Here is a 448630-nt window from a genome sequence, read left to right as displayed (position 1 = left end):
GAGCCGTAACGAACCCTATCGAATAACACCGGTCCTAGCCGGAGCCTGAAAACACGACGCTATGTCGTGAACGTCGTTGGTAAAAGAGCAGGAGACTTATAACGCACCTATGTCAGTCGGCCCAAGGAAAGGGACAACCCACTATGCGCCAGGCGCTTCGAGCGCGAGCTATTGACCGGGACCCAATCTGCGGAGAGCATTATGGCCAGCGGCCTCGTTCTGCGCGCCGCATTCAAAGGCCGGACACATGGCAGCTCCGACCAGAAACGTGCAAAAAGTCGAAAACCTCTTGCCAACCCGGGGCCGTCCACACATGGCGCATCTGCGACCCGTGTTGTCACTGCATAGTGTCTGCTTTGCAGCGACAGCGACCGGTGGCTCGATGACCATTATGGCGGCGCAAAGCTGCCGTTAACAATTCCGACGTGGGCGCATAGTCTTCGGATCGGCAGCGAAAATAGTTCCCTGGCACGCGCAGTGCTCCCCAGGTTCGGGGCTCGGGCGTGATCACATGGAGACTCGCAAATTATCAAACCTCAAACTGTCTATGGAGCATCATTTCCGCTTTAGGTACGCAAACCGACAAGCAGCAAGGCAAGATCGCGCATCTGAATGGCTACGAAGTCTGCCGCATCAGCGCCTCGGTCGTGCTGCCTGAGGCGGTGGCACCGTCGGTCTTCGTGCCGGCTTCGTGGTGGCGGTCGAACTGCCGCGCCGCGTCGAAACGCCACCCAAAACGGCAGATCACGGCTCACGGATGGCGCTGTCGAGCCCCCGCAGCAATGGATAGAGAAAATACGAAATCACCGTTCGACGTCCGACTTTGATTTCGGCGGAAACGGCCATTCCGGGGAGCAACCGGACAGGATCGTTTGTTGTGCCGAGGCGCATATCGGAGAGAAGAATGCGGGCTTTGAAGAACGGAGAGTTGGACTGGCTTGCCGCGGCATCCTGCGGCGTGGGGGTGAAGGCGTCGCGGCTGACCGTTCTGACCGTGCCCGACGCCGTGCCGTATTTCTGGAACGGGTAGGCATCAAATTTGATCCGAGTCTCCTTGCCGACTTCGATGCGCCCGATGTCACGCGAATTGACTGAGACCTCGGCCTCCAATGGAACATTGAGAGGAACGAGCGTTACGATCGGCTCTGCCTCGCGGACAACCGAACCGACCGAGCGTTGCGCAAGATCGAGGACGACGGCATCGGCCGAGGCGGTAAGCACCACCATGTTGCGCCGCAGTGCCATTTTCTTCAGCTCGTCCCCTGCGGTGTCGCGCTGGCTGCGCAGCTCGACCAGTTGTTCCATCGCCGCCCGTCGGAAGTCTTCCATGAAGGCCCGCCGATCGGCCTGCAGTTTTGCATAGGAGTGCTCCGCTTCGTCCGCCCGCCCCCGCACTGCAGACAAGTTGGCTTCCACATCGAGACGTGCATCGCGCGCTCCGAGCAACATGATCAGCGAGCCGCTTTGGCGATTGTAGAGCCGCTGGCGGGCGCTCTCGACCAAGGACAAAGTTTCGCGACGATTGTTCAAGATCACCTCTTGATCCTTGCTCGCCGCAATCGTTGCCGCCTGACCTGCAATCTGTTGCTGGAAATTCTGAAGTTGAGCCATATAAAAGGCGTGCCGCAGCCCGAAGAGCTGCACTTGCAACACTTCGTCAGGGGAGTTACCGGCGATCGCCGAGTAGTCGGCGCCGGCAAGTTCGGCTTCAAGCCGCTTCACCTGCGCATCGAGCGCGGCGAATTTCGCGCGCAACTGATTGACATCCGACTGGCTGAATGTCGCGTCGAGCGTCGCAAGCGTCTGGCCGGCGTGTACGACCTCGCCGGCTGTCACATCGATCGTACGAATGATCGACGTTTCGAGAGGCTGAACGATGATCGTCGGCTGCGTAGTGATCAGCTTTCCGGGGGCGATGACCACTTCGTCGATCGACGAGACCGAAGCCCAGACTATAACGGCGCCAAGGAGAGCCGTAACGCAGTAGAGCGTGATGCGGGCTATTTGCGGTGGGGCGCGCTCTTCAAGCTCCACGGCATCGGACTGGAATTCCGCGATGACGGGCAAAAGGAGGCGCCTTGCCATCAGTTCGTTTCCGCGTCTTGCTACCGGGACAGGCGCGTTTGCACTGGATTTCTGGGAGGCAGCGTTCATGCCACTTGCCTCATCTGCTGTGACCAGAGATGGCGATATGTCATGCAGCGCGATACAAGCTGGTCGTGACGGCCGATATCGGCGACCTTGCCACGCTCGACCACGAGGATGGCGTCGGAGTCGACAAGGGTCGATAGGCGATGCGAAACGATGATCACCGTACGCCCCGCCGCGATCTGGCTGAGATTCTGCCGTATGATCATTTCGCTATCGGGATCGAGCGCGCTGGTCGCCTCGTCAAGGATAAGCAGCTTGGGATCGGTGATGAGCGCTCGTGCGATCGCAAGACGCTGCTTTTGCCCCCCCGAAAGATTGGACGCATTCTCCTCCAGCATTGTCTCGAAGCCACGCGGAAGGCGCGCGATGAACTCTTCCGCACCTGCGATGCGTGCTACCTCGACAATCTCTTCGATACTCGCACCCGGCTTCGCAGCAGCGATATTATCGCGCACTGTGCCACGGAACAGGAAGCTGTCCTGGAGCACCACACCGATACTCGTCCTCAGGTGAACGAGATCGATCTCGCGGCTGTCGTAGCCATCCATTCGAACAAGCCCCTGCTGGCTCTGGTAGAGGCCCTGGATAAGCCTTGTGATCGTTGTTTTGCCCGAACCGCTCTTGCCGACGACGCCGAAGACCGATCCGGCCGGAATGGTGAAGGAAACGTTATCAAGCGCCGGCGAATCCTCCGGGCCGTAGTGGAAGGTTACGTTGTCGAATTCAATGCACCCTTTGAGCTGTGGACGGATGCCGCGACCGCGACCAAACTGCTCGGCGCGTTGATTCATGATCTCCCCGAGCATGCGAACAGAAAGCGCGACGTCCTGGTATTCGTGGACCATTGTGACAATCTGGACGAGCGGCGCGGACACCCTGCCGGCGAGCATGTTGAACGCCACGAGCGCACCGACTGTCATTGTGCTGTTAAACACGTCGAGCGCGCCAAGGCCAATAATTGCGACGCTCATCAACTTCTCCAAAAGCGCCGTCATTGACTGTGCGATCGTCGAGATCTTTTCGACATGAAAACGCACAGAAATGGATTGTGCGGAACAGTCATCCCACACCTTGCGTTGACGAGGCTCAAGAGCCAGGGACTTGACGGTCTGCATGCCGTGAACGGTTTCGACGAGCAGAGCCTGCCTGTTCCCCTCGGCCAGATAGAGCGCCTGCAGCCGCCGCTGGAAAGGTCCGACAAGTATCATGACGACAAGCCCGACAAGCATGGCAAAGCCGAGAACCACAAGCGTAAGCTTGACACTGTAGAGCAGCAAGATCGGCACGAAGACAAGCAGCGACAGTCCGTCGAGAAGCGTCAGGAACAGTCGGCCCGTCAAAAATTCGCGGATTCGACCCGTCTGCTGCATGTGCTTGACGATGACGCCGGCGGACGCCTGCTCGAAGAGTGTGATGGGCAGATTGAGGAGATGCCCGAACGTGCGTGTCGCTATTCTGATGTCGATCCTGTTTGTCGCGTACAAAAGAAGATAGCGCCGCAGAAAACTGAAAACGGCATCAAAGACGAGCGCGACGGCTATGCCGACCGTCAGAACCGTAAGCGTCGCGTAGCCCTGATGGACAAGGACCTTGTCGATGACAATTTGAAAGAATATCGGCGTTGTGAGGCCGAGTCCGTAGAGAACAAACGCGGCGAGCGCGACGTCGCGGAAGAAGCTGCGTTGCCGGAGGACTTCCGGAATAAACCAGCGAAAGCCAAATGGCTGAGCCTCATCGCTCATCCGAAAATTGCGCTTCAGAAGGATAAGAGATCCGTGCCATTGTTTTGTGAACTGCTCTTCATTCAGGAGTATGAATTCCATGCGCTCTGCCAGGGGGTCGAGCACATGGATCCGTTCCCCTTCCTCATCGGCAGCGGCGCCGGCAATTACGACCCAGTTGCCGTTCTCAAGCCCGGCCAGCACCGGATAGGCATTGCCCAGTTCAAATAGTGATCGCCATGCGAGATGGGCCTGTTTGGCGCGCAGGCCGGCGTCCTTCGCTATGCGCAGCAGTTGTCGCACGGTAACCGGCTGATCGCCTACCGCATAGTCATGCTGCAAACGCTCAGGCGAGAGATCCACGCCGTGATGGCGGGCGACGAGCGCGAGACAGTGAAGGTTGGTGTGCATAAATATACCCATGGCCCGCCTTAGCGATTATCGTGTGCAGTCAATTGAAATTCGGGGAAGTGTTCAAAGGCTTCTGTGCCGGTTGAACAACATCCGATACCGAATCTGACGGAGCGCCTCCCATCCGACGAACAGCACCGGCTTCGACAAGTCCGCCGAGGGCCTTTTGCATCAGGTCCACCGCATTGGCGAAGGCATCAACCGGCATGATGATCCGCTGGCGAAAGACCGGCTTGGGATTGTTGCTCGCGTCGCGCTCAGTGGCCGACAGCGACATCAGATCGATCCTGACAATCGTCCCGGTAACGGTGATTTCGCCGATGCCGTCTGCGTAAAGTTCAATGCTCATGATCGTCTCCTCTGCTTTCCTGGGCTCAAAATCCGTCACGCGGTATGGGCGTGCGCCAGCGCCTTTCATACACCGTTGTGATGAGCGGCCTCCGCCCTCATGTCGCAAACATTGCAACGCCCGCCTGCGAGCTACCAAGCCGGAAACGGATCTTCGAGAGCGGACCAGTCCCGCGGATCGGAGCTGGCCAGACAGTCGTCCAACGCGGCACGGACGCCGGTCTCGTCCATGCCCACACCGATGAACACGAGCTCCTGCCGACGGTCGCCCCAAGCGCTGTCCCACAGGCTATGCAGATGCTGACGAAACTGCTGATGACTCGGCCAATCATGCCGGGGAACGGCTGCCCACCAAAGCCCCATAGGTTCGCAGCGCCGTTGCACCCCGGCAGCCGATATTAGACCCACGTGACGCGGCCGCGTGGCAAGCCAAAAATAGCCCTTGGCGCGGATTACCCCTGGCCAGGGCTCGTCCAGGAATTCTCGAAACCGCACGGGATCGAAGGGACGCCTTGTGCGATAGACAAAGCTCGAGACTCCGTATTCCTCCGCTTCTGGAACATGGGCGCCTGGGCTGTACAGCTCCTTGTGCCACAATGGGTGCGCGGCCGCTTTTGCTTCATCAAAGAGGCCGGTGTTGAGGACAGTTGCAAGAGGAACCTTGCCGAAATCCGTCTCCACCTGGCGCGCATCCGGGTTGAGTGCGGCAACCACCTTGCGGACTTCCGCGCGGATCGCGTCCGTCGAGTCCGAAAACTTGTTTATCACGACAACATCGGCAAATTCGATCTGGTCAACTAATAGGTCAATGAGTGTCCGGCGGTCCTGACTGTCACGCTGTTGACCACGGTCGCGAAGCAGATCGGCGCTACTGTAGTCGCCAAGAAGGCTTGCCGCGTCAACGACGGTGACCATCGTGTCAAGTTTCGCGAAATCGGAAAGGGAAACCCCATTCTCGTCGCGGAAGGAAAAGGTTGCCGCGATAGGGCGTGGCTCCGCAATGCCAGTTCCTTCGATCAACAGATAGTCGTATCGCCCTTCTTCGGCCAGTCGCCGCACTTCCGTCAGGAGGTCGTTGCGCAGGGTGCAGCATATGCAGCCATTGCTGAGCTCGACCAACGTTTCCGTCGTATGCGACAGGTTGCAGCCGCCACCTCGAATGAAACTAGCGTCTATGTTCACTTCGCTCATATCGTTGACAATGACGGCGACCCGCAGGCCCTCACGATTGGTCAGCACGTGGCTGAGAAGCGTCGTCTTGCCGGCGCCAAGAAAGCCGGCCAGCACTGTCACCGGTAGCCGGTTGATCCTGTTCATCGGCCTCCCTTCAATGTAGGCATTCGGAGCGACCGTTGCCGCGGCAAGCATTTTCTTCGTGTTAACCTCATCCGAAACCGTCCCACACCTTGTTCGATGCTTCACGCGGCGAGCTGCGGCCGGAAGACCACATCGGCCCAGTAGTTCGCTGAATCGAAGGTGCTGGTCGGGAAGAGACCTGTGGTGGCGGAGCCGCCATACGCATAGACGCCGTTGCCACCGGCGGCGGCGTTCGACAGCGCCGTCAGCGGGCCATTGGTGACGGGACTGGTGAAGAAGCCATCGGTCGCCACGTAAGTGCCGGTCGTGTGATACGACGCGATATATGTGGTGTTGGCGGCGATGGTGACAGGGGTCGCAAAGTTCACCGTCTGCCAGCCACTCGCCGAGGTGTTGGTGAAGCTGGCGCTGGCGAGCTTCGTGCCTGTCGTGGTCCACAAGTCGACGACGTTCTGTCCGTTGTCGTTGGCGCTGCGGTAGAACTTGATGCCGGTAATATCGCCGGCAACGTTCGACTGAAACTTGACGCCGACCTCGAGTTGCTGACCATCGTTGAGGTTCGTCTGGGCCGGTGTGTTGGAGGCGCTGAACAGGCTGTAGGTCGTCGCGGCTGTCGATGCGGCAATGTTGAAGGTTTCGCTGGCGGCGAGGCTGCCGAGATCGGTTGCCGTCACCTTGATGCCATACGTGCCGGCTGTCGTCGGCGTGCCGCTGAAGGTCCGCGTCGTGCCGTTGAAGGTCAGCCAGGCGGGAAGCGGCGAGCCGTTGGCGGCGGTTGCCGCGTAGGTGAGGCTGTCGCCGCTGTCGACATCGGTGAAGGTATTGGCCGGCAGCACAAACGAAAAGGCGGTGCCGACGGTGGCGTTCTGGGTGGCGGTCTGGGCGGCGAGCACCGGCGCGTCGTTGGCGCCGTGGATGGTGATGGTGAGACTTGCCGTGGCGGTGGCGCCAGCAGTGTCGCGCATGGTGTAGCTGAAGGCATCGCTCAGCGTGTTGGTGGACTGCCGCAGCCCCTGCACGGCGGCGTTGTTCTCGTTGATGGTATAGCTATAGGCGCCCGATGCATTGAGCACGAGACTGCCGTAAGTGCCGTTGAGTGCCGTGCCGAGTGTGCCCGCCGTCGCGCCGAAGCTGACCGCCGTGACGGTCTTGCTGTCGCCGGCATCCGGATCGGTGTCGTTGGTGAGCACGTTGCCGCTGGCGACCACGCCGCCCGAACCGTTGGCTGTACCGCCCTTCTCGGTCGCGTCCCCCGTGTCGGCAACCGCCGTCGGCGTCGTGTTGCCCGGTGTCGTTGACACGGCGATGTTGAAGGTTTCGCTGGCGGCGAGGCTGCCGAGATCGGTTGCCGTCACCTTGATGCCATACGTGCCGGCTGTCGTCGGCGTGCCGCTGAAGGTCCGCGTCGTGCCGTTGAAGGTCAGCCAGGCGGGAAGCGGCGAGCCGTTGGCGGCGGTTGCCGCGTAGGTGAGGCTGTCGCCGCTGTCGACATCGGTGAAGGTATTGGCCGGCAGCACAAACGAAAAGGCGGTGCCGACGGTGGCGTTCTGGGTGGCGGTCTGGGCGGCGAGCACCGGCGCGTCGTTGGCGCCGTGGATGGTGATGGTGAGACTTGCCGTGGCGGTGGCGCCAGCAGTGTCGCGCATGGTGTAGCTGAAGGCATCGCTCAGCGTGTTGGTGGACTGCCGCAGCCCCTGCACGGCGGCGTTGTTCTCGTTGATGGTATAGCTATAGGCGCCCGATGCATTGAGCACGAGACTGCCGTAAGTGCCGTTGAGTGCCGTGCCGAGTGTGCCGGCCGTCGCGCCGAAGCTGACCGCCGTGACGGTCTTGCTGTCGCCGGCATCCGGATCGGTGTCGTTGGTGAGCACGTTGCCGCTGGCGACCACGCCGCCCGAACCGTTGGCTGTACCGCCCTTCTCGGTCGCGTCCCCCGTGTCGGCAACCGCCGTCGGCGTCGTGTTGCCCGAGGTCGACGGGTTGAACATGACGTCGACCCAATAGTTTGTCGCCTGGAATGTGCTGGTCGGGAACAGGCTGGCACTGCCGTATCGGTAGACGCCGTTGTTGCTGGCGGGTGCCGTCAGAGGACCGCTGCTCACGTTCGAGGTGAAGTAGTTGGCGGTTGTGGAGTAGCGGCCAGTGTTAGTGTGGTAAGAAGCCGTATAGGTTTGCCCCGGCGTCAACGTCACCGGACTGGAGAAAGTCGCCGTCTGCCAGCCACTCGCCGTCTCGTTGGTAAAGGTGAGGGTCGCAAGCCGCGTGCCGGTGCTCGACCACAGCGAGCCGGTATGGGTTCCGGTGTCCTGGCTGCCCTTGTAGAAGCGGACACCGCTGACGGTGCCGTTCACCGACGTCTGGAATCTGACCCCTAGTTCGACGGCTGACGTATCGTTGGTGTTTACGACAGCAGGTGTCGCCGACCCGAACAGCGAGACAAAGCTCGGCCCGGTGACGGTGACCGTGCGTCCGGCTGATGGCGCTTCCAGATTGATGCTGTCATCGACGGCGCGGGAGCGGATCGTATAAGTGCCGGCGGTCTGCGGCGACCAGGTATAGGTCCAGTTCTCGTCACCGATCGCCGGATGCCAGCTCGCTCCGTTGTCGGTCGACACCTCGACGCCGGCGATCACGCCGCCGCCCGCGTCGGTGGCGGTACCGCTGATCGTCACGGTGGACCCTGAGGCAACATTGGCGGGTACCGTAATGACGGAGGTTGGGGCGCTCTGGTCGGTCGAACCAGTCGCGGCGACGAGCCCGGATTGCAGCGTCCCCGGCTGGATGCCCATGTCGGCGAGCAGGTTGACCATCGCCTGCTGCACGCGCGGATCGGTCGGCGTCGCCTCCTTGTCGTGATTATCGCTCAGGCCCCAGGACCAGTAGACGGTGCCGGCACCGAACACCAGCGCTCCGCTTGGCGCGCGATAGAGCGTCAGGTTATGGGTAGAGACGCCGCTGCCGGTAGTATTGCCGTAGTCGAGCAGATAACTGTTGACCGGAACCGTCGTCGACGACAGCTTGACGAGGCCGGCAGGATCGAAACCGTTATCGACTGCTTCGTCCCACTCGTAGCCGAGATAGTTCCGCGTCAGCGATGCGGTCTGGCCGGGCTGAAGGTTGGAGACGCTCGTGTTCCGCCAGAAGCGGAGATTGGCGTCGTCATAGGGGACGGCAATCGACTGAAGATTTGTGCCGACGTCGTCGACCTTGAACAACTGCCCGGTCAGCGAGTTCTCCGGATTGCCGCCGCCGATGGCGGGCGGGCTGAGGCGTGGGTCGCGGAACGTCCCGGTCCACTCGTTGGAAGGATCGATGCTGGCGCTCGGCGACCAAGTTTCCTTATAAGAAATCAGCGTACGGTAGGGCGTGGCATCGCTGCTGAAGCTGTTGCCCCAGCGGGTACGCCAGTAGACCTCGTTACCGCTCCAGAACTGCAGGTGAACGCCCGCGTCGCGCGCAGCTTCCACATTCGCCCGCTGCTGGCCTGACCAGTATTCATCGTGCCCCACATCCAGATACATCGTGTGGTTGAGGAGCAGGTTTCCAAAGCGGTCGGCATCGACACCCGCCATGTAAGAAACATCATAGCCGTTCTGTTCCAGCCAGTAGATCCCTGCATACTCGGCCCCGAACAAGTAGTCCTGCGGTCCGGCAAAGGTGCCGACCCCGCCGCGGGTCGCAATGGGTCGGTTGTAGCTGACGGCATAGGCACGGCCCGCCCCCTGCCCCGTCGCGGGGCCGTTGCCGCCATAGAAGTTTGCGCCACCCCAGCCGTTATAGGCCTGCCAGGTGGTGTCGGAGGTCTGGAAGACGATGTCGCTCTGGCTGCTGTCGTCGCGCACGATGAACGGAATGTGGTTTTCGCCGGCGGTGCCGTCCTGGCGCACGAGCTTGGCGATATAGACGCCGGAGACGGCGTCCGCGGGTACGGTCCACGACGCCGAGACTGCCCAGTTGCCGGCGTCGACGGTGCCGGTTGTTGCATTGCGCAACGGATTGGGCTGTGTCTGCAATCCGGTGTGCTGCAGGGTTGCGACCTTGCGCGCGCCCATGCCGCCGTAATAGCCGAGCCGGTAAATATCGATTCGATAGTTGGTGGAATTCGTATTGATCTTGAAGCTGACCGTCTGGCCGTTATCGACGCTGATATCCGTGGCGAAGCCCTCGATGTTCGAGCTCCCGGCGCCGTCGATCCCCCACTCGCTTTCAGGATTGCCCTGCTTCTGGTTTTCCAGCACGATCAAATTGTCGGCCGCCGCCGCGGCCGCCAGCTCTTGCGCCGTGGCTCTCCGTGCCGCCGTCACCGGCCTGGTGACCGAACCGGAAAAGATGCCTATGCCCTTAGCGTTAGGGTTTCCCGTCCCGACCTCTCCGCCTGGCAATGGTCCGTTGCGGGCCGGTGATTCTGTCCACCTTGCGGTTCCGTTCCAGCCCGAGAGAGGGGACAAGTCACGATCCAGAAGCGGGTCGCTGATCGAGGCGCCGATTGTCCCCTTGACTGTCGGCACATAGTCCGGTCCCTCGGTCAGCCTGGTCCCCGGCAATTGACCGTCCCGTTGAAGCATACCACTGCCTTCGGCCCAATCCAGAATCCGGGTCGGGGAGGTAAAGTAGCCGCACCCGCAGACACCAAAAGGCATGCCAAACGCTAATGAATGAGATCCGGCAACGTGCGCAGTCGCCTGCGCTGACGGAGTCGACTCTAGTATTACAACGTTGCCCGAAGCAGAGGGCTCGCCCGCCACAGTGGTCGAACCTCGCCCTGTGGGGGCACTTTGCGGCAGAAACGAAGCCAAAGGATCGTCGCTTATACTAGTCTCAAAGCGGGTGTCAGGGAGTGACGATACAGTTCCGGATGTGACCCGATTCACGTCCCGCGTCAAAGGTGCAACATCCGGTACACCATCGAACAGCAGAGGCGCGGCAGAACTACCGCTTGGATTTCCCATTCCTGGAATCGTGGCGAAAGTGTCGGTCAACGGCGGCAGTGCGTGGTCGATATTGGCCTGACCGTCCGCGTCGGAGGCCCCTTCGCCTCTTTGCCCACTGTCGTGCTCATTGACCGCAGAGTTGTTGACGAGACTGTCAACCGAGGACCCATGCTTGTTCCCATCCACAGTTTGCACCGACGACGCAAGTTGAGAAAAATCCTCGCGCCCACAGGTAGTCTTGCGCGGCCTAACCCGTCGGCCGGCCAGCCACCGGGGGATCAACGAATCGAATAGTATTGAGCGGGAAGCTCCCCAGCGAGCTCTGCGATACATGGCATGTCCCTCTCGCGAAATTGCCACGATCAACACTTAGATTTGGAATTATAGTCGAAAGCAAGAAGAATATATTCTACCAATTTCGAGCTAAATCAGGTGATATTCTTTTTAGCGATAAGTTTCTCCGCAAAGCAAACGGAACATCAAGTAAAACAATAAATAAGCTTTTCACAAAGAAACTCAACTGGTTTTTAACTCCGCCAAGAAGATAACCACACTGTCTTTATCGGGTACATTTAGTTTACTTATCGATTTCGGCTGCATTCCGTCGCGCATTTTTAAGTAACGATATTCACAAAACACTTTTGATGCAGCATTAATTGCATGTTACTCCTCACAAGTCTTGCACAATTCTTAATTCATCCCAACGACGTCTTCGGTTCGATGAGCCTAGGCCTTCAGCAGCACCATCTCCGGCCCGACGCCGATCTCAGGAGCAGATTGAAGGCGATGAACCGGATGTGATGATCGGGGATGCCCGCCATTTTGTTCTCCGGATGGTACCGGATCTGGCTTTCTTTGCGGGATTGCCGGCCCGGCTCATTTCTGCTCGACAGTCGGCAACGGGCGCGGAGGTGGAACTGCCAACGGTGACCAGCACCTTGGGCTCCGTAGTTCGCGAGGGTTGCGATCGGCCCGAGGCACTTGCGGTGAGGATGGCCTTCGCTCGTCGAACAACTTCACGTGTCGGAGCGAGAGCAGAGTTCGATCAACGCAAAGATTACTTTCCGGCAGGGGCTTGGAACGAGACATTGGAGCAAACGATCGAGCGCGCTCGCGAAGCAAGGGTAATCCGCGCATTCGTGGAATCCTAGAGGCTGGGTTAGCCTTTGGCCGGGTTCAGTCCTGTTGTTGTTCGTCTCAGTAGCGCGACGGCGTCCTGATATCTATCGGCGGAAATCCAGTTCGGGCTCTGGCGTTCGACTACGGTGAAAATCTCATCATCCGATGCCGTTCTGATGCCGTGCAGGACATTGTTTAGAAAGTAGTTCTCGTGGCCGCCGGTCTGGCCCAGCATGGCTTTGGCAACAGCCTCTGGCGTGGGTGCGATTTCTTCGGGAAGCGTTGCTGTCGCGAGGATCAGGTCGAAATCCGCCGCAGCGCCACCCTCTCAAGTTGGCCAGGGTATATCCAGGGATCCGTCCTCGCGTACGACCGAGAGCGACGTTCTTCCCGCCTTGCGGAAGTGGTCCTGCCACGATTGAGCGAGACTTCCGTCCGCAACGCCTTCGCGAAAGAGGATCCCGACGCTGCCCCAGTCAGAACCTAGCGCGTCCGTTTCGGCTTTGGGTGCTTCGGCTTTCCAGAGTGCCGACGCCTCTGCGACAAGGTCCTCGATCGTAAGCACCTCGTGCCGGCATGGCACGAGCAGACCCGTGCCTGCTTGACCATGCGCTCGTAAAACCATCGTGAATGTGTTCAATCGGCTCAAGGATTTCCGGCCTTAGTCGATCGGGACGCGAACTGGGACTGCCCTGGAAACGTCGAGCCGGTTGTCCCGCCAATGCTGCCGCCCGCCGTCAGTTCCGTCGTCCCAAAACAGCGAGCCAATGATCAAGATACCGCAATTCATTCCCAACACCGTCGATCAGCGTCGCCACAGAGTTCGTTTATTGTTTCTGAGACCCACAGGGCAACAATGCCGAGTTTGCCGTGGATCGAGATCAGGCCCAAGGTCTGCTATACGTTCGCTGCGCAGATTTTGCTGACATGCGTCACATTAGCAGTGGGTTTCCGTTGCAACCGATCGTGCCATTTCTTCCGTTCTTCTCCTCAAGAGCTGGATGATCGTTCGACCAATTCGGCAGGGCACGTTTGAATATCTTGTAGATTAATGACTGCTATTGGCATGCCTGATAGGCAGCCTGAATGACGGATTCGGGGGCGCGAAGGGGACGTCGCCTCGCGACAGCGGCCCATTGCGGTCACCGTCGCTTGCCTCAAATCTGCGTGCGGCGGGAAACCGGTCGCGGCTCGAGCGTTTGCCGGCCAAGATTAGCTGGCCATAGACCGGTTCAGCCAGTCTACGATCCGCATGGGACCAATGTGGGCGAGGTTTCTCGGCAGCAATGTGTCGTCGTTCAGTTCGACGCCATAATATCGCGCGCGGTCGTCCGTGATGACCTGGCGCGGGTCGTCGTTTGCTGCGATGAGCATGCGAGCGATTTCGTCGAATGCGAACCGGTCCGGACCGGCAAGTTCCACTCGGTGGCCACCTCCGCGACGTCGTCGGCTACGGGCCGCACGGACGCGGAAGGAAGCCAGATGCCGTCGGCATCTGCCGCCATGTCGATCAGGCCGCTCATGAACTTGAAGAATTGCGTTGAATGGAGGATCGTATAAGGCCGTCGGGCCGCCCTGATTAAGTTCTCCTGCACCATTTTTGCGCGAGGACGAGCGCAGCTTAGCCAGGCTACATATTCTATAATCGGTGCTCCGGGCTGCCTCAAGCCTGAGGCCTGCAATTGGCCCCTTTTAGCTTCGTGCTTACGCCTCTTGAGTTGCGTTGGAGTTTGCGCTCTACTCAGCCAGGGGGCGATCGACATGGGCGTTCTGTCGTGGCTGAAATCACGCGTGACGAGCGACCCGCAGCCGACGGTCGTCCATGACATAGCCACGCCCGCGGGCGAACCCAGTGCTACGGTCGTCTTCGTGCACGGTCTCAACGGGGACGCGCGCACGACATGGCAATTTGATCGCTTGAATGGCGAGACCTGGAAGGAGTGGCTCGTCGAACTCGAACCCGGTCTGAAAATTCTGACTGTCGGCTATCGGCTTGCATCGTCGAACTGGGGCGGCGGCGCGATGTCGATCTACAACCGCGCGATCAACGTGTCCGCTTCGCTTGCGGATCACCTTCCGACGGACGACCGATCATTTTCATCTGCCACAGCTATGGCGGCCTGCTTGTAAAGCAGATGATCCGGACAAGCCTGGATTCGCCGGAATACAGATTCGTCTCCGCTGACACCAAGGGCATTGTCTTCATGGGGACGCCGCATTCCGGCGCATCCATGGCCAACTATGTCAGCGCCCTCGGAAAAATCTATCGGCGCAGCGGCGCGATCGCCGAGCTGACGCGCAACAATGACACTCTGCTGGATCTGAACCGATGGTTCCGGAACAAGGTTGTTGATCTCGACCTGCGCATCATGGTTTTGGCGGAAGACCGGCCGACAAGTGGGCTGCGTGTCGTCGACGAGTCGTCGTCCGATCCGGGGATCAATGGCGTGACACCGATCGCGATCGACGCCGATCACATCGACTTGCCCAAGCCTCAGGCGGGATCTGACGTCAGGGTCAAGCGGGTGCGGCAATTCATCAAGGGCCTTCACGAGCAGCGTCACGTTGAACCTGTCACGCGGGATTGCAAGCCGTCCCCGATGCAACGCCTCATCATGGCGAAGAGCCCGGACGAACTCCGCGCGTTGGAGCGGCAGTTCGACAAGGATCTCATACGCCAGCCTAGCGATGCGGATACGCACGAGGCCCTCGACGAACTGAGAAGGCAACGGCAGCGAATGTACGAAACCCTGACCTCGGCCCGTTCCCTCCCTGACTGCCGTGGCTCAGTTAGAGGTTCCGGAGCTGTCGTTTCCGGTTTCGAGGATGTGGCAATGATGGGTGAGCCGGTCGAGAAGCGCGGTGGTCATTTTGGCGTCGCCGAAGACGCCAGCCCATTCGCTAAAGCTGAGGTTGGTGGTGATGATGACGCTAGTGCGCTCGTAAAGCTTGCTGAGCATATGGAAGAGCAGCGCGCCGCCTGACGCGCTAAATGGCAGGTATCCGAGCTCGTCGAGGATCATGAGATCGGAGTGGACGAGACGATTGGCGATCACTATGTGACTGTTCTGGGTGGCCGGTCATTCAAAAGCCATAAAGCTGAAGACGCTCGTGGCAGTACAAACGGATCAAGCATGATCTTCATCACCGGTTGGTCAGCATGTCCGTGAGGCAGCGTTTTCGCCTTAAAGGCCGCGCTTGCCAGGACGGATTTTATCCACAGGACCTGAATGAGAAGGTTCGCCGCGACCAAAGCAGATTGCGAGGTTCAATGCGATGTATTCCCGCCCAGACCTTGTTCCAGTTTCCATTGTTATTGCGAACTACAATTATGGACGCTTTCTCGGACGCTGCATCGACAGCGCGTTGGAGCAAAGTTACGACAATGTAGAAGTCATTGTCATCGATGATGCCTCGACGGACGACACGGCCAATGTCGTCGCCTCGTATGGGCCGCGAATCAAGACATTTCCGCGGGAAGTAAATGGCGGGCATGCCGCAGCGTTCAACACCGGCTTCGCGTTGAGCCACGGTAAGATCGTGATGTTTCTCGACGCCGATGATTACCTCTATCCAAATGCGATATCTGAGGTAATCGATGCCTGGGAAAACAATACGGCCCAGGTGCAGTTCAGATTGCACATCGTCGATGAGCATATGCATGAAAAGGATGTGTTTCCGCGTCCGGAGGTACCGTTCGATTCTGGCGATGTCACGCCGAAGCTGCTGCAAAAAGGCCGCTATCAGACCACCGTCACGAGCGGCCTGGCATTCAAACGGTCCGTTCTTGACGCCATCATGCCAATTCCGGAAAAGGATTTCAGGCAAGGGGCCGATGGATATTTGGTCACCGTTGCGCCCCTACATGGAGACGTGACGTCGATCGATGATTGCCTCGGTGCTTATCGCATGCATGGCGCCAACCATTCTGCCTTTGCAGAACAACTCGGCCAACGCGCACGCTGGCGGGTACAGCATGACTTTCATCGGCTAGAGGCCCTGTCGGATCAGGCAGCCGAGATCGGCCTGGAGGTGCGGCCGGACGTCAACCTCCATGATCCCATCCATTTGGAGGAGCGCTTGGCATCACTTTGCATCGACAGGCAGCAACACCCTGTCGCCGGCGACTCCAGGTTTGCCCTGGCGACTGCCGGCGCGGTTGCCAGCCTGGAAATGAACGCATCCCGACGACGCCGTGCGATGCTGGCAGCCTGGTTCCTTTCCGTCGGCGTCCTCCCTCGTCACATGGCGAAAGCCATCCTGTCATGGAAGCTTGTGGCCTCATCGAGGCCCAACGCCCTGCGGCGCCTTTTGAAAACTATCCGCCATGCCATGGGATAGCTCGCTTTGGAGAATTTACGCACGCGAGTTTCGGCTGCTTTTATCGGCAGGTCGCACTTCATTCAGCGCCCACATTCCCCAGCCGGGCTCGTGTGGCTCTCCCTGATCTTCCGGCCTCAAGCGCTGATCTCTTCTCTCTACGCCGTCGGCATCAAGGCCTTGCGGTTCACGGGGCTCTGTTGTCTGAGAAGCAAGGCTATTCATTGGCTGTCCTTTGCGTGGTCGGCTCGATATTGCGTCGAAGAAACGCCCATAATCCGCCGAAAGGTGGCGCTGAACGCGCTATCGGAAAGGTAGCCCAGCGAATCGGCTATGGAGGAAATCGGCTCACGACCGCGCCGGGGCCGCGCGGCAGCGAGGCGCATCCGCCAGGGATTCCCTGACACGTGGGAATTCATCGGCGGCATCGGATCTGTCACCGATCAGATCGGGAATGCCGTCGTCCCTGCCGTTGGGCAGGCGATGGGATCGGACTGGCGATGTTGTCGGCGTTGAAGGGATGGGAGATCGACTGGGAGCGGATGATGAGTATCCGCCCGGCCAAACGGATATTGGTCGCAGCGCCTCCGCTTACCGAGGTATCAGGTTTAGATCTTATAGACACTCCGCTCACGATTTAAGGAGCTGGAGAAGAAATCGGCGCATCGCTGCATGCGCCGATTTCCTTGTACTTCAGCAGGAGTGCGAATCCGTAAGGGCATCGCGGGCGCAATTTGATCTGCTTTACTACGTCACGTCGGGCAGCTCGCCGATCAGCTTGTCGAGCGTGATCGGATAGTGCCTGACACGGATGCCAGTTGCGTTATAGATCGCATTGGCGATCGCCGCAGACACCCCGCAGAGGCCAAGCTCGCCGACGCCCTTGGCCTTCATCGGCGACGACATCGGATCAGCCTCGTCCATGAAGATCACTTCCTGATGGGGGATGTCCGCATGCACAGGCACCTCGTACCCCGCCAAGTCATGGTTGACGAAGAAGCCGCGACGCGTGTCGACGGCAAGCTCCTCCGACAGTGCCCCGCCAGCTCCCATGGTCATCGCACCGATAACCTGGCTCCGGGCGGTGATCGGGTTGAGGATGCGCCCGGCTGCACAGACGGCCAGCATGCGGCGGATGCGCGTCTCGCCCGTGGCGCCGTCGACGCCGACTTCTACGAAGTGAGCTCCGAAGGTCGACTGCTGGTGCGTCTTCGTCAGGTCGCCCCACTTCATCGTGTCCTCGCCGACGAGTGCTTCGTCGCCAGCGGCGTCGGCGAGCGCAACGGACCGATTGCCGGAGCGGACCTGCCCGTTCTCGAACACGGCGTCCTGGGAGTTGAAGCCCAACTTGCTTGCGACTGCCTCACGGAGCTTCACACAGGCCGCATAGACGCCCGACGTCGAAGAGTTCGCACCGAACTGGCCGCCGGATCCTGCCGACACCGGGAAGCGCGAGTCGCCGAGCTGCACGGCCACTTTGTCGATGCCGACGCCCATCATCTCTGCAGCGGTTTGCGCAATGATCGTGTAGCTGCCAGTGCCGATATCCGTCATGTCGGTTTCGACCGTGACGACGCCCTCGCGGTCGAGCTTCACACGAGCGCCCGACGGAATCACGAGGTTGTTGCGGAAGGCAGCCGCAACGCCCATGCCGACCAGCCAGTTACCCTCCCTGCGCGATGCCGTTTTCGGCCTCTCACTCCAACCGAACCGCTCGGCGCCGAGGGTAAGGCAACCATTAAGGTTGCGTTGGGAAAATGGACGCTCCGGATGTTCCGGATCCACCTGCGTGTCGTTGACGATACGGAACTGGATGGGGTCCATCCCCACCTTTTCGGCCATCTCGTCGATAGCGATCTCCAGCGCCATCAGCCCTGGTGCTTCGCCCGGCGCGCGCATCGCATTTCCTTCCGGAAGATCAAGCGTCGCAAGCCGCATGGCTGTCATGCGGTTGGCGCCCGCGTAGAGAAGCCGCGTCTGGTTGACCGCCGTCTCCGGCCCGCCTCCTGGAAGATCGCCCGACCAACTCTCGTGAGCGATCGCCGTAATCTTGCCGTCGCGCTCGGCACCGACGCGGATGCGCTGGATCGTCGCCGGACGATGGGTCGTGTTGTTCGGCACAAAGGGACGCGGGAGCGCGACCTTGACCGGACGGCCAACCGCCTTCGAACCGAAGGCTGCAAGAACGGCGTCGGCACGTAGGAAGAGCTTGCCGCCGAAGCCTCCGCCGATAAAAGGCGACATCAGGTGGACCTTCTCCTTCTCGATCCCGAGCGTCGTCGCCAGATCGGTCCGCCACCAGTCGATCATCTGGCTCGACGTCCAGACTGTCACCTCGTCACCGTCCCAGACGGCGATGGACGCATGCGGCTCCATCATCGAGTGAGACTGGTCCGGTGTTGTGTAACTCTCGTTCAGGGTAACGGGTGCTGACTTAAAGGCTGCCTCGAAATCGCCGACGGCGGTGTCAGGCTCAGTGGATTCGTCCGGCTTTGCGGCGGACGCCATCGCTGCCCGAAGATCGAAAATGCCCGCTTCTTCTTCGTAGTCCACCTTGACCAGCGCCGCGGCTGCGCGGGCCTGTTCGAATGTCTGCGCGACAACGACGGCGATGGCCTGGTGGTAGTGTTGGATCTCGGCGCCGCCGAACAGTTTGGCGGTATTGAACTTGCCCTTCTCCAGGTTGCCGACGTCGAGGGTCGTGACAACCGCGAGCACCCCAGTCGACTTCTTCGCGTTGGACGCGTCGATCGACTTCACCCTACCTTTGGCGATGGCAGCCCCGACAGGGTAGCCATAGACATAGGGCGTGTTCTGGTCATGCCATTCGTAGGCATACATCGCCCGGCCAGTGGTCTTGAGTTGGCCGTCGATGCGATGGATCGGTTTACCCACCATCTTGAGCTGGTCGATCGGGTTGGTCGTTGCTGGCTTGTCGAACTGCATGATTACCCCCTTGCCTCCGCGATGACAGCCCCGAGTGTGCGCTCGACGAGGTCGACCTTGAAGCGGTTCTGCTCGGTCGGACGGGCGTCTGCCATCAGGACGGCGATTGCAGCCTTGGTGCCCTGCGGAAGTTTTCCGTCAGCCTCTTCGACGCGCCAGGGCTTATGGGCGACGCCGCCGACAGCGACACGGCCCGTACCATCGGGATGGATGACCGCCCCAACCGACACGAGGGCAAAGGCGTAGGACGCGCGGTCTCTTACCTTCCTGTAGATGTGTTTGCCGCCGATCGGCGGTGGAAGGACGACAGTGGTGATGAACTCGCCAGCTTCGAGAACGGTCTCGATATGTGGGGTCTCTCCGGGAAGACGATGAAAATCGGCAATCGGGATCGAGCGTGTCGTCCCGTCCGCCTTGATGGTCTCTACCACTGCGTCGAGCGTCCGCATGGCGATCGCCATGTCACTCGGATGTGTGGCGATGCAGGCGTCGCTCGTTCCAACCACCGCGTGCTGTCGGGTGAAGCCGCCGATTGCCGAGCAGCCGCTGCCTGGCTGACGCTTGTTGCACGGCTGGTTCGGATCGTAGAAGTACGGACAGCGTGTCCGCTGCAATAGGTTTCCGGCGGCCGTCGCCTTGTTGCGAAGCTGGCCGGACGCACCTGCGACCAGGGCACGTGATAGGAGGCCGTAGTCGCGGCGCACCGTCTCGTGCGCGGCAAGCGCCGTGTTTCTGACTAGGGCACCGATGCGGAGACCGCCCTCCTTGGTCGGTTCGATCCTGTCGAGGCCGAGCCCGTTGACGTCGATCAGGTGGGCCGGCCGTTCGATCTCGAGCTTCATCAGGTCGAGAAGATTGGTGCCCCCCGCGATGAATTTTGCGGCAGGATTGGACGCGGCCGCTTTTGCAGCCCCTTCAACGGAGGTGGCACGTTCGTAGGTAAAGGCTCTCATACTTCGAACCCTCCGACTTCCGAGATGGCGTCCAGGATGTTGGAGTAGGCCCCGCAGCGACAGATGTTGCCGCTCATGCGTTCGCGGACTTCGGCGGCGGTGAGCTTCGCCGGGCCTGTCAGGTCGGCGGTGACATGGCTCGGAATGTCCGCCTTGATCTCTTCGAGAACAGCAATTGAGGAACAGATCTGGCCGGGCGTGCAGTAGCCGCACTGGAAGCCGTCATGCTTGACGAAGGCCGCCTGCATCGGGTGAAGATTACCGGGCTGCCCGAGACCTTCGATCGTGGTGATCTCGTCACCCCCGTGCATGACAGCGAGCGTCAGGCAGGAGTTGATCCTGTGACCGTCGACTATGACGGTGCAGGCTCCACATTGGCCGTGGTCGCAGCCCTTTTTGGTCCCAGTGAGATGCAGGTGTTCCCTCAAGGCGTCGAGGAGCGTCGTCCTGTTGTCGACTTCCAGTTCCCGCCGTTCACCGTTAACGGTGAACGCCACAGGCGTCGTGAATTTCATATCGTCTCCCGCTGGCTGGGCAGCCGCGCTACTTGCAGCGGTCCCCGTGACCACGACCGTAGCGGCGGAGGATATAAGAAGCTCTCGGCGAGAAAGTTCCAGTTGGTTGTAAGTCGACATGTCGGCTCCCTTCGGTGGCGTGGGGTGAGCTAAGGCGAAATGCAAACAAGTTGTTTCCTGACATAGGGCCTTCAACAGCAATGATTAAGTGCCATCTGCCGCATGGCCTTATCGATGCCATTCATAAATAAGTGTTGGCTGCGTGAGCGCGCACTGCGAGAAGTCCGTAGTCACTGACGCAGGCGGAAAGTCCGATTATCGAGGCCCAGTTCAAGAAAAAGCCGATCACGGACTCGTTGAAGTCCCACATGTCGAGCGTGTAGGACAGCATCAGCTTTGACCCGAACGCCATTTCGGAACAGGACTGTAGGCCCATAGCGCGATAGCCGCCGCGAGCGTCCGACTCCCGATCGACCGGATCGCGCTGTCGCGGGAGATGCGAAAAAGCCGCCGGCTAACCGTTCGAGAACACTCAGGATCTCTGCAACGGCGCCGACATTTGGAGCTTGACCGAGTTCGCGAAGCCAGCATCCACCGCAGAGGGTTTCCCATTCGGTCGACCACGCCCTGGCAGCTTCTTTGACGACCTCTAGGGCATATCTCCTTTCGGTGACCTCCTTCCGAAGCCTCTCGATTTGCATGGCCGATGTCGCACCCAAACCTGATCATGCTTTATGATCGTCCGGAATTCCTTCGGACGGATGTCGATCGCGAGACGCTACGGGTTTTCGAGATTTATCGATAAAGGATAAGTTGGGGATTGGTATCAGAGATATTTCTTGAGCCAAGCCACCGTGGCAGGCCGAAGACGAGCATATATTCGACTAGGAAAACAGAAGTCCGGAATCCGTTGGCCTACGAACCTACCCAGCCCGACGCAGCGTGAAAGAAAGGATTGGGTCTGTGGACCCGTTTGCAGCTTGATTTCACATTCGGGCTGGATGCGCGCTGAGGCCCGAAATGGGCTCACTCCGGGATTCGTCGAACATCGAAAAAACTAATAAAATCAAAGCCACAAGAAGGAGTTGGTGCGGTCGAGATGCACAAAAGGTGCGCTCGGTCTGACTCGCGGGGCGTGGGCTTCCGAGTGCGGCTCGGCTGGCAGATCAAAAAAGTTGGCGTGTCGCGGGCGCGCGGTTCCCCGGCACATCGCAGCCAGTGCTGCTGACACTCCGAGCTGAGATCGTCAACTAAATCCTAAAAGTCGAGGCGGTGCCGGACAGGTTGGGCGCTCGTGCGCCGGTTCGTTGGCCATGGCGAGAAACCGGAAAACCGCCATGTTCGCCATCCCTGTCGCGTCCGGTTAACACGGCCCGCGCTCGCTAGAGAAATGATATGGCCCCTCAAGAGTTCCGGACATCTGCGCTCAGCGCGTCGCTTCACATGGGGTGCTTCCGGAATCGAACGGATACGGGCAGTCGACGTCTCCTTAGCTCACCGCGGAGCGGCACTCGAATCCTGTGACCTCGAACTTTGTTCGCAAAGCTTTCGCAATATCGGCTGCCGCTGTTGAACACCCCATACCCGTGAACTAAGCCCGCCATACCCGTGAACTGAAATGCCACTGAAAAAGGCTGCGGAAGTTAACTTAGCCTTTGTTTCTGCACGAGTCCGAAAAGAGCGCCTGTTTCTCGTGATTGGATCCAGAGAGAAAAGGAGGCACCTCGACAACACATCGCCGTGACCTGCCTTCCAATTGCACCAGCGCCATGCCAGTATCATTGCATGACTCTCCCCAGGACCGTCCATCGTCTGTTCCTGTTCGTCGCGATGCTCGCGGTCCTCGTCGCCCCCGCAAGCATCGGGCTCGCAGGCAGCGCCATGGCATTCTCACTGCCGGCGATGACCGCCGACATGGGTTCCATGCCCGGCATGAAGATGACGGAGGAGATGCCCTGCTGCCCGGAACAGCAGCCCGTCAAGACCACCGACTGCGCAAAGGACTGCCCGCTGTCCCTGGTCTGCACGACATCGATTTCCGCCCCTGCACCCGATATCCATGGCTGGTCGTTCGCCATCTCATGGCTGCCCCACAGCTACGGTCCGATTTCCGCGTCGCAACTGATGTCCGCGTTCCTCGAGCCTCCGGCCCGACCTCCGAAAGCCTGATCTCAATTCATCTTTGAAACACGCCCGCGTTTCACGCAGCACGCCCGCGCGCCCGTGATCCTATGGCACATCAATTTTGACCCGAGGACGTGATCAAGGATCCGTCCCGATGAGATCGGATATCATGAACAAGACTTCTTTTTCCGGAGCGATGCTCCTCGCCGGCAGCCTGGTCGCCGGCTCCGCCACCGTATCCTTCGCAGCCGCGCAGGACTACGAATTCCAGCCGGTGTCGACCGAGGTCAAGCAGGGCCAGGGATCATTGGTCGCCGTCCGCCTGATCGACAAGCGGACGGGCAAGCCCGTTCCCGACGCCGTCATCTTCACCACCCGCATGGACATGGCTCCCGAAGGCATGGAGGTGATGACAACGCCCGTCGAGGCCGCAAGCTCGACGGAACCTGGCGTCTACGCCTTCAAGACCGACTTCACCATGGCTGGCGGCTGGCGCTTCAAGCTCGCCGCCAAGGTTCAGGGCGAGCCGGATACCGTCCAAGGCGAACTCGTCCTGAAGGCGGCCCCTTGAACACGCCATCGCGTGTGGCAGCCACGCTCTCCCTCGCCGTATTGCTCGGCGGGGGAGGCTATTGGGCTGGCACCAACAACGTGGTCTCCATGGTCGGTCTTGACTTGGCTTCGACGGCGTTAGCCACGCCCGCCCCCATGGGCGTCCCGACCGGTGCGATTATCTACTACCGCCATCCGGACGGGCTGCCGCGATTCTCCGCGACGCCGAAAAACGCAGACGACCGACGTTCCTTCGTCGCCGTGCATGCCAGCGAGGACGTGAGCTTCGAGGACAAGGCGAAAGCTCCCGAATCGACGAAGACGGCTGATGTGACGCCGACTGGGGAGACCGACAAGGGACGCATCCTCTACTACCGGAATCCGATGGGCCTGCCGGACACGTCGAAGGTGTCGAAGAAGGATTCGATGGGCATGGACTACATTCCCGTCTACGAGGGCGAGCAGTCCGACGCCTCGACCGTCAAGGTCTCGCTCAGCAAGCTGCAGCGCACCGGCGTGAAGACAGCCTCGGCCGAGATGGCGAGCATCAGCCGCAAGGTGCGCGTTCCGGGTACTGTGACGCTCGACGAGCGCCTTGTCAGCATCATCTCGATGCGGACGGATTCCTTCGTCGACGACGTCGCCAACGTCACCACGGGCGACCATATCGGCAAGGGCGAGAAGCTCTTCCGTTTCTATTCCAAGGAGATCGCCACCGCCGCCTCGGAATACGCCGTCGGCCGCGACGGCTCGCGCGGCAACGACGACGCCGGATCGGCGCTACGCCTGAAGAACCTCGGCGTGCCACAGGACCTGATCGACGGCATCGCCCGGACTCGCCAGGTGCCGACGAGCATGACCTACACCGCGCCACGCGACGGCATCGTCCTCGGACGCGCGGCGATCGCAGGCATGATGGCCAAGCCCGGCGACGTTCTGTTTCGTATCGCCGACACCTCCGACATGTGGGTGACCGCCGACGTTCCCGAATACCATCTGGCCTCGGTCCGTATCGGCGCGAATGCCGAGATTACAGTCCGCAGTCTGCCCGGCCGGACCTTCCACGGCACTGTCGACCTCGTCTATCCGGAGGTGGACACGCAGACGCGGACGACGAAGGTCCGCATCGAGCTTCCCAATCCTGGCGGCGTCCTGCTTTCCAACATGTATGCCGACGTCGAGATAGAGGCCGGTGCTCCCAGCCCCGTCGTCTCGGTTCCCAACAGCGCCGTCGTCGACACCGGCGACCGTCAGGTCGTGTTCATCGACAAGGGGGACGGACGGTTCGAACCGAAGGACGTCAAGCTCGGTGTCCGCGGTGACGACAATACGGAGATCCGGCAGGGCGTCGCGGTCGGCGACAAGGTCGTCGTCTCGGCCAACTTCCTGATCGACGCCGAAAGCAACCTGAACTCCGCCCTCAGCGCGATGACCGAGGAGGCCAAGCCATGATCTCGCGCGTCATCTCCTGGTCCGCCCACAACCTCGTCCTGACCTTCGTCGGCGCGGCGCTCGCCGTGGCGGGCGGGGTCTACGCGCTGCGCTCCCTGTCGCTCGACGCCATCCCCGACCTCTCCGACGTCCAGGTCATCGTCTACACCGAATATCCCGGTCAGGCCCCGCAGGTGGTCGAGGACCAGGTCACCTATCCGTTGACCACCTCGATGCTGACCGTTCCCAAGTCGAAGGTCGTGCGCGGCTTCTCCTTCTTCGGCGTCTCCTTCGTCTATGTGATCTTCGACGACGGCACCGACCCCTACTGGGCGCGCAGCCGCGTTCTCGAATATCTCAACGCGGCGTCGAGCCGCCTGCCGCAGGGCATCACCCCGACGCTCGGCCCCGATGCCACGGGCGTCGGCTGGGTCTACGAGTATGCCCTCGTCGCCAAGGAACTGTCGCTTGCCGAGCTGCGGTCGCTGCAGGACTGGGTCGTGCGTTTCGGCGTGTCGAAGTCCGAAGGCGTCGCCGAGGTCGCGAGCGTCGGCGGCTTCGTGAAGCAGTATTCGATCGTCGTCGACCCCGTCCGCCTGAAGGCGCAGGGCGTCTCGCTCAACGATGTCGCCAACGCTGTGCGCGCCAGCAACACAGATGTTGGCGGTCGGACTCTCGAGCTGTCCGAGTTCGAGTTCATGGTGCGCGGTCGCGGCTACCTGAAGGGCATTCCCGACATCGAGAATATCGTCCTGAAGAGCCAGAACGGCGTGCCGTTGCGCCTCGGCGACGTCGCCAGGGTGGAACTCGTTCCGGACGAGCGGCGCGGCATCACCGAGCTCAATGGCGAGGGCGAGGTAGCGGGCGGCATCGTGTTGCAGCGCTTCGGAGCAAACGCGCTGACTGTCATCGACAATGCCAAGAAGAGCATGGACTCCATCAAGGGCAGCCTGCCGCCGGGTACGGAGGTCGTGCCTGTCTACGACAGATCGACTCTGATCGAGGCGGCGATCGAGACCCTGAAGGGAACGCTGATGGAGGAATCCATCGTCGTCGCGCTGGTGACGGTCGCCTTCCTCCTGCATGTCCGAAGCGCGCTCGTCGCCATCGTCATGCTGCCGATCGGCATCCTCATCGCCTTCATCGCGATGCGGCTGCTCGGTCTTGGCGCCAACATCATGAGCCTCGGCGGCATCGCCATCGCCATCGGCGCGATGATCGACGCGGCGATCGTCATGATCGAGAATGCCCACAAGCATCTGGAACGGGCGCCGCCCCGCAAGCCACGGGTGGAAATTCTGGTCGAGGCCGCAAGCGAGGTCGGTCCGGCGCTGTTCTTCAGCCTGTTGATCATCACCGTCTCGTTCCTGCCGATCTTCACGCTGGAATCGCAGGAAGGCCGCCTGTTCAGTCCGCTCGCCTTTACCAAGACCTTCTCGATGGCAGCTGCAGCACTGCTGTCGGTGACGCTGGTTCCCGCGCTGATGGTTCTCTTCGTCCGGGGACATATCGTTCCCGAGCGGAAGAACCCGGTGAACCGTATCCTCATCTGGCTCTACCGTCCTGTCATCTCAGGGGTGCTGAAGGTGAAGACGCTGACGATCCTCGCCGCCGTCGCCATCCTGGCGGCGACCGTCTGGCCGGCGCAGCACATCGGCAGCGAGTTCATGCCCAATCTCGACGAGGGCACGCTGATGTACATGCCGACGACGCTTCCCGGCATCTCGGTCACCAAGGCGGCCGAACTGATGCAGACGCAGGACCGTATCATCAAGTCCTTTCCGGAAGTGCAGAGCGTGTTCGGCAAGGCAGGGCGCGCCCTGACGGCCACCGATCCGGCACCGACGGAGATGTTCGAGACGATCATCCAGCTAAAGCCGAAGTCCGCATGGCGGCCGGGCGTGACCATCGACAGCCTCAAGCAGGAGATGGACGCGGCGCTACAGTTCCCCGGCGTCTCCAACGCCTGGACCATGCCGATCCGCGGCCGCATCGACATGCTGTCGACCGGGATCAGGACGCCTGTGGGCGTGAAGGTCTACGGCACCGATCTCGGCGAGATGGAGAAAATCGCCCGCCAGATCGAGAGCGTGCTGAAGACGGTTCCCAGGACGTCGAGCGCCTATGCGGAACGGGTGATCGGCGGCTACTACCTCGACATCGTGCCGGACCGCACCGCGCTCGGCCGCTACGGATTGACGATCAAGGATGTCCAGGATGTGGTCGGCATGGCGCTGGGTTCCGAGGTCGTGACCTCGACCGTCGAAGGGCGCGAACGCTACGGCGTGGCCGTCCGCTACCCGAGAGCCTTCCGAAGCGACCCGCAGTCGATCGCTCGAGACGTCCAGATCTCACTGCCGGGCGGCGGAACCGTTCCGCTCGGCGCGGTGGCCGACGTCAAGCTCACCCGTGGTGCGACGACGGTCCGCACCGAAAACGGCCAGCTTGCCGTCTATGTCTATGTCGACATCGCTGGCCGAGATCTCGGTGGCTATGTCGCCGAGGCACAGCAGGCCGTGGCAAAAGCCGTGAAGTTGCCGCCCGGCTACTCTGTCGCCTGGAGCGGCCAGTTCGAGTATTTGCAACGGGCTGAGGCGCGGCTCGCCATCGTCGTTCCTCTGACGCTGGCGCTGATCTTTCTGCTGCTCTACCTGAACTTCAAGGCGCTGACCGAGACGATGATCGTCATGCTGTCGCTGCCCTTCGCACTCGTCGGCGGCATCTGGCTGATGTGGTGGATGGGCTTCAACGCCTCGGTGGCGGTTGCCGTCGGCTTCATCGCGCTTGCGGGCGTGGCGGCCGAGACGGGAGTGATCATGCTGATCTATCTCGACCACGCCATGAAGGAGCAGCGCGCAGCCTGCGCGAAGGAAGGCCGCTCCTTCTCGAAGTTGGACCTCAATCGGGCCATCATGGTCGGCGCGGTCGAACGCGTCCGGCCGAAGATGATGACGGTTGTCGCCATCATGGCCGGCCTCGTCCCGATCCTCTGGCGAACGGGCACCGGCTCGGAGATCATGCAGCGCATCGCCGTGCCGATGATCGGCGGCATGGTATCCTCGACACTGCTGACGCTGATCGTCATCCCGGCCGTCTATGGCCGCGTCAAGGGATGGCGGCTACCGGCTGCATCTGCAGCGAGCGGGTTCGTCGAGGAAGACGAGCGCAGTCTCGAGGCGGCCGAATGAAAGGAGCATGCGATGATGAACGACATGATGGGCGGCGGCATGATGTGGGGGATGGGCCTTGCGGGTCTGCTCGGCATCATCCTCGTCGTTCTGGCGATTGCGGCGCTGGTCAAGTATCTGCTCTTCCGGTGAAGTCTTCGTCCGCATCATCGATCAATGGTCCTTGTCGTGGGCATCCGGATTTGGCCGAACGTCGTGACGGCTTGTGTTCGACGCGCTTTAGCGTCATCCTCTCCGTCGTTATGAGGCACTGGTCGAGCCGACAGCTTGTCCGTTTGCTGCTCGCGGTCTTCGTCGCCGCGGGGATGGGTCTTTCGGTGGCCAAAGCGAGCGCAATGGCTGCCCAAATGGCGGCGATGCCCCACCATGCGATGCATGGCCATGGCGACTGTCCCGATTGTCATGACCAGCCCGGCGACGGAGCCATGAAGGCAACGGCTTGCGGCACTATCTGCGCCGCGCCTGCCCAGAGGAAACCTCAGGATGTCCATGATGGCGAGCAGCCTACCGGGCGTCGAATTTACGCCTGCGTATCGCATGCTAGAGGTTGAACTCAACAAGATTGTGGGCGTTTATAACCTCACCAACTGGATCGGGCAGACGCCGCCGGAAGAAAGGAGCATCCCTGCGTTAGCGCCTCAAGCATGGATCAGCTCACGCCAAAACCGGCCTCGGAAAATCGCGCACGAGATCGATCGAGGATAATCACCGTTGTGCATGTTTTCGAAGAACACGGACCGGGAAACCACCAACCATCGGCCCGACCACCTTAACCATCACCTCGTGCTGGCCGAGTTAGGTTTAGGCGCAAGAAATCCAGAAATAATCTTTTATTTAGAATGGCTTGCGATACTTTTCAATGTATGCAATCTGCGAAGCGTGCAGTGCGCGGGAAACCATACGCCGACGGTCAGGCTAAGGCCTACAATGAACTCTGTCTCCAAATAGCGATCTGACGGGTGCAGGTTTGTCTGCGCTCCGGAAGCGAACGCTCTGTTCGCTCCCGATCAGATCGAACCCCGCTTTCAGCAATGCCTGCTGTGTATCAGCTGAGCCACTTTTAAATTCTCGCTCTTAGCGAAATACTGAGGTATGACATGCGGCTCAAAGTAGAAGTTTTCATCATATCTACGCATTGGGATGGTAGTCTATAATGTACTGGGGATTCTTAGGTCCCGAGGGTCTTCAAGGCGAGCGACGTGTCAGAACACTCGGCCTTGGGGCCGCGGTTCGGCATTTTAACCAAATCGCCGTGCCGGGAATGGGTGGCGTTTGGTTTTGCAAGCAGTTGATGCTTCCACTTCTAGGAATTCACGTCGCCGGAAATGCTCGGGCGACCGGGATAGCGGTCTCCAATATTGAGGTGGCAAACGCGATCGAAGCCGTCGCCTGCCTTTCTGCATACCAGGATCTCAACTGGAACCGGGACCCGCGTCTAAAAGGCGGGCAGAAGCTCCGGGGCGCATCGCAACCGTCATTCTCGCAAGCAAGAAAGCGAAGCTTCTACGTCTCCCAGCCGATGCGTATGTCGACGGTGGAACCGCTTCTTGCATTGGGTTTCGTGGACGGCGAAGGGGAGCGCTTCAACGCGATGCGACTCAACGACAAAGGTATCCGTTTCCTCAACTCCGCACTAGATAAATTTACACCCAGAAATCGAAGCGTGCCCGCCCATCTTCTTGCCTGGGTTCGCGGTTCGGAACACGCCGTCACGACATATCAGCTGACACAGGCGATCAGTCCGCTGACGCGTATGCCTGCCTATTCGGTTGCCATTCTCAGAGAGCAGATCGAAGCTTTCGCGCCAGACAGCAGTCGGCGTCGGGCAGCGCTTCAATGGGTTTCGAGCGGTAATGTTTCTCCAGACTGGGACGCTCGCCCCGCGGAAATCGACGAAGGCCACTGGCACGATCTCCGTATCGGAGCTCGGTTTTTTGTGGCACGCGACGCGGCGATCGACCTACTAGACGCGGTAGAGCAGGAGATTGCGTCGGCAGGCGGCAAAGGCTTCGCTTTGGATTCAACGCAGCGGTCGGCGAGAGTAGCGGAACTCACCGAGCGATTGCGCTCCAAAGCCCAGGAATTCCTTCGAGTAGGGGACGACAGGAGCCTCTTCGGCGACGCGCGAATTTTCTGTCGCGAGTGTGTGACCGAGGATGCGCTCGTACCTCTTGCGAAGCGCGATGGCCGCATTTTGAGATATCGCCAAGGCGCAATCGTACCCGGAGCCGCATTTAATCACTCCGCTAGATCTCCTGAAACGCCAGCCCAAGCCGAAGCGGCCCCGCCGGAGACAGGATGGCCGCCAGGAATATCGCGCCGCATAGACTCTCTCCCATGGATGTCCCTGGATTTGCGAGGCGAGTTGGACAAGCACATCGGGGGCAAGTCAGATGAGGAAGAATGACGTGCCGCTATCGCTCAGCATTTCGACGCACCGTCGGACTATGTCGGCGAATTCGGTTGGATCGTCGGCTATTCGGGCGACGCGCCTTTCCTGAACGATGCTGCCGAGCGCTTCACCCGCCGAACGATCGGCCAGCGTGCGTGGCAAGGCATTCCGCGGCTTGCGCTGATGCTCGACCCGGGCAGCCCTCAGTTGCCCCCGGTCGACATACCTGGGGTCGTCCATTTGCCCCGGCGCAAAGTCGAAAGGCCATTCAGACTGCTTCATGCAAAGGTCGCTATTCTGGGCTTCCGGCACGAAAAAGGGCCGACGACTGGCGGCTGCGACTAATCGTGTCGACGGGAAACTGGACGCGTCAGACGCTCGAGGAAAGTCTCGAGCTCTGCTGGACCGTCACGATAGACAAGAAGGACCTCGATCGCGACGACCGAGCTCTGGATTGTTCAGACGTCCGTGCGGCTTGGGATTTCGTGCAGTATATGCGCGGTTCGTATGACGACAGAGTCCTCTCTGATCAGCAGGTAACCTTACCACTCCGGGTTTCGATCGGCGATGTCGTCAAGCGGAGGAGATCTGGAGGCCGGAGTCGTGTTCGCTCCACAAGGACTGTATCGCAAGGCGGAAAGGGGATCGACGCGGCCAAGCGAGCACCTGCGAGATCGCGCTCAAGGATCGTCGTACGCTCCTCGACCTCGATTGCCAACAGTTCTGCGCTCTCACGCAGCTTCTGGCGCCCGACCTCCAGTTCTTCCTTTGTCGGCGAGACGTGTGCAGGCGCCCTGGCAGGTGCTGCCGCATTGCCGACAGGTCCGATACCAAGGATCACGAGCACTGCCGCCGCGAGAACGCCTAGAACCCATCCAAACCCAGAGAAGCCGTCGTCGGCGATCTGCAGATAGAGGACGACGAGGATGATCGCCGCAGCCGCGAGTGCTGCATATTGCTGGTACTCGGAGAGGACGATCTTCATCCTCGTCGTCCTATTGCCGGACCAGCGAAACGAATCCTGAGTGCGATGTTGGCGATTGCTGCCACGCATGCAGCTGCCACACCGAATGCAACCACTGTCGTAGCCGGGTAGGCAACAAAATAGGCTCCAGGGAACCGACCCATACCGGAATAGCTGAAATATCCGGAGACGGCGATCACGGCGCAGAAAGCGAGCCATCCGGCCAGCAGATATCTAGCCAACACGGATCTATCGAATGTGGCGGCAAGGCCACCAAGTATCAAGGTGACCGCAACGCCCCGGACTAGAATCGCCAGCCAGGGCTCAGGATATACCGTCACCGCAGCAGCATCAGTGCATCGTGAGGCATCAAAGAAGCGCAGGTTGCTGATCGGCGGGCACTCACTACCCGGCGGCGTATAGTTGGCCTTGCCGTAGGCGTATGCACCAAGCATGGCGACCGATGATAGTCCAGTCGACTGCAACAATATCTGCCTCTCGGCGCTCTGGCCGACATAAACTGTCGGCGAGGCCGCAGGGGCGGTCTACTCGGTGTCCGCGAAGCGGGGATACCGGGCCGCGATGCAGACCATCGAGAACGCCGGGGAGATCGGCGATCTGAAGAAGCTTGGCACGGCAGCGGAGAAGCTCGGCCCGAAATATCGCGGCATGCTCGCCCTGCGCAATGGGGCCAAGCTGACAGCGAAGCTCGCCGCGCGGCTTCTCGAGGTGATCTGGACACTGCTCGGGACGGCAGCGTGGATCGTGTGCGCCGTGTGGGCGTTCTTGAGGCTCTTCCTCAAGGCGTCGAGACTGCCGTTCAAGCTTGCGCGGCGAACATCGAAGCGGGATGCGCCACAACACCCAGGCCACCTTCCGGATCCGAGCGCAAAGCCAGTGCCTGAATTTCTTTCCTCCAACGGTTGAAGTCCTCGATCATGGCCAGAAACAGCTGCGACAGCCCGCTTCTCGATATCCTACAGCGCTCCGCCATCGCGGGGCGGGCCTCAGCGCCGGGCGCGACATCTACAAGGCGTCGAAGGATAGCATCCTGCTTCTGCTTGTCGCGGCCTTCACCCTGTGCGGCACCGCCTATGGAATGTGGAATATGACGCGCGGGCATGACCGCGGCCCGGTCGGCACCTTCTTCGTGACCTTTGTCCTCACCGCCATCCTCATCGGGGCAAGCCTCCCGGCCTTCATGCTGATCTTCCTGTTCGTCGCACCCTTCTTCCACGAGTGGAAGGGGGAAAATCCGGCGCATTACATCGCGGTCGCGGAACTGGCGGCGCAGGGCGTGCTCGCCGCGATCGGCCTCGCATTGGGACTTCTGGAAAGGCCGCGACGCACGGCCGCCCACAAGGTCGAGCGGGACAATGCCGCCTTCCTCGCCAGCAACGGGTTCCGTGATGTCGGGGGACAGCGGAAGGTCATCGTTGACAGGGACGGCAACGAGCTTGTTCCGGACGATTTCAGGACCGACGCGGTCGTGTTCAAGGTCAGGGGGCGACGCGGCGTGCGGGCGAAGATCCTTCTCGACGAACAGGGCCGGATGGTCAGCTACGTTCCCGCTTACCCGACCCCCGTAAGGGGGTTCGCCGCCAGCCAAAGCGGCATCATCAGGCGGCAACTGTGTCTACGTGCTGTTGCATCGCTTCCCGGAGGAAAGCCTCGATCTGTGTCCAGGCCTTCCTCTCATCGCTGTCCATTCCGCGATCGACCGGGAAATCATGTCGGCCCCGACTGTTGCGGATCCCGACCGCATTCATATGGCTGCCGGCAGTGTCATTAACTTCGCCGTCGTTAATGTACTCGGCGCATACTGCCGCGCCAACGAAGCCGATCGCCCGTTGATGGATCTATCCGCGCTTTCGGAATGGGAGCAAGATTGGCTGCTCAATATCAGCGCCGTCGACCTCGTCCTGCTCGGCGGGTCGCCGCTGTCGGCGGTCGAACGGAGTCTGGAACACAGGATGGTCATCCCGCATTTCGCCAAGCCGAAGCGGAGCACAGAAACGTCCGAGATCCTTCCGTCCGAAGAAGATGTGGAGCAGCGCAGGCGCGATTTCGTGTCAGCCCGGTTTCGAGAGCTATTCAATGCTCCGGGAGTTCCCAACCTGAATCCGAAGTACGCCCCCGAAGGGGCATAAGACAGAGACGCCAGCACCATACAATTTGAAGCCGACATTCTCCTGGGACTGGCGGCGTTCGATTTCGAAGCGCCTGAGAGCCTCAAAGAGCTCTGGAATCTCTAGCATGACATCCCCAAACTGCTCACGTAGACCGCGGTCGGAAAGATCAGGGATCACCTCAGCGCTCTCCCTTAAGACGGTCGATATGTGCCTGACGCTGCGACAGAGCCGTCTTGAGCCTCCGCACTTCGGCCTCGAGCGCGGCGATGCGCTGCGCCCCTGCGATAACGACACGGCCGAGATCATCTGCGCGCCAGCGCGCTTCTGCGAGGTCATCGGCATACTGGCGCGCTGCGCGTTCCTCGCGGCGCTCGTCAGCCTTCGCAAGCGCGTTCATGAAACCGTTGCTGACTGCGCCGCCGAGGACACATGTGATTGCCCCGAGTTCCAGTGCGACTCCCATAGCTGGATCACGCATGCTTACCTCCAATTCGATATCGGAGCTGACGCTATACGGACCCGGAGTCCTTGAGAGCCCCACGCTTCTGTAAATCTGCAGACACGGTGAAGGAAGTACGATCGCTCTACAGATTCCTCTGTTATCGCTTCAGCTTTCCTGCCGTCCAAGTATTGTTCCCTTTGTTGCCACAGGACGTGCAGCGCAGCTTCGGCATCAGGGCGGCGATTACCGCCCGCTTCCGAACCGCCGAGCAACCTCCCATCTGTCGATCCAGCCTTTATGAGTGCAGGTGAAAGCGTGCCCTTGCGTAGCGCCGCGCCGAAATAACAAGGCTTTCGTGCCTTGAGCTCCTCGAATGAGCTTCCCTCTGCGTGCTTGTAGACGTTCACCACCAGCCGACACTCATCAATGACAGGATAGAACGCTTCGTCATGGGCTACTATTCCTAACCCCGACAGGAACTTGAATAGTTCGTCCGTATTCCTTTGCCACAGCTTTGGCCTAAGCAACGTCATTTCAAAGCTGTGCGCGAATTCCTGAACCAGCCACTCGCGAAGCTGTTTCTCCCACGTGTGGTACATTCCGGCGACCACGGAGAGCATAGTCTCCCTTCGCATGTCGATCAGACGGATGTGGAAATCAGCGGCAGCTTCCCACGCGGCATACGCAAAGTCGGAGACATCGTGACTGTCGGGATCAAAGTAGCGGCCGATTTCATGAAAATGGGTCTCGGCATACGTCCGGGCTTCGTCTTCCATCGGGGAAGCGCCGAAGCGGACTAGTAGCCGTTTTCTCGCCTGAGCGAGGTAGAATTCCATCCCGGCAATAATCCGCCGCCGTATGTCCGGACTCTTCTGAAGCAGCACCTTCGACATTGGCTCTCCGAAATTGAAACTTGCAGAGCGCAGGGGTATCCCAGAATGGCGAGCGTGGATAGCCAAGCCCACGGCGGCACCTCGTTCCTCAGTTTTGAACTGAGAAGGGACTAGCTACATCAACGTCATGTCGGAGCCGTTTCCGGTTATCCACATTTCTATTGACGCGCAACAAAAATAGAACGGAAAAACAAATACTTACCTCGCGCGGTCTAACGGTGATCTAGCGGGGCGTCCGTGTTTCGTATGCTGACTAACGAAATCAGCGTAACGTTTTGATTTCGTTACGAAAAATGGTGGGTGATGTAGGGCTCGAACCTACGACCCGCTGATTAAGAGTCAGCTGCTCTACCAACTGAGCTAATCACCCGTTCGCGCTTGGCTGCGCGGTGTGACCGGGCGTATAAACAGGATCGCTCACCTTGTCCAGCGCCATGCGGAAAATTCTTCGATTAATTTCGAAGATTTTTCCGCATGGCTGAAATGCAATGAAATCAAAGGTCGAGCGTGCCCGTTGCAACGCGCACCGCCTGCCCGCCAATCCGGGCATTGGAGATCGTGCCGCCTTCGACATCCACATGCAGATGAATCAAGGATGGCCTGCCCATCTCGATACCCTGCTCGACCGCCATCGGATGATGACCATCCGGCAGCCGGTCGAAATGGTGGATCGCCCCCGAAAGTGCTGCGACAGCCGAGCCGGTCGCCGGGTCCTCGGCTATTCCCATGCCGCTCGCAAACATGCGGGCATGGAACCTCGCCGGATGGTTCACGCCGGCGCGGCAGTAGATGTAGGCAGAGGCGAGCGAGCCATCGACAAAGGGGACGGTGTTCTCCCATAGCTGCGGATCGAACTCGAGCCGCATTGCCGCACCGACATCGTGAACAGGAACCAGCAGGAAAGGCACGCCGGCGGTCCAGAGCGACGGCACATGATTTTCGAAGCCGATCTCGGTCACCTTCAGCGACAGCGCGTTGGCGATGCCCAGCTTTTCAAGCGGCATATTGATCTGCTGGGATTTCCTCGGCAGGTCGAATTCGGCAAAGCTCGCCTCTCCTCTCCGCAGCCGGACCGCGCAGCGCACAGGCCCGACATTTTCCTCAAGCACGGAAACGAGGTCCAGCGTCATGTCGCAGCCATGCGCCTGCTCAGCAAGCGCTATCGCCGTACCGACCGTCGGATGACCGGCAAAAGGCAGTTCGCGACCGGGCGTGAAAATCCTGAGCCTGGCGGTGTAGGCCGGATTGGCTGAGGCCTGTACAAACACCGTCTCGGAAAGGTTCATCTCGCGGGCGATCGATTGCATTGCTTCGTCGCTCAAATCCTCGCCGTCGAAGATGACGGCCAGCGGATTTCCGGCAAGTTTACGGTCGGTGAACACGTCATAGACGCTGTAGCTGCGCGCCACATCGGCCTCCCTGTCTCTCGGTCCTCGGACCTGCAACCTGCCCGACCGCAGAAACGAGTGCAAGGCATTAAGCTTCGTTTCAGCGAGTGAAATACCAATCGATGACCGGCAGCATCCCGATGTTGTAGGGATAGGCCGAATGATCGGCGGAGCGGATCGCGACGGCACCGGCGATCTCCTGATCCTCGGCCACCGTCATGTGCCTCTCGATTCGCCCTATAATCTCGTCTGCCGTCATGTCGAAGGTGAACATGCGGAAGATGGTGAGCGCCCGGCGGAAGTGGCTGGCATGGTAGCCTTCGCCCGGCCTGGCATCGGCAAGATCGAGCCCTGTTTCCTCCAACACCTCACGGCGCATGTTGTGCTCCAGATCGCAAACGCCGGAGATGATATCCTCCGGCTCCAGCGAACCGCAGGCGAAGTAGATCTGGCCCGGATTGGCCGTGTGTGCGCCCATGCGGATTGCCACCAGCGCGCCGTCGGAGCTCTCGATCACCGGATAGGCGAAGAGATGCATGGCGCCGCCGCGATCCTGCTGCCGGCGCCAATACATCAAGGTCGAGAAGGGAACGATGTATCCCTGCCCTGCAATGCCGTCTTCTCCCAACGCCAGCCGGTGCTGAAACACCATCCTGCCATCGAAGAGCGCCGGGTTTGCGCTTACTTCTGCCTCCCAGTTGCGGGCGATATCCTCGCGTTTTGCCTGGCGGTAGGGATGTTCGCCGTCGAGCACATGAAGGTTGACGGCAGCCACGGGAAACACCGTATTTTCCGGCGGCCAGCCGGCAAAATCCTCTGAAAAATGCATGTTCATCTCAAATCCAAAGTCATCACGAGGGGGCAATGGTCTGACGCTTTCGGCCGGTCCCAGCCGGTGCGCGGATAGCGCTCCACTTCCTGGCCGGGCGGAAAGACGGTGCGGAAGGGCTGGCCGTTGCGAATGATTTCCGGCTTTCTCTCGGCATTCATTCTGGCGAGCGCCGGCGACAGCCAAATATAGTCGAGCTGGCAGAGCCACTGCTCCTCAGGGCCGCGCGCGTGATAAAGCGTCCAGCGGTCGAGCGGATCGCGGCGGCGGGCGACATTCTCGACAAAGCCATCACGACTGAAAACATCGAGCGCGCTTTCGGTCTCGTCCTGATGCTCGAAACGGTATCCGCTTCGCCGCGTCCCGATCACGTCGATACGCTCCTGATAGTCGTTCATGTCGCCGCAGATGGCGAAGTTCTTGTTGGCGGTATTTCCGGCGCCAAATCTGTTCTCGATGATCCGGCGCACCGCTGATGCCTCCGCTCGGCGGATTGGCATCGTCGCGTGCCTGCTGTCGACACCATTGGTGCGCGGCCCGTCCATCGATTTGAAGTGCACGACATAGAGCGACAAGGGCACGCCGCCGATCAAAAGGTCGAGCTCCAGGCAGTCGCGTTTGAAGATCTTGTCGTCGATACGGTTCGTGAGCGCCAGCTTGTCGTCGAACAGATCAAAATCGCGATAGGTCAGCGCGGCATGGCTCTTGATGTCGCGCAGCTCGATTTTCTGCCCGTCACGCGTCTCCTCGCGCATCAGGACGGCAACATCGATGCCGCGGCTGTCATTGCCTTCGACAAGATATCTCTGCCGGTAGCCGTTTCCGACCATGCGGAACAGATAGCCGTATTCGAAAGCTTGCAGGGCGGCCATGTTGTCGATTTCCTGCAGGCAGAGAATGTCGGCATCAGCGTCGGCAATTGCCAGCGCCGTCATCTGGCGGGTGTCGTCGGTGGAGGCGATGACGCGGGCCTGCTCGAGCTGCTGATAGACGCCCTCGCTCTGGACCTCGAACAGCTTGATGACCCGGTCCTGGCGCAGCTGATTGCGAAAGCCGGTGAAATCGAAACGCGTCATCAGGTTTTCGACGTTGAATGTGGCTAGGCGAAGCGGCATCGGGCGTTTCCGGTTGGCATTACGCCATTACTAGAGACGAAAGAAGCGTTCGGGAAGGCAGAAATCAAAGCCGCCATGCCGCGCGGATCGTAACCTTCAACGCCTCGCCGGGCAGCACTGGCATGCGGCTGAAGGCACGCAGCGACTGGCCGTTCTCAAGGGTGAGTTTCAGCGCGTAACGCTCGCCTTCGTAAAGAACGGATTCGACCGTCGCCGGCATGCCTTCTGCCCCAAGCACGACGTCTTCGGGACGGACGAGCACATCGGCTTGCGGCCCCTCGCCCGGCTGGCTTCCAATGATGGTCTGCAGCGCATTCCAATCAAGATCACGCTTGTCACCGATGGGAGACTGCACGGTCAGGATCGCGCCTCGCCCGACCAGTCCGCCGACGATCCGGCCTTCGGGCCGCGCGTAGATCTCGGCAGGCGGCGCCGCCTGCAGCAGGCGACCCTCGGACATCACCGCAACGTCCGTTGCAAGCGCCATCGCCTCGCTCTGGTCGTGCGTCACATAGATCATTGTTGCGCCGGAACGCTGGTGAAATTCGCGAAAGGTCTCTTCCATCTCCTGCTTCAGGTGGCGGTCGAGATTGGCGAGCGGTTCGTCGAGCAGCACGACATCGGGCGATGTCACCAAGCAGCGCGCAAGCGCCACCCGCTGCCGCTGGCCACCGGAAAGATCGGCCGGACGCCGCTCGGCATAGTCGGCAAGCCGCACGGTCGAAAGGGCATCCCGCACCTTGCGGCGATAGGCTTCGCCCCCAATGCCGCGCACCTTCAGCGGATAGCCGACATTATCGGCGACGTTCATATGCGGCCAGAGCGCATAGGACTGGAAGACCATCGCCATGTTGCGCCGTTCGGGCGGCAGCGACTGCGACGCATCGGCAAGCAACCGCTCGCCGAGATGGATCGAGCCGTCGGTCGGCGTCTCGAAGCCAGCGATCATCCTGAGCACCGTCGTCTTGCCGCAGCCGGACGGTCCGAGCAGCGCCAGGAACCCGCCTTCGCGAACCTCGAGCGAAAGCGCGCTGACCGCCGGCTTTCCGGTGCCGAAATCCTTGCTGACGTGATTGAGGATCAGCTTCGCCAAGGCACCACCCCCTTGGGAAGCCGCTTGGCCAGCAATTCCAGCAGCAACATCATGAAAATGACCATCAGCACGACGAGCACGGAAAGTGCGGAGGCAAGATCCGAGCTGCCGCTGTCGTCGAGATTGTAGATCGCGACACCGAGCGTCTGCGTACCTGCGGACCAGAGCAGCGCCGAAATCGTCAGCTCGTTGCAGGCAATCAGGAAGACGAGGATGACCGAGGCACCCGCCGCCGGAGCGACCAGCGGCACGATGATGTCCCTGAGCCGCCGGAAGAAGCCTGCACCGGAAAGCCGTGCCGCCTCCTCCAACGCCGGATCGAGCTGGTGGAAGGCGCTGACGACAGGTTTCAGGCTGACCGCGAAGAAGCTCGAGAAATAGGCAATCAGGATGATCCAGATCGTGCCGTAGAGCGTCACGTTGAGGACCGGCAGCGGCGCGGCAAAAACCAGGATGAAGCACACAGCCATGACGATGCCCGGAAGCGAATAGGGAATCTCGATCAGGCTCGATATGGCACGCGCGATCGCATCCTTGCGCCGCGTCAAGACATAGGCCGCCAGCACCGTCACCAGAAGGAGACCTACTGCTGTTCCAGCCGCAAGAGAAAGCGAATTGACGAATGCCGTGCGCGTCACGGTCTGTCGGAAGAGAATCTCCTCGAAGGCATGCAGCGTCATGGTTTTGAAGGTGAGCGGCACGCCGTAGGCCGGCACCAGGGCGCCCGCAACCAGCGCGAAGAAGGGCGCGGCCAGCATGAAGAACAGGATGATCCAGAGCAGCGGCACGAACAGCAGCTTCCACGTCCCTAGTTCGAAGGCCGCCGTCGCGCCGGAAAGGCCGAGGACGCGATAATCCCGGCCGCGCAAGGCCCGATCCTGGATTGCAAGTCCCACGACGGAAATGGTCGCGATGATCGCCGACAGCAACGCCACGTCGCCGAAGGTGCGGCTGGTGAAAGCGGTGAACTTGGAGAAGATCAGCGTCGGCAGCGTGAAGATCGAGGCGGGGATGCCGAGGATCGCCGGAATGCCGAAATTGCCGGTGCAGGAGACGAAGGAGATCGCCGCACCGGCAATGACACCGGGCAGTGACAGCGGCAGGATGACGTCACGAAGGACCTGCAGGCTAGAGGCGCCGGAAAGCCGCGCGGATTCGACGCCGTCGCGCGGCAGCGCCATCAACCCTGCCCTCAGCGCCAGATAGACGAGCGGCGCATGCTGCACGCCGTAAAGCAGCGCGATCCCGCCCACCGAATAAAGCGGCTGCGGCGAGCCGAGCGGCGGGGCGATATGCAGCGCCTTCAGGAGCGGGCTCGACGGCCCGGACATCTGCACCCAGGCAAGCGCGGTGACCTGCGGCGGAATCATCATCGGGAGAACGAAGAAGAAGCTGAGCGGCCCTTTGGCGGGGATGTCGGTGAGGGTCAGCAGATAGGCGAAACCGCAGCCGATGATGAGGGAAATAATGGTTCCGAGGATTGCCGTGACGATGGTGTAATAAACCGCCGACCAGACCATCGGATCGGACAGAACCACCATCACGCCGCCATTGGCAAAGGCCGAGATGCCGACGATCGCGAGCCGCGCCAAGGGCAGCACGCTCAGGAAAAGAACCACACTGACAATAAAAGGAAACAGCCAGGCGGGCTGGCTGTTTCCTGGACGTACGTATCCTTGCATGGACCGATCAGTTCGAACCGAACATGCCCGAGAAGGTCTTCAGGTCCTGGTCCGTGTCTTTCAGCGCCTCGGCGGCGTTGACGGGCAGCACCTTGATGGTGTCGCGTGCCGGGAAGCCGTCGGGCAGCTTCATGCCGTTGCGGGCTGGGATGTAGCCGAGCTTCAGGAACCCTTCCTGGCCCTTTTCGGAGAGAACATAGTCAACAAACTTCTTGGCGGCGTCGACGTTCTTGGCACTGGCGAGGATGCCGACCGGCTCGGTGACGGCCGAAACGCCTTCGCTCGGGAAGACGAACTCGACCGGAGCGCCCTTGGCCTTTTCGCGGATCGGCAGGTAGTCAACGACCATGCCGTAGGCCTTCTCGCCCGAAGCGACGGACTTCAGGACGACGCCGTTGCCGCCGGAAGCGCTCGCGCCGTTCTCGGCAAGCGCCTTGTAGTAGTCCCAGCCGAGGCCCGGAACGGCAGCCAGCGTCTGTGCGTGAATCAGGGCCGCACCCGAAGCGAGCGGGCTCGGCATGGTGACGAGGCCCTTGGCTTCCGGCTTCGTGAGATCCTTCCAGCTCGTCGGCTTCATCGAAGCGGACGTGTTGTACATGATGCCGGTCGTGATCAGCTTGGTGGAGTAGTAATAGCCGTCGGCGTCGTAGAGCGCGCCGTCGTAGTTGGCGGCCTCCGGCGATTTGTAGGCCATCAGCTTGCCGTCTTCCTTGAGGCGCTCCAGCGTCACGACGTCGGCGATCAGCAGGACGTCGGCAACCGGGTTGCCGGCCTGGATTTCGGCTTGAAGCTTGGCCATGATCTTCGGCGTGCCGTCGCGAACCCAATCGACCTTGACGTCGGGATTGGCCGCCATGAAGCCATCGACCGTCGCCTGCGCATCTTCGTTCGGCTGGCTGGTATAAAGCACGAGATTTGCGGCCTGGGCCGAAACGGAGACGAGACCGGCTGCCAGCAGCGCGGCAAAGGCAGAGAGCTTCTTCATGGCTATTTCCCTCATGATGAACATGAGGCGTTCCATAGACAGGCCGAATAACATGATTGTGACACTCGGCTAAGCACCACCGCGAATACATGGGCGTGAGGTTGTACTTGACCGTGACGGTAGCCCGCTATTTTCTAACCCGCGTTTCGATTTTTCGATTTTTAAGGTGAGGAGAACGACAATGGAGTATCGCCAGCTGGGCCGCTCGGGCCTCAGGATTTCAACCGTGACGATGGGCACGATGACCTTCGGCGGCGTGGGCTGGGCGAAAAAAGTCGGCGATCTCGGCGTTTCCGAAGCCCGCCGCCTCGTCGATATGTGCCTCGATGCCGGCGTCAATCTGATCGACACGGCCGATGTCTATTCGGCCGGCGCCTCCGAGGAAATCCTTGGCGAAATTCTCGGCGGGCAGCGCAAGAACGGCGTGCTCGTTGCCACCAAAGCCCGCTTCCCGATGGGCGATGGGCCGAACGACGCCGGTTCGTCGCGCCAGCACCTCATCGCAGCCTGTGAGGCAAGCCTCAAGCGCATGAAGACCGATGTCATCGATCTCTACCAGCTCCATGAGTGGGACGGCCAGACGCCGCTGGAAGAAACGATGGAGGCGCTGGATACGCTCGTGCGGCAGGGCAAGGTCCGCTACATCGGTTGCTCGAACTTCTCCGGCTGGCACATCATGAAGGCGCTCGGCGTCTCCAGGGAATACAAATACCAGCGCTTCGTCAGCCAGCAGATCCACTACACGCTGGAAGCCCGCGATGCCGAATACGAGCTGCTGCCGATTACCGTCGATCAGGGTCTTGGCGTCCTCGTCTGGAGCCCGCTTGCCGGTGGCCTGCTTTCTGGCAAGCATCGCCGCAATCAGGCGACACCCGAAGGCACGCGCCAGTTCGCCGGCTGGACCGAGCCGCCGATCCGCGACGAAAACCGCCTCTGGAATATCGTTGACGCGCTGGTCTCGATCGCCGAAAGCCGCGGCGTGTCGGCGGCGCAGATCGCGCTCGCCTGGCTGATCGGCCGCAAGGCTGTGACCTCCGTCGTCATCGGCGGCCGCACCGAGGCGCAGTTCAAGGACAACCTCGCCGCTGCCGACCTGACGCTGAGCGAAGAGGAGCGCAAGCGGCTCGACGACGTCAGCGTGCCGCCGGTGATCTATCCTTATTGGCACCAGCTCAATACGGCGAAGGATCGCTTGGGCGAGGCGGACATGGAATTGTTCGCCCCGCACCTTAAGAAATAGGCATTGAAGGGTCGGCGGCGCTCAGCCGCCGATTTCCTTGGCGATCAGCCGGCCGAGACGGCCAATGCCTTCCTCGATCATCTGATCGTTGGCGCACGAAAAGCTGACGCGGATCGTGTTCTCGCCCGAGCCGTCGGCAAAGAACGCCTTGCCGGGAACGAAGGCAACCTTCGCGGTCTCGATCGACTTTGCAAGCAGCGCCGCGCCATCCATGCCCTTCGGCAGCGTGATCCAGATGAACATGCCGCCTTCCGGCTTCGTCCAGCGGATACCTTCAGGCATGTGCTTTTCGAGCGCGGCCAGCGTGCAATTGCGCCGATGGCTGTAGGCCGCTTTGATCTTGGCGACCTGCGCGTCGAAACCGCGTTCCGCGACCTGGGCGATCGCCATCTGGTTGATCGTCGAGGAATGCAGATCTGCCGCCTGCTTCATAAGTACGAGCTTACGGATGACCGGCGCGTTCGCAACAATGAAGCCGACGCGAAGGCCCGGCGCCAGTGTCTTGGAGAAGCTGCCGCAATAGATCGTGCGCGTATCGTTGATATCGCCCTTCTTGGCAATTTCCAGTGCCAGGATCGGCGGGACCGCCTCGCCATCATAGCGCAGCGACTGGTAGGCGGCGTCCTCGATGACGGCGATGTCGAGTTCTTCTGCAAGTTCCAGAACTTTTTCGCGGCCCGCGCGATCAACGGTCTCGCCGGTCGGGTTCGAGAAATCGGCGGAAAGATAGGCGAACTTCACCTTGCCGCCATTCTGGGCCGCAGTCGCACGGTAGGATTCGGGCGTCCGGTTGCCGTTTGGCGTCAACTGGTCGTAAGACGGTTCATAGGCGTTGAAGGCCTGCAGCGCTCCGAGATAGGTCGGCCACGTGACGAGGGCGGTATCTTTCGGCGACAGGAAAAGCTTGCCGAGATAGTCGAGGCCCTGCTGCGAGCCCGAAACGATGAAGACGTTGTCGAGGCCGCAGGGGACGCCGAGGGCGGCCATCTGCCTAACCAGCCATTCGCGGAGCGGCTTGTAGCCTTCGCTCACCGAGTATTGCAGCGCCGAATTGACGGCAGCGCTCTCGAAAATATCGGCATAGGCAGCCTTGAATTCCTTGTCGGGGAACAGCGCCGGATCCGGAATGCCGCCGGCGAACGAGATGATATCCGGCTGCTCGAGAAGCTTCAAAAGCTCACGGATTTCCGATGCACGCATGCGCGACGAACGGGTCGCAAAGATATTGTCCCAATTCAACATGGGAGTTTCCTCGTAATTTTTTGTCGTTTGCGGACCAAATCACGCAACAAAAATTAAGTCAAGAATGCTGACCTATTTTCTTGTAACAGTGACAAGTTTCAGGTCTTGTATTCGAAAGGATTGAAGACGGCGACAGGAAAAGCAGCGAAATCACCAATGTCACGCGTAACCACCGTGAGATTGTAAACCGAGGCTGTCGCCGCAATCATTGCATCTGCAAGCAGTGCTGGCGACCTACGGTGCATAAATTGCGCCCATTTGATCATACACTGCGCATCCAGGGCTATGACATTGATGCTTGAGATCAGTTTGTCGAGCCATGCAGCCAGTTCCTCGGCACGCTGCGAATCTCGTTCTCTCATGAGTTCGACACCGCGTTGAATTTCCCCCACCGAAACCGACGAAATGGCAAGATCCTCATTTCTGACGCTTGCCAGCCAGGCCGATACGCCGCCATGTGGCTTGGCTCTTCTCAGCTCGGAGACAATATTCGTATCAAGAAGAAACAAGACTATTCCTCGCCAAGATCAATCTCTCTCCAAATCCAGTCCTTCCGGGATGGAATTTCCAGATCAAACCTGGGCTCCGGCGCTAGAAGGACTTCCTTCGCACTGGGCCTTGCCCTCTTCGTCAAGCTTTCCCATTCCGCGATCGACACAAGGACGGCCTTCGGCTCTCCGCGCCGGGAAACAATCTGCGGTCCTTCCGCGGCAGAGGCTTCCAACAGCTCGCTGAAGCGGGCTTTCGCATCTTGAACTGGCCATTGACGCATAATTGTCTCCTGACTAGGCTGCGGACTAGTTTGGACTATAGCATTTTGACGAGTGCAAATTCCAGTGCGTTGCGAGGGAACGAACGTATGACCTCTTCATTCTACGACGAAAACGCCGAGACCTATGCCTCGCGAAACCGGAAGCTGCCGAGGGCGCGGCTCGATGCGTTTCTCACGGCCCTCACCGACGGCGCCAGGCTCTTGGAGCTCGGCTGCGGTGGCGGGCAGGACAGCGCCTACATGCTGTCCAAAGGATTCGACGTGACTCCAACAGACGGCTCGGCGGAACTGGCCAAGCAGGCGGCGAAGCTGCTCGCCAGACCGGTGAAAGTGATGCGCTTCGAAGCGCTCGATGCCGAAAGCGAATTCGACGGTGTGTGGGCCGAGGCCAGCCTGCTGCACGTGCCGCGCGCGGATTTGCCAGCCATACTCGCCCGCATCCGCCGTGCGCTGAGGGATGGCGGCGTCTTCCATGCAAGCTTCAAGGCGGGAACGGCAGAGGGCCATGACGGCTTCGGCCGCTATTACAACTATCCTTCTGCGGTCTGGCTTTCGGGATTGCTGTCTGCCGGCGGCTGGCAGAACATTAGCATCGACGAAGCCGATGGCAGCGGCTACGACAACAAGCCGACGCGCTGGCTTTTTGTGCAGGCTCGCAAATAGCACGGGCCGAGAGCGTTTTCCGCTCCGCAGAACCGCCTTACGCTGGAGTGATGGAACGTACCGTCCCGTTGTTGTCCACGACACAGGTGAACTTGCGGCCACCCGCGTCGAGATCGACTCCATATGTGACCGCGTCGAGCTGCCGCGAGCTGACAGGGAGAACCTTGCTGCCAGTCGTACCGGCGCTACCTGCGGCAGCATTGGCGCACATCAGTTGCAGATCCGCCGGCGCCGTCTGCAGGCTGGTTCGCGACATGTCCGTCGGTGGCGGTGACGACGATTGGCAGGCACCAAGAAGTGCGGCCGCAACCGAAATGAATGCCATCGCCCAGTTCAAACGCCCGCTCATAGGTGCCCCCAACACGTCCGCCTCCGTTCATTCCCCAAAAACGCGCCCTCACCGGCCTTGCCGTCCAGTCGTCAGATTCCCCTGTAGAGCGCCGCCCCTTGCATCAAGACGATGACCTTCGCGCCAACCGAGACCCGTGAGTAGAGGTCGACCACATCGTCGTTGTTCAGGCGGATGCAGCCGGACGAAACGTCGAGCCCGATCGTCCACGGCTCAATAGTTCCGTGAATGCGGTAGATCGTGTCGCTGTCGCCTTCGTAGAGATACATCGCACGGGGACCGAGCGGATTGTCGGGTCGGCCGCCCGGCATCCCCGCTGCCCATTTGGCCGCATTCGGGTCGCGCGCCACCATTTCCGGCGGCGGCGTCCAGGTCGGGTTTTCCGCCATTCGACCGACCCGCACGATGCCGGCCCAACCGAACCCTTCGCGCCCGACGCCGATGCCATAGCGTATCGCCTGTCCTCCCGGCTGCACCAGATAGAGAAAGTGTTGGTTGCCGTCGATGATGATCGTCCCCGGCTCCTCGGCCGTGCGGAATGTTACGAGCTGTCTTCGGAACGCCTCGGGCAACTGCTTGTTGCGGGCATAGAGCTGCCTGGCCTTCTTCTTATCGTAATCGACCCACTTGCCCGCTCTGGCGTCGTAAATCTGCGTCTGGGCAAGAGCAGCAACAGACCCCAGGCAAAGGCCCGCGGCAAGGAGCGCAAACCCGAATTTCCGTGCCCTGGAAGCGGTCGCAAGGCATAAGGTGCCAGAAATCGCCGTCATTGTTTTGCCCACCCCTCAACGCGCGCGGCATTTTTCTCGACCCATTTTTTCGCATAGTCGAGCGGCGCCTGACGCTCGACGCCGAGCGCATAACTCATCCCTGTCACCTCGTCGGAGGAGAAATCTACCTTATCGAGGAATTGCGCGATCTCGGGACGCTTCTTCGCAAAAGTCGACGCGTAGGCGATCTGGAAGTGCGCCGCGTCCCAGGCGGTGGTAGCGCTCGACTTGCTGATCCAGAGCGGGTCTTGCGCGGACACCAGTTTCCATTTCGCCGGATCATGCGCAGGCTCCTCGAGCCTGGTCAGTTCGTGTAGCTGGAAAACGTGGTGCGGCGCATAGCAATAGAACACCATCGGCCGATCGGTCGCCACGGCCGCATCGACGGCCGCCATCGCAACCTCTTCCTCCGCCTCGACGAGGGTCAGGTTCGACGCGTAGCCGTAGCTGTTCGCCCTCACCCGCTCGATTCCAGTCGAAAGCCAGGTGGGAGCGCCGATCCACATCTCGCCCCGGCCGTCGCCGTCGGTATCCAGTACCTTCGTCTTTTCGGGATCGGTGAGGTCGGCGACCGACTTGATGGTCTTCGCCGCCGCTGCGGTCGCGCACAAGCCTTGCCAGGCGGCGACGCTCTTGTTGCTCAGCGTCACCTCGCCCTTCTCATCGACGTACTTCTTGACGAGGTCGTCGAAATTCGGCCGCCACACCTCCGGCTGGACATCGACCTTGCCGGTCTCCATCCCGACGAACGAAGTCATCGTCCCCATGGCCTGCACATCGACCTGCAGCCCGAAGGTCTTTTCGATGCCGACCTTCAGGATGTTGGCTGTCGCCTGCCCCGAAGGCCAGTTCGGCGCGGAGATTGTCAGGTCGGCCGCCACCGACGGAAATGCCGCAAGTAGGGTCGCAACGGCGGCCAACGTCAGAAAATTCGATGCATTTCGCTTCACAGTCCCATCCCCCGGAAATCCAGAACGTACTGCATGCCCTGCGATCGATGACTGCCACATGGGGCGTGGGTACGCCCGGGTCCCTCTGCTGAGCCCCCCGCTCAAGCCAAAAGCCAGTCATTTGCCGGCGAGGATGCATCAGCTTGATCACCCGCGTCAACTTGTCGTTGCCCATTTTGTCCGCAGTTCAGGCCCAAAACGGGCTTAGATCCCGGAAAATCACACAAAAAAGAAGCCGGGACATGCCCGGCTTCCTCTTATTCGGTAGACTTTTAAGGCCTTAGTTGACCGACTTGCCGACCAGCTTGTTCTTGCCGATGCCCGCATCGCCAAAGGCGTGCAGAGCGACAAACGGGGATCGGCAAGCTCCTTAGTTGACCGACTTGTCGACCAGCTTGTTCTTGCCGATCCACGGCATCATGCCGCGGAGCTTGGCGCCGACTTCTTCGATCTGGTGGCTGTCGTTGTTGCGACGGATACCCTTGAAGCGGGCCATGCCCGAACGGTATTCCTGCATCCATTCGGAGGTGAACTTGCCGGTCTGGATGTCCTTGAGGACGCGCTTCATCTCGGCCTTGGTTTCTTCGGTGATGATGCGCGGACCGGTGACGTATTCGCCCCACTCGGCCGTGTTCGAGATCGAGTAATTCATGTTGGCGATGCCGCCTTCATAGATCAGGTCGACGATGAGCTTCACTTCGTGCAGGCACTCGAAATAGGCCATTTCCGGAGCATAACCGGCCTCGACCAGCGTTTCGAAGCCAGCGCGGATGAGCTCGACGAGACCGCCGCAGAGAACGACCTGCTCGCCGAAGAGGTCGGTTTCGCATTCTTCGCGGAAGTTGGTCTCGATGATACCGGAGCGGCCGCCGCCGACGCCGCAGGCGTAGGAAAGAGCGAGTTCAAGGGCATTGCCGGAAGGGTTCTGGTTAACGGCAACGAGGCAGGGAACGCCGCCGCCCTTCTGGTATTCGCCGCGAACCGTGTGGCCCGGACCCTTCGGGGCGATCATGACGACGTCGACGGAAGCCTTCGGCTCGATGAGGCCGAAGTGGACGTTGAGGCCGTGCGCGAAAGCGATCGCTGCGCCGTCGCGAATGTTGGGAGCGATTTCCGACTTGTAGATGTCGGCCTGCAGCTCGTCCGGCGTCGCCATCATCATCAGGTCGGCCCACTTGGCGGCTTCGGCAACGGTCATGACCTTGAAGCCGTCGGCTTCGGCCTTCTTCACGGTCGGCGAACCGGCCTTGAGCGCAATGACGACGTTCTGGGCGCCGCTGTCCTTCAGGTTCAGCGCATGCGCGCGGCCCTGCGAACCGTAGCCGATAACGGCGACCTTCTTGGACTTGATGAGATTGAGATCGGCATCACGATCATAATAGACGCGCATTGATTTTTCCTTCCCTTTGCTTGTCTTGTTGATTGGAAAACAGCGGAACTCAGCTCAGAGCCGGCATTTCCGCCAAAACCTTGTCCGTGCCGTAAAGCCGAAGGAAGGCGGTGACTGCCCTCTCCGCCTGCTGCGCGGTATCCTTGAGGCCCGGTTCGCCGAGCAGCATGCGCACATGCAGATCGGAGACGATCAGGCCGTAAAGCGTGTGATATGCCTCATCGGCATCATGAAAACGCAGCAGCCCTGACCGCTTGCCAGCGTCAATCAGCGCCATGGCGCGGCGGTCAATCTGCCGGCGGCCGCGCTCCAGGAGCAACCTTCCAAGCTTCGAGCCGTCGCGGTTCGACTGGCCGATCGCGAGCCGGTTCAATGCAAGTGAAACATCTCCGGCCAGCACGTCCAGCAAATCCCGCGCAAAGATTACAACATGATCATGCAGGCTCGCAGCCGTCAGGCGTTCGCCGCCGCGCTCGAACGTGCGCACCTTGCTGGCCTGATAGGCGATCATGGCCGAAAGAAGACCGTCGCGGTCACCGAACCACTTGTAGAGGCTTTCCTTGGAGCAGTTGGCAGCACGCGCGACCCCAGAAGTCGTCAGGGCTTTCTCCCCGCCATCGACGAGAAGCTGCAACGCCTGCTCCAGAACGGCGTTCTGACGCGGCGAAAATTCGCTGGACTCCAACGATTCAGCAAACACGATTAAGCACTCCCCCATACGTACCGTACGGTACGGTTCGTATGGGTTTATCGCGCAGAAGCGCTCCCCCGTCAATAGTCTGGCGGAGACCCGAAGGACAAATTTTTCGCAGGACACGCGCCGTTTATTCGGCAGCGCTCAGCACGGCATCGACATCGCGTGCCGGCGACAGGCCGTAGAGGCGGCTGTACTCCCGGCTGAACTGCGACGGGCTCTGGTAGCCGACGCGGTGACCGGCGGTACCGGCATCCAGTCTCTCGATCAGCATCAGCCGCCGCGCCTCGTGCAGGCGAAGCTGCTTCTGGTATTGCACAGGCGTCATCGCCGTTATTGCCTTGAAGTGATGATGGAAGGACGAGACGCTCATATTGACGTGCTCGGCGAGGTCCTCGATGCGCAGCGTCCTTGCAAAGTTCTCCCGGAGCCAGCTGATGGCACGCGCGATCCGGTTGCCGTGACTGTCGGCCATGGCCAGGTTGATCAGTTGGTCACCGGCCGGTCCGATCAAGATGCGGTAAAGGATTTCCTGTTCGATCAGCGGCGCCATCGCCGGAATGTCGTCCGGACTATCGAGCAAGCGAAGCAGCCGTACAGCAGCGTCGAGAAGCTGCGGCGTCGCGTCGTTCACGACGATCCCGCGCTGGCCAGGGGCCGTTGCTGCCGGCCGCTGGATGTTCGCACGGCTGAGCAGATCAAGCAGTTTCTCGCTGTTGATGGCAAAGGTCAGGCAGAAGTGCGGGACCTCCGGGCTGGCCTCGACCACCCTCCACACGACGGGCAGGTAGAGCGACGTCAGGAGGTAGGAGCCGGGGCCGTAGTTGATCGTGTCCGTGCCGAGCTGCACGCTCTTTGCACCTTGAACCACCATCGCAAAACACGGGCGATAGCTGCCGTGGCATGGCGCGCTCGGCGTCGTGCGACGGCTAATCCCGAGCCCTTCGATGCCCGTCTGGAACTCGCCCTCGCCGGATGCGAACCGGGCTGCGATCGATGCGATCTCCTGATATCGGTTGAACGGCAGTGTCATGCGGATAGCTCTCTGATGAAGGACGGCCGGGCGGCGCGGCTGCTCCCTATCTAGAATGCATTCAGCCTTTGGCAAATACCCCGCGCCTTCACTTTTGCAGGATCGGGCAAAAAGGCTGGAGGATCGCTCTAACGCCCGCGACGGCTTGTAGGGCATAACTGCGCCATCCTCTCCACCCCCGCGAAAAGAAGGATTTTTCCATGCCTATTGCTAGAGGCTATGCCGCTACTGACGCATCTAAGCCGCTGACGCCCTTTACCTTCGAGCGCCGCGACCCCAACCCGGACGACGTCGTCATCGACATCAAGTTCGCCGGCATCTGCCATTCGGACATTCATACCGTCCGCAACGAATGGAAGAATGCCGTCTATCCGATCGTCCCGGGCCATGAAATCGCCGGTGTCGTATCGGCCGTCGGTTCGGCCGTGACCAAGTTCAAGGTCGGCGACCGTGTCGGCGTCGGCTGCTTCGTCGATTCCTGCGTCGGCTGTGCTACCCGCGACGTCGACAACGAGCATTACATGCCGGGCCTCGTCCAGACCTACAACAGCGTCGAAGTCGACGGCAAGACCGCCACGCAGGGCGGCTACTCCGACTCGATCGTCGTCAAGGAAGGCTACGTCCTGTCGATTCCGGACAACCTGCCGCTCGACGCTTCCGCACCGCTGCTTTGCGCCGGTATCACCCTCTACTCGCCGCTGCGTCACTGGAATGCCGGCCCGGGCAAGAAGGTCGCGATCGTCGGCATGGGTGGTCTCGGCCATATGGGCGTGAAGCTCGGCGCCGCCATGGGTGCCCATATCACGGTTCTCTCCCAGACGCTGTCGAAGAAGGAAGACGGCCTGAAGCTCGGCGCCAAGGAATACTACGCCACGAACGACGCCTCGACCTTCGAGAAGCTCGCAGGCACCTTCGACCTGATCATCTGCACGGCCGGCGTCGCGATCGACTGGAATGCCTACCTCGGCCTGCTCAAGGTCAATGGCTCGATGGTCATCGTTGGCGCCCCGGAACATCCGATCCCGGTTCACGCCTTCGCCCTGATCCCCGGCCGCAAGAGCCTGTCCGGCTCGATGATCGGCTCGATCAAGGAAACCCAGGAAATGCTGGACTTCTGCGGCGAGCACAACATCGTCTCGGAGATCGAGAAGATCAACATTCAGCAGGTCAACGAAGCCTACGAGCGCGTACTCAAGAGCGACGTCCGCTACCGCTTCGTCATCGATATCGCCTCGCTGGCAGCGTGACACGCAAAGGGCGGCCTCCGGGCCGCCCTTTTCACATCCGGCTTATGGCTGCGAGACTTTCCATTTGATCGTGGCGCGAAGCGGAAAATTGTTCGGATCCGTCTTCGCGATCTCGTTGAAGTTCTCGTAAATCTTCGTGCCCTCCACGCTTGTGCCGTCACCGGTGATCGGCTGGTCGGTGAAGATCAGCTTCGAGCGGAAATCGCCGCTCTGGCCATAAATCCGTTCATTGTATTCGGGTATCGGGATGCCATTGTGACGGCTGATCACCCGCACATTGGTATCGGCCCCTTCCATCCGCAGATAGTAAAGCTTTTTCTTCGTATCGAAGACGGCGAGCACGCCGCAGAGGTCGTATTCGGGAACCGTCTTGTCCAGTGAAGGATAGTCGCCGCCGCCGGTTATGGTCTCGACGAAAGGCACGAGCTGCGCGCTATCGTTGAGCTCCTTGCCAGTCCGCTCATCGGAAATGCGCGTTTTCCCCGATCCGCAGAAGCGCGGCGGCGGCGCAAGCATCTTTGCCGGTCCCCAGATGATGAAGCGCTCGAAATCCGGAACTCCCGATGCCTCCGCCACTTCACGGGCATCGATCTCGGCTATGCCGGACGCGGGCGAATAGTTGCCGCGCAACGGCACCGTGTACTGAAACGCGTGGTGGTGGCTCACATTGGAAAAGGTGCCGTCCCGCTTGTTGCTGAACTGGCCGCTGCCTTCGAAGACCATGCTGACGGAGAGCGTGCCCAACAGCGCCGCAGGAGGCGCTTCGCTCACCTCCTCATCGCCACCCTTGCCAGCTCCATCCGTGATCGTCACTTCCGCCCGGCTGTCGTCACCGGCGCGATAGCCGCCCTCACCCAGGCCGATTTCCACTGTCTCCGCGCCGTCGGCGACGCCGTCGACAAGCGGCACGACCTCGAACTGTGCAAAGGCCGCATAGGGTTCGATGGTCACCGATGCCGGGAGCGCCTGATAGTCCGAGCCCGCTTCGGCGCTTCCGCCAAACGTCAGATTGACCACCAATGGCTCCTCGAGCGTCTCTGCCTCGCGGGTGACGATTATTACGCCGTTCACCGGCCCGGCCTCGGAAGCATCGGGATTCACGGCCGAAATGTTGACGACAGCCTCGTCTGCAACCGCCGTCCCAGCGGCAAAACGAGCGGAACCGCAGCCGGCATGAGACAGCCGGCCGCTTTCGACCAAAATCCGGACATGAACAACCCCCGTTACCCCGCTCCGATGTGGCCGAGGTTCATGCCAGAATTTCAGGCAGAAGGCAAAAGCGGTATTTTGCTACCCATCATCGCGCATGGTTTCCTTCTGGGTGATCAGCCGGGCGCTGTGCTTGCCGCTCAGAAAGATCCAGAGCCAGTTCCAGGCAACGGCAAAGCGCGACCGCGTCCCGATCAGGAAATAGATATGGGCGATGCCCCATACCCACCAGGCAACCCACCCCTTCAATTTGATGCTGCCAAAATCGATGATCGCCGCACTCTTGCCGATGGTCGCGAGACTGCCCTGATGGCTGTAGCGGAACGGCGCTGCCATGGTTTTCCCTGCAATCCGCGCGCGGATGACCCTTGCCACATAGGTGCCCTGCTGCTTTGCGGCAGGCGCGATGCCGGGTACCGGCGAACCGTCCTCCCGCTTCACCGAGGCCGTATCGCCGATGACGAAGACATCGGGAAAGCCCGGCGCCGTCAGGTTCTTCTCGACCACCACGCGCCCTGCCCGATCAGCCGGAACATCAAGCCACTTCGCGGCAGGTGACGCCTGGACGCCGGCGGCCCATACGATCGTCCGACTGGGGATGAACCGCTCGCCGATATTCACGCCTTCAGCCGTGCAGTTCGTCACCATCTCTCCGAGATGAACCTCGACGCCGAGTTTTTCCAGCGCATGCTGGGCGTAAGCGGAAAGCTCCTCGGCAAAACTCGGCAAGACCCGCGGCCCGGCTTCCGCCAGCACGACCCTGGTTTTGCGCGTATCGATGTTGCGGAATTCCTCCGGCAGGATGTGATGCGCAAGCTCCGCGATGATGCCCGCCAGTTCGACCCCGGTCGGGCCGGCGCCCACGATCGTGAAGGTCAGCAGTGCATCCCTGACGGCCGGATCGCTTTCCAGTTCGGCCCGCTCGAAGGCGAGCAACATGCGACGGCGGATCGTTGTTGCGTCCTCGAGCGTCTTCAGCCCCGGCGCGACGGGCTCCCATTCGTCATGTCCAAAATAGGCGTGCGTTGCGCCGGTCGCAAGCACCAGCGTGTCGTAAGGTAAGGTCACGCCATTCCGTAAGGTGATGACCTTGGCAGTCGGGTCGACCCCGGTCACCTCGCCGAGCAGCGTCGTCACGTCACGCCGATCGCTGTAAAGCTGCCGGATCGGCCAGGCGATTTCGGATGTCGAAAGGATCGTCGTTGCGACCTGATAGAGCAGCGGCTGAAAAAGATGGTGATTGCGGCGATCGACCAAGGTGATCTTCGCTCCCGCACCCCTGAGCTCGTTGACGAGTTGCAGCCCGCCGAAGCCGCCGCCGACAACGACGACACGATGTTCGCTCATGACATACCTACCCTTTCGCGATTTCGCTGTGGAAGATGTCGGCCTTCGTAAAAGGGGTTTCAACCGCTGGGCCGGAATAGCTGCCCGACTCAGCCGGCATAGCTGACCGGGATGGCTGTACCGCCCTTCAACAGCTCCATGGAGATCGACGCCGAGACCTCGAACAGTTCGATCTTGCGGACGATCTGCTTGTAGATGATGTCGTAATGCTCGACGCGCGGCAGGACGATCTTCAGGATGTAATCCTGATTTCCCGTCAGCCGGTGGGCTTCGACGATTTCGGGAATGCCGCTGATCGCCCTGCGGAAGCTCTCGATCCATTCGTCGGAATGATGCGCCGTCTTGATCAGCGCAAAAACCGTCGTCGGCACGCCCATCTTCTCGCGGTCGAGCACGACGATGCGCCGGGCGATATGGCCGCTCTCCTCCAGGCGCTGAATACGCCGCGAGCAGGCAGAAACCGAAAGCGCAACCCGTTCCGCGAGAACACTCACGGAAATACCGGCATCCGTCTGCAGAAGGTCGAGAATCTTTCGGTCACGATCATCAAGCATTGCTAAAGTTCACACTGGCGCTGATTTTTTGCACGATATGATAAAAACGCACAAAGTCATAGAGCCAGGTTATAAAGGCGATCAAAGAATGCAAACATTCGGCGCAAGGACTGATGCATGCTTTGGGCAATCGAATCCGGGAGATGGGAGCAAGGAATATGCAGACAATCGGCCTGATCGGCGGCATGAGCTTTGAAAGCTCGGCGGTCTATTATCGTCTGGTCAACGAGATGGTTCGCGAGCGCCTGGGCGGCCTGGCTTCGGCCGAACTCGTCATGCATTCGGTCAACTTCGAAGAGATCGTCGCGATGCAGAAGGCAGGGGATTGGGATGCCGCCGCTGCCCGCCTCGGCGATGCCGCGCTTCGCCTGCAGATTGCCGGCGCCCGCTGCATCCTCATCTGCACCAACACCATGCATCTGATCGCCGACCAGGTGGCTTCACGGATCTCCGTTCCGCTCATCCACATCATCGATGAGACCGCACGCTCGTTGAAGGCTGCGGGACGCAAGCGTCCCCTGCTGCTCGCAACGCGCTACACGATGGAGCACGGCTTCTATTCGGATCGCATGAAGCGCCTGGGTGTCGACGTCATGGTCCCGGAGGCCGCTGACCGCACCACCGTTCACGACATCATCTTCAACGAGCTTTGCGCCGGAAAGGTCCTCGACAGTTCGCGGGCGAAGCTGATGGAGATCATCGAACGCGAGCGCGCCAAGGGCGCAGACAGCATCATTCTCGGCTGCACCGAGATCTGCCTGATCCTCGATCCAAACAAGCTGCCCCTGCCCGGCTTCGACACGACTGCGATCCATGCCAAGGCTGCCGTCGATTTTTCGATCGGCGAAGAGCAGAGCGAGGAAAACGAAGCAGCCTGAGCAATTACTTGACTCAGTCAACTAAATAGAGGACAAAGTCTCTTATCGGGAGACTTTGCCATGCACGATTCCGCCCTTATCGAAGCCGCGCGCGACTTCAGCCGTTTCTATACGAATTTCCTCGGTGTCCTGAACAAGGCCTATCTCGACACGCCCTTCACCCTGACGGATGCACGGGTGCTGTTCGAGATCGGCTCGCATGACGGCATAAGCGCCGTGACGCTCGCCCGCGACCTTCATCTCGATCCAGCCTATCTCAGCCGTATCCTGAAACGCTTTCGTGCGGACGGCCTCATCGAGACCCAAGCCGATCCTGCCGATCTGCGCAGCCAGATCATCAAAGTCACCGCTAAGGGACATCAGCAGTTTCAGGAGCTTGGGCGCCGCTCGAATGCGCAGATTGCCGAACGCTTCGACGTGCTTGCCCTCGGCGAGCCGCAACGCGTCGTCAACGCCATGCAGACCATTCGCTCGCTGCTCGACCCGAACGGCAGGCCGAACCCTGCGATCATTCGCGCGCAGCGGCCCGGCGACATCGGCTGGATCGTGCAGAGCCAGGGCAAGGCCTATGCCGAGGAATATGGCTGGGACATGCGCTTCGAAGGCCTCGTCGCCGAGGTGGCCGGCCGCTTCCTCGCCAATTTCGACCCGGAGATGGAGTATTGCTGGATCGCCGAGCGCGACGGCATCAATGTCGGTTCGGTGCTCGTTACAAATGGCGGCGATGGAATCGCCAAGCTGCGATTGCTCTATGTCGACAAGGCCGCACGCGGTCTCGGCCTCGGCAAGATGCTCGTCGATGAATGCATCCGCTTCGCCAAGGCGAAGGGATATCGCCAGCTTTCGCTCTGGACCAACGGTGTGCTGGAGGCCGCTCGCGGCATTTACGTGAAGGCTGGCTTCCGGCTTGTCTCCGAAGAGAGACATAAGATGTTCGGCCCGGAGGAAAACGGTCAAACCTGGGTTCTGGATCTCTAGATTGCTGCATCGCAAAAAATTGACTTGATTTGGAAACGATCATTTCCTAATCGGGTCGACCATGACCACAGCAACCATCAGCGAGCAGAGTCGATCGCGCGGCAGACCGCGGGAATTCGACATGGAGGCAGCGCTCGACAAGGCGCTTGGCGTCTTTTCCGAGCGCGGCTATCACGCCGCCTCGATCAGCGAATTGACGGACGCAATGGGGCTCGCCTCGGGAAGCGTCTACAAGGCCTTCAAGGACAAGCACGGCATTTTCCTAGCCGCCTTCGACCGCTACCGCGCCGTGCGCCGCGCTTTGCTGGATGCCCGAATGGCAACGGCGGCGACCGGTCGCGAGAAGGTCCGCGAAGTTCTGACCTTCTACGCCATCTCGTCCCATGGAGAATCCGGCAAGCGGGGTTGCCTTGTCGTCAGCAGCGCCAAAGAGCTTGCGATCTTCGATGAAGAGGCTGCAGAGCGGGTCGCCGGTGCCTTTGCTGCAAACGAGAAATTGCTGCTGGACCTCATCCACCTCGGCCAGTCCGATGGCTCGATTCCCAAGACGCTCGACGCGGCGACGGCTGCGCGGGCGCTGCTCTGCCTGATCAAGGGCATGCGCGTCGTGGGCAAGACCGGCCGCACCGAGGAAGATATGAACACCGTGGCGCAGGCCGCCATGAAACTTCTCACCCCATAGAGACCGCCGCAAAAAGCGGGCGGCGCCCAAAGACCTTTAGACCGATCCTCCATATTCGCATGCCGGAGTTTTTTATGAGCGTTTCAACCGCCACGAACGAGACCGCGGTTCCCCGGACGATCTCGCCTTTGATGACATTCCTTTTCGCCGCCGCCTGCGGCCTTGTCGCCGCCAATCTCTATTACAGTCAGCCGCTGGCAGGTTTGATCAGCGCCGACCTCGGCTTCACGCCGGCGGCCACGGGCCTGATCGTGACGCTGACGCAGATCGGCTACGGCCTTGGCTTGCTCCTGATCGCACCGCTCGGCGACCTCCTTGAAAACCGCCGCCTCGTGCTGGTGCTGACCCTTGCGTCGGCTGCAGCGCTCATCGGCGCCGCATTCTCATCGACGCCGAGCCTGTTCCTCTTTGCCTCGCTGTGCATTGGCCTGTCTTCAGTTGCGGTCCAGGTCTTGGTGCCCTTCGCCGCCCACATGGCGCCGGATGCAATACGCGGCCGCGTCGTCGGCAACGTCATGAGCGGTCTTCTCTGCGGCATCATGCTTTCCCGCCCCTTGGCCAGCTTCATCGCCGAGGCCTCATCCTGGCACATGGTCTACTACGTCACCGCGGCTATCATGGTCGGACTCGTCGCCATCCTGCATACAAGCCTGCCGGTTCGTGTGCCGCATACGAGGCTCGGCTACGGCAAGCTGCTCGCGTCAATGCTCCACCTTGCCACGACGTCCCGCGTCCTTCAGCGCCGCGCGCTCTATCAAGCCGGGATGTTCGGCGCCTTCAGCCTATTCTGGACCACGACGCCGCTGCTGCTGGCCAGCCCGACATTCTGTTTCAGCCAGAACGGCATCGCGCTCTTTGCGCTCGCCGGTGCTGCCGGCGCGATCGCTTCGCCGATTGCCGGGCGTCTTGCCGATCGCGGCCTGACGAGAGCCGCCTCGACGCTCGCCATGCTGCTCGGGATGTCAGCTTTCCTGATCGGCCATTTCGCGACGGACGGCTCAACGCTAGCCATTGCCCTCTTGACGGCCGCCGCAATCCTTCTCGACTTCGGCGTAACGACCAACCTCGTCTGCGGCCAGCGGGCGATCTTCGCGATCAGCGCCGACCATCGCAGCCGGCTGAACGGCCTCTACATGGCAACCTTCTTTGCCGGTGGCGCTCTCGGCTCGGCGATCGGCGGCTGGGCCTACGCGACTGGCGGATGGACGATGGCAGCCTGGATCGGCTTCTGCTTCCCTACCTTCGCCTTCCTGCTCTTCCTCACCGAGGGACGCGGCAAGTAAGCCGCGTCTCAGCCCTCGGCGGCATCGAAACGAACTCGGGCGGCGCGAACGGCGTCATGGTTGGCTTCCGCCCAGTTCAAGAGCAGCGCCAGCGTGCCGTAAAGCGAGCGGCCGAGTTCGGTAATGCGATACTCGACGCTCGGCGGCTTGGTGGGAAACACCTCCCGCTCGATGTAGCCTTCGCGCTGCAGGTCGCGCAGCGTCTGCGTCAGCATTCTCTGGGAAATATCGGGGATCTTCCGCCGCAACTCGCCAAAGCGATAAGGGCGCGCGGCAAGCGCTTCCAGCATTAGCGTCGACCACTTGCCGCCAATCTGCTGCATCATGTCCCTGACAGGGCAATTGTTGAAATCGAGATCGCCGAGATCAATCTCACGGCGAATGCCGGGAGCCGGGTTGCTCTTCAGATTTCGCACAGCGCCGTTCATGCCGGGTGGTTCCTCTTTGGTAACCTAGAGCGGAAAAACTGCCTTCTTTACAGCCCCAGGTCAATTCCTATTTTAGCGCTGCTCTCTTTTTGAGACCACATAAAGGAGGACCTATGAGCGAAACAATTCTTGTTACCGGCGCAGCCGGCCAGCTCGGCCAGCGTGTCATTCATCACCTGTTGGAAACCTATAAGGTTCCCGCCGCCAACATCCTCGCCGCAACTCGCGATCCGACGAAACTTGCCTCGCTTGCCGCCAAGAGCGTGGGCATCCGCAAGGCCGATTTCGACGATGCGGCAAGCCTCGAAGCCGCCTTCAAGGGTGTCGATCGCCTGCTGATCATCAGCACCGACGCGCTCGCCGTCCCCGGCCAGCGGCTCAAGCAGCACAAGGCCGCCGTCGAGGCTGCGGCAAAAGCCGGCGTAAAGCACATCGCCTACACATCCATGCCCTCGCCCGACAGGTCGGTCGTCACCTTCGCGCCGGATCACCTTGGCAGCGAGAACGCCATCAAGGCGACCGGCATCCCCTACTCCATCTTCCGCAATGCCTGGTATCACGACAACTACCTGATGGGCATGCCGCATAACCTGCATGGCGGCAAATGGTATACGTCGGCTGGCGATGGCAAGATCTCGACAATTGCGCGCGACGACTGCGCACGGGCGATTGCAGCAGCACTCGCATCCGCTTGGACAGAGAGCGTCACCTACACCCTGACCGGCACCCAGTCCCTGGCCGCAAAGGAGATCGCAGGCATCGTTGGCGAGGCAGCCGGAAAGCCGCTCGAGGCCGTCCCGGTCAACGACGAGCAACTCGGCCAAGGCATGCGCAATGCGGGCCTACCGGACTTCGTTGCCGACATGCTGGTGTCAGCCGATGCGAACATCCGCGCGGGCAACTTCGATATCGTGACGGAAGACTTCAAGAAACTGACCGGCAAAGAACCGCAGCCGCTGCAGGATTTCTTCGTGGCCCATAAGGCGACACTCGCCGCCTGACCCCGACGCGGCCAGCAGTGAGATGCCGCACCCTCATCCCTGCACTTGTCACAGGGATGAGGAAAGTGAGGTGGATATCAGATCTTCTGGCCGCAAGCCCGGCAGAAGCGGCGGACGGTTTCCGCCATGCCATATTCCAGCGCATCGACCGTGAGGCCATGGCCGATCGATACTTCGGCGAGCCTCGGAATGCGCTTCACGAGCGGCGGCAGGTTGGCGACCGTCAGGTCGTGCCCGGCATTGACCCCGAGTCCGATCGCAAGCGCCGCATCCGCCGTTTTGCCAAGCGCTTCAAGAATCGGCGCGGCGCGCTCCGGTGCGTCATAGCAGCCGCCATACGGACCCGTATAAAGCTCGATCCGGTCGGCACCCGCCGCCTTGGCGAACTTCACCGCCTCGGCATCGCCGTCACCATCGGCGAACAGCGAAACGCGGGCGCCCATCTTTTTGAGCTTTGCGACAACATCCGTCAGGAAGGCCTGGTGCTTGCGGAAATCCCAACCGTGGTCGGAGGTCGCCTGCGACGGATCGTCGGGCACGAGCGTGACCTGTTCGGGTGCTGCCTCTTTGCAGAGCTCCAGGAACTCCTCCGTCGGATAGCCTTCGATATTGAACTCGGCCTCCGGAAATTCATCGTCGATCAGGTTGCGAATCACCGCCAGGTCGGTGAAGCGGATATGCCGCTGATCCGGCCGCGGGTGGACGGTCAGCCCGCTGGCGCCCGATTGCAAGGCGATACGCCCCAACCCCTCCACGCTCGGCCATGGCAGATCCCGCCGGTTGCGCAGCATGGCGATGGCATTGAGATTGACGGAAAGCGTTGTCGGCATGTCGGTGATCCATTCGATGCGGAATGCGTGGGCTGCTTTGTAAGCCAATGAACCTGCTCAGGCCAACGAGATTCGCTCATGGCTGCATGCGAATCTTTGATAAGCGGCGTTCCGGCGCGAAAGGGTGTACCACCGGAAGTATTACCAGTTTTGTTTGAAGAGTTTGCCGGCATTTCAGTCAATCCAGTCCAATGGCGTAGATTCCAGCAATCGTAACTGCGTTGCTATCGCGTTTAAAACCGATTATTTTTAGCACTTTCAAAAATGAGCGTTCGCGCATACCGTGAACGATAGGTATCGAGTCAGTACGCCGCGTACTGCTTCTCCTCGACGACTGTAATTGAGGACGACCACTCCACAGCGCTTTCGAAGCAACTGGCAAACCGCATTGAGGTGCAACTTTATGCCAGGGGGGTCCATGCCAGATGGTACCAAACGTGCCGCCAACGGTGAAACGTCGGGGTGCCGGGCGAAATACCGGTTCCTGCCGTCTACCGCTCTGCCGGCGGATTTGCCTGAGGGACCAGTGCCGATCGCCGAGATGGCGAATGCATTCGGGGTGACGCACAGGACACTGCATTTCTACGAAGAGAAGGGCCTGCTTTCCGCGAACCGAATCGGCTTGATGCGCGTTTACGGCGAGGACGATGTGATGCGGATGGCCGTCATCAACCTCTGCCGCGAATCCGGCATGCCGGTCGCCGTCATCCAGGAATTGATGGAGGAGCTGCGCCGCGCTTCCTCGCAAGACGAAGCCGAAGCGATGTTTCGCGAGGCGCTGAGTATCCGTAAGCGCGAGCTAACGGCGGAAATGTCGACGCTGCATCGCCAGTTGCAACAGGTCAGCGACCTGCTCGATGCCGATGCCAACGGCGAGATGCCGCCGCTGAACGACAACGAGGACCATAGCAGCCTTTCGGATGAGGAGATGCGTTGTCTCTCCCTGATGGCAGAAGGCTTCTCGACCCAGCGCATCGCCCGCACGCTCGATCTCAAGCACGACGAAGCACAGGCGCTCGAATCGTCGATCATCCTGAAGTTTCGCGCAAACAACCGCTTCCAGGCGATCGCCAAGGCGGTGCTTCTCGGGCTCGTCAACGTCTGACGTTTGGGCGGCGGCAGTTGCCGTTCCGCAAGGTTACCGCACGATCGTCAGCGTTTCCGCCGCACGCGTGATAGCGGTGTAAAGCCAGCGTTCTCGGGTATCGCGGAAGGCCCAGCTTTCGTCGAAGAGCACGACATTGTTCCACTGCGAGCCCTGCGCCTTGTGCACGGTCAATGCGTAGCCGTAGTCGAACTCGTCGTAGCGCTTTCGCGTGTTCCACGGGATTTCGCCTTCGACATCCTCGAACGCCTGCTTCAAGAGCTTGATCTTGGCCGCACCGCGATCCATGTCGTCGTCTTCCGGTCGCACGAGCAGGTTTATGCCCGGTTTCGTCGTCTCCTTCGACGATGTCATCACCTGCCAGAGCGAGCCGTTGAGCAGCCCCTTGGCAGGATCGTTGCGCAGGCAGACCAGCTTGTCGCCCGTCTGTGGATAGTCCGCGCCGAAGCCCTTGAGCTCGCGCAGGCGCTGGTTATAGCGTCGCCGGGTGCGATTGGTGCCGACGAGCACCTGGTCGGCATCGAGAACCAGCGCCTGGTTGACCTCGTTCTTTGAAATCACCTGCGCGGTGCCGTAGTCGCCGTGCATGATCTCGTTGCCTTCGCGCACCTGCATCGCCAGCTGGATGATCGGATTGTCGCGCGCCTGCCGGTGGATGTCCGTCAGCAGATAATCCGGTTCCTGATTGGTGAAGTAGCCGCCGCCCGAGACCGGCGGCAGCTGGCCGGGATCGCCGAGGACGAGGATCGGCGTGCCGAAGCTCATCAGGTCCTTGCCGAGCGCCTCGTCCACCATCGAGCATTCGTCGACGATGATCAGCGCTGCCTTGGCGACGGGGCTCTGCCGGTTGATGGCGAACATCGGGGCGATCGAGGTCTTGCCGGTCTCTTCGTCCTCGACGGCCTCTTCGCCGCGCGGGCGATAGATCAGCGAATGGATGGTCTTGGCATTGCTGGCGCCGCGCGAGCGCAGCACTTGCGCCGCCTTGCCGGTGAAAGCTGCAAACAGCACATCGCCATCGACATTCTCCGCAAAATGCTTGGCAAGCGTCGTCTTGCCCGTCCCGGCATAGCCGAACAAGCGGAAGAGCGGTGACCTGCCCTCCTTCAGCCATTTCGAAACGGCCTTCAGGGCTTCATCCTGTTGCGGAGCGAATTGCATGGCAGCGACTTGGCAGGATTCGCGGCCGCGAAGCAAGACGTAAAAGCGCGCGCGGCGAGTGTTGCCCTTTGACGGGCTGATCTCAGGCGGGTTGAACGCGGATTTTGCGCCCGTTAGTGTCGCCCGGCCATTCGAAGGGGATTCGTGTGAGAAAAGGCATTCAGGTTTGTCTGTTGATGGGGGCCCTCTCGCTGCCGGGGGCTGCAAGGGCCGAATGGCAAGCCGTCGAACAGATCAAGCCCTATGCAATCAGCGGAGCCACCGGCGCCGAGCTTTACGCGTCGATCGGCGAACACGGACCGGATGCAGGCATCGGACGGGCCATCGCGCATACGACCTTCAAGCTTACCTGGACCAGGAAATACGAGCCGCAGCCGGACAGGTCCTGCAAGCTGACGACGGCGCGGCCGAAGCTGATCATAAGCTACACGCTGCCGAAGCCCGCCGGGCAGCTATCGCCTGCAACAAAGGCGAGCTGGGACAGCTTCATCGCGGGTGTCGAAACCCACGAGCGGTGGCACGGCGAAACCATCAAGCAGATGGTCAAGGAGATCGAAGCCTACAGCGTCGGTCTCACCGCTGCTGATGATCCTGATTGCCGCAAGATCCGCGCCGTGCTCACGAAGCGCCTCGGCGAGCTGTCCGGCTACCAGCGCCAGCAGGGCCGGGATTTCGACCGCGTCGAGATGGGTCAAGGCGGCAATATCCAGCAACTCATTCTCAAGCTGGTGAATGGACCGTAGCAGGCGGCGCCGGTCATGAAGTCTCGCCTCCCTCGATGCCTTGTGACAGCAAAGGCAATTCCAGCCTGCGCGATATCCCGATCCCGTCCAGAAACACTTCATCGTGGCTGACAGCCAGCAATGCACCGTCATAGGCACGCAGCCCGCTCTCGACGGCAGCGATCGAGTCGATGTCGAGATGGTTTGTCGGCTCGTCGAGGATCAGCAGCGAAGGCGGGTTCGGTCCGCCGAGGACGCAGGCCAGTCCCGCACGCAACAACTGGCCGCCGCTCAGCGTCGATACCGTCTGGAGCGCCGCATCGGCCCGGAACATGAAGCGGGCGAGTGCGGCCCGGCAGGCGTTTTCAGCCGCTTGCGGGTTTATCCGCAGGAAGCTGTCGCGGATCGACATCGATGGATCAAGGAGGCTCACCCGCTGGTCGAGCATCGCGAACCTCGTCATCACTGAGACCCTGCCAGTCCAAGGCTCCAATTCTCCGATGACAAGCGCCAGCAACGTCGTCTTGCCCGAGCCGTTGGGGCCGGTGACGGCAATGCGCTCCGGCCCGGTGATATCGAAGGACAGATTGCTGAGGATCGGCTGGCCAGACCGGTAGCCCGCGGTCACCGAGTCCATCTTCAGGACGACCTTGTTGGCCGGCAGTCCGGTCGGCGGAAGCTTGACCGATAAGGGCTGCAGGACTTCGATCTTCGCGCGCGCTGAGGCTGCCTCTTCCAATGCCTGAGCACGCCGGCGTTCGGCAAGCCGCGCATTGTCGCCACTCGTGCCTTCACCGCGCTGCTTCAATCCGCCGGCGACGATACGCGGCATGTCGCCCCTGGCGGCCTTCTTCCTGCCGGCGCGATCTCTTCGTGCCTGCCGTTCGACTGTCGCCTGCGCGCTCCGGGCAACCTCGGCCAGGCGCTTCTCGGCGTCGGCAAGGTCGTGTTGCGTAGCCGCCAGTTCGAGCGCCTTGCGCTCCTGATATTGGCTCCAATTACCGCCGTAACGGGTAGCGCCCAACGTGGTCAACTCAACGATCGCATCCACGGTTTCGAGCAGTTCCCGGTCGTGGCTGATGACAATGGCGCCTTTCTGCCAGTCTGCGAGCAGATCGATCACCGCCCGCCGCCCGTCACGATCGAGATTGTTGGTCGGCTCGTCCAGTATCAGAAAATCGGGCTCGGCAAAGATGAGCGCGGCAAGCCCGGCCCGCGTGTGCTGCCCGCCAGACAGCGCGGCAAGGCTCGTCTCCGGTTGTGCATCGAGTCCGGCGCGATCGAGAGCAGCAGCGATGCGTGTCTCCAGCGTCCAGTCCGCCGATGCCAGCTCCTCGACTGTCGCCGTGCCAGCCTCGGCCCGGCGGAGAACGGCCAGGGCTCCGGCCGCGCCGAAGAGATCGGCGATCGTTTCGCCGGCTTCCACCTGGACGTGCTGGCGCAGCACGCCCAGCGTGCCGCCGAGCGCGATCGCCCCGGACTGAGGCTGGAGTTCGCTGGAAATCAGCTTGAGGAGCGTGGTCTTGCCAACGCCGTTGCGGCCGACCAGACCTGTGCGGTCCGTGCCGAAACTCAGATCGAGATTTGAGAAAAGTGGCCGGCCGTCAGGCGTGGACCACGATAGATTGGAAAGCGTGATGGATGCAGGCATGGATACGAAGTTCCCCGGTGGCAAGGCGAATTGGCATTGCGATCGGGTTGAACTCCATTGCTGCACACATCCTGTTGGAATGATCGGTCGCCGGCAATCTAGGCGACAAATACTTCCGATTCAAGGCAAAGGCGCAAATCTGAAATCCATCATTGCCTTTCAAGAATCTCTCGCTCGACATGGAATAAAACCGCTGCCTTCCGTGTCTCACGTCCGGCAAGCAAGAAAGCCTGTCGAACGTGAGGAGACACCCGCATGAAACTCGTAAAATCTGTAATCGCATTCGCCGTTGCATCTGCTGCGGCAACGGCTGCATTTGCGGCAGAGCCGGTGATGACCGTGGAATCCGCCAAGGGCAAGGTACTTGCCGGTGAAAACGGCATGACGCTCTATACCTTCAAGAAGGACGCCAAGGGCGTTTCCAATTGCTACGACCAATGCGCCAAGAATTGGCCTCCGCTGATGGCTGCTAGCGGAGCCAAGGCCGAAGGTGCATATTCGATCATCGATCGCAAGGATGGTACGAAGCAATGGGCCAAGGACGGGATGCCGCTGTATTTCTGGGTGAAGGATACCAAGAAGGGCGATATCACCGGCGATGGCGTCGGCGGCAACTGGGACCTTGCCAAACCCTGAGTAAACCGGCGTGAAGACACCTGCACCTGAAACATTCGAGGGCCAGATCCTGGCCCTCCTTCCTTCGCTCCGGCGCTATTCGCGAAGCCTCACACGCTCCGACGCCGATGGCGAGGACCTGCTGCAGGATTGTGTCGAGAAAGTGCTTGCCCGCCGTTCGCAATGGCGCGGCCTGAACCTGCGCGGTTGGGCGCTGACCATCATGACCAATCTGTATCGCAACACGCGCCGCCAGAATTCTCCCAGCATGATGGTCGAACTCGATAGTGCCGAACAGCTGCCCTCACCGGAGGCACCCGCCGATCCGCTGGAGCGCGTGCGGCTGGAGGAAGCGCTGAACAGCCTTTCGGAAGAAAACCGCGCCGTGCTGATGCTCGTCGTTATCGAAGGCTACACTTACAGCGAGGTCGCGACTGCCCTCGACATTCCGATCGGCACCGTGATGTCGCGCCTGTCGCGCGCCCGTCAACGGCTTGGACAGAGAATGACCGCCGACAATGTGATTACGCTTCGGAGACCGAAATGAACGAGCCCAACCAGACCGTGCCCGAAGCGGAGCTCCACGCCTATGCTGACGGGCAACTGCCCGACAGCGACCGCGCCCGTATCGAGGCCTGGCTGCAGGACCATCCGGAAGACGCCGCAAAGATTGCCGCATGGCAAGCGCAGAACGCCGAAATCCGGTCGATGTTCGCGCCCTACGAACGATCCAAGGAAAGCGATATCCTGCTGATCGATCGGGAGAATGCCCCATCCGACAGGCTGAAGCGTTTAAGACTTGCCGCGGCCGCCGTCGTCCTCTTTGCGCTTGGGGCTGTTGCCGGTCATTACGGCCCGCCGCTTCTCGAACGGCCGGAACTTCAACTCGCCTCGTCAGAGACGCTGCCGAAAGAGGCGCAGAACGCCTTTCTGGTCTATGCAGGCGAGGTCCGCCACCCGGTCGAAGTCTTCGCCAATGAGGAAGCGCATCTGGCGACCTGGCTCGGGAAACGGCTTTCGATCCCGAACCTGAAGGTGCCGGACCTGCAGTCGCTCGGCTTCAAGCTCGTCGGTGGCCGCCTGCTGCCGGTGGATGGAAAGGCGGGCGCGATGTTCATGTATGAGAATCAGACAGGAGAACGCCTGACCGTGCTTGTCGGCCGCAACAAGAAAAATAGGACGACGAGCTTCCGCTTCGCCTCCGCCGATAGCGTCGAGACCTTCTACTGGATTGACGGCGAGCTCGGCTACGCCGTCACCGGCGAGATTTCGCGCGACATGCTGCGGCAGGTTGCCGAGGAGTGCTACAAGCAGTTGCCGTCGTGATGCTCAGCGCAGCGGATCGTTCGAAAGCTCGATCGGCCTTCCATGCGGCGTCGCTTCGGCCGCACGCTGCCAGCTTTCCTGCAGCGTAAGGACGGCGCCGGCATCGGCAACGCCCTTGCTGACGAGGAGCGAGAAAAGCGCTGCAACCCAGCAGTCGAAATAGTCGCTGCCATCGACCGCCCGGCCAGGCTTGTGCAATTCGTTCGAAAGCGTCTCAGCCCATTCGCTCCAGGCGAAAAGCCCCCGCTCATGCAGATGCACCGTCATAGCAAAAGCCTCGGCCGCCCATGGCTCGGGAAAGACTGGCTCGCCATCGCTGGATTTCCGCAGCTGCGGTGATTGCGCCAGCGGCGATACCGTTTCACACAGGCTCAAGATAGCTCTCCCAGGCATCGATGGAGACCGTCAGCGACGGATCGGCGCCCTCGCCCCAGATCTCGCCGCCGTCGAAGACGACGGTGTAGACCCATTGCGGGTTTTCACCCTTGCCATGCGCGTTGTCGTCCGGGAACACGAACGACCCTTGCACCGCCTCGATTGTGCCGGTCTTTGCCCGGGCATAACGCGGCAGCCGCGTATGCGTCTCGGGATTGAAATTCCTGGTGCGGACCTTCTGACCGGCGGAGAACTTCGCCGGTGCCTCGGACGGCCGGTCGCAGGGGCCGCCTTTCGCCAGTACGCCCGCCACCATGTCCGCCTTCAGCACACGCTTCGGCACCGCACCGTCGTTCAGCTTATGGCCGTGAGCGATCTCTTCCTGCGTCGCAAAGCCGTGACGCTCCAGAAGCACTTCGAGCGCTCGTGTCCAGATCTCGTAATAGCTCGCAGACAGATACTCGGCAGGCGGAATGCTCTCGCGCGCATGCCGGCTCTCGTCGATCGTCCAGGCACCAAAGGCGCCGCAGGACAGCACGACGCCGAGCGCCCGCTTCTCCCACTCGGCGTGAAAATACGGCTCGTTCTTTTCGGGAGCCACCGGGCCGAATCCCATCTGCCCGCCGAGATCGTGAGGGCCGTTCATTCTGCCGATCCCGGGGCGCCGACGATCGCCGTCCCGATCATCGCATCGCGGCTGACGAGCGTTGCGAGCGCCTCCTCGCTCATCCCATCGGTGCCTACCGGACGTTCCGGAATGACGAGGTAGCGGAGTTCTGCCGTCGAATCCCACACCCGGATTCTCTTGCCTTCGGGCAGCTCTACACCGAATTCCGCAAGCACACCGCGCGGATCGATGACCGCTCGCGAACGGTAAGCTGGCGCCTTGTACCAGACCGGCGGCAGGCCGAGAACGGACCACGGATAGCAGGAGCAGAGCGTGCAGACGACGAGGTTATGGGTCTCCGGTGTATTGAACACCGCCCGCATATGCTCGCCCTGCCGCCCGGTATAGCCGAGACTGGCAATGGCTGCCGTCGCGTCTTTCTTCAGCCATTCGGAAAACACCGGATCGCTCCACGCCTTGGCCACCACATGTGCGCCGTTCCGCGGGCCGATCTTCGTCTCGTAGGTCTCGACAATCGCATCGATCGCCGCCGGATCGATCAGCCCCTTCTCCGTCAGCACCGTCTCCAGCGCCTTCACGCGCGCCTGCATATCCGAGTAGCGGTTGTCGTGATGATGATCGTGGTCGTGATCATGGTGATCGTTCAAGGTGAAGCCCTCCGCAGGACATTGATCTTAAGGGCTTCAACGCATTCCGCCAAGCCATCCATAGGCTAGTCCTAACCCGTCGCTCTGCACACTCGACGTGACGGTAGAGATATGCCGTAAGGTAAAGCAACTGGGCTAATCCCTTTGTTCCCAAGGTCCGACGGGGCCTGCGTGATATTCTCGGTTATCTCGCAACCACGGAGGGGCACTGCGATGAACAGGCTTGTTATCCTTGCATTCGCCTTGAGCACTGCATTCGCCGCTTGTGCTAGTGCAGGCGACTATCACATTCTGAAAGAGGGCGAGTATCAGATCCCGGGACATCCCTATAAATCCGCGAAGAACTGCCCGCGCACGGCACCAATCGGCAAGTTCGATGCCCGATGCGACATTCCTCTCCTGGGCTACCGCAACTTCACTGATCCGACGATCATCGTTCAGTCCGGCGGGTTCTAGGTTTTGGGCGGACGTCCGCTGGATGGTCCGCTTTCCTTCCGCTATTTCAACATCGGCCAAAGGCTCAGCACCAAGAGCACTGCCATGGTGATGTTGAACCACTTCAAACGCACCGGATCGGATAGCCACTCGCGAAGCGCGGAACCGAAGCCGGCCCAGGTTGAGACGCTCGGCAAGTTGACCACCGCAAAGGCAAGGCCGACGAGCAGGACGCTGAAGAGATAAAGGTCGGGATTCGTGTAGGTCGCCATCGCCGTCACCGCCATGACCCAGGCCTTTGGGTTCACCCATTGGAAGGCTGCGGCGGCAAGGAATGACATCGGCTTGACGCTTCCCTTGGCTTCGCTCAGCGACCGCGAGGTTGCGATTTTCCACGCGATCCAAACGAGATAAGCGCCGCCCGCAAATTTCAGCGCCGTATAGAGGGTAGGCGCAGTATGCAGCACGGCGCCGAGCCCGAAGCCGACGCCCAGAAGGAGCGTTAGGAATCCCGCGCCGATGCCGAACATATGCGGGATCGTTCGGCGAAAACCGAAATTCACCCCGGATGCAAAGAGCATCATGTTGTTCGGCCCTGGTGTGATCGAGGTCGTGAAGGCAAAGAGAACGAGTGCCAGAAACCTATCCAGCGGCATGGAACCTCCCCCCGGGACCGTCATCGACTTCGATGAGCCATCTTTGATGATCAGCTAGCCGACGGCTATTCTCTAAGCCAGATAATCATTGTCACGGTGACAGGATTGCTTGAAAGATCACGTGTCTGCTCAATCTTTGGCAGAAAACGGAAGAGATTCAGCGATGCAGAGCGACCCGATCCCCACCATCACCCTCCCGAACGGCGTCGAAGTCCCGGCTCTCGGTCAGGGCACCTGGAACATGGGCGAGCGGCCGTCGGAAGTCGAACGGGAAATCGCCAGCCTGAGAGCCGGCATCGATCTCGGCATGACATTGATCGATACGGCCGAAATGTACGGCGAAGGCGACTCCGAGCGCGTCGTCGGCCGCGCGATCAAGGGCCGGCGAGACGGCCTGTTCATCGTCACCAAGGTCTATCCTTGGAATGCCAGCCGCAGGGGCACGATCGAAGCCTGTGAACGGAGCCTCGCCCGGCTCGGGATCGACCGGATCGACCTCTATTTGCTGCATTGGCGTGGCGAGCATCCGCTCGCCGACACCGTCGAGGCCTTCGAGGACCTGAAGGACGCCGGAAAGATCGGCGCCTGGGGCGTTTCGAATTTCGACCTCGGCGACATGGAGGAATTGCTCGCCGTACCCGGTGGCCGACATGTCGCCGCCAATCAGGTTCTCTACAATCTTGCGCGCCGCGGCATCGAATATGATCTCCTGCCATGGTGCCAGCAGCACGATATCCCGGTCATGGCCTACTCGCCGATTGAACAGGGCCGCATCCTGCACAATCCTGAACTGATCCGCATCGCCAAGGCCAATCAGGCGACCCCGGCGCAGGTCGCCCTCGCCTTCCTCCTCGAACGCGACGGCGTGATCGCCATTCCGAAGACCTCGAATGCCGACCGAGCTGCCGAAAACCGCGATTGTGTTTCACTGGATATCAGTGATGAGGACTGGGCGTCCCTCGACCACGCCTTCCCGCCGCCTGCGCAGAAATCGGCCCTCGAGATGCTTTGATTTTCTCAGAGCACCGCACGCTGGCCGGCCAGGATCAAGTCGATCGCTCCGAACACAACGATCTGTCGCCATGCCGGGGCACCCCCCCGGTGCGCCGCGCAACCTACGCGGCGCTACGTTAAGGGTCAACGCAAGCCAGGCTTCCGTTCACATGCCCTGCGGACCACGATTCATTGCGGCAACGCCGGTCCGGCAAACCTCAATCAGGCCGAGCGGCTTCATGATTGCCACGAACTGGTCGATCTTCGAAGACTTACCAGTGATTTCCAGAATGAAGTGCTCGACCGTCGCGTCGACCACTTTGGCTTGGAAAGCATCGGCAAGGCGCAGCGTCTCGGCACGGGCTTCGCCGCTTCCCGCCACCTTGACCAGCGCCACTTCTCTCTCGATCGGAGGCTCCTGCCCGAGTTCGCGGGCGCGAACCGACAGGTCCACCACCCGGTACACCGGCACAATGCGCTCGAGCTGCGCCTTGATCTGTTCGAGGACATGCGGCGTACCGCGTGTCACGATCGTAATGCGAGACAGATGCGCCTGATGTTCGGTTTCGGAGACCGTCAGGCTTTCGATGTTGTAGCCACGGCCGGAGAAAAGGCCGATCACACGGGCAAGGACGCCCGGCTCGTTGGCGACGAGAATGGAAAGCGTATGGTTCTCGATGGCTGCCGTCTCAGGCGAGATGAAGTAGGCGGAGCCTGTCGGCTGTAGATGTGCATTCATTGTCTTGGCTTCCTCACCTTCGATTTCAAACGAGCTGGCGGCCCTTGGCGTCGATCGCGTTGGCGACCGCTTCGTCCGTGGCCTCATCCGGCAAAAGCATTTCGTTATGGGCCTTGCCCGACGGGATCATCGGGAAGCAGTTGGCGAGATTGGCGACGCGGCAATCGAAAATGACCGGCTTCTTGACGTCGATCATTTCCTGGATGGCACCGTCGAGATCCGCGGGTTTTTCGCAGCGCAGACCGACGGCGCCATAGGCTTCGGCAAGCTTCACGAAGTCCGGCATCGCTTCCGTATAGGAGTGCGACAGGCGGTTACCGTGCAGCAGCTGCTGCCACTGGCGGACCATGCCCATATATTGGTTGTTCATGATGAAGATCTTGATCGGCGCATCATGCTGGATTGCCGCCGACATTTCCTGGATGCACATCTGGATCGATGCGTCGCCGGCAATGTCGATGACCAGGCTCTCGGGATGAGCAATCTGGACGCCGAGGGCTGCCGGCAGACCGTAGCCCATCGTGCCGAGACCCCCCGAGGTCATCCAGCGGTTCGGCTGTTCGAAACCGAAGAACTGCGCGGCCCACATCTGGTGCTGGCCGACTTCCGTCGTGATGTAGGTGTCGCGGTCCTTCGTCAGTTCGTAAAGACGCTCGAGCGCATATTGCGGCATGATGACGTCGCTGCTTTTCGTGTAGGCGAAGGAATTGCGCGCACGCCAGCGCGCAACATTCGCCCACCAGTCGTCGAGACGGCCCTTCTCCGGCTTTTTCGGCAGCGCACGCCACAGGCGGACCATGTCTTCCAGCACGAAGGCGACGTCCCCGCGGATCGGGATGTCGACGCGAACGTTCTTGTTGATCGATGACGGGTCGATGTCGATGTGGATCTTCTTGGAATTCGGCGAGAAGGCATTGATGCGGCCGGTGATGCGGTCATCGAAGCGTGCGCCGATGCAGACCATGACGTCGCAATCGTGCATCGCCATGTTGGCTTCGTAGGAGCCATGCATGCCGAGCATCTTCAGCCAGTTCTTGCCCGACGCCGGATAGGCGCCGAGGCCCATCAGTGTGGAGGTGATCGGGAAGTCGGTCAGTTCCACCAACTCGCGCAGCAGCTTGCAGGCTTCCGGACCCGAATTGACGACGCCACCGCCGGAATAGATGACCGGACGGCGCGCATTCGCCATCAGCTCGATTGCCGCATGAATCTGGTTGAGGTCGCCCTGAACCTTCGGCTGATAGCTTTTCTGAATCGAATGATCGGCCGGCGGCGTATAGGTGCCGGTTGCAAACTGGATATCCTTCGGAATGTCGACGACGACGGGACCCGGACGGCCGGACTGGGCGATACGGAAGGCTTCATGAATGATGGAAGCGAGTTCGTTGACGTCCTTGACCAGCCAGTTGTGCTTGGTGCAGGGGCGCGTGATGCCGACGGTGTCGCACTCTTGGAACGCGTCCGAACCGATGAGCGAGGTCGGCACCTGGCCGGTCAGGCAGACGAGAGGAATCGAGTCCATCAGGGCGTCCTGCAGCGGCGTAACCGCATTGGTGGCACCGGGACCCGAGGTGACCAGCATGACGCCGACCTTGCCGGTCGAGCGAGCGTAACCTTCGGCCGCATGCCCGGCGCCTTGCTCGTGGCGGACAAGGATATGCTTGATCTCGTCCTGCTGGAAAATCTCGTCATAGATCGGCAGCACAGCACCGCCCGGATAGCCGAAGAGGTGCTCGACGCCGTTATCCTTCAGCGCCTGGAGAACGATCTCCGCACCTGTCATCTGATTGTCTGCCTTCTTGGTGTCCGTGCCCGTCATGTTGCTATTCCGCTTTGACTACTAGGATTGAGATTTATGGTCCGGAAGCCTGATTTTCAGGCATAAAAAAAGGCCCCGGAGGAGCCTATCGTCTAGCGCATGGGTGGCTATCGCCGGATGGTTACACCATCCTGCCCATGCGCTTTCCCACCACAATAAGACCTGCTGCGATTTTCATGGGGGCAAGTGATAGACAGAAAATTGCGCAGCGTCAACGCTTTCTGAAACAAAAAATCGATGTAGTCCGAGAGGCGTAGGAGCTGACTATCCCATTAAAAACAATGGTCGGAAGGATTTTGTTAAAGGATGGATCATATGATGACCTGCTAACGCAGGGAGTAGGCCGTTGCCCGACAACGACTTGCAGACGACAGGGAATGACCGCGAGCATGACCGCCGCGACAATCTAACGCCCGGGAATCGCTTCCTCGGTCGAGTCGTCGCATGCAGCGGTTCGCGCGCAACCATCGCCGCCACCGCAGAGGCCGGAGGCACCGATCTCACCGAACTCTGGTCCGTCGGCCGCCTGATTTCGATCAGCGTCGGCAGGAACCGCGTCGTTGCGCTCGCCTATGCCATGAATACCGGCGAGCACTCCTGGGGCGAAGGGCAGGACAACTATTTCAAGATCGAGACCGAACTGCTCGGCGAGGTCCGCGTCGAGGACGACGGCCGAGAGGAATTCTCGACCGGCATCTCCCAATACCCCTACCTCGGGGCGATCGCCCACCGCATCCGAGCCGCCGACCTGATGCGCATCTACGACGCAGGCAGCGGAACGACGGCGGTCATCGGCAAGCTGACCCAGGACGAAAGCATCGACGCGGCGATCCATATCCCCTCGATGCTCTCCAGGCACTTCGCCATCGTCGGCTCCACCGGCGTCGGCAAGTCCACGGCGGTCTCGCTGCTTCTGCACAAGGCGATCGAAGCCGATCCGAAACTTCGAGTCCTGATCCTCGATCCGCACAACGAATTCGCCGCCGCCTTCCCGAAGCATTCGGTCGTGATCGATACGGACACGCTCGACCTGCCCTTCTGGCTGATGCGCCTTGAAGAATTCGCGGAAGTCGTCTTCCGCGGCCGCACGCCGGTGCCGGAAGAGCTCGACATGCTCCGCGACATCATGCCGGAGGCCAAGCGCGCCTTTCGCGGGAGCGACAGTTCGCTTGTCCGCCGTCAAACGGAAAAGAGCTCGATCACCGCCGACACGCCGGTTCCGTACCGCATGGCCGATCTGCTGGCGCTGATCGATGAACGTATCGGCCGCCTCGAAGGCCGCGCCGAAAAACCGTTTCTGCGCTCGTTGAAGATGCGCATCATCGCTGCCATCAACGATCCGCGCTACCATTTCATGTTCTCCAACAATACGATCAGCGACACGATCATGGAAACCGTAGCGCAGATCTTCCGCATTCCCGGCGATAACCGGCCGATCTGTACGTTCCAGCTATCCGGCATCCCATCGGAAGTGGTGAACTCCGTCGCGTCCGTTCTTTGCCGGATGGCTTTCGAAATCGGCCTCTGGAGCGACGGCGCCATCCATATGCTGGTCGTCTGCGAGGAAGCCCATCGCTATGTTCCAGCCGACCCGAATCTTGGTTTCATCCCGACGCGCCAGGCTATCGCCCGTATCGCCAAGGAGGGCCGTAAATATGGCGTCTCTCTCGGCATAATCACGCAGCGCCCCGGCGAACTCGATCAGACGATTCTCTCCCAGTGTTCGACGCTGTTTGCCATGCGCCTCGCCAACGAAAGCGACCAGGAGATCATCCGCTCGGCAATTCCGAACTCGTCGATCTCGACGACGAGCTTCATTTCCTCGATCGGCAATGGCGAAGCGATCGCCTTCGGCGAGGCGATCAGCGTTCCAATGCGCATGCGCTTCTCGCGCGTCGAGCAGCATCTGCTGCCGAAGGCCAACGGGGCGAACGTCAAACAGTCCGACGAAGATCCCGATTCCGTCGATCTACGCAAGATCGTGACGCGCATGCGCGCCGTCAGCGGCGGGCCGGATATTTCGTCGTTCCAGCAAAGTTACAATGCCGCCCAGAGCGACATGCTGTTCGACGATGAAGAGCCACCGGAAGACAGCCTCTATCCTGCGCCAATCTCCGCACCGCCGCTCGCACCTTCTGAATCCTATAGACCGGACATGCTGCCACGCAGCTATACGCCACGGGAGCCAGCGCCCGCGGCTCCGCCGTCGACCTCGATTGACAGCCGTCTGGAAGCTTTGCGCCGCGAAATGCGCCGCGATGAGACGGCGTCTCAACGACCGGCGTTTTCGCCAGATAGCGCTGCAGGTCCGCGCCGCGAACCCGGCAGATCACTCCGCGAGAGCATTCTCAAGAAGCCGCTGAGCAGCCTCTACGATAAGGACTAGGGGTCAGGCTTACAGCCGCTTCCAGCTCTCGTCCATCTGATTGCGGAACCATGTCATCTGTCGCTTGGCATATTGCCGGGTCGCAGCCGCGCCCTTTTCGATCACTTCGCTCCGCCCCATCTCGCCCCTTAGCATGGCTGCGATCTGAGAAACGCCGATCGCCTTCATGACAGGCATTTCCGGCGGCAAGCCGAGCGCCAGCAGCTCTCTAACTTCATCTTCCGCTCCCTGCTCCAGCATCTTCTCGAAGCGTCCGTTGATGCGTTGGTGGAGTACCGCTCGCTCCGGCATAACAATGATCTTTTCGGTGCTCGCCGGATCGACAAGCATCGGCCCCGCCTGCCCTTGAAAGCGCAGGATCGATTGCCCGGTTGCCGCCACGACCTCCAAAGCACGGACGATGCGTTGTCCGTCCTGTGCGCTGAGACCACCGGCAGCCGCCGGATCGATTTGGGCGAGCTCGGAATGCAGCACTTCCGCGCCTTCATCCAGCAAGCGCGCCCGCAGGCGATTGCGAATATCATCCGGTATTGCCGGCATATCCGACAGACCGCCTGTCAAAGCCTTGAAGTAAAGCCCCGTGCCGCCGACGAAAACCGGCAACTGTCCCTTGGCGCGCAGTTCCGGCAGCAACGCCGCGACGTCTCGCAGCCAGGCGCCTGTGGAATAAGCTTCTCCTGCAGGCACATGCCCGTATAGATGATGCGGCACACCCTCCATCTCCTCCTCAGACGGCCGCGCCGTCAGGATGCGAAGCGTGTCGTAAACCTGCATGCTGTCGGCGTTGACAACCGCCCCGCCATGGCGTTTCGCCAGTTCAACCGCAAGCGCGGACTTGCCGCTGGCGGTGGGCCCGGTTATCAGGATTGCACTTGTTGCGCTCAAAAGGTTTTCCATATGGCTCTCGTTGCCACGCTTGTCGCCAATCCGTCAAATCCCGTTCTTACCCCGGCACTCGCCGACCAGGCTGCCGAAAGCGTGAAGGCACCGGGGCTCTATTGGCTGGCGGACGGCATCGCCTGCGATATTGCCCTTCGTGACGGTACGGACGCTGAGGCAGCGGAGGCGAATATTCTCGCCGTCATCGCCAGTGCCCCGATCGATCTCGTGGTTCAGCAGGCCGAAACGCGCCGCAAGAAATTGCTGATCGCCGATATGGATTCGACGATGATCGGGCAGGAATGCATCGACGAGCTTGCCGCCGAAGTTGGCCTGAAGGACAAGGTCGCCGCAATCACCGCACGCGCGATGAACGGCGAGATTGCCTTCGAACCCGCGCTTCGGGAACGTGTGGCGCTGCTGAAGGGCCTGCCGGTCTCGGTCATCGATGAGGTCATTGCCAAGCGCATCACGCTGACGCCTGGCGGTCCCGAGCTGATCGCAACGATGAAATCGAAGGGTTATTATAGCGCCCTCGTCTCCGGCGGCTTCACGGTCTTCACCAGCCGGATCGCCGCGACGCTCGGCTTCGATGAAAATCGCGCCAACATCCTCCTCGCGGAAGGCGACAGGCTCTCCGGCTTCGTCGCCGAGCCCATCCTCGGCAAACAGGCGAAGGTGGACGCGCTCATCGACATCTCCGCCAAGCTCGGCATCTCCACCGAAGAGGCGATCGCCGTCGGCGACGGTGCCAACGACCTCGGCATGCTTCACCTCGCTGGCTCCGGTGTCGCTCTCCACGCGAAACCCGCCGTCGCGGCCGAAGCGAAGATGCGCATCAACCATGGCGACCTCACCGCACTGCTTTATATCCAGGGTTATCGGAAGACGGATTTCGTCGTCGCCTGATAGCCTTGAAATTTACAAATTTGTACTTACAATATTGTAGGATATAGATGTTGGATTTCGAATGGGATGCAGACAAAGACAGGCTCAATCGGGCTAAGCATGGCGTCTCCTTCGATACGGCATCATTGATCTGGGATGATCCAAACTTCCTGATGATACCGGATGCCGTTTATGAGACCGAGCAACGTTGGCTAGCGATAGGGCGCGTTGGAGCTATGGTCGTTCTCGTCGCGGTCCACAGTATCAGGCCTAGAGACGGCAGCGAGCGTATACGGATCATCAGTGCCCGGCGAGCGACCTCGCATGAAAGAAAGCGATATGAGCAAGCAACCTTTGACTGACGAAAAGATCGCCGAACTTCGGGCCCTCGAACAACTTCGCGATGAGGATATTGACACAAGCGACATCCCGGAGATCACCGACGAACAATGGTTGTCGGCGCGCCGAGGCAACCTCTACCGTCCGATAAAGCAATCAGTGACGATCCGGTTGGACGCGGATATTCTTGCCTGGTTCAAGGATCATGCCGGCGGCCGCGGTTATCAGACAGACATCAACGCCGCGCTTCGCGAATATGTCGCTACTAGCACGAAAAAGCACGGTTAGCGGATCTTCTTCGCTCCCGCCTATTCCATCGGGACGGCGATAAACCGCAGATCGCCATTGGCCGAGGCGATCATCAGTTGGGCGTTGCGCCGGCCTTCCTTCTTCAGCGACTGCACTTTCGCGGCCACCGCATCCGGCGACTTCATGAATTCCTGGGCGACCTCGACGATCACGTCGCCAGCCTTGAGGCCCTTCTCGGCAGCCGCCGAGCCTGGAGCCACCTCGGTGACCACTACTCCGTCCACACTTTCGGCAATGCCGAACGTCTTGCGGATTTCGGGGCTGAGCAGGGAAAGAGAAAGCCCGAGCACATTCTTCGGCGTCTTGGCATCCGGCGTCACCTGCCCCTGCTGATCCGTCTGGCCGTTGCCATTGGGCGCCGGCGGCGCCTGACCCGAATCCGGCTCATCCATATCCTGGTTCTCATCCGGATCCGGGTTGATCACACCATCCGGAGAGCCGTCGGCATCAGCGTCGGCGGCGGCAGCCTCGTCGCTGTCTTCAAGACGGCCGAGCGTCACCTTGACGGTCTGCTCCTTGCCATCGCGCAATACGACGACGTCCACTTCCTTGCCAACCGGGCTTTCCGCCACGACGCGCGGCAGGTCACGCATCTCGTTGACGGGCTTGCCGTCGAATTTCAGGATGACGTCGCCGGCCTTGATCGAACCATTATCGACCGGGCCTCCCTTGATGACGCCGGCGACGAGTGCGCCTTTGGCGGTATCGAGGCCCAGGCTGTCGGCCACATCATCGGTGACCGGCTGGATGCGCACGCCGAGCCAACCGCGGCGAGTTTCTCCGAACTCACGAAGCTGACCGACCACGCCTGCGGCAAGTTCCGACGGCACCGAGAAACCAATGCCGATCGAGCCGCCGCTGGGCGAAATGATCGCCGTGTTGATGCCGATGACCTCGCCCTTCATGTTGAAGAGCGGACCGCCCGAATTGCCCTTGTTGATAGCCGCATCCGTTTGAATGAAGTTGTCGTAGGGACCGGCGTTGATGTTGCGGCCGCGGCCGGAAATGACGCCGACGGTCACCGAACCGCCGAAGCCGAACGGATTGCCGATCGCCATCACCCAGTCGCCGATGCGCATGACGCTGGAATCACCGAATTTGACGGCAGTCAGCGGCGCCTTCGGCTCAACCTTCAGTACCGAAAGATCGGTCTTCGTATCGGTTCCGATCAGCTTCGCCTTCAGCTTGGTACCATTGGCGAAATTGACCTCGATGTCGTCTGCACCCTCGATCACGTGGTTGTTGGTGACGATGTAACCCGAGGGATCGATTACGAAACCGGAACCGAGCGAGCTGACATTGTGATTGGCTCCCTTGCCGCCCTGCTGCTTGTTGAAGAAGTCGTTGAAGAATTCCTGGAACGGAGAGCCATCCGGGGCGCGTGGCGCGGGACCAACACCCTCGTCGTCCTTGACATTCTGCGATGTGGAAATGTTCACCACCGCGTCGAGAAGCCCTTGAGCCAGATCAGCGACAGAAGCCGGACCATTCGTCGGCGGCGTGTTCTGCGCTTCCGCGGCGCCACCAAGAACAATGCTAGTCAGAAGGGCAACCCCGGCCAGGAGAGCGAGTGATCGTCTGAAGGTCGGGCGTGTCGTGGGGGCCATCAAGCTTCCTCTTTTAGGTCAAAGCTGCAGTCTCACCACCAACATAGGGCGGAATGATGGAGGGTGAAATCACCTTTTCGCGAATTCCCGCGCATTCTGCGTCAGCCTCTGATGAGCCAGACGAGCACGACGCCCAGCGCGATGGCGGCAAGTCCGAAGACGCGAAGCTGGCGCTCCGGTATCGACGGAAGCAGCCGGGCCATGTCGACAAGAAAACGAGGGGCCAGTGCGTAGACCAGCCCCTCGATGATGAGAAGAAATGCGATTCCGGTCAGGAAATCCTGCATCCGGAGTGCGTCAGTTTGTCGGAGCCGCAAGTGTCGGCCCGGGCGGCGCAGCCGGAGGTGTCCTACCTTGGGCATTGTCGAAGTAACGGAAGAATTCCATATTGGGCGACAGCACCAGCGTCGTATCCTGAGAAGACAGGGCAGACGAATAGGCCGCCATCGAGCGGTAGAACTCGAAGAACGACGGGTCCTTGCTGAAGGCTGCTGCGAAGATGCGGTTCCGCTCCGCGTCGCCCTGACCGCGGAGGATTTCAGAATCGCGCTGGGCCTCCGCGGTAATTTCGACGACCTGACGGTCGGCGATGGCACGGCGGCGCTGGCCTTCTTCGGTGCCTTGTGCCCGAAGCAGCTCGGCCTCCGCCAGACGTTCCGCACGCATGCGTCCGTAAGTCTGCGGCGCCACCTGCTGGGTCAGGTCGGTCCTGCGGATCCGCACGTCCTGAATGTTGATCCCGAGGTTTTCGGCATCTGAATGCAGGTCGTCCCGCACTTCGAGCATCATCGCCACGCGCTCTTCCGAAAGAGCCGCATCGAAATCACGCAGACCGTAAACCCGACGCAGCGACGAGTCGAGCTGGGTCCGAAGACGCGCTTCGGCAGCCTCGCGGTCGCCTGACACAGTCTCGCGGAATTTGCGCAGGTCCTTGATATTGTAGATCACGAAGGCATCGACGTCGAAAGTCGACCCGCCGCGAACCTGGACGCGGATATTGTCGAGGTCGAAACGCATCGCCTGCTTTTCGACGAGCTGAACGCGATCGGCATCCATGAAGGCGAAGGGCAGCTTGAAGTAGATGCCAGGCTCGGTCTTTACCGACTGGATCTGTCCGAAGCGGACGACGATTGCCTGCTCGCGTGCATTGACCACGAAGACCGAGGAATAAGCGATCAGCAGCACAACGGCGAGCAAAATGATGATCAAGGGAAGTCTGTTCGATGGCATGGCTCAACCTCCCTGCTGTGCCGGTTTGCCGAGTTCGTTGAGCGGCAGGTAGGGAACAACCCCCTGCTTCTCGTCAATCACGACCTTCTTGGAATTCTTCAGCACCTGTTCCATGGTTTCGAGGAACAGCCGCTTGCGGGTCACGTCGGGAGCCTTTGTATACTCTTCATTGATGGCTAAGAACCGCTGGGCCTCACCGTCGGCTTCCTTGACGACACGGTCCTTGTAGGCAGCCGCCGCTTCGCGGATCTGGGCGGCGTCACCGCGCGCCTGACCGAGCTTCTGGTTGGCATACTGGTTCGCTTCTTCGACCAGACGCTGCTTGTCCTGTTCGGCACGCTGCACTTCTTCGAAGGCGTCGGCGACATCGCGCGGCGGTGCCACGTCCTGAATGGTGACTGCCGTCACGGCAATGCCCGCCTTGTAGCGGTCCATCGTATTCTGGACGATGGCAGCAACCTCGGTCTCGATCGGCTGACGGTTGTTGCGGAATGCATCCTGCGCCGGACGACGGCCGATGATTTCGCGCATGGCGCTTTCGGCGACCTGCTGCAGCGTTTCGGCCGGATTTTCAACGTTGAAAAGATAGGCCTTAGGGTCGACGACGGTAAAGAAAACCGAGAACTGAACGTTCAGGATGTTCTGGTCGCCGGACAACATGAGGCCGGACGAAGACGAAGCGGATGTCGCACCGATATTCTGCTGCTGCACCGTCACCTTGACGAACTCGACCGTTTCCATCGGCCAGAGGTGGAAATGCAGGCCCGGGGTAGAAATTTCTTCCTTCGGCTGACCGAAGCGAAGCTCGACCCCACGCTCATCCGGCTGGACGATATAGATGCATTGGAAAAGCCAGAAGATCACCAGGATCGCGGCGATGATCACCGCCACGCCGCCATTGAACCCGCCGGGGACAATATTGCGCAGCTGATCTTGGCCACGCCGGATGATGTCTTCAAGATCGGGTGGGCCACCCCTGCCACCGCCACGCGGACGGTTCGGCCCCTGCCCCCATGGTCCCTGATTACCGCCGCCGCCGCCCCATGGGCCGCCGCCGCCATTCTGATTACTCCAGGGCATCAAAACCTCTTATTCGTTGACTCTCGATCATTTTGCCTGCGGGGGCAGCGGGCTTGAGCGATTGTGACCGTTATAGGTGTCGGCGCCGCCGCTTTCAACGCGGCGTGAAGAACTTGGCGATGATTATTGATAAATATTTTGTTTTTAGGACCTGCGGCGCTCATAGACGACAAAGCGCGTCGGATAATTGTCCTTTTCCCCGGCGGGCACCTCGAGTGTTTCAACCACCGTCCAGACGGCGGGGTCTATCGAGGGGAAAGACGTATCACCTGCCACATGCGTTTGCACATGCGTCACGCACATGCGATCCGTGAGTTCCATTGCCTGCGAATAGATTTCGCCGCCGCCGCCGATGATGATTTCGGTCTGGCCGGACTCGCGCGCCAGCCTTTCGGCAATGTCGATTGCCTCGGAAAGGGAGTGGGCCATCGTCACGTCCGGGTGCTCGATCGTCGCACTCCGGGAGATCACGACATGATGACGCCCAGGCAATGGTTTGCCGCCGAGACTTTCATAGGTCTTGCGTCCGATAACCAGCGGCTTCCCAAACGTTATTGCCTTGAAACGCTTGAGGTCAGTCGAAAGCCGCCATGGCATGTCGCCGTCGCGCCCTATGATGCCGTTTTCAGACACGGCAACTACGATGGTCTTTCTGATGCCGGACATGGATCCCCGATACAGCGAGCGGTGACTTTTGACCACTTCGCGCCGGTTTACCGGCTGGCAGTTCAACAAGCAAGATGACTGCCGCGTTTCGAAATGGAATGGCGCGCCGTCGGAGAGGGAAATTCGTAAACCAAGCCGTTCACTTGGGTTTTACTCAAAAAAATTCGACGGTAAGTTGTAGATCATGCGAGAGCAAACAGATCCCAACCGCCGCCGGCCGAGGCGAATTGACCTCGTCATCATTGCCGTGGCAGCTGCCCTTTTCGCCTGGATCGTCACCGGCGACAAGGCGGCTCCAGTAACAACCGGACTAGGCACTGCGCTCGCCTGGTACTTTCTCGGTTATCCGATCATTCCTACAAAAACTAAGGGACGTACAGTCGCGTGGTTCGGAAAGCGCATGTTAACGGTTTTCGCCCTATTCCGAAGGGAGTGACCGAAGGCTGATGTGAATGACGAATGCAATGCCTCAATTCGACGTGATCTGCGATCCGATGGATCGGTGGATCGTCTGGGATCATGTGGCGGAATCGCCCGCATCGTTCGGCGGACAGATCCAGGAAGGACTCGACGAGCGGGAGGCTCACCGGCTCGCACAAATTATGAATGAGATTCACGGACGGCGAACGGCAGCGACCCACGTCCCGGCGCGTGCGGCCGGTTAGAAAGTCTCTCTAATAACCGGTCATTTCTAGGTAGCCCCGGCCGCCCGTCGTGCCCTCGAACGTAATCGGCCCCTCCCAGTAAGGCGTCCTGGTCGCCATCCACGCCGATGGATTAAGCGGCGTCGTCGTAATCGAGAAACCGTGTTCGGGAATCTCCACCCGCCATTTGATGGGGATGTCTCTGTTCGCGACCTTTGCGGTTGCCAATGGCGTGACTCTCAGGGCGTCAGGCTTCAGCGGCGTGGGCCGGCCGTCCTTCGATATCCAAGTAGCCGACGTATAGCCGGATCCCTGGTCGCGAAGCCGGAACCCCATTATCTTTTCGCCGGTATCGAGATGAAGCGAAAACCAGTCCCACCCGGTCTGTTCGGCTGAAAGAGGCTGCGAAGACCATTCGTGATCCAGCCAGGCCAGACCCGTTACCTCGACCCTCCCCTTGGGCAGCGCCAGCGTTCCGTTCACCTTGTAGAAGGGCTGCGAATAATAGAAGCTCGCCTGCCCTGCCGCGGATTTGACGGAATAGCCGTTTTCCCCCTGCAAGACAGGCGGCTCGCTGGCCTGGAGGTTCAAGCTGTACCCGAAATCCTTCCCGGTCGCGCTGATCTCGAGGTTGGAGAGTTCATCGTCGCCGGGGCGCGGGCCGCCGATGTTCTTCATGTGCCAATTGTCGATCCATGCCGCAAATGGAGTCGTCGTCACCCCCGCCTGTCCGACGCCGCCGCGGGCAAGCCGCTCCGCCACATGCTGCTCCGCTGATGTGGTTATCGCCGCGTGCGCCAGCCATACCTGCGGACTTGCCCAGCCGGATTTCTCGCCCGGCGCCATCGCTGAGCGGAAAAGTGTCCATTGCGCGCCGTAATCTTTCCCATCGGCCCCTTTGAGATTGGCGGTCACGTACCACCACTCGATCCGAAAATCCGGGTGAGGTCCATGATCCGCCGGAAATTGAACCTCGGTGCCCGGCTTCGGTATGGCGAAGCCCTCGGCGCTCGTCCCCAGTCCCGCAAAGCCTTGCGGTGATGCTTCTCCGGCTGCCGAGAAGAGGAACACCAGGCCCAAAGCGGCTGCGAGCATCGATTTAGCGTTCATTGGCGAATACCTTGAGCAGATCGGAAGGCGCGACCTTTGCCAAACGGCTGAGCGGAATCAGGACCGACAGAAGTGCTGCGGCCGAGGCAATCACGCCGAGCCGCAGCCAGTCGGTCGGGAACACCCGCATCGGCAACCGCCAACCGAAAGCTTCGACGTTGACGATCGCAAGCAGAACCCAGGCGAGTCCCAGGCCAACGGGCAATGCCGCGAGCAGCGTCATCACGCAGAGCGCCATGGTCCGGGCCAGTTCGAGCAGAACCAGCTTACGCCTCGTCACCCCCAGCGCCCAAACCGGAGCGAGCTGCGGAAGGCGAATGCCTGACAAGGTAAGCAGGCTTGCGAACATCGCAAGACCCGCAACCATGAGGGTCAGTATGTTCAATGCGGCGGTGACAGAGAACGTCCGCTCGAAAATCGCAACGGAAGCCCGCTTGAGGCTCGCCTGGTCCACGACATTCCCGGGCGGCAGACCGAACTCGCTGACCAGCCTGTCTCGAACCTGTTCGACACCGTCGGGCGCAATCCGCAATCCGTATCGAAGGCGCGGCACGTCCGGGTGGTGCGACACCAACTGATCGATGCCGACGATCACCTGTCCCATCGGATTTCCATAGTCCGAATACACCCCGGCAATTTCTGTCTTCCACCCGGCGCCGAGCGAAATTGTATCGCCGATCGACAGCCGCTCGCGCCGCCAAAGCTGCTCGTTGATCAAGACCCCGCTCCCTTGAGCGACGCGATCCCAAACATCCGGCGTGCCGTCGAGAAGCGGCCAGTGATCGCGATAGGTCCTGTCGTCGGCCACGCCATATATCTGCACGCGCTGACCGAGAACCTCGCCGTCCACATTCCAGATCGGAAGAATGGCATCGACGTGCTGCGGAAGCCACATTCGCAGCCTTGCCGCCTCGTCTTCGCTCCGCGCGGTCACGTAAAGCTCGGCAGCGAGCCGCTGATCGAGCCATCCGACAAACGTCGCCCGGAAGCTCGATACCATGGTTCCGACACCGATATTCGCTGACAGCGCAAGCAACAGCGCCATGAGCGCGAGCGACAGACCCGGGAGCTGTTGGCGCGTATCCGCCCAGAACCAGACCGTCAGCGCCTGTTTCGAGGCGCGCTGCAAGGCAAACAAGATAAGACCGAGCAAGACGGGCAGAAGCAGCGCTGCGCCAAGCAGGAGGCCACCCAGAACCCCGAAACCCGCAGGCAGACCACGTCCCCAATGGGCGAGCGCGGCCGACAGGATCAACAACGCCAGTGCAAGAACCGCCTGCCAGCGCAGCCCTGCCTCCGAGGCCCTCGCCCAAGCCCTCGGCTGCGCCGGTGCGAGAAGCGGCATGCGCCACACGCGCCAGAGGCTTTGCGCCGATGACAGCAACGCACCTGCTATGGCGATCCCCAAGCCGGCCGCCCACCATTCCGGACGAAAGGACAATGTTCCGGGAACGGCAGCGCCGTAGAGACCCTGCAGCGTCGCGGCGACACCCGGAAGAAGAACGGCGGCCACGACATAGCCGAGCGCGACGCCGGCCAGACCCGCGGCTGTCGAAAGCACAAGAAGTTCTCCCAACAACAAGAGGGTCAAGGCGGTGGCTGAAACGCCGAGGGATCTCAACGTCCGGAACGTGGATCGTCGCTGCTCGAAGGCCAGGCCTATCGCGGAATAGACGATGAACAGGCCGACCGCGAACGCAAGGAATCCGAACGCGGTCAGGTTGAGGTGGAAGCTGTCGGTCAGCCGGCCAATGTCGCCTTGGGCATCGGGCTGCTTCAGGACCAGTTCGGGTGCTATTTGGTCGATCGGAGGCAGGCCTTCAGGCTGATCACGCGCCACGATGAGCTTGCTCAGCTGGTCCGGCTTGCCGAGAAGTGTTTGGGCTATCCCGATGTCGGTTATCGCTGTATTCGGCAGCATCTGCCCGGCGACCCGCAGTGGAGGCAGCGGCAGGCTCCGGAGCCGATCTGCCGTTTCGGTCGAGACGATCAGCTGGCCAGGCGGCGTCGCAAAATCGCGCAGGTTCCCCGTTCCGCCCAAATCCACCTGATGGGCTTCATCCGGAATGCTGAGCGGATCGATGCCGATGACGTGAAGCCGAACGCCGCCGATGCGAAGGTCGCCTTCCAGCACGGGCGAGACCAGCCATCCTGCGCGCCTCAGCGCGACAAAGGTCTGCTGTGAAAACGGCGCGCCGTCAGCCGAGACGAGCTGTTCGAGCCGATCCTGACCGAGCATGGAGGCGGCGCGCGCATAGCTGGCGCGAGCCTCTGCGTTGATGGCCTGCACCCCCGACCACAGCGCAGTGGCAAGCGAGAGCCCCAGCATCAGCATTGCCAGCTGGAACGGCCGGCGACGCCAATGCGAAAGAAGGGCGCCGAGCGCCGTCAGAAACATCAGTCGACCCGCCCCGCGCTGAGATTGACATGGACATCCAGCTTCGCTGCGAGCCTCAGCGAGTGCGTCACCATCAGCAATGCCGCATCGGTGTCCGCGACCAGCGACAGCATGGCCGATACCACCGCGTCGCCAGTCGCCTCGTCAAGATTTCCGGTCGGCTCGTCGGCGAGCACAAGCCTGGGACGGGCCGCAAGCGTACGTCCGATGGCCACCCTTTGCTGCTGTCCGCCTGAAAGCTGCTCGGGATATCGCTTGAGAAGCCCCTTTAGTCCCAGACGATCGGCGAGCTCATCCACCCATTCCGGCTCATGGCGACCAGCGAGCCGGCTGTGGAAGGCCAGATTGGCAGCGACATCCAAGGAGGGAATGAGGTTGAATTGCTGAAAGACGAGGCCAACAGTCTTGCGGCGGTAGGCGGCGCGACCGCTTTCATCAAGGGTGGTGATATCAGTCCCGTCAACGACGATCTTGCCAGCATCGGGTTGATCTAATGCTGCGACGAGGTGCAACAGCGTACTCTTTCCGCTTCCGGACTCGCCGGTAAGGGCCATCGTCCGGCCGGCATCGAGATCGAGATCTACGCCGCGCAGCACATTCAGCACCCCCTCCGCCGTCGAATAGGATTTGCTGACATTTCGGAGGGCAACGATCATTGGATTCCCGAGCGAGGGCCGTGACAAGGCATATGTAAGCGGCGCCCAAACGGATTAAAAGTGCCATTCACCGCGGCTACGAGCCAGAACGCGCAGGTCCGTGGGCCTCAGCACGCGTTGCTCATTTTCCGTACAAAGCCCTGGATCGTTCAAGATGCTTGAGCATCGCCATCTCCGAGCCGTCGGCGTCATTGGCCGCCAATCGGTCGACGATCTCCTCGTGCTCGACCAGCGTGAATTTTTCCTTGCCGGTCCAGATCAGCATCTCGGTGTGATATTCCTTCAGCCATGCGAGCATCGCTTCGCTGACGGCGACGTAGATCGGATTGCCTGAAATCTGCGCGATGCGGGTGTGGAATTCCATGTCCGCGCTGATGAACTCTTCGGCCTGCCCGAGGGACTCCCGTTGGCGCTCGATGATCTCCCTGAGGTCGCCGATATCCTTCTCGGAGGCGCGCTGCGCGGCCTCGCGCGCCATGCCGCGCTCGAAGAAGATGCGCGCACTCTTGAGATGCTCCAGCGAGTCCGCCGATTGCGACAACATGATCTTCGCGGTCAGATCGACCTGACGAAATATCGACTTTGCCGTCAACCTGAGGACCTTCGCCCGCTCGCCATGTGAAATACTGACCAGGCCTTTGTTGGCAAGCGATTGCATGGCTTCGCGAATGGCAGGCCGGCCCACGCCGAAGCGCTCCATGAGGACACGCTCGGATGGCATCTCATCGCCAGGCCGAAGTTCACCGGAGGTGATCATCCGCTCTAGCCGATCAAACACTTCGTCGGACAATTTTCGACGCACAATCTGTTCGACGGGTTGGGTCATAACGTCTCGCTGGCTCAAAATGTCTCCTCCCCTACCACCTTCCGGGCTGACGACAAAGCGCGCTTGCAAAATTCACGCTGCCGAAAATTTTGCTTCCCATCGGTTGGGATACTCATTATACCAGATCACGAGTTGACGCCATGACAATCTTTCGTGGCCAGAGGAGCAACCGGCATTTCCATGATGATTACCGTGACCTACCGCATCGAAACGCCCGGCAGCGTCGAAGCGATGGCGGACAAGATCGCCAGCGACCAGTCGACGGGAACCTTCGTGCCGGTTCCCGGTGAGACGGAGGAACTGAAGTCACGTGTGGCGGCCCGTGTCGTTGGAATTCGGCACCTTGATGACGCGAGCAATCCGACCTGGCCCGAGGTCTCTTCCGGCACTCGGCTGCGGCGCGCCGACGTTGACATCGCCTTTCCACTGGATGCGATCGGCACGGACCTCTCGGCGCTGATGGCCATCGCGATCGGTGGCGTTTATTCCATCAAGGGCATGACCGGCATCCGCATCGTCGACATGAAACTGCCGGACGCCTTCAAGGGAGCGCATCCCGGGCCGCAGTTCGGGATTCCCGGCAGTCGCCGTCTGACCGGCGTTGAGGGCCGCCCCATCATCGGAACGATCGTCAAGCCGGCGCTCGGGCTGCGGCCGCACGAGACGGCGGAGCTCGTCGGCGAACTGATCGAATCTGGTGTGGATTTCATCAAAGACGACGAGAAGCTGATGAGCCCGGTCTATTCGCCGCTCAAGGAGCGCGTTGCAGCGATCATGCCGCGCATTCTCGATCACGAGCAGAAGACCGGCAAGAAGGTCATGTATGCCTTCGGGATCTCCCATGCCGACCCGGACGAAATGATGCGCAATCACGACATCGTTGCCAACGCGGGCGGCAACTGCGCCGTCGTCAACATCAACTCTATCGGCTTCGGCGGCATGAGCTTTCTCCGCAAGCGCTCCAATCTGGTGCTGCACGCGCACCGAAACGGTTGGGACGTGCTGACGCGCCATCCAGGCGCTGGGATGGACTTCACGGTCTACCAGCAATTCTGGCGGCTGCTCGGCGTCGACCAGTTCCAGATCAACGGCATCAGGGTCAAGTATTGGGAGCCGGACGAAAGCTTCGTCTCCTCCTTCAAGGCTGTCAGCACGCCGCTGTTCGATGCCTCGGACTGCCCGCTTCCTGTCGCCGGCTCCGGACAGTGGGGAGGACAAGCCCCGGAGACCTACCAGCGGACGGGCCGCACCACTGATCTTCTCTACCTCTGCGGCGGCGGCATCGTCAGCCACCCTGGCGGACCGGCGGCCGGCGTTCACGCCGTGCAGCAGGCATGGCAGGCCGCCGTCGCCGACATCCCGTTGGAAACCTACGCCAAGGGTCATCCGGAGCTTGCCGCCTCAATTGCCAAGTTCGCCGACGGCAAGGGCGCGTGACGGCGATGGACGAGCTTCTCATCAGTTACTACGGCGACGACTTCACCGGCTCCACTGATGTCATGGAGGCCCTGGCGTCGAATGGCGTTCCGACTGTGCTCTTTCTCGACATCCCCTCGCCTGAGCTCCTGGCGCGCTTCAAGGATTGCCGCGCGATCGGCATCGCCAGTACAAGCCGCAGCGAGACGCCTGACTGGATGCAACGGCACCTGACACCCGCGTTCGAATGGCTGAAACCGCTCGGTGCGAATACCTGCCACTACAAGGTCTGCTCAACCTTCGACTCCAGTCCTGCCATCGGCAGTATCGGTAAGGCGATCGAAATCGGCCGCGCGACGTTCGGTCAATCCGTCGTGCCGGTGATCGTCGGTGCACCGCAACTGAAGCGCTACACGGCCTTCGGCAATCTGTTTGCCGCCTACCAGGGGCGTACGTATCGCATCGACCGCCATCCGGTGATGAGTCGCCATCCGGTGACTCCGATGGATGAGGCCGACCTGACGCTTCATCTCGCAAAGCAGACCGACATTCCGGTTGCCCTCGCAGATCTCGTGACGATCACCGCATCGGACGCCGACAGCCGTGTTGATGACCTCGTGGCTGGCAAGGCCGGCATTCTGCTGATCGACGTCGATTCTCCGGCGAGCCAGGAAGCGGCGGGCCGCCAGTTGATGCGCATCACGCACCAGGCCGGCGCCTTCGTCGTTGGCTCGTCGGGTGTCGAGTATGCTCTTCTCAATGCGTGGCGACAGCAGGGGCTGCTGAAGGGAAGCGCCGAGTTCCCCGATGTCGGCCCTGTGGACCGGCTCGCGGTCGTCTCCGGCAGTGTGTCACCAACAACCGAACGGCAGATCCGCGCCGCTATCGATGACGGTTTCGAGGCGATCCCGATCGATCCTGTTGCGCTGGTGTCGGAAGATGGCGAGCGTGCAATCGTGGCCGCAGTGGCCACCGGCGTAGAGAAGCTGAAGAACGGCAGCAGCGTCATCCTGTACACCGCCCTCGGACCGTCGGCGGACATTGGCGCCGACATCGACAAAGTCCCGGGTGCACGCCACAAGCTGGGGCGCGCGCTCGGGACAATCCTTCGCAGCCTAGTGACGAGTGAGAGACTGAAGCGTGCCGTCATTGCAGGCGGCGACACCTCGAGCCATGCGCTCAAGGAACTGCGGGTCGATGCCCTGACCACTCTTCTGCCTCTGCCTCAGACGCCCGGCTCTCCCCTCTGTGTTGCGCATGGCACCTACGAGCCCACCAACGGCCTGCAGATCGCGCTGAAGGGCGGCCAGATCGGAACCGATGGCTACTTCTCGCAGATCCGCGACGGAAGGAGAGCCTGACCGCCGTCGGAAGCAAGAATTTTAGTGCTATGGTGATTGACTCATCATACCAGTTTATGATCCTATCCAAACATCGAAAAGGTGAGGAAACATGACTACAATTGCCCTCTTCGGCGCTGGCGGAAAAATGGGATACCGTCTTGCCAAGAATCTCAAAGGCTCGCGTTTTGACGTCCGCCATGTCGAAGTCAGCGACGCTGGAAAAGCGCGGCTGAAGAACGACCTCAATATCGATTGCGTGCCGTCCGACGCGGCACTGGATGCCGCCGAAGTCGTGATCCTGGCGGTTCCGGACACGGTGATCGGCAAGGTTGCCGCGGGCATCGTGGACAAGCTGAAGCCCGGCACCATGGTCATCGCGCTCGACGCTGCGGCTCCCTTCGCCGGGCACCTGCCGAAGCGTGATGATCTCACCTACTTCGTCACCCATCCCTGCCATCCGCCGATCTTCAACGACGAGACGGAGATGCAGGCGAAGAAGGATCATTTCGGCGGCCTGTTTGCCAAGCAGCACATCGTTTCGGCTCTCATGCAGGGTCCGGACAGTGCCTACGCACTCGGCGAGGAAATCGCCAAGGTGATCTGGGCTCCGGTCATGCGCTCACACCGCGTCACCGTCGAGCAGATGGCGATGCTGGAGCCCGGACTGTCGGAAACCGTCTGCGCATCGCTGCTCGTCGTCATGCGCCAGGCCATGGACGAATGCGTTGCCCGCGGCGTGCCCGCGGAAGCGGCTCGCGATTTTCTACTCGGCCATATGAATGTGCTCGGCGCGGTCATCTTCAAGGAAGTGGATGGCGTGTTCTCGGATGCCTGTAACAAGGCGATCGAGTTCGGCATCCCTGCGCTGATGCGCGACGACTGGAAGAAGGTATTCGAACCCCAGGAGATCGCCGAAAGCATCCGGCGCATCACCTGAAACGGCTTGGGGAGGCAATGCCTCCCCTCAACCGCCCCAGGGAGACGGGGCTTCATTTACTCGGGAGGAGAGAACATGAAACTAACGCGTAGACTGACACTTGCGGCCTTTGCCGGCGCATTGGCGCTGGGTCCGGCCATCCCGGCCTATTCGGCGGACCTGATCGCCATCATCACGCCAGCCCATGACAACCCCTTCTTCAAGGCCGAGGCGGTCGGTGCGGAAGCCAAGGCGAAAGAGCTTAGTTACGAAGCCCTCGTCATGACGCATGACGACGACGCCAACAAGCAGTCGGAGATGATCGACACGGCCATCGGCCGCGGCGCAAAGGCCATCATCCTCGACAACGCCGGCGCGGATGCGTCGGTTGCAGCCGTCAAGAAGGCAAAGGATGCAGGCATCCCCTCCTTCCTGATCGACCGCGAAATCAACGCGAGCGGCGTTGCCATGGCCCAGATCGTCTCCAACAATTACCAGGGTGCCCAGCTCGGCGCGCAGGAATTCGTCAGGCTGATGGGCGAGAAGGGCAACTATGTCGAGCTGGTGGGCAAGGAATCCGACACCAATGCCGGCATTCGCTCGCAGGGCTATCATGACGTCATCGACGACTATCCGGACCTGCAGCTGGTCGCCAAGCAATCTGCCAACTGGAGCCAGACGGAAGCCTACTCGAAGATGGAAACCATCCTCCAGGCCAATCCCGACATCAAGGGCGTGATCTCCGGCAACGACACGATGGCGATGGGAGCGATCGCAGCGCTGCAGGCCGCCGGCCGCAAGGACGTGATCGTTGTCGGCTTTGACGGCTCCAATGACGTTCGCGACTCCATCAAGGCTGGCGGCATCAAGGCGACTGTCCTGCAGCCGGCCTACGCCCAGGCACAGCTGGCCGTCGAACAGGCCGACGCCTACATCAAGAACAAGACGACGCCCAAGGAAGAGAAGCAGTTGATGGACTGCGTCCTCGTCAATTCGGACAACGCCGGCAAGCTCGAGACCTTCGCGCTCACGAACTAACCGCACCTGGATCAATACAGAGGGCGCCAGACCGCGCCCTCTGTTGTTCATTTGATGACGTCGAGGCCTGTCGCATGTGGAGAATGAAGGGCGTTTTGCTCGCTGCTGTCGTGGCCGCGGCCTTGCCCGGTTGCAAGATCATCAAGACTCCGACCGCGGAGGAAAAGGCTGCGGCTGCGGCGAAGAACGCTTTTGACCCGAATGCAAGGGTCGAGGCGATCTGGCAGCCACAGGTCGTGCCTTATTTCGAGAAGCGCGCAGGCGAACTCAAAGACGTCGCGCAACTGGCGGCAACCAGCCCGGACCAGGCGGGGGAGAAATACGGCAATCCGCGCAAGCAGAGCAGCTCGCCCTGGACTTATGCGGTGAAAGTCACCGGCAAGGTCGTCGCGGCGGATACGGCCTCGCGCGCGGCAACACTCGACGTCGACGCTGATGGCGACGGCAAGGCTGACGCGAAGGTACAGATCGGCCCGGCCCTGCGCGGTACGGCGCTGCGCGACACGCTGGACTTCGTCAATTTCAACGAATTCAAGAACCAGATCGAGTGGGCGCAATTCGGCAAGGCGTTCAACGAGAAGGCCAATACGGCTTTCTTGTCCGCCATCCCGCGCGATGGTCTCGTCGGCAAGACAGTGACCGTGACCGGCGCCTTTCCGCTGCCGAACAGCGGACAGCTCCCGCTTGTCACGCCTTCCGAACTGACGGTGGGATCATGACCGCAAGCGAGACACCGAAGGACGACATCATCCTGCACCTCGAAGACGTGTCGAAGGTCTATTCCGGCATCGTCGCGGTCAAGCGCGCCAATCTCGCATTGCGCCGCGGGGCGGTGAACGTTCTGGTCGGCGAAAATGGCGCAGGCAAATCGACGCTGATGAAGATCATCGCCGGCGTCGAGCGCCCGACGATGGGACGCATCATCCTGGATGGAGAGCCCGTATCCTTCCACAGCCCCGCCGATGCGCAGGCGCATGGCATCGGCATGATCTTCCAGGAACTCAATCTCTTCGCCAACATGTCGGTCGCGGAGAACATCTTCGCCACCCGCGAGATCACCCGCGGCCCGCTCGGCATCGATCACAAGGCGCAGGTCGAAAAGGCCAATGCGTTTCTGAAACGACTGGATGCCGGAATCGACGCGGAAACGATGGTCGAAGATCTGCCGATCGGCCAGCAGCAGCTCGTCGAAATCGCCAAGGCGATGTCGCTGAATGCGCGCATCCTGATCATGGATGAGCCGACGTCCGCTCTTTCAGCAGCCGAAGTCGAAATCCTCTTCAAGGTCATTGCGGACCTCAAGGCCCAGGGTGTGGCGATCGTCTATATCTCGCACCGGCTGGAAGAGCTGATGCGCATCGGCGACTACATCACCGTGCTGCGTGACGGCCAGATCACCGGCCTGGCCATGGTGCGCGACATCGATACCCGTTGGATCGTGCGCTCCATGATCGGCTCCGACGCCAAGGATTTCGCCAAGTCCGTCGATCACGCCGTCGGCAAGGAAATGTTCCGCGCCGAGGATATCAGCCTGCCGCGGCCAACCGGCGGGCTTGCGGTCGACCACGTCTCATTGTCGGTGAAAGCCGGCGAAATCCTCGGCATCTACGGCCTGATGGGCGCGGGCCGCAGCGAATTCTTCGAATGCGTGATCGGACGGCACATGCACTCGACGGGCAAGATCTTCATCGACGGCAAGGAGGTCCGCGCCCGCGACACCACGAGGCGTATCCGCCGCGGTCTTGCGCTCATTCCGGAAGACCGGCAGCGGGAGGGACTGGTCCAGGCGCTGTCGATCGCCTCCAACCTGACGCTGGCGAGCCTTGGTCGCTTCACCCGCCTCTTTCATATCAACAGCGGGGCCGAGAAGAACGCCATTCGCGATGCGATCCGCGATCTCTCGATCAAGGCGCCGAACCCGGATTTCGAAGTGACCTCGATGTCCGGCGGCAATCAGCAGAAGGTGGTGATCGGCAAGGCGTTGATGACCAACCCGAAGGTGCTTTTGATGGACGAGCCGAGCCGCGGCATCGATGTCGGCGCCAAGGCCGATGTCTTCCGCACCATGCGCCGGTTGGCGGCAAACGGGCTTGCCATTCTGTTTTCGACTTCAAACCTCGAAGAGGTCATGGCGCTTTCCGATCGCATCGCGGTGTTGAGCAACGGCCAGTTGGTCGCCGTTTTCGACCGGAGCGAGGCCACGGAAGACGCCATCATTGCGGCTTCGGCCAAGGGACACGGACATCAAGGGAAACTCGCATCATGACGGCGGCTACCTCAACCACTTCCTCGCCGGCGAGCGCGAACGGCTCTATCCTCCTGACGCTGATGAAGCTCAGGACCTTCATCGCACTCTTCGCGGTCATCATCTTCTTTGCAATCTTCGCACCGAATTTCACCTCGACGGCGAACATGATCCTGATGTCGAAGCATGTGGCGCTGAACGCCTTCCTGGCGATGGGCATGACGTTCGTTATCATCACCGGCGGCATCGACTTGTCAGTGGGATCGATCGTCGGTCTCTGCGGCATGGTGGCCGGCGGCCTCATCCTCTACGGCATCGAACTGCCGATCGGCTATACGATCTATTTCAACCTCTTCGAAATCGTGCTCATCACGCTTTCGATCGGGTTGCTGATTGGCCTCATCAACGGCCTGCTGATTACCAAGCTCAATGTCGCGCCATTCATCGCGACGCTCGGCACGCTCTATATCGCCCGCGGTTTGGCGCTGCTTTCCTCCGACGGCCAGACCTTCCCGAACCTCGTCGGCCGCCCCGAATATTCGACGACCGGCTTCGACTTCTTCGGCGCCGGCCGCGTGCTTGGCTTGCCGGTGTCGATCTGGATCCTGATCGTCCTCGCCCTGCTTGCTGCCTATGTCGCGCGATCCACGCCGATCGGGCGCCATATCTTTGCCGTTGGCGGCAACGAGCGTGCCGCGCGCATGTCGGGCATCCGCGTCGATCTCGTAAAAATCGTCGTCTACATGTTCTCAGGACTGTGCGCTGCGATCGTTGGCGTCATTATCTCTTCCGAACTGATGGCCTCGCACCCGGCAACCGGTGAGAGCTTCGAGCTCAACGCGATCGCTGCGGCCGTTCTCGGCGGCACCTCGATGTCGGGCGGGCGCGGGACGATCGGCGGAACGATCATCGGCGCCTTCGTGATCGGCATCCTGTCGGACGGGCTGGTGATGATGGGCATCTCATCCTTCTGGCAGATGGTCATCAAGGGACTGGTGATTATCATCGCCGTGGTTGTCGACCAGGCGCAACGCCGCCTGCAGCAACGCGTTACTCTCATGCAGATGGCAAAGGCAGGTTGATATGACTGAATTGAAGGGCGCACTGATCGGTTGCGGCTTTTTCGCGATCAACCAGATGCACGCATGGAACGACGTCGAAGGCGCCGGGATCGTCGCGATCTGCGATCGCGATCCGGAGCGGCTGAAGATCGTCGGAGATCAGTTCGGCATCGACCGTCGCTATAGCGATGCCGAGGCGCTGTTTGCCGACGGAGGTTTCGATTTCGTCGATATCGCCACGACGGTCCAGAGCCACCGTGTCCTCGTGGAAATGGCGGCTCGGCACAAGGTCCCGGCCATCTGCCAGAAGCCGTTCGCCAAGACGCTGTCGGACGCAAAGGCGATGGTCGAGACGTGCCGCAATGCCGGCGCGCCGCTGATGGTGCACGAGAACTTCCGCTGGCAGACACCGATCCAGGCCGTCCGCAAGGCGCTGGATAGCGGAGCCATCGGCACGCCCTTCTGGGGCCGCTTCTCCTTCCGATCCGGTTACGACGTCTTTTCCGGTCAGCCTTATCTCGCCGAGGGGGAACGCTTCATCATCGAGGATCTCGGCATCCATACGCTCGACATCGCTCGCTATATCCTTGGGGACGTCTCAGCGGTCACGGCGCGGACGAAACGGGTCAATCCGAAGATCAAGGGCGAAGACGTAGCGACCATTCTGCTCGACCACGAGAGCGGCGTAACATCGATCGTCGACGTCAGCTATGCCACAAAGCTCTCGAAGGAACCCTTTCCCGAGACATTGATCGAACTGGACGGTTCTGAAGGCACCATCCGCCTCACCCAGGGCTACGGGCTCGAAGTGACCAACGCGCAGGGCACCACCACGACGGATGTGTCCCCCAAGCTGTTGTCATGGGCCTCGCGCCCCTGGCACAACATTCAGGAGAGCGTCTACGCGATCCAGCAGCACTGGGTCGACCAATTGAAGCGCGGCGCGGAGCACTCGACATCCGGGACCGACAATCTGAAGACATTTGCCCTTGTCGAGGGAGCCTATGAAAGTGCGGCAACGGGACAGACGGTCGATGTCGGAGCGATGCTGCGATGACGGTCGATCCGTTCCAGCTCTACGGCACCCGTGTCGTCGAAATGCCACCGGTTCGGCTGAGCGCCGGAAAGCTGGAAGTCGATCTCGCCGATGGCAACCTGCGCACGATCCGCTACGATGGGATCGAGGTGCTGAGAGCGATTTCCTACCTCGTTCGCGACCGGGACTGGGGCACCTACAGCCCCGAGATCGCCGATCTAAAGATCGCGCAGAATGACGATCGTTTCGAGGTCGCCTATCGGGCCCGCTGCAATGGACCGGAGAACACGACGCTCGTTATCGACGTCTGCATCATTGGAGGCAGCGACCGGCTCGACTTCGAGGCCGAAGCCGTTTCAGAAACCGGCTTCGAGACGAACCGCTGTGGCTTCTGCATTCTTCATCCGATCGTTGGAGTGGCCGGGTCGCGAGCTTCGGTCGAGCACGCCGACGGTATGACGGAGGCAAGCCGGTTTCCTGATTTCATCGAGCCCTGGCAGCCTTTCAAGGACATGCGCGCCATCACCCACGAGGTGGTTCCTGATGTCACGGCGGAATGCCGCATGGAGGGCGACACCTTCGAAATGGAGGATCAGAGAAACTGGTCGGATGCGTCCTACAAGACCTATGTCAGACCACTCGCCCTTCCGTGGCCTTATCAGATCCCGGCCAATCAGTCCGTCCGGCAGAAGACATCGCTCATCATCAAGGACAGCCGCCCTGTGCAGCGACCTTCGGCTGGGGGCTCGGGTAAAGTCGTAGAACTTCGGCTCGGCGCACGCACCGGCGCCGTGCCGGCAATCGGTCTGATCGTTACACCCGAGGAAGCTGATGCCTCGCTGTCGGCGCATAGCTTCCTATCGGAGATCGCTCCCCAGGAACTGCTCTTCCATTTCGATCCAGGCGCTGGACACGGTGTCGAAGCACTCAAGCGGTTCGCCACAATCGCTGCAACGCACCCCGGACGCTCGACCCTGGAGATCGCGCTTCCTTGCAAGCAGTCCCCGGCGAGCGAAACGGCCGAGATTGCCCAACAAATGCGGTCGGCAGGCTTCAAACCGGATGCGGTCATGATCTCCCCCTCCGTCGACCGGCAGTCGACGCCGCCCGGCAGCAAATGGCCGGACTGCCCGCCCCTCGAAGAGGTCTATGCCGCGGCCCATTCCGCTTTTCCGGGCATGCGCATCGGCGGCGGCATGCTCAGCTACTTTACCGAACTCAACCGCAAGCGTGTGCCGGACGGGCAGCTTGGCTTCATCAGCCACTGCACCAACCCGATCGTCCATGCGGCGGACGATCTCAGCGTCATGCAGACGTTGGAGGCCCTGCCCTTCATTACCCGCTCGGTGCGCGCTCTCTACGGCGACAAGCCCTACCGGATCGGCCCATCGACCATACCGATGCGGCAGAACCCTTACGGCAGCCGCACGATGGACAACCCGTCGGGCGGGCGCATACCCATGGCCAACCGGGACCCCCGCCACAACGGACGTTTCGCAGAGGCCTTTGCGCTTGGCTACGCGATCCGGGTGCTGGATGCCGATCTCGAATGCCTGACGCTATCAGCATTGACCGGTCCGTTTGGTTTGATCGCCGGTCCGGGCGAGCCGACCCCGGAAGGCGGCCGGCGCCCGCTGTTCAATACGGTACGGACACTGTCCGCATTGGCCGGCGCATCCTGGCAGGAGTGCGTCTCCTCCTCGCCCTCCGAGGTTCTGGCGTTCGTCGCTCGCGGTGACACAGGAACCAGGCTTCACGTGGTCAACCTGACGCGCGAAGAACAGGAAGTCGACTGCAGCGCGTGCAGGTTGGCGTCCGCGAACCCGGGTGCGCACCTTCGGCTCGCTCCATTCGCTACCGCGGTCTTGCCACTCGCGGATTGACCTGAAGCGTACCAACTGCGCCATCTTGATGGTTACCTCATCATACCAGTTGACATGTAAATCACTATCTGTAAAAAGAGCTGCAGCTTATCAAGAGGAGGACGGTAATGCTGACCCTATCTGCAAAATTGAAATCCGCGAGCCTTGTCGCAATGGCCGTTGCGGCTCTATCGGCAAGTCCGGTCTTCGCTGAAGATATCACGCTCTGGACGCTGAACTTCGACAATAACGCTGCGAACCTAGCCCTGAAGAAGGTCGCAAGCGACTTCGAGGCAGCCAATCCCGGCACCCACATCGAGATTGTTCAGCGCGCCGTCGACGAGCACAAGACGGCATTGCGCGTCGCCGCAGGCTCAAACCGCGGCCCCGACATCTACTTTAGCTGGGCGGGTCTGGGCCTTGGCGGTGAGTACGTGAAGGCCGGTTTGTCGCTGCCGCTCGACAAGTACTACACCGAATACAAGTGGACCGACGAACTCCTGCCCTCCGCGGCAGCTTTTGCGGACCTTTATCCGGGCGGCAAGCATGGCACGCCGTTCACCTTCAAGGGTGAAGCGGTCTACTACAACAAGAAGCTGTTCGAGCAGGCCGGGATCAAGGAAGAACCCAAGACCTACGACGAGCTTCTCGCCGCGGCTGAGAAACTCAAGGCAGCAGGCATTCCGGCATTCACCTTCGGCGGGACCGTCAACTGGCACGTGATGCGCCTTATGGATGTCATCCTTGAAACGAAGTGCGGCGCTGAGAAGCATGATGCGTTGAAGTCCATGAAAGTGGACTGGACGAAGGAGCCCTGTGCGACAGAGGCCTTCACGGAATTCGCAAAGTGGACGAAGGATTACACGCTGCAGCCATTCATGGGCATCGACAACAAGCAGTCGTACAGCCTCTTCACGGCCGGCCGCGCGGCGATGATGCTGGAAGGCGACTGGCTGGTAGGTCAGTTGACGGGCAGCGGCGCCAATCTCGACGACTACGGGATCTTCCCCTTCCCGACCAACACCGACCGCCTCTACGGGTTTGCCGAGTACAACTACGTCAGTACGAAGAGCAAGAACCCTGACATGGCGGCGAAATTCCTCGACTATTTCCTCTCGAACAAGGTTCAGCAGGATCTGGTCGGGCAGGTCAGCTCGATCTCCGTCAACAAGAACGTGCAGTACACCAACCAGAAGCCGCTCGAGGCGGAATGGCTGGATATCTTCAAGAAGTACAGCAAGATCTACATGAACGGTGACCAGGCGTTTCCGCTCGATGTGACGACGGAATATTTCCGCGTCATCAACGACGTTGCATCGGGCAATATCGAGCCGGCTGAGGCCCCGAAGCAGCTGCAAAGCTTTATCGCAAGCCGGACGTAATTCCTCCCAAGTCGCCAGTCGACTGCTCCGCGTGTCGGTCGACCGGCGCACCATCATGAAGACAGGCAGCGGCCTCGCGCTGCCCGGAGGAGAGCATGTCACTACGACAAACGACACATGATCCGCGCGTGCAAGCGCTCATCCTGCTCGTGCCGGCCTTGGCGATCTACGCAGTATTCGCCCTTTATCCGATGCTCAATGTGGTCATTTTGAGCTTTCAGAAGTGGAACGGACTGGATCCGCAGCGGCAATTCGTCGGGCTTGCGAACTACTCGGCGATTTTCACGAGAGATCCGGTCTTTTGGGTTGCTTTCCGCAATACGGTCATCTGGACGCTGATGAGCCTGGTGTTCCCTCCGACGGTGGGTCTTCTGCTGGCGCTCAGCCTCAATCAGAGGATTTTCGGGCGTAACAGCCTCCGAGCCATTTTCTACCTTCCGGTTATCATCGCGCCGATCGCGGTCGCGACGATGTGGAAGTGGATGTACGACCCCTTCTTCGGACTGTTCAGCCAGCTGCTGACGTCGTGGGGTCTGCAGACCTGGATCCAGGACTGGCTGGGCAACCAGAAAATCGCCCTCTATTCGGTCTTCGTCGCCTACCTCTGGCAAACGGTCGGTTTCTCAATGGTCCTGTTCCTGGCGGGCTTGCAGAATGTCTCCCAGACTCTCGTGGAGGCCGCCCGGATCGACGGCGCTGGCCGGTGGGCCGTCTTCAAGCATGTGACCTTGCCCGCGCTCCGCCCGACCGTGACGATCGTGCTGGTTCTTTCGATCATCTCGTCGCTGAAGGCTTTCGACATCGTCTATGGTCTGACAGGCGGTGGGCCCGCGCAATCCACCCAGATGCTCGCGCTTTGGGCGTTCACACAGGCCATGCAGATTTTCGATTTCGGTCGAGGCGCGGCCATATCGGTCGTGCTGCTCCTGATCACCATCGCAATCGTCATTCCCTACCTGCGATGGACCCAGAAAAAGGAGGAGGCAGAATCGTGACAGCCGTCCAGACCGATTCAACCGTCGCACAGGCTCACGCCGAGACGTCCACGCTCAAGCGCGATCCGGTCCTGATTGCTCTCTGGATCGCCTTGGTCTTGGTTGCACTCATCTGGGTGGCACCGTTCGTCTTCATTGTGTTCACATCGCTGAAGACGCCGGCCGCGGTCACGAGTACAGGCGCATTCATGCCGCCGACGGAGCTTGCCTACGACAACTACAGCGGCGCATGGAGCCGCGGGAACTTTGCCAGCTCCTTCTTCAACAGCGTCATCATCACGGTGATCAAGGTGCCGCTCGGTCTCGCGCTTTCCGCCATGGCGGCTTACGCGCTTGCGAAGATCAAGCTCAAGGTCACTAAGGCGCTGCTATTGGTCGTCGTGTTCGGCACGATGATTCCGTTTCAGGTCATGCTTGCGCCGTTGTTCACGCTCGTGAACTCCTTCGGGCTTATCGACACCTATCCGGGCGTTATCCTGCCATACATCGCCTTCGGGGTGCCTTATCAGGTCTTCATCCTGCACGGCTTCTTCAAGGCAATTCCGAAGGAACTGTCGGAAGCGGCGTTGATTGACGGCGCAACTCACTTCACGATCTTCCGGCGCATATTCCTTCCGGTCTGCCTTCCTGTCCTTGCGGCACTGCTCATTCTCGACTTCGTTTCGACCTGGAATGAATTCGCCATGGCGCTGGTGCTGCTTCAGGATCAGCACATGTGGACTCTGCCGCTTGGTCTCATGTCCTTTCAGGGACAGTTCTCGAGCAACTACGGCCAGCTCAACGCGGCGATCGTCATGACCGTCCTACCGGCGACCATCGTCTACCTGATGTTCCAACGCTACTTCGTGTCCGGCCTCACGTCCGGTGCCGTCAAAGGCTGATGGCCAGAGAAATTTTCATGAGGAGAGAATTCTATGTCTAATGCAACAGTCGAAAAATGGGGCGTGTTCGAAGCTTCCTTTGATGGACCCTCCGACGGCAACCCCTATCTCGACGTGGCATTCGATGCCGTCTTCACCCACAAGAGCCGGGAAGTTCGGGTTCCGGGTTTCTATGACGGCAATGGCACCTATCGTGTCCGCTTCATGCCCGATGTCGAGGGCGAATGGTCTTTCCTGACCCGTTCCAAGACCGCGGCACTCGACGGCAAGACTGGTTCACTGGTCGCAACGGCCCCATCGGCCGGCAACCACGGCCCGGTGCGCGTGCGCAACAAGTTTCATTTCGCCTACGCCGATGGGACGCCGTTTCTGTCTTTTGGAACAACCTGCTATGCTTGGACGCACCAGCCGCTTGAGATGCAGCAGCAGACGCTGGAGACGCTGAAGAAGACGCGCTTCAACAAGATCCGCATGGGCGTCTTTCCGAAGGATTACCCGTATAACGTCAACGAGCCTCTGCATGCGTGCTTTGAGAAGGACGCCGATGGCAAGGAAGACTTCGACAGACCCAACCCCGCCCTCTTCCGGCACTTCGAAAAGCAGGTGGCGGCACTCTGCGCGCTCGGGATCGAAGCCGACATCATCATGTTCCACCCTTACGATCGCTGGGGTTACGCGGACATGTCGGCCGCACAGGATTTTCGCTATGTCGAATATCTGGCCGCGCGTTTGTCCGCCTTCCGGAATGTCTGGTGGTCGCTTGCCAACGAATATGACTTCCTCATCGATACGAAGCCGATGGAGCAATGGGATCGCTACTTCCACATCCTGGAAGAGAACGATCCCTACCAGCACCTGCGCTCCATCCATAATGGCGACGTGACGGCAAACTTTGACCATCGCAAGCCCTGGGTCACTCACACGTGCATTCAAAATCCCGACGTCAAGCGCACTCAGGAGTGGCGCAACGCCTACGGCAAGCCAGTCGTCAACGACGAGCCCGAATATGAAGGCGACATCATGCAATCCTGGGGCAATCTCAGCGCCCGGGAACTGGTGCACCGCTTCTGGATCACCATGGCGCGCGGCGGATATGCCGGCCATGGCGAGACTTATTCCCATCCGGAGGATCTGATCTGGTGGGCCAAGGGCGGAGAGCTGCATGGCGAGGCGTGGAAGCGTATCGGCTTCCTCAGGGACCTGCTCGAGGCGGACGTGAAGCACGGGCTGGAGCCTCTTGGCGTCATCGGCGAGTGGCCCTGGTCCCGCGTGTCGGGAGCGCGCGACGGCGACGGCGACTTCCGTCTGATCTACCTCGGCGAGCACCAGCCGGTCATCTGGTCCTCGGGCCTGCCGCTCGACAGCGACGACTATGACGTCGATCTCATCGACACCTGGGAAATGACGGTCACGCCGGCGAAGAAGGTGGAGGCTCCCGTTCCCCATCCCACCCGCCACGGCGCGATTGTCCGCGGAGGCAAGCCGGACGCGGCCTTTGGCGTCCAAATTCCGCGCAAGCCGTACCAGGCACTGCGCGTCCGCCGGAAGCGCTGAAGATATAAAAAGAGGTCCCGATGTCAGGGTTGAGCATCAAGAACGTCAAGAAGTCCTTCGGCGCGGTGGACATCATCCACGGTGTCGACGTCGAGATCGCCGACGGTGAATTTGTCATTCTCGTCGGCCCCTCCGGCTGCGGCAAGTCGACATTGCTGCGCATGATTGCCGGGCTTGAGGAGATTACGGCCGGCCAGATCAGCATTGACGGCCGGGTTGTGAACAATCTGCAGCCGAAGGATCGCGATATCGCGATGGTCTTCCAGAACTACGCGCTCTACCCGCAAATGACGGTGGAGCAGAACATGGGATTTGCGCTCGAGCTCGCGGGCGTCAAGCGGCCGGAAATCGAGAAGAAGGTGAGTGAAGCTGCGGCCATTCTGGGATTGCAGCCCCTCCTCGATCGAAAGCCCGCCCAGTTGTCGGGCGGACAGCGGCAGCGCGTTGCCATGGGTCGCGCCATCGTTCGAGATCCGAAAGTGTTTCTCTTCGACGAGCCCCTCTCAAACCTGGACGCGAAGCTGCGTGTGAAGATGAGAGCGGAAATCAAAGCGCTGCACCAGCGCCTCAAGACGACTATCGTCTACGTCACCCACGACCAGATCGAAGCCATGACCATGGCTGACAAGATCGTCGTGCTCCAAGGCGGTCGTGTCGAACAGATCGGCAGCCCGCTGGAGCTCTACGACCGGCCCCGCAACATCTTCGTTGCCGGTTTCCTGGGCTCCCCCGCCATGAACTTTCTCGAGGGAACCCTGCAGGATGCCGGGAGTCCCGCGTTGTCGCTATCGGGAGGTTCGCGCGTGAAGCTGTCGCGGGCGCCGGCCAACTCTGCAAGGCAACCGTTGACGTTGGGCATTCGTCCGGAAGACATCGCCTTGGGCGGCGAGAACGGTGTCGACGCGGTGGTCAAGGTGGTCGAGCCCACAGGTTCCGAGACCCATGTTGCGGTGGAGCTTGAAGGCAAGGAACTGACATGGGTCGTCCGCGAACGTGTCGAACTGGTTCCGGAACAGCGCGTGAAGCTTTCGTTCGCAACGGACAAGGTTCATTTCTTTGACCGAGAGACGCAGCAACGCTTGAACGTCTAGGCACTGCGTCGTTCGTCGCGTCGACATACCCAAGTCAGATACCGGGCGTCGCTTTTGGCAGCGGCGGCAGTCAAGCTGTCGTCAGCGGCGAAGCCTTCAGTACCCCCACCTGCCCTGCATCAGATAGCGCTCCTCTGTCTCGATCGGTCGGAGTGATGAAGCCTATTCACATTTGAATGTCGTCGGCTGCATAATAAATCAAAAACTTGGGAACCTTATCCCGTTTTGATCATCCAATTCAGGATTGGAGCCCGAATGAAAACGACCTATCCTGAAAACAGAAAGCTTGCATTGCCCTCGGGATCCGACGATGCGGATCTCGTTGCCGGCGCGCGCCGAAAGGAGCCTGAGGCCTTTCGCGCCATCATGCGCAGATATAACCAGCAGCTATTTCGCATTGCCCGCGGCGTGGTCCGCGACGACAGCGTGGCCGAAGACATCGTTCAGGAGACCTATGTTCGCGCTTTTCAGCATCTCGACCAGTTTCGAGGTGAGGCGCTGCTGTCGACCTGGCTGCACCGTATCGCCTTGAACGAGGCGCTGGGCAGGCTAAGGCAATCAGCGCGTCGATCCGAAGTTCCTTTGACAGCGGAAGAAAAGGGAGCGGAAATCTTGCGGTTTCCGGCCGTTATGGACGTAGATGATCCGGAAAAGGCGATGGCGCAAAGGCAGATAGTGCGATTGGTCGAGGAGGCGATGGACACATTGCCCGAGAGTTTTCGCCTGGTTTTTATCGCCAGAGTCGTCGAGGGCATGAGCATAGACGACACGGCGAGCCTTCTTGGCATTCGGGCCGAGACGGTCAAGACGAGGCTCCACAGGGCAAGAGCGCTCCTGCGGCGCAAGCTCGACGAACAGATCGGCCCGGCTTTTCTCGATGTTTTCCCGTTCGCCGGCTGGCGCTGTGAGCGTTTGACAGAAAAAGTCATCAATCGGCTTGGCCTTACCGAATAAGCGGGAACCTTCTTGGTCCGCGTGCATCCAAGAGGTTGTTTTGCAACACCATCGGGCCGCTTTGGCCCGCAAAGAGGAGCATCCCCATGTTTGCGCGACTAACCACAATGTACGCCGCCCTCAGCCTTCTAGGTACTCCTGCGTTTGCCGCCGGCACCGCACCGACGGACCCTCAGATCGCACACATCGCCTACACCGCGAGCGAAATCGATATCGATGCGGCCAAGCAGGCGGTCGAAGTATCGAAAAACCAAGAGGTCGTCTCCTTTGCCAAGGACATGATCCGCGACCATGAGGCCGTCAACAAACAGGCGCTCGACCTGGTCAAGAAACTCAACGTGAAGCCGGAGGATAACGCGACCAGCAAGGATTTGACAAAGGCTGCAGGCGAGGAGAGGAAGCGTCTTGCCAAGCTCAAGGGCGCCGCGTTCGACAAGGCGTATATCGAGAACGAGGTTGCCTACCACAAGCAGGTCAATGGCGCGCTCGAAACCTTGCTCATCCCCTCCGCGAAAAACGCGGACCTGAAGGATCTACTGCAGACGGGTCTGAAGGTGTTTCAGGGACACCAGCAGCATGCCGAACACGTCGCGGCGATGTTGAAGTAAAGTCATCGCGATGGCGGCAAAGCGCTTCCTTTCAGCGCTGGGCGGGGTGGCCATGACCTTGGCTGCCCTCCCAGCCCACGCTGCCACCGTCCAGGTGGTTCTCGACAAGCTGGGTTTTCAGCCTGTGGAAGTCACGGTGGTGGTAGGCGATACAATTGAATGGGTGAACAAGGATCCGTTCGCCCATACAGCAACTGTCAAGGGCGGCTTCGATGTCGTGATTGCACCTCACAAGTCAGGGTCGATGGTGATGAACAAGGCGGGAAGCCTCGACTATTTCTGCCGCTTTCATCCGAACATGCGGGGTCGCATTACCGTAACGGAACGGTGAGCGGCGCGGCGCCCTCTCCGCCAGGAGTGGGATGCCCCGGAGATCGCGCTGGACCCGTTCCGATCGCTCGGGTCCAGCAGCTTGCCCTTCTTCGCCTCGCTATAGCCACCGCCCAACACGGGCCTTGTAGGCGAGATAGACGTCACCGAACTTCCGCTCGAGATAGGCCTCCTCGCGGGCGACGACGCCGTAGCGGATGACGAGATAGAACGGCACCAGCATGACAATCAGCCACAGGCTGTCGAAGACGACAGAAAGCCCGATGAGGCCGAGGAACATGCCGGTGTAGATCGGGTTGCGCGTGAAACGGTAGGGGCCTGCGGCGACGATTGTCGTCGTCGGCTGGGTGGTCGGGATCTGCGTCCCGGCGCGGCGGAAGGTCGTCGCCGCCCAGATCAGCAGCGCCAGGCCGGCGACGAACACGATGCCGCCGAGCCAGCCGCGCGGCACTGCCGCCGGCAGGAAAGGCAGCGGATAGACCCAATCGAGCGCAAGCCCGGCGATCACCGCAAGCGCCCAGGCGATCGGCGGCCGTATCACCGCGCCTGAACTGTCGCGTAAATTCTCGCTCGCCCCGTTCATGCCGCCGTCCTATCTGCTCCTCCGTCTTCGAAATTCAAACACCCGGAAACCTGCGTCGCAGTTTACTTCGCTGAGGCGCGAACAGCTAGGGGACTGCCGGGCTTGGTCAGACCGCAACCGGCGCTTCGATCGCAGGGTGAGAATCGTAGCCCGTCACCTCGAAGTCCTCGATCCGATAGCCGTCGATCCCATCGGGCTTCCGCTTCAGCACCAACTTGGGAAAGGCCATTGGCTCGCGTGAGAGCTGCTCCTTGGCTTGCTCCAGATGGTTCAGATAAAGATGCGTATCGCCCCCAACCCAGATGAGCTCACCGCGATCCATCTCGGCCTGCTGCGCAATCATGGCAAGCAGCGCGGCCTGTTGGCAGATGTTGAATGGCGCTCCGAGGAAAATATCGCAGGAGCGCTGGGTCACGAGCATCGAAAGCCGCGGCCGGCCCTCACCTTGCAATCCGGAGACGTGAAACTGATAGACCATGTGGCAAGGCGGAAGCGCCATCTGATCCAGTTCGCCCACGTTCCACGCGTGGAACAGCATGCGCCGGCTCGTCGGATTGGTTTTCAAGCTATGCATGAGAGCGCCGATTTGATCGTGCTCCACCCCATTGCCGTCCAGCCATCGTCTCCACTGCTTGCCGTAGACCGGCCCGAGATCGCCCCACTTTGCCGCGAAAGCATCATCCTCAAGAATCCGCCTCTCGAACGCCTCCTGGGATATCTTTTCGCCCGTCGCCTTGCGGTATGCGGCGAGCGGCCAGTCCGTCCATATCTTGACGTTTTCCCTGAGCAGCGACTGGATGTTTGTCTGTCCGGTCAGGAACCAGAGCATCTCCTTTACCGCCGTCTTCCAGTAGACCTTTTTGGTTGTGAAGGCCGGAAAGCTGCCGTCCGAGAGATCGAAGCGCATCATCGCGCCGAACATCGACAGGGTGCCTTCGCCGGTGCGGTCCATGCGCCGGTCGCCCTTCTCAAGCAGGTGGGCCATGATATCGAGGTACTGATATTCAGGATGGCGCAGCATCCATGTCTCCCTGTTTGCGATCATGTGGATTGCAGAACAATCCGCACACCCAGCCGGCCACTCAGCGCCGCCGCACGCGCTCAAGAGAGCCGAGTGCCGACCGTCGCAACTCGTCGAGTCCTTACCGCCGCCGATTCCGTTGGCTCAATCTAAGCGCTGCCGCTGCCGAAACCAACGTCCGAATGGGGGTTGTCCCGGCAATTGTCTTGCCGCCCGCAACGCTTTTGTGACGTATCCCCTTTCCATACGCTTCTGAAAACACTATATCAGCACTGTCGGTTTTCGGACCGGCTATGGCGATAAATGAGCGGTGTAATAAACCTATTGGACCCGGGGGCGGTACCCGGCGCCTCCACCAAAAACAGGCGGTCGATCTTCGTGGTCTGGCCTGCTTTTGATGGGGGCGAAATAGGATCGACAAGGGTGTAAAGATCGACTTTTTGCTCGGCATGATACCGCCGTTATCGGGTCAAAAGTGTAGTTGCAAACGACAACAACGCTAAGGAATACGCTCTCGCTGCCTAATGGCGGTGCGGGAATTCCGCTCTAAGTCCTTGCGGTTAGCACCGAAAGGCGGGGTCCGAAGGCACCTGGCAACAGAAGCCTTCACCTTCTCCCTGCCACCCAAATCATGTATGTTTGTGACGCGTGACCCGGATACCAGACTTTCCCAAGGCTGCCCGACGTGGCATATAACCTTGAGAAAAGACTTCCGAACCAAAGAAAGACAGGAAAAGCATGGGGCAGGATCATATCCGCTACGACATTCTGGCACAGGACGCGCTGCGCGGCGTGATTCGCAAGGTCTTGTCCGAAGTCGCAACGACGGGCCGCCTGCCCGGCGACCATCATTTCTTTATCACTTTCCTGACCGGCGCGCCCGGCGTCCGCATCTCGCAGCATCTGAAGTCCAAGTATCCGGAGCAGATGACCATCGTGATCCAGCACCAGTTCTGGGATCTGAAGATCACCGAATCGCTGTTCGAGATCGGCCTTTCGTTCTCCGACGTTCCCGAGAAGCTGGTGATTCCGTTCAACGCGATTCGCGGCTTCTACGACCCTTCGGTCAATTTCGAACTGGAGTTCGACGTGCCGCTGGCAGACGGTGAAGAGCAGCCCGACGCTGAAATCACCGCCTATCCGGTCGCGGCCGAGAAGGGCGAAGAAACCCCGGCCGCCAAGCCTGCCGAAGGCGGCGACGACAAGAAGCCCGGTTCCGTCGTCTCGCTCGACGCTTTCCGCAAAAAGCAGTAAACCAAAAAGGGAAGCCACGGCTTCCCTTTTTCATGCTCCCTTTCGAAGCCGGATGGAGGCAAGCCATGAGCGCCGAAATCGTCAACCTCCGCCAGTTCAAGAAAAAACAGACCCGCTCCGAAAAGGAAAAGCAGGCCGAGCAGAATCGTATCAGCTTCGGCCGTACGAAGACTGAGAAGAACCTGACAAAGGCGCTGAACGAAAAGGCCGAAAAGGCTCACCGGCAGGGCCGCATAGAAAAAGACGAAGACCGCGAATGACGGCGCAGCGGAGCCGGAAGAACGCTCAGATCAAATTATTGGCAGAATTTCCTCACTTAGTTCTTGAGAAAACTGGCTTACGGGACGTCCGATGATCCGCAAGCACTCTGCCAGTCTGCATGGCCACCGCACCAGCTTCTCACTGGAAGACGAATTCTGGGCTGAACTGAAGGCGATCGCCGCGGCTCGCGCAATGCCCCTCGCCGCCCTTATCTCCGAAATCGATGACAAGCGCCCGCCGGACAGCAACCTCTCCTCCGCTCTCCGGCTTCATGTCTTGAGCTGGCTAAAGGATCGCCGCTAGAACCTCACTGCGGCATCGTCACGCCGGGTAAATCCTCGAAATTGAGCTGGTTACCCATGAGCGGCGACTGATTGAGCTGCTGGGCGCGGCGCGCGGCTTCGGCTTCCGCGGCGGCCTTCGCCTCGGCGGCTGCCTTTGCTTCGGCATCCGCCTTCGCCTTGGCTTCTTCGGCTGCCTTTGCCCTCGCCTCCGCCTCTGCCTTGGCTTTCGCCTCCGCCTCGGCCTTTTGCCTTGCAGCTTCCGCGGCAAGCATCCGCAGACGCTCCTCCTCGGCCCTGCGCTCGGCTTCGATCTTGGCCGCCCTCACGCGCTCGCCATCGTTGAACTTGTAGAGAGCCACCTCGCGCCGCAACCGCTGCTTTTCGAGCACGTTCGACTGGAGCCGCTCGACACGCCGGCGTTCGCGCTCGAAGGCACGCAGCGACAGATATCCGGTGATGTCGGTGACATCCATGGTGCGGCCGGGCGATGCCAGCAATCCGGAGTAATCCAGCCGGATTGCTGGCTCAGCGCCCGGAAGGGTCTCCTTGCCGGGATTGAGGGCAATGTTCAGCGATGCGGTGATGCGTTTCTGCGGCAGGCTGACCTGCGCATTTCCGGTGACGGTGGCGAGCTCGTTGGCAGCACTGACATTCTGCACGCGAAGAACACCGTCGGCGATGTTGAACGGAATCGCCGTCGGCGGGAGCTTCGCCTCTCCGTTGTTGAGCAACGTCTCGACGATCGGATGTATCTTCCCGGCGTTAAGCTGATCCTGCATCGGGTCGGTGGCGGCAAGCAGCGGCGCCAGGATTGCGAGATTGAGCCCGCGCACGCTGGTATCCGCGAGCTGCAGTTCACCGGATCCCGTTACGGAACCTGCGAGGTCGACCATCGTCTTGCCGGAGGCTTCCATGCCGAGCGAAAGTCCGAACTTGCCGTTCGCCAAGGGCGCCCCGTCGCGCTGCCAAACGACGCCGCTGAGATCCGAATTTGCGAGCGAAAGCTGCGTCTGAAATAAACCGGTGCCATTGGCATTGGTGAATAGCGCATTGCCGGAAAGCTGGCCGCCGTTCCATCCGCCCTTCATGTCGTTCAGTTGCAATTCATCGCCCTTATAGGCGACATTGCTCGTGAAACCGGTCACGGCTCCCGACCATCCCGGCCAGAACTCCTTGGCCGAAAGTTTCAGGTTGACGTCCATATCCTTGAAGATCGGTTGACCAAGTGCGGCCGTCGAGAGGCTGCCGGTTGCAGCATCGGTCATCGGGCCATAGATGGCCTCCCCCAGCCAGGTCGCATCGGCACTGTCAAGCGCAAGCTCGCCGCTCGCCGTCGATTTGTCTGCCTTGCGATCGACGGTCACCGCACCCGAAAACTGATTGTCCGCCGCATGCCCCTTGAGGTCGGCAAAAACGATCTTGTCCCCATCGACGGTCGCGGTCGTCTGCAGGCCGAAGGGCAACCCGGTGCCCATCTGCGGCAGCGCCATGCCGTTCATGATGAGATAGGGGTCGAGATCCGCGCTTTCCAATGAGACGCCGATCTGGCCGTTCATGAAATTTCCGGGACGAACATCGACTTTGCCGTTGGCGGTAAAGGATGTGCGGTCGGTCGCAAAGGTGAGCGACGCATCGGCCGGATCGGTGCCGCTTGCCTGCACCTTCAGAGTGAGACGTCCGTTGGCATCAGCCTCCACCGGCAGGGGATCGAGCCCCGCCTGCCCGAACAGGATCGAGGTCGTGCTGTTTTCAAGCGTGGCCTCCAGGCTTGTCGTACCCTTGCCGGTCAGCGCCAGAAGGTCCGACATACGGTAATCGAGGTTCACACGGCTGCCGTTCGACACGCCGGCAAGCGTCACCGCAAGCCCATCGCCCTGATCGCCGCCCAGCGTGAGTGCACCGCGCAGGGCCGTATTGGTATACCAGGCGGCATTGCGCACCAGTCTGTCCATGACCGGATGATGCGGCAGATGCTCCTTCAGCATCGTGAAGAACGGCCCCGGATCGGCCGACTTGAAGGTGATCTCGCCCGAGCCCTTGTAGTCGAGCAATGAGCCCTCAGCCCGGCCGGTGGCCGTCAATTCCGCGCCGGCCAAATTCTTGGCGTTCAGTTTGTCGACGGCAAGCGCCCCATCGGCGATCGTAAAGCTCGTCTCGACATTCTGCGCCTCGACGCCGAAAGCACTGAATTTGTCTGCCTTCAAATGCGCGGTGATCTTGTGGTCGAGCACATTGTCGCCCGCGTCCTGCCCCGTGAAAAGGCCGGTCAAGGCCCTCAGTGCATCAAGGTCGAGGGCATCGCCGGCGAGATCGACGTTCAGCAAGGGCGTCTGGTTCTCCGGGGCCTGCCGATCCAACTTGCCTTTCAGCGTGGCAGAACCGACGGCAATCTCCAGGTTGTTGAAGCTCTGATGCTGGTGGGTCAGACTGACATCGGCTGAAAAGCCTGCCTGCTTCAACTGGCGGATCGCGGGGTCGACGGAGCCTGCAAGCCAGGAGGCAAGCCCCGAGGGCTGATTGGAGGCAACGGTAAGCTGGCCGTTAAAGGAAGGTTCGCCTCTGAGCTTCAGCTGGCCCATACCCTCCACCTGGGTCCGCCCCGGCAGTGTCCCGACGGCATTGTCGATCGTCCAGCCGTCGCCGGCCGGCTCCAGATCGAGCTGCACATCCCGAATGGTCGTGTCCCCGGCAACGATCGCCGGCAGTTTGACGCTCGCCTTTCCCGGCACCTGCGGCACGGGAACCTGGGCGACGATGCTGATCAACGAATTGAGCCGCTGCCGTGCAGATTGGGTGGGGTCCCGGGTGGTCTTGCCGCCGGCACCCTGATTGCCGATCCTGTTGACGTCGATCTGCTGGCCATTGGCGACCAGCAGAAATTCCGGAGCGTTTCCGGTATCGAGCGTCGCCTCGCCGGTGATGATGTAGGGATCGTCTGCAGACCCGATCTCCATCCGGTATTCGGGTACCCGGATGCGTTCGTTGGTCAGTTCGAAGCGGCCCTTGACGCGCGGCGGCGGCGTGCTCTTGTCATCCGATTTGGCTCGGTTTTCGATCGCGGCCGACATGAGGCCCTGATAGTTTGGCTTACGGTCGACCAGCTTCAGTTCGCCGTCGAGATCGATTTTGACCGGATGCCGATCGGGTGCCAGCTGGGTGCGAACCTTCAACACGCCGTTCTCGTCCGGCTGACCGCTTGAAATCGAGAAGCTGCCATGATCGCCATCCAGCGATGCGTCGCCTTCGATCCGCCATGGGCCTGCCAGCGACTTCGCGGACATCTCGGCGTTCAGTCCCGTGATGCGGCGGGAGCGGCCCGATTGATCGTCGATGAACTGCAGGTCGCCGCCCGTCACATGGACACTTTCGAGGACGACCGTTTTTGCCGGAATCTCCGGCCGGCTGCCGCGCATCCAGTCCAGAGTTCCGTCGTTGAGCAGCCGCAGGCGCAATTTCGGATTGACGACGCGCATGTCGAAAATCAGCGCCTCGCCGGAAAGGAACGGCGCAAGCTCGGCATCCATGGCGAATTGCTCGACCTGGACGACCGGCTGGCCGTCTGATTCCTGGCCGACGCGCACGTCATGCAGAGTGACCGACGGGAACGGCAAGAGGCGCGCATCGACGGTGCCATGCACGGTCACCTTTTTGCCGATGATGCGGCTGGCCTGATCCTCGAAATTCTTGCGGAAGTCGGTCCAGTCAATGAAAAGCGGAGCGAGCAGCGCCACGAAGAGCACTACGACGATCACTCCCCCCAGAAAGACGAGGAACCGGCCTATCAAATCAAGCATTCTCCAATCGGGAATCTGTTGCCGACACTACTGTTATTCATGTCGGGAGCAAGGCCGAAGATCATGAGCTTGTTCCGTTTTCAGCCAAGATGAAAGATCTTGCCGGGATTGAAGATATCGTCAGGGTCGAGCGCCTGCTTGACCTGCCGCATAAGATCGACGGCACCGCCAAGCTCCTGCTCGAGAAACGCCATCTTTCCCTGTCCTATCCCATGCTCACCGGTGCATGTCCCATCCATGGCCAAAGCTCGCTGATTAAGCCGCGCCACGAAATTCTCCGCAACGGCGACGCCTTCAGCCGTCTTGTCATCGAACAGCAGGAGCACGTGAAAGTTCCCGTCCCCCGCATGACCGACGATCGGCGCCAGCAGACCATGTTCCTGGATGTCGGCCTGCGTCTCGGCAACACAATCCGCAAGCCGTGATATTGGAACACAGACATCGGTCGAAAGTGCGGCAAGGCTGGGCGCCAGCGCCCGGCAGGCCCAGTACGCGTCATGCCGCGCCTTCCAGAGCTTGTTGCGCTCCTCGGCATTCGCCGTCCAAAGGAATTCCCCGCCGCCGCATTCGGCCGCAATCTCCGCAAACTGCGCCGATTGAATCTCGACGCTTTCGTCCGTTCCATGAAATTCGAGGAAGAGCGTCGGGCTTTCGGCATAGCTCAGTCCCGAATAGGCGTTGCAAGCGCGCATCTGCACCTCGTCGAGCAACTCGATGCGCGAAACCGGAATACCCATCTGGATGGTCATGATGACCGCGTCGCAGGCGGCCTTGATCGTCGGAAAGGCGCAGGCGCCGCCTGCGATCTTCTGGGGAATCCCCTGCAGCCGCAACGTCACGGAGGTGAGAATTCCAAGCGTGCCTTCGGCCCCGACGAAAAGCCGGGTCAAATCATAACCCGCAGAGGATTTGCGCGCCCGGCGCGCGGTGCGGATCTCCTCGCCGTTGGCTGTCACGGCCGTCACCGACAGCACGTTGTCCTTCATTGTGCCGTAGCGAACGGCGTTGGTTCCGGAAGCCCGCGTGGAAGCCATCCCGCCGATCGAGGCATTTGCACCGGGGTCGATTGGAAAGAACAGGCCGGTATCGCGAAGATAAACATTCAGCTCTTCACGCGTAATGCCCGGCTCAACGGTGCAATCGAGATCCTCGGCGTTTACTTCAAGAACCCGATTCATTCGGCTGAAATCGATCGAAATTCCGCCATTCGGTGCATTGACCTGCCCCTCCAGCGAAGAGCCCGTACCGAAGCCGATAACCGGCACCTTGTGCTCCGCGCAGAGCTTGACCGCCGCCTTCACGTCGTCTGCGGTTTCGGCGAACAGCACGCCATCCGGCAGCTGCGCGGGAATGTAGGTGGTTGTATGCGCATGCTGTAGGCGGAAGGATTCTCCGGTCTGGAAGCGCTCGCCGAAACGCTGCTTCAAGATGCCGAGAACGGCAGAAATGCCCGTCTCATTGCGTTTTCCGGCTTTTGCATCCTTGAGCGCCATCCTGTTGATCTCCCATCTTTTCCGCCGCTACAGGCAGGTTGGTATGGGGCAACGGATGGCGCCTGTCCAGTATCGATCAAACGAGCGGCGGATTGAGCCGGGCGAAACCTTCCTGCCTTCTGTAAGGAAAATAAGGGTAAGGCGCCGACACGCTGCTGACCTTGTCGAGCCTCTCGACCTGCTCCTTGGTCAAAGACCAACCGACGGAAGCGAGGTTCTGGCGCAGTTGCTCCTCGTTGCGCGCCCCGATGATCACGCTGGAAACGGTTGGCCGGGTGGTCAGCCAGTTGATGGCGATCTGCGGCACCGTCTTGCCGGTCTCGGCGGCTATCTCGTCAAGCACGTCGACAATATTGAACAGCGTTTCGTCATCAACCGGCGGACCATATTCCGCCGTCTGGTGCAGCCGGCTTCCTTCCGGCAGCGGCTGCTCGCGGCGAATTTTGCCGGTAAGTCTGCCCCAGGCGAGCGGGCTCCAGACCAGCGCACCCACGCCCTGGTCAGCAGCGAGCGGCATCAGCTCCCACTCGTAATCGCGGCCTGCCAGCGAGTAGTAGACCTGATGCGCCACATGACGCGGATAGCCATGTCTCTCGGAAACGGCGAGCGACTTCATCAGCTCCCAGCCGGCGAAATTCGAAGCGCCGATGTAGCGGAGCTTTCCGGCAGCGACGAGGCGATCGAGCGTCGAAAGTACCTCCTCGACCGGCGTCGAGGCATCAAAGGCATGCAGTTGCAGCAAATCGATATAGTCGGTGCCGAGGCGCCGAAGCGCATCATCGACGGATTTGATCAGCCGCGAACGTGAGCTTCCCCAGTCCGCCGGCCCCTCGCCCATCGGCAGCGCTGTCTTCGTGGAGATGAGCACCGCGTCGCGCTTTCCGCGGATCGCCTGCCCGAGGACCTCCTCTGATGCGCCCGCGGAATAAACGTCAGCAGTATCGAAGAGGTTTACGCCCGCCTCGAGGCAGATATCGACGAGGCGCCGCGCCTCCGCCGCGTCGGTATTGCCCCATGCTCCGAAAAGCGGCCCACTGCCGCCGAACGTGCCAGCGCCGAAGCTCAAGACCGGTACTCTGAGACCGGATGCACCGAGATTCCTGTATTCCATGACTTGTCTCCTGTTGCTGCAAGAGAGATAGACACTCATGAAGGCACGATATAGATTGCCGGCAAGAAACTCATTTGTGATTTGAATTCATCATGAGCCGTCAGGACATCAATCGCTCCGGCGAAATGGAGGTCTTCGTCCGCGCTGTCGAGCTCGGCGGTTTCAGCGCCGCCGCAACGGCCTGCCGCATGACGCCGTCGGCCGTCAGCAAGCTTGTCGCCCGCCTCGAAACCCGGCTGGGCACGCGCCTGATCAACCGCTCGACGCGACGCCTGCAGCTGACGCCGGAGGGCTGCGCCTTCTACGAACGAAGCGTTTCCATCTTGGCGGACATCGCGGAGGCCGAGCGCCACGCCTCGACAGGCGAACAAGCGGCGGGTCCGATCCGCATCAATACCAGCGCGTCCTTCGGCAATCATGTGCTCGCGCCACTCCTGCCCGCCTTCATGGCGCTTCATCCGGCCGTGACACTCGACATTTCCTATACTGACAAGATCGTCGATCTCATGGAAGAGCGCGCCGATGTCGCGATCCGCGCCGGCCCGCTCAAGGACTCCAGCCTGATTGCCCGCAAGCTCGGGGCAGCCCGCAAGCTCATCGTCGCTTCGCCGGACTACCTGCACCACCACGATGAACCGAAATCGATCGCCGATCTCGAAAAGCACTGCCGTATCGGCTTTTCCTATTCCCGGGCCATCGCCGGCTGGCCGCTTCTCGATCAGGATGAAACCGTGCATGTGCCGGTCACGCCGGGAGTTCAGATCGGCGATGGCGACGGGATGCGCCATATGGCGATCGCCGGAGTGGGTATCGCCCGGCTTGCCGATTTCACCGTTCGTGCCGACATCGCCGCCGGGAGACTCGTCCCCGTCCTCGAAAACCTCAATCCCGGCGATATCGAGGAATTCTACGCGGTCTATATAGGCGCGGGAGGTCCGCTACCGGCCCGCGTGCGCGCTCTGCTCGACTTTCTGGCTGCGAACGTCCGGCTTTGATCGATACCTCCGCCAAAGCCAGATTTCGCAGTTGACCCCGGTGCACGCTGGCAAATATACCGGGTGGCGCCAGCGGCAGACCCCGCCGCTTCTTTTCATCCCGCCGATACTTCCCCCAATGCGCGTGGCGGCGCTCCTGTGCATTCGCCAAGAAGAAACCGCTCCATGCTCTTTAAATCCGCAAGCCGCGCCATGCAGAAAGCCAGCCTGCCGAGATGGGCATTGCTGCTTGCCCTCTCCGCCGGTCTTGTCGCCTTTTTCGAGCTTTTCGGTCTGCCAGCCTCGCTTCTCGTCGGACCGATGATCGCCGCGATGTTTCTCGCCTTGGTCTTCGGCAAGGGTGAGGTGCGTGTGCCCTATTGGCCGCTGCAGTTCGGGCAGGTTATCGTCGGTCTGCTGATGGCGCGCGCCATCACGCCGGATATTCTCGGCACGATGGTCAAGGACGCGCCGCTCTTCATGGTGGTCATCTTCTCGGTCATCGCGGTTGCAAGCCTGCTTGGCTATGTCCTCACGCGCTGGCAGGTGCTCCCCGGAACCACCGCGGTCTGGGGCTCCTCGCCTGGCGGCGCCTCGGCCATGGTCATCATGTCGGAGTCCTACGGTGCTGATGCCCGCCTCGTTGCCTTCATGCAGTATCTGCGCGTCGTCTTCGTCGTCATTGCCGCGTCCGCCATCTCGCATCTCTGGGTCGCCACCGACGGTGGAGAGCCGCCGCCGCTCATTCTGTTTCCACCGGTCGACTGGCCGGCTCTTGCGATGACCCTGCTGCTTGCCTGCTGCTCCGTCTATGCGGTCTTTCGTTTCCGCATCAAAGGCGGAACCATCATCACGCCTCTATTTGCCGGTGCACTTCTGCAGGGGTTCGGCTTGATGAAGATCGAATTGCCCATGTGGCTGCTTGCGTTCAGCTATGCGATGATCGGCTGGAGCATCGGGCTCCGCTTCACCCGCTCCATCATGAAACACGTCGCCCGTGCCTTGCCGCGCGTCTCCGCTTCCATTCTGCTTCTGATCGGGATCTGCGGCCTCATGGCCGTGGCGCTGCACAAGCTTGCTGGCATCGATCCACTGACCGCCTATCTTGCCACGAGCCCCGGCGGCGCCGATTCGGTCGCCATCATCGCTGCCTCCAGCGATGTCGACCAGCCGTTCATCATGGCGATGCAGGTCGGGCGGTTTCTCGTGATTCTGTTCACCGGCCCAATGCTTGCGCGTTTCATTGCCCGCAAGAGCGGCCTGGCCGAGAAGCCCGCCTGAGCGAGGCCCACTGGCCGGGCGTCATGCCATAGGCCTTCTTGAAATGCCGATTGAGGTGGCTCTGGTCTGCGAAGCCGGTCGCGAAGGCGACATCCGAGAGCTCGCCTCCCTCGCCGATCATCGCCCGCGCCTTCTGCAGCCGTCGCATCAGCAGGTAGCGATGGGGACTGGTCGCAAATGCAGCCCGGAAGTGGCGCGAAAGCGCAAAGCGATCGAGCCCCGTCACGGATTCCAGCTCGCGGGAACGCACTGTCTGCGTCGCATGCGCTTCGAGGTAGTCGCGGGCACGGCGTGCTTGCCCCCAGGCTATGTTGCCCAGCAGCCGCCGCTGCGCTTTCGCATGTTTCGCCAGCCCATCCCCCACCCGCATCAGGAAATCGTCGACGAACAGCTCGTCGAGCTCCCCATCGAGATCAGCGAGAGCGCCAAGCAACACACCAGCAAGACCCGCATCGTCGACTACAGGCTGATCGACAAAGGGCAGCCCGAGTTTCTCCGCTTCGAGACACTCGGCAAGCAACGCTGGCTCCAGATAGAGCATACGATATTGCAGCCCGTCATCGGAGCCTGCCCCGCCGTCATGCTCCTCGTCCGGATGGAGCACGATGACCTGCCCCGGCAGGCTGATGCGTCTTTCGCCGCGATAGTAAAATGCCTGCGCGCCCTTGAGCGTTACGCCAAGCGCGTAGGTATCGTGACGGTGCGGCTCGAAGGCGTTTCCCCTGAACTGCGCCTCGATGCGCTCGATCCCCGGGAAAGCGGGCGCGGTCAGAATGCCGTCGCCATCCCGCAGCGTGCACAAACGTTCAAGACCTTCGAATACCGGCGGAGTTAAATCCTGGCTCAACGCGACCTCAGACGGCATGAAAGAGACTGGAATGTTTGATACCAAAATTGCGATCGTCCTGCGAAACAATCTTGCGTCATGGCAGAAGCTGAATGTGACCGCCTTCGTGATGAGCGGCATCGCCGGTCAAAATCCGCAGATCATTGGCGAGCCCTACAAAGACCGCGCCGGCAACCTCTACAACGCCATGTCCATCCAACCCATTATCGTTTTGTCGGCCGACGAGACAACCATTGCGGCGATACATCGCCGCGTGCTGGAGCGTGAGATTGCCGCCTCGCTGTTCATCGAGGAGATGTTCGCGACCGGCCATGACGCCGCCAACCGCGCGGTCTTTGCCGAACGCGCCCCAGAAGATGCCAAGGTCGTCGGGATCGCCTTGCGCGCCGATAAGAAGATCGTCGACAAGATCACCAAGGGCGCAAAGATGCATGCCTGAAACGACATAGCGGCGTTGAGTTCCGGCAAGGCGATCTTCGCCAATCCTAAGCGACCGAATTTACGTCTCCATTTACCGTTGCGTACTTCCGCATCTGCCGATTTTCACACACGCTTTCCGGTGCGTACTTCATCACTGCCTATTTCACCACTAGGAGACTCCCGATGGAAGATTGTGAAACCGGAAGGACGCTTGACGCGCCCACGGCGGTCAGCCGCCGCGATCTGCTGCTCGGTGGCAGTTCGCTTGCCCTCGCTGGTCTTGCTGTCGCGTCCACCGCACAACGCGCTAGCGCACAGACGGCACAGACCGCCCAACCGCAGTCAGCTGGCTCTGGCAGGCCTCCGAACATCCTCGTCATCTTCGGCGATGACATCGGTATACCGCAAATCAGCGCCTACACGATGGGTCTGATGGGCTATCGCACACCCAACATCGACCGCATTGCCAGGGAAGGCGCGATCTTCACGGATTCCTATGGCCAGCAGAGCTGCACTGCGGGTCGAGCGTCCTTCATCCTGGGGCAGGAGCCGTTCCGTACGGGATTGCTGACCATCGGCATGCCGGGCGATCCGCACGGCATTCAGGACTGGATGCCGACGATTGCCGATGTCATGAAAACGCGGGGCTACGCGACAGGCCAATTCGGCAAGAACCATCTTGGCGACCAGGATCAGCACCTGCCGACCAAGCATGGCTTCGACGAATTCTTCGGCAATCTCTATCACCTCAACGCCGAGGAAGAGCCTGAAGGCTACTTCTACCCGAAGGATCCGGCATTCCGCAGACAGTTCGGCCCTCGGGGCGTGATCAAGTCGAGTGCTGATGGAAAAATCGAAGACACCGGCGCGCTCACCATAAAGCGCATGGAGACGGTCGACGAGGAATTCCTGGCAGCCGCCAAGAACTTTATCGATCGGCAGGCAAAAGCAGACAAGCCCTTCTTCTGCTGGTTCAACTCAACGCGCATGCACGTCTTTACCCACCTGAAGGCAGACTCTCTCGGAAAGACGGGCAAAGGTATCCATGCGGACGGCATGGTCGAGCATGACGGCCACGTCGGCCAGCTTCTCGATCAGTTGGATCAACTGGGCATCGCCGAGAACACCATCGTTCTCTACACGACCGACAACGGCGCAGAGCTTGCGCTGTGGCCGGACGGAGCCCAGACGATGTTCCACGGCGAGAAGGGCACGACATGGGAGGGTGGCTTCCGCATTCCCATGATGGTTCGCTGGCCGGGCGTCGTCAAACCGGGAACCGAAATCAACGAGATCGTCACGCTTATGGACTGGATGCCGACGTTCGCGAGCGCGGCTGGCGTATCGGACCTCAAGGAGCAAATGAAGGCAGGTTTCAAATCTGGAACCAAGGACTTCAAAGTGCATCTGGACGGCTACGATCTGCTGCCCTTCCTGAAGGGCGAGGTTCCGACCGGTCCCCGCGATTCCGTCTACTACTTCGATCAGGGCGGCAACCTCAATGCCATCAGATGGAACGACTGGAAGCTAAGCTTCGCAATCGCCAGCCACGGCAATATTGCAACGGCTACCCGAGAAGTGCCGAGCTGGGCGCTTATCGCAAACCTGCGCATGGACCCCTACGAACGCGGCATGGAAGATGGCGGCGGCGCTATCGAGTTCCTCGCCAGGAACATCTGGCTGCTTGTTCCGATACAGGGCAAGATCAAGGACTTCTTCGCAGACTTTGATCAGTTCCCCTATCAGGAGGGCAGTTCGCTGAATGCGAGCGGCATCAACTACGGCTTGCTTCGCCAGCAAGCGGCTCTGAAACGACTGAACGAACTTGAGCGGCTTGCACCGCAATAGCTCTTTCCGCCCTGAGACGGCTTGGTGGCATTCGCCATCTAATGAATGAAAACAGCCGGGCAAATTGCCCGGCTGTCCGATTTAGTATCGTCTAGATCAGCTCTCGGTAATCGGCGCGATCTGAATTTCGACGCGGCGGTTCTGGGCGCGTCCGGCTTCGCTCGCATTCGACGCGACCGGCTGCGACGGACCGAAGCCGACGGCGGAGACGCGGCGCTGGTCGATACCCTGCCCGCCGAGATAATCGGCAACCGAAAGGGCGCGCCGCTGCGACAGATCCTGATTGTGCTGCAGGTTGCCGGTGGAATCCGTATGGCCATTGATATCGATCAACGTGCGATTGAACTTCCGCAACACGATCGCTACCGAGTTTAGCGTCGGATAGAAGCCCGGCTTCACGGCGTCCTGATCGACGTCGAAGGTGATGTTCGATGGCATGTTCAGGATGATGTTGTCGCCGTTGCGCGTGACCGAAATGCCGGTGCCCTGCAGCTGGGCGCGCAGTTCCGCTTCCTGCTGGTCCATGTAGTTGCCGATCGCACCACCGGCGAGCGCGCCGAGACCGGCACCGATCAGCGCCGCGTTGCGTGGGCCGTGGCCGCGTCCGCCAAGGGCGGCACCGGCAAGCGCACCGCCGACAGCTCCGAGCATAGCGCCGCCCGCGGTATTCGACATTTTCTGCTCGCCCGTATAGGGGTCGGTCGTAGTGCATGCGGTCAAATAGCTGGCAGCAACTGCCAAGAGTACGAATTTCTTGATCATAGACAGAAAGCTCTCCCTTCGAAGCTGATGCGAGCAAATATTAGGAAATGCGGCGACAAGATGAACGCATTCCTCTGGATAGAGCAGAATCGGTGGATTGGACACGTGCCGCTTGCACAAATCCCGGCATATTTACCGATTTGCCACAGGCGTTACCGCGGAGCGTGGAGACCAGCGGATCGCCGAGCCGACGGAACGCGGCGGGATCGAACGGTTAAATGAGGCGCTCAGGAGCAGAAACGCCGCCGTGTTTGACGGCGGCGCGCTTTCGGGGAAAGGCCGATTTATTCCGCGGCCTGGAGATGCTTCGGATCGGGCACGACTTTCGGACGTGTCGCAACCGCCATTTCCTCGTGCAGCCGGGCCTCTTCGTGAGCATGAGGCGTGGCAAAGCGCGCGATGAGGAAATACGCGACCGGCGTGATGAAGAGCGTGACCAGCGTCGCGAAACCCAATCCGCCGACGATGACCCAGCCAAGCGCAATGCGCGCTTCCGCGCCCGCTCCATGCGCGAAGACCAGCGGAACGCCGCCGAGAATGGTCGCGATCATTGTCATCATGACCGGCCGAAGGCGAAGCGCGCAGGCTCGCTCGATCGCCTCGCGAACCTCTACCCCGTGATCCCTCAGCTGGTTGGCGAATTCGACGATCAGGATGCCGTTCTTCGCCATGACCCCGACAAGCAGCACGAGGCCGATCTGGCTATAGATGTTGAGGCTCGACCCAGTGATGATCAGCGCGAAGACCGCGCAGGCGAGCCCAAGCGGAACGGTCGACATGATGATCAGCGAGGAAAGCACGCTTTCGAACTGCGCCGCCAGCACCAGGAAGATGATAACGATCGCAAAGGCGAAAGTCAGCGCCATGCCGCTCGAATTCTCTTCAAGGGTGGCCGCTTCGGCAAGCGGAACCAGACGCGCGCCAGGCGGCAGGATCGGGGCCGCGAGCTCCGTCACCTGCTTGACGGCATCGCCGAGCGACATGCCATCCTTCAGGCCCGCGGTGATTGCGACCGAAGCCAGCTGCGATTCGCGATTCAGCTGCGGCGCGACCGCCCCTTCCTTCATCGAAGCGATGACCGATATCGGTACGATCTTGCCGTCGCCTGTTTTAAGGAAGACGTTTTCGAGATCCGTCGGATCGTCGAGCGGCCGGGTGGTCGAGGTCAGCAGCACCGGGTAGGCTTCGCCCTTGACGAAGACGTCGACGACGGAGCGTCCCTCAAGCAGCGATTGCATCGCCGTCGAAAGCCCCGTGATATCGATGCCAAGATCCGAAGCGCGTTCGCGGTCGATGGCGACCGAGACCTGCGCCTGCGTCGGCTCGTTGGTAAGGCGCGGCGTATCATACTGCCCGGTCGCGTCCAGCGCCTGCACCAGCTTGAGCGCGGAAGCCGTCAGGCTCTCGTAATCATTGCCGACGACCGCCATCTGCAGGCCGTTGCCGGCGCCGCGAATGCGCAGGCTGTTCGACTGGATCGCATTGCCGCGGAGTGCGGGAACACGCGCTGCCGCCCGGTTGATATCCTGAACGATCTCCGCCTGCGTCCGGTGACGCTCGCTCCAGGGCGCCAGCGTCAGCACCATGAAGCCGCTATTGGCCGAACCGCCCTGCCCGGAGATCGAGAAGATGTTTCGGATGTCGCCGCTTTTGAGCAGCGGCTGTAGGTATTCTTCGACGAGCTGCAGCTTGTCACGCGTGTATTCGAGGCTTGATCCCTGCGGTGCGGTGAGCCGCATCATCACCATCGCGCGGTCTTCGTTCGGCGTCAGTTCGTTTTTGACGGTCGAGAATGCGACAAGCGCCGCGCCGGCAAAGAAAATCGACGCCACCAGGACGACGAGCGGGGCGTTGAGGCAGCGCTGCAGGCCCCATTGGTAGACACGCGCGAAGATGCTGCCGAACCGGCCAAGCGCGCCGTGATCGTCCAGCATCGGCTTCGTCAGCATCCGCGACGCCAGCATCGGACATAAAGTGAGCGCGACGATCGACGAGAGACCGACCGAGAACGCCAACACGAACCCGAATTCCCGGAAGAGGCCGCCGACCTGTCCCGGCAGGAAGGATAGCGGAATGAAGACCGCGGCAAGCGTTGCCGTGGTCGCGATAACGGCGAAGAAGACCTCGCGTGTGCCGAGCACCGCCGCCGCTCGCGGCCCCATGCCCTCGGCCCGCCGGCGCACGATATTTTCCAGCACCACGATGGCGTCGTCGACGACGAGACCCGTGGCCAGAACGATCGCAAGCAGCGTCAGGATGTTGATCGAGAAGCCGACGAGATAGATCGCCGCCAGCGTACCGATCAACGCCACCGGCATGCTGACTGCAGGGATGAGTGTTGCCCGCCAGTCGCGCAGGAAGAGATAGATGACGCCGGTAACGATGACCGCGGCAAGGATCAGCGCCAGGACGACCTCATGGATGGCGCCCTGGATGAACACCGCATCGTCGCTGGTGATCGCGATCTTGGTGCCCTCCGGCAGCGTCTTCGACAGCTGCTCGACAACGGTCTTGATGCCGCTCGAAATATTGAGTGTGTTCGATTGCGCCTGGCGAATGACGCCGAGGCCAATGCCCTGAATGCCGTTGGAGCGCAGCGCCGTCTCGCCGTCGCGCGGCCCGAGGGTCACGGTCGCGACATCGCCAAGCCGCACGTGGTCCTGCAGGATGACCTTGGCGAAATCCTCCGGGTTCTGCAGGTTCGCGGTCGCGCGCACGACGATATCCTGCGTCGCACTCTTCAGTGATCCGGCCGGAACGTCGAGCGCGGAACTGGAGAGCGCCTGCGTCAGATCGCCGACCGTGAGACCGCGGCTGGCGAGCGCCCCCTGATCCACATCGACGCGGAAGATCTTTTCCTGGTCGCCATACTCCTCGACATCGGCGACGCCATCGACGGAAGCCAGGCGGTCGACGATCTCGTTTTCGACGAGAAGCGTCAGATCATCCATGTTGAGATTGGTGGACGTGACCGCAAGACGCATGATCGCCTGCGAATCCGAATCCGCCTTGACGATCTGCGGCGCGTCGGCTTCGTCCGGAAGCTGCTGCGTGATGCGGCCGATCGCGTCGCGCACGTCGTTTGCGGCAACTGCAAGGTCGACGCTGTCGGAAAACTCCAGGGTCACGCGGCTTTGGCCGAACTGCGACTGCGACGAGATCGACTTCAGGCCACTGACGCGCGCAGCCGCGCCTTCGATCACCTTGGTCAGCTCCTGATCGATCGTCTGCGGCGACGCGCCATCGAAGGTCGTGCGTACGGTCACGACCGGGCGGTCGACATCCGGCAGCTCGCGCACTTCGATCCCGGCATAGGCTGCGAGGCCCGCCACCACCATCAGTGTGTTGAAAACCAGCGCCAGTATCGGCCGGCGCACGAAGAGGGCCGTAAAGGTCTGCTTGCCGGACGCTCTCTCGGGGAGTTCAGTCACGCTCATTGTGCCGTGACCTCGCTGCTCGAGGCCACTTCATTGGCGACCCGCACCGCGCCGGCTTCGCGGACGCGCTGCAGGCCCTGCGTTACGATGGCGTCACCATCCTTGATGTCGGCCTTGACGAGCACGAAATCCGGATTGCGCTGCACGATGCTGACCCGCACCTTGTGCGACTTGCCGTCGACGACGCGCCAGACGAAGGAACCCTGCGAATCCCATTGAACGGACAGCGGGTCGACCGCCGGGTATTTGTCGCCGGCAAACTTCATGCTGACATTGAAGGACATGCCGGCGCGAAGCTCATCCGTGCTGTTATCGATCCGTCCGCGGATGCGCAGTGTTCGGCTTGCTGCGTCGACGCGGTTATCCACCGCCTCGACTTCGCCGGTGAACACCTGGCCCGGCCGCGCGACCGACATTGCCTCGACCGGCTGGCCAACGGAAACCGTATTGGCGAAACGCTCCGGCACCCAATAGTCGACCAGGATTTCGGAGCGGTCGTCGAGCGTCACGATCGGCGTGCTGGTGGTCACGTTGTCGCCGATGTTGACCGGGACGATGCCGACGATGCCATCGATCGGCGCGACAATATTACGCCGGGCAAGATTGAGCTCGGCGGCCTGCAGCTGCAACCGCGCACCCTGCTCGACGATCTCGGCATCGAACACATCCATGCGCGAAACGCTGGATTTGATGTTGTGGTAGAGATTGGATTTCTCCATCGCGCTCTTCAGCGCCACCTCGGCCTGCCCCTTGGCAATCACCTGCTCTTCGCTGTCGAGCGTGGCGAGCACCTGTCCCTGTTTGACCTTGTCGCCTGACTTGATGAGGATTTCGCGGATGGTCCCTGTTGCCTGCGGCGTCACGGCCACCGAGCGGATCGCGTCACCCGTGCCGATCGCGTTCAGCCGGTCATTCACGACGCCCTGCACGACGGCTTGCGTCACGACGAGAACGCCACCGTTGCGCCCGCCGCCGTTGCGGCCTCCACCCTGACCGCCCTGCCCCTGCTCTGATCCGCCGGCATCAGATGTCTTCATGGCAGGAGCGAGCTTTGCCACGAGGCTTTCCGGAACCCCCGCATTTCTTAAAGTATCAGCCGAACCCGGCACAAAGAAAATCCATCCGGCAAAACCGGCCGCAATAACGATGATAGAAAGAACAATCTGCTTCCAAAAAGCCATTCACGTCTCCAGGAGGGACTCGAGGTTTGACCAGGGTCGGTCGTAAGAGGCGTCTGTCAGACACAATCGCGTGTCTGCGGCAATATCGCCTCTTTACAAACCGGCTTCAAGCGTATCCATCCGTCATTACAGAATTGTAATCTCGGTGAGATCCGAAAAGTCGAGATGCAGGTCACTTTTGCTTGAGCATCCACGTATTTTTCGACAGATTTCACCCGCCGCTTCTTCAGTAGAACAGAAAAGCGCAGTAAAGCGGCAACGCCCGTCCCGACAGTCCAAGGGAGACCTATGCGCCCCGCCCTTCCCTTCCTCCTCAGCTTCACCGGCGGCTATGTGGACACAGCCGGGTTCCTGGCGCTCGGCGGTCTGTTCACCGCCCATGTCACCGGCAACTTCGTGACGCTCGGCGCCGCACTGGCCTTCGGGACCTCGGGCATCATCGCCAAGCTGCTGGCGCTGCCGGTCTTTTGCATCACCATCTTCCTGCTGCGTTACCTCACCCGACGCACGGCGGATGAGCGCAGCTTGCGGACGATGCTGGTCCTCAAGCTGCTTTTCCTCATCGCCGGAGCCGCCATGGCAATCCGCCTCGGTCCTTTTTCCGATCCCGACGGCCTGCCGCTCGTTGTCACCGGCATGCTGCTCGTCATCGCCATGGCGATCCAGAATGCCGCGCACCGCATCCACCTTTCCGCCGCGCCGCCCGGCACGCTGATGACCGGCACGACGACACAGATCATGATCGACCTCGCCGATCTCGCCCACGGAGGCCCGGCTGATGCGGAAAAGCCCGTGAAGCCGCGGCTTGCGAAGATGGCGCTCGCAGTCGCCACCTTCGCGCTCGGCTGCGGACTTGCAGCTCTCGCCTATGTGCTTGCAGGTCTCTGGTGCTTCGCGTTTCCGCCGCTTCTTGCGCTCGTCTCTGTAACCCTCGCCTTCCGCCCGCCGGAAAGCCCGGCGGAATGAAAGCAGAACATCTTTTCTGGTCTTTCCAGCCCGAATCACTACATTACGCGCCATGAGCAACAGTTTCGACGATATTCCCTTCTTCGACGAAGAGCCCGGCGAAGCGCCGCGCAAGCCGCAGGCGCCCGCTCCTGCAGGCGGCGGGCTCGCAGCCCGCGCCATGGCAGCGCGCGATGGCGGCAGGCGGCCGGATTACCTCGCCGGCCTCAATCCGGAGCAGACCGAAGCCGTCGAGACGGTGGACGGCCCGGTCCTGGTTTTGGCGGGCGCCGGCACCGGCAAGACCCGCGTGCTGACGACGCGTATCGCCCACATATTGAGTACCGGCCGCGCCTTCCCTTCTCAGATCCTCGCCGTCACCTTCACCAACAAGGCTGCCCGCGAGATGAAGGAGCGCATCGCGCTGCTCGTCGGCGGCACCGTCGAAGGCATGCCCTGGCTCGGCACCTTCCACTCGATCGGCGTCAAGCTGCTTCGCCGTCATGCCGAACTCGTCGGCCTGCGCTCCGACTTCACCATCCTCGATACCGACGACGTCGTGCGCCTGATCAAGCAGTTGATCCAGGCCGAAGGCCTCGACGACAAGCGCTGGCCGGCCAAGCAGTTCGCCGGCATGATCGACACCTGGAAGAACAAGGGCCTCGGCCCGGCCGACATTCCCGAAGGCGACGCCCGCGCCTTTGCCAATGGCCGCGGCCGCGAACTCTATTTCGCCTACCAGGCCCGGCTTTCGACGCTGAACGCCTGCGATTTCGGCGATCTGCTGATGCATCCGATCGCCATCTTCCGCAAGAACCCGGACCTGCTCAAGGAATATCACGGCCGCTTCCGCTATATCCTTGTCGACGAATATCAGGACACCAACACGGCACAATACATGTGGCTGCGGCTGCTGGCCCAACGGCCGAAGGGCGAGTTGCAGAACGTCTGCTGCGTCGGTGACGACGACCAGTCGATCTATGGCTGGCGCGGCGCGGAAGTGGACAACATCCTGCGCTTCGAGAAGGATTTTCCCGGCGCCAGGGTCATCAAGCTGGAGCGCAACTATCGCTCGACCGAGCACATCCTCGGTGCCGCCGCCCACCTGATCGCCCACAACGAAGGCCGCCTCGGCAAGACGCTCTTCACCGATCGCGCCGATCCTGAGGACGTCAAGGTGCAGGTGCACGCCTCCTGGGATAGCGAGGAGGAAGCCCGCGCCATCGGCGACGAGATCGAGGCGCTGCAGCGCGACAAGCATCTCCTCAACGACATGGCAATCCTCGTGCGCGCCTCCTTCCAGATGCGCGAATTCGAAGATCGCTTCGTCACGCTCGGCCTCAACTACCGGGTCATCGGCGGCCCGCGATTTTACGAGCGTCTCGAAATCCGCGACGCTATGGCCTATTTCCGCCTCGTCGCGCAGCCGGCAGACGACCTCGCCTTCGAGCGCATCGTCAACACGCCGAAGCGCGGCCTCGGCGACACGACGGTTCGCGCGCTGCACGACTATGCCCGCGCCCGCGACATCCCGATGCTGGCAGCAGCAGCCGATATCATCGAGACCGATGAGCTGAAGCCGAAGGCGCGCAAGGCGCTCTTCGACGTCGTGCAGTCCTTCCGCCGCTGGCAGGGGCTGCTCGAAAACACGCCGCATACCGAGCTCGCCGAACAGATTCTCGAAGAATCCGGCTATACCGACATGTGGAAGGCCGACAAGACGGCCGAGGCGCCGGGGCGGCTGGAGAACCTCAAGGAACTCATCCGCTCGATGGAAAGCTTCGAGTCGCTGCGCGGCTTCCTGGAGCACGTCGCGCTGGTCATGGACGCCGAGCAGAACGAAGACCTCGATGCGGTCTCGATCATGACCCTGCATTCGGCCAAGGGCCTGGAATTCGATACCGTCTTCCTGCCCGGCTGGGAGGAGGGCCTCTTCCCGCACCAGCGAGCGCTGGATGAAAGCGGCCGCGCGGGCCTCGAGGAGGAACGCCGCCTCGCCTATGTCGGCATCACCCGCGCCAAGCGCCGCTGCCACATCTGGTTCGTCTCTAACCGTCGCATCCACGGCCTCTGGCAATCGACGCTTCCCTCGCGCTTCCTCGACGAGCTTCCGGAAACCCATGTCACGGTCGCCGAGATGGAGCAGTCCTACGGCGGATACGGCCGTGGCGGCTACGGCCAGTCGCGCTTCGACAAGGCTGATCCCTTCGCCAATTCTTATTCCACTCCCGGCTGGAAACGCGCCCAGCAAAACAAGACGGACGCCACCCGCGACAACTGGGGCACCCGCTCCGGCCATGCCGTTGAACGCATCGGCTACGGCGAAAGCGGCCCCAAGGGCCGCACCATCGAAGGCGAACTCGTCGCCAAATCCACCTCCGCCGAACCCTCGCGCTTTCAGATGGGCGACCGCGTCTTCCACCTGAAATTCGGCAACGGCAACATTACCGGAATCGAGGGCAACAAGCTGACGATCGATTTTGATCGGGCCGGGCAGAAGCGGGTGCTGGATGGGTTTGTGGAGCGGGTTTAGCTCGCTCCATTTTTTAGATACGACTGAATGACGGAGACGATCTGATTTTTGGCTTTGAAAATATCGGTGACTTGAACGATATCGAAACGAGTTCCGGCTTTATCAGCGTCGAATATTGTCAGAAATTTTGTCTTGCTGTTTAGGTGAAGCCGGACGATTGGCTTACGATTATTATCGTCGAAATTTATGCCGCAGTATGACTTCTGGTCTCGCATAACTATGCGGCTGATATCGGCGACTTCCGCGCCGATGGCTCGCACTATATTGAAGCCGTCGATTTCCTCTCCAGTAGTTTCGATTCCGTCAGCGTCTTCAGATAGCTGCGTAACGGAGTCGATATCCTTGATCGTAGGGATATTGACGTTTTCATTGAATGCAGCCGTCAAGCGCTTTTGGATCTTCTGACGCACAAGATCCTCGAATGCCCGCTTGATTATTGGTTTGAACTCAAGAACCACAGACGCAGTCATCTTGCCGTCGTAGAAGCCTTTTGAGATCATTCTGACAAACTCGTCGTCGGGCTCATTAAATTGAGCCTCAATCGAGCTGATCGCGGCCTTCATTCGCTTGAGGGTACTCGCCGAACTCTTGATGTCCTCAATGGAGAATCGGTCGTGATGGAACTTTTCCAGTTCTTTCAGGTCGTTATCGTTGTAATCAAAGAGATCGAACTTGAAAAAGGGATTGCTATCAAGCTTGTTTGGCGCATCGAGATCGGTAAAAAACCAAATCTGAATGCCATTCGTTAAAATGGCGATCGAGCAATCGGTAGTCGAAAAATACCGATAAAGCTGACTGTATTGAGCCTCAGAAAGGTTAGCACTAACAGCCTTTGCTTCCAGTATATATTCAATCTTACCTTTTATCTTGACCGCATTAGTCAACCTTTTCTCCCTTCTTCAATCCGACATCGGCTACGAATTCCGGAACGATCTGCGTAGGGTCAAATACGTCAAAGCCAAGGGTCCGTAGAAAAGGCATAACCAAGGCGTTTTTCGTAGCTTCTTCAGTTAACGCAATGTTCTGAGCCGAAACAGCTCTCTTAGACAATTCTGCAACATGTTCTTTGAACGACATAAAACGACCCCTCCAACGTTATGCAGAGAAGTATTAAATCAGGTTTGAAAAAGAGCAATCCAAGCGAGCGCGATATTTCATTGCTACCCACGCATAGGCTGTAGTACGTCAACGCCCCCGCTCACCCCAGCATCGGCATCCTGCCCAGTCCCAGAATATCGTTGACCAGCGCGACCGCGATCCCGACGGCGACGACGATAAGCCCGATAAGAAAGAGCCGCCGCGAGCGGTCGTATTTGGCGGCAATCAGCGAATCCCGCGCCAGGAGATCGGCAAAGACCTTTACCTGGATGGCGATGCCGAGGGTCAGGAGCAGCATCGGCAGGATGTCGATCCGGCTCCAGTCGTTCGGGTTCGAAACCCACCGGCTAAGGAACGTCAGCGAAAAGCCGAGAATGATGCCCGCCGCCGTCAGCGAGCCGTTGCGGAACGTCGCGTCGATCTTCTCCTCAGGACCGGGCTCGGGCATGGCTTGGTTTCCGGCTGCTCTCCTTACGCAAGAAAGGCAGAAATGGTCTTAAACGGCAAGAGGCTGCCCACAGGGGCGTCCCGGTCTGTTCCCCGGCGCCTTCGGCTCTGAAGGCATGGATGCGCGCACCCTCACCCCTTCGTGACTTCGCATTCCGCCCTCCCTCCCGCATAATCCCCCCGGGCTGGAATAGGAGGTGCGGATGAAACGCTATTCATTGTCCCTGATCGGCCTATCTCTCGTGATCGCCGTTCTTGGCAATCCGGGACTTGCTCTGGCCTGCAACAAGATTATCGGGACCTGACCTCTGGCAGCACTCATGCGAAAGGCGCGGCCGGGGCCGCGCCTTTTTGCTGCCCGTCATTCAGGCAGGCGTGCAGGCGATCTTTGCGCCGCGCTCCGCAAGGAGGCCGCGCAGCAGGCTGCGGTGGCAGCGGCTTTCGTTCTCGCAGTAGCAGCCGACGGAGAAATTGGCCGTGTGCGAAAGTGCCGCCAGCGTGTCGAGAACATGGCTCGTGTCGTGTGCCGCCATCTCCTTGAGGTAGGCACGCGAAAAGGCCTTCCACTCGGCTTCCGTTTTCGCCGCCCGGGCCTGTGTCACCAATTCCTGGCTCGGCGCCAGCATCGGCAACCAGACATCGTAATAGTCGCGGCTGGAAAACTCTTCCTTCGGCACGCCGCGCGGCGGCCGCCGGACGGTGCCGATGCGCAGGCCCTCGTCTTTTTGCCGCGGCGTCCCCAGTCGTACGATGCTGATTGCCATCGCTTCCTCCGATGATCTCCCTGATGCCTATCTAGTCCTGGTGGAAGCGGCCTGACAATATGCCGCAGCATCCCAAGCGTCTTCCGGGCGCGCCGTTGCCTCCCAGGGGTGTCCCGGCTGCCATTGATGCCAGCGGACGGTGAGATTTTCCGGCTCGCCCGGGCAAATCAGGACCAAAATTCATCAGCAATTTCAGTGGAATACAAACGGTAACCAAAAGGTTAACGCGCAAGGCTCCCCGCCGTCAATCGTACTTCTCGCCTGTCAAAACGACGCTTTGACCGTATCCGCAAATCAGCTTAGCCCGGCGTTGTCCGTCCATGAAGGCCGGGCTTCACGACGAACTCGCAAAGGAGGTTCAAGTGACCAGTGTTTCATCCTTAGGCAGTGCGCTTACCCAGTATCAAGCCCCCCTCAACCCACTCGACAAGAACGGCGACGGCGTGGTTTCCGCCGACGAGCTCGCAGCCGCCAACCAGTCGACCGGCCCAAGCACCAGCTCCTCCGCCAGCGATGGCGGCGACAATGGCGCAAGCATCGTTCAGAAGATCACCGGCGACATTCTTTCCCTGATGCTGCAGATGCAGCAGCAGAGTGATGACGGCAGCGATGACTCGACTGACGATTCCAAGGACGTGTTCGCCTCGATGGATACGAATGGAGACGGCAAGCTTACGACGTCGGAATTGCTCTCCGCCGAGCCAGACGCCGCCGCATCGGGTGACGCCAGCGGCGAAAGCGATCCGTTCTTCGCCAATATTGCCAACGACATGCAGACTGCCCTTCAGGCCTACCGCAATACCTACGGCGCCGCCGAGACGGCCGATGCCGCAGCACAGACGACACAGGCGCTCTGACCTCTTCGCATCGGATCGCAAATGGATGGCCTGTACGCGCCGTTCTTCAAACATGGCTCCGCCGGGGGAGCCTCCAAGCCCCAATTTACAGCACCCAGTCCGGGCGAACCCCTTGGCCAAGGCAGGCTCGTCCAGAGCGTGTCCTTGCTGATATGACCGGCACTCAGCTGGCGTTCCTGATGCCTGTGCTCTGCTATGCGAATCCTATATTGCCTTCTATGGACTGATGAGTCCCTGGCCCCATCGCACAGCCTGACAATCGAAAGAACCGCCGAATGAAAGCACTACTGCTGACCGATATTCAGATTGGCTTCTGCCCGGGGGGCAATCTTCCCGTACCGGAAGGCGATCAGGTCGTGTCGGTTGCAAACGCCCTGATCGACGGCGGTCAATACGATCTGATCGTCGCCTCGCAGGATTGGCATCCGCCCGGCCACGGAAGCTTTGCCTCCTCTCATCCCGGCAAGCAGCCCTTTGAAATGGGTGAGCTTTCCGGCATGCCGCAAATGCTGTGGCCCGATCACTGTGTGCAGAACACCTCCGACGCTGAACTGCATCCGGAGCTGAAATCCGAAGAGGTCCACTTCATCCAGCGGAAGGGCGAGAATCGGCGCGTGGACAGCTACTCCGCCTTCCGCGACAACGACAAGGCTCACTCGACCGGCCTTGCCGATTTCCTTCAGGAGCGGGGCGTAACCGAGCTCGACATCTGCGGTCTGGCGACCGATTACTGCGTGAAGTTCTCAGCGCTCGATGCGCTGGACATGGTACCCGGGATCAAGGTTCGCTTCATCGAGGACGCGAGCCGCGGGATCACACCGGAAGGTGTTTCCGCCGCAATCGACGAGATGCGCGCCCGCGGCATCGAAATCATCGACAGCCGAAAGGTGCTCAAAGGCTGACGTTCAGTCCGTCGCCGCCCTCTCCAGTCCGTAGATATCGTCGGCAACATCTTCCGCACGTTTGGCAAACGCGGCGTACGCGTCCTGAAGGCCCTTCTTGTAGTAGGCGGCCCCAATCTCCCTGGCAAAAAACTCCATCACGAGCTCGGCCTTGATGATCCCGACGGGCTGATCGAGTTCTCTGTCGAAGAAATGCTGGATGCGCGCAACGAGCTGCGCCTTGTCGTCCTTTGATAATTCGACCGCTTTCATACTCCTCCCTCTCCTCGTTCCCAGAGTCACCATTCAGCAAAATCGATCGGTCGATCAACGAAATTCGGTTGCCGCACGGGCGCCGGGCAAATAGAGCAGGTGCGTTTTGAAGAAGGATAGGTGCCGATGAGTCGCGCGGATTTTGTCGAGGGTTTGCGGGGCGGCTTTACGGTGGCACTGGCGTCCGCGCCCTTCGGAGCTCTATTCGGCGCACTTGCCGCCGATCACGGCATGTCGCTTGCCGAACTCACCTTCATGAGCGCGACCGTCTATGCGGGCGCCAGCCAGATGGTCGGGATCGAGCTCTTCGGCGGCAATGTCCCGGCCTGGGTGATCGTCGCCTCGATCCTCGCCGTCAACTTCCGGCATGTCCTCTATTCGGCGGCGATCGCTCGCTATATCCGCCACTTCACGCCGCTGCAGAAGTTCTTCGCCTTCTTCCTGCTCGTCGATCCGCAATTCGCCGAAACCGTCAACCGTGGCGAGTCGGGCAAGCCCGTGACCTTCGTCTGGTACCTCGGCTTCGGGATCATCATCTACATTCCCTGGGTGCTCGTCAGCCTGCTCGGCGGCATGCTCGGCAGCTTCATCGGCGATCCGAGAACGCTCGGCCTCGATATCCTGCTGCCCGCCTATTTCCTGGGGATTGTCCTCGGCTTCCGCAGCCGTGACAATTTCCTGCCGGTGGCGCTCGTCAGCGCCGTTGCCTCCGTGATCGCCTATCATCTCGTCGGCTCGCCCTGGCATGTCAGCCTCGGCGCGGCCGCAGGCATCGTGCTTGCCGCCCTGCTGCCCCTGCCCGCCGTCCACCAGCCGGAACCGGCCAACGAACCGCACGAGGTCTGATCATGGAATTCGATCTTCACATGGTCCTTGTCATCATCGCGGCAGCGATCGCCACCTACGCGACGCGCATCGGCGGCTACGTCCTCATCACCACGATGAAGCGCATCCCGCCGCGCATGGAGGCAGCGCTGAATGCCGTACCCGCCGCCGTGTTGACGACCCTCGTCGCTCCGGCCTTCTTCGACGGCAACTGGGACTCCAAACTCGCGTTGGTCGTCGCTCTCATCGTCGGCCTGCGGGTGTCGCATACCTGGATGCTTGTTGCGGCCTGGTTGATCGTCATGGCCTGGCGCCGCACGATCGGCATTTAACGAAAAAGGGCGGCCGGGCCGCCCTTTTCTTTTATCGTTGGTACGGACCGCTCAATATTCGAGCGGCAGCGTCGCATTCTCCAGCCACGCCTTGACGTCCTTGTCGTGGATCAGCGGCATCAGCGCCTCGCGGGTGCGGGCGTGATACTCGTTGAACCAATGCCGCTCGTCATGCGTCAGCAGTTCGGCGATGACGAGACTGCGGTCGATCGGGCAGAAGGTGAGCGTCTCGAAACCCAGCATCGGCATGTCGCCGCCCTCGATCGCTTCGGCCTGCCTGACATAGATGAGGTTTTCGATGCGGATGCCGAAGCCGCCCGGCCGATAATAGCCCGGCTCGTTTGAAAGGATCATGCCGGGCAGAAGTTCCTGCGTCGAAATTCGCGAGATGCGCTGCGGCCCCTCGTGCACCGAAAGATAAGAGCCGACTCCGTGGCCGGTGCCATGCCCGAAGTCCACGCCTGCTCGCCAAAGCGCGATGCGCGCCAGCGGATCGAGATCGCAGCCGCGCGTGCCCTTCGGGAATCGTGCCGTGCTGATCTGGATCATGCCCTTCAGCACCAGCGTGAAAAACCGCTTCTGCTCCTCGGTCACCGCACCGATGCCGACGGTGCGGGTGATATCGGTGGTGCCGTTGATATATTGCGCGCCAGAATCGATCAGGAAAAGCTCGCCGTCATTGATCGTCCGGTCGGTATCGACCGTCACCCTGTAGTGCATGATCGCGGCATGCTCGCCAGCGCCGGAAATCGTGTCGAACGAAATGTCCTTCAGCGGGTTCTGCATGTTCTGGCCGACGCTCGCCCGCACCGACTCGAGCTTCTTCGCCGCCGCGATTTCCGTCACCGTGCCTGGCTTTTGCTCCGACAGCCAGTAAAGAAACTCGACCATGGCCGCGCCGTCCTGGAGATGCGCAGCCGCCGAGCCGTTGAGCTCAACAGTATTCTTGACCGCCCGCGGCAGTTTGGCCGGGTCAGAGGCCTCCACCACCTCGCCGCCTGCCTTGCGGATGATATCGGCAAGCGCATAGGAGGCGATTTCCGGATCGATCATCACCCGTCCGCCATCCTTGGAAACGGCCGCAAGGCGTTCATCGAGCGCCGAAGGTGGAAGCTGCACGCATATCTGCGCAAGATAGGCTTCCGGTTCGATGCCTGTCTTGCGCTTGTCGAGGAACAGCTCCGCCTTCCCGTCCGCATGGATGATGGCACGCGCCAAGGGATGCGGCGTATGGGGAACGTCAGCACCGCGAATATTGAATGTCCACGCGATCGAGGATGGATCTGCGATCAGCACCGCCGCGACATTCTTCTTCGTCAGGTCGGCGGCGGTCGTCGCGATCTTATCTTTTGCCAGCACACCGGCCTGCACGACGTTCTGGATCGTAACGGGCCCAAGCGGCTCTGCCGGACGATCCGTCCACAGCCTGTCGAGCGGATTGTGCGGCAGGATCACCAGCGTGCCGCCGATCTCCGCGAGCGCCTTTTCAAGCCGGCGGACCTCGGCGCCGGAATGCAGCCACGGATCGATGCCGAGCCGCATCCCCTGCTTGCCGTTTCTGGGAATCCAGACATGCGGGGGTTCGTTGACGAGGTCGCCGCCGGTAAAGACTGAGCCGTCGACTTGTTCCGCGAGCTGCGTCACGTAGCGGCCATCGACGAAGACGATCGCTTGGGTGCGGTTTATGAGCGCGATGCCGGCCGATCCTGTGAAGCCTGTCAGCCAGGCCAGACGCTCCGCACATTTCGGCACATATTCGCCATTGAACTCATCAGCACGCGGGACGAGAAAGGCGTCGATGCCGAGCGCGTCAAAACTTCCGCGCAGCAGCCGAACTCGATCGCGGCCGAATTGTGGCGTGGAGGTAACCTCAAAAGACTGGAACATACTGAAAACCCGATGGCTATTTCCGAATCCGCAAAACGGCGGCTGGACCTATGTTATCGAAAAATAAGGGCGCGAGGAGAAAAACCACGCACATCACCTTACGTCAGGCCGCGCATTATTTTGGCGGAAATGTGACACCAAAACGAGAATTGGCACGCTTTATGCATTCGCTGCATGGCACCCATGAGCGAAAGCCTCTGCCAAAGACTTTCGGAATAGCTATATAGGCGACATCGGATGGTTCGAAAACGAGCCCGCAACGAATAAGGAAATTGAAAATGACTGCCTCTCTGTCGCGCTTCGCTTACAGCAGCCCGGTGCAGGCTGGCGAGCGCCAGACTGTGCATCACGTCATCGGTGCCCGCCGCCCCCTCAATGAGGATTCCCTCAGGACGTTCGGCATGGGTCACAAGATCACGCGCCCCAAGGGCGCACCCAGCTACGCGTTCTGAACTATTTGCCGCTTCGTTTCTCCTCCTCCCTCAACGGACCGGCAATCAGAACTGTAGAACCCGCTCGAGCGCTCCTCCTCCTTTAAGCTCGCGGGTATGACCGTTAAACGGTCGAAGGCGGTGCCTCTGGCACCGCCTTCTTTTTTGTCGGATAGCTACGGGCGATCCAGGTGGATCGTCACCCAACCATTTCGCCAGATCGTCCGGATATGGCGAAGCTTCGCGCCGTTGTAAGCCGCCAGCACTTTCCAGCGCTGCTCCGCGAGAATGCCGGACAAGATCACCGAACCGCCAGGCGCCAGATGCTCCGTCAGCTTCGGCGCCATCTTGATCAGCGGCCGCGCCAGAATATTGGCGATGACGAGGTCGAACGGCCCATATTCGGCGAATGCCGTGGAATGAAAGCCCGGCGCAGTCCTCGTGACAATTCCTGATGCAATGCCGTTTCGCCGCACGTTCTCGGCCGCAACACGCGTCGCGATCGGATCGATATCCGTCGCGAGAACCGGGATGTTCTTGAGCTTGCGCACCGCAATCGCCAAAACGCCGCTTCCCGTCCCGAGATCCAGCGCATTGTCGACCGGCCGCGAACGAAGCACCTTGTCGATCACCTCGAGGCAGCCTGCCGTGGTGCCATGATGCCCGGTGCCGAACGCCTGGCCGGCATCGATCTCGATCCCGATATCGCCGGGGCGCACTTTGTCGCGATCATGCGAGCCATGCACGAGAAACCGCCCTGCCCGGACCGGCTTCAACCCCTCGAGGGATTTCGCCACCCAATCGATATCGGGGATGACTTCGCGCTCGACGGCCATCGTCGGAAACGGCGCCTTCAGGGCCTCCTCGACGCGAACGCGTACCTGATCCTCATCCTCCCGCATCATATAGACGGAGGCTTCCCAGATGTCCTTCTTCTCGTCGATCTCGGTTGTCGCTATCGCAAAGTCTTCTTCGCCGAAGACCTCGCTTAGAAGATCAAGGACTTGCTCGGCCTTCTTTTCGGTCGTCGTCACATACAGGCGTATTTCACTCACGAATTCGTCTTCCTTACTGGGCACCGTCGATCCAGGGCGGAGGCGGCGTATCATAACCGGCAATGCCGCGCAGCAGGCGGTTTGCAACAAATGGAATGCGAACGGCAATAGGAGAGAGAACATTGCGCAATCCTGTCACCACCGGATTACGCATCGTCACCAGCGACGTCAAAGCATAGGTTTGCTTCAGGACGGTTTTCACGGCGGGAATGCGCCGTCCGGAATATTCCCGCCCGCGACCTTCGGAGATCAGATAGGCAAGCCAGCAGGCATCCTCGATGCCGAGATTCATGCCGCGAGCGCCTGCGGGGGAATGAATGTGCGCAGCGTCGCCTGCAAGAAAGACATTGCCGACGGACATGCGATCGACATGACGGAAATGGATACGGAAATTCGAAACCCAGACCGCCTCTCCTCCCGCAACAGGGTGCCTGATCTTCCTCTCGAAATCCGGTAGCGTCGAAAGATAGCGTACAGTGTCCGACGATACCGGCAGGCGGCCGATCATGCCCGGATTGAAGAGATCGATCTCGACATAGTGTGGATCGATAGGTTCGGGATAGCGGTAGTCGGCAAGGTAGAAGCTGCTTTCCAGCGCCTCGCCCGGAAAGCCGAGCTGCGCGGCCTTGCGCACAGCGGAATGTGCACCGTCCGCACCGATCAGAATATCCGGTTCAAGCTCCTCCGCCGATCCATCCGGACGGCGCAGCACCACATGCGGCTTCTCCATGCTGCCTTCAACGCGTTCCAGTACCGTCTGCCATTCCGGCTCGACCTCGTAGTCCGACAGTTTGCCGAGCAGTAGGCGCTCGGTATGCCCCTGCGCCAAGATCTGGATCGCGTGGAATTTTCCGGCCACCCTGCCGGGATCGAGTTCGAACAGCACACGCTCGCCCGATCGCGCCCGGAAACGGTCGACTCGATAGCTTTCCTGCAGGATGGCGTCGCTGACCCGCGAAGGAGAGAGAAGTGTCAGCGTGCGTGCATTGATGCCGAGCGCCCGGCTTTCCACTACCGGCACCGGTCCGGGATCGCTGTCGATGATGCGGGGCCTGTAGCCACGCCGCGCAAGCTCCAGAGCCGCGGTCAGGCCGGTTGCGCCCGCCCCGACGATCAGAATGTCACGGTGTCCCCCCGGCATGGCTCATCCCTTGCTTATCAAATTCTCCAGCTTCTTTACTGCCGTGTCGGGGTTTTCGCCATAGGCGATCGTGCCTGCGAACCGGCCCTCGGAGTCGAGGAGGAAGACTGACGCGGTGTGATCCATCGTGTAATCGCCATTCGGATTGTTCTCATCGACCGGTACCTTCTTGGCGTAAACGCGGAAGCCCTTGATGACGTCGGCGATCTTATCCGGCGGACCGGAAATGCCGGTAATGCGCTTGGAGACATTCGAAACATACTGGTTGAGGACCCCCGGCGTATCGCGTTCGGGATCTACCGTGACAAAATAGGCCTGCAGCTTTTCGCCCGCGGGGTCGACTTTTTCCATCCAGCCGCCGAGTTCGAACAGCGTGGTCGGGCAAACCTCAGGGCAATGCGTGAAGCCGAAGAAGAGCGCCGTCGGCTTGCCGCGGAACGCCTGCTCCGTGATCGGCTGCCCGTTCTGCGCAACGAGCGTAAACGGAACGCCGAACGGTCCCTCGGCCAGCGGCATGTCCTTCGTCCTGGTGATATTCATCGTCAGCCAGCCGAGCATGGCCGCGACAATGACGACGGCGACCCAAACGGCAACACGGAAGTACTTCATGTCGGCAACCCCTGAAAGCATGCGGACGGCGCATCCGCGACTGCGTGCCTGATATCCCTTCAGGGCAATGCGCGCAATTCAACATCCCGTTTTCTTACCAGTGATTAATTGCCACATGCTGCGCGCACCGCCGCCACGGCAACGGTAATCAATTTCAAGCAGAAAAGACGCCTTTACAAATACTTGACAACTATCCGGCGCGCCAGCTCAACAAAAACATCGTTAGCAAAGACTTAAGCCGTAAATTCTATATTTGCTATGCGTTCGGCGTAACCTGCGCCGCCCCGACATGATGTCCGCGCCGTATCCGGGATACGGATGTTCGCATGCGACGAAACGATATCCGGCACATCTCACCAGCGCGGGGAAGCTTTCCATGACGAATGCAACGATACCTAAATCCCTGTCGGTGAGCCAAAGGCTCTGGACGCTTGCCGCCGCTGCTTTCCTGGGCTTCGGATCGATGCTGGGTGTGGGCTGGTTTGAGGGCGAGCGCGTCGACGGGGCGCTGGATCGGGCAAACAGCATCCAGCACAGCGTGGACAGCATCAACGAGATGCGCATGGCAAGCCTTACGCTCGTTCTCGCCGCTATGGACACGATAGTCGACCGGGCCGATCGCAAGGTCGATCCTGAGCGCCTGACGGCTATGTCGAACTCGCTCGATCGGCTTGCCGGCGGCGCAGCAGAAATGGGCACGCTTGCGCAGGAACTGCGGGAAAACAGCCTGCTGACAAGTTACGACACGGACGTCGCTGCGTTGAAACAGGCGGTCGTGGTGGATCTGAAGACCGCCGTCGAAGCCGGCGCCCCAGACGATACATTCGCAAAGCTGGATGACGCCATCGACGCGGGCGGTGAGAAGCTGACGGCGACGCTCGACAAGCTGGCCCGAGACGGTACCACGGCCGCACAAGCCAGCATCGATGAAGCGAGCGCAATTTCCCATAGCGCGCTGCTGATCCAGATCGGGCTCGGCATCTTCGCCATAATAACGATGGCGATCCTCCAATATGTTCACGGCGGCTCGATCAGCCGCGGCATCGCGGCGGTGCGCCAGAGCATGCAGCGCATCATGTCCGGCGATCTGCAAACCGCCGTGCCTGCGACCGAGCGCGGTGACGCGATCGGCGAGATGGCCCGAGCTGCAGAAAGCTTCCGTCTGGCGGCTATCGACAAGCAGAACCTTGAGGCGCAGACCGAGAGCGAACGGCGCCAGAGCGATGCGGAACGCCGCGAGCGGGAAGCGGCAAAGCGCGCCGATGCCGAAGCGCTGAATGCCGCTGTCGATGCTTTGGGCCAAGGCTTGAACCGCCTTGCCGCGGGCGACGTGACAGTCGCCATCGCCCAGCCGTTCAAGGCGGAACTGGAACGGCTGCGCAGCGATTTCAACCAGACGACAACCACCCTGCGCAAGACGATGAGCGACATCGCGCAGAACACCAGATCGATCCAGGCCAACAGCCAGCAAATGCGCGCAGCCGCAGATGACCTCGCCAAGCGCACCGAGCAGCAGGCGGCATCCCTGGAAGAGACATCGGCTGCACTCGAGCAGATCACGGCGACCGTGCGCAACGCCACGAGCCGCGCCGAGGAAGTCGGAAACATGGTTGCGCATACGCGCGAGAACACCGCGAAATCGGACCTGGTTGTCACCGATGCGATGGCCGCCATGGAGCGGATCGAAAGCGCTTCGCGGGAGATCGGCACGATCATTAACGTCATTGACGAGATCGCCTTCCAGACCAACCTCCTGGCGCTGAACGCCGGTGTCGAAGCCGCCCGCGCCGGCGAGGCCGGAAAGGGCTTTGCGGTTGTCGCTCAGGAAGTGCGCGAGCTTGCAGGGCGCGCGGCGGGCGCGGCCAAGGACATCAAGGCGCTGATCAGCAAATCCGGCACCGAGGTGAAGACCGGAGGTGAACTGGTGACGAAAGCCGGTGAAGCGCTGCGCCGGATTGGCGAAGATGTTTCGCGCATCGACGAGAATGTTAAATCAATCGTAACCGCTGCGCGCGAACAATCCACCGGACTGAACGAGATCAACACCGCCGTCAGCCAGATGGACCAAGCCACGCAGAAGAATGCGGCCATGGTCGAGGAGACGAATGCGGCAAGCCATACGCTTGCCACGGACGCCGACAATCTGATCAGGCTGGTCAGTCAGTTCCAGACCGGCGAAGGCATGAATGCCCGTCACACGCCGCGAGAAGCAACCGCCGCCTCGCATCCTAAACCTTCACCCGCACGGAGCCTGATCGGCAAGGTCGCGGGCGCATTCAGTGGCGGCGCCGCCGCCAGAGCTGGGGCCGCTCCGGCCGGAGACAATTGGGAAGAATTCTGAGCATGACTAGCGCCATCATCACACAAACCGGATCTCACCTCGAAATCGTATCGTTCCACCTCGGCGAGCAGGAATTCTGCATCGACATCATGGCCATCCGCGAAATCCGCGGCTGGGCGCCGGTCACCCCGATGCCGCATACGCCACCTTACGTGCTCGGCCTTATCAACCTGCGCGGCGCGGTGATCCCGGTCATCGACATGGCCTGCCGCCTCGGCATGAAGATGACGGAACCCTCCGAACGCTCGGCGATCATCGTCACCGATATCGCGGGCAAGCTCGTCGGCCTGCTGGTCGAACAGGTTTCGGACATGATGACCATCAAGAGCGAAGACCTGCAGCCGGCACCGGAAATCATCCCGGAAGCCCAGCGCGCCTTCTGCCGCGGCATCGTCGCGCTGGAAAAGACGATGGTCTGCTTCCTCAACCTCGACACCGTCATCGCCGACGAGCTGGCACGCGAAGCCGCCTGATCGAGCCTGGATGTTCGATGGAAAAGCCGCCTGCGCCACTGCGCCGGCGGCTTTGTGATTCGGACGGGCTCTAGCCCTCTCCGATTATTCGCGGCTCATTGCGCCCGAAAAACCACCCGACCCTGTCCCGAAGAGCAGCCCCCTGCTCCGCGCTTCCAGGGTAGTCGAAATGACCGGCATCCAGGATGAAGATTTCGTTAGACTTCGACTTCGGCAACGCATTCAGCACCGCGAACTGGCAGGGCGGCGCCACGGCGGGATCGAAAAGGGCGACTGCCATGAGCATCGGCACCCTGATGCGGCTGGCGGCGCTTGCAGCGTCGAAGAAGCGCAGGACCTCCAACACCTCGCCATGCGTCTGCTGATAGGCCTGGACCGATTGCGCGCTGCCTACGGTCGGCAGGGCCAGCCAGAGCGGACGGTGCCCGAAGGTCGGCACGACCAGATGGCCGCGGTCGATCCTGTCATCGAACGGGATGGCGAGAGCGCCGATGCCGCCGCCGAAGCTGATGCCGCTATAGCCGATGCGTCCAGCAAGCCCGGGATAGAGCGCAACGAGCACCGACACGGCGACCCACAGATCCTCCACGCAACCGCCGATGACATAGCTCTCCGGCTTGTCGATATCGTAGAGGACATGCCCGCTGGCATCCGGCGGGATCGGTGGCCGCGCGCTGCGCGACAGCCCGCGGGAACAGGGGAACAGCACGGCCGTCTCCTTCACCGGAAGGTCGAATTCCGGCTGGTCGCGTCCTCCATAGCCGTGTCCGACGACGAGGCCGCGCTGTACCGGACCGTTCCGGGGAAGAAGCAGCCAGCCGCCGATCGGGAAGGAACCGGTCGACTCATAGACGATATCGAAAACCTGCCAGTCGGGATGCCGCGCGTCGCTCTCGCGAAGCGACGGCTTGGGGTCGACGGCGACCGCCCGGCGATATCTTTCCCGCCAGAAATCGTCGAAACCCGGCGGGCCCGCGGGCGGCTCGACGGACAGGAGATCCTCAAGCCGCATGCCGTAGGTCGGATCGAAGGGGAAAGGGTGCTTCGTAGGAACGCTCATGCGACGCTTGTCCCGCGAAAAGGCAGGCAGCGCAACCCGGTCCTGAAATCCTCGTCCTTAAGAAAAAGCCGGGAAACCGTCAGCAGCGACGCTGCCGCCTTTCTTCATTGCGGCTTGCCATTCTTCCAGGTGACGTTCTGGCCGTAGAGCGGGACCGTCGAAATCGACATCTTCGCCGAGCCATCCGTCAGTTCACGGGAATGGGCGAGATAGATCAGCGTGTCGTTCGTCTTGTCGTAGATGCGGTTGACGACAAGCTTCTTCCAGATCAACGACATGCCGGCTTTGAAGACCTCGTCACCATCTTTCGACAGGTTGATGTCGCTTATTTCGATCGGTCCTGTCTGGCGGCAGGCGATCGAATTGTTCGACGGATCCTCGAACCAATTGCCGTTCTTCACGCGGTCGATGATGCTGCGATCGAAATAGGTGACGTGGCACGTCACGCCCTTCACTTCCGGATCGGGGATGGCATCGACAATGATGTCGTTACCGGTCCAGTCGACTCCGACTTTACCGACGACTTCGGCAGAGGCGGCGCCCGCGCCAAGCGCGGCAACGGACGCGGCCAAGAGAACAAGCTTGCGCAAAGTGGACATGGCGGCCTCCCTGAATAACCCGCTCCTCTAGATAAGTGCGGCGCCCGTCAAAACAAGAAAGCGAAGATCACGCCTTGCGGCAGGTGCAGGGTTCGTAGCCGCCGACGGTGAGCCTGCCGGGCTTCATACCGATTGCCGCAGGAATGGCGTGCACGGCAGCGGCTTTGACGGCCCTTGCCATTTCGATCGCCGCATGCGCACAGACGGCGGCATCCTCCGCCGCATTGTGGTGGGCAAAGCGCAGGCCCAGATGCTCCGCAATCACGTTGAGCCTATGCGACAGGAACTGCGGCCAGATGCGCTGAGCCATCTTCAGGCTGCAGAGATAAGTGAGTTCCGGATAGGACTGCCGGTAGAGATCGAGGCTCGCCCGCCAGACGCTGAAATCGAAGGCCGCATTGTGCGCGATCATCGTCGCGCCCCGAAACTCCTCGTGGAACTCGTCCATGACCTCCGGAAACTCCGGAGCATCCTCGACGTGCTCGGGACGAATGCCGTGGATCGCGATGTTCATTCCCGAAAAGCGCATCTCCTTCGGGCGGATCAGGCGCTCCTCGACCCGCGTAACCCTGCCCTCCTCGATCCAGGCAAGGCCCACCGAACAGGCGCTTGCGCGCTGCTCATTGGCCGTTTCGAAATCGATGGCGATGGTCTTCAAGAATCCGTCCGTGATTCGGTGTCTGCCAATAGGCTTAGCCTGCGGCTGCGGACAGGCAAACGCCGCACGTTGACTTTCGGAGCGGTATCAACGACTTTTCTCGAATGATCGGATCCTGGACCATTGTCATGACGATGCATCTTTCCAAGACCCTTGCAGGGTTCGGGGAGGCATTGGCGCGTTAGTCGTCCGATCGACCCCGAAAACCCTGCCGAGGCGAGCAGGGTTCGGAAACTCTGCCCTCCTCTTTTAAACCCAAGGAGGGCATGATGATTTCAGCCAATCAGGATACCCCACCCAAGAAGCCTTGCTCGGAAGGTCTGACTGTGCGCGCCGTTCGCACGAGCGACCTGGAAGCCGTTACCGCGTTGATGAATCTTCCAGGCTACCGCGCCGGCACGCTGCGTCCGCCCTATGAAAGCATCGAGGCGTTGCGCAAACGCATGGAGGCTCCCTCGCCCGGTGCCCTCAATCTCGTGGTCGAGCTGGACGGTAAGATCATCGCCAACGGCAGCAGCAATCGCTTCGCGGACCGGCGCCAGCACGCAGCAAGTCTCGGCATGGGCGTGCACGACGATTTCACCGGCCGGGGCGTTGGAACTTTTCTGCTGACTGCGTTGATCGATGCCGCCGACAACTGGCAGGACATCAAGCGATTGGAACTGACCGTCTATACCGATAATACAGCAGCCATCCGCCTCTACGAGAAATTCAGCTTCGAGAAGGAAGGTCTGCTCAAGTCCTTCGCTTATCGCGCCGGGGAATATGTCGACGCTTATACGATGGCGCGGATCAGGGCCTAGTCTCATGGTCTAACAGGCTTGAGAAGTAACCCAAGGTTTCCGAAAGGAAGCTGTGGTGAACGATCCGCTTTTGCTAATAAACGCAAATGACACGGATCGTACTTCTTTCTTCGGCGCACAGCACCGCAGGCTTCCGGCGCTAGTTCTTGCCTGCAACAGATAACAATTAATCTTAACCTTGATTTAAATGCTGAAATCTACGTTCGCCCTGCAGCCAGTCTTACCGATTGATGAAACGTCGGTTCCTCTCGCTAAAAACAACTTTTGCAACGTAGGATGACGGCGCCTTCGGCGTTTCGTTTTTCTTTGGGGGCTTGAATGAAACGTCCGAATATTAAGACCGCCATGACCGGTATCTTTGCCGTCTTTGCGGTCCTTTTTGCAATCACTGCGGTTGTATCGCTCAGCGGCTTGAGCACCTTGAATGAAAATACGCAGGACCAGGTAACTTCCATTCAGCCCAGCATCTCGCGCGCCAAGGATATCCAGATCGCCCGCTATTCGCTGCGCGGCTCCTACGGCGACTACGCAATGGGACGTTCGTCCGGCGACCCTGCCCTCTACCCCGACAAGATCGCCAAGAAGGAAGTCGAACTCAAGGATGCGATCAAGGACTACAAGGGCCTGGTCAACAACGACGCCGAACGGGCCGCCTTCGATGAGGTCGAGGCTTCGGCGAACCAATATACGCAGACCGGTCAGGCGATGGTGGCTCTCATTAAGGCGGGCAAGGCCAAGGAAGGCCTAGCCTCTTTCGACAACGACCTCGGCCCGATCGCCGATGCGCTGTCCGCCAGCGTCGACAAGCTGGTCAAGCTGAACCAGCAGCAGTCCGACGAGGGCATTGTCACCGCCCGCGATCAATACGTCCGGACGATGACCATGATCTACACCGTCCTCGCCATTGGCGCGCTGATGGTTTGCGGCGGGACCTATTTCGGTATCGCCGGCATCGCAACCCCGATCACCCGCATCACCATGGCCATGCGCAATCTCGCCGACGGCGATACCGCCGCCGAAATTGCCAGCAAGGACCGCACCGACGAGATCGGCGAGATGGCAAACGCGGTCGAGATCTTCCGCCAGGCCGCCATTGCGAACAAACAGCTCCAGGCAGAGGCAGAGGTCAACCGGAACAAGGCGGACGCGGAACGGAACCGCCTCATGTCGGAAGCCGAAGAGGCCGCCCAGGTCAAGCTGCAGACGGCGACTGCCGGTCTCGCGGCGGGCTTGCGCCGCCTGGCCTCCGGCGATCTCGCCTTCCAGCTGAGCGAGCCTTTCGCTCCGGATTTCGAATCTCTCCGTCACGACCTCAACACGGCGGCCTCGCAGCTTGGCGATGCCCTGAGCGCAGTCTCCAATTCGGCGAACGCGATCGATGCCGGGACGCAGGAGATCAGCCGCGGAGCCGACGATCTTTCCAAGCGCACGGAGCAGCAGGCTGCATCGCTCGAAGAAACTGCCGCCGCGCTGGACGAGATCACGGTCAACGTGTCGAATTCATCTAAGCGCACCGACGAGGCGCGTCAGGTCGCCGTTCAAGCCAACGACAGTGCCGCCCAGTCGGGCAAGGTCGTCGCCAACGCCGTGGAGGCGATGGAGAAGATCGAGGACTCCTCCAACCAGATTTCCAGCATCATCGGCGTGATCGACGAGATCGCCTTCCAGACCAATCTTCTGGCCCTCAATGCCGGTGTCGAGGCTGCCCGTGCGGGCGAAGCTGGCAAGGGTTTTGCAGTCGTGGCCCAGGAAGTCCGCGAACTGGCGCAGCGTTCGGCGCAGGCCGCAAAGCAGATCAAGGACCTCATCCGCAATTCGAGCGCCGAGGTCGAAGTCGGCGTGAGGCTGGTTCGCGAAACAGGCGAAGCCCTTCAGAATATCGAAGGCCTGATCGTCACCATCAACCACCACATGAATGCGATCGCCACATCCTCCAAGGAACAGTCGACGGGCCTTTCGGAAGTCAACGCCGCCGTCAACCAGATGGACCAGGTGACCCAGCAGAACGCCGCCATGGTCGAAGAGACCAACGCGGCAAGCGCGACGCTCGCCGCCGAAGCAGCCCGGATGCGCGAATTGATCGGCGGGTTTCAGCTGAGCGGCGGCATGGCCGCCGGCAGCCAGGTGAGCCGTCTGCGCCAGGCCTCAGCCGCAATGGCGAAACCTCAGGCCCGTTATGCCGCGCCCGTCACCCACGGGAATGCTGCGGTCAAGCAGGAATGGTCCGAGTTCTAACGGCTCCCGGCCGAACGCTCCAGGAAACGATGTTGGGGATGGCAGCAATGCCGTCCCCAATTTTTTTCGTCCTCCGCCGCGCCGAGCCGTCCCGCAGCACCCGGATGGAGATGCAGCGCTAGCGTGATCAGCCGCCGATCAGCGCCAGCCACTCGTCCTCGTCCATGGTCTGGACACCCAGCTCGCGCGCCTTGTCGAGCTTGGAACCGGCGCCCGGTCCTGCCACCACATAGTCGGTCTTCTTCGAGACCGAGCCGGCCACCTTGGCGCCCAGGCTTTCCGCTCTTGCCTTCGCCTCATCGCGGGTGAATTTCTCCAGCGATCCGGTGAAGACAACGGTCTTGCCGGCGACGGGGCTGCCGGAGGCTGCGACTTGCTCGGCGGGTAGCGGCGTCCCGTCATTGAGTTCCGCAAGCAGAGCTGTAATCACTTCGACGTTGCGCGGTTCCTTATAGAATTCGACGATGGCCCGAGCGACGATTTCACCAATGCCTTCGATGGCGTTCAGGCCGTCCCAGGCATCGCCGGAAAGCGATGCGGCCTCCTTCATTGCCGTCGCAAAGGCCTCGTATGTGCCATAGGAGCGCGCGAGCAGCTTGGCCGTCGTCTCGCCGACGTGGCGGATGCCGAGCGCGTAGATGAAGCGGTGAAGCGCGATCTCGCGCCGCTCGTTGATGGCCGCGAAAAGCTTGCCGACACTGACTTTGCCGAAGCCTTCGATATTCTCGAGCTTCGTCAGCGAATCCCGCTGGCGTCTTTCCAGGGTAAAGATCTCGGGCGCCGTGCGGATCTTCAGCGCCGAATCCTCGCTCTCGAAGAAGAAATCGATCTGCTTCGAACCGAGCCCTTCGATGTCGAAGGCGTTGCGCGAGACGAAATGCTTGAGATGCTCAGTCGCCTGCGCGCGGCATACGAAGCCGCCGGTGCAGCGGGTGACGGAATCGAGCTTTCCCGTTTTCTCGTTTCTTTCGCGCACCGCATGGCTGCCGCAGACCGGGCATTTCTTCGGGAACTCGTAGGGCACGGCATCCGCCGGTCGCTTCTCCATCACGACGTCGAGCACCTGCGGGATCACGTCGCCCGCCCGCTGCACGATCACCGTATCGCCGATGCGGATGTCATGCTCATCTTCGCGGATAGGCTCCCCGGAATTGCCCAGGCCCTTGATATAATCCTCGTTATGCAACGTCGCGTTGGTTACAACGACACCGCCGACGGTGATCGGCGTGAGCCGCGCGACGGGTGTCAATGCGCCCGTGCGTCCCACCTGGATCTCGATCTTCTCGACGGTGGTGAAAGCCTGCTCGGCCGGGAATTTATGCGCCGTCGCCCAGCGCGGGCTGCGCGAACGGAAGCCGAGGCGCTGCTGCAGTTCGAGGCTGTCGACCTTGTAGACGACACCGTCGATGTCGTAGTCGAGGTCGGGACGCAGCAAGCCGATCTCGTCGTAGTGCGCAAGAATATCGGCGACCGAGTTCAGCCGCTTCATCAGCGGATTGATTGGAAAACCCCATTCCTTGAACTTCTGCACCATGCCGAACTGCGTGTCGGATGGCATCTCCGACATCTCACCCCAGGCATAGGCGAAGAATTTCAGCTTGCGGCTCGCCGTCACCTTGGCGTCGAGTTGGCGAAGCGACCCGGCAGCCGTGTTGCGCGGGTTGACGTAGGTCTGCTTGCCTTCGGCCTCCATCTGCTTGTTGAGCGCCAGGAAATCGCTCTTGGCCATATAGACCTCGCCGCGCACTTCGACGACGGCAGGCGCGCCCTTCGGCAGTTCGTTCGGGATTTCCTTGATGGTGCGGATATTGGCCGTGACGTTTTCACCGGTCGTGCCGTCGCCGCGCGTGGCCGCCGTCACCAGCTTGCCGTTCTCATAGCGGATCGACATGGAAAGGCCATCGATCTTCGGCTCGGCGGTGAAGGCGATCGACTGGTCCGGCAGGCGCCCGAGGAAGCGGTAGACGCTGGCGACGAAATCCTGCACGTCCTCTTGCGAAAAGGTGTTGTCGAGCGACAGCATCGGACGCGCGTGGACAACCGGTGCGAAGGTGACCGATGGCGCAGCACCCACATGGCGAGAAGGACTGTCTTCACGGATCAGCTCCGGAAACCGAGCCTCGATCGCATCGTTGCGCCGCTTCAGCGCGTCATACTCGGCGTCCGAGATTTCCGGCTGGTCCTTGCCATGATAAAGCGCGTCGTGATGGGCGATCTCCCTTGCCAATCGCGCCAGCTCTGCGGCGGCCTCTTCGATCGTCAGATTTTTTATGGTTATCGGCTCGACTGACATTCAGATCACTCCGGAGAATCTTCAGAGGTTTTAGACGAATTGGCGAAAACGCAAAACCGGAAAGCGCAGACCAGAAAAGTCGTCAGGTGCAACTGTTGCATTCACATCATGATAAACGGAAAAGCCAGACGGCCGCTCTGCAAATTCAGTCGTAACGAAGGATCGCCAAATGGCTGACATAACCTCAACACTCCGAGTCTTCGAGCCATATCCGGGCCTGTTCGCCTATTACGACGGCCGCATCGAAGGCAGGCGCCTGCATTCCGACACGCCCAACTGGCTCGACGACGGGGCGTACTCGCTTGGCATTGCTTCCTATGCGATCGTCGACGGCAGCAGCGCGCTGGTCTATGACACCCACATGTCGCTACCGCATGCGCGGGCGATCCGATCGCATCTCGAAGGCCTCGGTGCGACCTCGATCAGGGTCGTTCTCAGTCATTGGCATACGGACCATATCGCCGGAAACGAGGTCTTTGCTGATTGCGAGATCATCGCCCTGAGGCTGACTGCAGATGCGCTTTCACGAAACCGGCAGAAGCTTGAAACGGGTAATCCGCAAATCCGCCCCGTCGTGATGCCGAACCGGCTTTTCGAAGGGAGCCTCGCCCTTGATGTCGGGAAGCGTCGCGTCGAACTCCACCACTTCGATATTCACAGCGCGGACGGCAACATCATCTGGCTGCCGGAAGAGAAAGTGCTTCTGGCCGGTGATACGTTGGAAGACACGGTGACTTACATTTCCGAGCCGCAACATATCGCCACGCACATCCGCGAACTCGCCCGCATGCGGGAGTGGCCGATCCATCGAATCCTGCCGAATCACGGTGATCCGGCGCGCATCGCCAGCGGCGGCTACGACCCTGCCCTCATCGACGCAAATCGGCGCTATCTGGAGCGGTTGAGCAATCCCTCCGAGCGAGAGAAGGCGGAGGCGATATCCCTGAAGGAGTTCCTTGCAGACGATCTGGCATCAGGGACCCTTCTCTATTTCGAACCCTACGAGGCGATTCATCGCAAGAATATCGCTGACGTCAAATCCGCCGGACAGTCCTGAGCTTAGTCGGCAGCTGCGAGCAGCCGCGCCGCCGCTGCCCGGGCCTCCTCGGTAACAGAAGCGCCCGCGAGCATGCGTGCAATTTCCTCGGTCCTGTCCTTTTGCGCCATGGTGGCAACGCGGGTCGCGATCTTTTCCGATTCGCCCGGAATAGGACCCTTAGAGATGAGCAGATGGGTGGCAGCCCGTGCGGCAACCTGCGGCGCATGGGTGACCGAAAGCACCTGTACACGCTTGGAGAGCCGCTTCAGGCGCTGGCCGATAGCATCGGCAACGGCGCCGCCCACGCCGGTGTCGATTTCGTCGAAGACGAGCGTCGGCGCGGAACCGCGATCGGCGAGCGCCACCTTCAGCGCCAGCAGGAAGCGCGAGAGCTCACCGCCCGATGCCACCTTCATGATCGAGCCCGGACGCGTGCCCGGATTCGTCTGAACGTGAAACTCGACGACATCGATGCCCTCGGCGGTCGGTTCCGCGGCATCGGTCGTAATCTCGACCATGAAGCGGGCGCGCTCCAGCTTCAGCGCCGGAAGCTCGGCCATGACAGCAGCAGCAAGCGCCTCGCCTGCATGGTGACGCTTGTCCGAGAGCGAGCGGGCGGCGGCATCGTAATTGGCCTTGGCGATGCCCACTTCGGCGTCAAGTTTGACCAGCTTCTCCTCGCCGGCATCAAGATCGGCCAACTCGGTAATCATACGCACGGCGAGCGCCGGAAGCTCGGTCACTGGCACCGAATACTTGCGTGACGCAGCGCGCAGCGCGAAGAGGCGCTCCTCGACGCGCTCAAGTTCCTTCGGGTCGTATTCCGTCTTGCGCAGAGCCGCCTCTACTTCCATCTGCGCGTTGGAAAGCTGATCCAGTGCCGCATCGAGCAGCGCCACGGTGTCCTCCAGCAGTCCGGGCGCCTCGTGGCTCTTCCGCTCGAGCCGGCGCACCAGCGAAGCGATATGCGGCACAGGAGAGGCGTTGCCATTCAGAAATTCGGAGGCTTCGGCAATATCGCCGGCAATCCGCTCCGCTTTCATCATCTTCTGGCGGCGGTCAGCAAGCTCATCCTCTTCGCCGTCCTGCGGCGAAAGCTTTTCCAGCTCATCGACGGAGGAACGGAGATAATCGGCTTCACGCGCCGCGTTCTCCACCTTCTCGCGATGCTTTTTGAGCGTTTTCTCGGCATCGCGCCAGATGCGGTAAAGCTCGGACACGGAAGCCGCATCCTCGTTGATGCCGGCGAAAGCGTCGAGCAGCAGGCGATGGGCATGGGTGTCGACGAGCGCGCGGTCATCGTGCTGCCCGTGGATTTCGACGAGCATCTGCCCCGCCTGGCGCATCAACTGCACGCTGACCGGCTGATCGTTGACATAGGCCTTGGTGCGGCCGTCGGCGGATTGCTGACGACGGAAAATCAGATCGCCTTCGTCGTCGATGCCGTTCTCGCGCAGAAGCTTGCGGGCGCCGTGATCCATGCCGACATCGAAGACAGCAGTCACCTGCCCCTTGTCCTCGCCATGGCGCACAAGGCCGCCGTCGCCGCGCCCGCCGAGTGCAAGCGAAAGACTGTCGAGCAGGATGGACTTGCCAGCGCCGGTCTCGCCCGTCAGAACCGAAAGACCGGTTTCGAAGGCGAGATCCAGCCGCTCGATCAGGACGATATCGCGGATCGCAAGCTGGATCAGCATCGCGTTTCAGGCCTCACGTGCCGAGCAGGAGTTTCTTGCCTGCAGCAGCGATCCAGGAACCCGGGTTTTCGCGCGGCTCGGTACCACCGTTCTTCAAAAGCTTGAAGGAGTCTGCGTACCACTGGCTATCCGGATAGTTGTGACCGAGAACGGCGGCTGCCGTCTGGGCTTCTTCCACGATACCCATCGCGTAGTAGGCCTCGACCAGACGCGCCAGCGCTTCTTCGATCTGATTCGTGTTCGGATACTTCTCGACCACGATACGGAAGCGGGAGATAGCCGCAAGATATTCCTTGCGCTCAAGGTAATACCGGCCGATCTGCATCTCCTTGCCGGCGAGCTGGTCTCGAGCGAAGCGGATCTTCGCCTGCGCATCGTCGACGTACTCGGAGTCCGGATAATTGTCGACGACGGCCTGCATGGCTTCGATGGTCTTGCTGGATGCCCGTTGATCCTGCGTCACGTCGGAAATCTGCTTCGAATAGCTAAGGCCGATCAGGTACTGAACATAGGCTGCATCTTCGGACTTCGGGTACTGCGCCATATAGCGGTTACCCGAAGCCAGCGCATCATCGATCTTGCCCTGCCGGTACTTGACGAAGGTGCTCATGACGAGAGCCTTGCGCGCCCATTCGGAGAACGGGTTCTCGCGGTCGATCGCGTCGAATTTCCGTGACGCCTCGACCATGTTGCCCGCCTTCATGTTGGCAAGCGCCTGGTTGTAGAGGACATCCGGCGGATCGTTGTTGACGCCGAGCTTGGTGATGTCGATATCGGGGTCCGATGTGCAACCGGAAATCAGGGCGCCTGCACTCAGAACCACGAGCGATGCGAGCAAAGCGCGCGCTGTCTTCATCATACCTTCAGACCTTGCATAACCCATAAAAGAATCCCAAGTGCCGCTATCCACCCCGCGGCAGGCATGCGCCTCGCGGCGTTTCTAGCCACAAATATGCGGCAAGAGCAACGCAATGATGAGGCATTAACGCATTTTTGTGGCAGTAGGCGGCAGAATACCCCGGTTTTTGTCTTTAATTGCGCGTTTTGCACTTAAACATATGCTGGAGAACATTTATTCGCTGTCGAATGCCCATAAAAAAGCCGCCCCTCGAAGGGGCGGCCTGGCCTAAATTTCGGTTTGGAGGTCATGCCGACCAGGGAGCGAATCCGGGTGCGTTGACCGCGATGAAATCGCGGGGCGCCGTGCGTGGGCGTGTAGCGGATGTCTCGACAACTTCATAGGCCGTCGGATCACTGAGCAGGGCTTTCAAAGCATTGGCATTCATCTTGTGGCCGCCGCGATAGGAGCGGTAGCAGCCGATGAACGGAGCGCCAGCAAGCGCCAGGTCGCCGACGGCATCGAGCGTCTTGTGACGCACGAACTCGTCCTTTGCGTAGCGCAGGCCTTCGACGTTGACGACGGTATTGTCGTCGGAAATGACGACGGAATTCTCCAGCGACGAACCGAGCGCATGACCTGAGGCCCAGAGACGTTCCACGTCACGCATGAAGCCGAAGGTGCGCGCGCGCGCAAGCTCGGACTTGAATCTTGCGGCAGTCAGGTCGCCTTCCCATTTCTGGCGGCCGATCAGCGGGCAGTCGAAATCGATCTCCACTTCGAAGCGGGTACCGTCATACGGGCGGAATTCGCTCCAGGAGCCGCCGTGCTCGATGCGGACCGGTTTGGTAATGCGGATATAGCGGCGCTTCACACCCTGCGAGACGAGGCCGACCTGCTCGATCGCTTCGATGAAGGGCATCGAGCTGCCGTCCATGATCGGCATTTCCGCGCCATCGACTTCGATCAGGACGTTGTCGAGGCCAAGCGCATAAACCGCTGCCATGACATGTTCAATCGTCGCAACCGAATGCGCCGGCGAAAAGCCGAGGACAGTGCAGAGATCAGTGTTACCGACCTGAGAGGAGACTGCACGCAGTTCGGTAGCGCTACCGTCTTTATGCACACGCTGGAAAACGACGCCGGTATCGACTTCAGCCGGGTTGAAAGTAATGGAGACTTCCGCGCCGGAATGGACGCCGATGCCCGAAAGCGTCACCGGGCGCGAAACCGTCGTCTGGAAGCCAAGCATGCCAATAACCATAAATATCTGCCTTTATTGCCCTTGCGGTCCCTAGCGCCAAAAGCACGGAAAGCAAACCGCCAAGTAATTTTGCCCACCGCCGAATTGTCGCCATGAAGCGGCGAGGCACGGTAGCCGGGCTCCATACATACGTGTGACAGGGCTGCAATCCAAATCACTGTTCGTTTCGCTTTGTTACGAAACATCCGCTTGAATTGCTTCGGAAAATATGCGGTTTCGTGCCGCTTTGAAACGCCTGTGCCCGGGACTGTTATCCCGGGCACATCCGTGGCGATTCGGTGGCGCGCTTAGTTCGACTGGCGGCGCAGGAATGCAGGAATTTCGAGCTGGTCGTCTTCCTGCACCATGCGGGCCTGCGGAACGGCGCGGCCCTGATCGTCGAGATTCCCGCGGCGCGGTGCATAAAGGCTCGCCTCGGGCGAAAGCGGGCGGCGCTGCTGCGAAGCGGCGGCAGGTGCTGCCGTCATTTCCGTGGCAACCTCTTCCTCGCGGCGGCCAAGCGAATTGGTGATTCGCTTCAGCAGGCCCATCGGGCCACGCTCCTCATGTGCCTGGGGAGCGGCCGGTTGGGTGCGGCGGTCAATCTCGGCCTGAACGACCGGCGGGAAGTCCTCGATCTTCGGCATACGGACCGGCTGCATGACAGCAGACTCCTGGCGAATCGGCTGCTGCATGACCGGCTGCGGAGCCGGCTGGCTCATGACCGGTGCCGGAGCGTGCTGCACGGGAGCCGGGCGAGCTTCCGGAGCGGCTGCGAAGATGCGGCTCTGCGGGCGGAAGGCTTCTTGAGCAGCAGGCTGCTGCACCGGCGCTGCCTGACGCGGAGCCGGCATCTCGAGCTCACGCTCCATATCGGCTTCCGCCATGCGGATGGCCTGCGCGATCGTGTCGACTGGCTTCGGTGCCTGCATCACTGGCGCAGGCTGAACTGCGGCCGGTGCCGGAGCAGCGGCCGCGGAGGGACGGATAGCCGGCTTGGCGGCAGGCTGGAAGGTCTTGGCCGCCTGCTGGTTGAGCGCACGGTCGATACCGGTTGCGACAACGGAAACGCGGATGATGCCTTCCAGCGATTCGTCGAAGGTCGCGCCGAGGATGATGTTGGCATCCGGATCGACTTCTTCGCGGATGCGCGTCGCAGCTTCGTCGACTTCGAAGAGCGTCAGGTCGCGGCCACCGGTGATGGAGATCAGGAGACCCTGAGCACCCTTCATCGAGGTTTCGTCCAGCAGCGGGTTGGCGATCGCGGCTTCCGCAGCCTGCATCGCACGGCCCTGGCCGGAAGCTTCACCGGTGCCCATCATTGCACGGCCCATTTCGCGCATGACCGAGCGGACGTCTGCGAAGTCGAGGTTGATGAGACCTTCCTTGACCATCAGATCCGTGATGCAGGCAACGCCCGAATAGAGAACCTGGTCGGCCATTGCGAACGCATCGGCGAAGGTCGTCTTGTCGTTTGCGATGCGGAAGAGGTTCTGGTTCGGAATGACGATCAGCGTATCGACCGACTTCTGCAGTTCCTCGATGCCCGCTTCGGCGAGACGCATGCGGCGGCCGCCTTCGAAGTGGAACGGCTTGGTGACGACGCCGACGGTCAGGATGCCCTTGTTGCGGGCTGCCTGAGCAACGACCGGAGCCGCGCCCGTGCCCGTGCCGCCGCCCATGCCGGCAGTGACGAAGCACATATGCGTGCCGTTGAGGTGGTCGATGATCTCATCGATGCACTCTTCCGCGGCTGCGCGGCCGACCTCCGGCTGCGATCCGGCACCCAGACCTTCGGTAACACTAGCACCGAGCTGGATGATGCGTTCGGCCTTCGTCATCATCAGCGCCTGGGCATCGGTATTGGCGACCACAAAGTCGACGCCCTGGAGCCCGGCGGAGATCATGTTGTTGACAGCGTTGCCGCCGCCGCCGCCGACACCGAATACGGTGATGCGCGGCTTCAGCTCTGTGATGTCAGGCTTTTGCAGCTTGATAGTCATGTTACCAGTTCCTTCTCTTTATGGCCGCATCGCCACGCCGGCCAATTCACTCAATTTCAGAAGCTTTCCTTCAGCCACTGGCCCATCCGGGCGATGCGGCTGTTATTACCCCCAAGCGACATGAGCAGACCGCTCTGTGACGCATGTGTTTCCATGTCCGCGACCTGCGGATAGATCATCAGGCCGACCGCTGTCGAAAAGGCCGGGCCCTTGGCTGCCGTCGGCAGGCCGGAGACGCCCATCGGGCGGCCGATGCGAACGTTGCGGGCGAGAATGCGCCGCGCCACTTCCGCAAGACCGGTGAGCTGGCTGGCACCGCCCGTCAGCACGACGCGCTTTCCGACGATGGGGCTGAAGCCCGAGCGCTGGATACGGTCGCGAATCAATTCCATCGTTTCCTCGATGCGCGCAGCCACGATGCGCGAGACGAGCGCGCGCGGCACCTGCGTCGGCTGATCGCGCTCATCCTCGCCGATCGGCGGGATGGAGATCAGCTCGCGCTCGTCGGAAGAATTCGAGAACGCCGAAGCATGAACGACCTTCAGACGCTCCGCATCTTCGATACGGGTCGAAAGACCGCGCGCCAGATCGGTGGTGACGTGGTGACCGCCAAGGCCGACCGCATCGGTATGAACAAGCTTGCCTTCCGCAAAGACCGAGAGCGTCGTCGTGCCGCCACCCATGTCGATCGCGCAGCAGCCGAGCTCGACTTCGTCGTCCACGAGAGCTGCAAGACCCGACGCGTAGGGCGTTGCCACGATACCTTCCACGGAGAGATGTGCACGATTGACGCTGAGCTCGAGGTTCTTCAAGGCTGCGCGTTCGGCAGTCACGACATGCATGTCGACGCCGAGAACATCGCCGAACATCGCAAGCGGATCGCGGATACCGCGTTCGCCATCGAGCGAAAAGCCGGTGGCAAGCGAGTGGAGCACAGCGCGATCCTGGCGCAGCGACTGCTGGCAAGCGGCGGCAAGCACTTTCTTGAGATCGTTCAGCTCGACTTCCTGCCCGCCGAGATCGATCGTCGCCGTGTAAACGTCGCTTCCGAGACGGCCCGCGGTCAGGTTGACGATCAGGCTTTCGACGGTAAGACCCGCCATGCGCTCGGCCGCGTCGACGGCGAGACGGATCACGCTCTCGAGCGCATCGAGATCGGCGATGACACCGGTCTTGATGCCGCGTGAGCGCTGATGACCAATGCCGATGATTTCGATGTTGTGCGTGCGGCCCGGAAGGATTTCGCTCTCCTCCCGCGGCGTCAGACGGCCGATCATGCAGACGACCTTGGTCGAGCCGATGTCGAGCACCGAAACGATGTGAGACCGCTTCGACGAAAGCGGCTTCAGGCGCGGCAATCCAAAATGGGATGAACCGAACAAGCTCATATATTCTGCCCCGCCTTTTTCAAATCCTTGGTCCGCTGATCGAGAACAACCTGCCGGCGCGCCATGGCCTCCGGGGTCAACTGGATTGCGGTTCTGTCCATCAGCCGGAGATCGACGGCTGCGATGTCACGCGCCAGAAGATCTTGTTCCTTGTCGAATTTCGAGAGTCTGGCGAGCGCCTGATCGACATCCTCCGAGGGCAGCTTCACGACGATGCCGTTGTCCATGTGCAAATCCCAACGGCGGCTTGAGACCCAAACATAAGCCTTCACGCGCGACTTGATGTCGGGCCACTTCGCAAACTCGCCTTCGAGCGAAACCGCAGCGGTTTCCGCATCGCGACCGACGACGAGAGGCAGCGACGAGAACCTGTTGTCGCGAAGCGGCGCGATGACGCTGCCGTTCTTCTCGATCAGCGAAAGCTCCTGCCCGTGCTGCCAGATCGCATAGGCCTGGCGCTCCTTCAGCTTCACCTCAATCGTCTTCGGATAGACCTTCCTGACCTCGACGCTTTCGACCCAGGGAAGCTTGGCAATCTTCTGGCGCGCAGCATCGACATCGAGCGCCACCAGCGACGTCGTGCCATCAAGCCCGAGAAGCTGGAGAATCTCGATTTCCGAGGTCGCCGAATTGCCGGAGACCTTCACATCTTCGATCGCGAATCCGGCCGCCGTCGTCGTCGCCTGCGCGACCGCTTCCGTATGGCCGCCGAGCGACATTCCGTAGAGACCGGTCGCTGCGAAGAACGCCAGAGCAGAGACCGTCCCCGCATGGGCCGGAATATGGATGCGCCCACTTCCCAGGCTGACGAGGAAGCGCACGATACGGCGCAGCGGGCGCGGCAGAACCATCCGACCATCGCCCTCGGGCAGAGCGATGACCGACTGACGACTCGGGCGACCTATCCTTTTGACCGTCAACGAGAACAAGAAGCGTCCTCCACCATCCAGCGCAGAAACTCACCAAAGGAATAACCGGCATGACCGGCCATTTCGGGCACAAGGGAGGTTGGCGTCATGCCGGGCTGGGTATTCACTTCCAGCCAGATAACTTCACCGTCTTCGGAGAACCGATCGTCATAGCGGAAGTCAGACCGACTAACGCCGCGACAACCAATTGCTTGATGCGCCCTTAACGCCAATGTTTGTATTTTTTGGTAAATATTCGGTGAAATTTTCGCAGGGATGACGTGTTTTGAGCCGCCGGCCGCATACTTGGCGTCATAGTCATAGAAGTTGTGACCCTGCGGCACCACTTCGGTCACGCCAAGAGCCTTGTCGCCCATGACGCCGCAGGTAAGCTCACGACCATAAACGTACCGCTCGACAATGACTTCTTCGCCGTAGCGCCACTCAGGCGAGCTGATGATCTGCGGCGGATGCGACTGATCCTCCTGAACGATCAGGACCCCGAAGCTCGACCCCTCGCGAACAGGCTTCACCACATAGGGAGGCGCCATCGGGTGCTCGGGCGGAAAGGCAAAGCGATTGATGACCTCTGATTGCGCAACCGGAATGCCTGCCGCAGCGGCAACCCCCTTCGCCTTGCCCTTGTCCATCGCAAGCGCAGAGGCCAGGACGCCCGAATGCGTGTAGGGAATTTCGAGGTATTCCAGGATGCCCTGAATCGTGCCGTCCTCACCGAAAGGACCATGCAGCGCGTTGAAGACGACATCGGGACGAAGCGCCGCGAGCTTCGCGGAAACGTCGCGATCGACGTCAATGCGGGTAACGTGAAAGCCTTCGGCTTCGAGAGCATCCGCGCAAGCCGTTCCCGAAGACAGACTTACCGGTCTCTCCGAAGAAAATCCGCCCATCAGGACAGCGACATGCTTGCGACTCATACTTACCCCCAAAATAACTTTCAGCCTGCGTTTCGTGGTTTGCGCCACACTTGCCGGCGAATCCGGCTCACTTCAGACAGCGTAGGGATAAGACAACATTATGGTTAATGAAGTGTTTACTTTTATTAACCGAACGTCCGCGGCCACGATTTCGGACGTCTCAGAGCTGGAGGGCGCCTCTATGTTTTCGACTCCAAATCAGCACCTTGCAGCCGCATGCTGAAGTTCGCTCAGGGCATGAAAAAACACGCACATAGTGGCTGGAAAGCCATCGGGAGCGGCCTCGGCATTTACCTTTGGCGACGCGATGTCCCAGGCAGGCCAAGCCGGAGCGCGCCAGTCAACGGGCGGCGCGCGGGAAATGATCCTCATGCCGGGGCGTCGAATTTCATCACTTTCTTGCTTACTTAACGTTTGCGTGCACTAAAAATTGCGTTAAGACGCCGGCGACCCCGTCGAGGGCCGCCCTCAATATGAAATCCTAAAATGGAATGAAAATGTCTGAAGCGATATCTACCGTATCGCCGACACCTGCTTCATCGAACAGTGCGCAAGTCAATTCGCCGGCGCGTGTTCTGATCGCGAGCCTTGTCGGCACCACGATCGAATTCTTCGATTTCTATGTCTATGCGACAGCAGCCGTCCTGGTCTTCCCGACGCTGTTCTTCCCGAACAATGATCCGACCACCGCTCTCCTCGCCTCCTTCGCCACCTTCTCGATCGCCTTCTTCGCGCGCCCTCTCGGCGCCGTGGTCTTCGGCCACTTCGGCGACAGGATTGGCCGCAAGACGACGCTGGTCGCCGCTCTCCTCACGATGGGAATTTCCACGGTTATTATCGGCCTCCTGCCCTCCTACGACTCCATCGGCGTCGTCGCACCGCTTCTGCTGGCATTGTGCCGCTTCGGCCAAGGCTTCGGTCTCGGCGGGGAATGGGGCGGTGCGGTCCTGCTGGCAACCGAGAACGCACCGGAAGGCAAGCGCGACTGGTACGGCATGTTCCCGCAGCTCGGCGCCCCGGTCGGCCTGTTCCTGTCGTCTGCTGTCTTCTGGCTGCTTCTTCAGGTCATCTCTCAGGATGCGCTGCTGAGCTGGGGCTGGCGCGTGCCGTTCATCGCCTCGATCATCCTGATCGCCATCGGCCTGTGGGTTCGCCTTTCGATCACCGAAACGCCGGATTTCCAAAGGGCGATCGACAAGCATGAGCGTGTTGCCGTGCCGGTCGGAGAACTCTTCCGCAGGCACAAACGCAGCCTCTTCCTCGGCACCTTTGTGGCGCTCGCCACCTTCGTGCTGTTCTATATCGGCTCGGCCTATCTTCTCTCCTACAACGTCAAGGTCCTGAAGATACCGTTCCTGGACGCGCTGGAAATCCAGATCATCGGCTCGGTCGTTTTCGGCATCTTCATCCCGATCGTCGGCAAGCTCGCCGAGAAATTCGGGCGCCGCGAGATGCTGATCCTGACGACGGTCCTGATCGGCATCTTCTCCTTCTTCCTGCCCGGCCTGATGACCAGCGGCGAAGCAAGCATCGTCGTCTTCGCCGTTGTCGCGATGGCTCTCATGGGCATGACCTACGGCCTGATCGGCACCGCGCTGGCGGCACCCTTCCCGACCGCAGTGCGCTACACCGGCTCGTCGATCACCTTCAACCTTGCCGGCATCTTCGGCGCCTCGCTGGCGCCCTATATCGCCACCTGGCTACAGGCAACCTACGGCATGACCTATGTCGGCTACTATCTCGGCCTCGCCGCCGTGATCACGCTGATCTGCATCCTGGCGTCCGGTCGCGACGAAGTCTGATTGAGACTGTCTGCTTAAATTCGAAGGCCGCGGCGGGAACCTGCCGCGGCCTTTTTGTTGCTGCCTGTTGGCGTTGAGCATACTGTTCCTCCACAACGGACGAGACCAGGGATGCTGACAAGGCGATCACTGCTGACACAGGGCCTGACTGCTGGCGTTGCCTTATCCATGCCATCGATCGCGCGGCCGGCAACCATCCCACCTGTCAACGTTACCTTCCTCGTCATCAGCGACGTCCATGCCTGCCGTTTCGGAGACGGGCTCAGCCCGAACTGCCAGCAGGAAGGCAAAACCGACGCAAATCTGCTGCGGCATATTCTGGCGCTCAATAACATTCACCATCAGACGTGGCCGGAAGCGATCGGCGGCAAGCCGAGTGGCTTGAGCGCCGCAGGGCAGCGCATCGCCCGCCCGCAAGGCATCATCGTCTGCGGCGACGTCACCGACGATGGCGGCGGGCAGACTGCGGAGTTCGCTGAAGGCTCTCAGCTCCTGCAGTTCTCGCATCGCTACCAGCAGGGCCGCGGCCCGGACCAGGTGCACTTCCCGGTCTATGTCGGGCTTGGCAACCACGATCTCGATCAGGATGGGCGACCGCCGCAGACCGACTGGTATCGCGACGAGCTTCGCGACTATGTGCAAATGAATCACAAGCCGAGCGTCTTCTTCAAGCCGGCCGTGCCGGTCGACAATTATGACGAAGCCTCGGACAATTATTCTTGGAACTGGGGCGGCCTGCATCTCATACAGGCGCAGCGATACGCCGGTGACACCAACAAAGGCACAGCCAGCGGTCTCGACTGGATGAAACGGGATCTCAAATCCTACGCCGGCGACGGCCGGCCAGTCGTCATCTTTCAGCATTATGGCTGGGACCATTTTTCAGTCGAGCGCTGGGATCCGAAAAAGAAGACCTTCGACGACGCTGGCACCGGCACGCCGCACTGGTGGGATGAATCAGAACGTCAGGATCTGCTCGCAACCCTCAGCGGCTACAATATAATCGGCATCTTCCACGGCCATGAGCACGACACGCCGATGACCTATAAGGTCAACGGCATCGACGTCTTCAAGGCCAAGGCAGCCTTCATGGGCGGCTTCTGTCTTGTCCGGGTGACAAGCAACACGATGGATGTGGCGATCGGCGAAGCCGCAGATGACAAAGGCGGCGTCAGATTCGACACCGCCTTCAGCAAAGCCCTGCGCTGAAGCGCTCTTATTCGCTGGTCACGCCCTGGAACGGCCGCACCTCGCGGCCCGGCATGAAGGCGCCGAGACGCTTGATCTCCCATTCGAGCTTGATGCCGGAGTTCTCGAACACTTCGCGGCGGACTTGCTCGCCGAGATACTCGAGATCGTAGCCGGTCGCCTGCCCCATGTTGATCATGAAGTTGCAGTGAAGCGACGACATCTGCGCACCGCCGATGACAAGACCGCGGCAACCAGCCTCATCGATCAGTTTCCAGGCCGAATGGCCTTCTGGGTTCTTGAAGGTCGAGCCGCCGGTCTTCTCGCGGATCGGCTGGACCGTCTCGCGGTGATTCCGCACAGCGTCCATCTCGGCACGGATTTTTGCGCGATCCTCCGGATAGCCTTCGAATAGCACGGACGTAAATATCAGGTCGGGCGAGGCAGCGGAATGGCGGTAGGAATACCCCATCTCCTTGTTCGACAGCACGATCTTCTTGCCTTTGCGGTCGATGGCATTGACCTCGACGACCCGTTCGCGGGTCTCGCTGCCGTTGGCGCCCGCATTCATGCGTGCCGCTCCGCCGATGCTGCCGGGGATGCCATAATAGAAATGCAAACCGCCGATGCCGTTGTCCATCGCCATTGCGGCTACGTGCTTGTCCGGGCAGATAGCGCCCGCGAGAATACGATTGTCACCCGCAAGCTCCAGCCCACCGAAGCCCTTGGCGGAGAGGCGCAGCACGACACCGGGAATGCCGCCATCGCGCACGAGAATGTTCGAACCAACGCCGACGACGGTCAGCGGCACCCCTTCCGGAAGGATCTTCAGGAAGGCGATCAGGTCCGCCTCGTCATGCGGCTGGAACATCAGCTCGGCAAGGCCGCCAGCGTGGAACCACGTGACGCGGTCCATCGGGGCATCCGGCGTGATGCGGCCGCGGATGTCTTTCACACCTGCGCCTAGAGACTTGAGAAGCTTTTCCCCATTCACCTGTTTCATGCGGATTTTCCCGAAAGGCCTTCCAGTTGTCCGGGCAGCGCGGCTGCCCAGTAAGTAATACTCCCTGCCCCTAACAGAACCACAAAATCGCCTGGCTTTGCAATCTCAGCGATCATTTCCGGTAGAAGCTCCGGCGTGGCAAGGAAACGCGCGTTTCGATGGCCGCCCGCCTTGATGCGTGAAACGAGCGCTTCGGAATTCGCACCTTCGATGGGGTCTTCGCCCGCGGCATAGACGGGAGCGAGGAGGATGTTGTCCGCGTCGTTGAAGCAACCGGCAAACTCCTCGAACAGACTCGATAGGCGGGTGTAGCGATGCGGCTGATGAACGGCAATGACGCGGCCCTTGCAGGCCTCCCGAGCCGCCTTCAGGACGGCCTTGATCTCGACAGGGTGATGTCCGTAGTCGTCGAAGATCTGAACGCCATTCCACTCGCCGGTAAGGGTGAAGCGCCGCTTGACACCACCGAAGGAGGCAAGTCCTTTGGCGATGTCTGCGTTCGAAATGCCGAGACGGTGGGCAACCGCGATAGCGGCTGTTGCATTTGAAATGTTGTGCCGGCCGGGCATCGGCATCACGAGATCGTCGAGCCGGATCACCTGCCCCGTGCGGCGGCGGCGGATTTCGACATCGAAGATCGACCGCGCGCCGTCGATACGCACATTCATGAAGCGGACGTCGGCCTGCGGATTTTCACCGTAGGTGACAACCTTGCGATCCTCGATGCGGCTGACAAGAGCCTGCACTTCAGGATGGTCAAGGCACATGACGCCGAAGCCGTAAAACGGAACGTTTTCGACAAACTGCCGGAAGGCGGCGCGGACGGCGTCGAAATTGCCATAGTGATCGAGATGTTCGGGATCGATGTTGGTGACGACCGCAACATCGGCTGGCAGCTTCAGGAACGTGCCGTCGGACTCATCGGCCTCCACGACCATCCACTCGCCCTCGCCCATGCGGGCGTTCGTACCATAGGCGTTGATGATGCCGCCATTGATGACGGTCGGATCAAGCCCGCCCGCTTCAAGCAGCGCCGCGACCAACGATGTCGTCGTCGTCTTGCCATGCGTACCGCCGATGGCGATCGCATTGCGGAAGCGCATCAGCTCGGCAAGCATCTCGGCGCGGCGCACGACAGGCAACAGCTTTTCGCGCGCGGCGATGAGCTCCGGGTTTTCGTTCTTGATGGCGGTCGAGACGACCACGACCTCGGCGTCGCCCAGGTTTTCGGCCTTGTGACCGACAGAGACTTTGATGCCCTTGTCACGCAGGCGCTGCACGTTGGCGCCGTCGGACTGGTCAGATCCCTGAACCCTGTGGCCGAGATTGTGCAGCACCTCGGCGATCCCGCTCATGCCGATGCCACCGATACCGATGAAATGGACGAGACCTATGGCCTTCGGCAGTTTCATGTGTGCGCCCCCTTGAAGTCTGCAATCGTACGTCCGGCGGCAATAGCCTCAACCATGCCGGCAAGCAAGTTCGCAGCGTCCGGTTTCCCAGCCTGCTTTGCCACCGCTGCCATGCGGGCAAGCTTCTCCGGGTCGTTCATCGCATGGGTCAGGATCGAAGCGATCTTCTCCGAGGACAGCTCGGATTGGGCGATGACCTTGGCGCCGCCTGTCGCGGCAAGAGCAGCGGCATTCGCTGCCTGATCGTGATCAAGCGCATGCGGATAAGGCACCAGCACGGCAGGCCGGCCGATCACGGAAATTTCCGAAACAGTAGAAGCACCCGAACGGCAAATCACCAGATGCGCATTCGCAAAACGCTCCGCCATGTCAGTGAAGAACGGCGCGATATCCGCACCCATGCGGAGCTGTGCGACACAGCCGCTGACCATCTCCATATCTTCGGGACGCACCTGCTGGGTAATGCGCAGCCGCGCACGCAGTTCGTCGTCGAGCAGGCTGATTGCCGTCGGCATCACCTTCGAGAAATATTGGGCACCCTGGCTGCCGCCGAAGACGACGAGGTTGAAGGGCTCGCCGGCATGGGAAGGCTTGTACGGCACCTTCGCAGCTTCGATAATCGCCGGACGGACAGGATTGCCGGTCGTTACCGTCTTCTCGGGGTAAGCGCCGCCGTTCTCCGGCAGAAAGCCGCCCGCAATGGCTTGCACACGCTGCGCCAGTGCCTTGTTGGCCCGGCCCATAACCGCATTCTGCTCGTGGATCATCGACGGTACGCCGAGACGTGTGGCCGCAAGCAGTGGCGGCACGGTCGGATAGCCGCCGAAGCCGACGACGACCGAGGGCTTGATGCGCTGGATCAACCTTTTGGCAGCCCGCATTCCAGTCCAGAGCGTCCAGAGAGAACGCGCGACGGCAAACGGGTTCTTCGAGCCGATCGTCGCCGACGGCACGACATGGATTTCGTCTGCGGGGAACTTACCGGCAAAGCGCTCGGCCCTGCTGTCGGTTACGAGGTGCACGGAATAACCGCGGGCCTTCAGCTCATAGGCCAAAGCCTCCGCGGGAAAGACGTGGCCGCCGGTTCCCCCAGCGGCAAGCAGGACAATGCCTTTACTCATAGGCTCTTACTCCGCCGGCATTCCGTGCGGCACGCGGAAGAGGCTCCGCTCCTGGGCACGTTTTTCCGGGCGATGGCGCGTCAGCGCGAGAATGAAACCGGCGGTGACGCAGATCGCGACCATGGACGAGCCGCCATAGGAAATCAGCGGCAGCGTCATGCCCTTCGCCGGAAGCAGTTCGAGATTGACGCCGATATTGATGATCGACTGGATGCCCATCTGCAGCACGAGGCCGGCAACAGCAAACCGGTTGAAATCGTTCTTCTCCTTATATGCGTGCGACAGCCCCCTCAAAACAAGGACCGTGAACAGCAAAACGAGTGCGATACAGAAAACGATGCCGAACTCCTCGGCAGCGACAGAGAAGATGAAGTCGGTATGGGCGTCCGGGATGATGCGCTTGACGATGCCTTCGCCCGGGCCCTGGCCAAACCAATCGCCGCGGATGATGGCCTCACGGGCGGTGTCGATCTGGAACGTATCGCCCTCGCCGGTCATGAACTTGTCTATTCGTCCCGCCACGTGCGGGAAGACATAATAGGCGGTGACCAGACCGCCCACGCCGCCGACGCCGAGCAGAATGATCCATATCCAGGGCATGCCGGCCATGAAGAACATGCCGCCCCAGACAGCGGTCGTCAGGATCGTCTGGCCAAGGTCGGGCTGAGCGACCAGAAGCGAAGCCACCATGCCGAAGAGGATGATCGCAAAGAGATTGCCGGGGATTTCGGGCTGGCGCGCATGCTCGGCGAAAAGCCAGGCACAGACGACGACGAAGGCCGGCTTCATGAATTCGGACGGCTGGATCGAGAGGCCGGCCAGCGTCACCCAGCGGCGGGAACCCTTGACCTCGACCCCGAAGAAAAGCGCCAGAAGCATCATCGCCAGCGAGACGACGAGCAGCACGATCGCTGTCCGCCGCACCTGGCGCGGCGTCAGGAAGGAAAGCCCGATCATGACGGCGATCGACGGGATCATGAAGGCCGCGTGACGCTTCACGAAGTGGAAGGGTTCAAGCCCGATACGCTCGGCAACCGCCGGTGAGGCCGCGAATGAGAGCATGAAACCGATGCCCATGAGGAAGATGAACATCGCCAGGAAAAAGCGGTCGATGGTCCAAAACCAATCGGCCAAAGGCCCACGTTCCGCGCGGCTTACCATGTCATTTATCTCCTGTTGCCGAACCGATCAGCATGGTCACTCCATCGAGCGCTGCCACATGGCTGACAAATGCATCGCCCCTGACTTCGAAGTTCTTGTACTGGTCGAAGCTTGCGCAAGCCGGGGATAACATCACCGCGACAGGGCCAGTCTCATCTTTTTCCGCATCGGCAGCCGCGTGCGCGACAGCCCGATCCAGCGTCCCGGAAATCTCGTATGGCACGGCTTCACCCAACGTCGCAGCAAACTCCGCTGCCGCCTCCCCGATCAGATAGGCCTTGGCGATGTGTGGGAAGAACGGCGCCAGCGTCGTGATGCCGCCTGTCTTGGGCAGACCACCGGCGATCCAGTAGATGCGATCGTAGCTTGAGAGTGCCGGTGCCGCAGCGTCGGCATTCGTCGCCTTCGAATCATTGACGAAGACGACATTGCCGCGCCTCCCCACCGGCTGCATGCGGTGCTTGAGGCCGGGGAAGGAGGCAAGACCGGCGCGGATCTCCTCGGGCGAAACCCCGACGGCGAGGCAGGCCGCAACCGCAGCAGCGGCATTCTGCGCATTGTGGCTGCCGCGAAGCGTCTGGATGCCGGTAAGGTCGGCGATCGGCAGAGCGGTACCGGAAGAGGCCTGCATGAGCTTGGCTCCTTCGGCGTAGATACCGTCAGCCAGCGTTTGCCGGCGCGAAATGCGGACCACCTTCGTCCCTGCCCGCTCGATACGGTCGGCGATCATTTCGCAATGGCTGTCGTCGACGCCAACGATGGCCGTCGTGCTGCCTGCAACCAGCCGTTCCTTGACGTCGGCATAATGCTGCATCGTGCCGTGGCGATCGAGATGGTCGGGTGTGAGGTTGAGCAGAATGCCGGCGGACGGGTTCAGCGTCGGCGCAAGGTCGATCTGATAGGATGAGCACTCGACGACATAATAGCGCTCGGGCTTCGGCGGATCGAGCGTCAGCACCGCGGTGCCGATATTGCCGCCAAGCTGCGTATCCCGGCCGCTGGACTTCAGGATATGCGCGATCAGTGCGGTGGTGGTCGACTTGCCGTTCGTGCCGGTGATCGCAATGAACGGGGAATCCGGCGCGTGCGCCCGTCGCTCGCGGACGAAGAGTTCGACGTCGCCGACAATATCGACACCGGCGGCCCGCGCGAGATCGACCGTCCAGTGCGGCTTCGGATGCGTCAACGGTACGCCCGGGGAGAGCACGAATAGCGACTGCGAGGACCAATCGATGTTGTGGAGATCGCCCGTCCGGATGCCCTCCGCGCTCGCGGCCGCAACGCTATCGGGATTGTCATCCCATGCGGTGACATCGGCGCCGCCTGCAACCAACGCCCGGGCCGTGGCGAGCCCCGAACCGCCGAGCCCGAAGAGCGCAACCTTTTTTCCAGCGAGCGTGGTGACCGGGATCATGGTCCGCTCACCGCAGCTTGAGGGTGGAAAGGCCAAGCAGCGCAAGGCCGACGGCGACGATCCAGAAACGGATGACCACCTGGCTTTCAGTCCAGCCCTTCTTTTCGAAGTGGTGATGGATCGGTGCCATCAGGAAGACCCGGCGTCCAGTCATCTTGAAAAAGCCGACCTGGATGATGACGGAGAGCGTTTCCGCGACGAAGAGGCCGCCGATGATCGCCATGACGATCTCGTGCTTGGTGGCGACGGCAACGGTTCCAATCGTGCCCCCGAGCGCCAGAGAACCAGTATCGCCCATGAAGATTGCCGCGGGCGGCGCGTTGAACCAGAGGAAGCCGAGGCCGGCACCGATGACGGCGCCCAGGACGACGGCAAGCTCGCCGGTGCCAGGCACGAAATTGATCTGCAGGTAGTTCGCAAAGACTGCGTTACCGGCAAGATAGGCGATGACGCCGAAGGAGGCGGCAGCAATCATCACCGGAACGATCGCCAGCCCATCCAGGCCATCCGTCAGGTTGACGGCGTTGCCCGCCGAGACGATGACGAAACCGCCGAAGACCACGAACATGATGCCGAGATCGAGCATGAAATCCTTGAAGAACGGGAAAGCGACCGAGGAGCCAAAAGTCGAGCCTGCCGTGCCGGAGGCAAGCGCCGTGCGCATCATGAAGTAGACCGCGATGCCTGCAATGATGAATTCGATACCGAGACGCGCCTTTCCCGAAAAGCCCTTGTCGCTCTGCTTGGTGACCTTGAGATAATCGTCATAGAAGCCGATCGCGCCGAAGCCGAGGGTGACGAGCAGCGTCGCCACCACGTAGACGTTCGAAAGGTCGGCCCATAGCAGCGAGGCGCCGACGATACCGGCAAGGATCATCAGGCCGCCCATCGTCGGCGTGCCGGCCTTCTTGAAATGCGTCTGAGGCCCGTCCGCGCGGATCGGCTGGCCCTTGCCCTGCCGGATGCGGAGCGACTTGATGATCGCCGGCCCGAAGAGAAAGACGATGAGAGCGGAAGTGAAGAGGGAGGCACCCGTGCGGAAGGTAATGTATCTGAACAAGTTCAGAAATTTCAAATGGTCCGACAGTTCGACTAGCCAAATCAGCATTCAGGGCCCCTTGTTTACCCGGTCAAAGTTCGCGTTGCGTGTCGGCAAATGGCGCAAACTTGTCAAGGAGCGCGGCGACAATCTTGCCAAACCCAATCCCCAGTGACGACTTCACCATCAACACGTCGCCTGGCGCGACCGAGTTCAATGCATATTTTGCGAGTTCTTCCGCCGTCTCCCGGTATTCGACGTGGACGCTGTCCGGAAGAGCATCCTTCAGCGCCGTCATCTCCTTGCCCGCGAGCCAGACATGTTCGATGCCGGCCGCAAGCAGCGGCTCGGAAAGCTCCGAATGGAGTTCTTGCGCATAGTCGCCCATCTCCAGCATGTCGCCGAGCACCGCGATGCGTCGCCCGTGGCCAGCCGGATCAGCCGCCGCAAGCAGCGCGATTGCAGCGCGCATGGAAGCAGGATTGGCATTGTAGCTTTCGTCGATCAGCGTAAAGCTGCCATTCCCGATCGAAAGCTTGTGGCGGCGGCCCCTGCCCTTTTCGGGCTGCAGAGTGGCCAGCGCCGCGATTGCCTTGTCCAGATCGGCGTTGACGAGGGTGACGACGCCGAGGGCGGCCAGTGCGTTTTCAGCAATATGCCGTCCGGGCGCGCCGATCGCCACTTCGAGCGTCTCGCCGTCGATCGTCAGCCAGAGCGCCGAGCTTTCATCCGAACCGTTGAATTCGGCAAGACGGAACTCCGCCTTGGCATGCTGGCCGAAGGAATGGATGTTCTGGACACCGAGCGATTGCGCTCTCTGCTCCAGGAAATCGTACTGCTCATTGTCGCGGTTGAGCACAACATGCCCGCCGGGCACCAGGCCTTCGAGTATCTCGGCCTTTGCCGCGGCGATTTCCGTGATGCTGTTGAAATTGCCGAGATGTGCCGGAGCGATCGTCGTGATGACGGCAACATGCGGGCGGATCATCTGCACCAGCGGACGGATCTCACCCGGATGGTTCATGCCGACTTCGAAGACGCCGTAATGCGTGTCGAGCGGCATGCGCGCGAGCGTCAGCGGCACGCCCCAATGATTGTTGAAGGAAGCGACCGAAGCATGCACCTTGCCCGACGGCGAAAGCACGTGGCGGAGCATCTCCTTGGTCGTCGTCTTGCCGACCGAGCCTGTGACCGCGATGATCTGCGCCCGCGAACGCCGCCGCGATGCGACGGCCAATCGCCCGAGGGCGGCAAGGACGTCATCGACGACGATCATCGGAACCGTCAGCCGGCCGAGCCCCGAAAGACGGGCTTCGCTGACGACGAGGAGTGTTGCGCCGTTCGCCATGGCCATCGAGGCGTAGTCGTGGCCGTCGACCCGGTCGCCTTTGATTGCAAAGAAGGCTTCGCCTGGGCCTATCGTGCGGCTGTCGATCGAAATGCCGGTAATGCCTTCAGGAAGCGTGCCGAACGGGCGGCCCGCCATGGCGTTGATCATGTCTTCCGTCGTCCAAAGCCAGCTCACGGTTTCAGCTCCTCCAAAGCCTCACGCACCTCGGCATGATCGGAGAAGGGCAGCGTCACACTCCCGATGGTCTGTCCCTCTTCATGCCCCTTGCCCGCGACGATCAAGGTATCGCCGGATTTCATCATTTCGACGGCCTGATAGATCGCTTTCGAACGATCCGGGGTTTCCGTGGCACATGGCGCCGCCGCCATGATCTCGGCGCGGATCGTCGCCGGGTCCTCGGAACGCGGGTTGTCGTCGGTGACGATCACCACATCCGCGAGGCGGCAGGCGATCTCGCCCATGATCGGGCGCTTGCCCCGGTCGCGGTCGCCGCCGCAGCCGAAGACGACGATCACACGGCCCGTGGTGAACGGGCGGACAGATTCCAGAACATTGGCGAGCGCATCCGGCTTGTGCGCGTAATCGACATAGGCGAGCGCGCCGTCCTTCGTATGGCCGACGAGTTCGAGACGGCCGGAGGCGCCCTGCAGCTTCTCCAGCGCCGCCATGGCCGTCTTGGCCGGAACGCCGGTGGACATGGCGAGTGCAGCCGCAACCAGTGCGTTGGCGACTTGGAAATCGCCGGCCAGCGGAACATCGACCTCGAATATCTCGTCCCCGGCATGCACCTCGGCGATCTGCTTGTGGCGGAAGTGCTCGACCCGCTTGAGCGTCAGATAGTCACCCTTGCGGCCAACGGTGCGGACATCATGACCCGCCTCCCTGGCCGCCTTGATCGCCTGCTCGGACCAGGCATCGTCAGCGAAGATGATGGCGGGCGAGCCCTTCGGCAGCAGCGTATCGAAAAGCCGCATCTTGGCAGCCATGTAGCTTTCCACCGTCGGATGATAGTCCATGTGATCGCGGCCGAGATTGGTGAAGGCGGCAGCCGAAAGCCTCACGCCGTCAAGGCGGCATTGATCCAGCCCATGGCTCGATGCCTCCATCGAAGCGTGCGTGACGCCTTCGTCAGCGAGATCGGCGAGCAGTTTGTGGAGCGAAACCGGATCGGGCGTGGTCAGCGAGCCATATTGATTGCGGGTCGGCGAAACGACGCCGGTCGTACCGATCATCGCCGCCGGATGTCCGGCATAGGTCCAGATCTGGCGCGTGAAGGACGCCACCGAGGTCTTGCCGGCAGTCCCGGTTACGGCAACCATCGTCTCCGGCTGCTTGCGATAGAAATTCGCCGCGGCGACGGAAAGAAAGCGGCGCGGTTCCTTGACCGGAAGGACCGGAACGGAGGCCTCGACGGGTTGCGAGGAAACGATCAGCGCCGCGCCCTGTCTGGCGGCATCGGCGATAAAGCTGGCGCCGTCGGCCTTCGAACCGGCGACGGCAACGAATGCCATTCCAGCCTCGATCTTGCGGCTATCGGCTGAAAGGCCGGAGATCTCCAACCCGCCCAGCGGCCCTTCGAGTTGTTCCTTGATTTCCGGAAACGCACTTCCGGCGATGTCCCGCAGTTTCATTGAATGTCTTTTCTCTTCTCACGCCGACCACCCCACGCGAATCGGCGCTAATATTCATTCACACTCAATAAGACACCAGCAAGGCCGACCCGTCTTCGCCGAATTGCGGTTCGACCCCAAGGATCGGCGCGGCTCGCCTGATGATGTTCTTAACCATCGGTGCGGCCGTATAAGCGGCGATGTTCTGGCCCTTTTCGCCGTTATGCGGCTCGTCGCAGAAGGTCAGCACAACATATTGTGGATTATCGATCGGAAACGCTGCGAGGAACGCGTTGAAGTTCAGGTTACTCGCATAGCGGCCGTTGACGACCTTGTCGGCCGTGCCCGTCTTACCGCCGACATTGAAGCCCGGAACGTCGGCATTGCGCCCGGAGCCCTTGAGGCCGTTCAATTTGAACAGATAGCGAATGTCGTCGCTGGTGCTCTTCTTGACGATGACCTCTGCCGCCTCATCCGCCTGTTCTCGCGTCCGCGGCAGGAAAGTCGGCTCGATGAGCTTGCCTCCGTTGACGAGTGCAGCGCCGGCAACCGCTGTCTGCAACGGTGTCGTGGAAACGCCGTGACCGAAGGAAATCGTGATCGAGTTGATCTTCTTCCAGACCTTTGGCTGGCTCGGCATCTTCACTTCCGGCAGCTCGGTCTTCATCTTCGTCAGCAGACCGAAGCGTGTCAGATATTCCTTCTGCAAATCCATGCCGACGAGATCGATCATCTTCGCCGTACCGATATTGGACGAATATTCGAAGATTTCCGGCACGGTCAGCCACCGGCCCTGGCCATGGAAATCATGGATGGTGAAGCCGCCGATGCGGATCGGCCGGGTGGCGTCGAAGCTGGAGTTGAGCGTAACCTTGCCGCTGTCGAGCGCCATGGCCGTGCTGAACGTCTTGAAGGTCGAGCCCATTTCGAACGTGCCGTTCGACATGCGGTTCAGCCAGCCCTCCTTGGCGCCCCCTTCCGGATTGTTCGGGTCGAAGTCGGGCGCCGAAGCCAACGCCAGGACCTCGCCCGTGTGAACGTCGAGAACGACGGCGCCGGCGCCCTTCGCTTCATAGTTGATCACTGCGCTGGATACGACATCGCGCACGATGTTCTGGACACGCAGGTCGATCGAGAGTTTGACCGGCTCAAGCGGCTGATCGCTGGTCATCCCCACCGATGCCAGATCGGCGAGCCCCTGGTCGTCGATGTACTTCTCCATGCCGCTGACGCCGCGGTTGTCGATGTTGACGTAACCGAGGATGTGCGAGGCAGTCGGGCCACCCGGATAGAAGCGGCGCTTTTCCGGGCGAAAACCGATGCCGGGAATGCCAAGCGCCAGAATCTGGCTCTGCTGCTTCGGCGTCAGTTGACGGCGAAGCCATGCGAAATGCGAACTCTTGACCGACAGTTTCTTGTAAGTGCCCTTCGCGTCGAGATCCGGCAAAACGGTTGAGAGCTTCTCGATCGCCTCATCCACATCAACGATCTTGTTCGGTTCGGCAAAGAGCGAAACTGTGCGGATGTCGGTTGCCAGCACCTCGCCGTTGCGGTCGAGAATGTCCGGACGCGATGCCATCAGACGGTCGGGCGGCAGGATGCTGGAAACAACTTCCGGATCCTTCAGCGCATATTCTACCAGGCGCCCGCCGATGATGCCGTAAATTGCGGTGAATCCCAGGATGAGCAGGCCGACGCGGCTTTTTGCCTGACTGGCTCGCTTCTTGCGCGATCCCTCGAGCGGCAAGCTCGCCGATGGGCCGCCGAAACGGTTATAGACGCCGGAGGAAAAGTGCGCCTGGCTCTTCAGCACCATAATGCGAGAGAGGAACGACATGGCTACTCCACCGATCCGGTTGACATGAGGTCCTCTTCTTCTGGACGCGCGGCAGGAGCCGGCGGTGCCTTGGCGGCAACGGCCGTTCCCGCGCCTGCGCCCGGCTTCGCGCCGTTCTTGGCCTCGGTAGTTGCCGGAACCGGAGCCTGCGACTTCAGCATCGGCAACTCCCGCAGATGAACCAGCGCTGTCGAGTCCGTCGGCTGCAGCTTGAGTTCGTCGTTGTATGCGTTCACCAGCCGCTCCAGCCGGTTAGGCTGCGACTGCAGCGCCCAGTCTGCCTTGAGCAGATCAATGGTGTCCTTTTCGAGCTTGATCTCGCTCTCGAGGCGATGAACCTCTTCCAGCTTCAGCTCTGCGCGGTGCTTGATCGTGTAGGTGACCGCAGCTGCCGCCGTCATGATGCCGATCAGTACGACGTCGAACGTTCTCAGCATTTCAACCCCCAAGCTTTCCGAGGCTGGCAAGATTGGGCAATCCGAAGATCGACATATCCGCGGCTTCAGCCGTCGCATGTGTACGCATGCCGGCCCGCAGCTTGGCTGAACGCGCCCGCGGATTTGCCTCGGCTTCCGCCCTGCCTGCAGCAATCATTGATTTTCCGAGCGGTTCGAAAGTCGCGGCGCGCTCATGCGCCACCGGCAGATGACGAGAGCCCGAAGCCTTGCCGGCACGATCGGAGAAGAATTTCTTGACGATACGGTCTTCGAGCGAATGGAAGGTCACGACGACGAGGCGACCGCCCGGTTTCAGCACGCGTTCGGCAGCAAAGAGCGCCTGTCCCAACTCCCCAAGCTCGTCATTGACGAAGATGCGGAGAGCTTGGAAAACGCGAGTCGCTGGATGAATCTTGTCCTTCATCTTGCGCGGCGTCACCAGCTCGATGAGCCCCGCAAGATCGCGCGTCGTCTCGAACGGCTTTTCCGCCCGGCGTTTCTCGATGGCGTGGGCGATGCGGGGCGCCTGATCCTCTTCGCCCAGAAAATGAAAGATGCGGATGAGCTCCGCCACCTTGGCGCGATTGACGACGTCGGCGGCAGACACACCGGAACCCGACATGCGCATATCGAGCGGGCCGTCCTTCTGGAAGGAGAAGCCGCGCTCGGCTTCATCGAGCTGCATCGACGAAACGCCGATATCGAGCACGACGCCGTCGAGCCCGTCAGTCGGCGCGTGATCAGCAAGATTGGAGAACTGCGATTGAATGAGTTTGAGGCGACCGCCGTGGGCGGCGACCATTTCCTGACCGGCGGCAATTGCCGTCGGGTCGCGATCCAGCGCAATCACTTCCGCCCCAGCCGCAAGAATGGCTGACGTATAGCCGCCTGCACCAAAGGTCCCGTCGAGAATGACTTTTCCGGAAGCGGGCTGAAGCGCCGAAAGCACCTCGGCAAGAAGAACCGGAATGTGGCGAACCGGTCCGCCACCGGCATCAGTTGAACCTCCGCCAGGATTCGCCGCCATTCCATGCCCTCGTTTTATCCGGGGTGCCTGCCCGCCGGCCTGCGCCCCCCTCGTGCCTGTGTCTGGGCGGCCTGAAATGCACGCGGCTGCCACAGCTGAAAATGATCCGCCCGACCGACAAAGGCCACCTCGTCCGAGATGCCGGTAAAGTCGCGGATGAAATCCGTGACCATCAGCCGTCCTTCGGCGTCGAGCTTCATGAAGACCCCGCCCCCATGAATGAGAAGCGACATCTCGTTCGCATCCGGCGAAAACGGATCCTCCGCAGCAATCTGCCGCTCGAACCTTTCGAGAAGGTCCGGGCCGCCGACGCTGATCGCCGGAAAGACAAAGTCCTGAAAGCAATAAAGCTCCTGGACGTTGCGCTGGGCCAAAACGGACCGAAAAGCCGCAGGCACGGAAACCCTGCCCTTGGAATCGATCCTGTTGGTCGCATTTGAAAGGAAGCGGCTCATGACACGAAACATCCGTTTCCGAAAGGGCCCGAACGGAACTCAGCTGCCCCGGACCCTCAAATTCAGGCACAGCTTCGCCAGCCGGATGAACAATACTCCATCCGGCGCCTCTGGAGAAAAAGACGCCTTGGCTTTGCGATTGATGGGCGCTTGACGGCCCTCTTGCAGTGCACTTCTGGGATATCATGGGACCGTGTGGGCGTCAATGGGAAACGCCCGTCTCGCGATGAGCGCCGTATCGTAAATTCATAAGCCGTTAAGTTTAACAAAGGGTTAGGATTCTGGCCGAAGCGAGCGTCGAAAACGCTGGGGGAAGCCAAGCAGTACACGGGCCATAGGCCGCGGAGCCCTTGAAAACCAAGGGCATAGCAAAAGATGCCGCTGCTGCGACGCCACAAGAAAATTGATTGCCAGTTGGCCTGTAAGCCGGGTTCTGTATGGCTCCGGCCGAAACCGGAACGTGGCAGCCATTCCTCTGGGACAGCGTTTGCACGCTGCCTCACGCAACCCACCCGGATGACTGGCCTGGAAACCGGCCGGCGGGCTTTCGCCCGCCACGTCATCCCTATTCGGTCTTGCTCCCGGTGGGGTTTACCGTGCCATCTCCGTTGCCGGAGACGCGGTGGGCTCTTACCCCACCCTTTCACCCTTACCTGTCACGACAGGCGGTTTGCTTTCTGTGGCACTTTCCCTAAGGTCACCCTCGCCGGACGTTATCCGGCACCGTATTTCCGTGGAGCCCGGACTTTCCTCACCCTACCGCCTTTCGGCATTGGTAAAGCGCGGCTGCCCGGCCAACTGGCATGGCTCAAATAGTCGAGAGCGCTGCCAATTACCACCGGAAATATGCAGCGTCTTACCGGAAAGCGGGTTTGAAATCCGTGCGGTAGCCCTGATCTCCAATTCCGTCCTGAAGCAGCAGCTCAGCCCCGAGACGGCCGATCTCATCCGAACTCTTCGCCGACGTCCCGGCGCAACCGGTCAGAACAGCGATATTCGGCGACGAGGTGTAGCCGATCATCGGATAGGCGCTCTTCGTGTGCGACACGGCGCAGGACGCCGTCGAGAAGGACAGCGGCCGCAAATCCGGAACCAGTCGACGCGCAATGGCCACGAGATGATCGCGCGCCGACGGCCGGCCGTCGGTCCTGAACCAGGCGCGCAATTCCTTCTCTGTCTCAAGCCGGTAGTCATCGGGGTCGCCGCCGACCTTCAGATAGAACTTCCCATCGGGATAGCGGATCGGCGGAACCAGGTAGATGTCGATATCGGGAGCCTCGAGGATCAGAGACGGCATGGCGCCAAATTCTGCGGCCTGTGCATCGCTCACCTCAAACAGCGTAACCGTGCGCCCATGAACCGACATGTCAACAGATTGAGGCAACAGATTCTGGCCGATGGAAAAACCGCCCGCGGCCAGCAGCACCTTTTCGGCCGTGTAGGTCCGTCCTCTGGAAGTCTCGACTGCGGCAACGCGGCCCTCGTCGCGGATCGTCGTCACGTAATCGCGAACGACCGTGGCGCCCGCCTTCTCGGCGATAACCGACTGCGCTTTCACCAGCCGGCGCGGACTGATGTGACCGGCGCCTTTCGCCTGAAAGACGCCCTCGCTCCCTTCCGGCAAAGCGAAGAAGGGAAACACCGATTTGAGGCCAGGGGCGTCCAGCCGTCTCGTTTCCACCCCGCGCGAGGCAGCGGCGTTCGCCGTCTTCGCGATGTAATCGCTCTGCGTCGGCGCGACGACGACGCAACCTGCTTCAGTGTAGAACGTAGTCCCGCTCTCCGCTTCGATCTCCGGATATCGGGCAATCGAGCGATTGGCGAGGAGCGCCCAATCCCGATCCGGATCGACGGTCCGGGTGATGCGGCCCTCGTCATAATGGCTGGCGAAAACGCCTTCATGCGTCTTGCGGTTTTCCGGCTCGTCGGGACCGATGACGGCCACGCCGTCCGTCTGCTTCGCGAGATGCTTCGCGCCGCTGCCCCCATCATGCCCCGTCCGACGACGATGTATTTGAAATCCGCTGCCATGAATGCCTCTTCGCCTTACCGGAAGACCGGCGTCAGTTCCTTGCCGAAATCGCTTTCGCCGAGACCGCCATCGCAGATCAGCACGGCACCAAGACGCCCGATCTCGTCCGACGATTTTGCGGCCACGAAATTGCCGCCGGTCAGGACGGCGATCCGCGGCGATTCCGTAAAGCCGGCATAGGGATAGCCGTCCCTCGTGTAGGTCGCAACACAAGGCGCCGAGGTGATCGGGGAAGACTTAAGCCCCGGCATGATGGTCGAGGCAATCGCCGCCAGATGCTCCCGCTCGGCCTTGTCGCCGTCGGCGCGGAACCATTCGCTTGCGGCCGCCAGCGTGTCGAACACACGGCTTTCCGTATCACCGCCGAGTTTGAGGTAGGCCTTGCCATCGGGATAGCGCACCGGCGGAAGGATATAGACATGATCCTCCTCGCGGTCGCCGAAGACGATCGTCGACGGCATGCCGCCGAAGATCTCCATCTCGCTTGCGCCTAGTTCATAAAAGGCGACCGTCCGCGCCGAGACGCGAATGTCGACCGGGCGCGGCAGGAGATTGTTGAAATTGCTGAAACCGCCGGCGGCGACGAGAACCTTCTCCGCCGTGTAGCGCACGCTGCCAGCGGTCACCTCCACATGCGAGCCTGCATCGCGAACCGCAGTTGCCGTTGCATCGATCAACCTAACGCCGCCTCTCTCTGCAAGAAGAGCCTGGGCGCGGACGAGCGCGCGCGGGTTGATGTGCCCTGCCCTGCGGTTCTCCAGGTAGCCGTGAAAGATGGGGTTGAACGCAAATTGCGGGAAGCGCCGCGAAAGCTCATCCGGCGGCAGCGATTTAACAGGGAGCCGCATCTCATCCGCCACATCGAGCGCGCGGCCGAGATAGCCCTCACCGCGGACCGCAGGCGGTCCGGCAAAGAGGCACCCCGCCTCCGTGTAGAAGCGTATGCCGCTTTCGGCCTCGATCTCCGCGTAGCGGTCGAGCGAACGGGAGGCCAGCGTCGCCCAAACGACGTCATCATCGAAGGTTCGGGTGATGCGCGCTTCGTCGTAATGGCTGGCGAAGACGCCATGATGGCTTTTCCGGTCCGCCGGCTCGGCCGGCCCGATCAGCGCAATGCCGTCCGACATACCGGCAAGATGGCGCGCCGCCGCCGCACCCATCATGCCACGCCCAAGGATGATCGTCTTGAAATCGGCCGCCATATCTCACCTCGCTTTCGAGGTCAGATAACACGGCGGTCAGCTTGATTCATACTCTTAAGTCGGGTTCGAAATCGATGCCGTTTCAGCCACTTCTGGCGCGCCTTGCATGAGCGCCAGCACCTTGCCGCAATAGGCCTTTGAGACCGGGTTCATGCGCTTGGCGGCATGACCCGCGTTGTATTTAAGGATCGTCCCGCAGGTTTCCCCGCCGCCGAGCTCGTGTGCCCCCGCTAGGTATTTCATGCCGTATTTGATGTTCGTCTCCGGATCGAAGAGGTCCTTCTTGGTACCCGTGTAACCCATCATGCGCGCCGTCGCAGGCTTGATCTGCATCAGCCCGACCTCACCCGCGCTGCCGAGTGCATCCGGATCGAAATTGCTTTCGACGCGAACGACGGCCCGAGCAAGCTCGACCGGGACGTCATATTCCTTGGCGTATTTGACGATCAAAATGGAATATTTGAGGGTCTCGAAATCCGGGATTGCATAGCCGCTCTGGCGATCGACGGTCTTGAAGTTCACCGTCAGGGTTTCATCCTTAGCCTTGTTTCCCGCATCGTCAGCAAAAGCACAGCCATACCCTATCAGCAACGCGCTCGCGCACGCCGCCGCACCAATAAGCATATCTCTCATCTAGTCTAATTACTCCGGCCCAAAGAATAGCTGGACCGCGCGCGGCGCAGTCGTCCGGTTACACGTCCCAAGAACTGGAAACATGCCGCAGCAATTCTCATCGTTTCATTTGACGCCCGCGGTTACACACAAAAAACCGGACGAGCCCCGCTCAGTGACTGGGGTTAGACCATCGCAATGAGGAGATAATTGGGAAAGGATGTGGCAGTGCGTCTGTCAATGCATTTTTGGAAAAAAGTTGCTCGGGACGTCACACGGATGTCACGAATAACGCGGCAGCGTCGCAAGCAGACGATGCAGCGTGTCGATCGTCGAAAAGTCGGCAATTCCATCGACCCGTTCCTGGCGGAAATGGCGCTGGAAGGCTTCTACGTCACCGGCTGTCTTGTCGCTGAATTCGCCCGTGATTTCCGTAGCATAACCGTAGAGGGACAGCATGGACTGCAGCGCCTCGATCGGCTGGCCGCGATCACCGCGCTGGAAGAAGCGGCCGCCGGTGATCGGTGCCGGCTCGACCCAGTGCCCTACCCCTGATCTATGCAATTCACCCCAGGGAAATTTTTCGCCGGGATCAACCTTGCGAACCGGCGCAATATCCGAGTGTCCGAGCACCAATTCCGGCTTAATCGACCAACGTTCAACACAATCGCGACACAATTCTATGACTGCCGCAATCTGGTTTTCGGGAAAATCCGGCAGCCCACCGGGATGTCCGGCATTGGCGATTTCAATGCCGATGGACCGGGAGTTGATATCGCCCTCGCCGTGCCAGCTGCTCTTGCCCGCATGCCACGCCCGCCGTTCCTCCGGCACGAGCTGAACGACATCGCCGCTCTCATGCACGAAATAGTGGCTGGAGACCTGACTCTCGTCGCGACAGAGCCAGGCAAGCGCCTCTTGGTGAGAGGGCATGCCCGTGTAATGAAGGATGATCATATCCGGCTTGCGGCCGCCGGCACGCTCGCCATGGTTCGGCGACGGCTGCACGGAAGCCTTGCGGTAATCGGCCGCGAATGAGGTCATGCGGCGCGACGTTCCTTCTCGATCGTCGCATAGGCGTCATTGAGGGCAGCCATGCGCTCGTTGGCGATCGCATGGAACTCTTTGGGTACGCCCCGCGAAATCAGCCGGTCAGGATGGTTCTCGCTGACGAGGACGTGATAGCGGCGGCGGATCGTCGGAAAGTCATCGGAAGGCAAAACACCGAGAACCTTGTAGGGATCCCGGCCAATCGAAACATGTCGCGCGGCGATCTGCTCGAAACGCTCGTCGCTCATTTCGAAGATCTGGCCGATGTGGCGAAGGAAATTCATCTCCTTCTCATGCACCAGTCCATCCGCCTTGGCGATGTGGAAGAGGCCGTCGAGCACATCTTCCAGTACCGAGCAATTGGCAGCGCAGCTGATGCAGAGCGAAGACAGCTTGGCGGCATAGGCCTCGTAACCAGCGATGTCCTGACGCGCAAGATTGTAGAGCCGCGCGACGTTCTTCGCCTGGTCCTGCGGAAATTCAAAGATATCCTGGAAGGCCTGGACTTCCTTTTCGCTGACGATGCCGTCGGCCTTGGCCATCTTTGCGGAAAGCGCGATGATGGCGACGGAGATCGCCACCTTGCGGCGGGTTTCCGGATCGCCCTCAAAAGCGGTGCGGACAGCCTCGACCACCGCCGAGAGCACGTTGCCCGCAGCACTACCGATGGCATTCAGCAATCTTTCCCAGAAGGACATCAAAGTCTCTCGCATCGCAACATGTAAGAGACAGGTTGATCAAATAATCGAAGCCTTTGCAAGGCAGCCATTGGTCGCACTATCGAAAACACTTTTCACAATCCGGTAACAGTCGTGGTTCTTAGATGCGGGGCACCTCAAGCGTCCGTTGTTAGACTCGGCGACACCTTGTAGATTGCGACGACATCTTGGAGATTGGAAACATGGCGCTCAAGCGGATGGACAACGTAGGAATCGTCGTCGAAGACCTCGAAGGGGCGATTGATTTCTTTCGCGAACTCGGCCTCGAGCTCGAAGGGCGGGCCACGATCGAAGGAGAATGGGCCGGACGTGTCACGGGACTGGGCGATCAGCGTGTCGAGATTGCCATGATGCGCACACCGGACGGCCACAACCGGCTCGAGCTCTCCCGCTTCCTCACGCCTGATGTCGTCGCAGATCACCGGAACGCCCCGGTCAACGCCCTAGGCTACCTCCGCACCATGTTCACCGTGGACGACATCGACGAGACGCTTGAAAGGCTCCGCACGCGCGGCGCGCAGCTCGTAGGCGAAGTAGTCCAGTATAAAGACGCGTATCGACTCTGCTATATCCGTGGGCCTGAACGGCTTCTCATCGGACTCGCCCAGGAACTCAGCTGAGGACAAATGGTCGCCATGGGCGGTCTTCTGCTCCGGCGTATCAGCCGCTGACGTACTCAACGGACTCTTGGACGTGATCGGCGATCGGGTGCCCGGCTCGGGCCTATCACCCGACGCTACGCTCTGCCCACATACGATTTCCACAGCGGCTCTCCGGCCCGCATCCGAGCTTGAAACGATTAGATGAGCGCCCGAGGCGAAGCCCGCCTCTCTTTCGTAAATTCTTTACTTTACAGCATTCTTTTCGTGCCTCATCCATGCGAGAGGTAAGCACATCCGAACGCTCAAAGGAGGGAAAAATGGCCAAACAGAAAGTAGCAATGCTGACCGCCGGAGGCCTGGCGCCCTGTCTTTCTTCTGCCGTCGGCGGCCTGATCGAACGCTACACTGATGTCGCCCCTGATCTCGAGATCATTGCCTACAAATCGGGCTATCAGGGCGTGCTTCTTGGCGATAGCGTCGTGATCAGCAAGGAGATGCGCGAAAAGGCTCCGCTTCTCCACCGCTTTGGCGGCTCACCGATCGGCAACAGCCGGGTTAAGCTCACGAACGCCGCCGACTGCGTCAAGCGCGGCCTGGTCAAGGAGGGCGAAAATCCGCTGCGTGTGGCGGCAGAGCGCCTTGCCAATGACGGCGTGACCATCCTTCACACTATCGGCGGCGACGACACCAACACGACAGCCGCCGATCTGGCCGCCTATCTCGCGGCCAACAACTATAACCTCACCGTCGTCGGTTTGCCGAAGACGGTCGACAACGATGTCGTGCCGATCCGCCAGTCTCTGGGCGCCTGGACGGCTGCCGAAGTCGGCGCGCATTTCTTCGACAATGTCAGCAATGAGCAGAGCGCAGCACCGCGCACACTTGTCATCCATGAGGTCATGGGCCGTCACTGCGGCTGGCTGACGGCGGCAACCGCCCGCGCCTATTTGAGCCGTACGAAGAACTATGAATATGTCGACGGGCTGATGATGAATGCCGGTCTGAAGAGCATCGATGCCGTTTACCTGCCGGAGATGGCCTTCGACCTGCAAGCCGAGGCCGAACGCCTCAAGGAGATCATGGACAGGACCGGTCACGCGACCGTCTTCGTCTCGGAAGGTGCTTGCCTCGATGCCATCGTCGCCGAGCGGGAAGCCGCTGGCGAGACCATCAAGCGAGATGCCTTCGGACATGTGAAGATCGACACGATCAACGTCGGCGGCTGGTTCCAGAAGCAGTTCGCCAACCTGCTCAATGCCGAGCGCTCGCTGGTTCAGAAATCCGGCTATTTTGCCCGCTCGGCGGCCGCCAATGCCGACGACCTTCGTCTCATCCAAAGCATGGTCGACCTGGCCGTCGAAAGCGCGCTCAACAAGGTCTCCGGCGTCACGGGTCACGACGAAGCGCAAAACGGCAAACTCCGGACCATCGAATTTCCGCGTATCAAGGGCGGCAAGCCCTTCGACCTCTCGACCAAATGGTTCGCCGAAGTGATGGAAACGGTGGGGCAAAAATACCAGGAAGTATGATTGACGCAGGGCGACTATGGTGTCTTTGCTTAGTTCCAAAGGAACAGGAGGAGATTCCATGTCGCTCGAAGCCTGGCTCGCTTTCGCCGCTGCATCCGCCATCATGCTGGCCATTCCGGGACCGACGATCCTACTCGTCGTGTCCTACGCGCTTGGCCATGGGCGCAAGACGGCGCTGGCGACTGTCAGCGGCGTAGCGCTCGGCGATTTCACCGCGATGACGGCTTCCCTCTTCGGGCTGGGCGCGCTTCTGGCTGCATCGGCAACGCTATTCACGGTGCTGAAGTGGGTCGGCGGTGCGTACCTCATCTACCTCGGCATCAAGCTCTGGCGCTCGCCGATCATCACCGAGCCGGTGGCCGACAATGACAACCTGCCGGATCAGAAGTCGCTGAAGATCTTCCTGCACGCCTATATCGTGACGGCGCTCAATCCGAAGAGCATCGTTTTCTTCGTCGCCTTCGTTCCGCAGTTCCTCAATCCTGCGAATCCCTTCTTCGAACAGATGCTCGTCATGGAGCTGACCTTCCTCATTCTCGCGACGATCAATGCTTCCTGCTATGCGCTTCTTGCGAATGCCGCGCGCGGCCTGATCCGCAAGGCAAGCGTGCAGCGCACGGTCAACCGTACCGGTGGAACCCTGCTGATCGCCGCCGGCGCCGTGACCGCCGGCTATCGCCGTATCGCCGCCTGAGGCTGGGTGGCTTGCGACACAACCGCGAATAAGTTAATGGAAAAATCAGGGCTTAGGTTTTCAGTAACTTAATCGCTGCCAGGGCGGCGCGAATCGCGAAAGTGACAGAATGGTAGCGAAGGGGTTCTCCGTCCTGACAGGCGGCCTTGTCTTGACGATGCTCGGTGGTGTTGCGGGATGCTCGACCGTCGAATACACATCCCTGGCGGAATTGACCGCCGTACAAACCGTTGTCCCGACCCCCAAGCCCGGCGAAGATGCAATGATGATGGCGGCGGTACCGGCCGCTGACGGCACCAGCCAGCCCACAGACGCATTCGCGGCTGCCAGCCCGCAGGCAACACCGGCCCTCACCGCCGATGCGATGACAATGCCCGGGACGGAAGCTCTTGCCGACCCCGCCATGCAACAGATGGCGGCCGCGGCAACGCAGATCCCGCTGACGCCGGAAATGACGGCGATCCAGTCGGTCGTACCTACGCCGCGCCCGGGCACCCCGCCCTCGCCATCGACCCAGCTTGCCTTCGCGGCGACGACGCCGCAGAGTGGCGCCCTGGCTGCCATTGCTTCCATTGGCGCGACGCAGCGCTCGATGTCGGACTTCACCTTCGACGAGTCCGCCCCGATGGATCCGCCGGCCGCGCCGCCGATGTTCAGCGACAGCGACGTCGACACCGCTCCCACCGTCGAAAAGAGCTTTATCAGCAAGCTGATCAGCAAGTATTCGAAGCTCTACGAAGTCCCTGAATCGCTGATCCATCGCGTCGTGCATCGGGAAAGCCGTTACAATCCAAACGCCTACAACAAGCGCGGCTACTTCGGCCTGATGCAGATCAAGTACAATACGGCGAAATCGATGGGCTATGACGGCCAGCCCAACGGCCTGCTCGATGCTGAAACCAACATCAAATATGCCGCGAAATATCTGCGCGGCGCATGGCTTGTTTCGAACAGCAACGAAGAAGACGCCGTCAAGCTTTATGCCCGCGGCTATTACTACGATGCAAAACGCAAGGGCATGACGGACATCGCCCAAGGCACCTATTAGAAACCACCCCGCCTGTTATGCCTACTCAACTGGCCGGCAGCGCGGCCAGCACCTGTTTCAGCAGCACCTGCGGCTTGTAGCCTAGCGAGCTTGGCGTCAGTCCCATCCGGACAAACACCAGATTGGCGGAAGGCACGATTGCCATGCTCTGCCCGTCGTGCCCTTCCAGCCAGAATGTATCTTCCGGCAGCCCGGCCTCGGCGCTCGTATCGCCGCCCGGCGCGGCCAGCCATGCCTGGCCCTGAGTATATGTGCCGCTCGACGACCGTGTCGGCGTGCGCATGACGTTCACGAATCCCTCCGGCAACAGCCGCTGGCCGTTCCAGACCCCGTCCTGCAGCAGAAACTGTCCGAAACGCGCCCAGTCGTGCGCCGTCGCGTAGAGATAGGAACTGCCGACAAAGGTGCCCCGAGCATCAGCTTCGAGAACCGCGCTCGACATGCCGAGTGGCCTGAAAAGCGCGTCAGTTGGATAGGCGAGCGCCTTCTGCTGGTCGCCGATCCAATCCATCCAGATCCGCGACAACAGGACCGATGTGCCGCTCGAATAACGGAAGCGCTCTCCCGGCTCCGCCTCGAATGGCGCATTGGCGGGAAGCGTAACCATGTCGGGGTCGAGATAGAGCATCCGCGTTACATCCGCGACGCTGCCGTAATTCTCGTTGAAGGCAAGACCGCTCTCCATCCCCAGCAGGTGACGAAGCTTGATGTGCGACCGCTCATCGTTCTTCCACTCCGGCAACAGGTTGGTCGTTTCGAAATTGCCCTTTCCTTCGTACATCGCGCGACCGACCAGCGCCGCGTTGACGGTCTTGGTCATCGACCAGCCGAGCAGCGGCGTCTTTGTGCTGAACCCTTCGCCATAGCGTTCCGCGACGATCCGGCCATTGTGCACGACGACGATCGCCCGCATCTGCGGACCGGCGAGCGCCTCGTTCGCCAATAAAGACGCCAGTTCTCCATCATTGGCGGCGGCAACGCCCTCGCCTTCCGGCCACAGGGCGGTGTTCTCCTTAGCAAGCGGAACTGGATCCAAGGGCGTGGCTTTCGCGGCGGCCTCGAAATCGCCGTCAGGCACGCTCGTGCAGCCGAAGACCCCGCGATAGAGAGCATAGCTGGGTGCAAAGAAACCGAGGATGCGCGCCGTCACACGCCCCTGCTCGCGATCGACCGAAACGCGTATCAAGCGCAGCAGCGGATTGCCGGGCGCTTGCACATCGTTATTGAGGACTGCCTGCGGATCGCGTCCCGCCATGAACACGTTCGAGCAGACAATCTTCGCTGCATAGCCGTCGCCGACGCGCAGAAGCTCCGGCGGCCGAACATAAAGCCAGATCGCCCCACCAGCCACGATGGCGACGATGGTCGCAGTGAGCGCCTTCAGGGTACGCCGAATAGGTCGCATATCATTCCCTCCACGAACGGAGAGAAGCAGGAAACGCTTTCACAAAAAAGAGCATGACGACGTAAACGGCGTTTCGTGACAGGCAATTCCTGTAGAAAGCCTACCCACAGTCTGCGTCATCAAACTGTAGCAGGGACGCGCTACACGCCCTGAACGCTAAAAGGGTGACAGACTCATATGACGGAATTTGCACCGGATACCGGCTTCCGCAAGAACCGGAAACTCAAGGACGCTCTTCTCCGCCACAAGGCATTTTCCAAGGACGGCTTTTCGGAACGGCTTTTCGGCCTGCTCTTTTCCGGCCTCGTCTATCCGCAGATCTGGGAAGATCCGGACCTCGACATGCAGGCCATGGAACTGCAGCCGCACCATCGCATCGTCACGATCGGCTCGGGCGGCTGCAACATGCTTGCCTATCTTTCCAAGGCACCCGCCTCCATCGATGTGGTCGATCTCAACCCACATCACATCGCGCTGAACCGCTTGAAGCTTGCCGCCTTCCGGCATCTTCCGAGCCATGCCGATCTCGTCCGCTTCCTTGCCATGCCCAATGAGCGCTCGAACAGCCATGCGTTCGACCGCTTTCTGTCGCCCAAGCTCGACGAAGCGACGCGCTCCTATTGGAACGGCCGCAAGTTCGGTCGCCGCCGCATCACCGTCTTTGACCGCAACATCTATGAAACCGGCCTGCTCGGCCGCTTCATCGGCGCGGCCCATCTGCTCGCCCGCCTGCACGGCGTCGATCTCCGGCAGATGACGAAAACCGGTTCGATCCGCGAACAGCGGCAATTCTTCGACGAGCAGGTTGCCCCGCTCTTCGAAAAACCCGTCGTGCGCTGGATCACTGGCCGCAAGAGCTCCCTTTTCGGCCTCGGTATCCCGCCGCAGCAATATGACGAACTTGCCAGCCTCGCCGCCGATCAGTCGATCGCGCCGGTGTTGAAGCATCGCCTCGAAAAGCTCGCCTGCCATTTCCCGATGCGCGAGAACTATTTCGCTTGGCAAGCCTTCGGCCGCCGTTACGCGGCTGCAGACGAAGGCCCGCTTCCGACTTACCTGAAGCCGGAACATTACGAAGTGATCCGCGCCAACGTCGATCGCGTCAATGTCCACCATGCAAGCTTCACAGAGCTTCTCGCCGGCGAACCGGCCGCCTCCCGCGACCGCTATGTCCTGCTCGACGCGCAGGATTGGATGACCGATCAGCAGTTGAACGATCTGTGGGCGGAGATCAGCCGCACAGCCCGCCGCGACGCCCGCGTCATCTTCCGGACGGCTGCCGAAAAGAGCGTCATCGAAGGCCGCCTTTCTGCGGCGATCCGCGATCAGTGGGAATATTTCGAGGAAAAGTCCCGCGATATGACCGCGCTCGACCGCTCGGCGATCTATGGCGGCTTCCACATCTACGGGAAGAAGGCGTGACCGAGATCCGCACCATCGTGGAGAGCAAGGCCGAAAGACATGCCAACCTGATGGATGGCATGTATCGCTACCAGCGCCACGTGTATGATCTGACCCGCAAATACTACCTGCTCGGCCGCGACCGAACGATCCGTCATCTGGATGTTCCGGAAGGCGGTACGCTGCTGGAAGTCGGCTGCGGGACCGGCCGTAATCTGGCGCTCGCACATCGTCACTTTCCCCGCGCCAAGCTCTATGGCCTCGACATTTCGCAGGAAATGCTGATCTCGGCGCGCAAGACCTTCGCCACGAAAGCCACGATTCCCGACTTTCGCGTATCCGACGCGACGGCTTTCACGCCGCGAGAATTCGGGCTCGGGGGTTTCGACCGCATCCTGATTTCCTATGCGCTTTCGATGATTCCCGATTGGCAACGCGCGGTCGATGCCGCGATCGCCGCATTGAACCCGGGAGGACAGCTGCACATCGTCGATTTTGGCCAGCAGGAAGATTTGCCGCGCTGGTTCCGGACGATGCTGAAGGCATGGCTTGGAAAATTTCATGTCACGCCACGAGCCGATTTGCGCGAAGTTCTGGAAGCGCAAGCTCATGATAATAAGGCGAGATTGTCGTTCGAGACGATCGGCCGAGGCTACGCCTGGCGGGCGTCTATTGTCTCCCAGCATTTATAATTAGCTTGAAACTAACCGATTTTTTACGTTGATATGCTGAAATGAGGGGGATTCCTCTACTGAAACTCGTCATTCGAAGGTCAGACTGTGGGGCAAGCAGATCACTCGGCTCACGACGGGACATCCATGCGCCGGCTTTTGTTATGCGTCCTGCCTTTGGCGTTGATGCTCGCCGGTTGTACGTCAGCGGGATATGATTATCTCGATACAGCATCCGTAAAGCCGCAGACTCGTTTCAAGGATTCTGATCCGCAGGACTTCGGGGCCAACCACCCGAACCGGAACGAAATCCACGGCATCGACATCTCCAAGTGGCAGGGCGATATCGACTGGCAGACCGTGAAGAATTCCGGCGTCGCCTTTGCCTTCATCAAGGCAACCGAAGGCAAGGATAGGTTTGACCCGCGCTTCAACGAATACTGGCAGCGTGCCCGCGCCGTCGGCATCCCGCATGCCCCCTATCACTTCTACTATTTCTGCTCGTCCGCCGACGAGCAGGCCGACTGGTTCATCCAGAACGTTCCGCGGGAATCGATGCGGCTGCCGCCGGTCCTGGACGTCGAGTGGAACGGCGAATCGCCGACCTGCCGTTTCCGGCCCGATCCCGCAACGGTTCGGGCTCAGATGCAGCGCTTCATGGACCGCCTGGAAGCCTATTACGGCAAGCGGCCAATCATCTATACGTCAGTCGATTTTCACCGCGACAATCTCGCGGGCTATTTTCAAGACTATCACTTCTGGGTGCGGTCCACCGCCAAGCATCCGGAAGTCACCTATGCCGGACGCCGCTGGGCTTTCTGGCAATACACTTCGACCGGCGTGATCCCCGGCATCAAGGGGCCTGCGGACATCAACGTGTTTGCCGGTTCTGCCAAGAACTGGACCAATTGGGTCGCAACCGTCTCCAAGGACCGAAATTCGTAGCAACGTCCGCTGATCTTTCTTGCTTCCGTCACATTCATCTGTGAAAGAGCTAGACATTTCTTTCGGATATAAGGACGACCCAATGCACCGCTCGCTCGCAAGCCGCTCTGCACTTGCTCTTTTGTTTGCAGTCACCTCAGCCGCCACAGCGCTGGCTCAGGAGCAGGCAATGGCTCCGGCGGCGTCCGCTGCCCCGTCCGCGGCGCCTCAGGCTGCTGCCGTGGCTTGTGGCGGTGATCTCTCCGAGTTTCTGGCTGGCGTGAAGGCAGATGCCGTTGCCGCCGGCGCCTCTGCCGAAGCAGCCGACAAGGCGCTCGCCGGCGCACAGATCGATCCGAAGGTCCTCAGCCGCGATCGTGCGCAGGGCGTCTTCAAGCAGACATTCCTTGAATTCTCGCAGCGTACCGTCAGCCAGGCCCGCCTCGATATCGGCCGCCAGAAGATCAAGCAGTTCGCCGATGTCTTCGCCAAGGCCGAGCAGGATTATGGCGTTCCGGCAGGCGTCATTACCGCTTTCTGGGCAATGGAAACGGACTTCGGCGCCGTGCAGGGCGATTTCAACACGCGCAACGCCCTTGTCACGCTGGCACATGACTGCCGCCGCCCCGAACTTTTCCGCCCACAGCTGATCGCGCTGGTCGAAATGGTCCAGCACGGCGACCTCGACCCGGCGACCAATACCGGCGCATGGGCAGGCGAGATCGGCCAGGTGCAGATGCTACCACGCGATATCGTCGCTTACGGCATGGATGGAGACGGCGACGGCCACGTACGCCTGAAGCAGAGCGGCCCGGACGCGATCCTGACGGCTGCGAAGTTCATCCAGCATCTGGGTTTCGAACGCGGCCAGCCGTGGCTGCAGGAAGTCACCCTGCCCGACGATCTTCCTTGGGAAAAATCGGGTCTCGGAGGCAGCATGACGGCGGGCGAATGGTTCGCCCTCGGCGTCAAGCCGCGCGACGGCAACACCAGCTTCGGCAATCTGGAGGGCGCCCTCGTTCTCCCGCAGGGCCGCCACGGGCCGGCCTTCATCGCCTATCCCAATTTCAAGATTTATCTCGAGTGGAACAAGTCCTTCATCTACACGACGTCGGCCGCCTATTTCGCCACCCGCTTCGAGGGCGCGCAGCCTTACCTCAAGGGGACCCCGGAACAAGGCCTGGCGAATGACCAGATGAAAGAGTTGCAGACCAAGCTGCAGTCCAAGGGCTATGACGTTGGCGAGATCGACGGCATCCTGGGCTCCGGCACGCGTGTGGCGATCCAGAAGGAGCAACAGCGCCTCGGAATGCCGGCCGACGGCTGGGCGACACTCGGGCTGCTGGACGCCCTCTGAGCGGACCGCAATTTCGCGAAGCAGCCAATTTCGACCGCGTCCCGGCAAAGCCGGGGCGCGTTTTCATTTTTCCCCGTAATGTCAATTGCTTCCGGCCATGCCTTGATGTTGCCGCTAGCGTTAATGGCCGGTCGCCTATTTTAACGCTCAGTTAAATTGCGTGAAAAAAATTTCATCGTGATTTAGCAGCTAATTCCAAATGGTTAGCTCATGGCTAGCCGCTTTATTCACAAGCTGCCGCTGCGTTGCAGCATGGAAATCGCTTCCCACCCGACACAATTCAGACATATTATGCCGCCGTTAACGCGAGGAGGCAGACATGGGTATCACACGATCCTTGAATGTCCTGTTGGTTAGTGCAGCGTTCGCGTTCGTCTTGTCCATGCTCTTTATTTGAAACCAAGACGAACCCCATGACTGAAATACCAGGCTCCTAAGAAGCTAACAGTTCAACCAATTGAAAGCGCATGCCGGCCGCCCGGCATGCGCTTTCTTATTGCGTACGAGGTTAGCCCTCAGGCGGCCGCACCGGCCCTCTTCGCGCCTTCCCGCTCGAGGCCGAGATTGCCGAGCACAGCCGAGACAAGCGGCGAGCGGTTCATGGTGTAAAGATGAAACTCGTGCAGGCCACGGCGAACGAGATCCTCGATCTGTTCGACCGCGACATCTGCCGCAACCTTCAGCCGTTCTTCCACCTTGTCGTCGAGACCGGCAAAGCGCTCATCGAGAAAAGCCGGTATGACCGTGCCGCAAGCGCTGGCAAAGCGCTTCAGTTGCGTCAGGTTCTGGATCGGCATGATACCCGGCACGATCGGGATCTTGATACCCGCGGCCCGCACCTTCTCCAGATAACGCTCGAAATTGTCGTTGTCGAAGAAGAACTGCGTCAGCGCGCGATCGGCGCCATTGTCAGCCTTGCGCTTCAGCATGTCGATATCGGCCGCCACATCCTTGCTCTCCGGATGCTTTTCCGGATAGGCGGCAACCGAAATCTCGAAATCGCCGATCGCGCGAAGACCGGCGACAAGGGCGGCCGCGTTGGCATAACCGCCCGGATGCGGCTGATAGGGAACTCCCGCCCCGCCCGGCGCATCGCCGCGCAGCGCCACGAAGTGCTTCACGCCGGCCTTGCGGAAATTGTCGATCACCTGATGCGTCTCGTCCTTCGTGGCACCGACGCATGTGAGGTGCGATGCCGTCGCAAGGGGCGTCTGGTTGAGGAACCGTGTGACCGCAGTCAGTGTCGGCGCTTTCGTCGTGCCGCCAGCACCATAGGTCACCGAGACGAAATCCGGATTCCAGTCCTGCAGTTCGGCCACGGCGTTCCAGAGCTGACCTTCCATTTCCTCCGATTTCGGCGGGAAGAACTCGAAGGAAATGCCGATATTGCGGCGGTTACCGGTTTTCAAAGCCATTTTATATCTCTCCGGCCAATACTGTTTCTGCGCCCTCGGATGCAATGAGGCGCCTCGGATCGCGCGCAAGCCAGATGGTGACTGTAAGCCCCTTCTCGCCCTGCAGACCCGGATGAAGATCGACGGTCTGCTCCACGTCGAGCCCCGCCTTGTGCAACCAGTCGGACATGGCCTGATGCGAAAAACCGAGGCGAACATGCGCGTGCTCGTCGCGAAGATACTCGAGCCCGTGCGGCGCGAGGTCGATGACCATCAGACGTCCGCCGGGCGCGAGCATTCGGGCTGCCTCGGCGATCGCGACTTCCGGCTGATCGAGGAAGTGCAAAACCTGATGGATGGTCACAAGGTCGAAGTCCTGTCCCTCGAAGGGCAGGTTCAGAATGTCGGCATGCCGCACCGACGCCTTGGTGATCCGGGCCTTGTCGAGATTGGCGCGGGCGACGCTCAGCATGTCACGGCTGGCATCGACGCCGATCGCGCGGCGATAGACCCCGGACAGCAGTTCCAGCATGCGGCCGGTCCCCGTGCCGAGATCGAGCAGCGAGTAGATGGGCTGATTGCCAAGCAATTTGATGACGGCGGCATCCACCTCCTCGTCGGCGGCATGCAGGCGGCGAAGCTCGTCCCACTCGGCGGCGTTGCGGCTGAAATAGGCTTGCGCCCGCTCGGCCCGCTGACGCTTCACGGCAGCAAAGCGCTCGCCGTCGCGCAGAATGACCGGATCGTTCTCGGATGCATGCGCCAGGAGCACGCGCACCAGCGCCGCTGCCTTGCCGTCCTGCCTCAGCCGGAAATAGGCCCAGGCGCCCTCCTGATAGCGGTCGATCAGCTCCGCTTCGCCAAGCAGCTTGAGATGCCGCGAAATGCGGGGCTGCGACTGGCCGAGAATTTCGGTAAGATCGGTCACCGTGAGGTCGCCTCCGGCGAGAAGCGCCAGAAGGCGCAGACGAGTGGGTTCGCCAGCCGCCTTCAAGACGTCCACCAGCGCATCCAATCCCAGTCTGACAAACTCAGCCATAGTCGACCCAATCAAGATATAAAGATATCTTTATGTGATTTGCGAAGGGCTGGCAAGCAGGAATCCGCTCTGTTCACGAAATTCGCTACTCCAAAAACGACCCGGCTGAAAATGAAAAAGCCCCGGCTTCTGCCGGGGCTTTCGATATCAAACGGAGAGAGATCAGCGCGTCAGGCGCTTGTAGGTCACCCGATGCGGGTTGATCGAGTCGACGCCGAGGCGGCGCATCTTGTCCTTTTCGTAATCCTCGAAGTTGCCCTCGAACCATTCCACATGGCTGTCGCCTTCGAAGGCGAGGATATGGGTCGCCAGGCGGTCGAGGAACATACGATCGTGGCTGATGATAACGGCGCAACCGGCGAAGTTTTCGAGCGCATCCTCAAGTGCTGCCAGCGTTTCCGTATCGAGGTCATTCGTGGGCTCGTCGAGCAGAAGCACGTTGCCGCCGGCCTTCAGCATCTTTGCGAGGTGCACGCGGTTGCGCTGGCCACCCGACAGGTTGCCGACCTTCTGCTGCTGGTCGCCGCCCTTGAAATTGAAGGCGCCGCAATAGGCGCGCGAATTCGTCTCGTACTTGCCGAGCTTGATGATGTCGTTGCCGCCGGAAATCTCTTCCCAGACGGTCTTGCCGCCGTCGAGCGAGTCGCGGCTCTGGTCGACGTAGCCGAGATGCACGGTATCGCCAATGCGGACGTTGCCGGAATCTGGCGTTTCTTGGCCGGTGATCAATCGGAACAGCGTCGTCTTGCCGGCGCCGTTCGGGCCGATGACGCCGACAATGCCGCCCGGCGGCAGCTTGAAGGTGAGGTCTTCGAAGAGGACGCGGTCGCCATAGGTCTTGGAAATGTTCTCCGCCTCGATGACCACCTGCCCCAGGCGTTCGCCGATCGGGATGATGATCTGCGCGTCGCCGGGACGGCGATCCTCGGCCGCCGCGACAAGTTCGTCATAGGCGCGTATCCGCGCCTTCGACTTGGCCTGGCGCGCCTTCGGGCTGGCGGAAATCCATTCCTGTTCGCGGGAGATCGCCTTCTGGCGGGAGGCTTCTTCGCGGCCTTCCTGCGCCATGCGCTTCGCCTTCGCCTGGAGATAGGCCGTATAGTTGCCTTCGTAGGGAATGCCGCGGCCGCGGTCGAGTTCGAGGATCCAGCCGGTGACATTGTCCAGGAAGTAGCGGTCGTGGGTGACCATCAGGATGGCGCCCGGATATTCGCGCAGGTGCTTTTCGAGCCAGGCGATCGTCTCGGCGTCGAGATGGTTGGTCGGTTCGTCGAGCAGCAGCAGGTCCGGCTGGGCAAGCAGCAGGCGGCAGAGAGCCACGCGGCGCTTTTCACCGCCCGAAAGATTGTCGACCGACGCATCGCCTGGCGGGCAGCGCAGCGCGTCCATGGCCATTTCGACCTGGCTCTCGAGGTCCCAGAGGTTCTGGCTGTCGATGACGTCCTGCAGCTTGGCGCCCTCTTCGGCCGTCTCGTCGGAATAGTTCATCATCAGTTCGTTGTAGCGATCGAGGATCGCCTTCTTGTCGGCGACACCTTCCATCACATTGCCCATCACGTCCTTGGACGGATCGAGCTGCGGTTCCTGCGCCAGATAGCCGAGCGTTGCGCCTTCGGCGATCCAAGCCTCGCCCGTCCATTCCTTGTCGAGGCCCGCCATTATCTTGAGCACGGTGGACTTACCGGCGCCGTTCGGGCCGAGGATGCCGATCTTTGCATCGGGGTAGAAAGAAAGGTGGATGTTTTCCAGCACCTTCTTGTTGCCATAGGCCTTGTTGAGGCCGGCCATGTGATAGATGAACTGACGTGCCATTATGCGCTGCTCCGGGCGGAAACTTGAAAACCGTGGCCGCTATGTAGGCGAAAGCCGGCGCCCGGGCAACGCCGAAACCGGCTTCTCTCGGCATTAACGGCAGTCTTTTCCGTCAGAACCCCGCGGCGTCAACGACGCCTTGATCGCACCCAAAGGAGGTGTGGCCGGCACTTTGAATGAGTTTTGCAAGACCCGCGCCGGCTTTCTCCGCCGAACCCGCATCCTCCGACAAGCCGATCGTCAGTTCGCTGATCACGCGTGCGCCGCCCGCGCGGCGGCAGCTCATATTGACGCGCTCGCCCGCTCCCGCACCGAAGCTCTTGTCGAACGCCGCCTTGATCTGATCCGCCTTGAGCGTCTTGCCGACATTTTCGGCAAAAAGCTCGCGCACTGCCGAACCGTTCAGATCACTGATCAGGCGGGTCGCGACGCCGAAGTAGTCGTCGGCGCTCATCTTCGCGCAGGTGCCGTGCTTCGTCCATTCGTGGCGCTCGAGGCCCGACTGCGTTCCGGGCATCACCTTGTCGAGCGCTGCAGTATTCTCAGGCGTCAGCTTGACCTCCGGCAGCTTTTGCCAATCACCGTCCTTGTCTGCCGCCTGCACGTCCTTGGAGACGCCACAATAGTTCTGCCGCAGCGGCCAGAGACCGTGCAGCGAGAAATTCGTGGCGTCGAAACGCTCCTTCGTCTGGCTGCTGCATTCCGGCTTCTGCTGATTTGTCTGGCAGAATGCCGGCTGCCAGCTTGCGGCCAGAATGAAACGTGTCCTCCCCTGTTCTTCCTGAGCCGGCGCCGCACCGGCAACGACCAACGACACGAAATACGCTGCAAAACGCACAAAAGCCCTGCTCATCCCTACCCCCGAACGAAAGAACAATACGGGAACAACTAAGCATGAAGCCAAACCGTCTGCAACCCTGAATCGCAAGGAAATGCACCGTAAAATCGATGGGTCATGTTGCATTTGCCGGGCGATCTGCTCTGTTGCCGCCAGGAGCATAGAAAATGTATTTGCAGACACAATGGCTTGAGGCGCCTGAAACGGCGCTCGCATTTCATCATGAGCCAGCCGATGACCAGCCGCGCGGCATTCTGCTGATTTTGCATGGACTGGCCGAGCATTCCAAGCGTTACGCAGGCTTTGCAGCCGCAATGGCCGCGCGCGGCTATCATGTCTACGCCCATGATCACCGCGGCCATGGCGCAACGGCGGCAAGCGGCGCTCCGATCGGCCAGTTCGCGCGGCGTGGCGGTGTTGACCGCGTCATCGCCGACGTCGCAGCAATGCGTGATCATGCGGCCTCGCGGCATCCGGGCCTGCCGGTCATCGTTTTCGGCCACTCCATGGGCGGGCTGGTCGCGCTGAACACGGCAATAACCCATCCCGAAAAATTCGACGCGGTTGCCGTGTGGAATTCGAATTTCGCAGTTGGTCTTGCAGGCCGCGCGGCCCAGGCCATCCTGCTTGCCGAGAAAGCCCTGAAAGGCTCGGACGTTCCAAGCGGGTTTTTACCGAGACTCACCTTCGAGGCCTGGGGCAAATCCATCCCTGGCCACCGGACGGCATTCGACTGGCTTTCTCGCGACCCTAGCGAGGTCGACAAATACATCGCCGATCCGCTCTGCGGCTTCGATGCTTCCGTTTCGCTCTGGCTCGACATCTTCGACCTCACCTTCCGCGCGCCGCAGAAGCAACATCTGGATAGGTTGCCCAAAGACCTGCCGATCCACCTCGTCGGCGGCGGCGAGGATCCGGCGACCGAGCGCGGAAAAGCAGTGATCTGGCTGTCGGACCGATTGAAACGCCACGGCTTCTCCCGTATTAGCACTCAGATATATCAGGACATGCGGCACGAAACCTTGAATGAGATCGGTGCCGAAGCTGCAATTTCCGCCTTTGCCGATTGGTGCGATAAAGCAACCGCAAGGTCCTGACGAAAGGACCTTGGAATGAGCAGCGCCGCGACGACCACAAATGTCTCCTCCGAAGTGACGATGGGCCTGCTGCTCATGTTCCTCTCGGTGCTGGTGTCGCCGATCATCGATATCTTCGCGAAACTGGCGATCGTGACAATTCCGTCTGCGGAAATCACCTTGGCTCGCTTTGTCGTTCAAGCACTTTGCATGCTGCCGGTCGTCGTTTTGCGGCGGAGCTGGGCGGCCTTTACATGGCGGCAAAGCGGCTACCATGCGATCCGCGGGGCGATCATCACCATTTCCATGGTGAGCTTCGTGGCAACACTGAAATACATGTCGGTTGCCGATGCGATCGCGATCTTCTTCGTCGAACCGATCATCCTGACGATCCTTTCCAGCATCTTCCTGAAGGAGACCATCGGCTGGCGGCGCTATACGGCCTGCGGCGTCGGCTTCCTGGGGGCGATGCTGATCATCCAGCCGAGCTTCCAGGAAGTCGGGTTCGTGGCGCTCCTGCCGGTGGTCAGCGCGCTCTGCATCGCCATTTTCGCGCTGATGACCCGCGTGCTGTCGCACCGAGAAGACCCTTGGGCGATGCAGTTTCAGACGGGTGTCTGGGGCATGTTGTTCTGCGCCATCCTGCTCTTCATCGGCCAAGGCACCGGCTCGGACGTCTTCGATCCGGTTGTGCCTTCGGCAATCGCCCTTTTCTACCTTGCAGGTGTCGGCGTGATGGCCGCCATCGCAGGCATACTCGGTGTCTACGCCTATCGCTCCGCACCAGCCTCGACGCTCGCGCCGCTGCAGTATTTCGAGATCGTTTCGGCGACGATCTTCGCCTGGCTCGTCTTCGGCGATTTCCCGGATGCCATCAAATGGCTCGGCATTTTGGTCATTATCGCTTCAGGCCTCTACATTCTCTTGCGCGAGCGGCGCTATGCATCGAGGCCGGTATCCGATACATCTGAATCCACACGGGCGCCGTGAGCCGTTCTCGGGAGGAACATGACGGGGAGTAACAAGAAGCCGCCGCTATCAGGCATCAGGGTCATCGAACTCGCCCGCGTCCTGGCAGGTCCCTGGGCAGGCCAGATGCTGGCAGATCTCGGCGCAGACGTCATCAAGGTCGAAAACCCGGAAGGCGGCGACGATACCCGTCAGTGGGGTCCACCCTTCGTCGAGGGAGCGGACGGCGAAAACCTCTCGGCCGCCTACTACCATTCCGCAAACCGCAACAAGCGTTCGATCACCGCTGACCTCAGGACCGAGGAAGGCCAGTCGCTGGTGCGCCGGCTGGTCGCCACCGCCGACGTGCTGATCGAGAATTTCAAGCTCGGCGGGCTGGTGAAATATGGGCTGGACTACGAGAGCCTGCGCAAGGTCAATCCGAAACTCGTCTATTGCTCGATCACCGGCTTCGGCCAGACCGGTCCCTACGCCAATCTCGCGGGCTACGACTACATCGTCCAGGGCATGTCCGGCTTCATGTCGATCACCGGCGAACCGGATCGCCAGCCGATGAAGGCGGGCGTTGCCACCGCCGACATCTTCACAGGCATATATGCGGTCTCGGCGATCGAGGCGGCCCTCATCCACGCCCTGAAAACCGGCGAGGGCCAACTCGTCGACATGGCGCTGCTCGATGTGCAGTCCGCCGTCCTCGCCAATCAGAACATGAATTATCTGATTTCCGGCCGGGCACCGACCCGGCTCGGCAACGCGCACCCGAACATCTCGCCCTATGAGGTCGTACCGGCAGCAGATGGCTACCTCATCCTCGCGGTCGGCAATGACGGCCAGTTTCGGCGCCTCTGCACTATTCTCGGCATCGATAGAATGGCCGACGACGAGCGCTTTTCGACCAACAGGGCGCGCGTCGCAAACCGCGACGAGGTGCGCCGTCTGGTTTCGACGGAGACGTTGAAGTGGCAGAAGGCCGACCTGCTGAAAGCCTGCGAAGCAAATGCGGTGCCTGCCGGCGCAATCAACACGATCGAGGAAATGTTCGCCGATCCGCAAATCAAGGCGCGCGAACTACGTGTGGATCTTCCAGACGCGGCCGGAACTGTGATCCCTGGCGTTAGGACGCCTATCGTGCTTTCCGAAACGCCCTTGCGTTACGAAAGGCCGAGCCCCCGGCTCGGCGAGCATCAGGAAGAAGTTCTGGCAGAACTCGAGGAATTGGAGCGCGCACAGAGGGAGAGGAAACCCGCATCATGAAGAAGACCGGCGGCGAGTTGATTGTCGAAGCGCTTAAGGCAAACGGCGTGTCACGGCTTTCCTGTGTCCCCGGCGAAAGCTTCCTCGCCGTGCTGGATGCCCTTTACGACAGCGAAATCGAAGTGATCGTCTGCCGCCAGGAAGGCGGGGCCGCCATGATGGCCGATTGCTGGGGGAGGCTCACCGGCGAACCCGGCATCTGCATGGTCACCCGCGGCCCCGGCGCCGCCAACGCCACGGCGGGCCTGCATATTGCTCGGCAGGATTCGATCCCGATGATCCTCTTCATCGGCCAGGTCCAACGCGATGCCCGCGAACGCGAGGCTTTCCAGGAGGTCGAATTCCGCCGCGCGCTCACCGAATATGCAAAATGGGTCGGCGAGATCGACGACGCCGCACGCATCCCTGAATTCGTCACCCGCGCCTTTGCCACGGCCACCTCCGGTCGCCCCGGCCCGGTGGTTCTGACGCTCCCCGAAGACATGTTGCGTGACGAGGTGGAGGCGCCGCGTGCCAGGCCTTATGCGCGTGTCGCAGCTCATCCCGGCCGCCGCCAGGTCGACGATTTCTATATGCGGCTGCTTCGGGCCGAGCGTCCGATGGTCATTCTCGGCGGAACACGCTGGGATGCGGATGCGGTGGCCGACTTTCAGGACTTCGCCGCGCGATTCAAGCTGCCGGTCGGCTGCTCCTTCCGCCGCCAGATGCTCTTCGATCACCTGCATCCGGGCTATGCCGGTGACGTCGGCATCGGCATCAATCCGGTGCTTGCCAAAGAGATCAAGGAAAGCGACCTGCTGGTTCTGCTCGGTGGCCGCATGTCGGAAATGCCATCATCGGGCTACACGCTGATCGACATCCCCTACCCGGCACAATCGCTCGTCCACATCCATCCCGATCCCTCCGAACTCGGCCGCGTCTATCGCCCGGACCTTGCGATCTCAGCGTCGCCGCAAGACCTCGTCGCCGCACTTGCCGATCTCGAAGCGCCCGCCGAGCCGCGCTGGTCGGAGCGGACGGAACGCATGCACGAGGCCTATCTTTCCTGGTCGAAACCGCCGCGGACTGGCCCGGGTGCCGTGCACATGGGGCCGATCATGGAATGGATCGAGGGCAACACGAAAGCCGATGCGATCTTTACCAACGGCGCAGGAAACTACGCCACCTGGCTGCACCGCTTCCATCGCTTCCGGCAGTTCAATACGCAAGCCGCGCCGACATCAGGCTCGATGGGCTACGGATTGCCGGCTGCCGTTGCCGCCAAGCAGCTCTTTCCCGAGCGCGAGGTCATCTGCTTTGCGGGCGACGGCTGCTTTCTGATGCATGGTCAGGAATTCGCGACCGCCGTCCGTTACAAGCTGCCGATCATCGCCATCGTCATCAACAACGGCATCTACGGCACCATCCGCATGCATCAGGAGCGCGAATATCCGGGCCGTGTGAGCGGCACCGATCTGACTAATCCGGATTTCGCAGCCCTTGCCCGCGCCTATGGCGGCCACGGCGAGACTGTGGAGACGACGGAGGATTTCGCGCCAGCCTTCGAGCGTGCCCGCGCCAGCGGCAAGCCGGCGATCATCGAGGTGAAACTCGATCCGGAAGTCATCACGCCGACGCGCACGCTGTCGGAGATCGCCCAAACAAAAAGCCGGTGAGCGAACTCACCGGCTTTCGTGTTGGCATATCCTGTGAAGCTTAGTCGATCGCAGCAGTTACTGTGAACTCGACCTTGTACTTCGGCGCAGCGAGCTTGGCTTCGCTCGTCGCGCGGGCCGGCGTGTTCTTCGGGTCGACCCAGGCTTCCCAGGCAGCGTTCATTTCGGCGAAGTAGGACATGTCCGAGAGATAGATCAGCGTCTGCAGGATCTTCGACTTGTTGGAACCTGCAGCAGCGAGCAGACGATCGACTTCGGCGAGCGCCGACTTGCACTGTTCGGTGACGCTCTCGCCTTCGCCGACCTGACCGGCGAGATAGACGGTGTTGCCGTGGATGACTGCGCCGCTCATGCGGGCGCCGACGTCGATACGCTTGATGCTCATGATATTCTCCTGACTGTGAAATGAAGGGCGCGGTCGCAAAGCCGCGCCGGAAGATCAGTTACGAATGTGCTGCGTCTTCTGGTAGATCGCCGTGGAGCGCGCACCGGAGCGGCAATAGCCGAGCATCGGACGCGGAAATTCGTCGAGTGCGTCGACCATGCCCCGCACCGCTTCCTCCGTGACGCCCATCGGCCCCACGGGCACCTGCGCGATCTCGAGACCCAGTTCCTTGGCGCGGGCTTCGATCACCGAAAATGGCGTCTGGTCCGGGCTTTCCTGGTCCGGGCGATGGCAGACGATCGACTTGAAGCCCATCGCCTTGATCTGATCGAGATCCTCCAGCGTGATCTGGCCGGATACCGAATATTCGTCGTCGATCTGGCGGATGTCCATCGCGCGTTTCTCCTCAAAATGAATGGCAGAAGCTCTACGACGCAAGACCGGAAGCGTCAACAAAACAGTTCGCTCAAATGAACGCGAAACGAAGCGCATAGCTCCGGCTTTCGCCTGGCTTCAGCATGTTGAACTCGCCGCCCGCCTGAAGCTCCTCACGCGAAACCCAGCGATGCGAAACCGGTTCGAGGCCGAGCACGTCCGCAGGCGCCTTCTGGTTCCGCCAGACCTGCAGATAGGGCAACGTGTCTGTGCGGAAGCGCACACGCAGCGTCTTGCTGCCGACAGCCGCCATCGGGCCAAGCCGGACCTCCGCTAAGCCGCCTTCGCTGGCCACTGCCTCGACACAGAAGATGCCGCCCAGCTCTTCGCCGAAGGTCCACGGGAAACCGCCGCCGTCGAGCATCTTGCCTTCCAGCCGCGTACCTGGGTCGAACCATTTGCCCCCAGTATTCATGTGGTACATCAGGAGGGTCGGGACCGTCTGGCCGCTGGTGTTGACGATCTTGTCGTCCAGCGACACTTCGCCCGTCGTGCCATCGATGCGCCACAGCCTTTCAATCCGCTGCGTCAATCCTTCGACGGTGACGATATCGATATCGGCGCGGCACTCGGCGTGACCGTTTTCGAACTTGGTCCAGAGAACCTTTGCTGGATGGCCGGAAGCCGACCCATGCAACGGATAGATCTTGCCATCCGTGCGGCCGGGGATCGGCTCGCGATGGCGGATGTGATCCGGACCGCAGGTGAAGAGAAAGCCTTCGAGCGAGTGGTCGATCCGCGGATCGCCGTCGTCCGGAATAGCGCGCTTCGGCGCGATGTCGATGCCTTCGATGATGCATCCGCCGATATCCATCACGGATGTCTCGTCAAGCATCAGGCGCGGCCCCTTGGCGGCGGCGAATTCGATCATCGCGACTCCTCCTTATCTTTGAGATGCCGTAGCGTTAGGATCCGCCCGCCTGTTCGTCAATTGTGGAAAAGACCGCTCGGCGCAACCGGCGCGTCGCAATGGAACCCGCTTATGAAACCAAGCGTTTAGCCGCGGGTAACAACCACAGTTTTTTTCATCTTTTGTTTAGTACGAATCCATAATTTCCACATTAGCGTCAAAATTTGCGGGTGTGTGTCGGCACAGCCACTGGTCGAGGTGAAAGACGTGAATCGCTTTGTAAAATCGGGTTTGTCGCTTGCTGCTGCCGTGCTTGCGTTAACCGCTGTCGCACCCGTTGCGGATGCGCAGCAGTACGGCCGCCGCGAGCGCGGTGTCGTCATGGTAACCCCGGACGGCGCAATTATTGATTACGTGCCGCCCGGCGCTGACGTCTATTATACGCGCGATCGCAACGGCAACCGCGTCCTGGTCGACCGCTATGGCAACGTCGTCGCGACCGAAATGCAGGCCCGCAATTATTATCCGCGGCCGCCTGTCCGCGAAACCTATGGCGATGACCCCTACTATGCCGAGGACAGCGAGGGCGGCCGCTATAGAGAGCGCGGCGCGGTTACCGGCGCCATCCCCCGGGATGCGGAGATCCAGCGCGAACCACTTGACGATCAGCCCTATCCGGGCACGGAGGGCCAGGGCTATCCGCCGAACGAGAACTATGCGTCGATCGAACCGGATCAGCAGTTCCCGACCCAACCGCAACCGGCACCACCCTCAGAGCCAGTGATCACGCTGAAGGGTAAATCGAAGCCGGAGATCGTCGCCATTCAGGTCTTCCTCGATCGCGCCGGCGTTTCTCCGGGCGTCATCGACGGCCACATGGGCTCGAACGTCACCAAGGCGATCTACGCCTACGAGCAGATGACGGGTGAAAAGCTGGACCCGAACAATACCGACGCGATTCTCGAGGAACTTCGTCTGTCTGGCGGACTGCCCATCGTGAGCTACACGATCACGCCCACGGACGCGGCAGGCCCCTATGTCGCTCAGATTCCGGAAGACTATTCGCAGAAGGCGCTTTTGCCGTCGATGGGCTACACATCGACGACCGAAATGCTCGCCGAGCGTTTCCACATGGATGAAGCCTTCCTCAAGGAAATGAACCCCGGCGCCGACTTCACCGTTCCGGGCACGGTTATCAAGGTCGTCAATCCCGGCCAGAACAAGGCCGGCACCGTCGCCAAGATCCTCGCGGACAAGGCCAAGAAGCAAGTCTTCGCTTATGACGACGCAGGCAAGCTCGTCGCCGCTTATCCCGCCTCGATCGGCTCCACCGACACCCCCTCGCCTTCCGGCCTTGTTAACGTCGAACGCGTCGCGCTGAACCCGGGTTACACCTACAACCCGAGGATCAACTTTCAGCAGGGCGCAAACGACAAGATCCTGAATATCCCGCCGGGTCCGAACGGTCCGGTGGGAACGGTCTGGATCGCGCTTTCGAAGCCGACATACGGCATTCACGGCACGCCCGAACCTTCTAAGATCGGCCGCACCCAGAGCCACGGCTGCATTCGCCTGACGAACTGGGATGCAACCGAACTCGCCAAAATGGTGAAGCCCGGCGTGACGGTCGAATTCGTCGATTAAGCCGACTAATCCAAACGCACGTTAGGACCAACAGCCGGCCGCAAGGAAACTGCGGTCGTCAGGATTTTCGCGACAGCGCCGCCAGCAAGTCAGCCAGTTGATTGGCGCGGGCGTCATCCAGCTTCGTGCCTAGATGGTTTTGAAGCGCCGAGGCATAGACCGTCCACATGCGAGCTTGCATGGCGCGCCCTGCCTCGGTCACGAGGACCCACCGGCCCCGGCCGTCCTCGTGAAACACCTCGCGCTGAACAAGCCCTTCCTTCTCCATCCGGTCGATAAGCCGTGAGAGATTGTGTTGCGCCAGCAGCGTGTGCTCTTCGATCTCGTAGGGGCGCAGCTTGCCGTCCTTTGCGCGTGTCAGCTCCAGCAGAACGTCATACCAGCCGAGCGGTGGCAGGGCCGCCGCCTTCAAATCCTGCTCGATCGCCATCAACACCAGCCGTTGAGCACGCATAAGACGCACCCACACTCGCGTGATTGACGGCGAAGGCTGATTCGTTGTGAGGTTTGAACAATCCGACATAGATGCAGTTACATCTATATTGACCCACAAAGCAAGTCGCAATATAGATGCAATTACATCTACAGCGACGGAGCCTTCGCGTTCGATCCGTTGATTCCCGCAAAATAGGAGCTTCATCATGTCCGACGCCAAGCTGACCCTGATCAGCCATCATCTCTGCCCCTACGTCCAGCGCGCCGCCATTGCGCTGATCGAGAAAGGCGTTCCGTTCGAGCGCAGGTATGTCGATCTCGCAGCAAAGCCCGATTGGTTCCTCGCCGTTTCTCCTCTCGGCAAGGTGCCGTTGCTGGTCGTGCGACAGGAGGATGGAATGGAGGCGGTGTTGTTCGAAAGCGCCGTCATCTGCGAATATCTCGAAGAGACCCAACCCGGCATCCCGCTCCATCCGGCCGATCCGCTCGCGCGGGCGCAACATCGCGGCTGGATCGAGTTCGGCTCGTCCATCCTCTCGGACCTGTGGGGATTTGAGACCGCAAAGGATCCCGCGACCTATGAGGCAAAGCGCTTGGCGCTGATCGAAAAGTTCAGACGCATCGAGGCTGAGTTGGGTGCCGGGCCCTTCTTCGCCGGTCATGCATTCAGCCTTGTCGATGCGGTGTTCGCGCCGATTTTCCGCTATTTCGACGTATTCGACGCGATCGCGCCGAACCGCGTGTTCGATGGCCTTGCGCATGTGACGGCCTGGCGAAAGACGCTGGCCAGCCGGGAAAGTGTGAAAGAGGCGGTTACGGAGGACTATGCCGATCGTCTCAAGGTCTTCCTCAAGAACCATGACGCGTGGCTTCTCAGACAGGCCGCTTGAGACGCTGGTTTGTAGCCCCACAAACGCAGCACTATCCCGTGAGTTGAGGTCGCCTCAAGCGACCCCACCTCAGTTCAACGTCCAGATCAAGCCGCGTCGCGCATCAGCAGGCCCGCAAGGCGTGCCGCCGCGGGAAGCCTGACGGGCACCTTGCGCATGATTTCCTCGACAAAACAGAGCGCATTCTCGCGCGCCCTGTCGAGATTGGAGACGCGTGCCGGGTCCATGCTGTGCAGCGTACCGCCGCAATCGAAAATATCGCGGAATGCCGAGCGTTCTATGATGGCTGTATCGAGAACCGGAACATTCCTTTGGCTGAGCAGCGATTTGACGAGCTGCAGCGCACGCGTGGTCACCATCGAGTTGACACGGGTCAGAACCACCGAATGGGCGATCTTGATACCCGCCTTCTCATCCAGATACTGCAGCAGCTCCAGCACCTGCGCGCCGCCACGTGCATCCATGGCGCAGCCCTGGATCGGGATCAGCACATGGTCGGAAAGGCCGATGGCCGTGGCCAGCAGCGGATTGCGTGCGCCGGGCAGATCGATGATGAAGTAGTCGATGGCTTCGCTATTCTCGCTGATGTGCAGTGGAAGCGAGGCGGAGGTCACGAAATCGATGACCTCAAGGTTCGGCACATCGCCGGAAATCTCGTGCCAGCGCGTGATCCAGTGCTGCGGATCGGCGTCGAGGATGGCGACACGATAACCTTTGCGGGCAAGCTCGGTCGCCAGCAAAAGAACAGCCGTGGTCTTGCCGGCGCCGCCCTTGGTGTTTGCAAATGTGATCACTGCCATGTTCGATCCTCAAAGTCGCGAGCCACATCGCTCTCTTGCGCACTTTCGGACTCAGCGTGCGTTAATCCATCCTTTCGAATCATGGTTAACAAAATTTAAACAACGGCGGCGAAATTGCAGTCGGATTTCTCGTATTGCCGAAAACTGGAACGCCGAAAAAACAAAAAAGCCCCGGAAAGCTGGGCTTTCCGGGGCCGATTTGAATGGTCCCGCTTACATCCAAAGGAGCCGGGTGAAATCAGGGTCGATCAGGCGTATACCCGGCTACTTCGCGAGCGGGCTGCATGTTCCGACATCGGCCGGCCTCGGGTGGCCAGCCTGCAGATCGGCCAACTGCGGAAGCGTCGAGTCCGGTCTGCCCAGCGAGGATTCAAAGACGGCACGATTGAGCGTGACTATCCGTCCACTCTTCGAGAAGCTGACCATGTCCTTTTCCCCGACATAAGCCAAGCTTGCCCGGATACGGCAGAAGAACTGCTCGTTACCCTTCGAAACCACCCAGCCGAGACCTCCAAACTTTCCCGGTCCAAGCACGCTAACGGAATAGCCCTGTTCTGCAAGGCTTGGAAAGGACTCAGCGCTTGCCGCGGCCGGCAGTGCCAAGCTCATGAATGCTGCGGCTGCAAACAAACAGCGAGATGAACGATGCATAGATTCCTCCCATTATGCATTTACTCCTCCACCCTCTTTTTTAGGTTTAATAAAGATATTTTGCAATCATTACGATGAAGGTGCGACGACGTATCCCCTTGCGGAACGCCGCCGGCGTGTTTTAGAAGCACTCCGCGAAAAGCGCCTTGGTATTTTCGAGCGTCATCGGCACAGGATTGCCGCCCGCGCTCGGATCCTGGATCGCCATTGCGGACAATTCGGCGATTCGGTCTGGTTTGATTCCCATAGCCGAGAGGCTTTCCGGTACGCCAAGTCCGGCGCGAAGCTGCAACACATAGTCGTAGAAGCCGTCGAAGCCGCCGGAAATGCCGAGATAGGCTGCGGCGCGCGCGATCTTGTCTTCGATGGCCTTGCGGTTGAACCGGAGCACGGCAGGCATGACAACGGCATTGGTCATGCCATGATGCGTGTTGTAGACGGCGCCGATCGGGTGCGACAGCGCATGGATCGCTCCGAGCCCCTTCTGGAAGGCGACGGCGCCCATGGCAGCTGCCGCCATCATGTTGGCGCGGGCTTCGAGGTCCGTTCCCTCTTTGTAGGCGCGCGGCAGGAATTCCTTGGCGAGGCGCATGCCTTCCAGCGCGATGCCGGCCGACATCGGATGATAGAACGGCGACGAATAGGCTTCGAGGCAATGCGCGAAGGCATCCATGCCGGTACCCGCGGTGATGATCTTCGGCATGCCGACCGTCAGTTCCGGATCGGAAATAACCACGCCCGGCAGGAACTTCGGGTGGAAGATGATCTTTTTCACATGCGTTTCTGAATTGGTGATGACGCTGGCGCGGCCGACTTCCGAGCCGGTGCCCGCCGTCGTCGGCACGGCGACGATCGGCGCGATGCCTTCGACGCTCGCGCGCGTCCACCAGTCGCCGATGTCCTCGAAGTCCCAGACCGGGCGCGTCTGCCCGGCCATGAACGCCACGCATTTGCCGAGATCGAGACCGGACCCGCCGCCGAAGGCAACCACGCCGTCATGACCGCCATCCTTGAAGGCCTTCACGCCGGCCTCGAGATTCTTGTCGTTCGGATTCGGATCGACGTCGGCGAAGATCGCGCGGCCGAGGCCGGCGTCTTCAAGGATATCCAGCGCGTTCCTGGTGATGGCCATCGAAGCCAGGCCGCGATCGGTGATCAAGAGGGGCTTCTTCATGCCGAGGCTCTTGCAGGCGTCCGCCAATTCCTTGATGCGGCCGCGGCCGAGCTTGACGGCGGTCGGATAGCTCCAGTTGGCTGTGATGTTGCTGCTCATGCTGTGACTTTCTTGAGGTGGAAGGATTTCGGACGCGTCAAATTGTGGAAACCGATGATCGAAAGCGAGCCGCCGCGGCCGGTTTCCTTGACGCCCGTCCAGCAAAGTGCGGGATCCAGATAGTCGGCGCGGTTCATGAAGACGGTGCCGGTTTCGATCTCGCGGCCAAGCCGCCCTGCCCGCTCCGGATCCTTCGTCCAAAGCGAAGCCGTCAGGCCGTACTGGCTGTCGTTCATCAGCGCCAGCGCTTCATCGTCGCTCTTTACCTTCATGATGCCGACAGCCGGGCCGAAGGTCTCCTCGCGCATGAACGGCATGGAATGATCAACATTGACGAGGATCTGCGGAGCGAGGTAGGCGCCACCATCGTCCTGTGGGAAGAGCTTCGGATCGACGAGCGCCTTGGCGCCCTTGGAAACCGCATCGGCGATCTGCTCGCGCACCACCTTGGCAAAACGCTTGTTAGCCATCGGCCCAAGCGAGGTTTCCGGATCAAGCGGGTTACCGAGCTTGTAGTTCGACACCCAGGCGACCGATTTTTCGACGAACGCGTCATAGAGCGATTCGTGCACATAGATGCGCTCGATGCCGCAGCAGCACTGGCCGGAATTGTAGGTCGCGCCGTCCATCAGCGTGTCGACGGCGGCATCAAGGTCGGCGTCTTCCATGACGTAGCCCGGATCCTTGCCGCCGAGTTCGAGACCGAGGCCCGTAAAGGTACCGGCGGCCGCACGCTCCATCGAGCGGCCGCCTTCGACCGAACCGGTGAAGTTGACAAAGTTGAAGCTGCCGGCAGCGATTAGCGCCGAGGTCGTCTCGTGGTCGAGGAAGACATTCTGGAAGACATCGTCAGGCAGGCCGGCCTCGACGAAGGCCTGCACCAGCCGTTCGCCGACGAGAAGCGTCTGCGATGCATGTTTCAGAACCACGGTATTGCCGGCCATCAGCGCCGGGGCAATCGTGTTGATCGCCGTCATGTAAGGATAATTCCAGGGAGCCACGACGAAGACGACGCCATGCGCTTCGCGCTCGATGCGGCGCTCGAACTTGTCGCTTTCCTCGACGACGAGCGGCGCAAGCGCATCGGCCGCGATCGAGGCCACATAGTTGGAGCGTTCGTTGAAGCCGCGATATTCGCCGCCGTACTTGACCGGGCGGCCCATCTGCCAGGCGAGTTCCGGGACCACGACGTCGGACATCTCGTTGAGCCGCGCAACGCCCTTGAGCACCAGTTGGACGCGCTCTTCGAGCGGCCGTCTCGCCCAGGCCTTCTGTGCCTTGCGGGCACGGGCGACGGCCTCCTTGGCCGCCTCGAGCGAAAGCGCCGGGCGCTCCGCGTAAACCGATCCATCGACCGGTGATATGCATTGGATCATTGTCATTCAATCTCACTCCGATTTTTAACAGGCCAGGGTTTTCACGTGGCCCGCGGCGCCATAGGCGAGGATAGCTCTGTCGCGAGTAATGATGGTCAGGTCGTGCTCGCGTGCGGTGGCAATTAGGATGCGATCAATCGGGTCTTTGTGAATAGGCTGCGGCAGCGCGCAGGAAGCAATAAAGACATCGGCCGTAACAGGTTGTTCCGCCACCTGCGCTTCATGCCTGAAATCGTCGTACCAGCGTTTCGCTTCCCGAGTCTCACGAATTCGGCCCCGCATCAATAGCATTGCCATCTCCCACGCCGTCACTGCGGAAACGAAGACCGGAACGCTGCGGGCTCTGCAATCGGAGAGCGCCGCGACCGCACTCAATGCCAAAGCCTCGTTTTGAGTTATCCAGATCACCGCACAAGTATCCAGAAGGTATGGACTACTCATTGTAGAGCTTTTCGCCCCATTCTTCGTCCCAATCCATCGGCGCTGTCAGGTCAACACCCGGCATGACCGTGATCGTTCCTTTCATGCATCCAAATGCCGGATGCAGTTCGATCAGTGTGCCGTCCGGAGCTTCCATCCAGCGCTTGCCGTCCTTGTGGATGATATCGGCCTCCGTGAACATGTCCACGGGAGGTTCGAGAGCTGACCGGCGGAGATCCTGCACATAAGCCTCCTGCTTCTTCTCCGCAAAGCCAGTCTGCTTGCCACGCCTATGCATGGCAACCTCCGCGACATCCACTCCCAGGAACTGCGCAATCTTGTCTTGTTCTTCAGCCGATACATTGCGACCGCCATTCAGCAGTCGCGACACAGCAGACTTATCAAGCCCCAAAAACGCAGCCAAGGCGCTTGCGGACCGACCCTTTTCACGAAGTTTGAGCCGGAACCATTCCGTGTTAATGGGAAATTTCTTCTCCATAGTCACAACACCTCGCAACTAAACCATCGCAACGCTCTCATCGTGTTGCATTAATGTCAACGTCACGCTCTCTCGAAACCGCGCGCCACTTCCCAGTCCGTCACGCGCCGGTCGTATTCTTCCTGCTCCCATTCGGCCGCGCGGGTGTAGTGATCGATCACGTCGTCGCCGAAGGCGCTGCGCAGCATCTCCGACTTCGTCATGGCGACCGTTGCCGCGCGAAGCGTGCGCGGAATCTCGCGAACCTCGCGTGCGCCGTAGGCATCTCCCACGAAGGGCGCTTCAAGTTCAAGCTTGTTTTCGATGCCGTCGATGCCGGCGGCAAGCAGCGCGGCAAAGGCGAGATAGGGGTTGAGATCGGAACCGCCGACGCGGCACTCTATGCGGATCGCCTTCGTATCGTCGCCGCAGAGACGATAGCCCGCCGTGCGGTTATCCTTGCTCCAGATGGCTTTGGTCGGCGCGAAGGTGCCTGCCATGAAGCGCTTGTAGGAGTTGATGTACGGCGCCAGGAAATAAGTGATTTCGCTGGCATGAGCCAGAAGACCGGCGACATAGTTCTGCATCAGCGGCGACATGCCGTACTTGCCTTTCTCATCGAAGAAAAGCGGCGTCTTGCCGTCCGCGCTCCAGAGCGACTGGTGGACATGCGACGAGCTACCGGCGGACGTGTAGTTCCACTTGGCGAGGAAGGTGATCGCCTTGCCCTTCGACCAGGCGATTTCCTTGCAGCCGTTCTTGATGATGGCGTGCCGGTCGGCCATGGTCAGGGCGTCGGCGTAACGGACGTTGATTTCTTCCTGCCCTGCCGAAGCCTCGCCCTTGGAATTTTCGACCGGGATGCCGGCCCCCTGCAGGCCGGTGCGGATCGCCCGCATCACATCCTCTTCCTTGGTGGTCTGGAAGATGTGGTAGTCTTCATTGTAGGCGCTGGCGAGCTTCAGGTTGCGATAGCCTGAAGCATGGGCTGATTCATAGGTCTGGTCGAACAGGAAGAATTCGAGTTCGGAGGCCATGAAGGCCTTCATGCCCATGGCCTCGAGGCGCTTCACCTGCTTCTTCAGGATCGCTCGCGGCGAATGCGGCACCTCCTCGTGCGTGTGATGGTCGAGCACGTCGCAGAGCACCAGCGCCGTCCCCTCCAGCCACGGAATGCAGCGAAGCGTGGCAAGGTCCGGCTTCATGGTATAGTCGCCATAGCCTTTTTCCCAGCTCGTCGCCTTGTAGCCGGAGACAGTTTCCATCTCCATGTCGGTCGCCTGCAGGTAGTTGCAGCTATGCGTTTCCTTCCACGCGCTGTCGATGAAGTATTCCGCCTGGAAGCGCTTGCCCATCAACCGGCCCTGCATATCCACCTGGCACGCAATAACCGTGTCGATGCGCCCATCGGCTACATCCTGCTTGAGATCGTCGAGAGTATAGCTGCTCATAATTTATCCGCCTGAACCTTGAATTGCGCTCGGAACAACGAAACGCCATGCCCGGGCATGGCGGCCGGAAAAACTTCTTCGTTGAACTATCGGCGGGGCTGCTTGGACTGCAGCCCCGCCAGTTGAGAGGGAAGCCTCAGTTTTTTACACCTCGCCGACAGCCTTCTCAGCGGCGGCGATTTCAGCCTGGCGGCGTGCCACTTCGTCGCCAATCGGCGGGCCTTTGAAGCGGCGGCTCTCGAACCCGAACCAGATGATGGCGGTCAGAACGAGGAAGCCGACGGTGATGTAAAGCGCCCAATCATTCGGCGGCTGGATTCCGAGAATGAAAATCAGCACCATTGCGATGATCGAGAGCACGGCAAAGAGCTTGAACATCCCCTCGCCGAGGTTCCACGGACCCATCTTGTCCCACTTCGACGTGCCCCAGGCGAACAGGCCGAGCGTGATCGGGATCGCGAAGGAGAAGAAGAGGAAGATGACGGTGCACGACACGACGATCGTGTAGACCGGCGTTTCGCCGATCGAGACGAGCGACGAACCCCAAACGAACAGAACCGCAAGGATCGAGCCCGTCCAGATCGCCGCGACCGGCGTGCGGTGTTTTGGGCTGACCTTCGACAACGCCCTGGATGCCGGCAGACCGCCGTCACGCGAGAAGGCGAAGATCATCCGCGATACGGAGGTAACCGTCGCAAGGCCGCACAGCCACTGGCTGACCAGGATTGCGAGGTAGAGGAGGTCCTTGACCAACGGGTTGACCTGACTGTCCATCGCCCAGAAGAACACGTTCCAGCCCTGCTTGGCGGCTTCGTCCATGCTGGGCAGCATCAGAACGAATGCGCAAAGCATGATGTAGCCGAACAGTGCCGACCACAGAACGGACGAGACCATGCCGCGCGGAACGGAATGGGCAGCCTTGACCGTTTCTTCCGACGTATGCGCCGATGCGTCATAGCCGGTGATCGTGTAGATCGGCAGCAGCAGGCCGAGCAGGAAGACCCAGAGGCCAGAGGTGGCGGGCCAGACATTGCCGCCCGCTTCACCCGAATAGTTGGCGAAGGTGAAGAGACGGCCGAACTCGTAGGACGGAGCCGCCAACAGGCAAACCGCCGCAAGCACGATCGCGGTCGCGAAGATGAGGTAGCCCGAGAAGTCCGTCAGCTTGGCGGTCAAGCCTATGCCCATATGGTTCACCAGCGCTTGAGCACCGGTAATGATGACCAAAAAGACGATACGAACCGTGGTTGTGTCCGCCAGGCCGAAATAGGGCGTTCCGAAGGAACCCATGAAGAAATAATAGGTACCGACGTTGATGGCGCCGAGAACGGTCACGAGACCGAGCAGGTTGAACCATGCGGTCACCCAGCCGGTGAAGCGGTTGCCGAGGATGGAACCCCAATGATAAAGCCCGCCCGCGGTTGGATAGGCGGAGCCGATCTGCGCCATCGCAACGGCGAAGACGAGCGAGATGAAGCAACCGAGCGGCCAGCCGATGCCGATTGCGGCGCCGCCCGCCCCGGCAGTTGCCTGCGCGAGCGAGTTGATGCCGCCCGAAAGAATGCAGATGATCGAGAAGGAAACGGCGAAGTTCGAGAATGCACTCATCCGCCTTTCCAGTTCCTGGGCATAGCCCATGGAATGCAGGACGCTCATATCCTGCTTTTTATCAAGTTCGGTATAATCCGACATGACTTCCCCCTGTTTTAGCGATCAGCCGCGGGATTGCGGTTGATCAATGCCAAGTTGCCCGCGGCGTGTTCGCCACGTGCAAATCGCAGTTAGACTGCTCCCTGGGGTCTTCTCTTTATATTCAGGCTTCCAGACTTTGCTGAAGCAGCCCTGTCAGATAGTCGGCCATGACCCCTTGGCCGGCATCGTCACTGATGAGATCGTTGCGGATCTCGATCATTACATTACGAAGCCCGTTGGAAAGCCCGTGCAGGATCAGCGTGTGCGTCACGCCGTCCTGAGGGCCATAAGGCTCGTTTCGTTCGGTTCTGTAGAGGGGCGCGTCGGCGGCAACTGCCAGCATCCGCTCTGCCAGGCGGTCATCGGCATCGTGCAGGATACCAAGCTCGACTGCACGTTCCTTGCCATTATAGACCGGTGTAAAACTGTGAACAGTAACGATGACCGTGTCCTGTCCGCGAACCTGCCGTTCCTTTACGAGCCTGCGCACGGCATCGTGAAAGGGAATGTAGAGCGCTTCCGTGCGGGCAAGCCGCTCTTCCCCACTCAGATTTTGATTGCCGGGGATGGTGTAGATCTCGCTTTTCTCGGGCATCGCGCCCGGCGAATCCGGCGGACGGTTGCAGTCATAGATAAGGCGGGAAAAGCGTTGGTAGACGAGAGTGGCATCAAGCGCAGAGGAGATGTTGCGGGCAACAGCCAAAGCGCCGGGATCCCAAGCGATGTGGCTGTTCAAGGCCTCCTGCGATAGGCCGAGGTCGCCGAACTGCTTAGGCAGCGCGCGCGAGGCATGTTCGCAGATGACCAGCAGCGAGCTCTTGCCGTGCGGCCGCTCGATGCCGACGCATTCTCCATCCGCTTCGCTTAGGACCCTAGTGAGCACGTCGCTGCGCCTCGCCCTGTGCTTAATAAAATCTTTATAAGAAAAGAATTCTTCAGACGATGCGCCGTGTCAAGCGATTCTGAAAATTTCTCTTCACAAAGGAGGTTGACATAGATTGTGACAGCGTTGTTAACTTCCATTGGGAAAGTGGCACAAGACCAATCCCGGGGAGCAAAATCGCGTGACCGCTGCGTCGAAGACGGTTTCGGACGTCATCCATTTGCATTTTGACGTGCTGACGCGCGCAGAGAAGCAGTTGGCCGAGAGTCTGCTGGATAACTATCCCGTTTCCGGGCTAGGCAGCATCACCACGATTGCCGAAAATGCCGGCGTGTCGACGCCCACCGTCGTGCGCATGGTACAGAAACTTGGCTTCAAGGGTTACCCCGACTTCCAGGCGCATCTGCATCAGGAGGTCGAAGCGACGATCTCCAACCCGATCGCCAAGCACGATCGCTGGGCTTCGAACGCGCCGGGTACGCACATTCTCAACCGCTTCGCCGACGCCATCATCGGTAATCTGCGCCAGACACTGAGCGATCTCGACACGGCAACGTTCGACAGCGTCGCGAGCCTGCTTTCGGACCGCAAGCGCGGCCTCTATTTCGTCGGCGGCCGCATCACTGGAGCGCTTGCGGAATATTTCTTCACGCATATGCAGGTCATCCGGCCAAATACCGCCCTGCTCTCGTCCAATTCGTCCAGCTGGCCTCAATACGTTCTCAACATGAATGCGCGCGACCTGCTGATCATCTTCGATATCCGCCGTTACGAGCAGGAAATGGTGAGCCTTGCCCAGGCCGCCCGCACACGCGGCGCCGAGATCATCGTCTTTACCGATCAATGGGGATCGCCTGCGGCGAAGCTCGCCCGGCACACCTTTCGCGTCAAGATTGAGGCACCGTCCGCCTGGGATTCCTCGGTTGTGACCCTCTTTCTAATCGAAGCGCTGATCGAAGCTGTGCAGAACTCCACCTGGGACGAGACCAAAGAACGCATGAAAACGCTGGAAGGCCTGTTCGAGCAGACGAGGCTTTTCCGAAAACCGGGCTAGGAGGAAAGGGGCAAGAATAAACAAACAACGATGACGGGCCGGTACAAATAGAACAGCATGTCGCAAACGAAACAGCGTCTGCAAATACCCGCGATCGTGGCGAATATTACCGTCACGCAACCGTCACACAAGCTTCATCTAACGTCAGTAACAGCATCGCCAGACACTGAAAACCGAAGGAGAACGACAGTGATCTCTAATATTTCTCGACTGCTTTCGCTTTCTACTGCGATCGTCGTAGCTTCGACTGCGATCGCCGCAGCAGAGCCGAGCGCAGAACTCATCGCAGCCGCGAAGAAGGAAGGCACGCTCACGACCATCGCCCTCCCGCACAACTGGTGCGGCTATGGTGACGTCATTGCCGGCTTCAAGGCCAAGTACGGCCTGGAAGTCAACGAGCTGAACCCAGATGCGGGTTCGGGCGATGAAGTCGAAGCCATCAAGGCAAACAAGGGCAACACCGGCCCGCAGGCTCCGGACGTTATCGACGTTGGCCTTTCCTTCGGCCCGACCGCCAAGGCTGAAGGCCTCCTGATGCCCTACAAGGTCTCCACCTGGGACTCCATTCCGGACTCCGCGAAGGACGCCGACGGCTACTGGTACGGCGACTATTACGGCGTTCTCTCCTTTGTCGTGAACACCGACATCGTCAAGAACGTTCCGAAGGACTGGGCTGACCTGAAGAACTCGGACTACGCCAACACGGTTTCGCTCGCTGGCGACCCGCGCGTTTCCAACCAGGCCGTCCAGGCCGTCTACGCCGCCGGTCTCGCAACCGGTGAGAAGGACGCTGCAAAGGCTGGCCAGGCCGGTCTCGATTACTTCGCCGCGCTCAACAAGGCCGGCAACCTCGTTCCCGTGATCGGCAAGTCCGCATCGCTGGCACAGGGTTCGACCCCGATCGTCGTCGCTTGGGACTATAACGGCCTCGCATGGCGCGATAGCCTGAACGGCAACCCGCCGGTCGAAGTCGTCGTTCCGTCGTCGGGCGTTGTTGCCGGCGTTTACGTCCAGGCTATCTCCGCCTTCGCTCCGCATCCGAACGCTGCCAAGCTGTGGATGGAATACCTTTATTCGGACGAAGGCCAGATCGGCTGGCTGAAGGGCTATTGCCACCCGATCCGCTTCAACGACCTCGCTCAGAAGGGCCAGGTTCCGAAGGAACTGCTCGACAAGCTGCCGCCGGCTGAAGGCTATGCCAAGGCCGCCTTCCCGAGCATCGAAGAACAGAACGCAGGTTCCGCCGTGATCACCAAGCAGTGGGACAGCGTCGTCGGCGCCAACGTTCAGTAATAAGCATGACATCGGCCTCCCCGCAAAATGCGGGGAGGCTTTCTTTCACTCCGAGCCCCTGAGTAGCTAAGCCATGAGCACTGTTTCTTCCCCCATGGTCAGCACGGCCCCCTTGATCAACAAAGACCGCGTGATCGATTGGCTTGGCATCGCACCATTCGTTATTTTCTCGCTACTGTTTTTGATCATACCCACCATTTATCTGGTGGCCGGTGCATTCCTCACTCCCGAGGGCAACTTTACCTTCAAGAATATCGGCGACCTGTTCACGCCGGGCATTATGAGTGCTTACTGGATCAGTATCCGCGTTTCGGTCGCCTCGGCGCTCGGTGGCGCGTTGATCGGCTTCTTCCTCGCTTGGGCGGTCGTGCTCGGCGGTCTGCCGAGCAGCGTGCGCTCGACGCTTTTGACCTTCTCCGGCGTCGCATCGAATTTTGCGGGTGTCCCGCTTGCCTTCGCATTCCTGGCGACCCTCGGCCGCACTGGACTCGTCACCCTCTTCCTGCGCGACTGGTTCGGATTCAATCTCTACGGGACGGGCTTTAACCTGCTGTCCTTCTTCGGCCTCACCATCACTTACATGTACTTCCAGATCCCGCTGATGGTGCTGATCCTGACGCCGGCGCTGGACGGCATGAAGAAGGAGTGGCGCGAAGCTTCTGAAATCCTCGGCGCTACCAACCTCCAGTACTGGACGATGGTTGCCCTGCCGATCCTGTGGCCGAGCCTGCTCGGCACCACGCTGCTTCTTTTCGCGAACGCCTTCGGCGCCATCGCAACCGCCTATGCGCTGACCGGCAGCTCCCTCAACATCGTGCCGATCCTGCTTTATGCGCAGATCCGCGGCGACGTTCTTCACAACGCAAACCTCGGCTATGCTATCGCGCTTGGCATGATCGTAATTACCGGCGTCTCAAATGTCCTCTACCTCATGCTGCGCATGCGCGCTGAACGGTGGCAAAAATGAAAGCTCAACGCCTCGGCGCATGGATCGCCATCATTCTGGGTGCATCCTATTTCGTCATCCCGCTGCTCGGCACCCTGGAATTCTCGCTGCGCATGCGCCGCGGAACCTACAGTTTCGACGCTTACGCTTCGGTCTTCTCCGACGAGCAGTTCCGCGCCACTTTCGGCTATTCCATGCTGATGGCGCTGCTGACAATCATCTTCGGCATGCTGCTCGTCGTCCCCACCGCCTATTGGGTTCGCCTGCGCCTGCCGCAAATGCGCCCGATCGTCGAGTTCGTGACGCTGCTGCCTCTCGTCATCCCGGCGATCGTGATCGTGTTCGGCTATCTGCGCATGTATAACTCGTCGTCGATCTTGCCGCTGACCGGCTCTACGACCGGCACGAATATTCTGCTCGTCTGCTCCTATATCACGCTCTCCCTGCCCTACATGTACCGCGCCGTCGATACCGCCATGCGCGCCATCGATGTCCGCACGCTGACGGAAGCGGCCGAAAGCCTCGGAGCCCGGTGGACCACTATCATGTTCCGCTGCATCTTCCCGAACGTCATGAGCGGCGTGCTGTCCGGCGCCTTCATCACGCTCGCGATCGTCATGGGCGAATTCACAATGGCAGCGCTTCTCAACCGGCCGGCCTTCGGACCGTATCTGCAGCTCGTCGGCGCCAACAAGGCCTATGAGCCCTCAGCGCTCGCCGTCATCGCCTTCTCGATCACCTGGCTCAGCATGGGCCTGCTCAACCTCGTTTCCCGTTTTGGCAAAGCCCGCCCGGCTAAGGCATAAGGTATTTGGCTCATGTCTTTTCTCACACTGACCAACATTCAAAAATCCTTCGGCCAGGTTCAGGTCGTTCATAACTTCAACATGGACATCGAGAAGGGGGAATTCGTCTCCTTCCTCGGCCCGTCGGGCTGCGGCAAGACCACGGTCCTGCGCATGATTGCCGGCTTCGAAGCGCCGACAGGTGGCGATCTCTTCATCAACGGCAAGGACCAGCGCCCGCTGAAGCCGAACCAGCGCAACATCGGCATGGTGTTTCAGGCCTACGCGCTGTTCCCGAACATGAGCGTGCATGACAACGTCGCCTTCGGCCTCAAGGTCGCCGGCATGGCGAAGGCCGAGATCGATGCGCGCGTCAAGGAAATGCTCGGCCTCATCCGTCTCGACCATCTGGCGGACCGCTATCCCTACCAGATGTCGGGCGGCCAGCAGCAGCGCGTCGCCCTTGCCCGTGCGCTTGCCGTCAAGCCGCAGGTGCTGCTGCTCGACGAACCGCTCTCCGCGCTCGACGCCAAGATCCGCGTTTCGCTCCGCGAGGAAATTCGCGCGATCCAGCAGCAGCTCGGCATCACCACTGTCTTCGTGACGCACGACCAGGAAGAAGCGCTTTCGATCTCCGACCGCATCGTCGTCATGAACGCCGGTAGGGCAGACCAGATCGGGACGCCATTCGAAATCTATAACACACCTGCCACGCGCTTCGTCGCCTCTTTCGTCGGTACGCTGAACATGATCGAGGCGAAGGTTGTCGATCCGGCCGCTAACCGCATCCAGATCGGCGATCAGGGGGTGACGCTCAAGCATTCGATCGCGGCTTACAAGGCAGGCGACACCGTCTCGCTGGCGCTACGTCCGGAAGCGGGCTCGCTGTCCGATAACGTCAAGAGCGATACGGCGCTGACCGGCGAGGTGGTCTCTGCCCACTTCCTCGGCTCCGTGATCCGCACCCGCATGAACGTAGGCGGCAACGTCATCTCGTTCGACATGTTCAACGCCCCGGGCGTCACGCCGCCGCAGGCAGGCGAGACCGTCACCCTGCGCTTCATGGCAGCTGACCTGCTCGTCATCCGGGACTGATCGAGGCTAGACCAGCCACTGCAACGCAATGCTGCGGCCCGGAGCCCCTCATCCGCCCTCCGGGCACCTTCTCCCCGCTGGGGAGAAGGGAGAACTGCCGCGACGTTGACTTCCCCCTCTCCCCTCGGGGAGAGGGTCAGGGTGAGGGGGCCGAGGCCGCAGCTTTTGTGATACGCGCCGGCAAACGTCTGAAATGCCCTTGAATTAGGCGCCCTAATAGCGCAAGGACCGACATATTACCGGTCCACAGAGAAGCGCAGTCTCATGTCCCCCACCACGACGCCCGCCCCTCGCCGCCTCACCTCTCAGGATTTTCGCACGCTCGGCCTTTCCGCTCTCGGCGGGGCCCTGGAATTCTACGATTTCATCATCTTCGTGTTTTTTGCGCCGGTCATAGGCCATCTGTTCTTTCCGCCGGATATGCCCGATTGGCTGGTGACGATCCAGACCTTCGGCATCTTCGCTGCTGGCTATCTCGTGCGACCTCTGGGCGGCATCGTGCTTGCGCATTTCGGCGACCGCTTCGGCCGCAAGCGCGTCTTTGCCTTTTCGCTCCTGCTGATGGCGCTCTCGACGCTCGGCATGGCCGCCACGCCGACCTATGCCTCGATCGGCATCGCCGCTCCGATCCTCTTGATCCTGATGCGCATTCTGCAAGGTGCGGCGATCGGCGGCGAAGTGCCAGGCGCCTGGACCTTCGTCGCCGAGCACGTGCCCTTCCGGCGTTTCGGCTTTGCTTGTGGCTTTCTTTGCTCGGGCCTGACGCTCGGCATCCTGTTCGGCTCCTTCATCGCGACGATCATCAACTCGGTCTTCACGCAAGAGGACATCGCGGCTTATGCATGGCGCATCCCTTTCTTCCTCGGGGGCATCTTCGGCCTGGTCGCCGTCTATCTTCGCCGCTGGCTGCAGGAAACGCCGATCTTCGCCGAAATGAAGCAGAGCCGTTCGCTTGTGCGCGAGCTGCCGCTGAAGGCGGTGCTCCGCGATCACCCGCGCGGTATCATCATCTCGATGCTGCTCACCTGGGTTCTCTCCGCCGGCATCGTCGTGACGACGCTGATGACCGCGACGTTCCTGCAGAAGCTTTACGGCTATACGGCCCAGCAATCGCTTGCCGCGACGAGCTTCGGCACGCTGTTCCTGATCTTCGGCACCGCAGCCGCAGGCGCGATCGTCGACCGCGTCGGCTCCGGCAAGTTCTTCGTCGTGTCGAGCATCTTTTTCGGCGTCGCGACGTTCGCCTTCTACAGCTATGCTGCCGTCTCGATGAGCCTGCTCTTTGTGCTCTACGCGATCATGGGACTTTCTGTCGGAATGGTTGGCGCGGTGCCTTATGTGATGGTCCGCGCTTTCCCGGCGCGCGTCCGTTTCACTGGCCTGTCCTTCTCGTATAACGTCTCCTACGCCATCTTCGGCGGTCTAACCCCTCTCGCGGTCGCCTCACTTCTGGCGGTCAGTCCGATGGCGCATGCCTACTATCTGCTCTTCATCGCAGCGCTCACCTTCGCTCTCGGCCTTTACCTGATGGCAAAGGGAGACCGCATCGAAGCAGAGGTCGGCATCGAAGAACTGACTGAGCGGCTGGCGGCACGGACCTGAGCAATCGAAACAGGGGGCGAAAGTCCGCCCGCATTTTGCACGGCGAGATAATTCGATGATTACTTGCTACTTGCGCTACGTGATCGCCCCCTACAAGCTCGCTGAGTTCGAAGAATACGCACGCCTCTGGATCCCGATCGTCAATCGGATGGGCGGCACGCATCACGGCTATTTCCTGCCGTCAGAAGGCGCCAACAACATCGCTATTGCGCTGTTTTCCTTTCCAAGCCTCGCGGCCTACGAAGACTACCGCAGGCGCATGGCAACTGATCCGGAATGCCAGGCGGCCTTCGATCTCGATCGACGCAACCGCAGCATCGTCAGCTACGAACGCAGTTTCATGCGTCCCGTGCTTGGCTGATCGGCAAAGAAAAGCTCCGCTCAACGGCGGGGCTTTTCTTTCTGGCAAGCCTAGCGGATCGCCCGGCCATCCGCGTCAAAACGGTGCATATGCGCCGCGTCCGGCGACGCGAAAACGATCTCGTCTGGCTCATAGGCATGCGCGCCGAAAAGGCGCGCCGTCAGCAGGCCGCACTGCTCGGACTCAAGATAGACGATCGTGTCGGCGCCGAGATGTTCGACATGCACGACCTTGGCCTTCCACGTTCCGCTGTCGCGCGAGAGCGTCAGGTGCTCCGGCCGCACGCCGACGGTCTTTGCCTGGCCGTCGCCCAGTTTGTCGGCCGGAATGAAATTCATCATCGGCGAACCGATGAAGCCGGCGACGAAGAGATTGGCCGGCCGGTTGTAGAGCTCCATCGGCGAACCGATCTGCTCGATCGCGCCGGCGTTCAGCACGACGATCTTGTCGGCAAGCGTCATCGCCTCGACCTGGTCGTGGGTGACGTAGATCATCGTCGCCTTCAGCTGACGATGCAGCTTGGCAATCTCCAGGCGCGTCTGGACACGCAGCGCCGCATCGAGGTTCGACAGCGGTTCGTCGAAAAGGAAAAGTTCCGGTTCGCGCACGATCGCGCGGCCGATTGCGACGCGCTGGCGCTGACCGCCGGACAACTCAGCCGGGCGGCGCGCCAGATAGGGTTCGAGCGACAGCATCGCCGAGGCCTTGCCGACGCGGGTCTCAATCTCGCCCCTCGGTGTTCCAGCCTGCTTGAGGCCGAGGCCCATGTTGTCCTTTACCGTGAGGTGCGGATAGAGCGCGTAAGACTGGAAGACCATAGCGATGCCGCGCTTTGCGGGCGGCGTCAGCGTTTCGTCCTTGCCATTGATGAGGACGGCACCGGACGTGACATCCTCGAGGCCTGCGATGCTACGCAGCAGGGTCGATTTTCCGCAGCCGGACGGACCGACGAAAATTACGAACTCGCCGTCACGCACCTCTAGGTCGATGCCCTTCAGCACTTCATGCGTGCCGTAAGCCTTACGGATGGATTTGAGTTGAAGCGATCCCACTACTCATATTCCTCTTATAGTTTGACCGGTTGGCCGGTGCGCACGCTCTCGTCGGCGGCAAGGCAAATCCGCAGCGACGCCACGGCATCGCTCATATGACGGGTGAGGTCCAGATCTTCGCGGATGGCCTTCAGCATGAAGGCCTGCTCCAGATCGCAGAGGTCCTGATGGCCGGGCTCGCCCGCCATCGTCATGTCCTGATCCGGCCTGATGAACTTGCCCTCCGGTCCCGTCTCGGCACTGTGCAAACGGATCACGGAGGTTTTAGTGTGCGTATCGATATCGTCGGACTTGGCATTCGGATCCATGACGATCGAGACCGCCCCCTTCGGCGACATGACATCCTTCACGAAGAAGGCCGTTTCCGAAATCATCGGACCCCAGCCGGCCTCGTACCAGCCGACGGAACTGTCTTCGAATATCACCTGCAGATGGCCGTAGTTGTACATGTCCGGCGCGATCTCGTCCGAGAGGCGAAGCCCCATGCCGCGCACCTCCACTGGCTTCGCGTCGGTGATCTGGCACATGACGTCGACGTAATGCACGCCGCAATCGACGATCGGCGACGTCGTCTGCATGAGCGACTTGTGGGTTGCCCAGGTCGGGCCGCTGGATTGCTGATTGAGGTTCATGCGGAAGACATACGGTCCGCCAAGTTTCCGCGCTTCCTCAATCAGCTTCGTCCAGGATGGATGGTGGCGAAGGATGTAACCGATCACCAGCTTCCGCCCGGCCTTCTTCGCCGCCGCGACGACACGCTCGGCGTCGGCGACGGTGGTCGCCAGCGGCTTTTCCACGAAGACATCGCAACCGGCCTCGAATGCCGCGACGGCATAGTCGGCATGGCTGTCGGAATAGGTGCAGATGGAGCAGAGATCGGGCTTCAGTTCGGCAAGCGCCTTCTTGAAGTCGGGCAGGATCTCGTAGCCGGAAAGCTCAGGCGCCAGTACCGGCTTCGAACGATTGACGAGACCGACGATCTCGAAGCCGGGATTGTTGTGATAGGCGAGCGCATGGCTGCGCCCCATATTGCCCAGCCCGGCGACGAGAACGCGGATCGGCTTTTCGGATGAACTCACTTGACGGCTCCCGAAGTGATGCCGCGGATCAATTGCCGCGAGAAGATGACATAGAGGACGAGGACCGGCAGGATCGCCAGCGAAAGGGCCGCCAGCACCGCGTTCCAGTTGGTCACGAACTGGCCGATGAAGATCTGCGAGCCGAGCGTGACCGTCTTCGTCGCTTCGCTCGGGGCGAGGATCAGCGGGAACCAGAGGTCGTTCCAGATCGGGATCATGGTGAAGACCGCAACCGTCGCCATCGCCGGCCGCACGAGCGGCAGCACCAGACGGAAGAAGATCGCGTATTCCGACAGCCCGTCGATCCGCCCGGCATTCTTGAGGTCGTCGGAAACGGTCCGCATGAATTCCGAAAGGATGAAGATCGCAAGCGGAATGCCTTGCGCCGTATAGACCAGGATGAGCGCGGTCAGCGTGTTGACGAGGCCGGCCGCGACCATCCCCTGCAGGATGGCAACGGTACCAAGGCGGATAGGGATCATGATGCCGATCGCGAGATAGAGCCCCATCATAAGGTTGCCGCGGAAACGGTATTCCGAGAGCGCGAAGGCCGCCATTGCGCCGAACAGAAGCACGAAGAAGATCGAGGCGACGGTGACGATCACGCTGTTCTGGAAGTAGGTGGCAAAGTCACCCTGCCCCAGCACTGTCTGGTAGCCGATGAGGCTGAAGGAGGTGGGCGTCGGCACCGTAAGCGGCGCCCGGAAGATCGAGTTCCTGTCCTTGAAGGAATTGATGATCGTCAGGAATACCGGGAAGAGCGCTACCAGCGTGTAGGCGATCAGCGCCAGATGCACGAAGCCGGAGCGGACGAGAGATGTGCGTGCCTTGGACATGGCCGTCCTCCCCTCAGAACTGGTAGCGGCGGATGCGCCGCTGGATGACGAAGAGATAGAGCGAAACGCCCGCGAGGATGATCAGGAACATCACCGTCGCCACGGTCGCGCCCATGGAGCGGTCGCCAAGCTGCAACTGGAAACCGAAGAAGGTGCGGTAGAGCAGCGTTCCCAGAATGTCGGTCGACATATCCGGCCCGGCGAGCGCGCCCTGCACGGTATAGACCAAGTCGAACGCGTTGAAATTACCGACGAAGGTCAGGATCGAGATGATGCCGATTGCCGGCAGCACGAGCGGCAGCTTGATCTTCCAGAACTGGCTCCAGCCAGTGATGCCGTCGCATTCGGCGGCCTCGATGACTTCTTCCGGAATGTTGAGGAGCGCCGCATAGATCAGCATCATCGGAATGCCGACATATTGCCAGACCGAGATCAGCGACACGGCGATCAGTGCGCTGCCCGGCCTTCCGAGCCAGGGCGCGAAGAGCGACTTCATGCCGACCAGATCCATCATCCAGGGTGCGACACCCCAGATCGGCGAGAGGATCAGCTTCCAGATGAAGCCGACGATGACGAAGGAAAGCAGCGTCGGCAGGAAGATCGCTGTCCGGTAGAAGGTCACGAAGCGCAGCTTTGGAATGGAAAGCATGGCCGCGAGCGCAACGCCGATCGGATTCTGCACGCACATATGGATGATGAAGAAGATGACGTTGTTCTTCAGCGCGTTCCAGAAGTCGTGCGCCCACCGCGCATCGCCCAACAGAACCTTGTAATTTGCGAAACCGACGAATGCGGGCTGGCCGTCGACGATATTGTAGAAGGACAGCCGAAGCGTCTCGATCAGCGGCAGGATCATCACGGCCGTATAAACGAGGAAGGCCGGCAGCAGGAAAACGAGAATGTGCCAGCGGGCGAGCCGCTTGATCGGAGCCACATCGATGGCGGCGTTTTCGGCTTCGTTCATGGCTTTTGCCTGTTCTTGTTGGCCGTCGAGGCACGGCGCAGGTGGAAATAGGGATGGCAACGAAGAAAACCGCTCATCCGCCCTGCCGGGCGCCTCTTCGCTACGAGCGAACCGCCATGCCTCCGGCATGACGAGACCCCTTCTGGCCTGCCGGTCATCTTCCCCACAAGGGGGAAGATGACGCGCGGCACGATCCCCTCCCCGCCAAACCGCGCATCGGCGGCCGGCTAAGCCCCGCCCCTTGTGGGGAGGGGTTGGGGAGGGATTTTCCTTTCACTTCGCCGGCTTGTACCAGCTGTCGAGGCCCTTCTGCAGCTTCTCGGCAGCAGCCTGCGGCGTGTCGGTACCGTTGACGACGTTGGCGGATTCAACCCAGGTCTCATTCTCCAGGTTAGGCGTACCGCGCGACAGGATCTGGTAGGTCGAGCGGATCGTCGGCTTGCACTTCTCGCGCCAGGAGACGAATTCCTGGGCCAACGGGTCGTTCATCTTTACCGGCGTCGAGTTCAGGCTGAAGAAGCCCGGCAGCGAGTTGGCATAGATGTCGGCGAATTCCGGCGAGGCAACCCAGCTGAGGAACTTCTTGGCTTCCTCGGAATGGGTGCTCTTGGGGTTCAGGCCGATGCCGATGTCGTTGTGGTCGGAGATGTAGCAGGTGTCGCCGGCGTTCTTAACCGGCGGCGGGAAGGCGCCCATCTTGAACTGAGCCTGCGTGTTGAACAGGCCGATTTCCCACGAGCCGGCCGGATAGATGGCGGCGCGGCCGAGCGTGAAGAGGTTCTGGCTGTCGGCATAGGTCTGTGCCTCGAAGCCGTCACCGAGATAGTCCTTCCACTTGGCGAGAGTTTCGTAAGGCTCTACCCAAGGCTTATCCGTCAGCTTCTGCTCACCCTTGATGAGGGCTGCGCGACCGTCCTCGCCCTTCCAATAGTTCGGGCCAATGTTCTGGTAGCCCATGGTTGCGGCTTCCCAGAGATCCTTCGTGCCCATGGCCATCGGGATGTAGGTGCCGTCAGCCTTGATCTTGTCGAGGGCTGCGAAGAATTCGGCTTCCGTCGTCGGGATTGCGATACCGAGCTTGTCGAAGGCGTCCTTGTTGTAGATGAAGCCGTGGATAACCGAGGCCATAGGCACGCAGAAGGTGGTCTTGCCGTCGTCGGTCGTCCAGGCGGACTTTGCAACGGCCGAGAAGTTCTCCATGCCCGGGAGATCGTTCAAGCTCGCCAGGTGCCCGTTGTCAAACACTGCGAGTGAGGGGTCGAACGGACGGCAGGTGATCAGGTCGCCAGCGGAGCCGGCGTCGAGCTTGGCATTGAGTGCGGCGTTGTATTCCGTCGGCGCGGTCGGCGAGAACACAATCTTGATACCCGGGTTCTTCGCCTCGAAGGCCGGGATGATCTTTTCCTGCCAGATCTGCAGGTCGTCGTTACGCCAGCTTTCAACCGTCAGCGTGACGTCGGCGGCATAGGCAAAGCCGGCAGACGTGAGCAGGCTGGAGGCAAGCAGCAGGCTTTTCAGAGCAGTGTTCTTCATTTCCCTCTCCTGTCTAAGCGCCGTGGGCGCTATCTTTGGTTCTGAAACAAGCAGTTGGTGTGCCTGAGGATACACCTCAACACTCCGTGAGGGCCGCCATATACTGCCGGCCCCGAAAGCTCGACGGACGCGGAAAGCGATGGCGCCTCCGGCCGGTGCGCCCTCCGGTACGCTCAACCGGGCGCGATAAACTCGCAAGGAATAGCTGGCTGATCTCCCATGGCGCTCGCACTGAAGCGACATCGCGACGCGACCGTTTAAAGACAGCGACTGATGCTTGGCGCCGTTCTATCTGCCTCTACTTGCTGTTCCCTATCCGGAATTAAGGCCAAAAAAATACCAATTGTCCAGCCGAATTTAACTTTTGAGGCCAATAAATTTCCTGTGAAAATTTTTTCGTTGAAAATCAGCATGATACAAAGATGAGGATTTTGAAAACCAATTCTGCTTGGTAAATGGTATTTTTTTGGTATTGTAACAAAAAGCCAAGCGAATGCGGCATTCGGAGGTTAGATGACGGGGCTTGCAATCGGCATAGACGGAGGCGGATCAAGCTGCCGTGCTGCGGTTGCCGACAGAGTGGGCAATATTCTGGGTCGCGGCAATGCCGGACCTGCCAATATCCTTTCCGATCTGGAAAGCTCGCTGATCAATATCGTCGAATCAGCGCGTGAGGCTTTGCGGGCGGCAGGCCTTTCTGCCGACACCCTTTCCAAAGTCTCAGCCGTCGTCGGTGTCGCCGGAGCCAATGTGGGAGACTATGGCGTGCGTATCGAGCGAGCCCTGCCCTTTGCGGACGGCCATGTCGTGACGGATGCTCTGATCGCGCTTCAGGGCGCGCTTGGAGATTCCGATGGCGTCATCGGCGCCTTCGGCACCGGCTCGGTCTATAATGCTCGCCGCGACGGCAAGCTCCATGGCATCGGCGGCTGGGGCTTCATCATTGGCGATCAGGCAAGCGGCGCGCGTCTCGGCCGCGACCTCATGGAAAAGTCCCTGCTCGCCTACGATGGCGTGCGCCCGTCTTCACCTCTGACAGCAAGGATATTGGCTGAATACGGCGACGATCCTGAACGCCTCGTCGAATTCGCCCACGTTTCGAAACCGAAGGACTTCGCACGCTATGCGCCGCTGGTCTTCGACTACGCCGCGCAGGGCGATGAGATCGCGGCCGGTATCGTCAAGGCCGCGGCCGCGGCAATCGGCGAAAACCTGGACGCGCTGCTGTGGCCGGAATGTCCGGCAATCTGCCTGCTCGGCGGCCTCGCCAAGGCTTATGAACCGTGGCTTTCAGAGCGACATAAAGCGCTGCTCGCACAGCCGAAGGGCGACGTCCTCCGGGGCGCAGTCGACCTTGCAGTCAAGCGCCTGAACGCTGCAAAGAGAGGCGCCGCATGACCGACGACCTCGCGACCATCCTGTCGCCCGAGCGCCTGCAGGCCGGCGGGACCGGCCCTCTCTATGTAAAGCTGCGCCGCACTCTGGAAGACGCCATGCGCACCGGCGCCCTCGGCCACGGCGACGCCCTGCCGCCGGAACGCGATATCGCAGAATTCGCCGCCGTGAGCCGCGTCACGGTTCGCAAGGCGATCGACGATCTTGTCGCCGATGGCCTGCTGGTCCGTCGCCACGGCTCCGGCACCTTCGTGGCCAAGCCGGTTTCGAAGGTCGAACAGCGGCTTTCGCAGCTCACGTCCTTCACCGAGGACATGGCCCGGCGCGGCATGACGGCGCGTTCCGAATGGCTGCATAAGGGCATCCATACCCCCTCGCCCGACGAAATGATGATTCTCGGCCTCGCCACCGACATCAAGGTCTCGCGTCTCTCGCGCCTTCGCATCGCCGACGATCAGCCGCTGGCGATCGAGCATGCGAGCGTCTCCGGCGAATTCCTGCCTGATCCATCCGTGGTGACAACGTCGCTCTATGCCGAACTCGAACGTCGCGGCGTCCGCCCGGTGCGCGCCGTGCAACGCATCTCCGCCACGAACATGAAGGAGGCAGACGCGCATCTCCTCGGCGTTCCTGTCGGGGCCGCCGGCCTTTCGATCGAGCGTATCTCCTATGTCGGCTCCGGCCGGGCGATCGAATTCACCCGCTCGCTCTACCGCGGCGACGCCTATGATTTCGTGGCTGAGCTTACTATCGGGGCCAGTTGACGGCTACCAGAGCCGGGCAATCCAGCGTTGATCGGTGGAAAGCCCGTCGAAAACCGTGTCCGCCGAAATCAGCGGAAGTCCGTTCGCCATGGCCGTGGCGGCAATCAGCCGGTCGAAAGGATCACGATGCGCCCAGTCCATCGTTGATGCCTTCAGGCAAACGTCTGGCGTCAATGCAACGGTTCGTCCGCCCTGCCGCTCAAGCAGCTCCGCCAGGCCATGAATGTATGGCTGCATCTCGGGCCATTTGCCAAGCCGCACCTTCTGGCCGATCTCGAACAATGAAATGGGGCTGACCAGAACGGCATCCGCTTGCTGGATCACAGTGACGGCCCTCGCCGTCAACCGCGAGTCGGCCGTCAGGGACCATGCCCACGCGTGCGTGTCGAGCAGAACCGCGTTCAATTCGCGCCTTCCCAGTTCGCCAGATCGTCCTCATCCATCGGCTCGAAGAAGTCGGGCGCGCTCCCGCCGACCTGCCCCTTCAGAATTCCGATCGTGAAGGAATTCTGCGGGATGGGTGTAAGCTTGACGACGGGCTTCTGCCCCTTGGCAATGACAACCTCCTCACCTGAAAGCGCAGCGTCGATCAGTTTCGAGAGATTTGTCTTGGCTGCGTGAACCGTCACTTTCATGGCCACCTCGTTAGCTAACTTAGCTATGTTAGCATAGGAATATCGCCTTTGCCAGATCAGCCACCATGATACTCAGTTGCGGAAAATCCAGTTGCCGCAAAAGCATAAGGGCGGAAAGTGAAGCACTTTCCGCCCTTCTTGATTCAATCTCTGAACTGGCCGTCGACGATCAAGCCGCGTCGTCGATTTCCTCGTCCACCTTGCGCGGCACGTAGTTCAGCACTGGCCCGAGCCAGCGCTCCACTTCGGCAATCGTCATGCCCTTGCGCGCGGCATAGTCCTCGACCTGATCGCGCTCCACCTTCGCTACGCCGAAATAGTAGCTGTCGGGGTGGCCGATGTAGAGGCCGGAGACAGATGAGCCGGGCCACATGGCGTAGCTCTCCGTGAGTGTCACGCCGGCCGCCCTTTGGGCATCGAGCAGGCGGAAGAGCGTCGCCTTCTCCGTGTGGTCGGGCTGCGCCGGATACCCGGGTGCTGGGCGAATTCCGGCATACTCCTCGGTGATGAGCTGCGCGTTGGTCAGGTTCTCATCCTTCGCGTAGCCCCAGAATTCCTTGCGGACCCGTTCGTGCATGCGCTCGGCGAAGGCCTCGGCGAAGCGGTCGGCAATCGCCTTGACCAAAATCGACGAGTAGTCGTCATTCGCCCGCTCGAAGCGCTCTGCAATCGCGACTTCCTCGATGCCCGCCGTCACAACGAAGCCACCGACATAGTCCTGGACGCCGCTCGAAACCGGCGCCACGAAATCCGACAGCGCCACGTTCGGCCGGCCGTCGCGCTTCGAAAGCTGCTGGCGGAGCGTATAGAAGGTCGCGAGTTCCTCCCTGCGGGCCTCGTCCGCGAACAGACGAATGTCGTCGCCGACGCTGCCTGCCGGCCAAAAGCCGATGACGGCACGCGGGCGGAACCACTTTTCGTCGATCACCTTCTTGAGCATCGCCTGCGCATCGGCCCAGAGAGCGCGTGCCGCCGCGCCCTGCTTCTCGTCGTCGAGAATGGCAGGGTAACGGCCGCGTAGCTCCCAGGTCTGGAAGAACGGCGTCCAGTCGATGTAGCGGGCGATATCCGCCAGATCATAATCCTCAAACACCTTGGTGCCGATGAACTGCGGCCTGGTCGGCTTGTAGGAGGCCCAATCCACCTGATGGGCATTCTCGCGGGCACGCGGGAGCGGCAGGCGAACCTTTTCAGCTTCGCTGCGCGCATGCGCGGCGGCAACCTTGGCATATTCGCCGCGGATGCCGTCGATATAGGTCTGACGCGTATCCGGAGACAGCAAGGACGAGACGACGCCAACGGCGCGGCTCGCATCCGTAACATAGACCGTCTGGCCCTTGTGATATCCTGGATGGATCTTCACCGCGGTATGAACACGGCTGGTGGTCGCGCCGCCGATCAGAAGCGGGATATCGAAGCCCTCACGCTCCATTTCGGCAGCCACGTGCACCATCTCGTCGAGCGACGGCGTGATCAGACCCGAGAGACCGATGACATCGACCTTCTCCTGCACGGCCGTCTCGAGGATCTTCGTCGCCGGCACCATGACGCCGAGATCGATGATCTCGTAGTTGTTGCAGGCAAGTACGACACCGACGATGTTCTTGCCGATATCGTGCACGTCGCCCTTGACGGTCGCCATCAGGATCTTGCCGGCAGACTTCCTCTCGTCGCCGCCGTTCAGCCGCTTCTCTTCTTCCATGTAGGGTAGCAGCACGGCGACCGCCTGCTTCATGACGCGCGCCGACTTGACGACCTGCGGCAGGAACATCTTGCCGGAACCGAAAAGATCGCCGACGACGTTCATGCCGGCCATCAAGGGGCCCTCGATGACGTGCAGCGGGCGCTCGGCCTGCTGGCGGGCTTCTTCGGTATCCGCCTCGATATATTCGGTGATGCCGAGGACCAGCGCATGTTCCAGACGCTTCTCGACCGTCCATTCACGCCAGGAAAGATCCTGGGCTTTCGCCTCCTTCGTGCCGGCACCGCGGAAGCGCTCGGCGACCGCGAGCAGGCGCTCGGTTCCATCTGGACGGCGGTTCAGGACGACGTCTTCGCAGGCCTCGCGCAGCTCCGGATCGATGTTATCGTAGACGGCAAGCTGGCCGGCGTTGACAATGCCCATGTCCATACCCGCCTGGATGGCGTGGTAGAGGAACACGGCATGCATCGCCTCGCGCACCGGCTCATTGCCGCGGAACGAGAACGACAGGTTGGAAACGCCGCCGGAAATATGAACGAGCGGCATACGCTGGCGGATCGTCCGCGTCGCCTCGATGAAGTCGACGCCGTAGTTGTTGTGCTCCTCGATACCGGTCGCGACTGCGAAGATGTTCGGATCGAAGATAATGTCTTCCGGCGGAAAGCCTGCCTCCTCGGTCAAAAGCTTATAGGCACGGGTGCAGATTTCCACCTTGCGCTCGTAAGAGTCGGCCTGCCCTGTCTCGTCGAAGGCCATGACGACGACGGCCGCGCCGTAGCGGTGCAGCAACTGCGCGTGAGCAAGGAATGTCTCCTCGCCTTCCTTCAGCGAGATCGAGTTGACGATCGGCTTGCCCTGCACGCACTTGAGACCTGATTCGATGATCGAGAACTTCGAACTATCGATCATGACAGGCACCCGCGCGATATCCGGCTCGGCGGCAATCAGATGCAGGAACTCGACCATCGCCTTTTCGGAGTCGATCAGCCCCTCGTCCATGTTGATGTCGATGATCTGCGCGCCGTTTTCGACCTGGTCGCGGGCAACATCGAGCGCCGCCGTGAAATCGGCGTTGGTGATCAGCTTGCGGAAGCGAGCCGAACCGGTGACATTGGTGCGCTCACCGACGTTGACGAAGGGAATGTCCTTGGTCAGTTCGAAAGGCTCGAGCCCCGACAGCGACATGAACGGCCGATGCTCCGGAATCGGGCGCGGCTTGTACTTGGCAACGGTCTCGGCGATCGCGCGGATATGCTCCGGCGTCGAGCCGCAGCAGCCGCCAACGATATTAACCAGACCTTCGCGCGCAAAGCTGTCGATCTGCGCCGCCATCAGTTCCGGTGTTTCGTCGTACTGGCCGAACTCGTTCGGCAGGCCGGCGTTCGGATAGGCGCAGATGAAGGCATCGGCGACACCCGAAAGCTCCTGCAGATGCGGGCGCATCGCATTGGCGCCGAGCGCGCAGTTGAGGCCGATCGTGAACGGGTTTGCGTGGCGGACCGAATTCCAGAAAGCCGACGGCGTCTGGCCGGAAAGCGTGCGGCCGGAAAGGTCGGTGATCGTGCCCGAGATCATCACCGGCAGGCGGATGCCCTTGGCCGCGAAACGCTCCTCGCACGCGAAGATCGCGGCCTTGGCATTCAGCGTATCGAAGATCGTTTCGATGAGGATGATATCCGCGCCGCCGTCGATCAGGCCATCGATCTGCTCGCCGTAGGCAATGCGAAGCTCGTCGAAGCTGACGGCCCGGAAACCCGGATTGTTGACATCAGGCGAAATCGACGCCGTGCGGTTGGTCGGGCCGATCGCGCCCGCCACGAAGCGGCGGCGGCCATCCTCGCGCTCGGCGCGAATTGCCGCGCGCCGCACGATCTCGGCACCGTCCTTGTTGAGGTTGTAGACCTCGCCTTCCATCTGGTAGTCGGCCTGCGCGATGCGGGTCGAGGAAAAGGTATTCGTTTCCAGAATATCCGCGCCGGCCTTGGCGTATTTGTAATGGATTTCCTCAAGCGCATCTGGCTGCGACAGGATCAAAAGGTCGTTGTTGCCCTTCTGGTGACAGGCGCAGCCGATGAAGCGCTCGCCGCGGAACTGGTCTTCATTATAGCCGAGTCCTTGGATCTGCGTGCCCATGGCGCCGTCAAGAACGAGGATTCGCTCGCTTGCGGCTTTCCGCAAAGCTGCAAAGATTTCATTGCCGTCGCGTTTTGCCCCTTGGGGACCAAAGAGATTATTGAACACGGGCGGACTCCTTGACAGTCGTTTAAAGGCCAGAGCGACCAATCACATAAAGATATGTTTATGTCAATATATGCTTTGACTTTGTGATGGTTCGCGAGGCGGGGTGACAGACTCGGGCTCGGCCTATATAGGCTCTTTCGCAAGTCGTTGTTACGAAATCGGAGGAATGACATGACATCTGTAACTGGCGACGCCGGCATTGGTCATTGGAGCATCCGCGCCTATCATCGCAACTGGCTTCTCGCCCAGGCAAACGGCCTCTTCGATTTCTTCCAGCACAATTCGATCAATCCGAAGGGCGGCTTCTACGATCTCGACGATCACGGCCAGCCGCTCGACGCCGACGGGCAGGTTCGCGGCATTCACATTGCATCGCGCGCGGTCCACTGCTTCTCGATCGGCACTCTTCTCGGCCGCCCCGGCGCGAGCGATGTCGTCGATCACGGCATGGATTACCTTTGGAACCATCACCGCGACACGAAAAACGGCGGCTATTTCTGGTCGCTGAACAATGATGGCGCTGTCGATTCCACCAAGCAGGGCTATGGCCATGCTTTCGTCTTGCTTGCCGCCTCCTCCGCGAAAACCATCGGCCATCCGCTGGCCGACGCCATGCTGGCCGATATTACCGAAGTCCTCAACACCAGGTTCTGGGAGCCGAAGCACGGCGCCATCGCTGAGGAGTTCACCGCCGACTGGCAGCCGCTCGACGGCGGTCGCTATCGCGGCCAGAACTCCAACATGCATCTCACCGAAGCGCTGATGGCCGCTTTCGAAGCCACCGGCGACAGAGATTATCTCGCCAAGGCCGAAAGCATCGCCGATCTCGTCATCCGCAGGTCGGCCGGTTCCGTCGGCTGGCGCGTCGCTGAGCATTTCAGCGCAGATTGGGGGCTCGACAAAAGCTACTACCATCCGAACGAGATGTTCCGCCCGGCCGGTACCACGCCAGGCCACTGGCTGGAATGGGCACGCCTTATCCTGCAGCTCTGGGCACTCGGCGGCAAGAAGCACGACTGGATGCCGGATGCCGCCAAGGGCCTCTTCTCGCAATCGATGGCGCTCGGCTGGGACAACGGCAAGGGCGGTTTCTTCTACACGCTCGATTGGGACGACAAGCCGGCGAAGCGCAACAAGCTCTGGTGGCCGGCCTGTGAGGGTGCAGCCGCTGCCCACTTCCTGAACGAGCACCTGCCGAGCGACTTCCACGAGCAAAGCTATCGCACGATCTGGAATGTCATCGAGCGCGCCTTCATCGACCACAAGAACGGCGGCTGGCACGAGGAACTGACGGAAGATCTCGTCCCCTCGCATAGCCTCTTCCCCGGCAAGGGCGATATCTACCACGCCCTGCAGGCCTGCCTGATCCCGCTCTTTCCGGCGACGGGCAGCGTCACCAAAGGCATTATCGAGGCAAAAGGGAAGATTTGAGTGGGCGACTGCTGGCGCGTGGCCCGATGGCCGCTTTCACGCCAGCCGCAGGGAATCCAGATCTTTCGCCAGCATCAGCGACAGCGCCTCGACGACGAGATTGTGGTCGTCGCGCTGCGGCAGGCCCGAGACCGTAACCGCGCCGATGCAGCCGGTTCCCTTGACATTGATCGGAAAGCTACCGCCATGCGCCGCATAATCGGCGCTCGAAAGCCCGTTGTCTTCGACGGTCTTACCGTCTTTCTGCAGCTTAAGGCCGCAGGCGTAACTGCTCTTTGAATAGCGGAACACCACGTTGCGCTTGCGCCGCACCCATTGGACGTTGTCGGGCGTAACACCCGGCAGCGCCGCGTAAAAGACCGGCATCGAATGCAGCGAAACGTCTATCGCCACGCCAAGCCCGCGTTCCGTCGCGAGTTCCTGCAGCAGCTTGCCAAGCTGCCAGGCTGTCGTGAGGTCGAAGGCATCAAAGCTCAATACCTGTTCCTGCTCCGCAATCCGGCTGAGATCGTCCTCAACAGTCATAGGCCCTACTCCTCTGCCACATCGAACCGGCGGAGAGCATCCGCAAGCGGCAGCGAAAAGTAAAGCAACGTCTGGAGATTTCGACAGCTTAGTGCGGCACCGATGACAGCGAACCGATGATATCCTCCGGCGACATGGGCTCATTCGAGCGCAGCAACACCGTGCCGTCACAGTCGAGCAGGAGAAGGCCGAATTCGCCGGGCCGCGGTCCCTGGAGATCGTCGCGGATTTCATCGGCGTCGAGGTCCTCTGATCCCTCGAAAGTGGGGAACACCCCACCGCCGGCGACATTCAGCACCTCTATATCATTCTCGATGAGCGAAAAACGCGCACGGCGCAGCGACTCGTCCTGCACCGTCGCACGGTCATCATCTGCATCCGCAAAAATGATGAGAACACGTTTCCGGCCGATGAATGGTTTGAGACAGTCCGGGGACGTGGACGCCTGCGGCGCCGGCCCGATGATTTCGCGTATGATTGATTTAAGCATGATGCTCACATCCTTCGTTCTGACTTCAACGATTGGAAGTGAGAGCGGTTCCCTTCAAAAGCAGAGGGATCGCGGATCACCGCGATCCCTCGCGGCCTCATTCGGACGGCTTGTGCTCCGCCGGGCGGGTGGGAACGGCCACGACATCGGCCGTGCCGTTGGCAAGAAGGCGTTTGCGGACCAAGACGCGCATGACGCGGGCGGCCGTCGAGAAGCTCATCTGGTCGAGCGGCCCCTCGCCTTCCCACGGCTTTGTCAGTCTTTCGGTAACGGCGCCGACAATGTTGTTCGGCACGATGTCGTCGCACTCGCGCATGGCTTCGAAGACGAGGCTGATCGGAACGACCCGCCCTTCGAAGGTGACGATTGGTTCTGTGAGTTCCGTATCCCATTCTTCGAAAGCATAGAGGGCTTCGCGGAAGAGTTCCTGAAGGGTGATCGGCGCGTGTCCGTTGTGAAGTGGCGGCAAGGCATTCGTCATGTCTGTCTCCTCTCTAGGATTAAGCCAGTTCCTCCTTATCGGCCGGATCGAATCAGAACTCGGAACTCGGGGCTCCTCCGGAACCGATAACACGATTCTTTTTATAGTGTAACACTCGCGTGATAAAGCGATTTATGCCCGCCGCGCCGTTGAGATGCGTTTCCAAATAAATAAGCCGTTGATATTCCTGAAGAACATCAACGGCTTTTTCCCGGAGTTTGAAAGGCCCTAGGCCCTACTGCTCGAGCGCGAAGGTCAGGTTGACCGTGACATGATAGGTGTTTTCGCCACCCTGAATCGGCACGGAAGCATCAGCCGCCTCCTTCGCCATCGTTGCGCGATAGGCCGGTTGCGGCATCGGCCGAACGCCGCTCTCGCTGATCTCGATGACGCGGCCCAATTTCACGCCGGCGGCCTCCGTCAGCGTCTTTGCCTTCTTCATCGCAGCTGCGACGGCATCCTTGCGCGCCGCTTCCATGGCCGCCTCCGGCTTGTCGTTGGTGAACTGGATATCGCCGCCCTGATTGACGCCGAGTGTCACCGCCTGGTCGATCAAGCCGCCCAGCTCGCCGAGATCGCGCACGCGCACCGTCAGCCCGTTTGAGACCTGATAGCCGATGAGCTCCGGCGGCTTCGGCTGGCCGTCGTTGCTCTGCGGATAATTGTATTGCGGCTGCACGGAGAAGCCCGAAGTCTGCAGATCCCTGTCGGCGATCCCCTCTTTCTTCAGCGCCGCCAGAACGGCGGCCATCGCCTTGTTGTTCTCGTCGAGCGCCTCGCGGGCCGTCTTCGCCTGCTTGACGACCGCAAGGCTGAGGACGGCCATATCGGGCGCTACCGCCGACTGCCCCTCGCCCGAGACCATGACCACCGCCTCACGCGGCCTCGAATCATCGGCAGCCGCCGCTGTCATCGGCAGGACGGCCGGCACACCGATCAGCATGCCGAAAGCCAGGTTTCTAATAGTCCGCAGCGCCATGTTTCACTCCTTGGTTGTCGCGACCCCGGTTAGCTCTTTGCCGATTGATTGTGAAGCTATTGCGGCAACGTCTTGTCGCTGCATTCGAATTGCGTTAGAGCGAAACCGCACCGGGGGACCATTGCCCCGCTGCCGGCGCGGCCAAGCCACGCACGGGCCTGTAGCTCAATGGTTAGAGCCGGCGGCTCATAACCGCTTGGTTGGGGGTTCGAGTCCCTCCGGGCCCACCAAACCCCCTCTAAGGGGTTGCAAATATGGAATTAAAAGCAAAATCAATCCTTTACAAACCTGCGCTGCTACACAATGATGCTACGCAAGCGGGGTAAATCGCATGACGAAAGTTCTCGGATTGACACAACGCGGAGGCACCTACAGCGTCCGCCGGCGGGTGCCTACCGACCTAGTTGAAGCGCTCGGCAAAAAGGAAATCTGGCTGGCCTTAGGCACCTCCGATCGCAAGACAGCAGAGCGCGAAGCCCGTCTGGTTGCAGTCCAGCTCGATCTCCAATGGCAGAAGCAACGCGAGACGCTGCGGAAAGGCGAAAAAATAACCGTCGCCGACGAAGTGACGGAAGCCGATCTCCGGCGCTTGGTCGTGGGCAGGTTTTGGAGACAGGAGCAATCTGCGACTGCGCTGCCGGCCGACGAGGAAATCCGCGAGAACATCGAACATGACATCGGCGGGTTTGAAAGCCGCGACCCGTCTGCCGAAGCGGCCCTCTTTGCCGAAGCACGATCCCTCATCAAGGCAGAAAAATTGAATATCCCGGCACCGGCCGACACGGTGGTTGGAAAGTCGGTAGAGCCCTTCACGGCATCGGATGCGCTACGGCAGTTGGTCGAGCTGCTTCGCCGGGCGAACATCGAACACCTGGAGCGGTCGCTTGATCGCATGGATGGCAAGCACGGTGACGGTTTCCATGATCCATTGTTTAAGGACGTCAGCTCGATCTCCCAGGCGCCGGCCGTTAGCCGGAGCGTCACCCTGGGCGAAGCAATCCAGCGCTTTGAAACGGACCCGATGCGGGCGCACCTGGGCGATACGGCCGATGCCAAGTATGTGATCACCTTCCGCACCATGAAAGAAGTGCTAGGCCCGGATAAGCCGCTAGCGTCGATCACTCGCGCCGAATGCGCCATTGTGCAGGAACTCTTCTCAGGTCTGCCCGCCAACGTTCACAAGAAATCAGCTTACAACGACTGCACGACCGTGCGCGAGATCGTGGCGCTGGCTGCTGAGCGCAAGACGGATAAGCTTTTGGCCGCCGGCACGGTGAAGGTCTATACGCAAACACAGTCGGCGTTCTTCAACTGGGCGATCAACAAGGGTCTGATCGCGTCCAATCCCGCAAGCGGAATGGCGCCGAAGAAAGCCAAAAAGGGCAAGCGGCGCGCATACGACATCGAACAAATGAACAAGCTACTTGCGGCCCTGCCAGAGTGGTCGGAGCAAGGCGCGCTAGCTGGCCGCTACTGGGTTTACATCATTGCGATCTTCTCTGGGATGCGTCTGGGTGAGATCGGCACGTTGAACATCGAGGACATCGTCGAGCGCTACGGCGCACATTTCTTCCAGCTCTGGGAGACAGATGAACGCGGACTGAAGACGGAAGGCAGCGAGCGCATTATTCCCGTTCATCCTGAATTGATTAGGCTCGGCTTGTTGCAACGCGTTGCACGGCTGAAGAAAGCGGGCATCCGGCGCTTGTTCGCGGACCTTCCGGGCGACGACCAGGATCACGTTTCCGACCTGTTTTCGAAACGCTTCGCCTATTTCCTAAAGTCCAAGTTGGAGATGAAGGATAAGGGGCTAACGTTCCATTCGACACGTCACACTTTCCGCGACGCGCTTCGCGAGGCCGGGGTGCCCCATGACGCGACGACAGCCCTGGGCGGTTGGAAACCAAAGGGTGTCGACGAGCGCTATGGCGACGGGATGCGACCGCAAACGCTCGTCAAGTGGATGAACGAAGTGAAATATGAGGGCTTGGTTATCCCGGTTATAGAAGAGGCGGCAAGCTGACTTTAAGGGGTGAAGACCTCGCTGAAGGTCGCCGACACGGTGTCATAAGTCGCGTCTGCGTGCGCAATGCGCCACTTTTCACAAGTCCATAGCCTGGGCGACGCCTCGCCGGGCGGCGTGAAGTAAAACGCCTTGTAGCCACCGCGCTCCCTGAAGAATGCATCGATCGTTTGCACATCCCGGCGCGGTAGGTTTTCAATCGTCATTTGAAATTCGCCCGTAATCGAATGGATGCCGTCGGCGGCGCGCTCGACGTAGCCGTTGCCGAACTGCGCTTTCAACACGCGAGCGGTGACGTCCTGGGATGAACCGGGCGAGATAAAGACGCCTTCCGGTAATGTAAGGGTCGGGGTAGTCATCGTCGTTATCTCCTACCGGTCAGAAGGCCGCCGGGGCGGCTCTGATTGAGGAACCACTCGGTCATGTGCTGGTCAACGGCTGCTCCGACCTGCTTCGACAGGTTGCGTTGATGCTCCTGGTCTTTCACCGGGTCGCCCGATGAGCCTTGCGTCTCGATCTTGATCGGCATGTTAATGTTGCCGATCGACACACCACCGCTGCGGCCGGCCAACTGACTGCCGGCAATGCCGCCCTTAGCCAGGAAGGCAGGTGCACGCCCGGAGTTAATCGCCTCTAGGGCTGCCCGGTGGCGCTTGGTTGCGGCTGCGTTGACGACAAATTCGCCGTCGGAAAGCATCGCCGGGATGCTGTCGGATGTGCTTGTACCGGGCCCACGGACGTCGCCGCCGCCGGCAAGGTAGAGCATCGATCGGCGGCTATGCGAGACCGGCCCGCCCTTGGCGCTGAAAAGCCAGCCCAGGAGGCCACCAATGGCGCCCCTGCCGCCCGACGAGGACTTGCCCCCACCCAGGCCAGCAAGCGGGCCCTGCCCCAGGAGAATTGCCTGGAGCGCGGCATTGATGATCGAGTTGGCGAGCTGTTGCATTGCGCTTTCGAGCGTGGTCGTGCCGGTGATGAGGCCAGACAGGGCGTTGGTGAAGCCTTCCGCAAAAAACTGCTGGGCTTCCTGCATTCCTTCGGTCGCCTTGGCTGTGCGATCGTTGGCCGCCTGGAGCTGTTGGGTTGCCGTCACCTGCTCGCGGATTTGCTGAATTTCCTGCTCGCTGAGAGTGATGCCGGCGCGTTTGGCTTCCGCCTTCGCCCGGTAGACGCCCAGCTCGATCGCCTGTTGTTGGGCGGACATCGTCGAGATCGATTGTTCGAAGCGGGCGAGGTCTAACCCTTCCTGTATGGTCTGATTGAGGCTCTTGCGGGCATCGGCGTGCTGCTTGGCAAGGTTGATCTGCTGTTGCACGGCAGCGCTGTCGGCCGATCGGCGCGCATCGGCGTCTTCGATGTGCCAATTCTCGTTGTTGAGCGGGAACTGCAGGCCGAAGCTGCTGGCGTTGGCGTGTACCCACTGGCGAACAGCATCGGAGGCAAAACCAAGGTCGGCAGCGTTGCCGCTGTTGTGCTGGCTTTTGCCGGGAGGCGCAACCCACTTCCGCGCTGCTTCCGGTGAGCCGTACTTCTCCAGCGCTTCCGCCCATAGTTGTTGCTGCCGCTGAATGTCGCGAAAGCCGGAGGTGATCGAGATTTGGCCGCGAAGCTCGTCGGGCATCGAAGCGAACATGGTGGCCAACTTCTTGGCGAAGGCCGATGCCATGCCTTCGACGGAAGCGTTGCTCTTCCCGTTCGAGAGGAAGCCATCGAGATATGCCGACGTGTTGGTCGTGGCATTGTTAACGCGCACGGCCGCCTTGGCGCGGTTTGCGAGGTCGGTCGCGTTCCTCACGTCGCCCATGGTGCGAGCATTCGACACGGCGCGCTGGTAGGCGGCATCAATGCCGTTCATGGTCGCGAGGCTGTCCAGGTCGGCTTTCAGGCCCGGCACAAGTGTCTTGATCTCATTGAGCGCGGTCTTGAAGTTCGCGGCGCTGGTCGCGGAGTGATCGAACGTGTTGCCGGCCGTTTGGGTGATCGCGGATAGCTCTGCGAGCGCCGACTTCAGCTCATCGCTACCGCCGCCCAAATCTTCAATCTGCTGTTCGACGGCGGCAAGCGAGGCTTGTAACTGCCGAAGCTCGGCTTCCTTGAGCGCGTTGAAAGGGTCGGATTGAACGTGCTCGATCTCCTTTAGGATGCCGTCGCGGCGATCTTCCAATTTCCTTAACTGGGCTTCTGGCGACAGAGCGTTGGATTTGTAACCCGCGATCAGCTTGTCGCCCTTTAGGGTGCTGAGTACGTCAATGATCTTGCCGGCATAGCTCGCGCTCTCGATCGCAGCTTTCTTCGCGTACACGGTGACGTTGCGCCAAAGGGTGTTGAACTCTTGATCGATCTTTTTGGCACTCTCGATCTGCTCGTCGGAGAAGGTCGCGGCTTCGCTGCGTAGCTTTTTGATCTGATCGACGGAGAGGCCCAGGACCTTAGCGAGCTCTTCGGCGCCCTGCCCGCCAAACGTCTCGTCAAGAATGCGCGTCTGTGCGGCGGCGTCCATCTGTTGCAGCTTGCCGATGATCTCGTCGAGGAACGCAGACGGGTCTTTGATGCGCTTGGCGACGTCGCTCGCGGTGTAGCCCAGGCGGGTGAAAGCTTCCTGGGCGCTACCCTTGCCGGTTTTGGCGAACTCGTCGCCGCGAATGTTCAGCTCTTTCAGGGCGTCGGTGACGCCATCGATATTCATGCCGGTGGCGGTGGCGACGTAGGCCCATTGTTGCCAAACCTTCGCCGACACGCCAGCTTTGCGCGCTTCACGATCGACTTCCGCGACAGATTTCGCCACTTCGCCCAGGGCGGTGGCGGCAGCAGTCACGCCAGCGGCCAGGATGCCACCCGCCATGAAGGGCTTAATCAAGCCCTTAATCTTGCCGGCGAACGAGCCGGACAGGTCGCCGAAGCTCTTTTCCAATGTGTCGGCCGACTGCTTGGCACGCTTTTCGATGCTGTTGAAATTGTCGTTGGCCGTCTTGCTGGCACGGTTAAAGTTGCGTTCGAAGTCCTTCACACGGGCTTCTAGGGCGATGACTAGACGTTCTTCATCTGTAGGCATGAGCATAATCCTTAGAAAATGAGCAGCCCTTCCGGGCGATCGGAGCTGTTGTAAACGGAGCGGTGATCATCACCCGTGGCGGCGCGGCCCACGGCCATGGCGGCAGCAACGGCGCCATCGATCTTGTCGCGCGCCTTGCCCTTGTGGAACGAGCGGTTGCCCTTGCCGTCGTCCTGGATGGCGATGTTATCGAAGTTCCAACGAAGGATAGGGTCGCCGCCGTGCTGGAATTTGCCAGCAAGGATTGCCTTTTCCAGCTCCCGGATGGCTGGGCCCATCGTCACCCATCCTTGCCGCATTTCGATGGCCGGGTAGCCGTCTTCGACGAGATTGGCCATGGTGATGCGGGCATAGTGCGGGTCGAAGGCGATCTCCCGGACGTCGAGGCGATCGCACAAGTCGCGGATGTGATCTTCAACGGCGCGGATGTCGACGACGTTGCCCGGCGTGGCGATCAGCCTGCCTTCGGCGGCCCACTGGCTGTAGGGATAGCCGGACTGTTGCGTCCGCTTGTCCAGGTTATCCTCAGGGCAGAAAAACCATGGCTTGACGATGTAGCCATCTTCGACGTCCGGGTCGCGCCATGCCGCCACAACGGCGGTCAAGTCACTGGTCGATGACAAGTCCACGCCAATCCAGCACGGTTCACGCTCCAAGGTGTCGAGGTCGACCGGAGCCGCGCCGCGATCATAGACCGGCATCTCGACAAACGGGTCGGACGAGTGACCAAGCCAGACGTTGAGGTGCAACTGGCGAAAGGCTTCGCGATCGGCCGGGCGTTCGGCCGCTTCACGGGCGAGCTGGCGAAGGCCGCCAAGGTCGGGATAGCCGTATTCGAGGCCGGGATTAGCCGCACGCCATACCGCCTCGTCGGTCCAGTCGGCATCGGGCGAGGTCTCAAACAAGACCGGCAGCGTGCCGGGGTCGTCGATCTTGCCAGACGCGACGCGGCGCGCGTAGTCGATGATCTGGAATGCAATGTTCTCCTGCCCACGGCCGGCGGTAGTGATTATGACGGACAGCGAACCCGGCACCTTCACAAGGCCGGTGCGGATGACGTCATAGAGGTCGCGCTTTTTCCAGGCATGGATTTCGTCGATCAGGGCAAAGACCGGCGTTCGGCCGTGCTGAGTGCCAGCATCATTCGACAGGCTTTCGAGAAAGCTGCCGTTCGGAAATACCATTCGGTTTTTGTATTCCTGGAGCTTGATCGCATTGGCGGCATCGTAGCGGCGCGACTGCTGTCCTTTCGTCCACAGCTCGGCATCACCGGCCCGGATGATGCTTTCCGCTTCGGCAAAAGCGAGCTTCGCTTGCTTGCGGTCGGCGGCAGCAGTGAGGACTTCGCCGCCCTGCTTCGCTTCCGGGCCCCACGTGTGAAGCAGCGCGAGCGCGGCGCCCAGGCTGGTTTTGCGATTGCCGCGCGGCAGCAACATGATCACCTGCCGGACGATGCGGGTGCCGTCGAGATTGCGAGGCCCATAGATTTTGCGGACGATCTCCTCTTGCCAGGGGTCGAGCTGGAAAGCACCTCCCGGCAGCTCGGACTTCGGATGCTTCAGGCTGCGCAGCCAATCAACTGCTCGCTGTCCATAGCCAAGGGGGTCTGGAATATCCGCAAACAGCTTCGCGATCGGTGCAACGCGTTGCAACGGTCGGGCCCGTCGTCGGATGATTGGCGTTGCAACGGGCTGCAATTCATCCTCCCGCGACACAACGAAGTTCGAGACCGTCACGGCGGCCCAACTCTTTGATCTCTTTCAGATCGAAGATTTGTCCCCGGTAGGTGACACGATGTTCTGTCGTGAGATCGGCACGCCACCGGATGCGGAAAATCACGGCTGTTTCTGGCGTGCTGCCGGCGCTTTTCAGGAACTCTTCAGTGCTCTGTTGCAGGACCTGAGCGCGCAAGCTGGCAACCTTCGTCCAGCCTTCCGACACGGTGCCGTAGTCGTTGACGACTTCGCCGCGCTGCTCAATCACGATCGCTTTGTCGAGTTTACCGGCGCGCATTATGCCACCTCCTGCACAAGGGCGGACAGCGACAGGACAGCGTGCGAGTGCTTGCCATCGGGGTCGCGAAGAAACCGGGAACTGGCCACGTACAGGTCCGCGACATGCAGGCCGGTGACTGCCCAATTGGTATCGATCAGCGCCGCGCGGACGGCGCCGGCAATGCGCTTCGAGGTCTCCAGGCTGCTTTCGGTCGTCCAGATGTGGAGATCGAGGAAGGCTTCGTGACGCTTGCGAGCGATGTCGCCGCCCGGCACCGTCTGCCCTTCGCCGATCAGGATGCACGGGAAAGCGGCCGGGAGGCCATTGGCGTCGCGGATGTTAACGGCCGCAACGAGCGCCACGAGCGCCGATGACGAGACCAGACGCGCGCGGACGGCCGCCTGAAGAGCAAGAGACGGTTCCATTACGTGGCGTCCTTTACGGCTTTGCGCACTGCCCGCTTGATGCGGTTGGCGAGGCGCTTTCTATTCAGGCGGAATGCTGGCCAAAAGAACGGCTGCGCTACCGTGTCGGCGGTGCCGTATTCGACCAGATGCGGGTAGCGCACGTCACTGTTGCCGACCGTGATCAGGACTTCGGTGTCACCCGCGACCCGGCTGCCGCCCGGCTGGCTATAAGACGGAGTAGCCTGCCCAGGCGGCGTGACGTGAATACTGTCCTTCAGATCGCCACTGTCTACCGGTGCCAGCTGTTCCATGGTGCCGGCAAGCTCCTGCCCGGACTTGATCAAGGCGGGTTGCACGGCTTCCCGGACGGCCTTCGGGATGGCATCGAGCCGACGCTTCAGACGTTCAGACTGGGCGCTCATCAGAAGACATAGCTCCTGTATGGTGCGAGCAGATCGAAGACGCCAAAGGGCAGCATCTCGGCAGACACACCGACAAGCGTGGCCTCCCGATTTTCGTAGAGGTGCCCGACCAGAATGCGCATGGCTTCCAACACGGGCGCCGGTTGGCCCTCGATCTCGGCGATCGGCGTGCCAATGAATTTTTCAATCCACTGCTGAGCCGCATCGATTTTAGCGGTTAGCATCGTGTCATCGGCGTCATCTTCGGCGTCGATGTTCAAGTGCTGCTTTATATCCATGACGGAAATTGATGACATCGACTTAACCTATCATATTTTTTGATTGCAAATCGTGCGCGTGTCTACCTGCGCCGGTCCCTGCGGGCTTTATGAAAGTCTGGGGATACCCCCCGTCCCCCGCTTGCCGAGTCCGCGAGCGGCGCGGTAATTTCAGGCTAGAGTTGTTGATCCTGGGAGACGGGGTAGAATGGACCTGACGACGATTGAAACGGTGCTTGGCCTCGCGTCTTCTGCCGTCGGGGTGACCAGCAAGGCCGCATCCACTGCCGATGCAATCAAGAAGTTGTTCTCTTCCGAGAAGGCAGCGCCCGACAACGGCGAGGCGATGAAGCTCGTTAATGCCCTTGCGGGCGAGCTGACCACGGCCAACGTAATGAATGTGCAGCTCAGCGAGGCGCTGCGCCGTCTCAGCGACGAACTGCGCAAGGAAGACGAGTTCGCGAAAGAGAAGGCGCGCTACGCACTGATTGCGACCGAACGCAAAGACATGGTCTATCGCTTGAGGGAGGACGCGGCGAACGGTCAGCCCATCCACGACGCCTGCCCTGTGTGTATGCATGAGAAAAAGATTATGTACATTCGGGGCGAGGGCGACACGAGACATTGCCAAGCCAACAACCATCACATTTTCAGGTACAGCAGAACGCCACCACCTCGTGTTTATGGTCATTATGGTCGCGGCGATTTTTGAGGGCCAGGCATGGGCGCTGCTGATTGGATTGCGATCTACGCCGCTATTGTCGCCACCGGTGCACTGTCTCTGGAGGTGCGCCGCTGGTTTGAGAGCGGCCCCAAGATTTACCTGCGCGCCACTCCGAATATGCTTGTGATCAATCACCCTGCTACCGAAGGACGCAAGTTCGTCCGGGTATTGGCCGTCAACCGGGGGGACGCGCCGACGACCATCCAAAGTCTGGGCGTATCGGAGTACCAAAACATCTGGGCGCGCTGGCGAGACAAGCCGATCCGAGCATTTGCCATTCCGCACCCGCAGTTGCCCGGAAGCCCGCCGACCCTTCCGTACGTTCTGAAAACTGGTGAGCAGTGGAACGGATTTGTCCATGACCGCATCGACGTGACGGGCGATATGGAGACGGGCAAGATGTATGCCGTCATCTACACGACGGACAGGGAAAAACCCTACATCGCCCGCATCCCTAAGCGGAAGCCGAACAAGCTCGAAGGTGCGAAGGAAATCTAGCTGCATCATGGCTGCCTCCGGTCTGCGGCGGACGGTTGGAGATAGGTCGCCCGCGCCTTTGTAGCGATCTCTTCGATAGACATGCCCTTCCGCCGCCAAAGCTGTGCAGTCGTGTAGGGCATTCCGAACTCACGCGCCCAGTCTTTCAACGAAAGACGCTTGCCCTCGAAGGTCACGTAATGGGCGCGACCATGCGCATTCTTCAGGCGCTCGCGCACTCTCTTCTCAACTTCGGCATTGTCCGGGATGTATGAGCCTTGGCGCCTGTCATAGATCGCCTGCGGATGTCGGCCTGTGAGCTCGGCAATCTCGTTGACGGTGCGCAGTCGGCCGCGAAACATGTACTTCTGGGGCTCGTAGCTCATGTGCGACGCTCCTGGGATTGCTTGCGGCTGGAATGGCAGGGCGTACACAACGGCTGCCAGTTCGATCGAGACCAGAAAAGACGCTTGTCGCCGCGATGGGGGGCCCTGTGGTCGACGACGTTGGCGCGGCTGTCACATCCCGGCATTGCGCAGTGTGGATGCGCTGCCAGATAGACGGCGCGCTCTTTATCCCACTTGCTATCATAGCCGCGCTCGCGGGCGCTGGGGCGTTGCTGGTCAAAGCGCGCCTTCCGGTCACGTTCGCGCGCAATCATGTGCTGGCACCGATCGCCAGACGATACGACGCCACCACATGAACGGATTGAAGGCGCGCTCCTGGGCATCAGTCGACATCCTCATTGCAACCCGTTGCAACGTGTTGCACCGGTCGGCCGACTTTGATGGCTTCGAGTTCGTAGCCGAAATATGCCAGGGCAGCTTCGAGCGTCGTCAAAGCAATTACGTTTTCGCCCGACAAGGCGCCGGCCAAGGTCTTCGGCTTGATGTTGATGGCAGTCGCGAGCGCGACGGCGCTGGTGCCGTGCTCTTCGATCAGCTCGCGAAGGACTTCAATCCACGCGACCGCCCGCTCCCGTTCTTTGTCGCTCAAGGCTCTGGGCATGATATCAGCCCTCCACCTTCTGCGTTCCGAGATCGGCGAAGATCGCTCGGAACTTGTCTGCAATTGGTCGATCATCCTTCGGCTGGGCTTCGGCGCCGCTGCCATGAACAATCTTCAGCATTTCGATATGGCCCTCGTAGGCCAGCCTGATCTCTGTCGGGGTGGCGTAGAGGGTCGTTTCAGGCGTCCAGCCCAGCCAGCCGGTGCCGGTCTTATAGAGATCGAGGAGATGATCAGCGAATGAACGAGAAGTGGCCCCCCTCTCGCTGCTTGCCGGTGCGTCGGTTTCTTCCCCGCCGACGTCGAGGCCAGCGCAAGCAAGCACATAAGCGATCAGTGTCGGGCGAACTTCCGCCATCACTTCGAAGACGTGATTTTTGAGGAACAACATGCCGCCGGCGTGAGGTTCAACGATGTCGAGGGCAGCCGTGAGGCTGCCATCGCGGATGTCGTCGAGCAGCTTGCGGAAGCTCCCATCCCGCCTTTCGAGCAGGATGGCATGACGGAGCGACGGCCGGAGCTCGATCGCCTGCCCTGCCAGCGTGATGAGAATTTCTTCCGCGAGCTTCATCGTCTGTTCCCCGATTACGTGGCCGAAGCCGCGACTTCGAGAATTGCGCCAGAGATCGCGAGGCTGAAGGTCGTGTTCACGATGTCGTCGGCGCCCTTGAAGCTGTTCTTCCGCGACGCGACGATCGCCGAAAAATAGAACTTCGAGTTCTTCGGGCTTGCACCGGTGGCCGGCTTGTCATTGAGCTCGACCTGGAAGTTGTAAGCGGCCGAAGACTGTTCGGCCGCGACCAGGGCGGCATAGCCGGCGTCGGAGCTGTCACGGGCGACGACGAGTTCCATCGTGCCGTTGTCGCGGCTACCCTTCAGCTTGCGGGCGTAGGTCTGATCGACATACTTGCCGATGACGATTTCAGCTTCAGAGCCGGCTTCGCCGACGTCCTGGATGTTGGCGATTGCGACCCATGTGTCGGCTTCATAGGTGGTGGCGTCGGTCATCGGCGAAGTCGTGCCGATCGAGACCTTAGTTCCTGCGGCGGTGGTGATAGGCATTGGATTGATCCTTTCGAAACTGGGAAATCAGCGAGAAAGGGCGGCGCTGCCGCCGCCCTGTTGTTGGCTTACGCGCTGACCTTGATCAGCTTGAAGGCGTCCGCCTTCACAACGCCACCGCCAACACGGCGACGGAGGTGGAAGCGGGTCTGGCCTTTGGTAGCGAGGCTGTAGGGGTCGCGAAGCAGCGACAGCGAGATGCGGTCAACGATGCGATAGCCCTGATTGAAGTCGCCCAGGACGATCGGCGTCGTGCCTGCGGAGACGTCCGGCATGTCCGGCAGCTCGGCGACCGGGCGGCCCAGGATGGTTTCAGGCTGGCCAGCCTGAAGGCCCGGCTGCCAAAGGAAGTTACCTTGGCTGTCCTTCAGCTTGCGGACAGATGCGAGCACCGTGGAGTTCATGCCCCACGTCGCATTTGCGCGGTAAGCGGCCGGCAGTGAATAGAAGGCGTCGATCATCTTGTCAGCCGGTGCAGTGCCCAGCGTCGAAGCGTTCCCGGTGACGATCGTTGCAATGCCGGTCTCGGCAAGGATGCCCTTGGGCTTACCGTTACCATCGCCGGAGACGAAAGCGGCACCTTCGAGACGGCCGAACTCTTCCGCACCGTCGAAGGCGACTTCGCCAGCTAGGTCGAAGGCGCTGTCTTCGAGCAGCTGGTTTGAGATGTCGACGAAGCACGCGGCTTCGAACGGCGTGAGCTTGACCTGATCATAGGTTGCTTGGGTGCCGGAGCGGTCAGCGGTCTCACCTACCCAAACGGCAGTCATGGTGCCGGTGCGCTTGGGCATGGTGACGTCCGCGCCGGCGATCTGCATGACGCGAGCATACTGGCGGACAGGCGAGAAGTTGACGATGCCCTTCAGGAGTTCGGCAACGAAGTTTTCCGGCACCAGGAAGCCACCGGCGCTGTCGGTGCTGACAGTCATCGCGCGGATTTCATCGGCCGAAAGGCCATGATCACCGCGACGTAGATAGTTGCCGAAAGCTCGCCGCTCCACCGGGATTTCGTTTTGCTGTTCGCCGCCACCTGGGCGAGACAGACGGGTTTCGAGCGCGCCAATGCGGTCGATCAGCGTGCGGACTTCTGCCGCGTGTGCCGTATGGGCGGTCTCGGCTGCACTGCGCAGCTCTTCGACAGCTGCGGTGGCGGCTGCCAACGGGTCAGCATTGTCGCCGGTGGCGCGGGTCTCGATCGGAAGCGCCGACCGGGTTTCGATTACGGAATGCTTAGTCACTTCAGTTTCCTTTCAGGGCACGGGTGGCCGCTTGGCACGCTGCGATGAATGCCGCTGCCGCCTCCTTGCCGGTTGAATTTTCATGTCTGACTTTGGTGATGCCGCTGCCCGGCACTGCCGGGAATGCGACGATGCTGATTTCGATCAGACGAGCTTCGAGGATGCGACGGACGCCATTGGCGCGACGTTCATCCTTTTCTGTGCGAAAACCGATCGAGAGGCCCTTCACATCGCCAGCCGCAACAAGGCTTCGAACTTCGAGCGCCTTCGCCACGGAGAGATTGAGTTTGCCCTTAGCAACAAGACCGTCATTGCGGACCTGGAACGTCGACCAGGAGCCGATGACGTTTGCCGGGTCATGAGACCAGAGCATCGGAACAGATCGACCTTCGAGACCGCGAAATGCTTCAGGCGCGAACTCCGATCGGTAGTTATCGACGGTATTGAAGCGGACGGCGACGCCCTCCACTTCGCCAGCTTCACCGACGTCGGAAAAGCGGACTTCGAAGTCCATGCAATCGTTATTCTTGGTCATCGGCCGGCACCTCTTCGGCGGGATTTGCAATGGGTTGCACCGGCGCGTCGGTCATGAGGGCGTCGAGCACGGGCATGGCAGCCATAAAAAGCGAAGCGACCGACAGGCGGCCGGCGTACGTCTTCACTAGCGTGCTGGCTTCCTTCGGTTCCATGCTGGCGCCAATCAGGCCCAAGCGAAGGACTTCGAGCAAATCATTGAGGCCGAAGTCGCTGCTAAGAAAGCGGCGGTAGATTGAGCCAATGCCGGCGCCGACCTTGCGTTCGAGCTCGATCACAAGTTCGGGCGGCAAATGAAACTCATATTCCGCGTCGCCGAAAAACTGTTTTACGGGCTGTCGATCGGTCATTGGTCACCTTCCTGGGCGTCTGCCTTCGGCTGGGCGGCCGGTCGCCCGGTGGTCGTGTAGGGGTTTTGCAGAACGTCGCCGCCGTCGATCTTGGGCAGATTGAGACCGGCGCGGACTTCATTGGCGGTCATGGCGCCCATCGAACGATATTGGCCGTACGCGGTCGCGCGAGACGCGAAGTCAGAACGGAGGAGCGCGTCTGTCAGGTGCTCGGCAAAGACCTTCTTGCGATCGGCTTCGTCGATCAGCTTCAGGCTGACTTCCGCTTCCCAGCGGGAAAGCCAGGGCGCGAGGCTGTAGGTCAAAAATTGCTGGCCACCGGTCTCGGCGTTCGCCCAAGTCTGCCGGCTATAGTCCATGAGAAGCACCGGCGGCACGCGAAGCACACGAGCGACTTCGTTAATCGAGAGGTTCCAGATTTCTAGGAATTGGCTGTCGACGGAAGTGAATTGCAGAGCTTTCCATTCCGCGCCCTGCTCCAGGACGGCAGTGCCGCCGGCGCTGCTACCAGACGTAGCGGCCAGCCAGCTCGCTTTGATGCGGGCAGCGACATCGGCGCCCAGCTTCTCTTTGAAGGACAGGATGCCGGACGGACGGCCACCATTGGAGAACAGCTTGGCGGCGTGACCTTGGAGCACGACCAGGAGACCAATTGCATCCTTGGCGTCGGTGAGCGGCGATCGGCCCTTGACGGCGTCTGTTGATAGTGTCGACGGGGCGCGGAGGTGCAGGACATCGGAGAAGGCCAGCCGGCGCGTCTGGTTGTTGCCGGTGGTCACCTTGTAGGAGGGTTCGCTTGTACTGGCGTCGATGTCGAGCGTCACGCTTGCCGGGTTAAGGCGGTGCAGCTCGACGGGCTTGTCGTTGCGGTCGCGGACGATGGCTGCGTAGCCATTGCCCCAAGCGACGGCATCGGCCGTGATAAGCTCGCGAAGTTGTCCGCCACCGGTCCAGGGATTGGCGGCTTCGTTCAAGAGCCGATCGGCCGCGCTGTCAGTGAAACGACCACGGCCGCCATCTTCCCGGCGCTCGTAGAGATGCAACGGGAGGCTAGACATGGCTTCGGCGATTGCCCTAACGCCCGACGACACGGCCGGGACCTGCAAAGCACTGATGGGCGTAATCACTACACCTGATAGTGAGGGCAAAGCGCCGAAAACTGTGAAGTCAAACGCGGTGGGCTCGGCAAGGCTACGAAGCTCGGTTACCGGTGCAACGGGTTGCAATTTTTCTATCGAATTCCGGCGAAACGAAAACATGTAGCAACACTCCAGGTTGCCATGTTTTACCCGTCCTAAGGTGTACAAGTCAAATCAAATAAAGATAATATGTATATATATCAAAGTGTTAGTCAACATTAAAGAGACAGAATAAGCAATTATAAATTGAACATGCCGCACAGCCTGGTCTGAACTATGCGGCATCAATACCATCCGGCAAAGGGAACTGAGAACAATGCTTTTAACGTCTGTTCATGAGCGCCATCGCGCCAAAGCTCGCAAGATTGACGACGAGCGAGGCCGCGATCTTGTCGACTTCGTCTTGCGCAGGATTGATGAATGGAGAGCGCTTGTCGCGGGTGCGTAACTGGTCGAATAGCATCAACTGCGCGACGAGGCGCGCGACAAGATTTCTGACCTCTTCGGCCATCACCTCTTCTGCGACGTTGTCGGGGTCTGCCGGACTGCCGAGCAAGGCATGCCGGACCACGTCCCAAAGGTGAGGCACGCTGATGGCGTCTTGGAGGGTGAGGCGAGCGAGGGCGTCGTCTTCCGGAAGATGTTCCAGCAGCGCGGATATGCTTTCGTCCATCATTTTTCCTTCCATTGTCGTTTGGTCCTTTGTGTAGCAACATTGAGATTAACGCAAGATAAAAACACTATAAATCTTTCATAGTGTCACATGGCTAAGTGTTCGTCAAATAGTTATTCACAGATTTTTCGTTTTGTACTTGACTTATGCGACGCACCGTTGGATCAATATGAGCCAACCAAAGTGAGGGACGTATGCCGCCACAAGACACAAAAACCCCTAATCCGCTGGAGGAGCGAGACATAATCTGGCTCGCTATAGGCCGGATTTGGAGACCGTATCTGACAACTGAGGAATTTGGCATCGTCGATTATATACTCGACAACTCCATTGCTCGCGGACGTTATACTTTTGCGGCGTCGTTTCAGCAGATGGAGACCGGCATTCGCGCCACGGACGGCAGCCCATGGCCCTGGACGCTCACCCCGATCAATCTAACCAAGGCGACGTTTTATCGGACGCTGGCAAAGCTGAAGGCGCGCGGATTGGTGTCTGCAGTGGTTTGCGGTGCTCGCTTCACCCGCTTCGAAATTAATCTCGATTGGCGGCCCGAAGCGGGAGTGCCATCCGCGATCGACGCGCTTTCATTTCAAGCCGAGGAGCTTTTCGCATGAGTGCCGCTGTCTATTCCGAATACAATAACGATAACTTCGATGATGCAGCGGGCTTTGAGCCCAGGCAGCGGCGTGGCGCGTGGGTTACTCACCCCTTCGCGGAACTGATCAATTCGCTATGTCCGATAAGCAGCTATGCCGTCTTGCGGGAGTTCGAATGGCTCGACCCCCATGACGTTGAAGCACTAGCTGACGCACTCAGATTTGGCTTCAATTTCGTTGAGGACGATTTCGAGCGGCACTTCGCGGAATATCTCGCAAGCGACGGAGCTTCACTGACGGGCGCTCGCATCATCCAGTTTATCAAGCGCAAGACTTTCCCGTTCGGAAAGCTTTTCGAGGCGATCACGCTGCCCACCTTCATAAACGGACCGCGTGGTTCGGATGGAACGCTACAAAAAATCAAGAAGCTTGAAACGGTCGTCACGCCTGAGCTCAACATCGATAAATCGAACTTGGAAAAAGCGATCATCAAACTTGTTGCCAGCGGAGTGATCGACCGAGCACCTTCCAACTGGCAGTCGCAAAGCGGGAGTGTCGCTTACGTCTATTGCGTGGTGCCGATACTACCGGCCTTGACTACTATGACCCATCGCGCCTTTGACCGTTTTGATAAAGCGCGCCCAGATCGAGCCTCTGGCGTTTTTGATCAATTGACGGAAATGATCAACGGAAAGTGGTCAGCGTTTCAGACTAATGTGCTGAGTGAACGTGAGCGCGCAAGCGAGCGCATTGCCAAGGCGGCGGCCAAAAAGGTCGGCAAGTCAGTGCAACGGGTTGCAGCAGCGTGATGGCCGCAAAATTGGGGGATAAAGTGTTGGCGGAATAACCGCCAATATGGCGGTTATTCGGGTTATGTGCGTGGTGTCCTGGCACCATAGGCGTGGTGTCGGAACACCATAGGCGTGGTGTCTGGACACCATGGGGCATGGTGTCGGGTCACCATAGTAAGCTTAGAGAATACAAGCTCTGAATTTTAAGCCAGGAATACTCCCACTACCGGTTCGCTTCGCTCCCGGTGAACGTTTTTTCAGAAGAAGAGCTAACCCCGAGAGGTATTCTTATTCTTGCCTTTTGCCCCCGAGCCCTCCCCCTGAGCGGTGACTTCTGCTATAAAAACCATAAGTTATAGGGGCCGAGGATGACGACAGAAATCAATGATCCGCGCATGAGCAGATGGAGCCACCTGCCTAAGCATTTCCAGAAACGGTATGCGAATATCGATCCATCTCGCTTTCAATTCACGCCGCTACGTTCGCCAACCCGATCGGCATCGAACGTCGTCCGGTTCGCTGATCACGTCCGCCCGATGAAAGCCGGCACGCCATCCACGGGGCAAAGCTGCGAGATACTTGCCTTCCCTCGCTGAGCGCCCAGTATGCGCGTTTGTGAGCTGCGACGGGTCAATTCCTCATCCATTACTATCCGCGCTCGCGGGTGAGGCTCTATGGCGGAAACCCAAATCCAGCGCCGTCCGTCTTGACTTACCCACATTATTGCTACACAACTGCACCATAGCGCAGACATTTATATGTTGATTTTGCTGGATTTTTTGGAATTGTTCGGATTTCCCTCCGGGCCCACCAAACCACTCCTAAGTGGTTGAAATTCGACAAAAAGTAAAATCAACATCGCACTCGCCGTACAAACTGCTGAGCGCTGTTTCTTTCCGTCGCCGGCGCTTAAGATCATGTCGCCCCGCGGCTGGACACGCAGGCGGCATCCTTAGCAGAATCCATGTCAGACCAAAGTCCGATCCTGCGCTAGCGTCACAGTTTGGCCCAATTTCCTATAATTTTTAGGGGTGCTTCGATACTTCAATCCGCTCCGCCCGGAACGGAACGAACAACACACAGGTGATTGCACGAATGTCATTGGGACTATGCTCCGGCGAGCAGGGTCTCGAGGTTGAGGAGATCCATGTCCCATGCACGCGAATTGCCACTTGATGGACTTCGGACTCTTGCTATTTCAATGGTGCTCTACGACCATTTCTGGGCAACCGGGGGATCCGTTTTAGGCCATCTTGGCGTTCGCCTCTTCTTTGTGCTCAGTGGTTTCCTGATTACACGCCTCCTCTTGGAAGCGCGTTCAACCGTTCGATATGAACCGACCACTGCGTTGAAATCCTTCTATATTCGCCGCGCGTTGCGCATATTCCCTCCTTACTTTGCGGTTCTGGGTTTCGTTTGGTTTGTTAACCTTGAAGGAGCTCGAGGTAGCCTCAAGTGGCACGCGCTCTATCTCTCGAACTTCTGGTATGCCCTCCGCGATGAATGGGCGCCCTGGGTGTTGTGTCACACCTGGAGCCTCAGCATAGAGGAGCAGTTTTACATCGCCTGGCCGCTGGTCATGCTGCGGGCTCCGCGCCGATTGATTGCACCGGTCTGCGTCGCTGTCATCACGTCTTCACTGGCGTATCGCCTCTACTGGCCACTGACGGGCACACCATCTCTTGCGCGCGATCTTCTTCCGCCCGCGTCGATGGATGCGCTTGTCGGAGGCGCGCTCCTTGCCGTCTATCGACGCACTACCGACGTTTGGCCACAATGGATGCGGCTAAGCTGGCTTCCCTTGACTGCCGCCGCCATCATTTTCCTGTGGCTAAAATCAGTCCCCATGGCACCCGCGCTTGAATGGCTGACATGGATCGGCGCGGAGCTTTCGCCCCTCGTACCCTTCGTCATGCTCGTCGGATATGGTTCGTCAGGCTTGCGAGGAGCCCCCCGCCGCCTGCTACAACTCCCCCCCATCGTCGCCATCGGACGCGTCAGCTACGGCGTTTACCTTTTCCATCCAATTGTGCTTTCGCTGCTCGTCAAGGCTCAAGCCTGGATCCCAGTCGACGTCTCAGAACAGGGTCCGGGACGTTTTGCGGTCGGAACCATTGCCACATTGATGGTCGCTTCGATTTCCTGGCTGGCCTTCGAGAAGCCGCTCAACCAGCTCAAACGTCACTTTCCTTATGTCAGCTCCAAAAGCCGCGCGCCATCGCCTGTCGAGGCGAGCGAGGCGGCAGGGACCTGAACATGAAGCGTCCGCGAATATGCCATTGCCGCAGCGTCCCAGAGCGCTGGTTCCCGATAACAGGAGAGCTGAACGATGTCTGAACCATTGGTCTCTGTGGTGCTCCCTGTCTACAACGCTGAAGCCTACGTGGCCGCTGCGCTCGAAAGCATTCTGCGTCAGGAGTACTCGCACCTTGAAGTGATCGCGCTCGATGACGGCTCCACCGATCAGTCGCTGGCCATCCTCCAACGGCACCAAAAAGCCGACGACCGCATCCGCATTGTCTCGAGGGAGAATCGCGGGCTTATTGCGACTTTGAACGAGGGCATCGCTCTGGCCAACGGTGATCTAATCGCCAGGATGGATGCAGACGATATTTCCTATCCATCGCGGTTTTCACGCCAGGTTGCCTTGTTTGCGCAACGGCCTGAGCTCGCGATTAGTGGTACGGGCATCGATCAGCTTGTCGGCAATCGAGTGGTACTCGGCAAACCAGATCCGGTCTATCAGTCCGGGGAGTGGCACATACTGTCGATGTTCTTTACGATCTTCATGCACTCGACCGTGATGTACAACCGCAAGGTCATCCCCGACGGCATGCTGGTATATGATGCCGGCTATGTCCACGCGGAGGACTTCGATCTCTTCAGGCGCATCGCACGAGAGCTTCCAGCCGCCATGATCGATGAGAGCCTGGTCGCCTATCGTATTCACGACGACAGCGTCACCAGCAGGCACAAGCAGCAAATGCGCCGAACCCACCTGAAGATCGTTACCGAGAATCTCGGGCAGCAATTTCTTGGCGACGATCCCGACGCCCTTCGTGACATCGGCACTGCCGTCACTTGCGGGACGGTACGCCGGGCCGCAAATTGCATCCTAACGATAGACCGAAAAATTGCCGCGCAACTGGAGCCGACATCCTCCAGCTATGCGGACGGAGCCTTGTGTCTCTTCTACTTCCTGTATCGGTTGATTGTCGATGCGCAGCAACCGGAGCTAACGCACGACTTTCTCGCGCGAACCGGAAAGTGGCAGGTTATCCGACGTCGAGAACGATACGGTCTTCACTCCGCCCTCCGCTCGCCATTGTTGGGCCGGATGTCAGATCGCGCAACCCGGCGACTGGACGCGCTGGTACGTTACTGTCAGTCGGTGCGCATCGAAACCGTACAGCCGCTTAGCGGGCTCGCAGGAGCACCGCAAAATCCCGCGCTCTCGTCCGGCTTCTGAGGTCACAACCGCCATGCTAGAATTCGTTACGTCAAGTCTTCGGCTTTTGCGTCAGGCGCTGGGCGCGCGGCTGAGCCTGGTTGCGGTTGTCGTTGTTTTAGGGCTAAGCAGCGCCGTCCTTGAAGGCACAGGCATTGGTCTCATCATTCCGATGCTGGGTATTATCGCCGGCGATAAGGATCCCTCGGGACTGGCCGGCCTCTCAGCGGCCTTCCAGCAAGTGGGTGCCGGCTTGGATGACCGGACAAGGCTGATTGTGATCGCAGGCGCCATCCTGGGATTGATCATCCTGAAGAATGTCCTAGCGTTCGCCAACGCCGTGCTCACCAATTTCATCTATGGGAAAGCTGGCCATGCAATCCGAAGCTCTCTTGCCGGCCAGCTTTTGACGATTGGATACCCGTTTTTCCTCCAGCAAAGCCCTGGGCGGCTGCTGAACATCATCTCCACCGAATCCTGGCGGGCTTCGGATGCAATACAATCTGTCCTCGCGTCGATCGTCTACGCATCGGCAGCCGTCATTTTGCTCGCCTTCCTCTTGCTTCTTTCGTGGCAGATGACATTGGGCGTCGCACTTGGGCTTGTTCTCATTCAGGCTATTCACGCAGCCCTGTCAGCCACTCTGAAAGCCCTGAGCCGCAATGTCACTTCGTTCAACAGCGAACTTGCCGCCCGGATGCTCCATCTCGTGCACGCCGGGCGATTAATCCGTGCATTCGGACAGGAACAGCGCGAGAAAGCATTCTTTGATTCCGCTTCGGATGCCGTGCGCAAAGCAGGGTTCGTTCTACAATCCCGCCAGGCAGTACTGCCTCCGCTAACCGAAGTGCTGCATTCGGCTCTTTTTCTAACCGTCGTCGTGAGTGCCTGGGTTTGGGGCGTAAGTTTTCCGATTATCGTGGCTTTCGTGGTCCTGCTTTATCGGCTGCAACCGCATGTACGTTCGCTGCAAATGGCATGGAGCCAGGTGCAAAGCTGGAGCGGTTCGCTGGAAGAGGTCAGGTGGCTCTTGGATTCGTCTGACAAACCGGCGCCGCCATCAGGAAACCGCGTGGTTCCCGCACTCCCCAAACAGATCAAATTCGACCGCGTGAGTTTGAAATATCCAGGCTCCGGCTCGCGACCTGTGGTGCTGCGCGGCGCGACCTTCGAAGTCCGCCAAGGCCGGTCAACGGCAATTGTCGGACGATCCGGCGCTGGAAAAACCACGATCGTCAATCTTCTGTGCCGATTTGTGGAACCCGATGAGGGAAACATTATGATCGACGGCGTCTCACTCAATAAAATCGATCCTGTCCTATGGCGAAGACGAATTGCGCTCGCCAGCCAGGACCTCGAGCTGGTTGAGGGTACGATCCTGGAAAACATTACCTATGGTCACAATGCATCGCTCGCCGAGGCGGAGAGCGCATCGAAGCTCGCTGAGGCGCACGAGTTCATCGAGAAGCTGCCTGACGGATATGAGACTCTCGTCGGCTACAGGGGAGCCAGTCTTTCGGCGGGGCAACGGCAGCGGGTCGCGCTAGCAAGGGCCTTGGTGCGTGATCCGGAAATTCTGATTCTGGACGAGGCCACGAACGCCATGGACGGATTGTCCGAAGCCGCAATCGTTGAGACCTTGAAATCGAGAGCCGGTCGTCGCACGACAATCGTCATCAGCCATCACCGCAGCACCATTTCATTTTGCGACGAAGTCGTCATACTCGATGGTGGCCGGGTTAGGAATCAGATCCCCTTTGCCGAGGTCGCGACATTGAGCATGGACCAGCTCTACGAACATGAAGGGCTGTCGTCGTAGGCGGGGGGCTACCACTCCCGACTAAAGGATTAGGGAGCCCCCGCAAAGTCACCGCCATCAGTATCGACATATGAGCATCGAAGACGGCTGCTAATTCTCAGCGCACTTGCAGCCTTGTCGCGCACTTTGCTGGCGCCTTATTCCAGTCCGCCAACTCCGAGCAGGCGTTCAACCGTATCGTGATCCTTTGCCAGCTCCGATGGCGTACCCACCCAGGCAAGCCGGCCGCGCTCGAGGATGATGACGTGATCGGCGAAGTCGAGCGCGCTCTGGATGCGCTGCTCAACGAGCAGGATTGTCATGTCGCCTGCCTTGGCGAGTTCCGCGAAGGCCGCCATCAGTTCCTCGCAGATGACGGGAGCCAAGCCCTCGAGCGGTTCGTCGAGCAAGAGCACGGATGGACGGCCGAGGATCGTGCGGGCGGTGGAGAGCATTTGCTGCTCGCCGCCTGAAAGCTGGCTGCCGAGGTTGCGGCGGCGCTCCTTCAGGCGCGGAAACATGACGTAGGCTTCTTCGAGCGCGCCTTTCGGCCGGCCCTTGAGGCCGACGAACAGGTTCTCTTCGACCGTCAGGGTGGGAAATATGCAGCGCGCCTGCGGCACATAGCCGAGCCCATGATGGGCACGGGTGGCGCTCGGGGCCGTGGTCAGATCCGCGTCGCCAAGCCGGATGCGGCCGTCATAGCGCTTCGTCTGGCCGGCAAGCGTCGCAAGCAGCGTCGTCTTGCCCATGCCGTTGCGGCCGAGGACGGCAAGGCGCTGGCCGGCGGGCACAGAGAAGGAAACGCCTTCGAGCACCTTTGTCGGGCCATAGCCGGCAGAGAGATTTTCGACCTCAAGCGGCAGGGCTGGCATGGGCATAGCTCCCGAGATAGGCCTCGCGCACGCGAGCATCCTTGGTGACGTCGGCGGGCAATCCGTCGAAGATGATGGTGCCGGCCGCAAGAACGATGACGCGCTTTGCGAAACGGAAGACGAGGTCCATGTCGTGCTCGATCATCAGCACGGCAAGATCGGCGGGCAGGTCGGCAAGCGCCTGCTCGATGCGGCCGGTATCGCTTTGCGGCACGCCGGCCGCGGGCTCGTCGAGCAGAAGCACCTTCGGCTTCAAGGCGAGCGCCACGGCGATTTCCAGCAGCCTTTGCTGGCCGTAGGCGATCTCGCCGACCTTGCTGTGCATCAGGGCCGCCAAGCCGAGTTTGTCGAGAAGCTCATCGACCTCGGCCATCACGTCGGGCATCGCGAGAAAATTGCCGAAGAGCCGGCCAGTGCGCCCTTCCCTGCGAAGAACGGCAAGCGCCACGTGCTCCGCCGGTGTCATATCCTGGAAAAGGCGGGTCACCTGAAAGGAGCGGACAAGCCCCCGCCTGACGCGGCCGATCGCGTTGACCTTCGTGACCGTTTCGCCGCCAAGCCGGACTTCGCCCGAATCCGGCGGCAGGTTGCCGGTGACGAGGTTGACGAAGGTGGTCTTGCCGGCGCCGTTCGGGCCGATCAGCGCGATGCGGTCGCCGGGCGCCATCGCGAGAGAGACGTCGTTGGTGACGGCAAGGCCGCCAAAAGCCTTCCTGAGGTTGGAAACTTCGAAAACCGGGGTCATGGGCGCGCCTCCTTGCGGCGGGCGATATAGACGGCGGCCGTTCCGTAGATCCCCTTCGGGGCGAAGAGCACGACGGCAATCAGCAGTGCCCCCAACATCGTCAGCCAGTGAAAGGGATTGGCGGCGGAGACGTAATCCTCGAAGAGCATGAAGATGATCGTTCCCGACAGCGCTCCGAAGAGCGAGCCGGTGCCGCCGAGCACCAGCATGACCAGCGCCTCGGCCGACTGGGTGAAGGAGAGGCTGTCCAGGCCGACGACCTGCGTCGAGATCGCGTTCAGCGCACCGCCGGCACCCGCAACCACGCCCGCGATGACATACATCCTGAGGAGAGCCGCCGTCGGCGACGCTCCCATGGCACGGATGCGCAAGGAATCCTCCCGGATCCCGCGGCAGAGCATGCCGAAGGGCGAGCGCACGAGAATGCGCAGCAGCACGAAGGCGATCAGAAGCAGGGCAACACCGAAGAAATAGGCGGTGTGGCCGTAGAGATCGAATTCGAAGGTGCCGAAGACGGGATCGGGCGAGATGCCGGAAAGCCCGTCGCTGCCGCCCGTCCACGAGGAAGCCTTGTTGGCGAATTCATGGAAAAGGTAGATCAGCGAGATCGACAGAACGAGCTGCGGCAGCCCATGCGCGCGAAGGATGATGGCGCCGCAGAGAAGGCCAGCGGCCGCACCGCCGGCCAGACCGGCAAGCGTCATCGCCAGCGGATCGTTGATCCCATAATGCGCCGAGAGAATGCCTGCGGCATAAGCGCCGGAACCGAACAGGGCGGCATGGCCAAGGGTGGCGATACCGCAATAGCCGGTCACGAGGTCGAGGGACAGCACCAGGAGGGCCATCGCGATGATCCGGGTGAGAAGCGCCAGATTGTCGGGAAAGAGGACATAGCCGATTGCTGCTGCGACGACGATAGCGGCAATGCCGGCAAGATCGCGGCTGAGCGCCCGACGGCGGCGCTGAATGAGGACAGCCTTGTCGTTCATGGCAAGCGTCATGTCAGTGCACCCGTCCGCCGAGGCCGCGCGGGAAGATGCAGATGATCCCGATCACGGCAAGATAGAAGAAGAACTCGCCGAACTCCGGCATGAGATAGCGCCCGGTCGTATCGATCGCGCCGAGAAGCAGGCAGGCAATCAGGGCACCGGGGATGGATCCGGCCCCGCCGACCGAGACCACGACAAGGAACGTCACCATGTATCGAAGGGCGTAGTAGGGCTCGATCGGCAGCAACTCGGCGCCGACGACGCCACCGAAGGCAGCAAGGCCGACAGCGACGGCGAAACTGACGGCATAGATGACTTCCGTGCGCACGCCGAGCGCAGCCGCCATGGGGGCATTGTCGACGGAAGCGCGCAGCTTCACACCGAAGCTCGTCCGGTCGATCATGAACCAGAGCACCAGCGCCACGGCAAGCCCGCAGACGATAGCAAAGAGGCGGTGAACGGGGATCGTGCGGAAACCGATATCGGCCGATCCTTGCAGGGCCGCCGCAAGCGGAATTGTCTTCAGCGTCGGACCCATGAGGTAATTCGCAATGCCGATGATGCAAAAGGTGATGCCGATCGTCATCAACACCTGCGTGAGCTCAGGTGCACCGTAGATCCGGCGGTACAGAAAGCGTTCGATGGGGATGGCGATGACGATGGTCGCAGCAACTGCGGCGACCACTGCTGCAGCATAGCCAAGTCCAAGGTCACGGGCGACATAGGAGGCGACATAACCGCCGATCATCGCAAAGGCGCCGTGGGCAAGGTTGACGACACGCATCAGGCCCATGGTAACCGAGAGGCCGATGGATATGACGAACAGCACCATGCCATAGGCAAGCGCGTCGACGGCTATGCTGAAGACTGTCTGCATGGAAATATCCCGGTGTTATGCGGCGGCCTCGCCTGCCCATGCGGTTCCGGCGGGATGGATCCCGCCGGGTCCGTCGCAGTTTCGAGGGGCCAGATATTACTTCGCGGCCGCAAGGCCCGGATCGCCCTGCTTTTCGAAGGTCTGGACTTCCTTGTTGATGTAGGTCCCGTCAGCGGCCTTGGCGACCTCGCGCAGGTAGATGTTCTGCGTGATGTGGCGGCTTTCCGGATCGATCGAAACCGGACCGCGCGGGCTCGTCCAGGAAAGCCCCTTCACGGCATCGACAGCCTTCTGCGCATCCTGCTTGCCGCCGGTCGCTTCGATCATCTTATAGATGACATACATGCCGTCATAGGCGCTGACGGCCGGGAAGGAAAGCTCGGCCTTGTTGCCGATTGCTTTGGCTGCGGCCTCGACGAAAGCCTTGTTTTCCGGCGAGTCGTGCGAGACGGCATAGTGGAATGTCGTCTGGATGCCGAGCGCCGCATCGCCGAGCGCCGGCAGATCGGATTCCTGCGTCAGGTCGCCCGGGGCGAAGAACTTGATGCCGGCGTCCTTGAGGCCGTTTTCGTTATAGGCCTTGACGAAGCCAAGCGTCGTCGGGCCGGAGGGCAGGAAGGCGAAGACGCCCTGCGCGCCGGAATCCTTGATACGCTGCATGATCGGGCTGAAGTCGTTGGTGGTGAGCGGCATGCGGATCGCCTCGACCACCTGCCCGCCAGCCTTTTCGAAGCCGGCCTTGAAGGCGTTTTCGGCATCGACGCCCGGGCCATAGTCGCTGACCACCGAGATCACCTTTTTCACGCCACTGTCGAACGCGACCTTGGCGATCGGCGTCGAGGTCTGCCAAGTGGTGAAGGAGGTGCGCACGACGAGCGGGCTCTTCGTCACGATCGCCGAGGTGGCGGCGTTCATGATCACCATCGGCACGTTGCCCTGCTTCAGGATCGGAGTGACGGCCATGGCGTCGGGCGTAAAATAAAAGCCGGCGAGATACTGCACCTTCTCTTTGACGATGAGATCCTGCGCCTGCGCTTTCGACTGGGCCGGATCGGCCTGCGGCACATCGCGATAGATGATCTCGACGGTGTCATCGCCGACCTTGTTGCCGTTCATCGCCATGTAGGCGTCGATGCCGGCTTTGAAATTCTTGCCTTGTAGTGCGAACGGACCCGAAAACGGTCCGATGACCCCCACCTTGATCGTGTCGGCGTAGGCTGCGCTGCTCATGACAATTGCCGCAACGGCGGCTAGAACAAGCTTCTTCATGGTTCCTCCCCTGGATATTTGACCGGCTGGCGTGGAGCCAGCCATGCTTGGTTTCAGTCTGTCATTCAAAACGGTAATGTAAAATGAAATAAGCCCCTGAATTCATAATTTTGCGGTGATGATTTCAGGTGCATCGGAAGTGCCGGGCCGAGCGAAAACGGTCTCCCGTTTCCTCGCGGTCGGCAGCAGACGATCTCGATCGGCGGAAGGCGGGACATCATCAATAGGCCAGCCCCACGTAGTTTTCCGCCAACGCCGTCGAGGCAGCGCGGGAATGGACGAGATAATCGAGTTCGGCCTCTTGGATCTTCTGGTCGAAATCGCTCGTATCGGGAAAGCGGTGCATCATGGTCGTCATCCACCAGGAGAAGCGAACAGCCTTCCAGACACGGGCGAGCGCACGCGCCGAATAGGCGTCGATGCCGGTGTTGGAATGGTCCTGGTAGTGTTCGACAAGGCCCGAAAAGAGATAGTGTACGTCGCTTGCCGCGAGATTGAGCCCCTTGGCGCCGGTCGGCGGCACGATATGGGCGGCATCGCCCACCAGGAAGAGCCGGCCGAAGCGCATGGGCTCAGCGACGAACGAGCGGAGCGGAGCGATCGACTTCTCGAAGGAAGGTCCGGTACTCAGCGCCTCGGCATGGTGGACAGGCAGGCGCCGCCGCAGCTCGTCCCAAAAGCGCTCGTCGCTCCAGTCCTCGATCTTCTCGTCGAGGGAGCATTGAATATAGTAGCGGCTGCGGCTTGCCGAACGCATGGAACAGAGCGCGAAGCCGCGCGGGTGGTTGGCGTAGATCAGCTCGTGATTGACGGGAGGCACGTCGGCAAGGATGCCGAGCCAGCCGAAGGGATAGACCTTTTCGAAAGTGCGGATCGATTTCTGCGGTACGGCCTTGCGGGAAACGCCATGGAAGCCATCGCAGCCTGCAATGAAATCGCAGTCGATCCGATGCGTTACGCCGTCTTTTTCATAAGACACATAAGGAGAATGCCCGTCAAAATCGTGCGGCTGGACATTGGCGGCCTCGTAGACCGTCGGGGCACCGCTGATTTCGCGCCGCTCCATCAGGTCGCGGGTCACTTCCGTCTGGCCATAGACCGTGACGCGCTTGCCGCCGGAGAGGCCATGAAGGTCAATGCGATGGTCGCGCCCGTCGAAGGCCAGTGAGAAGCCATCATGCGGCAGGCCTTCGGCATGCAGGCGTGCACCGGCCTTCGCTTCGTCCAGCAGACCGACCGTGCCCTCTTCCAGCACGCCGGCCCGCACGCGGCCGAGAATGTAGTCTTTGCCCACCCGATCAAGAATGACGTTGTCGATGCCGGCTTCCGTCAGAAGCTGACCGAGCAGCAGACCCGAAGGTCCCGAGCCAATGATGGCGATCTGGGTCCGCAACCGCTTCCTCCCTGCAACCTCACGTTTTGACAAACTCTGCCCGTTAGCGCTGGAGGCAACAATGGACATTCCAGCCGAAAAACTGCACTAATCGAACATTGGTGGCGGAGGAGACCAATGGCGAGACATGTTCCGACCTATGAGCTTTACGGCGAAAACACCGGGAAGGAGCCGTATTTTTGGCTGCATTGCGAAACGATTCCCTCTCGCAGCAGTCTCCACCACTGGGAAATCCGGCTTCATCGCCATGAGAGTTTCTTTCAGATATTGTACATCGAGGCTGGATCAGGCGATGCGACTTTTGGTGAAGTCAGCCACGCCATTCGTCCGCCCGCCGTCGTGACTGTTCCTCCGAGGCTCAATCACGGTTTCCGCTTCTCGCGCGATATCGACGGCCTGGTGATCACGATCGTGAGCTCTCAGCTCAGCCATCTGCACAGTCATCGAAGCCGTCTTGGCGAATGGCTCGCTGCACCGCACCTCACGCCGCTCGATCCAGGAAGTGCCGATGCCGCCTATGTGATGCAGACGCTCGAGCGTCTCGGCAAAGAGTATGAGGACCGCCGCAGCGGCCGGCACGAGCTGCTCGATTCCTATGTTTCCATGGCTCTGCGGCTCACGGCGAGAATCTCCCACGAAGGAGACCCCAACCACCTTTCAACAGACGAAAACGAACGCCGCATCGAGCTTTTGAACGGCATGATCCTGCAGCACTTCCGTTCACATAAGCCGGCCTCCTTCTACGCCAGGGAACTTGGCGTCTCGCCGACGCATCTCAACCGCATCGTGCGATCAGTGACAGGAAACACCGCAAGCGAGCTGATTGCCGGCAAACTCATCGATGAAGCGAAACGGGAACTCGTCTTTACGCTCGGATCCGTGCAGGAGATCAGCTATCGGCTTGGTTTTGCAGACCCTGCTTACTTCTCGCGCTTTTTCTTCAAGCATACAGGTGAAACGCCGCGAGCCTGGCGCAGGATGGAAAAGAGCAGGCTTGATAGAGGTTGATCTCGGTTACGCGCACATCTTCCGCCAATAAGCGGCATTAGGGAAGCACTTCCCCGGGGCTGGCCTGTGCCCTGAAGCTGTCGCGGAACACGGCAAGGTCTTCGGCACTGATATCGGATATCGCCCAGAAGACCAGACCATCGCTCGACCATTCGCTCATATTGTAACCGTCGCGCGCGACGCGGCCCTGCGTCGCCGGCGCATCCGGCCATATGAAGAGATTGATCACGTGGCCGCGGGCCCGGTAGATGAGCGCCGCGACGACCTTTCCGTCGACGTAGTCGACCCTGCCTCCAATCAGGGGAAAGCCCTGCCCTGCCAGATCGACGACCGGCGGCGAAAAATCGATCTTGCCGTTGAACCAGGGCTTGACTGTATGCCGGTCCGAGGTCTGCACGTCCGCCAGATGATCGGCAAGCAGGGAGCGGACATGGCTCGCGATAATCTGATCCTCGACGGCAGCATCTCGATGCGGTGCATTGATGAACAGAAAAGCACTCGCTGCCAGTGCGGCCAGCGACGGCACGAGGCTCCATTGCCGGATAATGCGCAGTGCGCGCGCCCAGATGCCTCTATCTGCCGCGGCTGGGTTCCAGCCGCTGCCCGTCACGGCATGTTCCAGTGATATGCCGCCGAGCACCCGCGAGCGCACCTCTTCGGGCATGCTCCACTTGACGCCGGGCTGGCCTACGACCCTCCGCATCGCCGCGACCCTTTCCAGCTCCACCCCGCAGGACGCGCAACCCGCGAGATGCGCCTCGAACTGCGCGGCGTGAACGGCATCTAGCTCCCCATCGACGAAGCCGTTGAGCATGACACCCCATTCGGGGCAGCCCTTCTGTTGCTCGCCGCTCATCGCTTCGCCTCGCCCTTTTCCAAGGCCAGCCAGGCATTGCCGAATTCGTCGCGTGCCCGTGCAAGCCTGGACATGACAGTGCCGATAGGCGCGTCGATGATTTCCGCTATCTGCCGATAGGAAAGGCCTTCGAGCTCCCGCAGCACCAGCACCTCGCGCATGGGATCCGAAAGAGCGCCGATCACCTGCCGCACACGTTCCGCCTCGCTTCTGCGGATGATCGACATCTCCGGCGTGTCGTCGTCCGATGGGACCTGGTATGTCGCGGAATCGGCCTCGTGGGCATGCGCATCCTCCGCCATTGGCACTTCGAAACGTGCCTTCTGCCGGCCATCAAGCAACCAGGCGCGATAGCAGTTCCTTACGATCGCGAACGTCCAGGCGCGCGGATCACCGCCCCGATACCCCTCGAAGCCGCGGTAAGCGCGCAGGAAGGCTTCCTGAACGATATCGCCCGCCGCATCGGCGTCGCGGCTGAGAAAACGGGCAAAATTATAGGCGTCGTCAAGATGCGGGAGGATGGTTCTCCGGAACCGCTGCATCGTCTCGGTCGATGCAGCCGGCATATGCGCCGCCGCTTTCGCATCCCGCGACGATCGCTCCGTCTCCACTGACATGGTCACGGCAGCGGACACAGCCTCGACGAGCAAAGCCGCTGCCCGGATGGCAAGCGCAATCGGCCGATGATGGTTCCATGCGAAAGGCCGGCGCTCGAAGGAGAACGGATTGATCTCAGCCTCTGTCATCATCTTCCCGGACTCCACCGCTCCGTTCGCTCGACGCACGCATAGGCATATCTTCTGCAGGCTAGATCACTCAGCCTGTTATTTTATTCCGTCCAGATACCGCTTTTTTGAAGGCCGGCAGCCGCGGTTCCTATGCCGTTGAAAAAATCTCCCATCCGTTTCATCGGCTTATGCAGATTGCCCGATATCTCGGGAATAACGGTTGAGGGTCTCCGATCTTGTTCGACAGCGGCACCCGTTCCGGGGCTTCCGCTGACGCAGTTCACGCAACGAGAGGAGACTTGCGATGTTCATCATGACGCGCCGTACCGTTCTCAGCACCGCTGCCGCAGGGGCGGCTTTCGGTCTTGCTTCGAAACTGGAATTCGTTTCGCCGGCCTTTGCCAATACGCCTGACGAACCAGAGGTCGGCTTCTACAGATACAGGGTCGGATCGGTCGAGGTCACCGCCGTCTATGACGGCATCTGGCGCAAGCCGCACGACCCGGCCTTCATCAAGAACGCATCGATCGAAGACACCAAGGAGGCCCTCGCCAAAGCCGGACTTCCGACCGAGTTCATGCCGATTCCGCTCACCGTCGTCGTCCTGAAGATCGGCGATCGGCTGATCATGATGGACGCCGGATCGGGCGTCGGCCAGTGGCAGGCGAATGCCACGCATCTGCCCGCCAACATGATGGCGGCCGGTATCGACTACACGAAGATCAACACGATCGCGATCTCGCATTTCCATCCGGATCATGTCTGGGGGTTGATGGAGAAAGGCACCAATGCGGCCGTCTTTCCGGATGCCGAGTTGATCGTCAACGCGGCGGAATATAATTGGTGGACGGAGCCGGGCCGTGTCGAAAAGCTCGCGGAAGGCAGAAAGCCGGCAGGCAAGCGCATCGCCGAGGTATTTCCGAAATGGAAGAACTGGAGGCTTGTCGAGGACGGCGCCGAGGTGGCGCCCGGCGTCCATATCGTCGCCGCGCCAGGGCATACGCCCGGTCACTCCGTCTATCTGGTCGATGGCGGAAGTGAACAGCTGATGGTATCCGCCGACATCATGTACGTGCCGGCGCTGCTCGCTCCGCATCCGGAATGGCAGGGGGCCTACGATCAGGACGGACCGATGGCGATCGACACGCGCCGCAAGCTCGTCGACCGCGTGATCGCCGACAAGATCGCGATCTGCGGCTCGCATTTTCCGTTCCCGGGGTACGGCACCTTCGTCAAGGACGGCAACGCCTACGGCTTTACCCCTACCATCCAGGCTTGAGAGAAGGAGAAAAGACCATGAAGAGGCATATTCTGACTGGAGCGATCATCCTGATGGCGGCCGTCGCCGCGGTTTCGGCGGTCAAGGCCGTCCCGGCCTTTGCCGTCGACAACATCGAATCGACGAACGCACCGGATTTGACGTCGGTGCGCGCCAAGATCGCTGCCAGGGATTATCAGGGTGCGCTCACAGAGCTTCGCGGCCTTGCGGAGGATACCCAGCAGGCCGATGTTTACAACCTGCTTGGCTTTGCCCTGCGCAAGACAGGCGACTACAGGACATCGCTCACCTATTACACCAAGGCACTGGAGCTCGAGCCCGACCACAAGGCCGCCCGCGAGTATCTAGGCGAGCTCTATGTCGAAACCGGCGATATGGCCAAGGCCAACGAACAGCTCGAACGGCTGACGAAGCTCTGCCCGAACGGCTGCGAGGAGCGCGACGATCTGGCCAAGGCAATCGCCGAGAAGGTCGCGATGCAAAAGGCGAGCAACTGACGATCAGCGAGAGCAGGCGGTGCGCCGTCTGCTCTCGCCCCCGAGGGCGGCAGTCAGCAACGGGGGCACTTAGCCCCGATGGTCGAAGAGCTTCTTGTACTGCCGTGGCTGGGATCGCAAATATTGATCTGGCGCCGTAACGGTCTCGTTGAAATGCGCAGCCGCATGCCAGGGCCACCTGGGATCATAAAGGATCGCCCGCGCAAGAGCGATCAGATCCGCGTCGCCGGTACTGACGATCGCCTCGGCCTGCTCGAACTCGGTGATCAATCCAACGGCGATCACGGGCATCCGCACCGCCGCCTTCACCTGTCTGGCAAACGGTACCTGGTAGCTCGGGCCGATCGCAATCTGCTGGTCGGCCGAAAGGCCTCCGCTTGAAACGTGAATAGCGCTGCACCCGCGCGCTTCGAGCGCCTTGGCGAACTCGATGGTCTCCGAAACATCCCATCCGCCGTCGACCCAATCCGTCGCAGACACTCTCATCGTAACGGGGCGGCCGGCGGGAAAAGCGTCCCGCACGGCGTCGAACACTTCCAAGGGGAAGCGCATCCGGTTTTCCAGCGAGCCTCCGTATTGGTCGGTTCGCTTGTTGGACAACGGCGATAGAAACTGATGAAGAAGGTACCCGTGTGCGCCATGGATCTGAACGGCGTTCAAGTCCAGCGCCGCAGCCCGCCTGGCGGCAGCCGCGAAAGCGGACCTGACTCGCTCCAGCCCGTCGCGATCCAGCGCCTCCGGGCGATCGTATGACGGCTGGAATGGCAGGTCGCTTGGGGCAACCGTCTTCCATCCGCCGGGTTTGCCGGGAGGAATTTGGCCGCCGCCCTTCCATGGAACCTCGCTCGAGGCTTTTCGCCCCGCATGGCCGAGCTGTATCGCGATCGGCATATCGGACCAGCGGCGTATGGAATCCAGAACGCGTCCCATGGCAAGCTCGGACTCGTCCGAATAGAGCCCGACATCGCCGTAGGATATCCTGCCTTCCGGCGTCACGGCCGTGGCCTCGATCGTCAGAATGCCAGCGCCCGATGCGGCCAGGTTGCCGAGATGCATGAGATGCCAGTCGGTCATCTTGCCGTCTTCGGCCGAATACTGGCACATGGGCGCAATGACGATGCGGTTCTTGAGGGTCAGCCCGCCGATTTCGAAAGGCGAAAAAAGTTTCGTTCCGCTCACCTGGTTTCTCCAAACATTTCGATTCCAACCGTCGTTCGACAGCAAGCTGCGCTTCTACGCCTGACCGCGCAAAGGAGCAACGACACGATGCTGTGAGTGGCGAATCGATATCGACCGCAAGCACCGGATCATTCGATGAGAAGGCGTTGCCTAGCCGGCAATCAGGTTTGATCGGGGAGGAAGGAAAGCGGCAATCACCGTCGCGAACGCACCCCGTTCCCTTTCGAGAACGGAGTGGCATTCATCTCAGGAAAGAAAAGCCCGCCTTGGATGGCGGGCGTTTCATTACTGCTGCGCTGGCGGGTTCGCCGGTGGCGTTGCTGGGGTCGCCGGTGGCGTTGCTGGCGCTGGCTCCGTGGCCGGCGGAGTTGCCGCTGGCGGCGTGGCTGGCGCTGACTCGCTTGCTGGCGGAGTAGCGGGCGCAGTCGACGTGGCCGGCGGTGTGGTTGTGGTCGTTTCGCCGGCGGGCGGCGTGGCTGGCGTTTCGCTTCTGCGAGGCCAGTAGATCGCTGCCAGGGCGATGATCAGAACGACAACCGCAATACCGATCCACATTGTCCATGGCGAACGACGCTCGGTGGTCGGCGTCGTACGCAGATCGGGGCCGGGTCGATTGAAATCATTGGTCATAGTAGTCCTCCTGTACACTCTGAAACTACCAAGTGCATAAAAGGTTCCATGCAATGCTACGAAGCGAGACCTCGGATCCGAGAGCAGCCCGATTCGCAAGGTCAGTATACCATCTGCCCTTCTCCTCCCCACCACAAAAAAGGAGAAATTCCACAGTAGAAGGATGATTAATGTCAGCATCGCTACTGTGAGGGCATCCGCCTGCAATGTTTCCGGCTCCGGCGGTAGCGTATAATTTCAAGAACCGAAGCCCGTGGAGAAAAGCATGTCCGATCAGTGGCCGATGTTCATTCTGCAATCGATCGTCATTTTCGGCCTTGTCGGGGCGCTCTTCATTCGCGCCTGACGCTTTACTGAACCTCCGCCCTTGCTCTTGGCCGCGTATCGTTGCGCTCCCAGGAGAAGATGGCGCGTGGCAAGGGCTCACGCCCACGGATGATATCCGCTCCTTTTTCGCCGACCATGATCGTCGGACCGTTGGTATTGCATGAAGGAACACGCGGCATCACGGAGCTGTCGCACACACGCAGTCCTTCCAGCCCCCTCACCTTCAGGTCGAGCCCGACGACCGCCGCGCCATCCGTGCCCATCTTGCAGGTCCCGACCGGATGGTGATCCGTCTTAGCATTGGCGCAGCCATAGTCGAAAAGCTGCTCGTCAGTGGCGACGCCGGTTCCCGGAAGCCTTTCCTCCAGTACGTAGGGCTTCAACGCCGCTTGCTGCATGATCTCGCGAGCGATCTTCAAGCCCTCGAGCGACATCGCCCGGTCATGCGGGTCGCTCCAGTAATTCGGATCGATCAGCGGCGCCGCTGCCGGATCGGCGGACGAGAGGCGAACGGTGCCGCGCGAGCGGGGATGCAGATAGGCGGAGTTCAATGTCACCCCAGCGTTCTTCAGCCTGGCAACGCCCGCCTCGATGCCGGAGCCGAGGCCGAGATGGAACTGGATATCGGGCGAACGCGCATCAGGATCCGCATACCAGAAGCCGCCGGTTTCAAAGAGCGAGGATGCCACGGGCCCAGAGCGGAAGAGCACATATTGCAGTCCCGCCCACAGCGTGCGGTGTAGCTTGGCGACGCCGTCATAGGTGTGGTCGCCGGTGCATTCGGAGATGACGAACAGATCGAGGTGATCCTGCAGATTGCCGCCGACGCCGGGCAGATCATGCTTGACCGCCACGCCCGTCGCTCTCAGATGGTCCGCAGGCCCGATGCCGGATTGCAGCAACAGCTTCGGCGAGCCGATCGCGCCGGAAGAAACCAGCACCTCGCGCTCGGCCCGGATGATCTCGGTGCCGTTGCGGCCGGCAACTTCGACGCCGACGGCCTTTCTGCCTTCGAGCACGATCCTCGTCACGGGCGCATTCATCCGGACGGTGAGGTTCTTCCGGTCCCTGATCGGCGACAGATAGCCAAGCGAGGCCGACGAACGGCGGCGGTCGCGCTGCGTCAGCTGATAGAAGCCGACCCCGGCCTGGCGACGGCCGTTGAAATCGTGATTATAGGGGATCCCCAGCTCCTGGCCGGCCCGGATATAGGCGTCGCAGATCGGCAGCGCGGAAACCGGCATCGAGACGCCGAGCGGCCCGCCATAGGCGTGGTAGTCGTCGGCAAAACGCTGGTTGTCCTCGGCGCGTTTGAAATAGGGCAGAACCGAGCGATAATCCCAGCCCTCACAGCCGTCCTCGCTTGCCCAGAGGTCGTAGTCGGCGGCATTGCCGCGTGTATAGAGCTGCGCATTGATCGACGAACCGCCGCCGATCACCTTGGCCTGCGTATAGCGAAGCACCCTGCCCTTCATATGCTTCTGCGGCACCGTCTCCCAGCCCCAACTGGCGACACCCTTCGTCATTTTCGCAAAGCCGGCCGGCATGTGGAACAGTGGGTTCCAATCGCTGCCGCCCGCTTCCAGAAGCAGCACCTTGACCTCCGGGTCCTCGCTCAGCCGGTTTGCGAGCACGCAGCCGGCAGGTCCGCCACCGGTAATGATGTAGTCATATGCCATCTCAACTCCCCCGCTCAAAGGCGGCCAATCGAAAGCCCGCCGCCCGCCTCGATTACCGAGCCCGTGGCGAAGGCGAAAATCCCGGATGCAAGCGCGGCGACAATCATCCCGATGTCCTGGGCCTCCCCCCAGCGTTTCATCGGCACCAGCCCAGCTGCGATCAACACATCGTATTTCTCCGAAACCTTCTCCGCCATCGCCGTGCGGATGATGCCCGGCCGCACTTCGAAGACGCCGATGCCGCTGTCCGCGAGCCGCACCGCCAAGCCCTTGGTGAAGGCCGAAAGGCCGGCCTTGCTGATGCAATAGTCCAGCCGCTCCGGGGAAGTCAGTCCCGACGACACGGAGGTGATGTTGATGATCGAGCGGCTTGCTTGCTCTTTCGCGCTCGTTAGCATCGCCTTGGCGACGGCCTGCGTGAAGAAGATCGTTCCGCGCAGATTGGTGTCGAGCACCGTGTCGAAATTCTCCGGCTTCAGCTCGAGGAAGTCGCCGCGGACCACCGAGCCGACGCCGGCATTGTTCACCAGGCAATCGATTCCGCCGAATTTTTGCAGCACTTGCTCGACGGTTGCGGCATGCCCGCCGGTATCGGCCAGATCCGACTTCAGATAGACGGCCTCAGCCCCGGCCGTGTGCAATGTCTCGATCACCTGATCGACCGGCTCGGCATCCTCTATTCCGGTGATCGCGATATCATGTCCCGCCTTCGCCAGTGCCTCGGCGATCGCCAGTCCGATGCCGCGTCTCCCGCCGGTGACAAGTGCGACCGGCCGTCTCTCGCCCGCCATCACGCCAGCTCCTTCTGCAGGATATGATCCCCGACGCGCAGCGCCTGTGCCGCCACCGTCAGCGCAGGGTTGACCGCAGCCGACGTCGGCAGATAACTCGCATCGACGACGAAGAGGTTCGGGTGGTCAAAGGCGCGGCACCAGATGTCGAGCGGTGCGGTCGCCGGATCATTGCCGATCCGTACCGTGCCGCATTGATGCGACGGCGTCCGCTTGTCGAAGGGCCTCGAGAGCACCAGCGGAAAGCCTGCCGCCTTCAACGCCCGCTTCAGCTTCTTCACCAGCATCAGGTGCGCCGGCCAATTCGTGCGCACCCACTGCAGCAGAATGCGCTCGTCCTTGACCATGATGCGGCTTTCCGGATGCGGAATGTCCTCGCTCATCGCGTAGAAGTCGATCGCATGTGCCGAGAGCTGGTTCAGCATCCATTCCGGCACCGAAGGCATGTTCCCCTTGAGAATCGCGCCCGAGACCCGGCCCAGCAGTTGGACGTTGCCGAGCGGCGGGCCGCCCTCACCGTCCGAGAGGTAATAGTCATTGAAGCCGAATGTCTTCTGGTAGATCGAGGTATTCCGAAAGGTCGGCGAGACGGCGATCACGGCGCTCGAATTGTGGTTCATGAAATTGCGGCCGACCTGATCAGAGCTATTAGCGAGCCCGTTCGGATTCTTGTCATCGGCCGAGCGCAGCAACAGCACGGCGGATTGCACCGCGCCTGCGGAAAGGATCACGAGTTTCGGGGATACTGTCTCCTCGGCCCCATCCTTGCGGTAGTAAACCCTCTCGATCCGCCTGCCATCCGGCGCCGTCTGAAGTCTTGTGACCGGCGATCCGGTCTGCAGGCGCACATTCGGATGTTGCAGCGCCAATGCGAGGCCGATCGTCTCGGCATCCATCTTGCCGTCGAAGCTGTTGGGATGGGCGTCCCAGGGAGTCTTTGCCTTGGCGAGCCAACGCTCGATATCGATGCCGAGCGGCAGCGAATAGGGATGAAGACCGTTCCGCTTCATGCGTTCGCGGACAAGGGCGATCGGCGGCTCGTCAGGCACCGGCGGAAAGGCATACCCTTGGGAATGCGCCGGTTCGGTGGGATCTTCGCCTGTCTGCCCGCGCACCTGGTAAAGCTGCTCCGCGCGGCTATACCATGGCTCCAGCTCCTCATAGGGAAACGGCCACGCTGGCGAGACGCCTTCCAGGTGCCGCATCTCGGCGAAATCCTCGCGACGGTAGCGCACCATGACCGCGCCGAAGAATTTCGAATTGCCGCCGACATTGTAATAGTTGCCGGGATTGAACGGCTTGCCGTCCATCTCGTACCAGAATTCCTTGGGCCGGAAGTGGCCGCGCTGGAAGATCGCGCGCTGGTCGCGGTTTTCCGGCCGGTCCTCGATATGACCGCCTGCCTCGAGGATGAGAATGTCGGCGCCGGAGGGCGCAAGCGCGGAGGCGATGGTCGCCCCGCCGATTCCAGAACCGATAATGACGATATCCGGCTGCTTCACTACGCGATCCTCCCAGAACGCAATGCCTGCAGCTCAGCGCGGCATCCACCAGCCCGTCCGGGCACCGATATGCATGTTGAGCGTCTTGGTCTCCGTATAATCCTCCACCGCATGCCGCCCCAGTTCGCGGCCGAGTCCGGATTGGCGATAGCCGCCGAAGGGCAGTTCCGCCGCGCCATCCATGAAGGTGTTCATCCAGATCGTGCCCGCCCGCACCTTGCGCCCGATCGTCAGGCAGGTGTCGAAGTCGCGGCTCCAGACGCCGGCGGAGAGGCCATATTCCACTGCATTGGCGATGCGGATCGCCTCGTCCACCGTCTCGAAGGTCAACACCGAAAGGACTGGCCCGAAGACTTCCTCGCGCGCAACGGCCATGTCCGGCTTGACACCGGAAAGGATCGTCGGCGCCATGTACTGGCCGAAACCGAAATCGATATGGCTGCCGCCAAGGGCGATATTTGCGCCGCTGCCTGCCGCCGCGGAAACATAGCTCTGAACCTTTTCGAGGTGCTGCGGCGTGATGATCGCCCCCACCTGCGTCGACGGATCGAGCGGATCGCCGACCTTGACCTTCTGCGACAGGGCCGCCACCCGAGCCGTCACCTCCTCCGCGATATCGCGATGTAGGATGAGCCGCGATCCGGCATTGCAGCATTCGCCCGCGTTGAAATAAGCGCCGAAGACGGCGGCATCGATGAAGGCGTCGAGATCGGCATCCGGAAAGACGATCTGCGGGTTCTTGCCGCCAAGCTCCAGAGATACCTTCTTCAAGGTCTTCGAGGCGTTCTCCATCGTCAGCCGACCGACACCGGTCGAGCCGGTGAAGGACACCATGTCGACATCCGGGTGGCCGGTCATTGTCGGGCCAACGGCAGCGCCGGTTCCGACGATGATGTTGACGACACCAGCCGGAACGCCCGCCTCCATCAGGATCTCTCCCAGCACGAGCGTCGAGCCGGACGTGAGCTCCGATGGCTTGACCACCGCCGTGCAGCCCGCCGCAAGCGCGAAAGGCAGTTTCTGGCTGACGATCAGGAACGGGAAGTTCCAAGGGGTGATGATCGAGACGACGCCGACCGCCTCCCGCAGCACGACGCCGAGCGTTCCATCGCCCAGCGTATTGTAGCTTTCGCCATGCAGATCGCGGGCAAGTGCTGCCGCATAGCGCCAGATATCGGCTGCCCCAGCGATCTCGGCCTTCACCTGCGTGATCGGCTTGCCTGCCTCGATCGCATCGAGATAAGCGAGCTCATCGGCGCGCGCAGCGATCATATCCGCCGCCTTGAGCAGAATGCCGGAGCGCTCGGAAGCCGTCATGCGCGGCCAGGGACCATCATCGAAGGCCTTGCGGGCAGCGGCAATCGCCTTGACCGCATCATCCTTCGTCGCCGCCTTGTAACGGCTGACGGCAACGCCATGGCTCGGCGCCACGCGCTCGATCGTGCCCGCCTCGACACCCTCCACCCATTTGCCATCGATCAGCATGCTGAACTCGCGGACCTTCGCGTCCACCAGCTTCTGCGGCTTCACCAGTACCGTCATCACCATTCTCCCTTGAATTGTGCCGGGCGCTTTTCGGCGAATGCCGCAACGCCCTCTTTGAGATCGCCGGTCTTTGCCGCCAGGATAGACCCCAGCGCCTCGACAGCCGCGCCGTTGTCCTCGCCGTTGGCCGATGCGATCAGAAGCTTCGAAATCTCCAGCGCCGCTGGGCCGCGCTGCGCGATACGCGCCGCATAGTCCTTCGCCGCAGCAAGCGAGGTGCCGGTTTCGACCACGGCATCGACAATGCCGTTCGCTCTCGCCTCCTCCGCCGAGAACATCTCGCCGCCGAGCACCATTCGGCGGACGATCTGCGCGCCGAAGCGTTTCACCAATCGCTGCGTGCCCGACCAGCCGGGGATCATGCCAAGGCCCGTTTCCGGCAGGCCGATCCTGATCTGCGTTTCGGCGATGCGGATATCCGCAGCACCCGCCAGCTCCAGACCGCCGCCCAGCGCGTGGCCGTTCAGCGCCGCAATCAGCGGCATGCGCAGCGTCGCCAGCCGCTCGAAAACGCGGTGGCCGAAACGCACCCAGGCATGGCCGAATTCGTTGGCCTCCATGCCGCCCCACGCCTTGATGTCGCCGCCCGCGGAAAAGGCCTTGCCCTCGCCTGTCAGGATGGCAACGCGGACAGCGGCATTCGCCTCCACTTCGTCGCAGGCCACAGCCAATGCCTTCAGCATATCGATGTCGAAGGCGTTGAGCTTCTCCGGCCGCGAGATCGTCAGCACTGCAATTACCCCTTCGACGGAAACTTTGACCTCACCCATGGCAGCCTCCTTCGAGTACGCGCTGCGGCTTCTGCGAGAGCTTGAGGCCGATCGGCGCCTCGCCGAAGAGGGCGGCGTCCATGACCTTCAGATTATCGGAAACAATTAGCGGAAACTCCGATTGATCGAGGATGTGCGCCTGCAGGTCGACGCCGGGCGCGATCTCCGTCAACACGATGCCGTCCGGCGTCAGCTTCATCACACACCGCTCGGTGACATAGGTGACATCCTGCCCCTGCGCTACACCACGGGGACCCGAGAAGGTCACGTGCTCGACGGCGTTGACGAGCTTCTTCAGCTTGCCTTCCTTCTCGATCACCAGCTTGCCGTTTTCGATGCCAAGCTTGGCGCCGGCATTGAACATACCCGAGAAGACGATCTTCCTTGCCCGCGCCGTGATGTCGACGAAGCCACCGGCCCCGGCCGTCACGTGCGGACGGAAGGAGAGCTTCGAGACGTTGACCGAGCCGTCACGGCCGATTTCCAGGAAGGAGAGCAGCGAGGCATCGAAGCCCGCACCCTGGAAATAGGTGAACTGATAGGGCGACGGCATGAAGGCGTCGGCGTTCGAGGCGCAGCCGAAAGCGAAGTCGAGAAGCGGAACGCCGCCGACGGCACCCTGCTCGATCACCCACGTCACCGCCCCATGGATCCCCTCTTCCAACAGGATGCGCGGCACATTGGCTGAAATGCCGAAGCCGAGATTGACCGCACTGCCGCCCTGCAGCTCCTGCGCCACCCGGCGGGCAATCGCCTTCTGGATATTGAATTCCGGCAGGCGGAAGCTGTCGAGCGGCCGGAAAATTTCGCCGGAAATCGCCGGATCGTAGAGCGTCTGGGTCGTCTGCTTCTGGTCCGGATCGACGACGACGTAGTCGACAAGCATGCCGGGAACGCGCACGTCATGCGGCTTCAGCGAGCCTTCCTTGGTGATGCGCTTCACCTGGGCGATGATGATGCCGCCATTGTTGCGGGCTGCCAGCGCCTGATCGAGCCCGCCGAGATAGGCGCCTTCGTGTTCGTAGGTCAGGTTGCCGCGCTCATCCGCGGTCGTTGCCCGGATGATCGCCACCTGCGGCGCGATCGCCTTGAAGAACAGCCAATCCTCGCCCTCGAAACTGATTTTCCTGACCACGGGTTCGGCAGCCGCCTTCGCGTTCATCGCGCAGCCTTCGCGCGCCGGATCGACGAAGGTTTCGAGACCGACCTTGGTCATCACGCCCGGCCGCTTGGCTGCCGCCTCGCGATGCATGTCGAAAAGGATGCCCGAGGGCACGTTGTAGGCGGCGACCTCGTCATTGCCGATCATCTGCCAGATCAAAGGCGGCTCGGCGGAGGACGGGCCGGACGGATAGGAGCCGCCGATGATCTTTTTCAGCAGGCCCTTCCTGGCGATGTGGTCGACGCCCTTAATGCCGCTCATATCGCCCGCCGCAATCGGATGCAGCGTCGTCAGATCGCGGGGATGGCCGGTCGCCTCGAAACGCTCGCCGATCACCTTCAGCATTAGATCAGGGCAGCCGAGACCGCTCGATGAGGAGACGGAGACGATTGCGCCGTCGGGAATCAGGGCAGCTGCTTCCGCCGGTGTGATGTGCTTGTTCATTTCAAAGTCCTGGTTCGATCTTCACCGACTTGCCGGTCCTTGCGGCTTCGACGACAGCAAGGCCGGTCGCGAGCGACCAGACGCCGTCCTCGCCCGTCGCGGACGGCTTGCCCTTCCCGGCCACGGCATCGTGGAACGCCTGCAGTGCCACCTCGTAGAGGTTGGTGCTTTCGAGTTGGAGTTCGGTCTCGCCTTCCGCATTCCGTAGAGTCACGCTGCCGACCGGACGCTGAGTCATGACGTTACGGGCGACGATCGATCCGTCGGTGCCATGCACCTCCAGCCCCGTCTCGGCGTATTTCGTGGTAAAGCCGTCATGGAACTGGGCGATCACGCCGGATTTGAAGCGCAGCACGCCCATGACGGCGTCCTCCAGGCCGGCCTTGCCCATGCCGCCGCTCTGGCCGAAGGCAATTGCCTCGACCGGGTCGTCGCCGAGCACGAAGCGCAGCGTATCGGCATCGTGCACGGTGATGTCGAGAATGACGCCGCCGCCCGCTTCCGGCCGGTCGAGCCGCCAACCCTGCAGATGCGGCGGCAGGTAAACGGCATGGAAGACGCGGGCGCCGAGCGGCTTGCCGATTTTGCCGGCGGCAATCGCGTCGCGTATCGCCCGATGGGTGGCGGCATTGCGCAGGTGATGGTTCGTCGCCAATACCACGCCCGCCTCCCCGGCTGCCTTCACCATGGCCTTGGCGTCGGCCAGACTCATAGCCAGCGGCTTCTCGCAGAGCACATGCTTTCCGGCCTGGATGGCCGCCAGCGTCTGGTCGCGATGAAGCTCGTTGGTGGTCGAGATATAGACGGCCTCGACCTCAGGATCATTGACGAGATCGGCGACGCTCGTCACCGATTTCGCAATCCCGTTCTCGACTGCATAAGCCTGGCCGCGCGCTGCATCCGTGCTCATCACGGAGACGACCTCGCCGCCGGCTGCGCGGATCGCGCCGATTACCCACTCTCTCGCAATCGTACTTGCGCCGATCAAACCCCACTTTGCCATCGCACTCCTCCTTGAATGCTTGCGCCGGAGCTTTCGCGAACCACGAGACGCACGTTGCTGATCAGCGTCTCCGGCTCGGTAGTCCCCGAATTGATCTGCTTCAGGAGCAGCTGCGCCGTCCGCCGGCCCATGCCTTGCGGATCGACGGAAACGGTCGTCAGCGCAGGGACGGCCGTTTTTGCCTCGATGACGTCGTCGAAGCCGACGACAGCAAAATCGGCGCCCGGCTCCATCCGCCTGCTTCGAAGCCCGTCACAGACACCGAAGGCAACCGCGTCGTTGAAACAGACCGCGGCCGTCGGCGGCTCGGCAAGCCGCATCGCCCGCTCGATCGCATCAACGCCGCCTGCCCGCGACGGTGCCGCGCCCACTGCCAGATCCTCGTCGAAGTGCAGGCCTGCCCTGCTCAACGCATCGCGATATCCTGCAAGGCGCTCGTGAAACACCGCGGTATCCGGAAAACCGCCCAGAAAGGCGATACGGCGATGGCCAAGCTCGGCAAGATGCCGAACGGAAGCAGCCGCTCCCGCGTGATTATCCGAAGTCAGCGACGAAACCCGCGCACCGGGGACATTGCGAACCGCCACTACCACCGGAATCCCGGCCTGGGCGAGCGCCCGAAAATCGGCAGCTTCCGTGCCGCGTGCCGGCGAGATGATGAGCCCGGAGATCCCGTGTTCGCGCATTGAGGCTATGACCTCGCGCTGCCGATCGATGTTCTCGCCTGTATTGGCGAGAAACTGCACGTAACCAGCCGATTGCATGACGCTGTCGATGCCGACGGCGAGTTCGGCAAAGAAGCTGTTCGTCAGATCGTTCACCACCATGCCGACGATCTTCGACTTGGCATTTGCCTGTCTCAGATTGGCGGCGCCGCGGTTATAGACATAGCCGAGCTCGCGGATCGCGACATTCACCTTCGCCCGCGTGCCTTCGTTGACGAGCGAGCTTCCCTGCAGAACGAGTGACACAGTCGACTTCGAAACGCCTGCAGCGTTCGCAATGTCGATCACGGTCACCCGCTCCCTTCCCATGGCGCTCCTCCTCCAAAGAACGACCAAAATTTATTGGAACGTTCCAAGTATGTCAAGCAAATTAGCTGATAGCGCTTGGCTGCGGCGCTAAGTTGCGGGAGAATATTATTGGAACGGTCCAACAGCGCTTGAGATGCGAGCTCGCACGGCGGACCGGCAAGGGCCATTAAATTCAACCTTTGACGCAAAGGCGTACCGGAATGGACGAAAGTGAACTTTGCAGCCGTACTCTACGGTACTAGAGACATCGGCGTCGCTTCCGTTTTTCCCCGAAGCGGCGCGAACTCCAGCCTCGCTTACGCGAGGCTTTTTTCTTTTCGCGGCCTAACTCCGGCAATAAAAAACCGCCCTTGCCATGATCCGAGGAGAAGCGGCAAAGGCGGTTCTTGCGCCGTGTCCGAAGACCGGCGGTCTGCTATTCTAGCGGCGGATCAACGGGCAACCGCGCACGTTTGCGAAGGACACCCGGTCCCAGCCACGGCGGGCACGGCCTTCAACGACGACACGGCGGGGCGTGACGTTAACGACCTGCACGTCGCGCAGGCCGGACCAGCGAGCCGCACGAAGAGCCTCTCTCGGCGAGCAACCACCCCGCATCGGCGGCGGCGGGCGATGATACTGAACGTCGACAACAACGCCGCGCTCCGGGCTTGCGGCTGCAGCGCTCGACACGGTGGCCGGAATGGAAGCAATGGCAAGCAATGCCGCAAGTGACGCTTTGGCAATAAGATTGGTCATTCAGGGTTTCCTTAGTTTCAATGTATGCACGAACCGTCCCGTCGGGGATGATTCGACACTAGAGGGCTAAAGCTGAATGATGTTCGAATTGCGCATTCAGCCGCGGTTCAGGCGCTGAGATGCAGCACGATCTGGCGACTGTGAGGACGGTCGCGATGCTCGAAAAGGTAGAGACCCTGCCAGGTGCCGAGCGCCAGCTTGCCGCTCGTAACGGGTATGCCGATTGAAACCTGCGTCAGCGCCGCCTTGATGTGGGCGGGCATATCGTCTGATCCCTCTGCCGTATGGACGATCCAGCGCATCGATGGGTCCGATGACGGCGGCACGAGCCGACGGAAAAAGGCGTTGAGGTCCGTCTGCACGTCGGGATCGGCATTCTCCTGGATCAGCAGCGAGCAGGAGGTGTGGCGCACAAAAACAGTGAGCAGACCTTCGTCGGCGCCGCAGGCGCGGACGAAGGCCGCCGCTTGGTCGGTGAATTCATAAAGGCCCTGGCCGCGGGTCGAGATGGAGATAATCCTCTGGGGCATGGGCCTCCTCTGTCAAAGTTCAACGATCGTTTGAAAGCCGCCATAGATCATGCGCTTGCCGTCGAAAATCGTCTTCCATTCTTCGCCCTTCAGCCGCGGATCGGCCATGACCTTGGCGAGAATGTCGTCGCGCTCTTTTCGCGAAGGATAGGTTACCCACGCGAAGACGACCGTCTCGTCGTCCGTGGCCTGAACGGCGCGCGGGAAGGATGTGAGTTCGCCATAAGGCACGTCATCAGCGACGCACTCGACATATTTGAGAGCGCCGTACTCCTTCCAGATCGAGCCGGCGAAGGCTGAGAATTCCCTGTAGGCATCCACCTTGTTCTTGGGGACCGCTACGATGAACCCGTCGACATAAGTCATTTTTCATTCTCCCAATTTGCTGTTGACGCTTCAAGGACGAATGACGGGCGCGAGGCCCGACAGCCTCGACGGTAACATAGGCGTGATCCGGCGTTTTTCAGCGGCAGGGCTAGCCCTGAAGGGTCCTGACCTTGGCGAGATCGGGGAAAAGACGCATCCACATCAATACGACGGCAATGGTGCCAACGCCGCCGATGATGCCGGCGACGACCGGTCCCATGAAGCCTGCCAGCATGCCGGATTCGAATTCGCCGAGCTGATTGGACGTACCGATGAAGAGCGAATTGACCGCATTTACGCGGCCACGCATCTCATCCGGCGTCAAAAGCTGGACGAGCGAGCTGCGCACCACGACGCTGACGGTATCGGATGCCCCGACGACGAACAGCGCGCAAACAGACAGCGCGATATTGGTGGAGAGCGAAAAGACGATCGTCGCCACGCCGAAGACCGCGACGGCAGCGAGCATCTTGATTCCGACATGGCTCCTCAGCGGCCGCCGTGCCAGCATGATCGACATGACGAGAGCGCCGATCGCCGGTGCGGCGCGCAGCAATCCCAACCCCCAGGGACCGGCATGCAGGATATCCCGCGCAAACATCGGCAGCAGCGCGGTGGCGCCGCCGAGCAGCACGGCAAAGAGATCGAGCGAGATCGTCCCGAGCACGACCGGACGGCTCCGAATAAACGAGACGCCGGCAAATACCGACGTCAGCGTCACCGGCTCGCGTTTAGCAGGCGTCCACTGCATGCGGATCGAAATCACATTGAAGCTGGCAACGGCAAAGAGCACGGCAGCAACGGCAAAGGGTGCGACCGGATGGACGCCGTAAAGCAGGCCGCCGAGCGACGGGCCGACGATGAATGCCGTCTGCTGCATCGAGGTAGTGGTCGCGACCGCCCGCTGCAGCATCGATCCGGGCACGATGTTCGGCAGCAGTGCTGCCATGGTCGGCCGCTCGAAGGCGGTGGTGGCGCCCAGAATCGTGACGGCAACGAGAATACCCGCCGGCGTCAGCCACTGCTGCCAGGTGGCGACCGCAAGCAACAGCGAGGTCGCTGCCTCGATCAGTTGGCAGACAAGGCCGATTCGGCGGCGGTCGAAACGATCGGCGACGTGGCCGACGACGAAGGTCAGCACAACCATCGGCAGGAATTGGCAGAGGCCCACGAGCGCCAGCGCAAAGGCGCTGTGCGTCTGGTCGTAGATCATCCAGCCCATCGCGATTGCGACGCATTGGAATGAAAGGGAGGAGAAAACGCGAGAAGCCGCGAAATTGAGGTAACCGGGATGACGAAGAACGCTACCCGGCAGCGCTTGAACAGTATCCATTTGAACACTTTCGGCCGGCGGAACCCGCTGAGCCATTTATAGGATTTTTATAAGTGTCTGTTCTGCCTGGATGGCTGGCTTGTCAACCAATGGCGGAAAATTTAATCATTGCCACTGAAGAAAAATCACCGCGCCTGCGGCTTGCGCTCGAGCAAATGGGCGCGGGCGCCTCTGTGGCAGGCAGTGCCGCAAGCAATTTCAGCAATCATTGAAAGAAAGCGTCAATGCGCCATTTTCTGACGCAATCGGGATGGCGCATGGCGGATGAAAGCAGGCTCAATAGACTTGCTGGCGGACGCGGTGCCGCAGGCGCCCGGGTTCACGTTACACCGCGACCAGAGGGAACAAGAAAATGAAAGTACTTTTGGCTTCCACCGTCCTTGCCGCCGGCCTGCTCGGTCTTGGAGGCGCGGCTTCGGCCGCCGAATGCGGCAATGTCACCATCGCGAGCATGAACTGGCAATCTGCCGAAGTTGCAGCCAATCTCGACAAGGTCATCCTCGAGGAAGGCTACGGCTGTACAGCCGAGATCGTCAGCGGCGATACGGTGCCGACGCTGACTTCAATGGCTGAAAAAGGCGAGCCGGATATCGCGCCGGAAGCCTGGGTGAGCCTGCAGCCGGAACTCGTCAAGCGCGGCCTGGAAGGGGGCAAGGTCGTGGCGGCCGCCAAGATCCTCTCCGACGGCGCCATCCAGGGCTGGTGGATTCCCAAGTACATCGCCGAAGCCCATCCCGACATCAAGACGATCCCGGATCTGTTCAAGCATCCGGAACTCTTCCCGGCTCCGGAAGACAAGAGCAAGGGCGCCGTCTTCAACGGCCCGCAGGGCTGGGGTGGCACGGTCGTGACCACGCAGCTCTTCAAGGCGAACGGCGGCGACAAGGCGAATTTCACTCTGGTTGATACCGGCTCGGCGGCCGGCCTCGATGGCTCAATCGCCAAGGCATACGAGGGCAAGCAGGCCTGGGTGGGCTATTATTGGGCTCCGACCTCGCTGCTCGGCAAGTACGAGATGGTGAAGCTCGGCTATGGCGTGGACTATGATGCGGCCGAGTGGAAGCGTTGCACCTCGATTGCCGATTGCCCCGATCCGAAGCCGAACGCTTGGCCGGCAGACGACGTTCAGACGCTGGTGAGCAAGAGCTTTGCCGATCGCGCGGGCCCGGCCATGGACTATCTCAACAAGCGCGCGTGGACGAACGACACGGTCAACAAGCTCATTGCCTGGATGACCGACAATCAGGCAACCGGCGAAGATGGCGCCAAACACTTCCTCAAGGAAAACGAAGCCCAGTGGAAGGAATGGGTCTCTCCGGAAGTTGCCGAGAAGATCAAGGCTTCACTCTGATCCCTCATGATCTGCAGGCAGGCGGCGCCTTGACATTGAGGCACCGTCAGCCTGATCCTTTTGCGCGACGGCCGTGAGAAGACGATGGCCGCCGCTGCTTTTGCCATGGGGAACTCGACATGGACTGGCTCTGGAAATTTCCGACGATGGATGCCGATACGCTGCGTATCTTGAAAAAGAACGTGGACGAAGGCTTCCGCGCTTTTACCCGCGCTTACGGCGATAGCATCGAATCCTTCTTCAGCCCGCTTCAAAGCTTTCTGATCTGGGCTGAACGGCTGCTCACCGGCATGCCCTGGCCGCTGGTGATCCTGATCATTGCCGGCCTCGCCTGGCTTGCAAGCCGCAACTGGAAGATCGTCGTCAGCTGTGTCGTGACGCTTCTCCTGATCGGCTGGTTCGACATGTGGGAAGACACGATGAAGACCGTTTCCATGATCTTCGTCTGCACCGTGCTTTCGATCGCCGTCGGCATCCCGATCGGCATCGGCATGTCGCGCTCCAACCGGCTGCAGAGCATCGTCAACCCCGTGCTCGACGTCATGCAGACCATGCCGAGCTTCGTCTATCTGATCCCGGTCGTCATGCTGCTCGGCATCGGCCGCGTACCGGGGGTGATTGCCGTCGTTATCTACGCGTTGCCGCCGATGATCCGTCTCACCAATCTCGGCATCCGCCTGGTGGACAAGGACGTGCTCGAAGCGGCCGACGCCTTCGGCTCATCGAGCTGGCAGAAACTGTGCAACGTCCAGCTGCCGCTTGCGCTGCCGACCATCATGGCCGGCATCAACCAGACCATCATGATGGCGCTCGCCATGGTCGTCATCGCCTCGATGATCGGCGTCCAGGGCCTCGGCCAGCCGGTGCTCAAGGCCATCGCCAACCAGTACTTCACGCTCGGCGTCTTCAACGGTCTCGCCATTGTCGGCATCGCAATCATCTTCGACCGCATCAGCCAGGCCTATGGTCTGAGGCTGCAGAAGCACCGGGAAGTCGTGCATGGCTAGTCAATCGATCGAAATACGCAATCTCTACAAGATCTTCGGTCCACGCGGCCGCGATTTTGTCGAGGCGGTCTCCAAGGGCATGTCGAAGACCGAGCTCAACAAGGAGCACGGGCACGTCCTCGGCCTCAAGGACATCAACATCTCGATTCCCGGCGGCAGCATCACCGTCATCATGGGGCTTTCCGGCTCGGGCAAGTCGACCCTGATCCGCCACATCAACCGGCTGATCGACCCGACCTCGGGCGAAGTGCTTTACGGCGGCAACGATGTCTGCAAGATGAACGAGGACGGGCTTCGCGAATTCCGCCGCCGCAGAACGGCGATGGTGTTCCAGAAATTCTGCCTGCTTCCGCATCGCAACGTGCTGCAGAACACCGTCTACGGGCTCGAGGTCCAGGGCGTTCCGAAAGCGGAGCGCGAAGACCGCGCCAATGTCTGGATCAAGCGCGTCGGGCTCGACGGATTTGGCGGCCACTACCCGAACCAGCTTTCGGGCGGCATGCAACAGCGCGTCGGCCTTGCCCGCGCACTCACCAACGACGCAGAGATCCTCTTGATGGACGAGGCCTACTCGGCCCTCGATCCGCTGATCCGCGTCGACATGCAGACCGTGCTGCTCAACCTGCAGAAAGAGCTGAAGAAGACCGTGGTCTTCATCACCCATGATCTCGATGAAGCGTTGCGGCTTGGCGACAAGATCGCCATCCTGCGCGATGGCGAGGTCATCCAGCAGGGAAGCGCCGCCGATATCGTTCTCAACCCGGCAAACGACTACATCGAGGCCTTCGTGAAGGAAGTGAACCGCAGTCGCGTCATCCGGATCGAAGCGCTAATGGAGCCCTTGAGCAATCCCGCAAGCGAGACCGTCATCCGCATCCCCGGCCAATTGACCGTCGAGGAGGGCATGCGGATAATGACGGAAAGCAACGTGAACCACGCGACCGTAACAAGCGGCGACGGCCTCCCCGCCGGCCGGGTCTCGCTGGAAGGCCTCGTGCGCTGTCTGGTCGGAGCGGAGCGTTAGAACTGGCCGGCCTCGGGCGCCTGCAACTCCTCGATCGAATCCACTCGATCGGGATAGAAGGCCATGTGATCCTTTATCTCGCGGACGGCGTCGTTCGGCGCCTCATAGGTCCAGATCGCATTCTTGGAGCGCTCCCCGCCCGGCACGATACTGTAATAGGACGCATCGCCCTTATAGGGACAACGGGTCGAATGATCGGTGCGCGCAAGCAGCGACATATCGACATCCTTGCGCGGAATATACTGCACCGGCGGATAGGAAGCCTCGCATAACGTCAGCGCATCGTGCGTGTCCGCAATGACCCAGCCGTCGAGCTTGACGACAACGCGGGCTGGATTGTGTTCGATGGTGATTGGATGATCGGGACCGGGAATCTTGATCGGCTTGTCTGACATGACGTCGCCTCCGCAAACTTGTCTGCCTCTTACATAGGGCCGTGCTAGAGGCTTCCCAAGGGCGGCCGTCGACGTTTTGAACGTGCCAGTCACGCGCGCCGCACACGAACAAGCGCGGAAAACCCGAGCCCCACAACAGCGGCGATCACACAGGCGATTCCAAGAAGCTGGTTGAGGCCGACATCTTCGCCAAGCAAAACGAAAGCGAGGATGACGGCGGAGACCGGTGCGATCGCTGTGAACAGCGACGCCTCGCTGCCGCTGACGCGCTCGGAGCCCGCGTACCATAGAATGAACCCGCCGACGGTCGGCACGAGCGCATAATAAAGAACGGCGATCAGCGCCGCGGGTGAGAATCCGCTTGCGGCATGGTTTTCGAACAGGGCCGCAATGCCCGCGACGGCCAAACCGATGCCCGTCATCAGCGCCGACTGCGTCAGCGGCGGTATTTCGGTTTGCATGCGCTTGTTGAGGAGGATGAACAGCCCTTCGCAGAAGACCGCCCCAAGGATCAGCGCATTGCCGGCCAGTGAGCCGCCCGCCAATGCGCCGGGCGTTGCGGCGATCGAGAAAACGCCAGAGGCGGCAAGCGCGATCGCAGCCAGCAAAAAGCGATGCGGCCTCTCCCCGAGGATGAGGATCGAGATCGCCGCCGAGACGACCGGCAGCGTACCGATGATGACGCCGGCATTTGCCGCCGATGTCAGTCGAAGGCCCGAGATCAGCAGCGTCGTGTAGCCGACGCTGCCAGCCCCTGCCTGCGTCAGGAGGATCAACCAGTCGTGGCGGGACAGTCGTGGCAGCCGGGACCGGCTAAGATGCCTCAAAAGGAGGAAGAAAGGGAAAGCCATGGCGAAACGCAGCGCCGTTGCCGTAAAGGGCGGAAGACCCGACGCGATGACCTTGCTTGCGATGACCGTGCTGCCCACCGTGATCATCGCCAGCGTCAGATAGATGTAGCCTTGAAACGCTCTCGTCATTGCCCTCTCCGTTTTGGTGGACGAAGAGAACCGCGAAGCCAGAGAAACATCTTGAACGAAATTGCAGGCCGTCAGGCCAATGCTCTCGCATAGGTGCGCGGCGACAGGCCGTATCTGGCGACGAAGACGCGGGTCATATGACTCTGGTCGGAAAACCCGCTGGCGAAGGCAGCCTCGGCAAGCGGCGTGCCGGAAGCGATCAGGCGGCGGGTCAGGTGGATTCGGCACTGAATGAGATAGGCGTGCGGCGTCATTCCCGTTGCCTTTGTGAAAGCACGCAGGGCTTGAAATCGGCTGAGCCCGCTTTCCCGCGCCAGATCGGCAAGCGAGAGCTTGGCGAGGGGATCGTCGTCGATCAGGCTTATTGCCTTGGCGACAGCGCCCGGCGCCGTCCGCGCGGTTTCCGGCATCGGCTGCTCCCGCATGACGTCGGCGACCAGCGCGAGGAGTCGCTCCTCGCGCGCGAGATCGCCCTGCGCGGGTCCGCCGGTGACCGCAGCAAAGAGGCTGGCGAAGCGCTCCGCTAGGGGAACATTGTGGATGACCGGCCGCGGGATTTCGGAGCGCATCGCCCTACCCTCGCCGATATCGTTCGTGAGGTCACCGATGACGGCCGGATCGAAGTAGAGGATGCGCCACGACCGCCCCTCGCCGATCGGCGCGCCGTCATGGACTTCATTCGGGTTGACGGTGATGAGGTCCCCGGCTTGCGCCTCGACCATGCCACGCCCGCTCAGCGACCTCTGAGCTCCGGCGAAAATCAGGCCAATACCGAATTGCTCGTGAGTATGCCGCGGGAAGCTGTGCCGCGTCCGCGCCTCGACCGCTTCGATTCCGGCTATCGCCGAGCGAAGCATCCTGAATTGGCTCGTTGCCATGTCTGCTCCGGCCTACGATCAACGCCAGCCACTGTGCCAGCAGCACAGGCTATCTGCAATCACCGGAAGTCAGAAGAACTCGTCAAGGAGCTGGTAATAATCAAGCCGCGCCGGATCGATATCCGCCATTCCATAGGCATCGAGGAAGGGCCGAACCAAAGCGGCGCCGAGATTGAACTGGATGCTGCGGCAGGCAAGCGCGATGTCCTGATAGCGGTCAGCAACGCCGAGACGGCTGCTGTCGATATAGCCGGAAAAGCCGCCATTCAGCGCTATGAAGTTCGGCAGACAGGCATCGCCATGCGTCACCACAAGATCCTCGCTGCCAGGCCTCATATTCTCGAGATCGGTAAAGAGCGCTGCGGCGCTCCTGCCCATCCGCACCGCATCGAAGTCCGTCTCATCGACGACGCCGGCCTCCATGCGCGCCTTCGCGGCCGCGATGCGCCTTTCCAGCCGATGATCGAAAGAGCAGAGACCGACATCAAGGCGATGCAGCTCGACGAGCGCAGCCGCCGTGATCTCGACGCGCTTCAAGGGGGAAAACGCAGAATTGCTCGCGAGGTCGCAGCCCGGCAGCGCCGTCATCAGCAACCAGTTCCTCGCTCCATCGGCTGTCTGGGCGACGACATCGGGACAGGCAAGGCCCATGGACTTCAGCCAGCCAAGCCGGGCCGCTTCGTCGCTGAGCTCGGGAAAAGGACCTGCTTTTTCGACCTTCAGGTAAAGCGGCGTACGGCCGTCCGCCTCCAGTCTGAAGACATTTGCGGCGGAACGCCCCATCGCATCGCGCAGCGGCCGATAGCCGGAAAGATGTGCGGCAATTGCCGGCGGCATCCCTTCGCGCTCAGGAAGCCAATCGTTCATGGAAAGTCCCAAAGCTCGTTGCGGAGCATCACGGGCTACCGCAATTCATCCCTGCGGACAATTCGCAGCAAACGGGCGCTCTCGAAATTGAACGCCTGTCTGGTGATGTCAGTGGAGCCTTTCAGGGCGGATTTCGTCGGAGAGGATTTTCAAGGCATCTTCAAGTGCGGCGACAAGAACATCGGTCAGTTCATCACCCTTGTTTTCGAGAAATGCCAGGCTTACGGCCTCATCTTGCATTTCGAAGAAGCGGTCAATGTCGTTCGACATCTCCTGGTCCTTTCAGTCACCGGAATATTCTACGATGAAAGCGGACTACAGGGGCTCACTTGCGCAAGGCTGACGCGACACGCCGCCCGTCAGTATTCCGGAAAGCCGCGGGCCCGCCATTGGTTGGGCGGGATCGGATCGCCGACATCAACGGCGAACGAGACAACCTTGGTTACGCCCTGGTCCACCTCGCAGCGGTATTGAACGTCATACCAGCCGTCGCGCGTGCGAAAAGCACCGCGGCGGATATCAAGCACCGTGCCGCGCGGCAGAGCATAATTGGGGACCATCACCGGACTGTAGGCAGGCGAGCCGTGAACCAGTTGCTCGCGAAGCTCCGTGCTGCAAAGTTGGGCGGCCCGCATGCCCCGCGGCAGGCTACCAATTGCGGTCCGGGCGATCGGATCATCCGTTTCGTTCTGCGAGAACAGCGTTTTGGCTTCTTTCAGCTCACTCGGCTTTTCAGCCTTCGCCATCTCCGTCTGCTCGGTCTTCGGTTTTTCGGAGGGCTTCGCCTGTTCGAGAGCGACCTTCGCCTCATCTTGCGCGCCAGCCGCAGGACCGTCCTTCGGCGTGTCGATATTGGCGACATCCACCTGCGGCAAGTCAACGTCCTCCGGCACGGGATTTGCCGGCGGCTTGTCGGTAACGGGCGGCTTTGCCGCAGCCGTCTCGACTGGCTTGGGCTCCTCGGGTTTCTGCTCGTCGGGCGGCGTTACCGGCGGCTTGCCAGCCTCCGCGGCCGCGTTGCCGGTTTCGGATTTCCGGGGGCCGGTATCCTTATCGCCGAATTCGAAGACTGGCCTGAGAACAGGCATGGGTTGACCCTTCCCCTCCTTGCCGGAGGGATCATTCTTCGCTTCTGATTTCGGCGCTTCAGGCGGCTTTTCTTCCGGCTTGGCCTCTGGTGGCGGAGGCGGCGGTGGCGCTGGCGGGGGTGCCGGCGGCTTTTCCGCCTTCTCCTCTATCTTTGGCATCTCCGGCTTCTTTTCTTCTGGCTTCTTCTCTTCCGGCTTTTTCTCCTCGGGCGGCGGCACCAGATCGACGTTTACGGTCTCTTCTTTGGGCGGCTCCGGCGGCGGCTCTGGTAATTTGACGAGGAAGAAGGCGACAACGGCGACGTGCAATGCAATCGAGGCTGCCACGCCCCAACTGATCTGCCCCCAGCGTTTTTTGACGATCTTCTGCATGCCCACGGATGATGCTCACGACAAGCTACCGATGTGGCCTTTTAAGAAGGCATCATCAAGCCATAAAACAAAAAAGTGCTTTCCGCGCGGCCGGTCGAGAGCCGCGCGGCGAATGGTCCATATCGTCTATTGTTCACGAGCCTGCAATTGCAACTAGCTGAGAGAGCCTATGATTTCACGATAGGCAGCCTCGGGGAATGCCTTCAGCGTCCGCGTACGAACATTGCCGCCCGTTGCAAGTTGCAGGGTAAACCGTGCCATCACGGCATCGTCCGGCGCCTCGCATACGGCAACCATGTCGTAGTCGCCCATCGTCAGAAAGAAGTTCTTGAAGGAGCCGCCCATATCGCCGAGCGCCTTCTTGGCCGCGTCCAGCCTTTTTGCCGAGTCGCGTGCAGTGCGAATGCCTTGATCTGTCCAGTTGATAAGCATGACATAAGTGGTCATTGCACACCTCCCCACGGAGGGTTTTGGTCCACGCAGGTATGTGGCGACCTTGCTCACGCGCTGCGGCCGGTCCCTTCCCCCGTGCGCAGACTATACCATTCCGGCCTGCGGAAAGCGAAGGAATGTGTGGAGGCCCAAACGCAAAAGAGCCGGGACGAACCCGGCTCTTCAATCATCAAATCAGTCGCACGACGGCTGTCGTGCAGCCGGCACGTTCTTAGCTGTCCAGGAAGCTGCGAAGCTTTCTGGAGCGGCTCGGGTGCTTGAGCTTGCGCAGCGCCTTCGCTTCGATCTGGCGGATACGCTCACGGGTAACCGAGAACTGCTGGCCGACTTCTTCGAGCGTGTGGTCGGTGTTCATGCCGATGCCGAAGCGCATGCGCAGCACACGCTCCTCGCGCGGCGTCAGCGATGCCAGAACACGCGTCGTCGTCTCGCGCAGGTTCGCCTGGATGGCGGCGTCGATCGGCAACAGCGCATTCTTGTCCTCGATGAAATCGCCGAGATGCGAATCTTCTTCGTCCCCAACAGGGGTTTCGAGCGAGATCGGCTCCTTGGCGATCTTCAGGACCTTGCGGACCTTTTCGAGCGGCATGGCGAGCTTTTCCGCCAGTTCTTCCGGCGTCGGCTCGCGGCCGATCTCGTGCAGCATCTGGCGCGACGTGCGAACGATCTTGTTGATCGTCTCGATCATGTGCACCGGAATGCGGATCGTGCGGGCCTGGTCGGCGATCGAGCGGGTGATCGCCTGACGGATCCACCACGTCGCATAGGTCGAGAACTTGTAGCCGCGGCGGTACTCGAACTTGTCGACCGCCTTCATCAGGCCGATGTTGCCCTCCTGAATGAGGTCGAGGAACTGCAGGCCGCGGTTGGTGTACTTCTTGGCGATGGAGATGACGAGGCGAAGGTTCGCTTCGACCATTTCCTTCTTGGCGATGCGCGCTTCGCGCTCGCCCTTCTGCACCATGTGCACGATGCGGCGGAATTCCGAAATCGAAATACCGGTTTCCGTCGCGAGATTCTGGATCTCCTGGCGGATGTCGCGGATCGTGGTGTTTTCGCCCTTGGCGAATTCCTTCCAGCCGCGCGCCGCCAGATTGCCGATCGACTTCATCCAGTTCGGATCAAGCTCGGCACCCTGATACTGTTCCAGGAACGAGTCGCGCTTGACGCCGTAGGATTCAGCCAGACGCAGCAGGCGGCCTTCGTTCTGAACGAGGCGCTTGTTGATGTCGTAAAGCTGCTCGACGAGCGCTTCGATGCGGTTCTGGTTGAGCGACAGCGACTTGACCGCCTTGATCAGCTCGTCCTTCAGTTCCTTGTAGCGGCGCTCCTGCGCGGAAGACAGCGTGCCGGTAGCGGCAAGGCGCTGCTCGACCTGCTGGTCCTGCAGCTTGCGCAGCTTCTTGTAGGTCTCGGCGATAAGGTCGAGCGTTTCCATGACCTGCGGACGCAGTTCCGCTTCCATGGCGGCCAGCGACAGGTTGGATTCGTCCTCGTCCTCTTCCTCTTCTTCCACAGGCAAGCCTTCGCCGCCGACATCGGTAATGTCGTCGTCGCCGGAACGCGGGCGGCGGGTCCTTTCCTTCTCCTCGGCGGCCTTGCGGTCGGCCTCGATCTTCTCCGGGCTCTGGAACTGCGGCGCAGCCTTGGCTTCCGGACCGGAATAGGTCGTTTCGAGATCGATGATCTCGCGAAGCAGGGTCGTGCCCTCGTTCAGTTCGTCGCGCCAGATGATGAGCGCCTGGAAGGTGAGCGGGCTTTCGCAGAGGCCTGCGATCATCGTTTCGCGGCCGGCCTCGATGCGTTTGGCGATGGCGATTTCGCCTTCGCGCGACAGAAGCTCGACGGAACCCATCTCGCGCAGATACATGCGCACCGGGTCGTCGGTACGATCGGTCGGCTCCTTCTTCTTGGCAGTCGCAAGTGCGGTGCCGCTGGAAGGTGCGAGTTCGCCGCCCTCGCTCTCCTCATCGCCGCCGGCGTCGTCGTCGTCAGTGCTGCCCTGGCCCGCCTCTTCGGCTTCCTCGTCTTCGATGACGTTGATGCCCATGTCGGACAGCATCGCCATCGTGTCTTCGATCTGCTCGGACGTCACTTCCTCGGACGGCAGGACGGCGTTCAGCTCGTCCATTGTCACATAGCCGCGCTTCTTCGCGGCCTTGATCATTTTCTTGACCGCGTCATCGGAAAGATCGAGAAGAGGGCCGTCGGATGCGCCGTCGCGTTCGACTTCCGCTTCTTCGTTCTCTTTGACCTTGGTTGCCATTTATATCGTCGCCTTCCTGACGCTATTCAAACTCGCTGCGGTGAATGGCCCTCGAAGCCTGAGCGCGCAAACGCAAGCCTCGAATCACCTTTTACCCACCTAACGGGATGACCTTTAAAGCCCGATTAACCACAATTGCCGGCCCAGAATGACAGAGCTTCCATGCATCGAAATCACCGGCCATGGTTATGTGCGATCCGCCCTGACCCAGTCCACCGCTTTCAAGTCGAACGGTGATTCCCACAATTTTTGTTCTCGTCAAGCTTTTCCACAAAAAAAGCCGCCAAAAACATGGAAAAAGCCTTATCCACAGGCTTGGAACCGCTCAAGCGATCGCTTCGCTTAGATAGGATGTCACCAGGAAAAGACAAGGGCGCAACGCCCTCACCCCTCATATCGGTGTTGTCTGCGGCTTTATAGTGGCGACCGCCAGCTCATCTACAGGTGGCAATACAGCCGCTAGTGCGACAGTCCGTCGTAATGCGTCACCTTCAATGCCGCGAGATCGATGGCCGGAATGCAGCGGAGGTTGATCGACGCCATTGCCGTGCCGTCGGGCGCATCGGCCTCGCCGAACGGTGCGATGCCGCAATTGGCGCAGAAGTGATGCTTGATGGCATGCTTGTTGAAGGTATAGGTCGAGAGGTTCTCCTCAGGCGTTTTCAATGTCAGCTTCGCGCGCGGCACGAAGCCCAGGAGACCGCCTCGACGCCGGCAAAGGGAGCAATTGCAGTCGAGAGCTTCCTTGAAATCGCCCTCCGCCTCGAAAGCGACATTGCCGCAATGGCAGCTTCCCTCGTAGATCATCCTATCCTCCTTACATCCAATCCATCACGACCTTGCCGGAATTGCCCGAGCGCATCGCCTCGAAACCATCCCGGAACTCATCGATCTTGATGCGGTGCGTGATGACCGGCGAAAGATCCAACCCGCCCTGCACGAAGGCGATCATCTTGTACCAGGTCTCGAACATCTCGCGGCCATAGATGCCCTTCAGATTCAGCATCTTGAAGATGACCTTGTTCCAGTCGATCTCGAAACCGGCCGGCGCAATGCCGAGAATGGCGATCTTGCCACCATTGTTCATCTTGTCGATCATATCGCGGAAGGCGGGCGCCGCACCCGACATCTCCAGGCCGACGTCGAAGCCCTCCGTCATGCCGATCGCCTTCATGACATCGGCCAGATTCTCCTTCGAAGCGTCGACAACATAGTCGATGCCGAGTTTGCGCGCGAGGTCCAGCCGATGCGGATTGATGTCGGTGATGACCACCTTGCGAGCGCCGGAGCGCTTGGCAACGAGCGCCCCCATGATACCGATCGGGCCTGCGCCGGTGACCAGCACGTCTTCGCCGACGAGATCGAAGGAAAGCGCGGTATGCACCGCATTGCCGAAGGGATCGAAGATCGCAGCGATCTCGTCGGGAATATCATCCGGGATCGGCACGACATTGCTCTCGGGGATGCAGAGGAATTCACCGAAGGAACCGGGGCGGTTGACGCCGACCCCCAGCGTGTTGCGGCAGAGATGGCCCCTTCCCGCCCTGCAGTTACGGCACTTGCCGCAGACGATATGGCCTTCGCCGGAGACCCGCTCGCCGACGTGATACTTGGTGACGGCTGAACCGATCTCGGCGATTTCGCCGCAGAATTCATGGCCGACAACCATCGGCACCGGAATGGTCTTCTGCGCCCACTGGTCCCAATTCCAGATATGAACATCCGTGCCGCAGATGGCGGACTTCTTTACGCGGATCAGCACGTCGTTCGGGCCGACCTCGGGAACCGGAACGTTCTCCATCCAGAGCCCGACTTCCGCCTTCGACTTGACCAGCGCCTTCATCATGTTCGACATAAAATTACTCTCCCAAACCCCTTAAATGATTCCAAGTTCGCGACCGGCCTCGGCAAAGGCCGTGATCGCGCGCTCGACATCCGCCTTGGAATGCGCAGCCGACATCTGGGTGCGGATGCGGGCCTGGCCCTTCGGCACGACCGGGAAGGAGAAGCCGATGACATAAACGCCCTTCTTCAACATCAGCGCCGCCATGTCCTGCGCCAGCTTGGCATCGCCAAGCATGACGGGGATGATCGGATGCCCCTCGCCCGCCAGCGTGAAGCCCAGCTTCGTCATCTCGGAGCGGAACAGCGCCGCGTTCGCGGAAAGCTTCTCGCGCAACGCGCTGCCGTTTTCGATGAGATCGAAAACCTTCAGCGACGCAGCGGCGATGACCGGAGCCAGCGTGTTGGAGAAGAGATAAGGCCTCGAACGCTGGCGGAGCCAGTCGACGACTTCCGCCTTGGCCGAGGTATACCCGCCGGAAGCGCCACCCAGCGCCTTGCCGAGCGTGCCCGTGATGATGTCGATTCGGCCTTCAACACCGCAATGTTCCGCCGAGCCACGGCCATTCTTGCCGACGAAGCCGACGGCATGGCTGTCGTCCACCATGACCATCGCACCGTACTTTTCGGCGAGATCGCACACGCCTTGCAGATTGGCGATGATGCCGTCCATCGAGAAGACGCCGTCGGTGGCGATCATCTTGAAGCGGCTGCCTTCGGCCTTCTTCAGCTCCTCTTCCAGCGCCTTCATGTCGTTGTTGGCGTAGCGGAAACGCTTGGCCTTTGAGAGCCGCACACCATCGATGATCGAGGCATGGTTCAATGCGTCTGAGATGATCGCATCCTCCTCGCCGAGCAGGGTCTCGAAGAGGCCGCCATTGGCATCGAAACAGGAAGAATAGAGGATCGTGTCTTCCATGCCCAGGAACGATGAGATGCGCGCCTCCAGTTCCTTGTGCTCTTCCTGTGTGCCGCAGATGAAGCGGACGGAGGCCATGCCGTAGCCATAGCGGTCGAGCGCCTTCTTGCCCGCTTCGGCCAACTCTTCGTTGTCGGCAAGGCCGAGATAGTTGTTGGCGCAGAAATTCAGCACCCGCTCACCGGAGGCGACTGCGATCTCGCCGGCCTGTTTCGAGGTGATGACGCGCTCGGACTTATAAAGTCCGGCGTCCTTCAGCGAGGCGAGTTCGGATGTCAGATGCGAAAGAAACGCTGATGTCATTGGAAACACCGTTTTCGAGAGATTGCTGTGATCGGTAATTAGTACATAACAGGCGGGGACTACGGGAAAAAGATAGGGATATGATATTCCCGGATGTCGCCGACGTTCCGCACGATAGGAAAGTTCTGGTGCCTGCATATTCATTTATGATATGCCCATATACAAAGGAGATATGCAATGGCGCTCTATATCCGGGACTCGGAGGTGGACAACCTCGCAAATGAGATTCAGAGGCTGACGAAAGCCGCAACCAAGACAGATGCTGTGCGTCTTGCGCTGCAGAACGAACTTGCTCGGGCTCGCCAAGCTCTCCCATTACAAGACAGACTTGAACGAGCGAAGGCAATGGCCGACGCAATGGGACCAAGCGATCCAGCGTTCGACATGAAGAGCTTCACCGACACCATGTGGGACGGCAATTGATGTTTGTGGACGCCTCCGCAATCGTTGCAATCCTTGCCCGCGAGCCGGGCTACGAGGAGCTTGAAAAGCGTCTTTCTGCTGTTGCGGGCGAAACGTTGCACGTCTCGCCGCTCGCGAAATTCGAGGCTGCATTGGCCCTGGCACGGCAGAAATCCCCACCACAGAGGAAACCTTCACCTGCTTTCGTAAGACGGGCAGCCGATGCGGTGGATGCGTTTGTTGCGGACTTGGGAATAGAGGAAATGGCGATCTCCGCCGAAATCGGCAAGGCGGCGCTTGAAGCGAGCGCATCATATGGCAAGATTGTCGGCCATCCCGCTGATCTCAATTTCGGGGATTGCTTCGCCTATGCCTGCGCGAAGGCGCTCAAGACCAGCCTGCTTTACAAAGGAAACGATTTTCGCCACACGGATCTGGCTTAACCCCGCGGCCGCGCAATTTCAAAGATCGTACGCGAGCCTAATCTCGAAAGGCGATATATCTCCGCGCGATCTTCGACAGTCGTTCAGCTCGTCCTTTACAAGCCTTCACATCGGATGGTCTGTCGACTGAAGTTGGTCGAGAAGCGCGCCAAGCATCGCCCGTTGGCCCTTGAGCAGCTTGATCTCGGCATCGGCAAGGGCGAACCAGCCAGCCCTGTCCACCTCTGGGAAGGACTGGATCCTCCCTGATCTCGGAGGCCATTCCATCTGAAACACCGAGCTCTTTATCGCGTCCACGTCCAATACCGGATCCGCCTCGACTGCCCACACAACCACGATCTTGCCGCCCGGCTGACGGTATTCGCCGAGATGGACGAACGTCCCCTCGATGGCGACGCCCAGTTCCTCCTGAGCCTCGCGGGTGGCGGCAGCCAACTCGTCCTCGCCCGGCTCCACGAGGCCTTTCGGAATGGACCAGGCGCCTTCATCCTTCTTTGCCCAGAAGGGGCCGCCGGGATGCACCAGAAGAATTTCCAGTTGGCTACTCGATCGGCGGTAAATGAGAAGCCCGGCGCTTCGAACCGGCATCGGCTGCTCCCAGGGTTGGTCCGGGTTCAAGGCACTCGTTGCAGATGCCGCAACCGTCCTCGTCCATCGAAAGTCTCGAACGCTGTCGCTGACAACATAGACAGACCATCGTGTCCCGCGAGGAACTCTCTTCCCGCTCGGGTGGCAGTATTTCCATCCTCGGGTTTGACGAAAAGTCAGCCGTCAGCTCGCCCATCTCGATGCTCCGCACAAGTACCGCAACTGAGATAGGAGCGGCGACCGGAGGCGGCAAGTCTGACAGCCGGTTCTTGAGGGTGGACACCGTTATTGCAGGGCTCTTACGGCCCTCGGGAGACCGGGATGACGAAGACCCTAGTCGTCGTGGCTCAGGATGACCTCGATAAACGCATCGCCGTAGCGCTCGAGCTTCGACTGGCCGACACCCGAAATGCCGAGCAGCTCCTTGTGTGTCCGCGGCCGCTCTGTCGCGAAGGCAATGAGCGTCGTATCGGGAAAGACGACATAGGGAGGCACGCCGAGCGATCGCGCAATCGCTGTCCGTTCCGCGCGCAAAGCCTCAAAAAGCACCCCGTCCGCACCCGACAACACGGATCGGCGCTCGGCTTGTGCCGCCTTCTTGGTCCGGCGCTCAGAGGCCGGACGATCCTTGCGGAAGAAGACCTGGCGATCGCGCTTGAAGACCGCACGCGCTTCCTCTTCCAGTTTCAGCGCGCCAAACGCATCATGATCGACGCGGATGAGCCCCATGGCCAGCAGCTGGCGGAAGACCGACTGCCATGTCCGCGAAGGAATATCGCTGCCCGCTCCAAAGACCGGCATGGTCGTGTGGCCGAAGCGCTCGGTCTTTTCATTGACGTTGCCGAGCAGCACGTCGACCACATGGCCCGTGCCGAAGCGCTCGCCCGTGCGATAGATGGCGGCCAGCGCCTTGATCGCCGCATCCGTCCCATCCCAGGTCTCGACCGGCTTCAAGCAGGTATCGCAGCTGCCGCAATTACCGGCATGCGCCTCGCCGAAATGCGCAAGGATCGCCTGGCGGCGGCACGAAGCCGTTTCGCAGATGGCGAGCAACGCATTAAGCTTGGATCGCTCAACCCGCTTGATCTCATCAGCGGCACTGCCTTCGTCGATCATTCGCCGTCGCTGGATGACGTCAGCCATGCCATAGGCCATCCAGACCTCGGACGGCAGCCCGTCACGCCCGGCGCGACCAGTCTCCTGATAGTAAGCCTCGACGGATCCCGGCAGGTCGAGATGCGCCACATAGCGCACGTTCGGCTTGTCGATCCCCATCCCGAAGGCAACGGTCGCAACCAGGCACAGTTCGTCTTCTTTCAGGAAGGCATCCTGATTGGCATCGCGAAGCGCACGATCCATGCCGGCATGATAAGGCAGCGCCCGGATGCCCTGTCCGTTCAGCCACTCGGCCGTGTCCTCGACCTTGGCACGCGACAGGCAGTAGACGATGCCGCTATTGCCCTTGTGACCCGACAGAAACCGGAGCAACTGCTGGCGCGGCTGATCGCGCTCGACGATTTCGTAGCTGATGTTCGGCCGATCAAAGCTGGTCGTGAAAATCCTGGCATTGTTCAGACCAAGCCGTTCCACGATATCGTCGCGGGTGTGCGGATCGGCAGTCGCCGTCAGCGCAACGCGCGGCACATCGGGAAAGTGTTCCGCAAGCTTGCCGAGCTCGCGATATTCCGGTCGGAAATCATGTCCCCATTGGGAGACGCAGTGCGCCTCATCGATGGCGAAGAGGGCGATCTTCGAGTTGCCGATCGTATCGCGGAACCCCTCCATCAGGATGCGCTCCGGCGTCACGTAGAGCAGGTCGAGCTTGCCGGCGGAAAGCGCGCGGCGAACCTCGATAAACTCCTCCCGCGACAGTGACGAATTCAGCGCAGCGGCGCGAATACCGAGCTGCTTCATCGCTTCCACCTGATCGCGCATCAGCGCAATCAGCGGCGAAACGACGATGCCGACACCCTCGCGGCAGAGCGCAGGGATCTGAAAGCAGAGTGACTTGCCGGCGCCCGTCGGAAAGAGCACGACGGCATCGCCGCCGGAGACGACATGTTCGACCACTTGTTGCTGCTTGCCGCGAAAGGCCGGATAGCCATAGACACGGTTCAGGATGCCGAGGGGCGAACGCTCCGCGGCGAACAGCGCATCGCCCGCCGAAAATGCCGTATCTCCTCCGTCCATCAATGGCTTGCCGCGCCCTTCACGCGCCCGGAAAGCACGCCGAAGCCGTCGATGATCGCCTCCTGGTTTTCCAGCCGCAGGCCTTCAAAATGAACTTCCTGCAGCGCGCGCATCAACTGGTCGATGACGTCGCCGTCCCCGGCTTCCGTTGCCTCGGCGATCTCGCGTTCGAGTTCGATCTTCTGCCAGCGCAGCGCCTTGGCGCGCTTGTGGAAGGCAAGCGCCTGACGATAGCCCTCGCGGGCATCTTCCATTGCCGCCTCCTCGGTCGCGATCCAGAGACGCGCATTGCGGATCTGCTGTTCCAGGCTCTTGAGCAGCGTCCCGAAGCCCTGCTCCTCCAGCCGCTCGATCAGATATTCGCGCGTCAGATGCGGACCGGCGACAGCCGCCGCAGCCCCGAGCACACCGGACCAGAGGCGCTGAAGCTCGCGATTATCGTAGTCGATCGAAGCGATCTCGTCGTATTCGTCCTGCATCAGCGCAGGATGATTGACGATGGTGAGCGCAAGCACGCTTTCCCGCAACGCCGGAATGTCCTGATGTCCGCGCACGAGGCCCGAGCGCGCGAGACGCTCAGAAACGCCGCCGCCAGCGATGCGCGCGCCACGCGCCTCCTGCTGTCCCCCGCGCCTGCCCGGTCCACTGCCACGCTCGAAGCTGCGCCGCTCGCCTCCACGGTTCTGGAACTGCGGCTGAAAGAATGCGTTCAGCCTGTCGCGGATATCCTGCTGATAATGGCGGCGAACATTTTCGTCGGCAATGACGGCGACCATCTGCTTCAAGCGCGCCTCCAGTTCGGCGCGCGCCTCTGGCGTATCGAACTTGCCTGTGTTGAGCTCGCGGCTCCAGAGCATTTCGGCAAGCGGCTTTGCCTGGCTCATCACCTTGTCGAAAGGCGCGCGACCCTCGTGCCGCACCAGGTCGTCCGGATCCTTGCCGTCGGGCAGCAAGGCAAAGCGCACGGTCCGGCCGGGTTTGAGGTGCGGCAGCGCCAAGTCCGCGGCGCGGTTTGCGGCGCGGACACCGGCGCCGTCGCCATCGAAGCAGAGCACCGGCTGCGGCGTCATTTTCCAAAGCAGCTCGAGCTGGTTTTCAGTGAGTGCCGTACCAAGCGGCGCCACAGCATTCTCGACGCCTGCCTGATGCAGCGCAATGACATCCATATAGCCTTCGACGGCGATGATCGTCTGCGCACCGTCCGCACCTTGGATGGACCGCCGGGCACGCGCAAAATTATAGAGCACGTTGCCTTTGTGAAAGAGCTCGGTCTCATTGGAATTGAGGTATTTCGCCGGTGCATCCGGCGACATGGCGCGTCCGCCGAAGGCGATCACCTTCTCTCTTGAAGAGAGAATCGGGAACATGATGCGGTCGCGGAAACGATCGTAACTGACCGGCACGTCCGGCCCATGAACGACAAGGCCGCAGGCCTCGATCTGCTCCTTGGCGACGCCCTTGCCGGCCAGGAACTCCTTGAGCGCATTGCGGCTGTCGGGAGCAAAGCCGAGACGGAAGGTCTCGATCGTGCGGCCCATCAGCCCACGGTCGCGAAGATAGGCGCGCGCCCGCGCGCCGGTTGCTGTCTGCAGCTGGTCCTGAAAGAACGTCGTCGCCAGTTCCATCACGTCCAGAAGAGAGCCGCGCTCCTTCTCGCGCCTCTCCATGACAGGATCGGCGATCGGCATCGCAACGCCCGCCATGTCGGCGATCTGCTGCACCGCTTCGGGGAAGCTGAGGCCCTCGAGGTCTGTCAGGAAGCGAAAATGATCGCCTGTGACGCCACAGCCGAAGCAGTGATAGCGGCCCTTGCGGTTTTCGCAGTGGAAGCTCGGAGACTTTTCGCCGTGGAAAGGGCAGCAGGCCCAATAATCACCGCGCGATACATTCGTCTTGCGCTTGTCCCAGCTCACGCGTCGACTGATGACATCCGAAATCTGGACGCGGTCGCGTATCTCATCGAGAAAGGAATTGGAAAAGCGCATATGAACCTCTTGCAAACCCAATCATATACGCAGGTTTGCCGCAGCGTGCCATGAACTTTGCCGGGAACGCGCGCTATTCACAGGTGGCTGACGATTGTTTTAAAAAATACAACTCAAGAAAGCGTGAGCATCCGCATGCGCGCACTGCGACATTTGTGCACGAAGCCGCGAATTGTTTCGTACTTCCATGTTATCGAAGCGAGTATTTTAAAGAGAAATAACAACAAGAATACAAATGCTTACAAAAACAGGTCGCGGGCGGGGACAAATAGCTGCGACGGACTGTCGGCGTCGCTTCCACCACCTGTGACGGCCGTGCGACCGAAACATTATATTTTTGTAAGTTGAATCCACTGCTGCGGCGCAATACGGTTCATCTCAACAAAGCGATCCCCGAGCGAGGCACCATCCCTACCCCCGGCGCCGCCTCGCAAGGGTGCCTTTGCAAATAAGCCGCTGGCTGGGCCTCAGCCCTGCGTTGCCAGCGACAGCAAAGTGCAAGAAGGCAGGAGCGCCCCCAGCTCCTGCCTTCTTTGATTCTACGCTTTAACCATGCCGGTTAACTCCAGCTCCGAATTTTACTCATCTTTGTCAAAAGTGACATTGACAGGCGCAAGCTTCGTATCAGATGGAATACGTGTACCCGTCTGGATTGTCCGATGCCCTTTTGCCCCGAAACACTTTCATCCAATGAGCGTTTTTTTGAAGCAGTACTACTGTGCGCAAATGAGATGCTTACGATCTACCGGGACAGTCCGCGTATTGCGTCAATCTTTGCTTCGCAGCAACGATGGCTCATGGCACATGCCGGATTTGGGCTGCATTACGGCTATCCCGATGACACGAAGAAGGGCCTGTATTCCGGCCGATTTGTCGAATTCGTCGTCGGCAACAAGATCGCCAGCCGCAACACCGCTGCAGCCTTCGTGCAGGAAATGCTGGTCTATCGCTACCTGAGGACGGTCAGCGGACAGAGCGATCGGCGCACAAGGCTGCTTGAGCCAACCGAAACGGCTGAGCATCATTTTATGAAGTGGCTGCACGCACATCTGCTTGTTCTCGATGGTCTTGACGGCGGAACCCGGCTCGCGCAGGTCGGCTCGGACCCTTCGGTCTTCGGTAAAATTCAACCGATGATCGCCAAGGCGTTCATCGGGACCGAGGCGGTGCGTGACCCCGGCCGGACCTTCAATCTCTTCAACTGGGCGAATTCCGGGGGGCTGATCATGGATTATTTGATGACGCTCCTGCCGGGGTTCGACCGGTCGAAGGAACGCATGTCGGTTGGTCCCGTATCACTCGGCGAAATCCGCGCGCAGTTCATGATTTCGAACACGCACCTGAAGCGCCTGCTTTCGCATGCCGCTGAAATGGGAAGCATTGGCTGGGAAGAACCGCCACGCAAAGGCGATCTCTGGCTTTCGCGCGGCTTCATTCTTGAATATGTGAACTATCAGGCCGCGAAATTCGCGATTGTCGATGCCGCGACCGAGACGGTGCTCGGCCGTTAGCGCCTTTCAAGACTATTTCAGCAGTTCCTTGACGGTGCCGGAGGCCTTGGCGAAGTCCATCTGGCCGGCATAACGCTCCTTGAGCGCCGCCATCACCTTGCCCATGTCCTTCGGGCCTTCCGCACCGGTTTCCTTGATGATCGCGGCGACATTCGCCCGTACTTCCGAGTCCGAAAGCTGCTTCGGCAAAAAGTCCTGGATGACCACCACCTCCGCGCGTTCCTTGGCGGCGAGCTCCGGCCGGGCGTTCTCTTCGTAGATCTTCGCCGATTCGTCGCGCTGCTTCACCATCTTGGCGAGGATCTGCAGAATCTCCTCATCCGAAGCCTCGTTCTTGCCGGAACCGCGGTTGGCGATATCGCGGTCCTTGATCGCCGCCTGGATGAGGCGGACGGTCGAAAGCCGCTCGGCATTCCTGGATTTCATCGCGTCCTTGAGGGCAGTGGCGAGCTGATCGCGCAGCATTGATTTCACTCCTGTTGAATGGCGCTTCATAAACCAGCCGGATGGCAGCGATCAAATAAATTGCGCGATTTCCCGCACGAAGCGCAGGAAAAGGCCGCCGATTCGCGCTAGAAAGATTGACGCAAGAGCAGAGCGCGGCTATCTACCGCCACCTGCACCAAAATTCGTGATCAGGCCTGAGACGCGCGGCGACAACCTGCGCCCATACGCTTGCGAACACAAATGGCACTCTGGCGACGGCCCCCGTCGAGAGCTGCCGGAAACGGGAAGAAGATGACCGCAACAGCACCCTGGACAACCGACAAGCTGACTGCCCTGCTCGTTCTGGCAGATGGAACCGTGATTGAAGGCAAGGGCATCGGCGCCACCGGCAAGGTGCAGGCCGAGGTGGTCTTCAACACGGCACTGACCGGTTACGAGGAGATCCTGACGGACCCCTCCTATCTCGGCCAGATCGTCACCTTCACCTTCCCCCACATCGGCAATGTCGGCGCCAATGACGAAGATATCGAAGACCTGGTGCCTGCAGCGCGCCACGGCGCGGTCGGCGTCATCTTCAAGGCCGATATGACCGAGCCTTCCAACTACCGCGCCGCCAAGCATCTCGACGCCTGGCTGAAGGCACGCGGCATCATCGGGCTTTGTGGCGTCGACACCCGCGCTCTGACCGCCTGGATCCGCGAGAACGGCTCGCCGAACGCCGTCATCGCCCATGACCCGAACGACGTCTTCGACCTCGATGCGCTCAAGGCGGAAGCCAAGGCCTGGAGCGGCCTCGAAGGCCTCGACCTCGCCAAGATCGCCTCTTCCGGCCAGTCCTCGCAGTGGGCGCAGACACCATGGGTGTGGAACGAGGGCTACGGCGAACTCGCGGCTAGCGACGCCAAGTATCACGTCGTCTGCCTCGACTACGGCGTCAAGCGCAACATCCTGCGCCTCTTCGCCGGCCTCGACTGCAAGGTCACGGTGGTGCCGGCGACGACGAGCGCCGACGACGTGCTCGCCATGCAGCCGGACGGCATCTTCCTGTCGAACGGCCCGGGTGACCCGGCGGCAACCGGCGAATATGCCGTGCCGGTCATCCAGAAGCTGATCAAGACCGACATCCCGGTCTTCGGCATCTGCCTCGGCCACCAGATGCTCGGCCTCGCGCTGGGCGCCAAGACCGAAAAGATGCATCAGGGCCATCACGGCGCCAACCATCCGGTGAAGGACCATACGACGGGCAAGGTCGAGATCGTCTCCATGAACCACGGCTTCGCGGTTGACACGAAGTCGCTGCCGGAAGGCGTTGAGGAGACTCACGTTTCGCTGTTCGACGGCACCAATTGCGGCCTGCGCGTCACCGGCAAGCAGATCTTCTCGGTGCAGCATCACCCGGAAGCCTCCCCCGGCCCGCAGGACAGCCACTACCTCTTCCGCCGCTTCATCAACATGGTGCGCGAGAAGAAGGGCGAGGAGTCTCTCACCGAGCGCTGATCTAAGACCGGCAAGGGCGTTCGCGACTAGACGTGTGCCATTGTTATTTTTCTCGCCAAACGCGTTAATTGCAATTTAAGGACGCTCTTTTAAGACAGACTCTCGGGACCGAAGCCGACCTTCGCCTGGGATGCAATCTATGCAAGAGAAAAAGCATATACCGAGCCTGGATGGCTTGCGCGGCATCGCTGCGGCTGCGGTCGTGTTTTCCCACATGGATCTGATCTTTCCGTCGCTCGGCCATCTGATGATCAGTGGTATCGGCGGACGCGCCGTTGCAATCTTCTTCTCGCTCAGCGGCTTCCTGATGGCCTATCTCTACGGCGAGAGGCCGATCAGTCGCAAGGCGGTCTCCGATTTCCTGGTCAGCCGCTTTTCCCGCATCTATCCGGTCTATCTGGTGGCGGTCGTCGTCGTTGTCGTTCTGTCCAGCATTCCGGGCTTCGAATTCATCAATCCGATCCATGGCCCGACGGAGATCATTCGACACATCGTCCTACTTGGATCGAGCGGTGTGCTCTGGTCAATTCCGCCCGAAATCCAGTTCTATCTGCTCTTCCCGCTGATCTGGCTGTTCTTCAGCGATCGCAAGCGCTACCAGGCGCTCGGCATGCTGATGGCAGGCCTCTTGGCCGTCAACGCGCTTCTTGGTTTTCCCGGCCCTGGTATCCTGTTGCTATCGAAGCTTGCCTTCTTCCTGCTCGGCACAGCAGCCGGTAGGCTGTATTCTATCCTGGACAAACAACCACCGGGCCGTTCGATGGGCATAATGGCCCTGACACTGCCGTTCTTCATCCTCGTCTCAAACCACGTGTTTCCGACAAACGACAATGCCTGGGGGCTTGAACCTGCCTTCGCCGGCGCCCTCGCCGTACTGGTCGTCTCGGTTGAACACCCGATCTCAGCTATGCTGTTTGCTGCGCCACCCATGCGTTTCCTCGGAAAAATCAGCTTTTCGCTCTACCTCTTCCACGTCCCGGTGATGTTCCTGATGGCAAATGCTTTGTCAGGCATTCTACCGATATCGATCGTCATTCCCTCGGCGCTCGGCGCGGCGCTGTTGATTGCATGGATGAGCTACGAATGCATCGAGACGCCAGCGCGCCGGATGCTTGCATCGCTCTGGCGCCGTCATGCGTGGAGCGCCGCAACGGCTCCGCTACCGGTTGTGTCGACACAGGTAAAAGGCGAGATCGGTCCGGGCGTTTTTCATCTCGGCTCAGGCGGACAGCCAAACACGCCAGCTTGAACCATCAGTGGCACAGGCCTACGACTCGCGGCGCACGAGAATGTAGAAACGACCGCATAGCATGACTGCTGCGGCCGCCAGACCGACGAGGAAGCCGAACCAGATGCCGACCCCGCCGAAACCGAGCGGAAAGGCAAAAAGCCAGGCGAGGAAGAAGCCGATCGGCCAATAGGCGATCAACGCCATGATCATCGGCACACGCGCATCCTTGAGCCCGCGGAGCAAACCGTTGGCAATCGCCTGCAAACCGTCGACCAACTGGAAGAGACCGGCAATGATGATCAGCGGACCGGCATAGGCGAGCACCTGCGGCGCCTCCGGCCGGCTGACGTCGAGGAACCAGCGCGCGAAGAACTCGGGCATGATTGCAAACAGGATACCGCCGATCGCCGCGATCGCCGCGGCAATGATCAGCACGGCGATCGACGCCCGTACTAGGGCGCGGTGATCTCCCTGGCCGTGAGCAATGCCGACGCGCACCGTCGCCGCCTGGCTGAGCCCAAGCGGGATCATGAAGGCAATGGAGGCCCACTGGAGCGCGATGCCGTGCGCCGCAAGCTCGATCGTGCCGATATGGCCCATCAGCAACGAGGCCGCGGTAAACAGGCTGACTTCGGCAAGGATGGTCACGCTGATCGGAAGGCCGAGGCGGACGACATCCCACAGCGCATGCCAATCCGGCCGCCAGAAGCGCACGAGGATTTCGTAGCGCCGCGTCTCCTCTCTCAGCTGCACATAGGCGAGGATGAAGAAGAAGCCCGCGGTCTGCACCGCGACGGAAACGATCGCGGCACCTTCGAGACCCATCGCCGGAAACCCGAAATGACCAAGAACGAGGCAATAGGCGAAGATCGCGTTCATCGCTAGCATGACAATCGTCACGTTCAGAACGACGGCGGCCTTGCCGATCGCGCTGACGAGCGCGCGCATGACATTGTAGAGAAGCCCCGGCAGCAGGCCGAAATGGCCGATCAGGATATAGCCGTGCGCAAGCCTCGCTACTTCCGGCTTCTGGCCGGCGGCGAGCAGTATATCCTCCGCATAGAAGAAGGCTGGCTGCATGATGAGCCAATAGGCTGTGACCACCCAAAGACCCATGCGCATGGACCGGCGCACTGTGACGGTATCGCCCCGGCCATAAGCCTGCGCGACCATCGGGATGACCGCGATGGAAAAGCCCGAGCCGAAAATGAGGATGGTGAACAGAAACTGCGCCGAAAGCACCATGGCGGCCAGATTTTCGGCGCCGAGGCGGCCGACGATCATCACGTCCGTCGTGTTGATGCCGAGCTGGGCAAGCTGCGCGCCGATGAAAGGAATGCCAAGCGCCAGCGTGGCGCGGAAATGCGCACTCCAGCGATTGTCGGTTTGTGGCGCAAGCCTGTGCACGTCGATCGGCGCGTCCATCAGAGCCATTCCTGTCTTGGTTGCATCACTTTCGCCCGCAGCTAGCGGCAAAGTAACACCGCGCCTTAGATCAAAGCCCCGCGAAGAGCCATCCCAAAAGGGGCAAATGATGAAAAATTCATCATCGGATCACGGAATTTGATGGCTCACTCCGCCAGCGCCTCGAGGGCTTCCGCAGGTTTTCCGGTCCTGACCTTCGCGAGGAAGACCAAAGCCGCACTGAGAATAAAGAATGCGGCCAGCAGATAAGGAGCGCCGGCAAAAGTCACCGGGGCATCCGGCCCGGTGAAATAGCCGAACAACTGCGTAAAGATAAGCGGGCCGACAATGGTCGTGATGCTGGTGAGGCTGGTCAACGCGCCCTGCAACTCGCCCTGCGCCGATGGCGGAACCTTGCCAGCGGCTATGCTGCGAAGCGGTGGATCGGCCAGGTTTTCCATGACGGTCATGATGATGACCACGTAAACCATCCATCCCTCCCAAGCGAAAGCATAGCCCGTCAGGCCGATGACCGAGAAGGAGAGGCCAACGACCGCGGTCCTCCGCTCGCCGAGCACCGGCACGATCTTCGGCAGGATAAGCCCCATGACGAGGGCAGCACCGATGCCATAAATGCCGAGCGAAAGACCGATCTGGCCCTCGCTCCAGCCGTAGCGGTAGGTGGAAACGAAGGACCAGACGGCGGGATAGACGGAATGCGCCAACCAGAAGAGGAACATGACGGCGCCGATCCAGCCGATGCCAGGATAGTTGCGCATCTGTTTCAGCGCCCCCAATGGGTTGGCCCGCTTCCATTCGAAGGTTCGCCGATGTTTCGCGTCGAGCGTTTCCGGCAGCAGGAAATAGGCCGCGGCGAAGTTGAGGAAGGAAAGCAGAGCCGCGCCCAGGAATGGAACGCGCGGACCGAATTCGCCGAGAAGGCCGCCGATGACCGGGCCGATGGTGAAGCCGACGCCGAAGGCGATGCCGATCAGGCCGAAGTTCTTGGCGCGGTTCTCGTCGTTGCTGATGTCGGCGATATAGGCCGAGCAGGTCGCAAAGCTGCCGCCGCTGAAGCCGGCAAGCGCCCGGCCGACGAAGAGCATCCAGAAGCTGGTGGCGATCGCGCAGATGAAATTGTCGATCGCAAAGGTCAGCACCGACAGAAGCAGGATCGGGCGGCGGCCAAAGCGGTCGCTGAGGTTGCCAAGGAACGGTGCGAACAGGAACTGCATGGCGGCGTAGACGACCAGCAACCAGCCGCCGTCGAGCGCCGCATCGCTGACGGTGCCGCCCGTCAGCTCCTCGAGGTAGGCGGGCAGCACCGGCATGATGATCGCAATACCGATCACATCCAGAAAGAGGATCATGAAAACGAGGAAAAGCCCGCGGCGAACGAATTTCGGATCAAGCATGAAAACATCTCTTGAGAGGACTGCTTTCTGGAAAGACGATCTCATCGCCAGGAATGTTACATAGCCCAGGCCAAAAAGTGAAACAATACGTGAACATTTCAAAGTTTTTGATCGAGCCGCCAGCGAAATTGATGCACGGGCGGAACAATATGGGAATCAAGCCGTGCGCGCTGCTCTTTCACGAAATCGACGAAGGCGCTGTCGATCGATGCGGTGGGCCCAATCAAGCACAAATTTTTGTGCCTTGCGCACGAGGTATGGCCAAACGCCATGGACGCCGCTTGCCGTTGCGCGCTATAGACTGATCCCCGCAACGAGGTTGATGAAAGCGGCGAATGGCAGCGGACGGCAAGGGTATCCTCTACTCGACAATGTCGCGGTTGCTGTGGCCGATGTTCTTGGTGCTCGGCCTTGTGGGTGCCTATTTCGCCTTCCGGTCGTCGGTCCCGCTCTTCTGGTTCAATGTCGTCTATCTCTCCATCGTCGCTCTCATCGGCTTTGCGGAACGCCTCATGCCTTACGAGCGAAGCTGGCTCTCCAAGGATGGAGAAACGTTCAACGACATCGCCCATACGCTGCTGAGCAAGGGGGGCGTGCAGCTCGTCGCGGCCATCGGCGTGACGGCGCCGATGGGGGCTGCAACACTCGCCAAGTCGTTCTGGATCGCGCCCTTTCCCATCTGGCCGAATGACTGGCCGCTGATGCTGCAAGTGATCCTCGGGCTCGTCGTCGCCGAACTCGGCCTTTATGTCGCCCACCGCGTCGCGCATGAAAATCTTTTCATCTGGCGGTTCCACGCGCTGCATCACAGTGTCGGGCGGCTCTGGGTCGTGAATACCGGTCGGTTCCACATCGTCGATTCCTTGTTCAAGATCGCACTCAGCCAGGCGCCGCTCTACCTGATAGGTGCGCCCCTGCCCGTCTTCCTGTGGATTGGCGCCGTCACGGCTTTCATCGGTCTCCTGACGCACTGCAATCTCGATGTGCGAACAAGTCTCCTCGACTACGTCTTCAGCACACCCCGGCTCCATCGCTGGCACCACTCCCGGATTCTTGCCGAAGGAAACACCAACTACGGAGAAAACCTGGTCCTATGGGATCAGGTTTTCGGCACCTATTTCAATCCGCCCCGGCCTTCCTCGATCGATATCGGCATCAGCGGGCGGATATCCGAAGGCTTTTGGGCGCAGCTCTCGCAGCCGTTCTCGGCCAAAGGCGCGCGGCAAATTCTGGGACGGGCGCCAAGTGCCGCGGCCGAAATCGCCGAGACGCCGCAGCCGGACAGTAGCAGCTCCTAACGGGTGGCGGCCGGGTTTACGTCGGACAGACGTTGCTCCCGCTTCACAAAATCGACGAAGGCGCGCAGAGCTGATGGCATGTGCCTGCGGCTGGCGTAGTAGAGGAAGGGTCCGGAGAATTCCGTAACCCACTCTTCAAGGACCGGCACGAGTTCGCCGCGCGCTATAGCCGGCGCGAGCGCTTCCTCGAAAGTGCGAATGACGCCGAGACCGGCGATGGCCGCGCTGACCTCCATCTCGATGGCATTGGCCACCAGCGGGCCGGAAGGCGAGATCACCAGCCTTTCCTCTCCGCGCTCGAATTCCCAGCCGACCGTGGCGCCGCTGAGGAAGCGGTGGCGGATGCAGTCATGCCCCAGGAGTTCCTTCGGGTGTTGCGGCACGCCCCGTCTTTCGAGATAGCCAGGTGAAGCGGCCGTTATATAGCGCTGGCGGCGCGGGCCGATCGGCACGGCGATCATGTCGCGCTCCAACCGCTCGTCATAACGGATGCCTGCGTCGTAGCCAGCGGCAAGCACATCGATGAAGCTGTCTTCGGCAATCACTTCGAGGGTGATCTGCGGATAGCGAAGCAGGAACCGATTGGCAAAATCGGACATGAAAAGCTTTGCCGCGATCGTTGGAACGTTGAGACGCAGCGTCCCGGCCGGGCTGTCGCGAAAATTGTCGAGCTGGCCGAGCGCCGAGGCGACCTCGCCAAGCGCCGGCGCAAGCCGCTCCAGCAATCTCTCGCCTGCCTCCGTGGGTGTCACGCTACGCGTCGTCCGGTTGAGAAGGCGCACGCCAAGGCGCTCTTCGAGACGCCGGAGGGAATCGCTGAGAGAGGAAGGCGAGACACCACGTTTTCGGGCAGCCGCGCGAAAGCTGCGCTCCCTTGCAATGGCTGCGAAGGCATCCAGATCACTGAGAGGCAAATCATCCATTGTGCGATTTTCCGTACAGCCTGTTCTGAGTTATCCGGATTATCGCACAAGCTAGCGTCGCGTAGAAACACTTTCAAGGGTGTCGTTCGGCATTCGAGAAGGAAAGAGAAATGCAGACCTATCGCTTGGGAAAGACAGGACCGGAAGTATCCGCCATCGGCCTCGGTTGCATGGGCATGTCGGGAATGTACGGGCCCTCGGACCGCGCGGAAGCCATCGCCACCATCCATGCGGCGCTCGATGCGGGCGTGAACCTGCTGGATACGGGCGATTTTTACGGTATGGGCCACAACGAGATGCTGATCGGAGAAGCGCTGAGAGGCCGCAAACGCGAAGACGTCGTGATCAGCGTCAAGACCGGGGCGCTGCGCGATCCTCAGGGCGGGTGGAGCGGCTATGATTGCCGCCCTGCGGCGCTCAAGAACTTCGTCGCCTATTCGCTGCAGCGTCTCGGCGTCGACTATATCGATATTTACCGCCCTGCCCGCCTCGACCCGAATGTTCCGATCGAAGAGACTGTCGGCGCCATCGGCGACATGATCAAGGCCGGTTACATCAGACATATCGGTCTTTCCGAAGTCGGCGCCGATACGATCCGCAGGGCGGCCGCCGTCCATCCGATTGCCGATCTGCAAATCGAATATTCGCTGATTTCGCGCGGCATCGAGGATGCAATCCTGCCGGTCTGCCGCGAGCTTGGTATTTCGATCACCGCTTACGGCGTCCTTTCCCGCGGTCTGATCAGCGGCCACTGGCAGAAGGGTCAGGGAAGCGGCAAAGGCGATTTCCGGACTTTCAGTCCTCGTTTCCAGGAGGGCAATGTCGACCGCAATCTGGCGCTCGTCGAAGAACTCCGGAAAGTCGCCGAAGCAAAGCAGGTCTCGATCGCGCAGATCGCAATCGCCTGGGTTGCCGCCCAAGGCAAGGACATCGTCCCGCTCGTCGGCGCCCGCCGCCGTGACCAACTGACAGAAGCGCTTGGTTCACGGGCCGTCCAGCTTTCGCCGGACGATATAGCAGCGATCGGACGCGCTGTGCCGAAGGATGCCGCCGCAGGCGCACGCTACCCGGATGCGCAATTGAAGCACATGGATAGCGAAAAATAGATCCTTGCCCTTGCCGGCCTCAGAGCCGAAGGCCGGCGAGGAGCAAAGCCATTTCGCTCAGATCGGGCCGGAGAAGGTGTCGCAGGCGGCGAGCTGGCCGCTCTCGAAACCGCGCTTGAACCAGCGCACGCGTTGCTCCGAAGTGCCGTGATTGAAGCTCTCCGGCACGACATAGCCCTGGCTGCGCTTCTGCAGGGTATCGTCGCCGATCTGCTGGGCGGCGTTCAACGCTTCCTCAAGATCGCCGGCTTCGAGAATGCCCTTCTGCTGGGTAAACTTGCCCCAGATGCCTGCGAAGCAATCGGCCTGCAGTTCGACGCGCACCGAAATCTTGTTGGCGTCGGCTTCGCTCATGCGCTGGCGCGCCTCGTTGAATTTCGGCAGGATTCCGAGCAGGTTCTGAACGTGATGGCCGACCTCGTGGGCCACGACATAGGCCTCGGCAAAGTCGCCGGAAGCGCCGAACCTGCTGCTGAGCTCCTCGAAGAAAGCCGTGTCGAGATAGACCTTGCGATCAACAGGGCAATAGAACGGTCCGGTCGCAGCGGATGCAAAGCCGCAGCCCGACTGCGTCGCCTCGGCAAAGAGCACGAGGGGAGGCTCTTCGTATTGCCTGCCCTGCGCCTGAAAGATCCCGTTCCAGGTATCCTCTGTCTCAGCCAGCACTGTCCGCATGAACGCCGTCATCTCGTCATTCGCAGGCGGGCTGCTTCCTTCCGATTGGCTTTGCTCATAGCCGGTGCCGCCCGTCATTCCGCCGTCGATAACCTGCAACAGATCGATGCCCATAGCCTTGAAGAGCAGATAGATCACGACGAGGAAGATGATGGTGCCGATGGAAAGCCCGCCTCCCCTGCGGCCTACGCCGCCTCCGGACGGAAAACTGAAGCCGCCGCCGCGGCCGAACGGATTACGGCCCAATCCGCCGGGCGACGGATCTCCACGGCGATCCTCGACATTGTTCGACTGACGACGGCCTCTCCATTCCATCTGAACTCTCCCCGGCATGCGCTTGTCTACCCTAGAAATGTCTATATATCCGGGCAGAACGTGAATTCCAGAAGGCTCATGCGAAGAGCGCGGGGTGACACCGAAATACCCGTTAGCCGCAGCCATGCCGAGGAAGTCCGCCGGCGTTTTGCGTGAGGTCTTTCATCCAAGCGCTTGACGCGACTCCTACTTTCCCTCTGATTGCATGCAGAGGAACAGGGAGGACTAGATGAAAGCGCTGCGTCTGGAGGCGATCGGCAGGCTTGCGGTGAGCGACCTTGAAAAGCCGGTTCCGGGTCCAAACGATGTACTCGTCAAGGTCGATGCGTGCGGTATCTGCGGGACGGACCGCCATCTCTTCCTCGGCGAGTTTCCCTCTAAGCCGCCGGTGACCTTGGGGCATGAATTTACCGGCATCGTCGAAGCGGTCGGCCGTGACGTCACGGCATTCCACCCGGGCATGCGCGTGACGGGCGACCCGAACATCTCCTGCGGACGCTGCCCCGAATGCAAACGCGGCCGCGTCAATCTCTGCCGCAACCTGCAGGCCATCGGCATCCATCGCGACGGCGGCTTCGCAGAATATGTCTGCATGCCGGAGCAGCAGGCCTTCGCCCTTCCCGGCGACCTCGATCCCTTGCATGGCGCATTCTGCGAACCGCTCGCCTGCTGCCTGCATGGCGTCGATATGGCGGAGATCAAAACGGGTTATTCGGTGGTCGTGCTCGGTGGCGGCGTCATCGGCCTTCTGGTCGTGCAGCTCGCCCGGCTGGCGGGCGCGACGCGGGTGGTGCTGGCGACCCGCAATGCCGGCAAGCGCCGCCTCGCCAAAGATCTCGGCGCCACGGCGACGATTGACCCGTCATCGGGCGACATCGTCGATCTAATATCAGGCGACGGCGGTATTCTTCCCGGTGGCGCGGATGTTGTCATCGAGTGCGCAGGGGTCACCGAGACGGTCGAAGAGGCGCCGCGGCTTGCGAGAAAAGGCGGTACAGCCGTGATCCTCGGCGTCATGCCTCAGGGCGTCAAAGTGTCCATCGAACCGTTCGATCTCCTCTTCCGGGAAATCCGGCTGCTGAGCTCCTTCGTCAATCCCTTCACCCATGCCCGCGCCGCCGATCTGATCGCAACCGGCGCGATCAAGGTGGAGCCACTGATTTCGCGAAAGATCGGCTTCGACGAGGCTGCCCGAACAATCGCCAATCCGCCGCCGGCAGGCGAGATCCGGGCCCTAGTGATCCCAGGTCTCTGAGGCGTCTTCCGGGACTTTGCCGATTCCTGTCGATTCCGCGATTTATGGGGTTCCGTTTGCAGAAGCATTTGCCTATAAGCCGCTTCTAGCCTGAAAAGACCCTCAATGCGCGACCCGACCCGGTGCCCTCCCACCCTGGCCGGCTTTTTGCGCAGCTAGAAACGGATATCGCCCATGCCGAAGCGCCAAGACATCAAATCGATTCTCATCATCGGCGCGGGACCGATCGTCATCGGCCAGGCCTGCGAATTCGACTATTCCGGCACCCAGGCCTGCAAGGCGTTGAAGGAGGAAGGCTATCGCGTCATCCTCGTCAATTCCAACCCGGCGACGATCATGACCGATCCGGGCCTTGCCGACGCAACCTATGTCGAGCCGATCACACCGGAAGTAGTTGCCAAGATCATCGCCAAGGAGCGCCCGGACGCGCTGCTGCCGACCATGGGCGGCCAGACGGCGCTGAACACCGCCCTCTCGCTGAAGCGCATGGGCGTGCTCGACCGCTACAATGTCGAGATGATCGGCGCCAAGCCGGCGGCAATCGACATGGCCGAAGACCGCGCCCTCTTCCGCGAAGCCATGGTTCGCATTGGCCTGGAAACGCCGCGCTCGATGCTCGCAAACGCCACGGACATCAAGGATGCGGACCGCAAGACACATGAGGCCCAGCGCGCCAAGCTGCGCGAAAGCCTCTCTGGCCCGGACCTCGATACCGCACTGGACGAATTGGAAAACCAGTGGAACCTCGGCGAAAGCGACCGCAAGCAGCGCTATTTGAACCATGCCATGGCGATTGCCGCGCAGGCGCTCGATCATGTCGGCCTGCCGGCTATCATCCGTCCCTCCTTCACGCTCGGCGGCACCGGCGGCGGCATTGCCTATAACCGCTCGGAATTCTTCGACATCGTCGGGGGCGGCCTCGATGCTTCTCCCACCACCGAAGTCCTGATCGAGGAGTCGGTCCTCGGCTGGAAGGAATTTGAAATGGAAGTCGTCCGCGACAAGGCGGACAATTGCATCATCATCTGCTCGATCGAAAACATCGACCCGATGGGCGTCCACACCGGCGACTCGATCACCGTCGCGCCTGCGCTGACGCTGACGGACAAGGAATACCAGATCATGCGCAACGCCTCGATTGCGGTGCTGCGCGAGATCGGCGTCGAGACGGGCGGCTCGAACGTCCAGTTCGCCGTCAATCCGAAGGACGGCCGCTTGGTCGTCATCGAGATGAACCCGCGCGTGTCGCGCTCCTCCGCGCTGGCCTCCAAGGCAACCGGTTTCCCGATCGCCAAGGTCGCGGCCAAGCTCGCGGTCGGCTATACGCTGGACGAGCTGGAGAACGACATCACCGGTGGCGCGACGCCCGCCTCCTTCGAGCCGTCGATCGACTACGTCGTCACCAAGATCCCGCGTTTTGCCTTCGAAAAATTCCCGGGCGCGTCGCCGGTTCTGACGACGGCGATGAAGTCCGTCGGCGAAGTCATGGCGATCGGCCGCACCTTCGCGGAATCGCTGCAGAAGGCGCTGCGCGGTCTCGAAACCGGACTTACCGGTCTCGACGAAATCGAAATCCCGGACATGGAAGAAGGCGAGCCCAGCCAGAACGCCATCCGCGCGGCGATCGGCACGCCGACGCCGGATCGCCTGCGCATGGTTGCCCAGGCGCTGCGCCAGGGCATGAGCGAGGCCGAAGTTCACGAAGGCTCCAAGATCGACCCCTGGTTCATCGCCCAGTTCAAGGCGATCGTCGATATGGAAGCCCGCATTCGTGAGCATGGCCTCCCGGCGGACGCCGCGAACCTGCGCATGCTGAAGGCCATGGGCTTCTCCGACGCCCGCCTTGCGACGCTGACAGGCAAGCGCCCGAAGGAAGTGGCGGAATTCCGCAACAGCCTGAACGTCCGCCCGGTCTTCAAGCGCATCGACACATGCGCGGCCGAGTTCGCCTCGCCGACCGCCTACATGTACTCCACCTATGAGACGCCGTTCGTCGGCGCCGCGCGCTCCGAGGCACAGGTCTCCAACCGCAAGAAGGTGGTGATCCTTGGCGGCGGACCGAACCGCATCGGCCAGGGCATCGAGTTTGACTATTGCTGCTGCCACGCCGCCTTCGCGCTGAAGGATGCGGGCTACGAAGCGATCATGATCAACTGTAACCCGGAGACGGTTTCGACCGACTACGACACCTCCGACCGCCTCTATTTCGAGCCGCTGACGGCCGAAGACGTGATCGAGATCCTGCGCGCGGAGCAGGAAAAGGGCGAAGTCGTCGGCGTCATCGTCCAGTTCGGCGGCCAGACGCCGCTGAAGCTTGCAGAGGCGCTGGAAAAGAACGGCATCCCGATTCTCGGCACCGCGCCCGACATGATCGACCTCGCAGAAGACCGCGACCGCTTCCAGAAACTTCTGATGAAGCTCGATCTCAACCAGCCGAACAATGGCATCGCCTACTCCGTCGAACAGGCCCGCCTCGTCGCCGCCGAGATCGGCTTCCCGCTGGTGGTGCGCCCCTCCTACGTGCTCGGTGGCCGCGCCATGCAGATCATCCATTCGGAAGGTCAGTTGCAGAGCTATCTGCTTGACACCGTTCCGGAACTGGTGCCGGAAGACATCAAGCAGCGCTATCCGAACGACAAGACCGGCCAGATCAACACGCTCCTCGGTAAGAACCCGCTGCTCTTCGACAGCTACCTGACCAACGCCATCGAAGTCGACGTCGACTGCCTTTCGGACGGAACCGACGTTTATGTCGCGGGCATCATGGAACACATCGAGGAGGCGGGCATCCATTCGGGCGATAGCGCCTGCTCGCTGCCGCCGCGCTCGCTCTCGACGGACCTGCTCGACGAGCTGGAACGTCAGGCAAAGGCCATGGCGAAGGCGCTGAACGTCGGCGGCCTGATGAACGTCCAGTTCGCCATCAAGGACGGCACGGTCTACGTTCTCGAAGTCAACCCCCGCGCCTCGCGCACCGTGCCCTTCGTTGCCAAGACCATCGGCGCGCCGATCGCCAAGATCGCCGCCCGCGTCATGGCCGGCGAGAAGCTGGATGCGACTTTTGCCGCCTACGGCGAAAAGCCCGATCCGCGCGCGCTGAAGCACATCGCCGTCAAGGAAGCCGTCTTCCCGTTCGCCCGCTTCCCGGGCGTCGATACGCTGCTCGGCCCTGAAATGCGTTCGACCGGCGAAGTCATCGGTCTCGACACCGACTTCGCGCTTGCTTTTGCCAAATCGCAGCTCGGCGCCGGCGTCGAACTGCCGCGCGACGGGACGGTTTTCGTTTCCGTCCGTGACGAGGACAAGCCGCGCGTCCTGCCGGCGATCCGTGTTCTGGTCGGCGAAGGCTTCAAGGTACTTGCCACCGGCGGCACCGCCCGCTTCCTTGGCGAAAACGGCATCGAGGCGACGAAGATCAACAAGGTTCTGGAGGGCCGTCCGCATGTCGAGGACGCGATCCGCAACCGCCAGGTCCAGCTCGTGATCAACACGACGGATGGCACCAAGGCGATCTCCGACTCCAAGTCGCTCCGTCGCGCCACGCTGATGCAGAAGGTGCCGTACTACACGACGATGGCGGGCGCCGAGGCCGCCGCACAGGCGATCAAGGCGCTGAGGGCCGGCAACCTCGAAGTCCGTCCGCTGCAGCAGTATTTCTGAGACGACCGGAAGTTGCTGTCGATCTTTCCGGATGCTACCGTTACGGCGAGGCATCCGGAGCGATCGATGGCAAAGAACATTGTCATTCTGTTCGATGGCACGTCGAACGAGATATCGGCCGACAGGACCAATGTTCTCAGGCTGTTTGGTACCCTCAAGCGCTCGGATGAGCAGATCGTCTACTACGATCCGGGCGTCGGCACTTTCGGCGCGGCGAACGCCTGGTCAAAGCTCTACCGCAACACCTATGAGGTTCTCGGGCTAGCGACCGGCTGGGGCCTCGACCAGAACGTCAAAGAAGCCTACCGCTTTCTGGTGGAGAACTACGATCGCGGCCCGACCGACGCCGATCGGCGGCATCCGGATCGTGACCGCATCTATATCTTCGGGTTCAGCCGCGGCGCCTATTCGGCGCGAGTCCTGGCAGGCTTCATCCATGCCTTCGGCCTGACGAGCCGATATCACCTCAATCTGCTCGATTATGCCTACAGGACCTACAAGGGGATTCCGCAGCAGGAAGAGCGACTTGGCGGAGGCGAAGATGGTAACGAAGAAGCGCCTTCCGCCTTCGCCGCCATGCAGCTCTACGAGCGCACTCTGCGGAACGACCGCCCGCCGATCAAGCTGCTCGGTCTTTTCGACACCGTGGCCTCGGTGATCGAGCCGGGCAAATGGTTTCCGCAATTCAAGACGCATCCGTTCACCCGCAAGAACCCCAGTGTCGAATGGGTGCGCCACGCGGTCGCCATCGACGAGCAGCGGACGCTGTTCCAGCCCGAGCTCTGGGAGCGGGATCAGGAATATTGGGGCCGCCCGTTCCGACCGAAAACACCGCCTGTGAAGCAGAACTTCCGCGAGGTGTGGTTTGCCGGGGTCCACGGTGATATCGGCGGCGGCTATCGGGAGGCGCAGAGCGCCGCGGTCAAGCTCCCGCTCGCCTGGATGATCGAGGAAACGCGGGCGGCCGGCCTCATCTATGTCACGCGCACGGTCAACGACATCGTGCTAGGCAAGGGCAACAAGAAATATGTACCGCTGGAGCCCACAGCACCTCTCCATGACTCCATGACCGCCGCATGGAAAATCCTTGAATACGTCCCGCGGCACGTGCCGGAGCATTCCTGGCGTGAGCACGGGAACCGGAGCGCGATTTATCTGCCCAAAAGCGACCGCCGCTTCATTCCCGACGATGCGCTGATCCATGTCTCGGTCAAGGAGCGGATGGATGCCGGTGCCTACGATCCGCCGAACCTGCCTTCCAACCCTAACTTCGTTTCTTAACGGCTTGAATCATTCTCTGCGGCTACGCCGCCAAGTGCTTGATGTGCCGCATATCCGCCGTGAACCGTGCGAGTTCCTCTTCCTTGCGCACGTCGTCGGGAATGCGAAGAAGGTAACTTGGATGCACCGTCACAAACAGCAGCCGCCCATCGGTGATCGGAATTGCCTGCCCGCGAATCTCCGAAAGCCGAAGCTTGGTGTCGGTGAAAGAAGCGAGCGCCGTTGCGCCCATCGCGACGATCAGCTTCGGCTTCACCAATTCGATTTCAAGCTCGAGCCACCAGCGGCAATGCTTCACCTCGCCCATATTGGGCTTTTGGTGGATGCGGCGCTTGCCGCGCGGCTCGTATTTGAAATGCTTGACGGCGTTGGTGACGTAAAGCGTCGCGCGGTCGATGCCGGCTTCCGCAATCGCCTGATCGAAGACCTTCCCTGCAGGACCAACAAAGGGGCGGCCGGCGAGATCTTCCTGATCGCCGGGCTGCTCGCCGACGAACATCACTGCAGCATTACTTGGCCCCTCCCCGAATACCGTCTGGGTCGCCCTTGCGTGCAACGGGCAGCGGGCGCAAGTGGCCGCCTCCTCACGAAGGGCCTCAAGGGTTCCGGTCGGCGCCTTTGGTTGCGTAGGAAGGTTGTGCGCAGCCTCCTGCAGCCGGTCATGAAACGGCAGCGGCCGCGTCGCCTGCCGCTCCGCCATGGCGAGAACCTCGCTTTCGGCATTGGCGATGAGCCTGGGGATAAGATCGGCTTCCGGCAGATTCTTCCAGTATTTCTTCGGCATCTCCGCCTGCATCGCCTTCACCTTGAGGCGGGCCGGATTGAAAATGCTGGCGTAATAGGTGCGCCAGAGCTCGTCGGCGGCGTCCGTCAAATTGGGCTTTTCACAAGGTTCGTTGCTGATCGTCAGCTTCTGGCCGTCCCATCCCGCCGAACCCTTCGGCGTCAGGATGATCCAGTCCATGTCGTTGAACCGCTTCTGAAAGAACGGCGCCGTTTTTGCGACGATATGATGGTCCGGTTCGAACCAGGCGAGGAACTTGCGCCGGCCATTCATCGAAATGCCGGAACCAACTTCCTTGAAGCGCACGAAAGCCGTCATCTTGTGCGCGTCGCCGCGTACGCTCTTTTCCATCAGGCGCACGCGCGAGACATCCTCGTCCGAAATGACGTCGAGCAGTTTTTTGTCAGGCTGAAGCCGCCAGAGCAGCCGGTAGAGCAGCGAAAAGCGGATAGGGTCGGAATGACAGATCACGGCGCTCGCCACCTCGATGAAGGCAGCGGGCACTGTCATCTGCTTCTGCCCCTCTGCCGGCTGGGGTGGCAGGGCGTCGTGCTCCCAGAAGAGCTGTTTGTCGCCGCCCTTTTCCAGCCATTCGACCTCCTCGGGCGGCACGCCGGCTGCCGCCAGTGCGCGCCCGGCTTCACGCCATTCGCCGAAATCTCCCCGCCCCTCCAGTACGATCCGGCGCATCAGAGCAACCTAAGCTGTTCAGGCTTCGGCTCGAACATGGCGCGCAGGTCCGGACGGTCGATCAAACGGCGCGGCGTCCAGCCTTCGGCAGTGACAAAGGCCTGCACCTTCCTGATCGAAACGCCGAGCCGCGACAGGTCCTCAAGACGAAGCGTGCGGAAGCGGCGGGCGGACAGAATGGCCTTCACCGTCTTCGTGCCAAGGCCCGGCACCCGCAACAGCTTTTCACGATCGGCCTTGTTGACGTCGACCGGAAAGTCGGCGCGGTGACCGAGCGCCCAGGCAAGCTTGGGGTCAAGGTCGAGATCCAGCATTCCGCCGGCTTGCGGAGAGATGATTTCGTCTATGCTGAAGCCGTAGAACCGGTAGAGCCAATCCGCCTGATAGAGCCTGTGCTCGCGCATCAGCGGCGGCTTGATGAGCGGCAGGTTCCTTGACGCGTCAGGAATGGGGCTGAACGCCGAATAGTAAACGCGTCGAAGACCGTAGCTGCCGTAGAGCTGCGCGCTGGTGCCAAGGATGGTCGCATCGTTCGCGCCGTCGGCTCCAACGATCATCTGCGTGCTTTGCCCTGCCGGAACGAACCGCTTGCGCTGCTTCGTTCGAAGCGTCGGCTCCTCGGCCGCCTCGATCTTCAGCCGAAGATCGCCCATCGAGCGGCGAATGCTGGACGGCTTCTTTTCGGGCGCCAGCCGGGCAATGCCGCTATCGGTCGGCAATTCGATATTGAGCGATAGCCGGTCGGCATAAAGCCCCGCCTCGTCGATCAGCTCGGGCGAAGCCTCCGGGATCGATTTCAGATGGATGTAACCGCGAAAATTATGCGTCGTGCGCAGCTCCCGCACGATGCGGACCATCTCCCCCATCGTGTGGTCCGAAGAGCGGATGATGCCCGAGGAGAGAAACAGTCCCTCGATATAGTTGCGCCGGTAGAATTCCAGCGTCAGCCAGACCACCTCGTCCGGCGTGAAGCGAGCCCGTTCGACATTGCTGGAGGAGCGGTTCACGCAATAGGCGCAATCATAGATGCAGAAATTGGTGAGAAGGATTTTGAGCAGCGATATGCATCTGCCGTCAGGCGCATAGGCATGACAGATGCCGGATCCCTCAGTCGAACCGAGCCCGCCGCTTGCCGCTGAATGCCGTTTCGTTGTGCCGCTGGAGGCACAGGAGGCATCGTATTTCGCGGCGTCCGAAAGGATGGCCAATCGTTCTTTGAGCGACTTCTTCATCATTTTGTTCACTATATGTTCCATCACTAAAAGTCAATGTGGAGCGGCTGGTTTTGACTGTACGCCAGCGAACCGTGAGCCGAGCATCGATCATCAATACGAATTTTATGGAAATCGGCGACAGCGATCTGCTATAAGCAGGCAGCTATGATTATTGCACGGTTCCGAAGTTCCCCTTCGGGACCTGTTTTCTTTTGTGTCTCTGCCTGGGACGCGAAGTGCGAAGGACAGGAAAATGGTAGATAAGGTTCCGATGACACAGGGTGGTTTCGTCAAGCTGCAGGAAGAACTGCGCTGGCGTCAGCAGGAGGAGCGCCCTCGCATCATCGAAGCAATCGCCGAAGCCCGTGCCCATGGCGACCTTTCGGAAAATGCCGAATATCATGCAGCCAAGGAAGCCCAGAGCCACAACGAGGGCCGCATTGCCGAGCTGGAAGATCTGACGGCCCGCGCTGAGGTGATCGACCTTGCGAAGATGTCGGGCGACAAGATCAAGTTCGGCGCCAAGGTCAAGCTTGTCGACGAAGACACCGAGGAAGAAAAAACCTACCAGATCGTCGGCGACCAGGAAGCCGATGTAAAGGCCGGCCGCATCTCCATCTCCTCCCCGATCGCCCGGGCGCTCATCGGCAAGGAAGTCGGCGATTCCATCGAGGTCAACGCGCCGGGCGGCTCGAAGGCCTACGGAGTTCTGTCGATCTCCTGGGGCTGATCGTCAGATCGTGCTTGATATCCGCGACGTCGAGATCATTGCGCCGAACTTCAAGCGCCGGCTTTCCGGCGTCACGTCCACGATCGTTCAGCTCATCCCCTGCCAGATCAAGCTCGGCGTGAAGATCGCGACGCTAGGCCCCGGCTTGCCGGATCACCTGCCCAAGCTCCGGTGGACGCAACTCGCCGGGCTCTGGCGCCGGCCGCGCAGCGGCCGCCATCGCATCTGGCATGCGCGGCGAAACAACGAAATGGCGGTCGGGATATTCCTCAAGCATGTCCTTCGCATGCCGCTCAAACTGCTGTTCACCTCGGCGGCGCAGCGGCGGCACACGAGCTACACACGCTTCCTGATCCGCCAGATGGACGCCGTGATCGCGACCAGCGCCCGCTCCGGCTCCTTCCTCGAAGTGCCGCATACGGTGATCCGGCACGGCGTCGATCTCGACCTCTTCCACCCGCCGCAGACCGCTGAGGACACGATCGAAGCGACCGGTCTGCCAGGCAAATACCTCGTCGGCTGCTTCGGTCGCATCCGCCATCAGAAGGGCACGGATCTCTTCGTGAAGGCGATGATCGAGCTGCTGCCGAAATTTCCCGAGTGGACGGCGGCGATCTCAGGCAGGGTTACGCCTGAACACACCGCCTTTGCAAACCAGCTCAGATCCGAAATCGCGGCCGCCGGACTTACCGACCGGATCGTGTTTCTCGGCGAGGTGCCGGACATCAAGGTCTGGTACCGGCGCCTGACGCTCTATGTCGCCCCCTCGCGCAACGAAGGATTCGGGCTGACGCCTTTGGAGGCGATGGCCTCGCAGACCGCCGTGGTGGCCTCGGACGCAGGGGCCTATGCCGAGATGATCGAGAACGGCGTAAACGGTACCGTTGTTGCTGCCGGCGATGGTGACACACTGACGGAGGCAATTCGCAGCTATCTTGATGACGTCCGAAAAGGAGCCACACATGGTGAGGCAGCGCTGACGCATGTGAGATCCAACTTCGCGCTTGAGCGCGAAGCATTAGCCTTGAGAGCCGTATATGAAGTACTACATTCAGATTAAACGGCGTCTTACTATGGCGAGAGATCGATTCCATTCTTCCCGACGAAATCGATGATGGCCCGGTCTTCGATCTCATCTGCCTGGATGTTCTTCACCGCCGTCAGCACGCGTCGCGAATATCGTTCTGCAATTTCAGGTGATACCGCACCGCGATTGAGCTTCGCGGCGAGTTCCTCTTGGGATTTCGTGTAGTAATGATTGAGCTGCAGGAATCGGCAAGAATAGAATTCCGGCATCTTCCGACCTTCTCGATCGGCAATTTTCCCGGCGTCATTACTGGTTTTTTCACCGTGGCCCCGCGTGTGAAAATGATGGACGCTCACCTGCGTTACCTCACAGGGATCGACGATGCATTTGAAATTTGTTGCGTCTCGTTTTGAAGTTATGGGGTCTCTGCTTCGCTGTACGTAGTTCATGACGACACCGCCTTGCGGTCGCACCTTGTGACCGCTGGTGCCGAACATAAGCCAAGGAAGGGAGACGTTCGGAAAGCCTTTGGCGCCCTTCAGCGATTCTTCGATCGTCGAGCCTTCTTTTGGAACGATGAATTCATCACAGTCGATGAATGTCATCCAGCGATAACGTGAGCCGAAATTCAGAATCGCATGGGCATAGGCGATCACCTGTCCGTTGAGCGCTTCCTTCGAGGTGACATCTGTCATCCGGCTGATCCACGGGAGGATCGTCAGCTGCGAGGAAGGTAGAATATTCTTCAGAATATCCCGTGTACTGTCCGTCGAGCCATCATCATAGATGTAAAAGTGGCGAACACCCACCGCGCGATGGAATCTTACCCATTCGCCGATATAACCCTCCTCGTTCTTGACGCAGGCGACAACGGCAATACCGGTCCTCTGCGGATCAGGCTGCGGTGGCGAGATCGCCAGGTTGCGTTTGAAACGCGGTCTCTTTCGAAACCAGAGCATAGTTGTTCCAATTATCCTTCGATGAAACTCACTGGGCCGCTTCGCTGCCAACACGGCTGAAGCGGTCGTCATAACCGAATTCATATCGACGAAGGGCGGAAATCGCCGAGAAATTCAAAAAAGTGATGTTTCTTGCCGAAGCGATTTCCTTCGCCAGCACAAAATGCGGGATAATCCGCTTCTCCGCTCGTGCAATGCCTGAATAGGCTGCACCGCCAGTCGTCTCATAAAACCGTGGCTGGTCGGCATTTACTATGTCTATGCCGAACAAACCGATGAGCCTCGGTCGGCATGCCATGGCGAATTGCACTGCCGAAATTGCCACGGAGCCCCCCTGAAAGACGCCCTTGTCAGGATCAAGTGAAATGCCCGCCTGCTCCGGCCCCTCGCTTACGACCACGAAATCGAGCGCGCGAAGCTCCGAACTTTCTCGCCGTTTGTGTTTATAAGGCTTTTTGATGTTGTCGACGAGGATAACCCGCTTGTCGGCTAGCCATCGCATGTCACGTTCGCAGATGGCACGGATGACACCTACGGAGAGCAAGCATATGGTGCCGGGCACAACCCGTTCGCGCATCAGATCGAAATGCCGCCAGACGAAACGCTCGTCTTCGACAGCCACGGCAAGGGGTTCCGGAATATCGAGGGCCATAAGATGGATGGCACCGTTCAGCAGGATGGCAGTTCTAGACTCGACCCGCCGCAAATCGCACTCGTTTATGGATGGCCCCGAGCCGACGACATAGATCGCTGCCGCAGCGTTGTCGCAGCAGAGGATATCGGTTTGATGTAACGATCCTGCCTCGATGCCTCGATAGAAAATCCGGCCACTCGCACGGGAGCGGTCGAGTCGCAGCCCAGGAAAGTGATCCTGGAAATGTGCCCTCGATCGTCCCAGGAGAAGGCGGCTTGCGAACTTGATGGTCGATCTCGATAGGGGACGTTTTCCTGCAAAAATCACGAGTGACGCCCTTCATCATCAATCTTCGCCCAGAGCGGCTGCATGAAGCCCAACTCTATCATCTGCTGCGGACCCTCATAGCGCGTGGAGACTTCACTCTGAAAATCGAGCGTGTCTTTCGGATGGAGCGCCGTAGCTATAGCCTTGTATTCGCGGGAATTGTCGTAGTGTTGTCCATCAGAGATCGCGTCCGCCAGTTCCGCACGGAAATCGGCGAAGAATTTGAAATGCAGCAGCACAGCGGAAATCGGAAAGAAGTTTCGTGTGTAAGGTAGCGGCTTATGGATGCCCTGCCGCAAGGAACACGCCTCGTCCCAGAAGATCAGCGGCGATTTCATCAGCTGATTATTGAGCCCGAACTTTCGAAGGCGCGGCCCGCCCACCATCAACATGTTCTGGCGTTTCATCCGAAATTCATAACCATCCTTGTCGAAAAGATCGGCAACCTCCCAAGGCATACCGCTATCTCCATGGAACTGAGCCTGCTCCACGGCACAGGATGGATACATGTCGATCATGGGGGCAGAAAGGCGTCGGCACCGTCTGCTTTCGAGGTGTTTAATAAGTTCCTGCAAAGGCTTTTCGTGGTATTGATCGTAGATCAGGTATTCATCCGCATCCAGGTTGAGATACCACCTATTGAAGCCATAGCGCGCAAATAGCGCCTCACGCCACTGCATTCCGCCACCCGCCTCGGCAAAGCGGACCGGAGAGGTCCAAAGATCAACATCCGGCTGCCTCGAAAGAAAGGCTAGAGAGTCGTCTTCCGACCGATCGTCGAGGAAGATGAAGCGAGACACTCCCAGCCCACGGTAGTGGGCAAGGAAGGACGGCAGCATCATCACCTCGTTGCGCGCGACAACTACGGCAGCTAGATCGTCTGCAGCTAGCGGCCGAAACTCGGTTGCGGCAACTATCTCGACCGGATCCGATTTCGACGCCGTCCTGGAGTCAATGAACGAACGCAACGCGGATTTCGCACGCAGGAGCAGCGAGCGGTGGAATATCTCGGTATTACGCGGGCGGGCAGGATAACGGCGCCACTTTGGCATGAACTACTTCACGATCTTAGGTTTAACGCACCGGTCGATGATCCGGCCGCTCCCAACGAAAGTACTTTAGATCACCATCCTAGTACTGCATGGGCCTGTAGCGACTTTTGAGCCGCGAAAGGAGGTTCGGTTTTTTATTGAGCTTATGCCAATGGAAGATCCGCGGCTTCAACAGCGTTTCGTTTCCGGGTTCCTGCGCCATCTTCAGTATCCGCTCACGAAGATGTTCGTTTCTGATATTGAATTCGGCGGGCAACGTATGAATTCTCAGGTTGCTGTTCCACAGGGAAACGCGAAAGGATGCCTGATCCTGGCCGTTGGTCGCTTCCCTGTTTGCATAAAAGCAGGTCCGCCAGCTTTCCAGAAACTCGGAAACCGCTGGGCTCTTCCTATAAAGGATCACACCTCCGTTATATTCCGGAAATGCATAGGGAATGGTATCGTAAGCAGGAATCTTCGAAGCCCAGCGATAGCTCTTGCGGCAATGGTCGTGAGCCGCGGCGATATCGAAGCGATCCAGAAGATCGAAAACATCCGAAATGTCGTGCTTCACTTCGGTATCGCTATCGAGATAGAGCGTACGATCGAACGGCGAATGGGACAAGAAGTCCACTTTGGCGCGCTTGTGCTCGGGAGAAATCGCGACGACCTTGTCGAAGCAGGCTTCCTTGAGGCTGCTGTCGGTGAAGAGACAGACAGGCAGCGACGTAAGGGCCTTGATGCTTCGCGCCGAAAAAATGGCCTCGTCGACATACCGCTTACCGAACGCGATGTAGATGACACCTTTTTCCAACGGCAACTCCTATAGGTCGAGACCATTTCAGTGCGATCGCAGTCCACCTGCATTTCGGTGGATTAAAGGCTTCGTTCAATCAAGACAAGCCTCCTCGACAACGAAGGCCACGAACAGGAAGTAAGTGGGGTCACGTCACCGCATCAGCAATGCCAGGATCCAATTCCTTCACACCTCGACCAGCCCTGAGCGCTTCACCTGCCGGATCGTCAGCATGGTGCGGACTGTGTCCACATGCTCGTTCGCCGTCAGCACCTCGATGACGAAATCCTGGAAGCGGGTCAGGTTTTCGGCGACGCAGTGGAGCAGGAAGTCGCTGTCACCGGAGACCATCCATGCCTGGCGCACGAGCGGCCAGTTCGAGGTGGCGGCGGCAAAGGCCTTGAGATTGGCTTCCGATTGATGCTTGAGGCCGACCATACAGAAGGCGACGAGGTCAAAGCCGAGCTTCGAACTGTTCAGCATCGCATGGTAGCCCTCGATCACGCCGGCTTCCTCGAGCTTGCGCACGCGGCGAAGGCAGGGCGGCGCCGAGATGCCGACGCGGTCGGCGAGCTCGACATTGGTCATGCGGCCGTCGGTCTGGAGTTCTCTCAGGATCTTTATATCGATGACGTCGAGTTCGGCGCGAACCACGCAGTGGGCCTTTCTTTAATTCCTGCCGGCCAGCTTCTATATAAAGCGGCGGAATACGCAAGAATGTTTCGCCTGCATGACGGAATCTTGCACAAGAGCCTGCAATGCCTTGTTGGTAATGCACGGCTGCCCTTGAATAAAAGCACTGGACGTTCATAAATGACCAGGGATCGCGAAATGGCCTTATTCGCTCAGTAGCCGCCGCGTCCTGTCAGTCGAAAGGAAATCTCATGCCCGCCCGCCACACCAAGGTGCTCATCATCGGTTCCGGCCCTGCCGGCTATACAGCCGCCGTCTACGCGGCGCGCGCGATGCTGAAGCCGGTTCTCATCGCAGGCATCGAGCAAGGCGGACAGCTGATGATCACGACGGATGTCGAGAATTATCCGGGCTTCGCCGATCCGATCCAGGGTCCCTGGCTGATGGACCAGATGCTGCAGCAGGCGAAGCACGTCGGCGCCGAGATCGTCAGCGACATCGTCACCGAAGTCGAGCTGAACCAGCGGCCCTTTGTGGCACGCACCGACAGCGGCCAGGTGTGGACCGCCGATACGCTGATCATCGCGACGGGCGCCAAGGCGAAATGGCTGGGCATAGAGAGCGAGCAGCACTTCCAAGGCTTCGGCGTTTCGGCCTGCGCGACCTGCGACGGTTTCTTCTACCGCAACAAGGACGTGATCGTGGTCGGCGGCGGCAACAGCGCCGTCGAGGAAGCGCTTTATCTGTCCAACATCGCGAAGTCGGTGACCGTCGTGCATCGCCGTGACGGCTTCCGTGCCGAGAAGATCCTGCAGGAACGCCTGTTCTCGAAGGAAAACATCAAGGTTCTCTGGAATACCGAAGTCGCCGAAATCACCGGCACGCCGGCCAAGCCGCCGATGCCACCATCCGTTTCCGGCGCCAAGCTGCGCGATACCGGCACCGGCGCCATCAGCGAAGTCACCGTCGACGGTGTCTTCGTGGCGATCGGTCATGCGCCGGCGACCGAACTTTTCAAGGGCAAGCTCAAGCTCAAGGACAACGGCTATCTCTGGACCGCTCCGGATTCGACGGCAACCAACGTGGAGGGGGTCTATGCCGCGGGCGACGTGACGGACGATACCTTCCGGCAGGCCGTGACTGCAGCCGGCCTGGGCTGCATGGCCGCTCTGGAAGCCGAACGATATCTGACGGGCCACATGCCCGTCGCCATGGCTGCGGAGTGACCCAGGCTATGAGGGGTGGGGGGATGCCATTGGATTGGGACAAGCTGCGTATCTTTCACGCAGCTGCCGAGGCCGGATCGTTCACGCATGCGGCCGATAAACTGCATCTGTCCCAATCCGCCATCAGCCGTCAGGTCAGTGCACTGGAGCAGGACGTCGGCACCAAGCTTTTCCATCGGCATGCCCGCGGGCTGATTCTCACCGAACAGGGCGAGCTGCTTTATCGGACAGCCCACGACGTGCTCCTGAAGCTCGAAACGGTGAAGATGCAGCTCACCGAGACGACCGAAACGCCGTCGGGCAAGCTCAGGGTGACGACGACCGTTGGGCTTGGCCAGGGCTGGCTCACCGACAAGATCCAGGAGTTCATGCAACTCTATCCGGACGTGCAGATCCAGCTCATCCTCGACAACGAGGAACTGGACGTGAACATGCGCCATGCGGACTGCGCGATTCGCCTTCGCCAGCCGCAGCAGTCCGACCTCATCCAGCGCAAGCTCTTCACCGTGCACATGCACGTCTATGCCGCGCCTTCCTACATCAACCGGCATGGCGAGCCGCAGACGGTCGAGGATCTGGACAATCACCGGATCATCACCTTCGGCGAACCGGCGCCCAGCTACCTGCTTGACGTCAACTGGCTGGAGGTTGCCGGACGCTCCTCGGATAACAAGCGAATTCCGCACCTGCAGATCAACAGCCAGACGTCGATCAAGCGCGCCTGCCTGCTCGGCATCGGCGTCGCGTGCATGCCGGATTACATCGTCGGTCGCGACCCCGGGCTGATTCAGCTCCCGATCAATGCAGATGTGCCCTCGTTCGATACCTATTTCTGCTATCCGGACGAGATCAAGAACGCCGCAAAACTCAAGGCTTTCCGGGATTTCATCGTCAGCAAGGCGAGAAACTGGAGCTTCTGACAGGGACTATGCGCCCAGCGCATGACTGGCATGCACAAAAGAGGGTTGCCGTCTGCTCATTTAAACACCATATCGCACATAGCTGATGCAGACGGTGGCTTTTCCTCCCAGTTCCACCGCATTAGCTGTTCCCCTCTGGAGGTTTTTGACCTTCATACCTATAAGGGCCCCGATCTTTCGGCGGCCCTCTTTTTTTGCCTATATTTCGCTGCGTTGCAGCATATTTTGTGCAGCGCATAGCAGGCATGCACAAAAATGCATTGAAAGCTGCCCAATAAACCACCATATCGCATGTAGCTGATGCACTTTGGTGGCTTCTCTCCCAGTGCCACCGCATTAGCTGTTCCCCTCTGGAGGTTTTTGACCTTCACACCTTAAAGGGCCCCGATTTTTCGGCGGCCCTCTTTTTTTGCTTAAAATTTAATCACAGCGTCAAATCATTCCAGCTCACACCCTCGTGACTTGCATATCGAAAACCGGCGATCCATATATCGATAAACTTCGATTTATAGATCGGCCACAGGCGATGGACAAAGACGAGATCCTCAAGGCGCTTTCGCATCCGACGCGGATGGAAATTCTGAATTGGCTGAAGAACCCCGAGAAGCATTTTGCGTCGCAGGAGCATCCTCTTGAGATGGGCGTCTGCGCCAGCCAGTTCGAACGCTGTGGCCTGTCGCAGTCGACCGTCTCCTCGCATCTCGGCGTCTTGCATCGCGCCGGCCTCGTGACCACCCGCCGTGTCGGCCAGTGGATATTCTATAAGCGAAACGAAGAAACCATTGCCGCCTTCCTGAAGCAGCTCTCCCAGGATCTTTAATCATGCCCCTCGCCCTTCTCGTTCTCGCCTTGAGCTCCTTTGCGATAGGCACGACGGAATTCGTCATCATGGGTCTGCTGCCGGAAGTGGCGGCAGATCTCTCCGTCACCATTCCGCAAGCTGGGTGGCTCGTCACCGGCTATGCGCTGGCTGTTGCGATCGGCGCGCCGGTCATGGCGGTCTTGACGGCCAAGCTGAAGCGCCGCACCGCGCTGATTGCGCTCATGGCCTTCTTCATCGCCGGCAACCTGCTCTGCGCCATCGCGCCGAATTACCAGGTTCTCATGATTGCGCGCGTCGTCACCGCGCTTTGCCATGGCGCTTTCTTCGGCATCGGTTCCGTCGTCGCGGCAGGCCTGGTGAGCGAAGACCGCAAGGCTCGGGCCGTCGCGCTGATGTTCACCGGCCTGACGCTCGCAAACGTCCTCGGCGTGCCGCTCGGCACGGCGATCGGCCAGGCCTATGGCTGGCGCTCGACATTCGCCGTCGTCACCGTCATCGGCATTGTTACCATTCTCGGCCTGATCGCCATTCTTCCGAGAGACAGAGAGGAGGCTCAAAGCAGTCTCCTTGCCGAAATCTCGGCGCTGCGCAACGGTCGCCTCTGGCTTGCGCTGTCGACGACGGTCTTCTTCTCGGCCTCGATGTTTGCGCTCTTCACCTATATCGCGCCGCTGCTGAGAGACGTCACCGGCCTCTCTCCCGAGGGGGTCACCTGGACGCTGTTCCTGATCGGTGTTGGCCTGACCATCGGCAATCTCGTCGGCGGCAAGCTCGCCGACTGGAACCTCGGAATAACGCTTGCCGGTGTCTTTGCCGCCATCGCCGTCACGTCAATCGCCTTCAGCTATACGAGCCGCTTCTTCATTCCGGCTGAAATCACGCTGCTCGTCTGGGCGATCGCCACCTTCGCGGCAGTCCCTGCCCTGCAGGTCGGCGTCGTCGGCTTCGGCAAGGATGCACCGAACCTCGTCTCGACGATCAATATCGGCGCCTTCAACACCGGCAACGCACTCGGTGCCTGGGCCGGCGGCATGGTTCTCGAGACCGGCTTCGAAATGACCCGCGTTCCGCTTGCGGCTGCCTTGATGGCCCTGATCGGCCTCGGCGCGACCGCGCTCACCTATCTCTCTGCCAGGGGTAGAGCAGCCCCCGCCCCCGCAGAGTGACCTCCCGCAAAAACAAGAAAGGACTTTCATGACCAAGCTTTTCGAACCCACGCAGGTTGGCGACATTGCCATCAAAAACCGGATCGTCATGGCACCGCTGACGCGTAACCGCTCGCCGGAGGCAGTCCCGAACGACCTGAACGTCGAATATTACCGCCAGCGCGCGACGGCCGGCCTCATCATCACCGAGGCAACGGCGATCACGCATCAGGCTCAGGGTTATGCAGACGTTCCCGGCCTCTACAAGAAAGAAGCACTCGACGGCTGGAAGCGAGTGACGGACGCCGTTCACGCCGCGGGCGGCAAGATCGTCGTGCAGATGTGGCATGTCGGCCGTATCTCACACACCACGCTGCAGCCGAACGACGGCAAGCCGGTCTCCTCGACAAACCGTATCGCCAAGGCCAAGACCTATCTCGTCAATGCCGATGGCACCGGCACCTTTGTCGACACTTCCGAGCCGCGCGCCCTCGAAACCTCGGAAATCCCTGGTATCGTCGAGGATTACCGCAAGGCGGCGCGCGCCGCGATTGATGCCGGCTTCGATGGTGTCGAAATCCATGGCGCCAACGGCTACCTGCTCGACCAGTTCATGCGCGATGGCGTCAACGACCGCACCGACCAGTATGGCGGCTCGATCGAAAACCGCGCCCGCTTCACCTTCGAAGTGGTTGACGCGGTGACCAAGGAGATCGGCGCCGGCCGTACGGCGATCCGCATTTCGCCGGTCACGCCTTCGTGCGAAAGCTACGATTCCAACCCGCAGGCACTGTTCACCCACGTGGTCGAAGGCCTGGCAAAATACGACCTCGCCTACATCCATGTCGTCGAAGGCGAGACCGGCGGCGAGCGCGACTTCAAGCAGGGCGCAAACCCCGCCTTCGACTATAAGGCGCTGTGCCAGGCCTATGAGAAGGCCGGCGGCAAGGCGAACTGGATGGTCAACAACGGCTACGACCGCGGCATGGCGATCGACGCCGTCGAGAGCGGCCGCGCCGACCTCGTCGCCTTTGGCAAGCCGTTCATCGCCAATCCGGATCTGGTGGAACGCCTGGAGAAGAACCTGCCGCTGAACACGCCGGAACAGGCCACCTTCTACGGTGGCGGGCCAAACGGTTACATCGATTACCCGCTGGTCGAAAAGGCCGCCTGACGTTCGGGCACGATACGAAATCCCGCCGAAAGGCGGGATTTCTTTTTCGGCCGATACCCGTAGGATGCGGCCATGTTCGAATCCTATCTCGGCGCTGGTCGCTGACGCCGGACGGCGAGCCGATCCCCACCCATTCAAGCCACCTCCTGCCAGTCCTCTGGAACGGCAAGCCAGCAATGCTTAAACTCGCCCGCGACGGGGCCGAAAGAGCCGGCGGCGCGCTGATGCACTGGTGGGACGGCGACGGTGCGGCCAAGGTCTATGCCCATGATGAAGAGGCGGTCCTGCTTGAGCGGGCGACCGGTGGCCGTTCCCTGCTGAAGATGGCGATGGATGGCGAAGACGATGAAGCAAGCCGCATCATCTGCCACACCGTCGAAAGGCTGCATGCGCCGCGCAAGAAGCCCCTGCCGGACCTCATTCCGCTCCGCCGCTGGTTCCGGGAACTGGAGCCTGCCGCGAAAGCCTATGGCGGCACGCTTGCCGAATGCAGCGTGATTGCCGAGGAATTGCTTTCAGATCCGCGTGATCCGGTCGTCCTGCATGGTGATATTCACCACAGCAACATCCTTGATTTCGAAGAGGACGGATGGCTTGCGATCGACCCAAAAGGCCTTATCGGCGAACGCGGCTTTGACTACGCCAACATCTTCGCCAACGAAGACCTCCCGGCAATCAGCGCGCCGGGCCGGCTGCAGCGTCAACTGCAGATCGTCTGCGCCGAAACCGCCATGGAACCAAGACGCCTGCTGAAATGGATCGTCGCCTATTCCGGGCTGTCGGCCGCCTGGTTCCTGGGCGACGATATGGCCCCCCGGGCCGAAAGCCCCCTCGCCGTGGCTTGCATCGCACTCTCGGAGTTGCAGCGCGCTTAACGGGTTGCCTCGATACGGGAGAGTAGCGCTTTCGCCGGCTCGCCCTGCAGCTCGGGCATGCAGCCAAGCGAGATCAGTGACGTGCCAACCGCTTCATCGATCGGCGTCTGCGGCTCGTAGCCGAGTTCGGCGACCAAGCGGTCGTTGGCCATGCGCAGCGGCTCCCTCCAAAGATAACGCATCTCATTCACCTCCCGCATGAGACGGACGAAGGGCGCTGCCAGCGGCACGATCCACCAGGGAAAGGCACTCACCTTGACGGTGCCGCCCACGACGCGCCGCACCGCTTCGACCATCTGCTTGCCGTCGTGATCCCAGAAGCCGTCCATGTGGTAGACGGCAAAGCGCGGCAGGCGATCGGCACGCTCGACGAGTTGCGCCATCGTCTCGGCCACGTCCGGCAGATAGGCCCACTGGTGTCCGACGCCATCCGGCGAAGGATTCTTGATGGCTGTCACGGGCTTTCCGGGCGTGACTATCTGCGAGAACCAACTGTTCGTGGTCGCGCCGGGCCCGAAGTAATCGCCCGCGCGAACGATGATCACACCCACTCCTTGTTCGGAAGCTGCTTTCAGCCGTCGCTCCATCTCGACGCGGATCGCGCCTTTCTTGGTGAGCGGATGCTGCGGGCTGTTCTCCCGCAGAACCGGAAAGGCGTCCGGGCCAAAATTGTAAACCGTACCCGGCAGGAGGATACGCGCACCCGCCGTATGGGCAGCGGCGATGGTGTTGTCGATCATCGGCAGAACAAGCTTTTCCCAATCGCGATAACCCGGCGGGTTGACCGCATGCACGATGAGGTCCACGCCTTGCGCCGCCCCTGCAACGTCGGCGGCGTTCATCGCATCGCCCTGCACCCACTCAAAGCAGCGACGGGCCTTCACCGCGCTGGAAGCATTTCGATTGAGCGCCCTCACATGCCAGCCGCGGGCGGCAAGCTTGTCCGCAACGGAACCGCCGATCCCTCCTGTGGCACCAAGCACCAGCACTGTCTTCCTTGCATCGTTCTGTTCGGACATTCGTGATCTCCATCTGCTGTTGCAAGAGATCTATCCGGACAGCCAGCTAAACAAAATTGACGAAATTTGTGCATCTGATATACGGAAATGTATGAACGATGAGCCGAGCTGGGATTTCTACCGGGCGTTCCTGACCGTGCTGCGGCTCGGATCGCTTTCGGCCGCCGCACGCGAACTGGGCCTGACGCAGCCGACGATCGGCCGTCATATCGATGCTCTGGAGCAAGCCGTCGGCGCGCAGCTTTTCACCCGTTCGCCGAACGGCCTGTTGCCGACCGATGCGGCCATCACCCTTGAACCCTATGCGAAGACGATGGCTGCCGCGTCGAGCGCACTGCTGCGTGCGGCATCGGACCAGCGTGACACGGTCGCAGGCACGGTTCGCATCAGCGCCAGCGAAGTCGTTGCCGTCGAGGTTCTACCGCCAATCCTTGCCTCTCTGCAGGAGAAGTATCCCGACCTCGAGATAGAGCTTTCCGCTTCGGATGCCATCGAGGACCTGCTGAACCGCGAAGCCGACATCGCCGTGCGAATGGCAGAGCCCACACAGGATGCCTTGGTCGTCCGGCATATCGGCGACATACCGCTCGCGTGCTACGCCCACCGGCGCTATCTGGAACGCTATGGCACGCCACACAGCTTTGACGATCTGAAAACTCACCGCCTGATCGGCTTCGACCGTCAAACCGCCTATGTCCGGACGCTGATGAAGCGTTTTCCGATCGCTGAAAGCATCGAATTTTCCTTCCGGGCGGACAGCAATCTGGCGCAACTCGCCGCCCTTCGCGCCGGCATCGGCATTGGCCTCTGCCAGACAGGGCTCGCTGACCAACATCCAGATCTGATCCGCATCTTGCCCGGCGTTCTTGACATGCATCTCAGCGCATGGGTCGCCATGCACGAGAATCTGAAGACGTCGCCGCGATGCCGGGTCGCCTTCGACGCACTTGTCGGGGGGCTGCAGGCGTATCTGAAGAGAACCATCGGCAATAAGCCACCGCTATGAAGCAGGCCACTATACCGGAATGCGGTCGCAGCACCTTAGGCGAGATCGCGGAGCGGAGGCTTTGAGATATTGCAGCTCAGGCGCCGGGAGAAGCATCGGCGGAACTGCCACCCTTCCACCTGCTATCGACGACTTCCGTCTCCGGACGATCGCCGCCTTCGGCATATTCCTCGTGCCACTTGCCTTTGTCGTCCTGCCAGCTGATCTCGGCGGAATCGCCTCCGACCTGCTGTTCGGCCGCGACGATGCGGGCCGCCTCCAGCGCTTCGGCATGCGATGGGAATGCTTCGGAATAGACCTCTCCCAGCCGGTAAGCCCAGCCACCGTCGTGGGGAACGACCTCGTAAACCACCTTGATCATGCGCCTCTCCTTTTTTGCCTAACAGTCCTTATTAAGGAACAGCCAGATGCGTCCGGACTGCATCCGGTGCCATCGCGGCGGCAAGGCGAGAAACTGGGCGCGCCGCGATTATTCCGGCTGACCAATGCAGTCAGTATTCCATTAAACGCCCCAGACTGCAAATTAGCCCCGAAGCATATTCGCTTGATCCGGAAAATCATCGACTTAGATCTTTCACTGGATCATAGCAGGAGCCGGGACCTTGAGGATTGCATCACGCCTTCAAGACGAGAAGTTCCTGCTTGCGGGGCTCGCTGTCGCTTTCGCTGCATACCCACTCGAGCACGTGATCACGGAGATGGGCCGTGGCATCACACTAGTCGCCGCGGCGGCTCTGGTCGGCATGATCGTACTCGCCTCGATGCGCGTTGCCCATCACGCCGAAATCCTCGCCATGAAGGTTGGGGATCCCTACGGCACGATGATCCTCACACTGTCGGCCGTGGCCGTCGAAGTGATCATCCTCGCCATCATGATGAGCGGCGAGGGTTCGCCGACGCTCGTGCGCGACACGATCTATTCGGCCCTGATGCTCGATATCAACGGCATCCTCGGCCTCGCGGCACTGCTCGGGGGCCTGAAGCATGGGGAGCAGCCCTATAACGATAATTCCGGGAAAACCTACGGCGTCATGATCCTGACCGCCATGGGCATTTCCATGATCGTTCCGGAATTCGTACCAGCCGGCAAGTGGCACTATTATTCTGCCTTCACGATCTTCGCCATGATCGCGCTGTACGGCCTCTTCCTGCGCATGCAGGTCGGCCAGCACAGCTATTTCTTCAGCTACAGCTACCCGCGTGCGGACCGAAGAAAGGAGAATCCCGATGAATACCATGCGGAGGAGACCACCTCCGTATCGATTGCCGCCATCCTGGCCGGCGTCATCATCATCGGGGCGCTCGCCGAATTCATGTCCGCCTTCATGACGGAGGGGCTGCGGGATACCGGTGCCCCGGTCGCCATCACCGCCATTGTCGTTGCTGCGATTTCAGCCGCTCCGGAAATCCTGACGGCGTTGCGGGCGGCCCTGCGAAACCGCATACAGGCAACCGTCAACATCGCCATGGGCGCTTCGCTATCGACCGTCATCCTGACAGTGCCGGTGATGGAATCGATTGCGCTTTATACCGGCCAACCCTTCATCATGGCGATGACGCCCGTGCAGACCGTCATGGTGATGATCACGCTCATCGCGGCGGCCATCAACCTCAACGACGGCGAAACCAACGCCATCGAAGGCATGACCCATTTCATTCTGTTCGCGACATTCCTGATGTTGTCGGCGCTAGGGCTTTGAAGCTGGAGCAGGGGCAAAAGCAGATCAAAATTTCAACGCCAGCGGGTGGTCCGTCAGTGCCCGGTCGATCGTCACAAGCTGCAGGCCTTCGACCTGGCATTGGGCGAGCAGAAGGCGGTCGAAGGGATCGCGGGTGTCAGGCTCCGGCTCGGCCGCGGTTATGACGTGGCTGACATCAATCCCGAGGAGTGCCAATCCTATTTCCTGAAGTGATTGCGCCATATCTTCGAGGGGCATTCCGGGATCGAGCTTGCCCAGCCTTGCCTTGATCGCCGTTTCCCATAGACTCGCAACACTGACAAAGCCGACTGTTTTTGGATCGCTTAGTAGGGCTGCGACATCGGGAAACCGCTGCCCGACATCCTTCCGCAGGATCGCAAGGACAATGTGCGTGTCGAGCAGCAGCCTCATGGCTCAGGCAGAGGCCTGAGGAGAAAATCCTCCGGTAGAGGATCATCGAAATCATCGGCTATGAAGGGCACGGGATTGGTAATGCCCCTTGACCGGAGGTAAGCTTGGCCAGCCTCCAAATTCAAACCACCGCGCGGCTTGTGCGGGACGAGATCGAAGACAGGGCGACCATTTCGCGTCACGACGATCGTCTCCCCTTCCTCGACCTCACGGGCGAGTTCGGTCAGCCTGTTCTTGGCATCGCGGATGGACACGGTCTTCATGCGGCAAATGTAGCCACTTGTGGCCACATTGTCAAATCCGACAGCAAAAAGCCCGCCGTTTCCGGCGGGCGTCGATCTATGCCGGCTCTGCTGCCGTTATCTACTTGCAGGCGCCGCAGAAGCGCTGGATGCGGCGGCAGGCTTCTTCCAGGAGGTCTTCCGAGGTCGCGTAGGAAATGCGGAAGTTCGGGCCGAGGCCGAAGGCCGAGCCGTGGACGACGGCGACACCTTCGGATTCAAGGAGTTCGGTGACGAAATCCTCGTCGGTCTCGATGACCTTGCCGGACGGCGCGGTCTTGCCGATGAGGCCGTTGCACGACGGATAGACGTAGAAGGCGCCTTCCGGAACCGGGCAGGAAATGCCCTTAGCCTGGTTCAGCATCGAGACGACGAGATCGCGGCGGCCTTCGAAGATCTTCTTGTTCGCCGGAATGAAGTCCTGTGGCCCGTTCAAGGCCTCGACGGCGGCCCATTGCGCAATCGAGGTCGTGCCCGAGGTCTGCTGGCCCTGGATCATGTCCATCGCCTTGATCAGCTGCAGCGGGCCGGCGCCGTAGCCGATGCGCCAGCCGGTCATGGCATAGGCCTTGGAGACGCCGTTCATCGTCAGTGTACGGTCGTAGAGGCTGGGCTCGACCTCCACCGGTGTCGCGAACTTGAAGTCGCCATAAGTCAGGTGCTCGTACATGTCGTCGGTCAGCACCCAGACATGCGGATGCTTGACGAGCACGTCGGTCAGCGCCTTCAGCTCGTTGTGCGTATAGGCAGCGCCCGACGGGTTGGACGGCGAGTTGAACATGAACCACTTCGTCTTCGGCGTGATCGCTTTTTCGAGATCGGCCGGCTGGAGCTTGAAGTTGTTCTCCTGAGTCGTCGCGACGAAAACAGGCGTGCCGCCACAAAGGGCGACGATCTCAGGATAGGATACCCAGTAAGGCGTCGGGATAATCACTTCGTCGCCGGCATTCAGCGTTGCCATGAAGGCGTTGAAGAGAATGTGCTTGCCGCCGGTGCCGACAATCGTCTGCTCCCAGGTATAGTCAAGATTGTTCTCGCGCTTGAACTTCGCGGCGATCGCCTTGCGCAGTTCTGGAATGCCGGAGATCGGCGTGTACTTGGTTTCGCCGCGGCGAATCGCGTCGATCGCCGCTTCCTTGATATTGTCGGGCGTGTCGAAATCCGGTTCGCCGGCGCCGAGCCCGATGACATCGCGTCCTTTGGCTTTCAGCTCGCGCGCTTTCTGAGCGACGGCGATGGTGGCTGAAGGCTTCACACGGGAAAGAGCATCGGCAAGAAAGGCCATGATAGCGGTCCTATACGGTTGAAAGGGGCAGAAGGCCGGGACAGGATTTCTGCGCTAAGCTCTATGTCCAATGAATGAGGGCATTTCAAGCGCAAAGGCGTAATGGGGCCAATGATTCTTATTGATCAATTGACGCATCCTACAGCCATCGCTTGCTCCATCTTGCACTTGACTTGAACCAAGCTCTCAGGACATCCGTATTTACTGCTTTGGAATCATGGCCTTCGCCCGTTTCATCTCTGCCCTGAATAAGCCGCAACAAATGACGGGGCGTGCCGCAATTTGGTCGCGAGCCCGCCGGGATCGAAGCCTCATCTTCGGCCATTCGAAAATCGGTTTATTGAGAGTATGCCAATGTTTATGGGCGATGAGTTGGCGACGGCGCGGCTTCGCGACGCTCGCATTTCAATTTCTTTCCTGATTGCGATCACGAGCTTTGCCGCCCTGGTGATCATCGTTGCCGGACTGCTTTCCACGGCCCGGGCCGCCGAGGAGACACCGCAACCGCAGACGATCGAGCAGCTAACGAATTCCGGCGCCACGCCAGTAACCGCCCCGCTGGTCAGCAGCAGCGCCGCTCCAGCGACGCGGTCACACAAGGCGAAAGAAGCCGACGAGCAGATCATGAGCGGCCTGACAATGCTGCTACTTGCGCTGACGGGTGCAAGCGCACTTGCGATATGGCGCAGACGGGTCAAGGGTCTAGTGACAGCGAGGGCAAGGTAATGCCGCCAAGGTCTCGCGGCGGAAGCCGGAATGAAGAAGGCGACGAGTTCGAACCACTGCCGACCTACCTGGAATTGGCCATGGCAATGGCCGCGGCGACGGCCTACGACATGCCGGAACCACCCCGGAAAGGTTCCTTTTTCGCAACACTTTCGACAGTCGAGAGAATGATTGCCGTCGGGATCGCCGGGCTTGCCTTTTGTGGCATCGCGCTCGTGGCCAACGGTTTCTTCATCAAGGGAAAGGCGGAACTCTCGCAAATGCTGTTGCAGCGCGCCTTTACTGCCGAGCTGCGCGGCGAGAATGCGAAGCCATGGCCTTGGGCGGACTTCACTACCGTCGCGGAAGTCAGAGCGCCGCGCCTCGGCAAGAAGACGATCGTGCTATCCGGCGCTTCCGGAGAGGCTTCGGCCTTCGGCCCTGCCTGGCTCCGTGACACGCCACAGCTTGGCGAAGAAGGCACCTCCGTGATCGCCGGCTCGAGCGACACGCATTTGCGCTGGCTGAAGAATGTGAAGCCCGGCGACAACATCGTGATCACCCGCCGTGACGGCACGATGCTGACCTTCAAGGCCGATGAAAGCCGGAAAGTGCGATGCGATGAAATCGCCACGGATGCCGCGCCCGGTGACCGGCGTCTGCTGCTGACCACGTGCCCGCCTTCCGCTACCGCAGGGCAAGAACCGGTGCGCTATGCCGTTGAGGCGGAACTGGTGGACACCACATCAACCGGTAGCACCCCACCGCAAAACACAAAGCCGTTATCCGCGCCTCAATAAGGTTGAAGCACCCTCCCCTTGCTCCACGTTGAAAACGAATGGAAGCGACGGGGAACGGCATGACTATCTCCAGGACATTGGCGGCATCGCTGGTTGCTGCTTTCCTAACACCCGCCTTCGCCTCGGCGGCAGACAGGGTCGAGACCAAAGAGTTTGCAGTCAGCGTCGAAAAGCTGGCGGAAGGCCTCGAGCATCCCTGGGCTGTCGAAGTCATGCCGGACGGCGCCTATCTGGTGACAGAGCGGCCCGGACGCATGCGGATCGTCAAGGACGGCAAGCTTTCGGACCCGATTGCCGGCTTGCCGAAAGTCAACGCCCGCGGCCAGGGCGGCTTGCTGGACGTGGCCCTTGCTCCGGACTTCGCGACGAGCCGTACACTCTATTTCACGGCGTCGATCGGCGATCAAAGCGGCACAGGCACCGCAGCGTTCAGCGCAACGCTTGCCGCCGACGGCATGAAGCTTGAGAACGTGAAGCGTATTTTCACGATGGCGCAGCTAACCAGCAGCGGCATGCATTATGGTTCACGTATCGCCATCGCCCCGGACGGCAGCCTCTTCATCAGCGTCGGCGATCGCGGCAGTCGCGATCGCTCGCAGAACTGGAAGGACAATGCAGGTTCGATCGTGCATCTCAATCCGGATGGCAGCATCCCCGCAGATAATCCGTTCAGGACGGATGGAACGGCGCTCCGGGAAATCTGGACGAAAGGCCACCGCAACCCGCAGGGCATCACGTTCGACAAGGCCAGCGGCAAGCTCTACACCGTCGAGCACGGCGCCCGCGGCGGCGATGAGATCAACCTGATCGAGCCTGGCAAGAACTATGGATGGCCGATCATCACCTATGGCCGTGACTATTCCGGCGCCGAAATTGGCGAGGGCACGGCCAAGGAAGGGTTGGAACAGCCGCTGCACTATTGGGATCCGTCCATTGCGCCCGGCGCCATCGCCGTCTATCGCGGCAAGATGTTTCCTGAATGGGATGGCGACTTTCTGATCGCTGCCCTTAAATTTCAGTTGCTGTCCCGCATGCAGCGTGATGGGGGAGATGCCATCGCCACGGAAGAACGGATGTTTGAAAACGCCTACGGGCGCATCCGGGATATTGTCGTCGCGCCTGACGGTGCGCTGCTGATGGTGACGGACGAGGACGACGGTGCGCTGCTGCGCGTCGCGCGCGCAGACGGCCAGAACGGCTAGCCGCCGCGCAAACAGCCGCTGTTGATTTCGTCGACATTCGAAACCGCCCTCCTTCACCCTTGCCGGAACGAAGTTCAGCTGATAACCGTCCGCCCATACACCCTGCCCACATCCAGGACTGACATGACGCGCCTCCAGGCGAACCTCCTTCTGTTGCTCGCTGCCGCCATCTGGGGCGGTGGCTTCGTCGCGCAATCGACGGCGATGAAGGCGATCGGCCCGTTCTGGTTCATCGGTTTGCGCTTTGCGGTCGCAACGGTCGCTATCTTGCCCTTCGTGCTCCTTGAAGCGCGCAAGGCCAAGATCAAGACGACAAGCCGTCATATGGGCCTCTATATTCTGATCGGACTAGCGCTTTTCGGCGGCGCCTCGACCCAGCAGATCGGCCTGCAGACGACGACCGTGACAAATTCCAGCTTCATCACGGGGCTCTATGTGGTCTTCGTGCCGCTGATCGCGGTTGCCTTCCTGCGCCGCCCTCCCCACTGGATCATCTGGCCGGCGGCTGCCATGGCAGTAACCGGGATTTACATGCTTTCCGGCGGGCATCTTTCGGCACTCACGCGGGGCGACGGCCTCACGGTCGTCTGCGCCGCCTTCTGGGCGATCCAGATAACGCTGGCCGGGACCACGGTTTCGCAGACGGGACGGCCGCTCGCACTTTCGGTGATGCAATTCGCAGTGACCGCGATCTGCGCGCTCGTCGTGGCGGTAATGGTCGAGCCGATCAGCATGGAAGCAATCACGGCTGCCGCGCCCGAAATTCTCTATGTCGGCATCTTCTCTTCCGGCGTCGCTTTCGTATTGCAGGTGATCGGCCAGCGCTACACGACACCATCGCAGGCGGCGATATTCCTGTCCTCCGAGGCTCTCTTCGGCTCAGCCCTCGGCGCGCTGCTTCTCGGAGAAACAATGCCTCCGCTCGGCTATGCAGGGTGTGCGCTGATGTTTACCGCTATGCTGGCAGTGGAAGTCGTGCCTGAACTTGGCAAGGGGCGCAGCGAGCCCGCCTGAAGCTCTTCCCACTCGCGGACTCGCGAGCAAATTGAAAAAAAGTTCTATGCTCTCGATAACGCGCTATCGTTGTACGTTTGGGAAAATGTGCTCACAATTTGTATCGCAGGCAATTTAAAACGGTGATGGCGCCTACACCCAGAGGGAAATTTTGCGTTTTGGCGCAAATAGGATAGCCGGGCGAAGTGTGTTTCCGGCAACAGGTTAAAAAACTTTTGCTTGCCAATTCCTTTTAATCGCAGCAATCTCACGGTGTTCGGGCATTTTGCGAGCGTGGGAAGTCCTTAAGAATGTGCGCGCCGGAGACGCTAATATTCCGGTCAGCCGGTCTCGCCAAGGTGGGGAATAATCCCGTCATGAGACAGGTCGAGGTAGAGGGGACCTTTTTCTCGAAAGTCAAGAATTGCCTGCCGACGTTCCGCGAGGAACATAGTTGATGCTGCCCGTGTGGATGGCGGGCAGAGAGAAAAGGACCTGACGCATGGCCGAGACTGGCACTGTTAAATTCTTCAATACGGACAAGGGATTCGGCTTCATCAAGCCGGATAAAGGCGGCGCCGACATCTTTGTTCACATTTCCGCCGTTCAGGCTTCCGGCCTCGCCGGCCTGACGGAAAACCAGAAGGTTAGCTTCGACACGGAGCCGGATCGCCGGGGCAAGGGCCCCAAAGCCGTCAATCTGCAGATTGACGGCTGACCTTCTTCAAGGCTGTCATTCGAGTTGAGGCCCGGCAGCAATGCCGGGTTTTGTCATTCAGTCTTCGTTCAGATAGCGGCCACTAACTTGTCATCATCACGGTGCAGGAACCGCACGGTTCCAAGAGTAGGATATGACATGAACAGGCTCGCCAAGACACTTCTTCTGACGGCTACTGCCGCGGCCCTCACCCTCTCCGCGATCGGCGAAGCATCGGCCGGTGACCATTGGCACCACCACAACAATGGCAACGCAGCGCTCGTCGGCGGCGCCGTCGGCCTCGCAACCGGTTTGGTCGTTGGCTCGGCGATCGCCAGCCAGCCTCGCTATTATTACGATGAGCCGCGCTACATCGACCCGCCCTACGAGCCGGAATACGAAGCTGCGCCGGTCTATCGTGCGCCGCCGCGTTACTACGCTCCGGTTCGTGCGGGCCTCGAACCCTGGACCCCGCAATGGGAGCGCTACTGCTCTTACCGTTACCGCAGCTTCGACCCGAGCAGCGGCACCTTTATCGGCAATGACGGTCGCGAACACTTCTGCACTGCAGGCTGATCCCGCATCCTTTGAAAGGGTAAAGCGCCGCTCCTCGAGCGGCGCTTTTGTTTTGTCCAAATGTCGAGATCAGAAGCCGGCGAGATGCGGGCTTGGCGCCAATCGCGTCAGATACCCCGCAGGAATGGGTTGCTCCGCCTCTCGTCGCCAATGCGGCTGCCAGGCCCATGTCCGCAGATGAAGCCAACGTCATCGCCGAGCGGCAGAACCTTGTCGCGAATTGAATCGAGAAGCTGCTGGTGATTGCCTCCCGGCAGATCAGTGCGGCCAATCGAACCGTTGAAGAGCACATCGCCGAGATGGGCGAAGTTCTGGGCGCGGTTGAAATAGATGACGTGGCCGGGCGCGTGGCCCGGCGTGTGATAAACCTCGAACTCGTGGGTGCCGAAGGAGATCCTGTCTCCGTCCTGTAGCCAACGGTCCGGCACGACATTCTGGAGCCCGGCAATCCCGTATGTCTGCGCCTGCGTCTCGATCCGCTCGAGCAGCGGCAGGTCGTCCTGATGAGGCCCGACAATATCGACGCCGAGCGCCTCCTTCAGCTCTTTCGCACCTCCGGCATGATCGAGATGCCCGTGCGTCAGCCAGATCTCCTTGATGACCAACCCGTTTTCCTCAAGCACCTTGAGAATGACCGGCACATCGCCGCCGGGATCGACAACAACCCCCTCCTTGGTGTCGGGGTCGAAAAGCACCGTGCAGTTCTGCTGGAAGGGGGTAACCGGAATGATACCGGCCTGGAGCATGCCCATGATATGCCTCGTTTGGTCTCTGCCTGCCTCGATATAGCGAGAAAGACCATCAAAGCCAGCCGCTTTTATGATTCCCTCACGCTATGACGACATGCGGTAACAACAGTTCATCGCGGTTCAGGCACGCAACTGAGCCAGGGGTGACCGGTATTTTCGCTGTGAGTTCAATACCTTCTTGGTTTTGGCTGAATCCCTCTTTGAACTCGGGGCTCCAAGCCTTGGAACCACGCGAGAGACGGTGCGTTGTCCGCTCAGCAATGGAAGGAGAAACAGAATGACCTTCACGAGAAACCTTTTCCTGGCAGGCGCCGTGCTCGTCGCGAGTGCGGGCTTGGCCCATGCGGAAATGACCGCGACGGCCGTCAGCGACCTCAATGTGCGTTCCGGACCTGGCCCGCAATATCCTTCTGTCGGCGTCGCAACGCGAGGATCGCCCGCGATCCTTGATGGCTGCATTCAGGGCAGCCGCTGGTGCCGCGTCGACGTAAACGGCATGCGCGGTTGGGTTTACGCCGAATATCTGCAGGTCGAGCACCAAGGCAGCCCCATGATCGTCGAGCAGAACCAGACTGTCCTCGGCGTCCCGGCCGTCACGTATGAGTCGACTGCAACCGTGATCCCTGCTGAACCGCAACCCGCACCGGGCGACGAACTGCTCGGTCCCGTTGGCGCCGTCGAAACGATAACGCCGCCGGACACCGTCCGCACCTACATTCAAACCGCACCCGGGCAGGCCGTCCGGCTAGGCGGCGATGTCGTCGTCGGTGCCGAGGTCCCGGCCAGCGTGACCTTCCAGGAAATTCCGGACTATCAGTACCGCTACGTGCGCATCAATGACCGTCCGGTTCTGGTCGATCCGGGCACCCGGCGTATTGTGTATGTCTATGATTGAGACAGAGGGTTGGCCTGAAACGAAACAAAAAAGGCGGCTCGCATGCCGCCTTTTGCCATTTCTGTGGAAAACTTACTCGGCTCCGCTCGCAGCCGCCGGGTACACTTCCGTCATGTAGTCGTTCATCAATGTCTCTGTGATGGTCGAAGGCGTGAATTTATGAGGCCCGATTTCTGATACCGGTGTGACTTCCGCGGCGGACCCTGTCAGGAAACATTCGGTGAAGCTCGAGAGCTCTTCCGGCTGTATCGCCCGTTCGACGACGTGGTAACCGCGGCGCTTCGCGAGTTCGATCACCGTCTGGCGCGTGATACCGTTGAGGAAGCAATCCGGCGTGGGCGTGTGAATGACGCCCTCCTTGACGAAGAAGATGTTGGCACCCGTCGCTTCGGCGACCTGGCCGCGGTAGTCGAGCATCATTGCATCGGCGTAGCCCTTAGCCTCGGCGGCGTGTTTCGAGATGGTGCAGATCATGTAGAGACCCGCCGCCTTCGACGCAGCCGGCGCTGTCTTCGGGTCAGGGCGGCGGTATTCCGCGATGTCGAGGCGGATGCCCTTGAGCTTTTCCGCCGGATTGAAATAGCTGCCCCACTGCCAGATCGCTATTGCGACATTGATGCGGGTCGCTTGAGCCGAAACGCCCATCATTTCACTGCCGCGCCATGCAATCGGCCGCACATAAGCCTCGGAAAAACTCTGACGCTTCAGCAGTTCGATCGTTGCCGCATCGAGTTCCTCGACCGAATAAGGCACCTTGAAGCCGAGGATTCCAGCGGACTTGTGAAGGCGCTGGTTATGCTCGGTCAACTTGAAGACGCGGCCGCCATAAGCGCGCTCCCCTTCAAAGACCGCACTGGCATAATGCAGACCATGGGTCAGCACATGGATCTTCGCGTCTTTCCACGGCATGAACTCGCCGTTGAACCAGATTTCGCCCTCCAGCTGATCGAAAGGAACTGAAGCCATTGTCTTATCCTCCGGCGCTCGCACGCCATGCCTGTTGATTGTTGTCCCCAATACGTTTTATCCACAGACGCAGTGGGGATAATATACGTTGTAGGGGAGAAAAGACGGGCTCGAAACGATTGTTCCGTTCCGTCTCCAAAGTCCGCGAAAGCTACCAGCGGCGAAAATTTATGTCAACAAAGCTGCCATATCTTTGCAAAAGCTTCCAGGACGGCGCCCGGCGAGAAAGGAAATAACGTGGCGGTAAGACAAACCAGCTCGAAAGCAGGCAAAACTGAACCCTTGGCCGAACCGATGGAAAACACCGGCATCATCGACTTCGAAATCATCGAGCTTTTCTTTTTCGCCTATCGGGATTTCGTCTCGGATCCGGATGCAATCCTCGCAAAGAGCGGCTTTGGCCGTGCTCATCACAGGGTGGTGCATTTCGTTAACCGTGAGCCGGGCATGACCGTTGCCGATCTTTTGGATACGTTGAAGATTACCAAGCAGAGCCTTGCAAGAGTGCTCAAACAACTAATCGATTCGGGGTATATTCGTCAGGTGGCGGGGCCAGAAGACCGGCGCCAACGCAAGCTCTATCCGACAAAGACTGGGCGCGAACTGGCGCTCGCTCTGGCGGAGCCGCAATCGCGCCGTATTGAGAGAGCATTCGACGGTGCCTCTCCCGAAGCGCGCGAGGGCGTAAGGGCATTCCTGAGGGGTATGCGCGATAGAAATACGGGAAAAGGGGATTGAATGGCGGGAAAAGCAATCATTTCGGATGATGCGGCACATCTGCTTGTGGTCGACGACGACACCCGCATCCGCGCCCTTTTGAATCGCTACCTGACAGAGAACGGTTTTAGGGTGACAGTGGCTGCGGACGGCGCGGAGGCGCAGCGCAAGCTGGCAGGGCTCGACTTCGATCTCATCATCATGGACGTGATGATGCCCGGCGAGTCCGGCATCGAGGTGACGCGCGGCCTTCGCTCCATCAAGAACGTCCCGATCATCATGCTGACGGCGCTTGCGGAATCCGATAACCGGATTGCCGGTCTTGAAGCCGGCGCCGACGATTATCTCTCCAAGCCTTTCGATCCGCGCGAACTGGTGCTGCGGGTCAACAATATCCTGCGCCGGAATGCTTCGGACGCGCCGAAGATCGAGCAGGTCATGTTCGGACCCTACACGTTCTCGCTCACCCGCAGGGAACTGAAGAAGGCAACGGAGGTGATCCGGCTTACGGATCGTGAGCAGGAAATCATGCTGCTCTTTGCCAAGCGCGCCGGCGACACGATCCCGCGACACGAACTCATAGGCGGCGACGTCGAAGTCGGCGAGCGCACCATCGACGTGCAGATCAATCGACTGCGGCGCAAGATCGAGGACGATCCTGCAAATCCTGTCTGGCTTCAGACGGTTCGTGGTATAGGATATAGACTGAGTATCGATTGATAGCCGCAATGTCAGGATCACGACTGTAATGGTGACTTTCGATTCACTGCGCCGCGAAGACCGTTGGCCAGTCTCCGGATGGAAGTCGTTCGCTCGTTGGCTGCGCCGCCGCGTACTGCCTACTGGCATCTACACCCGCTCGCTGCTGATCATCATCATACCCATGGTGCTGCTGCAATCGGTCGTGGCCGCGGTATTCATGGAACGTCACTGGCAAATGGTGACGCAGCGGCTGTCGAGCGCCGTCACGCGCGACATCGCAGCCATCATACAGATCATCGAAACTTATCCGCAGGACGCGGATTACAGCCAAATCACGCGCATCGCCGATAACGAGTTGAACTTGCAGATCTCGATCGAGCCCGACGGAGATCTGCCGCCGCCGCGGCAAAAGCCGTTTTTCTCGATCCTCGACGGTATTCTGAGCGATGAAATCAGCGACCAGATCAAGCGGCCCTTCTGGATCGATACGGTGGGGGACTCGAGCCTCGTTGAAATCCGGATAAAGCTGGACAACAAGATTCTGCGCGTACTGACCAAACGCAATCAGACCTATGCATCCAATACTCATATTTTCATCGTCTGGATGGTCGGCGCATCGCTCGTGCTCATTGGCGTATCGATCCTCTTCCTGCGCGGTCAGATCCGCCCGATCCAGATGCTGGCGCGTGCCGCCGAAAGCTTCGGCAAAGGGCAGAAACTCGACGATTTTCATCCGCGCGGCGCCGATGAAGTCAGGCGTGCGGGTCTGGCCTTCATCTTGATGCGCGAGCGGATCGAGCGGCAGATCGAACAGCGAACCGCGATGCTGACCGGTGTGAGCCACGACCTGCGAACGGTCCTCACGCGCTTCAAGCTGCAACTGGCCCTCGCCGGCAGCAGTCCGGAACTCCAGGGCCTGAGCGACGACGTCAACGACATGCAGTCAATGCTCGAAGCCTACATGGCCTTCGCGCGCAGCGAAATCGAAGAGGACGTCGGAGAGCTGAGGCTCACCGAACTGCTGGGAAAAATCGAGGCGGACTTCGCATTGCACGAAAGGAAGTTCAGTTATTCGATCGAAGGCGGCGATGAAATTCTGGTTCGGCCGAACGCTTTCACACGACTGGTCGCCAATCTCGCATCCAATGCCCGCCGATACGCGAATACACTCAGGATCGAGGCGAAGCACAATGCCAAATGGCTGACGCTGAACTTTGACGACGACGGTCCGGGTATTCCGGAGAAGAGCCGCGAAGATGTCTTTAAGCCCTTCTTCCGCCTGGACGAGGCACGGAATCTGGATGATTCCGGCACCGGCCTCGGCCTTGCAATCGCGCGCGATATCGCCCGCAGCCACGGCGGCAACGTCATACTCGGTGATAGCCCGCTCGGGGGTCTCCGCGCAACCATCCGCGTACCGGCGTGAGGTCCGAATGGCGATCGATCTTGCCGCGATGACCTGGCTCAATCCTCCGCCCTCCACCGAGCTTCGCGACGGCGCGCTGCACGTGCGATCCGGCGACAGGACCGATTTTTGGCAGGGCACCTACTACGGCTTCCATCGCGACGACGGCCATTTTCTCTACCAGCGGCGCAAGGGCGATTTTACTGCGGAAGTGACATTCTCAGGCGCCTACCGGGAGCTCTACGATCAGGCCGGCTTGATGGTCCGTGCCGATTCCACACGCTGGATGAAATGCGGGATCGAATATACCGACGGCGCAAAGCACTTCAGTACGGTCGTCACCAATGGCAACTCCGATTGGTCAGCCTTTCGCATCGAGCATGAATTCGAGCGGCTCTCGCTTCGCGTGACGCGCAACAAGGACGCGCTCTTCATTCAATATCGGACGGACCGGGTGAGCGAATGGCGCATGGCGCGTCTCGCCTGGTTCGATCCATCTATCGAGGAAGTCATGGTCGGCCCGGCATTCTGCTCACCGCAACGCGCGGGCTTTGAAGCCGTTTTCCATGAGTTCACGCTGACCGATCCGGTCTCGCGCGACATTCACTGATCACATCAGCTTCCTGCCGTTCGGCACCGGCTTATCCGCTGCAGCAAGAACGATTGCACCCGCCTCGTCCTCAAAGCCAAGCGTCAGAACCTCCGAACGGAACGGTCCGATCTGACGCGGAGGAAAATTCACGACACCGAGAACCTGGCGGCCGACGAGGCTTTCCACAGCATAGTGCACGGTGATCTGCGCCGAGGATTTCTTGACGCCGATCTCCGGGCCGAAATCGATCAGCAGCTTGATTGCCGGTTTGCGGGCTTCCGGAAAGGGGCTGGCCTCGATAATGGTGCCGACGCGAATATCCACGCGCTCGAAATCGGCAAAGGTGATTTCTTCAGCCATAGTGACGTCTCAGCCTGCGAGCTCTTCAGCCCGCTTGCGGGCAGCGGCGATCGCCTTGTCGAACAGCGGCTGCATGCCCTCCTCCGCCATCAGAATGGAAAGGGCCGCGGCAGTCGTGCCGCCGGGCGACGTGACATTCTGGCGAAGTCTCGAAGCCTCATCGGGGGACTGGTGCAGAAGTTCACCAGCCCCCGCGACAGTTTCCCGTGCAAGGCGCATGGCGAGGTCCGCCGGCAGGCCAAGTTTACGGCCCGCTTCTGCCATACACTCGACGAGATAGAACACATAGGCCGGACCGCTACCGGACAATGCCGTCACGGCATCGATATCCGACTCGGCCTGAACCCACTCAACAGGACCCGATACGCTGAGAAGAGAATGGACGCGCTCACGTTGCTCGGCGCTGACGCGCGGATTCGCGAAGGCGCCGGTTATGCCGCGGCCGACCATGGCCGGCGTATTCGGCATGGCGCGAACCATGGCGGCGTTGCCGAGATGCTTTTCCAGGAAGGACAGCGTCTTGCCCGCAGCTACCGAGACGATGACCGTACCGGGGCCGACGGCGCTCTTTACCGGCGGCAGGACCGCTTCCATCACCTGCGGCTTCACCGCAATAAAGATGACGCCGGCCTTGAGATCGGCGGGAACGGCTTCGACATGCTTCGCGCCTGCGTCGCTGATCGTCTTCCTCATCGCTGGAGACGGACCAGGATCGACGACGACAACGGAGGAACCCGGAACACCGCTCTTCAGCCAGCCGGAGAGCATCGCGCCCCCCATATTGCCGGCGCCGACGAGAACGACTGTATCCGAAGAAGACGCTGACATTTTATGCTTCACCGGCCGTTTCGAAAAGGACCGCTTCCATGGCCTTTGCGGCATCCAAGCCGGACCAGATGACAAACTGAAACGCCTGATAGTAGGCCTCGCAGGTATCGAGCGCACTCGAAAGCAAAACTTCCACCTGACGGTTCGTGGGTTCAGCGCCGCCTGCCAGGAGTAGCGACTGCCTGAAGATTATCACATCTTCCTGCCGCCACAGATCGAAATGTCCCATCAGGACCTGGCCGTTGATCGCCGCCAGAAGCTTGGTGACTTCGTTGACGCGCGCTTCGGGAACTTTGATGTCGAAAGCGCAACCGAGATGCAGCGCCTCGAATTCCTCCATCCAGGAGAAGGAAACGTGGTAATCGGCCCACTTTCCCTCGACCGTCATAGCGATCTCGTCCTCGCCCGACCGCTCAAACGACCAGTCATTGTTGGAGGCGACGTACTCGATCATGTCGACCGGGTTCGACTGACGTTCGATTTCCAATTCCATAAGGCTCATGCAGCACCTTCTTGACCGGACGAATGCGACTGAACTTGGATTCACCAAAGCAAAGATACGCAAATACCGGAACCACCACTCGGATGATCGTTGAACCGCTGCCAGACGTAACGCAGTGAACCTGCCCGGAGCTTACCAATGTCCGTTTCGAATCATCATTTAAAATCAGTGTATAATGCACCCGCTGAGGTACCAGCCCCCGAGCGCCGATTTTCGGAAAGGCACTGTGGAAAGCTGTTCGGAATTTGATTCAGAAGGAGGTTATAAACGACTCTGCGAATTGGGTTTTTTGGCAGTGTCCACAGGTGGAAAACATCACCTGATTATTTTATCGAAGAAGCGGCGTGTCGCTTATGCGCCACACCGCACGCTGTGCCGGAACGGGAACTATTTGGCCTTTGCAGCAAGCTGCGCTTCGAGCGCGGCAACGCGGACTTGAAGTGCTTCGGCTTCGTCGCGGGCTTTGATCGCCATTTCGCGGACGGCTTCGAATTCCTCGCGCTTCACCACATCCATGCCGTTCAACCAACGCTCGGCCTGCGCGTTGAAGGCCGTCTCGATCTCCTTGCGCACACCTTGGGCGGCGCCCGCTGCGTCCGTCATCAGCTTGGCGAATTCGTCCATGATGCGATTTGTGCCGGTCGTCATGGTAGTTTCTCTCCTTCGCATGACATGATTTCTTGGCCCTCAGGCTCATGAGAATGAGGTAGGGCTTCAACGCTTGGCTTGCAAGCGCTTTGCTCTGGATAAGCAGCCCCCAGCCATTCGGCTGCCTCACAATCGACTTGACCGCCTCGTAACGCAAAGCCATGTTCCGCGCACATCAACGGGTGGGAAAGCTTTGCCGACAGCAGCCAATCTTCTTGCGATCATGCCGTTTCCGAATATCGATCCGATCGCCTTTTCGATCGGTCCGCTGGCGATTCATTGGTATGGCCTCGCCTATGTCACGGGCATCATGCTCGGATGGCTCTATGCGCGCCGGATCGCCGGCAACGATGCGCTCTGGCCGGAAAACACCTCGCCGATCACCAGGGCTCAGCTCGATGACTTCATCGTCTGGGCAGCCCTCGGCATCGTGCTCGGCGGCCGCATCGGCTATATCCTGTTCTACGATCTGCCCTTCGTCATCGAGGATCCGATCCGCGCGATCGAGATCTGGAACGGCGGCATGTCCTTCCACGGCGGCATCATCGGCACGACGATCGCCATGATCCTGTTTGCGCGCAAGAACGGCATTCCTTTGTGGAGCCTTTTCGACATCGTCGCCGCAGTGGTGCCGATCGGCCTGTTCTTCGGCCGCATTGCAAACTTCGTCAATGGCGAGCTCTGGGGGCGGCTCACGGACGTGCCCTGGGCGGTCGTTTTCCCCACCGGCGGACCTTTTGCACGCCACCCTAGCCAGCTCTATGAAGCGTGCCTCGAAGGCATCGTGCTTCTCCTCCTGCTTGCCCTTCTCGTCTATGGCTTCCGTGCGCTGAAATCACCGGGCTTCGTGACGGGTGTGTTCGTATGCGGCTATGCGCTGTCACGCATCTTCGTTGAGTTCTTCCGCGAGCCGGATGCGCAGCTTGGCTATCTGCTCGGCACGAACTGGCTGACCATGGGAATGGTGCTCTCCTCGCCGATGATCCTGCTCGGAATCTGGGCGATGGCTCGCTCCCGCAGCCAGACAGCGCCCCAGCATTGAGCTGTCAGGACAGTACGATCATGACGACCGCACTCGGTGAAAAGATAAAGGCGATCATTCAGGCGAACGGGCCGATCAGCGTTACGGACTATTTCTCGCTCTGCCTGGCCGATCCGGAATACGGCTATTACCGGACCCGTGAACCCTTCGGCCGATCCGGCGATTTCGTCACCGCGCCCGAAGTCAGCCAGCTCTTCGGCGAGATGATCGGTGTTTTCATCGTGCACGCCTGGCAGCGGCACGGCACGCCGGCAGGCGTGCGCCTGGTTGAAATCGGACCGGGCCGCGGGACCATGATGGCGGACATGCTGCGCGTCATCGCCCGCCTCGCCCCGCCCCTCTTCGAGACCATGACCGTTCATCTCGTCGAAACGAGCGAGCGGCTGCGCGATATCCAGAGCCAGACGCTTGATGCCCATGAGGGCAAGATCAGCTGGCATTCGGACTTCGAGGAGGTGCCGCCGGGCTTCACGCTGCTGGCGGCGAACGAGTTGTTCGACGCCATTCCGATTCGCCAGTTCGTGAAGACGCCGAACGGATTTCGGGAGCGCATGGTCGGCCTCGATACCGATGGCGAACTGGCATTCGCTGCCGGTGTTGCCGGCATCGACCCGGCGCTGCTGCCGGAGCCGCATCAGACAGTTCTCAACGGCGCGCTCTTCGAGATTTCGCCTGCCCGCCAAGCTGTCATGATCACGATTTGCGATCGCCTGAAGGCTTTCGGCGGCACGGCGCTCGCGATCGACTACGGCCATCTCGTCACCGGTTTCGGCGACACGCTGCAGGCGGTGCGCATGCACGAATTCGATCCGCCTCTCGCGCATCCCGGGGAAGCGGATCTGACGAGCCATGTGGATTTCGCAGATCTTGCGAAAACCGCGGCAGCCGCCGGGCTCCATCTCAATGGCGCGCTGCACCAGGGCGATTTCCTGACAGGGCTCGGCATTGTCGAGCGAGCCGCGGCTCTCGGGCGGAACCGCGAACCGCGCACGCAAGAGATCATCCAGAGCGCAGTGGACCGCTTGGCAGGCGCCGGCGAAGGCCGGATGGGCGAGCTTTTCAAGGCGATGGCAGTCTCCTATCCCGCCGTCGATCTGATGCCGTTCCGTCCGGTGGATTGACAGAGCGCGCCGCCCTGCGCCAACATCCGGCGCAATCAACAATGCTTCGCCGGACGATCCGGCGGACAATGACCCCATTCGAAACACCCCGGAATCGCTGATGCAAAATGCGGCCTCTCCCGCACCCATCGAAAGCGCGCTGCTGAAGCAGGCAGCGGGCGACGCAATCGTTCATGGCTATTTCACCCGTGAGGGCGGCCTCTCTGACGGCCTTTACCGCGGCCTGAACGTTGGCCTTGGCTCGAACGACGATCGCGAAAAGGTGATGGAAAACCGCCGACGCGTCGCGGCCTGGTTCGGCCAGCCGCTGGAAAAGCTCGCCACCGTGCACCAGGTCCACTCGCCGGATGCCGTCATCGTCGGCGGCAGCTACAACGGTGCCTGCCCGGAAGCCGATGCGCTGGTGACGGCGACGCCCGGTCTTGTGCTCGGAGTGCTCGCCGCAGATTGCGGACCGATCCTGTTCGCCGACCCGGAAAACCAGGTGATCGGTGCCGCCCACGCCGGATGGAAAGGCGCGCTGACGGGTGTTCTGGAGAACACAATCGCGGCAATGGAAAACCTTGGAGCGAAGCGCGAAACCATCGTTGCGTGCCTCGGCCCCTCGATCAGCCAGGCGAGCTATGAGGTCGGCCCGGAATTTGTCGACCGCTTCGTCACACACGATTTGTCTTACGAGCGGTATTTTATTCCGTCGGAGAAACCCGGCCATTCAATGTTCGACCTTCAGGCGCTGACAGTCGACCGGCTGCGCAAAGCCGGCGTCCGCGCCGAAAGCCTCGGAATTTGCACTTATCCGGACAGCGAGCGCTTTTTCTCTTACCGGCGGACGACACATAATAAAGAGCCGGATTACGGCCGCCAGATTTCAGCGATCAGCATTAGGGAGATTTGACCGAATGGCACTGCATTTCGAAAGGACCGAATTCGCAAGCCGCCTCGCCCGCCTCACTGACCAGATGCGCGCCGAAAAGCTCGACGCCGTCCTGCTGTTTGCGCAGGAAAGCATGTACTGGCTGACGGGCTACGACACGTTCGGCTATTGTTTCTTCCAGACGCTGATCGTCAAGGCCGACGGCACGATGTCGCTGCTCACCCGCTCGGCGGATCTCCGTCAGGCCAAGCACACCTCGATCATCGACGACATCCATGTCTGGGTCGACCGCGTCAACGCCGACCCGACGCTCGACCTCAGGAACCTGCTCTCCGACATGGATCTGCTCGGCGCCCGCATCGGCGTCGAATACGATACCCATGGCATGACGGGTCGCATTGCACGCCTGCTCGATGCCCAGCTTTCGACCTTCGGTCAGATCGTCGATGCTTCCTACCTTGTCAGCCGCTTGCGCCTAGTGAAAAGTCCCACCGAAGTGGTCTATGTGGAGCGCGCTGCGGCACTTGCCGATGACGCATTGGACGCCGCGATACGGCTGACCAAGCCCGGTGCCAACGAGGCCGATATCCTTGCCGCCATGCAAGGCGCGGTCTTTTCCGGTGGCGGCGATTACCCCGCCAACGAATTCATCATCGGCTCCGGCGTCGACGCGCTGCTTTGCCGCTACAAGGCCGGCCGCCGCAAGCTCGATGCAAACGACCAGCTCACGCTGGAATGGGCGGGTACCTACGCCCACTACCATGTCGCCATGATGCGCACGATCGTGATCGGCGAGCCGACACACCGCCACCGCGAACTCTACAATGCCTGCCTCGAAACCATCCAGGCGATCGAGACGGTATTGAAGCCCGGCCATACCTTCGGAGATGTCTTCGACATGCATGCGAAGATCATGGACGAGCGGGGCCTTGCCCGGCATCGCCTGAACGCCTGCGGCTATTCGCTCGGCGCCCGCTTCTCGCCATCGTGGATGGAGCATCAGATGTTCCATGTCGGCAATCCGCAGGAAATCGAACCAAACATGTCGCTTTTCGTGCACATGATCATCGCTGATTCCGATACCGGAACGGCCATGACGCTTGGCCAGACTTACCTGACGACACCGGCTGCGCCGCGTGCCCTTTCCCGCCATTCACTCGACTTCATCGGCGCGTAACGGACAATCACCGGCAAGAATCCGGAATTGACAGTCGGCGGTCCCCGCCTTCATAAATCAGGCGGGGCTGATGCGAATGAGCGAAGGACGACGACAGCAATGAGGCAAGCTCACACTGCGCCGATGCTCCTTGCCTGCATGGCCCTGCTTTCCGCTTGCAATACCACCGATGCCCTGACGCCGCAGGTCGATATCGGTGACTCCTCGCTTAGCCGCCGCTCCTCGCCGGTAACCCAGGACGAGGTCGAACGCATGGCGGGGTCCGAGCCGAAGCAGGCCTTTGCCGAAGAATCGCGGCAGCCAGCCTATCACTCCGGCTACAATCAAACGTACAGAGCGGGCTCCGGCGCACCTCCAACGACGATGCAGGAACAGGCCGACGCTCTTGCCCAACGCGGGGAGTCACCCTCGGCCTCGGCGCCGATCGAATCCGAGGCACTTGCCGAGCCGGTTTCGAATGCACAAGCCGAAGAGGAGGACATGGGCGACCTCGCCCCTGCCCGCCAGCCGCAGCAGGTTGCCTCCATCGACCGCACGGCATCGTCTTCGATCCGCGGCAACACCGTTCGCTTCCTGCCGATTATCGGCGCTCCTGTTCAGGCGGTGACGCCGCTTTCTCGCCAGCTCGGCGCTGAGGCACGATCGCACGGCCTCTCCATCCGGAGTTCGAACGACACGAGCAGCGACTATATCCTCAAGGGCTATCTTTCGGCCTTCGCCGACGAAGGCAACGTAACCGTCGTTTACGTGTGGGACATTCTCGATGGCAGCGGCGCCCGACTGCACCGGATCCAGGGACAGGAAAAGGTGCCCTCCGCGACACAAGATCCCTGGGCCGGCGTTCCCGCCTCCGTCATGCAGCAGATCGGCACGAAGACAATCGCGGAATTCAATTCCTGGCGGCAGACGCACGGCGGTTAGCAACAGGCTTTTTACAAATATCAAGGCCTGTGACGCCTTTGCCCTTGCATTCACAAGCAAGCTGGCTAAAAAGCGCGGCTATCAGCGGACAACAGGCGGGCCAAAATGAAGGTTTTCGCAGGCAATTCGAACCGGCATCTCGCCGAAGCGATCTGCAACTATCTCAATGTGCCCTTGGGCAAGGCCAGCGTCAGAAGATTTGCCGATCAGGAAATCTTCGTGGAGATCCAGGAGAACGTCCGCGGCGAGGACGTCTTCGTCGTCCAGTCGACCTCCTTCCCGACGAACGATCACCTGATGGAACTGCTCATCATGATCGATGCGATGCGCCGCTCCTCGGCGCGCCGCATTACGGCGGTAATCCCCTACTTCGGCTACGCCCGGCAGGATCGCCGCGCCTCGGGCCGCACCCCGATCTCCGCCAAGCTGGTCGCAAACCTCATCACCGAGGCCGGTGCGGACCGCGTACTGACGCTCGACCTGCATGCGGGTCAGATCCAGGGCTTCTTCGATATCCCGACCGACAACCTTTACGCTATCCCGGTGCTGACGCGCGATATCAAGGCGAATTACGATATCAGCAACGTCATGGTCGTCTCGCCGGACGTGGGCGGCGTCGTGCGCGCCCGCGCGCTCGCCAAGCGCCTGGACTGTCTGCTGGCGATCGTGGACAAGCGCCGCGACCGTCCGGGTGAATCCGAAGTCATGAACATCATCGGCGAGGTGGAAGGCAAGGACTGTCTGCTGATCGACGACATCGTCGATTCGGGCGGCACGCTTTGCAACGCGGCGCAAGCGCTTCTCGCCCAGGGTGCGGCAAGCGTCACGGCCTACATCACTCATGGCGTCCTTTCCGGCGGCGCGGTCACGCGCATCACATCATCGATGTTGCGGGAACTGGTGATCACCGACTCCATCCAGCCGACGACGGCTGTCCAGTCGGCACACAACATTCGCGTCATCTCGACCGCGCACCTGATCGGCGAAGCCATCAACCGCACGAGCCAGGAAGAATCCGTCTCCAGTCTCTTCGACTGAGGGTTCTCTTCCGATCGCTTCCAAAGCGGTGAAGTTGCATTTACCGCTTCATCGGCGTCAGGCTTTCGTCTACGTTCGCCCCTATTATTTGCCCGGGGAGCAATGATGATGAAAACCAAAAATCTGAAGACTTCACGGCGGCTGGCGCTCGTAGCGCTCATCCCTCTGCTTTCCGCCTGCACGGTCGATGTCAATCCCGGCTATTCACGCCCGCCGCCACGCCCTCGCCCGCCTGGGCCGCAAATGTGCACGATGGAGTTTGCACCTGTCTGTGGCGAACGTGGCGGAAGGCTGCAAACGTTCGGCAATGCCTGCGAGGCCCGCAACCGCGGCTTCATGATCGTCGGCCGCGGCGAATGCCGCCGTGAACCGCCACGCTTCCCGCCTCCGGCACCGGGCCGTCCCGGCAGGCCGGAGAGACCCGACCGCCCTGAACGTCCGAGCGGCATCTGCACGCGGGAATATGCGCCCGTTTGCGGTCAGCGCGGCCGTCAGACCCAGACGTTCCCGAATGCCTGCGAGGCAGGCAATGCGGGCTTCCAGGTGATCCGCGGCGGCGCGTGCCGGTTCTGATCATTCAACGCTCATGGCGGCGATAGCCTTGGTTATCGCGGGCGTCGCGGCACTTTATTATTGCCGCTTGTCGGGACCTTTGACGATTTGACCGTTGACGGTCACCGATCCATCAGGGCTGACCGTCACGTCCCAGCGCTGGCGGCCGTCCGGATCGGTCTTGGCGAAACCCTTGACCATCAGCATCCCGAAGGAGGCCTGGTTGAGCTCGGGATTTTCCTTGGCGAGCTGCTGGACGGCGGCAATGGTCTTGTCGTAGTCGCGCGCCAGGATCGAGGCCTGCAGCGAATAGTCCTTGTTGCTATCGATGCGGCCCTTCATCGTCCCGGAAATATCGATGTCATAGACGCCTGACCTGGCGCTGATCCTTGGGAAGTCGACCACAAGGGCGCCATCGCGGAAGAGCTTTTCGGCCGCCCTCTGGCCGCTTTCCCCGGACGACACCTTGGTGAAGTCCATTTTCATGAATTCGTCGCCGAAAGCGGCAAAATCCATGTCGGGGATACCAAACTGCACATCTACCGCCTGTGGCAGGAATGCTGAATAGGCGGCAGGAATTGCGGGACTGTCAAAAGTCACATCGGCAGCATTGATGGCGACGCCGAGCCGCGTCGCATTGCTCGGTCCGTCGACGGCGAAATGATACCCGACGCTCTTCGCCCCACCACTACCTCCAGCACTTATCACAGCAAGATTGTTGAATGTGATGGTTTCTTCAAGCGAAGAGATCAGGGGAAACGCGTCGCGCAGCAAGCCCTTCAATTTGTCTTCACTCTCCTTGCTGAGCGGCTTTTCCTCGGCATGGTCGAGAATGAAAACGCCAATGTCCTTCAGTTGCCTTGCAGGCACGTTGTTGACCTTGCCGTCGAAATCGATGGAATTGGCGTTGATCTGGATGGGGGGCACTCCCCTGCCGCTGACCTGCTGGGCAAATGCCGTCATAGTGCCGTTCGCCGCAAAATCGGTCCTGCCGGGCGAAGCACTATCGGCGGAGGTCAGCTTGTATTGGATGTCGCCTAAGCTGGCGTTGACCTGGTCGGTATCGGTCGCCGAGGTAATCTTGATGTCCTTGGCCCGGAAGTCGCCGGAGCGGAAATAGCTGATGGCCGGATCGAAGATCGCGGTATAGACCAGCGAGGCGATCGAATAGGCGAAATCGGTACGCTTCTGGTCCGGCCCCTTGAAATGCCCGGAAACATTCAGGTTATTGTCGCCTTCGACATTCCAGAGCCCGTTGTCCTGCGGCGTGGCGAACATCGAAATCGGCTTCAGCCCGCTGATCGCGAAATCCGCCGGGTCGATGTTGGAAAGCAGCTTGGCCAGGTCGTAGACGATCTCGTAGCGCGCACCAGCCGGGTTGACGGCCACGACCCCGCTCCTTGCGATGTCTTCGGGCAACAGCTTGTTGAGATTGTCGCGGATCGCGTTCGCGCCGTCCTGATTGATCTCGGCGGCATGAGCTGCCGTCATCAATCCGAGAACAAGGGCGCTCGTCGCCGTCATCAGCCTGTATCGCATGAACGTGCTCCTCCGCGGCGTGGATCGGCGATCATGTGAGAATGTGCGCGGCCGGATGTCAACCCAGCCGCTTGGCACTCGGTAATGTTTTCATCAGGCCGCTGCCGCGGTTGCCGGGCCGCCTTTGGCATCCAGACCCGTACCATCCGGTTTGGGAGCGGGCGTGCCGCTGACGATCTCTTCGATGCCTGAACGCGGCACCGGCTTGCCGAAAAGGAAGCCCTGCACCTGCAGGCAGCCCTCGCGTCGAAGGAAGTCGATGTGATCCTCGTTCTCTACGCCTTCGGCCAGCACCGGAATATCGAGGCTTGCAGCAAGGATCAGGGTCGAGCGCACGATGGCCGCCGACTGCTTGTTGGTGACGACGCCATCGACGAAGGCGCGATCGATCTTGATCTTGTCGAAGGGGAAGCTCTGCAGGGTCGAGAGCGATGAATAACCCGTGCCGTAATCGTCCATTGCCACCTTGACGCCCATGGCCTTCAGCTGCCGGATGATACGCAGCGCATGCTGATGGTCGGCGATAATGCCTGACTCCGTGATCTCGAGTTCAAGCCGCGAAGCCGGCAGGCCCGTCTGCGACAGGATCTCCTGAACGATCTGCGGCAGGCGATGGACGCTGAGCTGCTGCGGAGCGACATTGACGGCGATGCGAAGCGGGTTCTTCCAGGTCGCCGCCTCGGCACAGGCCTGGCGCAGAACCCATTCGCCAAGCTCAAGGATAAAACCGTTGCGTTCCGCGATCGGGATAAACTCCAGCGGCGGAACATAGCCGCGGACAGGATGCTTCCAGCGCAGCAGTGCTTCGAAGCCGAGAACGTCGCGGGTCACCGTGTCGTTCTGCTGCTGGTAGAAAAGCTCGAATTCGCCGCGCTTCAGGCCGTCGCGCATCTCGATCGCCAGTGCATTCCGCTCGCGGGAAACCTGATCCATAGACGCATCGTAGAAACAGATGCTGTTGCTGGTGGCGGACTTGGCGCGATACATCGCAATGTCCGCCTGCGAAAGAACGTCGTCTATGGTGTCCGCCTGAGCGGGATAGGTCGAAATGCCGACGCTCGTTCCGACACAGAGCGTCTGCTCTTCCCACGACACCGGCTTGGCAACCTCGTCGATAATCCGCTGCGCCAGCCCCGACGCGTCGGAACGGATGAAATAGTTGCTCATCACCGCCGCGAATTCGTCGCCGCCGATGCGGGCGACGAATTCACCCTCGTTGCCCAGCGAAGCAAGCCGCTCGGCCACCGTACGCAGAACCGCGTCGCCAGCCGCATGACCGTGCACGTCGTTGATTTCCTTGAAGCGGTCGAGATCGAACGAGAGCACGGCGATATTCGCCGTCATGTCCTTCGGCCGCTTGGCAAGCACGGCAAGGCGCTCGTTAAAGGCAGCGCGGTTTGGAAGGTTCGTCAGCGGATCATGCAGCGACAGGTGACGGTAGCGTTCGACGGCCTCCTGGTTCGATTGCATGTCGATGACATAGGTAGAGGCGCCGAGCGCCAGAATGACGATCATGACGGCAAGGACGAGACCGGTCATGACACCGACGGAGATCAGCTCGCCGGTGACTGGGACGATATTATCCGGAACGATGGTCAGACCGGCCATGCCGGTGAAATGCGTAAGTACGATCGCAAGCACAAGCGCGAGGCCGGAACCGTGCTTGCAGAAGCGCGTCAGCGGCCGCGCGACGCGGTTGGTGGCGATCGCCCCGAAGACGGCAGCCATGATGAGCGAAGCAACGACATCGGCCTGGTTCCACACCATATGGCCGGCGACCTTGTATCCCGCAATGCCGACATAGTGCATGGAAGCGATACCGAGACCAACGATGGCACCCCCCGCCTCTACCAGTGCACTCTTCTGGGTGCTGGAAGCGACCGTGAAACCGGCAATGCTCGCCATGACGGCGATGAAAAGGGAAAGAAGCGTCAATTCGGGTTCGTAGCCGCTCAGCGTCGGCGATCGATAGCCGAGCATGGCGATGAAATGCGTGGTCCAGATCGTCGAACCGCCGACGAAACCCGACAGAAAGAGCCAGTTGCACTTCTGCAGCCCTTGCGTCCTGCGTGCGCGTGTGAACAGCCGCATCGTCAGCATGGAGCCGAGCACGCAGATGACCGTGGCAAAGATCAGATGCGAGAAGTTGTGTTCGACGGTGATGCAGGAAATGATGCGTAACATTGCAGATGGACCGGGACATTGAAATCGAGCCACCTATAGTCAGACCGCCAGTACGATCCATTAATTCGTTCGTAATTGCGATTCGATGGTTAAGTAATCGTCTAAATTGCAACCGGCCGATAGAGAGGCGCAACTACTGGCATGGGCGGACTTACCCTGTCTGTCCAGCTTGCGTTTCTCCTTCACTTATACTATAGCGCACGCGTCCGCGCAGACACCCTTGGAGGCAACGCGGATGAGGCTGCCATAAGGCGCTTCCAGTCGATGACCGGCAAGGCCCGGACTGAGACTCTCCAAATAACCTCGAAAGGAATAGCCATGAGCCAGGAAACTTACGAGCTCAAGGCCGAGGCGCGCGAACGGGTTGGTAAGGGGTCCGCCCGTGAACTTCGCCGCAACGGTTTGATTCCCGCTGTCATCTATGGTGACAAGCAGGCCCCCATTTCTATCGCGCTCAACACCAATGAAGTGACGAAGCGTATTCATTCCGGTGGTTTCATGACCACGATCGCGACGATCGACGTCGGCGGCCAGAAGTACAAGGTTCTGCCGAAGGACTATCAGCTCGATCCGGTCCGCGACTTCACGATGCACGTGGATTTCCTCCGCGTCTCCGGCAACACGCAGGTCACCGTCGAAATCCCGGTTCACTTCATCAACGAAGAAAAGTCGCAGGGCCTGAAGGTTGGCGGCGTTCTGAACATCGTTCGCCACGCGATCGAAGTTCATTGCCCGGCTGATGCGATCCCGGATTTCTTCAACGTTGACCTTGCGGGCAAGAAGATCGGCGACAGCATCCACATTTCCGATATCACGCTGCCGAAGGGCGTGTCGCTGGTCATCGCAGACCGCGACTTCACGGTTGCGACGATCGTCGCTCCGGCCGCCGGCATCGACGAAACTGCGGCTGAAGCCGAAGGCGAAACTGAAGCCTGATCCGCATACACCAATTTCTAATCATAAGGCCCGCTTTCCCCTGGAAGGCGGGCCTTTTCGCTTCGGGACGCCGGGTCACTTCAGCAACATTTAACACATTTCATGAAAGCATCATCTGGGCAGTTTTGCACAGGCCGCGTTCAGCCGTTACTGGACGCGAAAGTGTGACCCCGGGGAACCATGAACAATTCCGTTGAGAACAGATTTTTTTCAATTGTCTGCGGCGCGCTTCTCATATTTGTAGCGCCTCTTTTTGTACTCTTTCTATTCCTTTCCTCCAAAAGCGCTGACGAAGAAATACGCGACCACATCTCCGTTCTTCTCGCTGCCAACTCTCAGGCGCTCGCAAAGCCGCTGTGGGATCTGGATGAGGAAATCGTGACGCAGATCAGCGCGACGATGGTTTCGCAGGGCGCCATTGTTAAGGTCGAGGTCCGCGATCAGTCCGGCCAGCTCCACGTCACCCAGTCGACGATCCCGAAATCCTTTGATGGCGAACTCGTCCAAGTTTCCCGCGCAATCATCTACAACACCGTCGACGGGCCGAAGAACCTTGGCAGCATCGCGGTCTATTATCCGAAACTCGGCCTCTTCTCCGGCCTGAAGCATGAAGAGATCGTCTTCCTATCCATCTTCGTCGTTGCGGTGATGGCTGTCTTCTGCGCGGCTGTGATCGGCAACCGTCTCTTCGTTATTCAGCCACTTATGAGGCTCATCACAGCCGTCGAGGCAACCCGTCAGCTTGGGTCCCGTCATCACGTCGACTGGCAGTCGAGCGATGAAATGGGCCGCCTCGCCCGTAGCTTTAACGAGATGCAGACGAAGCTGGAACGCGAAGAGAAGGAGCTGAAGCTCGCCCATCGCCTCGCAACCGATATTTACAACCTGACTCCCGCCATGCTCTTCTCGCTGGACAATCAGGATCGGATCACCGCGGTCAGCGACTATTGGCTCGTCGCGACAGGTTACGCCAGAGCGGGCGTTGTCGGACGCAAGTTCTCCGAACTTGTTACCGCAGACACTCGCGACGCCTTCAACAGCCGGCGCGAAGGCTCAGCAGACGGCACGGCACTCGATGTGACCGTCAAGTTCCTCTGTGCCGATGACCGGGTTATGGACGTCCTGATCCTGGAATCCAAGGCGGCGACCGGATCCAACCAGCTCTCGTTGTCGGTGATGACCGACGTCACGGAACTGAAGGCGTCTGAGGACCGCAACCACCGCCAGGCGATCACCGATCACCTAACGGGCCTGCTGAACCGTCAGGGCTTCGAAGCCGCCCTCGACAGCAAGATCGCTGAAGCCGACGCAGCAGGCCATGAGCTTGCCTGCCTTTTCATCGATCTCGACCGCTTCAAGTGGATCAATGATAGTCTTGGCCACGCCGAAGGCGACCGCGCCTTGCGCGAACTTGTCGAGCGGCTCAACACGCATCTTGCGCCCTCCGATCAGGCAGCTCGCCTGGGCGGCGACGAGTTCGCCATCCTGCTTCCCGCCAAGGATGGCGAGAAGCGTGCCGAAGCCATGGCCGAGCAGATCGCATCCGTCTTGGAAACACCTTTCGGTCCCGAGCTGCATCTGAGCGCCAGTATCGGCATCGCGATCTATCCGCGCCATGCGTCGAATGCGGCCGAACTGCTGCAGAAATCGGATATGGCAATGTATGCGAAGAAGCGGGATGGCAAGAACGGCGCCCAGCTCTTCGATGACAGCATGCTGCACAGCGCCCGAGCGCGCGCCGAGATCGAAAACCATATCGAGAATGGACTCGCCGAGGATTGGTTCGACGCCTATCTGCAGCCGATTGTCGGCCTCGATGATCGGCGCGTCGCCGGCTTCGAAGCGCTTCTGCGCCTGAACCACCCTGAGAAAGGGCTGATGCCACCGGCCGAGATCATCCATGTCGCGGAGGAGACCGCCAAGATCGTTCGCGTGGGCAACGTCATCATGGAGAAGGCCATCGGGCATCTGGCGAAGATTTCGCATATTGCGGGGATGCAGGATGCCTATCTTGCGATCAACTTCTCGCCGTTGCAGTTCGAGACCACCCTCGCCTCCCGCCTTGCCGCGCTCCTTGGGCGGCACGGCGTTCGTCCGGATCGCATCGTCGTCGAGATCACGGAAGCCGTGCTGATGCACGACAACCCGCAGATTCGCATGATCGTCACGGAATTGCGCCGCTTCGGCTGCCGCATCGCGCTCGACGATTTCGGTACCGGCTATTCATCGCTGAGCTATCTCAACCGCTTCCCGGTAGACATCATCAAGGTCGACCAATCCTTCACACGATCGATCAACGATGCCAACGCCGATGTCCGCCACAAGAGCCGAATGCTCGTCGAGAGCATCACCACGCTGGCGCACAGGATGGATTGCACCGTCATCGCCGAAGGCATCGAAACGGAGGAGCAATGCCGCACGCTGCACCTGATGGGGCTTGACCATGGCCAGGGCTACCTCTTCCACCGTCCGGCGAATGTCTCGAACTTGATCGATGATCTCACTGGGGCGATGGGTGAGGTAGCGAGAGCCTCATGATCTGCAAATTGGAGGAGGAAATGCGATGAAAAAGCTCCTGCTTCTTGTTTACCTGGTGCTTTCTTGCACCGCCAAGGGACACGCCGAGACGATACATTTCACCACCGAGGAATACCCGCCCTTCAACTATCGCGACGGAAAGGTCCTCAAGGGCGCGACCGTCGACCAGGTCGAAGCGGTGATGAGCGCTATCGGCGTCGACTACACGATCGAGATGATGCCTTGGGCGCGTGCCTATAGCCTCGCACAATCGCAGCCGATGACCTGCGTCTTCGCCACCGCGCACAATGACATGCGCCATCCCCACTTCAAATGGATCGAGCCGCTGCTCGTCGATCGCAATATCCTGATCAAGCGAAAGGGTTCGGACGTGGCTGCCAGCAACCTCGAAGAGGCCAAGAAATACACGATCGGCACCCAGCGCGAGGACTATACGGAGATGACTCTCAAGGCGAAGGGCTTCACCAAGCTTGACGTGACGACGGACTTCAACGCGACGCTTCGCAAGCTGCTCAACGGCCGCATCGAGATGATGCCCATTTCGGAGCTCTATTTTGATAAGCTCAAGGCCGATCAGCCCGTGGAGATCGTTACCGTGCTATCGTCGCAGCCGATGGGCATTGCCTGCCACAAGGATTTTCCGACCGACCTGCAGGCGAGAATGCAAGCCGCCCTCGACGCGCTGATCGCCGACGGCAGGCAGAAGCAGATTTTCCTGAAATACGGGTTGCATCTCGGCAACTAGCGTGGCGTCCTGCCTTTGCACTTGACTTCGCGTGCGTTTCGCGGTGGTGAAGCGATACAGGTGTTCAAGAAACGGACTGGCCAATGCTGATCATCGCGGGTCTCGGCAATCCCGGAAGCAAATATGCCGGCAACCGTCACAATATCGGCTTCATGGCAGCCGACGCCATCCACCGGCGCCACAGCTTTTCGCCCTGGTCGAAGAAGTTCAAGGCCGAGATTGCGGAAGGCGAGCTTGGCGGCGAAAAAGTGCTGCTGATCAAACCGCAGACCTACATGAACCTTTCGGGCGAATCCGTTGGCGAAGCGATGCGCTTCTACAAGCTCCAGCCCGCCGATCTCGTTGTCATCTATGACGAACTCGACCTGCCGCCCGGCAAGGCCCGGCTGAAGACCGGCGGCGGCAATGGCGGCCATAACGGCATCAGATCGCTCGACGCTCACTGCGGCAAGGACTACCGGCGGCTGCGCCTTGGCATCGGCCATCCGGGCGTCAAGGAACTGGTGCAGCACCACGTCCTCGGCGATTTTGCCAAGGCCGACCAGACCTGGCTGGAGCCGCTCCTCGACACGCTTTCCGACAACGCCGACATGCTGGTCCGCAACGAGGATTCGCAGCTGATGAACAAGCTCGCGCTTGCCCTCGGCGGCAAGCCGGAGGAGGACAAGCCAACGCCGGAAAAAAAGCCGGCGGCAAAATCCCACATCCATCAGGCGCGCAATCACAACCAGCCGAAGCTACCCGCGACCGGGCCAATGGCGGACATGCTCAAGAAGATGTTCGGCAACAAGGGCGAATGAGCAGGGTGGCCGGGCAGCTTACGATACGGGCTGCATCCCGTGACGATCTTCCGGCCCTTGAGCTTCTCTGCAGCCACCTCAATCCCGCCGATCCAGCGCTTGATCCGGCGCTCGCGGACGAGCGCATGTCGGCGATCCTTGCACAGCCGGGCATGACGGTATTCATTGGATTCATCGGCGCGGTCGCCGTCGCGACGGTGACATTGATCGTGATACCCAACCTGACGCGCAATGGTGCGTCTTACGCGCTCATCGAGAACGTCGTCACTCACGGCGATCACCGCAAGAACGGGTATGGCGCAGCTCTCCTCGCCCATGCTGTCGAGCGCGCCTGGGAGGCCGGATGCTATAAGGTGATGCTGCTTACGGGCTCCAAGAACCCTGCGACGCTTCGTTTTTACCAAAGCTGCGGCTTTATGCAGAACAAGACCGGCTTCCAGATCAGGCGGCCCGCCAAGGACTAACGCGCGGACGGGGAGATCGCCAAGCCTATTCCTCCGGCTCAGCCGTGAGCATCAGCGGGAATCCTGCCTCCTTCGCATAGTCCATCGCTTCCTTGACTTTCGTCTCGGCAATGTCCTTTGCGCAGACGACGACCACACTGGATCCCAGCTTGTGCGCCGTCATCATGACCCGATAGCCCGTTTCCTCGCTCATCCGGAAAACGGCCTTGAGGATCATGACGACGAATTCGCGGGGCGTGTAGTCGTCGTTGAACAGGATAACCTTGTAGAGCTTCGGCCTATCCAGCTTCGGCTTGGTCTTCGTTTTAGGCTTTATGGCAACGTTGCTGTCACTCATCGGAAGTCCACCGTTGATGACATGGGGAATGATGAAAATCGTGGTCGGATCGGCAAAGCCGGAACGGCGCTTCGCCCGTCCTTCGGCGCCCGTTTTTCGGTACACCTCGCTCTTTGCGCCATTGATTATATTGCACTGCGGAGGGTCACTTCAATGCCCTATCGGCTGATCGGACAGCGAGAGACATTCCTGCCCCGCTTTCTCCAGCACCACCGCCGCCTTTCTATCGAAGGTCGCGAATATCTCGCCTCCGAGCCTCCGCCCCTCGAAAGCAATGACGCCATCGGCAAAATCGCCGCCGGCTTCCAGCAAGGACAGGCCAGCCTCCACCGCGGCGCGGTCGAAGACAACCTTCCGATCCGCCACCAGCAGCCGGATCGCATGCGCGACCTCCGCGCTGCTCATCCGGTAGAAACGCCGGGCAACCCAGACGAATTCACATAGAGCAACGGTCGACACGAATATCTGCGCTGCGTCCCGCAGGCATTGCCGCGCCTGCTCGGTCTGAAGCGCATCGTCGATGACAGCGGCGCGAAGAAGAACATTGGTATCAACGATCATCGTCGGAAGCTTCTCCGGCCCAGCTTGCCCTAATGGCTTCCTGAACGTCCTCGAGGGTAAGGTGAATAGCTCTCTCGTTATGAAGGCTGCCGAAAAACTCTTCGAGAGAACCGCTCGGCCGCTCTTGCTTTGCAACGATCTCCAGTCTGCCGGACGGCAGCAATTCGACCTCGAGTTCGTCTCCCGGTTTTGCGCCCAGATGCTCCAACACCTTTTTCTTCAAGGTGATCTGTCCTTTTGCCGTTACCGTCAATGTCGCCATGATTAAACCTCCTCAACAAACGTAAGGCATATATGCCTTACTTTCAATGGGCCTTGACCCGAAGCAGCCATTCCCCCATAGGCAAGGCAACGATTTCAGCGAATACGGACATCCAGCCATGGGCTTCAAATGCGGTATCGTCGGTCTGCCGAATGTCGGCAAATCGACACTCTTCAACGCGCTCACCAAGACGGCAGCGGCGCAGGCGGCCAATTACCCGTTCTGCACGATCGAGCCGAACACCGGTGAAGTCGCCGTTCCTGATCCGCGCATGCAGAAGCTGGCTGCGATCGCCGGCTCCAAGGAAATCATCCCGACGCGCATCTCCTTCGTCGATATCGCCGGCCTCGTGCGTGGCGCATCGAAAGGTGAAGGCCTCGGCAACAAGTTCCTCGCCAACATCCGCGAAGTCGATGCCGTGGTGCATGTGCTGCGCTGCTTCGAGGACGACGACATCACCCATGTCGAAGGCCGCATCAATCCGGTCGGAGATGCCGATACGATCGAGACGGAGCTGATGCTTGCAGACCTCGAGAGCCTCGAGCGCCGCGTCGAGCAGACCCGCAAGCGCGCCACCGGCAAGGACAAGGATTCCATCGCGCAGCTGCCGGTGATGGAAGCCGTCATCAAGCTTCTGAACGAAGGCAAGCCGGCCCGGCTGCTACTGAAGACGCTGGCACCTGAAGAGATCGAGATCCTCAAGAGCCTCAACCTTCTGACGTCGCATCCGGTCCTCTATGTCTGCAACGTCGCCGAGGCCGATGCCTCCACCGGCAATGAGCATACCGTAGCCGTGGCAGCCATGGCCGAGGAGCAGGGCGCAGAATGCGTCATCATCTCGGCCGCGATCGAATCCGAAGTGGCACAGCTGCCGGACGAGGAATCGAAGGAGTTCCTCTCGGCGCTCGGCCTTGAGGAAGCCGGTCTCGACCGTCTCATCCGCGCTGGCTATCACCTGCTCGACCTGATCACCTATTTCACCGTCGGCCCGAAGGAAACGCGTGCCTGGACGATCGTGCGCGGCACCAAGGCCCCGCAGGCCGCCGGCGTCATCCACACCGACTTCGAACGCGGCTTCATCCGTGCCTTCACGATCGGCTATGACGACTACATCAACTTCAAGGGTGAAGTCGGTGCCAAGGAAGCCGGCAAGGGCCGCGACGAAGGCAAGGAATATGTCGTCCAGGACGGCGACGTGATCCACTTCCGCTTCAACACGTAAGCATTCGCGCGGCCGTTGGGAGGATGGGGCCTGATGAAGCTATACTTTGAAGACTTCGAGCCGGGCCGTGCCTTCCCGCTGGGACCGGTGGCCGTGACCGCACAGGAGATTATCGAATTCGCCACCGAATTCGATCCGCAGCCGATGCACATGGACGAAGCCGCCGGGCGCGCAAGCATCCTTGGCGGGCTCGCCGCTTCCGGCTGGCATACCTGCGCACTCTTCATGCGCATGATGGCCGACGGCTATCTCCTCGACTCGCATTCTCAGGGCGCGCCCGGCATCGATCTGATGGAATGGAAGAAGCCGGTTCTTGCCGGCGACACGCTTTCGGGCTTCTCGACTGTGCTCGAGGCCCGCGCCATGCGCTCCCGGCCCGGCATCGGCATCGCCCGCTTCAAGCATGAAATCCGCAACCAGCGCGGCGAGCTCGCCTGCTACTGCGAAAACTGGATCATGTTCAGCATGCGCGACGCGGCGGAGGCAAACGCATGAGGATAGCGGAACTCTGTGCGATCGGCGAAAAGACCGAGATCGGCAGCTACACGTTCACCGAGGAGCGCATTGTCCATTTCGCCCGGCGTTTCGACCCGCAGCGCTTCCATGTCGACAAGGAAGCAGCCAAGCAGACGCTGTTCGGCAATCTCTGTGCTTCCGGCTGGCACAGCTGCGCCGCCTGGATGCGGACCTTCCTGGAGTATTGGGAGAAGGAAACTGTGCGTCTTGCCGAAGAAGGCATAGCAGCGCCGAAGCTCGGCCCCTCGCCGGGCTTCCAGAAGCTGCAATGGCTGCGCCCCGTCTTCGTCGACGAGACGGTAAGCTATTCGGTGACCCTGCTCGCCAGCCGGCCCCTCGCATCGCGGCCGGGCTGGCACCTGAATTCGATGCTCAACGAAGGCGTCAATCAGGACGGTACGCCCGTCATCCGTTTCGAGGGCAGCGTGCTCGAGTTCGAGTGACGCCGGGGGGTCTAGTGCCCGGCGAATTCGACAAGTGTCCTCACCTCGACGCCGAGCGCCTCGAGCTTCTTGCGGCCGCCGAGCTCCGGCAGGTCGATGACGAAACAGGCCGAAACGATCTCGGCGCCCAGTTGTCGCAGCAGCTTGACGGCGCCTTCCGCCGTGCCGCCGGTGGCAATGAGGTCGTCGGTGAGGATCACCTTCTCGCCGGCCTTCACCGCGTCCACGTGGATCTCCATCTCGTCGGTACCGTATTCGAGGCTATAGGCCATCCGCACCGTCTGGTGCGGTAGCTTGCCCTTCTTGCGGATCGGCACGAAGCCCGCCGAAAGCTGATGCGCCAGCGCCCCGCCGAGAATGAAGCCGCGGGCCTCGATGCCGGCGATCTTGCCGACGCCCAAGCCCACATACGGTTTCACCAGTTCGTCCACGGCCTGCCGGAAGGCGACCGCATCGCCGAGCAGCGTCGTGATGTCACGAAAGATAATGCCGGGCTTCGGATAGTCCGGAATGGAGCGGATGCTGTCCGCAAGCTCCGAGGCAATAGTGTTCATGCAAAGTCCGTTTGTCTGCGCATTGGTCGGCTGCACCCTATCAAGTGCCTGTCATGGAACCAACAAAAAAGGCGGCTCGAACGCCGCCTTTTGCACGTTTGGTGGGAGCCGCTCAGGCTTCCTTGTTGGCGTAAACCGAGCGCTTCGTCAGATAGATGAGACCCGTGAAGATCAGCAGGAACACCATGACCATGAAACCGGTATGCTTGCGCTCGACCAGATGCGGTTCTGCTGCCCACATCAGGAAGGCCGAGACATCCCTTGCATACTGATCGACGGTCTGCGGCGTACCATCGTCATAGGTCACCTGGTCGTCCGAGAGCGGCTTGGGCATGGCGAAAGCCGCAGCAGCGTGGAAGTATGGATTGTAATGCGCGCCCTGCGGAACCTGGAAACCGGCCGGAGGCTCTTCGTAGCCGGTGAGCAGCGAATAGATATAGTCCGGCCCGCCTTCCTGATACTGCGTGAAGATGTCGAAGACGAACTGCGGGAAGCCGCGTTCGACTTCACGAGCCTTAGCGAGCAATGACATGTCCGGCGGCGCGGCGCCATTGTTGGAGGCGGCGGCGGCTTGGGGATTGGGGTAAGGTGACGGGAAATGATCCGACGGAACTGCCTTGCGGGTGAACATTTCACCGTTGGCATCCGGGCCATCCTGCACCTCGTAGTTCGCGGCAAAAGCCTTGACCTGCGCGTCCGAGTACCCCAGCTCGCCGAGCGTGCGGAACGGAACGAGGCTCATGGAGTGGCAGGCGGAACAGACTTCCGTATAGACCTTTAGACCGCGCTGAAGCTGGCCCTTGTCGTAATGGCCGAACGGCCCCGCGAAGCTCCACTCCTGCTCCCGCGGCTCCTTGAGAGGATAATGCGGTGTCGCACTTTCCTCGTGGTGGGCCGGAGCCGCCCCATTCGCCGGTGTCGCTTCCTGGGCGAATGCAGAGTTCCCGAGCACGGCTGCGACGGCGAGCGGCAGAATGCTTGCAACAAGCTTTTTCATGTTTCTATCCCTCTGTCGCTCGCTTATGCCTTGACCATGGCAGGTTGCTTTTGCTTTTCGAGCACCGCCTCGGTGATCGAGTTTGGAATGCGGCGCGGCACCTCAACGAGACCAAGCACCGGCATGGCGACGAGGAAGAAGGCGAAGTAGAGCAGCGTGCAGAACTGCGAGACCATGACGTAGATGCCTTCCGCTGGCTGAGAGCCAAGCCAGCCGAGGACGACCGCGTCGATCACGAACAGCCAGAAGAACATCTTGTACCAAGGGCGGTAGACCGCCGAGCGGACCTTCGAGGTGTCGAGCCATGGCACGAAAAACAGCACGATGATCGCCCCGAACATCACCAGCACGCCGCCGAGTTTGGAGTCGATCGGACCGACGTTGAAGGTGATCGAGCGCAACATTGCGTAGAATGGCAGGAAGTACCATTCCGGAACGATATGCGCCGGCGTCTTCAGCGGATCGGCGGGGATGTAGTTGTCGGCGTGGCCGAGGAAGTTCGGCATGTAGAAAATGAAGTAGGCGTAAACCAGCAGGAAGACCGAAACGCCGAGCGCGTCCTTGAGGGTCGCATAGGGCGTGAAGCGCACGGTATCCGTCTTGGTCTTCACCTCGATGCCCGTGGGATTGGTCTGGCCGGTCACGTGCAGCGCCCAGATGTGAAGGACGACGACGCCCGCAATGATGAAGGGAAGCAGATAGTGCAGCGAATAGAAGCGGTTCAGCGTCGGATTGTCTACCGCGAAGCCGCCGAGCAGGAACTGCTGCACCCACTCACCGACCAGCGGAAAGGCGGAGAAGAAGCCGGTGATGACCGTTGCTCCCCAGAAGGACATCTGGCCCCAGGGCAGGACATAGCCCATGAAAGCGGTCGCCATCATCAGAAGGTAGATCAGAACGCCGAGGATCCAGAGAATTTCACGCGGCGCCTTGTAGGAGCCATAATAAAGGCCTCGGGCGATGTGCAGGTAGACGGCAACGAAGAAGAACGATGCGCCATTCGCATGCATGTAACGCAACAGCCAACCATGGTTGACGTCGCGCATGATCTTTTCAACGGAATTAAACGCGATCGAGGTTTCGGCCGCGTAGTGCATGGCGAGCACCACGCCGCTCAATATCTGAACGAGCAGCATGACGGAGAGCGCCGCACCGAAGGTGTAGGCATAGTTCAGGTTGCGCGGCACCGGATATGCAACGAAGCTGTCGTAAACCATGCGCGGTAGCGGAAGGCGCGCATCGATCCACTTTTCCAAGCCGGTTGATGGCTCGTAGCTGGAATGGCCACTCATGTATCAGTCTCCCCTCAACCGATCTTGATTTTAGTGTCGGACACAAATGAAAACGTCGGAATCGCCAGGTTCTGCGGCGCCGGACCCTTACGGATACGGCCGGCGGTGTCATACACCGAACCATGGCAGGGACAGAACCAGCCATTGTATTCGCCGGCCTGACCAAGCGGAACGCAGCCGAGATGCGTGCAGGTGCCGATCATGACGATCCAGTTTTCCTTGCCCTGGCCGCCCGAACGGTCGACGCCCGTAGCCTGGGCGTCGGCAGGCAGGTTCGCATTACGAGCAACCGGGTCCTTGAGGTCCGCCATCGGAACGTCGGCGGCAGCCTTCACTTCCTCGGGCGTGCGGTTGCGGATGAAAATTGGCTTCCCGCGCCACTTGGCGGTCAGCGACATGCCGGGCTCGAGGCTCGCGACGTCGACTTCGATGGAGGCAAGGGCCAGTGTGGAGGCATCCGGCCGCATCTGGTCGATGAACGGCCATGCGACCGCGGCGGCGCCGACAGCGCCTGCCATACCAGTGGTGAGATAAAGAAAATCACGGCGCGTGGGCTCGCTTGAAGCCTCGCTAGTCGTTTCGTACTCGCTCACGTCTTAACCATCCTCTGCGCAATTTTGGCGGAATTCCGCCCTGCCCCCTCTGGGCGGCGGCGAATCGCAATTGACGCAGTTCGGCCATAGATTCTCCACCCCTCACCGCGCGTTCTAAGCGTGAACGCAAATTATGTCCAGCCTTCACAAGGGGATGAGACTCAATGTCGCCGTAATCTTAGATGAATTTTTTAAGGCAGCCCCGCTAGCGTCCTTGGATCGAGGCGTCGTCGCGGAGGCGTCTTCCTATATCGCGCGTGCCTCGCGCGCCGCCATATCCTCGTCGGCTCCGAGGAAACCGCCCGACTGGCGGGCCCAAAGCTCGGCATAAAGCCCGCCTCTTTCCACCAAGGCATCATGGGTGCCTTCCTCGATGATTCGGCCTTCATCGACGACGATCAGCCGATCGAGCGCCGCAATGGTGGAAAGGCGATGCGCGATGGCGAGCACGGTCTTACCCTCCATGATCCGGCTGAGATTGGACTGGATCACTTCTTCCACTTCCGAATCGAGTGCCGAGGTCGCCTCGTCGAGCACCAGAATCGGTGCATTCTTCAGCATGACACGCGCTATGGCGATGCGCTGCCGCTGCCCGCCGGAAAGCTTCACCCCGCGCTCGCCGACATGCGCCTCGAAAGCCTTGCGTCCCTGCTGATCCTGCAGCCGTTCGATGAATTCGAGCGCTTCGGCGCGCCGCGCAGCGTCAATCAATCGTTCTTCGCTCGCATCGGGCCTGCCGAAAAGGATATTGTCCCTCACCGAGCGGTGCAGCAGCGACGTATCCTGGCTGACGACGCCGATCTGCATACGCAGCGACTCCTGCTTGACCTTGGCGATGTCCTGGCCATCGATCAGAATGCGCCCGCCTTCCAGGTCGTAGAGGCGCAGCAAGAGGTTGACCAGCGTCGACTTGCCGGCGCCGGAGCGTCCGACGATCCCGACCTTCTCGCCCGGCGCGACCGTCAGGGAGAAATTCTCGATGACGCCCTTGCCGCGACCGTAGTGGAAGGTGACGTTTTCGAAGCGAATGCCGGGCTCCTTGATGACGAGATCGGCGGCATCCGGCCGGTCGACGAGGCCAAGCGGCTGCGAAATCAGTTCAGCAGCGTTCTGGATGGTGCCCAGATTGCGCATGATGCCGTTGAACTGTGTCATCAAGCGCCCGAGAAGGAAGTTGAGACGCAGAACAAGCGCCAGCGAAAAGGCCACGGCCCCGGAACTGATCAACCCACGCAGCCAGAGATCGACGCTCAATCCGGTCATCGTCACGATCATCAGGCCGGAGAGGAGCGCCATCGAGGCGCGCACGCCGGTTATGAACCGGGTAAAGCGCAGCACCGTCTCCTGATAGATATCGAAGCCCTGACGCATGTACCGGTCGCTCTCTTCGTGGCGAGCGAAGAGCTTCAGCGTCTGGATATTGCTGTAGGAATCGACCATGCGACCATTCAGCATGGAGGCGGCTTCAGCAGTCTCGCGGGAGTGATAACGGATGCGCGGCACGAAATAACGGGCAAGCACGCCAAAGGCGCAGAGCCACAGAAGAACAACCAGTGCAAGCGAAAAGTCGAGCCGCGCGACGAGCACCAGCGTCGTTGCGGCGTAAATGCCGACGAACCAGACGCTCTCCATGAGCGAGGTCACGAGGTCGCCCACTGCCTGACCGGCCGACCAGACCTTCGTCACGATCCGTCCGGAAAAATCGCTCTGAAAGAAATGCAGCGATTGGCGCGACACATGCAGATATGACTGCCATCGCGCCAAATTGTAAAAGCCCGGCGTGATCACCTGCTGATCGACCAGCGCGATCAGGAAGGCGACAACGAAGCGAACGAGGCCGATCAGCGCCAGCATGCCGAAGAGCTCGGCGCCGTGCGCAGCAAGCAGTTCGCTCCAGCCGACGCCCGGCTTGACGGCTCCCAGGATGTCCACCAGCCGTCCGACAAACCAGAACAATGCAGCCTCGATCGCCGCCGACATGCCGCCGAGAACAAGCATCGCAACGAAGGGCCATTTGGCCTGGCCGATGTAAAACCAGATGAAGCCCGCCGTCGCACGCGGCGGCTGAATATTGTCGCGCGGTCGGAACGGGTTGATCCAGTTCTCAAACAGATTGAGTATCGGGCGCAGAAACATCGTTGCGATATAGGCTGAAACGGCCCTGCGGCAAAGGGAATGCAAGGCAGATACAACCTTATATTTTGGTAATTTTCGGTAACATCGGCGGCATTAGCGTTGAATGTCGCTGACCTCGTGCCAATCTCGGAGTACAATCGCCGCTTAACGGAGAAATACCCTATGGAAACGAAGATGCTTGCAGCGCATATTCCGCTTCCGCTTGCGGGCAGGCTCGACGAAACCGCTGCACAACTTGGTATCTCGCGCGACTTCATTGTCAGTGAGGCGATCGCCGCATGGCTCGACCGCGAGGAAGAGCGCCGCTTGACGGCGCTCCGCGCGATGGCAGGGGCAGGCGCCCTCGTCCTGGTGGAGCGCCATAGGGTAAGAGACTGGGCCGATAGCCTATAAGGCAATCGCGTTCAGATCTCAGCGAGAGCATGCGGTAGGTCGCGCCTCCCGTATAATACGCGCAGAATTAAGATGTAATGATCGTTGACTAGGTAATACGCGCGAACATCTTCAAAATCCGGGATAGGCCATGAACGCAATCCGGCCAATGAAGGGTTAGCGAAAGCTCGTGGCGCTCCCGCATTGGGATATTCGCCAAGGCGTCGGAAGGATTCCTCGACAGAAGCCACAAATCGCAGGCCGAGTTCGGCCCCGCCGTTTTCGGCAAGGTAAGCGGCCTGCGATAAGATATCCCTTCGGGCTGCGGGCTTGATGACGAGCTTCACCGAGGCTTCTTTTCCCGCTGAGCGGAAAGCAGTTGGGCTGCCTCCTTCTTCAGATCGCTCCAGAATTCTGGCGTCGCCTCTACAGCTTCGCCCGACGCCAGCCCCTCAAGCAGCAAGGCTTCCAACCGTGCCTCATTTTCCCGCACCTGCGCTTCGCGAACGAGGCTGCGGAAATATTCGCTGACGTTGCCGTAGCCTTTGCTTGCCATCTGGCTTTCAACAAAAGCCTTGAGGCTATCAGGAAGCGAAATCGTTACCGTTGCCATGATGTAATCCTTTCACCCGACTACGATAGCATGGCTTCTTAACTGTTCCCAATAGATAAGAAAGGTCCTCCGAGATTTGCCGGGAGGACCTTTCATTGTTACTCCGCCGCTTGCTCGGCTTCTTCCGAGTGATCGGCTAGGAAGCCGCCGGATTGGCGGCTCCAGAGGTCGGCATAAATGCCGCCCTGTCCGACGAGATCGCTATGCGAGCCTGTCTCGATGATCCGGCCCTTGTCGAGCACGATCAGCCGGTCCATCTCGGTCAGCGTTGAAAGGCGATGGGCGATCGCGATCACCGTCTTGCCTTCCATCAGCGCAAACAGGTTTTCCTGGATCGCCGCTTCCACTTCCGAATCGAGCGCCGATGTCGCCTCATCGAGCACCAGGATCGGTGCGTCCTTCAGGAAGACGCGGGCAATCGCAATGCGCTGGCGCTGGCCGCCGGAGAGCTTGACGCCCCGTTCGCCGACCTGAGCATCGAGCCCCTTGCGTCCCTGCATGTCGACAAGTCCTTCGACGAACTCCCAGGCATTTGCGCGCTTCGCCGCCTCGATCACCTCCGCATCCGTCGCGTCCGGACGGCCGTAAGCGATGTTTTCGCGGATCGAGCGGTGCAGCAGCGACGTATCTTGCGTCACCACGCCGATCAGCGAACGGAGGCTTTCCTGCGACACCGCCGCAATATCCTGCCCGTCGATGGTGATGCGGCCGGCTTCCAGATCGTAGAAGCGCAGCAGCAGGTTCATCAGCGTCGTCTTGCCGGCACCGGAGCGGCCGACGAGACCGACTTTCTCGCCCGCCTTGATGTCCAGTGACAGGTTGTCGACGACCCCGTTACCCTTGCCGTAATGGAAGCGGATGCGCTCGTAGTGGATCGCACCTTTCTTCGCCTGCATCTGCGGCGCACCCGGCTTGTCGGTGATGTCGTGGTTCTTCGTCATCATCTCCATGCCGTCATAGACGGTGCCAATGTTCTCGAAGAGTGCCGATACCTCCCACATGATCCACTGCGACATGCCGTTGACCCGCATCGCAAGGCCGATCGCGATGGCGATTGCACCGACGGAGATCTGGCCATTCAGCCAGAACCAGATTGACAGGCCTGAGACAACGAAGAGCGCCACGCAGTTGTTTATATAGACGGACATGTGGAACAGCGTGACGCGGCGCATCTGCTGGTGCACCGTCTCAAGGAATTCGCCCATGCCTGCCTTGGCATAGCCCTCTTCCCTCCCGGCATGCGAGAAGAGCTTGACGGTCGCAATGTTCGTATAGCTGTCGACCACGCGCCCCGTCATCATCGAGCGCGCGTCCGCCTGCTGTGCGGCGATCTTGCGGAGCCGCGGCACGAAGTAGGAGACGATGCCGACATAGGCACCGAGCCAGATCAGGATCGGGATCATCAGCCGCCAATCGGCCGCCGCGATCACGATGATCATCGTCAGGAAGTAGGTGACGACATAGACGAAGACATCGAGGATCTTCATCGTCGTTTCGCGAACGGCCAGCGATGTTTGCATGACCTTGGTCGCAACGCGTCCGGCGAACTCGTTGGCGAAGAAGGTCATGCTGTGGCGCAGCAGGAAGCGGTGCATCTGCCAGCGGGCTATCATCGGGTAGTTGCCGAGCAGGACCTGATGCATGATCAGGGAATCCAGCCCCGCCGCCATAGGAAGACCTATGAGTATCAAAGCCGCCATCAAGGCGAGCCTCGGCCATTCTGTCTGCAGGAATGTCGCCTTGTCGGCATGCGACAGCCAGTCGACGATAGCGCCGAGGAACTGGAAGAGCATCACCTCGCCGATTGCAATCAATGCAGTCAGCACCGCCATGGCTGCAAGCCACGGTGCGGCCGGCCTTGTGTAATGCCAGCAGAAGGCAAAGAGGCCTTTCGGAGGAACGCTAGGCTCCTCGCTCGGAAAGGGATTCAATCGCTGTTCAAACCAGCTGAACATGAAAATGCTCCGGAACTTCACCGTTCCGCCTCCCGGCCTGCGCAAACAACGCTTGGGCACATATGGGAACCGGACGTTCAAGGGGCGAGGCCGCAACAGCCGCGCAATGGATCAAAAAAGTGGAATTTCAGGAAGATATGCGCACTAGAGGCGCGGAATCGCGACGCCGGTCATCACGGACGGAAGGCGCACACGCGGCAAATTGTTCATCTTGGCCTCCCTGCTAGCGATTGAAGATGCGCACTCATAACGCGAAACCATCGAAATTTCCAGCCCGGAATTGGCCGAACCGGAACAATTCGGCCAGTTGCCAAGAGCAAAAGAATATCAGAAGCTCGTTACTATGCAGCCATAGGTCTTATCAGCCAGAAGAACTTGCGGAACATGACAACTGCGTCTCCGCCTGTGCCAGCCAATCAGAGCAACGCCAGCATCTGCCGGGGTTGCTGGGACCAGATGCGCGTACCCATCCCGATCCGTGGCCCGCTCGCCCTGCCCTTCCGCGCATTCGGCATCACCCGCAGTAAAATGAATCCCGATATCTGCACGATCTGCGAACGGTCCTTTCAATACGTCAAGAAGCAGCGTCAGATCACCGCCAATGCAACCATCCTGTTTGCCGACATCAGGGGGTTTACGGACCTGTCGGAGCGCATCGAAGCGGTCAAACTGAGCGAGATCGTCAGCCTCTTTCAGGATCGCTGCGCACAGGCGGTCTGGGCTCACGACGGCATCGTCAACAAACAGATGGGCGATGGCCTGATGGCGATCTTCAATTTTCCGATCGTCAGAAAGGATCACGCCGGTGCGGCGATCATGGCAGCGCTCGACATACAGCGATCCTGTGCAGCAGCTCTGAACAGTCTCAATCCGGACGTCGACGGACCGGCAGGCCGCAGGCTCGGCGTCGGTGTCGGCATCCATACCGGCGATGTCCAGATCGGCGAGTTTTCAAGCTTTCGCAGCGATTTCACGGCGATCGGCGGTGTGGTCAATCTGGCTGCGCGGCTGGAATCCCAGGCCGCCGCCGGCGAGATTCTCCTGTCATCAGAGACGGCTACCCACGCCCCGGACCTCGCGGGCGCAGCGGAAGAGCGCCTGCTCGCGCTCAAGGGTATAGAACAGCAGGTGCAGGCGCGGGTGCTGGTCAAGAGCTGAGCTCCTGCGTCTTCCAGCTTTCTTCCAGGGGAACCGGATGTGCGTAATTGGCGCCCCAGTTGCGTCGGGACCATGGTTACACTACGGCTCCTCGGCAAAGCAGCAGGCGGTGCACCGGATGACTGATCTCAGACTGGCTCTTTATCAACCTGATATCCCCGGCAATACCGGTACAATCCTGCGGCTTGCGGCCTGCCTCGGGATTGCTGTCGACATCATCGAGCCGGCAGGCTTCGATATTTCCGATCGCAATCTGAAGCGCGCCGGCATGGATTACATCGCAGCGGCGGCGCTGACCCGCCATGTCAGCTGGGACCGTTTCGACGAATGGCGCGCCTCCACCGGCCGCCGCATCGTGCTCGCTTCGACCAAGGCATCCGGCCGATATACCGACTTCGCGTTCCGGCCGACCGATATCCTGCTTTTCGGCCGCGAAAGCGCAGGCGTTCCGGATCACGTTCACGACAAAGCCGATGCCCAGGTCCTGATCCCGATGGTCGAGGGGCAACGCTCGATCAACGTTGCGGTTTCTGCCGCGATGATCGTCGGCGAAGCCATGCGGCAGACTGCCTGGGGTTGATCTTTGCCCTTCCCGGGACACATGTAGAAGTGTCGTGGCGATACGCCACAAACGGCATTGTGATATCGCAGAACAGGCGTATTATCCTTAGCCGGACAATCAAAAATCAGCATCCAGGCCGTAATTTCCTCGAAATGGCGATGTGCTGAAACTCAGATTGCACAGCTTTGCACCGGCCGCGAACGAGAAGAAAAAGACCGCCTAGAATGGAATCCACAATCGTCATGATAAACCTGTTCGGCGCAGTGGCGCTGCTGCTGTTCGGCCTCGCGCAGGTGAAGGACGGCGTTTCGCGGGCTTTCGGGGCGCGGCTCAGGACGGGTCTGGCGACCGGTACGCGCAGCGGATTGCGCTCCTTCCTTTCAGGCTTTGTCGCCACGGTAGCATTGCAGAGTTCGACGGCTACGGCGCTGATGGTCGCCTCATTCGTCGAGCGCGAACTGGTGAAGCCGCGCATGGCGCAGATCGTATTGCTCGGCGCCAATGTCGGCACGGCGGTGACGGCCTGGATTGTCGCTACCGGCATCGAGTGGCTATCCCCGCTCGTCATCCTCGCAGGCATCGTGCTCTATCGCAGCGGCTCGACCAGCCGGCAGGGCGGCGGCACTGCCCTGATCGGAATCGGCTTGATGCTGTTGTCGCTGCATCTCCTGAGCGGCGCGACTGAGCCTATGCGCCAATCTCCAGCACTCGCGGCTTTCATCGGCCTGCTCGACAATGCCTGGCCGGTAGCGCTCGCCTTCTCGGCCGGCATTGCTTTCATCTCCTCATCGAGTCTCGCCGCCGTCGTGTTGATCCTCTCCCTGGCATCGACCGGCATCCTCTCGGCCGGCCTCGTCATCGTCCTGGTTTTGGGTGCCAATCTTGGCGGCGCAATTCCGCCGGTCGTCGCGTCGCTTTCCGGGCCTGCTTCCGCAAAGCGGGTCACGCTTGGCAACTTGATCATCCGCGCCGCCGGCTGCGTGATAGCGCTTCCACTTGCCGGTTACGCCGGCGAACTATTGGAAATGCTGCCGCTTGACCCAGCCAAGCTGCCGGTCGATGCCCATCTCGGCTTCAACCTCGTGCTTGCCGCTCTCGCATGGCCCTTCTCCCGGCTACTGTCGCGGCTGATGCTGTACCTAGTTCCGGAGGAAGCGCAGACCGACAACGCACCCAAATATCTTGACGAGCACGAGCTATCGGCGCCCGTGGTGGCGCTCGCCAGCGCGACCCGCGAAGTGCTCGGCGTCGGCGACCTCATTGAACGCATGCTGATGCGCGCTTCCGAGGCCTTCGAGCAGAATGATTTGACGAAGCTCAAGGAGCTTCCCGGGCTCGAAAAGCGCGTTGATAGCCTGCAGCAGGAAGTAAAGATCTACCTTTCGAAACTCGGTCGCGAAGGGTTGAGCGAAGAGAATGCCCGCCACTCGATCGTTATCATCGACTACGCGATCAACCTCGAACATATCGGCGACATCATCGAAAAAGGCCTGCTGCCGCAAATCACCAAAAAGGCTTCACTCGGCCTCAGATTCTCCGAAGATGGATATCGGGAACTGAAGAAACTCTTCCACCTGACGATCGACAACTTGCGGATCGCGCAAACGATCTTCGTGACACGTGACTTCAATCTCGCCAAGCAGATGATGGAAGTGAAGGTCGAGGTGCGCAGGATGGAGAAACAATCTGCCGAACGACACCTCGAAAGGCTGCGCGAGGGCCATGCCGACAGCCTGCAAACAAGTTCCCTGCACCTCGACATGCTGCGCGACCTGAAGCGCATCAACGCCCATATCATCTCGGTCGCTCACCCCATTCTCGACGAAAGCGGGCTGCTGATCGAAAGCCGTCTGCGTACGCCGGCGGAATGACGATCAGTCGGCGGAAGGCAACCGGCGCATCGTGAATTCGATCTGGTCGTTGTCCAGCTGCCGCCAGCTTTCGACCTCGGTCCAGTAGGCCGCCTTCGGGTATTCGGCAAACCATTCGCGAGCCTTTGCCCGTGCATCGAGCAAACCAAGCCGATATGTCTCGCGCACGAAGTGATCGCCCTTCCGGGCAGAGCCTTCCGCACGATGCCGTTCGATCCTGCGCTTCAAGCCGTCAAACGACGGAGGTCCCGGGATTTTAGCCATGAAAGCCACCTCCAGCCCGAAGGTAGTATTGAAAGTACTAATTTGCGAGTCGATTTTTCGCTGCCTCAACTGCGTCCTTCCGCCTGCTGGCGGGACGCCGGTGCAGCTGTTACCACGAGTTCATGATCAGACGTGATCGAGTCGCTACGCCATACTAGCGAACGCGGGGGTAATGATGGAACGACCAGAACTGCCGATCGGCCTGCCGGACGATATCGAAGAAAAGAAGACTGCCGCTCGTACATGGTTCGAAGGATTGCGCGACACCATCTGCGCCTCCTTCGAGGAGCTGGAAGACGAGTTGACCGGCCCTCTCTCAGACCAGGAACCGGGCCGTTTCGTCGGCAAGGAATGGTCGCGCGAAAATGGCGCTGGCGGCGGCGGTCGCATGTCGATGATGCACGGCCGCGTTTTCGAGAAGGTTGGCGTTCATACCTCGACCGTTTACGGCGAATTCGCGCCGGATCTGCGCGCCCAGATGCCGGGTGCCAGCGAAGACCCGCGCTTCTGGGCCTCGGGGATTTCGCTGATCGCCCATCCGGTGAACCCCAACGTGCCAGCCGTGCACATGAATACCCGCATGGTCGTTACCTCCAGCCGCTGGTTCGGAGGCGGTGCGGACCTGACGCCCGTTCTCGAAAACCGCCGCACGCAGGATGACGACGATACCCGGCTCTTCCACAAAGCAATGGAAATTGCCTGCCGCAGCCACTCGGCCGTCGCAGATTACGACGTCTACAAGAAATGGTGTGACGAGTATTTCTTCCTGAAACACCGCAACGAGCCGCGGGGCGTCGGCGGCATCTTCTACGACTGGCTGCATTCCAGTCCTGATGCGGGCGGCTGGGATGCCGATTTCGCGTTCACGCGCGATGTCGGCCGAGCCTTCGCCATGGTCTATCCCAAAATCGTTCGCCTAAACTTCAACAAGGAGTGGAGCGAAGCCGATCGTGACGAACAGTTGATCAGACGTGGCCGCTATGTTGAGTTCAATTTGCTCTATGATCGCGGTACAATCTTCGGACTGAAGACCGGCGGCAACATCGAGTCCATCCTGTCTTCGATGCCCCCAGTCGTCCGGTGGCCGTGACTGTACGCTAGTGTACAGGTAAAAATACATTTCAAGGCCTTCAAGAAGCGTGAACGAGTGTTAAATTAGGAGTGTGTTGCGTAACAATCGGAGGAGGGTTGTCATGACGATACAAAGCGGCTCGCCAGCATCTGCGGATGTTCGGGAGTCAGCACGAGCAATCGAAATGCCGGACTTCCTGAGCCGTATTGCCGAAGAAATGAGGGCAAAAAGCGGCTCTGATCTGCCCCTATGCTGCTTCATCGAACAGGTGAGACTCCAGCTCGCTGCCGGAAAATCACTTGAAGAATTGCAAGAAAAAATGCGCGAAAGTGCAGCGTCAAATGCACCATATGAGTCATCCGACTGCTATCGCGCCTGGGCCATGCCGGAGTAATCCGTATGTGTTACCGGCCGGCGCACGTCGTCGGCTGGAACTTTCTCCCGGTTTCGTACATTGAAGACAGCGCTATCATCCTGTCATCTTCCGGACAAAGGAGTAGACAATGCGACTTTTCGAATGTGGTACGCTTGTTCCGGGCTGTTCTTGGCACACACGCGCCAACGAAGACGCCGAAATCGTCCGCCGCGCGATCGAGCATATGAAAACCGCCCATGGTGAAACAACCATTCGCGAAAACATGGTCGACAACATCAAGGCCCGCATCCGCGACGAAGCGACTGCCGCCTGATCACGTCGGAAGGTCCTTCAGCCGGGCGAGCAGGGTCGCCCGGTCCGCGGCAAAATTCTCTTCGACCCATTGATTCTCGAGCATCGCCAGTGCCTCGCCGACGCGCGGCCCCGCCGGAATGCCTGTGGAAATGACATCGCCGCCGCCAATCGGAAACTGCGGCTTCTTCCACGCCAGAGCCTGATCCAGGAGCTTACCGATCCTTGCCGACCGGCTCATCTCGTTCATGTCGCCCTCCGCTTTGCCGCGCGCGACAGCCAGAGCAAGCTTCAGCCGCGTGACGATGCCTTCCGCACCGTTGCGGTAGAGCAGCCGGTCGAAGGCTGCGGCTGATATTTCGTCGTTGACGGGCGGAGCCGCCGCCCAGGCTCTGAAATAGGCCGCTTCGGCATTTGAGAGTTTCAGGCGGGCCGCCATCTTCTCGAGCCGCTCGGCATCCGGCGGAATAATCGAGGCGAGCCGCAGGAGCGGATCCGGTATCCAGCCGAGGGCCTTTTCGGTCGAAACGAGAGCCGGGATGGCGTCGATGCCCCATTTCTCTGTTTCCGGCAGCACTTCATTGAGCACCGCGACCTGCCGCATCCAAAGCAGCGCCCTACCGGGATCTTCGACGGAAAGCAGCTTGCGAAGCTCCGACCAGACGCGTTCGGACGAAAGCGTACTGAGCTTCGAACGCGCGGCTGCACAGGCTTTCAGGCCCTCCGCATCCGGCCGGCCCGAGCCGTAATAGGCAAAGAACCGGAAGAAGCGCAGGATGCGCAGGTAATCTTCGGCGATGCGCGTCGCCGCATGACCGATGAACCGGATATTGCGCTTCTCGACATCGGCAAGCCCGCCGACGAGATCGACCACCTCACCTTCGGAATTCATGTAGAGCGCGTTGATCGTCAAATCGCGCCGTTCGGCATCCGCTTGCCAGTCCGTGCTGAAGGCAACCTTCGCGCGACGTCCGTCGGTCTCGACGTCGGTGCGCAGCGTCGTCACTTCGAACGGCTTTCCCTCGACCACCAGCGTCACGGTGCCATGCGCAATGCCAGTCGGGACTGCTTTGACACCGTCCTCGTTTGCCCGTTCGATCACCGCATCCGGCGTCAGCGTCGTCGCGATGTCGATATCGCTGACCGGCAGCCCCATCAGGCTGTTGCGTACGGCGCCACCGACGACGCGCCCTTCCCCGCCGTCTGCGTTCAGCAGCGCAAAGACGCGTTGAAGGCGGGGATCCTCGAACCATGCTTGATCAGCAAGGCTGGTCATTCATAAAGCCTCTCATAAAGTGTGCGGACGATGCCCGCGGTGATGCCCCAGATCATCCAGCCTTCATAGGGCATACGATAAAAATGCCGGTCTATGCCTTCGACCTCGCGTCGGTCGCGCGTGTGATTGTCCGGGTTCATCAGAAACGAAAGCGGCACCTCAAAGACATCGTCGACTTCCCGCGGGTTGAGCCGGAGCTCGAAGCCGGGCTTCACCACGGCGAGCACCGGGGTAATGCGAAACCCGGTCGCGGCAAGATAATGCGGCAGGCGCCCGACCGTCTCGACGAACGCGCCCGCAATCCCGATCTCTTCGTGCGTCTCGCGGATCGCAGCCATTTCCGGTGAAACGTCGGTCGGATCAATTGCCCCGCCGGGGAAGGAGATCTGCCCGGAGTGCTTGCGCAGGTTTGCCGTGCGCTTGGTGAAAATCACGCGCGCGTCATCGCCGGTGTCGACCACCGGCACCAGCACCGCAGCATCGCGAAGGTGCAAGTTCTCCACCATCGCCACGATATCCGGGTTGAGGATGTGATCGCCGTGATCCCGCCAGGAGTGATCGACCGGACCGCCGGTCTGATTGAGCGCCCGGCGGCGGAATTCGGCAGCGGAATAGCGTGGATAGCGTTTGGTCAGTGCATCGCTCATCGGGAAAGCGCATCCAGTTCGTCGGCCGGCATGACAGGAAAGATGCAGCCGCCGGACCGGACGCAGAACATGTCCCTGCCCTTGATGGTGCTGACCTCTCCGGTCTCCACAAGTTCGTACATGACCGCACGCGACACCAAAGCCTCGAGGCGCCCGCGCACGTGTAGATACGGCTTCAGTTCGCTGTTCTCGCCATGGATCACGAAGCGCAGCGGATGCTCCTTCCCGGCTTCCACGACATCGCCGGTATTGGTGCGGAATGTCAGCACCTGATCGCCGCCGCGATCGGAGACGCTCATCTCGACGGCGACGAACGGCGCATCGGCGACCCTGATTCCGACTTTCTCGACAGGCGTCACAAGATAGGTCTTGCCGTCGTCATCCTTGCGCAAAACGGTCGAGAACAGGCGAACCAGGGGAGCGCGGCCGATTGGCGTGCCCATGTAAAACCAGGTGCCGTCGGCGCGGATTTCCATGTCGATATCGCCGCAGAAGGGCGGATTCCACTTCTCGACGGGTGGAAGCCCCCGCTTCCCGCCCGTTTCGCCGGCGGGGCGCGAAATCAGCGCGGCCAGCCCTGCGGCATCTTCGCTCGCCCTGATCTCTTGCGCTGCCATCGTTCTGTCCCGGTTTGCTTTTAACGAGAAGGATCAGTCACGAGATAGTCATTTGAAGCGAACTTGTCAGCCCGTAACATCTTCATAACTCTATCGGGTATGAACAACTGGCGTAAAATCAGCCGATTCGCGACGAATGATCCAGCCGTTGGAGATGCCTGATGGGTATGATGCAGACCGAAGACAGCCTCGATGAAAAGGCAATCATCGCCGCCGCGGAAAGGGCGCTTGCCGATATCGCCCTTATCCGCGAAGAAATCTCCAAGGTGATCTTCGGCCAGGAAAGCGTCGTTGAAAATACGTTGCTCGCCGTTCTTTCCGGCGGTCACGCGCTTCTGGTGGGTGTTCCCGGGCTTGCAAAGACCAAGCTGGTGACGACGCTTGGCGAAGTGCTCGGCCTTGGCGCGAACCGCATCCAGTTCACTCCGGACCTGATGCCCTCGGACATCCTCGGCTCCGAAGTCATGGATCAGGATGACAGCGGCCGCCGTTCCTTCCGTTTCGTCAAGGGCCCGGTCTTCGCCCAGCTGCTCATGGCGGACGAAATCAACCGCGCCTCGCCGCGTACGCAGTCGGCGCTGTTGCAATCCATGCAGGAATACCATGTCACCATCGCCGGCCAGCGATATGACCTGCCGGCGCCCTTCCACGTTCTCGCCACGCAGAACCCGCTTGAGCAGGAAGGCACCTATCCGCTGCCGGAGGCCCAGCTTGACCGTTTCCTGCTGCAGGTGGACGTGCACTATCCGGAACTCGCGGCCGAACGCCAGATCCTGCTCGAAACGACAGGCCTCAGCGAAACAAAGCCGAAAGCCGTGCTCAACGCCGGGCGGCTGATGGAGATCCAGAAACTCATCCGCCAGATGCCGGTGAGCGACAAGGTCGTCGACGCAATCCTCGATCTGGTGCGCTCTGCCCGCCCCGGCCAGGGCAACGCCACGACCGACAAGCATGTTGCCTGGGGCCCCGGCCCGCGTGCCGGCCAGTCGATGATGCTCTGCGCCCGCGCCCGGGCGCTCTATGAGGGCCGTCTCGCGCCGTCGATCGATGATATCTACGCGCTTGCCGAACCCGTTCTCGAACACCGAATGGCGCTCACCTTCGCCGCCCGTGCCGAAGGCATGTCCGTCCGCGATGTCATCGCCGGATTGGTCAAGCAGGCCAAGGGATAAGGAAGCCGGACGCGTGGCAGTAATCGGACAGATCGTCAATCCGACACCAGGCAGCGATGCCCTTGCCCGTGCAAGACAACGGGCCTCTCTGGTGCCGGATTGCCTGGTCGAAGCCAAGCGCATCGCCAACACCGTGATCGCCGGCTGGCATGGCCGCCGCAAGCGCGGAATTGGCGAGAATTTCTGGCAGTTCCGCCCCTATACCGAAGGTGAAAGCCTGTCGCGCATCGACTGGCGCCGCTCAGCCCGCGACGATCACACCTATGTTCGCGAACGCGAGTGGGAAGCCGCTCACACCATTTGGCTCTGGGCCGACATGTCGCCGTCGATGATGTACCAGTCGACCTTCGGCAGCGTCTCGAAGGAGAGCCGCGCGCTCGTCATCATGCTGGCTCTCGCTGAAATCCTGGCCCGCTCCGGCGAACGCATCGGCTGCCCTGGCGTGATGGAACCCATCTCCGCCCGCAATGCAGCCGAGCGGCTTGCGACTGCGCTGATGCACGCGCCCTTAGCGGGCGGTCTGCCGGAAATCGGCATGATCCGCGGCTCGAGCGATCTCGTTCTGATCGGCGATTTCCTGGACGATGCGCCGACGATCATGGCACGCCTCGGCCCGCTTGCACGGCGTGGTCTTCGCGGCCATGTGGTCGAGATCGCCGATCCCGCCGAGGAGCTCTTCCCTTATACCGGCCGCACCGAATTCAAAGACCCGGAAACCGGCTCGAGATTGGTGTCCGGCCGCGCGGAACACATCCGTGAAGCCTATAGCCGCGCTTATCTCGCGCGCCGCGACGGCCTTGGCCAGTCACTCCGCCATCTCGGCTGGACATTCGTCACTCACCGCACCGACCATCTGGCATCCGAAGCGCTGGTTGCGGTTCACATGTATCTCTCCGGCATGCCGGCCAAGGCGACGCACGGAGGGCAGCTGTGAGCGGACTTCCCTTCGCATTCGCCTATCCAGCAATTCTTGGCGCACTCGTGGCGCTGCCGATCATCTGGTGGCTGCTCAGGCTCACGCCGCCACGACCGAAATCGGAGTATTTTCCGCCGCTGAGAATCCTGGCGACCGTGCTGAAGCGCGAGGAGACGCCCGCCCAAAGCCCCTGGTGGCTGACGCTGCTTCGCATGCTTCTTGCCGCCGCCGTGATCCTTGCGATCGCCGACCCGGTGTTCAATCCGCGCGCCACTTCGCTCGCGGGCGGCGGCCCGCTGGTGCTCTTCGTCGATAACAGCTGGGCCACGGCACCCGATTGGGCACGCCGCGTCCAGACCGCCGAGGCGCTGATCGACGAGGCCGAGTCCGCAGGTATCCCGGTTGCGGTCGCGTTTACCGCCGATCCGACCAACAATGCCGTGCCTGGCACCGCGACGGCTGCCCGTGACAAGCTTCGCGCCGCAGAGCCGCGGCCGCTTGTTCCCGATCGTGGGCGTGCCTTCGAAGCTTTGCGGGTAGCGCTCAATGGAACGAAACCAGGCACCCTCGCATTTCTTTCCGATGGAGCAGCGGCAAAGGAAAATGATGCGACCGTCCGTCAGCTGGCCGACCTGCAGCCGGCCGAGTTCAGGCTCGTGGAAGGCGACGCGACGCAGACAATTGCCATTACCGGCGCCACGAATGCCGCGGACGCGATGACCGTGACCGCAACACGTCTGGACAGCGCTGGTGCCGCCTCTCTGCCCCTGACGGCGCAGGACGCGCAAGGCCGCCCGATTGCCGCCGGCACTGTCGACTTCCAGCCTGGGCAATCGGTCGCCACCGGCTCGATTGCCGCCCCCTTCGAGATGCGCAATGATTTCGCCCGCGTCAGTATCGACGCCCACGCGACGGCAGGCGCAGTGCAGCTTCTCGACGACGGCTTCAAGCGCCGCCGCGTCGTCCTGCTTTCAGGCGAAGCGGGCGATGACTTCCAGCCGCTTCTCTCCCCGCTGTATTACATTCAGCGCGCATTGCAGCCTTATGCCGATCTGATCCAGCCGAATACGCCCGATCTCGCGACCGCCATTCCCGACCTGCTGTCGCAGAATCCCTCAGTCATCATCATGGCGGATATCGGCCGCCTGCCGCAGGAAACCTATGAGCCGTTGCAGCGCTGGATTGCCAATGGCGGCACGCTGATCCGCTTCGCGGGCCCGCGCCTGGCCGCCGCTCCGGCTGACGATCCGCTGGTGCCTGTGACGCTGCGGCAGGGCGAGCGTGCGCTCGGCGGTTCGCTCTCCTGGGCTGAACCGCAGCCGCTTGCGGATTTTCCCAATTTCGGTCCCTTCGCCGGTATGGCCAAGCCGACTGACGTTACCGTCAAGCGCCAGGTTCTTGCGGAACCGACGCCCGATCTTGCCGAGCGTACCTGGGCAAGCCTTGCTGACGGCACGCCGCTAGTGACGACCAAGCCGATCAACGCCGGTCGTATCGTGCTCTTCCACGTCAGCGCCGAGGCGACCTGGTCCAACCTGCCGATTTCCGGTAATTTCGTCGAGATGCTCAGGCGCATTGTCCAGCTCTCCCGCTCCGGCGGCGTAACCTCCGAAGCCGGCGCGGCCTCGACTGCCGAAGCGCTGCCGCCCTTCCGGCTGCTGACGGCAAAGGGCGTGCTGACGACGGAGACGGGCACCGCCCGCCCGCTCATTCCGAATGCAAAGGCTGAACCCATTTCCAGCTTCGACAACCCACCCGGACTCTATGGTTCAGAAGATGGCTTTACTGCGTTGAATGTATTGCCGAATAATGCCGAACTGAAGCCGCTGGACATGGCTGGCGTCAATCTCGTCCGGCAGGGCCTGATCGGCGGTGAAACCTGGTCCGCCAAGCCCGCCCTCTTCCTCATCGCCTTCCTGCTGCTCCTGGCAGACAGCCTCATCGTGATGTTCATGGGCGGCGCTTTCTCGCGCCTGCGCTCGGCGGCCCGCCCTGCGGCCCTCGTTGCCGTCGCGGTCGGTGCTGCCCTCTTCCTGCAGCCCCTCGATGGTCGCGCCGACGACTCCAAGCCCGGTGACGACCAGATTTTCCAGCGGCTCCATAACACCCATCTCGCCTATGTCGTCACCGGCGAGCAGGATGTCGACAATATCTCCGAACGCGGTCTCGAGGGCCTGACGGAGTTCCTGACATTCCGCACGACACTGGAACCCGCACCACCTGTCGGCCTCGATCTCACCAAGGACGAGCTTTCCTTCTATCCGATCATCTATTGGCCGGTTTCCGCCTCCGCGCCGATGCCGTCCGCCGCTGCGATCAATCGCATCGACGCCTACATGCGCGCCGGCGGCACCGTGCTTTTCGACACGCGGGACCAGTTCACGGCGCTGGACGACAGCGGCGGCGCCACCAGCGCCAACGGCGAGCGCCTGCAGCAGATCCTTGCAAACCTCGACATTCCGCCGCTCGAGCCGGTTCCCTCCGACCACGTCCTGACAAAGTCGTTCTATCTGCTGTCGAGCTTCCCGGGCCGCTATAGCGGAAGTCCCCTCTGGATCGAGTCACGGCAGGACAATCGCGCTTCGGACCCGAAATCCACCGCCTCCGCCGACGGTGTTTCACCGATCCTCATTACCGGCAACGATTTTGCCGGGGCCTGGGCGGTCGATGAGAACGGCGTACCGATGCTGCCGACCGTTCCGCCGGATGAGATGCAGCGCGAATATGCTTACCGTGCGGGCGTCAACATCATGATGTACATGCTGACCGGCAACTACAAGACCGATCAGGTCCACATCCCAGCGCTCCTCGAACGGCTGGGGCAGTGACATGACGCTTGATTTTTCGCCTTTCCTTCCCTGGCCGATCCTTGCCGCACTGGCGGCTGTGGTTGCGGTGGTCGCAGCCTTCGCGATCTGGCGCGGCATCCGCGGTGCCTGGATTCGCACGCTTGCGGCCCTCGCATTGCTGGCAGCCCTCGCGAACCCGCTCCTCATGCAGGAAGACCGCGACCAGCTTTCGACGATCGTTCCCGTCATCGTCGATCGCAGCCAGAGCCAGCAGACGCCGGATCGCATCAAGGTGACCGAGGAAGCGCTGGCGCAGCTCAAGGATCGCCTCGCACGCTTCCCGAATATCGAGCCGCGATACGTCGATGTCACCGAACCGGAAGATTCCGATACGCCGTCCACCCGTCTGTTCACGGCGCTGTCGGCTGCCGTTGCCGACGTGCCTCCGGCGCGTATCGGCGGCGCGATCATGCTCACGGACGGCCAGGTGCATGATGTGCCGGGGATCAATCAGGCGCTTGGCTTCGACGCGCCGATCCATGGCCTCATTACCGGCAAGCCCAACGAGTTCGACCGCCGTATCGAGGTGATCAAGGCGCCGCGCTTCGGCATCGTCAACGAAGAGCAGCAACTGGTCCTTCGCGTTTTCGACGATGGCCCGAGCCCCGGCGATACGGCCAAGATCACCGTGAAGCTGAATGGCGACGAGATTGCCACGCTACAGGCAACTCCGGGTCAGGATACGCCGTTTTCCTTCAGGGTTGCGCGCGGCGGGAGTAACGTATTGGAATTCTCGGTTGCCGGGCTGCCGGGCGAAGTGACGGAGGCAAACAACCGCGCCGTCCATGTCATCGACGGCATCCGCGAAAACCTGCGTGTACTTCTGGTCTCCGGCGAGCCGCATGCCGGCGAGCGCGCCTGGCGCAATCTTTTGAAGTCCGACGCCTCCGTCGATCTCGTCCACTTCACCATTCTGCGCCCGCCCGAAAAGCAGGACGGCACGCCGATCAACGAGCTTTCGCTGATCGCCTTTCCGACGCGCGAGCTGTTCGTCGACAAGATCAAGGACTTCGACCTGATCATTTTCGACCGCTACCAGCACCGCGGCGTGCTGCCGATCCTCTATTACGATTACATCGCCCAATATGTCGAAAACGGCGGCGCGCTGCTGATCGCCGCAGGTCCCGAACATGCCGGTCAGGATTCGATTGCGCTGACGCCGCTTGCGTCCGTACTTCCGGCGCAGCCGACCGGCCGGATGATCGACAAGGCGTTTTATCCGCGCCTTTCCGAGGAAGGCCGAAAGCATCCCGTGACCCGTGGCCTCGATGGTTCCGGCGACGAGCCGCCGCATTGGGGCCGCTGGTTCCGCAGCGTCGATGTCGAACCGCCGCAAGGCCAGACGGTGATGGTCGGCGCCGACAATCATCCGCTGCTGGTCTTGAACCGGGCCGGCCAGGGCCGCGTCGCCATGCTGCTCTCCGATCAGGGCTGGCTCTGGGCTCGCGGCTTCGAGGGCGGCGGTCCGCACGTCTCGCTCTATCGCCGCATCGCCCACTGGCTGATGAAGGAGCCAGCTCTCGAAGAAGAGGCACTGACGGCGCGCGCCTCCGGCCGCACGCTCGAGATCACCCGCCAGACGCTCGGCGACAATCCAGGCGATGCCACGATCCGGTACCCCTCCGGCAGGACGGAAACGCTGCCGCTGACGCAATCCGAACCCGGTCTCTTCAAGGCCGAGAAGAAGATGGACGAGATCGGCCTCTTCGAGATCCGCAACGGCGACCTCATGACGCTCGTCCATGTCGGCGCGGTCGATGCGCCGGAATTCAAGGCGATGATTTCGACCGGCGACGTGCTGAAGCCGATCGCAAGCAAGACGCGCGGCCTTGTTGCCCGCGTTTCGGATGCGAGCGGAGCGGTCGAGGTTCCGCCGATCCTGCCGGTCCGCGGCCAGATTCGCGTTGCCGACAACGACCGCATGCAGATCAAGCTGACGAACGAGACCGTCCTGAAGGGCATCAATACCTTGCCGCTGTTTGCCGGGTTTGCCGGCGTCGGCGTGCTGCTGCTCGCCTTCGGCGCCATGTGGTGGCGTGAAGGGCGATGAGGCCATGCCGGAATTCGAACTGACAGGATCGCCCTCCCCGGAAGAGCTTGCCGCCATCCAGGACGCACTCAGCGCGTTCAACACTGAGGACGTCGGCCCTTCGGAACGTCAGCCGCTCGCCGTTCTGATCCATGACACGGACGGCAAGGTAACAGGCGGGCTTTCGGGCTACACCGCCTGGGGTTGGCTCTTCACGCAGAACCTGTACATCCCGGAGACCCAGCGCGGCAAAGGCATGGCCGGAAAGATCCTCGCCAAGGCCGAGGAAGAGGCGAAAGCCCGCGGCTGTCACGGCGCCTGGATCGATACCTTCAATCCTCAGGCGCTGCGCGCCTACCGGCGGGCGGGTTACGAGATCTTCGGTGAATTGCCGTCGTTTCCTAAAGGTCGGAGCCGGACGTTCCTGCGCAAGAGCCTCGCTTAAGGTCAGGAGCCTAGGCGAGCGAGACCTGCCGCGTTTCGGCATCGATCGCGAGCGCTGCGATGGCCGCGACGACCAGAAATCCTGCGAACAATTCGATCGCAACCCCGAGCCCCTGCGATACCACCAATGCCATCAGTGACGGGGCAATAAGGCCGCCAAGCCGTGCTATGGCGCCTGCCGCACCCATGCCGGTTGCGCGCGATGCCGTCGGATAAAGTTCCGGCGTATAGGCATAGAGCGCACCCCATGTCCCAAGCAGAGCGAAACTCATGATCAGCAGCGATGCGCCGATCAGCATATCATCAGGCGAGAGAACGAAGAGCAGGCATCCCGCTGCCGAAAGCAGGCAGAAGCCGACCAGCGTCGGTCGCCTGCCCCACTTCTCGACGCCATAGGCTGCAAGCGCGTAACCGGGGATCTGGGCGAGCGCCACGAACACCAGAAAGCCATAACCGCGCACGAAGCCGAAGCCATCGCCGGCGAGCTTGGCGGGCATCCAGGTGAAGACGCCGTAGTAGGAAACCGAGACGAGGAACCAGATCGCCAGGATCATCAAGCTGCGGCGGCGAAGCGAGGCGGTAAAGAGACCTTCGGCAGTTGCATGCGGCGCCGGCACGATTTGGTCGGCGGCACCAAGCTCCGGCTTGCCATGACGTCTGAGCATGCGGTTGACGATCGCCTTGGCTTCTTCGGCGCGGCCCTTTCGCAACAAGTAGAGCGGCGATTCCGGCACGAAAAATCGCAGCCCGATTCCGAGGATCGCCGGCACCGCCGTCACCGCGAAAATATAGCGCCAGGGATCTGCGACGCCCGCAAGGGTGGCAGCCCATGCGGCAAGCGCGACGATCAGCGTGCCGATCGCCCAGAACCCCTCAAGCGCCACCAGCCATCGGCCACGATTCTTCGCGGGCAGGAACTCCGCCATCATCGCGTAATCGACCGGCAAGGTGCCACCGACGGCCACCCCGGTCAGGAACCGCAGAACCAGCAGACTGGCGAAATCCGGAGCAAAGATCGAGAGCGTGCCGAACAAGGCATCGCATCCGACCGTCAGGATCAGCACATTGCGCCGTCCGATCCTGTCGGCCAGCCGGCCGAAGACCACGGCGCCGATCAGCATGCCGAGGAAGAACAGCGTTCCGGTCTGCAGCGCCTGCGGTATCGTCAACTGGAACGTGGCGGCAATCGAGGCGGCCGTGAAGCCGACGGCAAGGACCTGCATGGCGTCAGCCGCCCAGACGAGACCGAAGATCGCCATCAACCGCCGTTGAAAGGCACCGGTTCCGGCACGGTCCAGCGCCTCGTCCATTGAAATTCCACCCATGCTACCGCCTCTGTTACAGCTGACGAGACCTGACCCGTGGCGGGCCTCATGGAAAATCAGTGACTTGATAGAACAAATAGCCTATTCGCGCCAGCCGATTGTGCCCTTGAGGCGCTGATGGGTATCTTCGGAAATCGGAACGACGAGAACGCGGGCGGGATCGACCGGGCCGGGAAAAGCAAGCGCGTTATAGGCGACCTTCTCAAAGCCCAGCGGGCAATAATACGGCGGATCGCCGACGAGAATGACGGCCTCCGACCCCCTGCGCCTCGCAGCCTCCACCGCGATCCGCACCAGTTCGCGCCCGATACCCATATTCTTGTGCGAAGGCCGCACGGCGAGCGGTCCAAGCAGATGCCCTTTCACAGCCCCTGCCATGACGGGCGTCATCCGCACCGAAGCAATCGTCTCGCCGTCATCGGTGCAGATGAAGGAGAGCGACGGATCGTGCGGCCCCTGCTCGCGGATGCGGGCGGCAGCACGTGTATGCCGGCCGGGACCGAATGCTTCTTCGTTGATGTGTTCGATAGCTGCGTCATGAGACGCATCCTCAGTGAGGTAGACCAGATCGTGCTTGTGCATGATGAGACAGAAACCGGATAGACAGAAGCGATGGGTTCTCGAGCACGCCCTTGGGCGTTCGGGAGCATCAGCGTCGTCGCAGGCTTCTGGTTGCGTGCATCAAAATCGGGTTCCTGAGCGAATGTAAAAGGCCGATAGCAGGAAAAATTTCCCTCGTCCAACGCAAAATGAAATCATCCCAAAAGACAGTGTGACGCACTGTTCAATCTTTGCACCCTGCAAAGCCGGGCCGCCTGCGATATGTTCACTCCAACGACGAGTTCTGGAGGAATACAATGGGCATGCTGGTTGACGGCGTCTGGCAGGACGTCTGGTACGACACGAAAGAAACGAAGGGCCACTTCAAGCGCGCGGCCTCCCAGTTTCGCAACTGGATCACGGCTGATGGAAAGCCGGGACCGACAGGCACCGGCGGTTTCAAGGCCGAGGCGGACCGCTATCATCTCTACGTGTCACTCGCCTGCCCCTGGGCGCACCGCACGCTGATCTTCCGCAAGCTGAAGAAGCTGGAGAATATCATCTCCGTTTCCGTCGTCGATCCGCTGATGGCCGAAAACGGCTGGGAATTCAAAATCGGCGACGGCGCCACCGGCGATCAGCTTTACGGCGCAAAGACCCTCTGGGAAATCTACCGGAAGGCCGACCCGCACTATTCCGGCCGCGTCACCGTTCCCGTGCTGTGGGACAAGAAAACCGGCACGATCGTCAACAATGAATCCGCCGAAATCATCCGCATGTTCAACAGCGCCTTCGACGGTCTGACGGAATCGAAAGCGGATTTCTATCCTGCCGATCTAAGGGCCGATATCGATGCGCTGAATGCGATCGTCTACGACACCGTCAACAACGGCGTCTACAAGGCGGGCTTTGCGACGACGCAGGAGGCCTACGAGCAGAATGTCGTCAAGATTTTCGAAACGCTGGACATGCTGGATGAGCGGCTTCGCACGAGCCGCTATCTGCTCGGCGACCGGCTGACGGAGGCCGATTGGCGGCTGTTCACGACGCTGGTGCGCTTCGATCCGGTCTATGTCGGCCATTTCAAATGCAATATCCGCCGTATCGAAGACTACCAGAACCTCTCCGGCTACCTGCGCGATCTTTATCAGACGCCGGGCGTGAAGGAGACGGTGAACTTACAGCATATCAAGCAGCATTATTACCGCAGCCACAAGACGATCAATCCGACGGGCGTTGTCCCGGTTGGACCGGCTCTCGACCTCGACCAACCACACGGCCGCGCGAAACTCGCCGCAGCCGCCTGAATCCTACCAATAGTGAGCGGCGGGCTCATCGCCGTTCAATTCCCTGAGCCGACGCCTGGTGGCGTCGGTCGTGCCGTCCGGGAGGGCATCGAGGGCGAAGAAACCGCACTCGACGATCTCGCGATCCGGTGTACGCGGCGCCGTCTGCTCGACGTCGACGCGGTAGAAGACAACGTGGTCACGGCGGCTCGCCGATTGATTGTAATAGACGTGGAAGAGCTGCGCCTGGCCGACGACACGGAGGTTGCCCTCTTCGCGCAGTTCCTTGACCAGCGCCGCCTCGGCGGTCTCGTTGCGCTCCACTCCGCCGCCAGGCATATGCCAGCCCGGAACGTAGCTATGCCGCACCAGAAAAATCCGTCCCGAGGCATCGAAGCAGGCCGCCCGCACCCCCATCGTCATGCCCCGTGCGAACGCAAAGTAAACGTGCACAAACCGCATCAGCAGCTTGGATTTCCAGGACATCCCCGTGGGCCTCATCACTCTGCTTTCACCGTTTCGTTCCATCCGATGTGTTTGATTTGTAACCATCCTGGTCTATGTGTCGTAGCATGTTCAAGCTCGCGCATATCTCGGATATTCACCTCGGCCCACTTCCCAATCTTTCCTTCCGCGAGCTTTTCTCGAAGCGCATTACCGGCTTTGTGAACTGGCACCGCAGCAGGCGCAAGCACCTTTTCGGCGGCACGCTGGATGTTCTGCTGGAAGACATCCGCGACCGGCATGCGGACCACCTCGCCGTGACCGGCGATCTGGTGAACCTGTCAAGCGCAATCGAGATCCGTTCCGCCGCCGCCTGGCTGCGCGCTCTCGGCGACCCGGTTGAAACCTCCATCGTACCGGGCAATCACGACGCCTATGTTCCGGGCGCCTACGAGAAATCCATGCGGGCCTGGTATGACTATGTCCGCGGCGATCTGGCTCCCGCCGAATGGAGGCAAGACAAGCACATTTTTCCCTATCTGCGTGTCCGCGACAAAGTGGCGCTCATCGGCTGCTCGACTGCCGTCGCCACGCCGCCTTTTGCGGCCAGCGGCTTCTTCAGCCAGAGGCAGGCGCGTGAAACCGTCAACATGCTGCGCGCCGCCGGCGAGGCCGGCCTCTTTCGCGTGGTCATGATCCATCATCCGCCGATCCGTGGCGCCACATCCTTCTATAAGCGCATGATCGGCATCCGGCGTTTCGCCGCCGTCGTTTCGACAGGCGGCGCAGAACTGGTGATCCATGGCCATACGCATCTCAATACGCTCCATTGGCTGCGGGGCCAGACGGCACCCGTGCCTGTCGTCGGAATTGCTTCGGCTTCCCAGGGACCCGGCGGCCTGAAACCCCGCGCCGCCTATAATCTCTTCAGCATCGACGGTTCCCCTGGCGCATGGGAATTGACGGGCGAGCGCTTCAGCCTGAATGACATGGGTGACGGCGTTTTCCAAAATGGTGTAGATATTTTCAAGGCTTAGTGGAGCGAGCGAAATCGGTTTCTCAGTGTTTTGATTCGCTTTCTGAGGCCGCCGCTACTTCCGCAGGCCCGCACATGAAATCGGTGGCCGTGGCGGCGAAGGCAGCAGGGCTTACCAAGCTCGCGCAAAGCCTGAACGGACATCGGACCTATTGAAACGCGACATCGCCGACGGCCGCGTGGAACCCCCTTGAGAATTCCAAGATTGCGCTGGCTTAAGCTTGCGAAGCAGTGCAAATTTGTTTCATAAAGATCACATACGCGATATAAAAAGCTTAGCCACGCCGGGTGCTTCGCCCGACATTTCATGAAATGAGACATGCGTCAGCCTGTAACGACCATTGATATCAGACGCGACTTGGTGGGTCTGCTGCCGCGGTTGCGCCGTTTCGCGATGACACTTGCAGGCGATGCGGCGGCTGCCGACGACCTCGTGCAGGCAGTCTGTCAGCGAGCGGTGGCAAAGAGCCACCAATGGAAGGGCGAAGGCAGGCTTGAAAGCTGGGTCTACACGCTGGCCCGCCAGCAGTGGCACGATGACGGACGCAAGCGCAAGGCGCGGCCGGCTTCCAAGGGAAACGTCACGGACATCCGCGATGCCGTGCGAGACCGCGCAGCCACTGCCGATACTGACGCTATACATCAAATGATCGCCGAAATGCCCGAAGGCATTTCGAGCGTGTTCCTGCTTGTCAACGAAGGCCACACCTATCAGGAGGCGGCCGACATCATGGGCATTCCTGCAAGCAGCGTTCCGGCACAGCTTGCCGCGGCACGGCTTCACTTTGCGAGTCTCGCCGACAATTATCCTCACAGGTACTGACTTTGCCCGATTTCAAGAAACTGCCGCTTGATGCCCAGCTGACCGCTCTTCTCGACGGGGAAACGACGCCGGAGCAGAAGCACGAGCTGGAACAACGCATTGCGACGGACGAAGGTGCGCGCCGGCTTTACGACAAGCTCCGTCACGGCGCCGATTTCGGCCGCCGCCGCCTGGAGGATATCTTGAAGGAGCCGGTTCCGCTGGCACTCGTCCGCTCGATCAAGAGCGTTCAGCCGCCCAAGGCGCCCGTGGCGCCGCGAACCGCCCGCCCGGCAATGAAGCTCACACCGAGCGGCCCGCAGGCGCTGGCAGCCGCGATCATCCTTTTCGTCATCGGCTGCGGCATAGGCTATTTCATGGGAACGACTCCTGCCGGCCTCGTTCGCGGCGACGGGTCGCAGCCCGTTGCCGACAACACGAACACCAAGGATTGGCTGAACGACGTCACCGCCTACCAGCGGCTGATGATCCGCCAACCGCGGCATATCGTCGAGATTCCCTCGACACAGGCCGAGGAGATCTCCAATTGGCTGACCTCCACGGTCGGCGTCGCCTTTCGTGTGCCGGACCTGGCCAACAAAGGCTGGACGTTCCAGGGCGCCCGCGTGCTCCTCGGTGACGGCCGGCCGGTCGGCCAGCTGGTCTATACAAGCGCGGACGGCGACCTCATCTCGATCTGCTTCCGGAAGGATTCCCAGCCGCCGGATAGCGAGGACTTCAAGGAAACGATCAGGGACGAGATCGGCCTCGTCACCTGGCACAATGCCGGGACATCCTACGTCCTCGTCGGCCCGTCCGCAGAAGCCTCGCTCAGCCAGATCGCGATGGAGGTCGCGACGGCGATCTAGAGCCTTACGGCACAAGCACGACCTTTCCGCTGACGCTCCGGCTTTCCATGGCGCGATGCGCTTCGGCGGCTTTCTCAAGCGGGAAGCTCGCCCCCTCGGGGATCGTCAGCGCGCCCGAAACTGCAAGCGAAAATAGCGCGGAAAGGTCGTCCTCCAGCGTCGCGGGCAGCAAACGCAGCAGCGCAAATCCCCTCAGCGACTGGTTCTTGCCGAACATGGCGTTCAGGTCTGCGGTCTCGAGACTGAAGCGTCCCAGCGCCGCGAAGACAAGCTCTCCGCCGGGCGTAAGCGCTGCAAGGGAAGCGCGCGTCATCTCGCCGCCGACGGTGTCGTAGATCAGATCGACAGGCGTGCCGTCGCTGATGGCCTTCTGCCAACCCTCGGCGGTATAATCCACCGCGGCATCCGCGCCGAGGGCGCGAGCCAGCGTCAGCTTCTTTTCGCTGCTTGCTGCTGCAATGACCGATCGCGCACCTTCGCGCTTCGCCAATTGCACCAGCAGCGACCCGACACCGCCGGCAGCCGCGTGGACAAGGACGGTTTTGCTCCGCGGCGAAGCCTGGCGAACCATGTGCAGAGCCGTCAGCCCCTGGACCATCAGCGCTACCGCCGCCTCAAACGACAATGCATCGGGAATATTGATCACCGACGCAGCCGGCACGACGATGAACTCCGCATACCCCTCGCCCCGTCCCAGCGCGAACAGCGGCACGGCAACGCGCGAGCCGAGCAAGCGAGGTCGGCGCCCTCGCCTATCGCCTCGACGATGCCTGCGACTTCAACGCCGGGGATCATCGGTAATTCCGGTATCACGGCATACCGGTCCGCGCGCATCAGCACTTCGAAAAAATTGATGCCCGCGGCGTGGACGCGAACCAGGACCTCCCCTCGGCGCGGCACCGGTTTCGGCACCTCGACAATTTTGAGAACCTCAGGGGGACCGAAATGGTCAAAGCGCACCGCTTTCATGACAGACCTCACGTTTGAATGACGTGAGCAGCGCTTTACCCGTAAGCTCGGTGGGAAAAATACACACTCTTTCGTGCCATACCCACCAGGAGGTGACCATGGCGGAACCGATCAAAAGACTGCCGAAATTGCCTGTGGAGCGCGCCCTGAAGGTCATCGCCGGGCGCTGGAAACCGGTCATTCTCTATTACATCTTCAGCGGACCGAAGCGCCTCTCGGAGCTCAAGCGCATGATGCCGGAGATCACCCAGAAGGTGTTGATTCAGCAGCTGCGCGAAATGGAAGAGCATGGTCTGGTGAACCGCGAGATCTTCGCGGAAGTCCCCGCACGCGTGGAATATACCGCGACGGATCTCGGACTGGAGCTTGAACCGGTGCTGCTGGCGCTCTGCAAATGGGGCCAGCGCCATGCCGAAGCGCAGGACGATATGGCGGCCATTGCCGATTGCATCGTTCGCCCACGCAAGGAAACCATCGCCGCCTGAGCGGCAAGGATGCGCAGCGGATAAACCCCGCTGCGCAACATCTTCAAATCAGTTTTTACCGGCCTTCACATCCAGCACGCGGTTTGCCGCCGATACGATCGCTTCGAGCGAGGCGCCGACGATGTTGGTGCTGATGCCGGCGCCGAAGAGCTTGCCACCCGGATAGGATGTTTCGACATAAGAGATGGCGGCTGCATTCGAGCCGTGTTGCAACGAATGCTCCGAATAGTCCTCGACCGACATTTCGATGCCGAGATAGTGGGAGAGCGCGTTGATGAAGCCGTCGACAGGGCCGTTGCCCTTGCCCTCGATGCGCTTCGTCTCACCGTTGTCGATGATCTCGGCGGCAACGATCCGCTGCCCCTTGCGCTCCGGATCGGCATAGGTGTGGTGATCGACAAACTTGATGCGGCCCTGCGGCTGCGTCACGTAGCGCTCGATGAAGCGGTCGTAGATGCGGCGCGACGGCAGCTCCTTGCCCTCTTCATCGGTAATGCGCTGGATCTCTTCTCGGAACTCGACCTGCAGATTGCGCGGCAGATTGAGCCCATAGTCCTGCTGCAGGATATAGGCGATGCCGCCCTTGCCCGACTGCGAGTTGATCCGGATGATCGCCTCGTAGGAGCGGCCGACGTCGCGGGGATCGATTGGCAGGTACGGCACTTCCCAGACAGGATGATTGGCAACCTGCGCCGCCTTCATCCCCTTGTTGATCGCGTCCTGATGAGAGCCGGAGAAGGCCGTATAGACCAGTTCGCCGACATAGGGGTGGCGCTCGCCGATCGGCATCTGGTTGGAGTATTCGAAGACTTCCTTCATCCGCACGATATTCGAGCAGTCGAGTTCCGGGTCGACGCCCTGCGTGAACATGTTCAGCGCCATGGTAACGACGTCGACGTTGCCGGTGCGCTCGCCGTTGCCGAAGAGCGTGCCTTCGACGCGATCAGCACCCGCCAGCAATGCCAGTTCGGCAGCCGCGATACCGGTGCCACGGTCGTTGTGCGGATGCAACGAGACGATCAGGTTCTCGCGATTGTCGAGATTGCGGCACATCCACTCGATCTGGTCGGCATAGACGTTCGGCGTCGCCATCTCGACGGTGGACGGCAGGTTGATGATCAGCTTGTTCTCAGGCGTCGGCTTCATCACCTCGATGACGGCGTTGCAGATTTCCAGCGCCACTTCGAGCTCGGTGCCCGTAAAGCTTTCCGGCGAATATTCGAAGCGATAGCCGCCGCCGGCCTTCGCCGCCATGTCCGAGATCATCTTCGCCGCATCAACGGCGATCTGCTTGATGCCCTGGATATCCTTGGCAAACACGACGCGGCGCTGCAACTCGCTGGTGGAATTGTAAAAATGGACGATCGGACGGTTCGCGCCTTCCAGCGCCTCGAAGGTACGGGTGATCAGCTCCGGACGGCACTGCACCAGCACCTGCAGCGACACGTCGTCGGGCACATTGCCCTGCTCCACGCACCAGCGCGCGAAATCGAAATCGGTCTGCGAGGCGGACGGGAAACCGATTTCGATTTCCTTGAAGCCCATGTCGAGCAGCAGCTGGAACATGCGGGCTTTGCGGTCGTGGCCCATCGGGTCGACCAGCGCCTGGTTGCCGTCGCGCAGATCGACCGAGCACCATACCGGCGCCTTGGTGATCGTCTTCGTCGGCCAGGTGCGATCGGGAATGTTCACCTGCGGATAGGGGCGGTATTTCACCGCGGCGGATTGCATGCCTTTTGCGGGATTTTGCGTCTTCGCGTCCATTCGTTTCTTCCTCGTCCCGGCATCTTGCCCCGCCTCTTAGCCCATCGTAGCGAGCTTGGCGACAGCAAATGCGGACCTTGTTGGTCTATCTTGGTTCTAAAGGGATCAGTCGCGAGGAGCGATTACCTGGCGGGCTTTCGGCCGCCGGGCGCTCCTCAACGAACCCGGCAACCGCGCGTAAGGCCGAGGAGAAGAAGCGACGTCAGGGCGCGCGTATTGTCACGCAGGGCAACGCGCCCCTGGACAATCGTATCGGAAATCTTTGCACCCGTGATCTTCATGACCGCGCTTATAGCCGCCGAACAATAAGCTGGCAACCCCCGCCTATTTTTTCGCCGCTTGCACCACGCGGGACAATGCCAGCATGAGCCCACCGGCGACCAGCCCCCAGAAAGCGCCGGAAATGCCGCCAAAGGAAACGCCGGACGCCGTCACAAGGAAGGTGATCGCCGCCGCCTCGCGCGATTCCGGCGCCTGGAAGGCGGCCATCGCCGAACCTGAGAAAGCGCCGACAAGCGCAAGCCCCGCCACCGCCTGGATGAGGATCGGCGGCGCCAGCGCCACGAATGCAGTCACGACGCCGGCAAGCAGGCCCAGCACCACATAGCCGGCGCCGGAGATCAGGGCAGCCCAATAGCGGCGCTTCGGATCGGCATGCGCATCCTGCCCTGCGCACATTGCCGCGGTGATCGCCGCCAGATTGACGGCGTGGCCGCCGAAGGGCGCGGAAAGAACCGAGAAGAAACCGGTGACGGCAAAGAGCGGGCCAGGCATCGGATCATAATGATTGACCTTCAGCACCGCTATGCCCGGAATATTCTGCGAGGCCATGGTGACGATGAAGAGCGGCAGCGCAATCGAAACGAAGCCGGCAAGATTGAAGACCGGATGAACGATCTCGACGGTCGGCACCAGCGACCGTCCGAGCGAAGCAAGCGCGCCCTCCGGGATCTCGACGCCGAATGTCAGCACGAGCACGAAAGCGACGAGCGCGGCTGGCACTGCCCAGAGCCGCCTGAATGCACCCACGACGATCCATGTCAGAACGATGGGAAGCCCGAGCAGCGGATTGAAGCCGATGGCCTTTACAGGCGCAAAGCAGAGTCCAAGCAGCACCCCGGCAAGCATGGCATTGGCGAGTGGCGCCGGAATTGCGGCGACCGCCCGCCCCAGCGGCTTGAAGAGGCCGGCGATGACGATCAGCACCGCGCAGATCAGGAAGGCACCGACGGCTGCATTGAACCCGCCCTCGATCGCCGCCCCGGTACTGGCAAGAAGCGCTGCCCCCGGCGTCGACCACGCTATGCTGACCGGGAGCTTGGTCACGGCGCTCAAAAGGATGGCGCATGCCCCCATCGAAATCGACAGCGCCATGAGACCCGAAGCTGCCTGCGCCTCCGTCGCACCCACCGCTTGCAATCCATGCAGCACGACGGCGAACGAACTGGCAAAACCGACGAAGGCGGTGAGCACGCCCATGAACAGGGCTTGGACGGAAAAGTCTTTGAGCATGACGAGACTCGTGGCTGCAGGGATGGGCCATGGAGCATTATCGGCAGGAGTCGCGCAAGTGCAGTCCCCTGGTATTCGGTCGCGCATTGTGGCTCGCCCGCGGGCTGGCCCCCTCCTCAGCGACATCTCTTCGGCGAAGGTGTATGTTCGGATCGTTCAGCTTGGCGGCATTTTGGAGGGCACATGACGAAAGATGCTCAAGGGAACGAAGCGCTTTTCGTGAAGGCCGCGACGCTTGCCGCACACTTTCGCGACGAGGCCGGCACTCGCCTGCAACGGCCGTCCTTCGACTACGCCACTGCTGTCACCGCCTTTGCAGAGCCGCTGCCGGAGCAACCGATGGCAATGGACGGTGTGCTCGACCAGCTCGCTCTGAAGGCAGAGCCCGGATTGCACAGCATGACCGGCCCGCGTTTCTTCGGCTGGGTCATTGGTGGTTCGCACCCGATGGGTGTCGCCGCCGACTTCCTGACCAGCGCATGGGGACAGAATGCCGGCAACCACGCAGCCTCGCCGGCAAGTGCGGCGGCAGAAACGACAGCCGCACAATGGCTGCTCGAGCTTCTCGACCTACCGCGGCAAAGTTCGGTCGGTTTTGTCACCGGCGCTACGGTCGCGAACTTTACATGTCTTGCCGCAGCGCGCGGCGCGGTCCTGCATGCCGCCAAATGGGACGTTGAGGCAAACGGCCTTTTTGGAGCTCCGCCGATATCCGTGCTGATCGGCGACGATGCGCATACAACGGTCTTTTCCGCGCTGCAGTTCCTGGGACTCGGCCGTGACCGCGTCCTGCGTGTCGCAACGGACGATCAGGGTAAAATCCTTCCGCAAGCCTTCTCCGAAGCAATCTCCTCCGTAGACGGCCCCTGCATTGTCATTCTGCAGGCAGGGCAGATCAACACCGGCGCCTGCGACGGCTTCGCTGAACTGATCGAGCTTGCCCGGAGCAAGCAGGCGTGGGTGCACGTCGATGGTGCCTTCGGCTTGTGGGCTCAGGCATCGCCGAACAAACGGCACCTCACCGCCGGCGTTGATGAGGCGGACAGCTGGGCGGTTGACGGCCACAAATGGCTGCAGGCGCCCTATGATTGCGGTTATGCCATCGTCCGCGACGAGTTGGCTCACCGCCGCGCGATGACCATCGCCGCAAGCTATCTACCTCTCACGAATGACGGCGAGCGTGACCCGTCTCACTACGTGCCGGAACTGTCACGCCGAGCGCGCGGCTTCGCGACCTGGGCCTTGATCAAGCATTTCGGCCGCGACGGTATCCGCGCACTCGTTGACCAAGCCTGCGAATCTGCCGCTCTTCTGGCCGGCCGCCTGTCGCAGGAGCCAGGCATTGCCGTTCTAAATGAGGTCGTTCTCAACCAACTCATCGTTCGCTTTGGCGACGCGGAGCATGGCGATAGACTTACTCAAGCGACGATCAGGACCCTTCAGCAGGATGGAACCGCATTCTGCGGCGGAGCATTATGGCGAGGACAGCAGGTCATGCGGATTTCTGTCACCAACTACCAAACCGATCTGACGGAAGCGGCAAGAGCAGCCGACGCCATCATCGACGCTTATCGCAGCGCGCGCCGCCAGCTCCAACTTTGAATAGGCCACGCAAAAAAACGCCCTCGCCTGCGGGTAGCAAGCAAGGGCGCCTCTTGAAGTCTCCGATCAGATTTCGCTCCGCGATGCGATGATCGGGAAAATCAGAAAAACCGGCAGGCCTCTCAGTTTCCGTGATAGGCCCTCACGAGCCCCGAAGCGTCATGAAGCTCCGCTTTCAATGGCTCGCCGGCCCTTGTGATCTCCTGCGTCGTTCCATCGGCGAATGTCAGCGCTACCGACCCGATCATGGATTTGAGCGTAATCCTGTCGGTCTCGTTGCCCTCGAAGGAAATGATGGTATCGCCATTCTCGTAGGTGACGCGCATCTTATCCGCCGAAAGGCCCTCGCCGAACTGGATCTGGCCGCCGACGAACGTGCGCACCGTATCCTTGCCGTCGCCGGCGGAGAACTGCATGGTGGCATCCGGACCCAACCTGATGTCATCATCGCCCTTTCCGCCGATCGCGACGCTGTCTGAATGCACCGCAATGACATCATTGCCCTCGCCGCCATCGACGCGACTGTCCGACCAGGCACTGATGACGTCATCACCGGCTCCGCCATGGACGTCGGTTTCGGACCATGCCGCGATGTCGTCGTCACCGGCTCCGCCGTCCACGTAGCTGCCGGACCAGACGTCGATCACGTCATCGCCAGCGCCGCCCAAAACACGACTGTCCGACCATGCCTTGATGCTGTCGTCACCGTCGCCGCCATCGACGTCGCCTTCGCTCCAGACGTCGATCTGGTCGTCGCCTGCGCCGCCGAGCACCTTGCTTTCAGACCAGGCCCGGATGGAATCGTCGCCATCTCCGCCGTCGACGCTGCTGTGCTCCCAAACGTCAATCGTGTCGTTGCCGCCTCCGGCATCGACCGCGCTGTTCGCACCGCCGCTCAACGTGTCGTCTCCGCCACCGCCGAGCAGGATGCGGATTGCCATCGCCTGCCAGCGCGCGGCGGCATCCCTGAGGGTCGAGGCGCCCACAACGTCCGCAGGAACCTTATCTTTTTCAGACGTCTGCTCCTGCTTTTCGGCTCCCTGGGAGGAGCCCTGTTCGGCGTCGATCTTCGGTGGAGAGGGCGGCTGCACCCTAAACTGGTATGGATCACGTCGCGTGGAAATTCCGTCTGCGCTGGTCATGCAACCCCCTTTTCGGCCCCTGGCCTGGTTGATTGCCGCGCTTGCTCCGCCGGTCATCCGGCTCGGACTGAAAATCAAAAAATGGAAAAGAAAACTGAATGGCGCGGCATTAACTATCGAATGAACAACTTACAGGCGCAACGATACGGCGCGCACCCTGCGCCAAACTTGCATCGAAGTTGCATCGATAGAAATTGCACGCGAGAAGACCAGCGTGGACGCGTATTCTCCCGCCAATAAAAACGCCCCCGTCTGCGGTCGCAAACAGGGGCGTTGCTTTCAATGAAAGCCTGAGATCAGATTTCGCTCTGCGATGTGATGATACGGGAAACCAAGCCGTAACCCTTGGCTTCGTCCGCCGACAGCCAGTAATCGCGGTCGGTGTCGGCGGCGATCTTTTCATAGGGCTGGCCGGTTGCCGCTGCCATGATCTTGTTCAGGCGCTCGTTCATCTTGATGATTTCGCGAGCCTGGATCTCGATGTCGGACGCCATGCCGCGCGTGCCGCCGGACGGCTGGTGCAACAGGAAGCGCGTGTTCGGCAGGCAAAGGCGGCGTTCCCTTGGCGCGGCGACATAAATCAATGCGCCCGCAGAAGCGACCCAGCCCGTACCGATCATCCAGACCTTCGGCTTGATGAACTTGACCATATCGTGGATCGAATCGCCGGATTCCACGTGACCGCCCGGCGAACTGACATAGATACGGATATCATCGTCGCTGGCTGCGGCGAGCGCCACGAGCTGCGAGCAGACCTTTTGCGCCAGTTCCTGATTGATCGGTCCGTAGATGAAGATCGAACGCGACTTGAAAAGATTCGCCTCCGTTTCCTTGCCGAGCGGCAGTTCCTTCGTCTTTTCGTCCTGTTCTTCTTCTTCGTACATTCGAACCTCTCTTACGTCCAATTCGGTTCCTCGCACATAGTGCGACTCAATGGGTAAAACAATGCAGGAAAAAGACAAGGTCCGGATCGGGTGAAGATATTCTTATGACAAACCCGCGATATCCTCCCATTCTATCACGGGGGCCGATCGGAGGAAAACATGACATCCGAATTGCTACGCGCCGCCGTCCGCAACAATGCTCTCTGGTGCAATGCCATCTGCGCGGCAAGAGGCTCACCCGGCGAGTTTTCTGCAACGCTCTGGCTCCACCGCCAGGGCACGCCACCCTTTTATCCGGACGTTGTCACGCTCACCGGCAGCGATACGGCGAGCGAGCAGGAAGAAGCGATCGCCGTGCTCGTCCGCTCGCGAAAGGGTGAATGGAGCATCAAGGACAGCTACGCCGCGCTTGACCTTGCCCCCCTTGGGTTCGAGGTTCTGTTCGAGGCCGAATGGATAGGGATTGAGGCGGATCAGATTCTCGTTGCCCAGGAACAGCCTTTGACCTGGAAACGGATCGCCACGGCGGACGAGTTGCAGGATTGGGAGAGAGCCTGGGGCGCTGGCGCGGCATCGCCGACGCCGCACATCTTCCTCGAAGCGCTGCTCAGCGATCCGGATATCGTCTTCCTCGCAGCCTTCGAAAGCGACGCGCTTTGCGGCGGTGGCATTCTCAACCGCCACGCGGACGTGGTCGGCCATTCGAACATCTTTGCCTTCAAGAAAAGAGAGAAAACTATCCGGGCCGGCTTGCTGCAAAAAGCGTTCGAAATCTTTCCCGGGATCCCGATCGTCGGCTACGAACACGGCGATGATCTGGACGACGCGTTGGAACTCGGCTTTGCATTGCTCGGCCCTCTGCGTGTCTGGGCTCGGTCGTAGGCACCTTACTGAAATGTAACGGGACTTCGGCTTTGAAAAGCCCGAATCCGTTCCTACCTCATCCTCACGGTCACGTCCGCACGAACACAAAGGAGACAGCCATGTCACCGGAAGAACGCCAATTGCTTACGGGCCTGTTCGATAGGGTCCGCACCGCCGCCGCCACGCCGCGGGACCGCGAAGCCGAGACCCTCGTTGATCAGCAAGTGCGCGAGCAACCTTATGCGCCATACTATCTGGCGCAGGCCGTCATCGTTCAGGAAAAGGGTCTCGAGGCGGCCGCCAAGCACATCAAGGAACTCGAAGAGCGTGTCCGCCAGCTCGAGGCCGGCGAAAGCCAGCATCACCAGGCCGAACAGGGCGGCGGCTTCCTGAGCTCGATCTTCGGTACCGGCCAGGCGCAACCGCCGGCGCAGACCGCAGGACCCTGGGGGAACTCGCCGCGCCAGGCCTATCCGGATCGCGGCTATGACGACAACGCCCGTCCGATGCAGCCGCCGCCGAGCGGCCCATGGAACCCGCAACCCGGCGCCCCTTCGGCGGGCGGCAGCTTCCTTCGCGGCGCGCTCGGTACCGCGGCCGGCGTGGCGGGCGGCATGCTGCTTGCCAATTCATTGAGCGGCATCTTCGGCAACCACATGTCGTCGCTCGGCTGGGGCTCGCCTTTTTCCGGCAGCAATCCCTTTGGCAACGCCAGCGCCCCCGCGGAGGAAACCACCATCAATAACTACTACGGCGACCAGAATCCGCAGGCTGCCGACGACAACAACGACAGCGACATCCGACAGGCTGACTACAGCAACGACGGAAACAATGACGACGACTTCGCCGACGATCAGTCCGGCGACGACAGTTACGACGTCTGACGCAAACTCACCCACGCCCGCGGTAGGTCGGAACACCCTGGTCGGGCAGCCACACACCTTCCGGCGGCTTGCCCGTCTGCCAGAAGACGTCGATCGGAATGCCGCCGCGCGGATACCAGTAAGCTCCGATCCGGAGCCACTTCGGATCGAGCAGTTCGACGAGACGCTTGGCGATATAGATCGAGCAATCCTCGTGGAAAGCGCCGTGGTTGCGGAAGGAATGCAGGAAGAGCTTCAGCGACTTCGACTCGACCAGCCATTCGTTCGGAATGTAGTCGATGACGATATGGGCGAAATCCGGCTGCCCGGTCATCGGGCATAGGGAGGTGAACTCCGGCGCAGTAAAGCGCACCACGTACTCGGTGCCGGGATGGTTCGACGGCACCTTTTCCAACACCGCCTCTTCCGGCGACTTGGCTGTTTCGGTTTGCGTGCCCAGCATCGACAGGCTGGAAACATCGGTCTTCGGCATTTAGGCGTCCCTTACGACTTTGACGCGGATCCCATGGGCCCTTTCGCCCTCGGGCTCGACGTGGATGGCAATGCTGGCGCCCGGATGCACCGCGCGGATGGCATCTTCAAGGCGATCGCAGATATCATGCGCCTGCCTTACCGGCATTGCGGCCGGAACCACAAGATGAAAATCAACGAAGGTGACCGCCCCGGCGCGACGCGTCTTCAGATCGTGAACGCCGATCGATCCCGCCGCATGCGTGGCGATCGCCTGCTTGATTGCCTCTTCCTCCTCTGGCTCCACCGCCTGATCCATCAGACCGCCGATCGAATGCGAGATCACCTTCCAGCCCTGATAGATAATGTTGATGGCGACCAGGATCGCAAGCACCGGGTCGAAGATCGCATATCCGGTCGCAATCACCAGAAGCAGGCCAATGAGCACGCCGACGGAGGTCACCACATCCGACATGATATGCTGGCCGTCGGCAACAAGGGCCGCCGACCGATATTTCCGGCCCGTGCGGATGAGCAAACGAGCCCATACGGCATTGATCACACCGGCTCCGAAATTGATCGCAAGACCGAGCACCGGCGCATCGAGCATGCGCGGCGCGGCCAGATGACCGATCGCTTCGTTGACGATCATCAGCGCCGCGACGACGATGAGCGCGCCTTCGGTGACCGCCGAAAGATATTCGGCCTTGTGGTGCCCGAACGGATGGTCGTGATCCGCCGGCTTCTGCGCATAGCGGATGACGAAGTAGGCAATGCAGGCAGCAACGACATTGACGGTCGATTCAAGCCCGTCGGAAAGCAGCGCGACCGACCCCGTCACCCACCAGGCCACCATCTTCAGGCCCATGACGCCGAGTGACAGCGGAATGCCCCAAAAGGCCAGCCGCTGCACGGTGAGATTGCCTTGTCCGTCCATATCGATCCCTCTGCGGATGCGAATGAATTGCAGCACTTAGCCCATTCAAACGCAAAACCGCCCGCGCGAGAATCGCGCAGGCGGCCAATGCCGGTGATATGGGGAAGGATCGGTGTTTTGTCAAAGGTCAACGCTTGCAAACTTGAATTGGCAATTTATATAACACGTTATATAAATGCGCATGCAAATGGAGCGGACTGTGATCGAAGACATCGTGCGAGCATCCGGATTCCTGACTCTCGGCAGCCGGCTGCGCCGCATCGGCGAGCGCCTGCAAGCCGATACGCAGCAGATCATCGAAGAAGCGGGTCTCGGCATCCAGGCGGGGCAATACCCTTTCCTGGCAGCGATCGACCGGGCTGGGCCGCTGACGGTCGGCGAACTCGCCCAGTCGGTCGGCATCACCCAGCCGGGCGCGACGCGGACCGTCGGCCAGCTGCTCGAACTCGGTTTCGTCGATATCCAGCCTGCCCCGGACGATCAGCGCCGCAGGCTGGTGTCGCTAACGGCGAAGGGTCAAGGGCTCGTCGACTATTCGAAGACTGAAGTCTGGCCGCGCATCGCAGCCGCCGTCACCGATCTCTGCGGCGCCCTTGAAGGACCGATCCTGGATCAGTTGGCCGCAATCGAAGATGGGCTGGCGGAAGCGTCGCTCTCGCGCCGTGCGCCCGAGGAGAGAAAATGACACATATTCTCGATCGTCCGATCTGGAGCGCGCTGCAGACGGCGCATGCCGGCCTTGCCGAAGGGAGCCCGCTCGAGCGGCGCTACCCTCCCACGATCGTACCCTTTGCCGCGTCGGTGGACGCGACGCCTGAAAGTCTCGAGGCGCTGACGAAGCTTCCGGGACCCGATGACGCCATGGCGCTTGTGGAAGCCGGACCGATCGCAATTCCTGACAGCCTCGACATCATCCTGGAAGCCACGCTTGTGCAGATGGTCGCAAAGGCGCCGCATGAACCGGTCTCCGACCCTCGCATCGCCCCGCTTACCGAAGCCGATGCCGAGGAGATGCTCGCGCTCGCCATGCTGACGAAGCCCGGACCCTTCACATCAGGCGCGCAGAGGCTCGGCACCTTCTGGGGCATCAAAAGCGATGGTCGCTTGATCGCCATGGCGGGCCAGCGGCTGCGGCAGACGGGTTTCACCGAGCTCAGCGGTCTCTGCACCCATCCCGATTTCCAAGGGCGCGGCCTTGGCACCCTGCTCTTTCGCTTCGTCGCCGGCCATATCGCCTCGACCGGCGCGACGGCTTATCTGCACGCCTATGCGACGAATACCGGTGCCATTGGGCTCTACCGGAAGCTTGGCTTCGAACTGCGTTCGGAGATGAACCTCAGGATCGTCAAGCGCCAGGACTAGCCCGCATCCGACGCTCAGGCCATTAGTCTGCCGGGTCGGATACGTTGCCGCCGGCGATACTGACGCTCTGCGGCCAGCGGATGAGCGCCGCCTCGCCTGAGGGCGTCAAGGCGTAGACGCCCTTGTCCTGCCGCTCGAACCAGCCATAGACATTGCCGAGCAGGATCTTCCCGGCATCCGGCGCCAGCGCCTTCATATCGCGCGGCCTGACCAGCCCCTGCTGGAGGGCAGCGGCGCAGATCAGCGCCCGCTGGCGGTAGGCGGTCATCACAGGCGCACGCGTGCTGCCGCCGACGGCAGGATCGCCACGGCGCCGCTGATGTTCCCTGACGAGACGCGAACGGCGCTTCGGATTGGTGCGAGGCATCGGCGAAACGGAGCTGACGATGACACTGACCTCACCGGTATCGGAGACGCCGAGCATGCCGATCCCCAGCCGGCGGCAGAGATCGCGATAGCGCTTGTCCGCCTCGCGCCCGCGTCCCTTGGCGGAAACGCGCGCAGCGATCCACACTTCGTCGCTCATCGCTGCCCGATCGACCGCCTGCAGGACAAGCTCGAGATTGAAGCTGAGCTTCAGCTCGCACACCACGACCACCGGTGGCTCGCCCTCGCGCAAACCAACGAGATCGCATCCGCCGATCTCGCCCTTGACGGCATAGCCCGCCGCTTCGAGAAAGCCTTTGGCCGGTAGATAGAGCGACGTTTCCATCGGTTATGCAGGGTTGAGATCGGCAATTTCGCCATGCCGGGCCAGCAGCCGCGGCGATGACATATCGCCGGACTCCTCATCGACGATGACAGCATAGGCAGCGACACCGACGAAGCGCGAGGCCATGGCGTTCGCAATCTTCTCTGCACTCACGGCGCTCGATGCCTGGCGCATCTCGCCCGGCACCAGATTGCCCCGATTCTTGCGGTAGGGAAGGACGATAAACTTCTCAGCATTGGCCACGACGACATTCCTTATTCATCGTTCCCGAAATGTTCTGATTTGGGACGGGAAGTCAACCGGTTAGGCGGTGGGTTGCTGGAAATTGCGAGGAAGAGCAAGTGCCCCCCTCATCCGCCCTTCGGGCACCTTCTCCCCGCTGGGGAGAAGGGACAGTGCGGCACCTCCAAAATCCCCTCTCCCCTCGGGGAGAGGGTTAGGGTGAGGGGGCTCCGGGCGCCGGCTTCACGGGAATGTCCCGCTAGACTTATTCACGCCGCCCCCTCGCCTCAAGCCGCCTTCGTCTTCACCTTGCGCGCGAGGTGCGCCACGACGTTCTCGATCATCCGCATGCCGGCATCGCCGCCGAGCGTCATGATCGATTCCGGGTGGAACTGCACCGCCGCGACCGGCTCCTTGGTGTGCTCGACGCCCATGATCGTGCCATCTTCGCTTTCCGCCGTGATCATGAACTCACGCGGCAGCGTCGAGGGATCGGCGAAGATCGAGTGATAGCGTCCGACGGTGACCTCCTTGGCAAGGCCGGAGAAGACGATACCCGGCTCCAGCACGCGGATGCGCGAAGGCTTGCCGTGCATCGGCACCGCCAGATGGCGCAGTTCGCCGCCATAGGCTTCGGCAAGCGCCTGCAGGCCGAGGCAGACGCCGAAGATCGGCAGGTTGCGCGCCCGCGCCTTCTTGATCGTCGCCTTGCAGTCGAAATCCTTCGGATTGCCCGGTCCCGGCGACAGCACGACGAGATCGGGGTTCAACCGGTCGAAAATCTCGTCCGGAACGGGGGTGCGCACGGTCGAGACCGTCGCGCCCGTCTGGCGGAAGTAGTTGGCGAGCGTATGGACGAAGCTGTCCTCGTGGTCGATCAACAGGATGTTGACACCCTTGCCGACGGCAGCGACGTCGCGGCTCGCCTTGCCGGCGTTGCCGGCCCTGGCATCGCGGATGGCGGAAAGCATGGCGGAGGCCTTCAGTTCGGTTTCTGCTTCTTCTTCATGCGGATCGGAATCATTGAGCAGGGTCGCCCCTGCCCTGACTTCGGCGATCCCGTCCTTGATGCGCACCGTGCGCAGCGTCAACCCGGTGTTCATGTCGCCGTTGAAGCCGACCATGCCGATCGCCCCGCCATACCATGCGCGCGGGCTCTTCTCATGGCTTTCGATGAAACGCATCGCCCAGAGCTTCGGCGCGCCGGTGACGGTGACGGCCCAGGCATGGCTGAGGAAGCCGTCGAAGGCATCCATGTCGTCGCGAAGCCGTCCCTCGATATGGTCGACCGTGTGGATCAGCCGCGAATACATTTCGATCTGACGGCGGCCGATCACCTTGACGGAACCGGGCTCGCAGACGCGGCTCTTGTCGTTGCGGTCGACGTCCGAGCACATCGTCAGTTCGGACTCGTCTTTCTTCGAGTTCAGGAGCTTCAGGATCTGCTCGCTGTCGGCAATCGGGTCGTCGCCGCGCTTGATCGTGCCTGATATCGGGCAGGTCTCGATGCGGCGGCCCGACACGCGCACGAACATCTCGGGCGAAGCACCGACGAGGTATTCCTGATTTCCGAGATTGATAAAGAAGGAATAGGGAGAAGGATTGATTGCCTTCAGCCGCTTGGAAATGTCGGAAGGCTTGCTATCGCAGCGCTCCATGAACTTCTGTCCCGGCACGACCTCGAAGAGGTCGCCCTTGCGGAAGCTTTCCTTCGCCTTGACGACGAGCTCGGCATATTCGCCGGGGCGGTGATCGCTTTTCGGCGGGATCGCGTCGGTCTGCTTGAACGGCTCCGGTGCGATGTCGCCTTTCTTGCCCTCGGTCGTCACGCCGCCCTTCTCGAAATCGTAACGGTCGATCCAGGCCTTGGCCGAATAGTTATCGACAACGAGGATCTCGTCCGGCAGGTAAAGCACCATGTCGCGCTGGTCGGATGGACGCGTGAGCTTGAGATTGATCGCGTCGAACTGGAAGGCGAGATCGTAGCCGAAGGCGCCGTAAAGGCCGAGGCTGGCATCCGCCTGCGAATAGAAGAGATCGGTCACCGCGCGCAGAACGGTGAAGACCGTCGGCATCTTCGAGCGTTCCTCCTCGGTGAATACCCGGTCGGGCAGCTTTACCTTGAGGTCGAGGCGACGGGCGGTGGAGGCGCCAAGCTCAAGCTCGCGCACCGTCTTCAGCCGCTCCGTCACGAAGCCGAGCAGCACTTCGCCGCGCTCGTTGTAGGCCTCGATCCAGACATCGCGGCCGAACGAGGAAATCCCGAGCGGCGGATCGACGACGGCGGTATCCCACCGCGTGTAACGTCCCGGATATTCATAATTGGAGGAAAAGACCGCGCCGCGCCGTTCGTCGAGCTTGTCGACATAGGATAGCACGGCATCGGCATAAGGGATCGCCCGGCGCTGCCGCGTGACGGTGACCCCACCCCGCGTCTCGTAGATTTCCGCTCCATCATCCCGAAGGATCGTTACCATTGTTCCACTCCGTTATCGGGGCCTGGACGACAGGCGGCCTGAAAACAAAAAAGCCGCCTGGCGTTTTTCCGGGCGGCTCACTCGTCGTCTTTGGACACGATTGGTCGAGGCCGCCTCAGCGAGCCCACCACCATGCTGCAATGTTCAAGGACTTCTTCATGGGCGGAATTGTTAGCCTGAGATCCGGCCAAGCGCAAGGGCCCCAATTTGAAGAAAACACTGGGTGATTGCAACGAAATCCACCCTCCATGCGTTGCCCCCTTTCCGATGGCAACCACGGACGGTTGAAGGCGTGAAAAACCTGATCGCAGTAGCAGCAGCAACCGCAGCGCTGTTTGCCCTTACCGGCGCAAGTCTCCCCGCCAAGGGTCCCGTTCCACAAGTGAAGCCGCAGGTCGAAGGCGAGGCCGCGGCGCCTGGCGAGAGTGCGCCCGTTCCGGAACCAAGGCCACCCACCGCGAACGAGCCCAGCCCTGCGCCCGCGAAGCCGTCCGCGGCTCAGGATGAAAAGCAAGGGGAGGCAACGAAGCAGGAGGGCAAAAAGCCGGAGAAGTTCGGTCCGCCGGCTCCCGGAACGCTTGAGGCCCAGAACCTCACCATCGAACCGGAAAGCGATGCCGATCATTCGCAATGCATGAAGGAACTGCAAGCGATCGGCGCCGTCTTCAAGGACATCACCCGCATCGATGACGGTCATGGCTGTGGTATCGACAAGCCGATCACTCTCTCCGAGGCGCTTCCGGGCATCAAAGTGAAGCCCGAGGCGACGCTGCGTTGCCCGGCTGCTCTGGCGCTTGCGCGCTGGATGAAGGAAAGCGTCATTCCGGCGGCCGCCGTCGCCGCGGAGGATCAGGGCGAAATCACCACAATCAACCAAGCCTCTTCGTACATCTGCCGCCTGCGCAACGGTGCGTTTGCCGGAAAGATCTCCGAGCACGCCCGCGGCAACGCCATCGATATCGCAAGCTTCAGTTTTGAAAAGGGCAAGGACATCGCCGTCAAGCCGCGCCGTGAGGACTCGACGCTCGCCGGCGCCTTCCAGCGCACGGTAAGCGCCTCCGGCTGTCTCTATTTTTCGACCGTGCTCGATCCGGAAAGCGACGCCGCGCACGAAACGCACTTCCACATGGATGTGCTGCAGCGAAAGGGAGGCTTTCGCTACTGCCACTAATACACAAGCGACGGCAGCAGCTTGAAACCGCAAGATGAATCAGCAGATGAAGCCGCTGGTCTTTGTCTGGGCGGCCGACGAGCCTAGAACAGCCCCTCGACATACCCCTTATCGTTCAGGAATATCCGCTCGGCGGATGGCGATCTCGGCAGACCCGGCATCGTCATGATCTCACCGGTAATGACGACGACGAAACCGGCGCCCGCCGATAGCCGCACTTCCCGCACCGGCACGATATGACCTTCCGGGGCGCCGCGAAGATTGGGATCGGTCGAAAATGAATACTGGGTCTTCGCCATGCAGACCGGCAGGTTGCCGTAGCCCTGCTCTTCCCAGGCGATGAGCTGATCACGGATTGCCTTGTCCGCCGTTACCTCGCCGGCATGATAGATCTTCGAGGCGATGATCTCGATCTTTTCGAACAGCGAGGCACTGTCGGCATAGAGCGGTTCGAACTTCGCCTGGCCGGATTCCGCCAGTTCCACCACCTTCTCGGCAAGCTCCTCGATGCCGGCCGAGCCTTCTGCCCAGTGGCGGCAGAGGATCGCTTCGGCCCCGTGGCGCGAGACATATTCCTTGACGGCGGCGATTTCCTTATCCGTATCCGATACGAAATGGTTGATCGCGACGACCACGGGAACACCGAATTTCCGCACATTCGCGAGATGCCGCCCAAGGTTCGAACAGCCCTTCACCAGTGCCGCGACGTTCTCCGTCGCGAGATCTTCCTTCTTTACGCCGCCGTTCATCTTCAGCGCGCGCACAGTCGCAACGATCACCGCGGCGTCGGGCTTCAATCCCGCCTTGCGGCATTTGATGTCGAAGAACTTCTCGGCACCGAGATCGGCTCCGAAACCCGCCTCGGTCACGACATAGTCGCCGAGCTTCAACGCCGTCTTCGTCGCAATCACCGAGTTGCAGCCATGCGCGATATTCGCGAACGGCCCGCCATGAACAAAAGCCGGATTGTTCTCCAGCGTCTGGACGAGGTTCGGCTGCATCGCGTCTTTCAAGAGGACCGCCATGGCGCCATCCGCCTTCAGATCGCGCGCATAGACCGGCGTCTTGTCGCGCCGGTAGGCGACGATGATGTTGCCGAGGCGTCTCTCGAGATCCTCGAGATCGGTAGCGAGGCAGAGGATGGCCATCACCTCCGATGCGACGGTGATGTCGAAACCGTTCTGCCGCGGGAAACCGTTGGCAACGCCGCCGAGCGAAGAGACGATTTCGCGCAGCGCTCGGTCGTTCATGTCCATCACCCGCCGCCAGGTGACGCGGCGAAGGTCGATGTCCTGCTCGTTGCCCCAGTAGACATGATTGTCGATCAATGCGGCGAGCAGGTTGTGCGCCGACGTGATCGCATGAAAGTCGCCGGTGAAATGGAGGTTGATATCTTCCATCGGAATGACCTGCGCATAACCGCCGCCAGCCGCGCCGCCCTTCACGCCGAAGCACGGCCCCAGCGACGCTTCGCGGATGCAGACGATGGCTTTCTTGCCGATGCGATTGAGACCATCGCCGAGGCCGACCGTGGTCGTCGTCTTCCCCTCGCCCGCCGGCGTCGGGTTGATGGCAGTCACAAGGATCAGCTTGCCATCATCCTTCTGCGCCTGCGCGGCGATGAATTGCGCGCTGACCTTCGCCTTGTCGTGACCATAGGGGGCGAGATGCTCCGCCGGAATGCCGAGCGCCGCGCCGATCTCGAAAATCGGTTTTTTCTTCGCCGCGCGGGCGATTTCGATGTCGGATTTCATGGCCACGCCGGTATCTCCCAGGGCTTTTATCTCTGCCGGAGCATGACCTTATCCGCAGAGCGGAAACAAGAGGCCAACGCTGGGCCAAAAGCGGCTAGCAGCGTTGAAGCACAGGAAAATTCCGGAAAGACAGTGCTCGTAGCGCTTGCCGCAGCAGGGAGGCACGCGCGATTAGCAAGAATAGGTCGAAGAACGGAATGAAAAGCCAGAGGAGACACTCCCCTGGCCAGGGGAGCGCCTTCGCCTCAGCTTCAGCCGTCGCCCATGGCGATCAGGCTGGCGTTGCCGCCTGCTGCCGCCGTGTTCACGGAGATCACCTGCTCCTGCGCAAAGCGCTGCAGGTAGGCAGGACCGCCGGCCTTGAAGCCGGTGCCGGAAAGACCGGAGCCGCCGAACGGTTGGGTCCCGACGACAGCACCGATCATGTTGCGGTTGACATAGACGTTGCCGGCGTCGAGCGCGTCGGTGACGGTTCGGATCGTTGCCTCGATGCGGCTGTGAACGCCGAGCGTCAGGCCGTAACCGGACGCCTGGATGTCCTCCAGCACCTTCGGCAAATCCTTCGCCTTCCACCTGACGATGTGCAGAACGGGACCGAAAACCTCCTTCGTCAGCGCCGAAGACTTGTCGAGCTCGACGATATGCGGCGCGAAGAACGTGCCGCCCGCAGGCGCCTTGCCTGCGTAACGCACCTTCTGCGTCTTTTTCATATCCTCGATATGCGCTTCGAGCATCGCCTTCTGCTTGTCATCGATGATCGGGCCAACATCGGTCGTCTCGAGGCTCGGATCACCGAGCGCCAGCTCGCGGGCCGCACCCTCGATCATCTGCGTCATGTTCTCGGCGACGTCCTCCTGCAGGAAAAGCAGGCGCAGCGCCGAGCAGCGCTGGCCGGCCGAGCGGAAGGCCGAGAGGATGACGTCGTCGGCAACCTGCTCCGAAAGCGCGGTCGCATCGACGATCATCGCGTTGAGCCCGCCCGTTTCTGCGATCAGCGGCACGATCGGCCCGTCCTTGGCAGCAAGCGCCCGGTTGATTGCCCAGGCGGTCTTGGTCGAGCCGGTGAAGGCTACGCCGCCGAGCGCCGGATGCGCGGTGATCGCGGAGCCGACCTCCGGGCCGCCCGGAACGAACAGAAGCGCATCCTGCGGGATGCCCGCCTGGTGAAAGAGCTTGACGGCCTCATAGGCGATCAGCGGGGTCTGCGGCGCAGGCTTGGCGATGACAGTATTGCCGGCAACGAGCGCCGCCGAGACCTGGCCGAGGAAGATGGCAAGCGGGAAGTTCCACGGCGAGATGCAGGCGAAGACGCCACGGCCCCGCCAAAGATAGCGATTGTCCTCGCCGGTCGGTCCCGGCATTTTCGCGACCGCGCCGAACTGGCGGCGGGCCTCGGCCGCATAGTAGCGGCAGAAGTCGACCGCCTCACGGACTTCGGCGACGCCGTCATCGAGCGTCTTGCCGGCTTCGGCGGCAAGCAGCGTCAGCAGCCGATCGCGGTTTTGTTCCAAAAGGTCCGCCATCCGCTCCAGTGCCGCGGCGCGAGCTTCGACCGGCGTGCGCGACCAGCTCTTGAACGCCTTGGCGGCAACGGCAAAGGCCTTGTCCACATCGGCCGCCGTCGCATTGCGCACCGAGCCGACCTTTTGCGAATGATCGGACGGCGAGATCACCGGCGTTTCGGTTCCTGCTGGGGACACGCCGGGAATGAGCGGCGCTGCCGAGATGGCAGCGGCTTCCTTGCCAACATTGCTCATCAGCTTCTCCAAGGTCTCGCGATGACCGAATTCCAGGCCTGAGCTGTTCTTCCGCTTGCCATATATGCCGAGCGGCATCGGGATCTTGCTGTTGCGCGTGCTGGCGCCGGTCTCAAGCTGCAGCTTCGCAGCCGGACGCTCGAGCAGCGCCTGGATCGGCGTGTTCTTGTCGCCGGCCATGGCCACAAAGGAAGAGTTCGCGCCGTTTTCCAGAAGACGGCGGACGAGATAGGCAAGCAGGTCGCGATAGCCGCCAACCGGCGCATAAATGCGGCAGGCGATGCGGTCGTTGCTGTCCAGAAGATGATTGTAGAGCGTCTCGCCCATGCCGTGCAGGCGCTGGAATTCGAAACCGGTGCGGTCCTCGCCAGCGAGCTCCAGGATGGTCGAGACGGTGAGCGCGTTATGCGTCGCGAATTGCGGGAAGATGCGGGCGCGCTTGTCGAGCATCTGCTTGGCGCAGGCGAGATAGGAAAGGTCCGTCGCCTGCTTGCGCGTCCATACAGGATAGTCTTCGAGGCCGCGTTCCTGCGAGCGCTTGATCTCGGTGTCCCAATAGGCGCCCTTGACGAGACGCACCATCATGCGGCGGCCAAGCTTGGCGCAGAGCGCGTCGATATAGTCGATCACCGCCGTGGCGCGCTTCTGATAAGCCTGGATCGCGAGCCCGAAACCATCCCAGCCGTCGAGCGAGGGATCGCTGAATACGGCGGCGATCACGTCGAGCGAAAGCTCCAGACGGTCGGCCTCCTCTGCGTCGACGGTGAAATTCAATTGATGTGCCTTCGCCATCTGCGCGAGCTTCAGAAGATCCGGCACCAGCTCCTTCATCACCCGGTCGCGGTGCGTCGCAAGATAGCGCGGATGCAGCGCCGAGAGCTTCACGGAGATGCCCATGCGGTCCGGCAGTTCCTTGGACTTGGCGTTCTTCGCCATCCAGGTACCGATCGCCTCGATGGCCTTCGCGTAGGATTGCCAATATCGCTTGGCATCTTCCGCCGTGCGCGCGCCCTCGCCCAGCATGTCGAAGGAATGGCGATAGCCCTTCTCCTCACTCTTTGCGGCGCGGTTCAGCGCGTCCTTGATCGTTTCGCCCAGCACGAAATGATGACCGAGGAAACGCATCGCCTGCTTTGTCGCATTGCGCACGGTGGGCAGGCCGAGGCGTTTGACGAGACCGCGCACGACCCCTTCCGGTGTATCGCCGGGCCGCAGGATACGGGCGGAAACGCCCAGCGCCCAGGCGGAAGCCGAAACGAACCAGCTGTCGGCCTTGCCCTCGTGTTCGCTCCAGCCGCCTTCCTTCAGCTTGTCCTCGATCAGCTTGTCCTGCGTCAGTGCATCGGGAACCCGCAGCAGTGCTTCGGCGAGAACCATGAGTGCCAGACCCTCGCGCGTCGAAAGACCGTACTCGCGGAGGAAATCCTCGACGCCACCCATTGAGCCGGCATTGTTGCGGATCGCCTTGATCATGTCGCTGGCGCGCTTGTCGATCGCCTTGTCTTCGGCGGCGCTGAACTGCAGCCTTTCGCTGAGGGCGTGCAGAAAGCGGTCATCGTCACCGGCAAATGGAGCGTTGAACAGGGAATTCTCCGTGGCAATCTGCAAATTCATGAGGCGTTCTCCGTGATATCCGCAACATAGCTGTTCATTCGCAGGGTTTTTCACTAAATAGATGGGTCGGCAAATTTTATTCAGCTACTGACCAGTCGAAAGGCCGTGAAAAATGAAAGAACTCGATCGCCTCGACCGCAAGATTCTTCGCGCACTGCAGAAGGAAGGCCGTCTTTCGAACATCGAACTTGCCGATCGCGTAAGCCTCTCGCCTACCGCGACGGCCGAACGCGTCAAGCGTCTCACCCGTGACGGCTATATTACCGGCTACATGGCCGTCCTGTCGCCGGAAAAACTCGGCCGCACCCTGCTGGTCTTCGTTCAGGTCAAGTTGGACCGCACGACGCCTGACGTCTTCGACGCTTTCGCAGCTGCCGTGAAACGCTCGGACGATGTCATGGAGTGCCATATGGTCGCCGGCGGCTTCGATTATCTCGTCAAGGCACGCGTCGCGGGCATGGAGGCCTACCGCCAGTTTCTTTCGGAAGTGATTCTGCCGCTCCCCGGCGTCCGGGAAACGCATACTTATGCGGTCATGGAAGAAGTAAAATCAGCAGGGCTGCTACCTGTATAATCTTAAAAACAACCTATACGTGTAATACTGTGATTAATTCTTAACACTTCGAATTAATCAGAGCTTATTAGATCAATTCAGGCTAGTATGTATAGCAATTAACGTATTTGATAGCGGTAACATGAAGGCAAGGCAGGGTGCATTATGTCTTACATGACTACCTCTGAAAGGCAGTCGGTTTTATCAGCGGAATTGGCCGCTGTGCGAACGCGTGCGCTTTTTAACCAAGCCTTGCACAGGATTGCAGGCGCGTTCGGTTTTTCGCACTGCACACTGATGAATTCTCCCTCGGCCGAGGACCTTTTTTTAAAACCGCTGATTATAGAAACATCTTTACCGGGCGCGTACCTTAGAGACTTCGATCATGGTCACATGCTGCGCGCCTGTTCTTTTGTGGCGAAGGTGCGGGAATCCGCCGTTCCGCAGGTTTGGCATCTCTCTGATCCTGTAGTCACTCAGTCGTTTCCGCCCGAACTGCGCGCCCTGATGCTTCGGCACAAAATGACTGCGGGCATCATGTTCCCGTTGAATGCGGCAGATGGCAAGCGGCTGGTCTTCTGGCTGTCCGGCGAGCGGACATCGTTCAGCCAGAGCGAGATCAATGAACTGGCGATGATCGCACTCCACGCGCTCGATGCCTACAACGTCGTCAAGCGCAACGAAGATTACGCGCACGTCGCCCTTTCGACACGCGAACTCGAAGTTGTTCGCTGGACCGCCCAGGGGAAGACGTCGGTTGAAATCGGCCAGATCCTCGCGCTCTCCGACCATACCGTAAACGCCTATATGACGAATGCCATCAAGAAACTTGATTGCGTGAACCGCACCCAGCTGGTCGCAAAGGCCATCCGGTCGAAGCTCATCGACTGAGAAGGCGCAAGCGGGGAGACGCAGGCGTCACCTGCGAATGCCCAGAGCACCTCCATCCGCATTGTCAGCGATCGAGAACCGAACGGATTTCCACCAGGTTCGACCGCACCCGCAGGATATAAAAGCCCATTGTCGCCAAATGGCTCGGCATGATCCAGCCGTCCTCTCGGCCATTGGAAATGATCGCCGGCTGAATGCGCAGCGCCGCCTGGAACTGCTTCATCGTTGCGGCCCAGATCGCACCCAGATTGCGTTCCGCCACGACTTGCGAAAAATCCGCCTGCGCCGCCGAGAGGATGGCGTAATAGGCATAGAGCTGCCCGTAGGCGAACCAGAAGCGATCATCGGCGCGCGTATCGAACCAGCCGCGATTATGGTTCTCCGAGCGCTCCGCGAGGAGGTCGGACGTCCCGCCGATATCGTTGGCAATGCGGTCGATGAACTGGATGAGGTTGTCCGCGCGGCCGTCGAAAACTGCATTGCAGCTGGCAAGATCGGTATTGAATTTCCGCAGGCTCTGGACGGCCGAGCGGTAATAGCTCGGAGTCGGCGTCTTCGGTCCGAACGGATTGAAACCAAAATACCAGCTGTATTCGTCGAACTGCAGGTTGCCGCGGGCGCTCTGCAGATCGTTGTTGATGCCGGACGTACCCCGAACGCGGCCCAGCGCATCGACGAGTTCCGCCGACGTCCGGCGCACGGCCTGATTCACGCCACGCTGGAAAGACGCCTTGTTGTCGAGAAACGGCGTGTGATCCCAGTCGACGCCGAAAAAGCCAAGCCGGTAGAGCAGCATGGAAGAAATCCATGCATTCTGATTGACGTTGAAGTCGGAAAGATCGGCCGTGACATCGACGATGGCGGAGCGCTGGCAGGTTTTAGCTCCGGTCGCAGGCGCGCCGTCGGCAACCGGCAGTTCCTGCCCGGCCGGAACCTTTCGCTCGGAAAGACGGTATTGATTGACGAAGGACGGATCGAAATTCGTCCAAACCTGGGTCTGCCAGATGAAATAGCCGTAAAGGGCGACCAGCAGCGCCACGAGCGCGATGATGGGAATCCGGATCATCCATGTCCGACGCTGGTACCAGCCGTGCGCGGCAAGAAAAGGCCAGAACGCCCAGGCGGCAAGAAGGCTGAACCAGCGGGCGATCGTACGGCCGATAAGCCTGAAGAAACCGGCGATCCGATCGAGCATGCCCTTCTCCCAAAATCCTGGCGAACGTCAGAAAGTCCTGCATTCACATATGTGTTTGCCTGTCCGAGCACAACATGAAGGAGAAATTTTAGCCACCGCGCCGCCGGTAGGTCTGCACTGACGTAAAATCCATCCCGCTGCGGCATGCGTGAAAAACAATGCGCGTCTAGGCGGCCGCGAGCCGAAAAACAGACCTCCTGCACCATAGGTAGAGGATTTCGTCTGGCGGTCACCAGGAACGCAGGAAACGCCATCTTGGCCAAGAGGACTTCCGGGTCAGATCGATAATCGGCGCCTGAGCCGAATCGTCGCTTTCGGCAAAGGCCGCAAACTTCTTGCTGAATGCCGCATCCGCCGCCGACTTGCGCGATCCGATATCCTCGGGAACGAGCATGCCTTTTTCGAACAGAGCAATCGGCCCGGCGATATGCGGAAATAGCTCTTGCGTTATTTTAGCTTTCGATCCGGGAACATTCGTGTCGACTTGCGCGCGGTAGACGATCAGCCGCTCTTCAGTATCGATCGACAGCTTGCGGACCAATGCATTGCAAAGGCCGATCTGGCTGTTCAATGTGTCAGCAAAGGCTTGGAACATCGTAATGAAACGCTGGCGGCGCTGGCTCTCGTCGCGCATTTTCCGCTCTTCTTCAGAGATCCTGTCAGCCTCTGCTTTAAGCGAGCGCCGCTCCTCCTCCATCCGCTCCCATTCAGCCCTGCCGCCGTAAACGCCGATGCGTCCCTGCGTCGTCAGCGCCTTCGCGTTCAGGTCCTTCATGCGCAACCGCGCGACATCGATCTCATCGACAAGACGCCGGCGCTGCTCGACGATACTGGTAAGGGCGTCCTCCGTTGCCTTCTGGCAGGTAACGGCAAATTCACGGTGGCTGCGGGCCAATCCGGACGCGGCATTGGATTTAGACAGCAGATCGAGAAGCCGTTCGATGACAGGCGCCTCGCGCACACGCTGACTGTGCAGGCGCCACATGCGTTGCCTGGAAAACCGGCCCATCAGCCTTTCGCGCGAGGTTAGGCCGCGAAAGCTGTCGAGGTCCGCGAAGACATCGGCGGCCATCCGGTCGAGGCCAGCCACGATTTCACCCAGCCCTGCGTCGAACTTCGCCTGTGTTGCGGCAAAGGCCTGAAACCGGCTCTGCTGCTCGGGAAACGCCTCTTCACCCGATGGCGCTCCGTTGCACGCGAAGTCTTCGACGAAGGCTGCGCATGCGGCCGCGTCAGCGCGCAGCGCCGAAGCAAGCGCATCGGCTGCTTCAAGTTGATTGTCGAACGAGGATGCTTTGCGCACCAATCTCTCCAGAGAATCTCCGCTGTCAGTCTAGCGGCTCGCCTGCCGAACTCAAACGGCCTCGGCAAGCCATTCGCCGTTCATTTCGTCATCCCAATGCCGGCGGCAGAGCGATACGTATTTCTCATTGCCGCCGACGTCGATCTGCGCGCCTTCCCGAACAACTTTTCCCTGGGCGTCGAGCCGCACGACCATCGTCGCTTTACGGCCGCAATGGCAGATGGTGCGCACCTCGCGCATCTCGTCCGAGATCGCAAGCAGTTCTTCCGAAGCCGGAAACAACTTGCCCTGGAAGTCTGTTCGAAGCCCGTAGACCATCACCGGTATATTCAGACGATCGACCACGCGGGCGAGCTGCCAGACATGCTCGCGCGTCATGAAATTCGCTTCGTCGACGAAGATGCAGGCGATCGGCTCGCCTTCGCTGCTCAGTCGCTTGATGAGGGTGAAGAGATCGGTATGTCCTTCGAAAGGGATGGCGCTCGCTTCCAGGCCGATACGCGAGCCGATGATGCCCTTACCGGTACGCTCGTCGAAGGCAGCGATCAGCAGGACGGTACGCATGCCGCGTTCCTGATAATTATAGGAGGCCTGCAGCAGCATCGTCGACTTGCCGGCGTTCATGGTCGAGTAGTTGAAATAGAGTTTTGCCATCGTTTTCTCCGAGCCTTGCTTCTTGAGTGCTCGAATCGCCAAAGGAAAGACGGCAGAACCGATAATCACAGAAAATCCGGAGACGGAAATTTCAGGAGAGCGTAGAGGACAGGCATTCTCACGAAAAATTGCGGCACGTCGCATTCGGGGTGCCCAATCCGCCGCAAACGCGCTGAGATCGCTTGTAAATGTCGGCTATTGGTGCTTGGCTTGGGAACGTAGGACTGGGAGTCTAAAATGAAAACAACAAGCGCATTCAAACTCATTACCGCTACCGCCGTCGCTGCCCTCTCCGTCGCGACAGCCGCATTCGCCGCCGATCCTGAAAGCTGCTCCACCGTCCGTTTTTCGGACGTCGGCTGGACGGACATCACGGCAACCACTGCAACCGCCTCCGTCGTCCTGAAGGGCCTCGGCTATGAGCCAAAGGTCACCGTTCTGTCGGTACCGGTTACCTACCAGTCGTTGAAGAACAAGGACATCGACATCTTCCTCGGCAACTGGATGCCGACCCAGGAAAAGGACGTCCGTCCCTTCCTCGATGACAAATCGGTCGAATCTTACGGCCCGAACCTGGTCGGCGCGAAGTACACGCTCGCGACCAACGCCAAGGGCGCTGAGCTCGGCATCAAGGACTTCAAGGATATCGCCGCCCACAAGGATGACCTGGACGGCAAGATCTACGGCATCGAGCCCGGCAACGACGGGAACCGCCTCATCCTCGACATGATCGACAAGAACATGTTCGACATGAAGAGCGTCGAACTGGTCGAGTCCTCCGAACAGGGCATGCTGGCCCAAGTCGCCCGCGCGGACAAGGAAGGCAAGCCAGTGGTTTTCCTCGGCTGGGAGCCCCATCCGATGAACAGCAACTTCAAGCTCACCTACCTCGCCGGCGGTGACGACGTGTTCGGCCCCGACTTCGGCGGCGCCAAGGTCTTCACCAATGTCCGGGCCGGCTATTTCAGCGACTGCCCAAATGCCGGCGCGCTGATCAAGAACCTGGTTTTCACGCTCGACATGGAAAACCAGATCATGGGCAAGATCATGAATGACAGCGAAGAGCCGGAGAAAGCGGCGACGGAATGGCTGAAGGCCAATCCATCGGCGCTGGAGCCCTGGCTCTCTGGTGTCAAGACGCGCGATGGCAGCGGTGATGGCCTTGCGGCCGTCAAGAAAAGCCTCGGTCTCTGACGATGACGCAAACGGGGCAGCGGATTCTGCCCCGTTTCCATCCTCATTGCGATCTGTTGCTCTTTTTGGATAGGCGAGCCCTTGAACTGGATTACCGACGCTAAAATTCCGATTGGTCCTTGGGCCAAGTCCTTTGTGGATTGGCTGACAACCAACGCTGATTGGTTCTTCAACCAGCTCGCCTCCCTGTTATCGCACGTCATCGATGCGCTACTCTTCGTGTTGCAGGCGCCGAACCCTTTGATCGTCATCGTTGCGATCGGTGCGATTGCGTGGTGGCTGCGGCGGTCGGTCACCGTTGCCGTCTTTACCTGTCTCGGGCTGCTGCTCATCATGAACCAGGGCTACTGGAAGGAGACGACGGAGACGCTCGCGCTCGTTCTAGCCTCAACCTTCGTGAGCATGATCGTCGGCATTCCGCTTGGCATCGCGGCTGCGCGCCGAGCCTGGGTCTATTCGGTGCTGCGCCCGGTTCTCGATCTGATGCAGACCATTCCAACTTTCGTCTATCTGATCCCGGCACTGATCCTCTTCGGCCTCGGCATGGTTCCGGGTTTGATCGCAACCGTCATCTTCGCGATCCCCGCGCCTATCCGCCTCACGCGTCTCGGCATCATCTCCACACCCCCTTCGCTTGTGGAAGCAGCTGAATCCTTTGGCGCGACGCCGATGCAGGTGCTTAGAAAGGTCGAACTTCCCTTCGCCACGCCGCAGATCATGGCGGGCCTCACTCAGACGATCATGTTGTCGCTATCGATGGTGGTCATCGCTGCGCTCGTCGGTGCCGACGGGCTGGGCGTACCGGTGGTGCGCGCACTCAATACCGTCAACGTGGCCAAGGGCTTCGAAGCCGGTCTCTGCATCGTCATCCTGGCAATCATTCTCGACCGCATGTTCCGCACCGCGGGTGAAGGAGATGGCGCATGACCTCGGTCCGCTTCGACAATGTCAGCATCATCTTCGGTGACAAGCCGGAAACCGCACTCCCGCTCGTCGATCAGGGAAAAACCCGCGATGAAATCGGCGCCTCGACCGGCCTGGTGCTGGGTGTTGCCGATGCCTCGCTCACGGTCGAGGAGGGCGAAATCCTTGTCCTCATGGGGCTTTCCGGCTCGGGCAAATCGACACTGCTGCGCGCGGTCAACGGCCTCGCGCCCGTCGTACGAGGCGGGGTTTCGGTGCAAACCGCGAACGGCCCGGTCAGCCCTTATAAATGCAGCCCGAAAGCGCTGCGCGATCTGCGGATGCACACCGTTTCCATGGTGTTCCAGCAGTTTGCTTTGCTGCCTTGGCGGACTGTTTCGGACAATGTCGGCTTCGGCCTCGAACTTGCCGGAGTCCCGGAGACCGAACGCAAGAAGCGCGTCGGGGAGCAACTGGAACTCGTCAACCTGACGAAATGGGCGAACCGCAAGGTCAACGAGCTTTCGGGCGGCATGCAGCAGCGCGTCGGCCTCGCACGTGCCTTTGCTACGGGCGCGCCGATCCTGCTGATGGACGAACCGTTCTCTGCGCTCGATCCGCTCATCCGCACCCGCCTGCAGGATGAACTGCTTGAGTTCCAGCGGCGCCTGAAAAAGACGATCCTCTTCGTCAGCCATGATCTGGACGAAGCCTTCCGTATCGGCAACCGCATCGCCATCATGGAGGGCGGTCGCATTATCCAGTGCGGTACGCCGCAGGACATCGTGAAGAATCCGGCGGACCAGTACGTCGCGGACTTCGTGCAGCACATGAACCCGATAACGATGCTGACCGCGAAAGACGTCATGCAGCCCGGCCTCAGCCATGCGGCGGGATCGACCGTCAGCGCCACGGCGCGCGCCGAAACGCCACTCGTCGACATTCTCGACGCCCTCGCCCGCCAGCCCGGCAGCATTGGTGTCGTCGACAACGGCGCGGTCATCGGCACGATCTCGGCACAGGATATCGTCAGCGGCCTGACCCGCCACCGGCGCAAAGAACAGGCTTGATCCTCCGATCCGCTTCCGTCAGAAAAGTGGACATGAAAGATAGAGCTTCGGTTTTGCGGGAGACGGACGACGAAGCCCGCACGCTTGCCCGCATCCTGCTGCGCGGTGCGCGCTACGGCAGCCTCGCGGTCCTCGATCCCGAGACCGGCTTTCCCGTCGCGAGCCGTGTGCTGCTCGGCACCGATATCGACGGCGTCCCCGTCATTCTCGTTTCAGCGTTGTCGGCGCATACGAAGGCGCTTGACGCCGATCCGCGCTTATCTCTCTTGACCGGTGAACCGGGTAATGGCGATCCTTTGGCGCATCCGAGGCTCACCACCCAATGCATTGCCGAGCCGGTTGACAGAGAAAGCGCGGTTCATGAGCGCATTCGTACGCGCTTCCTCGACCGGCATGCGAAGGCCAAGCTCTACATCGACTTCGCGGACTTCCGCTTCTTCCGCCTTGTGCCGCAATCGGCGAGCCTCAACGGCGGTTTTGGCCGCGCCTATATTCTGGAAGGTGCCGATCTGGTGATTCTTTCAGCGGCCAATGAAGCCGTCGCCGCTCAAGCACAGCGAATAGTGCAAGATTTACTAGAGCGGGATCCCAATCTATCCGAGGCGCTTGCAAGGCTGTTTAAGGGGCCATATGGCGCGGCATGGCGCATATGCGGAGTAGATTGCGGCGGGTTCGACGCTATTTCCGGTGATTTGCTTAGACGTTGTGAATTCAAGGCACCCGTCGACGACCCGGCGGACATTGTGTCACATATATCTAAAACAGCATACTAGATACGTGAAATTTAGGTATATACAATCTTCTGAGCGACTTGCTAGTTTTTGCAGGTCCAGCCCCAGCCCCTTAACGCCCTGTGCCTGCACGGATATGCGATTCGCCTAGGAAGAATGTAATTATGGAAACTATCGATTTGTCAGACCACTCTAACGCCGCGGCGGCCCTTCTGTCAGCGATGGCGAATCCCAAGCGCCTCCTGATCCTCTGCAGCCTCGTCAAAGGTGAAATTCCTGTTGGCGTACTTGCGACGCAAGTTGGTCTTAGCCAGTCTGCCCTTTCGCAGCACCTCTCGAAGCTCCGAGCACAAAAACTGGTAAAGACGCGCCGCGACGCCCAGACCATTTACTACTCGAGCAACTCGGAACCGGTAATGAAGATACTGGCGACGCTCGAGGATATCTATGCGGTACAGGACCGCAGCAGATCCGCAGCCTGATACTTAGCGCAGACATAATGTCCGCCATAAAGCCGTGCCGACAAAGGGATGTATCCGGAATGGCACGGTAAGCAGTATTTCAGCACGATAGGATTTTCTTGGACCGGCAAGTTCCCGCTTGCCGGTCTTGTTTGTTTTCACCTGAGCCCACGACCAGCCGGAAGCCACACTCCTTCCCGGGTAACCTTGTGCACCGACCACCGGGAATACCGCATAAGAGACGACTACCGTGGCTTGACGCCCCAAGAAGCCCTGATACTTTGACCGGACAGTAAAAATATGGGTTCAAAGCCCTCGGGAACGGCTCGCCGCAGCCAGGAGAACAGCATGTCCAATCGCCTCAATACACCAAACGATCTTCGCGCCTTCTGGATGCCGTTTACGGCAAACCGGCAATTCAAGAGGGAACCGCGCCTGTTCGTCAGCGCCAAGGACATGTACTACACGACGCATGATGGTCGTCAGGTTCTCGACGGCACTGCTGGCCTCTGGTGTGTCAATGCCGGCCACTGCCGTCCCAAGATCACCGAGGCGATCCGCGAACAGGCCGGTGAACTCGACTATGCCCCGGCCTTCCAGCTCGGCCACCCCAAGGCCTTCGAACTGGCAAATCGCCTTGTCGACATCGCGCCGGAAGGCATGAACCACGTTCTTTATACCAACTCGGGGTCCGAGTCCGTCGAGACCGCGCTCAAGGTGGCCCTCGCCTATCATCGCGTGAAAGGCAATGGCTCACGCTTCCGCCTGATCGGCCGCGAACGCGGCTATCACGGTGTGAATTTCGGCGGCATCTCGGTCGGCGGCATTGTCTCCAATCGCAAGATGTTCGGCACGCTGCTGACCGGCGTCGACCACATGCCGCACACCCACCTGCCGGGCAAGAACCAGTTCACACGCGGCGAACCTGAGCATGGCGGCGATATCGCAACCGAGTTGGAACGCATTGTTACGCTACACGACGCCTCGACGATTGCCGCTGTCATCGTTGAACCCGTCGCCGGCTCGACCGGTGTCCTCATCCCGCCGAAAGGCTATCTGCAGAAACTGCGCGAAATCTGCACCAAGCACGGCATTCTGCTGATCTTCGACGAAGTCATCACCGGCTTCGGCCGTCTCGGCGCCCCCTTCGCGGCTCAGTATTACGACGTCAAGCCGGACATGATCACGACCGCCAAGGGTCTGACCAACGGCGTGATCCCGATGGGCGCCGTCTTCGTGACCTCGGAAATCCATGACGCGTTCATGAGCGGCCCGGAGCACATGATCGAGTTCTTCCATGGTTACACCTATTCCGGTAACCCGATCGCGTCTGCAGCGGCTCTCGCAACGCTCGACACCTATAAGGAAGAAGGACTGCTCACCCGCGCTGCCGAACTCTCGGACTACTGGGCCGACGCCCTTCACTCGCTGAAGGACTGCCCGAACGTCATCGACATCCGCAACACGGGCCTGATCGGCGCGATCGAGCTCGATCCGATCGCCGGCGAACCAACCAAGCGTGCGTTCACTGCCTTCCTGCGCGCCTATGAAAACGGATTGCTGATCCGCACGACCGGCGACATCATCGCGCTGTCTCCGCCGCTCATCATCGAGAAGAAGCATATCGACGAGCTCTTCGGAAAACTGCGCGAAATTCTGCAAAACAACATCTAAATTGAAGATTTCGCGGCCCGCGGCGTCCAGATCGGACGATTGCGGGCCGCTTTTTGTTATTTCCTTGCGGAATCTCAGCAAAATTCATAGAGAATTGCGCTGCATCCTTCGAAGCCAAACGTGGCCGGACGGACGCATTGACCGCACCGTAACCGTCGTCCATTGGCGCACCCCCTTGGGGTTATTGAACGAACTGGTTTCGCTGTCGCGGCAGTCATCGCGGGCGCAAGCCCCACCCAAGGAGAGAGAAAATGAATCTGAAGACTTTGACTGGCGCGACCTTTGTCGCATCGCTGGCCTTTGCGCCACTTGCCCATGCCGATATCACCATCGGCCTCATCGCGCCGCTGACCGGTCCGGTTGCCGCCTATGGCGACCAGGTGAAGAACGGCGCGCAGACGGCAGTTGACGAGATCAACAAGAAAGGCGGCATTCTCGGCGAAAAGGTTGTCCTGAAGACCGCCGATGACGCGGGTGAGCCGAAGCAGGGCGTTTCCGCCGCAAACCAACTCGTCGGCGAAGGCATTCGCTTCGTCGTCGGCCCCGTGACATCCGGCGTCGCCATTCCGGCTTCCGACGTTCTGGCCGAAAACGGCATCCTGATGGTGACCCCGACGGCGACCGCACCGGACCTCACCAAGCGCGGCCTGACCAACATTCTGCGCACCTGCGGCCGCGACGACCAGCAGGCCGAAGTTGCCGCTCAATACGTCCTGAAGAATTTCAAGGACAAGCGCATCGCCATCATCAATGACAAGGGCGCTTATGGCAAAGGCCTCGCTGATGCCTTCAAGGCGACACTGAATGCCGGCGGCGTCAAGGAAGTGATCGACGACGCGGTCACCGCCGGCGACAAGGATTTCAGCGCGCTCACCACCCGCCTGAAGGCCGAGAAGGTCGATGTCGTCTACTTCGGCGGATATCATCCGGAAGGCGGCCTGCTCGCCCGCCAGCTGGCTGACCTTGCCGTCAAGGCGACGATCATCGGCGGTGACGGGCTGTCGAACACCGAATTCTGGAACATCGGAACGGAAGCTGCCGCAGGCACGGTCTTCACCAACGCCTCCGATGCGACGAAGAGCCCGGATTCGAAGGCCGCTTCCGATGCGCTCGCAGCCAAGAACATCCCGGCGGAGGCCTTTACGCTGAACGCCTATGCCGCCGTCGAAGTCTTGAAGGCCGGCATCGAGAAGGCAGGCAGCGCCGAGGACGCCGAAGCTGTTGCAACCGCCCTCAAGAGCGGCGAGCCCGTCGCAACCGCAATCGGCAAACTCACCTACGGCGAAACCGGCGACCTCACCTCGCAGAGCTTCTCGCTCTACAAGTGGGAAGGCGGCAAGATCGTACCGGCCGAATAAGGTCTGATATCGGTATTTTCGGGAACGGGCGCCTGTCGGCGCCCGTTTTCGTTTGTGGAGCAGCCTGTTTATGTCATTTTGTCCAGCACATCGACTATAACGGGTGCATAACCCGAAATGAGGATGCCCATGACCACCAAACTCGAACGCCTCATCGATCAGGGCACAGGCCGGATACCGGCCGATATCGTCCTGAAGGGCGGACGGTTCTTTGATCTCGTAACCGGCGAACTGGTCGCATCCGACATCGCCATTGGCGGCGATCGTATCGTCGGCACGTGCGGCACATATGAGGGCGCAACCGAGATCGACGTCTCAGGCAAGATCGTCGTTCCGGGCTTCATCGACACCCACCTGCACATCGAGTCTTCGCTCGTCACTCCAGACGAATTCGACCGCTGCGTCCTGCCTTACGGCGTCACCACGGCCATCTGCGATCCGCACGAGATCGCCAATGTGCTCGGCGAGGAAGGCATCCGGTTCTTTCTCGATTCATCGCTTGAAACGATCATGGACATCCGCGTCCAGCTCTCCTCCTGCGTTCCCGCCACACACCTCGAAACATCGGGCGCCGATCTGCCGATCGGAAAGCTTCTGCCCTTCCGGGATCATCCCAAGGTTATCGGCCTTGCCGAGTTCATGAATTTTCCCGGCGTGATCCATAAGGATCCGGTCTGCATGGAAAAACTCGAAGCCTTCCAGGGCGGCCATATCGACGGCCACGCGCCGCTTCTGCGCGGCATGAACCTCAACGGCTACCTCTCGGCAGGGATCCGCACGGAACACGAATGCACCACGGCAGCGGAAGCCCTTGAAAAAATCCGCAAGGGCATGCACATCCTGGTGCGCGAAGGCTCGGTCTCGAAGGACCTGCATGCGCTGATGCCGATCATCACCGAGCGTCTGTCGCCCTATCTCGCACTCTGCACCGACGACCGCAATCCGCTCGACATCGCCGAACAGGGCCACCTCGATTACATGATCCGCACCGCAATCGCCAATGGCGTAGAGCCGCTGGCGATCTACCGCGCCGCCTCGATCTCCGCCGCCCGCGCCTTCGGGCTGATGGATCGCGGCCTTGTCGCTCCCGGCTGGCGCGCCGATCTCGCCGTCATCGACAGTCTCGAGCGCTGCAAGGCGGAAATCGTCTTTTCCGCCGGACGCCGCGTTTCGGACGAACTCTTCGCCACCCGCAAGCCGGTTGCGCCGGTTGGCCTCGACAGCGTCAAGGCACGGCCCGTTCAGGCCATGCATTTCGGCGTTCCGGTCGCGGAAGGCGAAACACCGGTGATCGGTGTCACGCCCGGCAAGATCATCACCGAATTCCGCCGCCATCGCCTTCCTGTGAAAGGCAACCAGACCGACATCGACCTGGTGAACGATATCATCAAGGTCGCGGTTATCGAGCGCCACGGCGAGAACGGCAACCACGCCAATGGCTTCGTCCAGGGCTTTGGCTTGAAGAAAGGGGCGATAGCCTCGACCGTTGGTCATGACAGCCACAATATCTGCGTCGTCGGCGTCAACGAAGATGATATGGCGCTCGCCGCCAACCGCCTCGGAGAAATCAAGGGCGGCTTCGTGGTCGCGGAGGACGGCAAGGTCACCGCCGAAATCGCGCTCCCCGTCGCCGGGTTGATGAGCCTCGAACCCTACGAGAAAGTCCGCGACACCCTCCACCATCTCCGCCAGGCTGCCTTCGCGCTCGGCGCCACGCTCGAAGAGCCGTTCCTCCAACTCGCCTTCCTGCCGCTGCCGGTGATCCCGCATCTGAAGATTTCGGACCGGGGCATGGTGGACGTGGACCGGTTCGTGCTGATCGGGTGAGGCGATGCCGGTCGTCTTTCGACATGGAAGTCTGAAATTCTTTTTCTATTCCAACGAGGGTGATCCGCGAGAGCCCATGCATATTCACGTACGCGGTCCGAACGGAGAAGCCAAAGTTTGGATCGAACCCGTGGTCAGCCTGATGGATAGCAAGGACTTCAGTCGGCGCGAGCTAGCTGATATCATCCGTCAAGTCATCAAGAACCGGACGGCCATAGAAAGAGCCTGGCATGAGCATTTCGGCAACTGAAGTCAGTTTTGACGAACATACGATGTGGGTTGCGCTGGACGACGGCCGCACGCTCGGCGTACCGCTTGCTTGGTTTCCCCGCCTCCTCGCCGCGACACCCGAACAGCGCCAATCCGTCGAGATCAGCCCAATGGGTTTGCATTGGGATGCTATAGACGAAGATATTTCGATCGCCGGTCTGCTTGCTGGCAGAGGCGATCAAACGGTCAAGCGTTTCTCCGCAGCCTGAACGAGAACCTGCGAGCAGAAGGCATCCAGCGGCCCAAGCTTGACGGACTGCCGGTTTGGCGGCGAGGCAAATCCCGGCATGTCGACCGGCTCGCCGAGCTTCATACCGGTGGGCAGCCGGAACTCCACCGGTTCTCGGGTCAGGTTGAACACGAAGAGCAGTTTCTCTGCGCCCTTCCCGCGCGTGAATGCCAGAAGATCCTTGTTGGTCCCGACGAATTCCATGTCACCGTCGATGAGCGCCGGATACCGCTTCCGGAATTCCAGTGTCCGCCGATAGTGCGTGAGCACGGAGTTGGCGTCTGCTATCTGCGTATCGACGGAAAGGGCAGCCTGCTCGTAAGGAACCGGCAGCCAGCTTTTCTCGGCCGAGGTGAAGCCTGCATGCGCCTTGCCGGCTTCCCAGGGTATTGGCGTCCGGCACCCGTCGCGGCCCTTGAAGGCGGGCCAGAAGCGGATGCCGTAGGGATCGCGCAGATCCTCGAATGCAAGCTCCGCTTCGGGTAATCCGAGCTCTTCTCCCTGGTAGAGGCAGATCGAGCCGCGCAGCGCCGCAAGCACCGAAATCGCCAGCTTGGCGATCAGCGGCCGCTCTTCCACGGTCCTTGAGAACCGGCTCACATGGCGTTGGACATCATGGTTGGAGAAGGCCCAGCAAACCCAACCGTCGACGACCATACTCTGAAAGCTTTCGACGCAATTGCGGATATGCGCGGCCGTGAAATCCGGACCTAGCAGATCGAAGGTGTAGCACATGTGGAGCTTGTCGCCGCCGGTCGTATAAGCAGCGACGGTCTTCAGCGACCGCGCCCCGTCGCCCACCTCCCCGACCGTCGTTCGCGCCTCATACTGATTGAGCAGGCCACGCAAACGCTTCAGGAATCCAAGATTTTCCGGCTGCGTCTTGTCGTAGAGATGGTTCTGCATGCCGTAGGG

General features: G+C 60.7%; 428 protein-coding genes, 2 tRNA genes, 2 other RNA genes and 4 pseudogenes (1 of these 436 cut by a window edge). 191 read left to right on the top strand and 245 right to left on the bottom strand.

Going from position 1 to position 448630, the window contains the following annotated elements; all coding sequences use genetic code 11:
- Positions 1-744 precede the first annotated feature (744 nt).
- The 7 genes from HGP14_RS15920 to HGP14_RS35240 all read right to left on the bottom strand — a co-directional run bounded on the left by HGP14_RS15920 (position 745) and on the right by HGP14_RS35240 (position 13420).
- Complete coding sequence (locus tag HGP14_RS15920; RefSeq protein WP_168830828.1) at positions 745-2154, bottom strand: HlyD family type I secretion periplasmic adaptor subunit; 1410 nt, start codon at positions 2152-2154, stop codon at positions 745-747.
- Positions 2151-4295 carry a peptidase domain-containing ABC transporter gene (locus HGP14_RS15915; protein WP_168830827.1) on the bottom strand — a complete coding sequence of 715 codons (2145 nt, stop codon included), beginning with the start codon at positions 4293-4295 and terminating at the stop codon, positions 2151-2153. The genes HGP14_RS15920 and HGP14_RS15915 overlap by 4 nt, the downstream gene beginning before the upstream one ends.
- 28 nt (positions 4296-4323) lie before the next feature.
- Positions 4324-4632, bottom strand: a complete 309-nt coding sequence (locus HGP14_RS15910; RefSeq protein WP_168830826.1) for a hypothetical protein — start codon at positions 4630-4632, stop codon at positions 4324-4326.
- 131 nt (positions 4633-4763) lie between these two features.
- Positions 4764-5948, bottom strand: coding sequence for a GTP-binding protein (locus HGP14_RS15905; RefSeq protein WP_168830825.1), 1185 nt, complete (start codon positions 5946-5948; stop codon positions 4764-4766).
- Between the two features lie 101 nt (positions 5949-6049).
- Positions 6050-11212, bottom strand: a complete 5163-nt coding sequence (locus tag HGP14_RS15900) for a DUF4082 domain-containing protein (protein ID WP_168830824.1) — start codon at positions 11210-11212, stop codon at positions 6050-6052.
- Positions 11213-12038: 826 nt separating this feature from the next.
- On the bottom strand, positions 12039-12233 hold the full coding sequence (locus HGP14_RS15895; protein ID WP_168830823.1) for a hypothetical protein: 195 nt from the start codon (positions 12231-12233) through the stop codon (positions 12039-12041).
- 977 nt (positions 12234-13210) lie between these two features.
- Positions 13211-13420 (bottom strand): hypothetical protein, encoded by a 210-nt coding sequence (locus tag HGP14_RS35240; protein ID WP_205927179.1) that lies wholly within the window; start codon positions 13418-13420, stop codon positions 13211-13213.
- Between the two features lie 339 nt (positions 13421-13759).
- Between HGP14_RS35240 and HGP14_RS15885 the strand changes: the two genes are divergently transcribed.
- A complete protein-coding gene (locus HGP14_RS15885; RefSeq protein WP_168830822.1) occupies positions 13760-14128 on the top strand; it encodes a hypothetical protein in 369 nt (122 codons plus the stop codon).
- A gap of 656 nt (positions 14129-14784) precedes the next feature.
- Here the strand turns inward: HGP14_RS15885 and HGP14_RS15880 are convergent.
- Positions 14785-15051 (bottom strand): annotated as a pseudogene (locus HGP14_RS15880) (ATP-binding protein); the annotation flags it as partial.
- Between the two features lie 223 nt (positions 15052-15274).
- Between HGP14_RS15880 and HGP14_RS15875 the strand changes: the two are divergent.
- Positions 15275-16339 (top strand): glycosyltransferase family 2 protein, encoded by a 1065-nt coding sequence (locus tag HGP14_RS15875; protein WP_168830821.1) that lies wholly within the window; start codon positions 15275-15277, stop codon positions 16337-16339.
- 200 nt (positions 16340-16539) lie between these two features.
- Here HGP14_RS15875 and HGP14_RS15870 read toward each other — a convergent pair whose 3' ends face one another.
- Positions 16540-16704: an AraC family transcriptional regulator gene (locus HGP14_RS15870; RefSeq protein WP_246704466.1), complete on the bottom strand. Its 165-nt coding sequence runs from the start codon at positions 16702-16704 to the stop codon at positions 16540-16542.
- Here HGP14_RS15870 and HGP14_RS35515 point away from each other — a divergent pair.
- The gene (locus HGP14_RS35515) at positions 16652-16834 is read left to right on the top strand and encodes a DNA cytosine methyltransferase (RefSeq protein ID WP_246704465.1); all 183 of its coding nucleotides are present in this window, start codon (positions 16652-16654) and stop codon (positions 16832-16834) included. The genes HGP14_RS15870 and HGP14_RS35515 overlap by 53 nt on opposite strands.
- 231 nt (positions 16835-17065) lie before the next feature.
- On the opposite strand, the gene paoC is transcribed toward HGP14_RS35515, so the two are convergent.
- From paoC to paoA, 3 genes are read right to left on the bottom strand one after another with little or no spacing between them, the layout of a single operon-like run.
- The gene (paoC, locus tag HGP14_RS15860) at positions 17066-19264 is read right to left on the bottom strand and encodes an aldehyde oxidoreductase molybdenum-binding subunit PaoC (protein ID WP_168830819.1); all 2199 of its coding nucleotides are present in this window, start codon (positions 19262-19264) and stop codon (positions 17066-17068) included.
- A gap of 2 nt (positions 19265-19266) precedes the next feature.
- Positions 19267-20217 carry a xanthine dehydrogenase family protein subunit M gene (locus HGP14_RS15855; protein WP_168830818.1) on the bottom strand — a complete coding sequence of 317 codons (951 nt, stop codon included), beginning with the start codon at positions 20215-20217 and terminating at the stop codon, positions 19267-19269.
- Positions 20214-20852 carry an aldehyde dehydrogenase iron-sulfur subunit PaoA gene (paoA, locus tag HGP14_RS15850; RefSeq protein WP_168830817.1) on the bottom strand — a complete coding sequence of 213 codons (639 nt, stop codon included), beginning with the start codon at positions 20850-20852 and terminating at the stop codon, positions 20214-20216. The genes HGP14_RS15855 and paoA overlap by 4 nt, the downstream gene beginning before the upstream one ends.
- A gap of 1665 nt (positions 20853-22517) precedes the next feature.
- Here paoA and HGP14_RS15845 point away from each other — a divergent pair.
- The 6 genes from HGP14_RS15845 (at position 22518) to HGP14_RS15820 (ending at position 30434) form a co-directional block, all read left to right on the top strand.
- Complete coding sequence (locus tag HGP14_RS15845; RefSeq protein WP_168830816.1) at positions 22518-22901, top strand: hypothetical protein; 384 nt, start codon at positions 22518-22520, stop codon at positions 22899-22901.
- 109 nt (positions 22902-23010) lie between these two features.
- Positions 23011-23427 (top strand): FixH family protein, encoded by a 417-nt coding sequence (locus tag HGP14_RS15840; RefSeq protein ID WP_205927178.1) that lies wholly within the window; start codon positions 23011-23013, stop codon positions 23425-23427.
- Positions 23424-24860 carry an efflux RND transporter periplasmic adaptor subunit gene (locus tag HGP14_RS15835; RefSeq protein WP_205927177.1) on the top strand — a complete coding sequence of 479 codons (1437 nt, stop codon included), beginning with the start codon at positions 23424-23426 and terminating at the stop codon, positions 24858-24860. The genes HGP14_RS15840 and HGP14_RS15835 overlap by 4 nt, the downstream gene beginning before the upstream one ends.
- Positions 24857-28027 (top strand): efflux RND transporter permease subunit, encoded by a 3171-nt coding sequence (locus HGP14_RS15830; RefSeq protein ID WP_168830815.1) that lies wholly within the window; start codon positions 24857-24859, stop codon positions 28025-28027. The genes HGP14_RS15835 and HGP14_RS15830 overlap by 4 nt, the downstream gene beginning before the upstream one ends.
- 483 nt (positions 28028-28510) lie before the next feature.
- Positions 28511-28732, top strand: coding sequence for a hypothetical protein (locus HGP14_RS15825; RefSeq protein WP_168830814.1), 222 nt, complete (start codon positions 28511-28513; stop codon positions 28730-28732).
- Between the two features lie 448 nt (positions 28733-29180).
- Positions 29181-30434 (top strand): hypothetical protein, encoded by a 1254-nt coding sequence (locus HGP14_RS15820; RefSeq protein ID WP_168830813.1) that lies wholly within the window; start codon positions 29181-29183, stop codon positions 30432-30434.
- Here HGP14_RS15820 and HGP14_RS15815 read toward each other — a convergent pair.
- The 3 genes from HGP14_RS15815 to HGP14_RS15805 form a co-directional block, all read right to left on the bottom strand.
- Positions 30417-30701 (bottom strand): hypothetical protein, encoded by a 285-nt coding sequence (locus HGP14_RS15815; protein ID WP_168830812.1) that lies wholly within the window; start codon positions 30699-30701, stop codon positions 30417-30419. The genes HGP14_RS15820 and HGP14_RS15815 overlap by 18 nt on opposite strands.
- Before the next feature lie 247 nt (positions 30702-30948).
- Positions 30949-31404, bottom strand: coding sequence for a hypothetical protein (locus HGP14_RS15810; RefSeq protein WP_168830811.1), 456 nt, complete (start codon positions 31402-31404; stop codon positions 30949-30951).
- Positions 31401-31871, bottom strand: a complete 471-nt coding sequence (locus HGP14_RS15805) for a hypothetical protein (protein ID WP_168830810.1) — start codon at positions 31869-31871, stop codon at positions 31401-31403. The genes HGP14_RS15810 and HGP14_RS15805 overlap by 4 nt, the downstream gene beginning before the upstream one ends.
- 94 nt (positions 31872-31965) lie before the next feature.
- Here HGP14_RS15805 and HGP14_RS15800 point away from each other — a divergent pair, with 94 nt between their 5' ends.
- The 3 genes from HGP14_RS15800 to HGP14_RS15790 all read left to right on the top strand — a co-directional run bounded on the left by HGP14_RS15800 (position 31966) and on the right by HGP14_RS15790 (position 33533).
- On the top strand, positions 31966-32310 hold the full coding sequence (locus HGP14_RS15800; RefSeq protein WP_168830809.1) for a hypothetical protein: 345 nt from the start codon (positions 31966-31968) through the stop codon (positions 32308-32310).
- A gap of 181 nt (positions 32311-32491) precedes the next feature.
- Entirely contained in the window at positions 32492-33175 is a 684-nt protein-coding gene (locus HGP14_RS15795; protein ID WP_168830808.1) for a hypothetical protein, read from the top strand.
- On the top strand, positions 33153-33533 hold the full coding sequence (locus HGP14_RS15790; RefSeq protein ID WP_168830807.1) for a hypothetical protein: 381 nt from the start codon (positions 33153-33155) through the stop codon (positions 33531-33533). The genes HGP14_RS15795 and HGP14_RS15790 overlap by 23 nt, the downstream gene beginning before the upstream one ends.
- Before the next feature lie 160 nt (positions 33534-33693).
- On the opposite strand, the gene HGP14_RS15785 is transcribed toward HGP14_RS15790, so the two are convergent.
- From HGP14_RS15785 to HGP14_RS15745, 9 genes are all read right to left on the bottom strand, one after another.
- A complete protein-coding gene (locus HGP14_RS15785; RefSeq protein ID WP_168830806.1) occupies positions 33694-33993 on the bottom strand; it encodes a hypothetical protein in 300 nt (99 codons plus the stop codon).
- A 2-nt stretch (positions 33994-33995) separates the two neighbouring features.
- A complete protein-coding gene (locus tag HGP14_RS15780) occupies positions 33996-34850 on the bottom strand; it encodes a hypothetical protein (RefSeq protein WP_168830805.1) in 855 nt (284 codons plus the stop codon).
- A 294-nt stretch (positions 34851-35144) separates the two neighbouring features.
- Positions 35145-35220, bottom strand: a tRNA-Lys gene (locus HGP14_RS15775).
- Positions 35221-35344: 124 nt separating this feature from the next.
- On the bottom strand, positions 35345-36259 hold the full coding sequence (locus HGP14_RS15770; RefSeq protein ID WP_168830804.1) for a PhzF family phenazine biosynthesis protein: 915 nt from the start codon (positions 36257-36259) through the stop codon (positions 35345-35347).
- Between the two features lie 79 nt (positions 36260-36338).
- Positions 36339-37073, bottom strand: a complete 735-nt coding sequence (locus tag HGP14_RS15765) for an NUDIX hydrolase (protein ID WP_168830803.1) — start codon at positions 37071-37073, stop codon at positions 36339-36341.
- Positions 37070-38182: an endonuclease/exonuclease/phosphatase family protein gene (locus HGP14_RS15760; protein ID WP_168830802.1), complete on the bottom strand. Its 1113-nt coding sequence runs from the start codon at positions 38180-38182 to the stop codon at positions 37070-37072. Before HGP14_RS15760 ends, HGP14_RS15765 begins: the two co-directional genes overlap by 4 nt.
- Positions 38183-38246: 64 nt before the next feature.
- The gene (locus HGP14_RS15755) at positions 38247-39275 is read right to left on the bottom strand and encodes an ABC transporter ATP-binding protein (protein WP_168830801.1); all 1029 of its coding nucleotides are present in this window, start codon (positions 39273-39275) and stop codon (positions 38247-38249) included.
- On the bottom strand, positions 39263-40957 hold the full coding sequence (locus tag HGP14_RS15750) for an iron ABC transporter permease (RefSeq protein ID WP_168830800.1): 1695 nt from the start codon (positions 40955-40957) through the stop codon (positions 39263-39265). Before HGP14_RS15750 ends, HGP14_RS15755 begins: the two co-directional genes overlap by 13 nt.
- Positions 40958-40964: 7 nt before the next feature.
- A complete protein-coding gene (locus tag HGP14_RS15745) occupies positions 40965-41942 on the bottom strand; it encodes an ABC transporter substrate-binding protein (RefSeq protein ID WP_168830799.1) in 978 nt (325 codons plus the stop codon).
- 181 nt (positions 41943-42123) lie between these two features.
- Here HGP14_RS15745 and HGP14_RS15740 point away from each other — a divergent pair, with 181 nt between their 5' ends.
- Positions 42124-43182 (top strand): aldo/keto reductase, encoded by a 1059-nt coding sequence (locus HGP14_RS15740; RefSeq protein ID WP_168830798.1) that lies wholly within the window; start codon positions 42124-42126, stop codon positions 43180-43182.
- Positions 43183-43203: 21 nt separating this feature from the next.
- Here HGP14_RS15740 and HGP14_RS15735 read toward each other — a convergent pair whose 3' ends face one another.
- The 3 genes from HGP14_RS15735 to HGP14_RS15725 form a co-directional block, all read right to left on the bottom strand.
- The gene (locus tag HGP14_RS15735; RefSeq protein ID WP_168830797.1) at positions 43204-44424 is read right to left on the bottom strand and encodes a PLP-dependent aminotransferase family protein; all 1221 of its coding nucleotides are present in this window, start codon (positions 44422-44424) and stop codon (positions 43204-43206) included.
- Between the two features lie 98 nt (positions 44425-44522).
- The gene (locus tag HGP14_RS15730; protein WP_168830796.1) at positions 44523-44933 is read right to left on the bottom strand and encodes a type II toxin-antitoxin system VapC family toxin; all 411 of its coding nucleotides are present in this window, start codon (positions 44931-44933) and stop codon (positions 44523-44525) included.
- A gap of 2 nt (positions 44934-44935) precedes the next feature.
- Entirely contained in the window at positions 44936-45196 is a 261-nt protein-coding gene (locus HGP14_RS15725) for a type II toxin-antitoxin system Phd/YefM family antitoxin (RefSeq protein WP_168830795.1), read from the bottom strand.
- Positions 45197-45283: 87 nt separating this feature from the next.
- Between HGP14_RS15725 and HGP14_RS15720 the strand changes: the two genes are divergently transcribed.
- Positions 45284-45859, top strand: a complete 576-nt coding sequence (locus HGP14_RS15720) for a class I SAM-dependent methyltransferase (RefSeq protein ID WP_168830794.1) — start codon at positions 45284-45286, stop codon at positions 45857-45859.
- 37 nt (positions 45860-45896) lie between these two features.
- Here HGP14_RS15720 and HGP14_RS15715 read toward each other — a convergent pair whose 3' ends face one another.
- From HGP14_RS15715 to HGP14_RS15690, 6 genes are all read right to left on the bottom strand, one after another.
- Positions 45897-46208: a hypothetical protein gene (locus HGP14_RS15715; RefSeq protein WP_246704464.1), complete on the bottom strand. Its 312-nt coding sequence runs from the start codon at positions 46206-46208 to the stop codon at positions 45897-45899.
- Positions 46209-46279: 71 nt separating this feature from the next.
- Positions 46280-46978 (bottom strand): L,D-transpeptidase, encoded by a 699-nt coding sequence (locus HGP14_RS15710; RefSeq protein WP_168830793.1) that lies wholly within the window; start codon positions 46976-46978, stop codon positions 46280-46282.
- On the bottom strand, positions 46975-47904 hold the full coding sequence (locus HGP14_RS15705) for a glycine betaine ABC transporter substrate-binding protein (protein ID WP_246704482.1): 930 nt from the start codon (positions 47902-47904) through the stop codon (positions 46975-46977). Before HGP14_RS15705 ends, HGP14_RS15710 begins: the two co-directional genes overlap by 4 nt.
- 394 nt (positions 47905-48298) lie before the next feature.
- Positions 48299-49318, bottom strand: a complete 1020-nt coding sequence (gene ilvC / locus HGP14_RS15700; protein WP_168830791.1) for a ketol-acid reductoisomerase — start codon at positions 49316-49318, stop codon at positions 48299-48301.
- A 49-nt stretch (positions 49319-49367) separates the two neighbouring features.
- Complete coding sequence (locus HGP14_RS15695) at positions 49368-50018, bottom strand: TetR/AcrR family transcriptional regulator C-terminal domain-containing protein (protein ID WP_168830790.1); 651 nt, start codon at positions 50016-50018, stop codon at positions 49368-49370.
- A gap of 124 nt (positions 50019-50142) precedes the next feature.
- Positions 50143-51045 carry an AraC family transcriptional regulator gene (locus HGP14_RS15690; RefSeq protein ID WP_168830789.1) on the bottom strand — a complete coding sequence of 301 codons (903 nt, stop codon included), beginning with the start codon at positions 51043-51045 and terminating at the stop codon, positions 50143-50145.
- A gap of 200 nt (positions 51046-51245) precedes the next feature.
- On the opposite strand from HGP14_RS15690, the gene HGP14_RS15685 reads away from it, so the two are divergent.
- Positions 51246-52292, top strand: coding sequence for an NAD(P)-dependent alcohol dehydrogenase (locus tag HGP14_RS15685; protein WP_168830788.1), 1047 nt, complete (start codon positions 51246-51248; stop codon positions 52290-52292).
- A gap of 42 nt (positions 52293-52334) precedes the next feature.
- Here HGP14_RS15685 and HGP14_RS15680 read toward each other — a convergent pair whose 3' ends face one another.
- The 3 genes from HGP14_RS15680 to HGP14_RS15670 form a co-directional block, all read right to left on the bottom strand.
- A complete protein-coding gene (locus HGP14_RS15680) occupies positions 52335-53393 on the bottom strand; it encodes a hypothetical protein (RefSeq protein ID WP_409527082.1) in 1059 nt (352 codons plus the stop codon).
- Positions 53394-53582: 189 nt separating this feature from the next.
- Entirely contained in the window at positions 53583-54848 is a 1266-nt protein-coding gene (locus tag HGP14_RS15675) for an NAD(P)/FAD-dependent oxidoreductase (protein WP_168830786.1), read from the bottom strand.
- Between the two features lie 89 nt (positions 54849-54937).
- Positions 54938-55402 carry an Lrp/AsnC family transcriptional regulator gene (locus tag HGP14_RS15670; RefSeq protein WP_168830785.1) on the bottom strand — a complete coding sequence of 155 codons (465 nt, stop codon included), beginning with the start codon at positions 55400-55402 and terminating at the stop codon, positions 54938-54940.
- Between the two features lie 158 nt (positions 55403-55560).
- Between HGP14_RS15670 and HGP14_RS15665 the strand changes: the two genes are divergently transcribed.
- The 4 genes from HGP14_RS15665 (at position 55561) to HGP14_RS15650 (ending at position 59223) form a co-directional block, all read left to right on the top strand.
- Positions 55561-56280 (top strand): aspartate/glutamate racemase family protein, encoded by a 720-nt coding sequence (locus tag HGP14_RS15665; protein ID WP_168830784.1) that lies wholly within the window; start codon positions 55561-55563, stop codon positions 56278-56280.
- Between the two features lie 60 nt (positions 56281-56340).
- Entirely contained in the window at positions 56341-57258 is a 918-nt protein-coding gene (locus HGP14_RS15660; RefSeq protein WP_168830783.1) for a helix-turn-helix domain-containing GNAT family N-acetyltransferase, read from the top strand.
- Positions 57259-57319: 61 nt separating this feature from the next.
- Positions 57320-57940: a TetR/AcrR family transcriptional regulator gene (locus tag HGP14_RS15655; RefSeq protein WP_168830782.1), complete on the top strand. Its 621-nt coding sequence runs from the start codon at positions 57320-57322 to the stop codon at positions 57938-57940.
- Positions 57941-58014: 74 nt separating this feature from the next.
- Positions 58015-59223 carry an MFS transporter gene (locus HGP14_RS15650; protein ID WP_168830781.1) on the top strand — a complete coding sequence of 403 codons (1209 nt, stop codon included), beginning with the start codon at positions 58015-58017 and terminating at the stop codon, positions 59221-59223.
- Between the two features lie 8 nt (positions 59224-59231).
- Here HGP14_RS15650 and HGP14_RS15645 read toward each other — a convergent pair whose 3' ends face one another.
- Positions 59232-59651, bottom strand: a complete 420-nt coding sequence (locus HGP14_RS15645; protein ID WP_168830780.1) for a helix-turn-helix domain-containing protein — start codon at positions 59649-59651, stop codon at positions 59232-59234.
- Positions 59652-59764: 113 nt separating this feature from the next.
- On the opposite strand from HGP14_RS15645, the gene HGP14_RS15640 reads away from it, so the two are divergent.
- Positions 59765-60652 (top strand): SDR family oxidoreductase, encoded by an 888-nt coding sequence (locus HGP14_RS15640; protein WP_168830779.1) that lies wholly within the window; start codon positions 59765-59767, stop codon positions 60650-60652.
- Between the two features lie 77 nt (positions 60653-60729).
- On the opposite strand, the gene HGP14_RS15635 is transcribed toward HGP14_RS15640, so the two are convergent.
- Positions 60730-61482 carry a pyridoxine 5'-phosphate synthase gene (locus HGP14_RS15635; protein WP_168830850.1) on the bottom strand — a complete coding sequence of 251 codons (753 nt, stop codon included), beginning with the start codon at positions 61480-61482 and terminating at the stop codon, positions 60730-60732.
- 418 nt (positions 61483-61900) lie between these two features.
- Between HGP14_RS15635 and HGP14_RS15630 the strand changes: the two genes are divergently transcribed.
- Positions 61901-62587 carry a MerR family transcriptional regulator gene (locus HGP14_RS15630; RefSeq protein ID WP_168830778.1) on the top strand — a complete coding sequence of 229 codons (687 nt, stop codon included), beginning with the start codon at positions 61901-61903 and terminating at the stop codon, positions 62585-62587.
- A 33-nt stretch (positions 62588-62620) separates the two neighbouring features.
- Here HGP14_RS15630 and HGP14_RS15625 read toward each other — a convergent pair whose 3' ends face one another.
- Entirely contained in the window at positions 62621-63748 is a 1128-nt protein-coding gene (locus tag HGP14_RS15625) for an ATP-dependent RecD-like DNA helicase (protein ID WP_168830777.1), read from the bottom strand.
- A gap of 176 nt (positions 63749-63924) precedes the next feature.
- Between HGP14_RS15625 and HGP14_RS15620 the strand changes: the two genes are divergently transcribed.
- A complete protein-coding gene (locus HGP14_RS15620) occupies positions 63925-64491 on the top strand; it encodes a DUF922 domain-containing Zn-dependent protease (protein ID WP_168830849.1) in 567 nt (188 codons plus the stop codon).
- Positions 64492-64504: 13 nt separating this feature from the next.
- Here HGP14_RS15620 and HGP14_RS15615 read toward each other — a convergent pair whose 3' ends face one another.
- On the bottom strand, positions 64505-66121 hold the full coding sequence (locus HGP14_RS15615) for an ABC-F family ATP-binding cassette domain-containing protein (protein WP_168830776.1): 1617 nt from the start codon (positions 66119-66121) through the stop codon (positions 64505-64507).
- A 255-nt stretch (positions 66122-66376) separates the two neighbouring features.
- Between HGP14_RS15615 and HGP14_RS15610 the strand changes: the two genes are divergently transcribed.
- Genes HGP14_RS15610 through HGP14_RS15600 form a run of 3 tightly spaced genes read left to right on the top strand, consistent with a single transcriptional unit; the run spans position 66377 to position 68062 of the window.
- Positions 66377-66757 (top strand): hypothetical protein, encoded by a 381-nt coding sequence (locus HGP14_RS15610; RefSeq protein ID WP_168830775.1) that lies wholly within the window; start codon positions 66377-66379, stop codon positions 66755-66757.
- 10 nt (positions 66758-66767) lie between these two features.
- Positions 66768-67283 (top strand): RNA polymerase sigma factor, encoded by a 516-nt coding sequence (locus HGP14_RS15605; protein WP_168830774.1) that lies wholly within the window; start codon positions 66768-66770, stop codon positions 67281-67283.
- Positions 67280-68062 (top strand): anti-sigma factor, encoded by a 783-nt coding sequence (locus HGP14_RS15600; protein ID WP_168830773.1) that lies wholly within the window; start codon positions 67280-67282, stop codon positions 68060-68062. Before HGP14_RS15605 ends, HGP14_RS15600 begins: the two co-directional genes overlap by 4 nt.
- Before the next feature lie 3 nt (positions 68063-68065).
- Here HGP14_RS15600 and HGP14_RS15595 read toward each other — a convergent pair whose 3' ends face one another.
- Genes HGP14_RS15595 through nthA form a run of 3 tightly spaced genes read right to left on the bottom strand, consistent with a single transcriptional unit; the run spans position 68066 to position 69655 of the window.
- Positions 68066-68437, bottom strand: a complete 372-nt coding sequence (locus tag HGP14_RS15595) for a nitrile hydratase accessory protein (protein WP_168830772.1) — start codon at positions 68435-68437, stop codon at positions 68066-68068.
- Positions 68424-69083: a nitrile hydratase subunit beta gene (nthB, locus tag HGP14_RS15590; protein WP_168830771.1), complete on the bottom strand. Its 660-nt coding sequence runs from the start codon at positions 69081-69083 to the stop codon at positions 68424-68426. Before nthB ends, HGP14_RS15595 begins: the two co-directional genes overlap by 14 nt.
- Positions 69080-69655 (bottom strand): nitrile hydratase subunit alpha, encoded by a 576-nt coding sequence (nthA, locus tag HGP14_RS15585; RefSeq protein ID WP_409527081.1) that lies wholly within the window; start codon positions 69653-69655, stop codon positions 69080-69082. The genes nthB and nthA overlap by 4 nt, the downstream gene beginning before the upstream one ends.
- A gap of 270 nt (positions 69656-69925) precedes the next feature.
- Here nthA and HGP14_RS15580 point away from each other — a divergent pair, with 270 nt between their 5' ends.
- Complete coding sequence (locus tag HGP14_RS15580; RefSeq protein ID WP_168830328.1) at positions 69926-70168, top strand: hypothetical protein; 243 nt, start codon at positions 69926-69928, stop codon at positions 70166-70168.
- A gap of 41 nt (positions 70169-70209) precedes the next feature.
- On the opposite strand, the gene HGP14_RS15575 is transcribed toward HGP14_RS15580, so the two are convergent.
- A complete protein-coding gene (locus HGP14_RS15575) occupies positions 70210-70803 on the bottom strand; it encodes a LysE family translocator (protein WP_168830769.1) in 594 nt (197 codons plus the stop codon).
- A gap of 163 nt (positions 70804-70966) precedes the next feature.
- Between HGP14_RS15575 and HGP14_RS15570 the strand changes: the two genes are divergently transcribed.
- Positions 70967-71815 (top strand): aldo/keto reductase, encoded by an 849-nt coding sequence (locus tag HGP14_RS15570; protein ID WP_168830768.1) that lies wholly within the window; start codon positions 70967-70969, stop codon positions 71813-71815.
- A gap of 147 nt (positions 71816-71962) precedes the next feature.
- Here the strand turns inward: HGP14_RS15570 and ilvN are convergent, their stop codons facing one another.
- Together ilvN and HGP14_RS15560 are read right to left on the bottom strand one after the other, a co-directional pair.
- A complete protein-coding gene (ilvN, locus tag HGP14_RS15565; protein WP_168830767.1) occupies positions 71963-72535 on the bottom strand; it encodes an acetolactate synthase small subunit in 573 nt (190 codons plus the stop codon).
- A gap of 25 nt (positions 72536-72560) precedes the next feature.
- Entirely contained in the window at positions 72561-74354 is a 1794-nt protein-coding gene (locus tag HGP14_RS15560) for an acetolactate synthase 3 large subunit (protein WP_168830766.1), read from the bottom strand.
- A gap of 346 nt (positions 74355-74700) precedes the next feature.
- Here HGP14_RS15560 and HGP14_RS15555 point away from each other — a divergent pair, with 346 nt between their 5' ends.
- Positions 74701-76740, top strand: coding sequence for an ATP-binding protein (locus HGP14_RS15555; protein WP_168830765.1), 2040 nt, complete (start codon positions 74701-74703; stop codon positions 76738-76740).
- A gap of 9 nt (positions 76741-76749) precedes the next feature.
- On the opposite strand, the gene miaA is transcribed toward HGP14_RS15555, so the two are convergent.
- Complete coding sequence (gene miaA, locus HGP14_RS15550) at positions 76750-77637, bottom strand: tRNA (adenosine(37)-N6)-dimethylallyltransferase MiaA (protein ID WP_168830764.1); 888 nt, start codon at positions 77635-77637, stop codon at positions 76750-76752.
- Between miaA and serB the strand changes: the two genes are divergently transcribed.
- From serB to HGP14_RS15535, 3 genes are read left to right on the top strand one after another with little or no spacing between them, the layout of a single operon-like run.
- Positions 77638-78528 carry a phosphoserine phosphatase SerB gene (gene serB, locus HGP14_RS15545; protein ID WP_168830763.1) on the top strand — a complete coding sequence of 297 codons (891 nt, stop codon included), beginning with the start codon at positions 77638-77640 and terminating at the stop codon, positions 78526-78528.
- Positions 78529-78575: 47 nt separating this feature from the next.
- On the top strand, positions 78576-78869 hold the full coding sequence (locus HGP14_RS15540) for a BrnT family toxin (protein ID WP_168830762.1): 294 nt from the start codon (positions 78576-78578) through the stop codon (positions 78867-78869).
- A complete protein-coding gene (locus tag HGP14_RS15535; protein WP_168830761.1) occupies positions 78847-79134 on the top strand; it encodes a BrnA antitoxin family protein in 288 nt (95 codons plus the stop codon). Before HGP14_RS15540 ends, HGP14_RS15535 begins: the two co-directional genes overlap by 23 nt.
- A gap of 20 nt (positions 79135-79154) precedes the next feature.
- Here HGP14_RS15535 and HGP14_RS15530 read toward each other — a convergent pair whose 3' ends face one another.
- From HGP14_RS15530 to HGP14_RS15510, 5 genes are all read right to left on the bottom strand, one after another.
- The gene (locus HGP14_RS15530) at positions 79155-80762 is read right to left on the bottom strand and encodes a Do family serine endopeptidase (RefSeq protein WP_168830760.1); all 1608 of its coding nucleotides are present in this window, start codon (positions 80760-80762) and stop codon (positions 79155-79157) included.
- Positions 80763-80863: 101 nt separating this feature from the next.
- Positions 80864-81049 carry a DUF2065 domain-containing protein gene (locus HGP14_RS15525; RefSeq protein ID WP_168830759.1) on the bottom strand — a complete coding sequence of 62 codons (186 nt, stop codon included), beginning with the start codon at positions 81047-81049 and terminating at the stop codon, positions 80864-80866.
- Positions 81050-81059: 10 nt separating this feature from the next.
- The gene (hflC, locus tag HGP14_RS15520) at positions 81060-81992 is read right to left on the bottom strand and encodes a protease modulator HflC (RefSeq protein WP_168830758.1); all 933 of its coding nucleotides are present in this window, start codon (positions 81990-81992) and stop codon (positions 81060-81062) included.
- Positions 81993-81995: 3 nt separating this feature from the next.
- Entirely contained in the window at positions 81996-83072 is a 1077-nt protein-coding gene (gene hflK / locus HGP14_RS15515; protein ID WP_168830757.1) for an FtsH protease activity modulator HflK, read from the bottom strand.
- Positions 83073-83216: 144 nt separating this feature from the next.
- Positions 83217-83738 (bottom strand): dihydrofolate reductase, encoded by a 522-nt coding sequence (locus HGP14_RS15510; RefSeq protein ID WP_168830756.1) that lies wholly within the window; start codon positions 83736-83738, stop codon positions 83217-83219.
- Positions 83739-84190: 452 nt separating this feature from the next.
- Here HGP14_RS15510 and HGP14_RS15505 point away from each other — a divergent pair, with 452 nt between their 5' ends.
- Entirely contained in the window at positions 84191-84403 is a 213-nt protein-coding gene (locus HGP14_RS15505) for a hypothetical protein (RefSeq protein WP_168830755.1), read from the top strand.
- Positions 84404-84412: 9 nt separating this feature from the next.
- Here the strand turns inward: HGP14_RS15505 and HGP14_RS15500 are convergent, their stop codons facing one another.
- The 4 genes from HGP14_RS15500 to HGP14_RS15485 form a co-directional block, all read right to left on the bottom strand.
- Positions 84413-85492, bottom strand: a complete 1080-nt coding sequence (locus tag HGP14_RS15500; RefSeq protein WP_168830754.1) for a lipocalin-like domain-containing protein — start codon at positions 85490-85492, stop codon at positions 84413-84415.
- Positions 85482-87890 carry an ABC transporter permease gene (locus HGP14_RS15495; RefSeq protein ID WP_168830753.1) on the bottom strand — a complete coding sequence of 803 codons (2409 nt, stop codon included), beginning with the start codon at positions 87888-87890 and terminating at the stop codon, positions 85482-85484. The genes HGP14_RS15500 and HGP14_RS15495 overlap by 11 nt, the downstream gene beginning before the upstream one ends.
- Positions 87890-88546 carry an ABC transporter ATP-binding protein gene (locus tag HGP14_RS15490; RefSeq protein ID WP_168830752.1) on the bottom strand — a complete coding sequence of 219 codons (657 nt, stop codon included), beginning with the start codon at positions 88544-88546 and terminating at the stop codon, positions 87890-87892. The genes HGP14_RS15495 and HGP14_RS15490 overlap by 1 nt, the downstream gene beginning before the upstream one ends.
- Before the next feature lie 121 nt (positions 88547-88667).
- A complete protein-coding gene (locus tag HGP14_RS15485; protein ID WP_168830751.1) occupies positions 88668-89372 on the bottom strand; it encodes a transcriptional regulator NanR in 705 nt (234 codons plus the stop codon).
- 180 nt (positions 89373-89552) lie between these two features.
- Here HGP14_RS15485 and oiaX point away from each other — a divergent pair, with 180 nt between their 5' ends.
- The 17 genes from oiaX (at position 89553) to HGP14_RS15400 (ending at position 108085) form a co-directional block, all read left to right on the top strand.
- A complete protein-coding gene (gene oiaX, locus HGP14_RS15480) occupies positions 89553-90809 on the top strand; it encodes a 3-oxo-isoapionate-4-phosphate decarboxylase OiaX (protein WP_168830848.1) in 1257 nt (418 codons plus the stop codon).
- A gap of 5 nt (positions 90810-90814) precedes the next feature.
- A complete protein-coding gene (locus HGP14_RS15475; RefSeq protein WP_168830847.1) occupies positions 90815-92149 on the top strand; it encodes a four-carbon acid sugar kinase family protein in 1335 nt (444 codons plus the stop codon).
- A 91-nt stretch (positions 92150-92240) separates the two neighbouring features.
- On the top strand, positions 92241-93068 hold the full coding sequence (locus HGP14_RS15470) for a phosphogluconate dehydrogenase C-terminal domain-containing protein (protein WP_168830750.1): 828 nt from the start codon (positions 92241-92243) through the stop codon (positions 93066-93068).
- A gap of 75 nt (positions 93069-93143) precedes the next feature.
- A complete protein-coding gene (locus HGP14_RS15465) occupies positions 93144-94085 on the top strand; it encodes a D-ribose ABC transporter substrate-binding protein (RefSeq protein ID WP_168830749.1) in 942 nt (313 codons plus the stop codon).
- Between the two features lie 74 nt (positions 94086-94159).
- Positions 94160-94804 carry a DUF2291 family protein gene (locus HGP14_RS15460; RefSeq protein WP_168830748.1) on the top strand — a complete coding sequence of 215 codons (645 nt, stop codon included), beginning with the start codon at positions 94160-94162 and terminating at the stop codon, positions 94802-94804.
- Positions 94801-96351 carry a sugar ABC transporter ATP-binding protein gene (locus HGP14_RS15455; protein ID WP_168830747.1) on the top strand — a complete coding sequence of 517 codons (1551 nt, stop codon included), beginning with the start codon at positions 94801-94803 and terminating at the stop codon, positions 96349-96351. Before HGP14_RS15460 ends, HGP14_RS15455 begins: the two co-directional genes overlap by 4 nt.
- Positions 96348-97412 (top strand): ABC transporter permease, encoded by a 1065-nt coding sequence (locus HGP14_RS15450; protein WP_168830746.1) that lies wholly within the window; start codon positions 96348-96350, stop codon positions 97410-97412. Before HGP14_RS15455 ends, HGP14_RS15450 begins: the two co-directional genes overlap by 4 nt.
- A 1-nt stretch (position 97413) precedes the next feature.
- Entirely contained in the window at positions 97414-98448 is a 1035-nt protein-coding gene (locus HGP14_RS15445; RefSeq protein WP_168830745.1) for a Gfo/Idh/MocA family protein, read from the top strand.
- Positions 98445-100310: a hypothetical protein gene (locus HGP14_RS15440; protein ID WP_168830744.1), complete on the top strand. Its 1866-nt coding sequence runs from the start codon at positions 98445-98447 to the stop codon at positions 100308-100310. The genes HGP14_RS15445 and HGP14_RS15440 overlap by 4 nt, the downstream gene beginning before the upstream one ends.
- 107 nt (positions 100311-100417) lie before the next feature.
- Positions 100418-101671, top strand: a complete 1254-nt coding sequence (locus HGP14_RS15435; RefSeq protein WP_168830743.1) for an extracellular solute-binding protein — start codon at positions 100418-100420, stop codon at positions 101669-101671.
- 95 nt (positions 101672-101766) lie between these two features.
- Positions 101767-102666 carry a carbohydrate ABC transporter permease gene (locus tag HGP14_RS15430; RefSeq protein WP_168830742.1) on the top strand — a complete coding sequence of 300 codons (900 nt, stop codon included), beginning with the start codon at positions 101767-101769 and terminating at the stop codon, positions 102664-102666.
- Positions 102663-103547, top strand: coding sequence for a carbohydrate ABC transporter permease (locus HGP14_RS15425; protein WP_168830741.1), 885 nt, complete (start codon positions 102663-102665; stop codon positions 103545-103547). The genes HGP14_RS15430 and HGP14_RS15425 overlap by 4 nt, the downstream gene beginning before the upstream one ends.
- A gap of 33 nt (positions 103548-103580) precedes the next feature.
- On the top strand, positions 103581-105101 hold the full coding sequence (locus HGP14_RS15420; RefSeq protein ID WP_168830740.1) for a DUF5060 domain-containing protein: 1521 nt from the start codon (positions 103581-103583) through the stop codon (positions 105099-105101).
- A gap of 20 nt (positions 105102-105121) precedes the next feature.
- Positions 105122-106192, top strand: coding sequence for an ABC transporter ATP-binding protein (locus HGP14_RS15415; RefSeq protein ID WP_168830739.1), 1071 nt, complete (start codon positions 105122-105124; stop codon positions 106190-106192).
- A 255-nt stretch (positions 106193-106447) separates the two neighbouring features.
- Positions 106448-107146 (top strand): RNA polymerase sigma factor, encoded by a 699-nt coding sequence (locus HGP14_RS15410; RefSeq protein ID WP_168830738.1) that lies wholly within the window; start codon positions 106448-106450, stop codon positions 107144-107146.
- 86 nt (positions 107147-107232) lie between these two features.
- On the top strand, positions 107233-107754 hold the full coding sequence (locus tag HGP14_RS15405) for a DUF4142 domain-containing protein (protein WP_168830737.1): 522 nt from the start codon (positions 107233-107235) through the stop codon (positions 107752-107754).
- 52 nt (positions 107755-107806) lie between these two features.
- Positions 107807-108085, top strand: a complete 279-nt coding sequence (locus HGP14_RS15400) for a cupredoxin domain-containing protein (RefSeq protein ID WP_246704463.1) — start codon at positions 107807-107809, stop codon at positions 108083-108085.
- A gap of 99 nt (positions 108086-108184) precedes the next feature.
- Here HGP14_RS15400 and HGP14_RS15395 read toward each other — a convergent pair whose 3' ends face one another.
- Together HGP14_RS15395 and HGP14_RS15390 are read right to left on the bottom strand one after the other, a co-directional pair.
- Positions 108185-108667, bottom strand: a complete 483-nt coding sequence (locus HGP14_RS15395; RefSeq protein WP_168830735.1) for a methyltransferase family protein — start codon at positions 108665-108667, stop codon at positions 108185-108187.
- Between the two features lie 106 nt (positions 108668-108773).
- The gene (locus tag HGP14_RS15390) at positions 108774-109688 is read right to left on the bottom strand and encodes a thymidylate synthase (RefSeq protein ID WP_168830734.1); all 915 of its coding nucleotides are present in this window, start codon (positions 109686-109688) and stop codon (positions 108774-108776) included.
- A 235-nt stretch (positions 109689-109923) separates the two neighbouring features.
- Between HGP14_RS15390 and ssrA the strand changes: the two genes are divergently transcribed.
- The 4 genes from ssrA to HGP14_RS15370 all read left to right on the top strand — a co-directional run bounded on the left by ssrA (position 109924) and on the right by HGP14_RS15370 (position 111506).
- Positions 109924-110299, top strand: a transfer-messenger RNA (tmRNA) gene (gene ssrA / locus HGP14_RS15385).
- 127 nt (positions 110300-110426) lie between these two features.
- Positions 110427-110942 (top strand): SspB family protein, encoded by a 516-nt coding sequence (locus HGP14_RS15380; protein WP_168830733.1) that lies wholly within the window; start codon positions 110427-110429, stop codon positions 110940-110942.
- 65 nt (positions 110943-111007) lie between these two features.
- The gene (locus tag HGP14_RS15375; RefSeq protein WP_168830732.1) at positions 111008-111202 is read left to right on the top strand and encodes a DUF4169 family protein; all 195 of its coding nucleotides are present in this window, start codon (positions 111008-111010) and stop codon (positions 111200-111202) included.
- 91 nt (positions 111203-111293) lie between these two features.
- Positions 111294-111506, top strand: coding sequence for a ribbon-helix-helix domain-containing protein (locus tag HGP14_RS15370; RefSeq protein ID WP_168830731.1), 213 nt, complete (start codon positions 111294-111296; stop codon positions 111504-111506).
- A 4-nt stretch (positions 111507-111510) separates the two neighbouring features.
- Here the strand turns inward: HGP14_RS15370 and HGP14_RS15365 are convergent, their stop codons facing one another.
- From HGP14_RS15365 to HGP14_RS15355, 3 genes are all read right to left on the bottom strand, one after another.
- Positions 111511-115272, bottom strand: coding sequence for an AsmA-like C-terminal region-containing protein (locus HGP14_RS15365; protein WP_168830846.1), 3762 nt, complete (start codon positions 115270-115272; stop codon positions 111511-111513).
- An 89-nt stretch (positions 115273-115361) separates the two neighbouring features.
- Positions 115362-116774, bottom strand: a complete 1413-nt coding sequence (locus HGP14_RS15360; protein ID WP_168830730.1) for an FAD-binding oxidoreductase — start codon at positions 116772-116774, stop codon at positions 115362-115364.
- Positions 116775-116850: 76 nt separating this feature from the next.
- A complete protein-coding gene (locus HGP14_RS15355) occupies positions 116851-117885 on the bottom strand; it encodes an aldo/keto reductase (protein ID WP_168830729.1) in 1035 nt (344 codons plus the stop codon).
- A 92-nt stretch (positions 117886-117977) separates the two neighbouring features.
- On the opposite strand from HGP14_RS15355, the gene HGP14_RS15350 reads away from it, so the two are divergent.
- Complete coding sequence (locus tag HGP14_RS15350) at positions 117978-118880, top strand: LysR family transcriptional regulator (RefSeq protein WP_168830728.1); 903 nt, start codon at positions 117978-117980, stop codon at positions 118878-118880.
- Between the two features lie 165 nt (positions 118881-119045).
- Positions 119046-120140, top strand: coding sequence for an AbrB family transcriptional regulator (locus tag HGP14_RS15345; protein ID WP_168830727.1), 1095 nt, complete (start codon positions 119046-119048; stop codon positions 120138-120140).
- On the opposite strand, the gene HGP14_RS15340 is transcribed toward HGP14_RS15345, so the two are convergent.
- Entirely contained in the window at positions 120100-120987 is an 888-nt protein-coding gene (locus HGP14_RS15340) for an AraC family transcriptional regulator (protein WP_168830726.1), read from the bottom strand. The genes HGP14_RS15345 and HGP14_RS15340 overlap by 41 nt on opposite strands.
- A gap of 31 nt (positions 120988-121018) precedes the next feature.
- Between HGP14_RS15340 and HGP14_RS15335 the strand changes: the two genes are divergently transcribed.
- Together HGP14_RS15335 and HGP14_RS15330 are read left to right on the top strand one after the other, a co-directional pair.
- On the top strand, positions 121019-121426 hold the full coding sequence (locus HGP14_RS15335; protein WP_168830725.1) for a DUF2000 family protein: 408 nt from the start codon (positions 121019-121021) through the stop codon (positions 121424-121426).
- A 164-nt stretch (positions 121427-121590) separates the two neighbouring features.
- Positions 121591-123255, top strand: coding sequence for an arylsulfatase (locus HGP14_RS15330; protein WP_168830724.1), 1665 nt, complete (start codon positions 121591-121593; stop codon positions 123253-123255).
- Positions 123256-123351: 96 nt separating this feature from the next.
- Here the strand turns inward: HGP14_RS15330 and HGP14_RS15325 are convergent, their stop codons facing one another.
- The 3 genes from HGP14_RS15325 to HGP14_RS15315 form a co-directional block, all read right to left on the bottom strand.
- Positions 123352-124017 carry an OmpA family protein gene (locus HGP14_RS15325; protein WP_168830723.1) on the bottom strand — a complete coding sequence of 222 codons (666 nt, stop codon included), beginning with the start codon at positions 124015-124017 and terminating at the stop codon, positions 123352-123354.
- A gap of 284 nt (positions 124018-124301) precedes the next feature.
- The gene (locus HGP14_RS15320) at positions 124302-127454 is read right to left on the bottom strand and encodes an efflux RND transporter permease subunit (protein WP_168830722.1); all 3153 of its coding nucleotides are present in this window, start codon (positions 127452-127454) and stop codon (positions 124302-124304) included.
- Entirely contained in the window at positions 127451-128635 is a 1185-nt protein-coding gene (locus tag HGP14_RS15315; RefSeq protein ID WP_168830721.1) for an efflux RND transporter periplasmic adaptor subunit, read from the bottom strand. The genes HGP14_RS15320 and HGP14_RS15315 overlap by 4 nt, the downstream gene beginning before the upstream one ends.
- 288 nt (positions 128636-128923) lie before the next feature.
- Between HGP14_RS15315 and HGP14_RS15310 the strand changes: the two genes are divergently transcribed.
- Together HGP14_RS15310 and HGP14_RS15305 are read left to right on the top strand one after the other, a co-directional pair.
- On the top strand, positions 128924-129601 hold the full coding sequence (locus HGP14_RS15310; protein ID WP_168830720.1) for a YoaK family protein: 678 nt from the start codon (positions 128924-128926) through the stop codon (positions 129599-129601).
- 52 nt (positions 129602-129653) lie between these two features.
- Positions 129654-132113, top strand: a complete 2460-nt coding sequence (locus tag HGP14_RS15305) for an ATP-dependent helicase (RefSeq protein ID WP_168830719.1) — start codon at positions 129654-129656, stop codon at positions 132111-132113.
- Here the strand turns inward: HGP14_RS15305 and HGP14_RS15300 are convergent.
- The 4 genes from HGP14_RS15300 to HGP14_RS15285 all read right to left on the bottom strand — a co-directional run bounded on the left by HGP14_RS15300 (position 132110) and on the right by HGP14_RS15285 (position 134422).
- Positions 132110-132997 (bottom strand): restriction endonuclease, encoded by an 888-nt coding sequence (locus HGP14_RS15300; RefSeq protein ID WP_168830718.1) that lies wholly within the window; start codon positions 132995-132997, stop codon positions 132110-132112. The two genes, HGP14_RS15305 and HGP14_RS15300, sit on opposite strands and share 4 nt — an antisense overlap.
- Complete coding sequence (locus HGP14_RS15295) at positions 132990-133190, bottom strand: hypothetical protein (RefSeq protein WP_168830717.1); 201 nt, start codon at positions 133188-133190, stop codon at positions 132990-132992. Before HGP14_RS15295 ends, HGP14_RS15300 begins: the two co-directional genes overlap by 8 nt.
- Positions 133191-133311: 121 nt before the next feature.
- The gene (locus tag HGP14_RS15290) at positions 133312-133659 is read right to left on the bottom strand and encodes a hypothetical protein (protein ID WP_168830716.1); all 348 of its coding nucleotides are present in this window, start codon (positions 133657-133659) and stop codon (positions 133312-133314) included.
- Between the two features lie 364 nt (positions 133660-134023).
- Positions 134024-134422 carry a DUF488 domain-containing protein gene (locus HGP14_RS15285; RefSeq protein WP_168830715.1) on the bottom strand — a complete coding sequence of 133 codons (399 nt, stop codon included), beginning with the start codon at positions 134420-134422 and terminating at the stop codon, positions 134024-134026.
- A 362-nt stretch (positions 134423-134784) separates the two neighbouring features.
- Between HGP14_RS15285 and HGP14_RS15280 the strand changes: the two genes are divergently transcribed.
- The gene (locus HGP14_RS15280) at positions 134785-135279 is read left to right on the top strand and encodes a hypothetical protein (protein WP_168830714.1); all 495 of its coding nucleotides are present in this window, start codon (positions 134785-134787) and stop codon (positions 135277-135279) included.
- 275 nt (positions 135280-135554) lie between these two features.
- Positions 135555-136181, top strand: coding sequence for a bifunctional nicotinamidase/pyrazinamidase (gene pncA, locus HGP14_RS15275; RefSeq protein WP_168830713.1), 627 nt, complete (start codon positions 135555-135557; stop codon positions 136179-136181).
- A gap of 3 nt (positions 136182-136184) precedes the next feature.
- On the opposite strand, the gene HGP14_RS15270 is transcribed toward pncA, so the two are convergent.
- Positions 136185-136433: a DUF2164 domain-containing protein gene (locus tag HGP14_RS15270; RefSeq protein WP_168830712.1), complete on the bottom strand. Its 249-nt coding sequence runs from the start codon at positions 136431-136433 to the stop codon at positions 136185-136187.
- Between the two features lie 126 nt (positions 136434-136559).
- Here HGP14_RS15270 and HGP14_RS15265 point away from each other — a divergent pair, with 126 nt between their 5' ends.
- On the top strand, positions 136560-137279 hold the full coding sequence (locus tag HGP14_RS15265; RefSeq protein ID WP_168830711.1) for an AzlC family ABC transporter permease: 720 nt from the start codon (positions 136560-136562) through the stop codon (positions 137277-137279).
- A gap of 2 nt (positions 137280-137281) precedes the next feature.
- Positions 137282-137590, top strand: a complete 309-nt coding sequence (locus HGP14_RS15260; protein WP_168830710.1) for an AzlD family protein — start codon at positions 137282-137284, stop codon at positions 137588-137590.
- A gap of 51 nt (positions 137591-137641) precedes the next feature.
- Here HGP14_RS15260 and HGP14_RS15255 read toward each other — a convergent pair whose 3' ends face one another.
- Positions 137642-139477, bottom strand: coding sequence for an aminopeptidase P family protein (locus tag HGP14_RS15255; RefSeq protein ID WP_168830709.1), 1836 nt, complete (start codon positions 139475-139477; stop codon positions 137642-137644).
- A gap of 278 nt (positions 139478-139755) precedes the next feature.
- On the opposite strand from HGP14_RS15255, the gene HGP14_RS15250 reads away from it, so the two are divergent.
- Positions 139756-139929: a hypothetical protein gene (locus tag HGP14_RS15250; RefSeq protein ID WP_168830708.1), complete on the top strand. Its 174-nt coding sequence runs from the start codon at positions 139756-139758 to the stop codon at positions 139927-139929.
- 155 nt (positions 139930-140084) lie between these two features.
- On the opposite strand, the gene HGP14_RS15245 is transcribed toward HGP14_RS15250, so the two are convergent.
- The 3 genes from HGP14_RS15245 to HGP14_RS15235 are packed head-to-tail and all read right to left on the bottom strand — an operon-like array spanning position 140085 to position 142713.
- Positions 140085-140963, bottom strand: coding sequence for a 50S ribosomal protein L11 methyltransferase (locus HGP14_RS15245; RefSeq protein ID WP_168830707.1), 879 nt, complete (start codon positions 140961-140963; stop codon positions 140085-140087).
- 13 nt (positions 140964-140976) lie between these two features.
- A complete protein-coding gene (locus HGP14_RS15240; protein ID WP_168830706.1) occupies positions 140977-142104 on the bottom strand; it encodes an NAD(P)/FAD-dependent oxidoreductase in 1128 nt (375 codons plus the stop codon).
- 3 nt (positions 142105-142107) lie between these two features.
- Positions 142108-142713, bottom strand: coding sequence for an SCO family protein (locus HGP14_RS15235; RefSeq protein WP_168830705.1), 606 nt, complete (start codon positions 142711-142713; stop codon positions 142108-142110).
- Positions 142714-143089: 376 nt separating this feature from the next.
- Here HGP14_RS15235 and HGP14_RS15230 point away from each other — a divergent pair, with 376 nt between their 5' ends.
- Both HGP14_RS15230 and HGP14_RS15225 read left to right on the top strand, forming a co-directional pair.
- Complete coding sequence (locus HGP14_RS15230) at positions 143090-145054, top strand: methyl-accepting chemotaxis protein (RefSeq protein ID WP_168830704.1); 1965 nt, start codon at positions 143090-143092, stop codon at positions 145052-145054.
- A 2-nt stretch (positions 145055-145056) separates the two neighbouring features.
- A complete protein-coding gene (locus HGP14_RS15225; protein WP_168830703.1) occupies positions 145057-145527 on the top strand; it encodes a chemotaxis protein CheW in 471 nt (156 codons plus the stop codon).
- A gap of 70 nt (positions 145528-145597) precedes the next feature.
- Here the strand turns inward: HGP14_RS15225 and HGP14_RS15220 are convergent, their stop codons facing one another.
- The 3 genes from HGP14_RS15220 to HGP14_RS15210 form a co-directional block, all read right to left on the bottom strand.
- A complete protein-coding gene (locus tag HGP14_RS15220) occupies positions 145598-146587 on the bottom strand; it encodes an acetylxylan esterase (RefSeq protein WP_168830702.1) in 990 nt (329 codons plus the stop codon).
- Positions 146588-146691: 104 nt separating this feature from the next.
- Positions 146692-147186, bottom strand: a complete 495-nt coding sequence (locus HGP14_RS15215; RefSeq protein WP_168830701.1) for a CreA family protein — start codon at positions 147184-147186, stop codon at positions 146692-146694.
- 67 nt (positions 147187-147253) lie between these two features.
- Entirely contained in the window at positions 147254-147844 is a 591-nt protein-coding gene (locus HGP14_RS15210; protein WP_168830700.1) for a 3'-5' exonuclease, read from the bottom strand.
- 269 nt (positions 147845-148113) lie between these two features.
- On the opposite strand from HGP14_RS15210, the gene HGP14_RS15205 reads away from it, so the two are divergent.
- Both HGP14_RS15205 and HGP14_RS15200 read left to right on the top strand, forming a co-directional pair.
- Complete coding sequence (locus tag HGP14_RS15205; RefSeq protein WP_246704462.1) at positions 148114-148647, top strand: GNAT family N-acetyltransferase; 534 nt, start codon at positions 148114-148116, stop codon at positions 148645-148647.
- 318 nt (positions 148648-148965) lie between these two features.
- A complete protein-coding gene (locus tag HGP14_RS15200; protein ID WP_168830698.1) occupies positions 148966-150882 on the top strand; it encodes a methyl-accepting chemotaxis protein in 1917 nt (638 codons plus the stop codon).
- A 127-nt stretch (positions 150883-151009) separates the two neighbouring features.
- On the opposite strand, the gene ligA is transcribed toward HGP14_RS15200, so the two are convergent.
- Positions 151010-153175: an NAD-dependent DNA ligase LigA gene (gene ligA / locus HGP14_RS15195; RefSeq protein ID WP_168830697.1), complete on the bottom strand. Its 2166-nt coding sequence runs from the start codon at positions 153173-153175 to the stop codon at positions 151010-151012.
- Positions 153176-153344: 169 nt separating this feature from the next.
- On the opposite strand from ligA, the gene HGP14_RS15190 reads away from it, so the two are divergent.
- Positions 153345-154232, top strand: coding sequence for an MBL fold metallo-hydrolase (locus HGP14_RS15190; protein ID WP_168830696.1), 888 nt, complete (start codon positions 153345-153347; stop codon positions 154230-154232).
- Positions 154233-154234: 2 nt separating this feature from the next.
- On the opposite strand, the gene recN is transcribed toward HGP14_RS15190, so the two are convergent.
- The 7 genes from recN to HGP14_RS15155 form a co-directional block, all read right to left on the bottom strand.
- A complete protein-coding gene (gene recN, locus HGP14_RS15185) occupies positions 154235-155908 on the bottom strand; it encodes a DNA repair protein RecN (protein WP_168830695.1) in 1674 nt (557 codons plus the stop codon).
- A gap of 13 nt (positions 155909-155921) precedes the next feature.
- Complete coding sequence (locus tag HGP14_RS15180) at positions 155922-156791, bottom strand: outer membrane protein assembly factor BamD (protein ID WP_205927172.1); 870 nt, start codon at positions 156789-156791, stop codon at positions 155922-155924.
- A gap of 262 nt (positions 156792-157053) precedes the next feature.
- Complete coding sequence (gene lpxC / locus HGP14_RS15175; RefSeq protein WP_168830693.1) at positions 157054-158010, bottom strand: UDP-3-O-acyl-N-acetylglucosamine deacetylase; 957 nt, start codon at positions 158008-158010, stop codon at positions 157054-157056.
- A gap of 287 nt (positions 158011-158297) precedes the next feature.
- Positions 158298-159992: a cell division protein FtsZ gene (gene ftsZ / locus HGP14_RS15170; protein ID WP_168830692.1), complete on the bottom strand. Its 1695-nt coding sequence runs from the start codon at positions 159990-159992 to the stop codon at positions 158298-158300.
- A gap of 56 nt (positions 159993-160048) precedes the next feature.
- The gene (ftsA, locus tag HGP14_RS15165; protein ID WP_168830691.1) at positions 160049-161380 is read right to left on the bottom strand and encodes a cell division protein FtsA; all 1332 of its coding nucleotides are present in this window, start codon (positions 161378-161380) and stop codon (positions 160049-160051) included.
- Positions 161377-162309, bottom strand: coding sequence for a cell division protein FtsQ/DivIB (locus HGP14_RS15160; protein ID WP_168830690.1), 933 nt, complete (start codon positions 162307-162309; stop codon positions 161377-161379). The genes ftsA and HGP14_RS15160 overlap by 4 nt, the downstream gene beginning before the upstream one ends.
- Positions 162297-163223: a D-alanine--D-alanine ligase gene (locus HGP14_RS15155; protein ID WP_168830689.1), complete on the bottom strand. Its 927-nt coding sequence runs from the start codon at positions 163221-163223 to the stop codon at positions 162297-162299. Before HGP14_RS15155 ends, HGP14_RS15160 begins: the two co-directional genes overlap by 13 nt.
- Before the next feature lie 497 nt (positions 163224-163720).
- Here HGP14_RS15155 and HGP14_RS15150 point away from each other — a divergent pair, with 497 nt between their 5' ends.
- Entirely contained in the window at positions 163721-165025 is a 1305-nt protein-coding gene (locus HGP14_RS15150) for an MFS transporter (RefSeq protein ID WP_168830688.1), read from the top strand.
- A 111-nt stretch (positions 165026-165136) separates the two neighbouring features.
- On the top strand, positions 165137-166234 hold the full coding sequence (locus tag HGP14_RS15145; protein WP_168830687.1) for a metallophosphoesterase: 1098 nt from the start codon (positions 165137-165139) through the stop codon (positions 166232-166234).
- Positions 166235-166241: 7 nt separating this feature from the next.
- On the opposite strand, the gene murB is transcribed toward HGP14_RS15145, so the two are convergent.
- From murB to HGP14_RS15055, 18 genes and pseudogenes are all read right to left on the bottom strand, one after another.
- Positions 166242-167216 carry a UDP-N-acetylmuramate dehydrogenase gene (murB, locus tag HGP14_RS15140; RefSeq protein WP_168830686.1) on the bottom strand — a complete coding sequence of 325 codons (975 nt, stop codon included), beginning with the start codon at positions 167214-167216 and terminating at the stop codon, positions 166242-166244.
- Positions 167213-168628 (bottom strand): UDP-N-acetylmuramate--L-alanine ligase, encoded by a 1416-nt coding sequence (gene murC / locus HGP14_RS15135; protein WP_168830685.1) that lies wholly within the window; start codon positions 168626-168628, stop codon positions 167213-167215. The genes murB and murC overlap by 4 nt, the downstream gene beginning before the upstream one ends.
- Positions 168625-169749, bottom strand: coding sequence for an undecaprenyldiphospho-muramoylpentapeptide beta-N-acetylglucosaminyltransferase (gene murG / locus HGP14_RS15130; RefSeq protein WP_168830684.1), 1125 nt, complete (start codon positions 169747-169749; stop codon positions 168625-168627). Before murG ends, murC begins: the two co-directional genes overlap by 4 nt.
- 6 nt (positions 169750-169755) lie before the next feature.
- Positions 169756-170910 (bottom strand): putative lipid II flippase FtsW, encoded by a 1155-nt coding sequence (gene ftsW / locus HGP14_RS15125; protein WP_168830683.1) that lies wholly within the window; start codon positions 170908-170910, stop codon positions 169756-169758.
- 1 nt (position 170911) lies between these two features.
- Positions 170912-172324 (bottom strand): UDP-N-acetylmuramoyl-L-alanine--D-glutamate ligase, encoded by a 1413-nt coding sequence (murD, locus tag HGP14_RS15120; protein WP_168830682.1) that lies wholly within the window; start codon positions 172322-172324, stop codon positions 170912-170914.
- Positions 172325-172331: 7 nt separating this feature from the next.
- The gene (gene mraY / locus HGP14_RS15115) at positions 172332-173432 is read right to left on the bottom strand and encodes a phospho-N-acetylmuramoyl-pentapeptide-transferase (protein ID WP_168830681.1); all 1101 of its coding nucleotides are present in this window, start codon (positions 173430-173432) and stop codon (positions 172332-172334) included.
- Between the two features lie 22 nt (positions 173433-173454).
- Complete coding sequence (locus HGP14_RS15110; RefSeq protein ID WP_168830680.1) at positions 173455-174888, bottom strand: UDP-N-acetylmuramoylalanyl-D-glutamyl-2,6-diaminopimelate--D-alanyl-D-alanine ligase; 1434 nt, start codon at positions 174886-174888, stop codon at positions 173455-173457.
- A complete protein-coding gene (locus tag HGP14_RS15105; RefSeq protein WP_168830679.1) occupies positions 174885-176345 on the bottom strand; it encodes a UDP-N-acetylmuramoyl-L-alanyl-D-glutamate--2,6-diaminopimelate ligase in 1461 nt (486 codons plus the stop codon). The genes HGP14_RS15110 and HGP14_RS15105 overlap by 4 nt, the downstream gene beginning before the upstream one ends.
- A 64-nt stretch (positions 176346-176409) precedes the next feature.
- Positions 176410-178161 (bottom strand): peptidoglycan D,D-transpeptidase FtsI family protein, encoded by a 1752-nt coding sequence (locus HGP14_RS15100; RefSeq protein WP_168830678.1) that lies wholly within the window; start codon positions 178159-178161, stop codon positions 176410-176412.
- A 2-nt stretch (positions 178162-178163) separates the two neighbouring features.
- Complete coding sequence (locus HGP14_RS15095; protein WP_168830677.1) at positions 178164-178598, bottom strand: hypothetical protein; 435 nt, start codon at positions 178596-178598, stop codon at positions 178164-178166.
- Between the two features lies 1 nt (position 178599).
- The gene (rsmH, locus tag HGP14_RS15090) at positions 178600-179625 is read right to left on the bottom strand and encodes a 16S rRNA (cytosine(1402)-N(4))-methyltransferase RsmH (RefSeq protein WP_168830676.1); all 1026 of its coding nucleotides are present in this window, start codon (positions 179623-179625) and stop codon (positions 178600-178602) included.
- A 14-nt stretch (positions 179626-179639) separates the two neighbouring features.
- Positions 179640-180080, bottom strand: a complete 441-nt coding sequence (mraZ, locus tag HGP14_RS15085) for a division/cell wall cluster transcriptional repressor MraZ (protein WP_168830675.1) — start codon at positions 180078-180080, stop codon at positions 179640-179642.
- A 406-nt stretch (positions 180081-180486) separates the two neighbouring features.
- Positions 180487-180882: RNase P RNA component class A (gene rnpB / locus HGP14_RS15080), an RNA gene on the bottom strand.
- A 54-nt stretch (positions 180883-180936) separates the two neighbouring features.
- Positions 180937-182111: pseudogene (locus HGP14_RS15075) on the bottom strand (NAD(P)/FAD-dependent oxidoreductase).
- Between the two features lie 15 nt (positions 182112-182126).
- A complete protein-coding gene (locus tag HGP14_RS15070) occupies positions 182127-183314 on the bottom strand; it encodes an NAD(P)/FAD-dependent oxidoreductase (RefSeq protein ID WP_168830674.1) in 1188 nt (395 codons plus the stop codon).
- A 54-nt stretch (positions 183315-183368) separates the two neighbouring features.
- On the bottom strand, positions 183369-183947 hold the full coding sequence (locus HGP14_RS15065) for a lytic transglycosylase domain-containing protein (protein ID WP_168830673.1): 579 nt from the start codon (positions 183945-183947) through the stop codon (positions 183369-183371).
- Between the two features lie 261 nt (positions 183948-184208).
- On the bottom strand, positions 184209-184970 hold the full coding sequence (locus HGP14_RS15060) for an N-acetylmuramoyl-L-alanine amidase (protein ID WP_168830672.1): 762 nt from the start codon (positions 184968-184970) through the stop codon (positions 184209-184211).
- On the bottom strand, positions 184967-185674 hold the full coding sequence (locus HGP14_RS15055; protein ID WP_168830671.1) for a DnaJ family molecular chaperone: 708 nt from the start codon (positions 185672-185674) through the stop codon (positions 184967-184969). Before HGP14_RS15055 ends, HGP14_RS15060 begins: the two co-directional genes overlap by 4 nt.
- A gap of 203 nt (positions 185675-185877) precedes the next feature.
- Between HGP14_RS15055 and HGP14_RS15050 the strand changes: the two genes are divergently transcribed.
- The 4 genes from HGP14_RS15050 to HGP14_RS15035 all read left to right on the top strand — a co-directional run bounded on the left by HGP14_RS15050 (position 185878) and on the right by HGP14_RS15035 (position 189568).
- Positions 185878-186315 (top strand): VOC family protein, encoded by a 438-nt coding sequence (locus HGP14_RS15050; protein ID WP_168830670.1) that lies wholly within the window; start codon positions 185878-185880, stop codon positions 186313-186315.
- A gap of 299 nt (positions 186316-186614) precedes the next feature.
- Positions 186615-187826, top strand: coding sequence for a pyrophosphate--fructose-6-phosphate 1-phosphotransferase (locus tag HGP14_RS15045; protein WP_168830669.1), 1212 nt, complete (start codon positions 186615-186617; stop codon positions 187824-187826).
- 58 nt (positions 187827-187884) lie between these two features.
- Positions 187885-188520 carry a LysE family translocator gene (locus HGP14_RS15040; RefSeq protein ID WP_168830668.1) on the top strand — a complete coding sequence of 212 codons (636 nt, stop codon included), beginning with the start codon at positions 187885-187887 and terminating at the stop codon, positions 188518-188520.
- A gap of 109 nt (positions 188521-188629) precedes the next feature.
- Entirely contained in the window at positions 188630-189568 is a 939-nt protein-coding gene (locus HGP14_RS15035) for a transglycosylase SLT domain-containing protein (protein ID WP_168830667.1), read from the top strand.
- A gap of 25 nt (positions 189569-189593) precedes the next feature.
- Here the strand turns inward: HGP14_RS15035 and HGP14_RS15030 are convergent, their stop codons facing one another.
- Positions 189594-190973, bottom strand: a complete 1380-nt coding sequence (locus HGP14_RS15030) for a serine hydrolase (protein WP_168830666.1) — start codon at positions 190971-190973, stop codon at positions 189594-189596.
- A 177-nt stretch (positions 190974-191150) separates the two neighbouring features.
- Between HGP14_RS15030 and HGP14_RS15025 the strand changes: the two genes are divergently transcribed.
- From HGP14_RS15025 to HGP14_RS15010, 4 genes are all read left to right on the top strand, one after another.
- Complete coding sequence (locus HGP14_RS15025; RefSeq protein ID WP_168830665.1) at positions 191151-192395, top strand: DUF3419 family protein; 1245 nt, start codon at positions 191151-191153, stop codon at positions 192393-192395.
- Positions 192396-192445: 50 nt separating this feature from the next.
- Entirely contained in the window at positions 192446-193066 is a 621-nt protein-coding gene (locus tag HGP14_RS15020; RefSeq protein ID WP_168830845.1) for a class I SAM-dependent methyltransferase, read from the top strand.
- Between the two features lie 126 nt (positions 193067-193192).
- A complete protein-coding gene (locus tag HGP14_RS15015; protein WP_168830664.1) occupies positions 193193-193990 on the top strand; it encodes a GH25 family lysozyme in 798 nt (265 codons plus the stop codon).
- A gap of 82 nt (positions 193991-194072) precedes the next feature.
- Complete coding sequence (locus HGP14_RS15010; protein WP_168830663.1) at positions 194073-195326, top strand: lytic murein transglycosylase; 1254 nt, start codon at positions 194073-194075, stop codon at positions 195324-195326.
- Between the two features lie 515 nt (positions 195327-195841).
- Here the strand turns inward: HGP14_RS15010 and metF are convergent.
- The 4 genes from metF to HGP14_RS14990 form a co-directional block, all read right to left on the bottom strand.
- Positions 195842-196741, bottom strand: a complete 900-nt coding sequence (gene metF, locus HGP14_RS15005; protein WP_168830662.1) for a methylenetetrahydrofolate reductase [NAD(P)H] — start codon at positions 196739-196741, stop codon at positions 195842-195844.
- A 1-nt stretch (position 196742) separates the two neighbouring features.
- Positions 196743-197759, bottom strand: coding sequence for a metalloregulator ArsR/SmtB family transcription factor (locus HGP14_RS15000; protein WP_168830661.1), 1017 nt, complete (start codon positions 197757-197759; stop codon positions 196743-196745).
- A 162-nt stretch (positions 197760-197921) separates the two neighbouring features.
- Complete coding sequence (gene ettA, locus HGP14_RS14995) at positions 197922-199571, bottom strand: energy-dependent translational throttle protein EttA (RefSeq protein ID WP_168830660.1); 1650 nt, start codon at positions 199569-199571, stop codon at positions 197922-197924.
- A gap of 112 nt (positions 199572-199683) precedes the next feature.
- Positions 199684-200424 (bottom strand): ribonuclease T2 family protein, encoded by a 741-nt coding sequence (locus HGP14_RS14990; RefSeq protein WP_168830659.1) that lies wholly within the window; start codon positions 200422-200424, stop codon positions 199684-199686.
- 152 nt (positions 200425-200576) lie between these two features.
- Between HGP14_RS14990 and HGP14_RS14985 the strand changes: the two genes are divergently transcribed.
- The 4 genes from HGP14_RS14985 to HGP14_RS14970 are packed head-to-tail and all read left to right on the top strand — an operon-like array spanning position 200577 to position 205363.
- Entirely contained in the window at positions 200577-201506 is a 930-nt protein-coding gene (locus HGP14_RS14985) for an alpha/beta fold hydrolase (RefSeq protein ID WP_168830658.1), read from the top strand.
- 15 nt (positions 201507-201521) lie between these two features.
- Positions 201522-202475: a DMT family transporter gene (locus HGP14_RS14980; protein WP_168830657.1), complete on the top strand. Its 954-nt coding sequence runs from the start codon at positions 201522-201524 to the stop codon at positions 202473-202475.
- 18 nt (positions 202476-202493) lie between these two features.
- Positions 202494-203708: a CaiB/BaiF CoA-transferase family protein gene (locus tag HGP14_RS14975; protein WP_168830656.1), complete on the top strand. Its 1215-nt coding sequence runs from the start codon at positions 202494-202496 to the stop codon at positions 203706-203708.
- Positions 203705-205363 (top strand): thiamine pyrophosphate-binding protein, encoded by a 1659-nt coding sequence (locus tag HGP14_RS14970; RefSeq protein ID WP_168830655.1) that lies wholly within the window; start codon positions 203705-203707, stop codon positions 205361-205363. The genes HGP14_RS14975 and HGP14_RS14970 overlap by 4 nt, the downstream gene beginning before the upstream one ends.
- 40 nt (positions 205364-205403) lie before the next feature.
- Here the strand turns inward: HGP14_RS14970 and HGP14_RS14965 are convergent, their stop codons facing one another.
- From HGP14_RS14965 to HGP14_RS14955, 3 genes are all read right to left on the bottom strand, one after another.
- Positions 205404-205748 carry a RidA family protein gene (locus tag HGP14_RS14965; RefSeq protein WP_168830654.1) on the bottom strand — a complete coding sequence of 115 codons (345 nt, stop codon included), beginning with the start codon at positions 205746-205748 and terminating at the stop codon, positions 205404-205406.
- 54 nt (positions 205749-205802) lie between these two features.
- Positions 205803-206141 carry a TIGR01244 family sulfur transferase gene (locus tag HGP14_RS14960; protein WP_168830653.1) on the bottom strand — a complete coding sequence of 113 codons (339 nt, stop codon included), beginning with the start codon at positions 206139-206141 and terminating at the stop codon, positions 205803-205805.
- Positions 206142-206214: 73 nt separating this feature from the next.
- Positions 206215-207054, bottom strand: coding sequence for a DUF4432 family protein (locus tag HGP14_RS14955; RefSeq protein ID WP_168830652.1), 840 nt, complete (start codon positions 207052-207054; stop codon positions 206215-206217).
- Positions 207055-207300: 246 nt separating this feature from the next.
- Between HGP14_RS14955 and HGP14_RS14950 the strand changes: the two genes are divergently transcribed.
- Entirely contained in the window at positions 207301-208677 is a 1377-nt protein-coding gene (locus tag HGP14_RS14950) for a L,D-transpeptidase (protein WP_168830651.1), read from the top strand.
- 58 nt (positions 208678-208735) lie between these two features.
- Here HGP14_RS14950 and HGP14_RS14945 read toward each other — a convergent pair whose 3' ends face one another.
- The gene (locus HGP14_RS14945; RefSeq protein ID WP_168830844.1) at positions 208736-209200 is read right to left on the bottom strand and encodes a MarR family winged helix-turn-helix transcriptional regulator; all 465 of its coding nucleotides are present in this window, start codon (positions 209198-209200) and stop codon (positions 208736-208738) included.
- Positions 209201-209318: 118 nt separating this feature from the next.
- On the opposite strand from HGP14_RS14945, the gene HGP14_RS14940 reads away from it, so the two are divergent.
- The gene (locus HGP14_RS14940; protein WP_168830650.1) at positions 209319-210002 is read left to right on the top strand and encodes a glutathione S-transferase family protein; all 684 of its coding nucleotides are present in this window, start codon (positions 209319-209321) and stop codon (positions 210000-210002) included.
- A gap of 86 nt (positions 210003-210088) precedes the next feature.
- On the opposite strand, the gene HGP14_RS14935 is transcribed toward HGP14_RS14940, so the two are convergent.
- The 9 genes from HGP14_RS14935 to HGP14_RS14895 form a co-directional block, all read right to left on the bottom strand.
- Entirely contained in the window at positions 210089-210802 is a 714-nt protein-coding gene (locus HGP14_RS14935) for a ParA family protein (RefSeq protein WP_168830649.1), read from the bottom strand.
- Positions 210803-211066: 264 nt separating this feature from the next.
- Positions 211067-211453, bottom strand: coding sequence for a hypothetical protein (locus HGP14_RS14930; RefSeq protein ID WP_168830648.1), 387 nt, complete (start codon positions 211451-211453; stop codon positions 211067-211069).
- 121 nt (positions 211454-211574) lie between these two features.
- Complete coding sequence (locus tag HGP14_RS14925; protein WP_168830647.1) at positions 211575-212726, bottom strand: iron-containing alcohol dehydrogenase; 1152 nt, start codon at positions 212724-212726, stop codon at positions 211575-211577.
- Positions 212723-214108 (bottom strand): aldehyde dehydrogenase family protein, encoded by a 1386-nt coding sequence (locus HGP14_RS14920; RefSeq protein WP_168830646.1) that lies wholly within the window; start codon positions 214106-214108, stop codon positions 212723-212725. The genes HGP14_RS14925 and HGP14_RS14920 overlap by 4 nt, the downstream gene beginning before the upstream one ends.
- 18 nt (positions 214109-214126) lie before the next feature.
- The gene (locus HGP14_RS14915; protein WP_168830645.1) at positions 214127-214543 is read right to left on the bottom strand and encodes a type II toxin-antitoxin system VapC family toxin; all 417 of its coding nucleotides are present in this window, start codon (positions 214541-214543) and stop codon (positions 214127-214129) included.
- Positions 214536-215021, bottom strand: a complete 486-nt coding sequence (locus HGP14_RS14910; protein WP_205927170.1) for a helix-turn-helix domain-containing protein — start codon at positions 215019-215021, stop codon at positions 214536-214538. The genes HGP14_RS14915 and HGP14_RS14910 overlap by 8 nt, the downstream gene beginning before the upstream one ends.
- 62 nt (positions 215022-215083) lie before the next feature.
- Entirely contained in the window at positions 215084-216451 is a 1368-nt protein-coding gene (locus tag HGP14_RS14905) for a glutamine synthetase family protein (RefSeq protein WP_168830643.1), read from the bottom strand.
- A 144-nt stretch (positions 216452-216595) separates the two neighbouring features.
- Positions 216596-218143 (bottom strand): amino acid permease, encoded by a 1548-nt coding sequence (locus HGP14_RS14900; protein WP_168830642.1) that lies wholly within the window; start codon positions 218141-218143, stop codon positions 216596-216598.
- Positions 218144-218264: 121 nt separating this feature from the next.
- Positions 218265-219026 carry an N-formylglutamate amidohydrolase gene (locus HGP14_RS14895; RefSeq protein WP_168830641.1) on the bottom strand — a complete coding sequence of 254 codons (762 nt, stop codon included), beginning with the start codon at positions 219024-219026 and terminating at the stop codon, positions 218265-218267.
- Positions 219027-219207: 181 nt separating this feature from the next.
- On the opposite strand from HGP14_RS14895, the gene HGP14_RS14890 reads away from it, so the two are divergent.
- From HGP14_RS14890 to HGP14_RS14860, 7 genes are all read left to right on the top strand, one after another.
- Complete coding sequence (locus tag HGP14_RS14890; protein WP_168830640.1) at positions 219208-220080, top strand: MurR/RpiR family transcriptional regulator; 873 nt, start codon at positions 219208-219210, stop codon at positions 220078-220080.
- Between the two features lie 189 nt (positions 220081-220269).
- Positions 220270-221373 carry an ABC transporter substrate-binding protein gene (locus HGP14_RS14885; RefSeq protein WP_168830639.1) on the top strand — a complete coding sequence of 368 codons (1104 nt, stop codon included), beginning with the start codon at positions 220270-220272 and terminating at the stop codon, positions 221371-221373.
- Positions 221374-221446: 73 nt separating this feature from the next.
- On the top strand, positions 221447-222340 hold the full coding sequence (locus HGP14_RS14880) for an ABC transporter permease subunit (protein ID WP_168830638.1): 894 nt from the start codon (positions 221447-221449) through the stop codon (positions 222338-222340).
- Entirely contained in the window at positions 222337-223125 is a 789-nt protein-coding gene (locus HGP14_RS14875; protein ID WP_168830637.1) for an ABC transporter permease, read from the top strand. Before HGP14_RS14880 ends, HGP14_RS14875 begins: the two co-directional genes overlap by 4 nt.
- 12 nt (positions 223126-223137) lie before the next feature.
- Positions 223138-224199, top strand: a complete 1062-nt coding sequence (locus HGP14_RS14870; RefSeq protein WP_168830636.1) for an ABC transporter ATP-binding protein — start codon at positions 223138-223140, stop codon at positions 224197-224199.
- A 264-nt stretch (positions 224200-224463) separates the two neighbouring features.
- A complete protein-coding gene (locus HGP14_RS14865; RefSeq protein ID WP_168830635.1) occupies positions 224464-225801 on the top strand; it encodes an MFS transporter in 1338 nt (445 codons plus the stop codon).
- Between the two features lie 55 nt (positions 225802-225856).
- Positions 225857-226162 (top strand): NIPSNAP family protein, encoded by a 306-nt coding sequence (locus HGP14_RS14860; RefSeq protein ID WP_168830634.1) that lies wholly within the window; start codon positions 225857-225859, stop codon positions 226160-226162.
- Between the two features lie 50 nt (positions 226163-226212).
- Here the strand turns inward: HGP14_RS14860 and HGP14_RS14855 are convergent, their stop codons facing one another.
- The 5 genes from HGP14_RS14855 to HGP14_RS14835 form a co-directional block, all read right to left on the bottom strand.
- Positions 226213-227214, bottom strand: coding sequence for an ABC transporter ATP-binding protein (locus HGP14_RS14855; RefSeq protein WP_168830633.1), 1002 nt, complete (start codon positions 227212-227214; stop codon positions 226213-226215).
- Positions 227215-227228: 14 nt separating this feature from the next.
- Positions 227229-228293, bottom strand: a complete 1065-nt coding sequence (locus tag HGP14_RS14850) for a Gfo/Idh/MocA family protein (protein WP_168830632.1) — start codon at positions 228291-228293, stop codon at positions 227229-227231.
- Entirely contained in the window at positions 228290-229129 is an 840-nt protein-coding gene (locus HGP14_RS14845) for a carbohydrate ABC transporter permease (RefSeq protein ID WP_168830631.1), read from the bottom strand. Before HGP14_RS14845 ends, HGP14_RS14850 begins: the two co-directional genes overlap by 4 nt.
- Positions 229130-229142: 13 nt before the next feature.
- Positions 229143-230093: a carbohydrate ABC transporter permease gene (locus tag HGP14_RS14840; RefSeq protein ID WP_168830630.1), complete on the bottom strand. Its 951-nt coding sequence runs from the start codon at positions 230091-230093 to the stop codon at positions 229143-229145.
- Between the two features lie 273 nt (positions 230094-230366).
- Positions 230367-231626: an ABC transporter substrate-binding protein gene (locus HGP14_RS14835; protein ID WP_168830629.1), complete on the bottom strand. Its 1260-nt coding sequence runs from the start codon at positions 231624-231626 to the stop codon at positions 230367-230369.
- A 513-nt stretch (positions 231627-232139) separates the two neighbouring features.
- Here HGP14_RS14835 and HGP14_RS14830 point away from each other — a divergent pair.
- Together HGP14_RS14830 and HGP14_RS14825 are read left to right on the top strand one after the other, a co-directional pair.
- The gene (locus HGP14_RS14830; protein ID WP_168830628.1) at positions 232140-233024 is read left to right on the top strand and encodes a BadF/BadG/BcrA/BcrD ATPase family protein; all 885 of its coding nucleotides are present in this window, start codon (positions 232140-232142) and stop codon (positions 233022-233024) included.
- On the top strand, positions 233021-233785 hold the full coding sequence (locus HGP14_RS14825; protein ID WP_168830627.1) for a GntR family transcriptional regulator: 765 nt from the start codon (positions 233021-233023) through the stop codon (positions 233783-233785). Before HGP14_RS14830 ends, HGP14_RS14825 begins: the two co-directional genes overlap by 4 nt.
- A gap of 3 nt (positions 233786-233788) precedes the next feature.
- Here the strand turns inward: HGP14_RS14825 and HGP14_RS14820 are convergent, their stop codons facing one another.
- From HGP14_RS14820 to metH, 3 genes are all read right to left on the bottom strand, one after another.
- On the bottom strand, positions 233789-234190 hold the full coding sequence (locus HGP14_RS14820; protein WP_168830626.1) for a type II toxin-antitoxin system VapC family toxin: 402 nt from the start codon (positions 234188-234190) through the stop codon (positions 233789-233791).
- Positions 234187-234420: a type II toxin-antitoxin system Phd/YefM family antitoxin gene (locus HGP14_RS14815; RefSeq protein WP_168830625.1), complete on the bottom strand. Its 234-nt coding sequence runs from the start codon at positions 234418-234420 to the stop codon at positions 234187-234189. The genes HGP14_RS14820 and HGP14_RS14815 overlap by 4 nt, the downstream gene beginning before the upstream one ends.
- Positions 234421-234589: 169 nt before the next feature.
- Entirely contained in the window at positions 234590-238363 is a 3774-nt protein-coding gene (metH, locus tag HGP14_RS14810; protein ID WP_168830624.1) for a methionine synthase, read from the bottom strand.
- Positions 238364-238534: 171 nt separating this feature from the next.
- Between metH and HGP14_RS14805 the strand changes: the two genes are divergently transcribed.
- The gene (locus tag HGP14_RS14805; RefSeq protein WP_168830623.1) at positions 238535-239794 is read left to right on the top strand and encodes an AGE family epimerase/isomerase; all 1260 of its coding nucleotides are present in this window, start codon (positions 238535-238537) and stop codon (positions 239792-239794) included.
- Positions 239795-239830: 36 nt separating this feature from the next.
- Here the strand turns inward: HGP14_RS14805 and HGP14_RS14800 are convergent, their stop codons facing one another.
- From HGP14_RS14800 to HGP14_RS14785, 4 genes are all read right to left on the bottom strand, one after another.
- Positions 239831-240319, bottom strand: a complete 489-nt coding sequence (locus tag HGP14_RS14800; protein WP_168830622.1) for a heme-degrading domain-containing protein — start codon at positions 240317-240319, stop codon at positions 239831-239833.
- 88 nt (positions 240320-240407) lie between these two features.
- On the bottom strand, positions 240408-240809 hold the full coding sequence (locus tag HGP14_RS14795) for a DUF4174 domain-containing protein (protein WP_168830621.1): 402 nt from the start codon (positions 240807-240809) through the stop codon (positions 240408-240410).
- A 97-nt stretch (positions 240810-240906) separates the two neighbouring features.
- On the bottom strand, positions 240907-241290 hold the full coding sequence (locus tag HGP14_RS14790; protein WP_168830620.1) for a hypothetical protein: 384 nt from the start codon (positions 241288-241290) through the stop codon (positions 240907-240909).
- Positions 241291-241525: 235 nt separating this feature from the next.
- Positions 241526-242269, bottom strand: a complete 744-nt coding sequence (locus HGP14_RS14785; RefSeq protein WP_168830619.1) for an SIMPL domain-containing protein — start codon at positions 242267-242269, stop codon at positions 241526-241528.
- A gap of 154 nt (positions 242270-242423) precedes the next feature.
- Between HGP14_RS14785 and HGP14_RS14780 the strand changes: the two genes are divergently transcribed.
- A tRNA-Ile gene (locus tag HGP14_RS14780) sits at positions 242424-242499 on the top strand.
- Between the two features lie 101 nt (positions 242500-242600).
- Complete coding sequence (locus tag HGP14_RS14775) at positions 242601-244292, top strand: site-specific integrase (RefSeq protein WP_168830618.1); 1692 nt, start codon at positions 242601-242603, stop codon at positions 244290-244292.
- 2 nt (positions 244293-244294) lie between these two features.
- On the opposite strand, the gene HGP14_RS14770 is transcribed toward HGP14_RS14775, so the two are convergent.
- From HGP14_RS14770 to HGP14_RS14740, 7 genes are read right to left on the bottom strand one after another with little or no spacing between them, the layout of a single operon-like run.
- On the bottom strand, positions 244295-244651 hold the full coding sequence (locus tag HGP14_RS14770; RefSeq protein WP_168830617.1) for a phage tail protein: 357 nt from the start codon (positions 244649-244651) through the stop codon (positions 244295-244297).
- Positions 244652-244656: 5 nt separating this feature from the next.
- The gene (locus HGP14_RS14765) at positions 244657-247344 is read right to left on the bottom strand and encodes a D-alanyl-D-alanine carboxypeptidase family protein (RefSeq protein WP_168830616.1); all 2688 of its coding nucleotides are present in this window, start codon (positions 247342-247344) and stop codon (positions 244657-244659) included.
- An 11-nt stretch (positions 247345-247355) separates the two neighbouring features.
- Positions 247356-248996: a terminase large subunit gene (locus HGP14_RS14760; protein WP_246704476.1), complete on the bottom strand. Its 1641-nt coding sequence runs from the start codon at positions 248994-248996 to the stop codon at positions 247356-247358.
- 46 nt (positions 248997-249042) lie between these two features.
- Positions 249043-249357 (bottom strand): phage head closure protein, encoded by a 315-nt coding sequence (locus tag HGP14_RS14755; RefSeq protein WP_168830614.1) that lies wholly within the window; start codon positions 249355-249357, stop codon positions 249043-249045.
- On the bottom strand, positions 249357-249764 hold the full coding sequence (locus HGP14_RS14750) for a DUF3168 domain-containing protein (protein WP_168830613.1): 408 nt from the start codon (positions 249762-249764) through the stop codon (positions 249357-249359). Before HGP14_RS14750 ends, HGP14_RS14755 begins: the two co-directional genes overlap by 1 nt.
- Entirely contained in the window at positions 249764-250168 is a 405-nt protein-coding gene (locus HGP14_RS14745; protein WP_168830612.1) for an HK97-gp10 family putative phage morphogenesis protein, read from the bottom strand. The genes HGP14_RS14750 and HGP14_RS14745 overlap by 1 nt, the downstream gene beginning before the upstream one ends.
- Positions 250168-250464: a head-tail connector protein gene (locus HGP14_RS14740; protein WP_168830611.1), complete on the bottom strand. Its 297-nt coding sequence runs from the start codon at positions 250462-250464 to the stop codon at positions 250168-250170. Before HGP14_RS14740 ends, HGP14_RS14745 begins: the two co-directional genes overlap by 1 nt.
- Positions 250465-250633: 169 nt before the next feature.
- On the opposite strand from HGP14_RS14740, the gene HGP14_RS14735 reads away from it, so the two are divergent.
- Both HGP14_RS14735 and HGP14_RS14730 read left to right on the top strand, forming a co-directional pair.
- Positions 250634-251137: a hypothetical protein gene (locus HGP14_RS14735; protein ID WP_168830610.1), complete on the top strand. Its 504-nt coding sequence runs from the start codon at positions 250634-250636 to the stop codon at positions 251135-251137.
- A gap of 9 nt (positions 251138-251146) precedes the next feature.
- Positions 251147-251647 carry a hypothetical protein gene (locus HGP14_RS14730; protein WP_168830609.1) on the top strand — a complete coding sequence of 167 codons (501 nt, stop codon included), beginning with the start codon at positions 251147-251149 and terminating at the stop codon, positions 251645-251647.
- 5 nt (positions 251648-251652) lie between these two features.
- Here the strand turns inward: HGP14_RS14730 and HGP14_RS14725 are convergent, their stop codons facing one another.
- The 9 genes from HGP14_RS14725 to HGP14_RS14680 form a co-directional block, all read right to left on the bottom strand.
- Entirely contained in the window at positions 251653-252012 is a 360-nt protein-coding gene (locus HGP14_RS14725) for a hypothetical protein (protein ID WP_168830608.1), read from the bottom strand.
- 343 nt (positions 252013-252355) lie between these two features.
- Entirely contained in the window at positions 252356-252634 is a 279-nt protein-coding gene (locus HGP14_RS14715; protein WP_168830606.1) for a helix-turn-helix domain-containing protein, read from the bottom strand.
- A gap of 4 nt (positions 252635-252638) precedes the next feature.
- The gene (locus HGP14_RS14710) at positions 252639-253205 is read right to left on the bottom strand and encodes a hypothetical protein (protein ID WP_168830605.1); all 567 of its coding nucleotides are present in this window, start codon (positions 253203-253205) and stop codon (positions 252639-252641) included.
- 14 nt (positions 253206-253219) lie between these two features.
- Positions 253220-253696: a phage tail tube protein gene (locus tag HGP14_RS14705; protein ID WP_168830604.1), complete on the bottom strand. Its 477-nt coding sequence runs from the start codon at positions 253694-253696 to the stop codon at positions 253220-253222.
- 68 nt (positions 253697-253764) lie between these two features.
- On the bottom strand, positions 253765-254934 hold the full coding sequence (locus HGP14_RS14700; RefSeq protein ID WP_168830603.1) for a phage major capsid protein: 1170 nt from the start codon (positions 254932-254934) through the stop codon (positions 253765-253767).
- 1 nt (position 254935) lies between these two features.
- Positions 254936-255469, bottom strand: coding sequence for an HK97 family phage prohead protease (locus HGP14_RS14695; protein WP_168830602.1), 534 nt, complete (start codon positions 255467-255469; stop codon positions 254936-254938).
- Entirely contained in the window at positions 255456-255818 is a 363-nt protein-coding gene (locus HGP14_RS14690) for a gene transfer agent family protein (RefSeq protein WP_168830601.1), read from the bottom strand. The genes HGP14_RS14695 and HGP14_RS14690 overlap by 14 nt, the downstream gene beginning before the upstream one ends.
- The gene (locus HGP14_RS14685; protein WP_246704461.1) at positions 255815-257077 is read right to left on the bottom strand and encodes a phage portal protein; all 1263 of its coding nucleotides are present in this window, start codon (positions 257075-257077) and stop codon (positions 255815-255817) included. Before HGP14_RS14685 ends, HGP14_RS14690 begins: the two co-directional genes overlap by 4 nt.
- A 202-nt stretch (positions 257078-257279) precedes the next feature.
- Positions 257280-257630: a hypothetical protein gene (locus tag HGP14_RS14680; RefSeq protein WP_205927167.1), complete on the bottom strand. Its 351-nt coding sequence runs from the start codon at positions 257628-257630 to the stop codon at positions 257280-257282.
- A 371-nt stretch (positions 257631-258001) separates the two neighbouring features.
- Here HGP14_RS14680 and HGP14_RS14675 point away from each other — a divergent pair, with 371 nt between their 5' ends.
- The 5 genes from HGP14_RS14675 (at position 258002) to HGP14_RS14655 (ending at position 264284) form a co-directional block, all read left to right on the top strand.
- A complete protein-coding gene (locus HGP14_RS14675; RefSeq protein ID WP_168830598.1) occupies positions 258002-258244 on the top strand; it encodes a hypothetical protein in 243 nt (80 codons plus the stop codon).
- On the top strand, positions 258241-259035 hold the full coding sequence (locus HGP14_RS14670) for a hypothetical protein (protein WP_168830597.1): 795 nt from the start codon (positions 258241-258243) through the stop codon (positions 259033-259035). The genes HGP14_RS14675 and HGP14_RS14670 overlap by 4 nt, the downstream gene beginning before the upstream one ends.
- 1183 nt (positions 259036-260218) lie before the next feature.
- On the top strand, positions 260219-261271 hold the full coding sequence (locus HGP14_RS14665) for an acyltransferase family protein (RefSeq protein ID WP_409527079.1): 1053 nt from the start codon (positions 260219-260221) through the stop codon (positions 261269-261271).
- Positions 261272-261346: 75 nt separating this feature from the next.
- Entirely contained in the window at positions 261347-262486 is a 1140-nt protein-coding gene (locus HGP14_RS14660; protein WP_168830595.1) for a glycosyltransferase family 2 protein, read from the top strand.
- Positions 262487-262499: 13 nt separating this feature from the next.
- Entirely contained in the window at positions 262500-264284 is a 1785-nt protein-coding gene (locus HGP14_RS14655) for an ABC transporter ATP-binding protein (protein ID WP_168830594.1), read from the top strand.
- A 137-nt stretch (positions 264285-264421) separates the two neighbouring features.
- On the opposite strand, the gene HGP14_RS14650 is transcribed toward HGP14_RS14655, so the two are convergent.
- The 6 genes from HGP14_RS14650 to pobA form a co-directional block, all read right to left on the bottom strand.
- Complete coding sequence (locus HGP14_RS14650) at positions 264422-265138, bottom strand: ABC transporter ATP-binding protein (RefSeq protein ID WP_168830593.1); 717 nt, start codon at positions 265136-265138, stop codon at positions 264422-264424.
- Complete coding sequence (locus HGP14_RS14645; protein ID WP_168830592.1) at positions 265119-265883, bottom strand: ABC transporter ATP-binding protein; 765 nt, start codon at positions 265881-265883, stop codon at positions 265119-265121. Before HGP14_RS14645 ends, HGP14_RS14650 begins: the two co-directional genes overlap by 20 nt.
- The gene (locus HGP14_RS14640; protein WP_168830591.1) at positions 265880-266884 is read right to left on the bottom strand and encodes a branched-chain amino acid ABC transporter permease; all 1005 of its coding nucleotides are present in this window, start codon (positions 266882-266884) and stop codon (positions 265880-265882) included. The genes HGP14_RS14645 and HGP14_RS14640 overlap by 4 nt, the downstream gene beginning before the upstream one ends.
- Before the next feature lies 1 nt (position 266885).
- Positions 266886-267749, bottom strand: coding sequence for a branched-chain amino acid ABC transporter permease (locus tag HGP14_RS14635; protein WP_168830590.1), 864 nt, complete (start codon positions 267747-267749; stop codon positions 266886-266888).
- Positions 267750-267845: 96 nt separating this feature from the next.
- The gene (locus HGP14_RS14630) at positions 267846-269018 is read right to left on the bottom strand and encodes an ABC transporter substrate-binding protein (RefSeq protein ID WP_168830589.1); all 1173 of its coding nucleotides are present in this window, start codon (positions 269016-269018) and stop codon (positions 267846-267848) included.
- 220 nt (positions 269019-269238) lie between these two features.
- Positions 269239-270411 carry a 4-hydroxybenzoate 3-monooxygenase gene (pobA, locus tag HGP14_RS14625; RefSeq protein ID WP_168830588.1) on the bottom strand — a complete coding sequence of 391 codons (1173 nt, stop codon included), beginning with the start codon at positions 270409-270411 and terminating at the stop codon, positions 269239-269241.
- Positions 270412-270528: 117 nt separating this feature from the next.
- Between pobA and HGP14_RS14620 the strand changes: the two genes are divergently transcribed.
- Positions 270529-271419 carry a helix-turn-helix domain-containing protein gene (locus HGP14_RS14620; protein WP_168830587.1) on the top strand — a complete coding sequence of 297 codons (891 nt, stop codon included), beginning with the start codon at positions 270529-270531 and terminating at the stop codon, positions 271417-271419.
- 37 nt (positions 271420-271456) lie between these two features.
- On the opposite strand, the gene HGP14_RS14615 is transcribed toward HGP14_RS14620, so the two are convergent.
- Complete coding sequence (locus tag HGP14_RS14615) at positions 271457-272275, bottom strand: anti-sigma factor family protein (RefSeq protein ID WP_168830586.1); 819 nt, start codon at positions 272273-272275, stop codon at positions 271457-271459.
- Entirely contained in the window at positions 272272-273024 is a 753-nt protein-coding gene (locus HGP14_RS14610) for a sigma-70 family RNA polymerase sigma factor (RefSeq protein WP_168830585.1), read from the bottom strand. The genes HGP14_RS14615 and HGP14_RS14610 overlap by 4 nt, the downstream gene beginning before the upstream one ends.
- A 283-nt stretch (positions 273025-273307) precedes the next feature.
- Between HGP14_RS14610 and HGP14_RS14605 the strand changes: the two genes are divergently transcribed.
- A complete protein-coding gene (locus tag HGP14_RS14605) occupies positions 273308-274282 on the top strand; it encodes an MBL fold metallo-hydrolase (RefSeq protein ID WP_168830584.1) in 975 nt (324 codons plus the stop codon).
- A gap of 17 nt (positions 274283-274299) precedes the next feature.
- A complete protein-coding gene (locus HGP14_RS14600) occupies positions 274300-274779 on the top strand; it encodes a tetratricopeptide repeat protein (RefSeq protein WP_168830583.1) in 480 nt (159 codons plus the stop codon).
- 69 nt (positions 274780-274848) lie between these two features.
- On the opposite strand, the gene HGP14_RS14595 is transcribed toward HGP14_RS14600, so the two are convergent.
- From HGP14_RS14595 to HGP14_RS14530, 14 genes are all read right to left on the bottom strand, one after another.
- The gene (locus HGP14_RS14595; protein ID WP_168830582.1) at positions 274849-275958 is read right to left on the bottom strand and encodes an NADH:flavin oxidoreductase/NADH oxidase; all 1110 of its coding nucleotides are present in this window, start codon (positions 275956-275958) and stop codon (positions 274849-274851) included.
- 285 nt (positions 275959-276243) lie between these two features.
- Entirely contained in the window at positions 276244-276588 is a 345-nt protein-coding gene (locus HGP14_RS14590; RefSeq protein WP_168830581.1) for a hypothetical protein, read from the bottom strand.
- A 350-nt stretch (positions 276589-276938) separates the two neighbouring features.
- Positions 276939-278594 carry a GMC family oxidoreductase gene (locus HGP14_RS14585; protein WP_168830580.1) on the bottom strand — a complete coding sequence of 552 codons (1656 nt, stop codon included), beginning with the start codon at positions 278592-278594 and terminating at the stop codon, positions 276939-276941.
- A 14-nt stretch (positions 278595-278608) separates the two neighbouring features.
- Complete coding sequence (locus HGP14_RS14580) at positions 278609-279385, bottom strand: 3-ketoacyl-ACP reductase (RefSeq protein ID WP_168830579.1); 777 nt, start codon at positions 279383-279385, stop codon at positions 278609-278611.
- Positions 279385-280887: a GMC family oxidoreductase gene (locus HGP14_RS14575; protein WP_312862134.1), complete on the bottom strand. Its 1503-nt coding sequence runs from the start codon at positions 280885-280887 to the stop codon at positions 279385-279387. The genes HGP14_RS14580 and HGP14_RS14575 overlap by 1 nt, the downstream gene beginning before the upstream one ends.
- Before the next feature lie 33 nt (positions 280888-280920).
- Entirely contained in the window at positions 280921-282429 is a 1509-nt protein-coding gene (locus HGP14_RS14570) for an aldehyde dehydrogenase family protein (RefSeq protein WP_168830578.1), read from the bottom strand.
- Positions 282429-283202 carry an enoyl-CoA hydratase/isomerase family protein gene (locus HGP14_RS14565; RefSeq protein WP_168830577.1) on the bottom strand — a complete coding sequence of 258 codons (774 nt, stop codon included), beginning with the start codon at positions 283200-283202 and terminating at the stop codon, positions 282429-282431. Before HGP14_RS14565 ends, HGP14_RS14570 begins: the two co-directional genes overlap by 1 nt.
- The gene (locus HGP14_RS14560; protein WP_168830576.1) at positions 283195-284808 is read right to left on the bottom strand and encodes an acyl CoA:acetate/3-ketoacid CoA transferase; all 1614 of its coding nucleotides are present in this window, start codon (positions 284806-284808) and stop codon (positions 283195-283197) included. The genes HGP14_RS14565 and HGP14_RS14560 overlap by 8 nt, the downstream gene beginning before the upstream one ends.
- A gap of 1 nt (position 284809) precedes the next feature.
- Complete coding sequence (locus tag HGP14_RS14555) at positions 284810-285811, bottom strand: Gfo/Idh/MocA family protein (RefSeq protein WP_168830575.1); 1002 nt, start codon at positions 285809-285811, stop codon at positions 284810-284812.
- Positions 285793-286845 carry a LacI family DNA-binding transcriptional regulator gene (locus HGP14_RS14550; RefSeq protein ID WP_168830574.1) on the bottom strand — a complete coding sequence of 351 codons (1053 nt, stop codon included), beginning with the start codon at positions 286843-286845 and terminating at the stop codon, positions 285793-285795. The genes HGP14_RS14555 and HGP14_RS14550 overlap by 19 nt, the downstream gene beginning before the upstream one ends.
- Positions 286846-287265: 420 nt before the next feature.
- Positions 287266-287583 (bottom strand): hypothetical protein, encoded by a 318-nt coding sequence (locus HGP14_RS14545; RefSeq protein ID WP_168830573.1) that lies wholly within the window; start codon positions 287581-287583, stop codon positions 287266-287268.
- 107 nt (positions 287584-287690) lie between these two features.
- Entirely contained in the window at positions 287691-288113 is a 423-nt protein-coding gene (locus HGP14_RS14540) for a secondary thiamine-phosphate synthase enzyme YjbQ (RefSeq protein ID WP_168830572.1), read from the bottom strand.
- 12 nt (positions 288114-288125) lie between these two features.
- Positions 288126-288479 carry a DUF1428 domain-containing protein gene (locus HGP14_RS14535; protein ID WP_168830571.1) on the bottom strand — a complete coding sequence of 118 codons (354 nt, stop codon included), beginning with the start codon at positions 288477-288479 and terminating at the stop codon, positions 288126-288128.
- 109 nt (positions 288480-288588) lie between these two features.
- On the bottom strand, positions 288589-289812 hold the full coding sequence (locus HGP14_RS14530; RefSeq protein ID WP_168830570.1) for an MFS transporter: 1224 nt from the start codon (positions 289810-289812) through the stop codon (positions 288589-288591).
- A gap of 352 nt (positions 289813-290164) precedes the next feature.
- On the opposite strand from HGP14_RS14530, the gene HGP14_RS14525 reads away from it, so the two are divergent.
- The 3 genes from HGP14_RS14525 to HGP14_RS14515 all read left to right on the top strand — a co-directional run bounded on the left by HGP14_RS14525 (position 290165) and on the right by HGP14_RS14515 (position 293194).
- Positions 290165-291163, top strand: coding sequence for an ABC transporter substrate-binding protein (locus tag HGP14_RS14525; RefSeq protein ID WP_168830569.1), 999 nt, complete (start codon positions 290165-290167; stop codon positions 291161-291163).
- Positions 291164-291282: 119 nt separating this feature from the next.
- Positions 291283-292170, top strand: coding sequence for an ABC transporter permease (locus tag HGP14_RS14520; protein WP_168830568.1), 888 nt, complete (start codon positions 291283-291285; stop codon positions 292168-292170).
- A complete protein-coding gene (locus HGP14_RS14515; RefSeq protein ID WP_168830567.1) occupies positions 292163-293194 on the top strand; it encodes a glycine betaine/L-proline ABC transporter ATP-binding protein in 1032 nt (343 codons plus the stop codon). The genes HGP14_RS14520 and HGP14_RS14515 overlap by 8 nt, the downstream gene beginning before the upstream one ends.
- Here the strand turns inward: HGP14_RS14515 and HGP14_RS14510 are convergent.
- The 11 genes from HGP14_RS14510 to HGP14_RS14460 form a co-directional block, all read right to left on the bottom strand.
- Positions 293191-293589, bottom strand: coding sequence for a DUF427 domain-containing protein (locus HGP14_RS14510; RefSeq protein WP_168830566.1), 399 nt, complete (start codon positions 293587-293589; stop codon positions 293191-293193). The two genes, HGP14_RS14515 and HGP14_RS14510, sit on opposite strands and share 4 nt — an antisense overlap.
- An 89-nt stretch (positions 293590-293678) precedes the next feature.
- Positions 293679-294569 (bottom strand): DMT family transporter, encoded by an 891-nt coding sequence (locus HGP14_RS14505; RefSeq protein WP_168830565.1) that lies wholly within the window; start codon positions 294567-294569, stop codon positions 293679-293681.
- 71 nt (positions 294570-294640) lie between these two features.
- Positions 294641-295447, bottom strand: coding sequence for an AraC family transcriptional regulator (locus HGP14_RS14500; protein WP_168830564.1), 807 nt, complete (start codon positions 295445-295447; stop codon positions 294641-294643).
- Positions 295448-295516: 69 nt separating this feature from the next.
- Positions 295517-296314, bottom strand: coding sequence for an APH(3') family aminoglycoside O-phosphotransferase (locus HGP14_RS14495; protein ID WP_246704460.1), 798 nt, complete (start codon positions 296312-296314; stop codon positions 295517-295519).
- Between the two features lie 108 nt (positions 296315-296422).
- Entirely contained in the window at positions 296423-296584 is a 162-nt protein-coding gene (locus HGP14_RS14490) for a hypothetical protein (protein ID WP_168830563.1), read from the bottom strand.
- An 89-nt stretch (positions 296585-296673) separates the two neighbouring features.
- Positions 296674-297774: a DUF930 domain-containing protein gene (locus HGP14_RS14485; protein ID WP_168830841.1), complete on the bottom strand. Its 1101-nt coding sequence runs from the start codon at positions 297772-297774 to the stop codon at positions 296674-296676.
- 153 nt (positions 297775-297927) lie between these two features.
- Complete coding sequence (locus HGP14_RS14480) at positions 297928-298221, bottom strand: GYD domain-containing protein (RefSeq protein ID WP_168830562.1); 294 nt, start codon at positions 298219-298221, stop codon at positions 297928-297930.
- A 217-nt stretch (positions 298222-298438) separates the two neighbouring features.
- Complete coding sequence (gene rpoD, locus HGP14_RS14475) at positions 298439-300493, bottom strand: RNA polymerase sigma factor RpoD (protein WP_168830561.1); 2055 nt, start codon at positions 300491-300493, stop codon at positions 298439-298441.
- Between the two features lie 459 nt (positions 300494-300952).
- Entirely contained in the window at positions 300953-301300 is a 348-nt protein-coding gene (locus HGP14_RS14470; RefSeq protein ID WP_168830560.1) for a GFA family protein, read from the bottom strand.
- 10 nt (positions 301301-301310) lie between these two features.
- On the bottom strand, positions 301311-302348 hold the full coding sequence (gene tdh / locus HGP14_RS14465) for an L-threonine 3-dehydrogenase (protein ID WP_168830559.1): 1038 nt from the start codon (positions 302346-302348) through the stop codon (positions 301311-301313).
- A gap of 21 nt (positions 302349-302369) precedes the next feature.
- Positions 302370-303557 (bottom strand): glycine C-acetyltransferase, encoded by a 1188-nt coding sequence (locus HGP14_RS14460; RefSeq protein WP_168830558.1) that lies wholly within the window; start codon positions 303555-303557, stop codon positions 302370-302372.
- A gap of 177 nt (positions 303558-303734) precedes the next feature.
- Here HGP14_RS14460 and HGP14_RS14455 point away from each other — a divergent pair, with 177 nt between their 5' ends.
- On the top strand, positions 303735-303980 hold the full coding sequence (locus tag HGP14_RS14455; RefSeq protein WP_168830557.1) for a type II toxin-antitoxin system VapB family antitoxin: 246 nt from the start codon (positions 303735-303737) through the stop codon (positions 303978-303980).
- Positions 303980-304402 carry a type II toxin-antitoxin system VapC family toxin gene (locus tag HGP14_RS14450; RefSeq protein WP_168830556.1) on the top strand — a complete coding sequence of 141 codons (423 nt, stop codon included), beginning with the start codon at positions 303980-303982 and terminating at the stop codon, positions 304400-304402. Before HGP14_RS14455 ends, HGP14_RS14450 begins: the two co-directional genes overlap by 1 nt.
- Positions 304403-304507: 105 nt before the next feature.
- On the opposite strand, the gene HGP14_RS14445 is transcribed toward HGP14_RS14450, so the two are convergent.
- From HGP14_RS14445 to dnaG, 3 genes are all read right to left on the bottom strand, one after another.
- Positions 304508-304990: an NUDIX domain-containing protein gene (locus HGP14_RS14445; protein ID WP_168830555.1), complete on the bottom strand. Its 483-nt coding sequence runs from the start codon at positions 304988-304990 to the stop codon at positions 304508-304510.
- A 333-nt stretch (positions 304991-305323) separates the two neighbouring features.
- Positions 305324-307180 carry a DNA helicase RecQ gene (recQ, locus tag HGP14_RS14440; RefSeq protein ID WP_168830554.1) on the bottom strand — a complete coding sequence of 619 codons (1857 nt, stop codon included), beginning with the start codon at positions 307178-307180 and terminating at the stop codon, positions 305324-305326.
- The gene (gene dnaG, locus HGP14_RS14435) at positions 307180-309165 is read right to left on the bottom strand and encodes a DNA primase (RefSeq protein ID WP_168830553.1); all 1986 of its coding nucleotides are present in this window, start codon (positions 309163-309165) and stop codon (positions 307180-307182) included. Before dnaG ends, recQ begins: the two co-directional genes overlap by 1 nt.
- A 659-nt stretch (positions 309166-309824) precedes the next feature.
- Between dnaG and HGP14_RS14430 the strand changes: the two genes are divergently transcribed.
- Positions 309825-310676 (top strand): hypothetical protein, encoded by an 852-nt coding sequence (locus HGP14_RS14430; protein ID WP_168830552.1) that lies wholly within the window; start codon positions 309825-309827, stop codon positions 310674-310676.
- Between the two features lie 12 nt (positions 310677-310688).
- Here the strand turns inward: HGP14_RS14430 and HGP14_RS14425 are convergent, their stop codons facing one another.
- Positions 310689-311141 carry a GatB/YqeY domain-containing protein gene (locus HGP14_RS14425; protein ID WP_168830551.1) on the bottom strand — a complete coding sequence of 151 codons (453 nt, stop codon included), beginning with the start codon at positions 311139-311141 and terminating at the stop codon, positions 310689-310691.
- A 273-nt stretch (positions 311142-311414) separates the two neighbouring features.
- Between HGP14_RS14425 and carA the strand changes: the two genes are divergently transcribed.
- Together carA and HGP14_RS14415 are read left to right on the top strand one after the other, a co-directional pair.
- Positions 311415-312620 carry a glutamine-hydrolyzing carbamoyl-phosphate synthase small subunit gene (gene carA / locus HGP14_RS14420; RefSeq protein ID WP_168830550.1) on the top strand — a complete coding sequence of 402 codons (1206 nt, stop codon included), beginning with the start codon at positions 311415-311417 and terminating at the stop codon, positions 312618-312620.
- 139 nt (positions 312621-312759) lie between these two features.
- Entirely contained in the window at positions 312760-313869 is a 1110-nt protein-coding gene (locus tag HGP14_RS14415) for an acyltransferase family protein (protein ID WP_168830549.1), read from the top strand.
- A gap of 18 nt (positions 313870-313887) precedes the next feature.
- Here HGP14_RS14415 and HGP14_RS14410 read toward each other — a convergent pair whose 3' ends face one another.
- Positions 313888-315276: an MATE family efflux transporter gene (locus tag HGP14_RS14410; RefSeq protein ID WP_168830548.1), complete on the bottom strand. Its 1389-nt coding sequence runs from the start codon at positions 315274-315276 to the stop codon at positions 313888-313890.
- Positions 315277-315422: 146 nt separating this feature from the next.
- Positions 315423-316670 carry a TCR/Tet family MFS transporter gene (locus HGP14_RS14405; RefSeq protein WP_168830547.1) on the bottom strand — a complete coding sequence of 416 codons (1248 nt, stop codon included), beginning with the start codon at positions 316668-316670 and terminating at the stop codon, positions 315423-315425.
- A 335-nt stretch (positions 316671-317005) separates the two neighbouring features.
- Here HGP14_RS14405 and HGP14_RS14400 point away from each other — a divergent pair, with 335 nt between their 5' ends.
- Positions 317006-317968 (top strand): sterol desaturase family protein, encoded by a 963-nt coding sequence (locus tag HGP14_RS14400; protein WP_168830546.1) that lies wholly within the window; start codon positions 317006-317008, stop codon positions 317966-317968.
- Here the strand turns inward: HGP14_RS14400 and HGP14_RS14395 are convergent.
- Positions 317965-318891 carry a LysR family transcriptional regulator gene (locus HGP14_RS14395; RefSeq protein WP_168830545.1) on the bottom strand — a complete coding sequence of 309 codons (927 nt, stop codon included), beginning with the start codon at positions 318889-318891 and terminating at the stop codon, positions 317965-317967. The genes HGP14_RS14400 and HGP14_RS14395 overlap by 4 nt on opposite strands.
- A 110-nt stretch (positions 318892-319001) precedes the next feature.
- Here HGP14_RS14395 and HGP14_RS14390 point away from each other — a divergent pair, with 110 nt between their 5' ends.
- Positions 319002-319997, top strand: coding sequence for an aldo/keto reductase (locus HGP14_RS14390; protein ID WP_168830544.1), 996 nt, complete (start codon positions 319002-319004; stop codon positions 319995-319997).
- A gap of 57 nt (positions 319998-320054) precedes the next feature.
- Here the strand turns inward: HGP14_RS14390 and HGP14_RS14385 are convergent, their stop codons facing one another.
- On the bottom strand, positions 320055-320987 hold the full coding sequence (locus tag HGP14_RS14385) for a neutral zinc metallopeptidase (protein WP_168830543.1): 933 nt from the start codon (positions 320985-320987) through the stop codon (positions 320055-320057).
- Between the two features lie 229 nt (positions 320988-321216).
- On the opposite strand from HGP14_RS14385, the gene HGP14_RS14380 reads away from it, so the two are divergent.
- The 3 genes from HGP14_RS14380 (at position 321217) to HGP14_RS14370 (ending at position 327183) form a co-directional block, all read left to right on the top strand.
- A complete protein-coding gene (locus HGP14_RS14380; protein WP_168830542.1) occupies positions 321217-322242 on the top strand; it encodes a zinc-dependent alcohol dehydrogenase family protein in 1026 nt (341 codons plus the stop codon).
- Between the two features lie 174 nt (positions 322243-322416).
- A complete protein-coding gene (carB, locus tag HGP14_RS14375) occupies positions 322417-325902 on the top strand; it encodes a carbamoyl-phosphate synthase large subunit (RefSeq protein WP_168830541.1) in 3486 nt (1161 codons plus the stop codon).
- Between the two features lie 66 nt (positions 325903-325968).
- Complete coding sequence (locus tag HGP14_RS14370; RefSeq protein ID WP_168830540.1) at positions 325969-327183, top strand: DUF2235 domain-containing protein; 1215 nt, start codon at positions 325969-325971, stop codon at positions 327181-327183.
- A gap of 22 nt (positions 327184-327205) precedes the next feature.
- On the opposite strand, the gene HGP14_RS14365 is transcribed toward HGP14_RS14370, so the two are convergent.
- Together HGP14_RS14365 and HGP14_RS14360 are read right to left on the bottom strand one after the other, a co-directional pair.
- Positions 327206-328657, bottom strand: a complete 1452-nt coding sequence (locus HGP14_RS14365) for a UdgX family uracil-DNA binding protein (RefSeq protein WP_168830539.1) — start codon at positions 328655-328657, stop codon at positions 327206-327208.
- A complete protein-coding gene (locus HGP14_RS14360; RefSeq protein ID WP_168830840.1) occupies positions 328657-329889 on the bottom strand; it encodes a putative DNA modification/repair radical SAM protein in 1233 nt (410 codons plus the stop codon). The genes HGP14_RS14365 and HGP14_RS14360 overlap by 1 nt, the downstream gene beginning before the upstream one ends.
- 235 nt (positions 329890-330124) lie before the next feature.
- Between HGP14_RS14360 and greA the strand changes: the two genes are divergently transcribed.
- Complete coding sequence (greA, locus tag HGP14_RS14355; protein ID WP_168830538.1) at positions 330125-330601, top strand: transcription elongation factor GreA; 477 nt, start codon at positions 330125-330127, stop codon at positions 330599-330601.
- Positions 330602-330611: 10 nt separating this feature from the next.
- Entirely contained in the window at positions 330612-331661 is a 1050-nt protein-coding gene (locus HGP14_RS14350) for a glycosyltransferase family 4 protein (RefSeq protein WP_168830537.1), read from the top strand.
- 11 nt (positions 331662-331672) lie between these two features.
- Here HGP14_RS14350 and HGP14_RS14345 read toward each other — a convergent pair whose 3' ends face one another.
- From HGP14_RS14345 to HGP14_RS14325, 5 genes are all read right to left on the bottom strand, one after another.
- A complete protein-coding gene (locus HGP14_RS14345) occupies positions 331673-332587 on the bottom strand; it encodes a glycosyltransferase family 92 protein (RefSeq protein ID WP_168830839.1) in 915 nt (304 codons plus the stop codon).
- Positions 332588-332615: 28 nt separating this feature from the next.
- Positions 332616-333545, bottom strand: coding sequence for a glycosyl transferase (locus HGP14_RS14340; protein WP_168830838.1), 930 nt, complete (start codon positions 333543-333545; stop codon positions 332616-332618).
- The gene (locus HGP14_RS14335) at positions 333545-334600 is read right to left on the bottom strand and encodes a glycosyltransferase family 2 protein (protein WP_168830536.1); all 1056 of its coding nucleotides are present in this window, start codon (positions 334598-334600) and stop codon (positions 333545-333547) included. The genes HGP14_RS14340 and HGP14_RS14335 overlap by 1 nt, the downstream gene beginning before the upstream one ends.
- A gap of 79 nt (positions 334601-334679) precedes the next feature.
- Positions 334680-335393, bottom strand: coding sequence for a hypothetical protein (locus tag HGP14_RS14330; RefSeq protein ID WP_168830535.1), 714 nt, complete (start codon positions 335391-335393; stop codon positions 334680-334682).
- Positions 335394-335561: 168 nt separating this feature from the next.
- The gene (locus HGP14_RS14325; protein WP_168830534.1) at positions 335562-336029 is read right to left on the bottom strand and encodes an Lrp/AsnC family transcriptional regulator; all 468 of its coding nucleotides are present in this window, start codon (positions 336027-336029) and stop codon (positions 335562-335564) included.
- A 230-nt stretch (positions 336030-336259) separates the two neighbouring features.
- Between HGP14_RS14325 and trxB the strand changes: the two genes are divergently transcribed.
- From trxB to HGP14_RS14295, 6 genes and pseudogenes are all read left to right on the top strand, one after another.
- Complete coding sequence (gene trxB, locus HGP14_RS14320) at positions 336260-337234, top strand: thioredoxin-disulfide reductase (RefSeq protein ID WP_168830533.1); 975 nt, start codon at positions 336260-336262, stop codon at positions 337232-337234.
- Between the two features lie 23 nt (positions 337235-337257).
- Positions 337258-338154, top strand: coding sequence for a LysR family transcriptional regulator VtlR (locus HGP14_RS14315; protein WP_168830532.1), 897 nt, complete (start codon positions 337258-337260; stop codon positions 338152-338154).
- A gap of 526 nt (positions 338155-338680) precedes the next feature.
- Positions 338681-338974, top strand: coding sequence for an ArsR/SmtB family transcription factor (locus HGP14_RS14310; RefSeq protein ID WP_168830531.1), 294 nt, complete (start codon positions 338681-338683; stop codon positions 338972-338974).
- Between the two features lie 2 nt (positions 338975-338976).
- Positions 338977-340143, top strand: a complete 1167-nt coding sequence (locus HGP14_RS14305; RefSeq protein ID WP_168830530.1) for an MFS transporter — start codon at positions 338977-338979, stop codon at positions 340141-340143.
- Positions 340144-340171: 28 nt separating this feature from the next.
- Positions 340172-341296: an alkene reductase gene (locus HGP14_RS14300; protein ID WP_168830529.1), complete on the top strand. Its 1125-nt coding sequence runs from the start codon at positions 340172-340174 to the stop codon at positions 341294-341296.
- Positions 341297-341368: 72 nt separating this feature from the next.
- A pseudogene (locus tag HGP14_RS14295) lies at positions 341369-342171 on the top strand (aminoglycoside phosphotransferase family protein).
- Here HGP14_RS14295 and HGP14_RS14290 read toward each other — a convergent pair.
- Positions 342168-343190, bottom strand: coding sequence for an NAD(P)H-binding protein (locus tag HGP14_RS14290; RefSeq protein WP_168830528.1), 1023 nt, complete (start codon positions 343188-343190; stop codon positions 342168-342170). The pseudogene HGP14_RS14295 and the gene HGP14_RS14290 overlap by 4 nt on opposite strands.
- Positions 343191-343281: 91 nt before the next feature.
- On the opposite strand from HGP14_RS14290, the gene HGP14_RS14285 reads away from it, so the two are divergent.
- Positions 343282-344196, top strand: coding sequence for a LysR family transcriptional regulator (locus tag HGP14_RS14285; protein WP_168830527.1), 915 nt, complete (start codon positions 343282-343284; stop codon positions 344194-344196).
- A 76-nt stretch (positions 344197-344272) separates the two neighbouring features.
- Here the strand turns inward: HGP14_RS14285 and HGP14_RS14280 are convergent, their stop codons facing one another.
- The gene (locus HGP14_RS14280) at positions 344273-344557 is read right to left on the bottom strand and encodes a DUF2188 domain-containing protein (RefSeq protein ID WP_168830526.1); all 285 of its coding nucleotides are present in this window, start codon (positions 344555-344557) and stop codon (positions 344273-344275) included.
- A 241-nt stretch (positions 344558-344798) separates the two neighbouring features.
- Between HGP14_RS14280 and HGP14_RS14275 the strand changes: the two genes are divergently transcribed.
- Positions 344799-345896, top strand: a complete 1098-nt coding sequence (locus tag HGP14_RS14275) for a calcium:proton antiporter (RefSeq protein WP_168830525.1) — start codon at positions 344799-344801, stop codon at positions 345894-345896.
- 24 nt (positions 345897-345920) lie between these two features.
- Here HGP14_RS14275 and HGP14_RS14270 read toward each other — a convergent pair whose 3' ends face one another.
- The 3 genes from HGP14_RS14270 to HGP14_RS14260 form a co-directional block, all read right to left on the bottom strand.
- Positions 345921-346307 (bottom strand): type II toxin-antitoxin system VapC family toxin, encoded by a 387-nt coding sequence (locus tag HGP14_RS14270; RefSeq protein ID WP_168830524.1) that lies wholly within the window; start codon positions 346305-346307, stop codon positions 345921-345923.
- The gene (locus HGP14_RS14265) at positions 346304-346570 is read right to left on the bottom strand and encodes a type II toxin-antitoxin system Phd/YefM family antitoxin (protein ID WP_168830523.1); all 267 of its coding nucleotides are present in this window, start codon (positions 346568-346570) and stop codon (positions 346304-346306) included. The genes HGP14_RS14270 and HGP14_RS14265 overlap by 4 nt, the downstream gene beginning before the upstream one ends.
- Before the next feature lie 100 nt (positions 346571-346670).
- A complete protein-coding gene (locus HGP14_RS14260; protein ID WP_168830522.1) occupies positions 346671-347873 on the bottom strand; it encodes a pyridoxal phosphate-dependent aminotransferase in 1203 nt (400 codons plus the stop codon).
- A 354-nt stretch (positions 347874-348227) separates the two neighbouring features.
- Between HGP14_RS14260 and HGP14_RS14255 the strand changes: the two genes are divergently transcribed.
- The 6 genes from HGP14_RS14255 (at position 348228) to HGP14_RS14230 (ending at position 352846) form a co-directional block, all read left to right on the top strand.
- On the top strand, positions 348228-348599 hold the full coding sequence (locus HGP14_RS14255; RefSeq protein ID WP_168830327.1) for a hypothetical protein: 372 nt from the start codon (positions 348228-348230) through the stop codon (positions 348597-348599).
- Positions 348599-349378, top strand: coding sequence for a class GN sortase (locus HGP14_RS14250; protein ID WP_168830521.1), 780 nt, complete (start codon positions 348599-348601; stop codon positions 349376-349378). Before HGP14_RS14255 ends, HGP14_RS14250 begins: the two co-directional genes overlap by 1 nt.
- Positions 349379-349437: 59 nt before the next feature.
- Positions 349438-350580 (top strand): PQQ-dependent sugar dehydrogenase, encoded by a 1143-nt coding sequence (locus HGP14_RS14245; protein ID WP_168830520.1) that lies wholly within the window; start codon positions 349438-349440, stop codon positions 350578-350580.
- A gap of 123 nt (positions 350581-350703) precedes the next feature.
- Positions 350704-351594: a DMT family transporter gene (locus tag HGP14_RS14240; RefSeq protein WP_168830519.1), complete on the top strand. Its 891-nt coding sequence runs from the start codon at positions 350704-350706 to the stop codon at positions 351592-351594.
- Between the two features lie 481 nt (positions 351595-352075).
- The gene (locus tag HGP14_RS14235) at positions 352076-352291 is read left to right on the top strand and encodes a cold-shock protein (RefSeq protein ID WP_018897410.1); all 216 of its coding nucleotides are present in this window, start codon (positions 352076-352078) and stop codon (positions 352289-352291) included.
- Between the two features lie 138 nt (positions 352292-352429).
- Positions 352430-352846 carry a BA14K family protein gene (locus tag HGP14_RS14230; RefSeq protein WP_168830518.1) on the top strand — a complete coding sequence of 139 codons (417 nt, stop codon included), beginning with the start codon at positions 352430-352432 and terminating at the stop codon, positions 352844-352846.
- Positions 352847-352953: 107 nt separating this feature from the next.
- Here HGP14_RS14230 and HGP14_RS14225 read toward each other — a convergent pair whose 3' ends face one another.
- Positions 352954-353598, bottom strand: coding sequence for an MBL fold metallo-hydrolase (locus HGP14_RS14225; RefSeq protein WP_168830517.1), 645 nt, complete (start codon positions 353596-353598; stop codon positions 352954-352956).
- 274 nt (positions 353599-353872) lie between these two features.
- On the opposite strand from HGP14_RS14225, the gene HGP14_RS14220 reads away from it, so the two are divergent.
- Positions 353873-354490: a DUF1236 domain-containing protein gene (locus HGP14_RS14220; RefSeq protein ID WP_168830516.1), complete on the top strand. Its 618-nt coding sequence runs from the start codon at positions 353873-353875 to the stop codon at positions 354488-354490.
- Between the two features lie 72 nt (positions 354491-354562).
- Here HGP14_RS14220 and HGP14_RS14215 read toward each other — a convergent pair whose 3' ends face one another.
- The gene (locus HGP14_RS14215) at positions 354563-355456 is read right to left on the bottom strand and encodes a branched-chain amino acid aminotransferase (protein WP_168830515.1); all 894 of its coding nucleotides are present in this window, start codon (positions 355454-355456) and stop codon (positions 354563-354565) included.
- A 294-nt stretch (positions 355457-355750) separates the two neighbouring features.
- Here HGP14_RS14215 and HGP14_RS14210 point away from each other — a divergent pair, with 294 nt between their 5' ends.
- Genes HGP14_RS14210 through HGP14_RS14195 form a run of 4 tightly spaced genes read left to right on the top strand, consistent with a single transcriptional unit; the run spans position 355751 to position 358890 of the window.
- The gene (locus tag HGP14_RS14210) at positions 355751-356194 is read left to right on the top strand and encodes a MarR family winged helix-turn-helix transcriptional regulator (protein ID WP_168830514.1); all 444 of its coding nucleotides are present in this window, start codon (positions 355751-355753) and stop codon (positions 356192-356194) included.
- Positions 356195-356893 (top strand): response regulator, encoded by a 699-nt coding sequence (locus HGP14_RS14205; protein WP_168830513.1) that lies wholly within the window; start codon positions 356195-356197, stop codon positions 356891-356893.
- A 28-nt stretch (positions 356894-356921) separates the two neighbouring features.
- Positions 356922-358301, top strand: a complete 1380-nt coding sequence (locus tag HGP14_RS14200) for an ATP-binding protein (RefSeq protein WP_168830512.1) — start codon at positions 356922-356924, stop codon at positions 358299-358301.
- Between the two features lie 7 nt (positions 358302-358308).
- A complete protein-coding gene (locus tag HGP14_RS14195; RefSeq protein WP_168830511.1) occupies positions 358309-358890 on the top strand; it encodes a DUF1349 domain-containing protein in 582 nt (193 codons plus the stop codon).
- Here HGP14_RS14195 and HGP14_RS14190 read toward each other — a convergent pair whose 3' ends face one another.
- The 4 genes from HGP14_RS14190 to HGP14_RS14175 all read right to left on the bottom strand — a co-directional run bounded on the left by HGP14_RS14190 (position 358891) and on the right by HGP14_RS14175 (position 361210).
- A complete protein-coding gene (locus HGP14_RS14190) occupies positions 358891-359232 on the bottom strand; it encodes a tRNA-binding protein (RefSeq protein ID WP_168830510.1) in 342 nt (113 codons plus the stop codon).
- 9 nt (positions 359233-359241) lie between these two features.
- Complete coding sequence (proC, locus tag HGP14_RS14185; RefSeq protein WP_168830509.1) at positions 359242-360060, bottom strand: pyrroline-5-carboxylate reductase; 819 nt, start codon at positions 360058-360060, stop codon at positions 359242-359244.
- Between the two features lies 1 nt (position 360061).
- A complete protein-coding gene (locus tag HGP14_RS14180; RefSeq protein WP_168830508.1) occupies positions 360062-360562 on the bottom strand; it encodes a YbjN domain-containing protein in 501 nt (166 codons plus the stop codon).
- Positions 360563-360949: 387 nt separating this feature from the next.
- Positions 360950-361210, bottom strand: a complete 261-nt coding sequence (locus HGP14_RS14175; protein WP_168830507.1) for an accessory factor UbiK family protein — start codon at positions 361208-361210, stop codon at positions 360950-360952.
- Between the two features lie 193 nt (positions 361211-361403).
- On the opposite strand from HGP14_RS14175, the gene lgt reads away from it, so the two are divergent.
- The 7 genes from lgt to HGP14_RS14140 all read left to right on the top strand — a co-directional run bounded on the left by lgt (position 361404) and on the right by HGP14_RS14140 (position 367956).
- Entirely contained in the window at positions 361404-362252 is an 849-nt protein-coding gene (lgt, locus tag HGP14_RS14170; protein ID WP_168830506.1) for a prolipoprotein diacylglyceryl transferase, read from the top strand.
- A gap of 20 nt (positions 362253-362272) precedes the next feature.
- Positions 362273-363373, top strand: coding sequence for a class I SAM-dependent methyltransferase (locus tag HGP14_RS14165; protein WP_168830505.1), 1101 nt, complete (start codon positions 362273-362275; stop codon positions 363371-363373).
- 100 nt (positions 363374-363473) lie between these two features.
- Positions 363474-364268, top strand: a complete 795-nt coding sequence (gene pgeF, locus HGP14_RS14160) for a peptidoglycan editing factor PgeF (protein ID WP_168830504.1) — start codon at positions 363474-363476, stop codon at positions 364266-364268.
- A 4-nt stretch (positions 364269-364272) separates the two neighbouring features.
- A complete protein-coding gene (locus HGP14_RS14155) occupies positions 364273-365424 on the top strand; it encodes a Xaa-Pro peptidase family protein (protein ID WP_168830503.1) in 1152 nt (383 codons plus the stop codon).
- 99 nt (positions 365425-365523) lie between these two features.
- Complete coding sequence (locus HGP14_RS14150; protein ID WP_168830502.1) at positions 365524-366345, top strand: hypothetical protein; 822 nt, start codon at positions 365524-365526, stop codon at positions 366343-366345.
- Between the two features lie 105 nt (positions 366346-366450).
- Positions 366451-367383 (top strand): ribose-phosphate pyrophosphokinase, encoded by a 933-nt coding sequence (locus HGP14_RS14145; protein ID WP_168830501.1) that lies wholly within the window; start codon positions 366451-366453, stop codon positions 367381-367383.
- 105 nt (positions 367384-367488) lie between these two features.
- Positions 367489-367956, top strand: coding sequence for a Kazal-type serine protease inhibitor domain-containing protein (locus HGP14_RS14140; protein WP_409527078.1), 468 nt, complete (start codon positions 367489-367491; stop codon positions 367954-367956).
- A gap of 57 nt (positions 367957-368013) precedes the next feature.
- Here the strand turns inward: HGP14_RS14140 and HGP14_RS14135 are convergent, their stop codons facing one another.
- Together HGP14_RS14135 and HGP14_RS14130 are read right to left on the bottom strand one after the other, a co-directional pair.
- The gene (locus HGP14_RS14135; protein ID WP_168830499.1) at positions 368014-369474 is read right to left on the bottom strand and encodes a hypothetical protein; all 1461 of its coding nucleotides are present in this window, start codon (positions 369472-369474) and stop codon (positions 368014-368016) included.
- A 93-nt stretch (positions 369475-369567) separates the two neighbouring features.
- Positions 369568-371658 carry a bifunctional diguanylate cyclase/phosphodiesterase gene (locus tag HGP14_RS14130; RefSeq protein WP_168830498.1) on the bottom strand — a complete coding sequence of 697 codons (2091 nt, stop codon included), beginning with the start codon at positions 371656-371658 and terminating at the stop codon, positions 369568-369570.
- A gap of 318 nt (positions 371659-371976) precedes the next feature.
- Between HGP14_RS14130 and HGP14_RS14125 the strand changes: the two genes are divergently transcribed.
- From HGP14_RS14125 to HGP14_RS14105, 5 genes are all read left to right on the top strand, one after another.
- The gene (locus HGP14_RS14125) at positions 371977-372594 is read left to right on the top strand and encodes a 50S ribosomal protein L25/general stress protein Ctc (protein WP_168830497.1); all 618 of its coding nucleotides are present in this window, start codon (positions 371977-371979) and stop codon (positions 372592-372594) included.
- 180 nt (positions 372595-372774) lie between these two features.
- Positions 372775-375132, top strand: a complete 2358-nt coding sequence (locus tag HGP14_RS14120; protein ID WP_168830496.1) for an EAL domain-containing protein — start codon at positions 372775-372777, stop codon at positions 375130-375132.
- Positions 375133-375157: 25 nt separating this feature from the next.
- Entirely contained in the window at positions 375158-375877 is a 720-nt protein-coding gene (locus HGP14_RS14115) for a substrate-binding periplasmic protein (RefSeq protein WP_168830495.1), read from the top strand.
- Positions 375878-375960: 83 nt separating this feature from the next.
- Positions 375961-376677, top strand: a complete 717-nt coding sequence (pth, locus tag HGP14_RS14110) for an aminoacyl-tRNA hydrolase (protein ID WP_168830494.1) — start codon at positions 375961-375963, stop codon at positions 376675-376677.
- Entirely contained in the window at positions 376674-377141 is a 468-nt protein-coding gene (locus HGP14_RS14105; RefSeq protein WP_168830493.1) for a GNAT family N-acetyltransferase, read from the top strand. The genes pth and HGP14_RS14105 overlap by 4 nt, the downstream gene beginning before the upstream one ends.
- A 25-nt stretch (positions 377142-377166) precedes the next feature.
- Here HGP14_RS14105 and clpS read toward each other — a convergent pair whose 3' ends face one another.
- The 3 genes from clpS to HGP14_RS14090 form a co-directional block, all read right to left on the bottom strand.
- Complete coding sequence (clpS, locus tag HGP14_RS14100; protein ID WP_168830836.1) at positions 377167-377478, bottom strand: ATP-dependent Clp protease adapter ClpS; 312 nt, start codon at positions 377476-377478, stop codon at positions 377167-377169.
- 150 nt (positions 377479-377628) lie between these two features.
- On the bottom strand, positions 377629-378039 hold the full coding sequence (locus HGP14_RS14095) for a type II toxin-antitoxin system VapC family toxin (protein ID WP_168830492.1): 411 nt from the start codon (positions 378037-378039) through the stop codon (positions 377629-377631).
- Positions 378029-378301: an AbrB/MazE/SpoVT family DNA-binding domain-containing protein gene (locus HGP14_RS14090; RefSeq protein ID WP_168830491.1), complete on the bottom strand. Its 273-nt coding sequence runs from the start codon at positions 378299-378301 to the stop codon at positions 378029-378031. The genes HGP14_RS14095 and HGP14_RS14090 overlap by 11 nt, the downstream gene beginning before the upstream one ends.
- A gap of 118 nt (positions 378302-378419) precedes the next feature.
- Between HGP14_RS14090 and ychF the strand changes: the two genes are divergently transcribed.
- The 3 genes from ychF to HGP14_RS14075 are packed head-to-tail and all read left to right on the top strand — an operon-like array spanning position 378420 to position 380482.
- Complete coding sequence (ychF, locus tag HGP14_RS14085; protein ID WP_168830490.1) at positions 378420-379523, top strand: redox-regulated ATPase YchF; 1104 nt, start codon at positions 378420-378422, stop codon at positions 379521-379523.
- Between the two features lie 33 nt (positions 379524-379556).
- Complete coding sequence (locus tag HGP14_RS14080; RefSeq protein WP_168830489.1) at positions 379557-380018, top strand: MaoC family dehydratase; 462 nt, start codon at positions 379557-379559, stop codon at positions 380016-380018.
- A complete protein-coding gene (locus HGP14_RS14075; RefSeq protein WP_168830488.1) occupies positions 380015-380482 on the top strand; it encodes a MaoC family dehydratase in 468 nt (155 codons plus the stop codon). The genes HGP14_RS14080 and HGP14_RS14075 overlap by 4 nt, the downstream gene beginning before the upstream one ends.
- 11 nt (positions 380483-380493) lie before the next feature.
- Here HGP14_RS14075 and HGP14_RS14070 read toward each other — a convergent pair whose 3' ends face one another.
- From HGP14_RS14070 to HGP14_RS14050, 5 genes are all read right to left on the bottom strand, one after another.
- Positions 380494-381036, bottom strand: coding sequence for an adenine phosphoribosyltransferase (locus HGP14_RS14070; protein WP_168830487.1), 543 nt, complete (start codon positions 381034-381036; stop codon positions 380494-380496).
- A 112-nt stretch (positions 381037-381148) separates the two neighbouring features.
- The gene (locus HGP14_RS14065; protein WP_168830486.1) at positions 381149-382033 is read right to left on the bottom strand and encodes a cytochrome c1; all 885 of its coding nucleotides are present in this window, start codon (positions 382031-382033) and stop codon (positions 381149-381151) included.
- Positions 382034-382056: 23 nt separating this feature from the next.
- Entirely contained in the window at positions 382057-383325 is a 1269-nt protein-coding gene (locus HGP14_RS14060) for a cytochrome b N-terminal domain-containing protein (RefSeq protein WP_168830485.1), read from the bottom strand.
- Positions 383326-383339: 14 nt separating this feature from the next.
- A complete protein-coding gene (gene petA, locus HGP14_RS14055) occupies positions 383340-383918 on the bottom strand; it encodes a ubiquinol-cytochrome c reductase iron-sulfur subunit (protein ID WP_168830484.1) in 579 nt (192 codons plus the stop codon).
- Between the two features lie 246 nt (positions 383919-384164).
- On the bottom strand, positions 384165-386054 hold the full coding sequence (locus HGP14_RS14050; RefSeq protein WP_168830835.1) for an ABC transporter ATP-binding protein: 1890 nt from the start codon (positions 386052-386054) through the stop codon (positions 384165-384167).
- Between the two features lie 162 nt (positions 386055-386216).
- Here HGP14_RS14050 and HGP14_RS14045 point away from each other — a divergent pair, with 162 nt between their 5' ends.
- A complete protein-coding gene (locus tag HGP14_RS14045; protein WP_168830483.1) occupies positions 386217-386447 on the top strand; it encodes a CopG family ribbon-helix-helix protein in 231 nt (76 codons plus the stop codon).
- 11 nt (positions 386448-386458) lie between these two features.
- Here the strand turns inward: HGP14_RS14045 and HGP14_RS14040 are convergent, their stop codons facing one another.
- The 3 genes from HGP14_RS14040 to HGP14_RS14030 form a co-directional block, all read right to left on the bottom strand.
- A complete protein-coding gene (locus HGP14_RS14040) occupies positions 386459-386773 on the bottom strand; it encodes a type II toxin-antitoxin system RelE/ParE family toxin (RefSeq protein WP_168830482.1) in 315 nt (104 codons plus the stop codon).
- Positions 386770-387039: a type II toxin-antitoxin system ParD family antitoxin gene (locus HGP14_RS14035; protein WP_168830481.1), complete on the bottom strand. Its 270-nt coding sequence runs from the start codon at positions 387037-387039 to the stop codon at positions 386770-386772. Before HGP14_RS14035 ends, HGP14_RS14040 begins: the two co-directional genes overlap by 4 nt.
- Before the next feature lie 98 nt (positions 387040-387137).
- Complete coding sequence (locus HGP14_RS14030; RefSeq protein WP_168830480.1) at positions 387138-388994, bottom strand: ABC transporter ATP-binding protein; 1857 nt, start codon at positions 388992-388994, stop codon at positions 387138-387140.
- Positions 388995-389378: 384 nt separating this feature from the next.
- Between HGP14_RS14030 and HGP14_RS14025 the strand changes: the two genes are divergently transcribed.
- The 3 genes from HGP14_RS14025 (at position 389379) to HGP14_RS14015 (ending at position 392585) form a co-directional block, all read left to right on the top strand.
- Positions 389379-390152, top strand: a complete 774-nt coding sequence (locus tag HGP14_RS14025; RefSeq protein ID WP_168830479.1) for an adenylate/guanylate cyclase domain-containing protein — start codon at positions 389379-389381, stop codon at positions 390150-390152.
- A 118-nt stretch (positions 390153-390270) separates the two neighbouring features.
- Positions 390271-390732: a tRNA (cytidine(34)-2'-O)-methyltransferase gene (locus HGP14_RS14020; RefSeq protein ID WP_168830478.1), complete on the top strand. Its 462-nt coding sequence runs from the start codon at positions 390271-390273 to the stop codon at positions 390730-390732.
- A 206-nt stretch (positions 390733-390938) separates the two neighbouring features.
- Positions 390939-392585, top strand: a complete 1647-nt coding sequence (locus HGP14_RS14015; protein ID WP_168830477.1) for a Na/Pi cotransporter family protein — start codon at positions 390939-390941, stop codon at positions 392583-392585.
- Positions 392586-392588: 3 nt separating this feature from the next.
- Here the strand turns inward: HGP14_RS14015 and HGP14_RS14010 are convergent, their stop codons facing one another.
- Positions 392589-392849, bottom strand: a complete 261-nt coding sequence (locus HGP14_RS14010; protein ID WP_168830476.1) for a hypothetical protein — start codon at positions 392847-392849, stop codon at positions 392589-392591.
- A 175-nt stretch (positions 392850-393024) separates the two neighbouring features.
- Here HGP14_RS14010 and hemF point away from each other — a divergent pair, with 175 nt between their 5' ends.
- The 3 genes from hemF (at position 393025) to HGP14_RS13995 (ending at position 394610) form a co-directional block, all read left to right on the top strand.
- The gene (hemF, locus tag HGP14_RS14005; protein WP_168830475.1) at positions 393025-393939 is read left to right on the top strand and encodes an oxygen-dependent coproporphyrinogen oxidase; all 915 of its coding nucleotides are present in this window, start codon (positions 393025-393027) and stop codon (positions 393937-393939) included.
- Between the two features lie 103 nt (positions 393940-394042).
- On the top strand, positions 394043-394315 hold the full coding sequence (locus HGP14_RS14000) for a hypothetical protein (RefSeq protein WP_168830474.1): 273 nt from the start codon (positions 394043-394045) through the stop codon (positions 394313-394315).
- A gap of 109 nt (positions 394316-394424) precedes the next feature.
- Positions 394425-394610 (top strand): DUF1059 domain-containing protein, encoded by a 186-nt coding sequence (locus tag HGP14_RS13995; RefSeq protein WP_168830473.1) that lies wholly within the window; start codon positions 394425-394427, stop codon positions 394608-394610.
- Here HGP14_RS13995 and HGP14_RS13990 read toward each other — a convergent pair whose 3' ends face one another.
- From HGP14_RS13990 to HGP14_RS13980, 3 genes are read right to left on the bottom strand one after another with little or no spacing between them, the layout of a single operon-like run.
- Positions 394611-395864, bottom strand: a complete 1254-nt coding sequence (locus HGP14_RS13990) for a CCA tRNA nucleotidyltransferase (RefSeq protein ID WP_168830472.1) — start codon at positions 395862-395864, stop codon at positions 394611-394613.
- Positions 395861-396511, bottom strand: a complete 651-nt coding sequence (locus HGP14_RS13985; protein ID WP_168830471.1) for a CoA pyrophosphatase — start codon at positions 396509-396511, stop codon at positions 395861-395863. Before HGP14_RS13985 ends, HGP14_RS13990 begins: the two co-directional genes overlap by 4 nt.
- Complete coding sequence (locus HGP14_RS13980; RefSeq protein WP_168830470.1) at positions 396508-397128, bottom strand: DUF1285 domain-containing protein; 621 nt, start codon at positions 397126-397128, stop codon at positions 396508-396510. The genes HGP14_RS13985 and HGP14_RS13980 overlap by 4 nt, the downstream gene beginning before the upstream one ends.
- A 161-nt stretch (positions 397129-397289) precedes the next feature.
- Between HGP14_RS13980 and HGP14_RS13975 the strand changes: the two genes are divergently transcribed.
- From HGP14_RS13975 to HGP14_RS13955, 5 genes are read left to right on the top strand one after another with little or no spacing between them, the layout of a single operon-like run.
- On the top strand, positions 397290-398300 hold the full coding sequence (locus HGP14_RS13975) for an AAA family ATPase (RefSeq protein WP_168830469.1): 1011 nt from the start codon (positions 397290-397292) through the stop codon (positions 398298-398300).
- 13 nt (positions 398301-398313) lie between these two features.
- The gene (locus HGP14_RS13970; RefSeq protein WP_168830468.1) at positions 398314-399234 is read left to right on the top strand and encodes a DUF58 domain-containing protein; all 921 of its coding nucleotides are present in this window, start codon (positions 398314-398316) and stop codon (positions 399232-399234) included.
- Positions 399231-402044, top strand: coding sequence for a DUF4159 domain-containing protein (locus HGP14_RS13965; RefSeq protein ID WP_168830467.1), 2814 nt, complete (start codon positions 399231-399233; stop codon positions 402042-402044). Before HGP14_RS13970 ends, HGP14_RS13965 begins: the two co-directional genes overlap by 4 nt.
- 1 nt (position 402045) lies before the next feature.
- On the top strand, positions 402046-404115 hold the full coding sequence (locus tag HGP14_RS13960; protein ID WP_168830466.1) for a hypothetical protein: 2070 nt from the start codon (positions 402046-402048) through the stop codon (positions 404113-404115).
- A gap of 4 nt (positions 404116-404119) precedes the next feature.
- A complete protein-coding gene (locus tag HGP14_RS13955; RefSeq protein WP_168830465.1) occupies positions 404120-404539 on the top strand; it encodes a GNAT family N-acetyltransferase in 420 nt (139 codons plus the stop codon).
- 10 nt (positions 404540-404549) lie between these two features.
- On the opposite strand, the gene HGP14_RS13950 is transcribed toward HGP14_RS13955, so the two are convergent.
- Positions 404550-405863: an MFS transporter gene (locus HGP14_RS13950; RefSeq protein ID WP_168830464.1), complete on the bottom strand. Its 1314-nt coding sequence runs from the start codon at positions 405861-405863 to the stop codon at positions 404550-404552.
- A gap of 81 nt (positions 405864-405944) precedes the next feature.
- On the bottom strand, positions 405945-406445 hold the full coding sequence (locus HGP14_RS13945; RefSeq protein ID WP_168830463.1) for a GNAT family N-acetyltransferase: 501 nt from the start codon (positions 406443-406445) through the stop codon (positions 405945-405947).
- A gap of 275 nt (positions 406446-406720) precedes the next feature.
- Between HGP14_RS13945 and HGP14_RS13940 the strand changes: the two genes are divergently transcribed.
- Positions 406721-407710, top strand: coding sequence for a glutathione S-transferase family protein (locus HGP14_RS13940; protein ID WP_168830462.1), 990 nt, complete (start codon positions 406721-406723; stop codon positions 407708-407710).
- A 3-nt stretch (positions 407711-407713) separates the two neighbouring features.
- Here the strand turns inward: HGP14_RS13940 and HGP14_RS13935 are convergent, their stop codons facing one another.
- A complete protein-coding gene (locus HGP14_RS13935; RefSeq protein ID WP_246704459.1) occupies positions 407714-408175 on the bottom strand; it encodes an NUDIX domain-containing protein in 462 nt (153 codons plus the stop codon).
- A gap of 86 nt (positions 408176-408261) precedes the next feature.
- Here HGP14_RS13935 and HGP14_RS13930 point away from each other — a divergent pair, with 86 nt between their 5' ends.
- The 3 genes from HGP14_RS13930 to HGP14_RS13920 all read left to right on the top strand — a co-directional run bounded on the left by HGP14_RS13930 (position 408262) and on the right by HGP14_RS13920 (position 410840).
- Positions 408262-409170, top strand: a complete 909-nt coding sequence (locus HGP14_RS13930) for a metallophosphoesterase family protein (RefSeq protein WP_168830460.1) — start codon at positions 408262-408264, stop codon at positions 409168-409170.
- A gap of 318 nt (positions 409171-409488) precedes the next feature.
- A complete protein-coding gene (locus HGP14_RS13925) occupies positions 409489-409992 on the top strand; it encodes an RNA polymerase sigma factor (RefSeq protein WP_168830459.1) in 504 nt (167 codons plus the stop codon).
- 2 nt (positions 409993-409994) lie between these two features.
- Positions 409995-410840 (top strand): anti-sigma factor, encoded by an 846-nt coding sequence (locus HGP14_RS13920; RefSeq protein WP_168830458.1) that lies wholly within the window; start codon positions 409995-409997, stop codon positions 410838-410840.
- A gap of 4 nt (positions 410841-410844) precedes the next feature.
- Here HGP14_RS13920 and HGP14_RS13915 read toward each other — a convergent pair.
- A pseudogene (locus tag HGP14_RS13915) lies at positions 410845-411809 on the bottom strand (zinc-binding alcohol dehydrogenase family protein).
- A gap of 98 nt (positions 411810-411907) precedes the next feature.
- Between HGP14_RS13915 and HGP14_RS13910 the strand changes: the two are divergent.
- The gene (locus HGP14_RS13910; RefSeq protein ID WP_168830457.1) at positions 411908-412294 is read left to right on the top strand and encodes a winged helix-turn-helix transcriptional regulator; all 387 of its coding nucleotides are present in this window, start codon (positions 411908-411910) and stop codon (positions 412292-412294) included.
- A gap of 48 nt (positions 412295-412342) precedes the next feature.
- On the opposite strand, the gene leuA is transcribed toward HGP14_RS13910, so the two are convergent.
- The 3 genes from leuA to HGP14_RS13900 form a co-directional block, all read right to left on the bottom strand.
- Positions 412343-414058 carry a 2-isopropylmalate synthase gene (gene leuA / locus HGP14_RS13905; protein ID WP_168830456.1) on the bottom strand — a complete coding sequence of 572 codons (1716 nt, stop codon included), beginning with the start codon at positions 414056-414058 and terminating at the stop codon, positions 412343-412345.
- Between the two features lie 155 nt (positions 414059-414213).
- On the bottom strand, positions 414214-414339 hold the full coding sequence (locus HGP14_RS36215; RefSeq protein WP_281408094.1) for a hypothetical protein: 126 nt from the start codon (positions 414337-414339) through the stop codon (positions 414214-414216).
- A 43-nt stretch (positions 414340-414382) separates the two neighbouring features.
- The gene (locus tag HGP14_RS13900; RefSeq protein WP_168830455.1) at positions 414383-415570 is read right to left on the bottom strand and encodes a benzoate/H(+) symporter BenE family transporter; all 1188 of its coding nucleotides are present in this window, start codon (positions 415568-415570) and stop codon (positions 414383-414385) included.
- Positions 415571-415753: 183 nt separating this feature from the next.
- Between HGP14_RS13900 and HGP14_RS13895 the strand changes: the two genes are divergently transcribed.
- Positions 415754-417172, top strand: coding sequence for an aminotransferase class V-fold PLP-dependent enzyme (locus tag HGP14_RS13895; RefSeq protein ID WP_168830454.1), 1419 nt, complete (start codon positions 415754-415756; stop codon positions 417170-417172).
- 122 nt (positions 417173-417294) lie between these two features.
- Here HGP14_RS13895 and HGP14_RS13890 read toward each other — a convergent pair whose 3' ends face one another.
- A complete protein-coding gene (locus tag HGP14_RS13890) occupies positions 417295-418314 on the bottom strand; it encodes a hypothetical protein (protein ID WP_168830453.1) in 1020 nt (339 codons plus the stop codon).
- Positions 418315-418610: 296 nt separating this feature from the next.
- The gene (locus tag HGP14_RS13885; protein WP_168830452.1) at positions 418611-419198 is read right to left on the bottom strand and encodes an ATP-dependent Clp protease proteolytic subunit; all 588 of its coding nucleotides are present in this window, start codon (positions 419196-419198) and stop codon (positions 418611-418613) included.
- Positions 419199-419357: 159 nt separating this feature from the next.
- Between HGP14_RS13885 and HGP14_RS13880 the strand changes: the two genes are divergently transcribed.
- Positions 419358-420080, top strand: a complete 723-nt coding sequence (locus HGP14_RS13880) for a hypothetical protein (RefSeq protein ID WP_168830451.1) — start codon at positions 419358-419360, stop codon at positions 420078-420080.
- Positions 420081-420181: 101 nt separating this feature from the next.
- Positions 420182-420946 carry a DUF2076 domain-containing protein gene (locus HGP14_RS13875; RefSeq protein WP_168830450.1) on the top strand — a complete coding sequence of 255 codons (765 nt, stop codon included), beginning with the start codon at positions 420182-420184 and terminating at the stop codon, positions 420944-420946.
- Between the two features lie 7 nt (positions 420947-420953).
- On the opposite strand, the gene queF is transcribed toward HGP14_RS13875, so the two are convergent.
- Together queF and emfA are read right to left on the bottom strand one after the other, a co-directional pair.
- On the bottom strand, positions 420954-421418 hold the full coding sequence (gene queF, locus HGP14_RS13870) for a preQ(1) synthase (RefSeq protein ID WP_168830449.1): 465 nt from the start codon (positions 421416-421418) through the stop codon (positions 420954-420956).
- Entirely contained in the window at positions 421419-422333 is a 915-nt protein-coding gene (emfA, locus tag HGP14_RS13865; protein WP_168830834.1) for a CDF family cation efflux transporter EmfA, read from the bottom strand.
- Between the two features lie 199 nt (positions 422334-422532).
- Here emfA and HGP14_RS13860 point away from each other — a divergent pair, with 199 nt between their 5' ends.
- Together HGP14_RS13860 and HGP14_RS13855 are read left to right on the top strand one after the other, a co-directional pair.
- Entirely contained in the window at positions 422533-423018 is a 486-nt protein-coding gene (locus HGP14_RS13860; RefSeq protein ID WP_168830448.1) for a MarR family transcriptional regulator, read from the top strand.
- On the top strand, positions 423015-423695 hold the full coding sequence (locus HGP14_RS13855) for a GNAT family N-acetyltransferase (RefSeq protein ID WP_168830447.1): 681 nt from the start codon (positions 423015-423017) through the stop codon (positions 423693-423695). Before HGP14_RS13860 ends, HGP14_RS13855 begins: the two co-directional genes overlap by 4 nt.
- Before the next feature lie 22 nt (positions 423696-423717).
- Here the strand turns inward: HGP14_RS13855 and HGP14_RS13850 are convergent, their stop codons facing one another.
- The 3 genes from HGP14_RS13850 to HGP14_RS13840 all read right to left on the bottom strand — a co-directional run bounded on the left by HGP14_RS13850 (position 423718) and on the right by HGP14_RS13840 (position 427106).
- Positions 423718-424407, bottom strand: a complete 690-nt coding sequence (locus HGP14_RS13850) for a DUF2161 domain-containing phosphodiesterase (RefSeq protein WP_168830446.1) — start codon at positions 424405-424407, stop codon at positions 423718-423720.
- 3 nt (positions 424408-424410) lie between these two features.
- A complete protein-coding gene (locus HGP14_RS13845) occupies positions 424411-424650 on the bottom strand; it encodes a hypothetical protein (protein WP_168830445.1) in 240 nt (79 codons plus the stop codon).
- A 266-nt stretch (positions 424651-424916) separates the two neighbouring features.
- Positions 424917-427106 carry an anthranilate synthase gene (locus HGP14_RS13840; protein WP_168830444.1) on the bottom strand — a complete coding sequence of 730 codons (2190 nt, stop codon included), beginning with the start codon at positions 427104-427106 and terminating at the stop codon, positions 424917-424919.
- Between the two features lie 292 nt (positions 427107-427398).
- Between HGP14_RS13840 and HGP14_RS13835 the strand changes: the two genes are divergently transcribed.
- A complete protein-coding gene (locus HGP14_RS13835) occupies positions 427399-428277 on the top strand; it encodes an extensin family protein (RefSeq protein ID WP_168830443.1) in 879 nt (292 codons plus the stop codon).
- An 83-nt stretch (positions 428278-428360) separates the two neighbouring features.
- Here the strand turns inward: HGP14_RS13835 and HGP14_RS13830 are convergent, their stop codons facing one another.
- Positions 428361-430031: a formate--tetrahydrofolate ligase gene (locus tag HGP14_RS13830; protein WP_168830833.1), complete on the bottom strand. Its 1671-nt coding sequence runs from the start codon at positions 430029-430031 to the stop codon at positions 428361-428363.
- Between the two features lie 251 nt (positions 430032-430282).
- On the bottom strand, positions 430283-433402 hold the full coding sequence (gene putA, locus HGP14_RS13825) for a bifunctional proline dehydrogenase/L-glutamate gamma-semialdehyde dehydrogenase PutA (protein WP_168830442.1): 3120 nt from the start codon (positions 433400-433402) through the stop codon (positions 430283-430285).
- A gap of 112 nt (positions 433403-433514) precedes the next feature.
- Between putA and HGP14_RS13820 the strand changes: the two genes are divergently transcribed.
- Positions 433515-433976 carry an Lrp/AsnC ligand binding domain-containing protein gene (locus tag HGP14_RS13820; protein WP_168830441.1) on the top strand — a complete coding sequence of 154 codons (462 nt, stop codon included), beginning with the start codon at positions 433515-433517 and terminating at the stop codon, positions 433974-433976.
- A gap of 144 nt (positions 433977-434120) precedes the next feature.
- Positions 434121-434846 carry a helix-turn-helix transcriptional regulator gene (locus tag HGP14_RS13815; RefSeq protein WP_168830440.1) on the top strand — a complete coding sequence of 242 codons (726 nt, stop codon included), beginning with the start codon at positions 434121-434123 and terminating at the stop codon, positions 434844-434846.
- 64 nt (positions 434847-434910) lie between these two features.
- Here HGP14_RS13815 and HGP14_RS13810 read toward each other — a convergent pair whose 3' ends face one another.
- The 3 genes from HGP14_RS13810 to HGP14_RS13800 all read right to left on the bottom strand — a co-directional run bounded on the left by HGP14_RS13810 (position 434911) and on the right by HGP14_RS13800 (position 437998).
- The gene (locus tag HGP14_RS13810; RefSeq protein WP_168830439.1) at positions 434911-436041 is read right to left on the bottom strand and encodes a DUF2333 family protein; all 1131 of its coding nucleotides are present in this window, start codon (positions 436039-436041) and stop codon (positions 434911-434913) included.
- Positions 436042-436270: 229 nt separating this feature from the next.
- The gene (locus tag HGP14_RS13805; RefSeq protein ID WP_312862131.1) at positions 436271-437344 is read right to left on the bottom strand and encodes a hypothetical protein; all 1074 of its coding nucleotides are present in this window, start codon (positions 437342-437344) and stop codon (positions 436271-436273) included.
- A 51-nt stretch (positions 437345-437395) separates the two neighbouring features.
- Positions 437396-437998, bottom strand: a complete 603-nt coding sequence (locus HGP14_RS13800; RefSeq protein ID WP_168830437.1) for a thymidine kinase — start codon at positions 437996-437998, stop codon at positions 437396-437398.
- Between the two features lie 237 nt (positions 437999-438235).
- Here HGP14_RS13800 and HGP14_RS13795 point away from each other — a divergent pair, with 237 nt between their 5' ends.
- The 10 genes from HGP14_RS13795 (at position 438236) to HGP14_RS13750 (ending at position 447695) form a co-directional block, all read left to right on the top strand.
- Positions 438236-439192 carry a choline ABC transporter substrate-binding protein gene (locus HGP14_RS13795; RefSeq protein WP_168830436.1) on the top strand — a complete coding sequence of 319 codons (957 nt, stop codon included), beginning with the start codon at positions 438236-438238 and terminating at the stop codon, positions 439190-439192.
- Positions 439193-439273: 81 nt separating this feature from the next.
- Positions 439274-440119 carry a choline ABC transporter permease subunit gene (choW, locus tag HGP14_RS13790; RefSeq protein WP_168830435.1) on the top strand — a complete coding sequence of 282 codons (846 nt, stop codon included), beginning with the start codon at positions 439274-439276 and terminating at the stop codon, positions 440117-440119.
- Positions 440116-441165, top strand: coding sequence for a choline ABC transporter ATP-binding protein (choV, locus tag HGP14_RS13785; RefSeq protein WP_168830434.1), 1050 nt, complete (start codon positions 440116-440118; stop codon positions 441163-441165). Before choW ends, choV begins: the two co-directional genes overlap by 4 nt.
- Positions 441166-441197: 32 nt before the next feature.
- Positions 441198-441938 (top strand): HugZ family protein, encoded by a 741-nt coding sequence (locus HGP14_RS13780; protein WP_168830433.1) that lies wholly within the window; start codon positions 441198-441200, stop codon positions 441936-441938.
- 122 nt (positions 441939-442060) lie between these two features.
- The gene (locus HGP14_RS13775) at positions 442061-442378 is read left to right on the top strand and encodes an ArsR/SmtB family transcription factor (RefSeq protein WP_168830432.1); all 318 of its coding nucleotides are present in this window, start codon (positions 442061-442063) and stop codon (positions 442376-442378) included.
- A 327-nt stretch (positions 442379-442705) separates the two neighbouring features.
- On the top strand, positions 442706-444031 hold the full coding sequence (locus HGP14_RS13770) for an aspartate aminotransferase family protein (RefSeq protein ID WP_168830431.1): 1326 nt from the start codon (positions 442706-442708) through the stop codon (positions 444029-444031).
- Between the two features lie 251 nt (positions 444032-444282).
- A complete protein-coding gene (locus HGP14_RS13765; protein ID WP_168830430.1) occupies positions 444283-445389 on the top strand; it encodes a branched-chain amino acid ABC transporter substrate-binding protein in 1107 nt (368 codons plus the stop codon).
- A 129-nt stretch (positions 445390-445518) separates the two neighbouring features.
- A complete protein-coding gene (gene ade / locus HGP14_RS13760) occupies positions 445519-447216 on the top strand; it encodes an adenine deaminase (RefSeq protein ID WP_168830429.1) in 1698 nt (565 codons plus the stop codon).
- Between the two features lie 4 nt (positions 447217-447220).
- A complete protein-coding gene (locus HGP14_RS13755) occupies positions 447221-447466 on the top strand; it encodes a DUF4160 domain-containing protein (protein ID WP_168830428.1) in 246 nt (81 codons plus the stop codon).
- Positions 447447-447695 (top strand): DUF2442 domain-containing protein, encoded by a 249-nt coding sequence (locus HGP14_RS13750; RefSeq protein WP_168830427.1) that lies wholly within the window; start codon positions 447447-447449, stop codon positions 447693-447695. Before HGP14_RS13755 ends, HGP14_RS13750 begins: the two co-directional genes overlap by 20 nt.
- Here HGP14_RS13750 and HGP14_RS13745 read toward each other — a convergent pair.
- Positions 447665-448630 carry the 3' portion of an alpha-glucosidase family protein gene (locus HGP14_RS13745; protein WP_168830426.1) on the bottom strand. It continues 705 nt past the right edge of the window, so 966 of the gene's 1671 nt are visible here — the last part of the coding sequence; its start codon lies off the right edge, out of view; its stop codon occupies positions 447665-447667. The two genes, HGP14_RS13750 and HGP14_RS13745, sit on opposite strands and share 31 nt — an antisense overlap.

Origin of the sequence: Rhizobium sp. P32RR-XVIII (genome assembly GCF_012641395.1) — a bacterium.
Classification (GTDB): domain Bacteria; phylum Pseudomonadota; class Alphaproteobacteria; order Rhizobiales; family Rhizobiaceae; genus Rhizobium.
Note: the sequence above shows the minus strand (reverse complement) of the source record. Positions and strands in the feature narration are given on the sequence as shown.

What these genes read in the sequence shown, in the direction of transcription:
- HGP14_RS15920 (WP_168830828.1), bottom strand. Translation starts at nt 2,154, where the DNA reads ATGAACGCTGCCTCCCAGAAATCCAGTGCAAACGCGCCTGTCCCGGTA.
- HGP14_RS15915 (WP_168830827.1), bottom strand. Translation starts at nt 4,295, where the DNA reads ATGGGTATATTTATGCACACCAACCTTCACTGTCTCGCGCTCGTCGCC.
- HGP14_RS15910 (WP_168830826.1), bottom strand. Translation starts at nt 4,632, where the DNA reads ATGAGCATTGAACTTTACGCAGACGGCATCGGCGAAATCACCGTTACC.
- HGP14_RS15905 (WP_168830825.1), bottom strand. Translation starts at nt 5,948, where the DNA reads ATGAACAGGATCAACCGGCTACCGGTGACAGTGCTGGCCGGCTTTCTT.
- HGP14_RS15900 (WP_168830824.1), bottom strand. Translation starts at nt 11,212, where the DNA reads ATGTATCGCAGAGCTCGCTGGGGAGCTTCCCGCTCAATACTATTCGAT.
- HGP14_RS15895 (WP_168830823.1), bottom strand. Translation starts at nt 12,233, where the DNA reads ATGCTGGGCCAGACCGGCGGCCACGAGAACTACTTTCTAAACAATGTC.
- HGP14_RS15885 (WP_168830822.1), top strand. Translation starts at nt 13,760, where the DNA reads ATGGGCGTTCTGTCGTGGCTGAAATCACGCGTGACGAGCGACCCGCAG.
- HGP14_RS15875 (WP_168830821.1), top strand. Translation starts at nt 15,275, where the DNA reads ATGTATTCCCGCCCAGACCTTGTTCCAGTTTCCATTGTTATTGCGAAC.
- HGP14_RS35515 (WP_246704465.1), top strand. Translation starts at nt 16,652, where the DNA reads ATGGAGGAAATCGGCTCACGACCGCGCCGGGGCCGCGCGGCAGCGAGG.
- HGP14_RS15870 (WP_246704466.1), bottom strand. Translation starts at nt 16,704, where the DNA reads ATGCGCCTCGCTGCCGCGCGGCCCCGGCGCGGTCGTGAGCCGATTTCC.
- paoC (WP_168830819.1), bottom strand. Translation starts at nt 19,264, where the DNA reads ATGCAGTTCGACAAGCCAGCAACGACCAACCCGATCGACCAGCTCAAG.
- HGP14_RS15855 (WP_168830818.1), bottom strand. Translation starts at nt 20,217, where the DNA reads ATGAGAGCCTTTACCTACGAACGTGCCACCTCCGTTGAAGGGGCTGCA.
- paoA (WP_168830817.1), bottom strand. Translation starts at nt 20,852, where the DNA reads ATGTCGACTTACAACCAACTGGAACTTTCTCGCCGAGAGCTTCTTATA.
- HGP14_RS15845 (WP_168830816.1), top strand. Translation starts at nt 22,518, where the DNA reads ATGACTCTCCCCAGGACCGTCCATCGTCTGTTCCTGTTCGTCGCGATG.
- HGP14_RS15840 (WP_205927178.1), top strand. Translation starts at nt 23,011, where the DNA reads ATGAGATCGGATATCATGAACAAGACTTCTTTTTCCGGAGCGATGCTC.
- HGP14_RS15830 (WP_168830815.1), top strand. Translation starts at nt 24,857, where the DNA reads ATGATCTCGCGCGTCATCTCCTGGTCCGCCCACAACCTCGTCCTGACC.
- HGP14_RS15825 (WP_168830814.1), top strand. Translation starts at nt 28,511, where the DNA reads ATGTCCATGATGGCGAGCAGCCTACCGGGCGTCGAATTTACGCCTGCG.
- HGP14_RS15820 (WP_168830813.1), top strand. Translation starts at nt 29,181, where the DNA reads ATGTACTGGGGATTCTTAGGTCCCGAGGGTCTTCAAGGCGAGCGACGT.
- HGP14_RS15815 (WP_168830812.1), bottom strand. Translation starts at nt 30,701, where the DNA reads ATGAAGCAGTCTGAATGGCCTTTCGACTTTGCGCCGGGGCAAATGGAC.
- HGP14_RS15810 (WP_168830811.1), bottom strand. Translation starts at nt 31,404, where the DNA reads ATGAAGATCGTCCTCTCCGAGTACCAGCAATATGCAGCACTCGCGGCT.
- HGP14_RS15800 (WP_168830809.1), top strand. Translation starts at nt 31,966, where the DNA reads ATGCAGACCATCGAGAACGCCGGGGAGATCGGCGATCTGAAGAAGCTT.
- HGP14_RS15795 (WP_168830808.1), top strand. Translation starts at nt 32,492, where the DNA reads ATGACGCGCGGGCATGACCGCGGCCCGGTCGGCACCTTCTTCGTGACC.
- HGP14_RS15790 (WP_168830807.1), top strand. Translation starts at nt 33,153, where the DNA reads ATGGCTGCCGGCAGTGTCATTAACTTCGCCGTCGTTAATGTACTCGGC.
- HGP14_RS15785 (WP_168830806.1), bottom strand. Translation starts at nt 33,993, where the DNA reads ATGCGTGATCCAGCTATGGGAGTCGCACTGGAACTCGGGGCAATCACA.
- HGP14_RS15780 (WP_168830805.1), bottom strand. Translation starts at nt 34,850, where the DNA reads ATGTCGAAGGTGCTGCTTCAGAAGAGTCCGGACATACGGCGGCGGATT.
- HGP14_RS15765 (WP_168830803.1), bottom strand. Translation starts at nt 37,073, where the DNA reads ATGAACATGCATTTTTCAGAGGATTTTGCCGGCTGGCCGCCGGAAAAT.
- HGP14_RS15760 (WP_168830802.1), bottom strand. Translation starts at nt 38,182, where the DNA reads ATGCCGCTTCGCCTAGCCACATTCAACGTCGAAAACCTGATGACGCGT.
- HGP14_RS15750 (WP_168830800.1), bottom strand. Translation starts at nt 40,957, where the DNA reads ATGCAAGGATACGTACGTCCAGGAAACAGCCAGCCCGCCTGGCTGTTT.
- HGP14_RS15745 (WP_168830799.1), bottom strand. Translation starts at nt 41,942, where the DNA reads ATGAAGAAGCTCTCTGCCTTTGCCGCGCTGCTGGCAGCCGGTCTCGTC.
- HGP14_RS15740 (WP_168830798.1), top strand. Translation starts at nt 42,124, where the DNA reads ATGGAGTATCGCCAGCTGGGCCGCTCGGGCCTCAGGATTTCAACCGTG.
- HGP14_RS15735 (WP_168830797.1), bottom strand. Translation starts at nt 44,424, where the DNA reads ATGTTGAATTGGGACAATATCTTTGCGACCCGTTCGTCGCGCATGCGT.
- HGP14_RS15725 (WP_168830795.1), bottom strand. Translation starts at nt 45,196, where the DNA reads ATGCGTCAATGGCCAGTTCAAGATGCGAAAGCCCGCTTCAGCGAGCTG.
- HGP14_RS15720 (WP_168830794.1), top strand. Translation starts at nt 45,284, where the DNA reads ATGACCTCTTCATTCTACGACGAAAACGCCGAGACCTATGCCTCGCGA.
- HGP14_RS15715 (WP_246704464.1), bottom strand. Translation starts at nt 46,208, where the DNA reads ATGAGCGGGCGTTTGAACTGGGCGATGGCATTCATTTCGGTTGCGGCC.
- HGP14_RS15710 (WP_168830793.1), bottom strand. Translation starts at nt 46,978, where the DNA reads ATGACGGCGATTTCTGGCACCTTATGCCTTGCGACCGCTTCCAGGGCA.
- ilvC (WP_168830791.1), bottom strand. Translation starts at nt 49,318, where the DNA reads ATGCGCGTCTATTATGATCGTGATGCCGATCTCAATCTCATCAAGTCC.
- HGP14_RS15690 (WP_168830789.1), bottom strand. Translation starts at nt 51,045, where the DNA reads ATGACACTGCCGTTCAACCGATATCAGGAGATCGCATCGATCGCAGCC.
- HGP14_RS15685 (WP_168830788.1), top strand. Translation starts at nt 51,246, where the DNA reads ATGCCTATTGCTAGAGGCTATGCCGCTACTGACGCATCTAAGCCGCTG.
- HGP14_RS15675 (WP_168830786.1), bottom strand. Translation starts at nt 54,848, where the DNA reads ATGAGCGAACATCGTGTCGTCGTTGTCGGCGGCGGCTTCGGCGGGCTG.
- HGP14_RS15670 (WP_168830785.1), bottom strand. Translation starts at nt 55,402, where the DNA reads ATGCTTGATGATCGTGACCGAAAGATTCTCGACCTTCTGCAGACGGAT.
- HGP14_RS15665 (WP_168830784.1), top strand. Translation starts at nt 55,561, where the DNA reads ATGCAGACAATCGGCCTGATCGGCGGCATGAGCTTTGAAAGCTCGGCG.
- HGP14_RS15660 (WP_168830783.1), top strand. Translation starts at nt 56,341, where the DNA reads ATGCACGATTCCGCCCTTATCGAAGCCGCGCGCGACTTCAGCCGTTTC.
- HGP14_RS15655 (WP_168830782.1), top strand. Translation starts at nt 57,320, where the DNA reads ATGACCACAGCAACCATCAGCGAGCAGAGTCGATCGCGCGGCAGACCG.
- HGP14_RS15650 (WP_168830781.1), top strand. Translation starts at nt 58,015, where the DNA reads ATGAGCGTTTCAACCGCCACGAACGAGACCGCGGTTCCCCGGACGATC.
- HGP14_RS15645 (WP_168830780.1), bottom strand. Translation starts at nt 59,651, where the DNA reads ATGAACGGCGCTGTGCGAAATCTGAAGAGCAACCCGGCTCCCGGCATT.
- HGP14_RS15640 (WP_168830779.1), top strand. Translation starts at nt 59,765, where the DNA reads ATGAGCGAAACAATTCTTGTTACCGGCGCAGCCGGCCAGCTCGGCCAG.
- HGP14_RS15635 (WP_168830850.1), bottom strand. Translation starts at nt 61,482, where the DNA reads ATGCCGACAACGCTTTCCGTCAATCTCAATGCCATCGCCATGCTGCGC.
- HGP14_RS15630 (WP_168830778.1), top strand. Translation starts at nt 61,901, where the DNA reads ATGCCAGATGGTACCAAACGTGCCGCCAACGGTGAAACGTCGGGGTGC.
- HGP14_RS15625 (WP_168830777.1), bottom strand. Translation starts at nt 63,748, where the DNA reads ATGCAATTCGCTCCGCAACAGGATGAAGCCCTGAAGGCCGTTTCGAAA.
- HGP14_RS15620 (WP_168830849.1), top strand. Translation starts at nt 63,925, where the DNA reads ATGGGGGCCCTCTCGCTGCCGGGGGCTGCAAGGGCCGAATGGCAAGCC.
- HGP14_RS15615 (WP_168830776.1), bottom strand. Translation starts at nt 66,121, where the DNA reads ATGCCTGCATCCATCACGCTTTCCAATCTATCGTGGTCCACGCCTGAC.
- HGP14_RS15610 (WP_168830775.1), top strand. Translation starts at nt 66,377, where the DNA reads ATGAAACTCGTAAAATCTGTAATCGCATTCGCCGTTGCATCTGCTGCG.
- HGP14_RS15600 (WP_168830773.1), top strand. Translation starts at nt 67,280, where the DNA reads ATGAACGAGCCCAACCAGACCGTGCCCGAAGCGGAGCTCCACGCCTAT.
- nthB (WP_168830771.1), bottom strand. Translation starts at nt 69,083, where the DNA reads ATGAACGGCCCTCACGATCTCGGCGGGCAGATGGGATTCGGCCCGGTG.
- nthA (WP_409527081.1), bottom strand. Translation starts at nt 69,655, where the DNA reads ATGCAGGCGCGCGTGAAGGCGCTGGAGACGGTGCTGACGGAGAAGGGG.
- HGP14_RS15580 (WP_168830328.1), top strand. Translation starts at nt 69,926, where the DNA reads ATGAACAGGCTTGTTATCCTTGCATTCGCCTTGAGCACTGCATTCGCC.
- HGP14_RS15575 (WP_168830769.1), bottom strand. Translation starts at nt 70,803, where the DNA reads ATGCCGCTGGATAGGTTTCTGGCACTCGTTCTCTTTGCCTTCACGACC.
- HGP14_RS15570 (WP_168830768.1), top strand. Translation starts at nt 70,967, where the DNA reads ATGCAGAGCGACCCGATCCCCACCATCACCCTCCCGAACGGCGTCGAA.
- ilvN (WP_168830767.1), bottom strand. Translation starts at nt 72,535, where the DNA reads ATGAATGCACATCTACAGCCGACAGGCTCCGCCTACTTCATCTCGCCT.
- HGP14_RS15560 (WP_168830766.1), bottom strand. Translation starts at nt 74,354, where the DNA reads ATGACGGGCACGGACACCAAGAAGGCAGACAATCAGATGACAGGTGCG.
- miaA (WP_168830764.1), bottom strand. Translation starts at nt 77,637, where the DNA reads ATGGAAAACCTTTTGAGCGCAACAAGTGCAATCCTGATAACCGGGCCC.
- serB (WP_168830763.1), top strand. Translation starts at nt 77,638, where the DNA reads ATGGCTCTCGTTGCCACGCTTGTCGCCAATCCGTCAAATCCCGTTCTT.
- HGP14_RS15540 (WP_168830762.1), top strand. Translation starts at nt 78,576, where the DNA reads ATGTTGGATTTCGAATGGGATGCAGACAAAGACAGGCTCAATCGGGCT.
- HGP14_RS15535 (WP_168830761.1), top strand. Translation starts at nt 78,847, where the DNA reads ATGAGCAAGCAACCTTTGACTGACGAAAAGATCGCCGAACTTCGGGCC.
- HGP14_RS15530 (WP_168830760.1), bottom strand. Translation starts at nt 80,762, where the DNA reads ATGGCCCCCACGACACGCCCGACCTTCAGACGATCACTCGCTCTCCTG.
- HGP14_RS15525 (WP_168830759.1), bottom strand. Translation starts at nt 81,049, where the DNA reads ATGCAGGATTTCCTGACCGGAATCGCATTTCTTCTCATCATCGAGGGG.
- hflC (WP_168830758.1), bottom strand. Translation starts at nt 81,992, where the DNA reads ATGCCATCGAACAGACTTCCCTTGATCATCATTTTGCTCGCCGTTGTG.
- hflK (WP_168830757.1), bottom strand. Translation starts at nt 83,072, where the DNA reads ATGCCCTGGAGTAATCAGAATGGCGGCGGCGGCCCATGGGGCGGCGGC.
- HGP14_RS15510 (WP_168830756.1), bottom strand. Translation starts at nt 83,738, where the DNA reads ATGTCCGGCATCAGAAAGACCATCGTAGTTGCCGTGTCTGAAAACGGC.
- HGP14_RS15505 (WP_168830755.1), top strand. Translation starts at nt 84,191, where the DNA reads ATGACGAATGCAATGCCTCAATTCGACGTGATCTGCGATCCGATGGAT.
- HGP14_RS15500 (WP_168830754.1), bottom strand. Translation starts at nt 85,492, where the DNA reads ATGAACGCTAAATCGATGCTCGCAGCCGCTTTGGGCCTGGTGTTCCTC.
- HGP14_RS15495 (WP_168830753.1), bottom strand. Translation starts at nt 87,890, where the DNA reads ATGTTTCTGACGGCGCTCGGCGCCCTTCTTTCGCATTGGCGTCGCCGG.
- HGP14_RS15490 (WP_168830752.1), bottom strand. Translation starts at nt 88,546, where the DNA reads ATGATCGTTGCCCTCCGAAATGTCAGCAAATCCTATTCGACGGCGGAG.
- HGP14_RS15485 (WP_168830751.1), bottom strand. Translation starts at nt 89,372, where the DNA reads ATGACCCAACCCGTCGAACAGATTGTGCGTCGAAAATTGTCCGACGAA.
- oiaX (WP_168830848.1), top strand. Translation starts at nt 89,553, where the DNA reads ATGATGATTACCGTGACCTACCGCATCGAAACGCCCGGCAGCGTCGAA.
- HGP14_RS15475 (WP_168830847.1), top strand. Translation starts at nt 90,815, where the DNA reads ATGGACGAGCTTCTCATCAGTTACTACGGCGACGACTTCACCGGCTCC.
- HGP14_RS15470 (WP_168830750.1), top strand. Translation starts at nt 92,241, where the DNA reads ATGACTACAATTGCCCTCTTCGGCGCTGGCGGAAAAATGGGATACCGT.
- HGP14_RS15465 (WP_168830749.1), top strand. Translation starts at nt 93,144, where the DNA reads ATGAAACTAACGCGTAGACTGACACTTGCGGCCTTTGCCGGCGCATTG.
- HGP14_RS15460 (WP_168830748.1), top strand. Translation starts at nt 94,160, where the DNA reads ATGTGGAGAATGAAGGGCGTTTTGCTCGCTGCTGTCGTGGCCGCGGCC.
- HGP14_RS15455 (WP_168830747.1), top strand. Translation starts at nt 94,801, where the DNA reads ATGACCGCAAGCGAGACACCGAAGGACGACATCATCCTGCACCTCGAA.
- HGP14_RS15450 (WP_168830746.1), top strand. Translation starts at nt 96,348, where the DNA reads ATGACGGCGGCTACCTCAACCACTTCCTCGCCGGCGAGCGCGAACGGC.
- HGP14_RS15445 (WP_168830745.1), top strand. Translation starts at nt 97,414, where the DNA reads ATGACTGAATTGAAGGGCGCACTGATCGGTTGCGGCTTTTTCGCGATC.
- HGP14_RS15440 (WP_168830744.1), top strand. Translation starts at nt 98,445, where the DNA reads ATGACGGTCGATCCGTTCCAGCTCTACGGCACCCGTGTCGTCGAAATG.
- HGP14_RS15435 (WP_168830743.1), top strand. Translation starts at nt 100,418, where the DNA reads ATGCTGACCCTATCTGCAAAATTGAAATCCGCGAGCCTTGTCGCAATG.
- HGP14_RS15430 (WP_168830742.1), top strand. Translation starts at nt 101,767, where the DNA reads ATGTCACTACGACAAACGACACATGATCCGCGCGTGCAAGCGCTCATC.
- HGP14_RS15420 (WP_168830740.1), top strand. Translation starts at nt 103,581, where the DNA reads ATGTCTAATGCAACAGTCGAAAAATGGGGCGTGTTCGAAGCTTCCTTT.
- HGP14_RS15415 (WP_168830739.1), top strand. Translation starts at nt 105,122, where the DNA reads ATGTCAGGGTTGAGCATCAAGAACGTCAAGAAGTCCTTCGGCGCGGTG.
- HGP14_RS15410 (WP_168830738.1), top strand. Translation starts at nt 106,448, where the DNA reads ATGAAAACGACCTATCCTGAAAACAGAAAGCTTGCATTGCCCTCGGGA.
- HGP14_RS15405 (WP_168830737.1), top strand. Translation starts at nt 107,233, where the DNA reads ATGTTTGCGCGACTAACCACAATGTACGCCGCCCTCAGCCTTCTAGGT.
- HGP14_RS15400 (WP_246704463.1), top strand. Translation starts at nt 107,807, where the DNA reads ATGACCTTGGCTGCCCTCCCAGCCCACGCTGCCACCGTCCAGGTGGTT.
- HGP14_RS15395 (WP_168830735.1), bottom strand. Translation starts at nt 108,667, where the DNA reads ATGAACGGGGCGAGCGAGAATTTACGCGACAGTTCAGGCGCGGTGATA.
- HGP14_RS15390 (WP_168830734.1), bottom strand. Translation starts at nt 109,688, where the DNA reads ATGCTGCGCCATCCTGAATATCAGTACCTCGATATCATGGCCCACCTG.
- HGP14_RS15380 (WP_168830733.1), top strand. Translation starts at nt 110,427, where the DNA reads ATGGGGCAGGATCATATCCGCTACGACATTCTGGCACAGGACGCGCTG.
- HGP14_RS15375 (WP_168830732.1), top strand. Translation starts at nt 111,008, where the DNA reads ATGAGCGCCGAAATCGTCAACCTCCGCCAGTTCAAGAAAAAACAGACC.
- HGP14_RS15370 (WP_168830731.1), top strand. Translation starts at nt 111,294, where the DNA reads ATGATCCGCAAGCACTCTGCCAGTCTGCATGGCCACCGCACCAGCTTC.
- HGP14_RS15360 (WP_168830730.1), bottom strand. Translation starts at nt 116,774, where the DNA reads ATGGCGCTCAAGGATGCAAAAGCCGGAAAACGCAATGAGACGGGCATT.
- HGP14_RS15355 (WP_168830729.1), bottom strand. Translation starts at nt 117,885, where the DNA reads ATGGAATACAGGAATCTCGGTGCATCCGGTCTCAGAGTACCGGTCTTG.
- HGP14_RS15350 (WP_168830728.1), top strand. Translation starts at nt 117,978, where the DNA reads ATGAGCCGTCAGGACATCAATCGCTCCGGCGAAATGGAGGTCTTCGTC.
- HGP14_RS15345 (WP_168830727.1), top strand. Translation starts at nt 119,046, where the DNA reads ATGCTCTTTAAATCCGCAAGCCGCGCCATGCAGAAAGCCAGCCTGCCG.
- HGP14_RS15335 (WP_168830725.1), top strand. Translation starts at nt 121,019, where the DNA reads ATGTTTGATACCAAAATTGCGATCGTCCTGCGAAACAATCTTGCGTCA.
- HGP14_RS15330 (WP_168830724.1), top strand. Translation starts at nt 121,591, where the DNA reads ATGGAAGATTGTGAAACCGGAAGGACGCTTGACGCGCCCACGGCGGTC.
- HGP14_RS15325 (WP_168830723.1), bottom strand. Translation starts at nt 124,017, where the DNA reads ATGATCAAGAAATTCGTACTCTTGGCAGTTGCTGCCAGCTATTTGACC.
- HGP14_RS15320 (WP_168830722.1), bottom strand. Translation starts at nt 127,454, where the DNA reads ATGAGCGTGACTGAACTCCCCGAGAGAGCGTCCGGCAAGCAGACCTTT.
- HGP14_RS15315 (WP_168830721.1), bottom strand. Translation starts at nt 128,635, where the DNA reads ATGGCTTTTTGGAAGCAGATTGTTCTTTCTATCATCGTTATTGCGGCC.
- HGP14_RS15310 (WP_168830720.1), top strand. Translation starts at nt 128,924, where the DNA reads ATGCGCCCCGCCCTTCCCTTCCTCCTCAGCTTCACCGGCGGCTATGTG.
- HGP14_RS15305 (WP_168830719.1), top strand. Translation starts at nt 129,654, where the DNA reads ATGAGCAACAGTTTCGACGATATTCCCTTCTTCGACGAAGAGCCCGGC.
- HGP14_RS15295 (WP_168830717.1), bottom strand. Translation starts at nt 133,190, where the DNA reads ATGTCGTTCAAAGAACATGTTGCAGAATTGTCTAAGAGAGCTGTTTCG.
- HGP14_RS15290 (WP_168830716.1), bottom strand. Translation starts at nt 133,659, where the DNA reads ATGCCCGAGCCCGGTCCTGAGGAGAAGATCGACGCGACGTTCCGCAAC.
- HGP14_RS15285 (WP_168830715.1), bottom strand. Translation starts at nt 134,422, where the DNA reads ATGGCAATCAGCATCGTACGACTGGGGACGCCGCGGCAAAAAGACGAG.
- pncA (WP_168830713.1), top strand. Translation starts at nt 135,555, where the DNA reads ATGAAAGCACTACTGCTGACCGATATTCAGATTGGCTTCTGCCCGGGG.
- HGP14_RS15270 (WP_168830712.1), bottom strand. Translation starts at nt 136,433, where the DNA reads ATGAAAGCGGTCGAATTATCAAAGGACGACAAGGCGCAGCTCGTTGCG.
- HGP14_RS15265 (WP_168830711.1), top strand. Translation starts at nt 136,560, where the DNA reads ATGAGTCGCGCGGATTTTGTCGAGGGTTTGCGGGGCGGCTTTACGGTG.
- HGP14_RS15260 (WP_168830710.1), top strand. Translation starts at nt 137,282, where the DNA reads ATGGAATTCGATCTTCACATGGTCCTTGTCATCATCGCGGCAGCGATC.
- HGP14_RS15255 (WP_168830709.1), bottom strand. Translation starts at nt 139,477, where the DNA reads ATGTTCCAGTCTTTTGAGGTTACCTCCACGCCACAATTCGGCCGCGAT.
- HGP14_RS15250 (WP_168830708.1), top strand. Translation starts at nt 139,756, where the DNA reads ATGACTGCCTCTCTGTCGCGCTTCGCTTACAGCAGCCCGGTGCAGGCT.
- HGP14_RS15240 (WP_168830706.1), bottom strand. Translation starts at nt 142,104, where the DNA reads ATGCCGGGGGGACACCGTGACATTCTGATCGTCGGGGCGGGCGCAACC.
- HGP14_RS15235 (WP_168830705.1), bottom strand. Translation starts at nt 142,713, where the DNA reads ATGAAGTACTTCCGTGTTGCCGTTTGGGTCGCCGTCGTCATTGTCGCG.
- HGP14_RS15230 (WP_168830704.1), top strand. Translation starts at nt 143,090, where the DNA reads ATGACGAATGCAACGATACCTAAATCCCTGTCGGTGAGCCAAAGGCTC.
- HGP14_RS15225 (WP_168830703.1), top strand. Translation starts at nt 145,057, where the DNA reads ATGACTAGCGCCATCATCACACAAACCGGATCTCACCTCGAAATCGTA.
- HGP14_RS15220 (WP_168830702.1), bottom strand. Translation starts at nt 146,587, where the DNA reads ATGAGCGTTCCTACGAAGCACCCTTTCCCCTTCGATCCGACCTACGGC.
- HGP14_RS15215 (WP_168830701.1), bottom strand. Translation starts at nt 147,186, where the DNA reads ATGTCCACTTTGCGCAAGCTTGTTCTCTTGGCCGCGTCCGTTGCCGCG.
- HGP14_RS15205 (WP_246704462.1), top strand. Translation starts at nt 148,114, where the DNA reads ATGATTTCAGCCAATCAGGATACCCCACCCAAGAAGCCTTGCTCGGAA.
- HGP14_RS15200 (WP_168830698.1), top strand. Translation starts at nt 148,966, where the DNA reads ATGAAACGTCCGAATATTAAGACCGCCATGACCGGTATCTTTGCCGTC.
- ligA (WP_168830697.1), bottom strand. Translation starts at nt 153,175, where the DNA reads ATGTCAGTCGAGCCGATAACCATAAAAAATCTGACGATCGAAGAGGCC.
- HGP14_RS15190 (WP_168830696.1), top strand. Translation starts at nt 153,345, where the DNA reads ATGGCTGACATAACCTCAACACTCCGAGTCTTCGAGCCATATCCGGGC.
- recN (WP_168830695.1), bottom strand. Translation starts at nt 155,908, where the DNA reads ATGCTGATCCAGCTTGCGATCCGCGATATCGTCCTGATCGAGCGGCTG.
- HGP14_RS15180 (WP_205927172.1), bottom strand. Translation starts at nt 156,791, where the DNA reads ATGGGTTATGCAAGGTCTGAAGGTATGATGAAGACAGCGCGCGCTTTG.
- lpxC (WP_168830693.1), bottom strand. Translation starts at nt 158,010, where the DNA reads ATGGTTATTGGCATGCTTGGCTTCCAGACGACGGTTTCGCGCCCGGTG.
- ftsZ (WP_168830692.1), bottom strand. Translation starts at nt 159,992, where the DNA reads ATGACTATCAAGCTGCAAAAGCCTGACATCACAGAGCTGAAGCCGCGC.
- ftsA (WP_168830691.1), bottom strand. Translation starts at nt 161,380, where the DNA reads ATGAGCTTGTTCGGTTCATCCCATTTTGGATTGCCGCGCCTGAAGCCG.
- HGP14_RS15155 (WP_168830689.1), bottom strand. Translation starts at nt 163,223, where the DNA reads ATGAGTCGCAAGCATGTCGCTGTCCTGATGGGCGGATTTTCTTCGGAG.
- HGP14_RS15150 (WP_168830688.1), top strand. Translation starts at nt 163,721, where the DNA reads ATGTCTGAAGCGATATCTACCGTATCGCCGACACCTGCTTCATCGAAC.
- HGP14_RS15145 (WP_168830687.1), top strand. Translation starts at nt 165,137, where the DNA reads ATGCTGACAAGGCGATCACTGCTGACACAGGGCCTGACTGCTGGCGTT.
- murB (WP_168830686.1), bottom strand. Translation starts at nt 167,216, where the DNA reads ATGAAACAGGTGAATGGGGAAAAGCTTCTCAAGTCTCTAGGCGCAGGT.
- murC (WP_168830685.1), bottom strand. Translation starts at nt 168,628, where the DNA reads ATGAAACTGCCGAAGGCCATAGGTCTCGTCCATTTCATCGGTATCGGT.
- murG (WP_168830684.1), bottom strand. Translation starts at nt 169,749, where the DNA reads ATGAGTAAAGGCATTGTCCTGCTTGCCGCTGGGGGAACCGGCGGCCAC.
- ftsW (WP_168830683.1), bottom strand. Translation starts at nt 170,910, where the DNA reads ATGGTAAGCCGCGCGGAACGTGGGCCTTTGGCCGATTGGTTTTGGACC.
- murD (WP_168830682.1), bottom strand. Translation starts at nt 172,324, where the DNA reads ATGATCCCGGTCACCACGCTCGCTGGAAAAAAGGTTGCGCTCTTCGGG.
- mraY (WP_168830681.1), bottom strand. Translation starts at nt 173,432, where the DNA reads ATGCTGATTTGGCTAGTCGAACTGTCGGACCATTTGAAATTTCTGAAC.
- HGP14_RS15105 (WP_168830679.1), bottom strand. Translation starts at nt 176,345, where the DNA reads ATGAAACTGCGGGACATCGCCGGAAGTGCGTTTCCGGAAATCAAGGAA.
- HGP14_RS15100 (WP_168830678.1), bottom strand. Translation starts at nt 178,161, where the DNA reads ATGTCGTTCCTCTCTCGCATTATGGTGCTGAAGAGCCAGGCGCACTTT.
- HGP14_RS15095 (WP_168830677.1), bottom strand. Translation starts at nt 178,598, where the DNA reads ATGCTGAGAACGTTCGACGTCGTACTGATCGGCATCATGACGGCGGCA.
- rsmH (WP_168830676.1), bottom strand. Translation starts at nt 179,625, where the DNA reads ATGGCGGCGAATCCTGGCGGAGGTTCAACTGATGCCGGTGGCGGACCG.
- mraZ (WP_168830675.1), bottom strand. Translation starts at nt 180,080, where the DNA reads ATGAGCCGCTTCCTTTCAAATGCGACCAACAGGATCGATTCCAAGGGC.
- HGP14_RS15070 (WP_168830674.1), bottom strand. Translation starts at nt 183,314, where the DNA reads ATGGCGGCCGATTTCAAGACGATCATCCTTGGGCGTGGCATGATGGGT.
- HGP14_RS15065 (WP_168830673.1), bottom strand. Translation starts at nt 183,947, where the DNA reads ATGAGAGATATGCTTATTGGTGCGGCGGCGTGCGCGAGCGCGTTGCTG.
- HGP14_RS15060 (WP_168830672.1), bottom strand. Translation starts at nt 184,970, where the DNA reads ATGACCTCATTCGCGGCCGATTACCGCAAGGCTTCCGTGCAGCCGTCG.
- HGP14_RS15055 (WP_168830671.1), bottom strand. Translation starts at nt 185,674, where the DNA reads ATGTCCTTCTGGGAAAGATTGCTGAATGCCATCGGTAGTGCTGCGGGC.
- HGP14_RS15050 (WP_168830670.1), top strand. Translation starts at nt 185,878, where the DNA reads ATGGCGCTCAAGCGGATGGACAACGTAGGAATCGTCGTCGAAGACCTC.
- HGP14_RS15045 (WP_168830669.1), top strand. Translation starts at nt 186,615, where the DNA reads ATGGCCAAACAGAAAGTAGCAATGCTGACCGCCGGAGGCCTGGCGCCC.
- HGP14_RS15040 (WP_168830668.1), top strand. Translation starts at nt 187,885, where the DNA reads ATGTCGCTCGAAGCCTGGCTCGCTTTCGCCGCTGCATCCGCCATCATG.
- HGP14_RS15035 (WP_168830667.1), top strand. Translation starts at nt 188,630, where the DNA reads ATGGTAGCGAAGGGGTTCTCCGTCCTGACAGGCGGCCTTGTCTTGACG.
- HGP14_RS15030 (WP_168830666.1), bottom strand. Translation starts at nt 190,973, where the DNA reads ATGCGACCTATTCGGCGTACCCTGAAGGCGCTCACTGCGACCATCGTC.
- HGP14_RS15025 (WP_168830665.1), top strand. Translation starts at nt 191,151, where the DNA reads ATGACGGAATTTGCACCGGATACCGGCTTCCGCAAGAACCGGAAACTC.
- HGP14_RS15020 (WP_168830845.1), top strand. Translation starts at nt 192,446, where the DNA reads ATGGATGGCATGTATCGCTACCAGCGCCACGTGTATGATCTGACCCGC.
- HGP14_RS15015 (WP_168830664.1), top strand. Translation starts at nt 193,193, where the DNA reads ATGCGCCGGCTTTTGTTATGCGTCCTGCCTTTGGCGTTGATGCTCGCC.
- HGP14_RS15010 (WP_168830663.1), top strand. Translation starts at nt 194,073, where the DNA reads ATGCACCGCTCGCTCGCAAGCCGCTCTGCACTTGCTCTTTTGTTTGCA.
- metF (WP_168830662.1), bottom strand. Translation starts at nt 196,741, where the DNA reads ATGGCTTTGAAAACCGGTAACCGCCGCAATATCGGCATTTCCTTCGAG.
- HGP14_RS15000 (WP_168830661.1), bottom strand. Translation starts at nt 197,759, where the DNA reads ATGGCTGAGTTTGTCAGACTGGGATTGGATGCGCTGGTGGACGTCTTG.
- ettA (WP_168830660.1), bottom strand. Translation starts at nt 199,571, where the DNA reads ATGGCACGTCAGTTCATCTATCACATGGCCGGCCTCAACAAGGCCTAT.
- HGP14_RS14990 (WP_168830659.1), bottom strand. Translation starts at nt 200,424, where the DNA reads ATGAGCAGGGCTTTTGTGCGTTTTGCAGCGTATTTCGTGTCGTTGGTC.
- HGP14_RS14985 (WP_168830658.1), top strand. Translation starts at nt 200,577, where the DNA reads ATGTATTTGCAGACACAATGGCTTGAGGCGCCTGAAACGGCGCTCGCA.
- HGP14_RS14980 (WP_168830657.1), top strand. Translation starts at nt 201,522, where the DNA reads ATGAGCAGCGCCGCGACGACCACAAATGTCTCCTCCGAAGTGACGATG.
- HGP14_RS14975 (WP_168830656.1), top strand. Translation starts at nt 202,494, where the DNA reads ATGACGGGGAGTAACAAGAAGCCGCCGCTATCAGGCATCAGGGTCATC.
- HGP14_RS14970 (WP_168830655.1), top strand. Translation starts at nt 203,705, where the DNA reads ATGAAGAAGACCGGCGGCGAGTTGATTGTCGAAGCGCTTAAGGCAAAC.
- HGP14_RS14965 (WP_168830654.1), bottom strand. Translation starts at nt 205,748, where the DNA reads ATGAGCATCAAGCGTATCGACGTCGGCGCCCGCATGAGCGGCGCAGTC.
- HGP14_RS14960 (WP_168830653.1), bottom strand. Translation starts at nt 206,141, where the DNA reads ATGGACATCCGCCAGATCGACGACGAATATTCGGTATCCGGCCAGATC.
- HGP14_RS14955 (WP_168830652.1), bottom strand. Translation starts at nt 207,054, where the DNA reads ATGATCGAATTCGCCGCCGCCAAGGGGCCGCGCCTGATGCTTGACGAG.
- HGP14_RS14945 (WP_168830844.1), bottom strand. Translation starts at nt 209,200, where the DNA reads ATGTCGGATTGTTCAAACCTCACAACGAATCAGCCTTCGCCGTCAATC.
- HGP14_RS14940 (WP_168830650.1), top strand. Translation starts at nt 209,319, where the DNA reads ATGTCCGACGCCAAGCTGACCCTGATCAGCCATCATCTCTGCCCCTAC.
- HGP14_RS14935 (WP_168830649.1), bottom strand. Translation starts at nt 210,802, where the DNA reads ATGGCAGTGATCACATTTGCAAACACCAAGGGCGGCGCCGGCAAGACC.
- HGP14_RS14930 (WP_168830648.1), bottom strand. Translation starts at nt 211,453, where the DNA reads ATGCATCGTTCATCTCGCTGTTTGTTTGCAGCCGCAGCATTCATGAGC.
- HGP14_RS14925 (WP_168830647.1), bottom strand. Translation starts at nt 212,726, where the DNA reads ATGAGCAGCAACATCACAGCCAACTGGAGCTATCCGACCGCCGTCAAG.
- HGP14_RS14920 (WP_168830646.1), bottom strand. Translation starts at nt 214,108, where the DNA reads ATGACAATGATCCAATGCATATCACCGGTCGATGGATCGGTTTACGCG.
- HGP14_RS14915 (WP_168830645.1), bottom strand. Translation starts at nt 214,543, where the DNA reads ATGAGTAGTCCATACCTTCTGGATACTTGTGCGGTGATCTGGATAACT.
- HGP14_RS14910 (WP_205927170.1), bottom strand. Translation starts at nt 215,021, where the DNA reads ATGGAGAAGAAATTTCCCATTAACACGGAATGGTTCCGGCTCAAACTT.
- HGP14_RS14905 (WP_168830643.1), bottom strand. Translation starts at nt 216,451, where the DNA reads ATGAGCAGCTATACTCTCGACGATCTCAAGCAGGATGTAGCCGATGGG.
- HGP14_RS14900 (WP_168830642.1), bottom strand. Translation starts at nt 218,143, where the DNA reads ATGTCGGATTATACCGAACTTGATAAAAAGCAGGATATGAGCGTCCTG.
- HGP14_RS14880 (WP_168830638.1), top strand. Translation starts at nt 221,447, where the DNA reads ATGAGCACTGTTTCTTCCCCCATGGTCAGCACGGCCCCCTTGATCAAC.
- HGP14_RS14875 (WP_168830637.1), top strand. Translation starts at nt 222,337, where the DNA reads ATGAAAGCTCAACGCCTCGGCGCATGGATCGCCATCATTCTGGGTGCA.
- HGP14_RS14870 (WP_168830636.1), top strand. Translation starts at nt 223,138, where the DNA reads ATGTCTTTTCTCACACTGACCAACATTCAAAAATCCTTCGGCCAGGTT.
- HGP14_RS14865 (WP_168830635.1), top strand. Translation starts at nt 224,464, where the DNA reads ATGTCCCCCACCACGACGCCCGCCCCTCGCCGCCTCACCTCTCAGGAT.
- HGP14_RS14860 (WP_168830634.1), top strand. Translation starts at nt 225,857, where the DNA reads ATGATTACTTGCTACTTGCGCTACGTGATCGCCCCCTACAAGCTCGCT.
- HGP14_RS14845 (WP_168830631.1), bottom strand. Translation starts at nt 229,129, where the DNA reads ATGTCCAAGGCACGCACATCTCTCGTCCGCTCCGGCTTCGTGCATCTG.
- HGP14_RS14840 (WP_168830630.1), bottom strand. Translation starts at nt 230,093, where the DNA reads ATGAACGAAGCCGAAAACGCCGCCATCGATGTGGCTCCGATCAAGCGG.
- HGP14_RS14835 (WP_168830629.1), bottom strand. Translation starts at nt 231,626, where the DNA reads ATGAAGAACACTGCTCTGAAAAGCCTGCTGCTTGCCTCCAGCCTGCTC.
- HGP14_RS14830 (WP_168830628.1), top strand. Translation starts at nt 232,140, where the DNA reads ATGACGGGGCTTGCAATCGGCATAGACGGAGGCGGATCAAGCTGCCGT.
- HGP14_RS14825 (WP_168830627.1), top strand. Translation starts at nt 233,021, where the DNA reads ATGACCGACGACCTCGCGACCATCCTGTCGCCCGAGCGCCTGCAGGCC.
- HGP14_RS14815 (WP_168830625.1), bottom strand. Translation starts at nt 234,420, where the DNA reads ATGAAAGTGACGGTTCACGCAGCCAAGACAAATCTCTCGAAACTGATC.
- HGP14_RS14805 (WP_168830623.1), top strand. Translation starts at nt 238,535, where the DNA reads ATGACATCTGTAACTGGCGACGCCGGCATTGGTCATTGGAGCATCCGC.
- HGP14_RS14800 (WP_168830622.1), bottom strand. Translation starts at nt 240,319, where the DNA reads ATGACTGTTGAGGACGATCTCAGCCGGATTGCGGAGCAGGAACAGGTA.
- HGP14_RS14795 (WP_168830621.1), bottom strand. Translation starts at nt 240,809, where the DNA reads ATGCTTAAATCAATCATACGCGAAATCATCGGGCCGGCGCCGCAGGCG.
- HGP14_RS14790 (WP_168830620.1), bottom strand. Translation starts at nt 241,290, where the DNA reads ATGACGAATGCCTTGCCGCCACTTCACAACGGACACGCGCCGATCACC.
- HGP14_RS14785 (WP_168830619.1), bottom strand. Translation starts at nt 242,269, where the DNA reads ATGGCGCTGCGGACTATTAGAAACCTGGCTTTCGGCATGCTGATCGGT.
- HGP14_RS14775 (WP_168830618.1), top strand. Translation starts at nt 242,601, where the DNA reads ATGACGAAAGTTCTCGGATTGACACAACGCGGAGGCACCTACAGCGTC.
- HGP14_RS14770 (WP_168830617.1), bottom strand. Translation starts at nt 244,651, where the DNA reads ATGACTACCCCGACCCTTACATTACCGGAAGGCGTCTTTATCTCGCCC.
- HGP14_RS14765 (WP_168830616.1), bottom strand. Translation starts at nt 247,344, where the DNA reads ATGCCTACAGATGAAGAACGTCTAGTCATCGCCCTAGAAGCCCGTGTG.
- HGP14_RS14755 (WP_168830614.1), bottom strand. Translation starts at nt 249,357, where the DNA reads ATGCGCGCCGGTAAACTCGACAAAGCGATCGTGATTGAGCAGCGCGGC.
- HGP14_RS14750 (WP_168830613.1), bottom strand. Translation starts at nt 249,764, where the DNA reads ATGGAACCGTCTCTTGCTCTTCAGGCGGCCGTCCGCGCGCGTCTGGTC.
- HGP14_RS14745 (WP_168830612.1), bottom strand. Translation starts at nt 250,168, where the DNA reads ATGAGCGCCCAGTCTGAACGTCTGAAGCGTCGGCTCGATGCCATCCCG.
- HGP14_RS14740 (WP_168830611.1), bottom strand. Translation starts at nt 250,464, where the DNA reads ATGTCATCAATTTCCGTCATGGATATAAAGCAGCACTTGAACATCGAC.
- HGP14_RS14735 (WP_168830610.1), top strand. Translation starts at nt 250,634, where the DNA reads ATGGACCTGACGACGATTGAAACGGTGCTTGGCCTCGCGTCTTCTGCC.
- HGP14_RS14730 (WP_168830609.1), top strand. Translation starts at nt 251,147, where the DNA reads ATGGGCGCTGCTGATTGGATTGCGATCTACGCCGCTATTGTCGCCACC.
- HGP14_RS14725 (WP_168830608.1), bottom strand. Translation starts at nt 252,012, where the DNA reads ATGAGCTACGAGCCCCAGAAGTACATGTTTCGCGGCCGACTGCGCACC.
- HGP14_RS14715 (WP_168830606.1), bottom strand. Translation starts at nt 252,634, where the DNA reads ATGCCCAGAGCCTTGAGCGACAAAGAACGGGAGCGGGCGGTCGCGTGG.
- HGP14_RS14710 (WP_168830605.1), bottom strand. Translation starts at nt 253,205, where the DNA reads ATGAAGCTCGCGGAAGAAATTCTCATCACGCTGGCAGGGCAGGCGATC.
- HGP14_RS14705 (WP_168830604.1), bottom strand. Translation starts at nt 253,696, where the DNA reads ATGCCTATCACCACCGCCGCAGGAACTAAGGTCTCGATCGGCACGACT.
- HGP14_RS14695 (WP_168830602.1), bottom strand. Translation starts at nt 255,469, where the DNA reads ATGACCAAGAATAACGATTGCATGGACTTCGAAGTCCGCTTTTCCGAC.
- HGP14_RS14690 (WP_168830601.1), bottom strand. Translation starts at nt 255,818, where the DNA reads ATGACCGATCGACAGCCCGTAAAACAGTTTTTCGGCGACGCGGAATAT.
- HGP14_RS14685 (WP_246704461.1), bottom strand. Translation starts at nt 257,077, where the DNA reads ATGTTTTCGTTTCGCCGGAATTCGATAGAAAAATTGCAACCCGTTGCA.
- HGP14_RS14680 (WP_205927167.1), bottom strand. Translation starts at nt 257,630, where the DNA reads ATGGACGAAAGCATATCCGCGCTGCTGGAACATCTTCCGGAAGACGAC.
- HGP14_RS14675 (WP_168830598.1), top strand. Translation starts at nt 258,002, where the DNA reads ATGGAGACCGGCATTCGCGCCACGGACGGCAGCCCATGGCCCTGGACG.
- HGP14_RS14670 (WP_168830597.1), top strand. Translation starts at nt 258,241, where the DNA reads ATGAGTGCCGCTGTCTATTCCGAATACAATAACGATAACTTCGATGAT.
- HGP14_RS14665 (WP_409527079.1), top strand. Translation starts at nt 260,219, where the DNA reads ATGGTGCTCTACGACCATTTCTGGGCAACCGGGGGATCCGTTTTAGGC.
- HGP14_RS14660 (WP_168830595.1), top strand. Translation starts at nt 261,347, where the DNA reads ATGTCTGAACCATTGGTCTCTGTGGTGCTCCCTGTCTACAACGCTGAA.
- HGP14_RS14655 (WP_168830594.1), top strand. Translation starts at nt 262,500, where the DNA reads ATGCTAGAATTCGTTACGTCAAGTCTTCGGCTTTTGCGTCAGGCGCTG.
- HGP14_RS14650 (WP_168830593.1), bottom strand. Translation starts at nt 265,138, where the DNA reads ATGCCAGCCCTGCCGCTTGAGGTCGAAAATCTCTCTGCCGGCTATGGC.
- HGP14_RS14645 (WP_168830592.1), bottom strand. Translation starts at nt 265,883, where the DNA reads ATGACCCCGGTTTTCGAAGTTTCCAACCTCAGGAAGGCTTTTGGCGGC.
- HGP14_RS14640 (WP_168830591.1), bottom strand. Translation starts at nt 266,884, where the DNA reads ATGACGCTTGCCATGAACGACAAGGCTGTCCTCATTCAGCGCCGCCGT.
- HGP14_RS14635 (WP_168830590.1), bottom strand. Translation starts at nt 267,749, where the DNA reads ATGCAGACAGTCTTCAGCATAGCCGTCGACGCGCTTGCCTATGGCATG.
- HGP14_RS14630 (WP_168830589.1), bottom strand. Translation starts at nt 269,018, where the DNA reads ATGAAGAAGCTTGTTCTAGCCGCCGTTGCGGCAATTGTCATGAGCAGC.
- HGP14_RS14620 (WP_168830587.1), top strand. Translation starts at nt 270,529, where the DNA reads ATGGCGAGACATGTTCCGACCTATGAGCTTTACGGCGAAAACACCGGG.
- HGP14_RS14615 (WP_168830586.1), bottom strand. Translation starts at nt 272,275, where the DNA reads ATGAGCGGCGAGCAACAGAAGGGCTGCCCCGAATGGGGTGTCATGCTC.
- HGP14_RS14610 (WP_168830585.1), bottom strand. Translation starts at nt 273,024, where the DNA reads ATGATGACAGAGGCTGAGATCAATCCGTTCTCCTTCGAGCGCCGGCCT.
- HGP14_RS14605 (WP_168830584.1), top strand. Translation starts at nt 273,308, where the DNA reads ATGTTCATCATGACGCGCCGTACCGTTCTCAGCACCGCTGCCGCAGGG.
- HGP14_RS14600 (WP_168830583.1), top strand. Translation starts at nt 274,300, where the DNA reads ATGAAGAGGCATATTCTGACTGGAGCGATCATCCTGATGGCGGCCGTC.
- HGP14_RS14590 (WP_168830581.1), bottom strand. Translation starts at nt 276,588, where the DNA reads ATGACCAATGATTTCAATCGACCCGGCCCCGATCTGCGTACGACGCCG.
- HGP14_RS14585 (WP_168830580.1), bottom strand. Translation starts at nt 278,594, where the DNA reads ATGGCATATGACTACATCATTACCGGTGGCGGACCTGCCGGCTGCGTG.
- HGP14_RS14580 (WP_168830579.1), bottom strand. Translation starts at nt 279,385, where the DNA reads ATGGCGGGCGAGAGACGGCCGGTCGCACTTGTCACCGGCGGGAGACGC.
- HGP14_RS14570 (WP_168830578.1), bottom strand. Translation starts at nt 282,429, where the DNA reads ATGACGGTACTGGTGAAGCCGCAGAAGCTGGTGGACGCGAAGGTCCGC.
- HGP14_RS14565 (WP_168830577.1), bottom strand. Translation starts at nt 283,202, where the DNA reads ATGGGTGAGGTCAAAGTTTCCGTCGAAGGGGTAATTGCAGTGCTGACG.
- HGP14_RS14560 (WP_168830576.1), bottom strand. Translation starts at nt 284,808, where the DNA reads ATGAACAAGCACATCACACCGGCGGAAGCAGCTGCCCTGATTCCCGAC.
- HGP14_RS14555 (WP_168830575.1), bottom strand. Translation starts at nt 285,811, where the DNA reads ATGGCAAAGTGGGGTTTGATCGGCGCAAGTACGATTGCGAGAGAGTGG.
- HGP14_RS14550 (WP_168830574.1), bottom strand. Translation starts at nt 286,845, where the DNA reads ATGGGAAGGGAGCGGGTGACCGTGATCGACATTGCGAACGCTGCAGGC.
- HGP14_RS14545 (WP_168830573.1), bottom strand. Translation starts at nt 287,583, where the DNA reads ATGACCAATCTTATTGCCAAAGCGTCACTTGCGGCATTGCTTGCCATT.
- HGP14_RS14540 (WP_168830572.1), bottom strand. Translation starts at nt 288,113, where the DNA reads ATGCCCCAGAGGATTATCTCCATCTCGACCCGCGGCCAGGGCCTTTAT.
- HGP14_RS14535 (WP_168830571.1), bottom strand. Translation starts at nt 288,479, where the DNA reads ATGACTTATGTCGACGGGTTCATCGTAGCGGTCCCCAAGAACAAGGTG.
- HGP14_RS14530 (WP_168830570.1), bottom strand. Translation starts at nt 289,812, where the DNA reads ATGGATACTGTTCAAGCGCTGCCGGGTAGCGTTCTTCGTCATCCCGGT.
- HGP14_RS14525 (WP_168830569.1), top strand. Translation starts at nt 290,165, where the DNA reads ATGAAAGTACTTTTGGCTTCCACCGTCCTTGCCGCCGGCCTGCTCGGT.
- HGP14_RS14520 (WP_168830568.1), top strand. Translation starts at nt 291,283, where the DNA reads ATGGACTGGCTCTGGAAATTTCCGACGATGGATGCCGATACGCTGCGT.
- HGP14_RS14515 (WP_168830567.1), top strand. Translation starts at nt 292,163, where the DNA reads ATGGCTAGTCAATCGATCGAAATACGCAATCTCTACAAGATCTTCGGT.
- HGP14_RS14510 (WP_168830566.1), bottom strand. Translation starts at nt 293,589, where the DNA reads ATGTCAGACAAGCCGATCAAGATTCCCGGTCCCGATCATCCAATCACC.
- HGP14_RS14505 (WP_168830565.1), bottom strand. Translation starts at nt 294,569, where the DNA reads ATGACGAGAGCGTTTCAAGGCTACATCTATCTGACGCTGGCGATGATC.
- HGP14_RS14500 (WP_168830564.1), bottom strand. Translation starts at nt 295,447, where the DNA reads ATGGCAACGAGCCAATTCAGGATGCTTCGCTCGGCGATAGCCGGAATC.
- HGP14_RS14495 (WP_246704460.1), bottom strand. Translation starts at nt 296,314, where the DNA reads ATGAACGATTGGCTTCCTGAGCGCGAAGGGATGCCGCCGGCAATTGCC.
- HGP14_RS14490 (WP_168830563.1), bottom strand. Translation starts at nt 296,584, where the DNA reads ATGTCGAACGACATTGACCGCTTCTTCGAAATGCAAGATGAGGCCGTA.
- HGP14_RS14485 (WP_168830841.1), bottom strand. Translation starts at nt 297,774, where the DNA reads ATGCAGAAGATCGTCAAAAAACGCTGGGGGCAGATCAGTTGGGGCGTG.
- HGP14_RS14480 (WP_168830562.1), bottom strand. Translation starts at nt 298,221, where the DNA reads ATGACCACTTATGTCATGCTTATCAACTGGACAGATCAAGGCATTCGC.
- rpoD (WP_168830561.1), bottom strand. Translation starts at nt 300,493, where the DNA reads ATGGCAACCAAGGTCAAAGAGAACGAAGAAGCGGAAGTCGAACGCGAC.
- HGP14_RS14470 (WP_168830560.1), bottom strand. Translation starts at nt 301,300, where the DNA reads ATGATCTACGAGGGAAGCTGCCATTGCGGCAATGTCGCTTTCGAGGCG.
- tdh (WP_168830559.1), bottom strand. Translation starts at nt 302,348, where the DNA reads ATGTCGAACATGATGAAGGCGCTGGTCAAGTCGAAGGCGGAAGTCGGG.
- HGP14_RS14460 (WP_168830558.1), bottom strand. Translation starts at nt 303,557, where the DNA reads ATGACATCAGCGTTTCTTTCGCATCTGACATCCGAACTCGCCTCGCTG.
- HGP14_RS14455 (WP_168830557.1), top strand. Translation starts at nt 303,735, where the DNA reads ATGGCGCTCTATATCCGGGACTCGGAGGTGGACAACCTCGCAAATGAG.
- HGP14_RS14450 (WP_168830556.1), top strand. Translation starts at nt 303,980, where the DNA reads ATGTTTGTGGACGCCTCCGCAATCGTTGCAATCCTTGCCCGCGAGCCG.
- HGP14_RS14445 (WP_168830555.1), bottom strand. Translation starts at nt 304,990, where the DNA reads ATGCCGGTTCGAAGCGCCGGGCTTCTCATTTACCGCCGATCGAGTAGC.
- recQ (WP_168830554.1), bottom strand. Translation starts at nt 307,180, where the DNA reads ATGGACGGAGGAGATACGGCATTTTCGGCGGGCGATGCGCTGTTCGCC.
- dnaG (WP_168830553.1), bottom strand. Translation starts at nt 309,165, where the DNA reads ATGCGCTTTTCCAATTCCTTTCTCGATGAGATACGCGACCGCGTCCAG.
- HGP14_RS14430 (WP_168830552.1), top strand. Translation starts at nt 309,825, where the DNA reads ATGCCCTTTTGCCCCGAAACACTTTCATCCAATGAGCGTTTTTTTGAA.
- HGP14_RS14425 (WP_168830551.1), bottom strand. Translation starts at nt 311,141, where the DNA reads ATGCTGCGCGATCAGCTCGCCACTGCCCTCAAGGACGCGATGAAATCC.
- carA (WP_168830550.1), top strand. Translation starts at nt 311,415, where the DNA reads ATGACCGCAACAGCACCCTGGACAACCGACAAGCTGACTGCCCTGCTC.
- HGP14_RS14415 (WP_168830549.1), top strand. Translation starts at nt 312,760, where the DNA reads ATGCAAGAGAAAAAGCATATACCGAGCCTGGATGGCTTGCGCGGCATC.
- HGP14_RS14410 (WP_168830548.1), bottom strand. Translation starts at nt 315,276, where the DNA reads ATGGACGCGCCGATCGACGTGCACAGGCTTGCGCCACAAACCGACAAT.
- HGP14_RS14405 (WP_168830547.1), bottom strand. Translation starts at nt 316,670, where the DNA reads ATGCTTGATCCGAAATTCGTTCGCCGCGGGCTTTTCCTCGTTTTCATG.
- HGP14_RS14400 (WP_168830546.1), top strand. Translation starts at nt 317,006, where the DNA reads ATGGCAGCGGACGGCAAGGGTATCCTCTACTCGACAATGTCGCGGTTG.
- HGP14_RS14395 (WP_168830545.1), bottom strand. Translation starts at nt 318,891, where the DNA reads ATGGATGATTTGCCTCTCAGTGATCTGGATGCCTTCGCAGCCATTGCA.
- HGP14_RS14390 (WP_168830544.1), top strand. Translation starts at nt 319,002, where the DNA reads ATGCAGACCTATCGCTTGGGAAAGACAGGACCGGAAGTATCCGCCATC.
- HGP14_RS14385 (WP_168830543.1), bottom strand. Translation starts at nt 320,987, where the DNA reads ATGGAATGGAGAGGCCGTCGTCAGTCGAACAATGTCGAGGATCGCCGT.
- HGP14_RS14380 (WP_168830542.1), top strand. Translation starts at nt 321,217, where the DNA reads ATGAAAGCGCTGCGTCTGGAGGCGATCGGCAGGCTTGCGGTGAGCGAC.
- carB (WP_168830541.1), top strand. Translation starts at nt 322,417, where the DNA reads ATGCCGAAGCGCCAAGACATCAAATCGATTCTCATCATCGGCGCGGGA.
- HGP14_RS14370 (WP_168830540.1), top strand. Translation starts at nt 325,969, where the DNA reads ATGGCAAAGAACATTGTCATTCTGTTCGATGGCACGTCGAACGAGATA.
- HGP14_RS14365 (WP_168830539.1), bottom strand. Translation starts at nt 328,657, where the DNA reads ATGCGCCGGATCGTACTGGAGGGGCGGGGAGATTTCGGCGAATGGCGT.
- HGP14_RS14360 (WP_168830840.1), bottom strand. Translation starts at nt 329,889, where the DNA reads ATGAAGAAGTCGCTCAAAGAACGATTGGCCATCCTTTCGGACGCCGCG.
- greA (WP_168830538.1), top strand. Translation starts at nt 330,125, where the DNA reads ATGGTAGATAAGGTTCCGATGACACAGGGTGGTTTCGTCAAGCTGCAG.
- HGP14_RS14345 (WP_168830839.1), bottom strand. Translation starts at nt 332,587, where the DNA reads ATGCTCTGGTTTCGAAAGAGACCGCGTTTCAAACGCAACCTGGCGATC.
- HGP14_RS14335 (WP_168830536.1), bottom strand. Translation starts at nt 334,600, where the DNA reads ATGCCAAAGTGGCGCCGTTATCCTGCCCGCCCGCGTAATACCGAGATA.
- trxB (WP_168830533.1), top strand. Translation starts at nt 336,260, where the DNA reads ATGCCCGCCCGCCACACCAAGGTGCTCATCATCGGTTCCGGCCCTGCC.
- HGP14_RS14315 (WP_168830532.1), top strand. Translation starts at nt 337,258, where the DNA reads ATGCCATTGGATTGGGACAAGCTGCGTATCTTTCACGCAGCTGCCGAG.
- HGP14_RS14310 (WP_168830531.1), top strand. Translation starts at nt 338,681, where the DNA reads ATGGACAAAGACGAGATCCTCAAGGCGCTTTCGCATCCGACGCGGATG.
- HGP14_RS14305 (WP_168830530.1), top strand. Translation starts at nt 338,977, where the DNA reads ATGCCCCTCGCCCTTCTCGTTCTCGCCTTGAGCTCCTTTGCGATAGGC.
- HGP14_RS14300 (WP_168830529.1), top strand. Translation starts at nt 340,172, where the DNA reads ATGACCAAGCTTTTCGAACCCACGCAGGTTGGCGACATTGCCATCAAA.
- HGP14_RS14290 (WP_168830528.1), bottom strand. Translation starts at nt 343,190, where the DNA reads ATGTCCGAACAGAACGATGCAAGGAAGACAGTGCTGGTGCTTGGTGCC.
- HGP14_RS14285 (WP_168830527.1), top strand. Translation starts at nt 343,282, where the DNA reads ATGAACGATGAGCCGAGCTGGGATTTCTACCGGGCGTTCCTGACCGTG.
- HGP14_RS14280 (WP_168830526.1), bottom strand. Translation starts at nt 344,557, where the DNA reads ATGATCAAGGTGGTTTACGAGGTCGTTCCCCACGACGGTGGCTGGGCT.
- HGP14_RS14270 (WP_168830524.1), bottom strand. Translation starts at nt 346,307, where the DNA reads ATGAGGCTGCTGCTCGACACGCACATTGTCCTTGCGATCCTGCGGAAG.
- HGP14_RS14265 (WP_168830523.1), bottom strand. Translation starts at nt 346,570, where the DNA reads ATGAAGACCGTGTCCATCCGCGATGCCAAGAACAGGCTGACCGAACTC.
- HGP14_RS14260 (WP_168830522.1), bottom strand. Translation starts at nt 347,873, where the DNA reads ATGGCCTTTCTTGCCGATGCTCTTTCCCGTGTGAAGCCTTCAGCCACC.
- HGP14_RS14255 (WP_168830327.1), top strand. Translation starts at nt 348,228, where the DNA reads ATGTTTATGGGCGATGAGTTGGCGACGGCGCGGCTTCGCGACGCTCGC.
- HGP14_RS14250 (WP_168830521.1), top strand. Translation starts at nt 348,599, where the DNA reads ATGCCGCCAAGGTCTCGCGGCGGAAGCCGGAATGAAGAAGGCGACGAG.
- HGP14_RS14245 (WP_168830520.1), top strand. Translation starts at nt 349,438, where the DNA reads ATGACTATCTCCAGGACATTGGCGGCATCGCTGGTTGCTGCTTTCCTA.
- HGP14_RS14240 (WP_168830519.1), top strand. Translation starts at nt 350,704, where the DNA reads ATGACGCGCCTCCAGGCGAACCTCCTTCTGTTGCTCGCTGCCGCCATC.
- HGP14_RS14235 (WP_018897410.1), top strand. Translation starts at nt 352,076, where the DNA reads ATGGCCGAGACTGGCACTGTTAAATTCTTCAATACGGACAAGGGATTC.
- HGP14_RS14230 (WP_168830518.1), top strand. Translation starts at nt 352,430, where the DNA reads ATGAACAGGCTCGCCAAGACACTTCTTCTGACGGCTACTGCCGCGGCC.
- HGP14_RS14225 (WP_168830517.1), bottom strand. Translation starts at nt 353,598, where the DNA reads ATGGGCATGCTCCAGGCCGGTATCATTCCGGTTACCCCCTTCCAGCAG.
- HGP14_RS14220 (WP_168830516.1), top strand. Translation starts at nt 353,873, where the DNA reads ATGACCTTCACGAGAAACCTTTTCCTGGCAGGCGCCGTGCTCGTCGCG.
- HGP14_RS14215 (WP_168830515.1), bottom strand. Translation starts at nt 355,456, where the DNA reads ATGGCTTCAGTTCCTTTCGATCAGCTGGAGGGCGAAATCTGGTTCAAC.
- HGP14_RS14210 (WP_168830514.1), top strand. Translation starts at nt 355,751, where the DNA reads ATGGAAAACACCGGCATCATCGACTTCGAAATCATCGAGCTTTTCTTT.
- HGP14_RS14205 (WP_168830513.1), top strand. Translation starts at nt 356,195, where the DNA reads ATGGCGGGAAAAGCAATCATTTCGGATGATGCGGCACATCTGCTTGTG.
- HGP14_RS14200 (WP_168830512.1), top strand. Translation starts at nt 356,922, where the DNA reads ATGGTGACTTTCGATTCACTGCGCCGCGAAGACCGTTGGCCAGTCTCC.
- HGP14_RS14195 (WP_168830511.1), top strand. Translation starts at nt 358,309, where the DNA reads ATGGCGATCGATCTTGCCGCGATGACCTGGCTCAATCCTCCGCCCTCC.
- HGP14_RS14190 (WP_168830510.1), bottom strand. Translation starts at nt 359,232, where the DNA reads ATGGCTGAAGAAATCACCTTTGCCGATTTCGAGCGCGTGGATATTCGC.
- proC (WP_168830509.1), bottom strand. Translation starts at nt 360,060, where the DNA reads ATGTCAGCGTCTTCTTCGGATACAGTCGTTCTCGTCGGCGCCGGCAAT.
- HGP14_RS14180 (WP_168830508.1), bottom strand. Translation starts at nt 360,562, where the DNA reads ATGAGCCTTATGGAATTGGAAATCGAACGTCAGTCGAACCCGGTCGAC.
- HGP14_RS14175 (WP_168830507.1), bottom strand. Translation starts at nt 361,210, where the DNA reads ATGACGACCGGCACAAATCGCATCATGGACGAATTCGCCAAGCTGATG.
- HGP14_RS14165 (WP_168830505.1), top strand. Translation starts at nt 362,273, where the DNA reads ATGACGACCGCACTCGGTGAAAAGATAAAGGCGATCATTCAGGCGAAC.
- pgeF (WP_168830504.1), top strand. Translation starts at nt 363,474, where the DNA reads ATGCAAAATGCGGCCTCTCCCGCACCCATCGAAAGCGCGCTGCTGAAG.
- HGP14_RS14155 (WP_168830503.1), top strand. Translation starts at nt 364,273, where the DNA reads ATGGCACTGCATTTCGAAAGGACCGAATTCGCAAGCCGCCTCGCCCGC.
- HGP14_RS14150 (WP_168830502.1), top strand. Translation starts at nt 365,524, where the DNA reads ATGAGGCAAGCTCACACTGCGCCGATGCTCCTTGCCTGCATGGCCCTG.
- HGP14_RS14145 (WP_168830501.1), top strand. Translation starts at nt 366,451, where the DNA reads ATGAAGGTTTTCGCAGGCAATTCGAACCGGCATCTCGCCGAAGCGATC.
- HGP14_RS14140 (WP_409527078.1), top strand. Translation starts at nt 367,489, where the DNA reads ATGATGAAAACCAAAAATCTGAAGACTTCACGGCGGCTGGCGCTCGTA.
- HGP14_RS14135 (WP_168830499.1), bottom strand. Translation starts at nt 369,474, where the DNA reads ATGCGATACAGGCTGATGACGGCGACGAGCGCCCTTGTTCTCGGATTG.
- HGP14_RS14130 (WP_168830498.1), bottom strand. Translation starts at nt 371,658, where the DNA reads ATGTTACGCATCATTTCCTGCATCACCGTCGAACACAACTTCTCGCAT.
- HGP14_RS14125 (WP_168830497.1), top strand. Translation starts at nt 371,977, where the DNA reads ATGAGCCAGGAAACTTACGAGCTCAAGGCCGAGGCGCGCGAACGGGTT.
- HGP14_RS14120 (WP_168830496.1), top strand. Translation starts at nt 372,775, where the DNA reads ATGAACAATTCCGTTGAGAACAGATTTTTTTCAATTGTCTGCGGCGCG.
- HGP14_RS14115 (WP_168830495.1), top strand. Translation starts at nt 375,158, where the DNA reads ATGAAAAAGCTCCTGCTTCTTGTTTACCTGGTGCTTTCTTGCACCGCC.
- pth (WP_168830494.1), top strand. Translation starts at nt 375,961, where the DNA reads ATGCTGATCATCGCGGGTCTCGGCAATCCCGGAAGCAAATATGCCGGC.
- HGP14_RS14105 (WP_168830493.1), top strand. Translation starts at nt 376,674, where the DNA reads ATGAGCAGGGTGGCCGGGCAGCTTACGATACGGGCTGCATCCCGTGAC.
- clpS (WP_168830836.1), bottom strand. Translation starts at nt 377,478, where the DNA reads ATGAGTGACAGCAACGTTGCCATAAAGCCTAAAACGAAGACCAAGCCG.
- HGP14_RS14095 (WP_168830492.1), bottom strand. Translation starts at nt 378,039, where the DNA reads ATGATCGTTGATACCAATGTTCTTCTTCGCGCCGCTGTCATCGACGAT.
- HGP14_RS14090 (WP_168830491.1), bottom strand. Translation starts at nt 378,301, where the DNA reads ATGGCGACATTGACGGTAACGGCAAAAGGACAGATCACCTTGAAGAAA.
- ychF (WP_168830490.1), top strand. Translation starts at nt 378,420, where the DNA reads ATGGGCTTCAAATGCGGTATCGTCGGTCTGCCGAATGTCGGCAAATCG.
- HGP14_RS14080 (WP_168830489.1), top strand. Translation starts at nt 379,557, where the DNA reads ATGAAGCTATACTTTGAAGACTTCGAGCCGGGCCGTGCCTTCCCGCTG.
- HGP14_RS14075 (WP_168830488.1), top strand. Translation starts at nt 380,015, where the DNA reads ATGAGGATAGCGGAACTCTGTGCGATCGGCGAAAAGACCGAGATCGGC.
- HGP14_RS14070 (WP_168830487.1), bottom strand. Translation starts at nt 381,036, where the DNA reads ATGAACACTATTGCCTCGGAGCTTGCGGACAGCATCCGCTCCATTCCG.
- HGP14_RS14065 (WP_168830486.1), bottom strand. Translation starts at nt 382,033, where the DNA reads ATGAAAAAGCTTGTTGCAAGCATTCTGCCGCTCGCCGTCGCAGCCGTG.
- HGP14_RS14060 (WP_168830485.1), bottom strand. Translation starts at nt 383,325, where the DNA reads ATGAGTGGCCATTCCAGCTACGAGCCATCAACCGGCTTGGAAAAGTGG.
- HGP14_RS14050 (WP_168830835.1), bottom strand. Translation starts at nt 386,054, where the DNA reads ATGTTTCTGCGCCCGATACTCAATCTGTTTGAGAACTGGATCAACCCG.
- HGP14_RS14045 (WP_168830483.1), top strand. Translation starts at nt 386,217, where the DNA reads ATGGAAACGAAGATGCTTGCAGCGCATATTCCGCTTCCGCTTGCGGGC.
- HGP14_RS14035 (WP_168830481.1), bottom strand. Translation starts at nt 387,039, where the DNA reads ATGGCAACGGTAACGATTTCGCTTCCTGATAGCCTCAAGGCTTTTGTT.
- HGP14_RS14030 (WP_168830480.1), bottom strand. Translation starts at nt 388,994, where the DNA reads ATGTTCAGCTGGTTTGAACAGCGATTGAATCCCTTTCCGAGCGAGGAG.
- HGP14_RS14025 (WP_168830479.1), top strand. Translation starts at nt 389,379, where the DNA reads ATGACAACTGCGTCTCCGCCTGTGCCAGCCAATCAGAGCAACGCCAGC.
- HGP14_RS14020 (WP_168830478.1), top strand. Translation starts at nt 390,271, where the DNA reads ATGACTGATCTCAGACTGGCTCTTTATCAACCTGATATCCCCGGCAAT.
- HGP14_RS14015 (WP_168830477.1), top strand. Translation starts at nt 390,939, where the DNA reads ATGGAATCCACAATCGTCATGATAAACCTGTTCGGCGCAGTGGCGCTG.
- HGP14_RS14010 (WP_168830476.1), bottom strand. Translation starts at nt 392,849, where the DNA reads ATGGCTAAAATCCCGGGACCTCCGTCGTTTGACGGCTTGAAGCGCAGG.
- hemF (WP_168830475.1), top strand. Translation starts at nt 393,025, where the DNA reads ATGGAACGACCAGAACTGCCGATCGGCCTGCCGGACGATATCGAAGAA.
- HGP14_RS14000 (WP_168830474.1), top strand. Translation starts at nt 394,043, where the DNA reads ATGACGATACAAAGCGGCTCGCCAGCATCTGCGGATGTTCGGGAGTCA.
- HGP14_RS13995 (WP_168830473.1), top strand. Translation starts at nt 394,425, where the DNA reads ATGCGACTTTTCGAATGTGGTACGCTTGTTCCGGGCTGTTCTTGGCAC.
- HGP14_RS13990 (WP_168830472.1), bottom strand. Translation starts at nt 395,864, where the DNA reads ATGACCAGCCTTGCTGATCAAGCATGGTTCGAGGATCCCCGCCTTCAA.
- HGP14_RS13985 (WP_168830471.1), bottom strand. Translation starts at nt 396,511, where the DNA reads ATGAGCGATGCACTGACCAAACGCTATCCACGCTATTCCGCTGCCGAA.
- HGP14_RS13980 (WP_168830470.1), bottom strand. Translation starts at nt 397,128, where the DNA reads ATGGCAGCGCAAGAGATCAGGGCGAGCGAAGATGCCGCAGGGCTGGCC.
- HGP14_RS13975 (WP_168830469.1), top strand. Translation starts at nt 397,290, where the DNA reads ATGGGTATGATGCAGACCGAAGACAGCCTCGATGAAAAGGCAATCATC.
- HGP14_RS13960 (WP_168830466.1), top strand. Translation starts at nt 402,046, where the DNA reads ATGACGCTTGATTTTTCGCCTTTCCTTCCCTGGCCGATCCTTGCCGCA.
- HGP14_RS13955 (WP_168830465.1), top strand. Translation starts at nt 404,120, where the DNA reads ATGCCGGAATTCGAACTGACAGGATCGCCCTCCCCGGAAGAGCTTGCC.
- HGP14_RS13950 (WP_168830464.1), bottom strand. Translation starts at nt 405,863, where the DNA reads ATGGGTGGAATTTCAATGGACGAGGCGCTGGACCGTGCCGGAACCGGT.
- HGP14_RS13945 (WP_168830463.1), bottom strand. Translation starts at nt 406,445, where the DNA reads ATGCACAAGCACGATCTGGTCTACCTCACTGAGGATGCGTCTCATGAC.
- HGP14_RS13940 (WP_168830462.1), top strand. Translation starts at nt 406,721, where the DNA reads ATGGGCATGCTGGTTGACGGCGTCTGGCAGGACGTCTGGTACGACACG.
- HGP14_RS13935 (WP_246704459.1), bottom strand. Translation starts at nt 408,175, where the DNA reads ATGTCCTGGAAATCCAAGCTGCTGATGCGGTTTGTGCACGTTTACTTT.
- HGP14_RS13930 (WP_168830460.1), top strand. Translation starts at nt 408,262, where the DNA reads ATGTTCAAGCTCGCGCATATCTCGGATATTCACCTCGGCCCACTTCCC.
- HGP14_RS13925 (WP_168830459.1), top strand. Translation starts at nt 409,489, where the DNA reads ATGCGTCAGCCTGTAACGACCATTGATATCAGACGCGACTTGGTGGGT.
- HGP14_RS13910 (WP_168830457.1), top strand. Translation starts at nt 411,908, where the DNA reads ATGGCGGAACCGATCAAAAGACTGCCGAAATTGCCTGTGGAGCGCGCC.
- leuA (WP_168830456.1), bottom strand. Translation starts at nt 414,058, where the DNA reads ATGGACGCGAAGACGCAAAATCCCGCAAAAGGCATGCAATCCGCCGCG.
- HGP14_RS36215 (WP_281408094.1), bottom strand. Translation starts at nt 414,339, where the DNA reads ATGAAGATCACGGGTGCAAAGATTTCCGATACGATTGTCCAGGGGCGC.
- HGP14_RS13900 (WP_168830455.1), bottom strand. Translation starts at nt 415,570, where the DNA reads ATGCTCAAAGACTTTTCCGTCCAAGCCCTGTTCATGGGCGTGCTCACC.
- HGP14_RS13895 (WP_168830454.1), top strand. Translation starts at nt 415,754, where the DNA reads ATGACGAAAGATGCTCAAGGGAACGAAGCGCTTTTCGTGAAGGCCGCG.
- HGP14_RS13890 (WP_168830453.1), bottom strand. Translation starts at nt 418,314, where the DNA reads ATGACCAGCGCAGACGGAATTTCCACGCGACGTGATCCATACCAGTTT.
- HGP14_RS13885 (WP_168830452.1), bottom strand. Translation starts at nt 419,198, where the DNA reads ATGTACGAAGAAGAAGAACAGGACGAAAAGACGAAGGAACTGCCGCTC.
- HGP14_RS13880 (WP_168830451.1), top strand. Translation starts at nt 419,358, where the DNA reads ATGACATCCGAATTGCTACGCGCCGCCGTCCGCAACAATGCTCTCTGG.
- HGP14_RS13875 (WP_168830450.1), top strand. Translation starts at nt 420,182, where the DNA reads ATGTCACCGGAAGAACGCCAATTGCTTACGGGCCTGTTCGATAGGGTC.
- queF (WP_168830449.1), bottom strand. Translation starts at nt 421,418, where the DNA reads ATGCCGAAGACCGATGTTTCCAGCCTGTCGATGCTGGGCACGCAAACC.
- emfA (WP_168830834.1), bottom strand. Translation starts at nt 422,333, where the DNA reads ATGGACGGACAAGGCAATCTCACCGTGCAGCGGCTGGCCTTTTGGGGC.
- HGP14_RS13855 (WP_168830447.1), top strand. Translation starts at nt 423,015, where the DNA reads ATGACACATATTCTCGATCGTCCGATCTGGAGCGCGCTGCAGACGGCG.
- HGP14_RS13850 (WP_168830446.1), bottom strand. Translation starts at nt 424,407, where the DNA reads ATGGAAACGTCGCTCTATCTACCGGCCAAAGGCTTTCTCGAAGCGGCG.
- HGP14_RS13840 (WP_168830444.1), bottom strand. Translation starts at nt 427,106, where the DNA reads ATGGTAACGATCCTTCGGGATGATGGAGCGGAAATCTACGAGACGCGG.
- HGP14_RS13830 (WP_168830833.1), bottom strand. Translation starts at nt 430,031, where the DNA reads ATGAAATCCGACATCGAAATCGCCCGCGCGGCGAAGAAAAAACCGATT.
- putA (WP_168830442.1), bottom strand. Translation starts at nt 433,402, where the DNA reads ATGAATTTGCAGATTGCCACGGAGAATTCCCTGTTCAACGCTCCATTT.
- HGP14_RS13820 (WP_168830441.1), top strand. Translation starts at nt 433,515, where the DNA reads ATGAAAGAACTCGATCGCCTCGACCGCAAGATTCTTCGCGCACTGCAG.
- HGP14_RS13815 (WP_168830440.1), top strand. Translation starts at nt 434,121, where the DNA reads ATGTCTTACATGACTACCTCTGAAAGGCAGTCGGTTTTATCAGCGGAA.
- HGP14_RS13810 (WP_168830439.1), bottom strand. Translation starts at nt 436,041, where the DNA reads ATGCTCGATCGGATCGCCGGTTTCTTCAGGCTTATCGGCCGTACGATC.
- HGP14_RS13800 (WP_168830437.1), bottom strand. Translation starts at nt 437,998, where the DNA reads ATGGCAAAACTCTATTTCAACTACTCGACCATGAACGCCGGCAAGTCG.
- HGP14_RS13795 (WP_168830436.1), top strand. Translation starts at nt 438,236, where the DNA reads ATGAAAACAACAAGCGCATTCAAACTCATTACCGCTACCGCCGTCGCT.
- choV (WP_168830434.1), top strand. Translation starts at nt 440,116, where the DNA reads ATGACCTCGGTCCGCTTCGACAATGTCAGCATCATCTTCGGTGACAAG.
- HGP14_RS13780 (WP_168830433.1), top strand. Translation starts at nt 441,198, where the DNA reads ATGAAAGATAGAGCTTCGGTTTTGCGGGAGACGGACGACGAAGCCCGC.
- HGP14_RS13775 (WP_168830432.1), top strand. Translation starts at nt 442,061, where the DNA reads ATGGAAACTATCGATTTGTCAGACCACTCTAACGCCGCGGCGGCCCTT.
- HGP14_RS13770 (WP_168830431.1), top strand. Translation starts at nt 442,706, where the DNA reads ATGTCCAATCGCCTCAATACACCAAACGATCTTCGCGCCTTCTGGATG.
- HGP14_RS13765 (WP_168830430.1), top strand. Translation starts at nt 444,283, where the DNA reads ATGAATCTGAAGACTTTGACTGGCGCGACCTTTGTCGCATCGCTGGCC.
- ade (WP_168830429.1), top strand. Translation starts at nt 445,519, where the DNA reads ATGACCACCAAACTCGAACGCCTCATCGATCAGGGCACAGGCCGGATA.
- HGP14_RS13755 (WP_168830428.1), top strand. Translation starts at nt 447,221, where the DNA reads ATGCCGGTCGTCTTTCGACATGGAAGTCTGAAATTCTTTTTCTATTCC.
- HGP14_RS13750 (WP_168830427.1), top strand. Translation starts at nt 447,447, where the DNA reads ATGAGCATTTCGGCAACTGAAGTCAGTTTTGACGAACATACGATGTGG.